We start from the raw sequence: 343,863 nt of genomic DNA on the forward strand, positions 1-343,863 counted from the left end.
TAAAGATTTAGTAAAAACATTTGACAGTTTTAAACTAGGACCGGTAAATCTTACTATTCCGAAAGGAACAATAGTTGGATATATCGGACAGAATGGAGCTGGTAAAAGTACAACTATAAAATTGTTACTTGGGCTTTTAAGAAAAGACTCTGGCGATATAAGACTTTTAGATGAGGAAAATCCTAATAGTGTTGAACTGAAAGATAAACTTGGAGTGGTATTTGATGATTTGTTAGTGCCGGAAGAAATGACATTAATCGATGTTGAAAAGTTTTGTCATAGAGTTTATTCAAAATGGGATAAAAAGCAGTTTTATGGATTCGTTGAAAAATTCAATTTACCACATAAAAAGATGATTAAAAACTATTCTCGTGGTATGAAAATGAAACTTTCAATGGCTGTTGCTTTATCTCACAATGCTGAACTTTTGATTTTAGATGAAGCAACAAGTGGGCTTGACCCAATTGTAAGAGAGGAAATCTTGGATTTGTTATTAGATTTTATGCAAGATGAAAATCATACAATTCTTATTTCTTCCCATATTTTATCTGACTTAGAAAAAGTGGCAGATTACATTGCTTTTATTCACAATGGAAAAATCTTATTTATGGAAACAAAAGATGAGTTAAAAGAAAACTACGGTATATGTACTTTATCCAATGAAGAAGTAAATAACATTGATGAAGAAGCCATTGTAGGAAGAAGAATACATTCTTTTGGGCAAGAGTTACTTGTTAAAAAGAGTCTTGTACCTGATGGTATCAAGTTACAAAAACCGTCAATTGAGGATATTATGATTTACTTTGTGAAAGGAGTGAGACAATAATGACATCATTAATTTTGAAAGATATAGCAACTTTAAAAAAGACATTATTATTAACGGTTACTATCAGTATTGCACTGGCTGTATATGGAATTTATGAAAATGAATTGTTTATGGTTCCGTTAATATGTGTAATGATTCCGCTCATACTTACTGCAATCGCCTTTGGCTATGATACAAAATCAAATTTCGAACAGTTTGCATTTTCGATGCCAATAAAAAAGAGCAGTTATGTGTTGAGCAAGTTTTTCTTTGCATTTGCCTTTGGTTTGGTTGGTTCAATCTGCATTTTTGTACTGTTGATGACAAAAAATCAAATGTCATTGGATAATATAGTGTTTATTGCTTTAATTACATTAGCTGCTAGTATACTTATGTCTGCCATTCAATTACCATTTATTCTTAAATATGGTGCTGAAAAGGGTAGACTCATTATGGTAATCACTTATTTCTTAATATTTGCTTTATCAACACTGTTAAAAGAAAAGTCAAATTTTCTTGCAGAACTAATGGAGATTTTTAGTAAGAATTCTATATCAATGATTTGCTTAGGAATTTTAGTTGTAAGCATATTAATCATAGGGCTTGCAGTAAAATTGTCCGTTATGATTATGGAGAAAAAAGAATACTAGTTATAAATTATTTAATTTGTAGTTAAGTGGCAGAGATGGAAAAACAATTTTTTCCTTAATTGTCAAGTCAAGTGCAACAAAGTTGTTCTTCTGATTAAGTGAGTATCTTTCAAGCTGTTTGAGTTAGCTCAAACAGCACAAAGAATCCAGAGTTCGCCTCTGGATTTTTGCTATGTTCAAAAGTTATAAATCTTGTAAATCAACGACTTCCAAACCTTCCTCTGTCAAACGATAGATACTCGTACAAATCTCTTTTAAGAAACGTCTGTCATGCGAAACAGTGACCAGACCACCTGGATAAGAGGCAAAGAGTTTTCTGATTTCGGGTTGGGAAGTGGGAGAGAAATTTCGTGTGGGTTCATCCAGAATGAGAAAGTTTGGTTTGCGCAGAACTAAATCCAATAGAAGTAGTTTGCCTTGTTGCCCACCAGATAAGGAACGGATTTGGTGTTGCATCTCTGGATAACTGAAATTGAGACTGGCTAAGTGGGATTGGATTTTCTGTAATTCCTCTTTTTGCCCTGTCTGGCTGAGAAAGGCTACTGGCGATAGATCCAATTCCAGTTTTTTGTGGTAATCTTGTGGCATATAACCAAGCGAAATTTCTCTTTTGTCGCTTAGGAGTTGTTGCAACTTGGCTAACAGAGTCGATTTTCCAACACCATTGGGCCCGATAATACCGATTTTATCTTGACCACGGATAGTTAGTTGTAACTCCTGAGCTAAAATGCGCTCGCCAATGGACAAATTTTCCTTTTCCAGTTGGACTAAAACTTTAGAAGCCGGTAATGGTTGGATATCTGAAAAGAAAAGTTGGATTTGCTCCTCTTCAAGTGGCTTTTGTGTCATGGACTGAGCTGCCTTTTCGTAGCGTTTTTCTTGAGAAAGAACAGTTTTCATCTTTTTAGCCAGTAGGCGCCCAGCAACATCATTTTTAGTATTTCGCAAAGCATTTTCTACATTCTGCTTAACGCGACGATGTTTTTCCATGGTTTTATCATGGGCTCGTTGGTCGTTAGCAGCTTGCTGGCTTTGTCTGGCAAAAATAGCCTTTCTCTGCTCACTATAGCGATCATAGTCTAAATGCTCGACTAGCGTTTCTGCTTCTTTCCGATGCTTGACCAGTCGCAAGTGGACAATAGTATCCGCAGTTTGAGAAAGAAAGTCTTCATCATGGGAAATGAAAATAACAGTTTGCCTAATCTTTCGAATTTGACCTTTTAGCCAATCAATCGTTTCAAGGTCTAAGTCATTTGAAGGTTCATCTAAAAATAGAATCTCAAAAGGCTTTGCCAACTCATGGATGAGTTGAACTTTCAAAGCTTCGCCCCCTGATAGACTGCCAATTTCTTGGTCGCTAGCAAAACGGTCGCTATCAAAGTGCAACTCCTCCGCCAAACGATAAAGAATACTGTAGTCTAAATCAGCAGAATCCAAAAAGAAGTAGTCATGTAGAGTTTTCTTTTTCAGGTCCTCAGCTAGTTTTTGAGGAATGTAGGCCAGTGATTGAAGGTCAGACTGAATGTCGCCCTTGATAGTAAAATCAGGTAATGCTTCCCCCATTAAAGCTCGTAGTAAAGTCGATTTACCATTTCCTTCTTCACCAATAATAGCAACCTTTTCTCCGTCTTGGATAGTCATGGTTAGGTCAGATACAAGATCTCGTAGATCTTTGTTTTGCGTGATGGTTAGATGATTGATTTTTATCATATTGTTGCCCTTTCTAGAATGTCCATAGTGCATAACAAAAAGCTCTACTTTATCTAGTAGAGCCCAAAGTCACTGTCAAAACTCTATTATCCTCGTTGAAAAGCTTGTCAAACTAGCTTGAAGCTGCCTAACCCAACCCAAGAGGAGCATAGCTTTCTAGTTTTTTGATTTTCAATGGGGACAAGATACTAGAAAATCTAGTATAAAAAGAGCACACAAAAAGAGACAAAAACAAGATCTACTAAATAAAGGTTCTTTATTTGATAGACTTAGTTGTTCATGTCTCCCTTACCTCCGAGTATTAGTACCTCTATCCTATACTTTTGAGGAAATTTTGTCAATAGAAAACAGGAAATTCTAGTTTTTATACTCAATGAAAATCTAAGGGCAAACTAGGAAGCGATCCGAAGACTGCTCAAAGCACAGCTTTGAGGTTGCAGATAGAGCTGACGAAGTCAGTAACCCATACCAACGGCAAGGCGAAGCTGACGTGGTTTGAAGAGATTTTCGAAAAGTATCAGAATCCAAAAACAGGTCCATAGAGAGTTAGTACGTGTTTGACGTGCTCGTAATGGAACTTGTCATAGTTGCGCCAAGCAGTTCGAGCTTGATCGTTCAGTTTTAGGCTACCAAGTCCAATCAATAGACTGGTACGTTGGTAAAATTTCTCAAGGTCGATTAAGAGACTGTTGTCAAGCTTTTCCGCTTTTTTAAGTTCCTTGAGAGTGCTGTTCAGCTGTTCTTGTAGACGGAAATCATCGGCTGTACCTTGTTTGCAACTTTGGTAGCTTTTATTTAACTCGGAAAGGAGTTGGTAAGCTTCGTTAATCAGTGCTTTGTCTTCTATATGAGCATCCTCCTTGCTCTGATGTATTCTTGCCTATAGTATAGCACTAATCAGAAAATATGCCATAGTAAATATGTTAAAAAATGAAATTTTAATATCAAAGTTTGGGAGGCTGACTTATAGCCTTTTCATGGTATAATCAAGTGAGTACATCTTTATGGAGGAAATATGAAGTTAAATATTCAAGAAATTCGTAAGCAGCCTGAAGGTCTACACTTTGAACAAGCTTTAGACCTGGCAGCAGACTTGCGTAAACGAAATCAAGAGATTTTAGATGTCAAAGATATCCTTGCTGTGGGGAAGGTGCAGTACGAAGACCGTCTGTATTTCTTAGACTATCAGTTGTCATATACCATTGTCCTTGCTTCCAGCCGCAGTATGGAGCCAGTTGAGTTGGCAGAATCTTATCCAGTGACAGAGGTTTTCATGGAAGGCGCAACCAACCAACTAGATCAGGAAGTTTTAGACGATGACTTGGTCCTACCTATCGAAAATGGGGAAATCGACCTTGCTGAGAGCGTAGCAGATAATATCTTGCTCAATATTCCAATCAAGGTCTTGACGGCAGAAGAAGAGGCGGGCCAAGGTTTTGTGTCAGGGAATGACTGGCAAATCATGACTGAGGAAGAATACCAGGCCCAACAAGCAGTCAAGAAAGAAGAAAATAGTCCTTTTGCAGGTTTACAAGGACTATTTAATGGAGACGAGTAGATGGTTTTATCCAAGAAACGTGCCCGTCATGTCATAGAGGAAATTATTGCCCTTTTTCCAGATGCTAAGCCTAGTCTTGATTTTACTAATCATTTTGAACTACTGGTTGCAGTGATGTTGTCAGCCCAGACCACAGATGCCGCAGTAAATAAGGCCACACCAGGCCTCTTTGCAGCCTTTCCAACGCCTCAAGCCATGTCTGTCGCGACTGAAAGTGAAATTGCCTCACATATTTCCCGTCTAGGACTGTATCGAAATAAGGCTAAATTTCTTAAAAAATGTGCCCAACAGTTACTAGACGATTTTGATGGTCAAGTGCCTCAGACTAGAGAGGAATTAGAAAGTCTAGCTGGTGTTGGTCGTAAAACAGCAAATGTAGTACTGAGTGTGGGGTTTGGAATTCCTGCTTTTGCAGTGGACACCCATGTGGAGCGTATCTGTAAGCATCACGATATCGTTAAAAAATCAGCTACGCCACTTGAAGTAGAAAAACGTGTCATGGACGTTCTACCACCAGAAGAGTGGTTAGCAGCCCACCAGGCCATGATTTACTTTGGACGAGCTATTTGCCATCCCAAAAATCCAGAATGTGACCACTATCCCCAATTATATGATTTTAGTAATGTTTGAGGGGGCTCTGAAAAAGTTTTTGCTTGATTTTAAGGGGGCTTTGTGCTATATTAAATGATAACTAAATATTCCTTTAAACCTGTCCCGTGAGGCAGGCAAGGAGCGCGATAAAGTAGAAGGGTGAAGTCTATACTGTTTCCAGTAAGGCTCGCTTAGCTATACATTTCAAGTCTCCTTGTTTAAGGAGACTTTTCTTTTTGGAGGTTTGTCATGAAGACAAAAGAAGTTGTAGACGAATTGACTGTCAAACGAGCGATTACGCGAATTACTTATGAGATTATTGAGCGCAATAAAGATTTGAATAAGATTATCCTAGCTGGGATAAAAACGCGTGGTGTTTTCATCGCTCATCGTATCAAAGAACGCTTGGAGCAGTTGGAAAATATCACTGTTCCTGTTGTGGAATTGGACACCAAACCTTTCCGTGATGATGTTAAAAGCGGAGAAGATACTTCTTTGATTTCTGTTGATGTGACAGACCGTGAAGTTATCTTGGTGGATGATGTGCTTTATACAGGTCGTACCATCCGTGCTGCTATCGATAACATTGTCGGACATGGTCGTCCTGCGCGCGTGAGTCTTGCGGTGCTAGTAGATCGTGGACATAGAGAATTGCCAATCCGTCCAGATTACGTTGGGAAAAATATCCCAACCAGCCGTTCTGAAGAGATCATCGTAGAGATGACAGAACTTGATGGCCAAGACAGAGTTCTGATTACTGAAGAAGCTTAGAAAGCTGAAGGAGTAGCCATGTCAGAAAATCAACAAGCATTGAACCATGTGGTTTCCATGGAAGACCTCACTGTTGATCAAGTGATGAAATTGATCAAACGAGGGATTGAGTTTAAAAATGGAGCCCAGCTTCCTTATGAAGACCATCCGATTGTTTCCAATCTTTTCTTTGAAGATTCTACACGGACGCATAAATCTTTTGAAGTGGCAGAGATTAAGCTAGGGCTGGAGCGACTGGACTTTGATGTGAAGACCAGCTCAGTAAACAAGGGTGAGACACTGTATGACACAATCCTAACCTTGTCTGCGCTTGGTGTAGATGTCTGCGTGATTCGCCACCCAGAGGTCGATTATTACAAAGAATTGATTACGAGTCCAACCATTACGACTTCCATTATCAATGGTGGAGATGGTTCAGGTCAACACCCTAGTCAGAGCCTGCTTGATTTGATGACCATTTATGAGGAATTTGGTCACTTTGAGGGTCTCAAGCTTGCTATTGCAGGTGACTTGGATCATTCACGTGTTGCCAAATCCAATATGCAAATTTTGAAACGCTTGGGAGCTGAACTTTTCTTTGCAGGACCTGAGGAATGGAGAAGTCAAGAGTTTGCGGACTATGGACAGTTTGTAACTATTGATGAGATTGTTGATCAGGTGGATGTTTTGATGTTGCTCCGCGTTCAACATGAACGCCATGATAGTGGTGCAGTCTTTTCAAAAGAAGACTACCATGCCCAACACGGCTTGAACCAAGAACGCTATAATCGCTTAAAAGAAGAAGCCATTATTATGCATCCGGCTCCAGTGAATCGCGATGTGGAAATTGCTGACCACTTGGTTGAAGCGCCAAAATCACGCATTGTCCAACAAATGACTAACGGTGTCTTTGTTCGAATGGCAATCTTAGAATCCGTATTGGCGAGTAGAAACGCCAACTAAAACACAGGACGTTAAAAGACGCCAGTGAGCGTCCACGAGAGGTGAAAATATGACAAAAAGACTTCTAGTATTAGAAGATGGCACAGTTTTTGAAGGCAAGGCCTTCGGAGCAGATATTGATGTAACAGGCGAAATCGTCTTTAACACAGGGATGACCGGCTACCAAGAGTCCATTACAGACCAGTCTTATAATGGACAAATCTTGACCTTTACTTATCCTTTGGTGGGAAATTATGGAATTAATCGTGATGATTACGAATCCATTATTCCGACTTGTAAGGGAGTTGTCGTTTTTGAAGAAGCACGTCGAGCTAGCAACTGGCGCAACCAAATGACCTTGGATGAATTTTTGAAAGCCAAGAAAATTCCAGGGATTTCAGGAATTGATACGCGTGCACTTACCAAGATTATTCGTAAGCACGGTACTATGCGTGCAACCTTGACTCATGTTGGAGACAGTATGGACCATGTGACGGACCAGCTTCAAGCAACAGTCCTGCCGACAGACAATATCAAGCAGGTTTCTACTAAAACATCCTATCCAGCTCCTGGAGTTGGTTTGAGCGTGGTGCTAGTGGATTTTGGTCTTAAGCACTCAATTTTACGTGAACTTTCCAAACGCAACTGTAACGTGACCGTCGTTCCATATTCAACAACAGCGGAAGAAATTCTCCACCTCAATCCTGACGGAGTTATGTTGTCAAATGGTCCAGGTAACCCAGAAGATGTTCCAGAAGCACTGGACATGATTCGTGGTGTGCAAGGGAAAATTCCAATTTTCGGAATTTGTATGGGACACCAACTCTTTGCCATGGCAAATGGGGCTAAGACCTACAAGATGAAATTTGGTCACCGCGGATTTAACCACGCGGTACGTGAGATTGCTACAGGCCGTATAGACTTCACTAGCCAGAACCACGGTTATGCAGTTAGCCGTGAGGACTTGCCAGATCATTTGATCATTACCCACGAAGAAATCAATGATAAATCAGTTGAAGGAGTTCGCCACAGATACCAACCAGGTTTTTCTGTACAATTCCACCCAGACGCAGCTCCTGGTCCACACGACGCAAGCTACCTATTTGATGAATTTATCGAGATGATGGAAGCCTTTAAACAATCAAACTAAGAACGAGTAAAATCTCGTCGGAGAATTTATGTAACTGAACACGGACGGAAAGCTCGGAATTTAGAGAAACCGACTTGGATTGTCAATCCTTCCTTGGTTTCCTAAAATTCAATCGCTTTCTATTCGTCCTTTATATCTTATTTAATGTCGCTCTGTGAGGCGACGAATAGAAAGGCAGGGTGTTTCTTTTAGTCGCTATCGGGCGAACTAAAAACTCCCTGCACTAGATTTTTTATCGAAAAATATCGTTTCTCTAAAAAATCGTCGGAGAATTTATTTAATGGCAACCCGAGAGTTGCCGAATAGAAAGGAGAAGGGTGGTCCGTATTTGCTGAACTGAATACGGGCTACGGACGGTGCTAAAAAGATAGTTATTCCTAGAACTGATAGTTCTTCGTCATAACTCCTATTTTAGCTTTGTCCGCTTGACGCCCTTAATATCTTATAAATGCCTAAACGTACTGATATTCAAAAAATTATGGTGATTGGTTCTGGTCCGATTATTATTGGTCAGGCTGCTGAGTTTGACTACGCGGGGACCCAGGCCTGCTTGTCTTTGAAAGAAGAAGGTTATGAAGTTGTCTTGGTAAACTCAAACCCTGCCACCATCATGACGGACAAGGAGATTGCGGACAAGGTCTACATCGAACCGATTACACTCGAGTTTGTGACACGTATTCTCCGTAAGGAACGTCCAGATGCTTTGCTTCCAACTCTTGGTGGTCAAACAGGGCTCAATATGGCCATGGAATTATCTAAAAACGGTATTCTAGATGAGCTTGGTGTCGAACTTCTGGGTACTAAATTATCGGCCATCGACCAAGCTGAGGACCGTGACCTCTTTAAACAATTGATGGAAGAGCTTGAGCAACCCATCCCTGAATCTGAAATTGTCAACACAGTAGAAGAAGCTGTTGCCTTTGCGGCATCAATCGGCTATCCTGTTATCGTTCGTCCAGCCTTTACCCTTGGTGGTACTGGTGGTGGTATGTGTGCCAACGAGGAAGAATTGCGTGAAATCGCTGAAAATGGGTTGAAACTGTCACCTGTTACCCAATGTTTGATTGAACGTTCAATCGCAGGTTTCAAAGAAATCGAATACGAGGTTATGCGAGACTCAGCTGACAATGCTTTGGTTGTTTGTAACATGGAAAACTTTGACCCAGTTGGGATTCATACAGGGGATTCTATCGTATTTGCTCCTGCGCAAACCATGTCAGACTATGAAAACCAAATGCTACGTGACGCGAGCTTGAGCATTATCCGCGCCCTCAAGATTGAAGGTGGGTGTAACGTTCAGCTGGCCCTTGATCCGCATAGCTTCAAGTACTATGTTATCGAAGTAAACCCTCGTGTATCGCGTTCGTCAGCTCTTGCTTCTAAGGCGACGGGTTATCCGATTGCCAAATTGGCTGCCAAGATTGCCGTTGGTTTGACTCTGGATGAGGTCATCAACCCAGTTACAGGTTCAACTTATGCTATGTTTGAACCAGCTCTTGACTACGTCGTTGCTAAGATTCCACGTTTCCCATTTGACAAGTTTGAAAAAGGTGAGCGCCGTCTTGGGACACAGATGAAGGCCACTGGAGAAGTCATGGCTATCGGTCGAAACATCGAAGAATCTCTCCTTAAGGCCTGTCGCTCCCTTGAAATTGGGGTGCACCACAATGAAATGCCTGAACTTGCAGCAGTTTCTGATGATGCCTTGATTGAAAAAGTTGTTAAAGCCCAAGATGACCGTCTCTTCTACGTATCAGAAGCCATTCGCCGTGGCTATACTCCAGAAGAAATTGCTGAATTGACTAAGATTGATATCTTCTATCTGGATAAACTCTTGCACATCTTTGAAATTGAGCAGGAATTGGGTGCCCATCCACAAGATTTAGAAGTTTTGAAAACAGCTAAACTCAATGGTTTCTCAGACCGTAAGATTGCGGAGCTTTGGGAAACGACTGCCGACCAAGTTCGCCAACTTCGCTTGGAAAACAAGATTGTCCCAGTTTACAAGATGGTCGATACTTGTGCGGCAGAATTTGACTCTGAAACACCATATTTCTATTCAACTTATGGATGGGAAAATGAGTCTATCAAGTCTGATAAGGAATCCGTCCTAGTCCTAGGTTCAGGTCCAATCCGTATCGGACAAGGGGTTGAGTTTGACTATGCAACAGTTCACTCGGTGAAGGCTATCCAGGCAGCTGGTTATGAGGCCATCATCATGAACTCAAACCCAGAGACTGTTTCAACCGACTTCTCGGTATCTGATAAGCTCTACTTTGAGCCATTAACTTTTGAAGATGTTATGAATGTTATTGACTTGGAGCAACCAAAAGGGGTTATCGTTCAGTTCGGTGGTCAAACAGCCATCAACCTTGCGGAGCCATTGGCAAAAGCAGGGGTGACTATCCTTGGTACGCAAGTCGCTGACTTAGACCGTGCCGAAGACCGCGACCTCTTCGAGCAAGCTCTTAAAGACTTGGATATTCCACAGCCACCAGGACAAACGGCTACCAATGAAGAAGAAGCAGTGCTTGCAGCTCGCAAGATTGGCTTCCCAGTCTTAGTTCGCCCATCTTATGTCTTGGGTGGACGTGCTATGGAAATCGTTGAAAATGAGGAAGACCTCCGTTCTTACATGCGTACCGCTGTTAAGGCTAGTCCAGATCACCCTGTTCTTGTTGACTCTTACATCGTTGGGCAAGAGTGTGAAGTTGATGCCATCTCAGACGGAGAAAATGTCCTTATCCCTGGTATCATGGAGCATATCGAACGTGCCGGTGTCCACTCAGGTGACTCAATGGCCGTTTACCCACCACAAACCTTGTCTCAAAAGGTGCAGGAAACCATCGCAGACTATACCAAACGCCTAGCAATCGGTCTTAATTGTCTTGGGATGATGAACATCCAGTTTGTCATCAAGGACGAAAAAGTCTATGTTATTGAGGTCAATCCACGTGCCAGCCGTACGGTGCCATTCCTTTCTAAGGTAACTAATATTCCTATGGCTCAGGTAGCGACTAAGCTCATTCTTGGTCAAAGTCTTGAAGAACTTGGCTACCAAGATGGCCTTTATCCAGAAAGCACTCGCGTTCATATCAAGGCGCCTGTCTTCTCCTTTACGAAACTAGCTAAGGTAGATAGCTTGCTCGGTCCTGAAATGAAGTCAACAGGTGAAGTCATGGGTTCTGATACTACTCTTGAAAAAGCTCTCTATAAGGCCTTTGAAGCTTCTTATCTTCACTTACCAACCTTCGGGAATGTTGTATTCACTATTGCAGATGATGCTAAAGATGAAGCCTTGGACTTGGCTCGCCGTTTCCAAAATATTGGCTATGGTATCCTCGCAACAGAAGGGACAGCAACCTTCTTTGCCAGTCATGGACTAGAAGCCCAACCTGTTGGTAAGATTGGTGACGATGAACAGGATATCCCAAGCTATGTCCGTAAAGGAAAAATCCAAGCGATCATCAATACTGTCGGAACCAAACGAACTGCTGACGAAGATGGTGAGCAAATCCGTCGTTCAGCCATTGAACACGGTGTGCCACTCTTTACAGCCCTAGATACAGCTAATGCCATGCTTAAGGTGCTTGAAAGCCGTAGTTTTGTCACAGAAGCGATCTAGTTGAGAAATATTTTTCACAGTTTTAAAGCCAGCGTCAAAAAACTCTGGCTTTTACAATACTGATATTGTTTATTTCAACTATCATTTCTTTTATTAGGAATCATTCTAAAATGTGATATAATAAGGGTGAATTGGAAATAGGTAAACTATTTTCATCATTCTTTCAAAAAAATATTCTATTAAGAAATATGTAAAGACAGATTAGAAAGTGGGAAATCCCTATGTCCTCTTATGAAAAAGTCTCTCTTTCTGAGATCAATCAATCTATTGAGACTCCAAATAACAATCATTTTTGGCAAAATCTAAAAGCATTCTTAGGACCTGGTGCACTTGTGGCAGTTGGCTACATGGATCCTGGAAATTGGATCACCAGTGTGGTTGGTGGCGCCTCCTACAAGTACAGCCTTTTATTTGTTATTTTAATTTCATCCATCATCGCCATGCAGCTACAACAGATGACTGGGAAGCTCGGTATCGTGACTAGGATGGACCTAGCACAGGCAACAGCTCATCATGCTCCCAAGTGGCTTCGCTATAGTTTGTGGGTGATTTTAGAATTAGCTTTAATGGCGACAGACTTGGCTGAGGTTCTAGGTTCAGCGATTGCCTTAAATCTTTTGTTTAAAATACCGATTATGGTCGCTATCCTCCTAACCGTTTTAGATGTATTTTTGTTACTTTTATTGATGAAATTTGGTTTCAAAAAAATTGAATCTATTGTTACGACCCTTATTTTAACCATATTAGCCATCTTTACCTATCTTGTGGCCTTATCCAATCCAAGTATCCAGGGGATCATTGGTGGTTATTTGCCAACTTCAACTTTATTTGAAACACCGTTACCGGGTCATGAAAGTCAATTGACCTTGGCTCTAGGGATTGTAGGAGCGACAGTCATGCCCCATAATCTCTATCTCCATTCCTCTCTATCCCAAACAAGGAAAATCAATCACAAAGATAAGAAGGATGTTCGAAAAGCAGTTCGCTTTATGACCTGGGATTCAAATCTTCAGTTGTCCCTAGCCTTTATTGTCAATTCCTTACTTCTCATTTTAGGTGCCTCCCTCTTTTTTGGTCATGCATCTGAAATTTCAGCTTTCTCCCAAATGTACAATGCTTTACAGGATTCGACAATAGCAGGAGCGATAGCCAGCTCAACCTTGTCAACTTTATTTGCTCTAGCCCTCTTAGCAAGTGGTCAAAATTCGACCATTACAGGCACTTTGACAGGACAGATTGTCATGGAAGGTTTCTTACATCTAAGATTGCCTCAGTGGCTTATCCGTATCGGTACCCGTATTTTTGCCTTGCTACCTGTGATTATAGTCGCCGTTTTATTTGGGTATCAAGAAAAAACCTTGGATCAGTTATTGGTCTATTCACAGGTCTTTCTTTCAATCGCTCTTCCGTTTTCAATTTTCCCCTTGATTTATCTAACCTCTAAAAAGTCACTGATGGGAGAATTCACCAATGCCAAGTGGAACACAATCTTAGGTTACGCAGTTTCCATTATCTTAACCATTCTTAATATCAAACTTCTTTTTGATATTTTTTAAACTTGTTCAAATTAGTTTTCGGTACTAGCTTGAAGCTTGATATTGAGATAATAGTAGTGGTTGGTTCATTAAAACATAAAAAGAAGTAAAAAAAAGAACAGTGGTAACTGTTCTTTTTATGATTATTTGAGACCGTATTTTTTGTTGAAACGATCCACGCGTCCATCTGCTTGAGTGAACTTTTGACGTCCAGTGTAGAATGGGTGTGAGTCTGATGAAATTTCCACACGGATCAATGGGTAAGTTTCGCCTTCGAACTCAACAGTTTCGTTAGAGCGTTTTGTTGAACCGCTAAGGAATTTGTAACCAGTAGTTGTGTCCATGAAGACAACTGGGCGATATTCTGGATGGATATCTTTTTTCATTTTGCAATATTTCCTTTCTGCCATGGTCTCTTTGCGAGCCATAGATTGTTACCTTACTAGTCTATCAGATTCTGAAAAGTTTGGCAAGTATTTTATCAGTTTTTAAGCAAGTTTTTTAATTTTTGGTAGATGATTTCGTTTTCTTCTAGACTATAGGAATTGGCGCCACTAGCTAATGGATGTCCGCCCCCATCGTGACGTTTGGCAATCTCATTGATGGGAGTGATTTTACTGCGCATACGCACACGGAAGTGACCATCAGCTTGTTCAACAAAGATAGCCCAAGCCTTAACAGTATCAATTCGACCAGGTGCTCCTACAATCGCAGCTGTTTCAGCATCCGTAACCTTATATTCTTTCAAGATTTCTTGAGTAAGCAGAACGCGTGCGGCTCCGTTCTCATCAACTTCTAAGTGATCATAGACATAGCCTTGAAGTTTTGCAATCTTGAAGCTCATGGTATCCATTTGACGAGACAATCCAGCAAAGTCAAAATCAACTTCTCGGAGCTGGGCAGCTATTCTAAAGGTACGAGCACTAGTTGACGGGTAAAGAAAACGCCCTGTGTCCCCGACAATTCCTGCATAGAGAAGTCGTGCCGCTTCACTAGACAAAGCCAGCTGATTTTCTTGAGCAAATAGAGTAATCATCTCACTGGCACTGCTTGAACTTGTATCCACCCAAGATAGGTCACCATAAACATCATCATTTGGATGGTGATCGATTTTGATGGTAAAATCAGCTTGTTCATAACGTTTATCATCGATACGAGGACGATTTGCTGTATCACAAATAATAGCAAGAGCTCCTTGGTAGTCACTATCTTCAACAAGATCCATTTCCGCCATCCAGGTTAGAGTTGGTTCGTTATAACCGACTGCTTTGATAGTCTTTTCTGGAAAATGGTGTGTGAGAAGAGCTTTCAAGCCCACTTGACTCCCTAAGGCATCAGGATCTGGTTTCATATGACGATGAATGATAATAGTATCGTATTCTTTGATTTTCTCTAATATTTGCTGGCAAATTTCCATAAATAACCTCAATTCTTTCTCATTTCATTGTAGCACAAGAATTTTTATTTTTAAAATGAAAAAGATATGATATAATGGAGAAAGATAAATTGAGGAGGACGATATGGCATTAGCAAAAATTGTATTTGCCAGTATGACCGGTAATACCGAAGAAATTGCAGATATTGTAGCAGACAAATTACGTGACTTGGGCTTGGATGTCGATGTGGATGAATGTACGACTGTTGACGCTTCAGACTTCTTGGAAGCGGATATCGCAATCGTTGCTACTTACACCTACGGAGATGGAGAATTGCCAGATGAGATGATGGACTTCTACGAAGACCTAGCAGACCTCAACTTGAATGGTAAAATCTATGGAGTGGTCGGTTCAGGTGATACCTTCTACGACGAATTCTGTAAGGCTGTCGATGACTTTGATCGCGTTTTCGTAGCGACAGGAGCAGAAAAAGGTTCAGAGTGTGTTAAAGTTGATCTTTCTGCCGAAGAAGAAGACATCGAACGTTTGGAACAATTCGCAGAAGAATTGGCTGCAAAAGTAGGATAAGAATCAAACTGCGCTGACTGGAAGGAGTCGGTGCAGTTTTTTTATTAGTTTTTTGGATTTTACTAGCCTATTTAGAGGCTTTTTGATACAATAATTCAAATAAAGGAGGAGACTGTATGAATTTAGATATTATTCGCCAAGAAATTGATCAAATCGACGACCAAATTGTCAAGCTCCTAGAAGAACGAATGCATTTGGTTGAGGGAGTAGTTGCCTATAAGAAAGCCTCAGGAAAACCTATTTTAGATAGTAAGCGAGAAGAAGTCATTTTTGAAAAGGTAAGGAGTCGTGTAACCAATAAGAGTTACCAAGAAACCATTGTTGCGACTTTTTCAGATATTCTCAAACGTTCGCGTGATTATCAGGATCAAAACATCAAATGAAAAAAGAACAATTCTATCCGCTAGGGATATTTTTAGCTGCTATGTTGGGAGGCCTTGGCCGCTATCTGGTTTCCACTTGGTTACCAGCCAGTCCAGACTTTCCTTGGGGCACCCTCCTTGTCAACTATCTGGGAATTTTCTGCTTGGTCTATCTGGTAAAAGGTTATCTGGTCTATAAGGGAAGCAGTAAGGGCTTGGTTTTGGCGCTGGGTACAGGCTTTTGTGGTGGTTTAACAACCTTCTCTAGCCTGCTCTTGGATGCTGTGAAACTACTGGATGCCGGGCGTTATCTTAGTTTGGTCCTGTATTTGCTTTTGAGCATTGGAGGAGGCCTGTTCTTGGCTTATTTTCTAGGGAGGAAGAAATGGTAATGATCTATCTTGCAATCGCCTGCGGGCTTGGGGCCCTAGTACGGTATATCTTTTCTCGCTATAATCAAGATTCTAAATTGCCTTTAGGGACTCTCATAGCCAATCTTCTAGGCTGTTTTTTGATTGGCCTACTCTACAATCATGTGGAGTCCAAGGAAATCTATGCTATCCTAGCGACAGGTTTTTGTGGAGGGTTAACGACCTTTTCAACCTTGAATGACGAACTGCAAAAACTATTAAGTGATAAAAAGGTATTTTATAGCTATTTTATCTTAACATACCTAGGTGGTTTTCTAGCGATTTTTTTAGGAATTCTGCTATAAATTTCTTTACTTTTAGGTGGAAATTTGGTAAACTGTATCTTGTGTGTAATGGACGCACAAAAATACAGTTTATCCGCTGAGGAAGGTTCCTCAAGATTGACAAAGATAGGAGAATAAAATGAATCCATTAATCCAAAGCTTAACTGAAGGTCAACTTCGTACAGATATCCCATCATTCCGTCCTGGTGACACTGTTCGTGTACACGCGAAAGTTGTCGAAGGTAACCGTGAACGTATCCAGATTTTTGAAGGTGTTGTTATCGCACGTAAAGGTGCTGGCATCTCAGAAAACTACACAGTTCGTAAAATCTCTAACGGTGTAGGTGTTGAGCGTATCTTCCCAATCCACACTCCACGTGTTGAAAAAATCGAAGTTGTTCGTTACGGTAAAGTACGTCGTGCGAAATTGTACTACTTGCGTGCTCTTCAAGGTAAAGCAGCTCGTATCAAAGAAATCCGTCGTTAATTCGACTAAAAACTCTGCTTACCCAGCAGGGTTTTTCTCTAGCTCCCTTAGTTCAATGGATATAACAACTCCCTCCTAAGGAGTAGTTGCAGGTTCGATTCCTGCAGGGGGCATATAAACTATTGATTTTTATGTAGAAATCACTCAAGTTAAAATAGAACTTAAAAAGCGTGAGATCACGCTTTTTTGTTTTTTATAAATGATGAAAACGTGAGAATTTGCATATAATTATAAAAAGACAGGATATTTTAGTTAATTGCATATAATGATTTGATTTTTTAGGAAGTAAGGAGTAAAATTTAATTAATATGATGATTAGTTAGGAGTATAATTATGAATGGTTTGGTTTTAGGATTGGATATTGGTATTGCATCCGTAGGAGTGGGAATTCTAGAAAAAAATTCTGGAAAAATTATTCATGCTAGTTCTCGTCTTTTTCCAGCTGCAACAGCTGATAATAATGTTGAAAGAAGAAAAAATAGACAGGCTCGACGATTACATCGTAGAAAAAAACACCGTGGTGTTCGGCTTAAGGATCTATTTGAATACTATGGTTTGTTAACTGATTTTTCTAAGGTATCCATTAATCTTAATCCATATCGACTTCGTGTAGATGGCTTGGATCAGCAACTAACGAATGAAGAGCTGTTCATAGCTTTAAAGAACATTGTTAAGAGACGTGGTATTAGCTATTTGGATGATGCTTCTGAGGATGGGGGTACAGTATCGTCTGATTATGGTAAGGCAGTTGAGGAAAATAGAAAATTACTTGCTGAACAAGCACCTGGTCAAATCCAACTAGAGCGTTTCGAAAAATATGGTCAGGTAAGGGGAGATTTCACTGTTGTGGAAAATGATGAAAAACTCCGATTGATCAATGTTTTTTCAACATCTGCGTATAAAAAGGAAGCTGAAAGAATTTTAAGAAAACAGCAAGAATTTAATAATCAGATTACGGATGAATTTATAGAGGATTATCTAAAAATTCTTACAGGAAAAAGAAAATATTATCATGGACCAGGAAATGAAAAATCTCGGACGGATTATGGACGGTTTACTACTCATAAAGACTCTAAAGGGGAGTACGTAACATTAGATAATATTTTTGGTGTTTTAATTGGTAAATGTACATTTTATCCTAATGAATACAGAGCCTCTAAAGCTTCCTATACTGCTCAAGAGTTTAACTTACTAAATGATTTAAATAATTTAACAGTTCCTACAGAAACGAAGAAACTTAGTGAGGAACAAAAGAAAGTTATTGTTGAATATGCTAAGGAAGCTAAAACCTTAGGAGCTTCAACCTTATTGAAGTACATTGCTAAAATGATTGATACTTCAGTAGATCAGATACGTGGTTATCGAGTTGATGTAAACAATAAACCTGAAATGCATACTTTTGAAGTCTATCGAAAAATGCAATCGCTAGAAACAATTTCAGTTGGGGAATTGTCTAGAAATGTTCTAGATGAGCTTGCCCATATTTTAACTTTAAATACTGAACGAGAAGGTATAGAAGAAGCGATTAACACAAAATTAAAGGATTCTTTTAGTCAAGACCAAGTACTTGAATTGGTTCAATTTAGAAAAAATAATAGCGGTCTATTTAGTAAGGGATGGCATAATTTTTCTCTTAAACTCATAATAGAATTGATACCAGAACTCTATGAAACTTCAGAAGAGCAGATGACAATTCTAACACGATTGGGGAAACAAAAATCTAAAGAAACATCAAAAAGAAGCAAGTATATTGATGAAAAAGAATTAACAGAAGAAATTTATAACCCTGTAGTAGCAAAATCTGTCAGACAGGCCATAAAGATAATCAACGAAGCAACTAAAAAATATGGTATCTTTGATAATATCGTTATCGAAATGGCGCGAGAAAATAACGAAGAAGATGCTAAGAAAGATTATATAAAACGTCAAAAAGCAAACCAAGATGAGAAAAATACTGCTATGGAAAAGGCTGCATTCCAATACAATGGGAAAAAAGAATTACCAGATAGTATCTTTCAAGGGCATAAGGAATTGGCTACTAAGATTCGTTTATGGCACCAGCAGGGAGAGAAGTGTCTCTATACTGGGAAGAATATTCCAATTTCAGATTTAATTCACAATCAGTACAAGTACGAAATTGACCATATTTTACCTCTTTCTTTATCGTTTGATGATAGTCTATCTAATAAAGTATTGGTTCTAGCTACAGCAAACCAGGAGAAGGGACAGCGAACACCGTTTCAGGCTTTAGATAGTATGGATGATGGTTGGTCCTACCGTGAGTTTAAATCTTATGTAAAAGAGTCTAAATTATTAGGTAATAAAAAGAAAGAGTACCTTTTAACGGAAGAAGATATTAGTAAAATTGAAGTGAAGCAGAAATTCATCGAACGGAATTTAGTTGACACTCGATATTCTTCTCGAGTTGTTTTAAATGCTCTACAAGATTTTTATAAAGCGCATAAATTCGATACAACTATTTCGGTGGTACGTGGACAATTTACCTCTCAGCTAAGAAGAAAGTGGGGACTTGAAAAATCTCGTGAAACCTATCACCACCATGCTGTGGATGCCTTAATTATTGCTGCTTCGAGTCAATTAAGATTATGGAAAAAACAGAATAATCCTTTGATTTCTTATAAAGAAGGACAATTCGTTGATTCAGAGACTGGGGAAATTATTTCATTAAGTGATGATGAATACAAAGAGTTAGTGTTTAAAGCTCCTTATGACCATTTTGTTGATACATTGCGTAGCAAGAAGTTTGAGGATAGTATTCTATTTTCTTATCAAGTAGATTCAAAATTTAATCGAAAAATTTCAGATGCTACGATTTATGCAACAAGAAAAGCAAAGTTGGATAAAGATAAATCCGAAGAAACTTATGTTTTAGGTAAGATTAAAGATATTTATAGTCAAGCGGGATATGATGCTTTCATTAAAATTTACAATAAAGACAAGAGCAAATTCTTAATGTATCATAAAGATCCACAAACATTTGAAAAAGTGATTGAAGAAATTTTAAGAACCTATCCTTCTAAAGAATTGAACGATAAAAACAAAGAGATTCCTTGCAATCCTTTTGAGAAATATCGACAAGAAAATGGGCCTATTCGCAAGTACAGTAAAAAAGGTAATGGACCAGAAATTAAAAGTTTGAAATATTATGATAAAAATATTCCTGAATCATTTATTAACATAACTCCTTCTAATAGTAAAAATAAAGTAATCCTACGTCAATTAAATCCTTGGAGAACAGATGTCTATTTTAATCATCAGACGGAGAAGTATGAGTTGCTTGGATTAAAATATGCAGATTTACAATTTGAAAAGAAGACTGGGACTTATTCTATAACTATTGATAAATATAATGAAATTAAAGAAAAAGAAGGAGTGGGCGAGCAGTCAGAATTCAAATTTACCTTATATAAAAATGACTTGCTTTTAATTAAGGATACGAAAAATGACGAGAAACAGATTTTTAGATTCTTATCTAGAACAATGCCAAATGTGAGACATTATGTAGAACTAAAACCTTATGATAAAGCCAAATTTGATGGTAACCAGTCATTGATAACAATCTTTGGAAATGTTGCAAAAGGAGGACAGTGTTTGAAAGGATTAAATAAATCAAATATTTCTATTTTTAAAGTTAAAACAGATGTTTTGGGTAAAAAACATATCATTAAAAAAGAGGGTGACGAACCAAAACTCAAATTTTAAAAAATATTAAAAAAAGAGTTGCAAACGCTTGTACAATGTATTATAATAGTAACTGTAAGGGACGCCTTACACAGTTACTTAAATCTTGCAGAAGCTACAAAGATAAGGCTTCATGCCGAATTCAACACCCTGTCATTTATGGCGGGGTGTTTTCGTTTTGTGAAAGAGGAAAATACGATGACTTGGAGAATTGTGCATATCTGTCAGAGTGAAAAAATGCAATTAAAGTTAGATAACCTTTTAATTAAGAAAATGGGTCAAGACTATATTATCCCACTGAGTGATATTTCGATAATTGTAGCAGAAGGAGGGGAGACTGTTGTAACTTTAAGGTTATTAAGTGCTTTAAGTAAGTATAATATTGCCTTGATTGTCTGTGATAATGAGCACTTGCCTACTGGAATTTATCATTCTCAAAATGGCCATTTTAGAGCCTATAAAAAATTACAGGAGCAATTATTGTGGACGCAGGAACAAAAAGACAAGTTATGGCAGATAGTAACCTATTTCAAAATAAACAATCAGCAAGATGTCCTTTCAATGTTTGAGAAGAACATTGATTGCATTCAATTATTAGCAAACTATAAAGATCATATTGAATATGGAGATAAAACCAATCGTGAAGGCCATGCTGCAAAAGTCTATTTTAACGAACTCTTTGGAAAAAAATTCGTACGTCTTACACAACAGGAAACGGATGTCATCAATGCTGGTCTAAATTATGGTTATGCGATTATGAGAGCTCAGATGGCACGTATTATTTCTGGGTATGGGTTAAATCCCTTAATAGGAATTTTTCATAAGAATGAATATAACCAATTTAACTTGGTTGATGACCTAATGGAACCTTTTCGGCAGATTATCGATGTCTGGGTCTATCAAAATTTACGAGATGAAGAGTATTTGAAATATGAATTTCGTCTAGCGTTGACAGATACACTGAACGCAAAGATACGTTATGGGAAAGAAACGTGTTCTGTAACGGTAGCAATGGATAAATATGTCAAAGGTTTTCTAAAATGTATCTCTGATAAGGATACTAGTAAATTTTACTGTCCAATGGTGTCGAGTGTAGAATGGAGCTAAAGAAATGAGGTATGAAGCATTGAGATTATTGTGTTTTTTTGATCTACCAATGGAAACAAATCAAGAAAAAAGAGTCTATCGTAATTTTCGGAAAGATTTAATTGCAAATGGTTTTGAAATGTTACAGTTTTCTGTTTATTATAGAACCTGTCCGAACCGAAGTTTTGCTAGTAAATTCTATAAAAAATTAAGTCAGAGTAATCTGCCAAGTGGGAATGTCCGTTTGCTAGCAGTGACTGAGAAACAATTTTCTGAAATGGTTTTAATCATTGGTGGAAAAACAAAGCAAGAAGAAGTAGTCAGTGATAATAAGTTGGTAGTTATATGAAAATGAATATTAGTCATCCATACAAGGATAATATTTCATTAAGTTTTGGTCAATTTACTCAAATTATAGGACAAGATCAGCAACTAAAGTACTATATTTGGCAGATACTATTATGGTATTTTGGAGGAAAAAAATATAGTGAGGAAGATTTAGTTCTATTTGAACAAAATGAACCTAAAATACTGATAGACGATACAATGGTTTCCCGGTCAGAATTCAGTATTATTCAAGTGTCCAGTATCAATGATTTAATTGAACAAATGGAATATAAAAAAGGAACAGTTGCCTATGATTATATAAAGAAAAAGATTAATTCTATAGAGATAATGGAGCAAATTGAAAATATCAATGACAATCTAGATAGGATTTCACTTTTATTGAATCAGAAGTTGAATCTTCAAATCGATGATATTATCTATCATACTGAAGCAAAATATTTTAATACGGATCAATTAATTCAAAAAAATTTTTTACCATACTTTGGAAAAAATGATAAAAATATATCCTTTGAATTTGTAGACAATAAGACAAAGTTTTTATTATTTCTTTCCATGTTAGAAGTTATTGCGACGAACAGTTCTGAAAAGTTCTTGCTTGTCTTACGAAATTTGGATGATTTTTTATCCTATAATGATTTTGTTGAATGTTGCGAAAAAATGGAGTTTCTTACCAATCATAGTAATTCATTATATATTGTGTTGTTTCCTTCAAATGAAGGTTACCTTCATGTAACTAAAGAAGTAATCGAGGAGATTAATATCGTTTCTGATTATGCCGATCATTTTTATTCTTTAGAATTTATGTATGAACGATTTAGTAATCAATATCCAATAAATCAAATACCTGATGAACAAGACTTTTTAACTTCTTTAAGAAAGGTTGGCCCCTATTTATTTAGTTCTGACATTCTCCACATGAGTTTATCTATAGAGGATCAAGTAGTCTTGAAAATTTTGAATAATTTGTATCAGTATGAAATGAAAACAAAATTTCGTATTGAATCAATCAATCCAATGTTATTGAAATATTTGAAAGAATAGTATTGACGAGTGGGATTTAAGAATTTATAATATTTTTGAGGGTACAAAAATCAAAATTGACGGATTTGAGGTTTTTGTACTCTCAAGATTTAAGTAACTGTACAACTGTATCCTACGGTATGTTCAGCGAGTGCCTGTTTTTGTACTCTCAAGATTTAAGTAACTGTACAACTGGGTGGCAATAAGTACAAGCCTAGCCAAGTTTTTGTACTCTCAAGATTTAAGTAACTGTACAACATAATAAAAAGGAGATAAACAATGAAACAGTTTTTGTACTCTCAAGATTTAAGTAACTGTACAACGTTGAGTGAGTGGATCGAGTTCTTCAATTTGTTTTTGTACTCTCAAGATTTAAGTAACTGTACAACTAAAACGATTAGTCAGCTAGGAGGATGAAAGTTTTTGTACTCTCAAGATTTAAGTAACTGTACAACTCTTTCATAAAATACCAACCATTTTCAGTCGTTTTTGTACTCTCAAGATTTAAGTAACTGTACAACCAAGCTGGGTCAAAAAGAAACCGACGGTGTGTTTTTGTACTCTCAAGATTTAAGTAACTGTACAACATGGTAAAGATGTATATGTAACGACACTTGGTTTTTGTACTCTCAAGATTTAAGTAACTGTACAACATGCTCGTGCAGCTCTAGTACTTACATCAAGTTTTTGTACTCTCAAGATTTAAGTAACTGTACAACATTATCGCTTGATTTTGAACGGTACACCCAGTTTTTGTACTCTCAAGATTTAAGTAACTGTACAACCTTTGGAATCTATTAGCTAACATTTCATCTGTTTTTGTACTCTCAAGATTTAAGTAACTGTACAACTGAAGCGCTTAGAATCCCTCACAGACGATTGTTTTTGTACTCTCAAGATTTAAGTAACTGTACAACCAGCAAGTTACAAGATGACGCTGGTTATCTGTTTTTGTACTCTCAAGATTTAAGTAACTGTACAACCTGGCAAGTCTGGTATTTCATTTACTCCTAGTTTTTGTACTCTCAAGATTTAAGTAACTGTACAACATTATTTGACTTTATTATAACACAAAAAGAGTTTTTGTACTCTCAAGATTTAAGTAACTGTACAACCTGTTGTAGCTTAAGGAGGTAGCGTATGAGGTTTTTGTACTCTCAAGATTTAAGTAACTGTACAACATCGCTTCTCTAAAATTGCTACAGAAGCTAGTTTTTGTACTCTCAAGATTTAAGTAACTGTACAACTCTGAGCCATTAGTTGCCCTCTCTTTCGTAGTTTTTGTACTCTCAAGATTTAAGTAACTGTACAACTTATGCTAGTGAAGTTCAGAAGAATTTGAAGTTTTTGTACTCTCAAGATTTAAGTAACTGTACAACTAAATATTTTAGAAGAAAAGTTAGGATATAGTTTTTGTACTCTCAAGATTTAAGTAACTGTACAACTAGATATCTTCAAAATCAAGTCAAAAAGGGGTTTTTGTACTCTCAAGATTTAAGTAACTGTACAACTCTTGAATTGATCAATGAGTTAGTAAATCCGTTTTTGTACTCTCAAGATTTAAGTAACTGTACAACAAAAATTGGAGAAAACAGCATGAATGAACAGTTTTTGTACTCTCAAGATTTAAGTAACTGTACAACTTTCACAACCTTTGCCAAAGCAGTTTCTCAGTTTTTGTACTCTCAAGATTTAAGTAACTGTACAACATGTTCTGCCATTCGTCTACTATCAGCACAGTTTTTGTACTCTCAAGATTTAAGTAACTGTACAACTACGAAGAAAAGAGAGGAAAAGTAAGATGAGTTTTTGTACTCTCAAGATTTAAGTAACTGTACAACTATGCCTTCTTTTCGAAATTATCACGATTTGTTTTTGTACTCTCAAGATTTAAGTAACTGTACAACTATACCAAATCATTGAGTTATCACCCTCGAGTTTTTGTACTCTCAAGATTTAAGTAACTGTACAACGAAAAAACGGATTTTACGGATCAGGAGAAAGTTTTTGTACTCTCAAGATTTAAGTAACTGTACAACTAATTGGTTGTATGTAATTATTCCAACCTTGTTTTTGTACTCTCAAGATTTAAGTAACTGTACAACAAGATAGATGAAGGAGAAATCAAAATGAAAGTTTTTGTACTCTCAAGATTTAAGTAACTGTACAACTTAATGGTCACCCACTGACCGACGTCCAGGTTTTTGTACTCTCAAGATTTAAGTAACTGTACAACGATATAGTTTTTTCGTTCCGTCCGATTGCTGTTTTTGTACTCTCAAGATTTAAGTAACTGTACAACAAAAATCCTTCAACGCCGTTATCATCGATTGTTTTTGTACTCTCAAGATTTAAGTAACTGTACAACTTACATATATTTACATCAAATTCCTATATAGTTTTTGTACTCTCAAGATTTAAGTAACTGTACAACAGTAGATACGAACATCGGAAAATCCGACTGGTTTTTGTACTCTCAAGATTTAAGTAACTGTACAACTCCTCTCAGTGGACAAAGTCAGTCAATTAGGTTTTTGTACTCTCAAGATTTAAGTAACTGTACAACCGACGGTAAACCATTATCAGACGACGATGTGTTTTTGTACTCTCAAGATTTAAGTAACTGTACAACATAGAGATTTTCAATTCGTTTGACCTCTATGTTTTTGTACTCTCAAGATTTAAGTAACTGTACAACTTATTTTCAAAGGGTTAGATAACCCTGAGAGTTTTTGTACTCTCAAGATTTAAGTAACTGTACAACTGCAATTCAATTTATTAATTTACTCTCATTGTGATATATTCATACAAAACCCGCTTAGCTGAGCGGGTTTTATCTATTCTTACTTTTTTACAATACCCACGTTCGGATAGCATGGGCAACGCCAGATTCATCATTTGTTTTGGTGATGTATTTGGCGATTTTTTTGAGTTCTGGATTTCCATTTTCCATGACAACAGGATTACCAACGACTTCCAGCATGGCACGATCATTTTCCTCGTCACCAATCGCCATGGTTTCATTTGTGGTCAATCCGAGTTTTTCAGCTAGGTGAGTGATTGCTGAACCCTTGTCTACATTCTTTTTAAGGAGTTCAAGGTAGAAAGGAGCAGATTTGTTGATGGAGTAGCGTTCGTAAAATTCTGCTGGTATCTTTTCAATCGCAGCATCGAGAATTTCTGGTTCATCGATAAACATACATTTGACAATTTCCTTGCCAGCCATTTCTTCAGGAGTACGGTAGAAGATGGGCATGCTGACGAGGGTTGATTCGTGCACCGTGTATTTTCCGATATTGCGATTGGCAGTGTAGATACCGTCCTTGGTAATGGCGTGCATGTGGACACCGAGTTTGCGACTGAGAAATTCGATATCTAGATAGTCTGCATAGTCCAAGGTTTCACGGATAATCTCATGACCTGTCGCTGTTTCTTGGACAAGACCTCCATTAAAGGTCACGACATAGTCTCCTTCGTCTCTAAGTTGTAAGTCATCAAGGAGTTTGGCAACGCCAGCGATGGGGCGACCGGTTGCAATAACGACTTTGACACCAGCTTTTTTGGCATCTTGGATAGCTGAAAATACTTCAGGTGTGATTTCTTTTTTACTATTGACAAGTGTGCCATCAATATCGACAGCGATTAATTTGATACTCATAAATTTCCTCTATTAGTTCTTATTTGGGGTAAAATGATCATTTTGAATTAAGCTTAGAAATTGCTGGGTGATGCTGGCAAAGATGCTATTTTCATCCAACATTTCTTTGGGAAAGTAGAAACGATTGTCTCCATGTCGACTGCCAGCTAAGGACTGAACGATAGGAGAAAGACTTGAGAGTTCTGCTAGCTCCCCATTTTTTTGCAAGATTTCGATTTGGGTTCGTGGTTTTTCAGACTCAGGTCGGTAAATATCATATGGCAGATCAAAGTTCTTATGGATTGCTGTATAATAATCAGGGTTAAATCCGACCTCCTCTACCAAGCTTCGTAAAGTAGCAAGCTGGTCTTGATCTTCCTTAGAAAAAGTTACGGATTTGAAGACCTTGCGGTTGACAAAACGTTGTGAAAGATCAGCTAAAATCTTGTCAGGGCTGGCCATCCAGAGCTGGAAGTAGGTATTCATCACGCCATCATCAAGAGATAAATAGTCAGCTAGAGTGACTTTCTTTTCAAAAAAAGGTAGCAAATGTGGGGATGTTCGCGCAAAGAAATCCTTGTCTTCAGGATAGAGTTCCTTGGCGCGTTTGAGGAGATTTTGTAGGAGAACTTCCATGGCGCGTGTTGCTGGATGGAAATAAACCTGCATATACATCTGATAGCGACTAAGAACGTAGTCTTCGATGGCGTGCATACCATTACGCTGAAAGGCAATGCCATTTGTGACTGGACGGATAACTCGGAGGACGCGCGTCAAATCAAATTGTCCGTATGAAGCTCCTGTAAAGTAGGAGTCACGCAAGAGATAGTCCATGCGGTCCGCATCGATTTGACTGGAAATGAGTTGCACCACCTGCTTGTTAGGGTAGCTATGGTTGATAACACTGGCTACTTTTTCCGGGAAATCTGGCGCTACTTGTAGCAGGACTTGGTGAATTTCCGTTTCTGGACTCTGGATAATTTCCTGAGTGATGGCTTCGTGGTCTGTATCAAAGAGATTTTCAAAGGTATGTGAATAGGCACCGTGCCCCAAATCATGTAGAAGAGCAGCGGTCATGGTTAAGAGGGATTCAGCAGGATCCCACTCGTCAGCATATTTTTCTTCAAAAATTTCTGTGATGCGACGGGCAATCTCATAGACACCCAGGCAGTGAGAAAAGCGACTGTGCTCTCCACCATGAAAGGTATAGCTGGATGTACCCAGTTGCTTGATGCGGCGCAGACGTTGAAATTCCTTTGTATTGATCAAGTCATAGATGACCTGGTTGTTTACATGGATGTAGTTGTGAACTGGGTCACGGAATACTTTTTCGTTCATATGACCATTATAGCAAAATTCCTATCTTTTTGGTAAAATAGAAAAAATAAGAGAGATGAAAGAGGATGAGACGTGAAGATTCGAATGCGAAATACAATTCAGTTTGATGAACAGTTGGAAGTCATTGACCAACTCTATGATGTGGAAGTGCGTGATAAAGGGGATTATAGCTATTTACTCTTTTATAATGAGGAAAAGGAAAAAGTGGTTCTCAAGTTTCATGAAGAAGAACTGGTGATGACACGTTTCTCCAATCCGAAGACCATCATGCGTTTTCTAAAGGAGAGTGATAGTTTAGCCTATATTCCGACTCCCATGGGCATACAGGAGTTTGTTATTCAAACCAGTCGCTATGAAGTTGAAAGACAGAAGATTGAGCTAGCCTATCAACTGCAAAACCAAGAGGGACAGCCCTTTGCCAGCTATCAATTAGAAATTACTTGGGGATAAGAAAAAGGTTGGCCAATGCCAACCTTATTTGATATAGAGTTCTTGATTTTTTAGAACAATTTCACGTACACTTGCGAATTTTTTGATTTTTTTAAGTTCTTCAGGATGGGTTACAAGAGTGATGACATAGCCCTCTTTACCCATGCGACCTGTACGTCCTGCCCGGTGAGTGTAGGTTTCAGTATCTCTTGGGACGTCAAAGTTTACGACACATTCTAGGCTATCGATATCAATTCCACGAGCCAGAAGGTCAGTTGCAAGGAGCAGGGTCAGTTGGTTATCTTTAAACTTTTCCAAGATAACTTTTCGAAATTTAATATTGACATCGCTAGCGAGGGAAACAGCCAAGATATCGCGATACTGTAATTTTTCTTCTGCACTTCCAAGATCTGATAGGCTATTAAAGAAAACTAGTCCGCGGAAATCCTCTACATGAGCTAGTTTTCGTAGCATATCTACTCGGTGACGTTGGTCTACCTGCATGTAGAAATGTTGGATGTTGTCCAGTTTTTGATCAGAGAGATCAATGTTGCGCGTGTTTGGTGCAATCTTTTCTTGGTCAAACTTGGTCGTCGCACTCATGTAGATGAGTTGGTGGTCACGAGGTGCGTAGTGAGTGATTTTCTCGACAAAGTGAATCTGAGAATCATCGAGCAATTGGTCAAATTCATCCAGGATGATGGTTCCCACATTCATCATCTTGATTTTTTTCAATTTAACCAGTTCAAAGATACGGCCAGGAGTTCCAATCAGAATTTCTGGTCCTTTTTTTAGGCGTTCAATCTGACGTTTCTGACTGGAACCTGATAGGAAGAGCTGAGCAGTCAAGCCGATAGCCTCTGCCCACGTTTTACATACATCAAAAATCTGTCCAGCAAGTTCCGTATTTGGTGCTAGAATCAAGAGTTGCTGGGCTTTTTTCTTTTGTAGTCTGAGAAGACTTGGCAGGAGGTAAGCTAAGGTCTTACCAGTTCCTGTTGGGCTCACTCCTAGGAGATTTTCTCCAGCAAGAATGGGCTCAAATAGTTGAGTTTGAATGGGGGTGAATTCTTGGAAACCGAGTTGGTCACTCAGTTCTTGCCATTCAGTAGGTAGTTTGGTTTTCATTTTTCTGCCTCAAATCTAATGCCAGCAGACTGGCGCATGGTATAGAGTAAATCATGAACAGAGCCTGCATCATCCAGCCAGTTCTGGTAGAGCGTCTGGTCTGGTTGCTGGATCATCTGTGCGAATGCAGCAACTTCCTCAGTCATCGTATGGGGAGCTTGTTGGATAGGGAGCTGGACTTGATTTCCTTGGTGGTCGCTAAAAATAGCTGAGCGGACATGTTCAATCGTGTTAAGGGTTAAGGTTCCATCTGCTGTGTAAATCTCACAAGGAAGATTGGAAGTGATGTTTTTCCCAGCCTTGATATGAACTTGAAAGTCAGGGTAGAAGAGGATACCATCACCATTTAGGTCAATGCTATTGTCAAGCTGTTGAGCCTGATAGGTCGGGTCCTGAGCTTTTCCAAAGAGGCGAACGGCAGCGTAGAGAGGATAAATCCCCAAGTCCATAAGAGCTCCGCCAGCAAAACGGTCTGAAAAGACATTTGGCGTCTGTCCAGCCAACAAATCAGGCATCTTGGAAGAATACTTGGCATAATTGAAATCTGCTCCCAAGATTTGCTTGTCTGCCAAAAAATTCTTAATAGTGGTAAAAGCTTCCTCGTGGTAATTACGAGCCGCCTCAAAGATAAAACAATTATTTTTCTCAGCTGTTTGAATTAGATTCAGCCATTCTTGTGGCTGAGTGACAGCTGGTTTTTCAAGAATGACGTGCTTACCAGCAGACAAGGCAGCCTTGGCTTGAACAAAATGCAAGGAGTTTGGACTGGCGATATAGACTACATCAAAGGAAGACTTAAAGAAGTCTTCTAATTGATCAAAGAGTTGGATATTCTGATAGCGAGAAGCAAAGGTTGCAGCAGTTTCTCGTTTTCTAGAATAGACTGCGACCAGCTGGTATTCTCCGCTAGCATGGGCTGCTTCTATAAAATGATGGCTGATAGCGCTAGTTCCGATGACACCTAATTTAAGCATAGATACTCCTTTTCCGACTTCAATTCCTTCCTTCATTATATCATAGAAAAGAAGGACTATCCAACAGATGGTAAAAATTTTCAAATGAACTACGCATTTCTTGGAGAAAGTGGTACAATGTTTAGATAAGTAGATGAAATGAAAAGGGGGAGAAAATGAGATTATTACCAATAAGAAAAATATCACGTCAGTCTAAGAGACTAGCGCTTTTTTTGACTTTTTGCGCAGGATATGTAGATGCCTATACCTTTATCGTGCGAGGAAATACCCTGGTGGCAGGACAGACTGGGAATGTGGTTTTTCTATCAGTAGGACTCATTCAACACAATGTGTCAGATGCCAGTGCTAAAGTAATGACCTTGCTAGCTTTTATGATGGGAGTCCTTTTATTAACTATTTATAAGGAAAAATTGAGAATTGTTAAAAAGCCAATTTTGTCCGTAATTCCACTTGCAGTCCTGTCCCTAATTATAGGGTTTGTGCCGCAAACTGTAGAGGATATCTATCTCGTACCGCCCTTGGCCTTCTGTATGGGGCTGGTGACAACTGCTTTTGGAGAAGTGTCAGGGATTGCCTATAATAATGCTTTTATGACAGGGAATATCAAACGTACTATGTTAGCTTTTGGAGATTATTTCCGGACTAAGCATACGCCTTTCCTACGAGAGGGCTTGATTTTTGTTAGCTTGCTTAGCAGTTTTGTCTTCGGAGTTGTTTTTTCAGCTTATCTGACGATTTATTATCAGGAAAAGACAATTCTAGGTGTTCCTCTTATGATGAGTATCTTTTACTTCAGCATGCTTTTTGCTTCTTGGAGAAAAAAAGGGAAAGAAAAAGCTTAATTTTAATTGATTTTACTTGTAAGAAAAAAGAAGATATGCTATAATCGAAGAGTTGACTATGCACAGTCCTGTGCAACCGCACGAACATCGTTGCTCATCGTATACAAAATTTAAACTTTGTTATACTTAGAGCTCTTCTTTTAAGTGGTTCGTCCCACGATGCTAGGCGAGTCTTCACAAAAATACGGGGAAACCCTAAAAATCATAGGAGGTGCATAATGAGCACATACGCAATTATCAAAACTGGCGGAAAACAAGTTAAAGTTGAAGTTGGTCAAGCAGTTTACGTTGAAAAATTGAACGTTGAAGCTGGTCAAGAAGTTACTTTTAACGAAGTTGTTCTTGTTGGTGGTGAAAACACTGTTGTCGGAACTCCACTTGTTGCTGGAGCTACTGTAGTTGGAACTGTTGAAAAACAAGGAAAACAAAAGAAAGTTGTTACTTACAAGTACAAACCTAAAAAAGGTAGCCACCGTAAACAAGGTCACCGTCAACCATATACAAAAGTTGTCATCAACGCGATCAACGCTTAATTTTAAGGAGAACACATGATACAAGCAGTCTTTGAGAGAGCCGAAGATGGCGAGCTGAGGAGTGCGGAAATTACTGGACACGCTGAAAGTGGCGAATACGGCTTAGATGTCGTGTGTGCATCGGTTTCTACGCTTGCCATTAACTTTATCAATTCCATTGAGAAATTTGCAGGCTATGAACCAATCTTAGAATTAAACGAAGATGAAGGTGGCTATCTAAAGGTTGAAATACCAGCGGATCTTCCTTCGCACCAGAGAGAAATGACCCAGTTATTCTTCGAATCATTTTTCTTAGGTATGGCAAACTTATCGGAGAACTCTTCTGAGTTCGTCCAAACCAGAGTTATCACAGAAAACTAACACGGAGGAAAACATTATGTTAAAAATGACTCTTAACAACTTGCAACTTTTCGCCCACAAAAAAGGTGGAGGTTCTACATCAAACGGACGTGATTCACAAGCGAAACGTCTTGGAGCTAAAGCAGCTGACGGACAAACTGTAACAGGTGGATCAATCCTTTACCGTCAACGTGGTACACACATCTACCCAGGTGTAAACGTTGGACGTGGTGGAGACGATACTTTGTTCGCTAAAGTTGAAGGCGTAGTACGCTTTGAACGTAAAGGTCGCGATAAAAAACAAGTTTCTGTTTACCCAATCGCAAAATAAAAAGGTTCAGTGAACCTTTTTATCCCGAGCCTTGAAATGAAAAGGCGAGTAAGCTAGAAGTAGCATAAAATAAGGCTTTCCGAGTTTTCGGAGAGCCTATTTTTTGGTTTGGTACTCATAATTTTTTGTTACTAGTATAGATGAATTTTATGAGTGACATTATTTTTCCTAAGTGGAAAATTTCTGAAATATGGTATAATGAACAGATAGAGAAGTTGGGGGTAAAAGATGAACATTCAACAATTACGCTATGTTGTGGCCATTGCTAATAGTGGTACTTTCCGTGAAGCCGCTGAAAAGATGTATGTTAGTCAGCCGAGTCTATCTATTTCTGTGCGCGATTTGGAAAAAGAGCTGGGTTTTAAAATTTTCCGTCGGACGAGTTCAGGAACATTTTTGACTCGTCGTGGAATGGAATTTTATGAGAAAGCGCAAGAATTGGTCAAAGGCTTTGATGTTTTTCAAAATCAGTATGCTAATCCTGAGGAAGAAAAGGATGAATTTTCTATTGCCAGCCAGCACTATGACTTCTTGCCACCAACCATTACGGCCTTTTCAGAACGTTATCCTGATTATAAGAACTTTCGTATTTTTGAGTCTACCACAGTTCAAATTTTAGACGAAGTGGCCCAAGGACATAGTGAGATTGGGATTATCTACCTCAACAACCAAAATAAAAAGGGCATCATGCAACGGGTTGAAAAGCTAGGCCTAGAGGTCATTGAATTGATTCCCTTCCATACCCACATTTATCTCCGAGAGGGTCATCCTTTAGCACAGAAAGAGGAATTGGTCATGGAGGATTTAGCGGATTTACCAACAGTTCGTTTCACTCAGGAAAAGGATGAGTACCTTTATTATTCAGAGAACTTTGTCGACACTAGCGCGAGCTCGCAGATGTTCAATGTGACGGACCGTGCTACTTTGAATGGTATTTTGGAGCGGACGGATGCTTATGCGACAGGTTCAGGATTTTTAGATAGTGACAGTGTCAATGGGATTACAGTCATTCGTCTCAAGGATAATCTAGATAACCGCATGGTCTATGTCAAACGGGAAGAAGTGGAGCTTAGCCAAGCTGGTACTCTTTTCGTTGAGGTTATGCAAGAATATTTTGATCAGAAGAGGAAATCATGAAAAAAAGAGGAATAGTGGCAGTCATTATACTGCTTTTGATTGGGTTGGATCAGTTGGTCAAAAATTATGTTGTCCAACAGATTCCACTGGGTGAAGTGCGTTCGTGGGTACCCAATCTCGTTAGCTTGACCTATCTGCAAAATAGAGGAGCAGCCTTCTCCATGCTGCAAGATCAGCAGTGGTTATTTGCTGTCATTACACTGGTCGTCATGGTAGGTGCCATTTGGTATTTACATAAACACATGGAGGATTCTCTCTGGTTGGTTTTTGGACTGACCCTGATAATAGCGGGAGGTCTGGGCAACTTTATCGACAGAATGAGTCAAGGTTTTGTGGTGGATATGTTTCACCTAGACTTTATCAACTTTGCGATTTTCAATGTTGCTGACAGCTATTTGACAGTTGGTGTCATTGTTTTATTGATTGCAATGCTTAAAGAGGAAGTAAATGGAAATAAAAATTGAAACTGGTGGGCAACGTCTAGACAAGGCTCTGTCGGATCTGACAGAATTGTCACGCAGTCTCGCGAATGAACAAATCAAGGCTGGACAAGTCTTGGTGAATGGGCAAGCCAAGAAAGCCAAATACACTGTCCAAGAGGGGGATATCGTCACCTACCATGTGCCAGAACCAGAGATTTTAGAGTATGTGGCTGAGAATCTGCCACTCGAGATTATCTACCAAGATGAGGATGTAGCCGTTGTTAACAAACCTCAAGGCATGGTGGTTCATCCCAGCGCCGGTCATACTAGCGGAACCTTGGTCAATGCCCTCATGTACCATATCAAGGACTTGTCAGGTATCAATGGTGTTCTCCGACCGGGTATCGTTCATCGCATTGACAAGGACACGTCAGGTCTCCTTATGATTGCTAAGAATGATGAGGCTCACTTAGCACTTGCCCAAGAACTCAAGGATAAAAAGTCTCTCCGCAAATATTGGGCGATTGTTCATGGCAATCTTCCCAATGATCGTGGTGTCATTGAAGCTCCGATTGGTCGTAGTGAAAAAGACCGTAAGAAACAGGCAGTGACTGCTAAAGGGAAGCCAGCAGTGACTCGTTTTCAAGTCTTGGAACGCTTTGGAGATTATAGTTTGCTAGAGTTGCAACTGGAAACAGGGCGTACCCACCAAATCCGTGTTCATATGGCTTATATTGGGCATCCAGTCGCTGGGGATGAGGTTTACGGTCCTCGCAAGACCTTGAAAGGATATGGACAATTTCTCCATGCTAAAACTCTAGGATTTACCCATCCGAGAACAGGTGAAACTATGGAGTTCACGGCAGATATTCCAGAGATTTTTAAAGAAACGCTGGAAAGATTACGTCAAACTGAGAATAGATAAAAGAGTTGAGATGCCTGTCTCAACCTTTTTTATTTCAAGTCTTTTCTATTTTAAAGCATTCATGTTATAATGGATAAATATGAAGAATCGGAGTGAGAATATGAAGTACAAACGAATCGTCTTTAAGGTGGGGACTTCGTCCTTGACAAATGAAGACGGAAGTTTATCAAGGAGTAAAGTAAAGGCAATTACCCAACAATTAGCTATGTTGCATGAAGCTGGGCATGAGTTGATTTTGGTTTCTTCTGGGGCAGTAGCAGCTGGCTTTGGAGCTTTGGGCTTTAAAAAACGTCCGACCAAGATTGCAGATAAGCAGGCTTCGGCTGCAGTAGGACAAGGTTTACTCCTAGAAGAATACACGACTAACCTCCTCATGCGCCAAATCGTCTCCGCGCAAATCTTGCTGACACAGGATGATTTTGTAGATAAACGTCGTTATAAGAACGCCCACCAGGCTTTGTCTGTATTGCTTCATCGTGGTGCCATTCCTATCATCAACGAGAATGACAGTGTCGTTATTGATGAGCTCAAGGTTGGGGACAATGATACTCTGAGTGCTCAGGTAGCGGCTATGGTGCAGGCAGACCTTTTGGTTCTCTTGACAGATGTAGATGGTCTCTATACTGGCAATCCCAACTCAGATCCAAGAGCCAAACGACTTGAGAAAATCGAGACCATCAATCGTGAGATTATTGATATGGCTGGTGGAGCAGGTTCATCTAATGGGACCGGTGGGATGTTGACTAAGATCAAGGCGGCTACGATCGCGACGGAGTCGGGTGTGCCAGTCTATATCTGCTCGTCCATGAAATCAGATGCCTTGATTGAGGCAGCGAACGAGACCAAGTACGGTTCCTTCTTTGTTGCGCAAGAGAAGGGTCTTCGTACCCAGAAACAATGGCTAGCCTTCTATGCTCAAAGTCAGGGAACGATTTGGGTAGATGGTGGAGCCGCAGAAGCACTTTCAAAAAACGGGAAAAGCCTCCTTTTATCAGGTGTGGTAGAAGTGGAAGGGAACTTCTCTTACCATGATATTGTCACAGTAGCAGATAAAGAAACGGGTCAATCTCTTGGAAAGGGACGTGTCCAATTTGGCGTTTCAGCCCTAGAAGATATGCTCCGTTCTCAAAAAGCTAAGGGAGTCTTGATTCACCGTGATGACTGGATTTCCATCACTCCTGAAATCCAGCTGCTCTTTACAGAATTTTAGAGGTGAACGATGGTAAGTACACAAGAACAATTTGAACAGGTACAGGCTGTTAAAAAATCAATTAACACTGCTAGTGAAACAGTGAAAAACCAAGCCTTGCTAGCCATGGCTGATCATTTATTGGCAGCTAGTGAGGAAATTTTAGCGGCCAATGCTCTTGATATGGCAGCAGCCAAGGGGAAGATCTCAGATGTCATGTTAGACCGTCTTTATTTGGATGCGGAACGTATAGAAGCGATGGCAAGAGGGATTCGTGAAGTGGTTGCTTTACCAGATCCCATTGGTGAAGTCCTAGAGACAAGTCATCTTGATAATGGCTTGCTTATTACCAAGAAACGTGTGGCAATGGGTGTTATCGGTATTATCTATGAAAGCCGTCCGAATGTAACTTCTGATGCGGCTACTTTGGCTCTCAAGAGTGGCAATGCGGTTGTTCTTCGTAGTGGTAAGGACGCCTACCAAACAGCTCATGCTATTGTCACAGCCTTGAAGAAAGGTTTGGAGACGACTACCATCCATCCAGAGGTGATTCAACTGGTGGAAGATACCAGTCGAGAAAGTAGCTATGCTATGATGAAGGCCAAGGGCTATCTAGACCTTCTCATTCCTCGTGGAGGAGCTGGCTTGATCAATGCGGTGGTTGAAAATGCTATCGTACCTGTTATTGAGACAGGAACTGGTATTGTCCATGTTTATGTGGACAAGGATGCCGATGAAAACAAGGCTTTATCTATCATAAACAATGCTAAAACCAGTCGTCCTTCTGTCTGCAATGCTATGGAGGTTTTATTGGTTCATGAAGACAAGGCAGCGGATTTCCTTCCTCGCTTGGAGCAAGTTCTGGTTACAAGTCGGAAAGAAGATGGGCTGGAACCGATTCAATTCCGCTTGGATGAAAAAGCAAGTCAGTTTCTTTCAGGTCAAGCAGCTGAGGCCCAAGACTTTGACACTGAGTTTTTAGACTATGTCCTCGCTGTTAAGGTTGTAAGCAGTTTAGAAGAAGCGGTTGAGCATATTGAAGCCCACAGTACCCATCATTCGGACGCCATTGTGACAGAAAATGCTGAAGCTGCGACTTACTTTACAGATCAAGTAGACTCTGCAGCGGTTTATGTCAATGCTTCAACGCGTTTCACTGATGGAGGTCAATTTGGTCTTGGATGTGAAATGGGGATTTCGACTCAGAAACTGCACGCGCGTGGTCCAATGGGCTTGAAGGAATTGACCAGCTACAAGTATGTGGTTACTGGTGACGGACAGATAAGGGAGTAAGAGATGAAGATTGGATTTATCGGTTTGGGGAATATGGGAGCTAGCTTGGCCAAGGCTGTCTTGCAGTCCAAGACGGGTGCTCAGATTTTCCTTGCCAATCGTAGTCAAGTAAAAGTAGATGCTTTCATTGCCAACTTCGGTGGTCAGGCTTCCAGCAATGAAGAAATTTTTGCAGAAGCAGATGTGATTTTTCTAGGAGTTAAGCCTGCTCAGTTTTCTGAAATCCTTACTCAATACCAGTCTATCCTTGAAAAGAGAGAGAGTCTTCTTTTGATTTCCATGGCGGCTGGATTGACCTTGGAAAAACTAGCGAGTCTTCTGCCAAGTCAACACCGGATTATTCGCATCATGCCCAATACTCCAGTAGCTATCGGCCAAGGAGTGATTAGTTATGCCATGTCAGCAAACTGTCGTGCCGAGGACAGTGAACTCTTTTGTCAATTATTGGCTAAGGTCGGTCTCTTGGTTGAGCTGGGAGATAGTTTAATCGATGCAGCGACAGGTCTCGCAGGTTGTGGACCAGCTTTTGTCTATCTCTTTATCGAGGCTTTGGCAGATGCGGGTGTACAGACAGGATTGCCAAGAGAAATTGCTTTGAAAATGGCAGCCCAAACAGTAGTCGGCGCTGGACAAATGGTCCTCGAAAGTCAGCAACATCCTGGAGTCTTGAAAGACCAAGTTTGTAGTCCAGGCGGTTCGACTATCGCGGGTGTAGCAAGTCTGGAAGAACATGCCTTTAGAGGTACAGTCATGGACGCAGTTCATCAAGCTTATAAACGAACACAAGAACTAGGTAAATAAGAGGTTGGATGACTCCCAGCCTCTTTTATGCTCTTTTGAAATCAGAAGACGCAAAAAGATTGTCACAAAAACCTATTTTTTTGATAGAATAGAAGGTAGAAAAAAAGAAATGAGTTAGACATGTCAAAAGGATTTTTAGTCTCTCTTGAGGGACCAGAGGGAGCAGGCAAGACTAGCGTTTTAGAGGCTCTACTCCCCATTTTAGAGGAAAAAGGAGTAGAGGTACTGACGACCCGTGAGCCAGGTGGAGTCTTGATTGGGGAGAAGATTCGTCAAGTGATTTTGGACCCAAGTCATACTCAGATGGATCCTAAAACAGAGCTCCTTCTCTATATCGCAAGTCGCAGACAGCACTTGGTGGAAAAAGTTCTGCCTGCTCTTGAAGCTGGTAAGTTGGTCATTATGGACCGCTTCATCGATAGTTCCGTTGCTTATCAGGGATTTGGCCGTGGCTTGGATATTGATGCCATTGATTGGCTCAACCAGTTTGCGACAGATGGCCTCAAACCCGATTTGACACTCTATTTTGATATCGAGGTGGAAGAAGGACTGGCTCGCATTGCTGCCAATAGTGATCGCGAGGTCAATCGTTTGGACTTGGAAGGTTTGGACTTGCATCAAAAAGTCCGCCAAGGCTACCTTTCTCTTCTGGACAAAGAAGGAAATCGTATTGCCAAGATTGATGCCAGTCTTCCTTTGGAGCAAGTTGTGGAAACTACCAAGGCTGTCTTGTTTGAGAGAATGGGATTGGCAAAATGAAACAAGATCAACTAAAGGCTTGGCAACCAGACCAGTTTGACCGTTTTATCCGTATCTTAGAACAAGATCAGCTCAATCATGCCTATCTCTTTTCGGGTTTCTTTGGAAGCTTGGAAATGGCGCAGTTTTTGGCTAAGAGCCTCTTTTGTAGTGATAAGGTAGGCGTTTTGCCGTGTGAGAAATGCCGAAACTGCAAGCTGATTGAGCAGGAAGAATTTCCCGATGTTACCTTGATTAAGCCAGTCAATCAGGTCATCAAGTCAGAACGCATTCGGGAATTGGTGGCTCAGTTTTCCCAAGCAGGGATTGAAAGCCAGCAACAGGTCTTTATCATCGAGCAGGCGGAGAAAATGCATCCTAACGCAGCTAACTCTCTGCTCAAGGTCATCGAAGAACCTCAGAGTGAAGTTTACATTTTCTTCTTGACCAGCGATGAGGAAAAAATCTTGCCAACTATCCGTAGTCGGACCCAGATTTTCAACTTTAAAAAGCAAGAAGAAAAGCTCATCCATCAATTAGAACAAGCAGGTCTGGTCAAGAAAAAAGCGACTCTCTTAGCCCAGTTCTGTCAATCACGAGCTGAAGCTGAAAAGTTGGTCAATCAAGCAAGTTTTTGGACCTTGGTGGATGAAAGTGAGCGTCTGCTGACTTGGTTAGTAGCCAAGAAAAAAGAAAGTTATCTCCAAGTTGCTAAATTAGCCAGCTTGGCTGATGACAAGGAAAAACAAGATCAGGTCTTGCGAATCCTCGAAGTGCTCTGTGGACAGGATCTCTTGCAAGCAAGGATTCGACAGATTCTACAAGATTTGCTAGAAGCTAGAAAAATGTGGCAGGCTAATGTCAGCTTTCAAAATGCTATGGAATATCTGGTCTTGAAAGAAATATAAACTCAATGAAGGATAAAGAAAGGAAAGGGCTGGTTTATGGACAAGAAAGAATTATTTGATGCGCTGGACGATTTTTCCCAACAGTTATTGGTGACCTTGGCTGATGTGGAAGCCATCAAGAAAAATCTCAAGAGCCTGGTAGAGGAAAATACAGCTCTTCGCTTGGAAAATAGTAAGTTGCGCGAACGCTTAGGCGAGGTAGAAGCAGATACACCTGTTAAGGCCAAGCATGTTCGTGAAAGCGTCCGTCGAATCTATAAAGACGGGTTTCACGTTTGTAATGATTTTTATGGACAACGCCGAGAACAGGACGAGGAATGTATGTTCTGTGACGAGTTGTTGTACAGGGAGTAGGCATGCAGATTCAAAAAAGTTTTAAGGGGCAGTCTCCCTATGGCAAGCTTTACCTAGTGGCAACGCCAATTGGCAATCTAGATGACATGACCTTTCGTGCCATCCAGACTCTAAAAGAAGTGGACTGGATTGCGGCTGAGGACACGCGCAATACGGGTCTTTTGCTCAAGCATTTTGACATTCCGACCAAACAGATCAGTTTTCATGAGCACAATGCCAAGGAAAAAATTCCTGATTTGATCGGTTTATTGAAGGCGGGGCAAAGTATTGCTCAGGTTTCTGATGCGGGTCTGCCTAGCATCTCGGACCCTGGTCACGATTTAGTCAAGGCAGCCATCGAAGAAGAGATTGCAGTTGTCACAGTTCCGGGTGCCTCTGCAGGGATTTCTGCCTTGATTGCTAGCGGATTGGCGCCACAGCCACATATCTTTTACGGTTTCTTACCGAGAAAATCAGGCCAGCAAAAGCAATTTTTTCAAGCCAAAAAAGACTATCCAGAAACTCAAATTTTCTACGAATCGCCCCATCGTGTGGCTGATACGCTGGAAAATATGCTAGCAGTTTATGGCGACCGCTCGGTGGTCTTGGTCAGAGAATTGACCAAAATCTATGAAGAATACCAACGAGGTACCATCTCTGAGTTATTAGAAAACATCGCTGAAACGCCACTTAAGGGCGAGTGCCTTCTCATCGTTGAAGGTGCCAGTCAGGATGAGGAGGAGAAGGATGAGGAGGATTTGTTTTTAGAAATCCAATCCCGTATCCAGCAAGGCATGAAGAAAAATCAAGCTATTAAGGAAGTTGCGAAACTCTACCAGTGGAATAAAAGCCAGCTCTACGCTGCCTACCACGACTGGGAAGAAAATCAAGAAAATGACTAAACAGGGAAGTTTGCCTTCTTCCCTTTTTTTGTTATACTAGTAAAAGAAAAATTAGAAAGATTTGTGGGAGTGAAAAAGTTCGGGGAACTTTTTCAGCCTGAGCCAAGAAATTCGAAATCTCGTAAGTTCAGTTGGCTTTTCAATGTGAATCTTGTCTTCACACTCCCAAAGAGGTATTAGTGTCGTGTCTCAATCTTATATCAATGTTATCGGAGCAGGTTTAGCGGGGTCTGAAGCTGCCTACCAAATCGCAGAACGTGGTATTCCAGTTAAACTTTATGAAATGCGTGGTGTCAAGTCAACACCTCAGCACAAAACAGACAATTTTGCAGAGTTAGTTTGTTCCAATTCTCTTCGTGGGGATGCCCTGACAAATGCTGTTGGGCTCCTCAAGGAAGAAATGCGTCGCTTGGGTTCTGTTATCTTGGAATCAGCAGAAGCTACACGTGTTCCTGCAGGCGGAGCCCTTGCTGTGGACCGTGATGGTTTCTCTCAAATGGTGACTGAAAAAGTGGCTAATCATCCCTTAATTGAGGTGGTTCGTGATGAAATTACAGAATTGCCAACTGACGTTATTACAGTTGTCGCTACTGGTCCTTTAACCAGCGATGCCCTAGCTGAAAAGATTCATGCCCTTAATGACGGTGATGGCTTCTATTTCTACGATGCGGCGGCGCCGATTATCGACGTTAACACCATCGATATGAGCAAAGTTTATCTCAAGTCTCGTTATGATAAGGGAGAAGCTGCCTACCTCAATGCCCCTATGACCAAGCAAGAATTTATGGATTTCCATGAAGCCTTGGTCAATGCGGAGGAAGCTCCGCTCAATTCTTTTGAAAAAGAAAAGTACTTTGAAGGTTGTATGCCTATCGAAGTCATGGCAAAACGTGGCATTAAAACCATGCTTTATGGTCCTATGAAACCAGTCGGTCTGGAGTATCCAGACGACTACACAGGACCTCGTGATGGGGAGTTCAAAACCCCCTATGCGGTTGTTCAACTTCGTCAGGACAATGCGGCTGGTAGCCTCTACAATATCGTCGGTTTCCAGACCCATCTCAAATGGGGAGAGCAAAAGCGTGTTTTCCAAATGATTCCTGGTCTTGAAAATGCGGAGTTTGTCCGTTATGGAGTCATGCACCGCAATTCTTACATGGATTCACCAAATCTTCTTGAACAGACTTACCGTTCTAAGAAACAGCAAAATCTCTTCTTTGCTGGTCAAATGACGGGTGTGGAAGGCTATGTTGAGTCAGCAGCGTCAGGCTTAGTTGCAGGTATTAACGCAGCTCGTCTCTTCAAAGGAGAAAGCGAGGCTATTTTCCCAGAGACGACAGCGATTGGAAGTCTGGCTCATTACATCACTCATGCGGACAGCAAACATTTCCAACCAATGAATGTCAACTTCGGGATTATCAAGGAGTTGGAAGGCGAGCGAATCCGTGATAAGAAGGCTCGTTATGAAAAAATTGCCGAGCGTGCTCTTGCTGACTTAGAGGAATTTTTAACTATCTAATTTTTTTGAAAGAATTGTTCATGATACTATAAAAATCTTAGAAATTGTGATAAAATAGGTAGGATAAAAAAAGGAGAGTAAAAATGGCGAACCCCAAGTATAAACGTATTTTAATCAAGTTATCAGGTGAAGCCCTTGCCGGTGAACGTGGCGTAGGGATTGATATCCAAACAGTTCAAACAATCGCAAAAGAGATTCAAGAAGTTCATAGCTTAGGTATCGAAATTGCCCTTGTTATTGGTGGAGGAAATCTCTGGCGTGGTGAACCTGCTGCTGAGGCAGGTATGGACCGCGTTCAGGCAGATTACACAGGAATGCTTGGGACTGTTATGAATGCTCTTGTGATGGCAGATTCGTTGCAACAAGTTGGAGTCGATACGCGTGTGCAAACTGCCATTGCTATGCAACAAGTTGCAGAACCTTATGTACGTGGACGTGCTCTTCGTCATCTTGAAAAAGGCCGTATCGTTATCTTTGGCGCTGGAATTGGTTCACCTTACTTCTCAACAGATACAACAGCGGCTCTTCGTGCAGCTGAAATCGAAGCAGATGCCATCCTTATGGCTAAAAATGGCGTAGATGGTGTTTACAATGCCGATCCTAAGAAAGACAAGACAGCCGTTAAGTTTGAAGAATTGACCCACCGTGACGTTATCAATAAAGGTCTTCGTATCATGGACTCAACAGCTTCAACCCTCTCTATGGACAACGACATTGACCTGGTCGTCTTCAATATGAACCAACCAGGAAACATCAAACGTGTCGTATTTGGTGAAAATATCGGAACAACAGTTTCAAACAATATCGAAGAAAAGGAATAGGAAAGATTATGGCTAACGCAATTGTAGAAAAAGCTAAAGAGAGAATGACCCAATCTCATCACTCACTTGCTCGTGAATTTGGAAGTATTCGTGCTGGTCGTGCTAACGCAAGCTTGCTGGATCGTATCCACGTAGAATACTATGGAGTTGAAACTCCTCTTAACCAAATCGCTTCTATCACCATTCCAGAAGCGCGTGTCTTGTTGGTAACGCCATTTGACAAGTCTTCATTGAAAGACATCGAACGTGCCTTGAACGCTTCTGATCTTGGTATTACACCAGCTAATGACGGTTCTGTGATCCGCTTGGTTATCCCTGCCCTTACAGAAGAAACTCGTCGTGACCTTGCTAAAGAAGTGAAGAAGGTCGGTGAAAATGCTAAAGTGGCTATTCGTAACATCCGTCGTGATGCTATGGACGAAGCCAAGAAACAAGAAAAAGCGAAAGAAATCACTGAAGACGAATTGAAGACTCTTGAAAAAGACATTCAAAAAGTAACAGACGATGCTGTCAAACACATCGACGACATGACTGCCAATAAAGAAAAAGAACTTTTGGAAGTCTAAAAATAAACAGAAAAACTCAGTTGGCATTGCTGGCTGAGTTTTATTCGAAAGAAGGAAATATGAATACAAATCTTGCAAGTTTTATCGTTGGATTCATCATCGATGAAAATGACCGTTTTTACTTTGTGCAAAAGGATGGTCAGACCTATGCTCTTGCCAAGGAAGAAGGTCAATATACAGTAGGGGATACGGTCAAAGGTTTTGCCTACACGGACATGAAGCAAAAACTCCGCCTGACAACCTTGGAAGTGACTGCCACTCAGGACCAATTTGGTTGGGGAACTGTAACAGAAGTTCGTAAGGACTTGGGTGTTTTTGTTGATACCGGTCTACCTGATAAGGAAATCGTTGTGTCACTCGATATCCTTCCTGAGCTCAAGGAACTCTGGCCTAAGAAAGGTGATAAACTTTACATCCGTCTTGAAGTGGATAAAAAAGACCGAATCTGGGGGCTCTTGGCTTATCAAGAAGACTTCCAACGTCTAGCTCGTCCTGCATATAACAACATGCAGAACCAAAACTGGCCAGCAATTGTTTATCGCCTCAAGCTGTCAGGAACTTTTGTTTACCTGCCAGAAAATAACATGCTTGGCTTTATCCATCCTAGCGAGCGCTATGCAGAGCCACGTTTGGGTCAAGTTTTAGATGCGCGTGTCATTGGTTTCCGCGAGGTTGACCGCACTCTGAACCTTTCTCTCAAACCACGTTCTTTTGAGATGTTGGAAAATGATGCACAGATGATTTTGACTTACTTGGAAAGCAATGGCGGTTTCATGACCTTGAATGATAAGTCTTCTCCAGAGGACATCAAGGCAACCTTTGGCATTTCTAAAGGTCAGTTCAAGAAAGCACTCGGTGGCTTGATGAAGGCTGGCAAAATCAAGCAAGACCAGTTTGGTACAGAGTTGATTTAGGCCTTATAGACATGATAAAGAAACTTGAAGAAATGAGTTTAGAGGAACTTTGGCAACTTTTTCCTATTTTTCTGGTAGAGCACAAGTCAGAGTGGAAAGATTGGTATGAATCGGAAAAAGCAAATCTGAAAAAAATATTGGGTGCAAATGTTATTAAAAGAATAGAACATATCGGTAGCACTGCTATTCCTAATATTTGGGCCAAAAATATCGTTGATATTCTGCTAGAAGTAGGTAGAATAGAGGATTTAGCAAGAGTTAGGGATTTATTGTTGAAGAATGGTTGGCTAGTGATGTCGGAGAGTCCTACCAGGATTTCGTTAAATAAAGGATATACAGAGCAGGGATTTGCTGAGAAAGTTTTTCATCTACATTTGCGACTGACGGGAGATCATGATGAGATTTATTTTAGAGATTACCTCTGCCAGCATCCAGATATCGCCCAAGCGTATCAGGAATTAAAACTAAGTTTGTGGAAAAAATTTGAACACAATCGAGACGCCTATACTGATGCTAAAACAGATTTTATAAACCACTACGTTTCAGAGGCTAAGTTCAGTAATTTTCAATAACCAGAAAAGTGTCATCAAAAAACTCTTGATAGGAGAAAGAATTGAGAAAATCATTTTACACTTGGCTCATGACCGAGCGCAATCCTAAAAGTAACAGTCCCAAAGCCATTCTGGCAGACCTCGCTTTTGAAGAGTCAGCCTTCCCAAAACACACGGATGATTTTGATGAGGTGAGTCGCTTCTTGGAGGAGCATGCCAGTTTCTCTTTTAACCTAGGAGATTTTGACGCCATCTGGCAAGAATACTTAGAACACTAGAGACAATGAGATGAGGCTAGTATTTTATTGTTCTCTTTGCTATAATATAAAGAAATAAACGGATTAGAGAGGTTCTTTATTTGAAGGAACATTCAATAGACATTCAACTAAGTCACCCAGATGACTTGTTCCATCTTTTTGGTTCCAATGAGCGCCATCTTCGTTTGATGGAAGAAGAGCTCGATGTGGTGATTCATGCCCGTACGGAGATTGTGCAGGTTTTGGGAGAAGAGACTGCCTGTGAGGAAACCCGTCAGGTTATCCAAGCCTTGATGGTTTTGGTGAATCGTGGGATGACAGTTGGTACGCCAGATGTGGTGACAGCTATTAGCATGGTCAAAAACGACGAAATCGATAAGTTTGTCGCCCTCTACGAAGAAGAAATTATCAAAGACAATACAGGGAAGCCTATTCGTGTCAAAACCTTGGGTCAAAAGCTTTATGTGGACAGTGTCAAACAGCATGATGTGACCTTTGGAATCGGACCAGCAGGGACAGGGAAGACCTTTCTTGCAGTGACTTTGGCAGTAACTGCCCTTAAACGTGGGCAGGTCAAGCGAATTATCCTAACTCGTCCAGCAGTGGAAGCTGGTGAGAGTCTTGGATTTCTTCCGGGTGATCTCAAGGAAAAGGTGGACCCTTACCTTCGACCTGTTTACGATGCCTTGTATCAGATTTTAGGAAAAGACCAGACGACTCGTCTTATGGAGCGTGAAATTATCGAGATTGCGCCCCTTGCCTACATGCGTGGACGGACCTTGGACGATGCTTTTGTTATTCTCGATGAGGCACAAAATACGACCATCATGCAGATGAAGATGTTCCTGACTCGTTTAGGATTTAATTCTAAGATGATTGTCAATGGAGATATCAGTCAGATTGACCTGCCGCGTAATGTCAAGTCCGGTTTGATTGATGCCCAAGAAAAGCTTAAGAATATTCACCAAATCGACTTTGTTCATTTTTCAGCTAAGGATGTGGTTCGTCATCCAGTTGTCTCTCAGATTATCCGAGCTTATGAACCAGCTCCACTTAAAAATGAAGAAAAGAAGGAAGAGACAGAATAACAAAAGAAGAGCAGTTCCATTTGAACTGCTCTTCTTCTTTTTAATGAGTGTCTAGATTTAAACAAGTTCGTCGATAGACGTATGATCTTTATCGAGGCCTTGAGCAACTGGGAGGCTGGTCAAGTAACCTTGATAAGTGGTCACACCTTGACGCAAGCCCTCATCTTCAGCAATTGCTTGTGCGAATCCTTTGCCAGCCAGAGCTTCGATATAAGGAAGAGTGACATTTGTTAGGGCGATAGTAGAAGTACGGGCAACCGCACCAGGGATATTGGCAACGGCATAGTGGAGAACACCGTGTTTCTCATAGACAGGTTCATCGTGCGTTGTCACACGGTCAGCTGTCTCGATAACGCCACCTTGGTCAACGGCAACGTCAACGATGACAGAGCCTGGACGCATTTGTTTGACCATCTCATCTGTCACTAATTTCGGAGCCTTGGCACCAGGGATGAGAACTGCACCAATCACCACATCAGCATCTCTCACACTTGCTTCGATGTTGAATGAATTGGACATAAGAGTTTGGATTTGGTTTCCAAAGACTTCTTCTAGAACTGAGAGTCGTTTGGCACTGATATCTAAAATAGTCACTTGAGCACCGAGTCCAAGGGCAATGCGGGCAGCATGTGTACCGACGACACCACCACCGATGATGGTTACTTTTCCTTTTGAAACACCTGGTACACCACCTAGTAGGACACCAGAGCCACCAGCTTGCTTAGTAAGGAAGTGAGCTCCGATTTGAACGGCCATACGACCTGCAACTTCACTCATAGGAACGAGGAGTGGTAGTTGTCCTTGATTGTCACGGACCGTTTCATAGGCAATTCCTGTTGTTTTGGCTGCTAACATAGCATCTGCTAATTCTGGAGCAGCGGCCATGTGCAAGTAAGTGAAGAGGAGAAGATCATCACGCAAGTAACCATATTCAGAAGCTAGTGGTTCTTTTACTTTCACGACTAACTCTGCTGCCCAAGCTTCACCAGCAGTAGCGACAATTTCTGCACCTTGCTTTTGGTAGTCAGCATCAGTAAAGCCTGAACCGAGTCCAGCGTTTGTTTCGATGAGGACACGATGACCACGACCAACTAAACTATGAACACCAGCGGGGGTCAAGGCAACACGATTTTCGTTATTTTTAATTTCTTTTGGAATTCCGATTAACATAGAGATAACCTACCTTTCAATTGACGGGATTATTATAGTTGTCATGTCACATTCCATTTCATAAATCAAAAATGTGATGGTTATATTTTATATGAAACCGCTTCAAAAATCAAGAAAAACTTGTTATCAAAATTTATTTATGCTAGACTAGTGGGAATCAAGCTTTAATGGAGGGAAAAGTATGGAATCAATATTTGTGAAATTTGCCCAGTATCCGTCTATAGAAACAGAGCGTTTGTTGCTCCGACCTGTAACCTTGGATGATGCAGAAGCTATGTTTGAGTATGCCTCGGACAGAGAAAATACGCGCTACACTTTTCCAACCAATCAAAGCTTAGAAGAAACTAAGAATAACATTGCTCAGTTTTACTTGGCCAATCCCTTGGGACGATGGGGGATCGAACTAAAAAGCAATGGTCAGTTTATCGGTACCATTGATTTGCACAAGATTGATACTGTTCTTAAGAAGGCAGCTATTGGCTACATTATCAATAAAAAGTATTGGAATCAAGGATTGACAACAGAAGTCAATCGAGCCGTGATTGAGCTAGCTTTTGAGAAGATTGGAATGAACAAGTTAGTTGCTTTACATGATAAGGATAATCCCGCGTCAGGAAAGGTCATGCAGAAATCAGGCATGCGTTTTTCCCATGCAGAACCATACGCTTGTATGGACCAGCACGAAACAGGACGAATTGTCACAAGAGTTCACTATGTCTTGACCAAGGAAGACTATTTTGCAAATAAATAAGCAGTTGAAAAGAAATTTTCGACTGTTTTTTCTTCCTCTTACGAATAACTTAAGAGAGGAGAAAATATGGAAGTCATTATCGAGAAAATCAAAGAGTATAAAATCATTGTCATCTGTGCAGGTTTGGGTCTTGCCTTAGGCGGATTTTTCCTGCTAAAACCAAGTTCACAAACATCTGTGAAAGAAACAAATTTGCAGGCTGAAGTTGTCGCTGTTTCAAAGGATTCATCGTCTGAAAAAGAAGTGAAAAAGGAAGAAAAGGAAGAGTCTCTTGAACAAGAGCTGATTACAGTGGATGTCAAAGGTGCTGTCAAATCACCGGGGATTTATGACTTACCAGTAGGGAGTCGAGTTCACGATGCTGTTCAGAGGGCAGGTGGCTTGACAGAGGAGGCAGATAGCAAATCGCTCAATCTCGCTCAGAAAGTCAGTGACGAGGCTCTGGTCTACGTTCCGAGTAAGGGGGAAGCAGCAGCTAGTCAGCAGACTGCCTCTGGTACGACTCCTTCGACAAGCAAGGATAAGAAGGTCAACCTCAATAAGGCCAGTCTGGAAGAACTTAAGCAGGTCAAAGGACTGGGTGGCAAACGAGCTCAGGATATTATTGACCATCGTGAGGCAAATGGCAAGTTCAAGTCGGTAGATGAACTCAAGAAAGTCTCTGGCATTGGCGCTAAGACTATAGAAAAGTTAAAAGACTATGTTACAGTGGATTAAGAGTTTCCCTATCCCCCTAATCTATCTGAGTTTTCTGTTACTTTGGCTTTACTACGCCATTTTCTCAGCATCTTATCTTGCTTTACTAGGCTTTGTTTTTCTACTCATCTGTCTCTTTCTTCAATTTCCTTGGAAATCTGCTATTAAAGCCTTAGTGATTTGTAGCGTATTTGGGACTTGGTTTCTGTTTCAAATTTGGCAACAGAGTCAAGCTAGTCAAAACTTGGTCGATTATGTAGAAAAAGTGAGAATTTTACCAGATACCATTAAGGTCAATGGAGATAGTCTGTCTTTTCGAGGCAAGACTGACGGTCGTACTTTCCAAGTTTACTATAAACTCCAGTCCGAGGAGGAGAAAGAGCAATTTCAAGCCTTGACAGACCTTCATGAGATTGAACTAGAAGGAAAACTTTCCGAGCCAGAAGGCCAGAGAAATTTTGGTGGCTTTGACTACCAAGCCTACCTGAAGACTCAAGGGATTTACCAGACATTGACTATCAAGAGCATCCAGTCAATAAAACAGGTTAACAGTTGGGATATAGGTGAAAATCTGTCCAGTTTACGTCGAAAGGCTGTAGTTTGGATCAAGATGCACTTTCCAGATCCTATGCGCAACTATATGACAGGTCTTCTTTTCGGACATCTGGATACCGACTTTGAAGAGATGAATGAGCTTTATTCTAGTCTTGGTATTATCCATCTCTTTGCCTTGTCGGGTATGCAGGTTGGCTTCTTTATGGATGGTTTTAAGAAACTCCTCTTACGATTGGGCTTGACCCAAGAAAAGTTGAAGTGGCTGACTTATCCCTTTTCTCTTATCTATGCTGGTCTGACAGGATTTTCAGCATCGGTCATTCGCAGTCTCTTGCAAAAGTTACTGGCCCAACATGGTGTTAAGAGCTTGGACAATTTTGCCTTGACTGTTCTTGTCCTCTTTATCATCATGCCCAACTTTTTCCTAACAGCAGGAGGTGTCTTGTCCTGTGCCTATGCTTTTATCTTGACCATGACAAGCAAAGAAGGGGAGGGGCTCAAGGCTGTTGCCAGAGAAAGTCTAGTCATTTCCTTGGGAATATTGCCCATTTTGTCCTTTTATTTTGCAGAATTTCAGCCTTGGTCTATCCTTTTGACCTTTGTCTTTTCCTTCTTGTTTGACTTGGTTTTCTTACCGCTTTTGTCTATCTTATTCATTCTGTCTTTTGTTTACCCAGTCACTCAGCTTAACCTTGTCTTTGAATGGCTGGAGAGCATCATTCGCTTGGTTTCGCAGATGGCAAGTAGGCCCTTGGTCTTTGGACAACCAAACGCATGGCTTTTGATTCTCCTCTTAGCTTCATTGGCCTTGGTCTATGATTTTAGGAAAAACATCAAAAGAGTAGCAGGGTTCAGCCTCTTTATCGTGGGACTCTTTTTCATAACCAAACACCCGCTGGAAAATGAAATCACCATGCTGGATGTTGGGCAGGGAGAAAGCATTTTTCTACGGGATATGACTGGTAAAACTATCTTGATAGATGTAGGAGGTAAGGCAGAATCCGACAAAAAAATCCAAGCTTGGCAGCAAAAGTCTACAACCAGCAATGCCCAGAGGACCTTGATTCCCTATCTTAAAAGTCGAGGAGTAGATAAGATTGATCAGCTGATTTTGACCAATACAGACAAGGAGCATGTTGGAGATTTGCTGGAGGTGACCAAGGCTTTCCATGTAGGGGAGATTTTAGTATCAAAAGGAAGTTTGACACAGAAAGAATTTGTGGCAGAATTAGAAGCGACTCAAACCAAGGTACGCAGTGTGACAGCAGGGGAGAATTTTCCGATTTTTGGCAGTTACTTAGAAGTCCTATCTCCAGGGAAGATTGGAGATGGGAATCGTGATGATTCTCTCCTTCTTTATGGAAAACTCATGGATAAGTACTTTCTCTTTACTGGAAACTTGAAGGAGAAGGGAGAAAAGGATCTTCTAAAGCAATACCCTACCTTAGAGGTGGATGTCTTAAAAGTCAGTCAACATGGTGCTAAAACCTCATCAAATCCAGCTTTTCTAGAAAAACTCAAACCAGAGATTACTCTCATTTCAGTGGGTAAGAACAATCGTGCAAAACTCCCCCATCAGGAAACCTTGACACGACTGGAAACTATCAAGAGTAAGGTTTACCGAACTGACCAGAACGGAGCTACTCGCTTTAAAGGTTGGAAAAGTTGGCGAATTGAAAGCGTTCGATAGGAAGAAAAATGTTATATATTAATGAAATGGACTAAAAATCTGTTGCATAATACAGGGAAAAACGATATAATGAAAGCGTCTTCAATACTAATGATACAAATTCAATGATAACCATGAAAAAATCAGCAAAAGTTGTTTTATTAGCTAGTTTGTTATCTATTGGTCTTTTTCAGTCTAGTGTATCTGCTAAGACCGTTCTTAAAAATTATCGCTATGACTGGAATGCCTTCTATGAGTCTAGAATGAATTACCATGCATATAGATATAAGGTCATTCCGGAATGGTCTCGTTATTACAGCTATTCTGAGTATAAAGTTGGCGGAGGCTGGAACTACGCTCGTTATGAGGTCATTAACTACTAGACAGGAAACTATCAATCGTTAAAGAGTGAAAAAAAGGAGGGCTGTATATGATAACTCTTACTCATGTTACCTTAAAAACACGACAAGTCATCTTACAAGATGTTGATTTCACATTTGAAAAGGGCAGGATTTATGGCCTTCTTGCTATCAATGGCTCGGGAAAGACGACCCTGTTCCGAGCCATGAGCAAGCTACTTCCCCTTAGTAGTGGAAATATCGCAGTCCCTCCTTCTTTATTTTATTATGAGAGTATTGAATGGCTGGATGGAAACTTAAGTGGGATGGACTACCTTCGTCTCATAAAAAATATCTGGAAGTCAGACCTAAACTTGGGGGACGAAATCGCCTATTGGGAAATGTCTGACTATATCAACCTTCCTATTCGTAAGTATTCCTTAGGGATGAAGCAACGCTTGGTGATTGCTATGTATTTCCTCAGTCAGGCGAAATGCTGGCTCATGGATGAGATAACAAATGGCTTAGATGAGTATTATCGACAGAAGTTTTTTGATAGGCTGGCACAAATCGATAGAAAAGAACAGCTGGTTCTTTTGAGTTCCCACTACAAAGAGGAGTTAATGGAGATTTGCGATAGCATCGTAACCATTCGTCAGGGGCAGATAGAAGAGGTTCCGTTATGAAAGATATTAGCCTATTTTTATTAAAGAAAGTTTTCAAAAGTCGCTTAAACTGGATTATCTTAGCTTTATTTGCATCTGTACTCGGTGTTACCTTTTATTTCAATAGTCGGACTGCAAACTCAGTCAGCTTTGAGAATCGGTTGGAAACTCGTATTGCAGCTAACGAGAGAGCTATCAATGAAAATGAAGAGAAACTCTCTCAAATGTCTGACACCAGCTCAGAGGAATACCAATTTGCTAAAGAAAATTTAGACATACAAAAAAATCTTTTGACGCAAAAGAAAGAAATTCTGACTTTATTAAAAGAAGGGCGCTGGAAAGAAGCCTACTATTTGCAGTGGCAAGCTGAAGAAAAGAGTTATGAAATTGTATCGAAGGAACCGACTTCTAGCTCTGACTTAAAAATGGCGGTTGACCGCGAACGAAAGATTTACCAAGCACTATATCCCTTGAACATAAAAGCCCACAATTTAGACTATCCGACCCACGGGATTGATCAGATTGTCTGGATTTTAGAGGTTATCATCCCAAGCTTGTTTGTGATTGGTATTATTTTTATGCTAACACAACTGTTCGCAGAAAGATATCAAAATAATCTCGATATAGCTCAGTTATATCCTTTTTCAAAAGTGGCATTTGCCATGTCCTCTCTTGGAGTTGGGGTGAGTTATGTAACCGTGCTGTTTATCGGAATCTGTGGATTTTCTTTTCTAGTGGGAAGTCTGATAAGTGGTTTTGGACAGTTAGATTATCCCTACCCGTTCTATAGCTTAACGAATCAAGAGGTAACTATTGGGAAGATACAAGATGTGTTATTTCCTAGCTTGCTCTTAACTTTCTTAGCCTTTATCGTCATTGTGGAAATCGTGTACTTGATTGCATACTTTTTCAAGCAAAAAATGCCTGTCCTCTTTCTTTCCCTCATTGGGATTGTTGGCTTATTGTTTGGTATCCAAACGATCCAGCCTCTCCAAAAGATTGCACATCTGATTCCCTTTACTTACTTGCGTTCAGTGGAGATTTTATCTGGAAGATTACCTAAGCAAATTGATAATGTCAATCTAAATTGGAGCATGGGGATGGTCTTACTTCCTTACCTGCTTATCCTTTTGTTAGTGGGGATTCTATTTATCGAAAGATGGGGAAGTTCACGTAAAAAGGAAGGTTTTAATAGGTCTTAGCATTCCTATACGGAAGGTGAGGAAAAAACTAACAGAGGGAGGGAACCAACTAGGTTCTCTCTTTTTGATGCGGACATCAAGAAGAAAACAGAAAGTTTTTTGAAAAAATGACTTTTTATCTTGACAAGGGATAGAAAACTTGGTATCATATAAAAGTTGAGAAAAGCAGAAGTGAGAGCTTCTCGCCTTGTGACATTAAGTTGCCTGGCCCTACGGATGAAAAGTTTCTAAGAAACGCTATCATAACGTGCGGGCTTGTATCATTACGAGTCCGCTCTTGTTTTTCTCTAATAATAAAAAAGAGGTGAAAACCATAGCAAAGCAAGACTTATTCATCAATGATGAAATTCGTGTACGTGAAGTTCGCTTGATCGGTCTTGAGGGAGAACAGCTAGGCATCAAGCCACTCAGCGAAGCGCAAGCATTGGCTGATAGTGCAAATGTTGACTTGGTATTGATTCAACCCCAAGCAAAACCACCTGTTGCTAAAATTATGGACTACGGTAAGTTCAAATTTGAGTACCAGAAGAAACAAAAAGAGCAACGCAAAAAACAAAGCGTTGTGACCGTGAAAGAAGTTCGTTTGAGTCCAGTTATCGATAAGGGTGATTTCGAAACGAAACTTCGCAATGCTCGCAAGTTCCTTGAAAAAGGGAACAAAGTTAAGGTATCCATTCGCTTTAAAGGGCGTATGATCACCCATAAAGAGATTGGTGCAAAAGTTTTAGCCGAGTTTGCTGAGGCAACACAAGATATTGCGATCATCGAACAACGAGCTAAGATGGATGGACGCCAAATGTTCATGCAGTTGGCGCCAGCAACTGACAAAAAATAAGTGTCAGAAAGTTAAATAAAGGAGAAAAAATCATGCCAAAACAAAAAACACACCGCGCATCAGCTAAACGTTTCAAACGTACAGGTTCTGGTGGACTTAAACGTTTCCGTGCTTACACTTCTCACCGTTTCCACGGAAAAACTAAGAAACAACGTCGTCATCTTCGTAAAGCATCTATGGTGCATTCAGGAGATTTCAAACGTATCAAAGCAATGCTTACTCGCTTGAAATAATAGCCTAACAGTAAGTAAACAATTCTAGGAAATATTTGGAGGAAATAAAACATGGCACGTGTTAAAGGTGGCGTTGTATCACGCAAACGTCGTAAACGTATTCTTAAATTAGCAAAAGGTTACTATGGAGCTAAACACATCTTGTTCCGTACTGCAAAAGAACAAGTAATGAACTCTTACTATTATGCATACCGTGACCGTCGTCAAAAGAAACGTGACTTCCGCAAATTGTGGATCACTCGTATCAACGCGGCAGCTCGTATGAACGGACTTTCATACTCACAATTGATGCATGGTTTGAAATTGGCTGAGATTGAAGTAAACCGTAAAATGCTTGCTGACTTGGCTGTTAACGATGCAGCAGCTTTCACAGCTCTTGCAGATGCAGCTAAAGCAAAACTTGGTAAATAATAATTGATAAGACTGGAACAGGATTGTCCCAGTCTTTTTAAAAATAAAGGAGAATATATGGCTTCAAAAATGCTACACACTTGCTTGCGAGTAGAAAACCTTGAAAAATCAATCGCATTTTATCAAGATGCTTTTGGTTTTAAAGAATTGCGTCGCAGGGATTTTCCAGACCATGCCTTCACGATTGTCTATCTAGGACTTGATGGTGATGATTACGAGTTGGAGTTGACCTATAACTATGACCACGGCCCTTATGTGGTAGGAGATGGTTTTGCCCATATCGCCCTCAGTACACCTGACCTTGAGGCCCTACATCAAGAACATAGCGCTAAAGGATATGAGGTGACAGCCCCTAATGGACTTCCAGGAACCCCACCAAACTATTATTTTGTCAAGGACCCTGATGGCTACAAGGTCGAAGTCATTCGTGAAAAATAATCCAGTACAGTCAAGTAGAATGTTCGTTTTCTACTTGACTTTTTTTCTTTGAAAGAGTATACTAATACAAATTTAACCTTTAAGGGGAGTCCAGAGAGACTCACAAGGTGTCAGATAAAAGGGATAGGGGACTCTCTGTGGAGACTTTTTAAGTGTGCGCATGAGTTCCGTCCTATCTCGACTGAGACCTTGCACTAGCAAGGTCTTTTCTTTATCTGGTCCCCTTAAAATTTAAGGAGGAAAAGTCATGAATCCCACATGTAAGAAGCGTTTGGGTACAATTCGTTTGGAAAGTATGAAGGTAGTTGCACAGGAGGAAATCGCGCCAGCAATCTTTGAATTAGTCCTAGAAGGAGAAATGGTTGAAGCTATGCGAGCAGGCCAATTTCTCCATCTACGTGTGCCTGATGATGCCCATCTCTTGCGCCGTCCTATTTCAATTTCGTCTATCAATAAGGATAAGAAGCAGTGTCATCTCATTTATCGGATTGAGGGTGCTGGTACAGCTATTTTTTCAACCTTACGTCAGGGAGATACTCTTGACGTGATGGGGCCTCAGGGAAATGGTTTTGACTTGTCTGATTTAGACAATCAGAGTCAAGTTCTCCTCGTTGGTGGTGGGATTGGTGTTCCGCCCTTGCTCGAAGTAGCCAAGGAATTACATGCGCGTGGGGTGAAAGTAGTGACAGTCCTCGGTTTTGCCAACAAGGATGCTGTTATTCTCGAAACCGAATTGGCCCAATATGGTCAGGTATTTGTAACGACAGATGATGGTTCTTATAGCATCAAGGGAAATGTTTCTGTTGTCATCAATGATTTAGACAGTCAATTTGATGCTGTTTACTCATGTGGGGCTCCGGGAATGATGAAGTACATCAATCAAACCTTTTATGATCATCCAAGAGCCTATCTATCTTTAGAATCTCGTATGGCTTGTGGTATGGGGGCTTGCTATGCCTGCGTTCTAAGAGTGCCAGATAGTGAGACGGTCAGCCAACGTGTCTGTGAAGATGGCCCTGTTTTCCGTACAGGAACGGTTGTATTGTAAGGAGAAAGTCATGACTACAAATCGTTTACAAGTTTCTCTACCAGGATTGGATTTGAAAAATCCCATCATTCCAGCATCAGGCTGTTTTGGTTTCGGCCAAGAGTATGCCAAGTACTATGATTTAGACCTTCTAGGCTCCATTATGATCAAGGCGACGACACTTGAACCGCGTTTTGGCAATCCAACTCCAAGGGTGGCAGAAACACCTGCTGGTATGCTCAATGCAATCGGTTTGCAAAATCCGGGTTTAGAAGCTGTTTTAGCTGAAAAGTTGCCTTGGTTGGAAAGAGAATATCCAAATCTTCCCATTATCGCAAATGTTGCAGGCTTTTCAAAAAAAGAGTACGCTGCTGTTTCTCGAGGAATTTCCAAGGCTACAAATGTAAAAGCTATCGAGCTCAATATCTCTTGTCCGAATGTGGATCACGGCAATCATGGACTTTTGATTGGGCAAGATCCTGCCTTGGCTTATGAAGTGGTAAAAGCAGCTGTGGAATCCTCTGATGTGCCAGTCTATGTCAAGCTTACTCCTAGTGTAACAGATATTGTCACCGTCGCCAAAGCCGCAGAAGATGCAGGGGCAAGTGGCTTAACCATGATCAATACTCTAGTCGGTATGCGCTTTAACCTCAAAACTAGAAAACCAATCCTAGCCAATGGAACGGGAGGGATGTCTGGACCAGCAGTTTTTCCAGTAGCCCTCAAACTCATCCGACAAGTGGCCCAAACAACTGACCTTCCTATCATTGGAATGGGGGGAGTGGATTCGGCTAAAGCTGCGCTAGAAATGTATCTGGCTGGTGCCTCTGCTATCGGAGTTGGAACAGCCAACTTTACCAATCCTTACGCTTGTCCTGATATCATCGAACATCTACCAAAAGTCATGGACAAATATGGCATTAGCAGCTTGGAAGAACTTCGTCGAGAAGTTAAAGCCAGTCTGAGATAAACTAGGTTTTCCTTATCGTCAACAAGAAATAGAATCTTCATCAATTTGTAATATTTCCGTCGGTTAACTATGTTACAATAGGGTTTAGAAAACGTTATTGGAGCATTTAAATGAAACGATGGAAAGTGGCCCTAGTAAGTGCTGGCTTATTGGGGTGTTTTTTTACTGTAGTGGAGACAGCAAGAGCTGAAGAAGGTACATGGCAAGGAAAGACCTACCTCAAAGCTGATGGAAAACCAGTAACCAACCAATGGCTTTTTGACCAAACGCATCAGAACTGGTTTTATCTTAAAGATGATGGTCAACGTGCGGAAAACGGTTGGTTGACTGTTGCTGGTAAGGACTACTATTTTGATGCTAATGGAATCTTGGCTACAAATACTTGGGTCAACCAATATTATGTCAATGCTAATGGTGCCAAGGCCAAGGACCAGTGGCTTTTTGACCAAGAAGGACAGAGTTGGCTTTACCTCAAGGCTGATGGTCAGAAAGCTCAAAATGAGTGGATTCAACAAGGTCAGGAAAAATATTACCTTAAAGAAGACGGGAAAATGGCCAAAGATGAGTGGATCACTCAAGGGGAGAACCAATACTACATCAATTCACAAGGTAAAATGCTGAAAAGTGCTTGGCTTGGCAAGAACTATTTGTCAGAAAATGGTAAAAAGGTCAAACAAGGTTGGATCTATGATGACAACTATAGCAGTTGGTTCTACATTCAACAAGATGGTACCTATGCTGAAAATGGCTGGCAAACCATAGATGGGAAGGACTACCATTTCAAATCAGGCGGTTATCTTTCTACTGAACGTTGGATTGACCGCTTCTATGTTGCTAAAAGTGGAGCTAAATTGAAATCGGAATGGCTCTTTGATAAGAATTATGATTCTTGGTTTTACTTGAAAGCTGATGGTAGCTATGCCGAAAAAGGCTGGGAAACGATTAAAGGTAAAGATTACCATTTCAAATTTGGAGGCTATCTTTCTACTGAACGTTGGATTGACCGCTTCTATGTTGCTAAGAGTGGAGCTAAACTGAAATCGGAATGGCTCTTTGACAAGAATTATAACTCATGGTTTTACTTGAAAGCTGACGGAACCTATGCTGAAAAAGGTTGGCAAATCATCAAAGGTAAGGATTACCATTTCAAATCCGGTGGCTACCTCTCCACAGAAACTTGGATTGACCGCAGTTATGTGACGAGTAGTGGAGCAAAAGCTGGTAAAGGTTGGCTCTTTGACAAGAATTATAACTCATGGTTCTATATCAACTCTGATGGAAATTATGCCAATAAAGAATGGATATGGGATAATGGTTACTACTATCTCAAATCAGGCGGTTATATGGCTGCAAGTGAGTGGGTGTGGTACAAGAACAATTGGTTCTACCTCAAGTCAAATGGGAAGATGGCTGAGAAAGAATTAATCTATGATTCATCCGATCAATCATGGCACTACCTTAAATCAGGCGGTTACATGGCAAAAAACGAGACTGTAGATGGTCATACCTTGGATGCCTCAGGTAAATGGCATGTTGCGGATAAAACCAAATATTACAAAGTTAAACCAATCACAGCCTATGTCTATAGTGCATCTGGAGATATCTTGAGTTACATTAACCAAGGAAGCATCGTTTCACTGGATAGCTCTACTCGAAAAGGTGGCCGACTTGCAGTTTCGATTTCTGGCTTGTCTGGCTATATGAATCAAAGTGATTTGACAGCAGTGGATGAAGGAAGCGAGTTTATCCCTCATTATACTAGTGATGGGAAATTCCTCTACCATGAACTCTCTCCATACACGAGTATCAAAGTAGCTCCACACACATCTGCTATGGTTATTGGTAAGAAGTACTACTCAACTGACGGGGAGCATTTTGATGGCTTTACCATTAAAAATCCTTTCCTCTATAAAAACTTGAGAGAACCAAGTAATTATAGTGCAGCTGAATTGGATAAACTGTATTCGATGATGAACTTGCAGGATAGTCCTCTAGCAGGTAAAGGAGCGACTTTCAAAGAGGCTGAGGAACGTTACGGTGTCAATGCCCTTTACTTGATGGCCCATAGTGCCCTTGAAAGTGCTTGGGGTCGCAGTCAAATTTCCAGAGATAAGAACAACTTCTTTGGTATTGCGGCTTATGATACTAGCCCATATCTCTCAGCCAAAAGCTTTGATAATGTGGACAAAGGAATTCTTGGAGCGGCCAAGTGGATTCGTGAGAATTACTTTGACTATGGCAGAGACCACCTTGGAAATAAAGCAACCGGGATGAATGTTCGCTATGCTTCTGATCCATACTGGGGTGAGAAGATAGCCAGCATCATGATGACCATCAATAGCAAACTTGGTGGGAAAGACTAATCAAAAGAAATCAACGGTAACTACTGAAAAGTGGTTATCGTTTTTGTTTTAAACATTGGAGGAGAAATAGTATAATAACAGTCTCTTTATTCTTGAATAATTAACAAAATGATAGTAGAATGAAAGAGGAGATATTAATCTAATCACTATATAAAAATAAAGGAGATTTTTATGAAAAAGCTACTATCTTTCTCAATTGCCTTGCTTTCGATCACAACACTAGTTGCTTGTTCTGGACATAAGGTAGAACAAACAGTTCCAGAAGAAAAAATTGAACAGAAGCAAATTAAGTTTGATGAGAAGTTGTTTAAAGAAGCTGGACTTTTGCCTTTTAAAAATGAAAAGCAGCTAGAACTTGGAGAATTGGATTCTAAATCACGCGCAACGGGTGCTCATATTCAACTTAAGGACAGAGATGAGCCAAATGAGAAGAGAGAGCCTAAGATAAGTTATAACCCGGTTGGTTGGCATAACTATAATTTTTACTATGGAGATGGTTCTAAAAAGGCATGGTTAATGAATCGAGGTCATTTGATTGGGTACCAGTTTAGTGGATTGAATGATGAAAAGAAAAACTTGGTTCCTATGACTAACTGGCTCAATGCTGGAACATATTATGGAACAGATAACACTAATCAAGAAAGCATGCTTTACTATGAAAATCGATTGGACTCCTGGTTGGCCAATCATCCGAACTACTATCTTGACTACAAGGTGACCCCAATCTATCAAAAAGATGAGTTGATTCCGAGACAAATTGAATTACAGTATGTGGGAATAGATGAAAATGGCAAACTCTTGGAAATCAAGTTAGGTGGTAGTAAGGAAAAGGTTGATCAGTATTCAGTGACGCATGTCGTTTTAGACAATGTTTCAGCTAATGCGGAAATCAATTATTTGGATGGTACTGCCAAAAATACAGTTGAAAACAAAGAAGAAAAAGCTAAGAAAGAAGCTGAGGAAAAAGCCAAGAAGGAAGCTGAGGAAAAAGCCAAGAAAGAGGCTGAGGAAAAAGAAGCAGCTGAAAAGAAAGCAAAAGAAGAAGAGCAAGAAAAAGCTCGCCAAGCCGCACAAGAAAAGGAAGAAAGCCAGGAATCAAACTCGCAATCAACAAATTCAGGTGGCTACTTCAGAGATAGAAAAGGGAGATGGCACAGACCAAATGGTAAATTTGCTTCTAAGAAAGAAATCAGAGAAGCTGGATTGCAGTGGTAGGAAGAATTTAGTAGATATACAGTCAAAAAGCCGTTGGAAAACGGTTTTTTTGTTGCTTGTTTTGATGTATTATAGTAAAATTGTGAAGATATTAAATACTTTTTGGAGATTGAAATGAAGAAAAAAATAATGATATTGTCAATGTGTCTCATCATAGGAATTTCTGGCATGGGCTACTATTTCTTGTCCTATGCGCCACATCAAGCTGCTGTAACTAAGTTTGAAGATGTAGTAAAGGATTTAAATGAAAAAAATAAAGAAGTTGAAGATCAAATAGCTGAGGCTGAAAAGGTTGTTGATAATGATGAAGAACCTCTTGATTCTAAGACATTGGAAGAATTGAAATCAACTATAAAGGATAGCAAAGATTCACTTCGTAAAGTACCAGAAATAGAGAAAGCGACTGCTAAGATTGAGAAGCAAATTGAAGAATTAAGTCAACCATTAGATTATAGTGAAACAAAAAAGAATTTATCTGAAAAATTGATTCACTATCAAAATAGCATTCTTCAATTAAAACAAATTACAAATCCTTCAAGTTCTTTTATCGAAGAAAGACTCAAAGAAATTGAATCAATTACTGGAGTACAATCTGTTACGGAGGATAATGACCCTAATAAAAAATTAAATAAACAAGGTGGGTATACAGCGTCTGTATATTTTGTTGACAAGCAAGTGAATGAATCTGTAGAGGGCTCAGATATTGTTCAAAAAGGTAATGATGCTGGTGGAAATATAGAGGTTTATAAGACAAAAGAAGATGCAGAAAAGCGCAATACTTATATTAGTGCTTTTGATGGAACTGCTTTAAATCCGGGATCCCACTATGTTTATGGAACTGTTTTAATTCGTACTTCACACTATTTAACAGGAACGCAACAGAAAGAACTGACTGAGAAAATCTACAATAAATTAATTGAACTGAAATAATAAAAAAATTGGATAGCTATTTGTTTTATTGCACTAAGATACAGTCAAAAAGCCGTTGGAAAACGGTTTTTTGTTATAATTAAATTAAGAATGTAGCATTAAAGGAGAACAACATGACTTTTGAAGAAATCTTGCCTGGATTAAAGGCTAAGAAAAAATATGTACGAACTGGCTGGGGAGGGGCTGAAAACTATGTCCAACTCTTTGACACTATCGAGCAAAATGGGATTGCACTTGAAGTGACGCCTTATTTCCTAATCAATGTGTCTGGAGAAGGGGAAGGTTTTTCCATGTGGAGCCCGACACCTTGTGATGTTTTGGCGACGGATTGGGTAGAAGTGCATGACTAGACGTGTATTGATTACGGGAGTAAGTTCAGGGATTGGTCTGGCTCAAGCTCGACTCTTTTTAGAGAAGGGTTATCAAGTTTATGGAGTTGACCAAGGTGAAAATCCACTCTTAGAGGGTGATTTCTACTTTTTACAGAGAGATTTAACCTTGGACTTGGAGCCAATTTTTGACTGGTGTCCTCAGGTGGATGTTTTGTGCAATACTGCAGGAGTTTTGGATGATTATAAACCGCTTTTGGAACAATCAGCTCAGGAAATTCAAGAGATTTTTGAAATCAACTACGTGACTCCTGTTGAGTTGACTCGTTATTATTTGACACAAATGCTGGAAAGTAAAAAGGGAATCATTATCAATATGTGTTCGATTGCTTCGAGCCTAGCTGGTGGAGGTGGTCACGCCTATACCTCGTCTAAGCATGCCTTAGCTGGCTTTACCAAGCAGTTGGCTCTAGACTATGCAGAAGCTGGGATTCAGGTCTTTGGTATCGCTCCGGGAGCGGTCAAGACAGCTATGACCGCTGCGGACTTTGAGCCAGGTGGGTTGGCTGACTGGGTAGCCAATGAAACGCCAATAAAGCGCTGGATTGAGCCAAGTGAAATTGCAAAAGTCAGTCTCTTTTTAGCTAGCGGTCACGCATCTGCCATGCAAGGACAAATTCTGACCATTGATGGTGGTTGGAGTTTGAAGTGATGCTTTGGTACAGTTTGCATTGTTCACTATTGGAGGTTAAAGATGGAACAAGATATATTTGGATTTGAGTTTCCAAGTTTCTACCATCAGTTTTTATTGGAATGGGACGAAGTAGATCCTTATGAGATTGGTGACTCAGGTATCTGTTTGTATGCCAAGGAGGATCTACAAGAGCGTAATGAGACCTATCAGATAGAAGTAGATGAACCAGACTTCTTTTTGATTGGTCAAGAGGGAGATTTGGCCTACTTTATCAAGAAAAATGCTGATGATTCCATTTATGAGAATGATTTGGGTGCTTTGGGCTCTTTAGAAATGCAAACAGTTGCTACAACTGTCTATGACTTTATTGACAAGGTCTTAGAAGAAAGATTGTAAAACCGGAGGGATAATTATGCTAAGAGCAACAGATGCGAATGAGCCAATTACAAGAGAAGATCTTTTACAATTTGAGGAGAACCTTGGAAAGAAATTGCCCGAATCCATGTTAAACTTTTATCTTCAGTACAATGGTGGTCACTCTTGTGTGTCTGGTGTTCATGATGACAAACATCTCTTTCCTTTTAATGCTTTTTATTCACTAGAGGAGATGGAGAAGGCCCTCAACTGGTTTGATGATGAGGTTGTTCCAGCAGGATTTAAGGCTAAAGACCTCCTTCATTTTGCCTATGATCCTGGGTCTGGCAACTATGCTCTGTCTCTAAGGGAAGAAGATTATGGTAAGGTTTACTACTATGTTTTAGAAGAAAGAGCCGAAATTTTCGGTCAATGGTTTTCATTTGAGGAATTTTTAAACTCTTTTGTGGAAGATGAGTAGAAATAAAAGGAGCAATCATGCCTAAACACCAATTCTTTTCACTAGCAGATATTTTAGAGCAAGTTCGCGTGGAACAGCTAGCTTCAGATGATTTTTGTCTTTACGGACGGGATGAGGGTGACTTAACACTTGATAGTCTTTATCTGATTTCTGATTATCCAGATGTAGTTGATGATAAAGATGTCTACCCTGTGGAAGTAGTAGAGAGAAATCTTAATCTGGTATATTATGGTGAACAGTTGATTGATGTTTTGATTGTAGCCTTGGATGAAAAGCCAGACGCAAGCCCCCATGACTTGGTCGATGCATTGAATTACTATAATCGGAATGATACGTTTATGCCCTTTTCCTAGTAACTAAGCTGGATTTACATAGTTCCATTTAAGTATAGGCGAATACAGTAAGGAGTTAAAATGAAGCTGACAGAAGTATTTGAGCTAGTGGAAAATCATCCAGATTTAAAACCCTATGTAGAAAAAATATTAAAAAAGTACAAGAAGACCAACTGTTCCTATCTTGAGTCTCTTAATCACCTTGCTTATTTACTCTATCTATATGGTCAAAAAGAACTAGCTAAAAAGTTGTTAGATATTGTGCTACAAATTCCCTTTGAAGGAGATTATAATAGTTGGACCTTTGTTGAGAGTTCGATAGTCTTGTTGGCCTATATGGAAAAGCAGACGGAAAATCAGGTATCCATCTATCAAAATCTCCTTTTAAGTCCACAAGATTCTGGGGAGGAATCAACTAGAAAAATAAGAAGGAGAGTACATCAGAGATTTTTGAATGGTGATACTTTGGAACAAAAGCTTGCAAAAATCGAGCAAGCTTCGACCTTTACATCTGAAATTGAATGGCGCTTACTTTACTTAGCAGACTTGTTAAAACTTCAGTTGTTTAGTGCGGAATCAACTCTGGACGAGGCGGATATCCAGTCTAAAATAGAAGAACAAATCGAAAGATTACAAAGCTTTATCAAGGAGCAAGGTATTGTTAGCCTTTTCCCTTTTAAGGGATGAGGAAGTGTGGCTAAATTTGAAGGATGGAAAGAGGTGAATGGCTATGAATAACCAACTAGCTCTTAGTGGCGAAAAAATTGTTGAAAAGGTTCATCCTAAAATATTCCACCATATTGGCATGATTCGTGGGGAATACTTACTGAGAGAGCTCAATCAAAACATCCTATTAGCAAGTTGTCAGCAATTTATAAAAGATTATCTAGACACCATTTGCTCCTTGTACTCAGATGAAGAGGTTTGGTATCGTTTTTCAGAATTAACGAATACAGAAGCTAATTGTCTAAAGGGGACTAAAGAGTATTTGGATGAAAATCATCCCTTGTTTGGATACAGAGGAACTAGGCGTTTACTGACGTGTCCGGATGAATTTCAGGCTGAGGCAATTGTCGTTACAGAAGTTTATCAAACAAATCCCAATCTATCTGTTATTTTTCCTTTTGTCAATGATGCCGACCAATTAAAACAAGCTATTACAGTATTGCGTCAGCATGGTTTTACTGGGAAAGTTGCCACGATGATTGAATTACCGTCAGCTTATTTTGACTTGGACAGGATACTGGAAGCTGGTGTTTCAAAGATTATAGTTGGAATGAATGATTTGACCTCTTTTGTTTTTGCGACAGTGAGAAATAGTCAATGGCATGATATGGAAAGTCCAATTATGTTAAATCTGCTGAGACAGATGCAGGACAAAGCAAGGATGAAAAAGATTGACTTTGCTGTAGCAGGCTATCTGAATGATTCTTTCATACAACAAATGAATCAGATGGGTATCAAATGCATTATCCACTACAGTTCTATTCCAGAGATTTTTAATTTAGAGATTGACCATCCAGAACACCTCAAACGTGTAAAAAAAGTAAGTAAAAAATTACAAAGGAGCAACCCATGACACCGCAAGAAATGTGGAAAGCATACAAGCAAATCAACTCCTCTATCGGCGATGAGATAGATGCCTGGGCTTTTGGAGTGCAAGCCGATCTCTTGGCAGACTTAGTTCTAAGAGGCGAAAAGACAGCAACCGCCTCAGCCTATGATCTTTATGCAGTTGATAACGAACCACTTCCACGAGAAGGAACATTTGACGTCATTTTAGATGGCCAAGATCGGGCTGTCTGCATTGTCGAAATTACAAAGGTTTCCGTTCAGCCTTTCAATCAAGTTTCTGCTGAACATGCTTTTAAGGAAGGGGAAGGTGATAAATCCCTAGCCTATTGGCGTCAGGTTCATGAAGACTGTTTCGCCGAGTGGCTGAGAGAGGTTGGGCTGGCTTTTACACCTGACAGCAAAGTTGTTTTGGAAGAATTTCGCAAGGTTTACCCTCTGTAGACAGATGGAAGGAAGAAAGTTTTGGAAATCACCGTCCAATCCTTTTTTCTCAAGCAAAACATGATATAATAAGTTTGTTTGAAGAAGAGTAGCAGCTCTTAAACTTAGAATAGGAGAAAACTATGCAAGCAGTTGAACATTTTATTACCCAATTTGTTCCTGAACATTATGATTTATTTTTAGACTTGAGTCGTGAGACCAAAACGTTTTCTGGTAAGGTGACCATTACTGGTCAAGCACAGAGTGACCGTATTTCCCTTCACCAAAAAGACTTGGAAATCGCTTCTGTAGATGTTGCGGGTCAAGCTCGTCCATTTACAGTGGATCATGAAAATGAAGCCCTTCATATCGAGTTGGCTGAGGCTGGTCAAGTTGAATTGGTTATTGCTTTTTCAGGAAAAATCACAGACAATATGACAGGGATTTACCCTTCATACTACACAGTTGATGGTGTCAAGAAGGAGGTCTTGTCTACCCAGTTCGAGAGCCATTTCGCACGCGAAGCCTTCCCATGTGTGGATGAGCCAGAAGCCAAAGCAACCTTTGATCTCGCTCTTCGTTTTGACCAAGCAGAAGGTGAACTGGCCTTGTCAAACATGCCAGAGACTGACGTTGAAAACCGTAAGGAAACAGGCATCTGGAAGTTTGAAACAACACCTCGCATGTCATCTTATTTGTTGGCTTTTGTCGCTGGTGATTTGCAAGGGGTAACCGCTAAAACCAAGAATGGTACCCTCGTAGGTGTCTACTCTACCAAAGCCCATCCACTTTCTAACCTTGAATTCTCACTAGACATCGCTGTTCGCTCAATCGAGTTTTACGAAGATTACTACGGAGTTAAATATCCAATCCCTCAATCTCTTCATATCGCCCTCCCTGACTTCTCAGCAGGTGCTATGGAAAACTGGGGTCTGGTAACCTACCGTGAAGTTTACTTGGTTGTGGATGAGAACTCAACCTTTGCTAGCCGCCAACAAGTTGCCCTTGTCATCGCCCACGAACTTGCCCATCAATGGTTTGGGAACCTCGTGACTATGAAATGGTGGGATGACCTTTGGCTCAATGAAAGCTTCGCAAACATGATGGAATACGTCTGTGTGGATGCCATCGAACCAAGTTGGAATATCTTTGAGGACTTCCAAACAGGTGGGGTGCCAGGAGCTCTTAAACGCGATGCGACGGATGGCGTTCAGTCTGTTCACGTTGAAGTCAAACACCCGGATGAAATCAATACCCTCTTTGACGGAGCTATCGTCTATGCCAAAGGAAGCCGTCTCATGCACATGCTTCGTCGTTGGCTAGGAGATGCTGATTTTGCTAAAGGGTTGCATGCCTACTTTGAAAAGCACCAGTACAGCAACACCATCGGTCGTGACCTTTGGAATGCTCTCGGACAAGCATCAGGACGTGATGTTGCAGCCTTCATGGATTCTTGGTTGGAACAACCTGGTTACCCAGTCCTTACTGTCAAAGTTGAAAATGATGTCTTGAAGATTTCACAAAAACAATTCTTTATCGGTGAGCACGAAGACAAGAACCGTCTCTGGGTTGTGCCACTCAACAGCAACTGGAAAGGTTTGCCAGATACACTCGAAACTGAAAGTATTGAAATCCCTGGCTACGCAGCTCTTCTTGCTGAAAATAAAGGAGCTCTTCGTCTCAACACTGAAAATACAGCCCACTACATTACCGACTATCAAGGAGACTTGTTAGATGCCGTTCTTGCTGATCTAGAGACACTTGATAACACAAGCAAACTGCAAATCGTTCAAGAACGTCGTTTGTTGGCTGAGGCAGGTCATATTTCTTATGCAGACTTGCTCCCAGTCCTTGATAAACTAGCTAAGGAAGAGTCTTACTTGGTAGTTTCAGCTGTATCTCAAGTGATTGCTGCCCTTGAGCGCTTTATCGATGAAGGAACAGAAACTGAGAAAGCCTTTAACACACTCGTTGCTAAACTGGCTCGTCACAACTATGACCGTCTTGGTTTTGAAGCCAAAGATGGTGAATCAGATGAAGACGAATTGGTTCGTCAGTTGACCATTTCCATGATGATTCGGTCAAATGATGCAGGAGCTAGTCAAGTTGCTAGCCAAATCTTTGCAGCTCACAAGGAAAATCTTGCAGGACTTCCAGCAGTCATCCGTGCACAAGTTCTCATCAATGAAATGAAACACCATGAGACCAAGGACTTGGTCGCAACTTATCTGGACCTCTACACTCATGCCACAGATGCTGTCTTCAAACGCCAGTTGGCAGCTGCTCTTGCCTACAGCACAGATGCTGATAATATCCAAACCTTGATTCGTTCATGGAAGGATAAGTTTGTTGTGAAACCACAAGACTTGTCTGCTTGGTATTACCAGTTCCTAGATCATCAAACAACTCAAGAAACTGTTTGGGTATGGGCGCGTGAAAACTGGGATTGGATCAAGGCAGCTCTTGGAGGAGATATGAGCTTTGATAGCTTTGTTATCCTACCTGCCCATGTATTTAAGACTGAGCAACGCTTGGCAGAGTACAAGGAATTCTTTGAGCCACAGCTCTCTGACCTTGCTCTTAGCCGTAACATTCGCATGGGGATCAAGGATATCACAGCACGTGTTGACTTGATTAAGCGTGAGAAAGCAGCAGTAGAAACTGTTGTAGTCCAATATGCCAAAGCTTAATTCGTTCGAAATGTAAACAAAAACTCAACTTTCTATCTGAAAAGAAGAGAGAGTTGAGTTTTTTTTAAGGCAATTTTGGTATAATAATCATAACAAGGAGGAGTTTCTGATGATAAAAATCTTATTAGTAGAAGATGACCTGGGCCTGTCAAATTCAGTATTTGACTTTTTAGATGATTTTGCAGATGTCATGCAGGTCTTTGATGGAGAAGAAGGTCTCTACGAAGCTGAAAGTGGCGTCTATGACTTGATTTTGCTTGACCTGATGTTGCCTGAAAAAAATGGATTCCAAGTCTTGAAAGAGTTGCGCGAAAAAGGAATTACAACCCCTGTCCTTATCATGACAGCCAAGGAAAGTTTAGATGACAAGGGACATGGTTTTGAGTTGGGAGCGGATGACTACCTCACCAAACCTTTCTACCTAGAAGAACTCAAAATGCGGATTCAAGCTCTTCTCAAACGTTCAGGTAAGTTTAACGAAAACACCTTGACCTATGGGGATATTGTCGTCAACCTTTCAACGAATGAAGTGAAGGTGGAAGATACTCCTGTGGAATTACTCGGAAAAGAGTTTGAGTTATTGGTTTACTTCCTTCAAAATCAAAATGTCATTCTTCCCAAGACACAAATTTTTGATCGTCTATGGGGATTTGATAGCGATACGACTATTTCCGTTGTAGAAGTTTATGTTTCAAAAGTTCGTAAGAAACTGAAGGGGACAGCCTTTGCTGAAAATCTTCAAACCTTGCGTAGTGTCGGGTATATTTTAAAAGATGTTCAATAAACTAAAAAAAACATGGTATGCGGATGATTTCAGCTATTTCATTCGAAACTTTGGAGTGTTCACCCTAATCTTCTCTGCTATGACCTTGATTATCCTCCAGGTCATGCACTCGAGTCTTTATACTTCTGTAGATGAAAAACTACAAGCCCTTAGCACTAGCCCTCAAGCTGTTATCCAATTAGCCCTTAATCGGGCAACTGAAGAAGTCAAAGATATTCAACCAGCAACAGCGGATGCCAGCAAGGCTGAAATCAAACCCAATGTCAGCTCCAATACGGAAGTCTTGCTCTTTGATAAGGATTTTAACCAACTCTTACTGGGCAATCGCTTTTTAGGTTTGGACAAGATCAAGCTGGACAAGAAAGAGTTGAATCACATTCGGCAAATTCAAGTTGTCAATAGCTACGGTCAGGAAGAAACCTACCGGATGATCTTGATGGAAACCAATTCATCCACTGTTTCAAGTAATGTCAAATATGCGGCGGTTTTAATCAATACTAGCCAGCTTGAGCAAATCAGCCAAAACCACGAGCATTTAATTGTTGTAGTGATGGCTAGTTTCTGGCTTCTGTCTTTAATTGCCAGTGTTTATCTGGCACGTGTCAGTGTCAAACCTTTACTGGAAAGTATGCAAAAGCAGAAGTCCTTTGTAGAAAATGCGAGTCACGAACTGAGAACGCCTTTGGCTGTTTTACAAAATCGTTTAGAGACTCTCTTTCGAAAACCAGAAGCGACGATTATGGAATCCAGCGAAAGCATTGCTTCTAGTCTTGAAGAAGTTCGCAACATGCGTTTCCTCACGACAAATCTTCTCAATCTTGCACGTCGAGATGATGGAATCAAACCAGAAATAGCAGAAGTTTCTCCACAATTCTTTAAAACAACCTTTGCTAACTATGAGTTGATTGCTTCTGAAAATGATCGTGTTTTTGAATATGAAAATCGGATTTATCGTCCCTTCATGACCGATCAGTTGCTCCTAAAACAGCTCATGACTATCTTGTTTGATAATGCTATCAAGTATACTGAAGAAGATGGAAAAATTGAGTTTGTGGTCCATGCTACGGATCGCCACCTCTATCTATCAGTAACAGATAACGGAATTGGGATCTCAGCTGCCGATAAGAAGAAAATCTTTGACCGCTTTTATCGTGTAGACAAGGCGAGAACCCGTCAGAAAGGTGGTTTTGGTCTAGGACTATCTTTGGCCAAGCAGATCGTAGATGCCTTACGAGGAACGATTACCGTTAAAGATAACAAACCTAGAGGAACGATTTTTGAAGTTAAAATTGCTATCCAATCTCCTCCCAAACGTAAGAATAAATAAAAAGACAGTTTTAAAACTGTCTTTTTTGTCAACTAGAAAAGAGGTTGGTAGTGGTACCAACCTTTATTTTGAAATTTTTCGTTTAATAATCTTTCGTTGGAGTTGGAGGAGTGTCAAGCTTGCCCCCATAGCAGCAACAAATGATAAAGCTGTGTTCAATTTTAAGGCTAAAAAGATAAAACTAAAAAACACCATAAAAATACAAAAACAAGCAATATTTACAAAAAATAAAATCTCTTTTAAATTGGAGCTAACAGGTGCTTCCAGTGTATAGTCTTGATAAAGCGGAGTTTGATTCGATTCGGGAGTTTGTTCAAACTCATAAGCTTCTAATTTTCTTGCGGGCATGATTCTCTCCTTAACAGTACCTAACTATTTTATCATTTTTTATGCAGAGAATTATTACAGAATTGTTACAAAACTACTAAAGTCTCTTATCATCTTCTAAGTCACTCTTCTTGACACCCACTGGGGAAAGTGATAGCATGGATGTTACACTTAAAACAGATGACCTGACCTTCTCTATTATAAATATACTGAGTAAGGAAGAGATAACTTATATAAATTGATAGCAAGCTGAGGCTTTTTCCTAAGATGATTTGTTAAGTTGCTACCTGGATACTTTTGAAGAGTATTGGTAGGAGTTGTTTTGAATGGATGATAAGACAGAAATTCTGTCTATTGGACTGGGTGGCCTTCTTGCTACCTCTGGGGAAAGTTAAAGGAGATAAGCATGTATCTTGCTATCAAAGAAATAGTACGAAACAAACTTCGATATAGTTTGATTCTAACTACCATTTTTCTTATCGCTTTTATGGTCTTTTTTATGACCAGTCTAGCTCTTGGTCTTGTGCGAAACAACCGGGCAGCTATTGATAATTGGCAAGCGACGGGTGTCGTTTTATCTGACTACGCAAATGATAATTTGACGGCATCTTTTATTCCCGAAAAGGACTACAAGGATAAAAATTCTGAAGAGGCTGCTCCATTGGGATATATGTTCGCTGTGACCAATCTAGTCGATGGTAGTGAAAAGGTCAACGTTTCCATCTTTGCTCAAAACTGGGACTCTTTTATCTCTCCTAGTTTAACGGAGGGAAGGTACCCTGAAGGGGATGATGAGGTTGTCGTGGATCAGTCTTTTGAGAACTATGGGATGAAGCTAGGCGATGCCATTCAGCTTAATGGAAGTGAGGCAAGTTACAAGATTGTAGGCCTGACTCAAGGAAATAAGTTTTTCACTGAGCCTGTTGTCTTTACGAGTTTGACAACTTATTGGACCTTACAAGGAACCTTGAAAGCCAATCGTTCTATCTCTGCCTTGGTATTGAAAAATGATATAGAAGTGGTTGGCGATGGTCTGAAACAGATTTCCATTCCAAAAATGATATCAAAAATTCCTGGTTACACACCTCAGGTTAATGTATTTTCAGGGATGATTCTTGCTATGATTGTTATCACAGGCTTGATTGTGGGGATTTTTGTTTATATCATTACCATCCAAAAACTAGGACTTTATGGAATAATGCGGGCTCAGGGAATACAGATCAAAACCATTGTATGGTCTCTATTCTGTCAAATCTTCCTCCTAGCTGGTATGGGAATTGCTTTAGCCTTGCTGGCTATTGGTGGAGTGATTTTAGTCTTACCAGCTACCTTCTTTTTCTACCCAAGCTGGATAGCTTACTCTGTCCTGAGCTTGGTAATTTCCTTGATGGCCCTTCTAGGTGGTGTCATTTCACTTCCACGCTTGCTAAAGGTGGACCCGATTACTGCGATTGCAGAGTGATAAGGAGAATAGTATGACAGCATTGATTGAAATGACTCAAGTTACAAAAACCTACGGGGAAGGAAAGATGAAAGTCGTTGCCCTGCATGAGACGAATTTTCAGCTAAATGCGGGAGAGTTCGTAGCTATTGTTGGACCTTCGGGATCTGGAAAGACGACCTTTCTAACAACTCTAGGACAACTACAGGAAGCTTCGAGTGGAAAGATTCTAGTCAAGGGGAAGGAAACAGGTAGTTTGACGGAGAAGGAGAAAACAGACCTCCGTTTTAGAGAGTTTGGTTTCATTCTCCAGGCTTCAAACCTAATTCCTTTTCTAACGGTCAAGGAACAGCTGGATTTGATTGACAGACTAGATAAGGGAAAAAATAGGAAGAGTGACCGAAAAGAGCTGTTTGACTTGTTGGATTTGGAAAAAGTACAAGATCATTATCCCAAGGCTCTATCGGGTGGCGAACGTCAACGTGCGGCGATTGCTAGAGCGCTTTATAATAATCCGAGCATCGTTCTTGCAGATGAGCCGACAGCCAGTCTAGATACCCAGCGTGCTTACCAAGTAACAGAAATGTTGGCTGCCATTGCCCATGAACAAGGTAGAGGAGTTGTCATGATTACACATGATACACGCCTTCTTGATAAGGTTGACCGTATTTATGTCATGAACGATGGCCACCTAGTTGAAGAAACACATGCATAAAATAGAGTGAATGGTACAAGTTACTGTTCACTTTTTTGATTGGGAAAGATAGAAATAAGTTTAACTTTTTGTGAAACTCTCAGTATTCATAGCTGATTTTTGAGAAATGTGGTATAATTTTTCTTATGGAAAAGATTATTATTACAGCAACTGCTGAAAGTATTGAACAAGTTGAACAACTACTCGAAGCTGGCGTAGATCGTATCTATGTTGGTGAGAAAGATTTTGGCCTTCGTCTGCCAACAACCTTTAGTTATGAAGAGTTGCGCACCATCGCTAAGCTCGTTCATGATGCGGGTAAGAAATTGATTGTTGCAGTCAACGCCCTCATGCACCAAGATATGATGGACCGTATCAAGCCCTTCCTAGACTTCTTGGAAGAAATCAAGATAGACTATATCACTGTTGGAGATGCAGGTGTCTTTTACGTGGTAAACCGTGATGGCTATTCCTTTAAGACTATCTACGATGCTTCAACCATGGTGACAAGTAGCCGTCAGATTAACTTCTGGGGTCAAAAGGCTGGCGCATCTGAGGCGGTTTTGGCGCGTGAAATTCCATCGGCTGAACTCTTCAAAATGCCAGAGATTTTGGAAATTCCTGCTGAAGTCTTGGTTTATGGAGCTAGTGTTATTCACCATTCTAAGCGTCCGCTTTTACAAAACTACTATAACTTCACGCATATCGATGACGAAAAGACGCGTAAACGTGACCTCTTCTTAGCAGAACCGAGTGACCCTGAGAGCCATTATTCCATCTTTGAAGATAATCATGGTACTCATATTTTTGCCAACAATGACCTTGATCTGATGACCAAATTGACAGAATTGGTGGAGCATGGTTTTACTCACTGGAAGCTAGAGGGGCTCTACACACCTGGTCAGAATTTTGTAGAAATTGCCAAACTCTTTGTCCAAGCACGCAGCTTGATTCAAGAGGGCAAATTCAGCCATGACCAAGCCTTCTTGTTAGATGAGGAAGTGCGCAAGTTACACCCTAAAAACCGTTTCCTCGATACGGGATTCTATGATTACGATCCTGACATGGTTAAATAGGACATAAAAACCCGAAATAAAAATGTTCGGGTTTTTCAAGTGTATTCATGAAATAAAAACGGATACATGTTATAATAAAAATAGCTCTTTAATGGAGGTGTTTAAGTGGAGAATCTGAAAAAGATGGCAGGTATCAAGGCTGCTGAGTTTGTCAAGGATGGCATGGTAGTCGGACTTGGAACGGGCTCTACTGCCTACTATTTCGTAGAAGAAATCGGTCGTCGCATTAAGGAAGAAGGTTTGCAGATTACTGCTGTAACGACTTCCAGTGTGACCAGTAAGCAGGCTGAAGGTCTTAACATCCCGCTCAAGTCGATTGATCAAGTAGACTTTGTCGATGTGACGGTTGACGGGGCGGATGAAGTAGATAGCCAGTTCAACGGGATCAAAGGTGGTGGTGGTGCCCTTCTGATGGAGAAGGTTGTCGCAACGCCCTCAAAAGAATACATTTGGGTGGTAGATGAAAGCAAACTGGTAGAGAAACTAGGTGCTTTTAAATTGCCAGTAGAAGTGGTTCAGTATGGGTCAGAACAGGTCTTTCGTCGTTTTGAGCGAGCTGGATACAAACCAAGTTTCCGTGAAAAAGACGGCCAACGTTTTGTGACCGATATGCAGAATTTTATTATTGACCTAGCCTTGGATGTCATTGAAAATCCAATTACCTTCGGGCAAGAATTGGATCATGTCGTTGGTGTCGTAGAGCATGGCTTGTTCAACCAAATGGTGGATAAGGTCATCGTTGCTGGACGAGATGGCGTTCAGATTTTAACTTCAACAAAAGCAAGATAACTAAAATAATAAGGAGACACACTATGTCAAAATTTAATCGGATTCACTTGGTGGTACTGGATTCTGTGGGAATCGGTGCTGCACCAGATGCCAATAACTTTGTCAATGCAGGGGTTCCAGACGGAGCTTCTGACACACTGGGACACATTTCAAAAACCGTTGGTTTGAATGTACCAAACATGGCTAAAATCGGTCTAGGAAATATTCCTCGCGAAACGCCGCTTAAGACTGTACCAGCTGAAAGCAATCCAACAGGTTATGCAACAAAATTGGAAGAAGTTTCCCTTGGTAAGGATACCATGACTGGTCACTGGGAAATCATGGGACTCAACATTACCGAGCCTTTCGATACTTTCTGGAACGGATTCCCAGAAGAAATTTTGACAAAAATCGAAGAATTTTCAGGACGTAAGGTCATTCGTGAAGCCAACAAACCTTACTCAGGTACGGCTGTTATCGATGATTTCGGACCACGTCAAATGGAAACTGGGGAGTTGATTATCTATACTTCAGCTGACCCTGTTTTGCAAATTGCTGCCCACGAAGACATCATTCCTTTGGATGAATTGTACCGTATCTGTGAATACGCTCGTTCAATTACCCTTGAGCGTCCTGCCCTTCTAGGTCGTATCATTGCTCGTCCGTATGTTGGTGAACCAGGTAACTTCACTCGTACAGCAAACCGTCGTGACTTGGCTGTATCTCCATTTGCACCAACCGTTTTGGATAAATTGAACGAAGCAGGTATCGATACTTACGCTGTTGGTAAAATCAACGATATCTTTAACGGAGCTGGTATCAATCATGACATGGGCCACAACAAGTCAAACAGCCACGGAATTGATACATTATTGAAGACCATGGGACTTGCTGAGTTTGAAAAAGGATTCTCATTCACAAACTTGGTGGACTTTGATGCCCTTTATGGACACCGCCGCAATGCTCATGGTTACCGTGATTGCTTGCATGAGTTCGATGAACGTTTGCCTGAAATTATCGCAGCCATGAGAGAGAACGACCTTCTCTTGATTACTGCGGACCATGGAAATGACCCAACCTATGCAGGAACAGACCACACTCGCGAATATATTCCACTTTTGGCTTATAGTCCTTCCTTTAAAGGAAATGGTGTCATTCCAGTTGGACATTTTGCAGATATCTCAGCGACTGTTGCCGATAACTTTGGTGTTGAAACTGCCATGATTGGGGAAAGTTTCTTAGATAAATTGGTATAAGATGACGCGATATGCTTTAATTGTTCGGGGCATTAATGTCGGAGGGAAAAATAAGGTTGTTATGGCGCAACTTCGTCAAGAACTGACAGAGTTGGGGCTAGAGAAGGTTGAAACCTACATCAACAGTGGCAATATTTTCTTTACTTCGACAGCTCCCAAAGCGCGATTGGTTGAAAAGTTAGAGGCTTTCTTTGAAGTCCATTATCCATTTATTCAGAGTTTTTCTTTACTGAGTCTAGAGGACTTTGAGGCGGAGCTTGAAAATCTACCAGATTGGTGGACCAAAGATTTGGCACGAAAGGATGTCCTCTTTTACACGGAGGGCTTGGATGTGGATCAAGTCATAGCGACAGTTGATAGTTTAGAACTGAAAGATGAAGTGGTTCATTTTGGAAGACTTGGGATTTTCTGGGGGAAATTCTCTGAGGAATCCTACTATGCAACTGCCTATCATAAGTACTTGCTCAAGATGCCTTTTTATAGCAATATCACCATTCGCAATGCCAAAACCTTTGACAAAATCGGTCAAATGCTAAAAAATAATAAAGGAGATACAGAATGACATTTTTAGATAAGATCAAGGAAACAGCTGCTTTCTTGAAAAGCAAGGGAATCCAAGCTCCCGAGTTTGGTCTAATCCTTGGATCAGGTCTTGGAGAATTGGCAGAAGAGATCGAAAATCCAGTTGTAGTAGACTATGCTGAGATTCCAAACTGGGGCCGCTCTACAGTAGTTGGTCACGCTGGTAAATTGGTATATGGTGAACTCGCAGGTCGAAAAGTCTTGGCTCTTCAAGGTCGTTTTCATTTCTATGAAGGAAATCCTCTTGAAGTCGTGACTTTCCCAGTTCGTGTGATGAAAGTCCTCGGATGTGAAGGTGTCATTGTAACCAATGCAGCTGGCGGTATTGGATTCGGTCCTGGTACTTTGATGGCTATCTCAGACCATATCAATATGACGGGGCAGAACCCATTGATGGGTGAAAACTTGGATGATTTTGGTCCACGTTTCCCAGATATGTCTAAAGCCTACACTCCAGAATATCGTGCTACTGCCCATGAAGTGGCCAAGAAACTTGGTATCAAGCTTGATGAAGGTGTCTATATTGGTGTAACAGGTCCGACTTATGAAACCCCAGCAGAAATTCGTGCCTATAAGACATTGGGGGCAGATGCAGTTGGTATGTCCACTGTTCCTGAAGTTATTGTGGCCGCTCACTCAGGCTTGAAAGTTCTAGGAATTTCATGTATCACTAACCATGCTGCTGGTTTCCAAGAAGAACTCAACCACGAAGAAGTTGTAGAAGTGACTGAACGTGTTAAAGGCGACTTCAAAGGTTTGGTTAAAGCTATTCTTGCTGAACTCTAATCCTATGAAAGCACGACTCCAAAGCCTGCCCTACGGACTGAGGCTACTTCTAGCCACTCTATCATTGGGAATAGGGACGGGTCTGGTCGGAATTGCTTGCCATTATTTACTAGAAAGTGTGCGATGGCTGGCCTTTGGCCAAACTAGTTCGGATTTGCTCCAGCAATTTCAAGAAGCTGGGGGTCTCCGTAGATTCCTCGTTCTGTGTGTGACAGGGGTCTTGGCAGCTGGCTTCTGGTATGTCCTACAAAGGCGCCATAAGATTTTGTCTATTCGTCAGCAAATTATATTAGCTGGAGACAGGGAGCCAGCGCTCTTAGCCCACCTCTTTCATGCAGGTATGCAGGTTGCGATTGTTGGAGCAGGCGCATCGGTCGGAAAAGAGGGAGCACCACGTGAGGTCGGGGCTCTTCTAGCTGGTTGCTTGTCGAAGGGATTCTCTCTAACTCTCAAAGAACGAAAGGTGTTGGTTGCCTGTGGAGCAGGAGCTGGTCTAGCTGCGGTCTATCAGGTTCCCTTTGCTAGTAGTTTGTTTGTCTTTGAGACCTTAGGACTTACCTATAGTTGGCAGAACTTTTTGCTGATTTTGGCTAGTACTTATCTGGCAACCTGGGTGGCTCAGCCCATTGTTGGTCAGGATGCTATTTATCACCTATCTGCGGTCTCTTGGTCGTCTAGCAGTTTCTTGCAGGCGATTCTGATTGCTTCATTGGTTACTCCTCTAGCACTGGTTTTTCGATCCTTAGCCAAGCAAGCTAATCGCAAACGGCGCAAGGATGAGACGATCCTTTGGGCTCTTCCTCTAGCCTTTCTCGTGCTGGGGAGCCTGGCAGTCTTTTTCCCTATCTTTATGGGAAATGGCCAGGTACTAGCCCAAGCCTTGTTGTCTAGCCAGCCAATTCCTTATCTTCCATTGACTCTTGCAGTGAAGGGGCTTCTAGTTTATCTCCTCTTGCGTAATGGTGCCTATGGGGGAACCTTGACGCCATCATTTGCCTTGGGGATTGGATCTGGCTATTTTGTGACTTTGCTTTTGACAGTAGTTGGCATTCATCTGGATCCAGCTCTAGGAATGCTACTAGGAGCAACAGTCTTTTTAGGAACGACCTTACAAGCTCCTCTGACGGCCATTGCACTGAGCCTTGGATTTACAGGCCAGGATTGGAGTTTGACAATACCGCTTGTACTAGCGGCAGGAATGTCTTACGTGATTCGAAAGAGATGGGAGAAGAAACAATGAAGGTACATTTTGTACTGCATGAAACATTTGAGGTTCCGGGAGCTTATCTAAAATGGGCTCTGGCACGAGGGCATCACATTACATCAACAAAGGTTTACGAAAAAGAACCTCTTCCTGAAACAATTGACGGAATTGATTTTCTGATTGTTATGGGTGGCCCTCAATCACCTGATGAGGATAGAGAAAACTTCCCATACTATGATCCTAAGGCCGAGATTGCTTTTATGAAAGAAGCGATTGCTGCAGATATTTATATTGTTGGTGTCTGTCTTGGTGCGCAGCTCCTGTCTGTTGCCTATGGTGCGAAGTATGAACATAGTCCAGAACGCGAGATCGGCGTTTATCCTGTGACATTGACGATGCAAGGCCTAACAGATCCTCATGTCAGCTTGTTCGGAGAAACCTTAGAAACCGGCCACTGGCACGGTGATATGCCAGGGCTGACAGAGGATGCTGTTGTTCTTGCGACGAGTCAAGGTTGTCCACGCCAAATTATTCGCTTTAGTCCGAAACATTATGCATTTCAGGCCCATTTGGAATTTGATCCCGAAGTAGTAGAACTCTTAATTACTGCGGATGGTGAGGAGCAATTAAGAGAGCAAAGTGAAAAGTTATCTTTTGTTCAAACACCAGAAGAATTACGTGGAAACGATTACTCTGAAATGAATGCAAAACTGTATGCATTTTTAGATTCGTTGGTAAACTAGGAACTACAGAAAGGCAGGATTCCAACTTTGGAAGAGAACTTGGAATCATCTTACTATGAAATCAAAAGGTGTAGTAAGTATTTAATACTACCCCTCTTTAAACTTTATATAATATATAAAAAGAAAGGTAGAGCGAGATGTTCAGATTTGAACACGAGCGGAAAACTTTTCTAAAAAAATTGAAAGGTAGGTAGTTTGGGTTTGAATTGAACCCGTGCTGTTCTCCTATTTGTCATCAAAATTAAGAAAGAAAGGAATTGAACCCACCCTAAGAGCAGTGGGAAAAAGATAGTTGGTCTAGCGAGCATCGCTCACTGCACCCAACTCCTATTTTCCCTTCGCTTTTTGGCAGGTTTGGTATCTTTCGTAGTATCACTTTTAGAATAAAGAAAGGTAGAGCAAGGTGTTCTAATTTGAACACGAGCGGAAAACTTGGAAAATAGATAATCTGACTGAGAAATCAGGATTTCTCGTCAGATTCCTAATTTTCAGTCGTTTTCTTCTCGCTCTTTGTATCATAAATTATGTCTATCCATATTGCTGCTAAGCAGGGTGAAATTGCTGATAAAATTCTTCTTCCGGGGGATCCTCTTCGTGCTAAGTTTATTGCGGAGAATTTCCTTGAAGATGCTGTTTGTTTTAACGAAGTGCGTAACATGTTTGGTTACACTGGTACTTATAAGGGTCACCGTGTATCTGTCATGGGAACTGGTATGGGGATGCCGTCTATTTCGATTTATGCGCGTGAGTTGATTGTGGACTACGGTGTGAAAAAATTGATCCGTGTGGGAACTGCGGGTTCGTTAAATGAGGATGTTCATGTCCGTGAATTGGTTTTGGCGCAAGCAGCTGCGACTAACTCAAACATCATCCGCAACGACTGGCCACAGTACGATTTCCCACAAATCGCTAGCTTTGATTTGCTAGACAAGGCCTACCATATTGCAAAAGAACACGGTATGACCACCCACGTTGGGAACGTCTTGTCATCAGATGTCTTTTACTCAAACTACTTTGAAAAGAACATCGAGCTTGGTAAATGGGGAGTTAAGGCTGTGGAAATGGAAGCAGCAGCCCTTTACTATCTTGCTGCTCAACATCACGTTGATGCGCTTGCTATCATGACCATTTCTGATAGCTTGGTCAACCCAGATGAAGACACTACTGCAGAAGAACGCCAAAATACCTTCACTGATATGATGAAGGTCGGCTTGGAAACCTTGATTGCAGAGTAATCAGAGAATAGCTTTTCAATTACATTAGTTACAAGAACTGTTGTAAGTGATCTATTTTCAATATCTAAGCAATGATAAAGAAAGAGTTGAAAATCCAACTATTGATTTTCAACTTTTTTAGAACACAGCTTAAGGAGAAATGTGATGGATAAAATTGAACAATTACAAGATTTGATAGATCAAAGCCAACGGATTGTTTTCTTTGGAGGGGCAGGAGTGTCAACCGAGTCTAATATCCCAGATTTTCGTAGTTCAGATGGTGTTTATAGTCATCAGTTAGGCCGTCATTTTACGGCAGAGCAACTCGTTTCTCGGACCATGTTTGAGCGCTATCCAGAAGATTTTTTTGACTTCTATAAAAAATACCTGATTTATCCAGAAGCCAAACCTAATGCTGCGCATACTTATCTAGCTGCTTTGGAAAAGACAGGTAAGCTCAAGGCTGTTGTGACACAAAATATCGATAGTCTTCATGAAATGGCTGGCTCCCAAAAGGTCTTTAAATTGCATGGGAGTGCGGACCGCAATTACTGCCTAGGTTGTCATCGTTTCTATGACTTAACTTCCTTTCTGGCCCTCGAGGGACCTGTTCCTCACTGCTTAGACTGTGGTAAGGTGGTCAAGCCTGACGTGACCTTATATGAAGAATCGCTTGACATGGATGTTTTTAGCCAGGCTGCACAAGCTATTCGGCAAGCTGACTTGCTAATAATCGGTGGGACTTCTTTGGTTGTTTATCCTGCAGCTAGCCTAGTAAACTATTTTTCTGGGACAAATCTGGTCGTTATCAATAAAACCAGTATTCCACAAGACAGCCAAGCTACATTGGTCATTGAAGGCAAGATTGGTGAAGTCTTTTCGAAATTGAGACAATAAAAGAATTTTAGAAGATAGTAACAAAATCGTGTTACTTGAAAGAAGAAGATATCTCAGTTTTTGATTACTATCTCACTCATTTAGACTTGTTAAAAACTGGCTGAGAAAATCAAAACACCTTCACCGATATGATGAAGGTTGGATTGGAAACCTTGATTGCAGACTAAAATGTAATAGAAAATCCTGATTTCAAGTAAAGTCAGGATTTTTTCATGGATGCGATTTTTTCTGGGTCTGGTGTAACGCGGAGGGTCTTTTGTCCTGTATAGGTCACAAAGCCGGGTTTGCCACCTGTTGGTTTGTTGAGTTTTTTAACTTCAATCATATCCACTTGAACCAGATTTGACAGACGTCCCTTAGAGAAGAAGGCAGCGAGCTCTGCAGCGTCCGTCTTAACTTCGTCAGAAGGGTTGAGGTTGCCTGAGATGACGACGTGGCTGCCAGGAATGTCCTTGGCGTGGAACCAAAGTTCTTCCTTGCGAGCCATTTTAAAGGTTAGTTCTTCATTTTGCAAGTTGTTTCGACCGACATAGATAATGGTTTTGCCATCGCTGGCCAGATACTGCTCTGGTTTTTTGCGCTTGTGAATTTTCTCCCGTTGTCTTCTACGGATAAAGCCTGTTTGGATCAATTCTTCACGGATTTCAGCGATTTCTTCCAGTCCAGCTTGGTTGAGGACGGTCTCCACGCTTTCTAGATAGAGAATGGTAGCCTTGGTTTCTTCGATCAGCTCAGTCAGGTATTTAACAGCTTCTTTGAGCTTCTGATAGCGTTTAAAGTAGCGTTGGGCATTCTGACTGGGAGTCAGGGCCTTATCAAGCGTGATGATAACAGGTTGATTCGTGTAGTAGTTATCCAAGACAACCTGATCTTGGTCATTGGGAACTTGGTGGAGAAAGGTTGTCAGTAATTCGCCCTTTTGGCGAAACTCCTCAGCGTTGTCTGTCGCCAGTAATTCTTTTTCTTGTTTTTTGAGTTTGTGGCGATTTTTCTGAAGCTCATTTTCAACGCGGCGAATGAGTTCGCTGGCCTGCTGTTTGACGCGATCGCGCTCTGCCTTGTCTTTGTAGTAGGTATCCAGAAGATCAGAAAGACTGGCAAAAGGCTCTCCTACACTATTTTCGAAGGGAATTGGACTGAAGGAGGTCTCCGTTAGGTAAGGCTTGGTTTCTTGTCCGAAAAAGTGACGGAAGGTAGAAAGTTTATCACGAACCAAGAGCCTTTCCAATTCGTTTGCCGTATCTCGTCCTAGACCTTGAAAGAGGCTTTGAAGATTTTTTGCTGTTAGCTCTTGAGTTTGAAGGATTTCAAAGAGCTTTTCATCCTTGACAGTAAAAGGATTGAGAGCATCCGTATTAGGTGGAGCGATATAGGTCGATCCAGGAAGCAAGGTGCGGTAGCTATTTTGTGAAAAGCCGACGTGTTTGATGACTTCGAGGATTTTATGGCTACTTTTATCCACGAGGAGAATATTGCTGTGTTTGCCCATAATCTCGATAATCAGGGTAGCCTGGATATGATCCCCAATTTCGTTTTTATTAGAAACCGTGATCTCCACAATGCGGTCATTTTCCACTTGCTCAATCGACTCAATCATAGCACCCTGCAAATACTTTCTCAAAACCATGATAAAAGTCGAAGGTTGGGCTGGATTTTCAAAGGTCGTTTGGGTCAGCTGAATGCGTCCAAAAACGGGATGAGCAGAGAGGAGCAGGCGATGGCTTTGGCGATTGCTACGGATTTGCAAGACCAACTCTTGTTCAAAAGGTTGATTGATCTTCTGAATGCGACCATTGACCAACTCGCTTTGCAATTCCTCAACCATGTGGTGTAAAAAAAATCCGTCAAATGACATCGTTCTCTCCTTGTGATTGTATTCCATAGTATTATATCAAAAAGGTAGAATAAAATCATGGAAATATGGTATAATAAAGCCAAGTAAAGAGAATCGAGAAGTACATGTATATTGAAATGGTAGATGAAACTGGTCAAGTTTCACAAGAAATCTTGCAACAAACCCAAGAAATTTTGGAATTTGCTGCCCAAAAAATAGGAAAAGAAGACAAGGAAATGGCAGTCACTTTTGTGACCAACGAGCGTAGTCACGAACTCAACCTCGAGTACCGTGACACCGATCGTCCGACGGATGTCATCAGCCTTGAGTATAAGCCAGAGTTGGATATTGCCTTTGACGAAGAGGATTTGCTTGAAAATCCTGAATTGGCAGAGATGATGTCTGAGTTTGATGCCTATATTGGGGAATTGTTCATCTCTATCGATAAAGCGCATGAGCAGGCTGAGGAATACGGTCACAGCTTTGAGCGTGAGATGGGCTTCTTGGCAGTACACGGCTTTTTACATATTAACGGCTATGATCACTACACTCCGGAAGAAGAAGCGGAGATGTTCGGTTTACAAGAAGAAATTTTAACAGCCTATGGACTCACAAGACAATAAACGAAAATGGAAAAATCGTGACCTGGTATCCAGTTTAGAATTTGCCCTTACAGGAATTCTGACTGCGATCAAGGAAGAACGCAATATGCGAAAACATGCAGTGACAGCCCTTGTGGTTATCCTTGCAGGTTTTGTTTTTCAGGTGTCACGAATCGAATGGCTCTTTCTCCTAATGAGCATTTTCTTGGTAGTAGCCTTTGAAATTATTAACTCTGCTATTGAAAATGTGGTGGATTTAGCCAGTCACTATCACTTTTCTATGTTGGCAAAGAAAGCCAAGGACATGGCGGCAGGAGCCGTGCTGGTGGTCTCTCTTTTTGCTGTAGTGACAGGTGCACTTATCTTTATCCCACGCATTTGGGATATACTATTTTAAACACTAAGAGGAAATTATGACATTTAAATCAGGCTTTGTGGCCATTTTAGGACGTCCCAATGTTGGGAAGTCAACCTTTTTGAATCACGTCATGGGGCAAAAGATTGCCATTATGAGTGACAAGGCGCAAACAACACGTAATAAAATCATGGGGATTTACACAACGGATAAGGAACAAATCGTCTTTATCGACACCCCGGGGATTCACAAGCCTAAAACAGCTCTTGGGGATTTCATGGTGGAATCTGCCTACAGCACCCTTCGTGAAGTAGACACTGTTCTCTTCATGGTGCCAGCTGATGAGCCACGTGGTAAGGGTGACGATATGATTATCGAGCGTCTGAAAGCTGCTAAGGTTCCTGTGATTCTGGTGGTGAATAAGATTGACAAGGTCCATCCAGACCAGCTTTTGGCTCAGATTGATGACTTCCGTAACCAGATGGACTTTAAGGAAATTGTTCCGATCTCAGCTCTTCAGGGAAATAACGTTTCTCGTCTAATTGACATCCTCAGTGAAAATCTTGAGGAAGGTTTCCAGTATTTCCCATCTGATCAAATCACAGATCATCCTGAGCGTTTCTTGGTTTCTGAGATGATTCGTGAGAAAGTCTTGCACCTAACTCGTGAAGAGATTCCTCACTCAGTTGCAGTGGTAGTTGACTCCATGAAGCGGGATGAAGAGACAGACAAGGTTCATATCCGTGCAACCATCATGGTCGAGCGTGATAGTCAAAAAGGTATTATCATCGGAAAAGGTGGCGCCATGCTCAAGAAAATTGGGACCATGGCCCGTCGTGATATCGAACTCATGCTAGGGGACAAGGTTTTCCTAGAAACTTGGGTCAAGGTCAAGAAAAACTGGCGTGATAAAAAGCTAGATTTGGCCGACTTTGGCTATAATAAAAAAGAATACTAAGTAGAGGTGGGCTCATGCCTGCTTCTTGTTTTTACAGAAGGAGGCCTTATGCCTGAATTACCTGAGGTTGAAACGGTTCGTCGTGGCTTAGAAAAATTGATTTTGGGAAAGAAGATTTCTAATATAGAGATTGCTTATCCTAAGATGATCAAGACAGATTTGGACGAGTTTCAAAAGGAAGTGCCTGGTCAGATTGTTGAGTCAATGGGACGTCGTGGAAAATATCTACTTTTTTACCTGACAGACAAGGTCTTGATTTCCCATCTGCGAATGGAAGGCAAGTATTTTTACTATCCAGACCAGGTTCCTGAACGTAAGCATGCCCATGTTTTCATTCGGTTTAAAGATGGAGGCACGCTTGTTTATGAGGATGTACGCAAGTTTGGCACGATGGAACTGCTGGCACCCGACCTATTGGAAGCCTACTTTGTTTCTAAAAAATTAGGCCCCGAACCAAGAGAGAAGGACTTTGATTTGCAGACCTTCCAAGCTGCCCTAGCCAAATCTAAAAAGCCTATCAAATCCCATCTCCTAGACCAGACCTTGGTGGCTGGACTTGGCAATATCTATGTGGATGAGGTCCTCTGGCGGGCTCAGGTTCATCCAGCTAGAGCTTCCCAAACTTTGACAGTAGCAGAAGCGACAGCCATTCATGACCAGACCATTGCTGTTTTGGGACAGGCTGTTGAAAAAGGCGGATCAACCATTCGAACCTATACAAATGCCTTTGGTGAAGACGGAACCATGCAGGATTTTCATCAGGTCTATGATAAGACTGGTCAAGCATGTTCCCGCTGTGGGACAGTGATTGAGAAATTCCAGCTCAGTGGACGAGGAACTCATTTTTGTCCTCAGTGTCAAAGGAGGGGCTGATGGGAAAAATCATTGGAATCACAGGAGGAATTGCCTCTGGTAAGTCAACTGTGACAAATTTTCTAAGACAAAAAGGCTTCCAAGTGGTCGATGCTGACGCAGTCGTCCACCAGCTACAAAAACCTGGTGGTCGTCTTTATCAGCTCTTAGTTCAGCACTTTGGGCAGGAAATCATCCTTGAAAATGGAGAACTCAATCGCCCTCTCCTGGCTAGTCTCATCTTTTCAAATCCTGAGGAACGGGAATGGTCTAAACAAACACAAGGAGAGATAATTTGTGAGGAATTGGCTACATTGCGAGACCAGTTGACTCAGACAGAAGCGATTTTTTTCATGGATATTCCCCTGCTTTTTGAACAGGACTACAGTGCCTGGTTTGATGAAACATGGCTGGTCTATGTGAACCGTGATGTTCAGGTGGAACGTTTCATGAAACGGGATCATCTTTCTAAGGAAGTAGCAGAGTCGCGTCTTTCCGCCCAGTGGTCTTTAGAAGAAAAGAAAAAACTAGCAAGTCATATATTAGATAACAATGGCAGTCGTGATCAGCTTGTGAGTCAAGTAATGAAGTTACTTGAAGGAGGCGATAGCTGTGCAAGAGATTAGTTGGAAAGAGAATCTTCGTGTCGCCTGGTTCGGTAGTTTTCTAACGGGTGCCAGTATTTCCTTGGTCGTTCCCTTCATGCCTATCTTTGTAGAGCAGTTGGGAATTGAAGGGGACCAAGTTGCTTTCTATGCTGGATTAGCCATCTCAGTTTCGGCTGTTTCAGCAGCTCTAGTTTCTCCCATCTGGGGTATTCTTGCTGACAAGTACGGTCGAAAACCCATGATGATTCGAGCTGGTCTTGCTATGACCATTACCATGGGAGGTTTGGCCTTCGTGCCAAATATCTATTGGCTACTCTTTTTGCGCTTGCTCAATGGCGTATTTACTGGTTTTGTCCCCAATGCAACGGCCTTGATTGCTAGTCAGGTACCTAAAGATAAGTCTGGAGCGGCTCTGGGGACTCTATCTACAGGTGTTGTTGCAGGAACATTGACGGGTCCCTTTGTTGGAGGCTTTATTGCTGAAATTTTTGGCATTCGTAATGTCTTTTTATTGGTAGGTGCTTTCTTATTTTTGGCTGCAATCCTAACCATTTTCTTTATCAAGGAAGATTTTCAGCCAGTTGCTAAGGAGAAGGCTATCCCAACGAAAGAAGTATTTTCTTCTTTTAAGTATCCTAGGCTTTTAATAAACCTATTTTTAACCAGCTTTGTCATTCAATTTTCAGCTCAATCAATTGGTCCCATTCTAGCTCTCTATGTTCGGGACTTAGGGCAGACTGCAAATCTCCTCCTTGTATCTGGATTGATCGTATCCAGCATGGGATTTTCTAGCATGATGAGTGCTGGAGTTCTAGGAAAACTTGGCGATAAGGTAGGGAATCATAGATTGTTAGTTGTAGCGCAGATTTATTCTGTCATCATTTACCTTCTTTGTGCCCATGCGACTAGCCCACTTCAACTTGGCTTGTATCGTTTTCTCTTTGGTTTGGGAACGGGGGCTCTCATACCGGGAGTCAATGCCCTTCTCAGCAAAATGACTCCAAAGTCTGGAATTTCAAGAATTTTTGCCTTCAACCAAGTCTTTTTTTACCTCGGTGGAGTGATTGGACCCATGGCGGGATCCGCAGTTGCAGGATATTTGGGCTACCATGCTGTCTTTTATGCGACAGCAGCCTGTGTAACTTTCAGTTGTTTATGTAACATAGTGCAATTTAGATCATTATTAAAAGTAAAGGAAATCTAGTGCGAGTAAAAATCAATCTCAAGTGCTCCTCTTGCGGTAGCATGAATTATCTAACCAGTAAGAACTCCAAAACTCATCCTGACAAGATTGAGGTTTTAAAGTATTGTCCCAAGGAAAGAAAAGTAACCCTACATCTTGAATCTAAGTAGATTTTATGGTAAAATAATAGGGATTTTAAGGAGTTTGATATGTATAACCTATTGTTAACCATTTTATTAGTATTATCTGTTGTGATTGTGATTGCGATTTTCATGCAACCAACTAAGAACCAATCCAGCAATGTATTTGATGCCAGCTCAGGTGATTTGTTTGAACGTAGTAAGGCGCGTGGTTTTGAAGCTGTGATGCAACGTTTGACAGGTATTTTAGTCTTTTTCTGGCTAGCCATTGCCTTAGCATTGACGGTATTATCAAGTAGATAAGAAATGGGCGAGACTAGGTCTTAGCCTATTTTTATTTTCAATGACACTTATAAAGTTATCAATCAAAAAGAAATTATAAAAATCTAGAAAGAAAACATGAAAGATAAAATAAAAGAATATTTGCAAGAGAAGGGGCGAGTGACGGTAAATGACCTAGCTCAGGCTCTCGGAAAGGATGGATCCAAGGATTTCCGTGAGTTGATTAAAACCCTGTCTCTGATGGAAAGAAAGCACCAGATTCGATTTGGAGAAGATGGAAGCCTCTCCTTGGACCAAAAGAAGAAACATGAAATTACCCTCAAAGGGATTTTTCATGCCCATAAAAACGGCTTTGGCTTTGTTAGTCTAGAAGGGGAAGAGGACGACCTTTTTGTAGGAAAAAACGATGTCAACTATGCCATTGATGGTGATACCGTAGAGGTAGTCATCAAGAAAGTTGCTGACCGCAACAAGGGAACGGCAGCAGAAGCCAAAATTATTGATATCCTAGAACACAGCCTGACAACCGTTGTCGGGCAAATCGTTCTGGATCAGGAAAAGCCCAAGTATGCCGGCTATATCCGTTCAAAAAATCAGAAAATCAGCCAACCAATCTATGTGAAGAAACCAGCTATCAAGCTGGAAGGTACTGAGGTTCTCAAGGTCTTTATCGATAAATACCCAAGTAAGAAACATGATTTCTTTGTCGCTAGTGTCCTCGATGTGGTGGGACACTCGACTGATGCTGGGATTGATGTCCTTGAAGTCTTGGAGTCCATGGATATTGTTTCAGAATTTCCAGAGGCTGTTCTCAAGGAGGCGGAAAGTGTTCCTGATGCTCCATCAAAAAAGGATATGGAAGGCCGTCTTGATTTAAGAGATGAGCTTACCTTCACCATTGACGGCGCGGATGCCAAGGACTTGGACGATGCAGTTCACATCAAGACTTTGAAAAATGGCAATATGGAACTCGGAGTTCACATCGCGGATGTTTCCTACTATGTGACTGAAGGCTCTGCCCTTGACAAGGAAGCCCTTAACCGCGCGACTTCTGTCTATGTGACAGACCGAGTGGTTCCAATGCTTCCAGAGCGTTTGTCAAATGGCATCTGCTCTCTCAATCCTCAAGTCGATCGCTTGACCCAGTCTGCCATTATGGAGATTGATAAACATGGTCGTGTAGTCAACTACACCATCACACAAACGGTTATCAAAACTAGTTTTCGTATGACCTATAGCGCTGTTAATGATATCCTAGCTGGCGATGATGAAAAGAGACAAGAGTTTAAGAAAATTGTTCCTAGTATCGAGCTCATGGCCAAGCTTCATGAAAGGCTAGAAAGCATGCGTGAGAAACGTGGAGCTCTCAATTTTGATACCAGTGAAGCTAAGATCTTAGTGGATAAAAAAGGCAAGCCTGTGGATATTGTCCTTCGTCAGCGTGGTGTTGCTGAGCGGATGATTGAGTCCTTCATGTTGATAGCCAACGAAACGGTTGCCGAGCACTATAGCAAACTGGACCTACCTTTTATCTATCGGATTCATGAGGATCCTAAGGCAGAAAAAGTTCAGAAGTTTATTGATTACGCTTCGAGCTTTGGATTGCGAATTTATGGGACTGCCAGTGAGATTAGCCAGGAGGCTCTTCAAGATATCATGCGTGCGGTTGAGGGAGAACCCTATGCGGATGTATTGTCCATGATGCTTCTCCGATCCATGCAACAGGCTCGCTATTCTGAGCACAATCACGGTCACTATGGCCTAGCTGCAGACTATTACACTCACTTTACCAGCCCCATTCGCCGTTATCCAGACCTCCTTGTTCACCGCATGATTCGGGACTATGGGCGTTCTAAGGAAATAGCCGAGCATTTTGAACAAGTGATTCCAGAGATTGCAACCCAGTCTTCCAACCGTGAACGTCGTGCAATCGAGGCGGAGCGTGAAGTCGAAGCCATGAAAAAGGCTGAGTACATGGAAGAATACGTGGGTGAAGAGTATGATGCGGTTGTATCCAGTATTGTCAAGTTCGGTCTCTTTGTAGAATTACCAAATACAGTTGAAGGCTTGATTCACGTCACCAATTTGCATGAATTTTATCATTTCAACGAGCGTGATTTGACTCTTCGTGGGGAAAAATCAGGCATAACTTTCCGTGTGGGACAGCAGATTCGCATTCGAGTTGAAAGAGCGGATAAGATGACAGGTGAGATTGACTTCTCTTATATCCCAAGTGAGTTTGATGTCATCGAAAAAGGCTTGAAACAAGCTGGTCGCAAAGACAGAGGTCGTGGTTTAAGTCGTCGTTCAGACAAGAAGGAAGATAAGAGAAAATTAGGGCGCTCAAATGATAAGCACAAGCATTCACAAAAAGATAAGAAGAAAAAGGGAAAGAAACCTTTTTATAAGGAAGTAGCTAAGAAAGGAGCCAAGCATGGCAAAGGGCGAGGGAAAGGTCGTCGCACAAAATAAAAAAGCACACCACGACTATACAATTGTAGATACGCTTGAAGCAGGAATGGTCCTGACAGGAACGGAAATCAAGAGCGTTCGAGCAGCTCGAATCAATCTCAAGGACGGCTTTGCCCAAGTAAAAAATGGGGAAGTCTGGCTGAGCAATGTTCATATCGCTCCTTACGAAGAAGGCAATATCTGGAATCAGGAACCAGAACGCCGTCGCAAACTCCTGCTCCATAAGAAGCAAATTCAAAAGTTGGAACAAGAAACCAAAGGGACAGGGATGACCCTGGTTCCACTTAAAGTCTATATCAAAGATGGCTACGCCAAGCTTCTTTTAGGACTTGCTAAAGGAAAACATGACTATGACAAACGGGAGTCGATCAAGCGACGTGAACAAAACCGCGACATCGCGCGTGTGATGAAAGCTGTCAACCAGCGTTAAGAAGAGGAAGTAAAATGGAAAAATTAATTGCCTATAAACGCATGCCCTTGTGGAATAAACAAACGATGCCCGAAGCTGTCCAGCAAAAGCACAATACTAAGGTCGGGACTTGGGGCAAGATTACAGTTGTAAAAGGAGCACTCAAGTTTATTGAGTTGACTGAAGATGGTGAGGTTCTAGCTGAGCACCTCTTTGAGGCAGGAGCTGACAACCCTATGGCACAACCGCAAGCCTGGCACCGAGTGGAGGCCGCAACAGACGATGTAGAATGGTACTTGGAATTTTATTGTAAACCTGAGGATTATTTCCCTAAGAAATACAATACAAATCCAGTCCATTCGGAAGTCTTAGAAGCTATGCAAACGGTAAAACCAGGAAAGGCCTTGGATTTAGGTTGTGGTCAAGGCCGTAACTCTCTCTTTCTCGCACAGAATGGTTTTGATGTGACAGCAGTGGATCAAAATGAATTGTCCCTTGAAATCTTGCAAAGCATTGTGGAACAAGAGGATCTAGACATGCCTGTTGGTCTTTACGATATCAATTCAGCCAGTGTTAGCCAAGACTATGATTTCATCGTTTCAACAGTTGTTCTGATGTTCCTACAAGCGGACCGCATTCCAGCTATTATCCAAAATATGCAGGAGCACACCACGGTTGGTGGCTATAACCTTATCGTCTGTGCCATGGATACAGAGGATTATCCTTGCTCAGTCAACTTCCCATTCACTTTTAAAGAAGGGGAGTTGGCGGACTACTACAAAGATTGGGAATTGGTTAAGTACAATGAAAATCCAGGACATCTGCACCGTCGTGATGAAAATGGCAATCGCATTCAACTACGCTTTGCGACCATGTTAGCCAAAAAAGTCAAGTAAATCAAACTTAACCCAGCGAATAGAAATCACTTTGCAAGGTTTCTATTCGTTTTTGTTTGCGTTGGTTGATTGGGACGAGCAGGATTTTATGCTATACTAGAAGTAGGAAATCTGAGCAGTAGAGGTCTATTACTGTCTCTCTGCTTAATCAGTTGTAGATGATGGAGGTGATCCAATGGCGAGTCTTTTGGTGGAGCTGTATGATCGGTATGTATTGGAAAAGAATGTCTACCAAGCCTTTGTCAGTGATTGTGACGAGATTCTTTTTCTATCTTTGACGAAAATAAGGAATGAAGAGAAGCTCTCTCTCCGTCAGTTTATCATGGAAGAGGTACCTCATATTCAACGAGTGACCTTTCGTCAGCTATCTTTAGAACAGCTGTCTGATCAGTTAGACTATTGTCTAGCAGGCTATGACCAGGTTCTTCTTGATGTTTTTGGTGGGGATTCGCTACTAGCCTTATCTCTCTATCAATACGGCTTGGATCGCTATCTTCCCATCGTTGCCATGGATGTCGAGCGAGGAAAACAATACAAGTGGGTAGCCGGTCAGTTAGAAAAAGAAGACTTGGACATTCCAACCCTAAGCATCCAACAGTTGATAGCCTTGCGTGGTGGAAAAATGCTCAAATCCAAACGCCCTATCCACTCAGCTCAGCAAATTGCAGCCATCAAAAAGATAGCCAGCTCAGCTATTGCCAATCCTGCCCACTGGTACCAAGTGACCCAATTTTTCTCTCTAGCTAAGACCAATGACCTTCATGCTGAGACCGAAAAAATACTGGATAACAACGGCAAGTATTATCACTATCCAGAATCCCTGATCCCCTTACTAGTAGAAGCGGGGATGCTTCGTATTGAAGGCGAGGACAAGGAGCGAGTAATCTACAGCTTTCCAAGTCAAGAAGCTCAAATCTTTTGCCGCAACAAGGGGCATATTTTAGAGGTATATCTCTATCTCTTGGCGCTTGAATCTCAGCTGTTTGATGAGTGCATGATAGGCGGTGAGATTGATTGGAATGGCATCTTTCCAGAGGCGGACAATGTTCAAAATGAGATTGATGTCATTCTGAGAAAGGGACGCTCGATTACCTTTATCTCCTGCAAGATGACAGATTTATCAGTTGAAGCCATCAATGAGCTAGAAGTCTACGCCAATCATTTTGCTGGGGAAAGTTGCCTCAAGTTAATTGTCTGTACGGGGAAAATCAATCCTGTTTATGCCAATCGCTGTCAAGAATACGGCGTGCTGGTCATTAGAAGTGAGCAGATTTCCAATCTCATTCCCATGCTAAAAAAATATTCTAAGAGACAAAAAAGATAAGAAATAATATTATGAAAGGCTGGAATTCCAGTCTTTTTTATTTCTTTTTCGAATAAATGAGAAAAGGAGGTAGACCATGTTTGTAGCCAGAGATGCACAGGGGAAATTGGTGAATGCCCTCGAAAAAGACGTGACCAAGCAAGAATATACTTGTCCAGCCTGTGGGGGCAGACTACGATTACGTCAGGGACAGAGTATTCGAACGCACTTTGCCCATGAAAGGTTAAGAGATTGTATTGCCATTTTTGAAAATGAAAGTCCAGAACACTTGGGCAACAAAGAGGCCTTCTATCACTGGGCCAAGAAGGACAATCAGGCCGCCTTAGAATATAGTCTGCCCGAGATTCAGCAGATTGCGGATGTTCTCGTCAATGAGAAATTAGCTCTGGAGGTTCAGTGCAGTCCCTTGTCTCAAAAGCTTTTAGGCTATAGAAGTCAAGGCTACCGTAGTCATGGTTATCAGGTTATCTGGCTACTGGGAGAAAAACTCTGGTTAAAAGAGCGATTAACACAACTGCAAAGGGGATTCCTCTATTTTAGTCAAAATATGGGATTCTATGTTTGGGAACTAGATCTCAAAAAGCAAGTTTTGAGACTCAAATATCTTCTGCATCAGGACCTACGTGGCAAGCTTCATTTTCAGGTCAAGGAATTTCCCTTTGGTCAAGGAAATCTCTTGGAAATTCTACGATTTCCTTATCAAAAACAAAAACTGCCTCGTTTTGCAGTTGTGCAAGATACCACTATCTGTCACTACATTCGCCAGCAGTTGTACTATCAAACGCCTTACTGGATGAAGAAGCAGGAGGAAGCTTATTATCAAGGAGACAATCTATTAAACCATCAACTGGACGACTGGTATCCTCAGGTCAGACCGATAGAGTCAGGTGATTTTTTGCAGATTGAAACGGATTTGACTAGCTATTATAGAAATTTTCAGGCTTACTATCAAAAAAATCCGAAAAATAATCGCCAAAAGCTCTATCCACCAGCCTTTTATCACTTATATTTCTCAAAAAATGTGGTAAAATAGAAAGGATGGAGGAATCTTATGGTATTACAACGACATGAAATAAATGAAAAAGATACATGGGATCTTTCAACAATCTACCCAACAGACCAGGCTTGGGAAGAAGCCTTGAAAGATTTAACTGAAAAAGTACAAACAGCATCTCAGTATGAGGGGCATCTCTTGGATAGTGCAGACAGTTTGCTTGAGATTACAGAATTCTCACTTGACTTGGAACGCCAAGTTGAAAAGCTTTATGTCTATGCGCATATGAAAAATGATCAGGACACGCGTGAAGCCAAGTATCAAGAGTACTATGCTAAGGCAATGACCCTATACAGTCAGTTAGAACAAGCCTTTTCATTCTATGAACCTGAGTTTATGGAGGTTAGCGAAAAGCAGTATGCTGCCTTCCTAGAAGCTCAACCAAAACTCCAAGTTTACAAACACTTTTTTGACAAGCTCTTGCAAAAGAAAGATCATGTTCTTTCACAACGTGAGGAAGAATTGCTTGCTGGAGCAGGAGAAATCTTTGGCGCTGCTAGTGAAACCTTTGCTATTTTGGATAATGCGGATATTAGCTTCCCATATGTGCTTGATGACGAAGGCAAGGAAGTGCAACTCTCACACGGTACTTACATCCGTTTGATGGAGTCTAAAAACCGTGAAGTGCGTCGTGGTGCCTATGAAGCCCTTTATGCGACTTACGAGCAATTCCAACATACTTATGCCAAGACCTTGCAGACAAATGTTAAGGTGCAAAACTACCGTGCCAAAGTTCGCAACTATAAGAGTGCTCGCCATGCAGCCCTCGCAGCAAACTTTGTTCCAGAAAGTGTCTATGACAATTTGGTAGCAGCAGTTCGCAAGCACTTGCCACTCTTGCATCGTTACCTTGAACTTCGTTCTAAAATCTTGGGAATTTCAGATCTCAAGATGTACGATGTCTACACACCGCTATCTTCAGTAGAATACAGCTTTACTTATGAGGAAGCCTTGAAAAAGGCAGAAGAGGCCTTGGCAGTCTTGGGTGACGACTACTTGAGCCGTGTCAAACGGGCTTTCAGTGAGCGTTGGATTGATGTCTATGAAAACCAAGGCAAGCGTTCTGGTGCCTATTCTGGTGGTTCTTATGATACCAATGCCTTCATGCTTCTCAACTGGCAGGACAATCTAGACAATCTCTTTACCCTTGTCCATGAAACAGGTCACAGTATGCACTCTAGCTATACTCGTGAAACTCAGCCTTATGTTTACGGAGATTACTCTATCTTCTTGGCTGAGATTGCCTCAACCACAAACGAAAATATCTTGACAGAGAAATTGTTGGAAGAAGTGGAAGACGATGCAACCCGTTTTGCTATTCTCAATAACTTCCTAGATGGTTTCCGTGGAACAGTCTTCCGTCAAACTCAATTCGCTGAGTTTGAACATGCTATCCATCAAGCAGATCAAAATGGAGAAGTCTTGACAAGTGATTTCCTTAATAAACTCTACGCTGACTTGAACCAAGATTACTATGGACTCAGCAAGGAAGACAATACTCAAATCCAATATGAGTGGGCGCGCATTCCACACTTCTACTATAACTACTATGTTTATCAGTATTCAACAGGTTTTGCAGCTGCTTCAGCCTTGGCTGAGAAGATTGTCCATGGTAGTCAAGAAGATCGTGACCGCTATATCGACTATCTCAAAGCAGGTAAATCTGACTATCCGCTCAATGTTATGAGAAAAGCGGGTGTTGATATGGAAAAAGAAGACTATCTTAACGATGCCTTTGCAGTCTTTGAACGTCGCTTGAACGAGTTTGAAGCTCTTGTTGAAAAATTGGGACTAGCTTAAGATGGTAGAGTCTTATAGTAAAAATGCCAATCACAATATGCGTCGTCCCGTCGTCAAGGAAGAAATCGTTGAACTCATGCGCCAACGTCAAAAGCAGGTGACAGGTTCCTTGAAAGAATTGGAAGTCTTCGCTCGCAAGGAAAATATTCCCATTATTCCCCATGAAACGGTCGCTTACTTTCGATTTCTCATGGAAAGTCTGCAGCCTAAGAATATTTTAGAAATTGGGACAGCTATCGGTTTTTCAGCTCTTTTGATGGCGGAGCATGCGCCAGATGCTAAGATTACAACCATTGACCGCAATCCTGAGATGATAGGCTTTGCCAAGGAAAACTTTGCCCAGTTTGACAGTCGTAAGCAAATCACCCTCTTAGAGGGAGATGCCGTAGATGTTTTGTCTAGCCTGACAGAAACTTATGACTTTGTCTTTATGGATTCGGCTAAGTCCAAGTACATCGTCTTTCTACCTGAAATCCTCAAACGACTTGAAGTTGGTGGAGTGGTTGTCTTGGATGATATTTTTCAAGGAGGAGATGTTGCCAAGGACATCATGGAAGTCCGCCGTGGTCAACGAACCATTTATCGTGGTTTGCAAAGACTTTTCGACGCAACTTTGGACAATCCAGGTCTAACAGCAACTCTAGTTCCTCTTGGTGATGGCATTCTCATGCTACGAAAAAATGTAGCAGATGTACAGCTACCTGATGAAAAATGATTTTCAGAAAAATTTAAGAAATTATAGTAAAATAGATAAAGTAACACTTACCGTAAAAGGAGTAAACATGAAGAAAAAACTTATGGCAGGAGCCATCACACTTTTATCAGTAGCAGCACTTGCAGCTTGTTCAAACAGTTCTGAAGGAAAAGATTTGATCAGCATGAAGGGTGATGTGATTACAGAACATCAATTCTTTGAAGAAGTAAAGAATAATCCAACTGCGCAACAAGTCTTGCTAAATATGACCATCCAAAAAGTATTTGAACAACAATATGGATCAGAGGTAACGGATAAAGATGTGGATGACGCCGTTGCTGAGGAACAAAAGAAATACGGCGATAGCTACAACAGCGTGCTTCAACGTGCAGGTATGACACCTGAGACTCGTAAAGCTCAAATCCGTACTAGCAAATTGGTTGAATTGGCGGTTAAGAAGGCCGCTGAGAGCGAATTGACAGACGAAGCCTACCAAAAGGCTTTCGAAGCGTACACACCAGATGTAACTGCTCAAATCATCCGTATGGACAATGAAGACAAGGCAAAAGAAGTGCTTGAAAAAGCGAAAGCAGAAGGTGCAGATTTTGCTCAGTTGGCGAAAGACAACTCTAACGACGACAAAACAAAAGAAAATGGTGGAGAAATCACTTTTGACTCTGCTTCAACAGAACTTCCAGAACAAGTCAAAAAAGCAGCCTTTGCCTTGGATGTGAACGGTGTTTCTGATGTGATTACGGCTACTGGAACACAAGCCTACAGCAATCAATTCTACATCGTTAAAGTAACGAAGAAGACAGAAAAATCTTCTAACTTAGAGGATTACAAAGAAAAATTGAAGACCATCATTTTGACTCAAAAACAAAATGATTCAGCCTTTGTTCAAGGAGTAATTGGTAAAGAATTACAAGCTGCTAATATCAAAGTCAAAGATCAAGCCTTCCAAAACATCTTCACCCAATACATCGGTGGTGGTGACTCAAGCTCAAGCAGTAGCTCTTCATCTAACTAAGCAATGAAAATACAAATCTCATTTGAGGTTTGTATTTTTTATGCTTGAAGACAAAATAAGTAAAATTCGAAGGATTAAAGGATAATAGTTTTTTTCTTTCTGAAAAAGTGGTATAATAACAATCAAAATTAGAAAATAAAACGGAATTAGGGACAACCACCTCTGTTCCTATTAGAGTGGTGAAATATGAAAATTAGTAAAAGGCACCTACTGAACTATTCCATTTTGATTCCTTATTTTCTTCTGTCGATTTTGGGATTGATTGTAGTTTACTCGACAACGAGTGCAACCCTAATTGAAGAAGGAAAAAGCGCTTTTCAATTGGTACGTAACCAGGGAATTTTCTGGGTAGCTAGTTTGGTTTTGATTGCCTTAATCTATAAATTAAAATTAGGTTTCCTGAGAAATGGACGTCTCATTTTTATCGTGATGATTGTGGAGATGGTTCTTTTAGCCCTAGCGCGTCTGGTCGGAACACCTGTCAATGGAGCATACGGATGGATTTCTGTAGGACCTGTAACGATTCAGCCGGCTGAATACCTTAAGATTATCATCATCTGGTACCTGGCACATCGTTTTTCAAAACAGCAAGATGAGATTGCGGTTTATGATTTCCAGGTGTTGACCCAAAATCAATGGCTACCTCGAGCTTTTAACGACTGGCGTTTTGTTCTGCTGGTTCTGATTGGTAGCTTGGGGATTTTCCCCGACTTGGGAAATGCGACCATCTTGGTCTTGGTGGCGCTTATTATGTACACCGTTAGTGGAATCGCCTATCGTTGGTTCTCGACTATTCTAGCTCTCTTGGCAGGGAGTTCAATTTTAGTATTGTCTGTCATTCGTCTCGTTGGGGTTGAAAAATTTTCTCAGATACCGGTATTTGGTTATGTTGCTAAACGTTTTAGTGCCTTCTTTAATCCCTTTAATGACTTGGCGGGTGCAGGACACCAGCTTGCAAATTCCTACTATGCCATGGTTAATGGAGGCTGGTTCGGACTGGGATTGGGAAATTCTATCGAGAAGCGTGGTTATCTGCCAGAAGCCCATACGGATTTCGTATTTTCGATTGTTATAGAGGAGTTTGGATTCGTGGGAGCGAGTATGATTTTGGCTTTACTCTTCTTCTTGATTTTGCGAATCATCTTGGTTGGTATTCGAGCTAAGGATCCCTTTAACTCCATGGTTGCTATCGGTGTCGGAGGGATGATTCTTGTCCAGATCTTTGTCAATATCGGTGGGATTTCTGGTTTGATTCCTTCTACAGGGGTAACCTTCCCCTTCCTTTCACAAGGTGGGAACAGTCTCCTAGTATTATCCGTAGCCATTGCCCTTGTATTAAATATCGATGCCAGCGAGAAACGTGCTAAACTCATTAGAGAATACGAATCTCAAACTGTTGAGGGTCTGTAAGGATTGTATGGAAAGGAAAAATATATGTCTCTTCAGAAATTAGAAAACTATAGTAATAAAGCCGTCATCCAAGAAGAAGTCTTGATTTTGACAGAGCTACTAGAAGATATTACAAAAAATATGCTAGCGCCAGAGACCTTTGAAAAAATCATGCAGTTGAAGGAATTATCAACAAATGAAAACTATCAAGGGCTCAATGAACTGGTGACTAGCCTTTCCAATGAAGAAATGATTTACATTTCTCGTTATTTCTCTATCCTTCCACTCTTGATTAATATATCTGAGGATGTGGACTTAGCCTATAAAATTAACCACCAGAACAATGTGGACCAAGACTATCTAGGGAAATTGTCTACAACCATAAAGATGGTAGCTGAAAAAGAAAATGCAGCTGAAATTTTAGAAAAGTTAAATGTCGTTCCTGTCTTGACCGCCCATCCAACGCAAGTACAACGCAAGAGTATGCTGGACTTGACCAACCATATCCATACGCTCTTGCGCAAGTACCGTGATGTCAAACTAGGCTTGATTAATAAAGAAAAATGGAACATGGATCTCCGTCGTTACATTGAAATTATCATGCAAACAGACATGATTCGTGAGAAGAAATTGAAGGTAACCAACGAAATCACCAACGTGATGGAGTACTATCAAAGTTCATTCCTGAATGCTGTGCCACGTTTGACGGCTGAATATAAGAAACTAGCTAAAGAACAAGGAATTGAGCTCCAACATCCAAAACCAATTACTATGGGGATGTGGATTGGAGGAGACCGCGATGGAAATCCTTTCGTAACAGCGGAAACCCTCAATAAATCAGCCTTGACTCAGTGCGAAGTCATCATGAACTACTACGATGAAAAGATTTATAATCTTTACCGTGAATTTTCACTGTCAACCAGTATCGTGAATGTCAGTGATAAAGTTCGTGAGATGGCGCTGAAGTCACAAGATAACTCCATTTATCGCGAAAAAGAACTCTATCGTCGTGCTCTTTTTGATATCCAAGCTAAGATGCAGGCAACTAAGGCTTATCTCATTGAAGATAAGGATCTTCAGCCTAGATATGCTACTGCAGATGAATTTTATCAAGACTTGTTGGCCATTCGAGATTCTCTCCTTGAGAACAAAGGAGAATACCTGATTTCAGGAGAATTTGTTGAACTGATGCAAGCCGTTGAAATCTTTGGCTTCTACCTTGCTTCTATCGATATGCGCCAAGACTCTAGTGTCCATGAAGCCTGTGTGGCTGAATTGTTAGCATCTGCTGGCATCAACGACCATTATAGCGATCTCTCTGAAGACGAAAAATGCGCCCTCCTCTTAAAAGAGTTGGAAGAAGATCCTCGTATCCTCTCTGCTACTCATGCTGAAAAGTCAGAACTGCTTGAGAAAGAATTGTCTATCTTCAAAACTGCTCGCAAGTTGAAGGATAAACTGGGGGAAAATGTCATTCGCCAAACCATCATCTCTCATGCGACAAGTGTATCTGATATGCTAGAATTAGCCATCATGCTCAAGGAAGTCGGCTTGGTTGATGCTCAAAAAGCGCGCGTTCAGATTGTTCCCCTCTTTGAAACGATTGAAGACTTGGATCACTCGGAAGAAACCATGAGAAGATATTTCTCTCTTCCATTGGCTAAAAAATGGATTGCTTCAAAAGACAACTACCAAGAAATCATGCTTGGTTACTCTGATAGTAACAAGGATGGTGGTTATCTATCATCATGTTGGACTCTCTATAAAGCACAACAACAACTGACTGCTATCGGGGATGAATTTGGCGTTAAGGTCACCTTCTTCCATGGACGTGGTGGTACTGTTGGTCGAGGTGGTGGTCCAACTTATGAAGCCATTACATCTCAACCGCTCAAGTCTATCAAGGACCGTATCCGTCTGACTGAGCAAGGAGAAGTCATTGGAAACAAATATGGTAACAAAGACGCTGCCTACTATAACCTTGAAATGTTGGTATCCGCGGCCATTAACCGTATGATTACCAAGAAAAAGAGCGATACCAATACCTCAAATCATTATGAGTCTATCATGGATCAAGTAGTGGACCGTAGCTACGATATCTACCGTGATTTGGTCTTTGGAAACGAACATTTCTATGATTATTTCTTCGAGTCAAGCCCAATCAAGGCTATATCAAGCTTCAACATTGGTTCACGTCCTGCAGCTCGTAAGACCATCACTGAAATCGGTGGTTTGCGTGCCATCCCTTGGGTCTTCTCATGGTCACAAAGTCGTGTCATGTTCCCTGGATGGTATGGTGTAGGATCAAGCTTTAAAGAGTTTATTGATCAAGATCCAAAGAATATCGAGTTCCTTCGTGATATGTACCAAAACTGGCCTTTCTTCCAATCTTTGCTTTCCAATGTAGACATGGTCTTATCTAAGTCTAACATGAACATTGCTTTTGAATATGCCAAGCTCTGTGAAGATGAAGAAGTGCAGGCTATCTACTACACTATTTTAGATGAATGGCAATTGACCAAGAACGTTATTCTAGCTATCGAAGGTTATGACGAACTCTTGGCAGAAAATTCCTACCTAAAAGACAGTCTAAACTATCGTATGCCTTACTTTAATATCCTTAACTATATCCAGTTGGAGTTGATTAAACGTCAACGTCGTGGTGAATTGTCGGTAGACGAAGAAAAACTAATCCATACAACTATCAACGGAATTGCAACCGGTTTGCGTAATTCAGGCTAATATTCTACAAACTTCCTCTTTTTTCAAGGGGAAGTTTTTGAATTGTTTGAAAAATTCTAAAAATAGCCTTGACAAGTAATTGAAAAATGATATAATTTAAACATTCAGAAAGTAATCATTGAAGTTTTTAAGAGAGTCTGTGGTTGGTGGAAACAGATAGATGAAAGTGATGAAAATTGGGCTGAATGTTATAAAGAATTTGAAATCATAAAAATTCGGTGAGCACACCTTACAGTGCAACTCGTGAATGCGAGAAAGAGCGATAGGGATAGTCCCTATAATTGAGGTGGCACCGCGCATCGACGTCCTCACACAAGTTTTTTGTGTGAGGACTTTTTCTATTAGGAGGATGATGATGGAATTTAAACGATGGCATCGCTTGATGATGTGATTTAAAAAGTTAAGATAAAAGAATTAAGGAGAAAGAAAAATGAAAAATAAACGTTTGATTGGAATTATCGCTGGATTAGCAGTATTGGTAGTGGCTAGCTTGATTTATTCATCAATGAACAAGCCAGCAGCTAAGGAAGAGCAAAAGGTTGCTAAGGTTGGTGTCCTTCAATTTGTTAGTCACCCATCCTTGGACTTGATTTACCAAGGGATTCAAGATGGACTAGCTGAAGAAGGCTATAAGGACGATCAGGTAAAAATCGACTTTATGAACTCTGAAGGTGATCAGAGCAAGGTTGCAACCATGAGTAAACAATTGGTGGCAAATGGAAATGACCTTGTTGTTGGGATTGCAACACCAGCTGCTCAAGGACTTGCTAGTGCTACAAAAGACCTACCTGTTATCATGGCAGCTATTACAGATCCAATCGGTGCTAACTTGGTCAAAGATTTGAAAAAACCAGGTGGCAACATCACAGGGGTGTCAGATCATAACCCAGCTGAACAGCAAGTGGAATTGATTAAAACTTTGACACCAAATGTCAAAACAATCGGAGCTCTTTACTCAAGCAGTGAAGATAACTCAAAAACACAGGTAGAAGAATTCAAGGCTTATGCTGAAAAAGCAGGTTTGACAGTCGAAACATTTGCCGTTCCATCGACTAACGAAATTGCTTCAACAGTTAATGTTATGACAAGCAAGGTCGATGCGATTTGGGTTCCAATTGACAACACCATCGCATCAGCATTCTCAACAGTTGTTTTAAGCAACCAAACAGCTAAAAAGCCAATCTACCCAAGTGCTACTGCCATGGTAGAAGCAGGTGGATTAGCATCTGTAGTAGTTGACCAACACGATCTTGGAGTGGCTACTGGTAAGATGATTGCCAAAGTTTTGAAAGGTGAAAAACCAGCTGATACGCCAGTTAATGTCTTTTCAACTGGTAAGTCAGTGATTAACAAAAAACTAGCGCAGGAACTTGGTATCACCATTCCTGAGTCCGTTCTAAAAGAAGCAGGACAAGTGATTGAATAAAGATAAAGGAGGAGCTGGACACATCTCCTCCCATTTTTACTAAAGAAAGAGATGAGTGAAAGATTATGATAGTATCCATTATTTCTCAGGGGATGGTCTGGGCGATTTTAGGTTTGGGAATTTTTATGACTTTTCGAATTTTGAATTTCCCTGATATGACTACTGAAGGTTCTTTTCCTCTTGGGGGAGCAGTAGCTGTAACCTTGATAACACAAGGGGTGAATCCATTTTTAGCGACCTTGGCTGCAGTAGGAGCAGGCTGCCTAGCTGGTATGGCAACAGGTCTCTTATACACCAAAGGTAAAATACCAACTCTCTTATCAGGGATTCTGGTCATGACTTCCTGCCATTCCATCATGCTGATGATTATGGGACGTGCCAATCTGGGTCTTCTTGGAACCAAGCAAATTCAGGATGTCTTGCCTTTCGATTCAGATCTCAATCAACTCCTGACTGGTTTTATCTTTGTTGCCCTTGTTATTGGTCTCATGCTCTTTTTCCTTGATACCAAACTAGGTCAGGCCTACATCGCTACTGGTGATAATCCTGATATGGCTCGTAGCTTTGGTATCAATACGGGTCGTATGGAACTCATGGGCTTGGTTCTCTCAAATGGAATCATCGCACTTGCAGGAGCCTTAATTGCTCAACAAGAAGGATACGCGGATGTTTCTCGAGGAATTGGCGTGATTGTCGTAGGGCTTGCTAGCTTGATTATTGGTGAGGTTTTGTTCAAGAGTTTGACCTTGGCAGAGCGACTTATGACTATCGTTGTAGGTTCTATCGCTTATCAGTTCCTCGTATGGGGAGTGATTGCTCTTGGATTTAATACAAGTTATCTGCGTTTGTACAGCGCCTTGATTTTGGCAGTTTGTCTTATGATTCCAACCTTCAAAAGCAAATACCTGAAAGGAGTCAAGTTTAGCAAATGACAGCAATTGTAGAATTAAAAAATGCTACCAAAGTTATTACGAATGGCTTTGACGAGGAAAAAATCATTCTGAATGATGTTTCTCTTGAAATTTTCGAACATGATTTCATTACCATCCTAGGTGGAAATGGAGCAGGGAAGTCAACGCTTTTTAACACTATTGCAGGTACCCTACCTTTAACAAGTGGAAGTATCCGTATCATGGGGGAGGATGTGACGCATTTTTCACCTGAGAAGCGGGCTAAGTACTTGTCTCGTGTCTTTCAGGATCCTAAAATGGGTACGGCTCCTCGTATGACGGTGGCGGAAAATCTCTTGATTGCCAAGTTTCGTGGTGAGAAGAGAGGACTCCTTCCCAGAAGGCTATCAAGTCATCGGGAAGAGTTTCAGACAACCATTGAAAAAGTGGGAAATGGCCTTGAAAAACATCTCGACACTCCGATTGAGTTTCTTTCAGGCGGTCAGCGTCAGGCACTGAGTCTCTTGATGGCAACCTTGAAACGACCAGAGTTACTCTTGTTGGATGAACACACAGCAGCCCTTGACCCAAAGACCAGTGTGGCCTTGATGGAGTTAACAGATGAATTTGTCAGCAAAGACCATCTGACAGCCTTGATGATTACTCACCATATGGAAGACGCCCTCAAGTATGGAAATCGTCTGATTGTCATGAAGGAAGGCCGTATCATCCAAGACCTCAATAAAGAAGAAAAAGCTAAGATGAAAATTTCAGACTACTATCAATTATTTGAATAGATGAGTTAAATTATCATCAAAAATAGTGAAGAAAAACTTAGAATCCTGAAAGTGTTTCTGAGTTTTTTATCTTCCTTTTCTATCCAGAAAAATATGGCAAAGAGAATTCCGGAAAGCGTATGAAATGGTTTACTTTTTTTCAGAAATAAGCTATACTAGTTTACGTGAAACTATGATAAGATGGAGGTATTGTTTATGGTTGACAAGCAAGTCATTGAAGAAATCAAAAACAATGCCAACATTGTGGAAGTCATAGGTGATGTGATTTCTTTACAAAAGGCTGGACGGAACTATTTAGGGCTCTGTCCTTTTCATGGTGAAAAGACCCCCTCTTTCAACGTCGTGGAAGACAAGCAGTTTTATCACTGTTTTGGATGTGGTCGTTCAGGAGATGTCTTTAAGTTCATCGAAGAATACCAAGGCGTGTCCTTCATGGAAGCCGTTCAGCTCTTAGGAGAGCGCGTCGGTATTCAACTGGCTATGCCGGTACAGTCTCGTCCTCAACAAGCTTCCCCTCAACAAGCTCTATATGATATGCATGAAGAAGCTGCCCGTTTTTACCATGCAATCCTCATGACGACCAAGATGGGAGAAGAAGCAAGGGCTTATCTCTACAAACGTGGATTGACGGATGATGTTCTGAAGCATTTCCAGATTGGACTAGCTCCAGCAGAGAGAACCTATCTCTATCAACGTTTGGCTGACAAGTTTGAGGAAAAGGATTTATTGGATTCTGGCCTGTTTTATCTGTCAGATGGCAATCAGTTTTATGATACTTTTTTCGGACGGATCATCTTTCCTTTGACCAATGACAAGGGGCAGGTTATTGCATTTTCAGGTCGCATTTGGCAAGAAACGGATAGTCAGACTGCTAAGTATAAAAATAGTCGTTCGACTGCAATTTTTAACAAGAGTTACGAATTGTATCATTTGGACAAGGCAAAAAAGGGAACAGGTAAGATTACAGAGCTCTATCTGATGGAAGGCTTCATGGATGTGATTGCAGCCTACCGTGCTGGTATAGAAAATGCTGTAGCTTCTATGGGGACAGCCTTAAGTAAGGAGCATGTTGAGCACCTCAAACGCTTCACCAAAAAGATTGTTCTCAGTTATGATGGTGACAAGGCAGGACAGGCAGCGACAGCCAAAGCTCTGGAAGAATTAAAAGATTTCTCAGTGGAGGTTGTCCGAGTACCTGATGCTATGGACCCAGATGAGTATTTGCAAAAGAATTCTCCTGAAGATTTGGCCTACCTCTTAACCAAGACTCGGATTAGTCCTATAGAGTTCTATATACACCAGCTCAAGCCAGAAAATAGTGATAACTTGCAGGCACAAATCGAGTTCATTGAAAAAATAGCTCCCTTGATCGCCAAGGAAAAGTCTATCACTGCCCAGAATTCTTATATTCACATTCTGGCGGATAATCTACCTTCCTTTGATTACCAGCAGGTGGAGCAGATTGTAAATGAAAGTCGGATTGTTCAGAGGCAGGAGAGAGTCAAAGAGGAGCAACCTCCAGCAGCGATTAGTTTACCTGTAACGCGACAATTGACAGCAGTCATGAGAGCAGAGGCTCATCTCCTTTATAGGATGGCTGAAAATCCAGTTGTGTTAAATGACTACAGATTAAGAGAAGATTTTTTCTTTGATACCCCAGAATTTCAGATTCTTTACGAATTATTAAGTGAGCAGGGAGAAATCGGCTCAGAGGAACTTTCTCATCAGACACCTGAAGTTGAAAATGCCTGGTACCACGTGCTTAGCCTGGATTTGCCAGCTGAGATGTCGCCTCAGGAGCTCGCGGAAGTCGAAGAAACTCGAAACCGTGCCCTCCTCAGCAAGGACAACTTACGAATTAAAAAGAAAGTGCAGGAAGCTAGTCATGTAGGAGATACAGACACAGCCTTGGAAGAATTGCAACGATTGATTTCCCAAAAGAGAAGAATGGAGTAATAATGGCAACAAAACAAAAAGAAGTAACCACATTTGATGTGCAAGTAGCAGATTTTATCCGTAACCACAAAAAAACAGGAACAGCAACAGATGATGAAATCAACTCAAGTCTGGTTATTCCTTTTACCCTTGATGCAGACGGTATTGAAGACCTTTTGCAACGGATTCAGGATGCTGGAATTTCTATCACTGATAACGAAGGAAATCCAAGTGCGCGTGTCCTTAGTACAGAAGAAGAGCCAGAGCTCAGTGATGAGGATTTGATTGGTTCTACCTCTGCTAAGGTTAATGACCCTGTCCGTATGTATTTGAAGGAAATTGGGGTTGTTCCTCTTTTGACCAACGAAGAAGAAAAAGAATTGGCTCTAGCAGTTGAAGCAGGTGATATCGAAGCTAAACAACGTCTTGCGGAAGCCAACCTTCGTTTGGTGGTATCCATCGCTAAACGCTATGTAGGACGTGGTATGCAGTTTCTTGACTTGATTCAAGAAGGAAACATGGGCTTGATGAAGGCAGTTGACAAGTTTGACTACTCAAAAGGATTTAAGTTTTCTACTTACGCAACTTGGTGGATTCGTCAGGCGATTACTCGTGCCATCGCTGATCAGGCGCGTACTATTCGTATCCCTGTCCACATGGTAGAAACGATAAATAAGCTTGTCCGTGAACAGCGTAATCTCCTTCAAGAATTGGGGCAAGATCCAACTCCTGAACAAATCGCTGAGCGTATGGATATGACACCTGACAAGGTGCGTGAAATCTTGAAAATCGCTCAAGAACCAGTATCGCTTGAAACACCGATCGGTGAAGAGGACGATAGCCATCTTGGGGACTTTATCGAAGACGAAGTGATTGAAAATCCAGTAGACTACACAACTCGAATCGTTTTGCGTGAGCAGTTGGATGAAGTCTTGGATACTCTCACAGACCGTGAAGAAAACGTCTTGCGCTTGCGCTTCGGGCTAGATGATGGGAAAATGCGTACTCTTGAAGATGTTGGTAAAGTCTTTAACGTAACTCGTGAGCGTATCCGTCAGATCGAGGCCAAGGCTCTGAGAAAATTGCGTCAACCAAGTCGCAGCAAACCGCTTCGTGATTTTATTGAAGATTAGAGTGAGGATGAACATGGCTTATACAGAAGAGCAAATTGAAACGATCAAAACACGTATTTTAAATGCCTTGGAAGAAGTAATTGACCCTGAGTTGGGGATTGATATTGTCAACCTAGGTTTGATTTATGAAATTCGTTTTGATGGTGAAACAGGTCACACTGAAATTGATATGACCTTGACAACTATGGGCTGCCCATTGGCTGACCTTTTGACAGACCAGATACACGATGTGATGACAGATGTGCCTGAGGTAACTAATACCGAGGTCAAATTGGTCTGGTATCCAGCTTGGACGGTTGAAAAAATGAGTCGCTATGCGCGTATCGCCCTAGGAATTAAGTAATCGATTGGAAAATTGCGAGAGACGATTGGAAAAGAGAGGGGCTCCTCCATTTTCCTCTGGTCTCTTCTTTCTTTTACTGATTTTCTTGAAATAAAATGGTATAATGAGTAGTATGGAAAACAAAAAATTGCGTATTAATATGCTAAGTTCAAGTGAAAAAGTGGCTGGTCAAGGAGTGTCAGGAGCCTACCGTGAATTGGTGAGTCTCCTTCATCGTGATGCCAAAGATCAGTTGATTGTTACGGAGAATCTTCCTGTAGAAGCGGATGTAACTCACTTTCATACCATTGATTTCCCCTATTATTTATCTACTTTCCAAAAGAAACGCTCTGGGAGAAAAATTGGCTATGTGCATTTTTTGCCTGATACGCTTGAGGGGAGTTTGAAGATTCCATTTTTCCTAAAAGGAATTGTCAAACGCTATGTTTTTTCCTTTTACAACCGAATGGAACACCTGGTGGTGGTTAATCCCATGTTTATAGAGGATCTAGTTGCTGCGGGTATTCCACGTGAAAAAGTAACCTATATTCCAAACTTTGTAAATAAAGAAAAATGGCATCCATTGCCAGCTGACCAAGTAGCAAAACTTCGTCAGGAAATGGATTTAGCTGAAGAACAGTTTGTTGTTATCGGTGCAGGTCAGGTCCAGAAACGTAAAGGAATTGATGACTTTATTCGTCTTGCGGAGGAATTGCCAGAAATTACCTTTATCTGGGCTGGTGGTTTTTCATTTGGTGGAATAACAGATGGTTATGAACGCTATAAGAAGATTATGGACAATCCACCTAAAAATCTAATTTTCCCAGGTATTGTGTCACCGGAGAGGATGCGGGAACTGTATGCTTTAGCTGATTTGTTCTTACTACCTAGCTATAATGAACTATTCCCTATGACCATCTTAGAGGCAGCTAGTTGCGAGGCTCCTATTATGTTAAGGGATTTGGACCTGTATAAGGTCATTCTTGAGGGAGATTATCGTGCTACAAGTGATGTCTCTGAGATGAGAGAAGCAATCCTAGAATATAAAGAAAATCCTGAAGCATTGAAAGAATTGAAAGAAAAAGCGAAAAGGATATCCAAGCAGTATTCGGAAGAGCGTTTACTGGGAATCTGGTTAAAATTTTATCGGGAACAGGCTGCTCTAGGTAAAAAGTGAGGTAATCTATGCGAATTGGTTTATTTACAGACACCTATTTTCCTCAGGTTTCCGGGGTTGCGACCAGTATTCGAACCTTGAAGACAGAGCTTGAGAAGCAAGGCCATGCGGTTTTTATCTTTACAACAACAGATAAAGATGTGAATCGCTACGAGGATTGGCAAATCATTCGAATTCCGAGTGTCCCTTTCTTTGCATTTAAAGATCGACGATTTGCCTATCGAGGTTTTACAAAGGCACTTGAAATCGCCAAGCAGTATCAGCTAGATATCATTCACACCCAGACAGAATTTTCACTTGGATTATTAGGGATTTGGATTGCACGAGAATTGAGAATTCCTGTTATCCATACTTACCATACCCAGTACGAAGACTATGTGCATTATATTGCTAAGGGGATGTTAATTCGTCCAAGTATGGTAAAATATCTGGTACGTGGTTTCCTTCGTGATGTAGATGGAGTAATCTGTCCTAGCGAGATTGTTCGGGACCTTTTATCTAAATACAAAGTGAAGGTTGAAAAACGTGTCATCCCAACCGGAATTGAGCTAGCTAAGTTTGAACGACCTGAGATCAAACAGGAAAACTTACAAGAACTTCGTTGGAAGTTAGGTATTCAGGAAGACGAGAAAATGCTACTGAGCCTTTCGCGTATTTCTTACGAGAAGAATATCCAAGCAGTTCTAGATGCTTTTGCTGAAGTATTGAAAGAAGAAGATAAAGTAAAGCTGGTCGTTGCTGGAGATGGTCCTTATCTGGACAGTCTGAAAGAGCAAGCAGTGAAATTAAACCTGCAAAAACATGTGATTTTTACAGGGATGATTGCTCCAAGTGAGACAGCTTTATACTATAAGGCTGCAGATTTCTTCATCTCTGCCTCTACTAGTGAAACCCAAGGATTAACTTATCTAGAGAGTTTAGCCAGTGGAACACCCGTCATTGCTCATGGCAATCCTTATCTTGATAACCTGATCAGTGACAAAATGTTTGGAACCCTCTACTATGGAGAACAGGAGTTAGCAGGGGCCATCCTTGAAGCCTTAATCGCTACTCCGGATATATCTGAACAAAAGTTGGCGGATAAGTTGTACGAAATTTCGGCTGAAAACTTTGGAAAACGAGTACATGAGTTTTATCTTGATGCCATTATCTCAAATAACTTTGAACATGAATTACATGATGGGAAACCTGTTAGTCAGCGCTTTTTGAAAACGATTTTATATCTACCCCAACAGGCTGTTACAAGCCCAGTAAAAGAGTCTAAGCGTATTTTGCGGGCTTCTCGGAAGCAATTATCCAGCATCAGAGATTATTGGAAAGATGAATTCAAATAATAGAATAAGAGGAAAATACTATGAAAAAATTAATGCGAAGTGGAAAAAATCAAATAATTGGTGGAGTCTGTGCAGGAGTTGCCCATTATTTTGATATTGACCCAACAATTGTTCGTGTTGTTTGGGGTGTTCTTGCATTTTGTTATGGAGCAGGAATCCTTGCTTACATCATTTTATGGGTGGTTGCACCGGTTTCGACAGACTATTAAACTAGAATTATAAAGTGAAAAGGAGAAGTTATGGCTTTTGGAGATAATGGAAAACGTAAAAAAACATTGTTTGAGAAAGTGACACTTGTTGTCGTACTCATCATGTTGTTTGTAACCCTTGCTGGTATCTTTGCGACAGCGCTTGGAGCGTTTAGCAGATTCTAAGCAAGCTGCGAGGATTGAAACAATAACTAATGACTGGGTTCTCCCCAGCCTTTTTAAAGTGAGAAGAAAATATGAGTATGTTTTTAGATACAGCCAAGATCAAGGTCAAGGCTGGTAATGGTGGCGATGGCATGGTTGCCTTTCGCCGTGAAAAATATGTCCCGAATGGTGGTCCTTGGGGCGGTGATGGTGGACGTGGTGGTAACGTTGTTTTCGTGGTAGACGAAGGCTTGCGTACCTTGATGGATTTCCGCTATAACCGTCATTTCAAGGCTGATTCTGGCGAAAAGGGGATGACCAAAGGAATGCACGGACGTGGTGCAGAAGATCTTCGTGTTCGCGTGCCACAGGGAACTACTGTACGTGACGCAGAAACAGGTAAAGTCATTACAGACTTGATTGCACATGGTCAAGAATTTATCGTGGCTCATGGCGGTCGAGGTGGTCGTGGGAATATCCGTTTTGCAACACCAAAAAATCCTGCGCCTGAAATCTCTGAGAATGGAGAGCCAGGTCAAGAACGTGAGTTGCAACTGGAATTGAAAATCTTAGCAGATGTTGGTCTAGTCGGTTTCCCATCTGTCGGCAAGTCAACTTTGCTCAGTGTCATTACTTCAGCTAAACCCAAAATCGGTGCTTACCACTTTACGACGATTGTCCCTAATTTGGGTATGGTTCGTACACAGTCAGGTGAATCTTTTGCAGTAGCTGACCTTCCAGGTTTGATTGAAGGGGCTAGTCAAGGTGTTGGTCTTGGAACCCAGTTTCTCCGTCATATCGAACGTACACGAGTTATCCTCCATGTCATCGATATGTCAGCTAGCGAAGGACGTGATCCTTACGAGGATTACCTTGCTATCAATAAAGAATTGGAATCCTACAACCTTCGTCTCATGGAACGTCCGCAGATCATCGTAGCCAATAAGATGGATATGCCTGAAAGTCAGGAAAATCTTAAAACTTTCAAGGAAAAGTTAGCAGCAAACTACGACGAGTTTGAGGAACTTCCAGCCATCTTCCCTATTTCTGGATTGACCAAGCAAGGTTTGTCAACTCTTTTGGATGCGACAGCTGAATTGTTAGACAAGACTCCAGAATTTCCAATCTATGATGAGTCTGATATGGAAGAAGAGGCGTACTACGGTTTTCACGAGGAAGAAAAAGCCTTTGAGATTAGTCGTGATGATGATGCGACATGGGTACTTTCTGGTGAAAAACTCATGAAACTCTTTAACATGACCAACTTTGACCGTGACGAATCAGTCATGAAGTTTGCCCGTCAGCTTCGTGGTATGGGGGTTGATGAAGCCCTTCGTGCGCGTGGAGCCAAAGATGGTGATTTGGTTCGCATCGGTAAATTTGAGTTTGAATTTGTAGACTAGGAGATTGATATGGGAGATAAACCGATATCATTCCGAGATGCAGATGGAAATTTTGTTTCTGCAGCAGATGTATGGAATGAAAAGAAACTAGAAGAATTGTTTAATCGTCTCAACCCTAAACGTGCCCTTCGATTAGCACGTACAAAGAAAGAAGAAACACAGTCCAAGAAATAAAAAATTCCCGTGATTTTTTGATCACGGGATTTGTGTTATTCACCAAAGAAAAATGGTGGTGCATATTTTTTAAGACTTTCAAAACAAGCTTGCGCTTTTGTAGCATCCTCACAGATAATCATGCAGACATCATCTCCACAAAGCGTTGCAATGACATCTGGAAAGTCCAAGGAATCAATTACAGATCCAAATGATTGAGCTAAACCGGGTAAGGTTTTCAAAATAACTTGGTGTTGGACAGGACGCAACATAACAAGAGCATCTTCCATATAATTTTCAAGACGTTTTTCCCACTTGGAGATAGAGCCTGTATTTAACACGTAGTAAGAATGATCTTCTTCTCGTACTTTTGAAAGGTTCATGGTTTTGATATCGCGTGATAAGGTAGCCTGTGTAACTTGGATATCGTTTTCGGCTAACAAGGCTTGCAATTCCGCTTGGGTATGGATTTTATTTTTTGAAACGAGGGCACGAATAAGTTGGTGTCTGTGTTCAGATTTGTTCATAAGTGTTAATAGCTCCTTTTATGAGGGAATAGTGATAGTAGATTGTGCTAAATCAACAGTCAAGTGATAGTCTGTATTATCTCGAATTGTAATCTCAAAGTCTGTTGTGTAGAGCACTAAGCGGAGAATGTCTCCTTCCTTAAGTTTGTAAATAGTTGGTTGAAGCTCTAGCTTGAAGTCCATCCATTCATTTGGTTGGATTTCTTCGATTGTCAAGAGATCATCTCGGTTTTGAAGATTGAGGTAGCCTTTAGTGATGACACGTTGAGCACTTGGATTGAATGGCAGTTCACAGAGATTTTCTAACATGTGGTAACGACCATTATCAATTGTTCGGACTGATTGAACCGCTGGATAGGGTTGAAGGTACTTCTGTTGTCCTAGTTGGAGGACTTGAGCAGACAATAAGCCCTTGTTTGTACTTGATTTGACACGAAGTTTCAGCTCCACTCGACCATTTAAGTGAATGTCTTGACTTACTGGGAGGTCAATGGTGATCTGATTAGCTTTTCCTTGGTAAAGTTCAGTGTTGAAGGTCTGGTAAGTCTTTCCATAACGTTCAAAATCTTTTTGATCATACTGGTTTTGAATTACTTTTTCTTCAGTTCCAAGTGGGAAAGTATGCAGTTTATTCTGTTTGCCAAAGTCGTCAAGGCTCTGCCATGTTTGCGGTTCAGTATTGTCCTGCCAGATGATAGTAGGGAGTTGATAGCTTGAGTCAAGTCCTAACAATTTCTTACTTAACAAGGCATTCATGGATTCGCGGAAGTCAATTGACTGCCAATTGTTCATATAGACATGGGCACCATGATGGAAAAAGAGGTGCTTATTGATATGAGTTGGAAGAGCATGAAACATCTGGTAAACATGAAGAGGTTTGACGTTCCAATCTTGAGAACCATGCGTAAAGACGACCTCAGCTTGAACCTTATGAGCATTGAGCAGATAGTTGCGGTTATGCCAAAACTGATTGTAGTCACCAGTCTTGCGATCGAGTTTCTCTTTTACCTTCTCTAAGTCTGCCTGATGAGCTCCATTACCACGAATATAATCACCTGCTAGGAGATTACGGGAGTAGGTCAATTCAGCAAGTGAGTCAAAATCCTCACCTGGATAACCACCTGGGCTAGTCACCAAACCATTTTCCCGATAGTAGTTGTACCATGAGGAAATACCTGCTTCTGCGATGATCACTTCTAAGCCATCAACACCAGTGGTCGCAAGTCCATTGGACATGGTCCCTAGATAGGAAATTCCTGTCGTTGCGACTTTACCGTTTGACCAGTCAGCCTTGACTTGACGTTTGCGTGTGTGATCCGTGAAAGCACGGCAACGACCATTAAGCCAGTCAATCACGTTTTTATATGCTTCAATTTGATGGTAGTCTCCATTAGTCATGAGACCTTGGGAATCCCTGGTACCAACACCCGATACATAGAGATTGGCAAATCCTCGTGGGAGGAAGTAGTCATTGAGGGTGTATGAGCTATTGATATGAGCTAACTTTTCTTCAGCTTCAGAGACGAGTTCAGCTTGGCCGAGAGGCTCGACTAAATTCAGCTTAGGCTCCTCAAGCTCAATGGTGTGGGCAGGTTTGACCTCAAGTTCTCCTTCCATTTTGTAGAGAGCTTTATCGCTAGCTTTGACATTGGTCCCTTGGTGATAAGGGCTGGCAGTCATAACTGAAGGAATCTGTCCATCATAACGCGGGCGAATAATGCTGACCTTGACTAAGTCAGAGAGACCGTCTTTATCAGTATCCACACGACTTTCGACATAGACGACTTCACGAATGACATCATGAGTAGAGAAGGTTGCCAAGCTCTTACCGTTAAAGTAGTGGTAGTGATTGTCTTCTAAAATGAGTCTGTCACTAACAAGTTGGTCGATGAGCGTATTTCCTTTTTTAGTTCGTGTATTGAGCAATTGATAAAGATTTTCGATGAGATCTCCATAAACAATAGGAAATCCAGTTTCTTTACGGAATTGTTCGGCATCCTCAAAGTCAACAAGATAGTTAAACCCTAAAAGTTGAAAAACTACCGTGTAGAAAACATCAGCAGTTAAATTACGCTCTGATTGGAAAAAAGTTAATAGATCTGTTTCGTTATCCGCGGCCAAAGTGGATAAGGCATAATCCGTGTTAGAATAAGTGAAAAAACTCCAACGGATGAAGTCTTCAAATTGCTTTTTTAAGGGCAGTTGAGGTGACAATTCCAGACCAAGACTTACTAGTTCATCTAATTGTTGAGAACTAGTGGTCGGAAGATAGCTAAATTGATTAAAACGCATGGTTCTCTCCTTTGAAAACAGACTGAATTTATTATATCAAAAAATAAGGAAAAATGGAATAAATAAACTTTAATGCAAGAAATTTCGTGAAGCGGAATACCTATTTAGTAAGTTATTATAAAATGATGAATAAATACTATAATAAAAAGCCCTTTCTTAGAATTTTTTATATGTGAAATTGCATATAGAGTCTGACTTTATTATACTTTACTTAGTATAAAAATGTCTAAAATGATATTCAAATCCATCTTATAATATTAAAAATTAAAGGGAAGAAAGACGGAGAGGTTGTAAATGCTGATGTTGAAAAGAAAGCATCCGAGTTGCTTCAATATCCAACTTAAAATGGTATAATAGTAGTAAAACGAAAGCAAGGAGGAGAAGAAATGATTGCACAGCTTGACACCAAGACTGTTTATAGTTTTATGGAAAGTGTGGTTTCGATTGAAAAATATGTACAAGCGGCTAAAGAGTATGGCTATTCTCACCTTGCTATCATGGATGTGGATAATCTCTATGGGGCTTATCATTTTTTAGAAGTGACTCGAAAATATGGAATCCAACCTTTAATTGGTCTTGAAATGACCTTGATCAAAGATGAGGAGAATATTTCTCTTCGTTTTCTAGCCCTATCCACTAAAGGTTACCAAGAGTTGATGAAGTTATCCACTTTAAAAATGACTGGACGGAAAAATTGGTCTGACTTCACCTCCCACCTCGAAGATGTGGCCATTATTGTTCCCTATTTTAATGGGGTCGAACAACTGGATTTGGGGCATGATTATTTTATCGGTGTAAGTCCAGATACTCCTCAAGAAGTCTTTAACAGACCGATTCTTCCACTCTATCAAGTCAACTCTTTTGAAAAAGAAGATATACAAGTTTTGCAAATCTTGTCGGCAGTCAAGGACAATGTCAGTCTTAGGGAAGTGGATCTGCATTCACAACAGGGAATCTTTCTACCTGCCTCAGATTTAGAAGCTCGGTTTAAAAATCGCTTCCCTCAGGCTCTTGTCAATCTTCAGGATTTGATAGAGAATGTAAGCTATCAAATCGACCCAAGTTTAAAACTTCCTCGCTTTAATCCTGAAAGACCAGCGGTGGAAGAGCTTCGAGCAAGAGCTGAGCATGGCTTGAGTGACAAGGGGCTAACCTCAATTATCTATCGTGAGCGACTGAATGAAGAATTAGCTGTGATTCATGATATGGGATTTGACGATTATTTCCTTGTAGTTTGGGATTTGCTCCGTTTTGGACGTTTACAAGGCTACTATATGGGTATGGGGCGTGGTTCTGCTGTTGGTAGTCTGGTGGCTTACTCACTTGATATCACAGGGATTGATCCGGTTGAAAAGAACTTGATTTTCGAGCGCTTTTTAAATCGTGAGCGCTATACCATGCCCGATATCGATATCGATATCCCTGACCTTTATAGACCAGAGTTCATTCGTTATGTTCGTGATCGCTATGGCAGTCAACACGTGGCACAGATTGTCACTTATTCGACCTTTGGAGCAAAACAGGCAATTCGTGATGTTTTCAAACGCTATGGCGTTCCAGAGTATGAATTAACCAATATTACGAAAAAAATCAGTTTCCGAGATACGCTAACGACTGCTTATGAAAAGAACTTGCAATTTAGACAGGTTATCAATAGTAAGATTGAATACCAAAAAGCTTTTGAGATTGCTCGAAAGATTGAAGGATATCCTCGTCAGACCTCTATCCATGCGGCAGGAGTCGTTATGAGTGACCAAGATTTGACGGACTATATTCCTCTAAAATACGGTGAGGACATGCTAATCACCCAATATGATGCACATGCAGTTGAAGCAAATGGCCTTCTAAAAATGGATTTCCTAGGTCTGCGTAACTTAACTTTTGTCCAAAAAATGCAGGAATTACTAGCTGAGTCAGAAGGTATTCATTTGAAAATCGAAGAGATTGATTTGGAAGACAAAGAAACTCTGGCCCTTTTTGCTTCTGGAAATACCAAGGGGATTTTCCAATTTGAACAACCTGGCGCCATTCGACTCTTGAAACGGGTCAAACCACAAGTCTTCGAAGAAGTGGTAGCAACGACATCCCTCAATAGACCAGGGGCTAGCGATTATATTGATAACTTTGTGGCTCGGAAGCATGGCAAAGAGAAGGTGACGGTACTAAATCCTGCCTTGGAGGACATTCTGTCATCAACCTATGGTATCATGCTCTATCAAGAACAGGTCATGCAGGTTGCTCAGCGATTTGGAGGCTTCAGTCTTGGTAAAGCTGACATTCTCAGACGAGCCATGGGTAAGAAAAATGCTAAAGAGATGCATTTAATGAAGGAAGATTTTATCACAGGAGCTATGAAACTTGGGCATACAGAAGAAAAGGCCAACCAAGTTTTTGCAGTGATGGAAAAGTTTGCGGGCTATGGATTTAACAGATCCCACGCTTATGCCTACTCAGCGCTGGCTTTCCAGTTAGCTTATTTCAAGACGCACTATCCTGCTATTTTCTTTCAAGTCATGTTGAATTATTCAAGCAGTGATTACATTGTGGATGCATTGCAGATGGGCTTTGAAGTAGCCCCGTTAGCAATCAATAGCATTCCCTATCACGATAAAATTGCTCAGAAGAAAATATATCTTGGTCTAAAAGCCATTAAGGGCATGCCAAGAGATTTTTCTTACTGGATCATCGAAAATCGTCCTTTTTCAAGTGTGGAAGATTTCGTCACGCGTCTCCCCAAGAATTACAAGAAACTTTCGCTTTTGACACCTTTGGTTGAACTAGGGCTTTTTGATGAATTTGACAAGAATCGCCAGAAAATCTTAGTAAACCTACCAAACTTATTTGTCTTTGTTGAGGAGTTGGGAGGTCTCTTTGCGGATACAACCTATAGTTGGACTGAGGCTGATGATTTTACAGAGGCGGAGAAATTTTATAAGGAGCAGGAATTGATTGGGGTAGGTATCAGTGCCCATCCTCTCCAAACTCTTGCCAAACAAGCCCTATATCCGACGACCCCGATCGCTAATCTAACCGAGGGGGCTCAAGCCACTCTTCTAGTTGAAGTGCAAAAACTAAAGGTGATTCGAACCAAGAAGGGCGAGAGCATGGCCTTTCTACAGGTTCATGATAGTAAGTCTCGGATGGATGTAACTGTATTTTCAGACCAATATAGAAAATTCGCTTCCATTTTATCCGAAGGAAAATTTTACTATATCAATGGAAGGGTTCAATCCCGAGATGGTCGTCTGCAAATGATTGCACAAGATTTGAAAGAAGCAGTGGCGGAACGATTCTGGATCCAAGTTAAAAATCATGAATACGATAAAGAGATTTCAAATATCCTAGAACAATACAAAGGCCCAATTCCTGTGATTATCAGGTATGAAGAGGAGCAAAAAACAGTTGTTTCTACACGGCATTTTGTAAAAAAAGAGCTTGCCTTACAGGAGAAATTAAAGGAAATCACCATGAAAACGATTTATCGCTAAAAATACAAAAAATAGAAGAATTTTCGATTTAAATGTGGTATAATCAGTAAGAATGTTAAAAGGAAAAGGAGCAAAAACCAAATGAAACGTATTGCTGTTTTGACCAGTGGTGGAGATGCCCCTGGTATGAATGCTGCCATCCGTGCAGTAGTTCGCCAAGCAATCTCAGAAGGAATGGAAGTTTTTGGTATCTATGATGGGTATGCAGGTATGGTTGCCGGCGAAATTTATCCACTTGATGCTGCTTCAGTAGGAGACATCATTTCCCGTGGTGGTACTTTCCTTCACTCTGCTCGTTACCCTGAGTTTGCACAACTTGAAGGCCAACTTAAAGGGATTGAGCAGTTGAAAAAACACGGTATCGAAGGTGTCGTTGTTATCGGTGGTGACGGTTCTTATCACGGAGCTATGCGCTTGACTGAGCATGGATTCCCTGCTATCGGACTTCCAGGTACAATTGATAACGATATCGTAGGTACTGACTTCACAATCGGATTTGATACTGCAGTTACTACTGCAATGGATGCAATCGATAAGATTCGTGATACATCATCAAGTCACCGTCGTACTTTCGTTGTTGAAGTAATGGGACGTAATGCTGGTGATATCGCACTTTGGGCAGGTATTGCAACTGGTGCTGACGAAATCATTATCCCTGAAGAAGGCTTCAAGATGGAAGATATCGTAGCTAGTATCAAAGCTGGTTATGAATGCGGTAAAAAACACAACATCATCGTTTTGGCTGAGGGGGTTATGTCTGCCGATGAATTCGGTAAGAAACTCAAGGAAGCAGGAGATACTAGTGACCTTCGTGTGACTGAGCTTGGACATATCCAACGTGGTGGTTCACCAACCGCTCGTGACCGTGTATTAGCGTCACGTATGGGAGCACACGCTGTTAAACTTCTCAAACAAGGAATCGGTGGTGTCGCTGTTGGTATCCGTAACGAAAAAATGGTTGAAAACCCAATTCTTGGAACAGCAGAAGAAGGAGCCTTGTTCAGCCTAACAGCTGATGGCAAAATCGTTGTTAACAACCCTCACAAAGCTGACCTTGAACTTGCTAGCTTGAACAAGAGCTTGTCATAATCAACTTTAACTAATCTGGTAAAATGACCATAAAAGGTCAAATTATATAAAGGAGTCACAAATCATGAATAAACGTGTAAAAATCGTTGCAACTTTGGGTCCTGCGGTTGAAATCCGTGGTGGAAAGAAATTCGGTGATGACGGATACTGGGGTGAAAAACTTGACGTTGAAGCTTCAGCAAAAAACATTGCTAAATTGATTGAAGCGGGAGCTAACACTTTCCGTTTCAACTTCTCACACGGTGACCACCAAGAACAAGGTGAACGTATGGCAACTGTTAAACTTGCAGAAAAACTTGCAGGTAAAAAAGTTGGTTTCCTTCTTGATACTAAAGGACCAGAAATCCGTACTGAATTGTTCGAAGGTGAAGCTAAAGAGTACTCATACAAAACTGGTGAAAAAATCCGTGTTGCAACTAAACAAGGAATCAAATCAACTCGCGATGTGATTGCTTTAAACGTTGCTGGTGCTCTTGACATCTATGATGATGTTGAGATTGGAAAACAAGTGCTTGTTGATGACGGAAAACTTGGACTTCGCGTAATTGGTAAGGATGACTCAACTCGTGAATTTGAAGTAGAAGTTGAAAATGACGGCATCATTGCTAAGCAAAAAGGTGTAAACATCCCGAATACTAAGATTCCTTTCCCAGCACTTGCTGAGCGTGACAACGCTGACATCCGCTTTGGTCTTGAACAAGGTATTAACTTCATCGCGATTTCATTCGTCCGTACTGCAAAAGACGTAAACGAAGTTCGTGCAATCTGTGAAGAAACTGGTAATGGTCACGTTCAATTGTTCGCTAAAATCGAAAACCAACAAGGTATCGACAACTTGGATGAAATCATTGAAGCTGCTGACGGTATCATGATTGCTCGTGGTGACATGGGTATCGAAGTACCATTCGAAATGGTTCCAGTTTACCAAAAAATGATCATCACAAAAGTAAATGCAGCTGGTAAAGTCTCTATCACAGCAACAAACATGCTTGAAACCATGACTGAAAAACCACGTGCAACGCGTTCAGAAGTATCAGACGTGTTTAACGCTGTTATCGATGGAACCGATGCTACAATGCTTTCAGGTGAGTCTGCAAATGGTAAATATCCACTTGAGTCAGTTACTACGATGGCAACTATTGACAAAAATGCTCAAACTCTTTTAAAAGAATACGGTCGCTTGTCATCTGTTAACTTGCCACGTAATTCTAAGACTGAGGTTATGGCTTCAGCTGTTAAGGATGCGACAAATTCTATGAATATCAAGTTGGTGGTTACTCTTACTAAGACAGGTCACACTGCTCGTTTGATTTCTAAATACCGTCCAGATGCTGATATCTTGGCAATCACTTTCGATGAATTGACTCAGCGTGGTTTGATGCTTAACTGGGGAGTTATTCCAGTAACAACTGATCGCCCATCAAACACTGATGATATGTTTGATCTCGCTGAAAGAATTGCAGTTGAGCAAGGTTTGGTAGAATCTGGTGATGATATTGTTATCGTTGCAGGTGTACCACTTGGCGAAGCTATCCGTACAAACACAATGCGTATCCGTACAGTACGTTAATCTAACATTACAAAGCCTGTCATATCAAGCTTTATCGCTTGTGTGATAGGCCTTTTTTTATCGAAATGGAATGTTTAATCAATAAGAATGGGAAAAAAATGAAAATTATGGTATAATAGAACGAAAAGACCTTTTTAGTAAATTTTGAAAGAGTAAAACATGAGAAAAATTGTCATCAATGGTGGACGTCCATTGCAAGGTGAGATCACCATTAGTGGTGCTAAAAATAGTGTTGTAGCACTTATTCCAGCTATTATCTTATCAGATGATATTGTCACTTTAGATTGTGTTCCAGACATTTCAGACGTTGCTAGTCTTGTCGAAATTATGGAGATTATGGGGGCAACTGTTAAGCGTTATGATGATGTCTTGGAAATCGATCCAAGAGGTGTTCAAAATATTCCTATGCCTTATGGTAAGATCAATAGCTTGCGTGCTTCTTATTATTTCTACGGAAGTCTCTTAGGTCGCTTTGGTGAAGCTACAGTTGGACTTCCTGGTGGATGTGATCTGGGGCCTCGTCCGATTGATCTTCACTTAAAAGCCTTTGAGGCCATGGGTGCTAAAGTTAGCTATGAGGGAGATAATATGAATTTATCTGCCCAAGGTAAGGGACTTCATGGCGCAAGTATTTACATGGATACCGTCAGCGTTGGTGCAACGATTAACACCATGATTGCTGCGGTCAAAGCTAAGGGGCGTACTGTCATTGAAAATGCGGCTCGAGAACCGGAAATTATCGATGTTGCTACCCTTTTGAACAATATGGGCGCTCACATTCGTGGTGCAGGGACTGATATTATCGTTATTGATGGTGTTGAGAAACTTCATGGAACGCGTCACCAAGTCATTCCAGACCGCATTGAAGCTGGAACCTATATTTCACTTGCTGCAGCGATTGGTAAAGGAATCCGTATTAACAATGTTCTTTACGAACACTTAGAAGGCTTTATCGCCAAACTTGAGGAGATGGGCGTTCGTATGACGGTCTCAGAAGACAGTATCTTCGTCGAAGAACAGTCTGATTTGAAGGCTATCAATATCAAAACAGCTCCCTATCCAGGATTTGCAACCGATTTGCAACAGCCAATAACTCCGCTATTGCTAACTGCTCAAGGTCGTGGAACCATTATTGATACGATTTATGAAAAACGTGTCAACCATGTCTTTGAGTTAGCAAAAATGGATGCGGATATTACGACTACAAATGACCATATTTTCTACACTGGTGGACGTATTCTACATGGTGCCAAGGTGAAAGCGACAGATCTTCGTGCAGGTGCCGCACTTGTGATTGCTGGATTGATGGCTCAAGGACAGACTGAAATTACAAATATTGAGTTTATCCTTCGTGGCTACTCAGATATTATTGAAAAATTACGTAGTCTCGGAGCGGATATTGCACTCATTGAAGACTAAACCGTTGAGGTGATTATGAATATTTGGACCAAATTAGCAATGTTTTCTTTCTTTGAAACGGAGCGCTTGTATTTGCGTCCTTTCTTTTTTAGTGACAGTCAAGCATTTTACGAGATTGCTTCCAATCCAGAAAATTTGCAGTTTATTTTTCCCAGTCAATCAAGTTTAGAAGAAAGTCAATACGCGCTTGCCAACTATTTTATGAAGGCTCCTCTAGGTGTTTGGGCAATTTGTCTCCAAGGAAATCAGGAAATGATTGGCTCTATTAAATTTGAAAAGATTGATGAAATCAAAAAAGAAGCAGAAATTGGTTATTTCTTAAAAAAAGATTCTTGGTCACAAGGTTATATGACAGAAGTAGTTACCAAACTTTGTCAGCTTTCCTTTGAAGAATTTGGTTTAAAACAATTATCCATCATCACTCATCTGGAGAATCAGGCTAGTCAAAAAGTAGCCTTAAAATCGGGATTTAGTCTCGTCCGACAGTTTAAGGGGAGCGACCGCTATACACGAAAAATGAGAGACTATCTTGAATTTCGATATATAAAAGGAGAATTCAATGAGTAAACACCAGGAAATCTTGTCCTATCTGGAAGAGCTGCCAATTGGGAAAAGAGTTAGTGTTCGCAGTATCTCTAATCATCTAGGTGTTAGTGATGGAACCGCCTACCGAGCTATCAAAGAAGCTGAAAATCGTGGCATCGTTGAAACTCGACCACGTAGTGGAACCATACGAGTTAAGCCAAAAAAAGTGGCTATTGAACGGCTAACCTATGCTGAAATTGCTGAAGTCACCTCCTCTGAAGTTTTAGCCGGCCAGGAAGGGCTAGAGAGAGAGTTTAGCAAATTTTCCATTGGGGCCATGACAGAGCAGAATATCCTGTCCTATCTCCATGATGGTGGTCTTGTGATCGTAGGTGACCGTACTCGTATTCAACTTCTAGCCTTGGAAAATGAAAATGCGGTCCTCGTTACAGGTGGTTTTCATGTTCAGGATGATGTTCTTGAGTTGGCCAATAAAAAAAATATTCCAGTCCTGAGAAGTAAACATGATACTTTTACAGTAGCAACCATGATTAACAAGGCCCTTTCAAATGTTCAAATCAAAACTGATATTCTGACAGTTGAAAAGCTCTATCGTCCCAGTCACGAGTATGGCTTTTTGAGAGAAACGGATACAGTCAAAGACTATCTAGACTTGGTTCGTAAGAACAGAAGTAGCCGTTTTCCAGTCATTAACCAATACCAAGTGGTTGTTGGGGTTGTTACTATGCGTGACGCAGGAGACAAATCCCCCAGCACGACGATTGACAAGGTGATGACGCGCAGTATCTTCGTAACAGGTTTAGCGACCAATATTGCCAATGTCAGTCAACGAATGATAGCTGAAGACTTTGAGATGGTTCCCGTTGTCAGAAGCAACCAAACCCTACTCGGTGTCGTAACACGACGAGATGTCATGGAAAAGATGAGTCGTTCACAAGTTTCAGCTTTGCCAACTTTTTCAGAGCAAATTGGGCAGAAGCTCTCTTATCATCATGACGAAGTTGTCATTACTGTTGAGCCCTTCATGTTGGAGAAAAATGGTGTCCTTGCTAATGGAGTCTTGGCTGAAATCCTCAACCATATGACACAAGACCTCGTTGTGAATAGCGGACGTAATCTCATCATTGAACAGATGTTGATTTATTTCTTGCAGGCTGTACAGATAGATGATACTTTGCGGATTCAGGCTCGCATTATTCACCACACGAGACGCTCAGCCATTATTGATTATGATATTTATCATGGTCATCAGATTGTTTCAAAAGCAAATGTTACGGTTAAAATTAATTAGAATCTAGGAGAAAAAATGATAACTTTAAAATCAGCACGTGAAATCGAAGCCATGGACAAGGCAGGTGATTTCCTCGCTAGTATCCATATCGGCTTACGTGATTTGATTAAGCCAGGCGTGGATATGTGGGAAGTAGAAGAGTATGTTCGTCGCCGATGCAAAGAGGAGAATTTCCTTCCTCTACAGATTGGGGTAGATGGTGCAGTCATGGATTACCCCTATGCCACTTGCTGCTCTCTCAACGACGAAGTAGCTCACGCTTTTCCACGTCATTACATTTTAAAAGATGGAGACTTGCTCAAGGTTGACATGGTACTGGGTGGTCCGATTGCCAAATCCGACCTCAATGTATCTAAACTTAACTTCAACAATGTTGAGCAAATGAAAAAATACACCCAAAGCTATACTGGTGGTTTAGCAGACTCATGTTGGGCTTATGCGGTTGGTACACCGTCTGAAGAAGTGAAAAACTTGATGGACGTGACCAAGGAAGCTATGTATATAGGGATTGAGAAAGCGGTTGTCGGCAATCGTATCGGTGATATCGGTGCGGCCATTCAAGAATACGCTGAAAGTCGCGGTTACGGTGTCGTTCGTGATTTGGTTGGTCATGGTGTTGGTCCAACTATGCACGAGGAGCCAATGGTTCCTAACTACGGTATTGCAGGTCGTGGACTCCGTCTCCGTGAAGGAATGGTACTAACCATTGAACCCATGATCAATACTGGTGACTGGGAAATTGATACAGATATGAAGACTGGCTGGGCTCATAAGACTATAGATGGTGGCCTATCTTGCCAATATGAACATCAATTCGTGATTACCAAAGACGGTCCTGTTATCTTGACTAGTCAAGGTGAAGAAGGAACTTATTAGAACGATAAAAGGGAGCTTAGCTCCTTTTTTTTGTTTCAAGTTTAGATAAAATAGACAAGCGTAGCAAAGTTGTCACAATTTTTATCTTTTGTAGTAAAATAAGATTAGAATTTTGTGAAAGTAGGTAATTTGTTGGAGTCGATTATATTTCTAGTATCCGTTTTTTTAGCTGGCATGCTGTCTTTCTTTTCACCTTGCATCTTCCCTTTGCTACCTGTCTATGCTGGTATTTTACTGGATGATCAGGGAAATTCAAAAAGTTTTCGCTTTTTTGGAAGAGACGTTGCATGGTCAGGCTTAATTCGGACCTTGTGCTTTATTGCTGGAATTTCCCTCATTTTCTTTATTTTAGGATTTGGAGCTGGATTCCTAGGGCACATGCTCTATGCAGACTGGTTTCGTTATGTTATGGGAGTAGTCATCATTCTTTTAGGCCTTCACCAGATGGAGATCTTGCATTTCAATAAACTGGAAGTTCAAAAGACAGTCTCCTTCAAACAATCAAAGTCAAATCACTATCTGTCAGCCTTTTTGCTTGGGATAACCTTTAGTTTTGGTTGGACCCCTTGTATCGGACCAGTCTTAAGTTCAGTCTTGGCCCTAGCAGCTTCCGGTGGCAATGGTGCTTGGCAAGGTGCCGTGTTAACATTAGTATACACATTGGGAATGGCCCTTCCTTTCATTGTTTTGGCCTTGGCTTCGGGCTGGATCATGCCCTACTTTAGTAAACTAAAACCCCATATGATCCTACTAAAGAAAATCGGGGGAGCTTTGATTGTTTTGATGGGATTATTATTAATGCTAGGGCAGTTAAATGCCTTGTCAGGAATTCTTGGATAAAAGGAGAAAAATATGAAAAAAGTTATTTTTGCTGGATTGAGCCTCATGTCTCTATTCTTGTTGATTGCCTGTGGTGAAAAAGAAACCAAACAGACAAGCAGTCCAAAACAACCCGCTGTACAACAAATCGCAGTCGGTAAGGATGCGCCAGACTTCACCTTGCAGTCTATGGATGGCAAAGAAGTGAAGTTATCAGACTATAAAGGGAAAAAGGTCTATTTGAAATTCTGGGCTTCTTGGTGTGGTCCTTGTCGAAAGAGTATGCCAGAGTTGATGGAATTAGCTGCAAAACAAGATCGAGACTTTGAAATTTTGAGTGTCATTGCACCTGGTCTACAAGGTGAAAAAACAGTTCAAGACTTTCCAAAATGGTACCAAGAACAAGGCTACAAGGATATTCCAGTTCTATATGATACGCAAGCAACTACCTTCCAAGCCTACCAAATTCGTAGTATTCCAACGGAATACTTGATTGATAGTCAAGGTAAAATTGGGAAAATTCAGTTCGGTGCTATTAGCAATGCAGATGCGGAAGCAGCATTTAAAGAAATGAAATAAAATAAAGAAAAAATCGCGATTGTTCGCGATTTTTTTATAGTTTTTCATTGATAAAGCGGATGAATTGATTCCACCAAACTTTTAAAAAGAAGGCTTTTTCTACTTTCTTTTCAGCGACCATTTCAAAAGAAGGTTTTTCAGAAGTGAGATAACCTTGACCGACCAAATCCTGATCGTCATAGGTTAGAGTACCGACAACCTTGCCTTCTTCCAGTGGAGCTATTTCTGATTTTGGTGTGAATTGAAGAGCTGATGTTGTTTCACTTCCAACTCGTTGGACGATTGCAATATCTGACTTAGCAATTGCGGCTACCTTATCTTCTTTCCCGTCAAGGACTGTCACTTTACTATCTTTGTAGGTTTCGCCTTTCTGAACGACAGTTTTTAAAGCAAAGTTCGCAGAAACATAATCTAAAAGTGAAGAAGTTGCAGTAAAACGTGCATAAGGGTTGCTATCTTGTTGGTCCGCATTTAAAACAACCGTAATGATACGCATTCCTTTTTCAACGGTTGTTCCAACGAAAGAGGCACCGGCTTTGTCGGTAGTACCTGTTTTCAAACCGTCGACACCACCACGATAGGCTGGCATTCCTTCCAACATATAGTTGGTTGAGTGGATTTCAAGTCCAGCAAAAGTAGAAGTTGGCTTTTTAGTGATTTCCAAAACTTGAGGATAATCTCGGATGAGATTACGAGCGACGATTGCAACGTCGTAGGCACTCAACTTGTTTTCATCGTCTTTTTTAGAACCAGGATAGATATTATCGCCAAGGGTCTCATTATTTAAACCAGTAGTGTTTACAATAGTAGCATCTTGGATTCCCCATTCAAGAAGTTTAGCCCTCATCTTGTCTACAAAGTCTTTCTCAGAACCAGCAATCTTTTCTGCTAGCGCAATCGCAGCGCTGTTTGCACTGGATACCATTGTAGCCTCTAATAGTTGTTCAACAGTATAATTTCGAGCTTCCATAGGGACGTTACTGGCCTCAGAATTAGTTGTAAGTTTGTAAGGATAGTCCGAAATATCAACAGGTGTTGACAGACTGATAGTCCCTTGTTCCAAGGCTTCATAGACCAAATAAACTGTAACTAGTTTCGTAATAGAAGCAATTTCTACAGGCTGATTTGCATCTTTTTCGTAGAGGATTTTTCCAGTTGTAGCCTCGACAGCAATGGCATGTTTAGCAGCAACGTCAAACTCCTGAGCAGAAACAGTAGAAGCTGTTCCAAAAACAAAAAGTGTTATAAAAGATAAAATTATTTTTTTCATATTAGCTTTATTTTATCATAAAGAAAAAAAATATTCTCGCTTTTTTACTAAAGCCATCTTATCTTTTTAAGAAATATGATAAAATAGAGACAAGGAGGATGCCTATGTTCCGTAGAAACAAATTATTTTTTTGGACAGCTGAAATTTTATTATTAACACTGATTTTCTATCTTTGGAGAGAAATGGGTGCCATCATTACTCCCTTTGTGACGGTTGTGAATACCATCATGATTCCATTTTTGCTTGGTGGATTTTTTTACTACATTACCAATCCAATCGTTACCTTTTTAGAAAAGAGATGTAAGATTAATCGTCTAATTGGTGTCTTGGTCACTCTCTGTGCTTTAATTGGTGCCATCGTTGTAGGTGTTGTTTATCTCTTACCGATTTTGATTAATCAGTTGACAAGCTTGATTATTTCTAGTCAAAACATCTATAGTAGACTACAAGATTTAATCATTGATTTGTCCATGAATCCAGTCTTCCAAAATATAGATATTCAACAAACAATTCAACAGTTAAACCTCTCCTATGTGGATATCCTCCAGAATATCCTTAATAGCGTTAGCAATAGTTTAGGAAGCGTTCTTTCAGCCTTGTTTAGTACAGTTTTGATTCTCATTATGACCCCTGTATTCTTGATTTATTTCTTGTTGGATGGTCATAAGTTGCTACCAATGTTGGAACGTACCGTCTTAAAACATGACAAATTGAATCTTTCTAGCCTTTTAACCAATCTCAATACAACCATAGCGCGCTATATCAGTGGAATTGCAATTGATGCCGTTATTATCGGATGTTTAGCCTATATCGGCTATAGCGTTATCGGATTAAAGTACGCCCTTGTTTTTGCTATTTTCTCTGGAATCGCAAATTTGATTCCTTATGTCGGTCCAAGTATCGGCTTGATTCCAATGGTGATTGCCAATGTGTTCACGGATCCTCATCGTATGTTGATTGCGGTTGCTTATATGCTTATTATTCAACAGATTGATGGAAATGTTCTCTATCCACGTATCGTTGGAGGGGTTATGAAAGTACACCCGATTACGATTTTGGTACTCCTCTTACTGTCAAGTAATATCTACGGCGTCATAGGGATGATTGTAGCAGTGCCAACCTATTCTATTCTCAAAGAAATCACTAAGTTCTTGGCGAAATTATATGAAAATCATAAGGAAGCTAAAGAACTGGAAAAATCAGAATCTATTTAGAATCAGGGGAACCTGATTTTTTTGTGAGCATAATACCGCTAGAATGAAATAAGCTTGAATTGTATAAAGAAGCAGAAGAACAGCACTTTGTAAGATTCAGATTAATTCATAAAATATGGGTAAAACACTTGCAATTTAGCAGAAATTTGATAAAATAGTAAGGAAAGTTAGACTGTATTGCCTACTGTCTATCTATAAAATATATTTTATTGGAGGCTTTTACTCAAATGGCAAAAGAAAAATACGATCGTAGTAAACCACACGTTAACATTGGTACTATCGGACACGTTGACCACGGTAAAACTACTTTGACTGCAGCTATCACAACTGTTTTGGCACGTCGCTTGCCTTCAGCAGTTAACCAACCTAAAGACTATGCGTCTATCGATGCTGCTCCAGAAGAACGCGAACGCGGTATCACTATCAACACTGCGCACGTTGAGTATGAAACTGCAAAACGTCACTATGCTCACATCGACGCTCCAGGACACGCGGACTACGTTAAAAACATGATCACTGGTGCCGCTCAAATGGACGGAGCTATCCTTGTAGTAGCTTCAACTGACGGACCAATGCCACAAACTCGTGAACACATCCTTCTTTCACGTCAAGTTGGTGTTAAACACCTTATCGTCTTCATGAACAAAATTGACTTGGTAGACGACGAAGAATTGCTTGAATTGGTTGAAATGGAAATCCGTGACCTCTTGTCAGAATACGACTTCCCAGGCGACGATCTTCCAGTTATCCAAGGTTCAGCTCTTAAAGCACTTGAAGGTGATACTAAATACGAAGACATCATCATGGAATTGATGGATACTGTTGATGAGTACATCCCAGAACCAGAACGTGATACAGATAAACCATTGCTTCTCCCAGTCGAAGACGTATTCTCAATCACTGGACGTGGTACTGTTGCTTCAGGACGTATCGACCGCGGTACTGTTCGTGTCAACGACGAAATCGAAATCGTTGGTATCAAAGACGAAACTAAAAAAGCAGTTGTTACTGGTGTTGAAATGTTCCGTAAACAACTTGATGAAGGTCTTGCCGGAGATAACGTAGGTGTACTTCTTCGTGGTATTCAACGTGACGAAATCGAACGTGGACAAGTTATCGCTAAACCAGGTTCAATCAACCCACACACTAAATTCAAAGGTGAAGTCTACATCCTTACTAAAGAAGAAGGTGGACGTCACACTCCATTCTTCAACAACTACCGCCCACAATTCTACTTCCGTACTACTGACGTTACAGGTTCAATCGAACTTCCAGCAGGTACTGAAATGGTAATGCCTGGTGATAACGTGACTATCGACGTTGAGTTGATCCACCCAATCGCCGTAGAACAAGGTACTACATTCTCTATCCGTGAGGGTGGACGTACTGTTGGTTCAGGTATGGTTACAGAAATCGAAGCTTAATTCGATTAAGTTCCCAGAAGAACAATTATTTAAGTCAGACATTAAAAGAATCTTGCTTTGCAAGGTTCTTTTTTTAGTTCTATTTTTGTAAGAAGGCCTTCTAGTATAGCGATATGATAGATTTTTTGGTATAATAAAGGTTATGGAAATCGAAAAAACCAATCGCATGAATGCACTTTTTGAATTTTATGCTGCGCTTTTGACAGATAAGCAGATGAATTATATTGAACTCTACTATGCTGATGACTACAGTCTTGCTGAGATTGCTGAAGAGTTCGGTGTCAGTCGTCAAGCTGTTTATGATAATATCAAGCGGACGGAAAAGATTCTAGAAGATTATGAGATGAAATTGCACATGTATTCGGACTACATTGTCCGCAGTCAGATTTTTGACCAGATCTTGGAGCGTTATCCTAAGGATGACTTTCTGCAGGAGCAGATAGAAGTTTTAACAAGCATTGATAATAGAGAATAAGTGTGGGAAGTGTAGTCATCTACAAAGGTATACCCTGTACACTATTAGCTGCTGAGGACCCTTTTCCCATAAGACTACAAATCCTCTCACCTGATTCTATCTCCCGAGCTCTTCAAGAGGGATTTAGCTGTTGGGGATATCCAAATGAGATAATGAAAGAAGTCACTCCAGAAGAACTTGTTTGTTTACAAGATTTTGGACGTTTTCCACCGAATTAATGAAACATAGGAGAAAAAAATGGCATTTGAAAGTTTAACAGAACGTTTACAGAACGTCTTTAAAAATCTACGTAAAATGGGAAAAATTTCTGAGGCTGATGTCCAAGAAGCAACCAAAGAGATTCGTTTGGCCTTGCTTGAAGCCGACGTTGCCTTGCCAGTTGTGAAGGACTTTATCAAGAAGGTTCGTGAACGTGCAGTCGGACACGAGGTTATTGATACGCTTAATCCAGCACAACAGATTATTAAAATCGTTGATGAGGAATTGACAGCTGTTTTAGGTTCCGATACGGCTGAGATTATCAAGTCTCCTAAGATTCCTACCATTATCATGATGGTCGGTTTGCAGGGGGCTGGTAAAACAACCTTTGCTGGTAAATTGGCCAACAAACTCAAGAAGGAAGAAAATGCCCGTCCTTTGATGATTGCGGCGGATATCTATCGTCCTGCTGCCATTGATCAGCTTAAAACCTTGGGGCAACAAATTGATGTGCCTGTCTTTGCACTTGGAACAGAAGTTCCAGCTGTTGAGATTGTCCGTCAAGGTTTGGAACAAGCCCAATCCAACCACAACGACTATGTTTTGATTGATACGGCGGGTCGTTTACAGATTGATGAGCTTTTGATGAATGAGCTTCGTGATGTTAAGGCCTTGGCTCAACCAAACGAAATTTTGCTCGTCGTTGATGCCATGATCGGTCAAGAAGCGGCCAATGTTGCGCGTGAGTTTAATGCTCAGTTGGAAGTGACTGGGGTTATCCTTACCAAGATTGATGGGGATACTCGTGGTGGTGCGGCTCTATCTGTTCGTCACATTACTGGAAAACCAATCAAGTTCACTGGTACAGGTGAAAAGATTACAGATATCGAAACCTTCCACCCAGACCGTATGTCTAGTCGTATCCTTGGCATGGGGGATATGCTTACGTTGATTGAGAGAGCTTCTCAAGAATACGATGAGCAAAAAGCCATTGAAATGGCTGAGAAGATGCGTGAAAACACCTTTGATTTCAATGATTTCATTGATCAATTAGATCAGGTGCAAAACATGGGGCCGATGGAAGACTTGCTCAAGATGATTCCAGGTATGGCTAACAATCCAGCCCTTCAAAACATGAAGGTGGATGAGCGCCAGATTGCTCGCAAACGTGCTATCGTATCTTCGATGACACCTGAGGAGCGTGAAAATCCGGATTTATTAAATCCAAGTCGTCGCCGTCGTATCGCTGCAGGTTCTGGAAATACTTTTGTCGAAGTCAATAAATTCATCAAGGATTTTAACCAGGCGAAACAGCTCATGCAGGGTGTCATGTCTGGTGATATGAACAAGATGATGAAGCAGATGGGCATCAATCCCAATAACCTTCCTAAAAACATGCCAAATATGGGAGGAATGGATATGTCTGCTCTTGAAGGAATGATGGGGCAAGGTGGAATGCCCGATATGTCAGCTCTTGGAGGAGCTGGAATGCCAGATATGAGTCAGATGTTTGGTGGTGGACTTAAAGGTAAAATTGGTGAGTTTGCCATGAAACAGTCTATGAAACGCATGGCTAACAAGATGAAAAAAGCGAAGAAGAAGCGTAAATAAAAAAAGGAAAGCAGAAGTGCTTTCCTTTTTGATATAAAATATGTGCTATCTATCATTAGGCAATTTTCTTAATCGAAAAATTACTAAATAGAAAGAGTAATCTCAAATCCTTGCATCCATTCGGATTTTACTGCGAAGTCGATTTTTAAAGCATCTGCTAATTGTTTGACAAGATAGAGACCCATGCCTGTTGATTTTTTTCTTGTCTCTCCCGAATCACCTGTAAATCCTTTTTCAAAGATATGAGGGAGGTCGCAAGCTTTAACTCCACACCCATTATCCCTAATAATCAGGGTTTTGCGCCCCTTGTCACTTGACATAGAAATCTTGAGTTCTGGCTTGTCAGAGCTATATTTAAGGGAGTTGGCTAGTATTTGAGACAGGATAAATTCAAAGCTGCGTTGATCGGTGTAGTAGTTTCCCTGTATATTTTCTAGCTGAATCGTAAAATTCTTTTCTTTAAGCAAGGGATCAAAGTTTTCCAAAAGATCCTGAATACACTCTTGGAGGTCGATATCTTCAAATAGAAAATCATTTTTTTCACTTTTAACTCTGTAATAGAATAGTATCTGTGATACATTTCCTTGAATTTGATTTTTCACATAGTCCAACTTAAAAGCTGTATCCTTTGGCAGCTGGTCACTTTGGTTGTCCAAAAGGAGGGAAAGAAGCGATAGAGGGAGTTTGATTTCATGAGCCCACTTTTCAACATAGTCCTCATAGTCGGTTAGTAATGAGTTGAGCTTTCCTATTTCCGCCTGTTTTTGGTAAAGCGTATTTGCGATTTCTTCGATGCTTTCTTTCTCTGAGGTAGTTGATAAACGCAATAATTCTAGCTCCGTATCCATCTTAGGATTGGCTATGAAAGCTTTATAAGCAGTTGATTTTTTTCTTTCTTTTCTTATAAGTAGAAATGATAGGATGAAAAAGAGCAGGACTGTAGCTAAAAGATAGAGCAGGATGAGAGCTTGAAACATTCTCACATCTGAGAGCCAAAGCAGAATCGCTGTGAATAGATCAAATGCTAAAAGAACAAGTAACCAGGGCAGGTAAGTAGCTAGATATTTAAGATTCTGTTTCATCTGGACTTACCTCTTCTAGCTTGTAACCAATACCTCTGACGGACTTGACTTGAAGTGCAATGCCAGCCTGTTTCATCACCTTTTTGAGCCTTGCAATATTTACTTGAAGAGCATTTTCATCGATGAACTCAGTTGTGTTCCATAGTTTCATACTTAGTTCTTCTTTTGTGACGACAGGAGCATTAGTAACCAATAAGGTTTCTAACAATTTCCCTTGATTTTGGGGGAGTAAAATCGAGTGTCCATTGATATAAAGGGTATAAGTCTGTCTATCCAGCAGAAAATTATCTTTTTCAAGTAGATTTTGTCTGCCTTCATAGCGTTTCAAGATATTTTCTATACGTGCCAAAAATCTTTCTTTCTTGAAAGGCTTTGTTATATATTCATCTGCCCCTAATTTCAGGGCGTAGATTTCATCTTTTAATTGTTCACGAGAGGTGAGAACTAATATGGGCACAGAGCGTTTTGATTTGAGATTTTTACAAATTTGAAAACCTGTTTCTCCCGGTAAATTCAAATCCAGTATGATTAGATCTGTATCGTATTGTAGCACTTGTTGGCTTGTATCTTTGAAGTCAGTCAACTTATCAACCTGAAAACCCGCTTTCTCTAACAAGATGACAATTTCATCTCGAATCAAGGCTTCATCTTCAATTACCAGAATATGCTTCATATCGGTTCCTCCTTTTCCTCGCTTTTTAAATTTTATTCTTCTCTTTTTGGTTCCATTAAGGATAACAAGTACTTGTTACTATTTTTCTTTACAATTCTGATATAGATGACTTCAAAACCAGCTAAGAGCAGTACGATCAGCATGGCTGTGATAAATTTCTGCCCCATGTCCATTCTTACACTAGCAGGTACTATTCCTGTGAGGAGGGAGCTCACACCGAAGCTACTACTGATAAGTGCAATGACTATTGGTAGACCGAAATACCAGTTGATTTGTTTTTCTGAAGATTTACAAAGAGTTTCGTAGTTGGCGCCAAGATGAATCAAGGTTTGGTATCGTCTGTAGGATTGTCTTTGTCCCATCAAAAATAGCACGCCAATGATTGTATTTGCCACGACAAGGAAGATGATTGCCAGATAAATAGTAATATAGCTGGCAGAGATAATGTAAAATAATTGGCGCCCCATATTTTGTATATAGCTTTCATAGCCAAGAGTGGTTTGATTTAGCTTTTCATTGGTATCTGTGATAGCTTTCATCAGGCCTTTTTCTTTGACCAGATCAGGAGTCAAGATGCCACTGACATAGTTTGAGTATTTACTGTCAGTATAGCTCATAAAGGTTTCATCTGGGACTATGAGAGCTACAGAGATGGTGATTTCACGGTCCGTTACAATTGGTAAAGACTGTACCTCTCCAATCAATTTTATATCATTTCCCATGACTTTGATTTGAGGGTTTTCTTTCAGAACAGAGTTAACCAAGTTCTCATCAGGGAGAAAATCTTTCCCCATATACAAGTAGGCTTCCTTACTAGTTAATTCTAGAGAAGGGAGGTTGGCAGCCTTTCTAAGCTCATTGTATTCAGAGAGTGGCAAAAGGTGACAACTTATATATTTTTGGAAATTATGGACTAGGATTTCCTTGTTTTTACTGTCTTTTTGCTCTTTCAATACCTTGACGAACTGTTCAAAGGTTACGGCCTCGTGTTCTTTAGGTTTACCGACTTTGATTTGCAGAATCTTTGAAAACTGTGAAGCTAGTCCTGCAGCTTCAAGCTCTTTTTTAACTGTGTCTATATCAAGATTTTCGTCTGCTTCAAACTTGTTCTCTCTAAAGGTATAATCTAAGACATGGGTCTGATTGCCTGAATTGCCACTTGCAATGGCGACACCTGCTCCAAACAGGCACAAGGCAGAGAAGATTAAGAGGGAGCAGATGGCCAGTATAGTTGAGCGCTGGATAACTAATTCCTGAATCTGTCTAAAATTATAGGTATGAAGTTTTCGATTGCTTCCACGATTGACCAAAATGTCTATAAATAAACGCATACCAAAGAAGAGCAGGATGGTTCCTAGAGTTCCCAAGAGAACAGTGATGCCCATGGTTATGACACTCTTCCAAGCTCGTCCACTCATACCCAAGTAATAGGCTGCCCCGAGAAGCAACATTCCAATGGAAGAAGCAAGCCAATAAATACCTCTAGGTAGAACTTTCTTCATACCGGAAGGAGAATAGGATAGTAGGTTTCCGATTTCTTTATTGGCCGTCTTTGCACTTAAAAGAACAAAGACTGCTAATTTGACGGCTAGGAAGCCGATGACTGTATAGAGTAGAGCTGTGGTAGATAGAGAAAATTGATGCTCAATAATCCCTAGTCCCACAATTTTAGCGGTTATTAGACTAATCAGTTCTGAAATCAAGATGGAAATAGGAAGGCCTATTCCAAGAGCAAGGACACTGTTTCTCAAATCCTCGAGTAGGAGCAGCAAGAACAGTTTGCTTCTTCGCATGCCTAGTGTGAGATAGACACCAAATTCATGTTTTCTCCTTTCCATATGCATACTGCTTGCGAAGTAAACTAGAAAAAAGAGGATAAAGAGGGTTGCTACATAAAGAATGGGAATCATGCTAAAGAGTTTATTTACAGCGCCACTCTCTATTTGTTTTAGAAAGATCATCACATCTTGATGGGACAAAGAAAGGATGATGTAAAAGGAGATAATAGAAAGAACCATAGAACTGAAATACAAACCATTATTCTTTCGATCTCTCTTGCTATTTCTTGAGACTAATTTAGAAAACATTGCCATCACCTCCAGCCAGGGCAGCCATGACCTTTAGTATTCTGTGATAGAAGTCTTCTTGACTTTCTCTTGGATAATCGCGTCGGATTTCATGGAATAGTTTTCCGTCTTGGATAAACAAGATGCGGTTGCAAAAGCTAGCAGCGACCGAGTCGTGGGTAACCATGAGAATGGTGGTCTTTTCTATTTGATTCATTTCAGATAGTTTCTGCATCAAAATGCTTGCATTTTTAGAGTCTAAAGCTCCTGTGGGTTCGTCTGCAAATACAATCTTAGGGTCTAAAATCAAGGCACGCGCAGCAGCTACCCTTTGTCTTTGCCCACCTGATAATTGAGATGGGAACTTATCCAGAAGTTCAGAAATATCCAGATACTGAGCAAGTAATTCTAATCGAAGCTTGCTTTCGTTAGCCTCAACATTGTGCAAAGATAAGGGAAGCAAAATATTCTCTTTAGCGGTCAGATTGTCCAAAAGCTCAAAATTCTGGAAGAGATAGCCAATTTCCTTGCCTCTATAGTCTGCTAATTGGCTCCCTTTTAATTGACCTAAATCTTTTTCTTGCATTTGAATAGAGCCGTCAGTCGGCTTGATGATTGTGGCGAGACAGTTAAGAAGGGTTGTTTTCCCAGAACCGCTACTCCCCATAATTCCTAAGAACTCGCCTTTTACAACTTGAAAAGATATGCCGTCCAAGGCTTTTGTGATATTGGGCTCTTTCCCATAATGCTTTTTTAATGATTCTACTCGTAAAATGGTTTCCATGTGAAACACCTCCATCTTTTGTTACTTTCATTATAGTATGAATCAGAGTAGAATAACACTTACGGATGATGTAAGAAATCTTTATCGCTGACTTTTATAGTCAGGTTATTGGACTTATGCTTACTATATTATAGCATGGTTTCAGGGATTTAAAAAGAGGAGTGGAAAGTTGAGAACGTTCTTTCTTTCAAAATTTACGATTTTAAAAATGTGAAAGAAAAAGTCCTAGAAACAAACATTTCTAGGGCTTTTTAACTTACTAACTCTACTCCCACTCAACGGTTGCAGGTGGTTTACTTGTAATATCGTAGACGATACGGTTAACGTGGTCGACTTCATTAACGATACGAACAGAGATTCTTTGAAGGACTTCCCAAGGAATTTTCGCGAAATCAGCTGTCATACCATCGATAGAAGTGATGGCGCGGATGGCAATGGTGTAGTCGTAAGTACGACCATCACCCATTACACCGACTGAACGAACGCCTGTGTTGACAGTGAAGTACTGCCAGATATCACGGTCAAGTCCTGCTTTAGCGATTTCTTCACGAAGGATTGCGTCTGATTCACGGACTGTTTCAAGTTTTTCCTCAGTGATCTCACCCATAACACGGATCGCAAGACCTGGTCCTGGGAATGGTTGGCGCCATACGATCTGGTCTGGCATACCAAGCTCTGTACCGAGGGCACGGACTTCGTCTTTATAAAGAGTGTTCAATGGTTCAATCAATTCAAATTGCATGTCTTCTGGAAGACCACCAACGTTGTGGTGCGATTTGATGGTTTGAGCAGTATCTGTACCAGACTCAATCACGTCAGTGTAAAGTGTTCCTTGGGCAAGGAATTTTACATCTTTGAGCTTGCTTGCTTCGTCATCAAATACATAAACAAACTCGTTACCGATGATTTTCCGTTTTTGCTCTGGATCAGATACGCCTGAAAGTTTATCAAGGAAACGTTTAGCAGCATCTGCTTTGACGATATTCAAACCAAACTTACCACCAAGCATCTCCATAACTTGGTCTGCTTCCCCTTTACGGAGAAGACCGTGGTCTACAAAGATACAGATCAATTGATCACCGATTGCTTTTTGAAGAAGAACACCGACGACAGAAGAGTCAACACCACCAGATAGACCGAGAAGGACACGTTTATCACCGACTGTCTCACGGATTTTTTTAATCTGCATCTCGATGAAGTTATCCATTGACCAGTCACCCTTGGCCTTACAGATGTTAAGGGCAAAGTTACGAAGGATATCATTTCCGTATACAGAATGGCGCACTTCCGGGTGGAATTGGATACCATAGATGTGCTTGTCAGGGTTTTCAATAGCTGCATAAGGACAGTCAGCAGAAGTACCAGTACGAACAAAGTCAGCAGGAATCTCAGTAACCGCATCACCATGGCTCATCAAAACAATCTGTTCTTCTGGTGTACCTTCAAAGAGGGCAGAAGGAGTGTGAGTAAGTGGAGATTGCCCATACTCGCGGTTTCCAGCATCACCTGCAGGAACAACCTTACCTCCAAGTTTATGCGTCAATAACTGCATACCATAACAGATTCCCAAAATTGGAATACCAAGTTCAAAAATTTCTGGATCAATATCAAATGAACCCTCTTCATAAACAGAATTTGGTCCACCTGAGAGAATGATCCCTACAGGGTTAATGGCACGAACCTCTGCAGCTGAGATTTTATGGCTTTTTAACTCTGAAAAAACACCAATTTCACGGATACGGCGTGAAATTAGCTGGTTGTATTGGCTACCATAGTCTAGTACGATGATTTTTTCGACATCTTGCAAATCAGTTGAAATGTTGCTCATCTTTTTCCTTTCTCAAAAGAAATATCTTTTTCAATATTTTATCATAAATGAGAGCGAATTACCAACTAAACAAGGCAAAGTTTGACTTTTCCTAATTAAATACGGTACAATAGAGAAAATAAAGAAAAGAAGTGAAAAGCATGTTACCAGCTTATATGAAAATCCACGATCAGATAAAAAAAGATATTGACGAGCATTGTTGGATGATAGGAGAAAGGCTTCCAAGTGAACGGGATCTTGCAGACCAGTTTCAAGTTAGCCGGATGACCTTGCGACAAGCCATCTCTCTCTTGGTTGAGGAGGGAGTTTTGGAGCGTCGTGTAGGAAGCGGAACCTTTGTTTCTAGCACTCGAGTTCAAGAAAAAATGCGTGGAACCACTAGTTTTACGGAGATTGTCAAAGCTCAAGGGAAAGTTCCTTCTAGTCAGTTGATTTCCTATAGGAGAACCATTCCCAACGAGCAGGAAGTGGCAAAGCTAGGTATTTCACCAACTGAAAATATCATCCGTATGGAACGAGTGCGTTACGCTGATCAAGTTCCGCTTGTTTATGAAGTGGCTTCGATTCCAGAAAAGTTTATTAAGAATTTTAAAAAAGAAGAAGTAACCAGTCATTTCTTTCAGACCTTGCAGCAGCATGGCTACCGGATTGGCAAATCCCAACAGACTATTTATGCGAGATTGGCTAAAGAAAAGATTGCTCATTACTTAGAAGTTGAAAAAGGGCATGCCATTTTAGCCTTGACTCAGGTTTCCTATCTCGATGATGGGACAGCTTTTGAATATGTCAAGAGTCAGTATGTGGGTGAACGTTTTGAATTTTATCTTGAAAACAACTAGTCTCAGAAGACTAGTTTTTCGTTTCTAAGAAGATTAGAATTGTCAAAACAATTTGCCTAGGCTTGATTTTATTCATTATTTACTATAAAATGAGAAGGAAAAACGTCAAACTTTTATATTGCAAATAGGAGAAAAAATGACAAAAACATTAAAACGTCCTGAGGTTTTATCACCTGCAGGAACTTTAGAAAAGCTGAAAGTAGCTGTTCAATATGGTGCAGATGCTGTCTTTATCGGTGGACAAGCCTATGGTCTTCGAAGCCGTGCGGGAAACTTCACCTTTGAACAGATGGAAGAAGGTGTGCAGTTCGCTGCCAAGTATGGTGCCAAGGTCTATGTAGCTGCCAACATGGTTATGCACGAAGGAAACGAAGCTGGGGCTGGCGAGTGGTTCCGTAAGTTGCGAGACATTGGGATTGCGGCAGTTATCGTGTCAGATCCGGCCTTGATCATGATTGCAGCAACTGAAGCGCCAGGTCTTGAAATTCACCTCTCTACTCAAGCCAGTGCGACGAACTATGAAACGCTTGAGTTCTGGAAAGAACTAGGATTGACACGTGTGGTTTTGGCCCGTGAGGTTTCAATGGAAGAATTGGCAGAAATTCGCAAACGTACAGATGTAGAAATTGAAGCCTTTGTCCATGGAGCCATGTGTATTTCCTACTCAGGACGCTGCACTCTCTCAAACCACATGAGTATGCGTGATGCCAACCGTGGGGGCTGTTCTCAGTCTTGCCGTTGGAAATACGACCTTTACGACATGCCTTTTGGTCAAGAACGTAAGAGTCTTAAAGGTGAAATTCCAGAAGAATTTTCAATGTCAGCCGTTGACATGTCCATGATTGACCATATTCCAGATATGATTGAAAATGGTGTAGATAGTCTAAAAATCGAAGGTCGTATGAAGTCTATTCACTATGTTTCAACAGTAACAAACTGCTACAAGGCAGCTGTGGATGCTTATCTCGAAAGCCCTGAAAAGTTTGAATCCATCAAACAGGACTTGGTGGACGAGATGTGGAAGGTTGCCCAGCGTGAATTAGCGACAGGATTCTACTATGGTACACCATCTGAGAATGAGCAGTTATTTGGTGCTCGCCGTAAGATTCCTGAGTATAAGTTTGTCGCTGAGGTGGTTTCTTATGATGATGCAACCCAGACAGCAACCATTCGTCAACGGAATGTTATCAATGAAGGAGATCAAGTTGAGTTTTATGGACCAGGTTTCCGTCATTTTGAAACCTATATCGAAAATCTTCACGATTCTAAAGGCAATAAAATCGACCGTGCTCCAAATCCAATGGAACTCTTGACCATTAAGGTTCCTCAACCTGTGCAAGCTGGGGATATGGTTCGAGCTCTCAAAGAAGGTCTTATCAATCTCTATAAGGAAGACGGGACAAGTGTCACAGTTCGTGCCTAGATAAGGAAAAGTGAATGATTCAAGTGCAAGGATTGTTGGTAGATAATGAAAGCAGATGTGTTCACTATCATGGTGAAAAGGATATTATTTCCCTCCAGTGCTATGAGTGTAAAAAATACTATGCTTGCTATCAGTGCCACAATGCTATAGAAACGCATTTGTTTTCACCTTACCCCTTGACGCTTGCGGAGGATCGACCGATTTTATGTGGGGCTTGTATGAGGACAATAACATTTCAAGAATATCAAAAACAAATAGCCTGCCCTTATTGCAAATCTCCATTTAATCCAGGGTGTAAACAACACTATTCCTACTATTTCAAATAAAATGAATCTATCCAAGTTCTAAACTTGGATTTTTCAATTTATTTCGGAAAATATAGAGAAAGTGGAAACACATTTCATCATAAAATGAGAAACTTATCTATACAGTGGTATAAAAATAGCAAAAATAAAAATAAATCATCTGAAACGCTTCCAACGTAAGTAAAAAGTTGACAAAAACAAATTTTAGGACTAAACTAAGTAAGTAAATTTTAAATAAAAGGAGAATTCATCATGAATTTAACATTTTTCGGTCTATGTCTTGCCTGTATGGGTGTATCTCTTGCAGAAGGATTTTTGATGAACGGTTTGTTCAAGTCTGCAGCACGCCAACCAGACATCATCCCACAATTGCGTAGTTTGATGATCATGGGGATTGCCTTTATCGAAGGAACATTCTTTGTAACTCTCGTATTTTCATTTATCATCAAATAAAGAGAAGTATAAAATGGAAAAGGGAGGATTCTAGATGGAAGAAAGTATCAATCCAACCATCAATATTGGTCCTGTTACCTTTGATTTAACCTTGACAGCATTGACTTTGTTGTCTGTGGCACTGATTTTTGGCTTTATCTATTGGGCAAGTCGTAATATGACTGTGAAACCCAAAGGAAAGCAAAATGTACTAGAGTATCTCTATGACTTTGTAGTCGGATTTACAGAACCCAACGTAGGTTCTCGGTACATGAAAGATTACTCACTCTTTTACTTGTGTTTATTTCTTTTTATGGTTATCGCAAACAATCTTGGTTTGATGGCGAAACTTCAAACTACAGATGGGACAAACCTTTGGACATCGCCAACTGCAAATCTCCAGTTTGACTTGGCTTTGTCATTTGGAATTATCCTGATGACCCATATAGAAGGAATTCGTCGCCGTGGTGTTAAAAAGTATCTGAAAGGCTTTGTAACCCCAGGTTTTATGACACCGATGAATCTCCTTGAAGAAGTCACGAATTTCCTATCACTTGCTTTGCGGGTGTTCGGGAATATCTTTGCCGGAGAAGTGATGGCAAGCTTGCTTATTACTCTTTCTCATCAGGCTCTTTATTGGTATCCAGTCGCATTTGTTACCAATCTTGTCTGGACGGCATTCTCTGTGTTTATTTCCTGTGTTCAGGCCTATGTATTCACAGTCTTGTCTTCAATGTATCTAGGAAATAAAATTAATGATGAAGAGTAGAAAGGAGTAAATGATGCACGTAACAGTAGGTGAATTGATTGGTAACTTTATTTTAATTGCTGGCTCTTTTATCCTTTTGATCGTCTTAGTCAAAAAATACGCATGGTCAAACTTGACAAGTGTCTTCGAAGAACGCGCCGAAAAGATTGCTGCTGATATTGATGGTGCTGAACAAGCTCGTCAAAAAGCAGAAACTCTTGCTCAAAAGCGTGAAGATGAATTAGCAGGAAGCCGTAGCGAAGCTAAAACTATCATCGAGAATGCTAAGGAGACAGCTGAAAAGAGCAAATCAGATATTCTGGCTGAAGCTAAGCTAGAAGCTGGTCGCTTGAAAGAAAAAGCTAACCAAGAAATTGCGCAAAACAAAGCTGAGGCTTTACAAAGCGTTAAAGGTGAGGTAGCAGATTTGACAGTTAGTTTAGCTGGAAAAATCATCTCACAAAACCTTGACAGTCATGCCCATAAGGAACTCATTGATCAGTATATCGATCAGCTAGGAGAAGCCTAATGGACAAGAAAACAGCAAAGGTAATTGAAAAATACAGCATGCCTTTTGTCCAATTAGTGATTGAAAAAGGAGAAGAGGACCGGATTTTTTCAGACTTGGATCAAATCAAGCAAGTCGCAGAAGAAGCGGGCTTACCCTCTTTTTTAGCTCAGGTGGCAGTTGATGAGTCAGATAAGGAAAAAACAGTTCGTTTCTTTCAAGACTCTGTGTCACCTTTAATGCAAAACTTTATTCAAGTTCTGGTTTACAATCACAGAGCAAATCTTTTTTATGAAGTAATTGCAGATTGTTTGAATCGCCTTGAAAAAGAGACCAATCGTTTTGTTGTCACGATTTCTTCAGCCCATCCTTTAACAGATGAACAGAAGGAACGTCTGCTCCCATTGATAGAGAAAAAAATGTCTCTGAAAGTGCGGAGCGTCAAAGAACAAATTGATGAAGGACTCATTGGTGGTTTTGTCATTTTTGCTAATCACAAGACAATTGACGTGAGTATTAAACAACAACTTCGAGTTGTTAAAGAAAATTTGAAATAGAAAGTGGTGTTCTTTTGGCAATTAACGCACAAGAAATCAGCGCTTTAATTAAGCAACAAATTGAAAATTTCAAACCCAATTTTGATGTATCTGAAACAGGTGTTGTAACCTATATCGGGGACGGAATTGCGCGTGCTCACGGCCTTGAAAATGCCATGAGTGGGGAGCTGTTGATTTTTGAAAACGGCTCTTATGGGATGGCGCAGAACTTGGAGTCAACAGACGTTGGGATTATCATCCTAGGTGACTTTACAGATATTCGTGAAGGCGATACCATTCGCCGTACAGGTAAAATCATGGAAGTTCCTGTTGGTGAGAGCCTTATTGGACGTGTTGTGGATCCACTTGGTCGTCCAGTTGACGGTCTTGGAGAAATCCATACTGATAAGTCTCGTCCAGTAGAAGCGCCGGCTCCTGGCGTTATGCAACGTAAGTCTGTATCAGAACCATTGCAAACAGGTTTGAAAGCTATTGATGCCCTTGTTCCGATTGGTCGTGGTCAACGTGAGTTGATTATCGGTGACCGTCAGACAGGGAAAACAACCATCGCTATTGATGCTATTTTGAACCAAAAAGGTCAAGATATGATCTGTATCTATGTAGCGATTGGGCAAAAAGAGTCAACTGTTCGTACGCAAGTTGAAACACTTCGTCAGTACGGTGCCTTGGACTACACAATCGTTGTGACAGCTTCTGCTTCACAACCTTCTCCATTGCTCTTCCTAGCTCCTTATGCTGGGGTTGCTATGGCAGAAGAGTTTATGTACCAAGGGAAGCATGTTTTGATCGTTTATGATGATCTTTCAAAACAAGCGGTCGCTTATCGTGAACTCTCTCTCTTGCTTCGTCGTCCACCAGGTCGTGAAGCCTTCCCTGGGGATGTTTTCTACCTTCATAGCCGTTTGCTTGAGCGTTCAGCTAAGGTTTCTGATGAACTTGGTGGTGGTTCAATCACAGCTCTACCATTTATCGAGACACAAGCAGGAGATATCTCTGCTTATATCGCAACCAACGTGATTTCAATCACAGATGGTCAAATCTTCCTTGGCGATGGTCTCTTCAATGCGGGTATTCGTCCAGCTATCGATGCGGGTTCATCTGTATCCCGTGTAGGTGGTTCTGCACAAATCAAAGCTATGAAGAAGGTTGCTGGTACACTTCGTATCGACCTTGCTTCATATCGTGAGTTGGAAGCCTTCACTAAGTTTGGTTCTGATTTGGATGCGGCTACTCAAGCTAAGTTAAATCGTGGACGTCGTACCGTTGAAGTTCTGAAACAACCAGTTCATAAACCATTACCTGTTGAGAAACAAGTAACCATTCTTTATGCTTTGACACATGGTTTCTTGGATACGATTCCTGTAGATGACATTGTTCGTTTTGAGGAAGAGTTTCATGATTTCTTTGATGCACAACATCCAGAGATTTTGGAAACTATTCGTGAAACAAAAGACTTGCCAGAAGAAGCAGTCTTGGATGCTGCGATTACAGAGTTTCTCAATCAATCCAGCTTCCAATAAGAATAGAGGTGTCAAATGGCAGTATCTCTAAATGATATTAAAACAAAAATCGCCTCAACAAAAAATACTAGTCAAATCACCAATGCCATGCAAATGGTATCGGCTGCCAAGTTAGGTCGCTCTGAAGAAGCAGCACGCAACTTTCAAGTTTATGCTCAGAAGGTTCGTAAGCTTTTGACGGATATTCTGCATGGTAACGGATCTGGTGGTTCTACCAATCCGATGCTCATTAGTCGCCCAGTTAAGAAAACAGGCTATATCGTTATTACTTCAGACCGTGGCTTGGTTGGAGGTTATAATGCTTCCATCCTTAAAGCTGTGATGGAGCTGAAAGAAGAATACCATCCAGATGGTACAGGTTTTGAGATAATCTGTATTGGTGGTATGGGAGCTGATTTCTTTAAGGCTCGTGGCATTCAACCAATCTATGAACTACGTGGCTTGGCTGACCAACCAAGTTTTGATGAAGTTCGTAAAATTATTTCAAAAACGATTGAAATGTATCAAAATGAACTTTTTGATGAATTATACGTCTGCTACAATCATCATGTCAATACTCTCACAAGTCAAATGCGTGTGGAACAAATGCTGCCGATTGTTGACTTAGATCCAAATGAAGCGGATGAAGAGTATAGCTTGACATTTGAGTTGGAAACGAGTCGTGATGAGATTCTAGAGCAGTTGTTACCTCAGTTTGCAGAAAGTATGATATACGGGGCTATCATCGATGCCAAGACAGCTGAGAATGCTGCAGGTATGACAGCCATGCAAACGGCGACTGATAATGCCAAGAAAGTCATCAATGATTTGACAATCCAGTATAACCGTGCCAGACAGGCGGCGATTACACAAGAAATTACAGAAATTGTAGCGGGGGCTAGTGCCTTAGAATAAGGCTTTGCCTCCCTCATATCAAAATGAACTTAGGCCCTAGGTGAACTAGGAACCGACAGTATCTTATATAGAATAGGAGAAGGAGATGAGTTCAGGTAAAATTGCTCAGGTTATTGGACCCGTTGTCGACGTCTTGTTCGCAGCAGGGGAAACACTTCCTGAGATTAATAATGCACTTGTCGTCTACAAAAATGACGAAAGAAAAACAAAAATCGTCCTTGAAGTAGCCTTGGAGTTGGGTGATGGTATGGTTCGTACGATCGCCATGGAATCAACAGATGGTTTGACTCGTGGAATGGAAGTTTTGGACACAGGCCGTCCAATCTCTGTGCCAGTAGGTAAAGAAACTTTGGGACGTGTCTTCAATGTTTTGGGAGATACCATTGACTTGGATGCTCCTTTCGCTGAAGACGCTGAGCGTCAGCCGATTCATAAGAAAGCTCCAACTTTTGATGAATTGTCTACTTCATCTGAAATCTTGGAAACAGGGATCAAGGTTATCGACCTTCTTGCCCCTTACCTAAAAGGTGGTAAAGTTGGACTTTTCGGTGGTGCCGGAGTTGGTAAAACCGTCTTGATTCAAGAATTGATTCACAATATTGCCCAAGAACACGGTGGTATTTCAGTATTTACCGGTGTTGGGGAACGTACTCGTGAAGGGAACGACCTTTACTGGGAAATGAAGGAATCAGGTGTTATCGAGAAAACAGCCATGGTATTTGGTCAGATGAATGAACCACCTGGAGCACGTATGCGTGTTGCCCTTACTGGCTTGACAATCGCTGAATACTTCCGTGATGTAGAAGGCCAAGATGTGCTTCTCTTTATCGATAATATCTTCCGTTTTACTCAAGCTGGTTCAGAAGTATCTGCCCTTTTGGGTCGGATGCCTTCAGCCGTTGGTTACCAACCAACCCTTGCTACGGAAATGGGTCAATTGCAAGAGCGTATCACTTCAACTAAGAAGGGTTCTGTAACTTCTATCCAGGCTATCTATGTGCCAGCGGATGACTATACTGACCCTGCGCCAGCAACGGCCTTCGCTCACTTGGATTCAACAACTAACTTGGAACGTAAGTTGGTACAGTTGGGGATTTACCCAGCCGTTGACCCACTTGCTTCAAGCTCTCGTGCCTTGGCACCTGAGATTGTTGGTGAGGAGCACTATGCAGTTGCTGCTGAAGTCAAGCGTGTCCTTCAACGTTACCATGAATTGCAAGATATCATTGCTATCCTTGGTATGGATGAACTCTCTGATGAAGAAAAGACTTTGGTTGCTCGTGCCCGTCGTATCCAGTTCTTCTTGTCTCAAAACTTCAACGTTGCCGAACAATTTACTGGTCAACCTGGTTCTTATGTACCAGTAGCGGAAACAGTTCGCGGCTTTAAGGAAATCCTTGAAGGAAAACATGATCATCTACCAGAAGATGCCTTCCGTGGTGTTGGTTCAATCGAAGATGTGATTGCAAAAGCTGAGAAAATGGGATTTTAAGAGGTGATCTATGGCTCATTTAACTGTCCAGATCGTGACACCAGATGGCCTCGTCTATGATCACCATGCCAGCTTTGTATCGGTACGAACTCTGGATGGTGAGATGGGGATCTTGCCACGACATGAAAATATGATTGCGGTTTTAGCGGTTGATGAAGTAAAGGTAAAACGAATTGATGACGATACTCATGTGAACTGGATTGCAGTGAACGGAGGAATTATCGAGATTGCCAATGACATCATTACTATTGTAGCAGACTCAGCAGAACGTGCTCGTGATATCGATATTAGCCGTGCCCAACGTGCTAAACTTCGTGCTGAACGTGAGATTGAAGAAGCACAAGATAAACACTTGATTGACCAAGAACGGCGAGCTAAGGTTGCTTTGCAACGTGCCATTAACCGTATCAATGTCGGAAATAAATTATAAAATAAAAATGAACTTGCTTAAGCAAGTTCATTTTTATTTTACATTAATGTTTAAATGTGATGCAAACGGCTTCGGGAACTCGGAAATCGTTAGAAAGCTCAGCTAATCGACCAGTTTTAGGATTACGTTTAAAGACGGTTGCATTATCTGAATCTTGGTGAACTGCAATTAGAAATTCTTGGTCAGGAGTTAGGTCGAAATCACGTGGTGTTTTACCATGACTTGGAACAATCTCTAATAATTCCAAACTACCATCAGCTAGGATGCTAAATACAGCAATGGAATCATGACCTCGGTTGGATGCATAGAGGTATTTGCCGTCTTTTGAAAGACGAATGGCAGCAGTAGCATTAAATTCCTCATATCCATCTGGCAAAGTCGAAATGACTTGCATGCGTTCAAATTCACCAACACCATCGTAAATCAATACTTCAATGGTACTGTTGAGTTCACAGATGAGGTAGGCAATCTTATAATGATGATGGAAAACGATGTGGCGAGCACCTGCTCCAGCTTGGCTGTTATAAGTGTAGAGTTTACTTAGTTTTCCCTCTGGGCTAACATCGTAAGTCGTTACTTCATCCGTTCCTAGATCACATGTGACGAGATACTGGTCAGGTGTTAGATCCGTAAAGTGTACATGTGGGGAAGATTGGTTTTCATGAGGACCTTGTCCGCTATGCTGATCTAGATCTGTTTGGATGAGGCTACCATCCGATTGACGTTTATAAACTAGAACTTGACCTTTATGATAGTTGGCCCCATAAACGAAACCACGTTTTTCATCTACTGCCACATAACAATGAGGAGCGCCTTCTTCCACCACATGATTTAACAAAGTGCCGTCGGTCTTGTAAGCAGCGATTCCACCCAAGCCATCCTGGCTCCCTACGGTGTATAAGTGTTGCTGTTGGTCAAAGGCAAGGTAGGTCGGACTTGGTTCAGCAGCAAAGAGTTCAAGATTTGCAAGCTGGCCTGTTTCTGTATTAAAATCAGCTTTGTAAATCCCTTTAGATAAGCGACGAGTGTAAGTTCCAAAATAAACAGTTTCTTTCATGTCCATACCTCTTAATAATGATAAGTTCATTATACCACAAAATGAAATTCTTAACTGACTTTCATCATTTTTTGAAAATTACAGAAAACATCTTAGGGAGATTTATTTAGTTTTTACCTTGCTTTCAAAAATCAAAGTGATATAATAATGATATATTTGATTTAAAGGAGTGTCTTATGAAAAAACGTATTTTTCTAACGGCTGCAGTAGCAGTGTTGTCATCAGCACTACTAGCAGCTTGTTCGTCTGGTGGTAAAAACGCCAACCAACCTGTGACTTATACTTATGTCTTCTCATCGGATCCTGCAACTTTGGACTATACAGTTTCTGGAAATTCCAGTACCAAACAGGTGACTGGGAATGTCATCGATGGTTTGCTTGAGAATGACCAATAGGGAAATCTTGTGCCGTCTGTAGCAGAGGACTGGAGTGTTTCTAAAGATGGTTTGACTTACACCTATAAAATCCGGAAAGGGATTAAGTGGTACACTAATGAAGGCGAGGAATATGGTGAAGTAAAGGCTCAGGATTTCGTGACAGGTTTGAAACATGCTGTCGCTAAGAAATCACAAGCCCTCTATCTCGTACAGGATTCAATCAAAGGGTTAGATGATTATATTAACGGGAAAACAAATGATTTTTCTACTGTTGGAATTAAGGCGACAGATGATTATACTCTTGTTTATACGCTTAATAATCCTGAATCTTTCTGGAATTCCAAGACAACGATGGGTGTTTTGGCACCAATCAATGAAGACTTTTTAGCCTCTAAGGGGGATAATTTTGGTAAACCTACTGATGTTACAAGTATTCTATACAATGGTCCTTACCTTCTGAAAGGTCTCACATCGAAATCTTCAATCGAGATGACAAAAAACCAAAACTATTGGGATAAAGGAAATGTCTTTATTGATGATATAAAATTGACCTTCTTTGATGGTCAAGATGCAGACTCTCTTGGTCGTGGTTTTGATGAAGGCCACTACCCAGCAGCTCCCCTCTTTAAGAATTCTGCAAACTATGAGCGATTCAAAGAAAAATATAAAGACAACATTGTGTATGGTCAACAAAGAGGAGGTAGCTACTACATTTCAACTAATATTGACCGTGTAGCCTATAACCATACTTCTAAAACAACGGACGAAGAAAAGACATCTACTAAGAAAGCTTTGTTGAACAAAGATTTCCGCCAAGCTTTGGCTTTTGGAGCAGATCGTAAGGCTGCTGTCTCTCAAGTATTTGGTGATGAAGTTGCCCCTCGTAAATTACGTACTAGCTTTACACCTCCAACGTTTGTTCAAATTGGAGATCAATCTTTTGGTCAAGTAACAAAAGCAGAACTTGACAAGTTGGATACTGCTTGGAGCGATGTTAGCCTAGATGATGCACAAGATTCACTTCATAATGTAGAGAAAGCTAAAACCAAACTTGAAGCGGCTAAGAAAACTCTTCAAGCCGACGGTGTTCAGTTCCCTATTCATTTGGACTTGCCAGTTTCCTCTACTCAAACAGATTTTGTACGTCAAGCTCAATCGTATAAACAATCAATAGAGGAAGCTCTTGGAGTTGAGAATGTGGTGGTTGATATCCAACAAGTTTCTGATGATGAATTGGGAAGTATGACCGTTCTTGCAACTTCAAAAGACAATATCGACTGGGATATCAATCCGAACAGTGGATGGAGCCCAGACTATGCAGATCCATCAACCTATCTTGATACATTTGATCCAACATCTGGACCAACACTTCTTGGAGCACTTGGTATTGCACCAGGATCAGATAGTTCAGCCATTAAGGCAGTAGGATTGGATAAATACAAAGAATTACTTGATGATGCTAACAGTGAGAAAACAGATCTCGAAAAACGCTATTCAAAATATGCTAAAGCTCAAGCATGGTTGACAGATAGTGCTCTAGTTATTCCTGTACACTCAGACGGTGCCCAAATGCTTGTTACAAAGAAAGTTCCAGGAACAGGAGCAGATGGTTGGGTCGGCGATAAAACAGGCGAAAACAGTTATAAATATCTGAAGATTCAAGATAAGATTGTGACAAGTAAAGAAATGGAAGAATTTCGCAAGAAATTTGCTGAAGAAAAAGCAAAATCAAACGAAGAATACCAAAAACAACTATCAAGTCATATTAAAGATTAAATAAATCTCCTCAATTGAGGAGATTTTTCTTTTTGTCTATCTATGTAAGCACTTTAAAAAAGAGTTATTTTAGTCTAAAAATGGTATAATGAGAGAATGACAGAAAGGATGTATTTATGGAACATAAAGAGAAACATTTTAGCCTATCTTGGTTTTTTAAGTGGTTTTTAGATAATAAAGCTATTACTGTATTCTTAGTGACCTTGTTACTGGGCTTGAATCTTTTCATTCTAAGTAAGATTAGTTTTATCTTTTTACCGGTTTTGGATTTTCTAGGAGTTGTCATGTTGCCAGTTATTTTATCTGGTTTACTTTATTACCTCCTCAATCCGATTGTTGACTGGATGGAGAAACACAAGATCAATCGTGTACTTGCCATCAGTATTGTATTTGTCATCATTGGACTTTTTATCATTTGGGGTCTGGCAGTCGCAATTCCAAATCTCCAACGCCAAGTCTTAACTTTTGCGAAAAATGTACCGACATACCTCGAAGATGCTGACCGTGTCATCAATGATCTTGTAACCAAACGTTTGCCAGATGATTTTAGACCACAGTTGGAGCAGGTTCTTTCCAATGTTTCTAGTGAAGCTACCCTGTGGGCCAGCAAAATCTCTTCTCAAGCCGTTAACTGGGTCAGCGCCTTTATCAGTAGTGTTTCCCAGGTCATTGTAGCGGTTATTATCGTACCCTTCATGCTCTTTTATCTTTTGAGAGATGGAAAAGGCTTGCGGGATTACCTAACTAAATTCATCCCAAACAAGTTAAAAGAACCTGTCGGACAAGTTTTGTCAGATGTTAATAAACAGTTATCAAACTATGTTAGAGGGCAGGTTACTGTTGCTATTATCGTGGCAATTATGTTTATTATCTTCTTTAAGATCATTGGTCTCAGATATGCTGTGACTCTTGGGATTACGGCTGGTATCCTCAATCTAGTACCTTATCTAGGTAGTTTTCTAGCGATGTTGCCTGCTTTGGTTTTGGGCTTGATTGCAGGACCTGTTATGCTTTTGAAAGTGATTATTGTCTTTATTGTTGAACAAACGATTGAAGGTCGCTTCGTTTCTCCGCTTATTTTAGGTAGTCAGCTAAACATCCATCCGATCAATGTCCTCTTTGTTCTCCTAACTTCAGGTTCTATGTTTGGTATTTGGGGAGTCTTGCTGGGAATTCCTGTCTATGCTTCTGCCAAGGTCGTTATCTCAGCTATCTTTAACTGGTATAAAAAAGTCAGCGGTCTGTATGAAGAAGAAGGGGAGGAAATCAAGAGTGAACAATAGTCAACGCATGATCCAGGCTCTGGATGAACAGGATTTAACCAAGGCGGATCAGTATTATCACAAAGCCCTCGAAACAGATTCAAGTGAAGTTCTTTACGAACTAGCAAGCTATCTAGAGGGAATTGGCTTTTATCCTCAAGCAAAAGAAATTTACCAACATATCGTTACAGAATTTCCAGAAGTGAATCTGAACTTAGCTAGCATTGCTAGCGAGGATGGCAATGTTGAGGAAGCCTTTGCTTACCTTGAGGAAATCACTTCCGAAAGTGACTGGTATGTATCGGCCTTGGCCTTGAAGGCAGACCTCTATCAGTTGGAAGGATTGACAGATGTAGCGCGTGAAAAGTTACTGGAAGCCCTAAACTACTCAGACGATTCCTTATTAGTTTTTGGTTTGGCTGAGTTGGATAGCGAGTTAGGGAATTATCAGGAAGCCATTCAGGGCTATGCTCAGTTAGACAATCGCTCTATCTATGAGCAAACGGGTGTCTCAACCTATCAACGAATTGGTTATGCTTATGCCCAGTTAGGTAAGTTTGAAGCTGCAACTGAATTCTTAGAAAAAGCTTTAGAATTAGAATACGATGACCAAACTGCCTTTGAACTGGCTAGTCTTTACTTTGATCAAGAAGAGTATCAAAAATCTGTTCTTTACTTTAAGCAGATTGATACCATTTCACCAGATTTTGAAGGATATGAGTATGGTTATAGTCAAGCCTTGCATAAGGAACATCAGGTGGAAGAGGCCCTTCGTATCGTTAAAAAAGGACTGCAGAAAAATCCATTTGAAACCCGTCTCTTGCTAGCTGCTTCTCAGTTTTCGTATGAATTGCATGATCCTAGTGCTGCAGAGCAGTTTCTCCTTACTGCTAAAGAAGATGCAGAGGATACAGAAGAAATTTTTCTTCGCCTCGCAACCATTTATATGGAACAAGAGCGGTATGAAGATATCATTGCTCTCCAAAGTCAAGAACCTGAAAACCTCTTGACCAAGTGGATGATTGCACGCTCTTACCAGGAAATCGAGGATTTAGATAAGGCCTATGAGCTCTATCAAGAACTGTCATCTGACCTCAAGGACAATCCCGAGTTTTTAGAGCAATATACTTATCTCCTGCGTGAATTAGGATATTTTGAAGAGGCCAAGATACAAGCTGAAGCCTATTTAAAACTCGTTCCAGATGATGTTCAGATGCAAGAACTCTTAGAAACACTTTAAAAGTTATCTCTCTAAAAACGTATCCGTCAATTTGGCAGATACGTTTTTTTGGAAGAAATAGAATTTTTTTACAATTACTCTTGCTAAATTGTTTATTTATGCTATAATAGGAACAATTATTTTTAGGAGGTGCAGTATGTCTTATATGTTTGAGATATTACCCAGTTTATTGAACGGTGCAAGTATGACTCTTCAAGTCTTTGCTCTGGTTTTAATTTTTTCAATTCCTTTAGGTATTGTCGTTGCCTTTGCTTTACAAGTCCGCTGGAAACCCCTCCATTATCTCATTGACCTTTATATTTGGGTAATGCGAGGGACTCCTTTGCTCTTGCAATTAATCTTTATTTACTATGTTCTTCCTAGCATTGGGATACGTTTAGATCGTTTGCCTGCTGCTGTGATTGCTTTTGTATTGAACTATGCAGCCTACTTTGCAGAAATCTTTCGTGGTGGGATTGAAACCATTCCCAAAGGGCAGTATGAAGCCGCAAAAGTGTTAAAATTTGGCTCCTTTGATACAGTTCGCTATATCATCCTTCCTCAGGTGACAAAGATTGTCTTACCGAGTGTTTTTAATGAAATTATGAGTTTGGTCAAGGATACTTCTTTGGTTTATGCCCTTGGGATCTCAGATTTGATCTTAGCTAGTCGGACAGCAGCTAATCGGGACGCCAGTCTTGTTCCTATGTTTTTAGCTGGAGCGATTTATTTGATTATGATTGGTCTTGTAACCATTGTAGCGAAAAAACTTGAGAAGAAGTACAGTTATTACAGATAGGAGGATTGCTATGTTAGAATTACGAAATATCAATAAAGCCTTTGGTGGCAAACAAATCTTAACCAACTTTAGCCTATCTATTCCCGAAAAGCAAATCCTTGCAATCGTAGGTCCATCAGGAGGCGGCAAGACCACCTTGTTACGTATGCTAGCTGGATTGGAAACCATCGATTCAGGGGAAATCTACTATAACGGAGAATCGCTAGCTATAGACGAACTAGAAAAGCGCAATCTTCTGGGATTTGTTTTCCAAGATTTTCAACTCTTTCCGCATTTGTCAGTTCTAGATAACTTAACCTTGTCGCCCATAAAAACCATGAGCATGGAGAAGGAAGTTGCTGAGAAGAAGGCGCGTGGTTTGTTAGAACAACTTGGGTTAGCTGGGCATGCAGATGCCTTTCCTTTCTCATTATCTGGTGGGCAAAAACAACGGGTGGCCTTAGCACGCGCTATGATGATAAACCCAGAAATTATTGGATATGATGAACCTACATCGGCCTTAGACCCAGAATTGCGATTAGAAGTAGAAAAACTTATCCTTCAAAATAAAGAGCGTGGGATGACCCAGATTGTTGTGACGCACGACCTTCAGTTTGCAGAAAATATTGCTGATCAGATCCTTAAGGTTGATCCAAAGTAGGAGGTGTCTATGAAGAGAAAGAAAATTGCCCTTGTACTTGCTCTGTTCTTTAGCTTCTTCCTGACGGCTTGTACTCAGAAGGTAAGTGATCCAAATCAGGATAACTGGGCCAAATATCAAAAGCAGGGTAGCATTACCATTGGCTTTGACAATACCTTTGTTCCCATGGGATTTGAGGAAAAGAATGGCAAGTACGCGGGCTTTGATATTGACCTAGCCCAATCTGTCTCTGAAAAGCTAGGAATTAAGATTAAATTTCAACCCATCGACTGGGATATGAAAGAAACCGAACTACAAAATGGTACCATTGATGCCATCTGGAATGGCTATACAGCTACAGATGAACGGAAAGAGAAGGTTGCCTTTACTATTCCTTACATGGAAAATCAACAAGTTTTGGTCTCTAAAAAGTCTCAAAATATCCACTCAATTCAGGATATGACAGACAAAATTTTAGGGGCCCAGGCTGGATCTTCTGGCTATTTGAATTTTGAAGGACAACCCGAACTACTCAAGAACCGAGTGAAAGACCAGAAGGCTAATCAATACCAAAGTTTCAATGAAGCCTTAATTGATTTGAAAAATGACCGGATTGATGCCTTGTTGATTGACCGGGTATATGCTAATTATTATCTCCAGTCTGAAGGGATATTAAATGACTACAATATCTTTTCAGCAGGGTTTGAAAGTGAAGCTTTTGCAGTTGGTGTAAGACCTGCTGATAAAACTTTGTTAGCCGCTTTGAACCAAGCCTTTGTTGCACTATACAAAGAAGGAAAGTTCCAGGAAATCAGCCAGAAATGGTTTGGAGAAGATGTAGCTACCAGTCAAGTTAAAAATCAAGAATAAGAAAAGAGATTGAGGAGAAACTCAATCTCTTTTTGCATCAAAAAATCCTCTGGCAAGTACCAGAGGATAAGAGTTTATACTCAATGAAAATCAAAGAGCAAACTAGGAAGCTAGCCGCAGGCTGCTCAAAACACTGTTTTGAGGTTGTAGATAAGACTGACAAAGTCAGGAACATATATCTACGGCAAGGTAACGCTGACGTGGTTTGAAGAGATCTTCGAAGAGTATTATTTCATTGTTGGGAAGAGCAATACATCACGGATAGTAGTTGTATCAGTAAGGAGCATGCAGAGACGGTCGATACCGATACCCAAACCACCTGTTGGTGGCATACCGTATTCAAGAGCCTCGATGTAGTCGTAATCGATACCTGTTGCTTCATCGTCCCCAAGTTCTTTAGCCTTGGCTTGAGCTTCGAAACGGCTAAGTTGATCGATTGGATCATTCAACTCAGAATAGGCATTTCCGTATTCTTTGGTCATAATGAAGAGCTCGAAACGGTCAGTAAAGCGTTCATCTTCAGGGTTTTTCTTAGCGAGTGGAGATACAGCTACTGGATGTCCATAAACGAAGGTTGGTTGGATCAATGTTTCTTCGACAAATTCTTCAAAGAAGGCATTGATGATGTGACCGACTTCAGTGTAATGCTTTTCAACAGGTACATGTTTTTCATTGGCAAGAGCTACGGCTTCTTCGAAAGTCAAATCTTGCCAGAAGTCAACACCAGTAATTTCCTTGATGGCATCCACCATGTGAACACGTTTAAATGGTTCATTAATCTTGATTTCAGTGCCTTGATAGTTTACTGGACCATCTCCTTTGACAGCCTTTGCAGCATGCTGGATAATACCTTCTGTCAAATCCATAATATCATGGAAATCGGCATAGGCTTGGTAAACCTCAATCATAGTAAATTCAGGATTATGAGTTGCATCCATTCCTTCGTTACGGAAGATACGGCCAATCTCATAGACGCGTTCCATACCACCGACAATTAGACGTTTGAGATGAAGTTCTAGAGCTATCCGAAGCACCATATCAATATTTTGAGCATTGTGGTGTGTAATAAATGGTTTGGCAGCAGCACCACCGGCCTCGTTGTGAAGTACAGGTGTTTCCACTTCAAGAAAATCATGTCCATCTAGATAACGACGAATTTCAGAGATGATTTTTGAACGAGTGACAAAGCGTTCAAAACTTTCGCGATTTGAAATTAAATCAAGGTAACGTTTACGGTAGATAGTTTCAACGTCAGTCAAACCATGGAATTTCTCTGGAAGAGGACGAAGGGCTTTAGATAAGTGGGTGATATGAGTGGCCTTTATAGAAAGTTCTCCCATATCCGTACGCATGATTTCACCTTCGACGCCGAGGAAGTCTCCAAGGTCAGCTTTTTTGAAAATATCGTAGTTCTCATCTCCAACTGTATCTTTACGAACATAGATTTGGATCTGGCCATCACGGTCTTGTAAATGAGCAAAGCCGACTTTCCCTTTTCCACGTTTTGTGACTAAACGACCTGCGATAGTAGCTGTTTCGTTCAATTCGTGTAGTTGTTCTTTATCAAGGTCAGCAAATTTATCTTTTAGTTCTTGAGAGTTAGCAGTACGTTCAAAACGTTTACCGAAAGGATCAATTCCTTGTTCACGGAGCGCAGCCATTTTTTCACGGCGAACGATCTGCTGGTCATTTAGTTCTTCCATATGTTCTGTAGACATGGGTTCCTCCTAATTTTTAATCAAATTTTGAAATAATAAATCAATTTTTCACGATACCCCCATTTTATCATAAATAGCAGAGAAATTCACGGATATTCTTTGAAAACTAAAAAGAACTTGACTATTAAGATCAAGTTCCATTATTTTCTTTGATAGGAAGTGTCATTCCATCTTTCCAGAGTGAAAGTTTCAAAATCCTCAGTGTCCAAAATTGTCAAACTAGCATTGGCCAAGCCCCCATCTTTGCGAAGGTGAGCCTCTTTATAACCTAGAAGTGTCCGTAGGCTAGCAGTCAGATTTGCACCATGACCCACAATCAGGATTCTTTCAGCCTTGCTTCCTTTTAGCGATTTGATAAATTGAATGGTTCGCTGAGTCGTAGAGTAGAGAGATTCGGCTTCAAACATCCTCGTATCAAACTGAGCCAGATTAGAGCGAAAGGCCTTTATTTGTTGAGGGTAGATGGCATTGAGAGTTGCGATTTTTAAACCTTCAAGTTTCCCAAGATGCCATTCACGTAGGTCAGGAATAGTCTCTAAAGGACATTGCGTTTGGAGTTGACTTTGGATAATTTCAGCAGATTTGACCGCTCTTGGTAAATCACTTGAATAAATCTCATCGAAAGGAATTTTGCTGAGATATTGACCGAGCGCCTTTAAGGTATCAATAGACTCAGGAAGAAGAGGTGAGTCCCCTCCGGCACCTTGGAAACGTCCTTCAAGATTCCAGATAGTTCGGCCATGACGCACAAAATAGAGTTTCATCAGTTGTTTTCCTCCAAGATATCTGCAAAATCTGCTTTCACAAAGCTAGCCAAATCTTGTGGAGCAATAATGATACTATGCCCGACTTCCCCAGCAGAGACGATCATTTTGTCTAAATCTAAAGCTGTTTTATCAATAAAAATAGGATAGTTGTGTTTTTGGCGAATGCCGACGGGGTTATTAGCTCCATGAATGTAGCCTGTCGTTTTTTCTAGGTCTTTTTGTGGAATCATACTCACTTTTTTATTACCAGAAACCTTTGCTAATTTTTTTTCAGCGAGGTGTTCTGTTATGGGGACGATTCCGATAATTGGGCCTGTCTTGTCCCCCAGCAGAGCCAAGGTTTTAAAGATATGTGTTCGATCATATTCCGAAGGAAGTTCACCCTCAAGCGCATTGATTTGAATCCCTGTATGCTCAATTCCTGCTTTGGTTAAGATTTGCTCGACAAGAGTTTTTTTAATTTTTACTTTTTTTGCCATTATTTATACTTATCCTCCAATTGACTCATCCAGATACCAAGCCAAATGCCAAGCGCAAAGAAGAAGGCGATGAGAACATAGCTCACGATAGAAAGTCCAGTGTATTGGATACTTTCAGCACTTCCAGCATTTGGAATCAAAATCAAGAGAGTGCTTGATAGCACAATCCCAATAATAAAGTGATAAACACGGGAGTGGTAATTGTTCAAGGCATGGTCCATTAATTTTGAAAAGATAATGAGAGTTGCTCCTGCACCAATCCCGATAGGAAGGAAGGTACCAAATAAATCAAAGGTCTTAAAGCCAGTTAGCATTGGAGCGTACAGTCCTAAAATCAAGAGTAGATTTGATGGACTTAAACCAGGCACCAAGACACCAAGAGCTAAAAGAACACCTGCCAAGATGAAACTAGCGAAACTGGCGCTGAGAGATCCAACAATAAAGTTTAGCGCGTAGAGCCCTAGACCTGAAAGGATAAAGGTAGTCCAGAACCAGACTAGGTCAATCTTGTCACGATCAGATTCTCGAGTAGATTCTCTAAGGAGGCTAGGAACTGTACCGATGATAGCTCCAGCAAAGCTCCATAAAACATAGACTTGGTAATTTTCTAGCAAATACTCAATCGGATAGGAAAACAAACCAATACCTAGCAACATCCCGATAGCTACTGGGATAAAGTATAGGACATTCTCTTTAAAATCCTTAAAGGGATGAGCCAGAAAACTAATCATTCGCTCGTAAATTCCCAAAATCGCTGCTAGAACACCACCAGAAATTCCGGGTAGGATAAATCCTAAGGCGATGACGATTCCTTTGATAACTCTTGCAATCCATGAAAACATATTAGACTCCTCAATTTCATAAATTTCTTTCTCTGTCTTATCAATTATAACACAGACAGCAAAAAAATGAAAAAGCAAGTGAAAAAGTTGCGATTTTCACTTGCTTTATGGTCTTAAAAATAGCTTTCGGAAGGTTTCTTCTTTTTCCTTATCAGTAGAAATGAGATTGATGTCTAGGTGATGTTCAAATCCTGCAATTTTTCCTTTGGAAGTATACTGATGGAGGTCATAGTCTAAATCAGTATTGGGTGTGGACTCAAAGTAGCCTGAGTCTGTCCCATAAGAAGGAATCCAAACAGCGGAGAAATTTTCCGTATTGATGCTATGTTCTTGCATGAAATAAACACCAATGTAAATCCCGATATTTTTAGCGCCCAGCGATTCAAGTTTAGCTCGAAAAGCTTCGACTCCGTCATTCATATCTGCCATTGTTTTTTTCTCAACGTCAAGCCAGTAATAACTAGGGTTGTATGGAGAAGCAGAATTGTAGAAAACTTCAGCCGCTTTTTCCATTTCTTCTTTGTTCGTACCAGCTAGATAAGCATAGACGGCTACGGGAACATTGCGCTTTTGAAATTCTGAAATGTGATTTTTATAGGATTTATCGACCCCGTTGATAAAGGCTGCATCATTTGCTTCCGTGTGTTGAGTACCACTGTGTACGCGAACAATAGCTCCAGAAATATTTTGAGATAAAATATCGTAGTTTATCTCCTCCGGTCTTTGCCAACCAGAAATGTCAATAATGGGTTTATCAAGATTATGCAAGGCCTGGTTTTCAACTTGGACAGTGTTACTTTTTGACTTGACCGAATGATCTTCATAAGCTGGTTTATTAAAGATTAAAATAGCTATAACAATGGTGAATAGACTAAAAATAATAGCTGGATGAATCTCTTTTCTCATATCTAATTAGTTTAACGTAAATAGATAAAAAAATCAAAGAAAACGTTGAAAAGATGAATGAACTAGCATGTTTTCCCCTATTTCTCTGTTTGTTTACTCCTAAGGAAGTAAATTATGGTATAATATAAGGGAATTTTTACAGAAAAGAGAATAGTATGTCAAATTATGCCATTATCTTAGCAGCGGGTAAAGGTACTCGCATGAAATCAGATCTTCCAAAGGTACTTCATAAGGTAGCAGGAATTTCGATGTTGGAACATGTTTTTCGTAGTGTTGGTGCTATTCAACCCGAAAAAACAGTTACGGTAGTGGGACACAAGGCGGAGCTAGTTGAGCAAGTATTGGCTGGTCAGACAGACTTTGTTACCCAATCAGAACAACTAGGAACTGGGCATGCCGTTATGATGGCAGAGCCTATTCTCCAAAATCGCTCTGGGCACACCTTGGTTATTGCTGGAGATACTCCTCTGATTACAGGTGAAAGCTTGAAAAATCTCTTGGATTTCCATATCAATCACAAAAATGTGGCGACTATTTTAACGGCTGAAGCAGCAGATCCTTTTGGGTATGGTCGTATCGTCCGTAACGATAATGCTGAAGTTCTTCGCATTGTGGAGCAGAAAGATGCCACAGATTTTGAAAAGCAAATTAAGGAAATCAATACAGGAACATATGTATTCGACAATGAACGTCTTTTTGAGGCCCTTAAAAACATCAACACCAACAATGCCCAAGGTGAATACTATATTACTGATGTGATTGGTATTTTCCGTAACGCAGGTGAGAAGGTTGGCGCCTATACTCTCAAGGATTTTGATGAAAGTCTTGGAGTAAACGACCGTGTGGCTCTTGCCACTGCGGAAGCAGTGATGCGCCGCCGTATCAATCAAAAGCACATGGTTAATGGTGTTAGCTTTGTCAATCCTGAAGCAACTTACATTGATATTGATGTCGAGATTGCACCTGAAGTTCAAATCGAAGCCAACGTTACCTTGAAAGGTCAAACGAAGATTGGGGCGGAAACTGTTTTAACAAATGGAACTTATATCGTGGATAGCGCTATCGGAGCTGGAGCTGTGATTACGAATTCCATGATTGAGGAAAGTACAGTTGCAGATGGTGTGACAGTCGGTCCGTATGCTCATATTCGTCCAGGCTCAAGTCTTGCTTCTCAAGTTCACATTGGAAACTTTGTTGAAGTAAAAGGATCTTCAATCGGTGAAAATACTAAGGCAGGTCATTTAACCTATATCGGAAACTGTGAAGTGGGTAGCCATGTTAACTTTGGTGCAGGTACGATTACAGTTAACTACGACGGGAAGAATAAGTACAAGACTGTCATTGGCAACAATGTCTTTGTTGGATCAAACTCAACCATCATTGCTCCAGTAGAACTTGGTGATAATTCACTAGTTGGAGCTGGTTCAACGATTACAAAAGATGTTCCAGCTGATGCCATTGCTATTGGACGTGGACGTCAAGTTAATAAAGATGAATATGCATTACGTTTGCCTCATCATCCTAAGAATCAGTAGGAGTCTATCATGGAATTTGAAGAAAAAACGATTAGCCGGAAGGAAATCTACCGAGGTCCTATTTTTAAGCTAGTGCAAGATCAGGTGGAACTACCAGAAGGGAAGGGAACTGCCCAACGTGATCTGATTTTTCACAATGGAGGCGTATGTGTTCTAGCTGTAACAGCTGAGGATAAAATCGTCCTTGTTAAGCAATACAGAAAAGCTATTGAAGCTATCTCTTATGAAATTCCTGCTGGTAAACTGGAAATTGGTGAAAATGCAGATCCCATGTCGGCAGCCCTTCGTGAATTGGAGGAGGAGGTTGCCTATACGGGTAAGTTAGAGCTTCTATATGATTTCTACTCTGCTATTGGTTTTTGTAACGAAAAATTAAAACTCTACCTCGCAAGAGATTTAACTAAGGTGGAAAATCCTCGTCCGCAAGATGATGATGAAACCTTGGAAGTTCTAGAGGTCAGCCTTGAGGAAGCAAAAAACTTAATTCAGTCTGGCCATATCTGTGATGCCAAGACGATTATGGCAATCCAGTACTGGGAATTGCAAAAGAAATAGAGGAGTAGCCCATGGGAAAACCTTTGTTAACAGATGAAATAATCGAACGTGCCAATCGTGGGGAGAAAATCTCTGGGCCACCTCTTCAGGATGACGAGGAAACTAAAATTTTATCAACTTCTTCACAAAACTTTGGTTATTCACGTTCTATAGACTATAATTCTATTCAAGATACTTTAACAATCGAAGTAGAGCCAACGATTCATAAGAGCCGTCGCATTGAGAATACCAAGAGAAATGTTTTTAACTCGAAATTAAACAGAATCTTATTTACAGTCATCCTACTCTTGATTTTACTTGTGTTGGCGATGAAACTTTTGTAATAGAAAAGGAAATAAAATGAAAATTGGAATCATTGCAGCAATGCCAGAAGAGCTCGTACACTTGACTCAGAATTTAGATCGAGCACAAGAAGTCCAAGTCCTCGGAAATACTTACTACACTGGCACTGTTGGCAAGACAGAAGTTGTTCTAGTTCAGAGTGGGATTGGAAAGGTCATGTCAGCTATGAGTGTAGCTGTTTTAGCTGACCATTTTCAAGTAGAAGCCATTATCAATACAGGATCAGCAGGTGCTCTTGCAAAAGGGATTGCTGTTGGAGATGTTGTGATTGCGGATAAATTGGCTTACCATGATGTGGATGTAACTGCTTTTGGCTATGCTTATGGCCAAATGGCTGGTCAACCTCTTTACTTTGAATCCGATAAGAAGTTCATCGCTAGGATTAAAGAAAACTTATCTCAATTAGAGCAGATATGGCACCTAGGCTTGATTGCTACAGGGGACAGTTTTATAGCTGGGGAGGATAAGATTGCTAGTATTAAGTCCCACTTCCCAGAAGTTTTAGCAGTTGAAATGGAAGGGGCAGCAATTGCACAGGCGGCTCAGGCTCTTGGCCTACCTTTCTTGGTCATTCGTGCCATGAGCGACAATGCTAATCACGAAGCTTCTATCTCTTTTGATGAGTTTATCATTGAAGCTGGACGTCGTTCTGCTCAAGTTTTACTGGCCTTTTTAAAGGCTATGGATTAAGCGAAAATTTGACAGTTTATCTAGCTTATGATAAGATTTAAGTAAAGAAAAGCTAGAAAACGTTTCAGAGGATATTATGAGTATTGAAATGACCGTCAGTGAGATTGCGGAGGTCCTAGGACTCTCTCGTCAAGCAATCAACAATCGTGTCAAAGAACTTCCAGAAGAGGACACGAAAAAAAATGACAAAGGTGTAACTGTAGTTACTCGAAGTGGCTTGATTAAGCTAGAAGAAATCTACAAAAAAACGATTTTTGAAGATGAACCAGTCAGTGATGATGTCAAACAACGCGAACTGATGGAAATCTTGGTCGATGAGAAAAACGCTGAAATTCTTCGCTTGTACGAGCAACTTAAGGCCAAAGACCAGCAGTTAGCAGAAAAGGATGAACAGATGCGCATCAAAGACCGTCAGATTGCAGAGAAGGACAAACAGTTGGATCAACAACAACAGTTAACTCTTCAAGCCATGAAGGATCAAGAAAGTTTGAAACTAGAGTTGGACCAAGCAAAAGAAGAAGTTCAAGCTACCAAAAAAGGCTTTTTTGCTCGCTTATTTGGAGGAAAATAAAGAAGCTGTTTGGGTTATTCACTAACCTGATAGCTTCTTTTATTATTTATAGTTAAAATGAGTCGAAATTGAGGTAAAAGATGGAAAAATTAAGAGATTATATTGCCTTTGATTTGGAGTTTAATCAACACGATGGGGTTACTCATTTAATTCAAGTATCAGCAGTCCGCTTTCAAGATGGACAAGAAAGTGCTGCTTTTGATTCTTATGTTCATACTACAGCACCTTTAAAGAGTTTTATCAATGGTTTGACTGGAATCACAGCTGAAACCTTGAAAGATGCGCCAATGGTGGAACAAGTTTTAAGAGATTTTCAGACCTTTGTTGGTAATTTACCTATGGTTGGTTACAATGCGGCCAAGAGTGATCTGCCTATTCTCTTGGAGCACGGTATCGATTATCGTGACCAGTATAAGGTTGATCTATATGATGAGGCTTTTGAACGGCGTGGTTCTGACCTACACGGGATAGCTAATCTTAAATTACAAACTGTTGCAAGTTTTTTAGGCTTTCACGGGAAGTCACATAACAGTTTAGAGGATGCCCGCATGACGGCGCGTGTTTACGAAGCCTTTTTAGAATCGGATGAAGGAAAGCTATTAATAGAAGACCAGAGTAGTTTTTCTCTGAATAATCCTTTCGGTGGCTTAGATTTATCTCAATTTTTAGACTAGGAGTGCCTATGAAACCTGAAAAACCTAAAAAGCTAGGTTTTAGGAAGATATACTATAACCTAGATAAAATACTATTTCTATTTTTCTTGATTTTCATGATGGTAGAGTTTGTTTGGTTGCCATTGAATTCATGGATAGCTGGCATACTTCTAAGACAAACAGGTTACTTGTTTATCTCCTACAATAACTTTTGGGCGATTATACAAGGCTCGCCTTTTGTCAGTTTAGCCTTTCTCATTTTAATAGCAATCAATCTTTTAGTGGCTTATTTTCAAATCTGTCTTTTGTTTATCGGGGCGCGTCACCTCCTCTACCATGAAAAGAGAACCCTGATTGAATATAGTCGAAAAGTCTTTCACCAGAGCTTTCTATTTGTCAAACGATTGAGCTTTTGTAAGATGGCCTTTGTCTTCTTTTATGTAGCTCTACTTTTTCCTTTTATTAGGAAAATTTTAAAAATCTACTATCTCAATAAGATTATTATCCCTGATTTTATCGTTACATACCTAGAAGATAAGAACTGGCTGGTAGGGCTGTTGATCATAGCATCCGCTTGGATCTTTCTCTACATTTCTGTTCGTTTCATGTTTGCCCTTCCTAAGATTCTCTTTGAAAGAAAGACAGTAAGAGAAAGTGTGAAATATAGTCTCCAAAAGACGAAGAAAAACGTTCTTTTCTTCTCTTGGCATCTCCTACTCATTATCATTAAAACCTATCTCTTCTTCTTTGTCTTGTTAATTCCCTTGCTCTTTGCTCAGGCGGTAATGGATAACTTTACTCAAAAAGAATCCTTGATTCTTGGTGTGATTAATTTTATCTTGATTAAAAACCTCCATTACATGACTCTGACTTATTTCCTAGTGAAGTTTGTTTCCTTCCTGACGGGAGAAGAGTTGGAGATCATGCCAAGGCGAAAAAAAGATCATCTGATGAGATGGGGTGTCATGGGGTGTGCAAGTATCTTCTTTGCTTTAGAAGGTTACATCTATTTGGAGTCTCCGGATACCAATACACCTTTAGTGATTTCGCACAGAGGAGTAAGTAATAAAAATGGTGTTCAAAATACTGTGCAGTCTTTGGAAAAAACAGCTCAACTAAAACCAGATCTCATTGAAATGGATGTTCAGGAAACGAAAGACGGTCAGTTCGTGATGATGCACGATGCTAACCTTAAATCGCTAGCAAGAATTAATGCTACACCGCAAGACTTAACTCTGGATGAATTAACAAATACAGATATTTACGAGAATGGTTATCAAACAAAGATTTCAAGTTTTGATGCCTATTTAGAGCGAGCAAATGCTTTAAACCAAAAATTGCTGATTGAGATTAAAACCAGTAAAAAAGATAGCCCACAAATGATGGACCATTTCCTTGAAAAGTATGGAACGACGATTAAGAAATATGGCCACCAGATGCAGTCACTAGACTATCATGTGATTGATAAGGTCTTGGCTTACGATCCTGAAATTCCAGTGTACTTCATTCTGCCATATAATAGTGTGTTTCCGAGAACCAAGGCGACTGGTTATACCATGGAATATTCAACTTTGGATGAATACTTTGTCAATAAACTTTGGACAACAGATCAGAAACTATATGTTTGGACTGTGAATAGTTCTGAGTCCTTTGATAAGGCAGTCAGACTTGGAGCAGATGGAATGATAACGGATGATCTTGAAATGGTCCAGTCACAAGTCACAATGGCTCAAGATGATCCGGAATACACGGAATTACTCTTAAAGAAAGCAATGGAATTCTTTGATTTCTAAGAAAAAAAGAGAAACAGATGTTTCTCTTTTTTTGTGGATTAGAAAGGCAATTTTCCAGCGAAAGCACCGAGTTTCTTCTTAGTCGTTTCATCAATTTGTTCAAGTGCAGCGTTAATCGCTTGAACAGTCATGTCAGAAAGGGTTTCAAGATCTTCTGGATCTACAACTGCTGGATTAAAGTCAATGCTGACCACTTTCTTATCACCAGTTAGAGTTGCTTGGACAAGGTCTTGAGCTGATTTTCCAACAAATTCCATGGCAGCGAGTTCTGCTTGACTTTGTTCCATTTGTTTTTGAAGTTTTTGTGCTTGGCGCATCATGTTCTGCATGTTCATCATAGCGGTTTATAGTTTCCTTTTTCTATTATTTTCTTTTTTATTTTACCAATTTTAGGAGCAAAAGTCTAACAATAGTTTAAAACATCGTAGAGATTGCTTTCTTAAATTTACAAAAATGGATGCCACAATTTTCCTAGCTTTTTCTTGTATTTCTAAAAATATGTTTAAGTTTTCTTTAAGGTTTCTATTATATTCTAAAGAACTATATATTAACCGAACGTTGAATGAGGGGTATAGAGAATAACCTAAATTTATTTCTTAATTTATTATAATTTTTCAGACTTTGTTGAATATTGTTCATTTTTCATCCTAATAATGAGCCGATTCACATGGTGGTTCTTTATCTTTTCTTCATGATAGGCATATATTGTGATATAATAGATAGTAATGAGTTTTTTAGAATAAACTAAAGGAGAATATAAATGATCTATGCAGGAATCCTAGCCGGAGGAACTGGCACACGCATGGGAATCAGTAATTTACCAAAACAATTCTTGGAGTTGGGTGATCGACCTATTTTGATCCACACAATCGAAAAATTTGTTTTGGAACCAAGTATTGAAAAAATTGTAGTTGGAGTTCATGGAGACTGGGTGTCACACGCTGAGGACCTAGTTGACAAGTATCTTTCTCTTCACAAGGATCGCATCATCATTACCAAGGGTGGTGCTGATCGCAATACCAGTATTGAGAAGATTATAGAAGCCATTAATGCCTACCGTCCAATCACTCCAGAAGATATCGTGATTACCCATGACTCTGTTCGTCCTTTTATTACACTTCGCATGATTCAGGACAATATCAAACTCGCCCAAAATCATGATGCGGTTGACACAGTAGTAGAAGCGGTTGATACCATTGTTGAAAGTACTAATGGTCAGTTTATCACGGATATTCCAAATCGTGCTCACCTCTATCAAGGTCAAACACCTCAGACTTTCCGTTGCAAGGATTTCATGGATTTGTATGGTTCCCTATCTGATCAAGAAAAGGAAATCCTAACGGATGCATGTAAGATTTTTGTTATCAAAGGAAAAGATGTTGCTCTAGCTAAAGGGGAATATTCAAACCTTAAAATCACAACTGTAACAGACTTGAAAATCGCAAAAAGCATGATTGAGAAAGACTAAGGCTATGATTAATCAAATTTATCAACTGACAAAACCAAAGTTTATCAATGTACAATACCAAGAAGAGGACATTGATCAGGAGAACCATATCCTGATTCGTCCAAATTATATGGCGGTTTGTCATGCGGATCAACGATACTATCAAGGGAAGCGTGATCCAAAGATATTGGCTAAAAAACTTCCTATGGCCATGATTCATGAGTCTTGTGGAACTGTTATTTCAGATCCGACTGGGACTTATGAAGTCGGTCAAAAGGTGGTCATGATTCCAAATCAACCGCCTATGCAGAGTGACAAGGAATTCTACGAGAACTACATGACAGGGACCTACTTCCTATCTAGTGGTCACGATGGTTTTATGCGAGAATTTGTCTCTCTTCCAAAAGACCGAGTCGTTTCTTATAATGATATCGAAGATACAGTTGCAGCAATTACTGAGTTTGTAAGTGTTGGTATGCATGCTGTGGATCGATTCCTGCATCTTGCTCATAGCAAGCGAGAGCGCATCGCTGTTATTGGAGATGGTAGTTTGGCCTTTGTGGTTGCCAATATTATCAATTACACACTACCGGAAGCAGAGATTATCGTTATTGGTCGCCATTGGGAAAAATTGGAGCTCTTCTCTTTTGCAAAAGAGTGCTATATCACGGATAATATCCCAGAGGATTTGACCTTTGATCATGGATTTGAGTGTTGCGGTGGTGATGGTACAGGACCAGCTATCAATGACCTGATTCGCTATATTCGTCCACAGGGAACGATTCTCATGATGGGAGTGAGCGAATACAAGGTTAATATCAATACACGAGATGCTTTGGAAAAAGGATTGTTATTAGTAGGCTCATCTCGTTCAGGACGCGTCGATTTTGAGAAGGCCATTCAAATGATGGAAGTTAAAAAGTTTGCGAATCGTCTGAAGAATATCCTTTATGTTGAAGAGCCTGTGAGAGAAATCAAGGACATTCACCGTGTCTTTGCTACAGACCTAAATACTGCTTTCAAAACAGTATTTAAGTGGGAAGTGTAGAAGATGGAGATTAATTGTGGAGAAACTCATCAAAGAAAAAATTTCTTCTTTACTATCTAATGAAGAGGAAGTACTCAGTGTTGAACAGCTGGGAGGCATGACCAATCAAAACTATTTGGTTAAAACAACCAACAAACAGTATATTGTGAAATTTTTTGGTAAAGGGACTGAAAAACTCATCAATCGTCAAAATGAAAAGTACAATCTTGAACTTTTAGAGGATTTAGATTTAGATGTCAAAAATTATCTTTTTGATATTGAGTCAGGGATTAAAGTAAATGAGTACATCGAATCAGCAGTAACTCTTGATTCAACATCAATCAAGTCCAAGTTTGAAAAGATTGCACCAATTTTACAAACCATCCATGCTTCAGGGAAAGAATTAAGAGGAGAGTTTGCTCCTTTTGAGGAAATCAGCAAATATGAATCCTTGATTGAGGGAGCTATCCCTTATGAAAACTATGAAGCTGTAAGAAAAGATGTATTTTCACTAGAAAAGAGATTGGCTGATTTGGGTGTTGATAGAAAATCCTGTCATATCGATTTGGTACCAGAAAACTTTATCGAGTCACCACAAGGTCGTTTGTATTTGATTGACTGGGAATACTCTTCTATGAATGACCCGATGTGGGATTTGGCAGCTCTTTTCTTAGAGTCTGAATTTACAAAGCAAGAGGAAGATGATTTCTTTTCCTACTATGAAAGTGACAAAACGCCTGTATCACGTGAGAAGATTCGTATCTATAAAATCTTGCAAGATACTATCTGGAGTTTGTGGACAGTGTACAAAGAAGCTCAAGGAGCTGATTTTGGAGATTATGGTATCAACCGTTACCAAAGAGCTGTCGAAGGTTTGACTTATTATGGAGGTTAGGATGAAGAATAAAAATGGTGTTTCCTTTGGTCTGCTCTCTGGTATCTTCTGGGGATTAGGTCTAACGATTAGTGCTTATATCTTTTCAATTTTTACAAATCTTTCGCCTTTTGTGGTGGCTGCTGCTCATGATTTCTTGAGTATCTTTATCTTGTTAGCTTTTCTTTTGGTAAAAGAAGGAAAAGTTCGCCTCTCGATTTTCTTAAATATTCGAAATGTAAGTGTTATAATCGGTGCTTTGCTAGCTGGACCAATTGGTATGCAAGCCAATCTTTATGCGGTTAAATATATTGGTAGTTCTCTAGCTTCATCTGTATCTGCTATTTACCCGGCAGTTTCAGTTTTACTCGCCTTCTTCATTTTGAAACACAAGGTTTCAAAGAACACAGTATTCGGTGTTTTCTTGATTATTGCAGCTATCATTGCTCAAACCTACAAGGTTGAACAAGTTAACTCGTTTTACATTGGAATTCTTTGCGCCCTTATCTGTGCCATTGCCTGGGGGAGTGAAAGTGTTCTCAGCTCCTATGCTATGGAAAGTGAATTAAGTGAAATTGAAGCCTTGTTAATCCGACAAGTAACTTCATTCTTGTCCTATCTTGTGATTGTACTCTTTTCTCACCATTCATTTGCAGAAGTGGCAAACGGACAATTACTAGGGCTCTTGATTGTCTTTGCGGCCTTTGATATGATTTCCTATTTAGCTTATTATATCGCTATTAATCGTTTGCAACCTGCGAAAGCAACAGGTTTGAATGTGAGCTATGTAGTTTGGACTGTCTTATTTGCAGCTGTTTTCTTAGGTGCACCGCTAGATATGCTGACAATTATCACTTCACTTATTGTTATGGCTGGTGTTTATATTATTATTAAAGAATAAAGGAGATTCATGTGAAAGCGATTATTTTAGCAGCGGGATTAGGAACTCGTCTGCGCCCTATGACTGAAAATACCCCAAAAGCTTTGGTTAAGGTTAATCAAAAACCTTTGGTAGAATACCAAATCGAGTTTTTGAAAGAGAGAGGAATTGATGAGATTATCATCGTTGTCGGTTACCTAAAAGAACAATTTGACTACCTAAAAGAGAAATATGGTGTCCGTTTAGTCTTTAACGACAAGTATGCTGATTACAATAACTTTTACTCACTTTATCTAGTAAAAGAAGATTTGGCTAACAGCTACGTCATCGATGCAGATAACTATCTTTTCAAAAATATGTTTAGAAACGATCTCAAACGTTCTACCTATTTCAGCGTTTATCGTGAAGACTGTACGAACGAGTGGTTCTTGGTTTATGGTGATGACTATAAGGTTCAAGACATCATTGTTGACAGCAAAGCTGGTCGAATTTTGAGTGGGGTTTCATTCTGGGATGCTCCAACTGCAGAGAAGATTGTTGGCTTTATTGACAAAGCATATGCAAGTGGTGAATTTGTAGATCTCTACTGGGACAACATGGTTAAGGATAATATCAAAGAATTAGATGTGTATGTTGAAGAATTAGAAGACAATAGCATTTATGAAATTGATAGTGTAAAAGATTACCATAAGTTAGAAGAGATTTTATCTACTATTGAGTAAGGAAAGAGAAGAAGGCTTGAGCCTTCTTTTTTTGTAGATTTTAAAATAGAAATGTTTGATATTGATTATATTCTTGAAACAAAACAAAAATTACAAAAAAATGAACAAAATGAAACAAAAAAATATTGACAACGATTTCATATAGTGTTATACTTATACCATAAAAGATAATTGAAAGAAGGGAAAAGGTTATGGGGTTAGATCATTTCTTTGACAAAAACCTAGTGTTTTGCTTAGAAGCGGATAATCAAGAACAACTTTTTAATCAGGTGGCAACCTTATTGGAAGAACGAGAAATCGTTACTCCAACTTATCGTGAAGCCTTGATCGCGCGTGAGAAGTCATTTCCAACTGGCTTAGATATGGAATTTCTAGGAAAGGATTTGCCAAATGTAGCGATTCCTCATACAGATATTGTTCATAATCTAGCTGAGAAAGTAGTGGTTGTTCGATTAGAAAAACCAGTAACTTTTCACAATATGATTGCTCCTTATAGAGAGGTTGAAGTTTCACTGCTCTTCTTTATCATTAACAATTCAAGTTCAAGTCAAACGAATATTTTGGCTCAGTTGATGGATTTCTTTACAGGGAAGGATCATCTAGAAGATCTATCAAAAATTTCTGAACCAGAAAAACTTTATGCTTATATTGCTGAAGCAACAGCTTAATCTTGTCTATTAAAATATAAAATCGGAGGAAATCCAAATGATTAAAATTCTTGCTGCCTGCGGTGCAGGTGTTAACTCAAGTCACCAAATTAAAAGTGCTCTAGAAGAAGAACTATCAAATCGTGGTTATGACGTTCACTGTGATGCAGTCATGGTGAAAGATGTAAACGAAGACCTTATCAAGGGATACGATATCTTCACGCCAATCGCTGCAACTGACCTTGGTTTTGAACCAGGAATTCCAGTAATTGAAGCTGGACCAATCTTGTTCCGTATTCCAGCGATGAGTGCTCCAGTATTTGACAATATTGAAGCAGCTATCAAAGAACATGGACTAAGCTAATTTATCCTTTATCTTGTTAACATTCATATAACTTAGAAAAACGGGAGGAACTATTATGGATGTCATTATCAATCTGGCCAACGATATCTTCAAACCTATCTTGGCTATGGGTGGCCCTATCATCATGCTGATCATTTTGACAGTATTGGCCCTACTTTTTGGAGTGAAATTCTCCAAAGCGCTTGAAGGTGGTATCAAACTTGCCATCGCTCTTACTGGTATCGGTGCTATTATCGGTATGCTCAACGGAGCTTTCTCAGCATCACTTGCGAAATTCGTTGAAAACACTGGTATTCAATTGAACATCACTGACGTTGGTTGGGCACCACTTGCTACTATCACTTGGGGTTCTGCCTGGACACTTTACTTCTTGCTTGTGATGTTGATTGTCAACGTTGTGATGCTTGCAATGAAGAAAACAGACACACTTGACGTTGATATCTTCGATATCTGGCACTTGTCAATCACTGGTCTTTTGATCAAATGGTACGCAGACAACAATGGAGTTAGCCAAGGGGTTTCCCTTTTCATCGCAACTGCAGCAGTTGTCCTTGTAGGTATTTTGAAAATCATCAACTCTGACTTGATGAAACCAACATTCGACGACCTTCTTAATGCACCAAGTTCATCACCAATGACTTCAACTCACATGAACTACATGATGAACCCAGTTATCATGGTCTTGGATAAGATTTTTGATAAAGTATTGCCTGGTCTTGATAAATACGACTTTGACGCTGCAAAATTGAATAAAAAAATCGGTTTCTGGGGATCTAAATTCTTCATCGGTTTCATCCTTGGTATTGTTATCGGTTTGATGGGAACTCCACATCCAGTTGCTGGAGTAGAAGAAGCGGCATCTTGGGAACTTGTTATTAAAGGTTGGTTGAGCCTTGGTTTGACTGCCGGTGTCTGCTTGGAGCTCTTCTCACTTATCGGATCTTGGTTCATTGCAGCCGTAGAACCACTTTCACAAGGTATTACAAACGTTGCTACTAAACGTCTTCAAGGACGTAAATTTAACATCGGTCTTGACTGGCCTTTCATCGCTGGTCGTGCTGAAATCTGGGCTTGTGCCAACGTACTTGCTCCTATCATGCTAGTAGAAGCTGTACTTCTTTCTAAAGTCGGAAATGGTATCTTGCCACTTGCAGGTATCATCGCAATGGGTGTAACTCCAGCTCTCTTGGTTGTTACTCGTGGTAAATTGCTCCGTATGATCATCTTCGGAACTCTCTTGTTGCCACTCTTCCTTCTTTCAGGTACACTTATTGCACCATTTGCAACTGAACTTGCTAAAGGTGTGGGTGCCTTCCCAGAAGGTGTGAGTCAAACTCAATTGATTACTCACTCAACTCTTGAAGGACCAATCGAAAAACTTCTTGGTTGGGCAATTGGTAATGCCACAACAGGTGATATTAAAGCAATCCTTGGCGCAGTAGTCTTCCTTGTATTCTATGTAGGTATCTTTGCTTGGTATAGAAAACAAATGATTAAACGTAATGAAGAATACGCAGCAAATGCTAAATAATTCGCTCCTATAAAATGTAAATTGTGAAAACTAGGTTGTCAGTTTCCTAATGGGGAGTGACAGCCTAGTTTTTTATAAACTATCAAGAAATCGGAGAAAATAATGGTAATTGAAATCAAATCAGACCAGTTAACGGTCCAGTTTAAAACCTTAGGTGGCGCCTTGTCGTCGATCAAGGATCGAGAAGGCATTGAGTATCTGTGGCAAGGAGATGCCACTTACTGGAGTGGACAAGCTCCAGTACTTTTTCCAATCTGTGGCTCTTTAAGAGAAGATACAGCCTTCTACAGTCACGCAGATGGAACAGAGACGAAAGGAAACATTCCTCGCCATGGTTTGGTCCGTAAAAAAGAATTTGACTTAGTTGTTCAGACAGAAAACAGTGTTACTTTTGCTATCGAAGACGATAAGAATACTTATCAAAACTATCCTTATCACTTCCGCCTTGAAATCACTTATCTAGTGACCGGCAAGACTGTTCGTACTCAATACAAAGTCTTCAATAAAGAAACCAATAAAGTAATGCCATTCTTTATAGGAGGACATCCAGGGTTTAATTGCCCTCTACTAGATGGCGAAACTTATGAAGATTACTATTTAGAGTTTGAGAAAGAAGAGACTTGCTCTGTTCCCCGTCCTTTCCCAGAAACAGGCATGTTAGACTTTCAAGATAGAAGTCCATGGTTGGATTCACAAAAGGAAGTGGACCTCAGTTATGATCTGTTTAGTCTTGATGCAGTGACTTTGGATGAGTTGCAATCCAGAACAATTGCCCTTCGTTCTCGTAAGCATGAGAAGGAATTAAAAGTACACTTCCAAGAGTTTTCAAATCTCATTATCTGGTCAACTTTGAATAAGGGACCTTTCATTGCGTTTGAACCATGGTCTGGCTTGTCAACATCTCTTGAAGAAGGAGATCATTTAGAAGATAAGAAAAACGTTCGTCTCCTAGAACCTGGTCAAGTAGATCAGATTGGCTTTGATATTGAAATATTTTAGATAAAAAACCACAAAAACAAACATTTACTGTTGACTTTTTCTATAAATAGGAGTATATTATGTTTGTAAACAACAAATGATGTTTGTAACAAACAAACAATCGCTTGTTATATTCTCTTTTGAGGAGAAAGTTTGTTTCCAGGAACTTGATTTCCTGGACTTGGATAAGATGATATTCATCTCATTCAATCAAATTTATCACTAAACTGCTAGAAAGTCTTTTGTAGGTAAACTGCTAACTATAAAAGTCTTTACTAGCCTAGAAAAATAAAAAGGAGTATACAATATGTCTATTGTTATCGGTGCAGATGCTGCAGGTTTGAGATTGAAAGAAGTTGTGAAAGACTTCTTGGAAAAAGAAAACTTCCACGTTGTGGATGTTACAGCTGAAGGTCAAGACTTTGTTGATGTAACTCTTGCTGTTGCCGCAGAAGTAAACAAAGAAGAACAAAATCTTGGTATCGTGATTGATGCTTATGGTGCTGGTCCATTCATGGTCGCAACAAAAATCAAAGGAATGGTTGCCGCAGAAGTATCAGATGAACGCTCAGCATATATGACTCGTGGCCACAACAACTCACGTATGATCACTATGGGTGCACAACTTGTTGGTGATGAATTGGCTAAAAATATTGCTAAAGGTTTTGTTAACGGTAAATACGACGGTGGTCGTCACCAAATTCGTGTTGATATGTTGAACAAAATGTGCTAATTAGATTACAGTAAGAAAGGTAAGTTAAAATGAGAATTGCAATTGGATGTGACCACATCGTAACAGATGAAAAAATGGCGGTTTCAGAATTTTTGAAATCAAAAGGATATGAAGTCATCGACTTTGGTACCTATGACCACACACGTACTCACTACCCAATCTTTGGTAAAAAAGTTGGTGAAGCCGTTACAAGCGGTCAAGCTGATCTTGGGGTATGTATCTGTGGTACAGGTGTTGGTATCAACAACGCTGTCAACAAGGTTCCAGGAGTTCGTTCTGCCTTGGTTCGTGATATGACAACAGCTCTTTATGCAAAAGAACAATTGAACGCCAACGTTATTGGTTTTGGTGGTAAAATCACTGGTGAATTGCTCATGTGCGATATCATTGAAGCTTTCATCAATGCTGAATACAAACCATCAGAAGAAAATAAAAAATTGATTGCGAAAATTGAGCACGTTGAAACTCACAATGCTCATCAAGCAGATGCAAACTTCTTTACAGAATTCCTTGAAAAATGGGATCGCGGTGAATACCACGACTAAGAGGTGACGCATGATTTTAACAGTCACAATGAATCCATCCATTGATATTTCTTATCCTCTGGATGAATTGAAAATTGACACTGTCAACCGTGTGGTGGACGTGACCAAGACAGCTGGTGGTAAAGGTCTTAATGTTACACGAGTTCTTTCAGAATTTGGCGATTCTGTTGTTGCTACTGGTTTGGTCGGTGGTAAACTTGGTGAGTTTTTAGTAGAGCATATCGATGATAAAGTAACGAAACGTTTCTTCTCGATTCAAGGAGAGACTCGTAACTGTATTGCTATTCTACACGGTGAAAACCAAACAGAAATCCTTGAAAAAGGTCCCGAAGTTCTTGAACAAGAAGGGCAAGATTTCTTGGCTCATTTCGAAAATCTCCTTGACACTGTGGAAGTAGTCGCTATCTCAGGTAGTCTGCCAGCTGGGCTTCCAGTTGACTATTATGCAAGCTTAGTAGAACTTGCTAATCAAGCAGGCAAACCAGTTGTTCTAGACTGCTCAGGTGCAGCTCTTCAGGCTGTCCTTGAATCACCACACAAACCAACAGTAATCAAACCAAATAACGAAGAATTGTCTCAGCTTCTAGGTAGAGAAGTTTCTGAGGATTTGGATGAATTAAAAGAAGTTCTTCAAGAGCCTCTATTTGCAGGGATTGAGTGGATTATCGTGTCACTTGGTGCAAATGGTGTTTTTGCAAAACATGGTGATACTTTCTACAAGGTAGATATTCCAAGAATTCAGGTGGTCAATCCTGTCGGATCTGGAGATTCTACTGTTGCAGGTATTTCATCAGGACTTCTTCATAAGGCAACTGATCAAGAACTCCTCATCAAGGCAAATGTCCTTGGTATGCTCAATGCTCAAGAAAAGATGACAGGTCATGTCAATATGGCCAACTATCAGGCTCTATATGATCAATTAATAGTAAAAGAGGTATAAAATGGCTTTAACAGAACAAAAACGTGCACGCTTAGAAAAACTCTCAGATGAAAATGGCATTATCTCAGCTCTTGCCTTTGACCAACGTGGTGCTTTGAAACGCCTCATGGCTCAATACCAAACAGAAGAGCCAACAGTCGCTCAAATGGAAGAACTCAAAGTTTTGGTTGCAGATGAATTGACTAAATACGCATCCTCTATGCTTCTCGACCCTGAGTATGGACTTCCAGCTACAAAAGCTCTCGATGCCAATGCTGGTCTTCTCCTTGCTTATGAGAAAACTGGTTACGATACAACAAGCACCAAACGCTTGCCTGACTGTTTGGATGTTTGGTCTGCAAAACGCATCAAGGAACAAGGCGCAGACGCTGTGAAGTTCTTGCTTTACTACGATGTAGATAGCTCTGACGAACTCAACCAACAAAAACAAGCCTACATCGAACGCATCGGTTCTGAGTGTGTGGCGGAAGACATTCCATTCTTCCTTGAAATCCTCGCTTACGATGAAAAAATTGCTGATGCAGGTTCTGCAGAATATGCCAAAGTGAAACCACACAAGGTTATCGGTGCCATGAAGGTCTTCTCAGACCCACGCTTTAACATTGATGTCTTGAAAGTTGAAGTTCCTGTTAACATTAAATATGTTGAAGGCTTCGCTGAAGGTGAAGTAGTATATACACGTGAAGAAGCAGCAGCCTTCTTCAAAGCGCAAGACGAAGCAACAAATCTTCCTTACATCTACTTAAGTGCAGGTGTATCAGCTAAACTCTTCCAAGAAACACTTGTCTTTGCCCACGAATCAGGCGCAAACTTCAACGGTGTTCTTTGTGGCCGTGCAACTTGGGCTGGATCAGTTGAAGCCTACATCAAAGACGGTGAAGCAGCAGCTCGTGAATGGCTACGCACAACTGGATTTGAGAACATTGATGAACTCAACAAAGTTCTCCAAACCACAGCGACTTCATGGACTGAACGTGTATAAGTTTTCCCCCTAATCTTAGGAACATTGATCTAAATAAAAATTTTAAAAAAAGTTGAATGTAAAGGTTTACAAAAAAACTTACTTGTGCTATACTTAAATCACAAGTTAATACAAGGTGAGTGTTACTAAGTAATATTAGGCATGATCACAGGTGAATTAGAAATCGGTAGATTTTCTAGTTCATTTGTGGTCATTTTTTATACTCATATACCATTAAGAGATAAAAGGAGGTTGCCATGTATCGAATTCTAAATCCAATGAATCACAACGTCTCGCTTGTCAGAAACGACAAAGGAGAAGAAGTGATTGTGATTGGTAAGGGGATTGCATTTGGGAAAAAGAAGGGGGATTTGATTGCTGAAGAACAAGTTGAGAAAATCTTTCGGATGAAGACAGAAGAGTCCAGAGAAAATTTTATGGCTCTGCTCAAAGATGTTCCGCTGGATTTTATCACAGTGACCTATGAGATTATTGATAAGCTTTCTAAGAAATATCATTATCCGATTCAAGAGTATCTCTATGTGACATTGACAGATCATATTTACTGTTCTTACCAAGCTCTAGTACAAGGAAGGTACAAGGATAGTAATCTGCCAGATATTTCCACTAAGTATCCTGTCGCTTTTCAAATCGCAAAGGAAGCCTTTGAAATCTATCGTCAGAAGTTGACAGATCATTTCCCTGAGGATGAAATTATTCGGATTGCTTATCATTTCATTAATGCTGAAGGTGAAAATGAAGTGGAACTTGTGGAGTCGATTGATAAGAGGAAAGAAATTCTCAGGAATGTCGAAGAAGTGCTAAAGTGTTATGCAATTCAACGAACCAAAGAGAATAATCATTTCTATGATCGTTTTATGATTCATTTGAATTATTTCTTGGATTATTTAGACAGATCTAGAGATGATAACCAATCACTTCTGGATATGGAAGATCATATTAAACAATCCTATCCAAAAGCGTTTGAGGTGGGTTCCAAGATCTATGATGTGATTACGCAACATACGGGTCTTGATTTGTATAAGAGTGAGCGAGTTTATCTAGTTCTACATATCCAACGTTTATTGTCATAAAAATTTAATTAAAAATACATAAGGAGAATTCTATCATGAATAGAGAAGAAGTAACATTGTTAGGTTTTGAAATCGTAGCCTATGCTGGCGATGCTCGTTCGAAACTATTGGAAGCCTTGAAGGCTGCTGAAGCTGGCGATTTTGCGAAAGCTGATACTCTCGTGGAGGAAGCTGGTGGCTGTATCGCCGAGGCTCATCACGCGCAAACAAGTCTATTGACCAAGGAAGCAGCTGGTGAAGATTTGGCCTATAGTGTGACCATGATGCATGGTCAGGATCACTTGATGACAACTATCTTGCTCAAAGACTTGATGCACCATTTAATCGAACTTTACAAGAGAGGAGTTAAGTAATGAACAAACTAATTGCTTTTATCGAGAAAGGAAAGCCTTTCTTTGAAAAACTGTCTCGTAATATCTACCTTCGCGCTATTCGTGATGGTTTCATTGCTGGGATGCCAGTCATTCTCTTCTCAAGTATCTTTATCTTGATTGCCTTTGTTCCTAACTCATGGGGCTTTAAATGGTCTGACGATGTTGTCAATCTCCTCATGAAACCTTATAGCTATTCAATGGGGATTCTAGCTCTCTTGGTAGCTGGTACAACAGCTAAGTCATTGACCGACTCAGTAAACCGTAGCATGGAGAAAACCAACCAAATCAACTATATGTCGACACTTTTGGCTGCGATTGTTGGTTTGTTAATGTTAGCAGCTGATCCTATCGAAAATGGACTAGCTACTGGATTCTTGGGGACAAAAGGTTTGCTTTCGGCCTTCCTTGCTGCCTTTGTTACTGTAGCCATCTATAAGGTTTGTGTTAAGAACAACGTCACTATTCGTATGCCTGACGAAGTTCCACCAAATATCTCACAAGTCTTTAAAGATGTGATTCCATTCACTCTATCAGTGGTTTCTCTTTATGCTCTTGATTTACTAGCTCGTCATTTTGTTGGTGCAAGCGTAGCTGAATCAATCGGTAAATTCTTTGCACCATTATTCTCAGCTGCTGATGGCTATCTAGGTATTACCATTATCTTTGGTGCCTTTGCCTTCTTCTGGTTTGTTGGTATCCATGGTCCATCTATCGTTGAACCTGCTATCGCAGCGATTACCTATGCAAATGCCGAAGTCAACTTGAACCTTCTCCAACAAGGTATGCACGCTGACAAGATTCTTACTTCTGGTACACAAATGTTTATCGTTACCATGGGTGGTACTGGTGCGACACTGGTTGTTCCATTCATGTTCATGTGGTTAACCAAATCGAAACGTAACCGTGCAATCGGACGTGCTTCAGTAGTTCCAACTTTCTTTGGTGTAAATGAACCAATCTTGTTTGGTGCACCGCTTGTCTTGAACCCAATCTTCTTTATTCCATTCATCTTTGCGCCAATTGCCAACGTATGGATTTTTAAATTCTTCATTGAGACGCTTGGCATGAACTCATTTACTGCCAACCTTCCTTGGACAACACCAGGTCCGCTCGGTATTGTTCTCGGTACAAACTTCCAATTCTTGTCATTTGTACTTGCTGCTTTGTTAATCCTTGTTGACGTAGCCATTTACTATCCATTCCTCAAGGTTTATGATGAACAAATTCTTGAAGAAGAGCGTTCAGGTAAAGCCAATGATGAATTGAAAGAAAAAGTAGCAGCAAACTTCAATACTGCCAAAGCAGATGCTATTCTTGAAAAAGCAGGTGTAGAAGAAGCGCAAAACACAATTACAGAAGAAACAAATGTTCTCGTTCTCTGTGCAGGAGGAGGTACAAGTGGTCTCCTTGCAAATGCTCTAAACAAGGCAGCTGCAGAGTACAAAGTTCCTGTTAAAGCAGCAGCTGGTGGCTATGGTGCTCACCGTGAAATGTTGCCTGAGTTTGATCTAGTTATCCTTGCTCCTCAAGTAGCTTCAAACTTTGAAGACATGAAGGCCGAAACCGACAAACTTGGTATCAAACTTGCCAAGACAGAAGGTGGCCAATACATTAAACTGACTCGTGATGGAAAAGGCGCTCTTGCCTTTGTTCAAGCGCAGTTCGAAGAATAAAATGTAAATAGCAAAGAAGTGAGATGGCGGAACTCCTCCCAACTCTATCTCCATCTCATTTCTATTTCTTGAAAGGTGAATCAAATGACAAAAACACTTCCAAAAGACTTTATTTTTGGCGGGGCAACAGCAGCCTATCAAGCAGAAGGTGCGACCAATACCGATGGTAAAGGACCAGTTGCCTGGGACAAATACCTCAAAGATAACTACTGGTACACTGCTGAACCAGCCAGTGATTTCTACCACAAATACCCAGTTGACCTCAAACTTGCAGAAGAGTATGGTGTCAATGGTATCCGTATTTCAATCGCTTGGTCACGTATCTTTCCAACTGGTTATGGGAAGGTTAATGACAAGGGGGTTGAGTTCTATCATAATCTATTTGCAGAATGTCACAAACGGCATGTTGAGCCCTTTGTAACTCTTCATCACTTTGACACGCCAGAAGCTCTACATTCAAATGGAGACTTCTTAAACCGTGAAAACATTGAACACTTTGTAGACTACGCGGCTTTCTGTTTTGAAGAATTTCCTGAAGTTAACTATTGGACAACCTTTAATGAAATTGGGCCAATTGGTGATGGTCAATACTTGGTTGGGAAATTCCCTCCAGGTATTCAGTACGACCTTGCCAAAGTCTTCCAATCTCATCACAATATGATGGTGTCGCATGCGCGTGCAGTCAAGCTATATAAAGGTAAAGGTTATAAAGGTGAAATTGGTGTGGTTCATGCCCTGCCTACTAAGTATCCTCTGGATCCAGATAATCCAGCAGATGTTCGCGCTGCTGAGCTGGAAGATATCATCCACAATAAATTTATTTTGGATGCGACTTATCTAGGACGCTATTCCGAAGAAACCATGGAAGGTGTCAACCATATCTTAGCAGTCAATGGTGGAAGCTTAGATTTGCGTGAAGAAGACTTCGATGCATTAGAAGCAGCAAAAGACTTGAATGACTTCCTCGGCATTAACTACTACATGAGTGATTGGATGCAAGCCTTTGATGGAGAGACGGAAATCATCCACAATGGAAAAGGTGAAAAAGGAAGCTCTAAGTATCAGATTAAGGGAGTTGGACGTCGAGTAGCTCCAGATTATGTGCCACGTACGGACTGGGATTGGATTATCTATCCTCAAGGTTTGTATGATCAAATCATGCGCGTGAAGAAAGATTACCCAAATTACAAGAAAATCTACATCACAGAGAATGGTCTCGGATACAAAGATGAGTTTGTGGATGGGACAGTCTACGATGATGGGCGGATTGATTATGTGAAGCAGCACTTGGAAGTTTTGTCTGATGCGATTGCAGATGGAGCTAATGTAAAAGGTTACTTCATTTGGTCATTGATGGACGTCTTCTCATGGTCAAACGGTTATGAAAAGCGTTACGGCCTCTTCTATGTTGATTTTGAAACCCAGGAGCGCTATCCAAAGAAATCGGCTCACTGGTATAAAAAACTAGCTGAGACACAACTTATTGAATAAAATTCAACAAAAATTCCCCGCCAAAAGGCAGGGGAATTTTTATGGTTTTGATAAAAGAATGGTTGTTTGTTTCGACAGATCTTCAAATGTCTCCTGACTCAGTTCGGAATCTGAAACGATGGTATCAATCTCTGAGATATTGTAGAAAGTGTAAAAATCAAACTTATTAAACTTGCTGTGGTCTGCCAGTAAGTATTTTTTATTGGCATTGTTCAAGGCGATTCGTTGTACCTCGCCCTCTTCTTCACTGAAAGTAGCAATTGCCTTATTCTTAATACCATTACAGCTAACAAATGCCTTAGAAAACTGAAGGTTTGTCAAATCCTGCAAGGTAAGTGTCCCTACAAAAGCACCAGTGATAGAGCGATAATTTCCGCCAATCAAGATCAAATCTGTTAATTTTCGTTCGTTTAGGATGAGAAAAACAGGAAGACTGTTTGTTACAACACGAATGTTATCGATAGGGAGCTCACGAGCAAAACATTCTAAGGTTGTTCCTGGCCCGATAAAAATGGTTTCACCTTCGTCAATCAAATGACCTGCAAAACGGCTAATTTCTTGTTTTTCAGCAATCTGCAAGCCTTGTTTTTCAACGTTTGAGCGTTCGTTGTTTAAGAGAGAACCTGTACGAAGTTTTTCAGCGCCACCGTGCACACGAACCAGCAAATCCTTATCTGCCAATTCTTGTAAGTAGCGGCGAGCTGTCATATCTGATACATCAAGACTCTCCATAATCTCTTTTACAGTAATAGTGCCTTTTGTGTTTACTGCTTCTAGAATACTATCTAGTTTTTCTTGCTTTAGCATCCTTATCACCTCGATTTCTACTATTATTATCTTACCATAAAACGCTCAATCAATCAAATAGAAAAAAACAAAATAAAACAAAAACAAAAATCTCACAGTCTGTTTAAACAAACTGTGAGAAGTATGGATTAAAGCTTATTTTTAATCTAAACCGTAGTTGTAGTCATCGTCTTGCATGGCCTCAACTTCACCAAGAAGGTAACCATTTCCGACTTGGGAGAAGAAGTCGTGGTTGGATGTTCCTGTTGAGATTCCGTTCATTACGATTGGGTTAACATCATCAGCCGAATCTGGGAAGAGTGGATCTTGTCCAAGATTCATAAGAGCCTTATTGGCATTGTAGCGAAGGAAGGTTTTAACTTCTTCGGTCCAACCAACACCGTCATAGAGACTTTCAGTATAACCTTCTTCGTTCTCGTAGAGAGTGTAGAGCAGGTCGTACATCCATTCTTTGAGTTTTTCTTGCTCTTCTTCAGGCAATTCATTGAAACCAAGTTGGAATTTGTAACCAATGTAAGTTCCATGAACAGACTCATCACGGATGATTAGTTTGATGATTTCCGCAACGTTGGCCAGTTTGTTGTTACCGAGATAGTAAAGTGGTGTAAAGAAACCAGAGTAGAAGAGGAAGGTTTCAAGGAAAACGCTGGCAACTTTCTTTTCTAGTGGGCTACCATTGAGATAGATTTCATTGATAATTTCCGCTTTTCTTTGTAGGTAGGGATTAGTGTTGGTCCATTCAAAGATTTCTTCAATTTCAGCCTTGGTATTCAAGGTTGAAAAGATAGAAGAGTAAGATTTTGCGTGGACAGATTCCATAAATTGGATGTTGTTGAAAACAGCTTCCTCATGCGGTGTACGGATGTCTGAACGAAGCGCCTGAACTCCTGTTTCAGATTGCATGGTATCCAAAAGGGTCAAACCACCAAATACTTTTCCTACTAGGTCTTTTTCCTTGTTTGATAGTTTTCTCCAGTCGTCTAGGTCATTTGACAAGGGGATGCGCGTATCAAGCCAGAATTGCTCTGTCAGCTTTTCCCAAGTTGATTTGTCGATGACATCTTCGATGGCATTCCAGTTAATGGCTTTGTAGTAAGTTTCCATTTGAAATCTCTTTCTGTATGTAATAATGCGATTGTCGAATCCTCTTTATTTTATCATAGTCTGAGAAGAGTATCGCACAAAAAGTCGGAAGCCCGACTTTTTAGTTTTTCATAGTATTTAAGATACTTATCAAGTTTTGTATGACGGGTAACTTAATCAGTAGTCTGAGAAAATGTGGTTGCCTTTGACTAAAATTAAATCACACAGCTTTCACATTGGTTAGCACCAACTTCCCCACCGTCGTCTGTAAAGGTACGGACGTAGTAGATAGACTTGATACCCTTGTTAAAGGCATAGTTACGAAGGATAGATAGGTCACGTGTCGTTTGTTTGTTTTCTTTCTTCCATTCGTAAAGACCTTTTGGAATGTCGCTACGCATGAAGAGGGTGAGTGAAAGTCCTTGATCCACGTGCTCTGTCGCAGCAGCGTAAACATCAATTACCTTACGCATATCCATGTCGTAAGCAGAAGTGTAGTAAGGGATAGTTTCTGTTGACAAGCCTGCAGCTGGATAGTAGATTTTACCGATTTTCTTCTCTTGGCGTTCTTCGATACGTTGCGTAATCGGGTGGATAGATGCAGAAACATCGTTGATGTAACTGATAGAACCATTTGGAGCTACAGCAAGGCGGTTTTGGTGATAAAGACCATCTGCTTGAACCTTTTCGCGAAGTTCAGTCCAATCAGCAGCACTTGGAATAAAGACATCTTTGAAGAGTTTTTTAACACGGTCTGATTTTGGAACAAACTCGCCTGTCACATACTTGTCAAAGTAGCTTCCGTTAGCATAGTCTGATTTTTCAAAGTTGTGGAAGGTGATGCCACGTTCGCGCGCGATATTGTTTGACTCAACCAAGGTCCAGTAGTTCATAAGCATAAAGTAGATGCTTGTAAATTCAATTGACTCAGGTGATCCGTACTCAATCAGTTGTTGGGCAAGGTAGCTATGAAGCCCCATGGCACCAAGACCAAAGGTGTGAGCTAAACTGTTTCCGTGGTCGATAGTAGGGACAGCTACGATGTGTGAACTATCTGTAACGAAAGTAAGGGCACGAACCATAGCGCGAATAGAACGACCAAAGTCAGGTGAGGTCATCATGTTGACCACGTTGGTTGAACCAAGGTTACATGAAACGTCCGTTCCCATTTGAAGGAATTCTTGAGCATCGTTGATTAAGCTTGGTTCTTGAACTTGAAGAATCTCAGAACACAAGTTACTCATGATAATCTTTCCATCAACAGGGTTTGCACGGTTAGCCGTATCAATGTTGACTACATAAGGGTAACCAGATTCTTGTTGCAATTTAGAGATTTCAGTTTCCAAATCACGCGCCTTGATTTTTGTCTTGCGGATATTTGGATTTGCGACTAATTCATCGTATTTTTCAGTGATGTCAATATAGTTGAATGGTACACCATACTCAAGCTCTACAGAGTATGGGCTGAAGAGGTACATTTCTTCATTTTTACGAGCTAATTCGTAGAATTTATCGGGTACTACAACACCAAGTGAAAGGGTCTTTACACGAACCTTTTCATCAGCATTTTCTTTCTTAGTGGAAAGGAAGGCGATGATATCTGGGTGAAAGACGTTGAGGTAGACAACACCAGCACCTTGACGTTGACCAAGTTGGTTTGAGTAGGAGAAACTGTCTTCGAAGAGTTTCATAACTGGAACGACACCAGAAGCTGCTCCTTCATAACCTTTGATAGGTGCGCCAGCTTCACGAAGGTTGCTTAGAGTAATACCTACACCACCACCGATACGTGAAAGTTGAAGAGCTGAGTTGATAGAACGTCCGATAGAGTTCATGTCATCAGTTACTTGAATCAAGAAACAAGATACCAACTCCCCACGACGAGCACGACCTGCGTTCAAAAAGGAAGGAGTAGCAGGTTGGTAGCGTTGGTGGATGATTTCATTGGCAATATCAGTCGCAATTGCTTCATCCCCGTCAGCAAAGTAAAGTGCATTAAAGAAGACACGGTCTTCCATGCTTTCAAGGTAGTATTCCCCATCGTTAGTCTTCAAGGCATATTGGTTGTAAAACTTATAGGCAGCCATGAATGATTTGAATTGGAAGTTTTGTTCTTTAATAAATTGAGATAATTCTTCCAAAAACTCTGGACGGTATTTTTTGATAAATGCTGTTTCAATGTAGTTGTGTTCAATGAGGTAGTTGATTTTATCAGTGATCGAATCAAAAACCATTGTATTTGGTACTACATTTTCTTTAAAGAAGGCATCCAAGGCTTCTTTATCTTTATGCAGCATGATTTGTCCATTAACAGGACGGTTGATTTCGTTATTGAGACGGAAGTAAGTCACGTCTTCAAGATGTTTTAATCCCATAAAATTTTCCTTATCTAACCTGATTACAAAAGAAAGGCCTCTAAGTTAGCCCTAGAAGCGAGTTTCTTCTGGATGATTTACTAAGATTATGCTAATTGTTTCAGTTTTCCTGGTTGGAAACCTGAAAAGACTTCAGTTGGTGTTTGGATAACAGGAGCAGCGCTGAAACCGAGCTCTTTAACTTGATCGACGTACTCAGGTTGCTCGTCAAGATTGATCTCACGATAAGCCACGTTGTTGCTATCCAAGAAACGTTTGGTCATTTTACATTGTACACAATTATTTTTAGAATAAACCGTTACCATTTTCGTAACTCCTCTTTCAAAATAGATTACTTTCTTAGTATATCAGAAAAAAAAACTTTGTCAAACTTTTTAAACTAAATCTTGTGCTAAAAAGTTACAGTTTTGAAATCAAAACACAAGATATAGTGTTTTTTTGAAACATAAATTTTGACTTCCGTTGAATTGTCAAACTTTCTCAAAATAAAAAAACTACATACTGTATATTGGCAACTTGAATAGAAGATTTTCAGCAAGTTATCAGAAAGGAAAACGAAGAAAATAGCAAAAATCGTAAGAACAGGAATAAGTCTAGCTGAGACAATGCTTTAACAAAACAGAAACTGTGATATTTACGAAAAAAGAAATTTTCTACACAAGATGTCCCAATATTTTGTATTAGAATATCTAAAATATAACAAAAGTGGAAATGACAGATTATGCTGTATTCATAAAAATGGATCATTGGTTAATTTTATATAGGATACTTATGAGTTTCGTATCCTTTTATAAGGAGTATATAAATACAATGTTTGAGAAAGTTCATTTTATGTGATATAGTATCTGTGATTATAAGATTAGAAAATGGATATCTGGATGCTTTTGCTTGATAGAGAATGTTATCAGATTATAATTAGATTAAATGAATGAAAGAACACAGAATTAGGAGGCGCGTGGTGAAAGAAAATGATGTTATTTTAAAACGGCAATCAACTCAAATATTTTTTAAGAATGGTGATACGGATTTTTTCTTTAATTGGTTGTTAGGAATCGGTGAAATTTTTGGTTTCACTCATGGAGAGCTTTATTATCTTGCTCAAAGATTGGGGAACTCACCAAAGCCTGATGACTGGAAAAATGTATTTTTATCGCATGTAAACTACCTTGAACAAGAAGCAAGTAATTCAGGATTGAGTGAACAAACAAAGGCGCAGTATTATCTTGCACAGACCTACTCACTTCGCTCGGCAATTCAGTTTACCGATCCATTTTCTGACGAGTATTTACCGACCGTTCGTCAAATGGAGAAGGTGTTTTCTAGTGCAATTCATTCACTAGGTGCACCGATTGAAAAACTAACTATTCCCTATCAGGGTTCTTACTTGCCTGGGTATTATCTTCATAGCGGTGATAATTGTCCAACGCTAATCATGATTGGTGGAGGTGATACTTATCGCGAAGATTTATTTTACTTTGCAGGATATCCTGGATGGATACGAAATTATAATGTTTTAATGGTTGATCTTCCTGGTCAAGGGAGCAATCCTAGTAGAGGGCTGGTCTTTGATGTGGATGCTTCTATTCCAATTTCATTATGCATAGACTGGTTGGAAAATAGAAATCCTAAACTAAATTATTTAGCTATTTATGGTGTCAGCGGAGGGGGATATTTTACCGCACAAGCTGTCGAAAAGGATCCAAGAATTCATGCTTGGATTGCTAGTACCCCTATTTACGATGTTGCAGAACTTTTCAGAAAAGAATTTGGATCAAGTTTGAAAGCACCTAGTTGGTTAATAAATGCCATTTTAAAATTAGCTGGAAATTTGAATGAATCAGCAAATTTAAATCTTAAAAAGTATGCATGGCAGTTTGGTACTTCTGATTTTAAGAGTGCTATTGATGATGTATTTAACCATGCAAAGATTGTGGATTATCAAAAAATTCAATGCCCATGCCTTTTTATCATGGGAAAGGGTGAGGGTGCTGAACTGCAGCATCAAACTAAGGTAATTTATGAAGCACTTAAATCTAAAAATCAACAAACTAAACTTCAAGTATTTGAGGCGGAAAGTGGTGCGGACGCTCATTGCCAAGTCAATAATCTAAGACTCGCCCATAATGTCGTTTTTGATTGGTTGGATACTTTATTTGAATGGAATCAATCAAAGTTTTAGCTCTACTTATACCACTTAGATATATCTACCTTTTTACTGTTAGGGGCTACAAACTTATTTTACTTTAAGTAGCAAATTGGATAAATTCTCTACTGTTGATGGTAAGAGTAGGTTTTAGAATTTCAGTATTTAGTATTTGATGAAGTCTTTTCAAATAATAGATTTACTGAGTTATATTAATTATAGTTAAATAGTATTATTTCATTATTTACTAGGATTGTCCTCTGATTGGTATTAAGGGAAAATAGCTTTGAAAATTGGAATTTTGAAGGTAATATTCTTTTAATAATTAGTGCCTAAATTTCCCATAGTACCTGTATGATAGAAAAAAGAAGCAATTTCATTTTCAGTAAAAGTCCATAAAATACTTGAAAAATTATCTAGAAGGTGATATAATACAGTCTTGTAAGGGTTATCACATATAATCCAAAAAAGAAATAACTAAAGGAGAGTCAAACTATGGCTTCTAAAGATTTCCACGTAGTGGCAGAAACAGGTATTCACGCACGTCCAGCAACATTGTTGGTTCAAACAGCTAGCAAATTTGCTTCAGATATCACTCTTGAATACAAAGGTAAATCAGTAAACCTTAAATCTATCATGGGTGTTATGAGTCTTGGTGTTGGCCAAGGTGCTGACGTCACAATTTTAGCTGAAGGTGCAGATGCTGACGACGCAATCGCTGCTATCACTGAAACTATGGAAAAAGAAGGATTGGCATAAGGAAAATGACAGAAATGCTTAAAGGAATCGCAGCATCAGACGGTGTTGCAGTTGCAAAAGCATATCTACTCGTTCAACCGGATTTGTCATTTGAGACTATTACAGTCGAAGATACAAACGCAGAAGAAGCTCGCCTTGATGCCGCTCTAAAAGCATCACAAGACGAGCTTTCTGTTATTCGTGAGAAAGCAGTAGGTACGCTCGGTGAAGAAGCAGCTCAAGTTTTTGACGCTCACTTAATGGTTCTTGCTGACCCAGAAATGATCAGCCAAATCAAGGAAACAATCCGTGCGAAGAAAGTGAATGCAGAAGCAGGTCTGAAAGAAGTGACAGACATGTTTATCACTATCTTTGAAGGTATGGAAGACAACCCATACATGCAAGAACGTGCAGCGGATATCCGCGACGTGACAAAACGTGTATTGGCAAATCTCCTTGGTAAGAAGTTGCCAAACCCAGCTTCTATCAATGAAGAAGTGATCGTGATTGCGCATGACTTGACTCCTTCCGATACAGCTCAATTGGACAAAAACTTTGTAAAAGCTTTTGTAACCAACATCGGTGGACGTACAAGCCACTCAGCTATCATGGCGCGTACACTTGAAATCGCGGCAGTATTGGGTACAAACAACATCACTGAAATTGTTAAAGATGGTGATATCCTGGCTGTTAACGGTATCACTGGTGAAGTGATTATCAACCCAACTGATGAGCAAGCGGCAGAATTCAAGGCTGCTGGTGAAGCTTATGCGAAGCAAAAAGCTGAATGGGCTCTCTTGAAAGATGCTAAAACAGTAACTGCTGATGGCAAACACTTTGAATTGGCTGCCAATATCGGTACTCCAAAAGACGTTGAAGGTGTCAATGCCAACGGTGCCGAAGCTGTCGGTCTTTACCGTACAGAGTTCTTGTACATGGATTCTCAAGACTTCCCAACAGAAGACGAGCAGTACGAAGCTTACAAGGCTGTACTTGAAGGAATGAACGGTAAACCTGTTGTCGTTCGTACAATGGATATCGGTGGAGATAAGGAACTTCCTTACTTCGATATGCCTCATGAAATGAACCCATTCCTTGGATTCCGTGCCCTTCGTATCTCTATTTCTGAAACTGGAGATGCTATGTTCCGCACACAAATCCGTGCCCTTCTTCGTGCGTCTGTACACGGTCAATTGCGTATCATGTTCCCAATGGTTGCGCTCTTGAAAGAATTCCGTGCAGCGAAAGCAGTCTTTGACGAAGAAAAAGCAAACCTTCTTGCTGAAGGTGTTGCAGTTGCGGATAATATCCAAGTTGGTATCATGATCGAAATCCCAGCAGCAGCAATGCTTGCAGACCAATTTGCAAAAGAAGTTGACTTCTTCTCAATTGGTACAAACGACTTGATCCAATACACAATGGCAGCAGACCGTATGAACGAGCAAGTTTCATACCTTTACCAACCATACAACCCATCAATCCTACGTTTGATTAACAACGTTATCAAAGCAGCTCACGCTGAAGGTAAATGGGCTGGTATGTGTGGTGAGATGGCCGGTGACCAAAAAGCAGTTCCACTTCTTGTAGGAATGGGCTTGGATGAGTTCTCTATGTCAGCAACATCTGTTCTTCGTACACGTAGCTTGATGAAGAAATTGGATACAGCTAAGATGGAAGAGTACGCAAACCGTGCCCTTACAGAATGCTCAACAATGGAAGAAGTTCTTGAACTTCAAAAAGAATACGTTGACTTTGATTAATTGAAAGGTCCTTGCAACTCGGTTGCAGGGATTTTTTTTAAAAAATTTGGTGATTGATTTTCAATATAGGATTCTCAAATCAGACTGTTCAGATAGAAGATAGTGTAGAAAACAAAAAAATCGTTAACTGGTTCATAAAATTCTTGACAAGTTCCAAATTTAGGAGTAAACTATTAACCAGTTAACTTTTAGAGAGGAGTTTCTGCAATTTAGAAATGAATTGCAACTAGAAATATCAAAAAGAAAGAGAGTTTCGATGAAAATTAATAAAAAATATCTAGCTGGTTCTGCGGCAGCTTTAATTTTAAGTGTTTGTTCTTATGAGTTGGGACTGTATCAAGCTAGAACGGTCAAAGAAAATAATCGTGTTTCCTATATAGATGGAAAACAGGCTGCGCAAAAAACAGAGAATCTGACTCCTGATGAAGTCAGCAAGAAAGAAGGCATCAATGCGGAGCAAATCGTCATCAAGATAACAGACCAGGGCTATGTCACTTCGCATGGCGACCACTATCATTACTATAATGGCAAAGTCCCTTATGACGCTATCATCAGTGAAGAGTTGCTGATGAAGGATCCAAACTACCAGCTCAAGGACGAGGATATTGTCAGTGAAATCAAGGGTGGTTATGTTATCAAGGTAGATGGAAAATACTATGTATACCTTAAGGATACGGCCCATGCAGATAATGTTCGTACGAAAGAAGAAATCAATCGACAAAAACAAGAGCATAGTCAGCATCGTGAAGGAGGAACTTCAGCAAATGATGGTGCGGTAGCTTTGGCACGTTCACAAGGACGCTACACCACAGATGATGGCTACATCTTTAATGCCTCTGATATCATTGAAGATACTGGTGATGCTTACATCGTTCCTCATGGCGACCATTACCACTACATTCCTAAGAGTGAGTTATCAGCCAGCGAATTGGCTGCCGCAGAAGCCTTCCTATCTGGTAGAAGTGGTCAATCGAATACGCCTACTTATCGCCGTACCAATAACAACAGTAGTAGTTACGATATAGATAGATGGACCCCATCCTATAATAACCAAGGCAACAGCTATAACAATCAAAGCAACAGCTATACGAACACGAACACAGCTAACAACAGTAGCGACGATAACCAAGCAAGTCAGAGTGATGAGGATATTGATAGCCTTCTGAAACAACTTTACGCCTTGCCACTCAGCCAACGACACGTAGAATCTGATGGCCTTGTCTTCGACCCAGCACAGATTACAAGTCGAACAGCTAGAGGAGTTGCTGTGCCTCATGGGAACCATTACCATTTCATCCCTTATTCACAGATGTCTGAATTGGAAGAACGAATCGCTCGTATTATTCCTCTACAGTACAGTTCGAACCATAGGGTGCCAGATTCAAGACCAGAACAACCAAGTCCACAACCGACTCCGGAACCTAGTCCAAGCCCGCAACCTGCACCAAATCCTCAACCATCTCCAAGCAATCCAATTGACGAAAAATTGGTCAAACAGGCAATTCGAAAAGTAGATGATGGTTATGTATTTGAGGAGAATGGAACATCTCGTTATATTCCTGCCAAGGAATTATCAGCTGAAACTACTGCAGCCATTGATAGTAAGCTAGCCAAGCAAGAAAGTTTAGCTCATAAGCTCGGAGCTAAGAAAACCAACCTCCCATCTGGTGATCAAGGATTTTATAATAAGGCTTATGACTTGCTAGCAAGAGTTCATCAAGACTTACTTGATAATAAAGGGCGCCAAGCTGATTTTGACACTTTGGATAAACTGTTGGAACGTCTCAATGATACCTCAAGTGATAAAGTCAAGTTGGTGGATGATATCTTGGCCTTTCTAGCACCGATTCGTCATCCAGAACGTTTAGGAAAACCAAATGCGCAAATTGCCTACACTGATGATGAGATTCAAGTAGCCAAATTGGCAGGCAAGTATACAACAGAAGATGGCTATATCTTTGATCCTCGTGATATCACCAGTGATGAGGGGGATGCCTATGTAACTCCGCATATGACCCACAGTCATTGGATTAAGAAAGATAGTTTGTCTGAAGCTGAAAGAGCGGCAGCCCAGGCTTATGCTAAAGAGAAAGGTTTGACACCTCCTTCGACAGACCATCAGAATTCAGGAAATACTGAGGCTAAGGGAGCAGAAGCTATCTACAACCGCGTGAAAGCAGCTAAGAAGGTGCCACTTGATCGTATACCTTACAATCTTCAACATACTGTGGAAGTCAAAAACGGAAGCTTGATTATTCCTCATTATGATCATTACCATAACATCAAATTCGAGTGGTTTGACGAAGGACTTTATGAGGCACCTAAGGGGTATAGTCTAGAAGATCTCTTTGCGACTGTCAAGTACTATGTCGAACATCCAAACGAACGTCCGCATTCAGATAGTGGTTGGGGCAATGCAAGTGACCATGTTCAAAGAAACCAAAATGGTCAAGCTGATAATAATCATACTGAAAAACCATCAGTGGAGAAACCTCGGACAGACAAACCTGAGGAAGAAAAACCTCGCGAAGAGAAGCCTCAAAGTGAGAAACCAGAATCTCCAAAACCAACTGAGAAGCCGGGGGAAGAATCACCAGAGGAACCAGAAGAACCTCAGGTCGAGACTGAAAAGGTTGAAGCGAAGTTGAGAGAGGCTGAAGAGCTACTTGCAAAGATCCAAGACCCCATTATCAAGTCCAATGCCAAAGAAACTCTCACTGGCTTAAAAAATAACCTGCTATTTGGTGCTCAGGATAACAATACCATTATGGCTGAAGCTGAAAAGTTGTTGGCTTTATTAAAGGAGAGCAAGTAAAGGTAGTAGCATTTTCTAGATCCTAAAAACAGGATAGGAGAACTAGAAAAGTTAAAATCGAAAATGAGAACAGAATGTAAGTTCTAGTTCTCATTTTTTTCATGAAAATATGTAAAATATCTTGACATATAGTGTAAATAAAGATAAACTATTTACTAGTTAATTGAATGGTTAAATACTAGTTAAGGAGTAATGATGAAAAAAAGAACAATACTATTATTGATGGCCAGTGTGTTGGCTCTTGTCTTAGGAGCATGTAGTCAAAAAGAAAAACAAGAAGCAAAAGGAATGAAGATTGTAACAAGTTTTTACCCAATCTATGCCATGGTCAAAGAGGTATCAGGTGACTTGAATGACGTACGGATGATTCAGTCAAGTAGTGGGATTCACTCCTTTGAACCGTCAGCAAATGACATTGCTGCTATCTATGACGCGGATGTCTTTGTCTACCATTCTCATACGCTCGAATCTTGGGCGGGAAGTCTAGATCCAAACTTGAAAAACTCAAAAGTTAAGGTTTTAGAAGCTTCTGAAGGAATGACGTTGGAGCGTGTACCAGGTTTGGAAGATGTTGAAGCTGGTGACGGCATCGATGAAAAAACACTCTACGACCCTCACACTTGGTTAGATCCAGAAAAAGCAGGTGAAGAGGCACAGATTATTGCAGACAAACTTTCGGAACTTGATAGTGCCAATAAGGAAACGTATCAAAAGAATGCTAAAAACTTTATCGCTAAAGCCCAAGAATTGACTAAAAAATACCAGCCTATTTTTGAAAAAGCGAGTCAAAAGACTTTTGTTACGCAACACACAGCCTTTTCTTACTTGGCTAAACGTTTTGGATTGAAACAACTTGGTATTGCAGGGATTTCCCCTGAACAAGAGCCAAGTCCGAGACAACTAACAGAAATTCAGGAATTTGTCAAAACTTATAATGTCAAAACCATCTTTACTGAGAGCAATGCTTCTTCTAAAGTCGCTGAGACCTTGGTCAAATCAACGGGAGTTAGCCTAAAGACACTCAATCCTTTAGAAGCAGATCCTGAAAATGATAAAACGTACTTAGAAAATCTAGAAGAAAATATGAATGTTCTTGCAGAAGAATTAAAATGAGGAGATTATGAAAATTAAGAAAAAATATCTTGCAGCAGGATCGGCTCTAGTCCTTTCCTTAAGTCTTTGTATCTATGCATTAAATCAACACCAGGTAGAAGGAAACAAAGATAAAAATCGTGTGTCTTATGTCGATGGAAAACAAGACTCTCAAAAAACAGAGAATCAGACACCAGACCAAGTTAGCAAAAAAGAAGACATTCAGGCAGAACAAATTGTCGTGAAAATTACCGATCAAGGTTATGTGACTTCACACGGTGATCATTTCCATTATTACAATGGTAAAGTTCCTTTTGACGCGATTTTCAGCGAAGAGCTTTTGATGAAAGATGCCAATTATCAACTGAAAGACGCTGATATTGTTAATGAAATCAAAGGTGGCTACATTATCAAGGTCGATGGTAAGTATTATGTTTACCTTAAGGATGCGGCACATGCTGATAACGTTCGTACGAAGGACGAAATTGAACGCCAAAAACAAGGTCATACTCACGATGCACCAACTTCTAACAGTGCAGTGACACTTGCGCAATCACAAGGCCGTTATACTACCGACGATGGCTACATCTTTAATCCGTCTGATATTATCGAGGATACTGGTGATGCCTATATTGTCCCTCATGGTGGACATTACCACTACATTCCTAAGAGTTCCTTGTCTGCTAGCGAATTGGCTGCTGCCCAAGCCTACCTTTCTGGAACTAGAAAACAAGCAGGTGTGACTGACTATCGTCCGACTCCAAACGCAACTAGTCAAACTAGCAATCCGAGTCAAGAAGCTGAAAGGCCAAGCAATCCAGAAGAGAGCTTACAAACTCTATTGCAGCAACTCTATGCTCTTCCAAGTAGTCAACGTTATGCTGAATCAGATGGCTTGATTTTTGACCCTGCTAAGATTTCAAGCAGAACACCAAGTGGCGTAGCGATTCCACACGGAAATCACTATCATTTTATCCCATATACAAAGCTTTCTGCTTTGGAAGAAAAGATTGCGCGAATGATTCCTTTATCTAGCGACAGTGGGAAACCAACACCTTTGGAAAATCCAAGCAAACCAGCAGAGCATCCAGCTCAATCGGATCATCATCATGACCAAGACGGTGACCATGGAAGTCAGGATACCAACCATGAAGATCATGACCATGATGGAGAGGAGCATGACCACCATCACGGTGAAGAACATGATCATGGTTTTGCAGCTGACCGTGTCATCAGTGAGGATGAGCAAGGGTTTGTAGTTTCTCATGGAGATCACGCTCATTATTTCTTTAAGAAAGACTTGACTGCAGCTCAAATCAAAGCTGCCCAAGATCACTTGAAAGAAAATCATCAGTCTGAGCCGGTTCAACCACTTGCAAAGACTGTGGAAAGTTTCTCAAGAGATGCTAGTGATGAAGAAAAAATCAAGTATATCTCACAGACTTATGGGGTTCCGCTCGAAGCGATTCGTATTTCAAATGGATTCTTTGTCTTTGGAAATCCGGATCAAGCCTATGATCCAACCCATATCCATCCCTATGCTGTTCGAAAAGAACATGTTCGTATTCCTCTCCAAACTGGGAATCCAGAACTGGATTTCCTAAATGAACTTTATACGACTGCCCTACGTGATGGGGTGTCTCCTTATAGTTTACAGGTAGAAAGTGGTAGTTTTGTGATTCCTCACGGAGACCACAATCACTACATCAAGGTTCAAACTAAGGGCTATGAAGTAGCTTTGAAAAACAAGATTCCAGCCCTACAATCGACCTATCAACCTGGAGCATTTGATGAACAAACTGTTCTATCTAAAGTGGATCAACTTTTAGCAGATAGCAGAAGTCTCTACAAAGACCAGCCAATCATGCAGAGACGTGTTGAACTTGCTTTGGGGCAGTTCACCGAAAATATGAAAAAACTGGCAACAAACTCAACTGCTGGATATCTAGCAGCCTTGGATCTCTTTGATAAGCAATATATCCATGTGGATCAAAGTGTGGCACCAGTTGAAACTTCACCTTTAGATAAGAAGTACCAAGCCCTTGTAGATAAGATCAATACACTGGATACGGACACTTATGGCTTGTCTAAGAAAGATCTTTTGGTACATTTGCAGGAAGCAAAACTAGCACAAGATGAGACAGAGTTGGCTGCCATTGAAGCGAAACTTCAGGCCTTGCAAGATTTCCGTGATCGGACAGGGGTTACAACAGTAGAGTACATCAAGTATTTCTATGAACATGTATCTGATGGTCGTTTGAGAGAAGAACTTCGGAACCGTGTTGCCAAGTTGACATGGGAACTTTACCAGTCACAGTCTTTCCTCAAAGCGACCGACTTGAATAAGTTATTCCCAACTATTTACCAAACTAAGCTAGAAGTAGAAGAAGCTCTCAAAGAAGAACCCGTTTCTACAAAAGCTGGTAAGACTATTCTAGATACGGAAAAAGTAGATAGTCAAACCGCTAAGACAGCCATCTATGAATTTCTAAAAGAACTCTACGGTGATTTTATGCCAGAAGAGCGGGTTAGCCATGTTAAGAAGGAAGAAGTGGATGCTCTCCTAACTAAAGTTGCCCAACTCCTAGCACGTGTTAAAGAGGATGGTGTCAAACAATCCCTAGCTGAAGAAGCAGCTAATATCAAAGCAGCTACTGAAAAGGAAAATGCAGACCTTGACGAAGCTAAAACACAACTTGAAGATCTTTTAAATCGTATTGCAGCGACTATCCAACGAGAGGAAAAAGAAGCAGAACAAGATCCACAAACGGTGATTATCTACCAAAAACTCTATAATGTCTTGCTCTCTCTTCACAAGTACTTAGAGGATAACAAAGGATCCGATGCTGACTTTGAACGTGTTGATGCCCTATTTGATCAACTTGCAGCCAAAAGCAGTGATAAAGAAGGTCTCCTCACTCTAGCTAAAGAGATCATTAGCTTGAACCAGGAACTCCGTTCAAAAGCAAGTGAAACTGATAGCCAATCTAAGTCTGAGAAAGACAGTGAAACAGCTGCTTCTCAACCAACAGAAAAGCAAGAGTAAACCGAGACAAGTACTCAACCAAAGGAATAAAAAGAAAGGCGAAGTAGCTGAGCTACCTCGTCTTTTTTAGTCTTTATAGGATACAATGCCAATGATGGTATCTACTGCACGCTCCATTGTCTGAAGGCTGACGTATTCAAAACGGCCGTGCATGTTTTCACCACCAGCAAAGATATTTGGAGTTGGAATTCCCATGAAGGAAATCTTAGAACCATCTGTTCCACCACGAATCGGTTCAATGATTGGCGTGATTCCCAGATCTTCCATTACGGCTTTGGCAATGGTAACAGGAGTCATATCTTTCTCGATGACTTCTTTCATATTGTAGTACTGGTCAGTGAGAGTGAGTGTAACGCGATCATTCCCAAGCTCTTGATTCATCTTATCAGCGATAGACTGCATAGCTGCTTTACGCGCTTCAAATGCATCTTTTTCAAAGTCACGGATGATGTAGCTTGCACGCGCCTCCTCGACACTACCTGTCACATCCATAAGATGATAGAAACCTTGGTAACCTTCTGTCAGTTCAGGACGATCATTCTCAGGAAGTTGATTATGAAAATCAATTGCTAACTGAAGGGCATTGACCATCTGTCCTTTAGCAGTACCGGGATGAACATTGCGCCCTTGGAAATGGAGTTCAGCAGCAGCTGCTGAGAAAGTCTCGTATTGAAGCTCCCCTAGTGGTCCACCATCAACAGTATAGGCAAAGTCAACGTCAAAATCTTCTGCATCAAACTTATTAGCTCCAACACCAATTTCTTCATCTGGTCCAAAACCAACACGAATCTCACAGTGTTTGATTTCGGGATGAGCAGTCAGATATTCAATAGCAGTCATAATCTCAGCAATCCCTGACTTGTCATCAGCACCCAACAAGGTTGTGCCATCAGTTGTGATAAGGGTTTGTCCTGGATATTTCTCAAGGCTCTTGAAATCAGTTGGATTGAGTTTAAATCCAGAATCACCCAAGTCGATAGCTCCTCCATCGTAGTTTTCGATGACTTGCGGATTAACGCCCTCAGCATTAAAGTCAGCAGTATCCATGTGGGAGATAAACCCAATCTTGCGTGTCAAGCTCGGATCATTAGCTGGTAAGGTACCAATAGCAAAACCATTTGGTAGGTAGTAAACATTTTGCAGGCCAACACGTTTCATCTCAGGAATAAGAACAGTGGTCGCAAAATCTACCTGGCTCTGCGTACTTGGAGTAGTAGTAGAGTGTTCATCAGAACGCGTGTTGACCTTAACGTAGGTCAGAAAACGTTCCAAAAAGTTCGGATAAGACATAAAAACTCCTTTTTTATCATTTTTTTTCATTGTATCATAGAATGTAGAGAAAGACAAAGAGAAGTAAACAAAAATAAAATGAATGGAAGCGTTTATTTATGATATATTTCATGGTAGAATGGTAATTGAAAAAAACATCACAAGGACATATCAATGAAAAAAGCAATTTTAATGATGACATTCGGTTCGCCAGAAGAGATTACCTTTGAGAGTGTGGCGGATTTTTTTACCAATATTCGTCGTGGAATCAGGCCCAAGGATCACGAGATTCAGACTCTTTATGACAATTATGTTCGTATAGGTGGTACGCCCTTGCAGAGGATTACACGTGAGGAGGTCAATTTAGTCAAGGAATGTTTAGGGGAAGAGTATGGCATCTACTTTGCTAACAAATTTTCTCACCCCTTTATCCCTGATGTGATCAAGCAGATGGAGGCTGATGGTGTTGAAGAATGTATCTGCTTGATTTTGGAACCTCATTATTCTTTTTACTCAGTCATGGGGTATGAAAAGTTTCTGGAAAGCCAGCAGATCCGATTTTTAGTTATTAAGAACTGGTATCAACAACAGCCTTTGCTGGACTTCTGGACAGATGAGATTAGAAAAATTTTACGAAATGAGGTGGGAGAAGAATCTTTCAAGGTAATCTTTTCAGCACACAGTGTTCCCATTTTTGCCTTAGACTATGGAGATCCATATATCGATCAGATTTTCGATAATAGCAGGCTTATTGCTGAACAACTCGGCCTAACAGCCGACCAGTATACCAATACTTGGCAGAGCGAAAGTGATATTGGAATCCCTTGGATCAAGCCAGATGTTTTAGAATATTTACGAGAACAAAAGCAACATCCAGAACATTATATTTTTATCCCGATAAGTTTTATCAGTGAGCACATCGAAGTCTTGTTCGATAATGATGTGGAATGTTATGATTTGTGTCAAGAATTAGGTGTCACTTACCATCGTCCACCGATGCCCAATACGGATAGCCGTTTAATTGACGCTTTAGTTGCTACTGTAAGAGCCAACGAACACAAAGAATTTAAAGCTTTTCTCCCAGAAGAAGAAACCTTTGATGAGTTAGCGCCTTCGGCAACTACCAAGGACATCATGAAAGAGACAGACGACCTTCAGATGCCAGAATTTGTCAAAAAACTCATTGAGAAAAAAGGTCGTGAAAATGTGAAGATGCCGTACTTAATTAAGAAAATGCTAGAAAAGGCTGGGAAGTTACCAAAAGAGTAAAGAAAAAAGGATTTAGCTTTAAGCTAGATCCTTTATCTGTTTTATTTTTTCTCAAGAAGAGCTTTGATTTCTTGAAGAACTTCAAGTTCAGTTGGAGCAGCAGGTGCTTCCTCAACCACTTCCTCTTTCTTACGAAGGTTTTGAGCTTTTTCAATACCTTTGATAACGAAGAAGAGAACTGTACCCACAACAAGGAAGTTGATAACAGCGCTCAAGAAGCTACCGTAACCAACACCATTCCATGAAAGTTCAGCAATACGTTCAACGTTCGCTGCTTTCAAAGCAGGATTCAATAGAAGTGGAGTGATGATATCATTAACAAATGAAGTAACGATAGCACCAAATGCAGAGGCAATGATCACACCGACAGCGAGGTCAACGACATTACCACGAAGCAAAAATGCTTTAAGATCCTTTAACATTTTCATAAATTCCTTTCCTAATTTTCTAACTTATTATATCCTAAATTGTGACAAGAGGCAACCTGGATGCTTAAGGAGATCAGTTGCTCCTTTTAAAAATATAGATTTTACTGAAAATATAATTAAGCACAATAATCAAAATTTGTGCTAGGATAGTTTCAACCGTATTAACCCTGTCTATATTATATTCGACAAACTGACCAATAAGATCAGGAAAGGTTGTAACGAAGATATAAGTTAAAAGAACGTCAAGTCCAAGTGTAGAGAGACGAGCTAAGAAAAACTTAGCCAGGCGAGTTGGCCAATTTCTTCTCTCTTGTTTAAAGACGATTGTATCATTTGTAAAAAAGGCAAAGAGAATCCCGATAAGATTTGCGAGTATGGTTGCCAGGATTTCCTGGTGGCTGATGTGGTAAATAACCAAACGCGATAAGATAGAAACCAGAGTAGTAGCAGCACCGAAAAATAGGTAGGAGAGGATTTCGTTATCGAAGAATGCCTTTATTATTCTTTTCATGTTTTTAGTATAGCATAATGTCATATATTGTGCTATACTAGTAAGGTTGATAATCTCAACCCTTGGTGCTTAACTTCTTTCACCAAGCATATTTTACGCGGGAAACTGCTAAAGGAGAAAACATGAAAAAATTAACTGTTCGCGATATGGCAGATATCGCTATTGTCGCTGCTATTTATGTGGTTTTGACCATCACCCCGCCGCTGAATGCCATTAGCTACGGCGCCTACCAGTTCCGTATTTCTGAGATGATGAATTTTCTGGCTTTTTACAACCCTAAATATATCATTGGTGTGACAATTGGATGTATGATTGCTAATTTCTTTAGTTTTGGCATAATTGATGTCTTTGTCGGCGGGGGATCTACTCTAGTTTTCCTTAGTCTGGGTGTTTGGCTCTTTAGCAAGTACAAGAAAGACTATTTGTTCAATGGTTTGATTCGAAAAGATCATTTCTTCTTTTCAATCCTCTTCTCTATTTCAATGATTACCATTGCAGCAGAACTTCATATCGTTGCTGAAGCTCCATTCTTCTTTACTTGGTTTTCTACAGGGATTGGAGAGTTTGCATCGCTTATCGTTGGTGCTATTTTAATCGGAAAATTAGGACGCCGAATCGATCTAACAAGATAAGAAGTTTATAAGCTAGATTCTTGCTCAATCTAGCTTTTTCCATTCCATAAAATTAAAAGAGAGCGCTTGACAAGAACATAGAACTATAGTATACTTTTTAGGTAAGCTGATTTAGCTCAGTTGGCAGAGCGCATCCATGGTAAGGATGAGGTCGCCGGTTCAATCCCGGCAATTAGCATGATAGAAACGAAATAACCTTGGGAAACCAAGGTTTTTCTTGTACACTTGTATAAATGAAGCGAAGAGTTTTGGCAGTTGACAAAAGTGACTTTATCTAGTAGAATAGTAGTTGCGATGAGTCGATAGGTAGTCTTCGAACTACTATTGAGCATAAGGAGGTCATAACGCAGGAGCGGACCTTGATGAGTTGTGTGAACCTGCTCATCACATGAAGATGCCTCTTAGTCCCTGGTCAAATGGCTAGGGATTTTTAGTTTTCAGAAAATATAGTCTAAAAGTGCTTTTCAATTTCTGGAAAAAGTAGTATAATACATCTATTATAGAAATTTTTAGAAAATTCCGAAAGAGGTTATTTATGGGATATACAGTTGCTGTAGTCGGCGCGACAGGTGCTGTCGGAGCTCAGATGATAAAAATGTTGGAAGAATCAACACTTCCAATCGATAAAATTCGTTACCTTGCTTCTGCACGTTCAGCAGGCAAAACTTTGAAATTTAAAGACCAAGATATTACGATTGAAGAAACAACTGAGACAGCTTTTGAGGGTGTTGATATTGCACTCTTTTCAGCAGGTGGTTCGACATCAGCTAAGTATGCACCATACGCAGTTCAAGCTGGTGCGGTAGTAGTGGATAATACATCTTATTTCCGTCAAAACCCAGATGTACCATTGGTTGTCCCAGAGGTCAATGCTCATGCACTTGATGCTCATAATGGGATTATTGCCTGCCCTAACTGTTCAACAATCCAAATGATGGTGGCTCTTGAGCCGGTCCGCCAAAAATGGGGCTTGGACCGCATCATCGTTTCAACTTACCAAGCAGTCTCTGGTGCTGGTATGGGTGCGATTCTTGAAACACAACGTGAACTTCGTGAAGTCTTGAATGATGGTGTGAATCCACGTGATTTGCATGCGGAAATCTTGCCTTCAGGTGGTGACAAGAAACACTACCCTATCGCCTTTAACGCTCTTCCACAAATCGATGTCTTTACTGACAATGATTACACTTACGAAGAGATGAAGATGACTAAGGAAACTAAGAAAATCATGGAAGATGATAGCATCTCAGTATCTGCAACCTGTGTACGTATTCCAGTCTTGTCAGCTCACTCTGAGTCAGTTTATATCGAAACAAAAGAAGTGGCACCAATCGAAGAAGTCAAAGCAGCCATCGCAGCCTTTCCAGGTGCTGTTCTTGAGGATGACGTAGCGCACCAAATCTATCCTCAAGCTGTCAATGCAGTGGGTTCGCGTGATACTTTTGTTGGTCGTATCCGTAAAGACCTAGATGCAGAAAAAGGAATCCACATGTGGGTTGTTTCAGACAACCTTCTCAAAGGTGCTGCTTGGAACTCAGTTCAGATTGCAGAAACGCTTCACGAACGTGGATTGGTTCGTCCAACAGCTGAATTGAAATTTGAATTAAAATAGTCATATCGTTTAGGAGTTCAGATGAACTCCTTCTTTGAAATAGAGAGGTATTCTCATGTCTTATCAAGATTTAAAAGAGTGTAAAATCATTACAGCCTTTATTACCCCTTTCCATGAGGATGGTTCCATCAACTTTGATGCCATTCCAGACCTTATAGAGCATTTGTTGGCCCACCATACAGATGGTATTTTGTTGGCTGGAACGACAGCTGAAAGTCCAACCTTGACCCACGATGAAGAGTTGGAACTCTTTGCAGCTGTACAAAAGATTGTCAATGGACGTGTTCCTTTGATTGCGGGTGTAGGTACCAATGATACACGTGACTCGATCGAATTTGTCAAAGAAGTCGCAGAATTTGGTGGCTTTGCAGCTGGGCTTGCGATTGTACCATACTACAATAAACCTTCTCAAGAAGGGATGTACCAGCACTTTAAAGCAATTGCAGATGCTTCTGACTTACCAATTATTATCTATAACATTCCAGGGCGTGTAGTTGTCGAATTGACTCCAGAAACCATGCTTCGTTTGGCTGACCATCCAAATATCATTGGGGTCAAAGAATGTACTAGTCTGGCTAATATGGCTTACTTGATTGAACACAAGCCAGAAGAGTTCTTGGTCTATACTGGTGAGGACGGAGATGCTTTCCATGCCATGAATCTTGGTGCGGACGGGGTTATTTCTGTTGCATCTCATACAAATGGGGATGAAATGCACGAGATGTTGACTGCTATTGCAGAAAGCGATATGAAAAAAGCGGCAGCTATTCAACGTAAATTCATTCCTAAGGTCAACGCCCTCTTCTCTTATCCAAGTCCTGCTCCAGTTAAGGCTGTTTTGAACTATATGGGATTTGAAGCTGGACCAACTCGTCTACCTCTAGTTCCAGCACCAGAAGAAGATGCCAAACGCATTATCAAGGTTGTCGTAGATGGCGACTATGAAGCGACTAAGGCAACCGTAACAGGAGTCTTAAGACCAGATTACTAATAAAGACAATAAAATCCATGACCGAACGATCATGGATTTTTCTTATTTTCCTAAACAGAATTGGCTAAAGAGTTGGGTAATGAGTTCATCTGGAGCAGCATCTCCAGTGATTTCTCCGAGAATTTCCCAAGTACGGGTCAAGTCAACTTGAAGCAAATCAACTGGCATCCCTAGTTCAAGACCTTCATTAACTGCTTGTAGGCTTTCAACTGCCTTCTCAATCAGAGAAATATGACGGGCGTTGGACAAGTAAGTAGCATCTTGCTCGACCAAACCAGCATTTTCAAAGAAGAGGTTGTTAATACGCTCTTCAATCTTATCGATATTTTGATTTTTAAGAACTGAAATACGGATAACATCTTCAGGCAGTTCCGAAGTTTCAATCGCTTCAGGAAGATCAGTTTTATTAAGTAGAATAATGCGTTTGGTATCCTGACTGATTTCTAAGAGTTGTCTGTCTTGTGCTGTTAGTGGCTCACTAGCGTTTAAGACAAAAAGTACCAAGTCAGCTTCCTTGAGGGCTTTCTTGGAGCGTTCAACCCCGATTTGTTCCACGACATCATCTGTTTCCCGAATTCCAGCTGTATCAATCAATTTTAGAGGAACCCCGTTAATGTTGACGTATTCTTCGATAACATCTCGTGTCGTACCAGCGATGTCTGTTACGATGGCCTTATCTTCACGCAGGAGATTGTTGAGAAGACTGGATTTCCCAACGTTGGGACGGCCAATGATAGCTGTTGAAATTCCTTCGCGAAGGATCTTACCGCGACGAGCTGTTCTAAGGAGATTGGTTAGCAATTGTTCAAACTCCATGGTTTTCTCACGGACGACTGCAGTAGTGGCTTCCTCAACATCGTCATACTCAGGATAGTCGATATTGACCTCAACTTGGGCAAGTGTATTGAGGATTTCTTGGCGAGTATTATTAATGAGGTCAGAAAGAGAACCGTCCAATTGTTTGACTGCAATATTCATGGCCTTGTCTGTCTTGGCACGGATGATGTCCATCACCGCCTCAGCCTGTGTTAAGTCCACACGACCGTTTAGAAAGGCACGCTTGGTAAATTCACCCGGTTCAGCCAATCGAGCTCCTTCACGGATAGCTAGTTGGAGAATCTCATTGGTCACCGCAATCCCACCGTGAGTGTTAATCTCGATAATATCCTCACGAGTGAAGGTCTTTGGAGACTTCATAGCTCCAACCATAACTTCGTCCATGACCTTCCCTGTCTGCGGGTCAATAATGTGACCGTAGTTGAGGGTATGGCTTGCAACCTTGCTCAAGTCTTTTCCTTTAAAAATCTTTTGCGCAATGGCAAAACTATCTGTTCCACTCAGGCGGACAATACCAATAGCTCCTTCACCTAGTGGAGTAGAGATAGCAGCGATGGTATCAAATTCACGTGTAATCATACTATTTCCTTTTGTATTTCTTTTCTTAGGATAGGTATCCAAGCATCTCTTCAAATTGTAACAAAATTAGACTATTTCTTCAATGGATGCTACTTGGAGATTGAAAAAGCTTAAGCAATTCTGCTTAAGCTGGATTATTTGGTGCGCATTTCCCCTTGTGGGAAGTAAGTTCCTTCTGGCATGTCGTTGATGATGACATGAACGGCTGATTGAGGGGCTCCAGTATTACGAACAACAGCTTCCGTTACTTCCTTAGCAAGAGCTTTCTTTTGCTCGAGCGTGCGTCCTTCAAATAAATCGATGCGTACAAATGGCATAATAGCTTCCTCCAGTAGTTTTTGATTTCTTCTATTTTACCACATTTTGCCGTTTAAAGCTTCAGAAAATTATGATATACTAGAATGTAGCAAAAATTTAGAATGGACGTGAATTAGAAGCATGGCACAGTTGTATTATCGTTATGGGACCATGAACTCTGGTAAGACGATTGAGATTCTCAAGGTGGCCTATAACTACGAGGAGCAAGGAAAGGGAGTTGTGATTATGACTTCGGCTCTGGATACGCGTGACGGTGTTGGCTATGTGTCGAGTCGAATCGGTATGAAACGCCCAGCCATTGCGATTGAGGAAACGACGGATATCTTTGGTTATATCCGAGACTTACCTGAAAAACCTTACTGTGTGTTGGTCGATGAGGCCCAGTTTCTCAAGCGTCACCATGTTTACGATCTAGCTCGTGTTGTTGATGAGCTAGACATACCTGTCATGGCTTTTGGTTTGAAAAATGACTTTCGAAATGAATTGTTCGAAGGTTCAAAATACCTCTTGCTCTTAGCAGACAAGATTGAAGAAATCAAGACCATCTGTCAGTACTGTAAGAAAAAGGCGACCATGGTGTTGCGAACTCAAGATGGTGTGCCAGTCTATGATGGCGAACAAATTCAGATCGGTGGCAATGAAACCTATATCTCAGTTTGCCGTAAACATTATTTTGCCCCTGAAATCAATAAGGAGAATAAAGAAAAATGAACATCTATGATCAACTACAAGCTGTAGAAGACCGTTATGAAGAATTAGGAGAATTGCTCAGTGACCCAGATGTCGTCTCAGACACCAAGCGTTTCATGGAGCTTTCGAAAGAAGAGGCTTCTACTCGTGATACGGTAACTGCCTACCGTGAGTACAAACAAGTCCTTCAAAATATCGTTGACGCCGAAGAGATGATTAAAGAATCAGGCGGAGATGCGGACTTGGAAGAAATGGCCAAGCAGGAACTCAAAGATGCTAAGGCAGAAAAAGAAGAATACGAAGAAAAACTAAAAATCTTGCTCCTTCCAAAGGATCCAAATGACGACAAGAATATTATCCTTGAAATTCGGGGAGCAGCGGGTGGTGACGAAGCGGCGCTTTTCGCTGGAGATTTGCTAACCATGTACCAAAAGTATGCTGAAGCCCAAGGCTGGCGCTTTGAAGTCATGGAAGCTTCTATGAACGGTGTCGGTGGTTTCAAAGAAGTGGTTGCCATGGTTTCAGGTCAATCTGTATATTCTAAACTTAAGTACGAATCAGGTGCCCACCGTGTGCAACGTGTCCCTGTGACAGAAAGCCAAGGCCGTGTCCATACATCAACTGCGACAGTCCTTGTCATGCCTGAAGTGGAAGAAGTAGAATACGATATTGATCCAAAAGACCTTCGTGTTGACATCTACCACGCATCAGGTGCTGGTGGACAGAACGTCAACAAGGTTGCGACTGCTGTTCGTATCGTTCACTTGCCAACCAATATCAAGGTTGAGATGCAGGAAGAACGTACCCAGCAGAAAAACCGTGAGAAGGCTATGAAGATTATCCGTGCGCGTGTTGCTGACCATTTTGCTCAGATTGCTCAAGATGAACAAGACGCTGAGCGTAAGTCTACTATCGGTACTGGTGACCGTTCAGAACGTATCCGTACTTACAATTTCCCACAAAACCGTGTCACAGACCACCGTATTGGCTTGACCCTCCAAAAACTAGATACCATCTTGTCAGGTAAATTGGATGAAGTGGTAGATGCCTTGGTTCTTTATGACCAAACACAAAAATTAGAAGAATTAAACAAATAATGAAATTAGCTCAATTATTTTCAGATTTTGAAGAAGAGTTGATAAGACAAGGAGAGGAAGCAGAAAGCCTCTCTTTTGTCTATCGTAGCCTGAAAAATCTCTCTTTTACAGATTTCGTTTTTGCTCTGCAACAGGAAGTAACGGAAGAGGAAGAAGTATTTGTAGAAGAAATTTTCCAGCAGTTAGCGGCCCACAAACCAGCTCAGTATATCATTGGTCACGTAGATTTCTTTGGAATGCAGTTAAAAGTGGATGAGCGGGTTTTGATTCCTCGTCCAGAAACAGAAGAGTTGGTGGAACTCATCCTCACAGAAAATTCTGAGGAAAATCTCAAGATCTTGGACATCGGTACGGGAAGTGGTGCCATAGCCCTTGCACTAGCAAAAAACAGACCAAATTGGTTAGTGACAGCAGTAGATATTTCTCAAGAGGCACTGGATCTTGCATCAGAGAATGCTAAAAATCAAAATCTTAATATATTTTTTAAAAAATCTGATTGTTTTGCAGAAATTTCTGAAAAATATGATATAATTGTATCCAATCCACCCTATATCTCTCGTGAAGATGAGTCAGAAGTCGGTTTGAATGTTTTGCATTCGGAGCCTCATCTAGCTCTCTTTGCAGATAAGGATGGCCTAGCTATTTACCGCAGAATTGCGGAAGATGCAAAAGACTATCTCACAGATGGTGGTAAGATTTACCTTGAAATTGGATACAAGCAAGGTCAAAGTGTTCCTGCGCTTTTTAGGAAGCATCTTCCCCAAAAACGGGTACGAACACTCAAAGACCAATTTGGTCAAGATAGGATGGTTGTAGTTGATGATGGACAGGATTAGACAAGAGTTGGAAAAAGGGGGGGCAGTTGTCTTACCTACTGAGACAGTTTATGGTCTCTTTGCCAAAGCTCTAGATGAAAAAGCAGTGGACCATGTTTACCAACTCAAACGTCGTCCCAGAGATAAGGCTCTTAACCTTAATGTTGCCTCTCTAGAGGATATCTTGCACTTTTCAAAGAATCAGCCAACTTATCTACAAAAACTTGTAGAGACCTTTTTACCGGGTCCCTTGACCATTATCCTCGAAGCCAATGACAGAGTTCCCTTTTGGGTCAATTCTGGTCTTTCAACGGTGGGATTTCGGATGCCGAGTCACCCCATTACACTGGATTTGATTCGAGAGACAGGTCCTTTGATTGGGCCGTCTGCCAATATTTCGGGTCAGGCGAGTGGAGTGACCTTTACTCAAATTCTAGAAGATTTTGACCAAGAGGTTTTGGGTCTGGAGGACGACGCTTTTCTAACCGGACAGGATTCGACGATTTTGGATTTGTCTGGAGACAAGGTGAAAATCTTACGCCAGGGGGCAATTAAACAAGAAGATATACTTGCTCAGTTGCCAGAGATTTCTTTTGAGGAGGAATGAGATGCTCAGAGATTTGCAAGAAACAGATGTGAATGCTATATGTGAGATTAACAAAGAGGCTTTGGGCTACTCTTTTAGTCCAGAGGACACAGCTAGTCAACTAGCTAGACTGTCTCAGGATTCCCATCATTTCCTACTTGGCTATGAGGATGAAGTCAGTCATATCTTGCTTGGATATGTCCATGCTGAGGTCTATGAATCCCTCTATTCTAAAGCAGGATTTAATATCTTAGGCTTAGCAGTTTCACCTCAAGCACAAGGGCAAGGTATCGGTAAAATCTTACTGCAAGGGTTGGAGAAAGAAGCAAAAAGACGTGGCTATGAGTTTATCCGCTTAAACTCTGCTGATCATCGTCTGGGAGCTCATGCATTTTATGAAAAAGTTGGTTATACTTGTGATAAAGTGCAGAAACGGTTTATTCGCATCTTTTAGTTTGGTTTTTGTAAAATAAACTAAAGGACCAGTCACACTATAAAGGAGAAGACCTATGATTTTTGACAAAGATGATTTTAAAGCATACGATGCTGATCTCTGGAATGCTATTGCCAAAGAAGAAGAACGCCAACAAAACAACATTGAGTTGATTGCTTCGGAAAACGTGGTTTCCAAGGCTGTTATGGCGGCTCAAGGGTCTATCTTGACGAATAAATACGCTGAAGGTTACCCAAGACGCCGTTATTATGGTGGAACAGATGTGGTGGACGTTGTAGAGACTCTGGCTATTGAACGCGCGAAAGAAATTTTCGGTGCAAAATTTGCCAATGTCCAACCTCACTCAGGAAGCCAAGCCAACTGTGCGGCTTACATGGCCTTGATTGAGCCAGGTGATACGGTTATGGGGATGGATTTGGCAGCAGGTGGACACTTGACCCACGGAGCTTCTGTCAGCTTCTCTGGTCAAACCTACAGCTTTGTTTCTTATAGTGTAGATCCTGAAACTGAGCTCTTGGACTTTGATGCCATCTTGAAACAAGCCCAAGAAGTAAAACCAAAACTAATCGTAGCAGGTGCTTCAGCCTATTCTCAAATTATCGACTTCTCAAAATTCCGTGAAATTGCTGATGCTGTTGGTGCCAAGCTCATGGTCGATATGGCTCATATCGCTGGTTTGGTTGCGGCTGGTCTACACCCAAGCCCAGTTCCATATGCTCATATCACAACAACAACGACCCACAAAACCCTTCGTGGACCTCGTGGTGGTTTGATTTTGACAAATGATGAGGACCTAGCTAAGAAAATCAACTCAGCTATTTTCCCTGGTATTCAAGGTGGTCCTTTAGAGCACGTTATCGCGGCCAAGGCAGTTTCCTTCAAAGAAGTCTTAGATCCTGCCTTCAAGGAATATGCTGCTAATGTTATCAAGAACAGCAAGGCTATGGTTGAAGTCTTTTTGCAAGATCCTGATTTCCGTATCATTTCTGGAGGGACTGAAAACCACCTCTTCCTAGTGGATGTAACTAAGGTTGTAGAAAACGGAAAAGTTGCTCAAAACTTGCTAGATGAAGTTAATATTACCCTAAATAAAAACTCAATTCCATACGAAACCTTGTCACCATTCAAGACAAGTGGGATTCGTATCGGTTCTGCAGCCATCACTGCACGTGGATTTGGTGAAGAAGAAAGCCGTAAAGTAGCTGAACTCATCATTAAAACCCTTAAGAATGCAGAAAATGAAGCTGTCTTAGAAGAAGTGAGAAGTGAAGTCAAAGCATTGACAGATGCTTTCCCACTATACGAGGACTAATACTTTTATGGACATTTATATTAAGAAAGCTATTATCCATCAGTTCAGCCCAGATGATACCGAGCTGTTCTTAGCGGATAAGTTTCTCAATATCACTCCAAAAATCGAAGAATACCTACGCAAAAAAATCGAACGTGTGTATTCAGATGAAGCCAAGACTGGGATTTTCGAAGAAGAAAATCCCTTCTTCAATCACATTACTGACGATTTGTTGGAGACATCAGTAACACTGGCTAATCTCTGGAAAGAGGAATTCAGCATTTCTGAAAACCTCAAGACCAATGACTTGATTTTTGTTCAATTTTCTAAAGAAAGCGTTGAACATTTTGCTTTCTTGCGAATTGCTCTACGTGAGACCTTGACCCACCTCGGTGGAGAAGTTGATAATCCAATCAAGCTGACTCAGAATAACCTGCCTGGATTTGGAACGGGGGCTGATGAGGCCTTGGTCGTCAATCTTCAAAGTCGCAAGTACCACCTGATCGAGAAACGCATCAAGTACAATGGAACTTTTTTGAACTACTTTTCAGAAAATCTCCTAACTGTCGCCCCTAAGATTTCACCAAAGAAATCTATCAAGGAACTGGAGAAAACAGCCCAGAGAATTGCTGAGTCCTTTAACACAGATGATTTTCAGTTTCAATCCAAGGTCAAATCAGCGATTTTCAATAATTTAGAAGAAAGCAATGAATTGTCTCCTGAAAAATTGGCGAACGACCTTTTTGACAACAATCTGACAGCTCGTTTGAGCTTTATCGACCAAGTCAAAGAAGCTGTACCAGAACCAGTCCAGTTCGATGAAATTGATGCCAGTCGCCAACTCAAGAAATTTGAAAACCAAAAACTTTCCTTGTCAAATGGAATTGAGCTCATCGTTCCCAATAATGTTTACCAAGATGCAGAATCGGTCGAGTTTATCCAAAATGACAATGGAACCTATTCTATCTTAATCAAAAATATTGAGGATATTCAAAGTAAATAATGTTTAAATTTATACGAAGAATGCTAGTGCTAGCAGTCCTCCTTTTTGCTGGTTATAAAGTTTACCGAGTTCACCAAGACGTCAAGCAAGTCATGACTTATCAACCTATGGTTCGAGAAATCTTGAGTGAAAAAGATACTCCAGCCAATGAAGAGCTTGTGCTCGCCATGATTTATACTGAAACGAAGGGAAAAGAAGGGGATGTTATGCAGTCTAGTGAGTCTGCAAGTGGCTCAACCAACACTATCAATGATAATGCCTCCAGTATTCGTCAAGGTATTCAAACTCTAACAGATAACCTCTATCTGGCTCAGAGCAAGGGAGTAGATGTCTGGACCGCTGTTCAAGCCTATAATTTTGGACCTGCCTATATAGACTTTATCGCTCAGAATGGCAAGAAAAATACACTAGCACTGGCCAAGCGTTATTCCCGTGAGACTGTTGCTCCAATCCTAGGTAATACTACTGGGAAGACTTACACCTACATCAACCCAATTTCTATCTTTCATGGTGCAGAACTCTATGAAAATGGAGGAAATTATTACTACTCGAGACAGGTACAATTTAATCTCTATATTATGAAATTCTTTAATTTCTTTTAAGCATCTGGTTTTACCAGGTGTTTTTCACTATAAGCTTTCTTTAAGATTGTTTTATTACCCTAGAAAGGTAAAGGAGGGAATATCCCATGAGAAAGAAATTCTTTCTAACAAGTGCTGCAGTTTTGTGGGCTGCAACAGCTATGACGAGTGTCCACGCAGCAACAGATGTTCAAAAAGTAATCGATGAAACCTATGTACAACCTGAATATGTTCTTGGCTCTTCGCTAACTGAAGACCAAAAAAATCAAACACTTAGCAAACTCGGCTATGACGCATCGAAAGATACTAAAGATATCAAAACCATGACACCTGATATCTATTCGAAAATTATGAATGTGGCTAACGATGCAAGTCTACAACTCTATTCGTCGGCCAAGATTCAAAAGCTGGGTGACAAATCACCTCTAGAGGTCAAGATTGAAACGCCTGAAAATATCACCAAGGTGACGCAGGATATGTACCGAAATGCAGCAGTGACCCTGGGTGTGGAGCATGCTAAAATCACTGTTGCAGCTCCTATTCCAGTTACAGGTGAGAGCGCTCTAGCAGGGATTTACTACTCGTTAGAGGCCAATGGTGCTAAAGTATCGCAAGCCAATAAAGACTTGGCTCAAGAAGAACTAAAAGCCTTGTCCGATATCAATGCTGAAAACAAGGACAAGTCAGGTTACGATGCCAATAAGCTCAATGCGGCTATGACAGATATCAAGGCAGGAATCGCAAAGGCAAAGGAAGCCAAAGGAAATCTGACAGAAGAAGATGTTCGCAAAATCGTTGAAGACACTCTAAAAAACTACAAACTCGATCAGGTTATAACAGGAAACCAGGTCAATATCATCATCAATTTTGCACTCAACCTCTCAAAGAGTGACATTTTGAACAATGCTGATTTCACTAAAACCCTCAATGACCTCAAGGAAAGCATTGTTTCCCAAGCTGGAGATAGTTTTAAAAGTATCAACCTCAACTTTGATGCCAATAAAGCGCTAGAAGAGGGGGGCAACTTCTTTAGCTCCCTTTGGCAAGCCATTGTCAACTTCTTCAAGAGTTTTGGTGCTTAGGTCATTTCATGATATAATAGATGGTAACAGAAATGTTGCCGTCTTTTTTTGTCGGCCGATAGAAAGTGAAGAATATGTTAAAGAAAAATGATATTGTAGAAGTTGAAATTGTTGATTTGACCCATGAAGGGGCAGGGGTCGCCAAGATAGAAGGTTTGGTTTTCTTTGTAGAAAATGCTCTACCAACTGAGAAAATCCTCATGCGTGTCCTTAAAGTCAATAAAAAGATTGGCTATGGGAAAGTTGAAGAATACCTTGTTCGGTCACCTCATCGTAACCAAGACCTTGACCTAGCTTATCTACGCTCAGGTATCGCTGATTTGGGGCATCTTGCATATCCAGAGCAGCTCAAGTTTAAAACCAAGCAAGTCAAAGACAGTCTCTACAAGATTGCTGGTATTATAGATGTAGAGGTTGCTGAAACGCTTGGTATGGAACATCCAGTCAAGTATCGCAATAAGGCGCAGGTGCCCGTTCGTCGAGTGAATGGTATCTTGGAAACGGGCTTTTTCCGTAAGAATTCGCATGATCTCATGCCACTCAAAGATTTCTTTATCCAAGATCCGGTAATTGATGAGGTAGTAGTAGCCCTACGTGACTTACTCCGTCGTTATGATTTGAAACCCTATGATGAGAAGGAACAGTCTGGCTTGATTCGTAACCTCGTTGTGCGTCGTGGGCACTATTCAGGACAAATCATGGTTATTTTGGTGACCACTCGTCCGAAAGTTTTTCGTGTTGACCAATTGATTGAACAACTAATCAAGCAGTTCCCAGAGATTGTCTCTGTCATGCAAAATATCAACGACCAGAATACCAATGCGATTTTTGGCAAGGAATGGCGTACACTTTATGGTCAAGACTATATTACGGACCAGATGTTGGAAAATGACTTCCAAATCGCTGGCCCAGCCTTTTACCAGGTCAATACTCAAATGGCGGAGAAACTCTATCAAACGGCTATTGACTTTGCGGAGTTAAGAGAAGATGATGTGGTTATCGATGCTTATTCGGGTATTGGAACCATTGGTTTATCAGTCGCCAAGCATGTCAAAGAAGTCTACGGTGTTGAAGTGATTGCAGAAGCAGTCGAGAATAGCCAGAAGAATGCTGCATTAAACAATATCACAAATGCCCACTATGTCTGTGACACAGCTGAAAATGCAATGAAGAATTGGCTCAAGGAAGGCATCCAACCAACCGTTATCTTGGTTGATCCTCCACGCAAGGGCTTGACCGAAAGCTTCATCAAAGCAAGTAGCCAAACTGGAGCTGACTGCATCGTCTATATTTCCTGCAATGTCGCAACCATGGCGCGTGATATCAAACTCTACCAAGAATTGGGATATGAGTTGAAGAAAGTCCAGCCGGTTGATTTATTTCCACAGACGCATCACGTCGAGTGTGTAAGCTTGTTAGTGAAACGCAGTTAATCCTCAAAAGATTCACCCAAACCTTTTGAGTCCCGCAGACACATCGCGTGGAGTGTGTAGTTTTGCTGGTAAAAGCCTATAAATATTTTATCGAAGGTCTATATGAGAGTCTGGGACAAAAAGATTTTAATTTTAGGAATTCTTTATTATAAATTTTTAAAATCGATAGATTAGACAAAAAAGCGAACAAAACAAAATTCTGAATGTCAGATAACTCGTTTTGTTCGCTTTTTATATTTAAGGTTAGACTTTTGTCCCAGACTCTTTTATCTTTAGTGTAGATGTATGAAAGTAACCAAGAATCAATCATTAATGTAGAAGACTGGAATTTGATGCATCTTGAGCTGAAGCATAGGAATCAGTTTCGATAGGACTATCACATCAAATTTTAATTTTTTTAGGAGGAATAAAAGTCAATTTATAAAGCAAAGGTTAAGAGAGCAAGTGCTCTATCTATGGCCTTTTTTTCATTTCTACAGTATAATAAAAGTAGTATTGTTAAGGTTATAGTCTGAATAGTAGCTATTGTTTATGCATAGAGGATGGAAAGGATAAAGTGATATGTCATGGTTTAAAATATTACTAGCTAATATAAACAAAATATTGAATAGGGAAGCTAAAAATGTAGAGTATTATTCTTTTAATGAAATAGATTTTGACCCAAAATTCAATAATTCTAATATTTTAGAAAACAAACTCAAATATAAAACATACTACGAGAATCAAGGAAACCAGACCTTTGAGTCACTTTTAGAAGATGGTGGTTGTTTAGAATTAGAATTGCTTTATGGTGATAGTATCTTATCAGATAGTTTTGGATTTCGTAATATTGGGAAAGGGGCAGGTGTTACTAAACTTGCAGATTTAAATTTCAGGTATAGAAGCATAGCTGTTCCATCTGAATATAGAAGAACAGGGGTATGTAATTGTTTAGTATTAAATTCAATTATAGTAGTTTTAGAAAATCTGAAGCATTATAATATTGAATTTTCGTTAGTAAATACAGTCTTAATTGATATTGATGACAAATTTTCGGTCTATAATTCTGTTCTCACAGAGACTGTACCAAAAGAAAATATGCAATATAAAGTGTTCTTGGTTAAAAATAGAGATTCTGATTTAGAATTCTTACAAGAACAATATAATAGAAAACTTAAAAAATTGCTCAATAATCTTGAAGGTTGTAATTAAAAGTTTATATTGGAAGGTTAATCTCTTTGAAAAGCAACAGAAAAATAGAATCTTTAGGAGTAGGGAAACTTAGTGATTTGATCAATGATAATGACCTGCTACAAGCATACATAGATAGTAATGACAAAACACCTATGTGGGATGGTGAAGTCCATGTACTTAAAGCCGCATCTGATAAAAAAGAGGATATAATAGGTAGAGTTCCCATTCAAGTAAAAACTACTCAAAGGAAGACAAGATTGAACTCATTTGATATCAGTGCCTCAGATTTAATATCTTATAAATCTGACGGAGGTATATTCTTTTTTGTAGTTTTTCTGGACAGCGAAGGCAAGCTACAAAAAATTTGCTACCGTTCTCTTTTACCGTTAACGATAAGAAACCTATTAAGAAAATCAAAGTTGGGAAAAAACTCTCAAAAAAAGAGTCTTTCAGTAACAATTTACGAACTAAATGAATCTGAGCTATATTCTGAGATGAGACATTTTTTAGATGAAAGAATGCGACAGATCAGTTTTTCTAATGATAAAAACCAATTGTCAGAAAGCATCCCTGAAGATAGAGAATTTCGTTTTTATTTTACAGGTTCGTCTCCAATCAGTGTTTTTGAGTATCAAAAAAAGCATGAAATATTTCCATACATAATTGATAAATCTACTGGTGCTGAAATTCCAGTAGGAAGTGATATAAAGATAGCTAGTATTTTTGAAGAAACTGATTTAATTATAAAGCTTGGTGATGAATATTTATTTAATGATGTAAAACGTATTTATAATTCAGATGGAAGTGTAGAGTTAAGATTTGCTACCGGTTTTACAATTAGTATCTTCTCAGAATCTGAAAGAGAGTTTTCTTTTTCCTTTGAAAGACCAAATAGTCTCTTAGAAGCAATTTATAATACTAGAGTTTTACTTGAATTTTCTTCAAAGGGTTACATATATATTAACGAGCATAGGTTGAATTTTCAGAGTGAGAATTTAAGAAAGTTAAATAATCTGAACCTTAATGAACAGTTAACAGAACTAGATAATTTAAAGAGTAGCTTGGAAAAATTAGGAATCGCTAAAGATTTGAATTTATCAGAGTTTGATGATAAATCTCGTAAAAATCTTTTGTTACTTGAAGATGGATTGTTAAAAAAAGAAAAGGTGACCCTCAATTTTGATGAGTCTAAGCTGATAAATGCGAAAATTGGAAATTTACATTACTTGTTAATGTATCACCAGGACAATGTAAAGTCTGGCTTTCTAGTAGATATATTCAAAGAAACGCCATGGTGTAGAGAAACAGATGAAGATGGTAATACCAGGGAAATCTCGATTTTTGATTTATTTTCTATAGAAGATTGGATGCAAATTGACAACTGTGACATTATGGCTGTTATCTCTTCCTATAATCGTTTATTAAAGAGTAGTGGTTCATTTATAAGTGCAAATAATGCTTTGATTAGGATTATAGCTGCTTATGATAGGATTGAAGAATCAAATAAAAAGATGGAGTTACTAAGTTGGGCAAAGCAGTTGTCGGAATGGAATATGATTCATTCAACTGATAAGCCAAGGTCCATAATTAATCATTTACAGTTAAAGCAAAGGTTGGAAGAACTTTCAGAAAATGATATAGAAGAATTAAGTTCCCTACTTATTGAATGTCGGACTGATCCAGAAATTTGTTTTGGAGTTGCAGTGTTATTAAAATCAAAGCTACAAGCTGATTTATACTGGAGAAAACTTAGCAGTGAGAAACAAGAAGCCTATAGTGATTATCCAATTTTCAACTTGTATTGTAAACTTACATAAGTTTGTCTTTTCAGATACTAAAAAATTCACATTAGAATGGCCGAATCGCCATAGTCTTTTATTTCTTGAAGGTGGTAGATTATTATGAGAAACGACGTTCATACTATAGATAACAACACTAAATACTTTAACGAAAAATTAAATTCTCACAGAGTTTTTTTCTTAACTGGTGCAGGTATTAGTATTGACTCAAATATGCCTTCAGTGCAAAAACTCTTGAGTAAGACTATAGAAATTTTTTTACCCTCGTACTCGTTAGAAACTACAAAATTCAGTGATAATGAAGTATTAAGTAAAAAACTAAAAGATCTTATTAATTCTAATGATACTCCATTACAGCCTGAAATGTTTTATGGAACGTTGCTTAGATTTTTCAATGACAGACGAAACAATCTGAAATTGTGGTCTTGTCTACTTGAGTCACACCAAGATTCATTAGGAATCAAGATTTATCCTAATGTTGCTCATTATTTTCTTGTATATTACTCTGTGATGGCTGGTGTACCATTGTTGACAATGAATTACGATACGTTATTTGAGAAAGCTTTTAAAGAGTTAAAAAATATGGGCCTAATTTGTGGACATATTCAAATATACACCCCTGATAATCAGCCCCCTTCATTGGATAATAAATTTTCAGGTCTAGTTTTATGTAAATTACATGGAACTATAGAAGATGAAGAAGGAAATTTTAATTATTTAAGCATAAAAACAACAATGTCTGAGATTACGAAAATTACTCCAGAATGGAGCGATTTTATCAGAAAACTGTGTATTTCATTGTTTCCTTGTTTTGCGGGATATAGTGGAAGAGATATTGATTATTTTCCTATATTTAAGAGTATCTACAACAAAGAATCAAACATAAACACAAATTTATTTTGGGTAGATAAATTTGATAGTTCTTGTAGCACATCTCTACAAAGGAAAGTAAAAGAAACGAAGGCTGTAAAAATTGACGGTTATTTTAATGAGGTTTTACAGAAAATCCGTAAATTGTTTGGTAATCAAGTTATTCCAATCTGTTTTTATCTTTCGAATTTAAAAAATAGAGATTCAAGTGTAGATAAATTATTGATTCCAATTATCTCAGATATGAAAAAAGACATCAAAGTGTCTAAAATAGTCGAAACTGTATTTTTGCTTACTCTTTTAGTTAATCATGGCGATAATTCAGATATTGTATTTAACAATATAAAAAAGGAATTAAGTTCACGGTCGATTAGAGGGCACAGTATTTATTCATCGTTATTAACTCTTTATATTCGTTTAAATAGGGAGAGGGGGGACTTTATCGAATACAGAAATTCTTCTATAAAATTACAACAAATCACTAACAAGAGATTAGATTTTCCAACTTATTTATATGCAGAAACCGAAATTGTTTCATCATACCAAATGGAAATTCCAAATTTTGAAGATTATCACCCAATTTTATCTGACTATTTATTGTTTATAGCAACGTTTATTAGGATGCTTAAATTAATTTTTAAGTATCAAAATATAGAGTATAATTCCACATTTGAGGAATTTAAAATAAGAACACTTGCTCTAATGCTGAAAATTCCTATATTAAAACACTCAGTTAAATATTTTATTTATAAAATCAGAAGTAAAGCTCAAACTCAAGGAAATTTTGCAACTTTGGTTAGTTGCGATAAGTACCTAAGTCGTATCTCTAAACATAGCGAAGAATTACGTCATGGAACAATTGATGCTGCTAAGACAATTGGTGATTTCAGCGCTGAACAGATTGTTTTAAGAGATGCGAATTTAACTGAGGAAGCTCTTCAGATAGCTAAATCTAGTGGTAACAATCTAAATACCTTAAAAACTATCATTAAAAAAGCTAGAAAAAATAGTAATTGTCTTTCAAGAGACGAAATGACTTTATTCGAGAATTGTGAAGGTAAAATAAACAGTATTTCTCTAAGAAGGGCGCTTGCTAGAATAAAATCTGAGTTAAAAGTTCAAGACGATAACAAAAGATTTGACATCGAAATGGATAAATAACGTTTAATAGTTTAACTCAAAAATGCAGACAGTCTTTATATTATATCGTTTCATAGTATCTGAAGCTAACGTCAGCCCACGTTGAGTGTATGAGCTTGTTAGAGAAATGAGTATAAACCTTAAAATAAAGAAACTAAAACTCCATTATTTTTAGATGAAAACCTAAACTGTTTTTAAGGAGGTGAAATATTGATAGAAAGCAGACCTGAGTTTGAAAAAATCTCATCCTTTGATGAGTTTAATAAATACTATTGGTATCGAGATGAACTTTCGCAGATATGCAAAACAATAGGACTTGAATATAGAGGCACCAAACAAGAACTCAATGATATTATTGAGCAGTACTTTAAGGGGAATTTGATTAAAAAATCATCAATAAAAAGCAAGAAGAAACAAGTAGAAGTCGTTACCTTAGACACGCCCTTACTTGAATGCGGATTCTCCTTTAATGCACACTTTAGAGAATATTTCTCAACTTTAACAGGTATTTCGCCCTTTAAATTTACTGCTGATATGGCCACTGCTTGGAGAAAAGTAAAAAGAGAACATGATTTAAGTTTTACCATTCAAGATATGCTGAAAGTTTATTATGGAAAATCGGATTATGCCAAGTATGATAATTCGGTTTGTCAATGGAATCAATTTTTAAAGGATTTCTGTGCAGATGAAAATAGTTGCAACTATTCAAATAAATTAAAAGTAGCTTCCATCCTTTGGAAAGAAGTTAGAAATTCAAGTAATGAAAAAATTTATTCAAAAAATCTTTTGACTGAATATGCTGATAGAATAAACGAGTATAGGAAGTAGAAAAATCAGTCTAAACCAATAGTTTACAAGGAGGAATCTTATGCTTGGAGCAATTATCGGAGACATTGTAGGATCTGTTTACGAATGGAACAATATCAAAACGAAGGATTTTCCCTTGTTTAGGGATGACTGCTTTTTCACAGATGATACGGTGATGACCTGTGCTGTGGCAGAAGCAATCATGAACGGTGGACAGAAGGATGACTTTATTGATTCCATGAAGAAATATGGTAGGATGTATCCTGATGCTGGTTATGGTGCTAGGTTTGATGCATGGATTCATAGTAATGACCGCTCCCCTTATAATAGCTTTGGAAATGGATCTGCTATGCGTGTTTCTCCATGTGCTTGGGCCATGGATTGTAGTTTCTGTGCACGAACGGGAGCCTGGCCGTCCAGAAGAGCTCTCGCGCGACTTTCTGCAGAGGTGACTCATAATCATACAGAAGGTATCAAGGGCGCTATGGCGACGTCTGATGCTATCTTTATGTGTCGGTATTACTTCGGAGGCTACTGTGGCGACTACGAGCAACCAATCAACGATAACCCTATAGAGTGTAAGAGACTCATAAAAGAGCATATAGAGCAGCAGTATGGGTATAACCTTTCTCACAATCACTAGATGAAATTCGACCTACGTACCGTTTCAATGAAACGTGTCAGGATACGGTTCCTCAGGCCATCGTTGCTTTTCTAGAAAGTACAGATTTTGAAGATGCGATTCGAAATGCGATTTCTCTTGGTGGGGACAGCGACACTCTTGCAGCAATCACAGGAAGTATCGCCGAGGCAGCTTATGGAATTCCTGAGTGGATTAAGGATAAGGCCTTAAACTATCTAGATGAGCCTTTGAAAGAGGTGCTTAGACGATGGGAAGAAACGGTTGTAATAAAATAATAGATAGGCGTTATGCGGACCGATACTGAATGACGGAGGGTTATCGATGGTTATATTGGAATTGTACCAAAACAATTATTCAAAGGATTTAGTCTTATTTGAGACTTTAGAAGAAGGACGGGAATTTGTAACTCAAATCCCTGGGTATACATTAGAAAACGAAGATGGTTTTGAAGTGGAATATTTTAATTCAAAAAATCTACCGGATTATATGGAGATTGTCTTTAACGGAAATATTGTCCCTTTATCTAGGTTTTCGTTTAATTCTGAGGAAAATGTGGACATTATTTGGAAAGAGGTTTCGAATCTATCCTTTAAAAACGATAAAGTGGTCGAAGGAGCTACAAAAATCGATGCTTATGTCGTGAATAACGATGAAGTGAAAGCATATGTCGAAGCACGAGAAGCAAACTTCCGCAAGGCAAAAGCTTTCTTAGAAAGCAAAGGGTACGAAGTCGACAGAAGCTTTTTCGGAAGTGAAGACGGTGAAGCGATTATCTACAGAAAACGCGACACCGAAGATTGGCACTTCTTATGCCACTTAGACCCGCTTTTTGTAGAGATTGAAGATGTCGAAGGATATGTGAAAGAAGCGATGGAAGATATTCAATAGTCAACCAAAGTTCTTTGTGAGTGTATGCCACTGCTTTAGTAGACGGATTGAGCAGTAAAGAGAAACATCTAGCACTATCTAGCTTCTTAAGGAGAAATATCTATCATGAAAATGGAAATCGGGAAAACCTATCTTGTAAAAAAAGATATTTTTGGTTTAACAAAAGATGAACTTTGGACCTTAGTTGACAAGGGTTATCAGGCTTATTTTGGTGAACATAATTTCGTATTTGTCAATGATGATAAAGTGAAGGTATTTGCAGTTTTGAAAGATGGTTCAGAAGAAGATATGCAAATCTACCATCATCTGGATGACTATTTTGAAGAAGTTAATCGTGAGAATTTCTAAAGAATGTGAGATGAAAGTTGTATCTGTGAGTTTTAAATTTTGCTTAGCCCCAATCTATCACTACCAAGTACAGGGAATTAATTTTAGGATAGACGTCCTTACAGTGGCTATTCCGATTATCAAAAAGATCTAGACTGAGATAAAGGTAAGGGCCCGCTGGTTAGGTCTTTTTTTCTGTTTATGTAGTATAATAAAAGGTGTAGGGATTCAATTTTTTAATAGGATTATTCTAAGAACGAAAACATCTAGAAAGAGAAAAAATATGAAGCAATCACTTGAATTTTTAAGAGAAAGAATCACCGATAAGATGCCCTTAGAGGAAATGGTAGCAATCTTTGAAGACTTGTGTCGTGAGCCTATTGAGGATGAGATGATTTTATTTGAAACAGGGACATTTACAGCTATATCTGATAAGCCAATGTTTCAACTATCTTTAGTAAGGCAAGCTCCAAATGAAGATGAAGAGTTTTATCAGGTTCACCTCGATATTTTCTATGAATCATGTCAAGAGAATGAAATATTTCATGAATCGATCTGGGATGAAGATCTAGAGGAAAATATCTTTGATTACATTAGAGCTTCAGAGGTGTTTGCCTATGCTAAAGAGCAGGAATACCAAGCGATCAAAATTTATATGGACCAAACTTGAGATGGTTAGTTAAAGTAAGAAAATCTAATGACAGGAGAACAATAAATGAAAAAAATTATGGTAATCATCAATCCAACATCTGGAGGTGCAAAAGCCTTGGATTATAAGGTGAAGCTGGAGAATAAAGCTAGAGACTACTTTGATGATGTAGAGATTAAAATTACGGAAAAAGCGCAAGACGCCACAAACTTTGCTGAAGAAGCTTCTCGAGAGCATTATGATGCTGTTCTTGTTTTTGGTGGAGATGGGACCGTCAATGAAGTAATTTCTGGTATCGCTGAAAAAGACTATATTCCTAAACTGGCGATTATCCCAGGGGGAACTGGAAATCTCATTACGAAACTATTAGAAATCTCTCAGGATATTGATAGTGCTATTGACGAGCTTGATTTCAGTTCTACAAACAAGATTGATATTGGAAAATCAAATGGAAATTATTTTGGTTATATCTTTAGTATTGGCTCTTTGCCAGAAGCTATCCACAACGTTGGGATAGAAGATAAAACAAAGTTTGGTATGCTCGCCTATGCGATTAATACCATGAAGTCTGTGGTTACAGATCAAGCATTTAACATTACAGTTGAGACAGATAATGGTAATTACATTGGCCCAGCCAGTCATGTTTTAGTTCTCCTCACAAATTATTTCGCTGACAAAAAAATCTTTGATGAAGACAAGGATGGCTATGCCAATATTTTGATACTAAAAGATGCCTCAATCCTTACAAAATTGTCAGTTATCCCTGATTTATTAAAAGGGGATGTTGTCGTAAATGACAATATCGAGTATCTGAAAGCTCGACATATTAAAATTTCTTCAGATGTTGAGTTGGAAACGGATGTTGATGGTGACAAATCTGATGACCTACCAGTAGAAATCAAGGTGCTAGGTCAGCATATCGAGGTCTATTCTCAACCGAAAGAATAAAACTTTTGAAAAGAATAGTAGATAACAAAGGAGGAGATGATGAGGAAGATTTTAGCAATTAATTCTATTTCGTTTAAAAAAAGAATGATTGAATTACTATTTGATTATCTTTTCATTCTAGCTTATTTAGCAATTCTGTTTTTGGGTTCTATGCTTTTTTACACTATTTTTTTTAATGGTATTCCAGAGTTTACAGAAATTCAGTCGCAGTGTCTTGTATTTTTTACCTCTGTTTTGCCAATCATTCTACTTTTTACATTCTTAGATTATACAAAAAATGGGAGTTTCGGGAAGGCGAAAGCAGGACTTCAATTGGTTTACAAGAAAAAAACAGTGCAAGCTAGCTTGCTTAGAAACACCATTAAATTTTTTCCTTGGCAAATAGGTCATATGGGCACGATACATGGTTTCTATAGTGAGTTTGATTCCTTATCTATTATTCTCTCGTTTTTAGCTACTCTCCTCGCAGTTGCCCTACTTGTAATGATGGTTTTCAGGAAGGATAAGCGACATTTAGGTGACCTTATAGCACATACACAGGTACAGCTAAAGGGTGGCTAAAATTAAAGATTTCATAGATATTTCACTTATTAGGGAGCGTGCTGTGTGCCAGCTTCCTTTTTAATGATTTAAAATCTACTTTATTCAGCAAAATGCTTGGACTTAAAATAAATTTGAACTATAATATAAGAGAAGCTAATCGACCTGAAAAATCTTAGTAAATAAGAAAATATTTTATGAAAGTATCTAAAAAAATCAGATTAATGAGCTGCTGTGGTTTAGCTTTCTTTACTTTAGCTGCCTGTGGTACAAACCAAAACCAATCTACGGAAAAACAGAATAGTTCAACTACTAAGGTGGTTAAGGAACCTATAGCAACCTCAATAGCAAGGAAAGTTCAGAAGAAGTTCGAAAAGCCTTGGCTGCACATTTGGATAAAGATAGTGTCGATGCATTTTTTAACCTTGTCAATGATTACAACGCGACTGTCGGTTCAGTAGGCTTAACTGGAGATTTTTCTACATTTACCAAAACAGACTATGATGTTGAAAAGATAAGCAATCTTTGGGCTCCTAAAAAGGGTGATTTTGTCGGTACCAACTGTCGTATTAACAGTTATTGTTTATTAAAAAATTCTATCGAAATTCCTAAATTAGAGAAAGATGATTCTCTCTTGTTTGTCGATAATGATGCCATTGACAAAGGTAAGGTCTTTGATGCAGAAGACAAGGATGCTTTTGATATTTTATTCTCAAGAGTCAAGACCGAAGCAACGACAGATGTTAAGGTGCATGCTGCTAAGATGGAACAGTTCCTTTCTCAATTCAAGTTTAATGAAAATGCTCGAATGCTGTCTGTTGTAGTTCATGATGACTTGGATGGTCAATCTCTCTTTATCGGTCATGTCGGCATACTTGTGCCAAGCGAGGACAGTTATCTCTTTGTCGAAAAGTTAACCTTTGAGGAGCCTTATCAAGCTATCAAATTTGCAACCAAGGAAGATTGCTACAAATATCTAGATACAAAATACGAAAACTATACAGGTGAAGGTCTAGCGAAGTCTTTTATTATGGATAATGATAAGTGGGTTCAACTCTAAAAATAGTATTTTGGGGATGTTTTGCCTAAAGAGTGGGATAAGAAGTTACCAACCGAATGATAGTTAAATTGATATGATTAGAGGACAGCAAGCATGGATGAATATACATTAAGAGTTGTAAAAATTGATAAGGAAGCTATTTTTGAGTTTATCTACGAAACTTTTATATCGCAAGAGCAAGAACTACTGGATCTGTCGCCGGTGGATGTTATCAATGATTGTGCTATGGATTGGGAAAAGGGAGAGTTTATCTTTGCAGCACATCTTCAGGAAAATAGTCTGGGAGAATTTAATCCTCTTCCCAATGATATTGATATCCAAGATTTGCTGGAAAAACTACCTGTTACAACAGATTCCGTTCTTGGGCAAGAGAGGATTTATAGAGATTTTTCATTCGACCAATTAAAAAAATAGTATAATAGTAGTAAATAATATAGTTATAAGGAGACACAATGGATATTAAAGATTTTACAGAAAAAGAACAAGAAATGATTAAAAAGGGACTCACTTTTTCTAAACTGAACGACAAGGAAACAGCCGATAAGATTATCGCCTTAATTCCTCAAGATATGATTAAACGGATTCCATTTTTTGTTAGAAAACATGCTATTACACGTACCGTTAAGAGAATCTCGCTCGAGTATCCAGAGTTGTACGCTGTAGCTGAACAAGAAGGCCAACTTCCTGAAAAGGAAGCTCAAGAATTGCGACAAATTCTTACAGATATTTTCCAAGAGAAAATGAACAAGCATAAGATTAAATAAGTTTTGAGATTTATCAATAAGATGTTGATTGAGCATTAGGAGTTGAGTATGGCTATTGATGGCGTTAAAATCATTGACAGTGATCAAGGTTATGACATTTACAATGAGGTAGTTGGTCGCTATAGAGATGGTGAACATGTAGCAAATATCATCAAGGATATTCTCGATGCGGAAAAAGATTACTGTCAAACAGACTTTTTTACAGAAATTTATTGGACTGCTCTTGCCTACTCGTTGTGGAAGATTGGTCACCTGACAGACGATATCAGAGATAAAACCTTAGAGCTTATCAAAAAAGGGACTGATCCATTTTGGTTGGAAATAGATCCAAAGGCTTTGAAGCAAAGGCAAAAGGTCTTGGAAAAACTTGCACTTCAGTTGCAAACTGAAAATCCTAGACCTCTAAAGGTTCCTAAAGCCAAAACTAAACGCAAACCTTATTTTGAAGAAGGGGATATCCTTGCTGTTAAGTTCCAAGATGAGTATGGTCTTGTCTTTGTATCTATGGTTGATCAGAGTCCTAGAAAGCTTGAGTACCATCTGGCTTGCACGCGCCTCTTACAAACAAAACGGCCCACCATCGATGATTTTTTGACCAGTCATATCTCCTGTAAGATGGACAATACAAAGTTTGCTCTCGTTACAGATTGCTGGTTCAATCACAAAGATTTAGGGCAATTATTAGATAATATTGAAAAAATTGGACAGGTGAAACTTAGACCTTTTAGTCTTTGGATGCTAGCACCAGCCCAAAATTTAGAAGATATTTATGAAGAAATCACTAGAGATATGGGCTCTTCTGGCCTTCGCATCGAAACCTATAAACTTGTCGATGATGTTTTTTCAGTTTAATGCTTATGTGATAAAGGGGAAAATGGTCAATCATTCCCACATACTGTGTTGAGCTCTAACACCATAACTATCTATGGAACCATCTGAATTGAACTTGGCTTCAATCCTGTATCTTTTCCAGAGGTCGTAATCTGCCGTTTGAATGGTTAGGATGTAGTTTGAGTCAGTCTCAGCGACATTGTAATCAGCAGGATTGACTTCAAAGATATCGATTAATTTTCTTGTTTGAAAATCTTGGAGCTTGAGATTTGCTAAACTGACATGATTGATAGAAATTCCCTGCAATTGATGGGCATCCTTAGGCGTTCTATAGTAGGTAATGACACAGTTTTTGAGTTGATCAGTATCTTTGCCAGTAGGAGTAAGGATCATAAAACCATAGGACTGATCTTCACGCTTGATTTCGAGAAGCTGGCCGTAGTAGAAATGGTCGTTTTTTGGATTGGTGATAGGACTATTTGCACCTTTATCTTCGAAGGTGAAACCTTGCTCTAAAAGCTCGGAAGCCTTGCTCTCCCCGATAATGACAGTGGTATCTTGAATGGTTACTGGAACAGGTTGAGCTGGAAGACCACTCATCATCATGCAAAACATAAAAACATAACTCGTTAAAAAGGCTGTCCCGACAAAAGCGTTGGTTGATGCATAAGCATGACTGTTATGAAAGTTTTTTCTTATAGCTAGTACAATAAATTTACCAATACTTTTTAAAACCATACTAACAAGTACGATAAAAAATTGTTTTTTCAAACATTCATAAATTGCTTGCGGAAAGCTATTGCCATGATAGTAGAAGCCAGCCAATACCAGTAGATTTACGATTAAATAGATCAGCAAGAACCAATGAATCTCTTTAAGGGCATTAGTATCTGTGATTTCTTCATAGTCAACGTGAATTCTACCTTGAATGGCATGGCCGAGTTTATAGATCCATTTTGGGACATCTTTCCCTTGTCTGACCGCAACTACAAGTCTGATATAGAGATAGATAGTAAAGGACAAGGATAGAAAGAAAAGAGCATAAAAACCCAAAACAATACTAGTGAACATTACTATTTCCCCCTATTTAACATTCAATAAAACAATTTCTTAGCTCCATTATAGCATTTTCTAGGGAAATAGAGATAGAAAGATCCGTATAATACTAACTGATTCAAAGGAGCAAAATCATGGGAATGATTGCCAATTATCAATATTTACCAGACGATGAATTAGATCAAATAAAAGGTCTTTCCAATCAAGAAGATGACTTGTTAGATTTTGCAGAGGATTCCGCTGATAGTCATGATATCTTACTAGATATTGACAAAATGTGGGATGCCTTGGTCTTTGTCTTGACAGGATTTAGTAGTTCAGAATTTTTGGATGACAATCCCTTGAGAGAAGCGGTTTTAGGAGTGACTCCTTTAGAAGAAGTGTCTGAGTACATAGCCTATACTGAAAAAAATAAGATAGCCGAAATCATAGAAGCTCTAGAAAGTTTTGACATGCACAGAGCCTTGGAAGACTTTAGTATGGAAGCCTGCAAGAAAGCCGACTTGTATCCTGATATTTGGGATTATCTTGAGGAAGAGGAAGAAATCAAGGATGAAATTCGAATCAGTTTTGTAAATATGAAAGAGTTTTACAAAAAGATTCTGGAGCTCAATGGAAATGTCCTGGTCACTATTTGTTAGAAAGTTTATTAAACATTCCTAAAAGAATAAAACTGCTTGAGGTAATAAATGAACAAAGAAGATTTATTGGCATTATGGAAGGGAATAAGCTGGGAAAAACATGATTCGGGGATCTATTTTCTAGGGCGATATCTAAATAAAGACATAAATATTTATTTTACAGGTTACTGTGAACAGGATTTGGTCTTATTATCAGATGATTTGATGACTAGTTTATATAGAAACTTGGAACACCTTGATAAAAAAGCTCAAAAGGTTATCCATGATAATTGGCCTGATAAAGCAGTTACAGAACTGGAATTAAGGGAGTTAATCTTGGATAAAAGTAGTTCTTATGGCGAATTTGCTCTAGGTTATGATGCCGGTGTCTCTCCAGCTGGATCCCTTTATCTTTTAGTGAAATTCGACAAATATTTTCAAGTTGATAGAGAGCTTGTGTATGAAATTTACTAACTGTCTGACAATAAGAGGTTAAAATCAGGTGATGAAATGAAAGATTTATATAAAGCAATGTTAGGCTTAAATGGTATTGTCCTCGTCACCATTTGTTAATCAGAATTTATCCATGTAAGAAAAGGTAGTCAGATGAATCCATATTTACAAGAATATATCACCCGGACAAGGGAATACCATGCTAAAGATGGAAAGCCTTCAAGTGTTGCGGCACTCTATGATTTGGCTGATGAATTAGCTAAGTCTGATGATTTAGAAGCTAAAAAAGTCTTAGTTGACCTCTATGAACAATTGGGTCTCTACACTAGTGCCTATAGCTTATTTACCGAAATCTTAGATAAACCAGATCGAAAACAGAAAAAGAAACTGAGCCGTTTACAAGAAATGAATCAGAGTCATGGTGATCGTTATGCCCTTCCTCGTCCCCTAAGAAAAGAAGATAAAAAGCAGAGTCAGGAGTTATTACAGTCTTTGCCACATTTTCTCTATCATCCAGATCCCTTAGCTACAGGTTCATTTGTTGAAGGAGAAGCCAAGCTTTGTCCATCTTGTGGGAAAGAAAGCAATATTTATTATGACTTGATCCCTTATTGTATTGACAACATAGAGAACCTTTGTCCATTTTGTATTGCAAATGGTCAAGCAGCTAAAAAATTCGATGCAGAATTTATCCAAGATGCCGAGTGGCAGGGTGAATTGGATCCAGAAAAGAATCAGCTGCTTTTTTGTCAGACCCCAGGCTACTCTAGTTGGCAGGGAGAATATTGGCTTTCTTGTTGCCAAGATTATTGTGCTTACTTGGGTACAGTTGGAACTCAAGAATTGAAGGATATGGGAATCGCTGAGCAAGTCTTGGAAGACTATGAAGCGCGTGAAGAATATCAAGAGGTAGAAGACTACTTGGTCAAAGACGGGCCTATCTGTGGTTATTTGTTTAGATGTCTACATTGTCAAAAATACCATATCTGGGTTGATGCAGATTAAATCGAAATGTGATTAGCTATGAAAATTAAAGAGAAGACTATGGAAGAACTAGAATTATTCGAAGCTGCCTCCAAAGATTTATTTGATACTATGCAGGGATTTAAAGACAATCTATCTGTTCAATTTCCCCTATTAGATAGTGATAACTGGCAGTATGATAAGGGATCCATAAAAGTTTGTAAGGCTGATGAGTCAGGATTCAAAAAAAGATGTAGAGTCGGAATCAGCTACAATTTGAAAGTCCCCCTATTAAACGAAGATGCCGAGCAAATCTGGCTACTGTTTAAAGACTGGTTCAATACTAGCAGATTGAGTCAAGTTGAAAGAAATCTTAATAATGAGGATTTGGAAAGATATGTCTTCTCAGCAAGTTCCCCTCTAGGTGATCAGGTAGATTGTTCAATTTATTTGCCTAATGAGTGGAATATCCCTCAGATTAGCTTTTCAGGCTATCTAACAGCTCGTTATAGGGCTTGTGATCTTGATAAATAGCAAAAATAAGATGGAGGTTTTTAGAGATGAAAAAGATTAATTGGGACAAGATAAAGACTCGCTTAGATGCCTTGCTTGTCATTGATGAGTTTCTAACAGATCCGAGTGAGGATTGGCTCAGACTTGTGATTAAGACTGAGGAAGACTATGGACTCCGCTACCTTATTGACAATGGCTCTGGTGATTCTTTAGATGTGATTTTGACTGATAAAATGATCCTTATAAAAGGCTTTGATCATGAAAGCAGTTTAAGCCAGTTTGCTGCTGACGAGTGGAATCAAGATATCATCGATGGTTTTTATAATGGACTGGATGAAAAGTATGTCTCACTTTATTCAGAAGAACAAAAAGATGAAACAACCTTCTTTATCTGGTATGACGGTCACGCGCATCAACACACTTACCAAGATCAGGATGGCGGAGAATGGTTGCTCTCTTACCTTTTTGATAGCTTTGAGAGATTTCATGAGTTTGTGACTGACTATTATGAAATTACCGTAGATAAAGATTTACTTAGGAAACTCTACATGGATGGACAACTTTCAGACATAGAAGTAAAGCAATTAATCCAGGAAAGTTAAGAGAGTAATCATGAGAGTGAACTATAAAAATACCCCTGAAAACTATCGAGCTATGGCGGAAATAATTATCACACCATTGCTTGATTTACTCAAAAGTTTAACCTTGTTAGAAGAGGAAATTTTTGAGCGTAACAGAACACTGGATAAGGAAAAAGAAGCCCTTGCCATCCCAGCAAATCAAGTTCATCCCAAGTGGAATGATCTTATGGATGACTATTTTCAGAGGCAAATACAACTTATGACTGGACAAGTGACTCAAAAATGCTTGGAAGGAGGAGTTCGAAATTCTTATGGCTCCCCAAGTGAGTATAACTATGTTCAAACGAATGATTTTTCTGTAGCTTTTATCATGACAAAAGCTGAAGAAGCAAGAGTCATCACCCATTATCAAGAAGCTTTAGAAATGAAGCATCAGTTTGTACTTAGATTGGTGGATGGAAATTGGCTACTTGATGAGAAATTCTACGGTTTTGAGGATGAGGAAACTTGGTATGACGACTCACTTTAAGCAAGATAGCTTTGCTTCCCAACTGATATGAGAAAAAGGAGAAGTCCTATGAATTTTTTAAAAAATCTATTTACTAGTAAGAAAGAAAAGTCAGAGAAGAAAAAACAACTGATCTTGTCCATGCCCCTCTTTAAAGGCAAGCAGGCCTATTCTTTAGACCAGGTCGTTCAGGAATTGAAATCTCACTGGGCGCTTGAAATTTCTGAAGTTTCTGGGGATGATTCTAGTGCAACCTTTGTGATTGATGGTGCTCTCGTTGCGCTGGCTTTAATGGATTTGCCTATCCCAAGTCAAGAATTTGAAGAATTGTATGCCTATTCTTACCTCTGGCAGGATGTTGAGAAGGAAACACAAGAGCACACACAACACGCCATTGTTTCTATCCTGTCTGACAATCTTTCGCCAGTAGAAACTTATTCCCTATTAACTAAAGTCAATGCCTCTATCTTAAAAACTAGTCAATCAGCTATTGGTATTTATCAGGGTTCTACCACCTTGCTCTTACCCAAAGATCTTTATCTAGACCTGACTGACCTTTTGAAAGAAGAAATGCTTCCACTTCAACTCTGGATTTATATAGGAATTATCAACCAGGGAGATAAAACTAGTATTTACACTTATGGTTTGAAAGAGTTTGGAAGAACTGAGATTGAAATTATCGAGTCTCCTATGAATAGCGATGACTTATATTATTTCCTCCTGTCTATTCTTCAGTATGTTTTAGGCAGTGATGTCACCTTAAAGGACGGTGAAACCATTGGCTTTTCAGAAGATCAAAAAATCAAAATCACTGAGTCAAAAGCCGTCTATTTGGAAGGAAATTCCTTGAAATTAGATGTTTAAACCATGATTTATAATTGAGTGTCTTTCCTAGATTGGGGGTTTTATGAAGCGTGATATAAAAAAATATTATCTCTACCGATTTCTGGACCATAGATTTGAAAAACTCTCTTGTAAGAATCCAAGTCTCAAGGAAATAAAACCAGAGAAGAGAGAAAAAATCGTTCTAGAGGCTACTCGAACTAGTCAAAAGATTATTCTAGTCCTTGGAATTCTTTATGTTTTGCTATATTCTGCTATGTTCATTTACCTAAGGCTCAATGATTTTCAAAATCCCTTATTGACTTGGTTTACTGATTACATCGACTATTTAGGGGCACTGATAAACGGAGAATGGGGCAGTAGTTGGCGTCAAAAGAAAGCTAGTTTTTTGATGATTGCTCTAGTGGCTTTACCCATTGTGCTGATAGAAGGCGGCCCCTTCTTCTTGCTGGTTTTATTGATTGGGAATTGGGTACTAAAGAGTAAGATAAGATTTGAGAGAGAACATAAAGGAGTAGAGAGCCATGGGTAGAACAGTGATTATAGGTACTTTAATTGCTTTTGCAATCTTTAATCTGCTGCTAGGTCTGGGTTTTTATCTCTTTCTAAAAAAGAGGAAAGAGAATGGACAGTCATTGTACGAAACTCCTGTAAATCAACAAACTCGAACAGAAAAACTGGGTCTAGGCGAGATTTTGGTCTACCTGACACTGATTGCCATCGCAGGGATCTTTGCCTTTCAGACCTTAAATAGAGGCGGTGTTGGGAATTCTATTTTAGCCAAAATGATCCTCCTACCTGCTCTAATGGCCCTTTTCAATGCAAGAAAACGAACTGGGAAGTCTATGCTTGCCCTCCTTATAACTTTGATGGTCTTTCTAGTAGGAGTCACGTTTAATCTCACGATTGGTTTGCCACCTCAAGCACCGATTTTACAAATTAATGAAAGTAAAATCATTTTAGCTGAAACTAAATCCAGTGAGCTGATGGACGCTGGATTTGACCTCTATGTAAGACAGGGCGATGGTGGTAGCGATTATGAAGACCTCCTGACAAGTAACAGTTTCCAAAAGTATCCTGGAGATAAAACAGTTACCATCGAAAAAGGCTTCAGGCTTGATAGCAATGCTGTTCCTTACGCTCCCTATCTCCTAGCAAAAGATGGCATAGTACTGGGCAGTATTTCCTTTTACGGTGCTGAGGACCATGATGTGGCTATAGAAGATTCTAAGGTTATTCAGGTTCGATTTAACAAGGACAGTATTGAGGCAGCGAAAAAACATTCTATTACTTTCAAATTAAATGAACTTGACTTGACTACACGACTGGATGTTTCGCTTGTTCAAGAAACTTTCAAGAAGCATCTATGGTCAATTCCACCATCAAATACAAGTGATGTCACTCAACTATGGTATGGATTAAAGTGGTCCAGCAACAGTGATTCGCTATTTTGGAATGAGTACTATGGTCTCATCCGCCTAGATGAAAATTATATGATGACTGATTTTGAACTAGCTGTTCAAGTAGCACGAGATAAGTAGATAAGATTTTGAATAACTGACTATACTTACAATTCAACAAAGGAACTAATCGATTTAGTTCCTGTTTTTGTTTTTTGATTTCAATTTAAAACGATTCCTTTTTATCGTTAAATACCATTTTGCGAACAAAAAAAGAAATTGTTTAAAAAAGTTTCTCAAAATCCTTTACAAGCTCTTATAAACATGATATAGTTATAAGGCTTAGAAAATGAGATGATGTTTTCTAGCAAATATAAACCCGAGTAAAAAATGCCTACGGACAGGTAGGGTTGAATGCCGAAGCGTGGTTGAAAAGCCACATTATTGATAGGGTTAAAAGCCTACTTTTATAAGTTGATGTTAGGACACTTGTCCTAATTCATAAATTTTAGTGTGGTGAAAGCACACGTCATCTTGTGAAACGATCAATAAAGTACGTAATATTTGCTACTAGAGAGTTAGGAAACATCAGGAACAGACATACTCAACAGAAACCAAAATACAAACGTCAGAAGATTGCAGAGCAGGTGAAAACCTGCTCTTTTTTCATAAGTCAACCTTTAGTCGCCTTTATCTTCTTGAGGTGCTAAAATACGGTAAAGGAGTATGTCTTGAAGAAGTTAGATCAAAACCAAGCCCCTATTTATGAAGGTCTGATTAAGTTACGAAAGAAAAGGATTGTTCCCTTTGATGTACCAGGTCATAAACGCGGACGGGGAAATCCAGAACTTGTTGAATTGTTGGGAGAAAAATGTGTTGGCATTGATGTCAATTCTATGAAACCCTTGGATAATCTAGGCCATCCCATTTCGATTATTCGAGATGCAGAGGAGCTGGCTGCGGATGCTTTTGGAGCAGCGCATGCCTTTCTCATGATTGGTGGAACAACATCATCTGTTCAAACTATGATTCTTTCCACCTGCAAGGCTGGAGATAAGATTATTCTGCCGCGAAATGTTCACAAATCTGCTATCAATGCGCTGGTTCTATGTGGTGCCATTCCCATCTATATCGAGATGAGTGTAGATCCTAAAATTGGCATCGCTTTAGGTCTTGAAAATGACCGTGTTGCACAGGCCATCAAGGAACATCCGGATGCTAAAGCTATCCTAATCAACAATCCTACCTACTATGGTATTTGTTCAGACCTCAAGGGTTTAACGGAAATGGCTCATAAAGCTGGCATGCTGGTTTTAGTAGATGAAGCTCATGGAGCGCATTTGCATTTTACAGACAAATTGCCACTATCTGCTATGGACGCTGGCGCTGATATGGCGGCGGTCTCTATGCATAAGTCTGGTGGGAGTTTGACTCAGAGCTCCATCCTGCTTGTCGGGGAGCATATGAATCCTGAATACGTTCGTCAGATTATCAACCTGACCCAGTCTACATCTGCCTCTTACTTGTTGATGGCAAGTCTTGATATTTCACGTCGTAATCTAGCTCTTCGTGGTAAAGAGTCTTTTGAGAAGGTTATTGAACTATCCGAGTATGCTCGTCGTGAAATCAATGCTATCGGTGGTTACTATGCCTACTCAAAAGAGTTAATAGACGGTGTGTCGGTCTGTGATTTTGACGTGACCAAGCTGTCAGTCTACACTCAGGGTATTGGCTTAACAGGTATCGAAGTTTATGACCTCCTGCGAGACGAATATGATATTCAGATTGAGTTTGGGGATATTGGCAATATCTTGGCTTATATTTCCATCGGCGACCGTATCCAAGACATAGAGCGTCTGGTCGGTGCTTTGGCTGATATTAAGAGACTCTATTCAAGAGATGGAAAGGACTTGATTGCTGGAGAATATATCCAACCAGAGTTAGTGCTGTCTCCTCAGGAAGCCTTCTATTCAGAGAGAAGAAGTTTAACCTTGGATGAGTCTGTTGGACAGGTCTGTGGGGAATTTGTCATGTGCTATCCTCCAGGGATTCCAATCCTAGCACCAGGTGAACGTATTACACGAGAAATTGTGGATTATATCCTATTTGCCAAAGAACGTGGTTGCTCCCTCCAAGGGACGGAAGATCCAGAAGTCAATCACATCAACGTTATTGATAGAAAGGAGAACTAGATGGATTTATGGTTTTCTGAAGTTCATACTCCAGATGTGAAACTGTCCCTGAGAACAGCCAAGCAACTCTACGCTGGTAAGAGTGAATGGCAGGATATAGAGGTATTAGATACACCAGCTTTTGGAAAGATATTGATCTTAAATGGGCATGTCTTGTTTTCAGATGCAGATGATTTTGTTTACAATGAAATGACCGTCCACGTACCCATGGCTGTCCATCCTAATCCTAAGAAAGTTTTGGTTATCGGGGGTGGTGATGGCGGTGTTGCCCAAGTTTTGACACTGTATCCAGAATTGGAACAAATCGATATTGTAGAACCGGATGAGATGCTGGTTGAAGTCTGTCGTGAGTATTTCCCAGATTTTGCTGCAGGGCTAGATGATCCTCGTGTTACCATTTACTACCAAAATGGACTACGCTTTTTGCGAAACTGTGAAGATGACTACGATATTATCATCAACGATGCGACAGATCCATTTGGACATACGGAAGGTCTCTTTACCAAGGAATTTTACGGAAATAGTTACAGAGCCTTGAAAGAGGACGGAATCATGATCTATCAGCATGGGAGCCCCTTCTTTGACGAGGATGAGTCAGCTTGCCGAAGCATGCACCGCAAGGTCAATCAAGCCTTTCCAATCAGTCGGGTTTATCAGGCCCATATCCCAACCAGTCCAGCGGGCTATTGGTTGTTTGGATTTGCATCGAAAAAATACCACCCTGTCAAAGATTTTGACAAGGAAGGCTGGAAAAAACGCCAGCTTTTCACAGAATACTACACTGCAAACTTACATGTGGGGGCCTTCATGTTGCCTAAGTATGTAGAAGACATTTTAGAAGAAGAGGAAGGAAAAAAATGAGTCGTTTATTAGTTATTGGATGTGGGGGCGTTGCCCAAGTTGCTATTTCAAAGATTTGCCAAGATAGCGAAACCTTTACAGAGATTATGATTGCTAGCCGTACCAAGTCAAAATGCGATGACTTGAAAGCGAAGCTAGAAGGCAAAACAAGTACAAAGATTGAAACAGCCGCACTTGATGCTGACAAGGTTGAAGAAGTGATTGCCCTGATTGAAAGCTACAAACCAGAAGCTGTTTTGAATGTAGCTTTACCATATCAAGATTTAACCATTATGGACGCTTGTTTGGCAACAGGTGTTCACTATATCGATACAGCCAACTACGAAGCAGAAGACACAGAAGACCCTGAATGGCGTGCCATCTATGAGAAACGTTGTAAGGAACTTGGTTTTACAGCCTACTTTGACTACTCATGGCAATGGGCTTATCAGGAGAAATTCAAAGAGGCAGGCTTGACTGCTCTGCTTGGATCTGGCTTTGACCCAGGTGTAACCAGCGTTTTTTCAGCTTACGCCCTTAAACATTATTTCGATGAAATCCACTATATCGACATTTTAGACTGTAATGGTGGTGACCACGGTTATCCATTTGCGACGAACTTCAACCCAGAAATTAATCTCCGTGAGGTTTCTGCGCCAGGTTCTTACTGGGAAGATGGAAAATGGGTTGAAGTCGAAGCTATGTCTATCAAACGTGAGTATGATTTCCCTCAAGTTGGGCAAAAAGATATGTATCTCCTTCACCATGAAGAAATTGAATCATTGGCCAAGAATATTCCTGGAGTCAAACGGATTCGTTTCTTTATGACTTTTGGTCAATCTTATCTAACGCACATGAAATGCTTAGAAAATGTCGGACTCCTTCGTACAGATGCTATTAACTTTAATGGACAAGACATCGTGCCGATTCAATTCTTAAAAGCCTTGCTTCCTGATCCTGCCAGCCTTGGCCCACGTACAGTTGGAAAAACCAATATCGGCTGTATCTTTACAGGTGTCAAAGACGGCGTTGAAAAGACTATCTATATCTACAATGTTTGCGACCATCAGGAATGTTACGCAGAAGTTGGTTCACAAGCTATTTCTTACACAACAGGAGTTCCAGCCATGATTGGGACAAAATTAGTTATGAACGGAACTTGGAAACAACCTGGAGTTTACAACCTTGAAGAATTGGATCCAGATCCATTCATGGAAGCTTTGAATGAGTATGGTTTGCCATGGGTTGTGGTTGAGAATCCGCAAATGGTGGACTAATGAAGCTAGAACAAGTACCAACACCAGCTTACGTCATTGACTTGGCAAAGTTAGAAGCCAACTGCCGCATTTTGCAATATGTACAAGAAGAGGCCAGTTGCAAGGTTTTGCTAGCCCAGAAGGCATATTCCCTCTACAAAACCTATCCCTTGATTAGCCAGTACCTATCTGGTACAACTGCAAGTGGTCTCTATGAGGCCAAGCTCGCTAGAGAAGAATTCCCGGGAGAAATCCATGTCTTTGCGCCAGCCTTCAAGGATGCGGACTTGGAGGAATTGCTTGAGATAACAGACCATATCGTTTTTAACTCTGAGAGACAATTGCGTAAACATGGGCCTCGTTGTCGAGCGGCTGGTATTAGTGTCGGTCTACGTCTCAACCCTCAATGTTCAACGCAGGGTGACCACGCGCTTTATGACCCTTGTGCTCCTGGCTCTCGTTTTGGTGTGACACTTGATAAAATCCCTAGTGATTTGTTGGATTTAGTGGATGGTCTTCATTTTCATACCCTTTGCGAGCAAGGTTCAGATGATTTAGAGACAACTTTGAAAGCAGTAGAAGCGCAGTTTGGTCCTTATTTACATGAGGTAAAATGGCTCAATATGGGTGGCGGACACCACATCACAAGAGACGACTACGATGTGGATTTGCTGATTTCTGAAATTAAACGTATCCGAGAAACTTACAATCTTGACGTCTATATCGAGCCAGGAGAAGCCATTGCGCTCAATGCGGGTTATCTAGCAACGGAGGTATTGGACATTGTAGAAAACGGTATGGAGATATTGGTTTTAGATGCCTCTGCGACCTGCCATATGCCCGATGTACTTGAAATGCCCTATCGTCCACCTTTGAGAAATGGCTTTGAGGCTCAGGAAAAAGCCCACACTTATAGACTTTCTTCCAATACCTGTCTGACGGGTGATGTGATAGGCGATTATAGCTTTGAAAATCCAATCCAAATCGGTGATAGACTTTATTTTGAAGACATGGCTATTTACTCATTTGTCAAAAATAATACCTTTAACGGTATTGGCTTGCCAAGTCTCTATCTCATGGACGAGCAGGGAGAGTGCAACTTAGTCAAAGACTTCGGCTACCAAGACTTTAAAGGGAGATTATCATGATGGACAGTCCAAAAAAATTAGGCTATCGTATGCCAGCAGAGTACGAACCTCATCACGGTACCCTCATGATCTGGCCGACTCGACCAGGATCATGGCCTTTTCAAGGAAAAGCTGCTAAAAGGGCATTTAGCCAGATTATCAATACTATAGCAAAAGGGGAAAGGGTTTATCTTTTGGTGGAACAGGACCATCTATCTGAAGCACAATCTTATCTTGGAGACAAGGTCATTTATTTAGACATTCCCACCAATGATGCTTGGGCGCGTGATACTGGTCCGACCATTCTTGTTAATGACAAAAGAGAAAAGTTGGCAGTTGATTGGTCTTTCAATGCTTGGGGTGGGGCTGTGGATGGTCTGTATCAAGGCTATGAAGAAGATGACCAAGTAGCTAGGCTTTTTGCTGAGGTCTTGGAAATGCCTGTTTATGATGCCAAACCTTTTGTACTGGAAGGTGGAGCCATACACAGCGATGGTCAAGGAACCATTCTTGTGACTGAAAGTTGCCTTCTAAGTCCTGGTCGCAATCCTCATCTCAGTAAAGAGGAAATCGAAAACACCTTATTAGAGAGCCTTGGCGCTGAAAAAGTTATCTGGCTTCCTTACGGTATTTATCAGGACGAAACCAATGAGCACGTTGATAATGTAGCAGCCTTCGTTGGTCCTGCGGAACTTGTCTTGGCTTGGACAGATGATCAAAACGATCCTCAGTATGGTATGTCTGTAGCTGATTTAGCTCTTTTAGAAAAGGAAACAGATGCAAAAGGTCGTCCCTTCACTATTCATAAATTGCCAATCCCAGCTCTTCATCAAGTTGTAACCGAAGAGGATTTACCAGGCTATACCTATGAAGAGGGGGAAGAGGAGCGTTATGAGGGCGAGCGCCTTGCAGCTTCCTATGTCAATTTCTATATTGCCAACAAGTCTGTCTTGGTACCACAGTTTGAGGATGTAAACGACCAAGTGGCATTAGATATTCTCAGCAAGTGTTTCCCAGACCGACAAGTTGTCGGAATACCAGCCAGAGATATTCTGTTAGGTGGTGGCAATATCCACTGTATCACCCAACAAATCCCAGAATAGGAGAAAAAGATGAGAAATGTAAGAGTTGCAGCGATCCAGATGCAATGTGCCAAGGAGGTGGCAACAAATATCCAAACAGCGGAACGTTTAGTTCGCCAAGCTGCAGACCAAGGCGCACAAATCATTCTCTTACCCGAGTTGTTTGAACGTCCCTATTTCTGTCAGGAACGCCAGTATGACTACTACCAGTATGCCCAGTCGGTGACAGAAAATACCGCCATTCAGCATTTTAAAGTGATTGCCAAGGAACTACAGGTTGTTCTACCGATTAGTTTCTATGAAAAAGATGGGAATGTCTTATATAATTCTATTGCTGTCATTGATGCAGATGGAGAGGTACTAGGCGTTTATCGGAAGACCCACATACCAGATGACCATTATTATCAAGAAAAGTTCTATTTCACGCCTGGTAACACTGGTTTCAAGGTCTGGGATACTCGCTACGCTAAGATTGGGATTGGCATCTGTTGGGATCAATGGTTCCCTGAAACAGCGCGCTGTCTTGCTCTGAATGGTGCTGAATTGCTCTTTTACCCAACCGCTATCGGTTCAGAGCCTATCTTAGATACAGACAGTTGTGATCACTGGCAACGTACTATGCAAGGGCACGCAGCAGCTAATATTGTCCCAGTCATTGCAGCCAATCGTTACGGTTTGGAAGAAGTCACTCCTAGTGAGGAAAATGGTGGACAGAGTTCCAGTCTTGACTTCTACGGTTCCTCCTTTATGACAGATGAAACAGGAGCTATTCTAGAGCGAGCTGAAAGGCAAGGTGAGGCTGTTCTGTTAGCAACTTATGACCTGGACAAGGGAGCAAGCGAACGCCTCAACTGGGGACTGTTTCGAGATAGAAGACCCGAAATGTACCAACGAATTACGGACTAGAAGGTAAATTTCATAATAAACTTTTGATATTCACGCCTGTCTTACAAAAATGTAAGATAGGCTTTTTAAATGTAAGATGGGTGTACGATTATACGTGGAAATGTATGCTATACTCTATGTAGATTAAAAAGAAAGAGGTTTATTATGAAAAAATGGAATGCGACGCAGTTGAAGTATCTGATGGTAGCAGTAATGATTCTAGACCATATTCCGCATATTACCGGAATCGTTTCTCCTCTGTGGGAAGGTATTTTCCACGCCTTGACCCGTTGTGTGGGAGTTTGGTTTGCGTATATGGCTATGGAGGGATTCATCCATACTCGAAATCTTAAAGACTATCTTATCCGTCTCTGGAGTGGGGCGCTTATCATGTTTGCTGGAAATAGCCTCCTCAATACCCTATTTGCATCTAAAGGGGTAATGGTCAATAATAACATTTTCTTGACTTTGGCCATCGGTGTCACCATGCTTTGGATTGGTTTTCCCAGAAAAGAATTGGATAAAAAAGAGAAGTTGTGGCGTCGGATTGGAGTTGCTGGGCTTTTGATTTTCGGTTGTCTTTTTACTGAGGGTGGTATCACTATGCTACCATTTCTCTTGATTAGTTACTCTTGTCGAAATCGTAAGGGATTGCGAAATCTCCTCTATACTCTCCTTTGGGCCTTTCTATTAGTGACTTCTATCCATACCTATGATACTTGGTACCAAACCTTGGAAATGATGCTTTACAATTCTGACTGGCTCTTTATCACCGTATTTCCTTTTATGGCCTTGTATAATGGACAGCGAGGACAAGAAACCAGTTGGAGTAAATATTTCTTTTATATTTTCTACCCGGCTCATCTATGGATCATAACTTTGATTGCTTATTTGGTTAAATAGTTTCAATATTCATTAGCTCCTTCTTGCTTAAAATGTGAGAGGAGCTTTTCTGTATCTGGAATTCCTAACAAAACATGTTATAATAGTTTTAGAAAGGACGAGGTTTATGGCGAACATACTTGTAATTGAAGATAATAATGAAATCCAGGAAATTTTAAGAACCCTTCTTACAGAGGAACACGAGGTGATTCAAGCCTTTTCTGGTACGGAAGGTATCATGCAATTTGACAAAGGTGGCATTGATCTTGTTCTGCTAGATATCATGCTCCCTGGGAAAAATGGCGACCAAGTCTTGCAAGCTATTCGACAAACTAGTCAGACTCCGGTCATCATGCTTACTGCTTTAGGTGATAAAAAACTCATCAGCCAATATCTCTTAGATGGTGCCAATGATTATGTGGTAAAACCTTTTGATTTGGACGAAGTCTTTGCCAGAGTCACCGTGCAATTACGCCAAAGTGGTGAACATCAGTCAGGAGATCGAAGAGAAATTGATAACCTTATACAAAACTTTAAAAATATCCAGTTTGATGCGGATAGTTTTGAAATAAGCAACTCTACTGAAACCATTCGCCTTGCAAAGAAAGAGTGTCAGATTCTCCAAATGTTGCTCCAGCATCCTAAAAAGATCTTCACCAAGGAAGAACTCTATGAATTGATTTGGGAAGAAAGTTATCTGCCTGGAGACAATACGCTCAACACCCATCTAAGCAATCTCCGTAAAAAACTGCATCAACTGGATCCAAATCACGAGTACATCGAAACCATTTGGGGAGTTGGTGTTCGATTAAAAGGAGACAAGTAATGATTTACATTTTGATATCAATATTGCTCCTCATTAACATCATTTTGGCGATTTCTTTGATTCGCTATCATATAGCAATTAGAGACTTAAGCAAACAAATTGAAGAAAAGATTCGCTCTGGTAGCATGAAGAGGATCGGTGTAAATTTCTTTTCAAAGACCATTTTGCGACTACATAACCAAATTGAGAATCTATTTCAGGAAGTGGAGCAAAACCAGCTAATCATGAAGCGTGAAAAATGCACCCTAGATATGGCAATCAGTAACATTGCTCATGATATTCGGACACCTTTGACAATCGCTTCAGGATATACCCAGCAACTAATAAAACACCCCGATAATAGTTCAGAAACCCTAAATAAAATAGCCCATCATCAGGATTTGGTTTCCAAACGGTTGGAGGCCCTCCTCGAATACCGTCATTTGATGGAAGGAGCAGTCAAACCGAAACTGGAAGAACTTGATTTATCAACTTTTATAACGAAAAAAACTTTATCCTATTACGATGTTTTTCAAACTTCACATATTGTTCTTGATTTTAATGTTGAACCAGGATTGAAAACGGCGACTGATGAGGACTTGCTTGATCGAATTATACAAAACCTTCTTGGAAATGTTCTCAAGCACGGAAAGGAGAAAGCTCGACTTTCTTTGAAAAAGGAAGAAAATAGGCTTGTTTTGGAAATTGATAATCTAGTCAAAAAATCTATCAAGAATATAGACAATCTCAGTAATCGTTTTTATTCTGAAAATATGTCGGATACTGAAGAATCCTCTGGTTTAGGTCTCTATATTACTGAGGAATTGGTTCATCTTCTTGGAGCAGATATGAAACTAGCCACTGATGGAGAATGGTTTTCGGTCTTTATTTATTTTTAACAAAAGAAACCTCCTCTATATCCTAGAGGAGGTCCTTTTTATAAGCTCTTCTTCTTGAAAACGGTAAGGCCGCTAAGAGAGAAGAAAAGTATGATAGCGATGCAAACCGTAATGGTATAGAGAACGGATTGACTATCAGCAGTCATGGCATAGGCAAAATTTAAGCTCAGATATCGTAAAATTGCGATATTTGGAAAGATAAGCATTGGCACAGAAAGGATGATAGAGCTGACCAGATAGCCGATAAATACGGCAAGATAGGAGTGAGTCAGGTAGAGAATGAAGGAAACAATCGAAAGCCAGGCGAGAAGGCAGAGAAATTGAAGGAAAATCGTTAAGAGGAGGTTTGTAATAAAACCATCAGGCATCGTACCAAGTCCGTTTAGTAGAGTTGAAGGAACAAAAGCAATCACAAGGCTGGCGATGAGCTGCAAGAGAGCGATACTTGCTAGTACAAAGGATTTAGCAAGGAAAAATTCTGTACGAGAAACGCCGACTGTCAAACTATTTTTATAAAGCTTACCGATTAGATCAACTCCGAGAACGAGACATGCTAGAACAATGCAGAGAAAAACGAGGTTTGAACCATTGCTAGACGTGTTGATAAGAGCTTGAACGCCGTCCCAACCATGGGTTGGAGTCTCTGGTGGTGTTGTATCTACTGCCATTAGATGTCCTGTAGCACCAATAGTAGCACCCATTAACATAAGTATAAAGAGAATGAATTCTGTAATCCAGAATCCTTTGGAGCGGAAAAGACGGTAAAAATCTGCTTGAATGGTATGTATCATGATTTTTCTCCTATTCTACCAATTGGGTGAAGTATTCTTCTAGGTTTTGACGGGCAAAGTATATCTCATCAATAGCAACATCGGCCAAAGTTAGTTGCTTAAGAATCTGTTTGACATCTTGTTCATTACCAAAGATATGGATTTCATTTTCAGGGTTTACAACCTTAAACTGGAGCTGGATTTGTTCTTTCAATACCTGACAAGCTCTTTCTTTGTCGCTTGTTTTAAGCACAATATAATCCTCACTTAGTGTTTCAAACTCAGCTTTACTGATTTCACGGATAATCTTACCTTGATCCAGAATACCAAAGCGACTAGCTAAGAGATAGAGTTCTGACAAGATATGGCTAGAGATGAGGATAGTTATGCCTTTGTCTTGATTGAGTCGCTGGATCATGAGGCGAAATTCTTTGATTCCAATTGGGTCAAGTCCGTTAATAGGCTCATCTAAGATAAGGAAGTCTGGTTTGGATAGAAGGGCAATGGCGATACCAAGTCTTTGTTTCATTCCTAGCGAGAAATCACGAAAGACTTTTTTACCTGTATCTGACAACCCAACATAGTCCAGTGTTTCTTGAATGACTTTATCAGCATTTGGAATATGACGTATCATACAATAATATTTCAGATTCTGGTATGCTGTTAAGTGATTATGGGCTACAGGCGATTCGATAACTGAACCTACTCGAGATAGAGCTTTGGTCCATTCATTTTGTTCTTGACTAGAAAAGAGGGAAATAGTTCCTTTATCCGCAAACAGTAGTTGTGTAATGATTTTGATAAGAGTGGTTTTCCCTGCTCCGTTTTTTCCAATTAAACCATAAATATCTCCCTCTTTTATCGTTAGACTAAGATCTTGAAGAATAGCTTGTTTACCAAATTCTTTGGTCAGTCCATGAATTTCGAGTACTGTTTTCATGATTTTCTCCTTTAGATTTATTTTTCTAACTTTAGTATAAGCTATAGAAATCAAAGAAAGCTCAAGTATTTCTAAAGAGTTTCTAAAGTTTTCTGATTTTTAAAATGTCAAAAACCCAGTTAAGGATTTAACTGGGAATTTTCTCTATAAAATATACTTCTCAATGGCACGCGCGACGCCGTCGTCTTCGTTGCTGGCTGTAACGTCATTGGCAAGGGACTTGACATGGTCACTAGCATTTCCCATAGCAATACCAAGGCCTGCAAACCGGAGCATTTCGATATCGTTATTAGCATCACCCATGGCCATAATTTCTGAGGAATCAATCTGCAAAATCTCGGCTAGTCGAGAAAGAGCAGTAGCCTTTGTGGTTCCAAGTGGCATCGCTTCATAAATGACAGGTTGCGAACGAACGCCGCTAAATCGTTGGCAGAGCTCCTCAGCAAACCGCTGCTCAAAATCGTCTGTTTGCTCTTCGTTGCCCAAAAACATACCTTGGAACATCCGATATTTGCCACTAGTGGCTTCCTCAAGGGAAATTTCAGTCAGGTCTGAAAAGACTAGCTTGGCATCATTTTGAACAATTTCATTTGGCTTACCACCGAGGACAAAATAATGTTCTTCATCAAAAAGAGTCAACTGGACGTCGCTTTTTTCAGCCAGGTCATAGAGGTATTCAATGTCAGCTGGACTGAGTTCTTGCCAGTCAACTAGACTCCAGTCACTAGTCTGGTGAGTTGAGCAACCGTTATTGACAATGACATACTCATTCTGGAGATCAAGACCCAGTTTTTTGTAATAAGGAAGAACACCGAAAAGCGGTCGACCCGTACAGAGAACCAATTTGACGCCTTTTTCAATAGCCTGGTGAATGGCAGTAATGTGGGCTTGTGGGATTTCCTTGGCTTCATTAAGGAGGGTTCCGTCCATATCCAAGGCTAGTAGTTTAATCATAAGACTTCCTTTTCTATGTGTTTTGCTTTTATTATAGCATATTTTGGTGATAAGGAGACAGAAACTTCTATTAAAACATGGTATAATATAGGGTAATGACAGAAAGTATAACGAGGCTGAGATGAAATTACTGTATACTGATATTCGGACTTCTTTGACAGAAATCTTGACCAGAGAGGCGGAAGAGTTGGTTGTTGCTGGTAAGCGGGTTTTCTACATTGCTCCCAACTCTCTTTCTTTTGAAAAGGAACGTGCCGTGCTGGAATGCTTGTCCCAGCAGGCTTCTTTTGCGATTACCGTCACGCGCTTTGCTCAGATGGCTCGTTACCTGGTTTTAAATGACTTGGCAGCTAAGACCAGTCTGGATGACATCGGACTTGGGATGGCCTTTTATAAATGCCTTGCTGAACTTAATCCCAAGGAGTTAAGAGTTTATGGTGCGATTAAACAGGACCCTCAATTTATCCAGCAGCTGATTGAACTTTATCACGAGATGACAACTGCTCAGATGAGCTTTTTGGACTTGGAAAGTTTGACCGATGAGGACAGGAGAGCAGATTTACTCTTGATTTTCGAGAAAGTAACAGCCTATCTCAATCAAAGCCAGTTGGCTCAGGGAAATCAGTTGTCCCATTTGATTGAGGCTATTGAGAATGATAAGGTAAGTAGTGATTTCAGTCAGATTGCCTTAGTCATCGACGGATTTACCCGTTTTTCTGCTGAAGAAGAGCGTGTAGTGGATCTGCTCCATCGCAAAGGAGTCGAGATTGTCATTGGCGCTTATGCAAGCAAGAAGGCCTATACCAGTCCGTTCACTGAAGGAAATCTCTACCAAGCCAGTGTGGAATTCCTCCATCATTTGGGGGCAAAATACCAAACACCTGCTCAGGATCGTTCTCAGACTCATGAGAAAATAGATAGTTTTGACAAGGCCTCTCGTTTGCTGGAGTCTTCTTATGACTTTTCAGAACTCGCTTTAGATGTCGATGAGAAGGACCGTGAAAATTTGCAAATCTGGTCTTGTTTGACACAAAAAGAGGAGTTGGAACTAGTAGCCCGTAGCATTCGTCAGAAATTACATGACCATCCAGACCTGAGTTACAAGAATTTTCGTATTCTCTTGGGTGATGTGGCTTCTTACCAGTTATCACTGAAAACCATTTTTGACCAGTATCAGATTCCATTCTATCTTGGTAGAAGCGAATCCATGGCTCATCATCCCTTGACCCAGTATGTGGAGTCAATTTTACGTTTAAAACGCTACCGTTTCCGTCAGGAGGATTTGATTAATCTTCTCAGAACAGGCTTGTATACTGACCTCAGTCAGGCAGAGATTGATGCTTTTGAGCAATACCTCCGCTATCTTGGCATCAATGGCTTGCCAGCTTTTCAGCAGACCTTTACCAAATCCCACCACGGAAAATTTGATTTGGAACGCTTGAATGCCATTCGTTTGCGAGTTTTGACTCCTCTTGAAACCTTATTTGCCAGTCGGAAACAGAAGGCTGAAAATCTTTTGCAAAAGTGGAGTGCTTTTCTAAAAAATGCTACTTTAAGCAAGCAGATGCAAGGTTTAACATCCACTATGGAAGTCCTAGAGCAGGAAAGACAAGCCGAAGTTTGGAAAGCTTTCTGTCATGTTTTAGAACAATTTGCAACAGTTTTTGATGGTTCACAAGTAAGTCTGGAGGACTTCTTAGCCTTGCTCCATTCAGGGATGAGTTTGTCCCAGTATCGCACCATTCCAGCAACAGTGGACACCGTTCTGGTGCAGAGTTACGATTTGATTGCACCTCTGACTGCTGACTTTGTCTATGCCATCGGTCTGACTCAGGATCATTTACCAAAAATCGCGCAAAACACCAGTCTATTGACAGATGAAGAAAGACAAAGCCTAAACCAAGCTACTGAAGAGGGAGCACAATTACTGATTGCAAGCAGTGAAAACCTCAAGAAAAATCGCTATACCATGCTTTCTTTAGTCAACTCTGCTCGTAAGCAGTTGATTTTGTCAGCACCAAGTCTTCTCAATGAAAACGAGAGCAAGGAATCTTCCTATCTTCATGAACTGGTGAGTTTTGGATTTAGCCGAATAGAAAAGAGAATGAACCATAAAAAACTTAGCAAAGAAGATATGGGTTCTTATCACAGTCTCTTGTCTAGCTTAGTTGCCTATCACCAGCAGGGCGAGACGAGTGATACTGAGCAAGATTTGACCTTTGTCAAGGTTTTGGCGCGTGTGATGGGGAAAAAACTTGATCAAAAAGGTCTTACAAATCCAGCTATCCCAACCAGTCCAAGCAGCAAGCCATTAGCAAAGGATACCTTGCAGGCTCTCTATCCAGCTGACAAGGAGTTTTACATTTCTACCTCTGGTTTGACGGAGTTTTACCGCAATGAATACAGTTATTTCCTCCGTTATGTACTTGGTTTGCAGGAAGAATTGCGCCTGCGTCCAGATGCTCGCAGTCACGGGAATTTCTTGCACCGTATTTTTGAACGTGCCTTGAAACTGCCTGCTGAAAATCCGTTTGACCAACGTCTGGAGCAAGCTATTCAAGAAACCAGTCAGGAACGGGAATTTGAAGCCATTTATCAAGAAAGTTTGGAAGCCCAGTTTACCAAGGAAGTTCTTCTTGATGTCGCTCGGACCACTGGCCACATCCTACGTCATAATCCAGCCATCGAAACCATCAAAGAGGAGGCAACATTTGGCGGCAAAGACCAGGCATTTATTCAATTGGATAATGGGCGAAGTGTTCATGTGCGAGGCAAGGTTGACCGTATTGATCGTCTGAAAGCAGATGGTGCGCTAGGAGTGGTGGACTATAAGTCAAGTTTGACCCAGTTCCAGTTTCCTCATTTCTTTAATGGGCTTAATTCCCAACTGCCAACCTATCTTGCTGCCCTAAAAAGAGGAGGGGAGCAGAACTTTTTCGGCGCTATGTACCTAGAAATGGCTGAACCTGTCCAATCTCTGCTGACCGTTAAAAGTTTGGCTGGAGCAGTAGCAGAAGCCAGCAAGTCAATGAAATACCAAGGGCTCTTTTTAGAAAAAGAAAGCAGTCACTTGGGCGAATTTTACAACAAAAACAAGGCTAATCAGCTGACAGACGAGGAATTCCAGCTCTTATTGGACTATAATGCCCATCTGTACAAGAAGGCAGCTGAGAAGATTTTAGAAGGCCAGTTTGCCATCAATCCCTATACCGAAAACGGCAGAAGTATTGCTCCATACGCCCAGCAACACCAAGCCATCACAGGTTTTGAAGCAAATTACCACTTGGGTCAAGCTCGTTTCCTAGAGAAGTTGGACTTAGCTGATGGCAAGCGTCTGGTAGGAGAAAAACTTAAGCAAGCTTGGTTTGAAAAAATGAGAGAGGAGTTGAATCGATGAAGCCCATTTCCTTTTTAACTGAGGAAGAGATTCAAAAATTGCAAGAAGCAGAAGCGAATTCGAGCAAGGAACAAAAGAAAACTGCCGAGCAAATCGAAGCCATTTATACTGCAGGGCAAAATATCCTTGTTTCAGCGTCTGCTGGTTCAGGGAAGACCTTTGTCATGGCAGAGCGCATTCTTGACCAGTTAGCCCGTGGTGTCGAAATTTCTCAACTCTTTATCTCGACCTTTACCGTCAAGGCTGCCACTGAACTCAAGGAACGTTTGGAGAAGAAAATCAGCCAACAAATCCAAGAAACAGATGATGTTGATCTCAAACAACACTTGGGACGTCAGTTGGCAGATCTGCCAAACGCGGCCATCGGAACTATGGACTCCTTCACACAAAAGTTCCTCGGCAAGCATGGCTATCTGATTGATATCGCACCGAACTTCCGTATTCTGCAAAATGAAAGTGAACAGTTACTCTTAAAGAACGAAGTTTTTCATCAGGTTTTTGAAGACCATTACCAAGGTGAAAATAAAGAGAGCTTTAGTCGATTGGTCAAGAACTTTGCTGGACGTGGCAAGGATGAACGAGGTCTGCGCCAGCAAGTCTACAAAATCTATGATTTCCTCCAATCCACCAGTAGCCCCAAAAAATGGTTGAGTAACTCTTTCCTCAAAGGGTTTGAAGAAGCTGACTTTGTAATTGAAAAAGACAAATTAACTGAGCAAATCAAACAGGCGCTATGGGATTTGGAAAGTTTCCTCCGTTATCATCTGGATAACGATGCCAAGGAGTTTCCAAAAGCTACCTATTTAGAAAATGTGCTGTTGGTTCTGGATGAAATTGGTTCCTTAAATCAAGAGTCCGATAGCCAGGCTTATCAAGCAGTGCTTACGCGTGTTGTCGCCATCTCGAAAGAAAAAAATGGTAGAGCTCTAGCTAATTCTAGTCGTAAAGCCGATTTGAAACCACTGGCTGATGCCTACAACGAAGAAAGAAAGGCTCAGTTTGCTAAACTTGGACAACTAGCAGACCAGATAACCATTCTCGACTATCAAGAACGTTATCATGGAGACACCTGGGAGTTATCTAAAACTTTCCAAACATTTATGAGTGATTTTGTGGAGGCTTATCGTGAACGTAAACGCCAGGAAAATGCCTTTGAGTTTGCTGATATCAGCCATTACACCATTGAAATTTTAGAGAATTTCCCACAAGTCCGCAAGGCTTATCAGGAACGATTCCACGAAGTCATGGTCGATGAGTATCAAGATACCAACCACATTCAAGAACGGATGCTGGAATTGCTGTCAAATGGTCATAATCGCTTTATGGTAGGAGATATCAAGCAGTCCATCTACCGTTTCCGTCAGGCAGACCCGCAGATTTTCAATGAAAAATTTCAACGCTATGCACAAAATCCTAAAGAAGGCAAGTTGATTCTCCTCAAGGAGAATTTCCGTAGCAGTTTAGAAGTGTTGTCAGCAACCAATGATGTTTTTGGACGCCTTATGGACCAAGAGGTCGGCGAAATCAACTATGATAGCATGCACCAGCTTGTTTTTGCCAATAGCAAACTAACTCCCAATCCAGACAACAAGGCAGAATTTCTCATCTACGACAAGAACGATAGTGGGCAAGAGGAAGAAGAAAGTGATGCAGACACGAAACTCACAGGAGAAATGCGCCTAGTTATCAAGGAAATCTTGAAGCTCCATCGAGAGAAAGGTGTAGTCTTTAAGGAAATTGCCCTTTTGACCTCTAGCCGCAGTCGAAATGACCAGATTCTCCTCGCCCTGTCTGAGTACGGAATTCCAGTTAAAACCGACGGTGAGCAAAACAATTATCTCCAATCCCTAGAAGTACAAGTCATGCTGGACACCATGCGCGTCATTCACAATCCCCTGCAAGACTATGCCTTGGTTGCCCTGATGAAGTCCCCTATATTTAGCTTCGATGAGGACGAGTTGGCACGCTTGTCCCTTCAGAAAGCAGAAGATAAGGTGCAAGAGAATCTTTTTGAGAAACTGGTCAATGCTCATAAACAAGCAGCTAGCCAGAAAGAGTTAATTCACACAGATCTAGCAGAAAAATTAAATCAATTCATGGATATCTTGGATTCTTGGCGCTTATATGCCAAAACCCACTCTCTCTATGACTTGATTTGGAAGATTTATAATGACCGTTTTTACTATGACTATGTTGGAGCTTTGCCAAACGGTCCTGCTAGACAGGCCAATCTCTATGCCCTAGCTCTGCGAGCTGACCAGTTTGAAAAGAGTAATTTCAAAGGCTTGTCGCGTTTTATACGTATGATTGACCAAGTCCTAGAAGCCCAGCATGATCTCGCAAGCGTAACCGTCGCACCACCCAAGGATGCTGTTGAACTCATGACCATTCACAAGAGCAAAGGGCTGGAGTTCCCTTATGTCTTTATCCTAAACATGGATCAGGACTTCAACAAGCAAGACTCGATGTCAGACGTTATTCTCAGCCGTCAAAATGGGCTTGGTGTCAAATACATTGCCAAGGTGGAAACAGGAACAGTAGAAGCCCACTATCCTAAAACCATCAAACTCTCTATTCCCAGCCTTACCTATACCCAGAATGAGAAAGAACTGCAATTGGCTAGCTATTCAGAGCAGATGCGTTTGCTATATGTTGCCATGACGCGGGCTGAGAGAAAGCTTTATCTTGTCGGTAAGGGTTCTCGTGAAAAGCTGGAAGCAAAGGAATATCCAATAGCTGAAAACGGAAAACTAGATAGCAATACCAGACTTCAAGCCAAGAATTTCCAAGATTGGATCTGGGCTATCAGCAAAGTATTTGCCAGAGACAATCTCAACTTTAGTTATCGTTTTGTTGGTGAAGACCAGTTGACTAGAGAAGCTATTGGTCAGTTGGAAAACAAGAGTTCTCTACAAGATAGATCTCAAACAGACAATCGTCAGTCTGAAACGATTAAAGAAGCCCTTGAAATGCTGAAGGAGGTGGAAGTTTATAATACTCTTCACCGCGAAGCCATTGAACTACCAAGTGTTCAAACCCCAAGCCAAATCAAGAAATTCTACGAACCAGTTATGGATATGGAAGGGGTACAAATTGCTAACCAAACTCAATCACCGGAAAAGAAAATCAGCTTTGATTTACCAGATTTTTCAACTAAAGAAAAGGTAACTGGAGCTGAGATTGGTAGTGCAACCCACGAACTGATGCAGAGAATTGACCTTAGTCAGCAACCAACACTTGCCACTCTGGAAGAAACTCTGCAACAAGTTCAAACGAGTCCAGCAGTCAGAGACAAAATCAATCTTTCTAAAATTCTCGCATTCTTTGATACAGCACTTGGTCAGGAAATTCTCGCTAATACCGACCATCTCTACCGCGAGCAACCTTTCTCCATGCTCAAACGCGACCAAAAGAGTCAGGAAGACTTTGTTGTTCGTGGGATTTTGGACGGCTATCTACTTTACGAGGACAGAATTATTCTTTTCGACTATAAGACAGACCGTTACGATGAACCAAGTCAACTCATAGACCGCTATCGTGGTCAGTTAGCCCTATATGGAGAAGCCTTATCAAGAGCCTATTCGATTGAAAATATTGAGAAATACCTGATTTTACTTGGTAAAGACGAGGTTCAAGTTGTAAAAGTATAACCTAGAAAGGAGACCTCATGCCACTTCCAGTTAGAAAATCCCTTCATGACGCAGTTTTACAAGCTTCGCAAGCAAATACTTGGGATCAAGCTACCAAGGAATGGAATGAAGTTTCCTTGATTTTTAATGGTATTGGGCGCAGTAATTGTATCTGCGGGAACGCCATAAAATACGCCTACGAACTCTTTAACGGAGTTACAGGCCAAAGTCTCTTTCCTATAGGAAGCGATTGTGTTCGTCATTTTCATCGACTGACTTTAGACCAGCAACTGGAAGAGGAAGAAAGACTACTCAGAAAAGTTGAAAATCTAACCAAAAAGGCTCAGAAAAAGGAAAAAATCAAGGTTAATAAAAGCGACTTTGACGAACGACTTCTAAAATGGTTTTGGGAAAAAGGTGTTTTCAAAGCCAATCGTGGCAATCAATTCGCACCTGAGAGAGACTACCAGCTTTTCCTAGAAGTTTTTCAAGGAGGAAGTTGGACCAAGGCAGACCCCAAAAAGAAGGCGCGTCTGGAAGAAGTCCTTGAAAAGTGTATCAAACCCTTTCTACTTGGGAAATCTGATGATCAACTCTACCTTATCAAGCTAGGTAAGGAGAAAATAGACTACGAGCAGCATTTACGGATTCAGGCAGAGAAAGAACGCAAGAAAAGAGATAAAATCGCTAAGCAATACGCTGACAATCTCATCCTAGCCATGGGGCCCGCTGAACGCGCCTATCAAGATTACTTTGGATTTACAGAAACTCTCACACCAGAAGAACGAAAATGGGAAAAAATTCTTTTTGGAAAGAATAGAGAAGAACGAGCTCTCAAGGCAAAGCAAAATCAAAAAGAGCTGGAAAAGGATCAGCGAATTGCAAATCAAGATCCTATTGAACGAAAGCAGAAGCAGACTTGGCTTCTTAATTCCTATTTTCGTGGTTTGCCTGATGAAAAAGCTAGATTTTCTCGACTCTTATTAGAATATCGAAAAAGTAGAGAAGTACCCTTTTCAGATGATTACTTATCTGAACATCTCATCGACTTTTTCTACAATATGAAAGCCTTTGAGTTTGAGATTGCACCAGAACAAGTCCGCGATTTTCTAAAAGAATGCCTTCAGGCAGAACATCTATCATCTGCACAAGAAAGCTGGATTAGAGGGATTTTGACAAATTGCCTTCACCCGTTTTTAGATAGATTGCTCATATAGAATAAATCCTACCTTGTCTATGCATGGTAGGATTTATGTATCTCCAAAGATGTACTGGTAAAGTTGGACGACTTTCTGAAAACATTGCGTGTCCATTCTTGTTATTTTTTGAGCATTACGCATTCGAAAATCAAAGGTATACAGTTGAAATGGATTGACAGCACCATCTACCTTGTCCGACGAGACAGGAACGAGCAAGCCTTTTTCTGCCAAACGATGTTGGCCGTGAGTGATAGGACAGACAGCAACAAAACCAGTTTGCAAGGCATATTCTTTCCTAGAAACGACCAAGGCAGGTCGCCGTTTCTGAATCCCCCGACCGACTGATGGATCAAAGTCCAGCCAAATGATATCCTGCTTTTCAGGAATATAGTCAGATTTCGCTATCAAGTGACCTTACCCCTTCAAAATCATTCGTCATTCTCAAATCAGTAATCCCATCAAAAGGATCTTTTAGTTTTGGAGCTAAGACAATGACTCCGTCAATCCCTTTGTAGACAACCATTTCTTGACCTTCTGACATACCCAAGTTTTTAGGAATGGTCACAGTGAGAGAATTCCCCACCTTCCGAGTCTTTACTGTATTCATTGCTCTACCTCCACGAATTGGTATACACTAAGTATATACCTAAAAACAAAAAAAGTCAAGTCAATCGTTTCTGGCATCAAGGATATTTCGCACGATTACTATTTATCATTTGTTGTGGTCAAAGCCTGTGCAAAAGTTCCTAATTTATGATAGAATAGATGGTAAGAGAGAAAACGTTTTTACTACGTTTTTTTAGTCGGAAAGGGAAATTTATGGCTACAATTCAATGGTTCCCGGGCCACATGTCTAAGGCTCGGCGACAAGTTCAGGAGAATCTAAAATTTGTTGATTTTGTGACGATTTTGGTGGATGCTCGGCTACCTTTATCTAGTCAAAATCCTATGTTAAACAAGATTGTGGGTGATAAACCAAAACTCTTGATTTTAAATAAAGCGGACTTAGCAGATCCAGCAATGACCAAAGAATGGCGTCAGTATTTTGAATCACAGGGAATTCAAACTCTGGCTATCAACTCCAAAGAGCAAGTTACTGTAAAAGTTGTGACTGATGCTGCTAAAAAGCTCATGGCTGATAAGATTGCACGCCAGAAAGAACGCGGTATCAAAATCGAAACCTTGCGTACCATGATTATCGGAATTCCAAATGCCGGTAAGTCAACTCTCATGAACCGTTTGGCTGGGAAAAAGATTGCGGTTGTCGGCAATAAACCAGGTGTCACCAAGGGGCAACAGTGGCTCAAAACCAACAAAGACCTTGAAATCCTAGACACACCAGGGATTCTCTGGCCTAAGTTCGAAGACGAAACCGTAGCTTTGAAACTAGCCCTAACAGGAGCAATTAAAGACCAGTTGCTTCCTATGGATGAAGTGACCATTTTTGGTCTCAATTATTTCAAAAAACATTATCCAGAAAAGCTAGCTGAACGCTTCAAACAAATGAAGATAGAAGAAGAAGCACCTGTTATCATCATGGATATGACACGTGCCCTCGGTTTCCGAGATGATTACGACCGTTTTTATAGTCTCTTCGTCAAGGAAGTCCGTGATGGAAAACTCGGTAACTATACCTTAGATACATTGGACGATATCGATGATGACGATTAAAGAAATCAAGGAACTTCTTGCTCGGGTTAATGACTTAGACAATCCTCTTTTTCTAGAATTCGAAAAAGATACTCGTTCTGGAGTTCAAAAGGAAATCAGCAAGCGTAAAAAAGCCATTCAGGCAGAACTGGATGAAAACTTTCGTTTGGAATCCATGCTTTCCTATGAAAAAGAGCTTTATAAACAAGGATTGACCCTAATAGCAGGTGTTGACGAGGTCGGCCGTGGTCCTCTGGCTGGTCCTGTGGTCGCTGCAGCCGTTATCTTGCCAAAAAAATGTAAGATTAGAGGCCTCAACGATAGCAAAAAGATCCCCAAAAAGAAACATCTGGAAATTTATCAAGCCGTTCAAGACCAAGCTTTGGCAATCGGTATTGGTATCAAGGATAATCACATCATTGACCAAGTCAATATCTACGAGGCGACCAAACTGGCCATGAAGGAAGCAATCTCCCAGCTCAGTCCACAACCTGAGCACCTCTTGATAGATGCCATGAAACTGGAGTTGCCGATTTCTCAAACAGCAATCATCAAAGGAGATGCAAACTCTCTCTCGATCGCAGCTGCATCTATAGTGGCCAAGGTGACACGGGATAATATTATGAAGGACTATGATAATCAATATCCTGGCTATGATTTCAGGGCTAATGCAGGCTATGGAACAGCTAAACACCTAGAAGGACTAGAAAAACTAGGTGTCACCCAAATTCACCGAACCAGCTTTGAACCAGTCAAAACACTGGTTTCAACTAAGAAAGATAAGTAAGAGGAAATGATTATGGAGGAACAGTCAGAAACACTCAGTTCCAAGAAAGAATTTGCCTTTGCATCAAGTACCATATTATCCCAAGTTGGGCGAGGAGTCATTGTCGGTCTCGTCGTCGGTCTCATCGTCGGATCCTTTCGTTTCTTAATCGAAAAGGGATTCCACCTGATACAAGGACTCTATCAAGATCAAGCGCACCTAGTCCGCAATCTTTTTATCATTGGTCTATTTTATCTAATCGTTAGCTGGCTCAGTGCGAAATTGACTCGATCGGAAAAAGATATCAAGGGTTCAGGAATTCCTCAAGTCGAAGCCGAATTAAAAGGACTCATGACTCTTAACTGGTGGAGTGTCCTCTGGAAAAAATATATTCTAGGGATTCTTGCTATTGCCAGTGGCCTTATGCTAGGTAGAGAAGGGCCAAGTATTCAACTTGGAGCAGTTGGTGGTAAAGGCATTGCCAAGTGGCTCAAATCTAGCCCAGTAGAGGAACGTTCCTTGATTGCCAGTGGTGCTGCAGCAGGATTAGCAGCTGCCTTTAATGCACCAATCGCAGGTCTTCTCTTTGTTATAGAAGAAGTTTACCACCATTTTTCACGCTTTTTTTGGGTCTCAACTTTAGCAGCTAGTCTCGTAGCAAACTTTGTTTCTCTGCTCATATTTGGCCTAACACCCGTACTGGATATGCCAGATAACATTCCTCTCATGACCCTAGACCAGTATTGGATATACCTCCTTATGGGAGTTTTTCTCGGGCTTTCTGGTTTTCTCTATGAGAAAGCTGTACTCAATGTTGGTCGAGTTTATGACTGGATTGGTCAAAAAATCCATTTGGATAGATCTTATTATCCAATATTGGCCTTTATCCTTATCATACCAGTCGGGATTTTCTTACCACAAATCCTTGGTGGTGGAAATCAGGTCGTTCTTTCTTTGACTGAGCAAGATTTTAGTTTCCAACTTTTATTAGCTTACTTTTTGATTCGCTTTGTTTGGAGCATGATTAGTTATGGAAGTGGTCTCCCAGGAGGAATTTTCCTTCCCATTCTGGCTCTCGGTTCCTTGCTTGGTGCCCTGGTTGGTGTTATTTGTGTCAATCTTGGACTTGTCAGTCAGGGGCAATTCCCTATATTTGTCATTTTAGGAATGAGTGGCTACTTTGGAGCAATATCTAAGGCTCCCTTAACAGCTATGATACTCGTAACTGAGATGGTAGGTGACATTCGCAACCTCATGCCACTTGGCTTAGTGACCTTAGTCGCATATATTGTCATGGATCTACTCAAGGGTGCTCCAGTCTATGAGGCCATGCTAGAAAAAATGCTACCAGAAGAAGCAACAGACGAAGGAGAAGTTACCCTAATTGAAATCCCTGTATCTGACAAGATAGCTGGAAAGCAGGTTCACGAGCTCAACTTGCCACATAACGTACTCATCACCACCCAAGTCCATAATGGCAAAAGCCAAACAGTTCACGGCTCAACTAGAATGTATCTGGGTGATATGATTCACCTAGTGATTCCAAAAAGTGAAATTGGAAAAGTCAAAGATTTGTTGTTGTAGTATTTTGCATAACATAAATTATGTAAAATACTTTCTTAATGTATTTAGAAAACCGATTCTCAGTAATGAGATCGGTTATTTCTTACTGATAAGGTATTTCACATACAAGTAATTGAATTTTCTTAAAAATAAGATAATAATTAAGTTAGAAATGATAAAGCATAAAAGCTAGAAAGGAGTTTACTGTATTTAATCTATACAGAATGTATTTTGTATCCCATAGCTCCCTATATAGCTCTTGAGATGTGTAGAATGAACAGAAGTTTCGTTACTGATAATTTCTTTTTTATTTTCCTTATTCTGCTGACTATTTCATTCTGGTTTAGTATTTGGAAGCTAGAAAAAGTACTAGATAATGATTCACAATAGAAACTCCAAAGATTTAGATCCGTATTACACAGGTCTAAGTCTTTTTTATTACTTCTAAAACTAAAAGTTTATGTACAATTGACTAAACTAGAGCTAAACCATTGATACAACTGAATTAGAAGCAGAAAGTACATTCTTTAAGGAGTGTACTTTATTTTTATTTTGTACATTATTTTGAAGTGTTATTTTGTATATTTTCTAGTTCATAACATCATCTGATTTAAGGAATTGATTTGTACATTTTTACTCTAATAGGTGCAGAAGAAGTAGTGGTTCAATTGTACATTTTTTGCTGCTCATTTAAGGTCTTATTGATAGTAAGATATAGATTTTTACTCGTGGTGCTAGTTAATCTCAAAGTATCTCAGATTATAAGCCAGTACAATTTGCTCCATTCTCAACTGCAATCCTGTTAAGCCTCTAGTTAGTGTCTGTTCGACATCAAAAAAAGCACAAAGTTCTGAAAATCGAGTTTCAATAGTCCGTCTCATAGCCATTAGTTTCCAATGATTATGTTGTTTAGCTCTTGCCATATTTTGACGTAAAGGCGTCCAAATATGGTAACCTTTCTGTTTCAACTGTTCTCTGAGTTCATAGCTAAGATAAGCTAAATCAGCTAAAACATAGGGTTGAGAACAATTTTCTAGTAAGTCATCAACTGCCCTAATATCATGTACTGAGGCAGGCGTTACAACATAATTCAGAATATAGCCTGATAGGGGTGACCAGCATATGTACTTTGAATCCATAGAACCAAAGGTGCTTAGAGGAATTGTAACCAATGTCGGCTAGTTCTTTAAAACATGTGCTCTATGGTTACGGACTGGTTGACAAAGTGATAAGGGGAAACTATCTATGATGACAATGTTATTGGGAGAAATTTGAGTATTTATGGCTTGCCGAATAATTTGGACTAACCAAATCAACTGCCTTGACCGTCGATTAAACCGACTTCTTTCAAGGAGACACCCACAAGGATTCTTGTTTAGAAGCACCGAATCAATCAAGAAGGATCACCCAGAGGTTCCAGCATTTGAAGAATATGACGAGCTACTTGAAGCAATCAAAAAATCCCTATAAAGGGATTTTTTTATACCTATAATACCTTGTGCAAAATAGTCGTATATATCAAAATCAGAGTCACGTTACCTACTATTAGACCAAAAGTCGCAAGCAAGGTCTTTGCTGTACCCGGCTTAAAATCTGCACTAATCAAATATGGCCAAAAGCATACCATTGGGAGAATGGCTATTAACACGCATACATAGGTAGGAAAGCTTGTCCAAAGAAAGCGTGTCGTCTCTAACCAGTGACCCCATGAAGGTATCACTATTTTGCTTATAGTGAAAAGTATGCATATAAGGTGGACCACTAGAAGATAAATAGCATACTTTGTCTTACTTAGCACTTTTTTCTTTTTCATTTTGCCTAATTATCCCTGCAAATTCTTCTATCGCTCTGCTGCAATATTAGAACTAAAATTAAAATTAACTATATCATTATTCGAATCAAGGTCTAAATTCATAAAATAATGATTCCAAAAGAATTCATTGTTACCTGCTCCCCACTGCACGCCATAATGACCCAAATATTCACCTCTCGGATTGCTTGGAGTCAGCCATATTTTTTTCCCAAATACTTTCGTGAACTCGTTTTTGTCAAGCTTCTTTAGCAAATCTATACCATCTATATTATATGAAATTCCATATTTTTTGGCAACAGCTGTGCACTCAGAATCGAAGCAAACCTGCGTAACTACACAGTCCTTCAGCTCCGTACTCTTCCTCTTATCTCCGTAAACACCTATACATCCGAGAACTACATTCTTCTTTACAAGAAGATAGGTAGATCGCGTAACTGCTGAGTCATATGACTTAAAGCCGTTTGGTACGCTAACCCCAGCTCCTTGGTATTTAGTATAGCTTCCCGTTGTCAAAAGCTCGTTATAATTAGGATAATCATGTCTACCATTTGACACATAAATTTCAAACCCCTTGTCTATCAAATCCGAAATCTTAGTCTCTGTAAGATGAATTTCAGTTCCGTCAATTTTAAGTGGAGGTGCGTTATCAGGTAGACCTATAATTATATATACAAACATCAAAAACACGAATATCATAAGCACTGCAACGATACCCATCCAAGATTTCCCGGTTCTCCTTCGTGCATTGAAAAGCGCCATTATAGAAGGCGTGATTATAGCAGCACCAATTGGCGCCGCCCCATGACGGAACATGCCCATGACCTTAAAGGCAATTACAGCGCTAATTAGTATTAAAACTATATGCACTGCATACTCTCCTACGCTTAGCTTACTCGTCCTAGTCTGATTATTTGCTGGGGCATCGTACACTGGAACACCGTTCTCAAAGGTGTTCTTCATTCTAAAACGCAGCCAAAACAATATTCCAATAAACACAACTGCCAAGAACACTAGCATTCCGATAAAAACTAATTTTTCCATCTGTAACCTTTTTTCTGACCTAATTATCGTCCATCAAAATTCATATCTAGTCTACCACATTTTGAAATTGTTTTACAATATTTACACACTTGTGCACGAATCAATAATGTATACAAGCTTTTCAGATTATTTTTTCTTTACACCTCTTTAAAATTGTATAGAGTTTAATACTTGTTTTATTCTAAACGTGCGCATCATTTTAGCGCAAAAAACAAATTTAATTCCGTTGTTTCTGTAGTTAACTTTTTTTGATATCATACCTACTAAGAAGAAGATAAATGCGAATATTGTTACTTTTAACGGTGAATTCTCATATGTTGCTAGAGGAGAAGGTGAAAATGGAATCAGAGGATATATTGATTTTGATGAAAAATTTTTAAATCCCTCCAATACTATTTCTTTCGGTCAAGATACTGTAACTATGTATTATCAACCAAATGCCTACTTTACAGGAGATAAGATTCAAATATTTAAGTTAAATAAAAAATATGGGAAATTAACAGAAAATATTGCTTTGTATTTAATTAGTTCGATGAAAAAAGCTTTTACAAATTTTTCTTGGGGTCAATCTTCTTTTGCTCTTGATGTTATTTCAAATATTGATATTGAACTTCCAGTGACAAAAAGTGGTACTATTGATTTTGAATACATGGAAAAATATATTCAAGTAATAAAGAAACAGCTTATTGAGGACGTTGTTGAATATAAAAATGAATACATCAGCAAGAGCAAATCAACTGTTTTTAAATAAGGTTATATGGTATCTTTTTGGTAGCTAAACAGACAAAAGGAACATTTTTTCTCAAAAAATACAAGAAGAGAATGTTGATTTATCAGCATTCTTTTTTATTTCAGATACTTTATCGGAATTACATACAGATAGAAATCTTTTTAAGCAATTTATTCCAACTCTTGTAAAAAGTAATATGATTGATAGCTTATCCGACATCTTAGTAAGATGGCAGTGTTTTAAGTGTCATGGTCAATATGACTGTTGTGTTGTTAAAAGGCATCTTGAAGGATGCCCTTATTGTGATGATAAGTTGATGTTAAAAGGGTATAATACTTTACAAGAAACTCATCCTTATTTAGAGAAATTTTGGGATAAAAGTAATGATAAATCTATTTCTGAATACTGGTATAAGTCTTCTGAATGTATAAATTGGAAATGCCCTTGTTGCCATGTCAGTTTTTATTGCAGTCCTATTGAAATGATTTCAAGAACCGACTTAGAGAATAGTAATTTTGAAACATGTCCCAACAACTGTGATTGGGATACACTTGTTTTTAACAATTATATACTCTACAATTTCCATAATTACAGGAAGAATGGAGCGATAAAAATGGATTGCCTGTTCATTTAGCATTGAGTCACATTGAAACAAAAAAATATTGGTGGAATTGCTCCGTTTGTAGAGGTGAATACTTGTGTTCAATTCCAATTAGAAGAGAAGTGCCTAATACTTGTCCATATTGCAATAACGAACAAGCATTAAAAGGCTATAATACAATTCCAGATATTTATCCTGAATTATGTGATTATTGGAGTAGCAAGAACTTAATAAAAACTGATGAGGTGACGAGATCGGTTGAAGCTGAGAATAAAATATTTACTTGGATTTGTGATTGTTGCAATTTAGAATTTCAGGAAAGATTAGGGATTGTTTTAGAGGCATTTACAAAAAATAATTCTAGTAAACTTAACTCTATATGCCCTTACTACAATAAAAAACTCCCTAAACCAAATGAAACAGTAAACTATGTTAAGCCGTACTTAATCAATGAATGGGTGAAAGAACTTAACGGAGATATTTACACTTTCTTTTATGATTCAAATACATTAGTTGATTGGAATTGCCGAAAATGTCACAGGAATTTTAAAGCGAAAATTTCTGAACGCCACGAAAACGACCAATGTTGTCCGTATTGTTCATTTAAGAAGACTGCAAAGGGTTATAACGATCTAGAAACAACACATCCTTGGTTAATTAAAGAATGGTCTACATTAAATAAACAAGAAATGTCTTCAGTAAGGGCTAATTCAACATATACCGCATGGTGGAAATGTCCTGTATGTACTGGAGAATATCAGCAAGTCATTAAAGAAAAATTTTACAGAGATAATTCTTGTCCATATTGTAGAATTCAAAAAGTTTTAAAAGGGTTTAACGACTTAGCAACAACACAACAAAGTCTAATGAATGAGTGGGATTATGTAAATAACCTCCTAATAGCAAATCCAACTGAAATCACAGAGTTGAGTAATATGTCTGTATGGTGGATATGTCAAGAAAATCCAGATCATCGTTATAAAATTCAAGTTAAAGAAAGAATGACGTACAGAAAGCGAAATAAAAAGGCATGTTCAATTTGCAAAGGATACAGAAGAAAGCAAGAACATTTTGTACAGTTTAAAAAAGATATAAAAAAATAAGAACACTTTATATTATTTAAAGTGTTCTTATTTTGTCAAAATGTACATTTGAAAAGTTTTTAGCTTTCACTTAAATAAAGTACGTTTCATAGTAGATGAAGAGCTTTTAAAAATTTCAGTATTCACTTAAATAAAGTACATAATTGAGGATAATTAGCTATAAAAAAATTTTTGGTTACTTATCTAAAACAAAACAGTCCTATATATCCCCTATGATATCTTTCCGAAAAACTATAATTTTCTTGAAAAATATATAAGTCTATGCTATACTACTAGTAGACTAATTTAGGGAGAAAATCATGAAACGTGAGATTTTACTAGAACGAATCGAGAAATTAAAACAAATCATGCCCTGGTATGTTCTGGAATACTACCAATCTAAGCTTGCTGTCCCATATAGTTTTACAACCTTGTACGAATACCTCAAGGAATACGATCGATTTTTCAGCTGGGTTCTAGAGTCTGGAATTTCAAACGCTGATAAAATTGCCGATATTCCTTTATCGGTCTTGGAAAACATGTCAAAGAAAGATATGGAATCCTTTATCCTCTATCTACGAGAACGTCCTTTGCTGAATGCTAATACAACCAAACAAGGCGTTTCTCAGACGACAATCAATCGCACTTTGTCGGCACTATCTAGTCTTTACAAGTATCTAACTGAGGAGGTTGAAAATGACCAAGGAGAACCCTATTTCTATCGCAATGTAATGAAGAAAGTTTCAACCAAGAAAAAGAAAGAAACCCTTGCTGCCAGAGCTGAAAACATCAAGCAAAAACTCTTTCTAGGTGATGAAACGGAAGGTTTTCTAACTTATATCGACCAAGAGTACCCTCAACAACTCTCAAATCGCGCTCTCTCATCATTCAATAAAAATAAAGAACGTGATTTAGCTATTATTGCCCTTCTCTTGGCCTCAGGTGTCCGCTTATCTGAAGCTGTTAATCTGGATCTAAGGGACCTCAATCTCAAAATGATGGTGATCGATGTCACTCGAAAAGGGGGTAAACGTGACTCAGTTAATGTCGCTGCCTTTGCAAAGCCTTATCTAGAAAATTATCTCGCTATTCGAAATCAACGCTATAAGACGGAAAAGACGGATACAGCACTCTTTTTGACCTTATATCGTGGCGTTCCCAATCGTATCGATGCTTCCAGCGTGGAAAAGATGGTTGCTAAGTACTCTGAGGACTTCAAAGTACGTGTAACTCCCCATAAACTACGCCATACCCTGGCTACTAGGCTCTATGATGCGACTAAATCGCAAGTTTTGGTCAGTCACCAGCTAGGACATGCCAGTACGCAAGTCACTGACCTCTATACCCATATCGTTAATGATGAACAAAAGAATGCTCTAGATAAGCTTTGATTTACATAATTAAAATTATGACACACATAGAAAATACTCTACGATTTTTAATCATAGAGTATTTTTACTTAGATAGTATTTAACCGAATCACTTCATCGGCCTTTTCCCAAATCACTGGATTATGCGTTGCAAGAATTATCAAGCGGTCTGGTTTTTTCAATGATAAAAGTAAGTTCATAATTTCTTTTGAAGTTTCTGGATCGAGCGCTGCAGTCAGTTCATCTGCTAAAATCAAAGGAGGATCCTTGAGGATGACTTTAGCCAAGGCGACACGTTGCGCTTCTCCGCCTGATAATTCATAGATTTTTTGATCGAGAGTGAGATAATCCAATCCCACCTTTTCTAAGACTTCTTCTTCTCGCTGCTTCTTCTCTTGTTTAGTCCATTTTTGACCAATCAATCCAAGTTCTAAATTGGCCGCTACGGTCTCGTTTTCAAGAAGACCAAAGTTTTGAAAGAGATAGCCTAATTCATTTTTAAAAAAGTGATGAGATTTTATTTGCTTAAGTTCTTGCCCTCGATAGCTGATGCTTCCCTTTTCATAAGGTTCCAGCTTAGCCAGAATATTGAGTAAGGTTGTTTTGCCACAACCACTATTTCCAATTAGGGCATAGACCTTTCCTGCTACAAATTGCAGATTGATATCCTGAAAGACAGTCCGTTCTCCAAATGATTTTGCCAGATGTTCTATTTTAATCATATTAGGCTCCTTTCAGAATAATGGGCAAGAAATGCTCCTCTTTATGCGAGCGATAAAGGAGAATCAGCCATGCATTAATCGTAAATAATAAAAGCGTGACGAGAGCGATCCACCATTCCTGTGTGAGAAAGAAAATCAGGACACTACCTAATAGCAGCATGGCAATCTCTGATACGAGCATACTTTTGTGAATTTTCAAAAAGTCCATACCCGCAATCTTCTTCAGGAATATCGGTCTTCTAAACTCTTCAAAATAGAGGAAATTCATGGTGTTAAAGAGTAGAATGGAGGTCGCCATTCCGAATACTCCTCCTGCAATCGTCATGAGATTTTCTATTTGGATGGATTGGGCTATTTGCTGGTAAACGGCCACTGCATAGTCATACTGACTAACACTTTTTTCAAGATTATACTCAGCTACTAGCTTCTTGCTTTTTTCAAGTCCATCAAAATACAGATAAGAATTGAGATGAGAGAAATAAGGATTGTCGTAGCCACCAAAACTTTTAGGTCGAACAACAACTAAAATCGGATCGGTCAAGAATTGCTGATAGCTCATCGGTGTATTATTATAGATAAATCGTTTTTGGTTGTTAGGAAGATAGGTCACCCGTGCTTTCATGGGCAACTGACTCTTTCCTTGTTCATCTCGAGGAGTCAGATAATCTTCATAGCGTTTTTTTAACTCCTCTTCTCGACCTTTTAATTTTTCTGGAAGTAATAGACCAAATTCTCCTGCTTGTAAGTGACTTAAGTGATCTTTTACTTCAGAAGAAACTTGAACACCTTGGATTTCGAGGTAATTTGGAGTGACATACAGGGTATTGGCAAGAGGATCGTAATCTGTGATTGAAAACTCTTTACCTGTACTAGGATCCGTCATAACTCCTTTTGAACTAAAAAATGTTAGGTGATGATAAGCTAAAAGACCACCATTTTCAATACCAGACTCGATGAGCTTGGACCATTTCTCTCTATTTTCCTTCAGACCTTCTTTACTGGTATTCTGATAGAAATATTCTCGATTTGTACCAATTTGGACCCAATTAGACTGTTTTGACCAAGCCAAACTTCCCTCTTGATAAGTCTGCCAGATAGAGCCATAGATGCTGACACGATGAATTGAGAGACCAATGACAGTGATTGCAAGAAATTGACATGTAAAGAGAAAAAACAAGACTCTTTTTAATGGAATCTTCCCCTTTAAAAGGCTGACCAAGTGTACTGTCTGAATACTGAATGCAAAGAAAAAGGATAGGAAAGCAGATAAAATAAATAAAAGTGTATTGTAAATAATACTACCTGAAATGATGAGGGAATAGGCAAAAGGGGTCAATTGTAAATAATAAATCAGAATAGCTCCTAGGACACTGCCGCCAATACATCCTAAAAACAATTCTTTAGCATCTTCCATGAGAGAATGTCCAAAGAGTTGGTATCGTCTTATTCCAGAAATGTAACGAATCCCTGCACTTCTCATTTCAAGTGTTTTTTGAATAATGGTCAATGCACCAAAACTGATGATAAAAATAACCAAGGCTAGAGATTGGGCACCAGAACCAAAAAATGCGATAAAATTTTGCAGGGGATTAGGGTTATTCATGAAACTTTTTGAAAAACCAAGATCGTGGAGTTTTTGATCCAATTTTTCAAGGGTTAAATTCCCAGATAGTATATAGTAATTGGTAAGCAAACTTTCCTTTGCAGCGAATTCTTTCTCTTCTTTTTTGATGCCATTAGGAAGTGCCCCTTCTCCGTAGATATCATACGAAAACTTAACTTGCCCTTTAGAATCCGTTTTTTCAATCTGGCGAGCGATTAGACTATTGCTTTCCCTTGCTAACTGATCTAAGTTGGACGAAAGCTCCTCATTGGTGACAGTTCTTTCTTGCTTAATAACTCCTACCACAGGGAGACTTCGGTAGATAACCGTATTTGGAGAAATAAAGGCAATCCAAAGAAGAAAGATTAGAATAAAAAGGTTCGAAAAAAGTATAAATAAACGTTTCATAACATCACACCTTCCTAGATGGACTTTGGAGATAAATACTCCAAGCTTTTCAAGTACTTTGTAAGACATTTATACAAATTCATTTCAAAAAACATAAACTACTTAGATTATGTTTTTTGCTGAACCCTTAGTTAGATCCTCAAGTCACACACTCATTTACTAACAATTCTTCACATCTGTATTATATCACTTTTTTAAAAAAATACAAATTATTATATATAAGATGACTCAAAAAGAAGCTGGTCATACAACCAGCTCCTTTTCCTTTTACCCCACTACCGCTTCAGCGATTTCTTCACGGCTAATACCAGCAAAGTAGCGTGTAATATCAATAGTTTCTAGAGCTTTAAGGACATCTTCGCGTTCATATTTCACGCCACGAAGGACATCTTCTACAGCTACAACGTCTTCGATACCAAAGAAGTCACCATAAATCTTGATGTCTTGAATTTTTGATTCAATGACGTTGGCAAAAATTTCAACCTTACCGCTAGTGAATTTTGTTCCACGACGAATGTTAAACTCAGGTGATTTACCATAGTTCCAGTCCCATGTACCAAACTTGGTATCCTTGATGCGATTGATTTCAGCCAATTCTTCCTCAGAAAAAACGTATTCGGTCATCTCTGGGTACTCTTTTTTCATGTATTCCAAAAGCAAATCACGGAATTCTTCAACTGTGATCTTTTCTGGTAATTCATTGACAATATTGGTTACACGGGCACGGACGGATTTCACACCTTTTGATTCAAATTTGTCCTTTGAAACCTTAAGTGCGTTAGCAAGGACTGACAAATCAACGTCAAAGAGCAAGCAACCGTGGTGCATGATACGACCGTTGATATAGGCTTGGGCATTGCCACAGAATTTCTTGCCATCAATCTCAAGGTCATTACGGCCTGTAAACTCAGCTTTAACCCCAAGTTGAGCCAAGGTATTAATAACTGGAGTTGAGAAGCTCTTGAAGTCAAAAGCCTTGTTTTCATCTTCTTTTGAAATGATTGTGTAGTTGAGATTGTTTAAATCGTGGTAAACAGCTCCACCGCCACTGATACGGCGGACCACCTCAATACCATTTTCTCGAACATAATCACGGTTGATTTCTTCGATAGTATTCTGGTGACGTCCAACAATGATAGATGGCTTGTTAATCCAAAGAAGGAAGATTTGATCCTCATCTAGTAAGTGTTTAAAGGCATATTCTTCCAAGGCGATATTAAATGCAGTGTCGTTTGAATGATTGATAATGTATTTCATAGTATTTCCAAAAATTTAGTTTTTAAATTCTGTTTATAGCAATCCAATTTTCTAAAGTGGTAAAAAGAAATGTAACGTGTTATCGTTACATTTCTCGGAAAAATTGAGACAAGAGGCTCAATTTTTAGGCATGGAACTCTAGTAGAGGTCGCTGCCGTCCGTACTACTTTAAGAAAATTTAGTTGAAAAACTTATTTATTTTTTCTTTGGTGAATGGATGGCCATTCCTAGAACATCTGCAAATGCTTCGTACATCACTTCAGAGTAGGTTGGGTGTCCGTGGATGGTCTTAAGCATTTCTTCAACAGTAATTTCCATTTCAATAATGCTTGACGCTTCGTTGATCAATTCTGCAGCTGCAGGACCGATGATATGAACACCAAGGATTTCTCCGTATTTCTTATCTGCAATGACTTTTACGAAACCTTGAGCAGCATCCGATGCAATAGCACGTCCATTCGCAGCAAAGTTGAATTTACCGATGGCTACATCGTATTTCTCACGAGCTTGTTCTTCAGTTAGACCTACTGCTGCTACTTCAGGAAGAGTGTAGATAGCTGCAGGAGTCAAGTTAAGTTTGGCAACAGCATGATTTCCTTTAAGGGCATTTTCAGCGGCAACTTCACCCATACGGAAGGCTGCGTGGGCTAACATCTTAGTACCATTAATATCACCTGGTGCGTAGATACCTGGAACAGAAGTTTCCATATATTCGTTGACCTTGAGACGTCCACGATCCAATTCAAACTCAACATCGCCAATACCTTCAAGATCCGGCACACGACCGATTGAAAGGAGCGCTTTGCTTGCGATGATATCATCTTTTCCTTCAACCTTGATACGAAGTTGACCATTTTCTTCGATGATTTCTTGCAATTTTGTACCTGTCAAGATGGTCATTCCTTTACGCTCAAGAATCAAGCGGAGATTCTTAGACACTTCCGCATCCATAGCTGGAACGATACGGTCCATCATTTCGATAACAGTTACTTTTGAACCAAACGTCATGAAGGCTTGACCGAGTTCGATACCGACAACGCCACCGCCGATGATAACAAGGCTTTCTGGAACTTCGTTCATTTCAAGAATGTCATCACTGGTCATTACAAGTGATGATTCCATACCAGGAACGTTGATCTTGCTGACTTTTGAACCACCAGCAAGGATGATTCTCTTGGTTTCAAGCAATTCCGAACCATTTACCAAGACATTCTTGTCTTTAGTGATGGTACCAATTCCTTTATGAACAGTAACTCCGTAGCTACGAAGAAGACCCGCAACACCACCTACCAAGGTATTGACAACTTTAGATTTAGTTTCTAAAAGTTTGTCCATATCAACAGTGAAGTTTGGATTTTCTATGACGATACCACGGCTTGCTGCATGACCGATATTTTCGATGATTTCAGCGTTGTGAAGGTAGGTCTTCGTTGGAATACAGCCACGGTTCAAGCAGGTTCCACCGAGTTCTGATTTTTCAACAAGGGCAATCTTACCACCAAGTTGAGCAGCTTTAATCGCTGCAACATAACCAGCAGGACCTCCACCAATTACAACGATATCAAATGCATCATCGCTCTTACCATCGTCGTTTGAGGAACTAGCTGCAGGTGCAGGTTTTGATTCTGGCGCAGCTGCTCCAGCTGTTGGGATGTTTTCCCCTTCTTCGCCAAGGTAACCGATAACTTCAGTTACTGGAACGGTTTCACCATCTCCTTTAAGGATGGCAATCAAGTATCCATCTTCTTCGGCTTCCAATTCCATGCTGACTTTGTCAGTCATGATTTCCAAAAGGATTTCTCCTTCTTTTACAAATTCTCCGACTTTCTTATTCCATTGGACAATTTGTCCTTCTGTCATATCCACGCCGGCTTTTGGCATAATTACTTCTAAGGCCATGTCTTACTTCCTTTATCTAAATCTCTAAAAAAACAATAGCTGACTTAAACCAACATTGAGATCGGATTCTCAATTAAGGCTTTCAAGTCTTTCATAAACTTAGCACCAGCCATACCATCTACGACACGGTGGTCAATGGTTAATCCAAGGCTCATGATTGGGCGAATGACAATCTCACCATTGACAACTACAGGTTTCTCAACTGTTGAGCTAACCCCGAGGATAGCTGAGTTTGGTTGGTTAATAATCGGACCGAAGGACTGAACACCAAACATTCCCAAGTTACTGATTGTGAAGGTTGAATTTTGCAGTTCGCTTGGAGCCAATTTACCATCCAGAGTACGACCAATCACATCCTTAAAGGCAACAACCAACTCTGACAAGCTCATTTTTTCAGCATTATAGACAACAGGTGTCATCAATCCGTTATCCATCCCAACTGCCATAGCAAGGTTGACATAGTTGTGAGTGACAATGGTCTTACTATCTTCAGTCAATGAAGCGTTGATGTATGGGTGTTTCATCAATGTCTTAACAACAGCCAGTGAAAGAAGGTCTGTAACCGTTACTTTCTTACCAGTTGCTTCCATGATTGGATCAAGAACCTTCTTACGAAGGGCCAACATTTCTGACATATCGACATCGTAGTTGAGTGTGAAGGTTGGCGCAGTTAGGTAGGATTCAACCATACGTTGGGCGATAACCTTACGCATTGGTGTCATTGGAATACGCTCAATCTCACCATAAGGAGTGATATTGTCTGGAACCTCTTCCACTTTTTCGATTTGAGCAGGAGACTTGATAGTGTCGTTTTCGATATTTTCAGGAAGCAAGGCCAAAACATCCTTCTTCATGATTTTACCACGATGACCCGTTCCTTGGATTTCCTGCCAAGCAATGTTATGTTCGAGGGCAATTCGTTTTGCAAGTGGCGAAATGCGAACCACGTTTGTGTCTTTATAAGTTTCCACGTCTTCTTTGTGGACACGACCGTTTGCACCTGAGCCAGAAACATCGTAGAGATTGATTCCTAAATCATCCGCTAACTTTCTAGCCGCAGGAGTCGCTCTTAGCTTGTCATCAGCCATGACCTCTCCAATTCTATTTATGATGCAAAGGGCGTTTAAAAGCGACCGAAAAATAGGAAATCTACGCAGACTTCGATGAAGTCAAGGAGATTTATCTTTTTTCCGAGCTTTTAGCCCGTGCTCTAATTTAAGATATTAAGGACGAAGAGGGCAATGAAAAAATAGGAGATTGACGATGTGTTCGATGAACACAAGGAAATCTATCTTTTTTTCGCAGACCTCCGTCCGAATTCAATTACAACTCTACAAGTAACTTGGACACGGAACGTGTCTCAAGTTACTACGGTTGTCGCTATTAGGCGACCAACCTAGTAGACTTACTAAGTTTTTTATCGAATATTATTGATTCGTCAAAAAACTGTCACAACTTTACAAATAAGTTAGATACAAAACATATCTTAAGTTACTAAAGTTAAAAATCTCTAAAATCTTACATAATTTAATTTATGCAAGATTATTCTTTGTTATAAGTCTTACGGATGGCATCTTTGATTCTTTCAACGGTTGGAATCATAGCATTTTCTAGGTTTTGTGCGTAAGGCATTGGCACATCTTCTCCTGCGCAACGGCGGATTGGTGCGTCTAGATAATCAAATGCTTCTGATTCTGAAATAATAGCTGAAATCTCTCCGATATAGCCACTTGTTTTGTGAGCATCGTTGACAAGCACCACCTTACCAGTCTTCTTAACTGAGTTAATGATGATATCCTTATCAAGCGGTACAAGGGTACGTGGGTCCACAATTTCAACTGAAATTCCTTCTTCTGCCAATTCTTCGGCAGCTTGAACCACACGGCGAAGCATTTTTCCATAAGTAACAACTGTTACATCTGTACCTTGACGTTTGATTTCCCCAACCCCAAGTGGGATTGTATAGTCTGGATCAACTGGTACTTCCCCTTTTTGGTTAAATTCTGACTTGTACTCAAGAATGATAACAGGATTGTTGTCTCGGATAGAAGACTTAAGAAGTCCTTTCATGTCCGCAGGTGTTCCAGGTGCCACAACCTTAAGTCCAGGAATGTGAGTAAACCAAGACTCTAGAGATTGCGAGTGCTGCGCTGCAGAACCAACTCCGTTACCAGCTGCACAGCGGACAGTCATTGGAACCTGACCTTTACCACCAAACATATAACGTGTTTTAGCTGCTTGGTTGACGATATTGTCCATAGCAATAACCGAGAAGTCCATGAAGGTCATATCGACGATTGGACGAAGTCCCGTCATGGCTGCTCCTGCTGCTGCTCCAGAGATGGCAGCTTCAGAAATCGGACAGTCACGGATACGTTCTGGACCAAATTCTTCAAGCATTCCAACAGAAGTTCCGAAGTCTCCTCCGAAGACTCCGACGTCTTCTCCCATCAAGAACACATTTTCATCGCGACGCATTTCCTCAGACATAGCAAGGATAATAGTGTCACGGAAGGACATTGTTTTTGTTTCCATTTTATCTCTTTCTCCTTAGTCTGCGTAAATATCTTCAAATGCTGATTCAAGCGGTGGGAATGGACTTTCTTCCGCAAATTTAACAGAAGCTTCTACTTCTTCCTTGACTTGCGCTTGGATTTCTTCCAATTCTTCTGCACTTGCAATGTTGTTCTCAACGAGATAGTTACGAAGGTTTTCGATTGGGTCTTTTTGTTTCCACAATTCCACTTCTTCGCGAGTACGATATTTACCAGGGTCTGATGATGAGTGACCAAGCCAGCGGTAAGTGACACTTTCAATCAATACAGGACCATTGCCACTACGAACATGGTCTACAGCTTTCTTAAATCCTTCATAAACGTCGATGACGTTGTTTCCATCTTCAATAAACATTCCAGGAATTCCATAAGCTGCGCTACGGTGATGGATATGTTCCACGTTAGTCATTTTCTTGATATCCGCAGAGATCCCATAACCGTTGTTAATGCAGTAGAAAATCACTGGAAGGTTCCAGATAGAAGCCATGTTCACTGCTTCGTGGAAGACACCTTCGTTAGTCGCGCCATCTCCAAAGAAGCAGACGACGATTTTTCCAGTTTTCTGCATTTGCTGACTGAGGGCTGCACCAACAGCGATTCCCATACCACCACCTACGATACCATTGGCACCAAGGTTACCAGCATCAAGGTCAGCAATGTGCATGGAACCACCTTTTCCTTTACAAGTTCCAGTGTATTTGCCAAGGATTTCAGCCATCATTCCGTTGAGGTCAATTCCTTTGGCAATAGCTTGTCCGTGACCACGGTGGTTTGAGGTAATTAGATCATCTGGATTGAGAGCCAACATAGCACCCACGTTAGCTGCCTCTTCTCCAACAGAAAAGTGCGTCATTCCTGGCACTTTCCCTTTCTTTACTAATTGCGCAATTTTTAAGTCCATACGACGGATTTCTTCCATCTTACGGAACATCTCTAGCAAAAGATTTTTATCTAAAGTTGACATCTTCTTGCCTTTCTAACTTTGTACTTACTCTACTATTTTACCGTTTTTAGAAAACACTGTCAAAGTATATGACCGATAAAATTTCACAAGGTAAAAAAACAAATCCCTGTTTTAACAGGGATTCTCTCCAGTTAGAGTATTTTTTCACAAAGTTATTTTTCGGGATATTTTCCAAAAATTAGCCCAATCTTTTCATTATGGATTTCAAACGCCATTGATACAAACAGCCAGAAACAATCAAACTGGCAATTAACCCAATCCAGTAGGCAAATGCCCCTAAGTCAGTTGCCTGATCTAGTAGGTATCCTAGAGGTATCGCTACTCCCCAATACCCGATTAAGCCAAGATAGAAAGGAACGATAGTGTCCTTATAGCCTCTTAGAATCCCCTGGAGCGGAGCTGCAAAGGTATCAGCTAGCTGGAAAAAAAGACTGTAAGTCAGAAATACAGCAGTTGTTTCAATGAACTGAGAGTCATTCCCATATAGACTTGCTACACGATCTCTAAAAATGTAGAGAAAGGACAGGGTAAGACCAGCAAAAATAAGGGCTGTTATTCTCCCCAGACGAGCATAGGTTTTTGCATCCTCAAAACGTTTAGCCCCCACCTCGTAAGACACAACAATTGCCATAGCAGAGGAAATACTCATGGGAAAAGCGTACATGAGACTCGAAAAATTCATAGCTGACTGGTGACTGGCGATGATGAGCGATGAAAACTTAGCCATGATTAGTCCCACCACGGAGAAAATAGCCACTTCAGCAAATACGGTTCCTCCGATTGGTAGACCTAATCGAACACCTTCCTTGATTTTATCTATATTAAGTGGAATAGGTTTTTCAAGATGTAACGCTTTTAATCTTTCCTGTTTGAACAAAACAAGCAGGGAAATACCCAATAAAACCCAGTAGGCTAGCGAAGTTCCTAGCCCTGCTCCTGCGCCACCAAGCTCTGGAAAACCAAGGGCTCCATATATCAAGAGATAGTTAAAACCACTATTGAGCGGAAGTAACAAAAGCATGAGGTACATAGATAGCTTAGTCAAGCCTAGAGAATCAAGTAGCAATCGGATAACACTGAAAAGCAACAAGGGAATAATGCCTATAGACAAATACCAAAGATAACGAACTGCAACTGCCGCTACTTGAGTTTCTAGTCCGATATGATTTAAGACAAGAGGTGCCAAGAAAAGTACCAGTCCCAGTAAGACCACAGATAGACCCAAGGCCAAATAGATGAACTGGTAAAAATCTGACGCAACTTCTTCCTTTTTACCTCGACCAAGATGGTGACCAATGATGGGCACCAGGGCTGATACAATCCCTGTTAGGAATGTAAAGAAGGGATTCCAGATACTAGTTGCCATAGACACACCAGCCAAGTCCATGGTATTGTACTGCCCAGTCATTGTTGTATCAACAAAAGAGGCAGAATAATTGGCAAATTGATAAATCAGGATAGGGAAAAATATCTTAAGAAATAAAATAAACTTGTCTTTAAATTGATGGGTTGGGTACATATACGCTCTCTATTCTTATAGTTTATAGAGCAGAGCCCCATCTAGTTTTGATAGACGATTTGTCCCTTACAGATAGTATATTTGACCTGCCCTTTTAAAGTTTCCCCGATAAATGGAGAATTGGCTGATTTTGAAACGAAGTTTGGACCAACAGTACGATCAGCCTTGTCATCAAAGATAGTGATGTCCGCTGGCCCATTTTCAGCCAAGTAGCCTGCTTCAAAGTTGTAAAGTTTGGCTGGATTGACAGTCATTTTTTCTAGTAATTCCATCAAGCTTAGTTCACCAGCTTCCACCAAATAAGTCAAACCAAGAGAAAGAGAGGTTTCCAAACCAGTCATACCAGATGGCGCTTTGGTGATATCTTCTACATTTTTCTCATCTGCATGGTGAGGCGCGTGGTCTGTTGCGATAACTGTGATAACACCTGACTTGAGACCTTTGATAACGGCACGACGGTCTGATTCCAAACGAAGCGGAGGGTTCATTTTGGCATTGCTACCTTGAGTTAAAAGAAGAGTTTCTGTCTTAGAAAAATGTTGTGGTGCCACTTCTGCTGTGACTTGGGCCCCCAAACCTTGAGCAAACTCTACTACTTTGACACTTTCTTCCTTAGATAAATGCTGGATGTGAACATGGGCCTTGGTTGCATAGGCAATCATGACATCACGCGCAATCATGGCGTATTCTGCTACACCTGTCGCACCACAGATCTTGAAGTGATCTTTAGCGATGTTTTCGTTGAAGCCAAGAATACCATTTAAGCCTGGATCTTCCTCGTGAAGACAGACAAAAGTACCTAGTTTCTTGGCAGTTTCCAAGGCTTCTTTGAGAACCTTGCTACTTTCAAGCGGGATACCGTCATCTGAGAAACCAACTGCTCCAGCTTCCAAAAGTGCCTTAAAGTCAGTTAAGTCTTGGCCATTAAAATTCTTAGTAATGGTCGCAACCGTCTTAACATTGATTTTCTCTTTAGCAGCTGACTGAAGAACTTCTTGCAAAGTCTCCACGTCTGAGATGGTTGGATTGGTATTAGCCATCATGACGACCGTTGTAAAACCACCTGCAGCGGCTGCTAGAGCACCAGTATGGATATCCTCCTTGTGGGTCTGACCAGGTTCACGAAAATGAACATGAATATCCACGAGTCCAGGCGCAACTACAAGCCCAGTAGCATCAATCAGTTCTGCTCCTTCTTCCTTAATTTCAGGCGCAATTTTGACAATTTTCCCATCTTGGACCAAAACATCACACACTTGATCCAAACCAGACTTGGGATCCATTACACGACCATTTTTGATTAGTAACATCTGCTTTCTCCTTTATTCATAGAAATCAACTTGAGTATCCAACAATTTATCCCCATCATAAACAAACTTAGCTGAAAAGAAGGGTTTGTCCTCTAAAAGCCACTCAACAAAGGTGTGATCACCCTCCCAAGTCGGCTTGCTCAAAACTTCATCATAGGGAACCCATTCCAGCGTCCCCTCATTGCAGTCAATCAAGTCCCCCTCAAACTCCGTTACCTTAAAAACATAGGTGTACCAGTCTAAATCAGGCGTGAACTCAGGAAAAGTGATAACGCCTTTTAGCACAGGCTTACCTTTCAAACCTGTTTCTTCGAAGATTTCACGCGCTGCGCATTCTTGAGGTGTCTCCCCTCGCTCTAACTTACCACCTACACCAATCCATTTGCCTTCATGGACATCATTCGGCTTCTTATTGCGATGCAGCATGAGCAGTTCTTTTCCGTTATCAATATAGCAAATCGTCGCTAACTGAGGCATATTCTCTCCTTATCTAAGCCAATCAATTGGCACTTGTCCTGTCTCTTTTAAAAATGCATTAGCCTTAGAAAAAGGCTTGGAACCCCAAAATCCTCTGAAAACAGATAAAGGACTGGGATGGGCTGATTCGATAATCAAGTGGTGAGGATTGGTAACCAAGGACTTCTTCTTGCGTGCATAAGCGCCCCAGAGTACAAAGACCACTGGCCTATCTAGATTATTGACAACCTGAATCACAGCATCTGTAAAAGGCTCCCATATCAGCCCAGAATGACCATTGGCCTGCCCAGCAGGAACGGTCAAGCAAGCATTGAGAAGTAAGACTCCTTGCTCAGCCCAAGCTGTCAAATCATGATATTTCTTAACCCCGATGTCATCTGACAATTCTTTCAAGATATTTTGCAAGGACGGTGGCGCTGGAATGGTATCCGGTACAGAAAAACTCAAGCCCTGAGCTTGACCTGGCCTGTGATAAGGGTCTTGCCCTAGAATCACCACCTTAACCTCTTCAAGCGGTGTTGTCAATAAAGCCTGAAAAACCTTTTCCTTGGGTGGATAAACAGTTCCCTGTGCATATGCCTGCTCTATAAATTGATTGATTTTCCCGAAATACCCCTCAGGTAATTGCTCCTTAATCAAAGCATGCCAAGATGAGTGTTGCATCGCCAACTCCTTCGTTTTTACTGCTTCTATTATAGCAAAAAGTGGCTATCTAAACCACTTTTTACAGTTTATCCAAACAATCCAGTAAGTCTTGGTAGGAATGGACTTCATAGGTCGGCTGGGCTTGTGTGTGATTTTCAAGGCGATGAGGGTTGTACCAGATAGTGTCAATTCCAGCATTATTACCACCTTGAATGTCAGCCGTTAAGGAATCTCCAATCATCAGCGTCTTTTCTTTGCTAAATCCTACAATCTGCTGACCGATTTTTTCATAGAATAGTGCATCAGGTTTTTGTGTTTGCAACTGCTCGGAGATAAAAACTTGGTTGAAATAAGGTGCCAGACCAGATTGAGCCAAACGTCCCGTTTGAATGGCAGTAATGCCATTTGTCGCAGCATACAAGTCATAATCACGCTCGATGAGGCTGTCCAAGAGTTCATGAGCGCCCGAAAGAGTTTGTCCTTGTTGGGCTAAGTAAAATTGATAACGCTGGGCGAGTAACGTACCGTCTTTCCCCTGTCCGAAATAGGCAAATAAACGAGAAAAGCGCGTGTTAACCAGCTCTTGTTTACTGATTTTCTTTTGCTCCAAGTCCTTCCAGAGAGCCTTGTTCATAGGAACGTAATAGTCTTTATAGGCTTGAATGTCCGCAACTCCTTCTTCCTTTAGAAGTTGCGTCAGAGCCACATCCTCAGCAGCATCAAAATCAAGCAAGGTGTGGTCGAGGTCGAAGAGTAGAAATTTGTAGGGCAATTTGATTTTTCCTTTCTATGTGAGAACAAGTTACTAGTATTTATTAGGGAAATATTCTTTTCCCAACTGCCATAAGTACTGATCAATTTCTTTAAGATTAAATTCTTCTAATCCATAGTATTCTCTAAAAGCAATAATTATATTTTTAAATTTTTGATAATCTTTTAGGTCTGCATTCTTAAAGTTAAAAAATTTATCTGTTTTTCTAAAATATTTTAATACCTTTTCTACATAGCTATCATAAATAGGGTATTCGTTAGGATTATGATGAGAACAGTATTTGGTAGAAAAAGAATAAAACTTTCTAGTGACTCCATTAATAGTAACATTTTGAATTTCCTTGACTAAAGTTACATCACCTTGTCTCAACCTCTCATCAATTTTAAGACTTAGAATATGCTCTGCAACTGGATAAACTGAAAAAATATTGGTAAAAGCTCAAAAAATAATTTATCTAAAGCATCTTCTTGCAACTGATAATTTTTAAGATTTTTCCACGTTTTCAAGTATTTTCCTACTTCAATGGCTGACGGTTTAGATATAACAATATCTGATTTCTGTCTTCTTATAGTTAATTTGCATACTTACCTCACTTAAAGTAGTTGTTAAAATAATTGATAGATTTATTATAGCATATTACAAAACGAATGGGTAAACTCTTTATTCGTCTCTATCCCAACTCCTTGGCTATTCTGCTTTTTTCAAGTTTTCCCTTGGTAATTCGTTTCCATAAAACAAGAGGATTCAGACTATAGGATAAGCGTACGAGGAAATAATTAACCCATTCGATAAGAGCAAAAAGTTGTATCAATGTAGCTAAGATAGCCACTTGGAAACTCTGTGTATTCCAGACTATAAAAGGAAAGCCTGAAATAAGTAAAATAAGATCTAGTATTCTGAAACCACTATATAGTTTGGGGACACTACCGCTTCCGAACTGGGGATTCGACAGTCTTGTAATCAAAATCGCCCAATAGATTGAACCTTGAAGCAGTATAAATGTCAGTAAAGATAAAGGATAGAGAATGGTGACTAGACTCCTCCAATCACCAAGCCGATTTTTCAAAAGGAAAAAACACAACCAAAAGGATAGGATGGCTGCAAGTTCTCCCAAACAGAGGGACCCCAACTCTTTTCTAACTTTCTCTTTTTGTATGTTCATCATCTCCCCCATCTATCTATCATCTATATCAGAAAAAAGCCATTCGATCCATTTTCTAGTCAACATTTTTCAGAGTCAAGGCATTCTAAACGTCGAACAGTCCAATTACTCTAATATAAATGCAATTCTAAGTTTAGAATTGCATTTATATATATGTTTTAGATCTGTTCTAAATCTATGACAGCCTTAAATTTTAATTTTTGAAGGATTCTAAAGCTAAAATTGTTCAAAAATCACGAGAATGAAGCGATTCGAAGCTTAGAATAACCTTTGGTGAATTTCAATAGCACTTCAACTAGCTACTCTTACAATTTCTCTGATGAGCTTTGAGCTTTTTCAGAGCCCAATCATAGTGACTGGAGGTGCTACTGACAAAGTAGGAACCTAGACTTGTCCCACCCGTCCATTTATAGATACCTTTGGTAAAGAGTTGGTCATTGCTGAAGCCTTCCATCAACTCTAAAACCTCTTTATGTGATTGCTCTAGTAGCCTAGTCGCTTCTTCTAGAGACGTTTTCTGGTGCTTCTTCCAAATAGCGACATTCATTTCCCCATAAGTTTTCCAATTATAAGGTTCAGGGAGAAAAGGTCTTTCATGTCCCTTTTGATTAGAATGTACCCAAGTCAAAAGTAACTGATGCCATTCATAGAGATGGATCAGAACATCTCTTAGATTTTTATCTCTTTTCCAGTGAGCTTCTTTTTTCTTTTGGTCTTTTGAAAAATCAAAAGGAGTCTGTAGTTCCTCTTCACTTAATTTAGAGATAAAGTGATTGAGCTTTTCATAGTTTTCCTTAGAGGCTAACACTAGCTCCTCTTTCGTTCTTGGTCTAGGCATAGGAGTTCTCCCTTCATTTTCAAGTAGAATAAGCTATTTTCTTACTTCATTATACCACAATCAAAAAGCAGTTCTTCATTTTACGAAAAACTGCTTTTACTGACTAGTTATTTTATGCTTATAGTCACTAGTTTACATATAAATCTCTAAAGCGACCATCCACTTCAGCTATCTGATAGAGCAAGTGGGCTAGTTCTTGATAATCTTCTTTTAAACATGAAAGATGGGCTTGGCCAAATAAAGTAGCCAATTCCTCTTTTAATCTTGCTCCTTCGGAATCATGGTCTTTTAAGAACTTACTGAGGTAGAGATTTCGAACAGCAGCAAGTTTAAAGCTGAAATACTGATGCAATAGTTTTTGCTCTGTATTTAAGCCATTTTCAGCAACTGCTTTTGCATAACATTCCAATACACCTCTTTGTCCATCCAGATATCGGGTCTTCATAATCCTTGCTGTTTCTTGGTAGATTTCAGTCTGACTAGGAGTCTTGACCTTCTTAAAATTTCCCCACATGGAGTAAGCTCCTCGCTTATAGTCAATAGCCTCCGCCTTCCAAGCTTCTATAATGTCATTAAAAGTAACCTTCATACAGGCAAAACCAGCTGGATCATGCAAATAAAGGTACTGATCATCAATGCCATACACGGTTACGAAGTGATCCACACCATAAAGGATTGTGTGATTGGGATTGTAGGTCAGATGCCCCATATCAAGAGGTCCCAGTACGACAGGTCCATTGGACAGAAAGGTTTCCAACTTTCCTTTAACCTCTTCCAAATCTACTTCCGATCCATCCTTTAGATAGAAGTCCTCATAGTCAAACCCAAGTATTTTTAAGGAATGAGAGATGGAAAGATCTGGCATTCCATTATCAAAGAATACTAGAGGGTGCTGCTCATCTTCCTTTACGATACTAGCGCCTTCCCCATCGCCATGATTGCCTCTAAAAAATCTGCTTTAAAGTCATAACCATAGGCGTCGAGTGCCATTGCCAATGAATAGCTATAGCAAAGTGACACATCTCCAAAATACATCTGCATATTCATGCCTCCTTATCTTCTATGGGACTATTATACCGAGAAAACTATTCGCATGCCCCATTAAATCCAAACAAAAAATATGGGTATTTGTGATTTACGGACATGAATGTCAACAATTAAAAACTCTGTAAAAGATACCTTCTACAGAGTCAGCTTTCCATCTTTATAAAAAATAGAAAATTATCTAGTCCTTGCTTACTGGTATCCAGAGTTGCATTTGATAGTCTGGTGACGACATGTCTCCCTCGGTATAGACTTCAAAGTCTGGCGCTCCTGAGTGGCGATAGCCAGTTTCTGGGAAAAAAATCTCTAGAACATATTTCCAAGCATTGTGAATGCTAGCTGGTATAGGAACTTTGACTGGGACGATAGCATATTCAGCTGCTGGGATATCTTTGATGGACAGACCTAGTTCTTCTGCTTTAGTTTTATCCGTCACATCATAAGCAGCCATATAGTTGATGATTTCGCCTTCTTTGACATCCGAGCAGACGCCAAAGGATTGGCCACTACCCAAACCTTCTAGCATTTCAAAACTGTGATGGGCATAGAGTTGATCCCAAGCAGACGGGCATTTGCTATTGTCAATAGCTTCCAATAGGACGCCTGCCACGATAAATGCAGGCTTCTTTTGAATCTTGATATCCATGTTCTTTCCTCCTGTGATTTTTAAGGATAATTGAAGCTTAGGAAAGACCCGATAAGGTTTTCCATTTCGAACTTCTGAGGGAGTTGCACCATGGAATTTCTTGAAAGCTGCGCTAAAGGCATCCGCAGACTCATAGCCGTATTTGAGTGCTATATCAATAACTTTCTCAGAGCTTTCCCGCAAGTCTGTCACAGCTTCTGACAGCCTGCGATTGCGCAAATATTCTGCTAAAGTCGTATCTGCTAGGATGGAAAAGAGCCTGCTAAAGAGAGCATAAGAATAGCCCGATAGCTGCTGGAATTTCTGCAAATCCACTTCTGCGTCCAACTTGCTTTCCAGATATTCCATGGTTCGATTGAATTGATGCATCATATTCTTTTTCACCTCCTGATTAAAGTCTAACAGATATCAGATACTTCCGCCCCAGAATCTTTGTACAAGATTTAAAGGTTCAATTTTTACAACTTCCCCTTTAATTTCTCAACAAAGAGATAGGCTGCTGGGCAGGTCAAAGTATTTTTGATTGTCAGATGATTAATTTGATAAATCTTCTTACGATCTGTATGAGGGAACTCGCGGCAAGCCTTTGGTCGAACGTCGTAGATGGAGCAGAGATTATCTCCTCCTAGAAAGGGGCAAGGCATGGATTTGAAAACCTTATCTCCATCTTCATCAACTTGTAAAAACTCTGCTTCAAAGGCTGGTAATTTCATCTTAAAGTACTTAGCAATACGGGTAATATCGGCTTCCTTAAAGTCAGGCCCCAATGTCTTGCAACAGTTCGCGCAGGCAGTACAATCAATCTCAGCAAAAACTTCTTGGTGAATCTGCTGGGCAATCTTATCTAAGTTTTTAGGAGGTTTTTTCTTTAGATTAGCTAACACTTTGCGGTGCTCCTTCTGCTTTTGCAGTGCTAGTTGGTGGTAGTACTCAATATCAATCTCTTTAGACATAATTTCTTCCTAATACAAATGTTTTTGTCTATTATACCATAAACTCTGCCCCCTTTTTTCCCTCTGAATAGAAAAAAGCCCTTCGGAATAAATCCGGAGGGCTTAAAACGTTGTTAAATCAACGACCGAACTTTTGAATTTCAAGGTTCGGGATAAAATAGTTCACTGAACTATTTTATTTTTTCAAGTTGTAGAATGATTTCAATCCACGGTATTCAGCTACTTCACCAAGTTGGTCTTCAATACGAAGCAATTGGTTGTATTTAGCAATACGGTCTGTACGTGAAAGTGAACCAGTCTTGATTTGTCCTGCGTTAGTTGCAACTGCGATGTCAGCGATTGTTGAATCTTCAGTTTCACCTGAACGGTGTGATACAACAGCAGTGTAACCAGCTTCTTTCGCCATTTCAATAGCGTCGAATGTTTCAGTAAGAGTACCGATTTGGTTAACTTTGATAAGGATTGAGTTAGCAGCACCTTCTGCAATACCTTTTTCAAGGTAAGAAGTGTTTGTTACGAAGAAGTCGTCACCAACCAATTGAACTTTACCACCAAGACGTTCAGTAAGAGCTTTCCAACCGTCCCAGTCGTTTTCATCCATACCATCTTCGATAGTGATGATTGGGTATTTGTTTACCAATTCTTCAAGGTAGTCGATTTGTTCTGCAGCAGTACGTACAGCAGCGCCTTCACCTTCAAATTTAGTGTAGTCGTAAACTTTACGTTCTTCATCATAGAATTCTGATGAAGCACAGTCAAATCCGATAAATACGTCTTTACCAGGAACATATCCAGCAGCTTCGATTGCAGCAAGGATAGTTTCGACACCGTCTTCAGTTCCTTCGAAACGAGGAGCGAATCCACCTTCGTCACCTACGGCTGTTTCCAAACCACGTGATTTAAGGATTTTCTTAAGAGCGTGGAAGATTTCAGCACCCCAACGAAGAGCTTCTTTGAATGTTGGTGCACCAGCAGGTACGATCATGAATTCTTGGAAAGCGATTGGAGCGTCAGAGTGAGAACCACCGTTGATGATGTTCATCATTGGAGTTGGAAGAACTTTAGTGTTGAATCCACCAAGGTAGCTGTAAAGTGGGATTTCAAGGTAGTCAGCAGCAGCACGAGCTACAGCGATAGACACACCAAGAATTGCGTTTGCACCCAATTTACCTTTGTTAGGAGTACCGTCAAGTGCGATCATAGCACGGTCGATAGCTTGTTGGTCACGTACATCGTAGCCGATGATAGCTTCAGCGATGATGTTGTTTACGTTGTCAACAGCTTTTTGTGTACCAAGACCACCGTAACGAGATTTGTCACCGTCGCGAAGTTCAACTGCTTCGTGTTCACCAGTAGAAGCTCCTGATGGAACCATACCACGTCCGAAAGCACCTGATTCAGTATAAACTTCTACCTCAAGTGTTGGGTTACCGCGTGAGTCTAGGACTTCGCGAGCGTAAACATCAGTAATAATTGACATTTTTTACTCTCCTTTGAGTTAAATTTTTTACACCTCTATGATACCTTAAAAATAAGCGTTTTTCAAGAAAAAACGTTATCTTTGTGCAAATTTTCCTTAACTTTATAAAGTAATCGCTTTCTTTTGTCTGTTTTCATGCGATTTTTGTGATATACTGTTTTTATGACAGATTTATCAAAACAACTACTAGAAAAAGCTCATGGCGGGCCGAAATTAAACCCTGACGAACAACGCCGCTACCTCGGTACTTTCGAGGAAAGAGTTCTTGGATACGCGGATGTTGAGACGGCCAATAGCCTTCAACTCCAAAAAGGATTTTTAACGATTTTGGAAAACTTTCAAGAAAAGACAGAGAGTCTTTTTGTGAAGATTTCGCCAAATATCGAGTTTGACAAACAAGTATTCTACTTAAAGGAAGCTAAGGAAACCAATAGTCAAGCAACGATTGTATCAGAGGAACACACTTCTTCACCTTTTGGCTTAGTTATCCATTCAAATGAACCCGTTCAAGTGGATGAAAAGGATCTTCGACTGGCTTTTCCAAGCCTCTGGGAGGTTAAACAGGATGAACCAGTTAAAAAATCCATCTGGAAAAAATGGTTAGGTTAATCCTTCCTCATATTTAATAAATGACCGATATTAGTAGCTGTGTGCTCCAAATAGAGACTTGCATTTTTCAAACTATTCTCTAAAGGTTCACATTTCTCTAAAATGGAAAAGGCAGCTTCTATATTTTCAAATGGTAGGGGAGGCAAATCGTCAGCAAGACTACCACAAATAGCAATAACTGGAACTCTGTTAGGGGTTCTTTTGGCTACGCCGATAGGAGCTTTTCCAGCAAAGCTTTGACTGTCCAGTCTGCCTTCTCCAACGATAACCAAGTCGGCACCTGCAACTTTCTTGTCAAAGTCTATCAAATCCAAGCAAGTATCAATCCCAGATACGATACAGGCCTTAGCAAAGGCACAGAGTCCAGCAGCAATACCGCCACCTGCCCCTGCTCCTTTAAGAAATAGGGTAGAAGGCGATAATTTTTCATAGAACCGCTGCATAGCCAGATCTACTGTCTCAAATAAAGCAGGATCCAAGCCCTTTTGTTTTCCAAATGTATAGGTCGCTCCTTGATGACCACATAAAGGGCTCACGACATCTGCTAAAATGCGAATTTTCACATCTTCAGGAATCCTATACAACTCACTGTCTGAAACTGACTCGAACTCAAGCAAAGTCTGACCGCAAGCTGGTAATTCCTTTCCATTCTTATCATAAAAACAATAACCCAGACCAGCAGCAATGCCTATCCCACCGTCATTACTAGCCGTACCGCCAACGCCGACATAGATATCTTTCATTCCTTGATCAATGAGATGGCGAATCAATTCTCCGATACCGCTAGTTTGGATGTGGAGAGGGTTTCGTTTCTCCTGCGGAATCTTTCCAAGACCAACCAAGTCAGCAACTTCGAAGAGCGCTATTTGATCTTTTTGAAAATAGCGCATTGATTCTTTTAGCCCAAAAGGCCCCGTCACCTCTTGCCATTTTTCTTCGAGATTAAGAGAATGGCGAATAGCATCTACAGTTCCTTCCCCACCATCACCAACAGGACAGAGCAGACATTCTACATCCGATATTGACTGTTCGAAGCCTTTTTTTATAGCTTGAGCGACATCTTCTGCTGTCAAACTTTCTTTAAAAGAATCAGGTGCGATTACAATTTTCATAGTTCCCTCTCATTCTAAGAAATCAATCAAAGGAAGAACTTCCAAAAAATCCCTCGTATCTACATGACAAGCTATCTCTGCTTTTACGACCTCTTTGGCACAAAAGGCTATACCGTGGCCTGCTGTCTTTAACATCAAGAGGTCATTGGCACCATCACCGATAGCAATCGTTCTTTCTTTGGGTAGTTCTAATTCCTTTCTCCATTTCTCAAGAGTAGCATTTTTTACTTGACCTGTCACAATTTCACCAACTAATTTTCCTGTTAAAAAACCGTCTTTGACTTCCAACTGGTTAGCAGAGAAATAGGAGATACCAAGGGATTTTGCTAATCTCTCAACGATTGGTGTAAAGCCACCAGACACTAAACCGACGAGGATGCCATTCTTTTGGAGAATGGAGATAAATTCTTGAGCATTCTTGGACAGGTGAATGGATTTGAAGACAGTATCAAAGACTGAAATTGGAAGACCTTTTAACAAAGCCACTCTTGCTCTTAAACTTGTTTTAAAATCCAGTTCACCTCGCATTGCCTGGCTTGTAATTTGCGAAATTTCGGCTTCGCAACCTGCTTCTCTTCCTAAAAGATCAATCACTTCCTCTGCTATCAGGGTGCCATCAACATCCATGACACAGAGCCCTTTTACTTGAGTCATCACTTCTCCTCTTTTCTAAACAGCCCAAAAATCGTATGAAAGAATCATACGATTTTATCTATTAGTTGACTAAACTATGGTACAAGTCCAGGTAAGATTTGCAGGCTGTATCCCATGAGAAATCACATTCCATAGCTTGTTTTTGTAGATTTTTCCAAACGTCCGGCTGGTACTTATAAACATCCAAGGCTGTTTGAAAACTCCAGTTAAGCCAGTATGGTGTTAAATTGTCGAAGCTAAATCCAGTACCAGTTCCTTCGATCGGATTGAAGGATTGAACTGTATCTCTTAGTCCACCCACTTCATGAACCAATGGTAGTGTTCCATAACGCATCGCCATCATTTGAGACAAGCCACATGGTTCAAAACGACTTGGCATGAGGAAGAGATCACAAGCTGCGTATATTTCTTGAGCGAGCTTGACGTCAAAAGTGATATTTGCTGATAGTTTGTCAGGATAGACTTGCGCAAACCAGGAGAAGGAATGTTCAAAAGCCGGGTCACCTGTTCCTAAAAGGACTATTTGAACGTCCTCTTGTAAGAAACGATGCAAGCTCTCTACAACAACATCAAAGCCTTTTTGACGGGTCAAACGAGAGACAATCCCAACTAGAGGAACATCTGCTCGGACAGGTAACCCAACTCTCTCTTGCAATTTTGCTTTATTTTGTGCTTTTCCAGACAAATCTTCCTTATCAAAATGATAATCTAAAAGTGGGTCTGTTTGAGGATTATAAAGATCTGCGTCAATACCATTGACAATACCTGAAACCTTACCTGACTCCATGCGAAGAATCTGGTCCAAACCGCAACCAAACTGACTGGTCATAATCTCATGTGCATAGCTAGGAGAAACGGTTGAGACACGATCCGCGTATAGGATACCAGCCTTCATCCAGTTAAGGCAATCATTCCAGCGAAGGGTTCCATCAGCATAGCGTTCAAATCCAACACCAAACAAATCCCACAACATTCCTTCAGAAAATTGACCTTGAAATTCCAAATTATGAATAGTCAAGACAGTACGAATTCCGTTGTAGGCTTGAATCCATCGGTATTTTTCCTTCAAAAGGAAAGGGATCATGGCAGTGTGGTAATCGTGCGCGTGTAAGATATCTGGAATGAAATCAACTCGTTCCATAGCTTCTATAGCAGCAAGTTGGAAGAAGGCAAAGCGTTCCCCATCATCGAAATCTCCGTATACATGACCACGGAAGAAATAATACTGATTGTCAATGAAGTAGAAGGTAACACCATTCAGGACTGTTTTCTTAATACCACAGTACTGTCTACGCCATCCCACACTCACTTCAAAGTGAAGAACATCCTCAATCTGATCACCAAACTTAGCCTCCACCATATCATAGTAGGGTAGGAAAACAGCAACTTCATGCCCTGCCTTTACCAGTGATTTAGGAAGAGCGCCAATAACGTCTCCCAAACCACCTGTTTTTGAAAAGGGTGCACCCTCTGCTGCTACAAATAAAATTTTCATGAATGAATATCCTCTGTTACTTTTTCGCCTTTTTTGACTACGACTGGATGTTCAGCAGTTCCTCGAATCACAACACCGTCAGCAACTTCAACTCCCTTATCCAAGATAGCATACTCTACCTGGGCGCCTTGGCCAATGATAACTCGAGGGAAGAGAATGCTGTCTTTCACCACACTATCTTTGTGAACATAAATGTTACGAGATAGGACTGACTGAACTACTTCACCCTCAATGATACTACCAGAGGCAAACTGAGAAGTACTTACTTTTGAAGTATTTGCATAGTAGGTTGGTTCTTCATTCTTAACCTTGGTATAAATCTTTTGGTTAGGTGAGAAGAGAGAGTAGAATTTTTGAGATTCCAACATATCAATATTGGCTTGATAATAGGATTGAACGGAGTGAATATTGGCTAGATAGCCCGTGTATTCGTAAGCAAAAGCACCTTCTTTTACAGCTAAATCGCGGAGTACATAGCGTAATTTTTCTGGATATTCTTTTTGAACTTCTTCTTCAAGTCGTTCAATCAACCACGGAGTATCAACGACGAATATATCTGTAGACATGTTGAAAAGTTCATCTGTTGATTTGGCATCAAAAAGTTTATGAGAAAGAACATGGTCTGTTTCATCCACTTCCAAGATGGCATTAACATCTGAAATATCCTTTTTAGGTAATTTCTTATAAACAACTGTAATCGGACGACCGGCAGTAGTATGTAAATGGAATACTTGATTGAGGTCAATATTCACCACGATATCACAGTTAAGTGCAACCGTCTGATTTGATCCTGAACGTTTCAAATAAGTGAGAAGCTGTTGGTAATATTCTTTCCCAACTGTGCTACTTTCAACACTCGTATTATAAATACCTAGATAGTAGTGGCTGAGAAGGGTAGATAAGCCCCACTCACGTCCTGAACGAATGTGGTCAAAGACTGAACTGATATTGTCTTGTTGGAAAATTCCAAAGACACTACGAACACCAGCATTTGCAAGGCTAGAAAGAGGGAAATCAATTAAACGATATTTTGCTCCAAATGGCAAGCTAGCCACCGGACGGTGTTCTGTTAACGTTGACATATCATGAAAACCAACTGTGTTTCCTAAAATGGCTGAATATTTATCAATCTTCATCTGATGCTACCCCCACTACTTCATTGTATCCTACTACTTGTACTTCGTCTGTTCCATCAATTTCGACACCTTCAGAAATAACAGCACCCTCACCAATAATGGCACGTTTAATTTTTGCACCTTTTCCGATAATGGCACCACTCATGATTACAGAGTCTACTACTTCAGCACCCTCACGTACTTGCGCTTCTGTTGAGAGAATAGAATGCTTAACAGTTCCATCCACGAGACAGCCATCCACAACTAAAGAATCTTCTACATGAGCGTGTTTTCCAATAAAGTTTGGTGGTGAAATCAAGTTCCGTGAGTAGATTTTCCACTGACGATCACGACTATCCAAAGCGTTGTTTGGATCAATGTATTCCATATTTGCTTCCCATAGAGACTCGATAGTACCAACGTCTTTCCAGTAGCCTTTGAATTCATAAGCATAGACGCTTTCTCCAGACTCAAGGTAATTTGGAATAACGTTTTTACCAAAGTCTGACATATCTACCTTGTTCTTTTCAGCGGCTACTAGCATGTTGCGGAGACGTTTCCAATCAAAAATATAAATCCCCATTGAAGCCTTTGTAGACTTAGGTTGAGCAGGTTTTTCTTCAAATTCAACGATACGGTTATTGGCATCTGTATTCATGATACCAAAACGGCTAGCTTCCTTTAGAGGTACGTCTAGAACAGCTACAGTCAGACTGGCATTGTTATCCTTATGTGATTGGAGCATATCATCGTAGTCCATCTTGTAGATATGGTCACCAGAAAGGATCAAAACATACTCAGGATTAATACTATCAATGTAGTCGATATTTTGGTAGATAGCGTGACTGGTTCCTTCAAACCAACGGTTTCCCTCACTCGCAGAGTAGGGTTGAAGGATAGAAACACCTGTGTTAATACCATCTAGTCCCCAGCTAGAACCATTCCCAATATGGTTGTTCAAAGCAAGAGGTTGGTACTGCGTAATCACACCAACATTATGGATTCCAGAGTTTGCACAGTTGGAAAGAGCAAAGTCAATGATACGGTAGCGCCCACCGAATTGCACTGCCGGTTTGGCAATGCTTTGAGTGAGTTTTCCGAGACGAGTTCCTTGCCCACCCGCAAGGATCAAAGCTAGCATTTCATTCTTCATTTTCTACTCCTTTATAAAGACATGTGAACGTTAAAATCGAAAGAAGGTCGGAAGTCAAACTTTTTTATAAAAATAATAGGAAATCCATTTCTCTTGTGTTTCAAGTCCAATACAAGTACATCCGTTTTTAAAATCTAAAAAATATAATCAACAGCCTGCTATTCTTTTTTCTTAGCTGGTTTCAAACGACGCTTGATCTTCCAAATGCTTGCTCCCATAGCAGGCAGGGTGAAGGTCAAAGTCTGCTCGTAATCTTTCCATAAGCCTTCTTGAGTCTGAACTGTTTGATTGTGTTCTTTCCACACACCTCCCCATTCTTCTAATTCTGTATTCCAAACTTCTTCGTAAATACCTGCAACAGGTAACCCAATCGTAAAGTCTTTACGTTCAACTGGTGCCATATTAAAGACACAGACTAACATTTCGTCCTTCTTTCCCTTACGAATAAAGGAGAGAACACTCTGGTCTCTATTATCCGCATCAATGATTTCAATGCCGTCATAACTAGTATCAATTTCCCAAAGACAGCGATGTTCTTTATAGAATTGATTTAGTTGAGAAGTGAAATGCTTCATCTTGGCATTCATTGGATCTTCTAGATTGGACCATTCCAACTGCTCCTCAGACTTCCATTCTAGGAATTGCCCGTACTCACTACCCATGAACAAGAGTTTCTTACCTGGATGACAAATTTGATAGGTGTAGAGATTACGCAGACCAGCGAACTGATTGTAGCGATCTCCCCACATCTTATGCATCATACTCTTCTTGCCATGAACCACTTCATCATGTGAGAAAGGTAGGAGATAGTTTTCATTGAAAACATACATGAAGCTGAAGGTCACAAGATTAAAATCATACTTGCGATAAATTGGATCTTCCTCGTAGAAACGGAGAATATCGTTCATCCAGCCCATATTCCATTTATAGTCAAAGCCAAGACCACCCATTTCTTTCATGCCAGTAATCTTTGTTGCTGATGAACTTTCTTCTGCAATCATCATGATATCTGGATGAGCTAACTTGATCACTGTGTTTAAACGTTGAAGGAAATAATAACCTTCATAGTTAAGGTTTCCACCGTCTTTGTTTGGAGTCCAAGGAGCATTATCATAATCTAGGTAAAGCATATTGCTCACTGCATCGACCCGAATACCATCTAAGTGGTAAAAATCAATCCAAAATTTAATACTTGAAATCAAGAAAGACTGGACCTCATTTTTCCCGAGGTCAAAATTCAACGCACCCCATCCATAGTTGTGAGCCTTGTTGTGATCTTGGTATTCAAAAGTTGGTGTGCCGTCATAATATGCTAATGCATCATCATTAATAGTGAAATGGCCTGGCACCCAGTCTACGATAACACCGATATTATTTATATGACACTCTTCAACGAAATCTTGGAATTCCTCAGGTCTGCCATAGGAATGTTCAAAAGCAAAGTAACCCATAAGCTGATAGCCCCAGCTCAAGCCAAGTGGGTGAGCCATTAAAGGCATGAACTCAATATGTGTATAGTTCATCTCAACTAAGTATGGAATCAACTCGTCTTTCAGCTGCGAAAAAGTATAGGGACTACCGTCTGGATTTCTCTTCCAAGATCCTGCATGGGCCTCGTATATATTAACTGGTCTCTCGAAAAATCCCAAACGTTTGCGACGTGCTAGCCAAAGACCATCTTTCCATTTCTTTTCACGGATATTGGTCAGAACTGCTCCTGTACCCGGTCTAGCTTCAAAATAAACTGCCAACGGATCAATCTTCATAATCTGGTGACCATTTGCACGCGTGATATGATATTTATAAATCTGACCTTCCTGAGCCTGACTAGTAAAGACTTCCCAAACACCTGCTTCATTACGAACCATAGGAATTTGATTCTCGACCCAATTAGTAAAATCCCCAACTAGATGAACTGCTTGTGCATTTGGTGCCCAAACCCTAAAGGTATAGCCTATTTCTCCGTTTTTCTCCTCTCTATGTGCTCCTAAATAATGCTGGAGGTGAAAGTTTTCACCTGTAGTAAAGGTTCTTAATGCTTCTTGATTATTCATTCGATCCCCTCTCTTTTGTAAGCGTTTTCTATGATTCTATTATACACTCTTTTAAGATAACTTTCAAGTAATTTACGAAGAAAATCATATTTTTTTATGAAACTCTTCAAAAAATTACCGAGCATTTTAAAAAAGATATCTCGAAAATAGAATACGAAACAATTTCCATATATTTTTTTATTATAATACCAGAATATTCGTTTTTTAACAATTTTAAACTGTATTTTTTTGAAAAAAATAAAATCAGGAAATCGATTTCCTGATTTTATATATTATTTTACATCAAATACAATGGATTTAACATTTGTCATCGCTTCGATACTATATTTAATTCCTTGCACTCCTGCTCCAGAACCTTTTACACCAAGGAATGGGAAATTATCTGGTCCGCGTTGTGTTTTATTATTAATATGAACGGTTCCCACTTCAAGTTTCTCAGCGATTTCAAATGCCTTCTTAAAGTCATTTGTAAAGACAGAGGATTGAAGACCAAACTCAGATTCATTGGCAATTGCTACTGCTTCATTCGCATCTGCGACACGAATAATTGGTAGAACAGGTCCAAACGGTTCCTCCCATGCCACTTTCATATCTTTTGTAACTTGGTCAAAAAGCACTGGCCATAGAAGATTGCCTTCACGCTTGATTGGTGTAAGAGCCCTAGCGCCTTTTTCTTGTGCATCTTCAATCAATCCCCAGATGAAATCAGCTGAAGCATTGTCAATAACAGGTGTGATATCAGCATTGTCAAATGGATCACCGACTGTTAGCTTAGCAACTTTAGCCTGGAGCAATTCGGCTAACTTGTCTGCTACGCTTTCTACAACTAAGACACGTTTGATAGCGGTACAGCGCTGACCAGAGTAGCTAAATGCACCACCTACGATTTGATTGGCTGCATTTTCCAAATCTGCATCTTCTATAACGATTGCTGCATCTTTCCCGCCAAGCTCCAGCATAACTGGGCGCATACCAGCTAAACGACCGATACGCTCACCAATCGGTGTTGAACCTGTAAAGTTAATGAAGTTCACTTCCTTGTGTTCGATGATGTAGTCTCCGATCTCAGAACCACGTCCAGTGATGGTGTTAAAGACACCTGCTGGAATTCCGGCTTCGTCAAATGCTTTAGCTAGCAAGAGACCAGAAATAGATCCTTGCGTTGGTGGTTTAAACATAACAACATTCCCTGCAATCAAAGCCGGAGCAATCTTGGATCCAGAAAGGTTGACTGGGTAGTTAAATGGCGCAATAGCTAAGACAACTCCAACTGGCTCACGACGGACAACGGCTAGTTTGTTTTTACTTGCAGCTTCAAAACCGCCACCTTCCATCGCTTGTCCAGTAATACGGATACCTTCCTCAGCAGCAAAACGGATCAAATCTGCTGTACGTACTACTTCTCCAATGGCTGCTTTAATCCCTTTTGCAACCTCTTTGGCAAGAATTGTACCAATTTTTTCTTTATCACGTTCTAAAATATCTGCTGTCTTATGTAAATAGGCTGCACGCTCAACGGGTGCTAAATCACGCCACGCAGGGAGAGCTGCACGCGCAGCTTTCATAGCCTCATCTACTTCAGCCTGACTCATAGCTGGTACCGTGCCTAGTTTTTCTTGATTGATAGGAGAATAGATCGTAATCTCGTTCTCTGATAATTTCCATTTTCCATTCACTAAATTCTGATAATTTGTCAAATTCTCTTCCTCCCGAAAATGATTAAAACTTATTTTATCAAATTTTCAGAAAATTACAACCCTTTTTGCGAAAATATTGATATTTTTTTCACAAACTTGATTCTTCAAATTATTTGAATTTTATTCCTATTAGATATTGGTTTTTCAATAAAAATCAAAAAAGGTCTAGTTAATCTAAACCTTTTTAGAACATTAATTTACGAGAGTACCTTTAAGACCACGACACTGGTATCATCAATCACATTTGATTCTTTAGAACGACTATTAGATACAAGCATTTCAAGATTTCCTGCATTCTCAAAGTAGAAGGAAGTTCCCTTCGCATTAAAGACTACCAATAAGTGCTCTGGTCCACCGTGAATTTCGTAAACAATCCACCCACTATTTTCAGCAGCTGTATGGACGAAGACATGGCGATAGACTTCTTCGTATGTAGGATAAGAGAAGGCGCTGGTCTGTGTTTTTAGGCGAATAATCTGACGGATAAAGTTAATGCTCTCTTGTCTCTCATTGATTAAATCCCAGTTGACCTGGTTGATACTATCTGGAGCATTGTAACTATTCATGGCACGTTCTCTATCTGCCGCAGTCAGCTCCCCGTTTTCACCAGTAGCAAGGAGTTTAGTGCGGCCAAATTCTTGCCCCAACTCTATAAAGGACATTCCTTGCATGAGAATGCTCATCGCTGTTGCCGTCTCAACCTGACGCATAATCTTATCTGAACTGTGATTTGGATGAAGGGTCACCAATAAATCATGCAAGTTGTAATTATCATGGGCCTCCACATAGTTAAGGACTTGGTTTGGGCTAAGATATGAGCCCAACTCTCGACTACCAAGAATAGCTTTGGCTACGATTGGTTCTGTAGCTGCACCACTAACAAACCCTGCCTTGATGGAGCCATAAACTTCTCCTCCTTTGATGGCATCACGCTGATCATCATTGAAGAATCCAATATTTGGCATCTGGTAGGCATTGTCCTTCTTGGCCTTGTCATAAGGCGCAAGACCGGTCCCCATATCCCAACCTTCTCCATAAGTGAGAATACGAGGATCAACTTCATCAAGTGCCCAACGAATCGCCTGCATGGTTTTAACATCGTGAATTCCCATCAAGTCAAAACGGAAACCGTCAATATTGTATTCTTTCACCCAATAAAGGAGTGAGTCAATCATATACTTGCGGTACATTTCGTGTTCACTCGCGGTTTCATTTCCTACTCCTGTGCCGTTTTGGAAGGTTCCATCTGGATTCATACGATAGTAATAATCAGGAACAGTTGTTTGGAAAGGTGCATCAACTGTTGAGAAGGTATGGTTGTAAACGACATCCATAATGACACCGATTCCTGCATCATGATAAGCCTGAATCATTGTCTTGAGGTCTCGAATAACTTGTCCAGGATCATCTGGATTGCTAGAGAAACTCGTTTCTGGAGCATTGTAGTTTTGAGGGTCATAACCCCAGTTATAGGTTACATTTCCGTCCTCTTCATATTCCTTATGGCGATCAAAGATAGGTTGAAGCTGAACATAATTACAACCAAGCGCTTTGATATAGTCAAAAGCGGTTGCTTGTCCATATTGGTTAACAGTTTCCGTTTGCGCAGCCCCAAGGAAGGTCCCTCGAAGGTTTTCTGGAACTCCCGATGTCGGCGATTTTGTAAAATCACGAATGTGCATTTCACAGATAACTGCTTTACATGGATTTTCCAAACGCCAAGGTGCGTCTGTCCCATGTTTGACTTCAAATCCTTCTACTTGTTTCTCTTTGTGAGTTAGAATAACAGAACGTTTTCCGTCAGGACTTGTTGCAGTTGTATAAGGGTCTCGTGTCAAAGTCTGGTGGTGCGGAAACTCAATCTGATACTGATAAGCCTTACCTGCAAGATTCTCATCTAGATCTACACTCCAAAGACCAATGGTATTGTACTTATGACTATATGAATAGCTATTCCCACGCTCTAGATTATAGGTTTTCCAAATCGGAGCATCGTTGCTGGTATTTTCATAGACAACCACCTGTACAGCTGTAGCTGTAGGAGCCCAGAGTTTAAAGCTTGTCTGGTAGTCAGAGATACTATAACCCAACTCTCCTTGGTATCCCCAATGGTGATCAAAACTTTCACTGTGAAAGGCTTTATCAAAAGCAAACGGGTTTTGATCTTTATAGTAGGGACTTGCAATGGCTGGATTTTCAGAATAATAAACCGTCTCATCACCATCCAAAATCCAAACCTCAGTCAACAGTGGATAATGGTTAAACCGTAGGAGATAGTCTTTTGCCTTTCCATCTATTTCGACAGAAAAGGTCAGAGTATCGAGACTTTCTGCACTTGTAACTGTAAAGGAGAATTTTGCTCCAAAATAGTCATTTTCATAATACAAATTTTCTTTAAAATCTGCCTGTTTTCTACTGAATGAACAAGCATCATAATCCCCATTTTTTCGGTGAAAATGGATGACTACTGGGTATCTATACATTTCTTTTCCTAATTCCTAATTTCAATTTTTTATGTGGTGCTGAAGAATTTAGCGGGAATTTCAGCACAATAGAGAATAGCCTTAATAGATATAAAAATACATCAGGAGAGATAGTTTCAGACTATCTAACATCTAGTTTTCAACTATTCTTTACAAACTTTCTAGCCAAGCTTCATCTCGAACTTCGATACCAAGTTCTTGTGCTTTTTGGAGCTTGCTTCCTGCATCTGCTCCTGCTACGACAAGATTCGTTTTCTTAGATACACTGCCTGTAACTTTGGCACCAAGACTTTCGAGTTTACTTTTGGCTTCAGAACGTGTGAGACGTTCCAATTTTCCAGTTAATACAACGGTCAAACCTGACAAGACCGCATCCGCTACTACTGTCTGTCCTTTGTAGTCCAGATTAACTCCAGCTTCTTTCAACTCGTCTAGGAGAATCTTCGATCCTTCTGTAGCAAAATAGGTCTGAAGACTTTGGGCAATTACACTACCCAAGCTTTCTATACTTGCCACTTCCTCTGGATCAGCTTGGGCTAAGTTTTCAATAGAGTGGAAATGTTGGAGCAAGAGCTGACTAGCCTTACTTCCGACATGGCGAATTCCCAGACCAAACAAGAGCTTTTCAGCAGAGTTTTCCTTGGATGCTTGAATGGCCTGATACAGTTTAGAAGCAGATTTTTCCTTGACGCCCTCTAAAAGGAGGAATTCGTCTTCTTTCAAACGGTAAATATCTGCCACATCCTTTACTAAATTAGCAGCAAAAAGCTTTTCAACGATAGATGGACCAAGTCCTGTAATATTCATGGCATCTCGGGAGGCAAAGTGAATCAAACCTTCCATGATTTGGGCAGGACAGCGAGGATTGATACAACGAAGAGCCACTTCATCTTCAAAGTGAAGCAACTGGCTATCACAACTTGGACAGTTAGTCGGAATATCTAGTTTTTCTTCAGAAACACGCTTGGACTCTACCACACGCAAAACAGCAGGGATGATGTCTCCAGCCTTATAAACGATAACCGTATCGTCCTTTCGGATATCTTTTTCAGCAATATAATCTACGTTGTGGAGAGTTGCACGGCTAACAGTTGTCCCAGCAAGCTGAACAGGTGTTAGATTGGCAGTCGGGGTCACAACACCAGTACGGCCTACTGTCCAGTCAACTGAAAGGAGCTGGGCTTCTTTTTCCTCAGCAGGAAATTTATAGGCGACTGCCCACTTGGGTGCTTTAACGGTAAAACCGAGCTCTTCTTGACCTGCTAAGTCATTTACCTTGATCACTACTCCATCAATGTCATAAGGTAAATTATCCCGTTCTTTTTCTACTTCTTGGATAAAATTCCATATCTCATCTATGCTTTCAGCCAATATTCGTTTAGGATTAACTACAAAGCCAAGCTTTTCAAGATGCTTCAAGACTTTTTCTTGGCTATCACGAGTAGAAGGACTTGCTTCTTGATAGAGAAACGTTGCAAGATTACGCTTGGCCACTACTGCCGTATCCAGCTGACGCAAAGTTCCAGCCGCTGCATTACGAGGATTGGCAAATTCAGGCTCCCCATTTTCTTGGCGGGCCTGGTTGACTTGATCAAACGAAGCGCGTGGCATGTAACACTCTCCACGAACAGTGATATCAAGTTCTTCTGGCAAGGTCAAAGGAATGTCCTTGACACGCTTGAGGTTCTCTGTGATATTTTCTCCAATAGAACCATCCCCACGTGTCGCACCGACTACCAAAATTCCCTTTTCATACGTAAGCGATATAGACAAACCATCGATTTTCAGCTCGCAAATATAGGTCGGTTGGGGCAATTCCTTTCGAACACGCGCATCAAAAGCTTCTAACTCTTCACGTGAAAAAGCATCCTGCAAACTATAAAGAGGATACTGATGACTGTATTTTTCAAAACCGTCTAAAACCTTACCACCAACACGATGGGTCGGACTGTCCGCTAAAACTTGATCTGGATAGGCAGCTTCCAATTCGACCAACTCTCGGTAGAGGCGATCATACTCGCTATCTGACACCGAGGGATTGTCACTCGTATAGTACTCGGTCGCATAGCGATTGAGCAAGGCAACTAACTCATTCATTCTTTCATTCATAAAACTATTCTACCATAAATCAAGCCCTCCTCACAATAGAGAAGGGCTGAAAAATGGTTCGTAGTGAAATATTTTCTAAAAAAATAGAAATTAGGACTCTTTTTCAAAATGACTTCGCACATAAAAGAGGGATAAACAAGACAGGGCAATAACCCCGCTTCCAATTATCAGAAAAGAAGAGAGATATACACTTGGCAGCACCGTCATAAAGCCTTTTGCAATCGGCATAAATAGAATGGCTAAAGTAAAAATTGTACTTAATACTCTACCCAAATATTCACTTTCAACCTTGGTTTGAACCTGAGTAAAAAAATGAATATTAAAAATTGTCATAAACAGTTCACAAACTAAATTTCCCGAAAAGGAAAGAAAAGTTGGCAGTGGTAACCCCATCATAAAAACTCCTACTCCAGTAAAAGCCAATAGAATCAAAAGATTATAAACATTTGCCTTTATTTTACTAGCTAGAAGAGCTCCGATAATCGAACCAATAGCGCCCATAGTTAAAATAGTTGCATAAGCTCCTTCTACCCCGTAAAGCCGTTCTGAAAAAGGAAGGAGAAATTCAAAAGCTGCAAAAAAGAAATTAACACTGGAAGCCACTAACAAAAGGAAAAAGATCTCTTGCTGGCGCCAGATATAGTCAAGTCCTTCTTTCATATCAGAAAAAATATTTTTCCAGCAGAAAGTCCTTTTCACTTGTTCCTGAGTCTCTTTTTTGGGAAGTAAAGCAACTAAGGTAAATGCAATGAAAAAACTAATGGCATCTAAAACGAGCGTCATATGGAGACTGGCGAATTGTAAAACGATGAAAGACAGTACAGGGGAGCTAACGCCTACAACCTGCAAAACGAGCTCTAAGCGAGCATTGTAGGTCACAATCTCGCCTTTCTCTACAACCTCAGTTATAATGGCTTTGTTAGCTGTACGAGAAAATGCAAAGGCAACCGCCTGAACAATATTTGCGAAGATCAGAGCAGCAATCATCAAGCTATCATTTCTGATGAAAGAAATAGCTAAACAGAGAATACCACAAACCAAGTCTGTCGTCATCAAAATTTTGCGACGCGAAAAGCGGTCTGAAATCACTCCGCCAAAGGGATTGACCAGAATCGATGTGACGAGTTCAGAAATCTGGTAAATCCCAAGAACAGTCTGTCCTATCGTTCCCATTGATGCCAACCAAACACTGTTTCCATAGTCATAGAGCATATTCCCTATTTTATTAATAGCTCCACGACCAATCAACTGGATTGCATGTCGATTCATATAAAAAGCTCCTCTCAAATTTTGAAACTATTGTATCAAAACTGAAAAGAGTCTCTTCGCTTTTCCCTTATTTGGGAAATTTAAGGATTTATAAATTTTTCATAATGTTCCTGATAATAGGCCACTTGCTCTGGAAGTCCAAGTACTTCAAAAATATGCATGGCTTCCTGCATCTGACAACAACCCTCTTCTTTCAAGTCTCTCTGGTAGAGGGCAAAACCCTTTAGATAATGAAAGATATTGCGCTCATAAAGCTTGATACCATTTCCAATCAACTTCTCCACATAGCCCTCAAAATAGTCCGCATCCGCAAAGGAACGGTTCTCCAAACAATGCTGGTAACAGTTAAGAGCTAAAATCAAAACGAGTTTTCGATGGCGACCAATTTCTTTATAGTACTCCTCTCGCTCCATGACTTCTCTGCCAATCCGAGCCACATAGTCCACATTGTAGAAAGTATAGAGATTGCCAAAAAGGATCAACTCATACATGGTCCATTCTTCTGTTTGGAAAAGATAATCCGCCACCTTATCCAAATCACTCTGTTCCATACTGTAACTAGTATCTCTTTGACAAATAAGGCCTTGTAGCAGAATCCAATTCAGCTCAAAATAGAGGGGATTGGTCGAACTCTTTGCTTTCTCAAGCTGTTCCTTTTGAAGCTTTTGAAAACCTGCAATATCATTTGAGTAGTAAAGCGGAATAATCTGTGCCATCAAGGCAACATGTTCATGATTTTGAAAATCCCTAGCCTTGTCCATGAAATTTTCAATGGTCACATGAATATTATCCAAAATCTCAAAGAAACGGGAAACTGCTAGATCAGACTCCCCAAGCTCGAAGCGAGATAACTGAGAGGTTGAACATGATTCACCTGCCGCCTCTTTCAAAGAGTATTTCCCACTTGTTCGAAATTCACGAAATACCTTTCCAAGATGTTCCATTTCTTACACCTGCTCCGATAATTCTTCCCACTCAAGCATAGCCTCTTCCTGACGCCGGCTAATCTTATCAAGTTTTGCTTGTAATTCCATGAGTTTTTCGGCATCGTTGATTTCCAGCATTTGTTCAGAAATGGCTTGACTTTGAGTTTCTAACTCTTCGATTTCAGCTTCTAGACTTTCGATTTGTCGCATGAGTTTGCGAACTTCTTTTTGACTTTCTTTCTGGGCCTGGTAGTCATTAACTGAACTTGCTTCTTTTACTTGATTACTTGTTGAAGTTTCTTCTGTCTGGCTGACTTCCATTTCAGCCTTTTTATCAACATAGTAGTCATAATCTCCAAGGTAGAGGGTTGAGCCATTCTCAGACAATTCCAAAACATGAGTGGCCACACGATTGATAAAGTAACGGTCATGACTGACAAACAGCAAGGTACCGTCAAAGTCAATCAGGGCATTTTCTAACACTTCCTTGCTATCAATATCCAAGTGGTTGGTCGGCTCGTCAAGAATCAAGAAGTTATTGTTTTCCATTGAAAGTTTGGCAAGCAATAAACGAGCGCGTTCACCACCAGACAGCATGCCAACTGACTTTTTAACATCATCTCCTGAGAAAAGGAAGGCACCAAGGCGGTTTCGGATTTCAACCTCCGGAGTTAATTTAAAGTCATTCCAGAGTTCATCCAGAACACTATTACTAGGTGTTAACTTGCTTTGAGTCTGATCATAGTAGCCAACCTCAACATTGGCCCCAAATCGCTTTTCTCCCTTGATAAAAGGAATCTGGTCCACTATCGACTTGATAAAGGTCGATTTGCCAATACCATTTGGTCCGACAATCGCAACAGCATTCATCTTACGAAGGTCAAGATTGATAGGTTCTGACAATATTTCCCCATCATAGCCAATAGCCGCATTTTCAACAGTCAGGACAACATTACCTGACGTTTTTTCAGACTGGAAGGTCATATTGGCTGCTTTCTTACCAGCTTCTGGCTTGTCCAAACGCTCCATTTTTTCCAGTTGCTTGCGGCGAGATTGAGCACGTTTGGTCGTTGAAGCTCGGACTAGATTGCGATTGACAAAGTCTTCTAGAGCAGCGATTTCCTTCTGTTGCTTTTCATAGTTTTTTGCCTCAGTAGCTAGCTTTTGCTCCTTTAACTCAACAAAACGAGAGTAATTACCTACATAGCGATCCAAAGAATGCTTGGTCAAATCGAGTGTAACCGTCGCAACCTTGTCCAAAAAGTAACGGTCGTGGCTGACAATAATGAGCGCACCGCTATAGTTCACCAAGTAATTCTCTAGCCAGGCAATGGTTTCGATATCCAAGTGGTTGGTTGGCTCGTCCAAGACCAAAAGATTTGGCTTTTCAAGGAGCATTTTAGCCAGTGCTAGACGAGTATTTTGACCACCAGAAAGCTCGGCAATTTTCATCTGCCACATAGACTCGTCAAACTTGAATCCATTCAAGATAGCGCGGGTATCAGCTTCGTAGGTAAAGCCACCTGCTTGACGAAAATTCTCAGACAAACGATCGTAATCTGACATCAGTTTATCCAGATCTTCACCAGACTTTTCACCCATCTCCAGTTCCATCTGACGAAGTTGCTTCTCAGTTCGACGTAAGTCATCAAAGACATGAAGCATTTCATCGTAAATGGTATTTTCAGACTCAAAACGGCTATCTTGGGCTAGGTAAGACAGAGAAACATCTTTTTTCTTATTGATTTCTCCACTGGTTGGCTCCTCTTCTCCAACCAAAATCTTCAAAAGAGTAGACTTACCTGCACCATTTTTTCCAACTAGGGCAATCCGATCTCGTTCATCTACTTGCAGGTTGATATGTTCAAAGAGAACCTCTCCAGCAAAAGATCGTTCAATTTTATTAGCTTGTAAAATAATCATACATCTATTTTACTATCTTTTTCTCTTTTGCACAATTACGATAGAAAAAGTTCGAGTTATAAACCCGAACTATTCATCTTCTTTTTCATTAGAAAGCGTATTGGGCTGTTCTTCTACAATGAAATAAAAGTAAATTTCCTACATTTTAAGTTATGCTAACGTTTTACTAAAATGTCAAATAGTGATATAATGAAAGCGATTAAAGTAAATAAACAAAGGAGACACTCTATGACTTACCAAGAAAATTATCAAAAATGGGTCGATTTTGCCGGCCTTCCCGACTATCTTCGTCAAGATTTAGAAAACATGGACGAAAAAACAAAAGAAGATGCTTTCTACACCAATCTTGAATTTGGTACTGCAGGTATGCGCGGCTTGATCGGTGCAGGTACAAACCGCATCAACATCTATGTTGTTCGTCAAGCAACTGAAGGATTGGCTCGTTTGATTGAGTCAAAAGGTGGAAATGAAAAAGAACGTGGTGTGGCAATTGCCTACGATAGTCGTCACTTCTCACCTGAGTTTGCCTTTGAATCTGCGGCAGTTCTTGCAAAACATGGTATCAAATCTTACGTATTTGAAAGCCTTCGTCCAACTCCAGAACTCTCATTTGCAGTTCGTCACCTCAACTGTTTTGCAGGTATCATGATTACTGCCAGCCATAACCCTGCTCCATTTAACGGTTACAAGGTTTACGGTGAAGACGGTGGACAAATGCCTCCACACGATGCGGACGCTTTGACTACTTACATCCGTGCTATCGAAAACCCATTCGCTGTGGAAGTTGCTGATGTGGAAGCTGAAAAAGCTTCTGGCTTGATTGAAGTTATAGGCGAAGCTGTCGATGTGGAATACCTAAAGGAAGTCAAGGACGTTAACATCAACCCTGCCTTGATTGAAGAGTTTGGTAAAGACATGAAGATTGTCTACACACCACTTCATGGTACTGGTGAAATGTTGGCTCGTCGTGCTCTTGCACAAGCAGGATTTGACTCAGTTCAAGTCGTTGAAGCTCAAGCAACTCCAGATCCAGATTTCTCAACTGTTAAATCTCCAAACCCAGAAAACCAAGCAGCCTTTGCACTTGCTGAAGAACTCGGCCGTCAAGTTGGTGCTGATGTTCTTGTGGCGACTGACCCAGACGCTGACCGTGTTGGTGTTGAAGTTCTTCAAAAAGATGGTAGCTACCTCAACCTTTCAGGTAACCAAATCGGTGCTATCATGGCTAAATACATCTTGGAAGCTCATAAGAGTGCTGGAACTCTTCCTGAAAATGCTGCTCTCTGCAAATCCATCGTATCAACTGACTTGGTAACGAAGATTGCTGAAAGCTACGGCGCAACCATGTTCAACGTTTTGACTGGTTTCAAATTCATCGCAGAGAAAATCCAAGAGTTTGAAGAAAAACACAATCACACTTACATGATGGGATTTGAAGAAAGCTTCGGTTACTTGATTAAACCATTCGTACGTGATAAAGACGCTATCCAAGCCGTTCTTGTCGTTGCTGAACTTGCTGCCTACTATCGTTCACGTGGTTTGACACTTGCTGATGGTATCGAAGAAATCTACAAAGAATACGGCTACTACGCTGAAAAGACCATCTCTGTTACCCTTTCTGGTGTCGATGGTGCAGAACAAATCAAAGCAATCATGGCTAAATTCCGTAACAATGCTCCGAAAGAATGGAACGCAACAGCTATCACTGTTGTAGAAGACTTCAAAGCTCAAACTGCTACTGCTGCTGATGGTACTGTGACAACTTTGACTACTCCTCCAAGTGATGTGTTGAAATATACACTTGCTGACGGTTCATGGATTGCAGTTCGCCCTTCAGGTACAGAACCAAAAATCAAGTTCTACATTGCCGTTGTTGGTGAAAGCAACGAAGATTCACAAGCTAAGATTGCTAACATCGAAACGGAAATCAATGCGTTTGTGAAATAAGAAACTATAAAAGATGAGACCAACCAATCTCATCTTTTTTTCGTATCAAATCTAAGCAATTTTAGGAACTTTGTGGCATACTAGACATATCAATGAAAGCGAGGTAAACTCATGGAACAATTTTTAGAAAATATTAAAGATCTTGAAGTCACAACTGTTGCCCGTGCTCAAGAAGCACTTGATAAGAAAGAAATTGCAACCTTCTTCATCGGTCGTAAAACTTGCCCTTACTGCCGTAAATTTGCTGGCACTTTGGCTGGTGTCATAGCTGAAACCAAAGCGCACATCTACTTTATCAACAGTGAAGAAGCAAGCCAACTCAATGAGTTGCAAGAATTCCGCTCACGCTATGGAATCCCAACCGTACCAGGCTTTGTCCACATCTCTGATGGACAAATCAATGTCCGTTGTGACTCTTCCATGTCCGCACAAGAAATCAAGGAATTTGCTGGATTGTAAAAAATATAAAAAAGAAGGCACTCGCCTTCTTTTTTATATATCTGTCAATGGTGTTGCAGTATCTGGGGAAGTGTCGTAAACTTTAAAGTCTACTCCTACTCCCAGATCAGCTTGTGCTAGCTGGTTAACCATGGTCATATGAGCCAGCTCCTTGATATTGTTCTCTTTGGACAAATGCCCGAGGTAGATTTTCTTGGTTCGATTTCCCATTGCACGAATCATGGCCTCAGCACCATCCTCGTTAGAGAGGTGACCGAGATCCGATAGAATTCTCTGTTTGAGACGCCAAGCGTAAGATCCTGCTCGCAAGATTTCTACGTCGTGGTTGGACTCGATGAGATAACCGTCTGCATTTTCGACAATTCCTGCCATACGGTCACTGACGTAACCTGTATCGGTCAGCATGACAAAGCTCTTGTCGTCTTTCATAAAGCGGTAAAACTGGGGTGCTACCGCATCATGGCTAACCCCAAAACTCTCAATATCAATATCGCCAAAGGTTTTGGTTTTACCCATTTCAAAAATATGCTTCTGCGATGAATCCACCTTACCGAGGTACTTGCTATTTTCCATAGCCTGCCAGGTTTTTTCATTGGCGTAAAGGTCCATACCATATTTGCGAGCCAATACACCAACTCCATGAATATGATCTGAATGTTCATGCGTAATCAAAATAGCATCCAAATCTTCTGGCTTACGATTGATTTCGCTCAAAAGACTGGTGATTTTCTTACCAGACAAGCCTGCATCCACTAAGATTTTCTTTTTTGGAGTTTCCAGATAAAAGGAATTTCCACTGGAACCTGATGCTAAAATACTGTATTTAAAGCCTTTTTCACTCATTCTAGTCTTCTATTTCGTCCTCCCATATTTCTTCTTTTACGGCATCCTTATCATAAGGGAGCACTATGGTAAATGTTGAGCCCTTACCGTATTCGCTTTTTGCCCAAATAAAACCATTGTGTTGTTTGATGATTTCTTTCGCGATAGCCAGACCTAGACCAGTCCCACCTTGAGCACGACTTCTTGCGCGATCCACACGGTAAAAGCGGTCAAAAATCCTAGGCAAATCTTGTTTTGGAATCCCAAGACCCTGGTCAGAAATTGATAAAATCATCTGGTCATCCGTGGTTTTCATGCTAACCGTAATCTCCCCACCATCTGGTGAATACTTGATGGCATTGTTAAGAATATTATCAATCACCTGGGTCATCTTATCCGTATCAATCTCAATCCAAACTGAAGTTATTGGATAATCTCTCACTAGCTCATATTTTTTCTCTTCATCCTGATTTCTCATCTTATCAAAACGGTTGAGGATGAAGGTGATAAAGGCTGTAAAGTTAATCAACTCTATATCCAGTTTAGTAGTCGCATTGTCAATACGAGATAGATGCAAGAGATCTGTCACCATACGCATCATACGGTTGGTTTCATCGAGTGAGACCTTAATAAAATCAGGGGCGACAGGATCATACAGAGCTCCCTCATCCAAGGCTTCGAGATAAGATTTAACACTGGTCAAAGGAGTACGCAACTCATGACTGACGTTTGAAACAAAGAGTCTTCGCTCACGCTCTTCCTTCTCTTGCTCGGTCGTATCATGTAAAACGGCAACCAAACCAGAGATGAAACCTGACTCACGGCGGACAAGGGCAAAACGTACACGAAGGCTCAGGTATTCCCCATTTACATCCTGGGAGTCAATCGTCAACTCTGGAATCTGTGTAATCAGGTCACGCAGCTCATACTCATCTTCTATCTTAAGCAATTCGAGGATGCTTTTATTAAGAACATCTTCTTTCTGCACACCGAGCTGTTTCTTTGCCATATCGTTGATCATGGTAATCTGGCCACGGCGATTAGTCGCAAGGACGCCATCAGTCATATAAGAAAGAATACTGTTCAATCGTTTACTCTCTTGTTCCAGATTTTCTTGGGTCAAACGAATAACTTCTGACAAATCGTTTAGATTATTGGTGATATTGGTGATTTCTGTACTTCCTTGCAAGTCCAAAACTTGAGAATAATCACCTGCAATCAAGTCCTTAACCTTTTGATTTATCTCCTTCAGACGGATATTATCCCGACGATTTTCCAGTAAGAGCAAGGTCACCACCAGGATAAAGCCAAGTAAAATCAGGATAAAGATAAAATCACTGGTCAGAATAGTTTGTCTAATATCTTCAATCATTATTTTTCATATAGTAGCCAACACCACGACGTGTGAGGATATATTCTGGACGGCTTGGTGTGTCTTCAATTTTTTCACGCAAACGTCGGATAGTCACGTCCACTGTACGAACATCACCAAAATAGTCATAACCCCATACAGTCTCAAGCAAGTGTTCACGCGTAATCACTTGACCAATATGAGATGCCAAGTGATATAAGAGTTCAAACTCACGGTGGGTCAAATCTAATTCCTCACCATATTTCTTAGCCACGTAAGCATCTGGAACGATTTCCAAATCACCAATTTGTAAAGGCTGCGTCTTCTTCTCATCAGACTCTTGGCTATCTACTGAAGCAAGATCTGTACGACGAAGTAAAGCTTTCACACGGGCTTGCAACTCACGGTTTGAGAAGGGCTTTGTGACATAATCATCTGCACCTAACTCCAAACCAATAACTTTGTCAAACTCACTATCCTTAGCTGAGAGCATAATGATAGGAACACTACTGGTCTTACGAATGGCTTTGGCTACTTCTAAACCATCAATTTCCGGAAGCATCAAGTCTAGAATAATAATATCTGGTTGCTCTGCTTCAAATAGCTCAATTGCTTCACGACCATTAAATGCGGTTACAACTTCGTAACCTTCCTTGGTCATATTAAACTTAATAATATCCGAGATTGGTTTCTCATCATCTACAATTAATATTTTTTTCATTTTATCACCTTTTCTCTATCTATTATAACAAAAAAATACAAAGAAGGCACAAATGGCTACTGTAAGCTTTCATCTTCGAGAGTTGTTTTCATAAGCCTGCCAAATTTTTTGTTGAGGTTTAGCAAGTGGATAATCAGAAAACTCCTGAGGAGAAACCCAACGAACTTCTCTGTCAGAAAACTGTTTCGAATCTGTCACTTGACCTGCTAGGATTTGAATATGCCATTTCCGATGACTAAATACATGCTTGACCTGGTCAAATACTTGCTGGGACCAATTCACTTCTAAATCATAATCCTGCTCAAAGTTTTCTTGAGGGCTTGGTCCAAAAGCTCTGCTTTCCTCTTTGACTTGTGAAAAGAGATCTAGTTGATTATCATCGCTGTAGAAATCCTCAACTTCAATCAGCGGGAAATGCCAAAAACCGGCTAGCAGTTTCTCACTTTCATTTTTCTCAAGAAGATATTGACCACGGTCATTGCGCACAACCAAAGCCTTGAGATAGATTGGGAGAGGCTTTTTCTTGGGTTCTTTAATCGGATATACATCCATGGTCCCATTTTGATACGCTGCGCTAAAATCCTTAACAGGGCTTTCTTCTGGTCTAGGATTAACTGGGGCCTCTATGTCGGACCCTAAATCCATCAGAGCTTGGTTAAAGTCACCTGGTCGTTTCGGGTCAATCAAGATTTCCATAATAGCTTGGAAAATCTTGCGATTGCTGGGAACTCCGATATCATAATTTACCTCAAACAAGCGCGCTAAAACTCGCATGACATTGCCATCAACTGCTGGCTCGGGTAAATTAAAAGCGATACTGGAAATTGCTCCCGCAGTATAGGGGCCAATCCCTTTCAGGCCAGAAATTCCTTCATGGGTGTTTGGAAATTGACCACCAAAGTCAGATATAATCTGCTGAGCTGCAGCCTGCATATTGCGTACTCGAGAATAATAGCCCAAACCCTCCCAAGCCTTCAGCAGACGCTCTTCAGGGGCATTTGCCAGACTTTCAACAGTTGGAAACCAGTCCAAGAATCGTTCATAATAGGGAATAACTGTATCCACCCTGGTCTGCTGGAGCATGATTTCAGATACCCAGATGTGATAAGGATTTTTACTTCTCCGCCAAGGTAAATCTCTTTTTTTTTCATCATACCAGTTGAGGAGTTTCTCACGAAAAGAAATGATCTTCTCCTCCGGCCACATGACGATACCGTATTTTTTCAAATCTAACATATATCTAGTATAACATAGAAGCTTCTAGCTGTCCTTTTCTCAGTACTAAAAAGCCTCTTTCCATGGGAAAGAGGACTAAATCTTATTGATGAACTGCTTGAGCTGCTGTGATAAGGGTCAACTTGTAAACATCATCTGCATTACATCCACGAGAAAGGTCGTTAACAGGTTTGTTCAAACCTTGCAGAACTGGACCTACAGCCGCAAAACCACCGAGACGTTCTGCAATCTTGTAGCCAATATTTCCTGCTTCGATACCAGGGAAGATAAAGACAGTTGCTTGCCCAGCAACGTTACTTCCTGGAGCTTTCAATGCTGCAGTTTCAGGGTGGAAGGCTGCATCAAATTGCAACTCACCATCAATCTCAAGGTCTGGACGCAAATCATGAGCGATTTTAGTCGCTTCAACAACCTTATCAACGCTTGCACCAAAGCCTGAACCTTTAGTAGAATAGCTTAGCATGGCAATTTTAGGCTCGATACCAAACATCTTAGCTGTGATTGCTGAATTGATCGCAATTTCAGCCAAGGCTTCTGCATCTGGATTGATATTAATGGCACAGTCTCCAAATAGATAACGTTCTGTACCACGTACCATAAGGAAGGCACCTGAAGTACGAGTAACATTTGGGCGTGTTTTGATAATTTGAAGGGCTGGGCGAACTGTTGAGGCAGTTGAGTGAATCGCACCAGATACCATACCGTCAACCAAGCCCAAGTAGACTAGCATCACACCAAAGTAGTTGACATCTTCAACCAAAACTTTGCGCGCTTCTTCTTCAGTCATTTTGCCTTTACGACGCTCTACTAAAGCAGCAACCATTTCTTCAAATTGAGGATAGTGTTGAGGATCGATCACTTCATAACCATCCACAATCCCTTCGATTTCAAGATAAATTTTGATTTTTTCTGGGTTTCCAAGCAAAACAGGAATTACTTCTGTTTCTTTTACCAAGCGTTTTGTTGCTTGAAGAATACGTGGCTCTTCCCCTTCAGGGAGAACGATACGAGCATTTTTGCCAACCAGGTTGGCTTTAAGATTTTCAAAAACTTCCATGAGTTTTCTCCTTTAATAAAATAAATTATACTCCAAATAGTTTTTAAAGAGTATTAGTTGATAACTGAGTAATAAGATTGCTGAAATCATCCGGTAAGGGGCTTTCTAGCTGCAAATCGTGTTCTAGAAAAGGATGATAAAAAGATAAATAATGACAATGCAGAGCCTGACGTTGAATACCGTCATCCAGACTACCACCATACAAATCGTCTCCCAACAAAGGAAAGCCGATATGAGAAAAATGCACTCGGATCTGATGAGTTCGTCCAGTATGCAGGCGAATATCAATCAGGTGAATATCTCCATAAGACGCTACAACTTTGTAAGAAGTATGGGCGTATTTTCCACCCTTGGCAACCCTTCTCGTGATAATTGAGTCCACATCACGCGCAATCGGGGCGATAATTTCCCCTTCAGACTCCAAGACACCAGCTCCTTTAACCAAAGCAAAGTAGCGTTTCTCGATAGACTTTCGTTGCAGTTGCTTGTCTAAACGTGCATGAGCGTAGCCGTGTTTGGCAAAAAGCATCAAACCAGAAGTATCTCTATCAAGCCTAGTCACGATGTGAACCTGCTGGTTTTCATAGTTTTGATTGAGATAGTAGCCCTTGATAAAATTAGCAATGGTATTGGAATGATTGACACTGGGGATGGAAGCTACTCCATTAGGCTTATTCAAAACCAGAAAATGGTCATCCTCATAGAGAATATCCAGTGGACGCTCAATTGCTTCAAGACTTTCAAACCCTTCCTCCGCTGGAATGTCAATAGTTACCCTGTCTCCAATATCTAAGAGATAAGTCGCATTTTGAGGTTGGTCATTGACCAGGATAGCCCCACCTCGAAACTTAATCTTAGCCAAAAGTCCCTTAGAAACCTCGTGTTTCTTGAGAAAAGTTTTGACTTTGACGTGCTCATCTGCGGTAAATTCGAACCTCATTCATCCACCTCGCCGATGAAGGCATCTTTGACACGATTCCAGAAACTAGTGTGGCTTGGTGTCGCTACGAAGTGAATCTTGTGATGGTCGATTTGATACTCAATCCGTTCGATATTACGGAATGAATAGACACTGTTATCGACTGATATCGTGTGGTAATCATTGCGTGTCGGCAAGAGCTCAATCTTATCTTTTTTGGGAATAATGATTGATGATCCCAGAGTGCGATAGACTCGGTTGTTAAGACTCGCTATCTCCGTCAACTGCAAGGCTTCAATGGTAGGATGCAAGACAGCTCCACCCAAAGACTTGTTGTAGGCAGTACTTCCCGTCGGCGTTGAAACAGTCACTCCATCTCCACGAAATCTCTCGAACGGAACATGGTTAATGATGATATCCGCAACCATGGTGCGATCTGATCGACGGATGCTCGCTTCATTTAAAGCGCGGAAGATTTTCACTTCTCCATTTTCAAGCGTTACCTTGACATTCAAAACTGGATAGGAAACTTTGGCACCAGTGTCTAGCAGAAGATTAGTCACCAACTGATCCAACTCAAAATCACGATAATCTGTGTAAAATCCCAAATGCCCTGTATGAACACCTACAAATCGAACCTTGTCTAACTGATTCTCATACTTGTGGAAAGCAGACAAAAGCATCCCATCTCCACCAATCGAAATGACGATGTCGGGATTGGTATCGTTCAGTATAAAATGTTGTTTCTTTAGTTTTTCCCTCAGTTCATGCAAAACCTTCTGACTCTGCGGCTTTCTATTTGCTATGAGGTCAACTCGTTTACCTGTATTCTTCATCTGTATCGTCACTATTTCCTACACCATCGTTTAGTTTTCTGCTCAATGGATCAAAGAGAGCCTGCGCTTCCTGTATATCGTCACGAATCTTACCCATTTCTTCATCCAGTTGATAGGCTATTTTGGCCGTGATTTCCAGTCTTTTCCTGATTTCTTCTGGGAAATCGCCCTGGTATTTATAATTGAGCGAGTGCTCAATCGTAGCCCAGAAATTCATGGCTAAAGTACGTATTTGAATTTCCGCCAAAATCGTCTTAGCTCCGTTGATCGTATCAACCGTGTACTCGACAACCACGTGATAAGAACGATAACCTGAAGCCTTACGATGAGTGATATAGTCTCGTTCCTGAACAATTCTCATATCTTGGCGTTTACGTAGAATCTCAACTACTTCTTTAACGTCATCAACAAACTGGACCATGACACGTAAACCAGCAATATCTTGCAAGTCATTTTCTAAAGTTGCATAAGTAATTCCTCGACGAGCCATCTTTTCTTTGATACTTTCAATCGGTTTTACCCGACCCGTTACGAACTCAATCGGAGAATGCTTGTTTTGCTTACGATACTGTTTGCGAATTCCTCGAAGTTTAATCTTCAATTCACCAACAGCTTGAATGTAAGGATCTAAAAATTCTTCCCATTCTATGGTCATACTTTCTCCCTTGTAATATTTGATTGCTCTGTCGAAAATCTTTGATTTTTTCAGTACATTCGTATACAATAAATACATTGTCCATTATACCATAAATCGCTTTCAAAGATATAGAAAAGGTTGAAAAAATGAAACATTTAGAAATAGAATTGAAAACACTTCTGAAAAAAGAGGAATATGATTATCTAAAAAAACAGTTTTCCCATATCCAACCCGTCCTTCAGAAAAACTACTACATTGACACACCTGATTTTCAATTGCGTGAAAAGAAGGTTGCCATGCGCATTCGCACTTTTTCAAATTGGGCGGAATTGACCTTGAAAGTGCCTCAAACTGTAGGAAATATGGAATACAACCAGAAACTAACTCTTCCAGAAGCTGAATCGTACCTAGAAAAACAAAAACTACCTCAAGGGCTCGTTCTAGAAAAGCTCGCTAAGATTGGTATTGAAAGTCATGACTGGCTTGTTTTAGGCTGCCTTTCGACTCTTCGTTATGAAACGAAAACAGAAATCGGCTTAATGGCGTTAGATGAAAGTCACTACTTTGACCAAACGGACTATGAACTCGAGCTTGAAGTCACAGACCATGAAAAAGGGAAAGCCGATTTTCGGAAATTTTTAGATGAAAATCACATAACTTATCAGAAAGCTCCTTCAAAATTAATTCGTTTTATTAAAAGCATGAAAAAAAGCTGAAATAATCTCCTTTTTTTGGTAGAATAGAAAAGATAAAAATAAAAGAATCTTGCTTTGAAAAACAGAACTTTCTCAAAGGAGATTCACAAAGTTTACAGAGGACGGTCTATAATGTCAGATAGAAACAACATGAAACTTTTCACCCTAAACTCTAACCCAGAAATCGCTCAAAAGATTGCGGATACAGTTGGTGTACCTCTCGGAAAATTATCCTCTCGTCAATTTTCTGATGGTGAAATCCAGGTCAACATCGAAGAAAGTGTCCGTGGTTACGATGTTTACATCATCCAGTCAACCAGCTACCCCGTTAGCAACCACTTGATGGAATTATTAATCATGGTTGATGCTTGTGTTCGTGCAAGTGCTCATAGTATCAACGTTGTCCTTCCTTACTTTGGTTATGCGCGTCAGGATCGAATCGCTTCTTCTCGCGAGCCCCTCACTGCAAAATTGGTTGCCAATATGCTTGTCAAGGCCGGTGTAAGCCGTGTTCTAACGCTTGACCTCCACGCTGTTCAGGTTCAAGGTTTCTTTGACATTCCTGTAGACAATCTTTATACTGTTCCTCTATTTGCTAAGCACTACTGTGATAAAGGACTTCTTGGATCCGATGTTGTTGTTGTTAGTCCAAAGAACTCTGGTGTTAAACGTGCTCGTAGTTTGGCTGAATACCTTGATGCCCCTATCGCTATCATTGACTACGCCCAAGACGATTCTGATCGTAACGAAGGCTATATCATTGGGGATGTCGAAGGCAAGAAGGCTATCTTGATTGACGATATTCTAAATACTGGTCGTACTTTCTCTGAAGCAGCCAAAATCGTTGAACGTGAAGGTGCAACTGAAATTTATGCAGTATCTAGTCACGGTTTATTTGTTGAAGGGGCAGCAGACCTTCTTGACGCTACAAACATCAAAGAAATCCTTGTGACAGACTCAGTAGCAACCAAAGAAAGAACTCCAGAAAATGTATGTTACATTACTGCTAGCGAGTTAATCGGAGATGCTATCGTCCGCATCCATGAAAGAAAACCAGTCAGCCCACTCTTTGCTTACAACAAAAAGAAATAAGGTGATTCTTTGATTTATTTGGACAATGCTGCAACGACTCCTATGTCAGCAGTAGCTATTGCAGAAATGACCAAGGTCATGCAAGAAACTCATGGTAATCCTTCTAGTATTCATAGTCATGGTCGGCAGGCTGGCAAACTCTTGCGAGAAGCTCGTCAGGACTTAGCCCACTTACTAGGAACCAAACCTCAACATATCTTTTTTACATCTGGCGGTACAGAAAGTAACAATACTGCCATCATTGGCTATTGTCTCCGTCATCAAGAACGTGGAAAACATATCATCACGACAGCTATTGAACACCATTCTGTGCTTGAGACTATCGATTATCTGGTTCAACATTTTGGTTTTGAAGCGACCATCATCCAACCAGTAAATCAAGAAATTACTGCCCAGCAAATTCAAGAAGCCTTACGTGACGATACCATTCTCGTTTCCACTATGTATGCTAATAATGAGACGGGTAGTCTCTTACCTATCGCTGAGATTGGACGTGTTTTAAAAGAACATCCTGCTGCTTATCATGTTGATGCTGTTCAAGCTATCGGAAAAATCCCTATCCATCCAGAAGAATTAGGAATTGATTTCCTCAGTGCTTCCGCCCACAAATTCCATGGACCAAAAGGAATCGGCTTTCTTTATGCATCTTCCGCGGACTTTGATTCCTACCTTCACGGTGGAGACCAAGAACAAAAGAAACGGGCTGGAACAGAAAATCTCGCTGCCATTGTAGGCATGGTCGCTGCTCTCAAAGAGGACTTAGAGCAGCAAGCTGAACATTACCAAAAACTAGAGGGATTAAAATCTGCTTTTCTAGATGAGATTGCAGATCTAGAATACTATCTCAACGAAAGCCAACACCAGCTTCCTTATGTTATCAACATTGGCTTTCCTGGTCAAAAAAATGATTTGCTCTTGCTACGGTTAGACCTTGAAGGAATTTCAATTTCTACCGGTTCGGCTTGTACTGCTGGTGTCGTGCAAACCAGTCATGTACTTGAAGCTCTTTATGGGCCTGATTCTCATCGTTTAACAGAATCTGTCCGTATCAGTCTGTCTCCTCTTAATACCGAGGAAGAACTGAAACAACTCGCACAAGCCTTAAAAAATATTATTGGAGATTAATCTAATGGCATTTGAAAAAACCATTAAACTACAAAACTGCCGCTACGACTACACACTTAGCCCATCTGTCAAAAAATTCACACTCAAAGACAATACTTTCTTTGAAACAAAAGTTGGAAACTTCGAACTGACTCGTTTGCTTGAGAAAGTGCCTAACAGCGGTGAAGGATTCAAGCTAAAAATCATCATCAACAAAGACCTTACAGGTGCTAAACTCAATATCACTGACAAGTCAGGCCTTCGTTTGGTTAATATCTTTAAATCAGAAGACCATCATATCCACCAAGAGAAATTCTACTTCCTCATGGACAGCCTTGTAGAGCGCGGTATCTTCACAAAAGAAGAAAGATAATTGACTATGTATCGTCTCACTTATCAAGATAGTTATCAAGTAGAGCGTACCTTTGAATTTGAGAGTTACGAAGAGCTTATGTTATCTCTATCAGGTTGTGTAACTCTTCCTGATACATTCCTAGTTACCTCATTAACCTTTGATGATAAAGTTATTTATCAAGGATTGGTCGGGGATCTCTACCGTTTTCTATCACAAGCTAATTTTTAAGACTAAAACTAAGATTTTCTTAGTTTTTTCTTGTTTTTGTTGATTTTTTCACAATGTTTCTATAAAATAGAAGAATAGAAAGGTTGTGGTTTTGTGAAAGATAAACAGTCTGCTATTCCAAAAGCAACAGCAAAAAGACTCTCTCTCTACTATCGAATTTTCAAGAGATTTCATGCCGAGAAAATCGAACGTGCCAACTCCAAGCAAATTGCAGAGGCTATCGGTATCGATTCTGCGACTGTTCGTCGTGATTTTTCCTATTTTGGTGAACTAGGTCGTCGTGGTTTTGGTTATGATGTTAAAAAACTGATGACTTTTTTTGCTGATCTCCTAAATGATAACTCCATTACAAATGTTATGCTGGTTGGGATTGGAAATATGGGCCATGCCCTTCTCCACTACCGCTTTCATGAGCGTAACAAGATGAAAATTATCATGGGCTTTGACCTAGATGACCATCCAGAAGTTGGAAGCCAGACACCTGATGGGATTCCAATCTATGGTATCTCACAGATTAAAGAAAAAATCAACGAAGCAGATGTCAAAACTGCTATCCTAACAGTTCCAAGTGTTCAATCACAAGAAGTTGCTAATCTTTTGGTTGATGCAGGTATAAAAGGTATTCTCAGCTTTTCCCCTGTTCACCTTCACCTCCCAAAAGATGTGGTCGTTCAGTATGTCGATTTGACAAGCGAACTCCAAACTCTCCTCTATTTTATGCGTAAAGAGGATTAGAAAGCGAAAGCATTTATGAAAAAACCAGTTATTGGGATTACAGGAAATGAAAAGGCTCATCCAGATGATGACATCATGATGAGCTATGCAGCAAAGGGCTTTGTTGAAGGAGTCAAAGACGCTGGCGGAATTCCAATCATCCTACCGATTGGTGATCAAGAAATGGCTACCCATTACATCAGTATCATTGATAAGCTCATCCTAACGGGTGGGCAAAATGTTGATCCAAAATACTATGGTGAACCAAAGGCTATTGATAGTGATGACTACCATCTTCAACGAGACCAATTTGAATTAGCTCTTATCAGGGAAGCCATTAAGCAGAAAAAACCGATTTTTTCTGTTTGTAGGGGTACTCAGCTTTTCAACGTCGCCATGGGCGGCACGCTTCACCAAGATATTGAGGATCATTGGCAGGACTGTTCAGCCGAATACACAACCCAACGCCTCGTAACGGAACCTGATACGATTCTCCGAGAGATCTATGGAGAAATCTCTCATATCAATTCCTTCCACCACCAGAGCATTAAAGATTTAGCTCCTAATCTTAAGGTTGTAGCACATGATCCTAAAGATGGAATAATTGAGGCTGTGACAACTACGGACGGTCTTCCTTATCTTGGTGTTCAATGGCATCCTGAATTTCTCTTTGAAAATCGCCCCAAAGATAAAACATTGTTTGACTATGTTGTTAATGAACTCTAGATTAGATCCGTATTTTCACGGTAACTAAAGTAATCAGAGTGCGAGACAATCAGATGGTCCAAGAAAACGATTCCCATCAGTTCGCAAGCTTCCTTGACTAGCTTAGTGACATGGTCGTCATTTCGACTAGGAGATACGGCACCGGATGGATGATTGTGAACGAGAATCACTGAGGTAGCCATATGCTTGAGGGCATAGTGAAGAATTTCCCGTGGTTCAGCAATGCTGCGTGTCGCAGATCCGATAAAAATGGTCTGCTGATGGATGATTTGATTTTGAGTATTGAGATAGAGCGCCACTAGGTGCTCTTGTTTTTTGTCGCCAAGTTCCTGTTGCATTTTCTTGGCTAGCTTTTGACTACTGAGAATACTTTCCATCTCAAGGGTTTCATGTTTGTGAATACGATGTCCCAGTTCAATCACCGCTTGTAGTTCAATAGCTTTAATACGTCCAATACCTGACAGACTCTGCAATTCCTGCAGGGTCATTTTTTTCAAATCAGTTAGGCTGGTCAAACTGTTCAAAACTTGCTGGGCAATTTCAAAAACATTTGCCTGACGCGTTCCCGTTCTGAGTAGTATAGCTAGCAACTCTTGATTGCTCAGTGCCTCAACTCCTTCTTTAACCAGTCTTTCTCTAGGCAAAAGTGAATCTTCTTGGAATGAAATACTGTACATAAAAATCCTCCTCACTTTATTATTCGTGAGAAGGATGAAAAATTAGATTTTTTTCTCAATTGGGGCAACACTAGCTAGGAGTTTTTTCAGACCCACTTCTGGGAAATTGATTTTCAATTCCTGAGTAGCGCCACTACCCGACACTTCAAGAACTGTTCCTTCACCCCACTTTTTGTGAAGTGCAATATCTCCAATAGACCAACTTGTATCAGTCGAATTTTTTTTATTTCCGGCTGCAAACTGTCCAAATGGGAGAGTGCTTGACTGGATAGAGCTTGGTGCAGCATTGCGTTTCCGTTCTTGAAGAGCCTGAGCCAAACTCATTCCTTGACCGAAAGTAATCCCACCACTGCTATAAGAAGCCTTGAAACTGGTATTAGCTGGACGAGCTAAGCCCTGATATTCAAGCAAGTCCGAACTGATTTCATTAATAAAACGAGTCGGACGATTGTAGTTGGTCTTCCCAAACAGTAATCGAGAGTTGGCATTGGTCAGATAGAGGATTTTTTCAGCGCGCGTGATACCGACATAGGCCAAACGGCGTTCCTCTTCTAGCTCATCTGGATCTTCAGCTGCGCGGCTAAGCGGAAAGACATTCTCTTCCATCCCAATGATAAAGACAACCGGAAACTCAAGCCCCTTAGCAGCATGGAGGGTCATCAAGGTCACTTCCGATGTTTCCTGACTACCAGAGTCCGTATCCGCAATCAAGGCTAGGTCATTCAAGAAACGACTGAGTTTATCTAAACCTGTTTCCTCTTCTTGACTATCAGGATTGTCGTCAAAGTTCTTGGTAACAGATAGGAACTCTTCGATATTTTCAACCCGAGACTTGCTCTCCAAGGTCGCTTGGGCATTGAGAATATCGATATAACCAGTTTTTTCTAGAACAGCCTCAACCAACTCTGTAATGGTTAATTGGTCCAGTTGCTCCCGCAAACCCAGAATCATATTGGCAAAGTCCCAGATAGACTGGGCTGCTTTTCCTTTGATGCCGGACAGCATGATATTGGCTGAAGCGTCTAGCATGGACATCTCTTGTAGGTTAGCAAAGTCGCGAATTTTCTCAACAGTACCTGGCCCAATTCCACGTTTAGGCTCGTTGATAATACGCTCAAAACTGATATTGTCACTCAAATTAGCAATAAGATTAAGGTAGGCAATAATATCGCGAATTTCCTTACGGCTGTAGAACTTAGTCCCACCAACCATAGTATAAGGAATATTGGACTTGAGCAAGGCTTCCTCAATAGTACGAGACTGCGCATTTGTACGATAGAGAACTGCAAAATCCTTGTGAAGGAAGTTTTGACTGCGACTAAGTTCATCGATGGTTCTGGCTACAAATACGGCCTCATCCTGCTCATCATTGGCACGATAGTAAACGATTTGCTCCCCATCAGCGTTTTGAGTCCAGAGATTCTTAGGACGGCGGTTTTTATTGTTTTTAATGACCTCGTTGGCGGCTTGCAGAATGGTTTTAGTTGAACGGTAATTCTCCTCCAACAAAACAACCTTGGCGTTAGGGTAATCTTTCTCGAAATCCAAGATATTCTGCATATCAGCCCCACGCCAACCGTAGATAGATTGGTCTGCATCACCGACCACGCAGATATTTTTAAAGCGTGAAGCCAAAAGTTTGACCAGTTGGTACTGTGCATGGTTGGTATCTTGGTACTCATCAACGTGAATGTACTGAAACTTCTGCTGATAGTAGGTCAGAACGTCAGGATTCTGATCAAAGAGACGCAGGGTCAGCATAATCAAATCATCAAAGTCAACAGACTCTGACTGACGAAGCTCTTTTTGATAGGCTGTATAACACTGAGCTACGATTTGCGTATACATATCACCAGCTTGAGCAGCATATGCGACATCATCAATCAGGTCATTCTTAGCATTGGAAATGGTTCCCAAAATAGTCCGTTCATTCCATTTTTTAGGATCCAAGTTTAATTGCTTGAGAATGCGTTTCATGAGAGTTCGTTGCTCTCCTGGATCTACAATGGTGAAGTTCCGATTGTAGCCAATATGATCCGCATCACGACGTAGAATACGAACACACATGGAGTGAAAGGTCGCAATCAGACAGTCCTGAGTAGCTGGATTAAGGTTATAGGCACGCTCCTTCATCTCACGCGCCGCCTTATTGGTAAAGGTAATGGCCAAGATATTCCAAGGATTGACCATCTTTTCATCAATCAGATAGGCAATGCGGTGGGTTAAAACACGAGTCTTTCCAGAACCAGCCCCCGCCATGATTAACAAGGGGCCTTCTGTCGTTTGTACCGCCTCTGCCTGACGGTCATTCATTCCATTCAGTAATGCGTTCATTTTCTCTTCCTTACTCTTGAAGTCAATGTTTCTATTATATCAGAATTCAGGGAAAATAGAAACTTTATAGAGACTAGACAAACAGCAAAATCCCATCCGAATATAGATGGGACTTCTTATAATACTTAACGTGATTATCTAGTTGAATTATTTAAATCATAAAGAACCTCTAGTAAAGGTGTAATATTCCAAGTATAAAAATAGTTATTTTTTTCTTCAATCCATCTACTAAAGTAATTTGGAAATTCACTTTGGAACTTACTTTCCAATTCATCAATCGTTTCAATACCTAATTGTTCACAATAATTGACAATTTTAGAAATTCTATCATCTTTAAATTTTCCACCAGGATACCTAATTTCTATATTATGTTGATCATAATTTTCTTCAATAAAATTGATATAAGACTCACTTTCTAATAAGGCTGAAATACTTATAGAATCAATTTTTATACTTTTAGAATTCTCTTTGAATCCTTCTTCAACTCTATTAGTATATTCCTTTTCATATCGTTTAATTTCCATGAATTCATCGTCAGCTAACTCAATTAAACCGGCTAATCTTGAAAATCTTCTTCTAATTTTTTCAGGAACATCCTGATCAGATTTATATCCAAAGTCATGTTCTATCTCCGCCCAAGCATGCTGCAAAATAGTCCTTATCTGAACTTCAAATTTTAATTCTTTATAATTAATATTTTCAGTTAATTCTGCTCTACTTCCTCCTAATTTTAAAATATAGTGTAAAGATACATAGCCAAATTTAGTAGGATCTTGAGTTTTTCGTTTATCAATAGAATTGTCCTGATCTAAATCAAATTCCTCTTCAAGTAAAGAAGCGATTTTATCTACATCGTCCGAAAAATATGTGATAATTCTAATTCCACAAATATCAGTTATTTCTGACAAACTGGAATATTTATAGTCTTTAGTTTCAATTTTTTTGCTTAAACTTTCTCTATCTTTAATTCTTCCTTTAATTTCATGGATTTGTATTTTTTCATTTTCCATAAGACTTTTAATTGTGGCTTCAATATATTCTAAAAGTCTCTCGTAATTATTTTTAGTTGAATCAAATTGTGACAATATTTCTTTCAAATTTTTTTCCATAATTCTATATCTCTCAATATATTAGAATAATCCTAGAACGGTTCCGTCACTTTCAACATCCATGTTGAGAGCTGCTGGTCGTTTTGGAAGTCCTGGCATGGTCATGACATCACCAGTTAAGGCAACGATGAAGCCTGCACCTAATTTTGGTACCAATTCACGAATGGTAATTTCAAAGTTTTCTGGAGCTCCAAGGGCATTTGGATTATCTGAGAAACTGTATTGAGTTTTAGCCATACAGATTGGCAATTTGTCCCAACCATTTTGAACGATTTGAGCGATTTGTGTTTGAGCTTTCTTTTCAAAGTTCACTTTGCTACCACGGTAGATTTCAGTAACAATCTTTTCAATCTTTTCTTGAACAGAAAGGTCGTTGTCATAAAGACGAGTGTAGTTGGCTGGATTTTCAGAGATAGTCTTAACAACCGTTTCAGCAAGCGCTACTCCTCCTTCTGCGCCATCAGCCCAGACACTTGCTAGTTCAACTGGCACATCAATAGAAGCACAGAGTTCTTTCAAAGCTGCGATTTCAGCTTCAGTATCAGAAACAAATTCGTTAATCGCAACAACTGCTGGTACTCCAAATTTACGTATATTTTCAACGTGGCGTTTCAAGTTAGCAAAACCTGCACGAACTGCCTCCACATTTTCCTCTGTGAGAGCGTCTTTAGCTACGCCACCATTCATCTTAAGGGCACGAAGGGTTGCAACGATGACAACTGCATCTGGAGATGTTGGCAAGTTTGGCGTCTTGATATCAAGGAATTTCTCAGCTCCAAGGTCCGCACCAAAACCAGCTTCAGTGACTGTATAATCAGCCAAGTGAAGGGCTGTTGTTGTTGCCAAGACAGAGTTACATCCATGAGCGATATTGGCAAATGGACCACCGTGTACAAAGGCAGGTGTACCGTAAATTGTCTGAACCAGGTTCGGTTTAATAGCATCTTTCAAAATCAATGCTAATGCTCCCTCAACCTGTAAATCACCTACAGAAACAGGTGTACGGTCATAACGATAGCCAATGACGATGTTAGCCAAACGACGTTTCAAATCTTCAATATCCGTCGCCAAGCAAAGAATGGCCATGATTTCTGAAGCTACGGTAATATCGAAACCATCCTCACGTGGAATACCATTTAGAGGACCACCAAGACCAACAGTCACATGGCGAAGAGCTCGGTCGTTCAAGTCAACAACACGTTTCCATAGGATTCGACGTTGGTCAATTCCCAACTCATTTCCTTGGTGCAAGTGATTGTCAATCAAGGCAGAAAGAGCATTGTTGGCAGTTGTAATGGCATGCATATCCCCGGTAAAGTGGAGGTTGATGTCTTCCATTGGCAACACTTGCGCATAACCACCACCAGCGGCACCACCCTTAATCCCCATTACTGGTCCAAGAGACGGTTCGCGGATAGCAATCATGGTTTTCTTGCCGATTTTGTTTAAGGCATCTGCAAGACCAATAGTAATGGTTGACTTCCCTTCACCTGCAGGTGTTGGATTAATCGCAGTAACCAAGATCAATTTTCCAACTGGATTGTTCTCAACTGCACGAATTTTATCAAAGCTGAGTTTAGCCTTGTACTTTCCGTACAATTCCAAATCGTCATAAGAAATACCAAGTTTCTCAACAACATCCACGATTGGCTTTAACTCAATGCTCTGTGCGATTTCAATATCTGTTTTCATAGCAAACTCCTCTAACCTCTAATATGATAACTCATTATAACACAAAAAAAGTTTTTTCACATACAAAAAGCTTAGTAAAGTTTATAAACATAAAGTTTTAAGGCCGATTTTAGTCGTCTTTTTTACTTTTTATAAGTTTTTATAGCCAAAAACTATAATCTTGCTGGAAAATTAGAAAAAAAACAAACGCTTTCTTTTGATTCTATTTTATTTTTTGGTACAATAGTCCTATGAAAATTTTAGTTACATCGGGTGGTACCAGTGAAGCTATCGATAGTGTCCGCTCTATTACTAACCATTCTACAGGTCGCTTGGGGAAAATCATCACCGAAACCCTACTTGCTGCTGGTCATGAGGTTTGTCTGATTACTACTCCTAGTGCTCTTAAGCCAGAACCTCATCCCCATCTAACCATTCTAGAAATCAAAAATACGAATGATCTTCTTTTAGAAATGAAAGAGTGTGTTCAAGATTATCAGGTCTTGATTCATTCGATGGCAGTTTCTGACTACACTCCTGTTTATATGACCGGACTAGATGAAGTTAAGACGAGTTCCAATCTAGAAGAATTTTTAAGTAAGCAGAATCATCAAGCTAAGATTTCTTCAACTGATGAGGTGCAGGTTTTATTTTTGAAAAAAACACCCAAGATTATCTCTCTAGTCAAAGACTGGAATCCTTCTATTCATCTGATTGGTTTCAAACTGTTGGTTGATGTTACTGAGAATCATCTTATTGAAGTCGCTAGACAGAGTCTTGTCAAGAACCAGGCTGACATAATCATAGCAAATGATCTTACTCAAATCTCAGCACATCAGCATAAGGCAATCTTTGTTGAGAAAGATCGTCTTCAAACCGTTCAAACTAAAGAGGAAATTGCGAACCTCCTCCTTGAGAAAATTCATATATACGATTCATAGAAAGGAAAGCCATGGCAAACATTCTAATCGCAGTGACAGGTTCCATTGCCTCCTATAAAGCAGCTGATTTAGTCAGTTCTTTGAAAAAACAAGGCCATGATGTCACTGTCTTAATGACTGAGGCGGCAAGAGAGTTTATCCAGCCTTTGACACTACAGGTACTCTCACAGAATCCAGTTCACCTTGATGTCATGCAGGAACCCTATCCTGATCAAATCAATCATATCGAAAGAGGAAAAGAAACAGACCTTTTTATCGTTGTCCCTGCTACTGCTAATACCATTGCCAAACTTGCGCACGGTTTTGCGGATAACATGGTGACTAGTACAGCATTAGCTTTACCCCAAAACATCCCTAAACTCTTGGCGCCAGCCATGAATACAAAGATGTATGATCATCCGGCAACTCAAACAAACCTTAAAACTTTAGAAACATATGGTTACAAGCTTATCTCTCCAAAAGAATCCTTACTTGCTTGTGGAGACTACGGAAGGGGAGCTTTAGCAGACCTGGATATTATTTTAGGAAGAATAAAGGAAACACTCAATGAAAAAACGCTCTAATATTGCTCCGATTGCTATCTTTTTTGCGACCATGTTGGTCATTCACTTTCTGAGCTCGCTCTTATTTAATCTATTCCCGTTCCCAATTAAACCAACTATCGTGCATATTCCTGTTATTATTGCAAGTATTATTTACGGCCCACGAGTTGGTGTTACACTCGGTTTCTTGATGGGACTACTTAGCTTGACGGTTAACACGATTACAATCCTTCCAACCAGCTACCTATTCTCACCTTTTGTACCAAACGGAAACATCTATTCAGCAATGATTGCCATCCTACCTCGTATTTTGATTGGTCTGACACCTTATCTAGTTTATAAATTATTGAAAAACAGAACGGGTCTCATCATTGCCGGAGCTCTCGGTTCACTTACAAATACAGTCTTTGTACTTGGGGGAATCTTCTTCCTTTTTGGAAGTGTCTTCGATGGAAATATCCAGAAACTCCTTGCAACTGTTATTTCAACCAACTCAATTGCTGAGCTTGTCATCTCTGCAGTTCTCACAGTAGCAATTGTCCCACGTTTACAAACCTTGAAGAAATAAAAAAACAACTCCACTTTCGTCCTGAAGGTGGAGTTTAGTAGTTAAAACATAAGAATTAAGTTCCCAGTATTCTTTCTTTACCACATTTAATCAAATATCCATTAAAAATCACTAATGCTTCTTGACTTGATTGGTGATTTATTGTACTATACTTGTGTATATACAGATAAATGGAGGTTCTTATGGATATACGGAAAAAAACGCGGTTTATGACTATGACTGCCCTACTCACTGCAATAGCGATTTTGATTCCAATCATTATGCCTTTTAAAATCGTTATCCCACCGGCTTCTTACACCTTGGGAAGTCATATCCCCATCTTTATCGCCATGTTTCTTTCACCTTTGATGGCTGCTTTTGTGATTATTGCTTCTAGTCTCGGTTTCCTGATGGCAGGCTACCCTATGGTTATTGTCCTACGCGCCTTTTCTCACATCGTTTTTGGTACTTTGGGGGCTTTGTACTTAAAGAAATTCCCTGAAACCTTGGATAAACCAAAGGCATCTTGGATTTTTAACTTTGTTTTGGGTGTTGTTCATGCTATCGCTGAAGTAATAGCTTGTATCATCTTTTATGCTACTTCAGGAACAAATGTTGAAAATATGTTTTATGTTCTCTTCGTCCTAGTTGGCTTTGGCACAATTGTCCATAGTATGGTAGACTATACATTAGCACTAGCTGTCTATAAAGTGCTTCGAAAACGTCGCTAAAAGGAAAAACTATGACAAAGGATCGCAAACAAGCTCTTCTCAAACTGTTAAAAGAGGCACCAAAAGCTCTCAATGGTCAAACCTTGGCTGAGCACTTTCATGTTACGCGCCAAGTCATTGTACAGGATATCGCTATTCTCCGAGCAGATGGGGCTCCTATCCTATCCACCAATCGTGGTTATATCTACAAAGAAAATGACGCCAGCCCCTACGTTCACAAACTCTTTAAAGTGAAACATGAACTGGAAGAAATCGGTCAGGAACTACTAGCTATTGTAGATAATGGCGGACGCGTTCAAAATATCTTAATCGATCATCCCGTTTATGGTGAAATTGAAACCCATCTCAAACTCACCTGTCGTCGAGATGTCCAGCACTTTCTGGAACAAGTCGAGAATTCAGACTTTAGACCCCTTTCTGAATTGACAGACGGCATCCATTACCACCTTGTTGAAGCCGAGACACAACAAGACCTCCACTATATTGAGGAGGCCTTGGATCAGTTAGGTTATTTAGTAAAAGACTAGAAAATTTCTTTCTCCCAGCCGTCCTCTGTACGGTGGCGATAGAAGAACTCAGACTTGTTAGGTGCTTCCATCATTTCCATCAAAGGCAACATATCATAGGCCAGATCCAAGTTTGGAATCTGGTCTTTTTGTACCCGAAAAACTTCTTCAAATCCAAAAAGTTGAGACTTTTATATAGAACCAGCTGTAGCATGCTCTAAAGACTATCTGCTTGATTTTATATTAAAAAGTTTCTCCTTAATTTTTCACAATTTCGTTCCCTTAATTTTACTTTCGAGCAATAAACATACCATATTCTTTAGGAATAATTAACTTGCCTTTATAAAAATGCACTTCCAATCTTTTACGAATGACTTTTTCTTCTAGCGAACCTATTTCTGAAATTCCTTTAAAGGATTGAATGTATTTAACTAGGTCATCTATACTAGTTACCTGTAACTCATCATCATAGAGTAATGTTTCGACAGAGTCAAAATACATACTCAGTTGGCTTTTGCCATTTTGTAAAGTAAATGTTTTATTTTCCAAATCTTGATTAACCTCATCTTTAAATAAGCTTGCCAAATAATCTACAACTCCATTTTCACCAAATGTAGCACAGTAAAAAATTCCGCCTGTTTTTAAGACTCTATTCACCTCAGAGAGCGCTTTATGAATATCATTTACATGATGTAGAAGCATATTAGCAATAACAATATCAAATGTTTCATTCTCAAAAGAAATCTTTTGAATATCCATTATTTCATAGTTGACATTGTCTCTATTTCCAATCACTGACTTCGTTGTTTTAACCATATCTTTAGAAAAATCTGTAATAATCAACTGCTTCATTTTATCTATAGAATCGCTATTACTTTTCCACAGTTCTCCTGTACCACATCCCAATTCTAGAACCTTTACTTCATTAGTGATTTGGTAGTTGGAAAATATCCAATTGTTAAATCCTAATTTATTTTTTGAATACTTCTTATGTAGCTTTACTCTAATGTCAAGATTATCTTGTTTTGCATATTGTTCAATTACCTTATCAGCCATTTTCTTTTACTTCCTTTCATATCTTAAGATTATACCATAAAATAAAACATCTCCGATTTCAAAATTGAAGGTGGAGATTGTTAAAGATAAAGATAGAAAAGAAGAATAGGAAATATTGAAGTATTCAGTTGACATACACCGACATACTTATCCTATATTTAAGTACCAATCATTAAAGGTTAACACCGTTCCAGTAATCATACAACTAAAAAATTTCTTTCTCCCAGCCGTCCTCTGTACGGTGGCGATAGAAGAACTCAGACTTGTCAGGTGCTTCCATCATTTCCATCAAAGGCAACATATCATAGGCCAGTTCCAAATTTAGAATCTGGTCTTTTTGCACCCAAGATACTTCTCCTTCATCTGAAGATTGGAGATTCCCAATAAACTCTGTCGCCTTATAACAAAAAACGATGTAGCGCCCACCTGTATCTAAGGGCCAATTTTTAATACCGACTAGTTGAGGATTCTGAATCGTCAAGCCAGTTTCTTCGTATATTTCACGAATGACAGACTCGGCAAAGGCCTCGCCGTTCTCAACATGACCTCCTGGAAAGGCATAGCCAGACCAGCGATTGTTTTCAGGAGAGCGATATTGCATGACTACTCGCTTATTTTCTAGATCTTCGATTAGACAGATGTTGGTTAAAATAGTTGCTTGGGCACGGGACATAGATTTGCTCGCTTTCTAAATTATTCAAATATATCTTTGTTGTATTCTATTTCAAATTTCACGATAAAAGCATTAACTAAGTCATGGTATTATGATAAGATACTCTGACAGTGATAATTATATATAATGGCCTATATTGGTAAGAATGGGTGAAAGAGACATTACAATCATTTCTTCAATTTCTTTTTTTCTAAATATTTAGCAAGAAGTAAAATGACCAATCCTAATAAAAAGAATAGCATGTACGTTGCGATAGGAAACCAGATGTAGCGATAATCTAGTGATAAGAGAGATGGTAAAATCCCTTTACTGTTTTTTCCACTAACTCCTAAAAATAGATGGACCACTAAACCGATACTATTAAGATAGATGAACAATCCAGCAAATCTGGTTAGAGTCATCCTTAACCTGGATAAATCTAAAAACCAATAGTCAAATATTCTGTAGACCAGACAAAAAAGATTTGCATATAATGGAAAACTATAGTTAATATCTCTGTATAGTGAAGGAAGTGGGAGGCTTTTAAAACTAAAATTAATACCTAGTTCTATTCCTAAGATTAGACCAAGGACTAGGAAGAAACCTATAATTTTATGAGAATCTAGCCAATGCTGAAAACTTTCTTTCCTTGATAGATTCTTTTTTGTATTTGAATTTCTTTTATTCATTTTCACCATTTTCTTCATATCTAGACTACTGAAACAAGGAAATAGCAATTTGGCTAATTAAATTTGACTTAAGGGCCTCTCTACCCCAACGCCTTCACTTCCAACATCATATCACGAATCTGGGCTGCCAGTTCAAAGTCAAGCACTTCGACGGCTTCTTGCATTTGTCTTTCTAGTTTCTTGACGAGTTCCTTGCGTTCTTGTTTGTTGAGGCTATTGATATCGACTTCCTTGTCCTCTTCCTTGGCAACTGCCTTGGTCACGGCAATAAGGTCACGGATTTCTTTCTTGATTGTCTGAGGTACGATACCATGCTCTTCATTATAAGCCATCTGGATTTTCCGACGGCGGGCCGTTTCATCGATAGCACGTTGCATAGACTGAGTTATCGTATCTGCATACATGATGACATGCCCTTCGCTATTACGGGCAGCACGGCCAATGGTCTGGATGAGGCCACGTTCGTTACGAAGGAAACCTTCCTTATCAGCATCGAGAATAGCAACCAAGCTTACCTCGGGAACGTCAATCCCTTCACGAAGGAGGTTAATTCCGACCAAGACATCAAAGACACCCAAGCGCAGGTCACGGATAATCTCTGTCCGTTCCAAAGTCTTGATATCCGAGTGCATATACTTGACCTTGATGCCCATTTCCTTAAAGTAGTCAGTCAGGTCTTCTGCCATTTTCTTGGTCAAGGTGGTAATAAAGGTTCGTTCATTCTTTTCAACACGGGCATTGATTTCACCTAGGAGGTCATCAATCTGCCCCATAGTTGGTCGGACCTCCACTTCAGGATCTAGAAGCCCTGTCGGACGAATGATTTGCTCAATCACTGTCTCGGTCTGTTCATTTTCATAGTCGCCTGGTGTCGCTGAAACGTAAACAATCTGATGCACATGACTTTCAAACTCTTCCCGACGGAGAGGACGATTGTCCAAGGCAGACGGCAAACGGAAACCATAATTGACTAGCATTTCCTTACGCGAACGGTCTCCATTATACATGCCCTTGATTTGCCCCATGGTCATGTGACTTTCATCAATCATGATCAAGAAATCATCTGGAAAAAAGTCGAGAAGCGTATAAGGAGGCTCGCCTTCACTACGACCATCCATGTGGCGTGAGTAGTTCTCAACCCCATTTGTATAACCCATCTCACGTAACATCTCAATATCATACTCTGTCCGCTGTTTCAAACGCTGGGCCTCTAGCAGTTTGCCTTCCTTCTCAAAGACAGCTAACTGCTCCTCCAACTCCGCCTGAATCTTGGCAATGGCAACTTCCATGTGGTCATCATTGGTCACAAAGTGAGTGGCTGGGAAAATCGCCAAATGATCCACTTCTCCCAATACCTGACCTGTCAAAGCCTCAACTTCACGGATACGGTCAATTTCATCTCCGAAGAACTCTACTCGAAAAGCATGTTCATCACGAGATGCTGGGAAAATCTCCACTACATCCCCACGAACTAGAAATCTTCCGCGTTGGAAATCAATATCATTTCGCTCAAACTGAATATCGACCAAGTCATTTAAGAGTTTATCACGAGAAATTTCAAGACCTGGACGGAGACTAACTACACTATCAGCGTATTCCTTGGGCGAACCCAAACCATAGATACAAGAGACTGAGGCCACGACAATAACATCATTACGCTCCAAAAGGGCTGAAGTAGCAGAGTGTCGGAGTTTGTCAATCTCGTCATTGACAGAGCTATCCTTTTCAATATAAGTATCGCTAGAAGGGACATAGGCCTCAGGTTGGTAATAATCATAGTAAGATACGAAGTACTCAACTGCATTTTCAGGGAAAAATTCCTTGAACTCCCCATAGAGCTGACCAGCTAGGGTTTTGTTATGGGCAATAACCAGAGTGGGTTTATTGACTTTGGAAATGACCTGACTCATGGTATAGGTCTTCCCTGTTCCGGTCGCCCCCATCAGAATCTGAGCTTTTTCTCCACCCTCGATATTATCAACCAACTGCTTGATAGCTTGTGGTTGATCTCCTGATGGTTGATATTTTGATACTAGTTTAAATTTATTATCTGTAATCCGATTGATCATAAGAATCCTCTCTCCATGTGCTATTCCTATTTTAGCATACTTATAGCATTTTCACGAAGAAAAGGACGGACCTAAGTCACATCCTTTCATTTTCTTTCTTTAATTGATTAGCGAGATAGACAATCAGAAGTAACAAGACTAAACTTGTCATGATAGAACCTTCAATCCCAAAAGAGCCTCCTGATAGCCAGCCTTGATCGCCTTGTGGTAAAAAGGTCATCAGAGACGTTCCTGACGGTTGACCGCTAACTAAAATGCCAAAAAGATTGCCCTGAGCAAAATTCCAAGCTCCATGAATACCTGCAACACCCCAAACTGAATCAGCTTTGAGAAGGTAAAGAGCCATGGCAACTCCGAATAAGAAGAGATTCACTAGAGATAGAGGTGTTAGACCAGAATTTCCCACATGAAGCAGGGTAAAGAATATGCTAGATATGACAACAGCAAGTTTTAGATTGGTTCTTGAGGCCAATTGTGGAAGAAGCCAAGCACGGGACACCACTTCTTCTGCTGTCCCCTGTAAAATCCAAAATGGGATAGTAAAGACGACAAAAGTAAGCGAATAAGGATTCAAGCGAATGGATTCCAAACGATATTGCCCCAAGACCACCAAACCTAACAAGGTCAGAAGAAAAAGTGCCAAACCTAGGCCAAATCCTTTCAGAAGACTGCTAAGGAAATTTTCTCTATAAAATCCCAAGGTTCTAATAGATCTTTTCTCAACTTTTTTAGTCCATCTGAACACAGTGTTGAGAATAAAACCAAAGGACAGCAATGCTAAAATTAAACGAAAGTCAGTTGTTTTATCCGTCAAGCTCTGCTGCAAGGTTTGCAAGTAAGTTGCAAGATTTTGACCAGCCTCTCCAAAATTTCTAGCAAGTACGATGAGAGCTAACAAGCTAATACCATACAAAGTATATGCAACAAACTCTCCTATAAAGACAAAAACAAAGGCTAACAAAGGACTTGTGTAAATATTTAAACTCATTTGGGAAGATTGGAAGTCTTTAAATATTCTTTTATTCTTCATGTTTCTGCCCTCATTTCTTCTATTACATACTATTATTATATCATTTTATAGTAGCAATTCAAGAAGGAAAAGAAAATATAGATGTTATATTTTCTGACACAAAAATATGAAAATTTGCCTTTTCACCTTTTTTCTGGTATAATGGGAAAATATTCGGAAAAGGAGACTAAAAATGAAGAAAAAAATACTAGCATGTTTGCTCATTTTATTTCCCATTTTCTCACTAGGTATTGCAAAAGCTGATACTGTTAAGATTGTGTCTGATACAGCTTACGCACCTTTTGAGTTTAAAGATTCAGATCAAACCTACAAAGGGATTGATGTTGATATTATCAATAAGGTCGCAGAAATAAAAGGATGGAACATCCAAATGTCTTATCCCGGCTTTGACGCTGCTGTAAATGCAGTGCAGTCAGGTCAAGCAGATGCTATTATGGCAGGTATGACAAAAACAAAAGAACGTGAAAATGTCTTTACCATGTCTGATACCTATTATGATACAAAAGTTGTCATTGCTACGACAAAGGCAAATAAAATCACCAAATATGAGGAACTTAGCGGAAAAACAGTTGGAGTTAAAAACGGAACTGCCGCTCAACGTTTCCTAGAAAGTATCAAAGATAAATACGGTTTCTCTATTAAAACCTTTGATACAGGTGATTTGATGAATAACAGTCTAAGTGCTGGTGCTGTAAATGCCATCATGGATGACAAACCTGTTATTGAGTATGCGATTAACCAAGGACAAGATCTCAGCATCAATATGGATGGCGAGGCTGTTGGAAGCTTTGCTTTTGGTGTCAAGAAAGGGAGCAAGTATGAACACTTGGTTACCGAGTTTAACGAAGCCCTAGCACAAATGAAGAAGGATGGTAGCTTGGAGCAAATCATCCAAAAATGGACAGCTTCTACAACTACGGCAAGCCCAACGACAACTACTGCTGCTGGACAAAAAGCTACTCCATTGAAAAGTAAGTACATTATTGCCAGTGACTCATCTTTTGCCCCATTCGTCTTTCAAAATTCAAGCAATCAATACACCGGTATTGATATGGACCTCATCAAGGCCATTGCCAAAGATCAAGGTTTTGAAGTTGAAATTACTAACCCAGGATTTGATGCAGCCATCAGTGCTGTTCAAGCAGGACAAGCAGATGGTATCATTGCTGGTATGTCTGTAACAGATGCCCGTAAGGAAACCTTTGACTTCTCAGATTCCTACTACACTGCTAATACCATTCTCGGTGTAAAAGAATCAAGTACTATCGCTTCTTATGAAGGCCTCAAGGATAAGACCGTTGGTGTGAAGAACGGAACTGCTTCTCAAACGTTCCTTACTGAGAACCAAAGCAAATACGGCTATAAGATTAAAACCTTCGCAGATGGCGCATCAATGTATGACAGTCTGAATACTGGCTCTATTGATGCTGTGATGGATGATGAGCCAGTTCTCAAATATTCTATCAGCCAAGGACAAAAATTGAAAACTCCAATCCCTGGAACTCCAATCGGTGAAACAGCCTTTGCCGTTAAAAAAGGTACAAATCCAGAATTGATCCAGATGTTTAATAATGGACTTGCGAACCTCAAAGCTAACGGAGAATTCCAAAAGATTCTTGACAAGTACCTAGCTAGCGAAACTTCAACTGACTCTACAAGTACGGTTGACGAAACAACTATTTGGGGCTTGCTTCAAAACAACTACAAACAACTTCTTAGTGGACTTGGAATCACTCTTGCCTTAGCACTTATTTCATTTGCAATCGCCATTGTCATTGGTATTATCTTTGGTATGTTTAGCGTTAGCCCATACAAATCTCTTCGTCTTATCTCTGAGATTTTCGTTGACGTTATCCGTGGTATTCCCTTGATGATTCTTGCAGCCTTCATTTTCTGGGGTATTCCAAACTTCATCGAGTCCATCACAGGCCACCAAAGTCCAATTAACGACTTTGTAGCTGGTACCATAGCCCTCTCACTCAATGCTGCTGCTTATATCGCTGAAATTGTTCGTGGTGGGATCCAAGCTGTTCCAGTTGGGCAAATGGAAGCCAGCCGCAGTCTTGGTATCTCTTATGGAAAGACCATGCGAAAGATTATCTTGCCACAAGCGACTAAATTAATGTTGCCAAACTTCGTCAACCAATTCGTTATCGCTCTTAAAGATACAACCATCGTATCTGCTATTGGTTTGGTGGAACTCTTCCAAACTGGTAAGATCATCATCGCCCGTAACTACCAAAGTTTCAAGATGTATGCAATCCTTGCTATCTTCTATCTTGTAATTATCACACTTTTGACTAGACTAGCGAAACGCTTAGAAAAGAGGATTCGTTAATGGCAAAATTAAAAATTGATGTAAATGATTTGCATAAGTATTATGGAAAAAATGAAGTTTTAAAAGGCATTACGACTAAGTTCTATGAAGGAGATGTTGTTTGTATTATCGGTCCTTCGGGTTCTGGTAAATCCACTTTCCTCCGTAGCCTTAACCTTCTTGAAGAGGTAACGAGTGGTCACATCACTGTGAATGGTTATGACTTGACTGACAAATCAACCAATGTCGACCATGTTCGCGAGAACGTCGGAATGGTCTTCCAACATTTCAACCTCTTTCCTCACATGTCCGTCCTAGAAAATATCACTTTTGCACCTATTGAACACAAACGGATGATCAAGGCTGAAGCTGAGAAATTAGGGATGGAATTGCTGGAAAAAGTCGGCCTTGCGGACAAAGCTAATGCCAATCCAGATAGCCTTTCAGGTGGTCAGAAACAGCGTGTAGCTATTGCTCGTGGACTTGCCATGAATCCTGATATCATGCTCTTTGATGAGCCAACTTCTGCTCTCGACCCTGAAATGGTTGGAGATGTACTAAACGTTATGAAGGAATTGGCAGAACAGGGTATGACCATGATCATCGTAACCCACGAGATGGGATTTGCTCGTCAGGTGGCCAACCGCGTTATCTTTACAGCTGATGGAGAATTCCTTGAAGATGGAACTCCAGATCAAATCTTTGATAACCCGCAACACCCTCGTCTAAAAGAATTTTTGGACAAGGTCTTAAACGTATAAAACGAAAGTGTGAGGTTCTCCTTACACTTTTTTAATTGCGTATTGGATTTTTGATTTTTTTGAAAATTATGATAAAATAAAAGCTATGACAATGAGAAAATCTCATCCCTAGTCCAACTAGGAAAAAATATAGAAATTAGGTAGCTAGATGTCATCAAAGGTTATTGTTACAATTTTCGGTGCGAGTGGAGATTTAGCTAAACGCAAACTCTACCCTTCCCTTTTCAGACTCTATAAATCAGGCAATCTCTCTGAGCATTTTGCTGTTATCGGAACAGCTCGTAGACCTTGGAGTAAGGAATATTTTGAATCTGTAGTTGTCGAGTCCATCCTTGATTTGGCAGATAGTACCGAGCAAGCCCAAGAATTTGCTAGCCACTTCTACTATCAAAGCCATGATGTGAATGATACGGAACATTACATTGCTTTGCGCCAATTACAAGCTGAGCTGAACGAAAAATACCAAGCTGAACACAATAAGCTCTTCTTCTTGTCTATGGCACCTCAGTTCTTTGGAACCATTGCCAAACACCTCAAATCTGAAAACATTGTCGATGGTAAAGGTTTTGAGCGCTTGATCGTTGAGAAACCATTTGGTACAGACTACGAGACAGCGAGCAAGCTCAATGAAGATCTCCTTGCGGCCTTTGATGAGGAGCAAATCTATCGTATTGACCATTACCTAGGTAAAGAGATGATTCAGAGTATCTTTGCTGTTCGTTTTGCCAACATGATCTTTGAGAATGTTTGGAACCGTGAGCACATTGATAATGTACAGATTACCTTTGCAGAGCGCTTGGGTGTAGAAGAACGTGGTGGCTACTATGATGAATCTGGTGCCCTTCGTGATATGGTGCAAAACCATACTCTACAACTCCTCTCTCTTCTAGCCATGGACAAACCAGCTAGCTTTACAAAAGATGAGATTCGTGCTGAAAAGATAAAGGTCTTTAAAAACCTCTATCATCCAACTGAGGAAGAATTGAAAGAACAGTTTATCCGTGGTCAGTATCGCTCTGGTAAAATAGATGGCATGAAATACATTTCCTATCGTAGCGAGCCAAATGTCGCCCCTGAATCTACAACAGAAACCTTTGCATCTGGTGCCTTCTTTGTAGACAGCGATCGCTTCCGTGGTGTTCCCTTCTTCTTCCGTACAGGGAAACGTCTGACTGAAAAAGGGACTCATGTCAATATCATCTTTAAGCAAATGGAGTCTATCTTTGGAGAACCATTGGCACCAAATATTTTGACCATCTATATCCAACCAACTGAAGGCTTCTCTCTTAGCCTAAATGGGAAACAAGTCGGTGAAGAATTTAACCTGGCGCCAAGCTCTTTAGATTATCGTACAGATGCTACCGCTACTGGGGCTTCACCAGATCCATACGAAAAGCTAATCTACGATGTCTTGAACAACAATTCTACCAACTTTAGCCACTGGGATGAGGTTAGTGCTTCTTGGAAATTGATTGATCGTATCGAAGAGCTCTGGACTCAAAATGAAGTTCCACTCCATGACTACAAGTCTGGAAGCATGGGACCACAAGCTAGCTTTGACTTACTAGAGAAGTTTGGAGCAAAATGGACTTGGCAACCAGATATCGCCTATCGTGAACAAGGGCGTTTAGAATAACAAAAATATCCTGCAAGTCAATCTTGCAGGATTATTTACTTTCTATTAAATCAAGCCCTCTAAGAGACCCTTCATAAAGTTTTCAGAGTTAAATTCTCCGATATCATCGATCTTTTCACCGAAACCAATCAATTTTACAGGGATATTGAGTTCTTCTCGAATTGCCAGTACGACACCACCTCGAGCAGTTCCATCAATCTTGGTCAGTACAATTCCTGTCACAGGGGTAATTTTAGAAAATTCCTTAGCTTGTACCAGGGCATTCTGTCCAGTTGAAGCATCGAGTGCCAGGAAGGTTTCATGGGGTGCTTCTGGAACGACACGCTTGATAATACGACCAATCTTTTCCAACTCGGCCATGAGGTTGTCCTTGTTTTGCAGACGACCTGCTGTATCAATCATGAGAATATCAATTCCTTCTGCTACAGCACGTTCCATCCCATCAAAGACCACACTTGCTGGATCAGCTTTTTCAGGCCCCGTCACAACAGGAACATCAACACGACGGCCCCACTCTGCTAGCTGGGCAACGGCTCCAGCACGGAAGGTATCCGCAGCAACCAGCATGACTTTCTTGCCAGCTTGCTTGTAACGATGAGCTAATTTCCCAATAGAAGTTGTCTTCCCAACACCGTTAACACCAACAAAGAGCATAACTGTCAAACCATCTTGGAAATGGATTTGTTCATCGAAATTGCCATCCTTTTCGTAGAGGTCAACCAATTTCTCGATAATGACACGGCGGAGTGCGTCAGGTTTCTTAGCATTTTCTAATTTGGCTTCATAGCGGAGCTCTTCTGTTAGATTCGAAGCGACCTGCACACCGACGTCACTCATGATGAGCAATTCTTCCAATTCTTCGAAAAAGTCTTCATCGACAGAGCGGAAGTTGGCAAAGAAGGCATTCAAGCGTGCACCGAATCCTGTCCGCGTTTTCTTAAGACTGCGGTCGTATTTTTCTTGAACCGTTTCTTCAACTCGAGGATATTCTTCTATTACTTCAAAAGCTTGCTCTTCTCCAGTTTCTAGAGATTCTTGGCTCTCTTCTTCGAAAAATTCTTCAGGCTCTTGGCTTTGCTCCATCTCATCAGATTCTAACTCAACCTCTTCTTGCACCGTTTCCTCAACTGCTTCTGGTTCAATCACTTCTTCTGTCATGGACTGTGGAAGTTCTTCTTGAGCAAGAGTTGCTTCCACTTTGTCCCTTCCTATCTCTTCCTGACCTGTTTCTTCGATAGCCGTTTGATTTTCTTCAACCTCTTCTGACAAATCAATATTTTCCAGAGCTTCTTTTACAATATCTTCGATTTTCGGCTCTTCTTTTTTCCCGAATAAACGATCAAATAATCCCATATTCTAATTCTCCTTTAGCACGTATTCTTCAATAGCCCAAG

Annotated in this window: 327 protein-coding genes, 2 tRNA genes, 9 pseudogenes, 1 CRISPR repeat array, 1 riboswitch and 3 other annotated features (1 of these 343 only partly in view); of the genes and pseudogenes, 244 read left to right on the top strand and 94 right to left on the bottom strand. The window is 40.1% G+C overall.

What is annotated here, in order from left to right:
- Together ATE34_RS02290 and ATE34_RS02295 are read left to right on the top strand one after the other, a co-directional pair.
- On the top strand, positions 1-826 hold the 3' portion of the coding sequence (locus tag ATE34_RS02290; RefSeq protein ID WP_000049613.1) for an ABC transporter ATP-binding protein. Its footprint begins 23 nt before the window's first position; the window shows 826 of its 849 coding nt (coding positions 24-849); its start codon lies off the left edge, out of view; it ends in the stop codon at positions 824-826.
- Positions 826-1,455 carry an ABC-2 transporter permease gene (locus tag ATE34_RS02295; protein WP_000202415.1) on the top strand — a complete coding sequence of 210 codons (630 nt, stop codon included), beginning with the start codon at positions 826-828 and terminating at the stop codon, positions 1,453-1,455. Before ATE34_RS02290 ends, ATE34_RS02295 begins: the two co-directional genes overlap by 1 nt.
- A gap of 183 nt (positions 1,456-1,638) precedes the next feature.
- Here the strand turns inward: ATE34_RS02295 and ATE34_RS02300 are convergent, their stop codons facing one another.
- Complete coding sequence (locus tag ATE34_RS02300; protein WP_084910929.1) at positions 1,639-3,198, bottom strand: ATP-binding cassette domain-containing protein; 1,560 nt, start codon at positions 3,196-3,198, stop codon at positions 1,639-1,641.
- Between the two features lie 484 nt (positions 3,199-3,682).
- On the bottom strand, positions 3,683-4,012 hold the full coding sequence (locus ATE34_RS02310) for a helicase BlpT (RefSeq protein WP_084910931.1): 330 nt from the start codon (positions 4,010-4,012) through the stop codon (positions 3,683-3,685).
- A gap of 168 nt (positions 4,013-4,180) precedes the next feature.
- Here ATE34_RS02310 and ATE34_RS02315 point away from each other — a divergent pair, with 168 nt between their 5' ends.
- The 7 genes from ATE34_RS02315 (at position 4,181) to ATE34_RS02345 (ending at position 13,337) form a co-directional block, all read left to right on the top strand.
- Entirely contained in the window at positions 4,181-4,723 is a 543-nt protein-coding gene (locus tag ATE34_RS02315) for a YceD family protein (protein WP_000773192.1), read from the top strand.
- On the top strand, positions 4,724-5,353 hold the full coding sequence (gene nth, locus ATE34_RS02320) for an endonuclease III (protein ID WP_000244435.1): 630 nt from the start codon (positions 4,724-4,726) through the stop codon (positions 5,351-5,353).
- Between the two features lie 210 nt (positions 5,354-5,563).
- A complete protein-coding gene (pyrR, locus tag ATE34_RS02325) occupies positions 5,564-6,085 on the top strand; it encodes a bifunctional pyr operon transcriptional regulator/uracil phosphoribosyltransferase PyrR (RefSeq protein ID WP_000850018.1) in 522 nt (173 codons plus the stop codon).
- A gap of 18 nt (positions 6,086-6,103) precedes the next feature.
- Positions 6,104-7,027 carry an aspartate carbamoyltransferase catalytic subunit gene (locus tag ATE34_RS02330; protein WP_084910932.1) on the top strand — a complete coding sequence of 308 codons (924 nt, stop codon included), beginning with the start codon at positions 6,104-6,106 and terminating at the stop codon, positions 7,025-7,027.
- A 49-nt stretch (positions 7,028-7,076) separates the two neighbouring features.
- Entirely contained in the window at positions 7,077-8,156 is a 1,080-nt protein-coding gene (locus ATE34_RS02335) for a carbamoyl phosphate synthase small subunit (protein ID WP_000166845.1), read from the top strand.
- 448 nt (positions 8,157-8,604) lie between these two features.
- Positions 8,605-11,781 carry a carbamoyl-phosphate synthase large subunit gene (gene carB, locus ATE34_RS02340; protein ID WP_084910935.1) on the top strand — a complete coding sequence of 1,059 codons (3,177 nt, stop codon included), beginning with the start codon at positions 8,605-8,607 and terminating at the stop codon, positions 11,779-11,781.
- Between the two features lie 221 nt (positions 11,782-12,002).
- Positions 12,003-13,337, top strand: a complete 1,335-nt coding sequence (locus tag ATE34_RS02345; RefSeq protein ID WP_084910937.1) for an Nramp family divalent metal transporter — start codon at positions 12,003-12,005, stop codon at positions 13,335-13,337.
- A 122-nt stretch (positions 13,338-13,459) separates the two neighbouring features.
- Here the strand turns inward: ATE34_RS02345 and ATE34_RS02350 are convergent, their stop codons facing one another.
- Together ATE34_RS02350 and ATE34_RS02355 are read right to left on the bottom strand one after the other, a co-directional pair.
- Positions 13,460-13,702 carry a type B 50S ribosomal protein L31 gene (locus tag ATE34_RS02350; RefSeq protein ID WP_000710762.1) on the bottom strand — a complete coding sequence of 81 codons (243 nt, stop codon included), beginning with the start codon at positions 13,700-13,702 and terminating at the stop codon, positions 13,460-13,462.
- Positions 13,703-13,797: 95 nt separating this feature from the next.
- Positions 13,798-14,733, bottom strand: a complete 936-nt coding sequence (locus ATE34_RS02355) for a DHH family phosphoesterase (protein WP_084875463.1) — start codon at positions 14,731-14,733, stop codon at positions 13,798-13,800.
- Between the two features lie 103 nt (positions 14,734-14,836).
- Between ATE34_RS02355 and ATE34_RS02360 the strand changes: the two genes are divergently transcribed.
- From ATE34_RS02360 to csn2-St, 10 genes are all read left to right on the top strand, one after another.
- Positions 14,837-15,280, top strand: coding sequence for a flavodoxin (locus ATE34_RS02360; RefSeq protein ID WP_001162125.1), 444 nt, complete (start codon positions 14,837-14,839; stop codon positions 15,278-15,280).
- A gap of 116 nt (positions 15,281-15,396) precedes the next feature.
- Positions 15,397-15,663, top strand: a complete 267-nt coding sequence (locus ATE34_RS02365; protein WP_001046956.1) for a chorismate mutase — start codon at positions 15,397-15,399, stop codon at positions 15,661-15,663.
- Complete coding sequence (crcB, locus tag ATE34_RS02370; RefSeq protein WP_084875461.1) at positions 15,660-16,034, top strand: fluoride efflux transporter CrcB; 375 nt, start codon at positions 15,660-15,662, stop codon at positions 16,032-16,034. Before ATE34_RS02365 ends, crcB (ATE34_RS02370) begins: the two co-directional genes overlap by 4 nt.
- Positions 16,028-16,357: a fluoride efflux transporter CrcB gene (gene crcB, locus ATE34_RS02375; protein ID WP_084910939.1), complete on the top strand. Its 330-nt coding sequence runs from the start codon at positions 16,028-16,030 to the stop codon at positions 16,355-16,357. Before crcB (ATE34_RS02370) ends, crcB (ATE34_RS02375) begins: the two co-directional genes overlap by 7 nt.
- 118 nt (positions 16,358-16,475) lie before the next feature.
- Positions 16,476-16,823 (top strand): 50S ribosomal protein L19, encoded by a 348-nt coding sequence (rplS, locus tag ATE34_RS02385; protein WP_001068669.1) that lies wholly within the window; start codon positions 16,476-16,478, stop codon positions 16,821-16,823.
- 41 nt (positions 16,824-16,864) lie between these two features.
- Positions 16,865-16,936 (top strand) — tRNA-Arg (locus tag ATE34_RS02390).
- A gap of 220 nt (positions 16,937-17,156) precedes the next feature.
- Positions 17,157-20,546, top strand: a complete 3,390-nt coding sequence (gene cas9 / locus ATE34_RS02395) for a type II CRISPR RNA-guided endonuclease Cas9 (RefSeq protein WP_084910940.1) — start codon at positions 17,157-17,159, stop codon at positions 20,544-20,546.
- Between the two features lie 177 nt (positions 20,547-20,723).
- Positions 20,724-21,632, top strand: a complete 909-nt coding sequence (gene cas1 / locus ATE34_RS02400) for a type II CRISPR-associated endonuclease Cas1 (protein ID WP_061597786.1) — start codon at positions 20,724-20,726, stop codon at positions 21,630-21,632.
- A gap of 4 nt (positions 21,633-21,636) precedes the next feature.
- Positions 21,637-21,960, top strand: a complete 324-nt coding sequence (gene cas2 / locus ATE34_RS02405; RefSeq protein WP_001268300.1) for a CRISPR-associated endonuclease Cas2 — start codon at positions 21,637-21,639, stop codon at positions 21,958-21,960.
- On the top strand, positions 21,957-23,000 hold the full coding sequence (csn2-St, locus tag ATE34_RS02410; RefSeq protein WP_061597785.1) for a CRISPR-associated protein Csn2-St: 1,044 nt from the start codon (positions 21,957-21,959) through the stop codon (positions 22,998-23,000). The genes cas2 and csn2-St overlap by 4 nt, the downstream gene beginning before the upstream one ends.
- 70 nt (positions 23,001-23,070) lie before the next feature.
- A CRISPR array of direct repeats spans positions 23,071-25,743; the repeat unit is 36 nt; unit sequence GTTTTTGTACTCTCAAGATTTAAGTAACTGTACAAC.
- Between the two features lie 87 nt (positions 25,744-25,830).
- On the opposite strand, the gene yidA is transcribed toward csn2-St, so the two are convergent.
- Both yidA and ATE34_RS02420 read right to left on the bottom strand, forming a co-directional pair.
- The gene (yidA, locus tag ATE34_RS02415; protein WP_061598621.1) at positions 25,831-26,637 is read right to left on the bottom strand and encodes a sugar-phosphatase; all 807 of its coding nucleotides are present in this window, start codon (positions 26,635-26,637) and stop codon (positions 25,831-25,833) included.
- 12 nt (positions 26,638-26,649) lie between these two features.
- Positions 26,650-27,954, bottom strand: coding sequence for an HD domain-containing protein (locus ATE34_RS02420; protein ID WP_061598619.1), 1,305 nt, complete (start codon positions 27,952-27,954; stop codon positions 26,650-26,652).
- 72 nt (positions 27,955-28,026) lie between these two features.
- On the opposite strand from ATE34_RS02420, the gene ATE34_RS02425 reads away from it, so the two are divergent.
- Positions 28,027-28,404 carry a YwiB family protein gene (locus tag ATE34_RS02425; RefSeq protein WP_081103127.1) on the top strand — a complete coding sequence of 126 codons (378 nt, stop codon included), beginning with the start codon at positions 28,027-28,029 and terminating at the stop codon, positions 28,402-28,404.
- A 24-nt stretch (positions 28,405-28,428) separates the two neighbouring features.
- On the opposite strand, the gene ATE34_RS02430 is transcribed toward ATE34_RS02425, so the two are convergent.
- Complete coding sequence (locus ATE34_RS02430) at positions 28,429-29,511, bottom strand: DEAD/DEAH box helicase (RefSeq protein WP_084910942.1); 1,083 nt, start codon at positions 29,509-29,511, stop codon at positions 28,429-28,431.
- Positions 29,508-30,485 (bottom strand): Gfo/Idh/MocA family protein, encoded by a 978-nt coding sequence (locus tag ATE34_RS02435; protein WP_084910944.1) that lies wholly within the window; start codon positions 30,483-30,485, stop codon positions 29,508-29,510. The genes ATE34_RS02430 and ATE34_RS02435 overlap by 4 nt, the downstream gene beginning before the upstream one ends.
- Positions 30,486-30,640: 155 nt before the next feature.
- Between ATE34_RS02435 and ATE34_RS02440 the strand changes: the two genes are divergently transcribed.
- From ATE34_RS02440 to rpmA, 4 genes are all read left to right on the top strand, one after another.
- Positions 30,641-31,327: a YoaK family protein gene (locus ATE34_RS02440; protein WP_084910946.1), complete on the top strand. Its 687-nt coding sequence runs from the start codon at positions 30,641-30,643 to the stop codon at positions 31,325-31,327.
- A 64-nt stretch (positions 31,328-31,391) separates the two neighbouring features.
- Positions 31,392-31,511 (top strand) — a sequence feature (ribosomal protein L21 leader region).
- Between the two features lie 34 nt (positions 31,512-31,545).
- Positions 31,546-31,860, top strand: coding sequence for a 50S ribosomal protein L21 (rplU, locus tag ATE34_RS02445; protein WP_000109141.1), 315 nt, complete (start codon positions 31,546-31,548; stop codon positions 31,858-31,860).
- Positions 31,861-31,875: 15 nt separating this feature from the next.
- The gene (locus tag ATE34_RS02450) at positions 31,876-32,220 is read left to right on the top strand and encodes a ribosomal-processing cysteine protease Prp (protein ID WP_000613697.1); all 345 of its coding nucleotides are present in this window, start codon (positions 31,876-31,878) and stop codon (positions 32,218-32,220) included.
- Between the two features lie 16 nt (positions 32,221-32,236).
- Positions 32,237-32,530 carry a 50S ribosomal protein L27 gene (gene rpmA, locus ATE34_RS02455; RefSeq protein WP_000916509.1) on the top strand — a complete coding sequence of 98 codons (294 nt, stop codon included), beginning with the start codon at positions 32,237-32,239 and terminating at the stop codon, positions 32,528-32,530.
- A 164-nt stretch (positions 32,531-32,694) separates the two neighbouring features.
- Here rpmA and ATE34_RS11205 read toward each other — a convergent pair.
- A pseudogene (locus ATE34_RS11205) lies at positions 32,695-32,766 on the bottom strand (AraC family transcriptional regulator); the annotation flags it as partial.
- On the opposite strand from ATE34_RS11205, the gene ATE34_RS02460 reads away from it, so the two are divergent.
- From ATE34_RS02460 to ATE34_RS02540, 17 genes are all read left to right on the top strand, one after another.
- Positions 32,759-33,667, top strand: a complete 909-nt coding sequence (locus ATE34_RS02460; protein ID WP_001025715.1) for a LysR family transcriptional regulator — start codon at positions 32,759-32,761, stop codon at positions 33,665-33,667. The pseudogene ATE34_RS11205 and the gene ATE34_RS02460 sit on opposite strands and share 8 nt — an antisense overlap.
- Complete coding sequence (lspA, locus tag ATE34_RS02465) at positions 33,664-34,131, top strand: signal peptidase II (protein ID WP_084910947.1); 468 nt, start codon at positions 33,664-33,666, stop codon at positions 34,129-34,131. The genes ATE34_RS02460 and lspA overlap by 4 nt, the downstream gene beginning before the upstream one ends.
- Positions 34,115-35,014, top strand: a complete 900-nt coding sequence (locus ATE34_RS02470) for an RluA family pseudouridine synthase (RefSeq protein WP_084910949.1) — start codon at positions 34,115-34,117, stop codon at positions 35,012-35,014. The genes lspA and ATE34_RS02470 overlap by 17 nt, the downstream gene beginning before the upstream one ends.
- Before the next feature lie 100 nt (positions 35,015-35,114).
- The gene (gene proB, locus ATE34_RS02475) at positions 35,115-36,224 is read left to right on the top strand and encodes a glutamate 5-kinase (RefSeq protein ID WP_061598606.1); all 1,110 of its coding nucleotides are present in this window, start codon (positions 35,115-35,117) and stop codon (positions 36,222-36,224) included.
- Between the two features lie 9 nt (positions 36,225-36,233).
- Complete coding sequence (locus ATE34_RS02480) at positions 36,234-37,496, top strand: glutamate-5-semialdehyde dehydrogenase (RefSeq protein ID WP_084910951.1); 1,263 nt, start codon at positions 36,234-36,236, stop codon at positions 37,494-37,496.
- Between the two features lie 3 nt (positions 37,497-37,499).
- Positions 37,500-38,297, top strand: coding sequence for a pyrroline-5-carboxylate reductase (proC, locus tag ATE34_RS02485; RefSeq protein WP_084910953.1), 798 nt, complete (start codon positions 37,500-37,502; stop codon positions 38,295-38,297).
- Positions 38,298-38,417: 120 nt separating this feature from the next.
- The gene (gene tmk, locus ATE34_RS02490; RefSeq protein ID WP_084910955.1) at positions 38,418-39,056 is read left to right on the top strand and encodes a dTMP kinase; all 639 of its coding nucleotides are present in this window, start codon (positions 38,418-38,420) and stop codon (positions 39,054-39,056) included.
- The gene (locus ATE34_RS02495) at positions 39,053-39,943 is read left to right on the top strand and encodes a DNA polymerase III subunit delta' (protein ID WP_084910957.1); all 891 of its coding nucleotides are present in this window, start codon (positions 39,053-39,055) and stop codon (positions 39,941-39,943) included. Before tmk ends, ATE34_RS02495 begins: the two co-directional genes overlap by 4 nt.
- A gap of 36 nt (positions 39,944-39,979) precedes the next feature.
- Positions 39,980-40,297 (top strand): DNA replication initiation control protein YabA, encoded by a 318-nt coding sequence (yabA, locus tag ATE34_RS02500; RefSeq protein WP_000358229.1) that lies wholly within the window; start codon positions 39,980-39,982, stop codon positions 40,295-40,297.
- Positions 40,298-40,299: 2 nt separating this feature from the next.
- Positions 40,300-41,178, top strand: coding sequence for a 16S rRNA (cytidine(1402)-2'-O)-methyltransferase (gene rsmI / locus ATE34_RS02505; protein WP_061598597.1), 879 nt, complete (start codon positions 40,300-40,302; stop codon positions 41,176-41,178).
- Positions 41,179-41,362: 184 nt separating this feature from the next.
- Positions 41,363-42,697, top strand: a complete 1,335-nt coding sequence (gene trmFO / locus ATE34_RS02510; protein ID WP_084910959.1) for a methylenetetrahydrofolate--tRNA-(uracil(54)-C(5))-methyltransferase (FADH(2)-oxidizing) TrmFO — start codon at positions 41,363-41,365, stop codon at positions 42,695-42,697.
- 83 nt (positions 42,698-42,780) lie between these two features.
- Positions 42,781-43,518, top strand: coding sequence for a UMP kinase (gene pyrH, locus ATE34_RS02515; RefSeq protein ID WP_000002996.1), 738 nt, complete (start codon positions 42,781-42,783; stop codon positions 43,516-43,518).
- Positions 43,519-43,526: 8 nt separating this feature from the next.
- A complete protein-coding gene (gene frr, locus ATE34_RS02520) occupies positions 43,527-44,084 on the top strand; it encodes a ribosome recycling factor (RefSeq protein ID WP_084910961.1) in 558 nt (185 codons plus the stop codon).
- Positions 44,085-44,143: 59 nt separating this feature from the next.
- Positions 44,144-44,998, top strand: coding sequence for an RNA-binding virulence regulatory protein CvfB (gene cvfB, locus ATE34_RS02525; RefSeq protein ID WP_084910963.1), 855 nt, complete (start codon positions 44,144-44,146; stop codon positions 44,996-44,998).
- Between the two features lie 11 nt (positions 44,999-45,009).
- Positions 45,010-45,570: a GrpB family protein gene (locus ATE34_RS02530; RefSeq protein WP_084910965.1), complete on the top strand. Its 561-nt coding sequence runs from the start codon at positions 45,010-45,012 to the stop codon at positions 45,568-45,570.
- 41 nt (positions 45,571-45,611) lie between these two features.
- Positions 45,612-45,827 (top strand): YozE family protein, encoded by a 216-nt coding sequence (locus ATE34_RS02535; RefSeq protein WP_001232084.1) that lies wholly within the window; start codon positions 45,612-45,614, stop codon positions 45,825-45,827.
- 80 nt (positions 45,828-45,907) lie between these two features.
- Positions 45,908-46,894 (top strand): PhoH family protein, encoded by a 987-nt coding sequence (locus ATE34_RS02540; protein ID WP_084910967.1) that lies wholly within the window; start codon positions 45,908-45,910, stop codon positions 46,892-46,894.
- A 57-nt stretch (positions 46,895-46,951) separates the two neighbouring features.
- Here ATE34_RS02540 and ald read toward each other — a convergent pair whose 3' ends face one another.
- On the bottom strand, positions 46,952-48,064 hold the full coding sequence (gene ald, locus ATE34_RS02545) for an alanine dehydrogenase (protein WP_061598587.1): 1,113 nt from the start codon (positions 48,062-48,064) through the stop codon (positions 46,952-46,954).
- Positions 48,065-48,245: 181 nt separating this feature from the next.
- On the opposite strand from ald, the gene ATE34_RS02550 reads away from it, so the two are divergent.
- The 26 genes from ATE34_RS02550 (at position 48,246) to ATE34_RS02675 (ending at position 71,348) form a co-directional block, all read left to right on the top strand.
- Complete coding sequence (locus tag ATE34_RS02550) at positions 48,246-48,815, top strand: GNAT family N-acetyltransferase (protein WP_084910969.1); 570 nt, start codon at positions 48,246-48,248, stop codon at positions 48,813-48,815.
- 66 nt (positions 48,816-48,881) lie between these two features.
- Positions 48,882-49,532, top strand: a complete 651-nt coding sequence (locus tag ATE34_RS02555) for a helix-hairpin-helix domain-containing protein (RefSeq protein WP_084910971.1) — start codon at positions 48,882-48,884, stop codon at positions 49,530-49,532.
- A complete protein-coding gene (locus tag ATE34_RS02560; RefSeq protein ID WP_084910973.1) occupies positions 49,516-51,756 on the top strand; it encodes a DNA internalization-related competence protein ComEC/Rec2 in 2,241 nt (746 codons plus the stop codon). Before ATE34_RS02555 ends, ATE34_RS02560 begins: the two co-directional genes overlap by 17 nt.
- Positions 51,757-51,869: 113 nt before the next feature.
- A complete protein-coding gene (locus tag ATE34_RS02565; RefSeq protein WP_049536309.1) occupies positions 51,870-52,118 on the top strand; it encodes a hypothetical protein in 249 nt (82 codons plus the stop codon).
- Positions 52,119-52,165: 47 nt separating this feature from the next.
- Positions 52,166-52,759, top strand: coding sequence for an ATP-binding cassette domain-containing protein (locus tag ATE34_RS02570; protein WP_049536308.1), 594 nt, complete (start codon positions 52,166-52,168; stop codon positions 52,757-52,759).
- The gene (locus ATE34_RS02575; protein ID WP_084910975.1) at positions 52,756-53,940 is read left to right on the top strand and encodes an ABC transporter permease; all 1,185 of its coding nucleotides are present in this window, start codon (positions 52,756-52,758) and stop codon (positions 53,938-53,940) included. The genes ATE34_RS02570 and ATE34_RS02575 overlap by 4 nt, the downstream gene beginning before the upstream one ends.
- Before the next feature lie 157 nt (positions 53,941-54,097).
- Positions 54,098-54,229, top strand: a sequence feature (ribosomal protein L20 leader region).
- Between the two features lie 15 nt (positions 54,230-54,244).
- Positions 54,245-54,775: a translation initiation factor IF-3 gene (gene infC, locus ATE34_RS02580; RefSeq protein ID WP_007521573.1), complete on the top strand. Its 531-nt coding sequence runs from the start codon at positions 54,245-54,247 to the stop codon at positions 54,773-54,775.
- 32 nt (positions 54,776-54,807) lie between these two features.
- Entirely contained in the window at positions 54,808-55,008 is a 201-nt protein-coding gene (gene rpmI, locus ATE34_RS02585; protein ID WP_001125942.1) for a 50S ribosomal protein L35, read from the top strand.
- Between the two features lie 51 nt (positions 55,009-55,059).
- Positions 55,060-55,419, top strand: coding sequence for a 50S ribosomal protein L20 (rplT, locus tag ATE34_RS02590; protein ID WP_000124834.1), 360 nt, complete (start codon positions 55,060-55,062; stop codon positions 55,417-55,419).
- A gap of 57 nt (positions 55,420-55,476) precedes the next feature.
- Positions 55,477-55,857, top strand: a complete 381-nt coding sequence (gene gloA, locus ATE34_RS02595; RefSeq protein ID WP_000157146.1) for a lactoylglutathione lyase — start codon at positions 55,477-55,479, stop codon at positions 55,855-55,857.
- A gap of 247 nt (positions 55,858-56,104) precedes the next feature.
- Positions 56,105-56,905 carry a dihydroorotate dehydrogenase electron transfer subunit gene (locus ATE34_RS02600; protein WP_084910977.1) on the top strand — a complete coding sequence of 267 codons (801 nt, stop codon included), beginning with the start codon at positions 56,105-56,107 and terminating at the stop codon, positions 56,903-56,905.
- On the top strand, positions 56,868-57,854 hold the full coding sequence (locus ATE34_RS02605) for a dihydroorotate dehydrogenase (protein WP_180382658.1): 987 nt from the start codon (positions 56,868-56,870) through the stop codon (positions 57,852-57,854). Before ATE34_RS02600 ends, ATE34_RS02605 begins: the two co-directional genes overlap by 38 nt.
- A gap of 110 nt (positions 57,855-57,964) precedes the next feature.
- On the top strand, positions 57,965-60,217 hold the full coding sequence (locus ATE34_RS02610) for a glucosaminidase domain-containing protein (protein ID WP_084910981.1): 2,253 nt from the start codon (positions 57,965-57,967) through the stop codon (positions 60,215-60,217).
- Positions 60,218-60,388: 171 nt separating this feature from the next.
- Entirely contained in the window at positions 60,389-61,432 is a 1,044-nt protein-coding gene (locus ATE34_RS02615) for a DNA/RNA non-specific endonuclease (protein ID WP_084910983.1), read from the top strand.
- Positions 61,433-61,546: 114 nt separating this feature from the next.
- Positions 61,547-62,362, top strand: a complete 816-nt coding sequence (locus ATE34_RS02620) for an EbhA (protein WP_084910985.1) — start codon at positions 61,547-61,549, stop codon at positions 62,360-62,362.
- A gap of 113 nt (positions 62,363-62,475) precedes the next feature.
- Positions 62,476-62,712 (top strand): DUF2829 domain-containing protein, encoded by a 237-nt coding sequence (locus ATE34_RS02625; RefSeq protein WP_049479736.1) that lies wholly within the window; start codon positions 62,476-62,478, stop codon positions 62,710-62,712.
- Positions 62,705-63,403, top strand: a complete 699-nt coding sequence (locus ATE34_RS02630; RefSeq protein ID WP_084910987.1) for a 3-oxoacyl-ACP reductase — start codon at positions 62,705-62,707, stop codon at positions 63,401-63,403. Before ATE34_RS02625 ends, ATE34_RS02630 begins: the two co-directional genes overlap by 8 nt.
- 42 nt (positions 63,404-63,445) lie before the next feature.
- Entirely contained in the window at positions 63,446-63,781 is a 336-nt protein-coding gene (locus ATE34_RS02635) for a hypothetical protein (protein ID WP_084910989.1), read from the top strand.
- A 16-nt stretch (positions 63,782-63,797) separates the two neighbouring features.
- Positions 63,798-64,220: an SMI1/KNR4 family protein gene (locus tag ATE34_RS02640; protein WP_084910991.1), complete on the top strand. Its 423-nt coding sequence runs from the start codon at positions 63,798-63,800 to the stop codon at positions 64,218-64,220.
- Between the two features lie 17 nt (positions 64,221-64,237).
- Positions 64,238-64,573: a DUF7716 domain-containing protein gene (locus tag ATE34_RS02645; RefSeq protein WP_084910993.1), complete on the top strand. Its 336-nt coding sequence runs from the start codon at positions 64,238-64,240 to the stop codon at positions 64,571-64,573.
- A gap of 60 nt (positions 64,574-64,633) precedes the next feature.
- Entirely contained in the window at positions 64,634-65,239 is a 606-nt protein-coding gene (locus ATE34_RS02650; protein ID WP_084910995.1) for a DUF6707 family protein, read from the top strand.
- Positions 65,240-65,282: 43 nt separating this feature from the next.
- A complete protein-coding gene (locus ATE34_RS02655; protein ID WP_142357478.1) occupies positions 65,283-66,131 on the top strand; it encodes a putative PEP-binding protein in 849 nt (282 codons plus the stop codon).
- On the top strand, positions 66,128-66,568 hold the full coding sequence (locus tag ATE34_RS02660) for an ASCH domain-containing protein (RefSeq protein WP_000188804.1): 441 nt from the start codon (positions 66,128-66,130) through the stop codon (positions 66,566-66,568). Before ATE34_RS02655 ends, ATE34_RS02660 begins: the two co-directional genes overlap by 4 nt.
- Positions 66,569-66,690: 122 nt before the next feature.
- A complete protein-coding gene (locus ATE34_RS02665; protein WP_084910999.1) occupies positions 66,691-69,237 on the top strand; it encodes a M1 family metallopeptidase in 2,547 nt (848 codons plus the stop codon).
- Between the two features lie 109 nt (positions 69,238-69,346).
- The gene (gene ciaR / locus ATE34_RS02670; RefSeq protein WP_000590630.1) at positions 69,347-70,021 is read left to right on the top strand and encodes a two-component system response regulator CiaR; all 675 of its coding nucleotides are present in this window, start codon (positions 69,347-69,349) and stop codon (positions 70,019-70,021) included.
- Positions 70,011-71,348 (top strand): sensor histidine kinase, encoded by a 1,338-nt coding sequence (locus ATE34_RS02675; protein ID WP_061598557.1) that lies wholly within the window; start codon positions 70,011-70,013, stop codon positions 71,346-71,348. The genes ciaR and ATE34_RS02675 overlap by 11 nt, the downstream gene beginning before the upstream one ends.
- Positions 71,349-71,411: 63 nt before the next feature.
- Here the strand turns inward: ATE34_RS02675 and ATE34_RS02680 are convergent, their stop codons facing one another.
- The gene (locus ATE34_RS02680) at positions 71,412-71,696 is read right to left on the bottom strand and encodes a DUF3270 domain-containing protein (RefSeq protein WP_009730037.1); all 285 of its coding nucleotides are present in this window, start codon (positions 71,694-71,696) and stop codon (positions 71,412-71,414) included.
- A gap of 385 nt (positions 71,697-72,081) precedes the next feature.
- Between ATE34_RS02680 and ATE34_RS02685 the strand changes: the two genes are divergently transcribed.
- The 11 genes from ATE34_RS02685 (at position 72,082) to ATE34_RS02740 (ending at position 82,336) form a co-directional block, all read left to right on the top strand.
- Positions 72,082-73,137, top strand: coding sequence for an ABC transporter permease (locus tag ATE34_RS02685; RefSeq protein ID WP_084911001.1), 1,056 nt, complete (start codon positions 72,082-72,084; stop codon positions 73,135-73,137).
- Positions 73,138-73,150: 13 nt separating this feature from the next.
- Positions 73,151-73,831, top strand: a complete 681-nt coding sequence (locus ATE34_RS02690) for an ABC transporter ATP-binding protein (protein WP_061598553.1) — start codon at positions 73,151-73,153, stop codon at positions 73,829-73,831.
- A 125-nt stretch (positions 73,832-73,956) separates the two neighbouring features.
- The gene (locus ATE34_RS02695; RefSeq protein WP_061598551.1) at positions 73,957-74,886 is read left to right on the top strand and encodes a peptidase U32 family protein; all 930 of its coding nucleotides are present in this window, start codon (positions 73,957-73,959) and stop codon (positions 74,884-74,886) included.
- Positions 74,887-74,991: 105 nt separating this feature from the next.
- Complete coding sequence (rpiA, locus tag ATE34_RS02700; RefSeq protein WP_061598549.1) at positions 74,992-75,675, top strand: ribose-5-phosphate isomerase RpiA; 684 nt, start codon at positions 74,992-74,994, stop codon at positions 75,673-75,675.
- Between the two features lie 23 nt (positions 75,676-75,698).
- Positions 75,699-76,910, top strand: a complete 1,212-nt coding sequence (locus ATE34_RS02705; RefSeq protein WP_000033119.1) for a phosphopentomutase — start codon at positions 75,699-75,701, stop codon at positions 76,908-76,910.
- 1 nt (position 76,911) lies between these two features.
- Entirely contained in the window at positions 76,912-77,472 is a 561-nt protein-coding gene (locus ATE34_RS02710) for a DUF1697 domain-containing protein (RefSeq protein WP_002876183.1), read from the top strand.
- The gene (locus tag ATE34_RS02715) at positions 77,469-78,278 is read left to right on the top strand and encodes a purine-nucleoside phosphorylase (protein WP_084911003.1); all 810 of its coding nucleotides are present in this window, start codon (positions 77,469-77,471) and stop codon (positions 78,276-78,278) included. Before ATE34_RS02710 ends, ATE34_RS02715 begins: the two co-directional genes overlap by 4 nt.
- Before the next feature lie 4 nt (positions 78,279-78,282).
- Entirely contained in the window at positions 78,283-79,518 is a 1,236-nt protein-coding gene (locus tag ATE34_RS02720) for a chloride channel protein (RefSeq protein WP_180382659.1), read from the top strand.
- The gene (locus ATE34_RS02725; protein WP_084911005.1) at positions 79,515-80,225 is read left to right on the top strand and encodes a type 1 glutamine amidotransferase; all 711 of its coding nucleotides are present in this window, start codon (positions 79,515-79,517) and stop codon (positions 80,223-80,225) included. The genes ATE34_RS02720 and ATE34_RS02725 overlap by 4 nt, the downstream gene beginning before the upstream one ends.
- 524 nt (positions 80,226-80,749) lie before the next feature.
- Positions 80,750-81,460, top strand: a complete 711-nt coding sequence (deoD, locus tag ATE34_RS02735; protein ID WP_000022077.1) for a purine-nucleoside phosphorylase — start codon at positions 80,750-80,752, stop codon at positions 81,458-81,460.
- A gap of 144 nt (positions 81,461-81,604) precedes the next feature.
- Positions 81,605-82,336 (top strand): NAD-dependent protein deacylase, encoded by a 732-nt coding sequence (locus ATE34_RS02740; RefSeq protein ID WP_084911007.1) that lies wholly within the window; start codon positions 81,605-81,607, stop codon positions 82,334-82,336.
- 199 nt (positions 82,337-82,535) lie between these two features.
- Here ATE34_RS02740 and ATE34_RS02745 read toward each other — a convergent pair whose 3' ends face one another.
- On the bottom strand, positions 82,536-84,191 hold the full coding sequence (locus tag ATE34_RS02745; protein ID WP_084911009.1) for an Rqc2 family fibronectin-binding protein: 1,656 nt from the start codon (positions 84,189-84,191) through the stop codon (positions 82,536-82,538).
- A 104-nt stretch (positions 84,192-84,295) separates the two neighbouring features.
- On the opposite strand from ATE34_RS02745, the gene ybeY reads away from it, so the two are divergent.
- The 30 genes from ybeY to ATE34_RS02895 all read left to right on the top strand — a co-directional run bounded on the left by ybeY (position 84,296) and on the right by ATE34_RS02895 (position 113,904).
- Entirely contained in the window at positions 84,296-84,793 is a 498-nt protein-coding gene (gene ybeY, locus ATE34_RS02750) for an rRNA maturation RNase YbeY (RefSeq protein WP_000275169.1), read from the top strand.
- Positions 84,774-85,169 carry a diacylglycerol kinase family protein gene (locus ATE34_RS02755; protein ID WP_084911011.1) on the top strand — a complete coding sequence of 132 codons (396 nt, stop codon included), beginning with the start codon at positions 84,774-84,776 and terminating at the stop codon, positions 85,167-85,169. Before ybeY ends, ATE34_RS02755 begins: the two co-directional genes overlap by 20 nt.
- 16 nt (positions 85,170-85,185) lie before the next feature.
- Positions 85,186-86,085: a GTPase Era gene (era, locus tag ATE34_RS02760; protein WP_084911013.1), complete on the top strand. Its 900-nt coding sequence runs from the start codon at positions 85,186-85,188 to the stop codon at positions 86,083-86,085.
- Between the two features lie 48 nt (positions 86,086-86,133).
- A complete protein-coding gene (gene mutM / locus ATE34_RS02765) occupies positions 86,134-86,958 on the top strand; it encodes a DNA-formamidopyrimidine glycosylase (RefSeq protein WP_084911015.1) in 825 nt (274 codons plus the stop codon).
- On the top strand, positions 86,958-87,563 hold the full coding sequence (coaE, locus tag ATE34_RS02770; RefSeq protein WP_084911017.1) for a dephospho-CoA kinase: 606 nt from the start codon (positions 86,958-86,960) through the stop codon (positions 87,561-87,563). The genes mutM and coaE overlap by 1 nt, the downstream gene beginning before the upstream one ends.
- Positions 87,550-88,749: a multidrug efflux MFS transporter gene (locus tag ATE34_RS02775; RefSeq protein WP_084911018.1), complete on the top strand. Its 1,200-nt coding sequence runs from the start codon at positions 87,550-87,552 to the stop codon at positions 88,747-88,749. The genes coaE and ATE34_RS02775 overlap by 14 nt, the downstream gene beginning before the upstream one ends.
- The gene (rpmG, locus tag ATE34_RS02780) at positions 88,749-88,898 is read left to right on the top strand and encodes a 50S ribosomal protein L33 (protein ID WP_007519517.1); all 150 of its coding nucleotides are present in this window, start codon (positions 88,749-88,751) and stop codon (positions 88,896-88,898) included. Before ATE34_RS02775 ends, rpmG begins: the two co-directional genes overlap by 1 nt.
- Before the next feature lie 39 nt (positions 88,899-88,937).
- Positions 88,938-89,171 (top strand): preprotein translocase subunit SecG, encoded by a 234-nt coding sequence (gene secG / locus ATE34_RS02785; RefSeq protein WP_000282517.1) that lies wholly within the window; start codon positions 88,938-88,940, stop codon positions 89,169-89,171.
- A gap of 96 nt (positions 89,172-89,267) precedes the next feature.
- Positions 89,268-91,622: a ribonuclease R gene (gene rnr, locus ATE34_RS02790; protein WP_084911020.1), complete on the top strand. Its 2,355-nt coding sequence runs from the start codon at positions 89,268-89,270 to the stop codon at positions 91,620-91,622.
- Positions 91,585-92,052: an SsrA-binding protein SmpB gene (gene smpB / locus ATE34_RS02795; protein WP_001051742.1), complete on the top strand. Its 468-nt coding sequence runs from the start codon at positions 91,585-91,587 to the stop codon at positions 92,050-92,052. The genes rnr and smpB overlap by 38 nt, the downstream gene beginning before the upstream one ends.
- A gap of 14 nt (positions 92,053-92,066) precedes the next feature.
- Positions 92,067-92,927 (top strand): SAM-dependent methyltransferase TehB, encoded by an 861-nt coding sequence (gene tehB, locus ATE34_RS02800; RefSeq protein ID WP_061598525.1) that lies wholly within the window; start codon positions 92,067-92,069, stop codon positions 92,925-92,927.
- Positions 92,928-93,102: 175 nt separating this feature from the next.
- A complete protein-coding gene (locus ATE34_RS02805; RefSeq protein ID WP_061598523.1) occupies positions 93,103-94,251 on the top strand; it encodes a PDDEXK family nuclease in 1,149 nt (382 codons plus the stop codon).
- Between the two features lie 76 nt (positions 94,252-94,327).
- Positions 94,328-95,284: a competence protein CoiA gene (locus ATE34_RS02810; protein ID WP_084911022.1), complete on the top strand. Its 957-nt coding sequence runs from the start codon at positions 94,328-94,330 to the stop codon at positions 95,282-95,284.
- A gap of 18 nt (positions 95,285-95,302) precedes the next feature.
- A complete protein-coding gene (pepF, locus tag ATE34_RS02815) occupies positions 95,303-97,105 on the top strand; it encodes an oligoendopeptidase F (protein ID WP_084911024.1) in 1,803 nt (600 codons plus the stop codon).
- Position 97,106: 1 nt separating this feature from the next.
- The gene (locus tag ATE34_RS02820; RefSeq protein ID WP_084911026.1) at positions 97,107-97,820 is read left to right on the top strand and encodes an O-methyltransferase; all 714 of its coding nucleotides are present in this window, start codon (positions 97,107-97,109) and stop codon (positions 97,818-97,820) included.
- A gap of 67 nt (positions 97,821-97,887) precedes the next feature.
- Positions 97,888-98,829 (top strand): peptidylprolyl isomerase PrsA, encoded by a 942-nt coding sequence (gene prsA, locus ATE34_RS02825; RefSeq protein ID WP_009730060.1) that lies wholly within the window; start codon positions 97,888-97,890, stop codon positions 98,827-98,829.
- A gap of 186 nt (positions 98,830-99,015) precedes the next feature.
- Entirely contained in the window at positions 99,016-100,239 is a 1,224-nt protein-coding gene (ftsW, locus tag ATE34_RS02830; RefSeq protein WP_000703349.1) for a cell division peptidoglycan polymerase FtsW, read from the top strand.
- A gap of 24 nt (positions 100,240-100,263) precedes the next feature.
- On the top strand, positions 100,264-102,960 hold the full coding sequence (gene ppc / locus ATE34_RS02835; RefSeq protein WP_084911028.1) for a phosphoenolpyruvate carboxylase: 2,697 nt from the start codon (positions 100,264-100,266) through the stop codon (positions 102,958-102,960).
- A 96-nt stretch (positions 102,961-103,056) separates the two neighbouring features.
- Positions 103,057-103,273 (top strand) — a binding site (T-box leader).
- 117 nt (positions 103,274-103,390) lie between these two features.
- Positions 103,391-104,386, top strand: coding sequence for a tryptophan ABC transporter substrate-binding protein (gene trpX / locus ATE34_RS02840; protein WP_061598511.1), 996 nt, complete (start codon positions 103,391-103,393; stop codon positions 104,384-104,386).
- Between the two features lie 65 nt (positions 104,387-104,451).
- Positions 104,452-105,318 carry an ABC transporter permease gene (locus ATE34_RS02845; protein ID WP_000637252.1) on the top strand — a complete coding sequence of 289 codons (867 nt, stop codon included), beginning with the start codon at positions 104,452-104,454 and terminating at the stop codon, positions 105,316-105,318.
- Complete coding sequence (locus ATE34_RS02850) at positions 105,315-106,073, top strand: ABC transporter ATP-binding protein (RefSeq protein ID WP_000125426.1); 759 nt, start codon at positions 105,315-105,317, stop codon at positions 106,071-106,073. The genes ATE34_RS02845 and ATE34_RS02850 overlap by 4 nt, the downstream gene beginning before the upstream one ends.
- 195 nt (positions 106,074-106,268) lie before the next feature.
- The gene (gene dnaG / locus ATE34_RS02855; protein WP_084911029.1) at positions 106,269-108,029 is read left to right on the top strand and encodes a DNA primase; all 1,761 of its coding nucleotides are present in this window, start codon (positions 106,269-106,271) and stop codon (positions 108,027-108,029) included.
- Between the two features lie 2 nt (positions 108,030-108,031).
- A complete protein-coding gene (rpoD, locus tag ATE34_RS02860; RefSeq protein WP_000201893.1) occupies positions 108,032-109,141 on the top strand; it encodes an RNA polymerase sigma factor RpoD in 1,110 nt (369 codons plus the stop codon).
- 13 nt (positions 109,142-109,154) lie between these two features.
- Complete coding sequence (locus tag ATE34_RS02865; RefSeq protein WP_061598633.1) at positions 109,155-109,484, top strand: metal-sulfur cluster assembly factor; 330 nt, start codon at positions 109,155-109,157, stop codon at positions 109,482-109,484.
- A gap of 112 nt (positions 109,485-109,596) precedes the next feature.
- Positions 109,597-110,640: a glycosyltransferase family 4 protein gene (locus ATE34_RS02870; protein WP_180382661.1), complete on the top strand. Its 1,044-nt coding sequence runs from the start codon at positions 109,597-109,599 to the stop codon at positions 110,638-110,640.
- A gap of 8 nt (positions 110,641-110,648) precedes the next feature.
- Positions 110,649-111,974: a glycosyltransferase family 4 protein gene (locus ATE34_RS02875; protein WP_084911030.1), complete on the top strand. Its 1,326-nt coding sequence runs from the start codon at positions 110,649-110,651 to the stop codon at positions 111,972-111,974.
- 20 nt (positions 111,975-111,994) lie between these two features.
- Entirely contained in the window at positions 111,995-112,183 is a 189-nt protein-coding gene (locus ATE34_RS02880; protein WP_000735791.1) for a PspC domain-containing protein, read from the top strand.
- 30 nt (positions 112,184-112,213) lie between these two features.
- Positions 112,214-112,348 carry a DUF4044 domain-containing protein gene (locus ATE34_RS02885; RefSeq protein WP_000863851.1) on the top strand — a complete coding sequence of 45 codons (135 nt, stop codon included), beginning with the start codon at positions 112,214-112,216 and terminating at the stop codon, positions 112,346-112,348.
- Between the two features lie 71 nt (positions 112,349-112,419).
- Positions 112,420-113,730 carry a GTPase ObgE gene (obgE, locus tag ATE34_RS02890; protein ID WP_009730069.1) on the top strand — a complete coding sequence of 437 codons (1,311 nt, stop codon included), beginning with the start codon at positions 112,420-112,422 and terminating at the stop codon, positions 113,728-113,730.
- Between the two features lie 9 nt (positions 113,731-113,739).
- Positions 113,740-113,904, top strand: coding sequence for a hypothetical protein (locus ATE34_RS02895; protein WP_000502578.1), 165 nt, complete (start codon positions 113,740-113,742; stop codon positions 113,902-113,904).
- Between the two features lie 35 nt (positions 113,905-113,939).
- Here ATE34_RS02895 and ATE34_RS02900 read toward each other — a convergent pair whose 3' ends face one another.
- Both ATE34_RS02900 and ATE34_RS02905 read right to left on the bottom strand, forming a co-directional pair.
- Positions 113,940-114,410: an arginine repressor gene (locus ATE34_RS02900; RefSeq protein ID WP_001043015.1), complete on the bottom strand. Its 471-nt coding sequence runs from the start codon at positions 114,408-114,410 to the stop codon at positions 113,940-113,942.
- A gap of 18 nt (positions 114,411-114,428) precedes the next feature.
- Positions 114,429-116,702 (bottom strand): Xaa-Pro dipeptidyl-peptidase, encoded by a 2,274-nt coding sequence (locus ATE34_RS02905; RefSeq protein ID WP_061598504.1) that lies wholly within the window; start codon positions 116,700-116,702, stop codon positions 114,429-114,431.
- Positions 116,703-117,088: 386 nt separating this feature from the next.
- On the opposite strand from ATE34_RS02905, the gene ATE34_RS02910 reads away from it, so the two are divergent.
- From ATE34_RS02910 to sdbB, 9 genes are all read left to right on the top strand, one after another.
- The gene (locus tag ATE34_RS02910; protein WP_084911031.1) at positions 117,089-120,190 is read left to right on the top strand and encodes a DNA polymerase III subunit alpha; all 3,102 of its coding nucleotides are present in this window, start codon (positions 117,089-117,091) and stop codon (positions 120,188-120,190) included.
- An 81-nt stretch (positions 120,191-120,271) separates the two neighbouring features.
- Positions 120,272-121,279 carry a 6-phosphofructokinase gene (gene pfkA / locus ATE34_RS02915; protein WP_000820879.1) on the top strand — a complete coding sequence of 336 codons (1,008 nt, stop codon included), beginning with the start codon at positions 120,272-120,274 and terminating at the stop codon, positions 121,277-121,279.
- Between the two features lie 64 nt (positions 121,280-121,343).
- Positions 121,344-122,849 carry a pyruvate kinase gene (pyk, locus tag ATE34_RS02920; RefSeq protein WP_061598500.1) on the top strand — a complete coding sequence of 502 codons (1,506 nt, stop codon included), beginning with the start codon at positions 121,344-121,346 and terminating at the stop codon, positions 122,847-122,849.
- A gap of 159 nt (positions 122,850-123,008) precedes the next feature.
- A complete protein-coding gene (locus ATE34_RS02925) occupies positions 123,009-124,268 on the top strand; it encodes a UDP-N-acetylglucosamine 1-carboxyvinyltransferase (protein WP_061598498.1) in 1,260 nt (419 codons plus the stop codon).
- Positions 124,269-124,283: 15 nt separating this feature from the next.
- Positions 124,284-124,835 (top strand): GNAT family N-acetyltransferase, encoded by a 552-nt coding sequence (locus tag ATE34_RS02930; RefSeq protein ID WP_007519468.1) that lies wholly within the window; start codon positions 124,284-124,286, stop codon positions 124,833-124,835.
- The gene (gene spxR, locus ATE34_RS02935; protein WP_061598496.1) at positions 124,828-126,105 is read left to right on the top strand and encodes a CBS-HotDog domain-containing transcription factor SpxR; all 1,278 of its coding nucleotides are present in this window, start codon (positions 124,828-124,830) and stop codon (positions 126,103-126,105) included. Before ATE34_RS02930 ends, spxR begins: the two co-directional genes overlap by 8 nt.
- A gap of 15 nt (positions 126,106-126,120) precedes the next feature.
- Positions 126,121-126,981: a methionyl aminopeptidase gene (locus ATE34_RS02940; RefSeq protein WP_000631555.1), complete on the top strand. Its 861-nt coding sequence runs from the start codon at positions 126,121-126,123 to the stop codon at positions 126,979-126,981.
- A 132-nt stretch (positions 126,982-127,113) separates the two neighbouring features.
- On the top strand, positions 127,114-127,821 hold the full coding sequence (gene ccdA2 / locus ATE34_RS02945) for a thiol-disulfide oxidoreductase-associated membrane protein CcdA2 (protein WP_084911141.1): 708 nt from the start codon (positions 127,114-127,116) through the stop codon (positions 127,819-127,821).
- 12 nt (positions 127,822-127,833) lie between these two features.
- Complete coding sequence (gene sdbB, locus ATE34_RS02950) at positions 127,834-128,379, top strand: thiol-disulfide oxidoreductase-associated lipoprotein SdbB (RefSeq protein WP_084911032.1); 546 nt, start codon at positions 127,834-127,836, stop codon at positions 128,377-128,379.
- 34 nt (positions 128,380-128,413) lie between these two features.
- Here sdbB and pbp3 read toward each other — a convergent pair whose 3' ends face one another.
- A complete protein-coding gene (pbp3, locus tag ATE34_RS02955; RefSeq protein WP_009730077.1) occupies positions 128,414-129,649 on the bottom strand; it encodes a D-alanyl-D-alanine carboxypeptidase PBP3 in 1,236 nt (411 codons plus the stop codon).
- Between the two features lie 104 nt (positions 129,650-129,753).
- On the opposite strand from pbp3, the gene ATE34_RS02960 reads away from it, so the two are divergent.
- From ATE34_RS02960 to ffh, 5 genes are all read left to right on the top strand, one after another.
- Positions 129,754-130,863, top strand: a complete 1,110-nt coding sequence (locus ATE34_RS02960; RefSeq protein ID WP_000489822.1) for an AI-2E family transporter — start codon at positions 129,754-129,756, stop codon at positions 130,861-130,863.
- 227 nt (positions 130,864-131,090) lie between these two features.
- Positions 131,091-132,287 carry an elongation factor Tu gene (tuf, locus tag ATE34_RS02965; RefSeq protein WP_001040715.1) on the top strand — a complete coding sequence of 399 codons (1,197 nt, stop codon included), beginning with the start codon at positions 131,091-131,093 and terminating at the stop codon, positions 132,285-132,287.
- Positions 132,288-132,429: 142 nt separating this feature from the next.
- Complete coding sequence (locus ATE34_RS02970) at positions 132,430-132,762, top strand: putative DNA-binding protein (RefSeq protein ID WP_000402068.1); 333 nt, start codon at positions 132,430-132,432, stop codon at positions 132,760-132,762.
- A 2-nt stretch (positions 132,763-132,764) separates the two neighbouring features.
- Complete coding sequence (locus ATE34_RS11320) at positions 132,765-132,980, top strand: 2-oxoglutarate:acceptor oxidoreductase (RefSeq protein WP_084911033.1); 216 nt, start codon at positions 132,765-132,767, stop codon at positions 132,978-132,980.
- 19 nt (positions 132,981-132,999) lie between these two features.
- Entirely contained in the window at positions 133,000-134,571 is a 1,572-nt protein-coding gene (gene ffh, locus ATE34_RS02980) for a signal recognition particle protein (RefSeq protein WP_084911034.1), read from the top strand.
- Positions 134,572-134,654: 83 nt separating this feature from the next.
- On the opposite strand, the gene ATE34_RS02985 is transcribed toward ffh, so the two are convergent.
- From ATE34_RS02985 to guaA, 5 genes are all read right to left on the bottom strand, one after another.
- A complete protein-coding gene (locus tag ATE34_RS02985) occupies positions 134,655-135,653 on the bottom strand; it encodes a sensor histidine kinase (protein WP_084911035.1) in 999 nt (332 codons plus the stop codon).
- Complete coding sequence (locus ATE34_RS02990) at positions 135,637-136,326, bottom strand: response regulator transcription factor (protein ID WP_084911036.1); 690 nt, start codon at positions 136,324-136,326, stop codon at positions 135,637-135,639. The genes ATE34_RS02985 and ATE34_RS02990 overlap by 17 nt, the downstream gene beginning before the upstream one ends.
- 32 nt (positions 136,327-136,358) lie before the next feature.
- Positions 136,359-138,413: an FtsX-like permease family protein gene (locus ATE34_RS02995; protein WP_084911037.1), complete on the bottom strand. Its 2,055-nt coding sequence runs from the start codon at positions 138,411-138,413 to the stop codon at positions 136,359-136,361.
- Positions 138,403-139,176 carry an ABC transporter ATP-binding protein gene (locus tag ATE34_RS03000; RefSeq protein WP_084911038.1) on the bottom strand — a complete coding sequence of 258 codons (774 nt, stop codon included), beginning with the start codon at positions 139,174-139,176 and terminating at the stop codon, positions 138,403-138,405. The genes ATE34_RS02995 and ATE34_RS03000 overlap by 11 nt, the downstream gene beginning before the upstream one ends.
- A gap of 265 nt (positions 139,177-139,441) precedes the next feature.
- Positions 139,442-141,004, bottom strand: coding sequence for a glutamine-hydrolyzing GMP synthase (gene guaA / locus ATE34_RS03005; RefSeq protein ID WP_084911039.1), 1,563 nt, complete (start codon positions 141,002-141,004; stop codon positions 139,442-139,444).
- Positions 141,005-141,144: 140 nt separating this feature from the next.
- Here guaA and ATE34_RS03010 point away from each other — a divergent pair, with 140 nt between their 5' ends.
- The 11 genes from ATE34_RS03010 to ATE34_RS03060 all read left to right on the top strand — a co-directional run bounded on the left by ATE34_RS03010 (position 141,145) and on the right by ATE34_RS03060 (position 150,152).
- Positions 141,145-141,843: a GntR family transcriptional regulator gene (locus ATE34_RS03010; RefSeq protein WP_084911040.1), complete on the top strand. Its 699-nt coding sequence runs from the start codon at positions 141,145-141,147 to the stop codon at positions 141,841-141,843.
- A 136-nt stretch (positions 141,844-141,979) separates the two neighbouring features.
- The gene (locus ATE34_RS03015) at positions 141,980-143,266 is read left to right on the top strand and encodes a peptidase U32 family protein (RefSeq protein ID WP_084911041.1); all 1,287 of its coding nucleotides are present in this window, start codon (positions 141,980-141,982) and stop codon (positions 143,264-143,266) included.
- Positions 143,267-143,280: 14 nt separating this feature from the next.
- Positions 143,281-143,592 carry a CHY zinc finger protein gene (locus ATE34_RS03020; protein ID WP_080566831.1) on the top strand — a complete coding sequence of 104 codons (312 nt, stop codon included), beginning with the start codon at positions 143,281-143,283 and terminating at the stop codon, positions 143,590-143,592.
- 231 nt (positions 143,593-143,823) lie between these two features.
- Positions 143,824-144,024, top strand: a complete 201-nt coding sequence (locus ATE34_RS03025) for a F0F1 ATP synthase subunit C (RefSeq protein ID WP_001054552.1) — start codon at positions 143,824-143,826, stop codon at positions 144,022-144,024.
- Positions 144,025-144,058: 34 nt separating this feature from the next.
- Positions 144,059-144,772: a F0F1 ATP synthase subunit A gene (gene atpB, locus ATE34_RS03030; protein WP_000392856.1), complete on the top strand. Its 714-nt coding sequence runs from the start codon at positions 144,059-144,061 to the stop codon at positions 144,770-144,772.
- Positions 144,773-144,785: 13 nt separating this feature from the next.
- Positions 144,786-145,280, top strand: coding sequence for a F0F1 ATP synthase subunit B (gene atpF, locus ATE34_RS03035; RefSeq protein WP_000558540.1), 495 nt, complete (start codon positions 144,786-144,788; stop codon positions 145,278-145,280).
- Positions 145,280-145,816 (top strand): F0F1 ATP synthase subunit delta, encoded by a 537-nt coding sequence (locus ATE34_RS03040; protein ID WP_000358981.1) that lies wholly within the window; start codon positions 145,280-145,282, stop codon positions 145,814-145,816. The genes atpF and ATE34_RS03040 overlap by 1 nt, the downstream gene beginning before the upstream one ends.
- A gap of 14 nt (positions 145,817-145,830) precedes the next feature.
- Positions 145,831-147,336, top strand: coding sequence for a F0F1 ATP synthase subunit alpha (gene atpA, locus ATE34_RS03045; protein WP_000996624.1), 1,506 nt, complete (start codon positions 145,831-145,833; stop codon positions 147,334-147,336).
- Positions 147,337-147,351: 15 nt separating this feature from the next.
- A complete protein-coding gene (locus tag ATE34_RS03050) occupies positions 147,352-148,230 on the top strand; it encodes a F0F1 ATP synthase subunit gamma (protein WP_000301231.1) in 879 nt (292 codons plus the stop codon).
- A gap of 85 nt (positions 148,231-148,315) precedes the next feature.
- Complete coding sequence (gene atpD, locus ATE34_RS03055; RefSeq protein WP_000094371.1) at positions 148,316-149,722, top strand: F0F1 ATP synthase subunit beta; 1,407 nt, start codon at positions 148,316-148,318, stop codon at positions 149,720-149,722.
- A 10-nt stretch (positions 149,723-149,732) separates the two neighbouring features.
- Positions 149,733-150,152 carry a F0F1 ATP synthase subunit epsilon gene (locus ATE34_RS03060; protein WP_000940837.1) on the top strand — a complete coding sequence of 140 codons (420 nt, stop codon included), beginning with the start codon at positions 149,733-149,735 and terminating at the stop codon, positions 150,150-150,152.
- Between the two features lie 43 nt (positions 150,153-150,195).
- Here ATE34_RS03060 and ATE34_RS03065 read toward each other — a convergent pair whose 3' ends face one another.
- Complete coding sequence (locus ATE34_RS03065; RefSeq protein ID WP_084911042.1) at positions 150,196-151,209, bottom strand: lactonase family protein; 1,014 nt, start codon at positions 151,207-151,209, stop codon at positions 150,196-150,198.
- Positions 151,210-151,385: 176 nt separating this feature from the next.
- Between ATE34_RS03065 and ATE34_RS03070 the strand changes: the two are divergent.
- The 6 genes and pseudogenes from ATE34_RS03070 to ATE34_RS03095 all read left to right on the top strand — a co-directional run bounded on the left by ATE34_RS03070 (position 151,386) and on the right by ATE34_RS03095 (position 158,131).
- Positions 151,386-153,362: pseudogene (locus tag ATE34_RS03070) on the top strand (peptide ABC transporter substrate-binding protein).
- Positions 153,363-153,478: 116 nt separating this feature from the next.
- On the top strand, positions 153,479-154,645 hold the full coding sequence (locus ATE34_RS03075; protein WP_000400301.1) for an AI-2E family transporter: 1,167 nt from the start codon (positions 153,479-153,481) through the stop codon (positions 154,643-154,645).
- Entirely contained in the window at positions 154,635-155,864 is a 1,230-nt protein-coding gene (locus ATE34_RS03080) for a tetratricopeptide repeat protein (protein WP_061598466.1), read from the top strand. The genes ATE34_RS03075 and ATE34_RS03080 overlap by 11 nt, the downstream gene beginning before the upstream one ends.
- Before the next feature lie 136 nt (positions 155,865-156,000).
- Positions 156,001-156,642 (top strand): amino acid ABC transporter permease, encoded by a 642-nt coding sequence (locus ATE34_RS03085; protein ID WP_061598464.1) that lies wholly within the window; start codon positions 156,001-156,003, stop codon positions 156,640-156,642.
- A gap of 10 nt (positions 156,643-156,652) precedes the next feature.
- Positions 156,653-157,282 carry an amino acid ABC transporter ATP-binding protein gene (locus ATE34_RS03090; RefSeq protein WP_000891744.1) on the top strand — a complete coding sequence of 210 codons (630 nt, stop codon included), beginning with the start codon at positions 156,653-156,655 and terminating at the stop codon, positions 157,280-157,282.
- Positions 157,283-157,291: 9 nt separating this feature from the next.
- The gene (locus ATE34_RS03095; RefSeq protein WP_084911043.1) at positions 157,292-158,131 is read left to right on the top strand and encodes an amino acid ABC transporter substrate-binding protein; all 840 of its coding nucleotides are present in this window, start codon (positions 157,292-157,294) and stop codon (positions 158,129-158,131) included.
- Positions 158,132-158,358: 227 nt separating this feature from the next.
- On the opposite strand, the gene lysS is transcribed toward ATE34_RS03095, so the two are convergent.
- From lysS to ATE34_RS03125, 5 genes are all read right to left on the bottom strand, one after another.
- Positions 158,359-159,849, bottom strand: coding sequence for a lysine--tRNA ligase (gene lysS, locus ATE34_RS03105; protein WP_061588136.1), 1,491 nt, complete (start codon positions 159,847-159,849; stop codon positions 158,359-158,361).
- A 140-nt stretch (positions 159,850-159,989) separates the two neighbouring features.
- On the bottom strand, positions 159,990-160,613 hold the full coding sequence (locus tag ATE34_RS03110) for a histidine phosphatase family protein (RefSeq protein ID WP_084911044.1): 624 nt from the start codon (positions 160,611-160,613) through the stop codon (positions 159,990-159,992).
- Positions 160,613-161,095 carry an aminoacyl-tRNA deacylase gene (locus ATE34_RS03115; protein WP_001085914.1) on the bottom strand — a complete coding sequence of 161 codons (483 nt, stop codon included), beginning with the start codon at positions 161,093-161,095 and terminating at the stop codon, positions 160,613-160,615. Before ATE34_RS03115 ends, ATE34_RS03110 begins: the two co-directional genes overlap by 1 nt.
- Positions 161,095-161,937, bottom strand: a complete 843-nt coding sequence (locus ATE34_RS03120; RefSeq protein ID WP_084911045.1) for a DUF368 domain-containing protein — start codon at positions 161,935-161,937, stop codon at positions 161,095-161,097. Before ATE34_RS03120 ends, ATE34_RS03115 begins: the two co-directional genes overlap by 1 nt.
- Before the next feature lie 105 nt (positions 161,938-162,042).
- Positions 162,043-162,843, bottom strand: a complete 801-nt coding sequence (locus ATE34_RS03125) for a glycoside hydrolase family 25 protein (protein ID WP_084911046.1) — start codon at positions 162,841-162,843, stop codon at positions 162,043-162,045.
- Positions 162,844-162,998: 155 nt separating this feature from the next.
- Between ATE34_RS03125 and glmU the strand changes: the two genes are divergently transcribed.
- The 7 genes from glmU to ATE34_RS03160 all read left to right on the top strand — a co-directional run bounded on the left by glmU (position 162,999) and on the right by ATE34_RS03160 (position 168,982).
- Positions 162,999-164,378 (top strand): bifunctional UDP-N-acetylglucosamine diphosphorylase/glucosamine-1-phosphate N-acetyltransferase GlmU, encoded by a 1,380-nt coding sequence (glmU, locus tag ATE34_RS03130; protein ID WP_061598458.1) that lies wholly within the window; start codon positions 162,999-163,001, stop codon positions 164,376-164,378.
- A gap of 9 nt (positions 164,379-164,387) precedes the next feature.
- A complete protein-coding gene (locus ATE34_RS03135; RefSeq protein WP_000393802.1) occupies positions 164,388-164,933 on the top strand; it encodes an NUDIX hydrolase in 546 nt (181 codons plus the stop codon).
- Positions 164,934-164,944: 11 nt separating this feature from the next.
- The gene (macP, locus tag ATE34_RS03140; RefSeq protein WP_084911047.1) at positions 164,945-165,256 is read left to right on the top strand and encodes a cell wall synthase accessory phosphoprotein MacP; all 312 of its coding nucleotides are present in this window, start codon (positions 164,945-164,947) and stop codon (positions 165,254-165,256) included.
- Positions 165,257-165,272: 16 nt separating this feature from the next.
- A complete protein-coding gene (locus ATE34_RS03145; protein ID WP_061598457.1) occupies positions 165,273-165,965 on the top strand; it encodes a 5'-methylthioadenosine/adenosylhomocysteine nucleosidase in 693 nt (230 codons plus the stop codon).
- A gap of 76 nt (positions 165,966-166,041) precedes the next feature.
- A complete protein-coding gene (gene rocS / locus ATE34_RS03150; protein WP_000021247.1) occupies positions 166,042-166,536 on the top strand; it encodes a chromosome segregation protein RocS in 495 nt (164 codons plus the stop codon).
- An 80-nt stretch (positions 166,537-166,616) separates the two neighbouring features.
- Positions 166,617-167,210, top strand: coding sequence for a 3'-5' exonuclease (locus ATE34_RS03155; protein WP_084911048.1), 594 nt, complete (start codon positions 166,617-166,619; stop codon positions 167,208-167,210).
- Between the two features lie 8 nt (positions 167,211-167,218).
- Positions 167,219-168,982, top strand: coding sequence for a glycerophosphoryl diester phosphodiesterase membrane domain-containing protein (locus tag ATE34_RS03160; RefSeq protein ID WP_084911049.1), 1,764 nt, complete (start codon positions 167,219-167,221; stop codon positions 168,980-168,982).
- A gap of 38 nt (positions 168,983-169,020) precedes the next feature.
- Here the strand turns inward: ATE34_RS03160 and ATE34_RS03165 are convergent, their stop codons facing one another.
- The gene (locus tag ATE34_RS03165; protein WP_000981516.1) at positions 169,021-169,320 is read right to left on the bottom strand and encodes a YbaB/EbfC family nucleoid-associated protein; all 300 of its coding nucleotides are present in this window, start codon (positions 169,318-169,320) and stop codon (positions 169,021-169,023) included.
- 422 nt (positions 169,321-169,742) lie between these two features.
- Between ATE34_RS03165 and ATE34_RS03170 the strand changes: the two genes are divergently transcribed.
- The 17 genes from ATE34_RS03170 (at position 169,743) to lacG (ending at position 185,263) form a co-directional block, all read left to right on the top strand.
- On the top strand, positions 169,743-170,450 hold the full coding sequence (locus ATE34_RS03170) for an IspD/TarI family cytidylyltransferase (RefSeq protein WP_000638516.1): 708 nt from the start codon (positions 169,743-169,745) through the stop codon (positions 170,448-170,450).
- Between the two features lie 4 nt (positions 170,451-170,454).
- On the top strand, positions 170,455-171,477 hold the full coding sequence (locus ATE34_RS03175) for a ribitol-5-phosphate dehydrogenase (RefSeq protein WP_084911050.1): 1,023 nt from the start codon (positions 170,455-170,457) through the stop codon (positions 171,475-171,477).
- 16 nt (positions 171,478-171,493) lie between these two features.
- Positions 171,494-172,351, top strand: a complete 858-nt coding sequence (locus ATE34_RS03180) for a phosphotransferase family protein (protein ID WP_084911051.1) — start codon at positions 171,494-171,496, stop codon at positions 172,349-172,351.
- Between the two features lies 1 nt (position 172,352).
- Positions 172,353-173,231, top strand: coding sequence for a DMT family transporter (locus tag ATE34_RS03185; RefSeq protein ID WP_000791838.1), 879 nt, complete (start codon positions 172,353-172,355; stop codon positions 173,229-173,231).
- Between the two features lie 11 nt (positions 173,232-173,242).
- On the top strand, positions 173,243-173,932 hold the full coding sequence (locus ATE34_RS03190) for a sugar phosphate nucleotidyltransferase (protein WP_000643949.1): 690 nt from the start codon (positions 173,243-173,245) through the stop codon (positions 173,930-173,932).
- Positions 173,933-174,123: 191 nt separating this feature from the next.
- Positions 174,124-174,600 (top strand): PTS sugar transporter subunit IIA, encoded by a 477-nt coding sequence (locus ATE34_RS03195; protein ID WP_180382662.1) that lies wholly within the window; start codon positions 174,124-174,126, stop codon positions 174,598-174,600.
- 37 nt (positions 174,601-174,637) lie between these two features.
- Positions 174,638-174,943, top strand: coding sequence for a PTS sugar transporter subunit IIB (locus ATE34_RS03200; RefSeq protein WP_000590551.1), 306 nt, complete (start codon positions 174,638-174,640; stop codon positions 174,941-174,943).
- A gap of 55 nt (positions 174,944-174,998) precedes the next feature.
- Positions 174,999-176,474, top strand: a complete 1,476-nt coding sequence (locus ATE34_RS03205; RefSeq protein WP_000382524.1) for a PTS galactitol transporter subunit IIC — start codon at positions 174,999-175,001, stop codon at positions 176,472-176,474.
- Between the two features lie 102 nt (positions 176,475-176,576).
- A complete protein-coding gene (locus tag ATE34_RS03210; protein ID WP_084911053.1) occupies positions 176,577-177,473 on the top strand; it encodes an aldose 1-epimerase family protein in 897 nt (298 codons plus the stop codon).
- Positions 177,474-177,759: 286 nt separating this feature from the next.
- Positions 177,760-178,185, top strand: a complete 426-nt coding sequence (lacA, locus tag ATE34_RS03215) for a galactose-6-phosphate isomerase subunit LacA (protein WP_000029277.1) — start codon at positions 177,760-177,762, stop codon at positions 178,183-178,185.
- Positions 178,186-178,214: 29 nt separating this feature from the next.
- Positions 178,215-178,730 (top strand): galactose-6-phosphate isomerase subunit LacB, encoded by a 516-nt coding sequence (gene lacB, locus ATE34_RS03220; protein WP_001216921.1) that lies wholly within the window; start codon positions 178,215-178,217, stop codon positions 178,728-178,730.
- Between the two features lie 10 nt (positions 178,731-178,740).
- Positions 178,741-179,670, top strand: coding sequence for a tagatose-6-phosphate kinase (locus tag ATE34_RS03225; RefSeq protein WP_084911054.1), 930 nt, complete (start codon positions 178,741-178,743; stop codon positions 179,668-179,670).
- A 1-nt stretch (position 179,671) separates the two neighbouring features.
- A complete protein-coding gene (gene lacD, locus ATE34_RS03230; RefSeq protein WP_084911055.1) occupies positions 179,672-180,652 on the top strand; it encodes a tagatose-bisphosphate aldolase in 981 nt (326 codons plus the stop codon).
- A gap of 236 nt (positions 180,653-180,888) precedes the next feature.
- Positions 180,889-181,725 (top strand): PRD domain-containing protein, encoded by an 837-nt coding sequence (locus ATE34_RS03235; protein WP_084911056.1) that lies wholly within the window; start codon positions 180,889-180,891, stop codon positions 181,723-181,725.
- Positions 181,726-181,760: 35 nt separating this feature from the next.
- A complete protein-coding gene (locus tag ATE34_RS03240) occupies positions 181,761-182,078 on the top strand; it encodes a PTS lactose/cellobiose transporter subunit IIA (RefSeq protein ID WP_001078327.1) in 318 nt (105 codons plus the stop codon).
- On the top strand, positions 182,078-183,772 hold the full coding sequence (locus ATE34_RS03245; RefSeq protein ID WP_084911057.1) for a lactose-specific PTS transporter subunit EIIC: 1,695 nt from the start codon (positions 182,078-182,080) through the stop codon (positions 183,770-183,772). The genes ATE34_RS03240 and ATE34_RS03245 overlap by 1 nt, the downstream gene beginning before the upstream one ends.
- Positions 183,773-183,856: 84 nt before the next feature.
- Positions 183,857-185,263, top strand: coding sequence for a 6-phospho-beta-galactosidase (lacG, locus tag ATE34_RS03250; protein WP_084911058.1), 1,407 nt, complete (start codon positions 183,857-183,859; stop codon positions 185,261-185,263).
- A 39-nt stretch (positions 185,264-185,302) separates the two neighbouring features.
- Here lacG and ATE34_RS03255 read toward each other — a convergent pair whose 3' ends face one another.
- From ATE34_RS03255 to nrdH, 4 genes are all read right to left on the bottom strand, one after another.
- Positions 185,303-186,070, bottom strand: a complete 768-nt coding sequence (locus ATE34_RS03255) for a DeoR/GlpR family DNA-binding transcription regulator (protein ID WP_084911059.1) — start codon at positions 186,068-186,070, stop codon at positions 185,303-185,305.
- 141 nt (positions 186,071-186,211) lie between these two features.
- On the bottom strand, positions 186,212-187,174 hold the full coding sequence (gene nrdF, locus ATE34_RS03260; RefSeq protein ID WP_033605642.1) for a class 1b ribonucleoside-diphosphate reductase subunit beta: 963 nt from the start codon (positions 187,172-187,174) through the stop codon (positions 186,212-186,214).
- 194 nt (positions 187,175-187,368) lie between these two features.
- Complete coding sequence (gene nrdE / locus ATE34_RS03265) at positions 187,369-189,528, bottom strand: class 1b ribonucleoside-diphosphate reductase subunit alpha (protein ID WP_084911060.1); 2,160 nt, start codon at positions 189,526-189,528, stop codon at positions 187,369-187,371.
- Positions 189,529-189,614: 86 nt separating this feature from the next.
- Complete coding sequence (gene nrdH / locus ATE34_RS03270) at positions 189,615-189,833, bottom strand: glutaredoxin-like protein NrdH (protein ID WP_000259241.1); 219 nt, start codon at positions 189,831-189,833, stop codon at positions 189,615-189,617.
- Between the two features lie 653 nt (positions 189,834-190,486).
- On the opposite strand from nrdH, the gene ATE34_RS03275 reads away from it, so the two are divergent.
- From ATE34_RS03275 to ATE34_RS03300, 6 genes are all read left to right on the top strand, one after another.
- A complete protein-coding gene (locus tag ATE34_RS03275; RefSeq protein ID WP_084911061.1) occupies positions 190,487-191,707 on the top strand; it encodes an alpha/beta hydrolase family protein in 1,221 nt (406 codons plus the stop codon).
- A gap of 459 nt (positions 191,708-192,166) precedes the next feature.
- A complete protein-coding gene (locus ATE34_RS03280; RefSeq protein ID WP_084911062.1) occupies positions 192,167-192,430 on the top strand; it encodes a phosphocarrier protein HPr in 264 nt (87 codons plus the stop codon).
- 5 nt (positions 192,431-192,435) lie between these two features.
- Complete coding sequence (ptsP, locus tag ATE34_RS03285) at positions 192,436-194,169, top strand: phosphoenolpyruvate--protein phosphotransferase (RefSeq protein WP_084854184.1); 1,734 nt, start codon at positions 192,436-192,438, stop codon at positions 194,167-194,169.
- Between the two features lie 256 nt (positions 194,170-194,425).
- Positions 194,426-196,984: a pneumococcal-type histidine triad protein gene (locus ATE34_RS03290; protein ID WP_084911063.1), complete on the top strand. Its 2,559-nt coding sequence runs from the start codon at positions 194,426-194,428 to the stop codon at positions 196,982-196,984.
- A 195-nt stretch (positions 196,985-197,179) separates the two neighbouring features.
- Positions 197,180-198,097, top strand: coding sequence for a metal ABC transporter substrate-binding protein (locus ATE34_RS03295; RefSeq protein ID WP_084911064.1), 918 nt, complete (start codon positions 197,180-197,182; stop codon positions 198,095-198,097).
- A 7-nt stretch (positions 198,098-198,104) separates the two neighbouring features.
- Positions 198,105-201,122 (top strand): pneumococcal-type histidine triad protein, encoded by a 3,018-nt coding sequence (locus ATE34_RS03300; RefSeq protein WP_084911065.1) that lies wholly within the window; start codon positions 198,105-198,107, stop codon positions 201,120-201,122.
- Between the two features lie 66 nt (positions 201,123-201,188).
- Here ATE34_RS03300 and pepT read toward each other — a convergent pair whose 3' ends face one another.
- Positions 201,189-202,412 (bottom strand): peptidase T, encoded by a 1,224-nt coding sequence (gene pepT, locus ATE34_RS03305; protein WP_084911066.1) that lies wholly within the window; start codon positions 202,410-202,412, stop codon positions 201,189-201,191.
- 153 nt (positions 202,413-202,565) lie between these two features.
- On the opposite strand from pepT, the gene hemH reads away from it, so the two are divergent.
- Positions 202,566-203,660 (top strand): ferrochelatase, encoded by a 1,095-nt coding sequence (hemH, locus tag ATE34_RS03310; RefSeq protein ID WP_084911067.1) that lies wholly within the window; start codon positions 202,566-202,568, stop codon positions 203,658-203,660.
- A 41-nt stretch (positions 203,661-203,701) separates the two neighbouring features.
- Here the strand turns inward: hemH and mscL are convergent, their stop codons facing one another.
- On the bottom strand, positions 203,702-204,082 hold the full coding sequence (mscL, locus tag ATE34_RS03315; RefSeq protein ID WP_084911142.1) for a large conductance mechanosensitive channel protein MscL: 381 nt from the start codon (positions 204,080-204,082) through the stop codon (positions 203,702-203,704).
- Between the two features lie 79 nt (positions 204,083-204,161).
- Positions 204,162-204,599 carry a GtrA family protein gene (locus ATE34_RS03320; RefSeq protein ID WP_084911143.1) on the bottom strand — a complete coding sequence of 146 codons (438 nt, stop codon included), beginning with the start codon at positions 204,597-204,599 and terminating at the stop codon, positions 204,162-204,164.
- 28 nt (positions 204,600-204,627) lie between these two features.
- A riboswitch (PreQ1 riboswitch) is annotated at positions 204,628-204,724 on the top strand.
- On the opposite strand from ATE34_RS03320, the gene ATE34_RS03325 reads away from it, so the two are divergent.
- The 4 genes from ATE34_RS03325 (at position 204,722) to dapA (ending at position 207,834) form a co-directional block, all read left to right on the top strand.
- Positions 204,722-205,231: a QueT transporter family protein gene (locus ATE34_RS03325; RefSeq protein WP_084911068.1), complete on the top strand. Its 510-nt coding sequence runs from the start codon at positions 204,722-204,724 to the stop codon at positions 205,229-205,231. Its footprint overlaps the riboswitch before it by 3 nt.
- Before the next feature lie 105 nt (positions 205,232-205,336).
- Positions 205,337-205,409, top strand: a tRNA-Thr gene (locus tag ATE34_RS03330).
- 357 nt (positions 205,410-205,766) lie between these two features.
- A complete protein-coding gene (locus ATE34_RS03335; protein WP_084875251.1) occupies positions 205,767-206,843 on the top strand; it encodes an aspartate-semialdehyde dehydrogenase in 1,077 nt (358 codons plus the stop codon).
- A gap of 55 nt (positions 206,844-206,898) precedes the next feature.
- A complete protein-coding gene (dapA, locus tag ATE34_RS03340) occupies positions 206,899-207,834 on the top strand; it encodes a 4-hydroxy-tetrahydrodipicolinate synthase (RefSeq protein ID WP_084911069.1) in 936 nt (311 codons plus the stop codon).
- Between the two features lie 42 nt (positions 207,835-207,876).
- Here the strand turns inward: dapA and mnmE are convergent, their stop codons facing one another.
- Both mnmE and ATE34_RS03350 read right to left on the bottom strand, forming a co-directional pair.
- A complete protein-coding gene (gene mnmE / locus ATE34_RS03345) occupies positions 207,877-209,250 on the bottom strand; it encodes a tRNA uridine-5-carboxymethylaminomethyl(34) synthesis GTPase MnmE (protein WP_084911070.1) in 1,374 nt (457 codons plus the stop codon).
- 134 nt (positions 209,251-209,384) lie between these two features.
- Entirely contained in the window at positions 209,385-209,567 is a 183-nt protein-coding gene (locus ATE34_RS03350) for a 4-oxalocrotonate tautomerase (protein ID WP_001117401.1), read from the bottom strand.
- A 121-nt stretch (positions 209,568-209,688) separates the two neighbouring features.
- On the opposite strand from ATE34_RS03350, the gene ATE34_RS03355 reads away from it, so the two are divergent.
- The 24 genes and pseudogenes from ATE34_RS03355 (at position 209,689) to ATE34_RS03470 (ending at position 231,060) form a co-directional block, all read left to right on the top strand.
- Positions 209,689-210,279, top strand: a complete 591-nt coding sequence (locus tag ATE34_RS03355; RefSeq protein ID WP_000068130.1) for a thymidine kinase — start codon at positions 209,689-209,691, stop codon at positions 210,277-210,279.
- Complete coding sequence (gene prfA, locus ATE34_RS03360) at positions 210,276-211,355, top strand: peptide chain release factor 1 (protein WP_001028815.1); 1,080 nt, start codon at positions 210,276-210,278, stop codon at positions 211,353-211,355. The genes ATE34_RS03355 and prfA overlap by 4 nt, the downstream gene beginning before the upstream one ends.
- Positions 211,355-212,191 carry a peptide chain release factor N(5)-glutamine methyltransferase gene (gene prmC, locus ATE34_RS03365; protein WP_061598417.1) on the top strand — a complete coding sequence of 279 codons (837 nt, stop codon included), beginning with the start codon at positions 211,355-211,357 and terminating at the stop codon, positions 212,189-212,191. The genes prfA and prmC overlap by 1 nt, the downstream gene beginning before the upstream one ends.
- Positions 212,175-212,777, top strand: coding sequence for an L-threonylcarbamoyladenylate synthase (locus ATE34_RS03370; protein ID WP_061598416.1), 603 nt, complete (start codon positions 212,175-212,177; stop codon positions 212,775-212,777). The genes prmC and ATE34_RS03370 overlap by 17 nt, the downstream gene beginning before the upstream one ends.
- Before the next feature lies 1 nt (position 212,778).
- Complete coding sequence (locus ATE34_RS03375) at positions 212,779-213,210, top strand: GNAT family N-acetyltransferase (RefSeq protein ID WP_084911071.1); 432 nt, start codon at positions 212,779-212,781, stop codon at positions 213,208-213,210.
- 55 nt (positions 213,211-213,265) lie between these two features.
- Positions 213,266-214,522 carry a serine hydroxymethyltransferase gene (gene glyA / locus ATE34_RS03380; RefSeq protein ID WP_061598414.1) on the top strand — a complete coding sequence of 419 codons (1,257 nt, stop codon included), beginning with the start codon at positions 213,266-213,268 and terminating at the stop codon, positions 214,520-214,522.
- 7 nt (positions 214,523-214,529) lie between these two features.
- A complete protein-coding gene (locus tag ATE34_RS03385; RefSeq protein ID WP_180382663.1) occupies positions 214,530-215,504 on the top strand; it encodes a nucleoid-associated protein in 975 nt (324 codons plus the stop codon).
- Positions 215,504-216,106 (top strand): lysozyme family protein, encoded by a 603-nt coding sequence (locus ATE34_RS03390; RefSeq protein ID WP_084911073.1) that lies wholly within the window; start codon positions 215,504-215,506, stop codon positions 216,104-216,106. The genes ATE34_RS03385 and ATE34_RS03390 overlap by 1 nt, the downstream gene beginning before the upstream one ends.
- Positions 216,107-216,192: 86 nt before the next feature.
- On the top strand, positions 216,193-217,167 hold the full coding sequence (locus ATE34_RS03395; protein ID WP_084911074.1) for a DUF1002 domain-containing protein: 975 nt from the start codon (positions 216,193-216,195) through the stop codon (positions 217,165-217,167).
- 74 nt (positions 217,168-217,241) lie between these two features.
- Positions 217,242-218,600: a 23S rRNA (uracil(1939)-C(5))-methyltransferase RlmD gene (gene rlmD, locus ATE34_RS03400; protein WP_084911075.1), complete on the top strand. Its 1,359-nt coding sequence runs from the start codon at positions 217,242-217,244 to the stop codon at positions 218,598-218,600.
- 561 nt (positions 218,601-219,161) lie between these two features.
- Positions 219,162-219,791 carry a hypothetical protein gene (locus ATE34_RS03405; RefSeq protein ID WP_061598409.1) on the top strand — a complete coding sequence of 210 codons (630 nt, stop codon included), beginning with the start codon at positions 219,162-219,164 and terminating at the stop codon, positions 219,789-219,791.
- Positions 219,792-219,817: 26 nt separating this feature from the next.
- On the top strand, positions 219,818-221,590 hold the full coding sequence (locus ATE34_RS03410; protein ID WP_061598408.1) for a hypothetical protein: 1,773 nt from the start codon (positions 219,818-219,820) through the stop codon (positions 221,588-221,590).
- Between the two features lie 84 nt (positions 221,591-221,674).
- A complete protein-coding gene (locus tag ATE34_RS03415) occupies positions 221,675-223,603 on the top strand; it encodes an SIR2 family protein (RefSeq protein ID WP_061598407.1) in 1,929 nt (642 codons plus the stop codon).
- 189 nt (positions 223,604-223,792) lie between these two features.
- A complete protein-coding gene (locus ATE34_RS03420) occupies positions 223,793-224,410 on the top strand; it encodes an SAP domain-containing protein (protein ID WP_180382664.1) in 618 nt (205 codons plus the stop codon).
- 40 nt (positions 224,411-224,450) lie between these two features.
- Positions 224,451-225,307: pseudogene (locus tag ATE34_RS03425) on the top strand (ADP-ribosylglycohydrolase family protein).
- A gap of 46 nt (positions 225,308-225,353) precedes the next feature.
- Positions 225,354-225,920 (top strand): hypothetical protein, encoded by a 567-nt coding sequence (locus ATE34_RS03430; protein ID WP_084911076.1) that lies wholly within the window; start codon positions 225,354-225,356, stop codon positions 225,918-225,920.
- 105 nt (positions 225,921-226,025) lie between these two features.
- Positions 226,026-226,268 carry a hypothetical protein gene (locus ATE34_RS03435; protein WP_000781504.1) on the top strand — a complete coding sequence of 81 codons (243 nt, stop codon included), beginning with the start codon at positions 226,026-226,028 and terminating at the stop codon, positions 226,266-226,268.
- 262 nt (positions 226,269-226,530) lie between these two features.
- Positions 226,531-226,917, top strand: coding sequence for a hypothetical protein (locus ATE34_RS03440; protein ID WP_000814116.1), 387 nt, complete (start codon positions 226,531-226,533; stop codon positions 226,915-226,917).
- Positions 226,918-226,962: 45 nt separating this feature from the next.
- Positions 226,963-227,844 (top strand): diacylglycerol/lipid kinase family protein, encoded by an 882-nt coding sequence (locus ATE34_RS03445; protein WP_084911077.1) that lies wholly within the window; start codon positions 226,963-226,965, stop codon positions 227,842-227,844.
- Between the two features lie 39 nt (positions 227,845-227,883).
- Complete coding sequence (locus ATE34_RS03450) at positions 227,884-228,405, top strand: RDD family protein (RefSeq protein ID WP_180382665.1); 522 nt, start codon at positions 227,884-227,886, stop codon at positions 228,403-228,405.
- A gap of 176 nt (positions 228,406-228,581) precedes the next feature.
- Positions 228,582-229,444: pseudogene (locus tag ATE34_RS03455) on the top strand (DUF4300 family protein).
- Positions 229,445-229,537: 93 nt separating this feature from the next.
- Complete coding sequence (locus tag ATE34_RS03460; RefSeq protein ID WP_084911079.1) at positions 229,538-229,858, top strand: hypothetical protein; 321 nt, start codon at positions 229,538-229,540, stop codon at positions 229,856-229,858.
- Positions 229,859-229,896: 38 nt separating this feature from the next.
- A complete protein-coding gene (locus ATE34_RS03465; RefSeq protein WP_000351658.1) occupies positions 229,897-230,208 on the top strand; it encodes a hypothetical protein in 312 nt (103 codons plus the stop codon).
- Between the two features lie 48 nt (positions 230,209-230,256).
- The gene (locus ATE34_RS03470) at positions 230,257-231,060 is read left to right on the top strand and encodes a hypothetical protein (RefSeq protein ID WP_084911080.1); all 804 of its coding nucleotides are present in this window, start codon (positions 230,257-230,259) and stop codon (positions 231,058-231,060) included.
- Between the two features lie 30 nt (positions 231,061-231,090).
- Here the strand turns inward: ATE34_RS03470 and ATE34_RS03475 are convergent, their stop codons facing one another.
- Positions 231,091-232,110: a hypothetical protein gene (locus ATE34_RS03475; RefSeq protein WP_084911081.1), complete on the bottom strand. Its 1,020-nt coding sequence runs from the start codon at positions 232,108-232,110 to the stop codon at positions 231,091-231,093.
- 119 nt (positions 232,111-232,229) lie between these two features.
- Here ATE34_RS03475 and ATE34_RS03480 point away from each other — a divergent pair, with 119 nt between their 5' ends.
- The 18 genes from ATE34_RS03480 to ATE34_RS03565 all read left to right on the top strand — a co-directional run bounded on the left by ATE34_RS03480 (position 232,230) and on the right by ATE34_RS03565 (position 247,944).
- Entirely contained in the window at positions 232,230-232,736 is a 507-nt protein-coding gene (locus ATE34_RS03480; protein ID WP_000525326.1) for a YfbM family protein, read from the top strand.
- Positions 232,737-232,784: 48 nt separating this feature from the next.
- Positions 232,785-233,189: a hypothetical protein gene (locus ATE34_RS03485; RefSeq protein WP_001030857.1), complete on the top strand. Its 405-nt coding sequence runs from the start codon at positions 232,785-232,787 to the stop codon at positions 233,187-233,189.
- A gap of 132 nt (positions 233,190-233,321) precedes the next feature.
- Positions 233,322-234,173, top strand: coding sequence for a CbrC family protein (locus ATE34_RS03490; protein WP_084911082.1), 852 nt, complete (start codon positions 233,322-233,324; stop codon positions 234,171-234,173).
- An 18-nt stretch (positions 234,174-234,191) separates the two neighbouring features.
- The gene (locus ATE34_RS03495) at positions 234,192-234,665 is read left to right on the top strand and encodes a hypothetical protein (RefSeq protein ID WP_180382666.1); all 474 of its coding nucleotides are present in this window, start codon (positions 234,192-234,194) and stop codon (positions 234,663-234,665) included.
- Between the two features lie 26 nt (positions 234,666-234,691).
- On the top strand, positions 234,692-235,246 hold the full coding sequence (locus ATE34_RS03500; RefSeq protein ID WP_084851186.1) for a hypothetical protein: 555 nt from the start codon (positions 234,692-234,694) through the stop codon (positions 235,244-235,246).
- Between the two features lie 10 nt (positions 235,247-235,256).
- The gene (locus tag ATE34_RS03505) at positions 235,257-235,754 is read left to right on the top strand and encodes a hypothetical protein (RefSeq protein WP_084911084.1); all 498 of its coding nucleotides are present in this window, start codon (positions 235,257-235,259) and stop codon (positions 235,752-235,754) included.
- 48 nt (positions 235,755-235,802) lie between these two features.
- Positions 235,803-236,597, top strand: coding sequence for a DUF4261 domain-containing protein (locus ATE34_RS03510; RefSeq protein WP_084911085.1), 795 nt, complete (start codon positions 235,803-235,805; stop codon positions 236,595-236,597).
- Positions 236,598-236,640: 43 nt separating this feature from the next.
- A complete protein-coding gene (locus tag ATE34_RS03515; protein WP_000817463.1) occupies positions 236,641-237,108 on the top strand; it encodes a hypothetical protein in 468 nt (155 codons plus the stop codon).
- Entirely contained in the window at positions 237,101-238,117 is a 1,017-nt protein-coding gene (locus tag ATE34_RS03520; RefSeq protein WP_000533840.1) for a hypothetical protein, read from the top strand. The genes ATE34_RS03515 and ATE34_RS03520 overlap by 8 nt, the downstream gene beginning before the upstream one ends.
- 590 nt (positions 238,118-238,707) lie before the next feature.
- On the top strand, positions 238,708-240,168 hold the full coding sequence (locus tag ATE34_RS03525; RefSeq protein WP_084911086.1) for an aminotransferase class I/II-fold pyridoxal phosphate-dependent enzyme: 1,461 nt from the start codon (positions 238,708-238,710) through the stop codon (positions 240,166-240,168).
- Positions 240,169-241,029 (top strand): polyamine aminopropyltransferase, encoded by an 861-nt coding sequence (gene speE, locus ATE34_RS03530; RefSeq protein WP_000366713.1) that lies wholly within the window; start codon positions 240,169-240,171, stop codon positions 241,027-241,029.
- Positions 241,026-242,285: a saccharopine dehydrogenase family protein gene (locus ATE34_RS03535; RefSeq protein ID WP_000088767.1), complete on the top strand. Its 1,260-nt coding sequence runs from the start codon at positions 241,026-241,028 to the stop codon at positions 242,283-242,285. The genes speE and ATE34_RS03535 overlap by 4 nt, the downstream gene beginning before the upstream one ends.
- Complete coding sequence (nspC, locus tag ATE34_RS03540; RefSeq protein WP_084911087.1) at positions 242,285-243,412, top strand: carboxynorspermidine decarboxylase; 1,128 nt, start codon at positions 242,285-242,287, stop codon at positions 243,410-243,412. The genes ATE34_RS03535 and nspC overlap by 1 nt, the downstream gene beginning before the upstream one ends.
- Positions 243,409-244,494, top strand: a complete 1,086-nt coding sequence (aguA, locus tag ATE34_RS03545; protein ID WP_084911088.1) for an agmatine deiminase — start codon at positions 243,409-243,411, stop codon at positions 244,492-244,494. The genes nspC and aguA overlap by 4 nt, the downstream gene beginning before the upstream one ends.
- A 9-nt stretch (positions 244,495-244,503) precedes the next feature.
- The gene (gene aguB / locus ATE34_RS03550; RefSeq protein WP_009730148.1) at positions 244,504-245,379 is read left to right on the top strand and encodes an N-carbamoylputrescine amidase; all 876 of its coding nucleotides are present in this window, start codon (positions 244,504-244,506) and stop codon (positions 245,377-245,379) included.
- A gap of 144 nt (positions 245,380-245,523) precedes the next feature.
- Positions 245,524-246,261, top strand: a complete 738-nt coding sequence (locus ATE34_RS03555) for a TraX family protein (RefSeq protein WP_084911089.1) — start codon at positions 245,524-245,526, stop codon at positions 246,259-246,261.
- Positions 246,262-246,367: 106 nt separating this feature from the next.
- Positions 246,368-247,066: a response regulator transcription factor gene (locus tag ATE34_RS03560; RefSeq protein ID WP_084911090.1), complete on the top strand. Its 699-nt coding sequence runs from the start codon at positions 246,368-246,370 to the stop codon at positions 247,064-247,066.
- Complete coding sequence (locus tag ATE34_RS03565; RefSeq protein WP_084911091.1) at positions 247,066-247,944, top strand: sensor histidine kinase; 879 nt, start codon at positions 247,066-247,068, stop codon at positions 247,942-247,944. Before ATE34_RS03560 ends, ATE34_RS03565 begins: the two co-directional genes overlap by 1 nt.
- A gap of 38 nt (positions 247,945-247,982) precedes the next feature.
- Here the strand turns inward: ATE34_RS03565 and ATE34_RS03570 are convergent, their stop codons facing one another.
- The 3 genes from ATE34_RS03570 to ATE34_RS03580 form a co-directional block, all read right to left on the bottom strand.
- The gene (locus tag ATE34_RS03570; RefSeq protein WP_000581959.1) at positions 247,983-248,735 is read right to left on the bottom strand and encodes an ABC transporter permease; all 753 of its coding nucleotides are present in this window, start codon (positions 248,733-248,735) and stop codon (positions 247,983-247,985) included.
- A gap of 10 nt (positions 248,736-248,745) precedes the next feature.
- A complete protein-coding gene (locus ATE34_RS03575) occupies positions 248,746-249,654 on the bottom strand; it encodes an ATP-binding cassette domain-containing protein (RefSeq protein ID WP_084911092.1) in 909 nt (302 codons plus the stop codon).
- 144 nt (positions 249,655-249,798) lie between these two features.
- Complete coding sequence (locus tag ATE34_RS03580) at positions 249,799-250,608, bottom strand: Cof-type HAD-IIB family hydrolase (RefSeq protein ID WP_084911093.1); 810 nt, start codon at positions 250,606-250,608, stop codon at positions 249,799-249,801.
- Positions 250,609-250,729: 121 nt separating this feature from the next.
- On the opposite strand from ATE34_RS03580, the gene rexB reads away from it, so the two are divergent.
- From rexB to ATE34_RS03595, 3 genes are read left to right on the top strand one after another with little or no spacing between them, the layout of a single operon-like run.
- A complete protein-coding gene (gene rexB, locus ATE34_RS03585) occupies positions 250,730-254,005 on the top strand; it encodes an ATP-dependent nuclease subunit B (RefSeq protein WP_084911094.1) in 3,276 nt (1,091 codons plus the stop codon).
- On the top strand, positions 254,002-257,655 hold the full coding sequence (addA, locus tag ATE34_RS03590; RefSeq protein ID WP_084911095.1) for a helicase-exonuclease AddAB subunit AddA: 3,654 nt from the start codon (positions 254,002-254,004) through the stop codon (positions 257,653-257,655). The genes rexB and addA overlap by 4 nt, the downstream gene beginning before the upstream one ends.
- 17 nt (positions 257,656-257,672) lie before the next feature.
- A complete protein-coding gene (locus ATE34_RS03595) occupies positions 257,673-258,851 on the top strand; it encodes a hypothetical protein (protein ID WP_001130900.1) in 1,179 nt (392 codons plus the stop codon).
- Between the two features lie 33 nt (positions 258,852-258,884).
- Here ATE34_RS03595 and ATE34_RS03600 read toward each other — a convergent pair whose 3' ends face one another.
- Both ATE34_RS03600 and mazE read right to left on the bottom strand, forming a co-directional pair.
- Positions 258,885-259,241, bottom strand: coding sequence for a type II toxin-antitoxin system PemK/MazF family toxin (locus ATE34_RS03600; RefSeq protein ID WP_084911096.1), 357 nt, complete (start codon positions 259,239-259,241; stop codon positions 258,885-258,887).
- Positions 259,225-259,440, bottom strand: a complete 216-nt coding sequence (gene mazE, locus ATE34_RS03605) for a type II toxin-antitoxin system PemI/MazE family antitoxin (protein WP_001098934.1) — start codon at positions 259,438-259,440, stop codon at positions 259,225-259,227. The genes ATE34_RS03600 and mazE overlap by 17 nt, the downstream gene beginning before the upstream one ends.
- A 212-nt stretch (positions 259,441-259,652) precedes the next feature.
- Here mazE and ylqF point away from each other — a divergent pair, with 212 nt between their 5' ends.
- Genes ylqF through ATE34_RS03620 form a run of 3 tightly spaced genes read left to right on the top strand, consistent with a single transcriptional unit; the run spans position 259,653 to position 262,833 of the window.
- Entirely contained in the window at positions 259,653-260,504 is an 852-nt protein-coding gene (gene ylqF, locus ATE34_RS03610) for a ribosome biogenesis GTPase YlqF (protein ID WP_000201289.1), read from the top strand.
- Positions 260,491-261,270, top strand: a complete 780-nt coding sequence (locus ATE34_RS03615) for a ribonuclease HII (protein WP_000988279.1) — start codon at positions 260,491-260,493, stop codon at positions 261,268-261,270. Before ylqF ends, ATE34_RS03615 begins: the two co-directional genes overlap by 14 nt.
- Positions 261,271-261,282: 12 nt before the next feature.
- On the top strand, positions 261,283-262,833 hold the full coding sequence (locus ATE34_RS03620; RefSeq protein ID WP_084911097.1) for a ClC family H(+)/Cl(-) exchange transporter: 1,551 nt from the start codon (positions 261,283-261,285) through the stop codon (positions 262,831-262,833).
- Between the two features lie 713 nt (positions 262,834-263,546).
- Here the strand turns inward: ATE34_RS03620 and ATE34_RS03625 are convergent.
- Positions 263,547-264,179: pseudogene (locus tag ATE34_RS03625) on the bottom strand (IS982 family transposase); the annotation flags it as partial.
- Positions 264,180-264,652: 473 nt separating this feature from the next.
- The gene (locus ATE34_RS03640) at positions 264,653-265,666 is read right to left on the bottom strand and encodes a hypothetical protein (RefSeq protein WP_084911098.1); all 1,014 of its coding nucleotides are present in this window, start codon (positions 265,664-265,666) and stop codon (positions 264,653-264,655) included.
- A gap of 256 nt (positions 265,667-265,922) precedes the next feature.
- Between ATE34_RS03640 and ATE34_RS03645 the strand changes: the two genes are divergently transcribed.
- The 4 genes and pseudogenes from ATE34_RS03645 (at position 265,923) to xerS (ending at position 269,470) form a co-directional block, all read left to right on the top strand.
- Positions 265,923-266,417 (top strand): restriction endonuclease subunit S, encoded by a 495-nt coding sequence (locus tag ATE34_RS03645; protein WP_275080600.1) that lies wholly within the window; start codon positions 265,923-265,925, stop codon positions 266,415-266,417.
- A 615-nt stretch (positions 266,418-267,032) separates the two neighbouring features.
- Positions 267,033-267,089: pseudogene (locus ATE34_RS11325) on the top strand (hypothetical protein); the annotation flags it as partial.
- Between the two features lie 3 nt (positions 267,090-267,092).
- Positions 267,093-268,100: a zinc-ribbon domain-containing protein gene (locus tag ATE34_RS11210; RefSeq protein WP_241500523.1), complete on the top strand. Its 1,008-nt coding sequence runs from the start codon at positions 267,093-267,095 to the stop codon at positions 268,098-268,100.
- A 299-nt stretch (positions 268,101-268,399) separates the two neighbouring features.
- Positions 268,400-269,470, top strand: coding sequence for a tyrosine recombinase XerS (gene xerS / locus ATE34_RS03660; protein WP_084911100.1), 1,071 nt, complete (start codon positions 268,400-268,402; stop codon positions 269,468-269,470).
- Positions 269,471-269,538: 68 nt separating this feature from the next.
- Here the strand turns inward: xerS and ATE34_RS03665 are convergent, their stop codons facing one another.
- The 19 genes and pseudogenes from ATE34_RS03665 to eno all read right to left on the bottom strand — a co-directional run bounded on the left by ATE34_RS03665 (position 269,539) and on the right by eno (position 289,703).
- Entirely contained in the window at positions 269,539-270,171 is a 633-nt protein-coding gene (locus ATE34_RS03665; protein WP_084911101.1) for an ABC transporter ATP-binding protein, read from the bottom strand.
- Position 270,172: 1 nt separating this feature from the next.
- Positions 270,173-272,182: a DUF1430 domain-containing protein gene (locus ATE34_RS03670; RefSeq protein ID WP_084911102.1), complete on the bottom strand. Its 2,010-nt coding sequence runs from the start codon at positions 272,180-272,182 to the stop codon at positions 270,173-270,175.
- A 267-nt stretch (positions 272,183-272,449) separates the two neighbouring features.
- A complete protein-coding gene (locus ATE34_RS03675) occupies positions 272,450-273,439 on the bottom strand; it encodes a lipoate--protein ligase (protein WP_009730167.1) in 990 nt (329 codons plus the stop codon).
- Positions 273,440-273,634: 195 nt separating this feature from the next.
- Positions 273,635-275,338 carry a dihydrolipoyl dehydrogenase gene (lpdA, locus tag ATE34_RS03680; protein WP_084911103.1) on the bottom strand — a complete coding sequence of 568 codons (1,704 nt, stop codon included), beginning with the start codon at positions 275,336-275,338 and terminating at the stop codon, positions 273,635-273,637.
- A 44-nt stretch (positions 275,339-275,382) separates the two neighbouring features.
- Complete coding sequence (locus ATE34_RS03685; protein ID WP_084911104.1) at positions 275,383-276,426, bottom strand: dihydrolipoamide acetyltransferase; 1,044 nt, start codon at positions 276,424-276,426, stop codon at positions 275,383-275,385.
- A 454-nt stretch (positions 276,427-276,880) separates the two neighbouring features.
- Positions 276,881-277,873 carry an alpha-ketoacid dehydrogenase subunit beta gene (locus ATE34_RS03690; protein ID WP_084911105.1) on the bottom strand — a complete coding sequence of 331 codons (993 nt, stop codon included), beginning with the start codon at positions 277,871-277,873 and terminating at the stop codon, positions 276,881-276,883.
- Between the two features lie 15 nt (positions 277,874-277,888).
- The gene (locus ATE34_RS03695; protein WP_084911106.1) at positions 277,889-278,857 is read right to left on the bottom strand and encodes a thiamine pyrophosphate-dependent dehydrogenase E1 component subunit alpha; all 969 of its coding nucleotides are present in this window, start codon (positions 278,855-278,857) and stop codon (positions 277,889-277,891) included.
- 178 nt (positions 278,858-279,035) lie between these two features.
- The gene (locus tag ATE34_RS03700) at positions 279,036-280,376 is read right to left on the bottom strand and encodes an MATE family efflux transporter (protein ID WP_084911107.1); all 1,341 of its coding nucleotides are present in this window, start codon (positions 280,374-280,376) and stop codon (positions 279,036-279,038) included.
- 41 nt (positions 280,377-280,417) lie between these two features.
- Positions 280,418-281,686, bottom strand: a complete 1,269-nt coding sequence (locus ATE34_RS03705; RefSeq protein ID WP_084911108.1) for a dihydroorotase — start codon at positions 281,684-281,686, stop codon at positions 280,418-280,420.
- Positions 281,687-281,698: 12 nt separating this feature from the next.
- Positions 281,699-282,163, bottom strand: a complete 465-nt coding sequence (locus ATE34_RS03710) for an NUDIX hydrolase (protein WP_001135762.1) — start codon at positions 282,161-282,163, stop codon at positions 281,699-281,701.
- 9 nt (positions 282,164-282,172) lie between these two features.
- Positions 282,173-282,826 carry a uracil-DNA glycosylase gene (locus tag ATE34_RS03715; RefSeq protein ID WP_084911109.1) on the bottom strand — a complete coding sequence of 218 codons (654 nt, stop codon included), beginning with the start codon at positions 282,824-282,826 and terminating at the stop codon, positions 282,173-282,175.
- A 61-nt stretch (positions 282,827-282,887) separates the two neighbouring features.
- Complete coding sequence (gene pynA, locus ATE34_RS03720; protein WP_084911110.1) at positions 282,888-283,580, bottom strand: pyrimidine 5'-nucleotidase PynA; 693 nt, start codon at positions 283,578-283,580, stop codon at positions 282,888-282,890.
- Positions 283,581-283,613: 33 nt separating this feature from the next.
- Positions 283,614-284,162, bottom strand: a pseudogene (locus tag ATE34_RS11330) (hypothetical protein).
- An 88-nt stretch (positions 284,163-284,250) separates the two neighbouring features.
- Positions 284,251-284,754 carry a hypothetical protein gene (locus ATE34_RS03730; RefSeq protein WP_002883158.1) on the bottom strand — a complete coding sequence of 168 codons (504 nt, stop codon included), beginning with the start codon at positions 284,752-284,754 and terminating at the stop codon, positions 284,251-284,253.
- 283 nt (positions 284,755-285,037) lie between these two features.
- Positions 285,038-285,580 (bottom strand): ClbS/DfsB family four-helix bundle protein, encoded by a 543-nt coding sequence (locus ATE34_RS03735; protein WP_084911111.1) that lies wholly within the window; start codon positions 285,578-285,580, stop codon positions 285,038-285,040.
- Positions 285,581-285,707: 127 nt separating this feature from the next.
- Positions 285,708-286,621: pseudogene (locus ATE34_RS03740) on the bottom strand (peptidase).
- A 184-nt stretch (positions 286,622-286,805) separates the two neighbouring features.
- Positions 286,806-287,642, bottom strand: a complete 837-nt coding sequence (locus tag ATE34_RS03745; protein WP_084911112.1) for an AraC family transcriptional regulator — start codon at positions 287,640-287,642, stop codon at positions 286,806-286,808.
- An 86-nt stretch (positions 287,643-287,728) separates the two neighbouring features.
- The gene (locus ATE34_RS03750; protein WP_000031477.1) at positions 287,729-288,223 is read right to left on the bottom strand and encodes a YkgJ family cysteine cluster protein; all 495 of its coding nucleotides are present in this window, start codon (positions 288,221-288,223) and stop codon (positions 287,729-287,731) included.
- A 175-nt stretch (positions 288,224-288,398) separates the two neighbouring features.
- A complete protein-coding gene (gene eno, locus ATE34_RS03755; protein ID WP_000022823.1) occupies positions 288,399-289,703 on the bottom strand; it encodes a surface-displayed alpha-enolase in 1,305 nt (434 codons plus the stop codon).
- A gap of 162 nt (positions 289,704-289,865) precedes the next feature.
- Between eno and ATE34_RS03760 the strand changes: the two genes are divergently transcribed.
- A complete protein-coding gene (locus tag ATE34_RS03760) occupies positions 289,866-290,312 on the top strand; it encodes a DUF1694 domain-containing protein (RefSeq protein WP_000131103.1) in 447 nt (148 codons plus the stop codon).
- Here the strand turns inward: ATE34_RS03760 and ATE34_RS03765 are convergent.
- From ATE34_RS03765 to ATE34_RS03820, 12 genes are all read right to left on the bottom strand, one after another.
- Positions 290,309-291,424, bottom strand: coding sequence for a glycerate kinase (locus tag ATE34_RS03765; protein ID WP_084911113.1), 1,116 nt, complete (start codon positions 291,422-291,424; stop codon positions 290,309-290,311). The genes ATE34_RS03760 and ATE34_RS03765 overlap by 4 nt on opposite strands.
- 9 nt (positions 291,425-291,433) lie before the next feature.
- The gene (serB, locus tag ATE34_RS03770; RefSeq protein ID WP_084911114.1) at positions 291,434-292,078 is read right to left on the bottom strand and encodes a phosphoserine phosphatase SerB; all 645 of its coding nucleotides are present in this window, start codon (positions 292,076-292,078) and stop codon (positions 291,434-291,436) included.
- Positions 292,079-292,139: 61 nt separating this feature from the next.
- The gene (gene glgA / locus ATE34_RS03775; RefSeq protein WP_061598358.1) at positions 292,140-293,573 is read right to left on the bottom strand and encodes a glycogen synthase GlgA; all 1,434 of its coding nucleotides are present in this window, start codon (positions 293,571-293,573) and stop codon (positions 292,140-292,142) included.
- Entirely contained in the window at positions 293,570-294,709 is a 1,140-nt protein-coding gene (glgD, locus tag ATE34_RS03780) for a glucose-1-phosphate adenylyltransferase subunit GlgD (RefSeq protein WP_061598357.1), read from the bottom strand. Before glgD ends, glgA begins: the two co-directional genes overlap by 4 nt.
- Positions 294,699-295,841, bottom strand: coding sequence for a glucose-1-phosphate adenylyltransferase (locus tag ATE34_RS03785; RefSeq protein WP_000787257.1), 1,143 nt, complete (start codon positions 295,839-295,841; stop codon positions 294,699-294,701). The genes glgD and ATE34_RS03785 overlap by 11 nt, the downstream gene beginning before the upstream one ends.
- 158 nt (positions 295,842-295,999) lie before the next feature.
- The gene (gene glgB / locus ATE34_RS03790) at positions 296,000-297,895 is read right to left on the bottom strand and encodes a 1,4-alpha-glucan branching protein GlgB (protein ID WP_061598356.1); all 1,896 of its coding nucleotides are present in this window, start codon (positions 297,893-297,895) and stop codon (positions 296,000-296,002) included.
- Positions 297,896-298,167: 272 nt separating this feature from the next.
- Entirely contained in the window at positions 298,168-299,592 is a 1,425-nt protein-coding gene (locus ATE34_RS03795; protein WP_061598355.1) for an NADP-dependent glyceraldehyde-3-phosphate dehydrogenase, read from the bottom strand.
- A gap of 197 nt (positions 299,593-299,789) precedes the next feature.
- Positions 299,790-302,075, bottom strand: a complete 2,286-nt coding sequence (gene pulA / locus ATE34_RS03800) for a type I pullulanase (protein ID WP_084911115.1) — start codon at positions 302,073-302,075, stop codon at positions 299,790-299,792.
- A 150-nt stretch (positions 302,076-302,225) separates the two neighbouring features.
- Positions 302,226-304,184 carry an NAD-dependent DNA ligase LigA gene (gene ligA, locus ATE34_RS03805; RefSeq protein WP_084911116.1) on the bottom strand — a complete coding sequence of 653 codons (1,959 nt, stop codon included), beginning with the start codon at positions 304,182-304,184 and terminating at the stop codon, positions 302,226-302,228.
- Between the two features lie 90 nt (positions 304,185-304,274).
- Positions 304,275-305,453, bottom strand: a complete 1,179-nt coding sequence (locus tag ATE34_RS03810) for an MFS transporter (RefSeq protein WP_061598352.1) — start codon at positions 305,451-305,453, stop codon at positions 304,275-304,277.
- Positions 305,454-305,533: 80 nt separating this feature from the next.
- On the bottom strand, positions 305,534-306,397 hold the full coding sequence (locus tag ATE34_RS03815; protein WP_084911117.1) for an Rgg family transcriptional regulator: 864 nt from the start codon (positions 306,395-306,397) through the stop codon (positions 305,534-305,536).
- A gap of 3 nt (positions 306,398-306,400) precedes the next feature.
- Complete coding sequence (locus ATE34_RS03820; RefSeq protein WP_084911118.1) at positions 306,401-308,302, bottom strand: ABC-F family ATP-binding cassette domain-containing protein; 1,902 nt, start codon at positions 308,300-308,302, stop codon at positions 306,401-306,403.
- A gap of 228 nt (positions 308,303-308,530) precedes the next feature.
- On the opposite strand from ATE34_RS03820, the gene ATE34_RS03825 reads away from it, so the two are divergent.
- Together ATE34_RS03825 and ATE34_RS03830 are read left to right on the top strand one after the other, a co-directional pair.
- A complete protein-coding gene (locus ATE34_RS03825) occupies positions 308,531-310,249 on the top strand; it encodes a phospho-sugar mutase (protein WP_084911119.1) in 1,719 nt (572 codons plus the stop codon).
- Positions 310,250-310,360: 111 nt separating this feature from the next.
- Complete coding sequence (locus ATE34_RS03830) at positions 310,361-310,708, top strand: thioredoxin domain-containing protein (RefSeq protein WP_084911120.1); 348 nt, start codon at positions 310,361-310,363, stop codon at positions 310,706-310,708.
- Between the two features lie 33 nt (positions 310,709-310,741).
- On the opposite strand, the gene ATE34_RS03835 is transcribed toward ATE34_RS03830, so the two are convergent.
- The 8 genes from ATE34_RS03835 to yjbM form a co-directional block, all read right to left on the bottom strand.
- Entirely contained in the window at positions 310,742-311,551 is an 810-nt protein-coding gene (locus ATE34_RS03835; protein WP_001290612.1) for an MBL fold metallo-hydrolase, read from the bottom strand.
- A 1-nt stretch (position 311,552) separates the two neighbouring features.
- Positions 311,553-312,902: a cell wall metabolism sensor histidine kinase VicK gene (gene vicK / locus ATE34_RS03840; RefSeq protein WP_084911121.1), complete on the bottom strand. Its 1,350-nt coding sequence runs from the start codon at positions 312,900-312,902 to the stop codon at positions 311,553-311,555.
- The gene (gene yycF, locus ATE34_RS03845; protein ID WP_000722062.1) at positions 312,895-313,602 is read right to left on the bottom strand and encodes a response regulator YycF; all 708 of its coding nucleotides are present in this window, start codon (positions 313,600-313,602) and stop codon (positions 312,895-312,897) included. The genes vicK and yycF overlap by 8 nt, the downstream gene beginning before the upstream one ends.
- Before the next feature lie 69 nt (positions 313,603-313,671).
- Positions 313,672-314,838 carry an A/G-specific adenine glycosylase gene (gene mutY, locus ATE34_RS03850; protein WP_061598347.1) on the bottom strand — a complete coding sequence of 389 codons (1,167 nt, stop codon included), beginning with the start codon at positions 314,836-314,838 and terminating at the stop codon, positions 313,672-313,674.
- Positions 314,839-314,920: 82 nt separating this feature from the next.
- A complete protein-coding gene (pta, locus tag ATE34_RS03855; protein WP_009730194.1) occupies positions 314,921-315,895 on the bottom strand; it encodes a phosphate acetyltransferase in 975 nt (324 codons plus the stop codon).
- A 43-nt stretch (positions 315,896-315,938) separates the two neighbouring features.
- Entirely contained in the window at positions 315,939-316,835 is an 897-nt protein-coding gene (locus ATE34_RS03860) for an RluA family pseudouridine synthase (RefSeq protein ID WP_084911122.1), read from the bottom strand.
- The gene (locus ATE34_RS03865) at positions 316,832-317,650 is read right to left on the bottom strand and encodes an NAD kinase (protein WP_000799063.1); all 819 of its coding nucleotides are present in this window, start codon (positions 317,648-317,650) and stop codon (positions 316,832-316,834) included. Before ATE34_RS03865 ends, ATE34_RS03860 begins: the two co-directional genes overlap by 4 nt.
- Entirely contained in the window at positions 317,634-318,305 is a 672-nt protein-coding gene (gene yjbM, locus ATE34_RS03870; RefSeq protein ID WP_007516769.1) for a GTP diphosphokinase, read from the bottom strand. The genes ATE34_RS03865 and yjbM overlap by 17 nt, the downstream gene beginning before the upstream one ends.
- A gap of 128 nt (positions 318,306-318,433) precedes the next feature.
- Here yjbM and ATE34_RS03875 point away from each other — a divergent pair, with 128 nt between their 5' ends.
- From ATE34_RS03875 to ATE34_RS03905, 7 genes are all read left to right on the top strand, one after another.
- Positions 318,434-319,003 (top strand): CYTH domain-containing protein, encoded by a 570-nt coding sequence (locus tag ATE34_RS03875; protein WP_061598345.1) that lies wholly within the window; start codon positions 318,434-318,436, stop codon positions 319,001-319,003.
- 111 nt (positions 319,004-319,114) lie between these two features.
- Positions 319,115-320,074: a ribose-phosphate diphosphokinase gene (locus ATE34_RS03880; protein WP_001283846.1), complete on the top strand. Its 960-nt coding sequence runs from the start codon at positions 319,115-319,117 to the stop codon at positions 320,072-320,074.
- Positions 320,075-320,083: 9 nt separating this feature from the next.
- Positions 320,084-321,199 (top strand): cysteine desulfurase family protein, encoded by a 1,116-nt coding sequence (locus tag ATE34_RS03885; RefSeq protein ID WP_061598344.1) that lies wholly within the window; start codon positions 320,084-320,086, stop codon positions 321,197-321,199.
- Between the two features lie 4 nt (positions 321,200-321,203).
- On the top strand, positions 321,204-321,551 hold the full coding sequence (locus ATE34_RS03890; protein ID WP_000863517.1) for a DUF1831 domain-containing protein: 348 nt from the start codon (positions 321,204-321,206) through the stop codon (positions 321,549-321,551).
- Between the two features lie 6 nt (positions 321,552-321,557).
- Complete coding sequence (locus tag ATE34_RS03895; protein ID WP_061598343.1) at positions 321,558-321,761, top strand: DUF4649 family protein; 204 nt, start codon at positions 321,558-321,560, stop codon at positions 321,759-321,761.
- 93 nt (positions 321,762-321,854) lie between these two features.
- A complete protein-coding gene (locus ATE34_RS03900; protein WP_061598342.1) occupies positions 321,855-322,496 on the top strand; it encodes a redox-sensing transcriptional repressor Rex in 642 nt (213 codons plus the stop codon).
- 15 nt (positions 322,497-322,511) lie between these two features.
- Positions 322,512-323,201 carry a gamma-glutamyl-gamma-aminobutyrate hydrolase family protein gene (locus ATE34_RS03905; RefSeq protein WP_061598341.1) on the top strand — a complete coding sequence of 230 codons (690 nt, stop codon included), beginning with the start codon at positions 322,512-322,514 and terminating at the stop codon, positions 323,199-323,201.
- Here the strand turns inward: ATE34_RS03905 and radC are convergent.
- From radC to ATE34_RS03925, 4 genes are all read right to left on the bottom strand, one after another.
- Positions 323,198-323,878, bottom strand: a complete 681-nt coding sequence (radC, locus tag ATE34_RS03910) for a RadC family protein (RefSeq protein ID WP_061598340.1) — start codon at positions 323,876-323,878, stop codon at positions 323,198-323,200. The genes ATE34_RS03905 and radC overlap by 4 nt on opposite strands.
- A gap of 42 nt (positions 323,879-323,920) precedes the next feature.
- The gene (gene pcrA / locus ATE34_RS03915) at positions 323,921-326,212 is read right to left on the bottom strand and encodes a DNA helicase PcrA (RefSeq protein WP_084911123.1); all 2,292 of its coding nucleotides are present in this window, start codon (positions 326,210-326,212) and stop codon (positions 323,921-323,923) included.
- Positions 326,213-326,346: 134 nt separating this feature from the next.
- Positions 326,347-327,321, bottom strand: coding sequence for a GTP pyrophosphokinase (locus ATE34_RS03920; RefSeq protein ID WP_061598338.1), 975 nt, complete (start codon positions 327,319-327,321; stop codon positions 326,347-326,349).
- Between the two features lie 21 nt (positions 327,322-327,342).
- Positions 327,343-329,013 (bottom strand): formate--tetrahydrofolate ligase, encoded by a 1,671-nt coding sequence (locus tag ATE34_RS03925; protein WP_061598337.1) that lies wholly within the window; start codon positions 329,011-329,013, stop codon positions 327,343-327,345.
- A gap of 230 nt (positions 329,014-329,243) precedes the next feature.
- Here ATE34_RS03925 and coaB point away from each other — a divergent pair, with 230 nt between their 5' ends.
- The 5 genes from coaB (at position 329,244) to ATE34_RS03950 (ending at position 332,280) form a co-directional block, all read left to right on the top strand.
- On the top strand, positions 329,244-329,933 hold the full coding sequence (gene coaB / locus ATE34_RS03930) for a phosphopantothenate--cysteine ligase (RefSeq protein WP_084911124.1): 690 nt from the start codon (positions 329,244-329,246) through the stop codon (positions 329,931-329,933).
- Positions 329,934-329,944: 11 nt separating this feature from the next.
- Positions 329,945-330,496 carry a phosphopantothenoylcysteine decarboxylase gene (gene coaC, locus ATE34_RS03935; RefSeq protein ID WP_084911125.1) on the top strand — a complete coding sequence of 184 codons (552 nt, stop codon included), beginning with the start codon at positions 329,945-329,947 and terminating at the stop codon, positions 330,494-330,496.
- Positions 330,480-331,043, top strand: a complete 564-nt coding sequence (locus tag ATE34_RS03940) for an ECF transporter S component (RefSeq protein ID WP_000747416.1) — start codon at positions 330,480-330,482, stop codon at positions 331,041-331,043. The genes coaC and ATE34_RS03940 overlap by 17 nt, the downstream gene beginning before the upstream one ends.
- A 182-nt stretch (positions 331,044-331,225) precedes the next feature.
- Complete coding sequence (locus ATE34_RS03945) at positions 331,226-331,753, top strand: ECF transporter S component (RefSeq protein ID WP_084911126.1); 528 nt, start codon at positions 331,226-331,228, stop codon at positions 331,751-331,753.
- A gap of 11 nt (positions 331,754-331,764) precedes the next feature.
- Positions 331,765-332,280, top strand: a complete 516-nt coding sequence (locus tag ATE34_RS03950) for a transcription repressor NadR (RefSeq protein WP_033629698.1) — start codon at positions 331,765-331,767, stop codon at positions 332,278-332,280.
- On the opposite strand, the pseudogene ATE34_RS03955 reads toward ATE34_RS03950, so the two are convergent.
- The 6 genes and pseudogenes from ATE34_RS03955 to ATE34_RS03980 all read right to left on the bottom strand — a co-directional run.
- Positions 332,277-332,426: pseudogene (locus tag ATE34_RS03955) on the bottom strand (8-oxo-dGTP diphosphatase); the annotation flags it as partial. The gene ATE34_RS03950 and the pseudogene ATE34_RS03955 sit on opposite strands and share 4 nt — an antisense overlap.
- A gap of 121 nt (positions 332,427-332,547) precedes the next feature.
- The gene (locus ATE34_RS03960) at positions 332,548-333,315 is read right to left on the bottom strand and encodes a class I SAM-dependent methyltransferase (RefSeq protein ID WP_084911128.1); all 768 of its coding nucleotides are present in this window, start codon (positions 333,313-333,315) and stop codon (positions 332,548-332,550) included.
- Positions 333,316-333,520: 205 nt separating this feature from the next.
- Entirely contained in the window at positions 333,521-333,988 is a 468-nt protein-coding gene (locus ATE34_RS03965) for an 8-oxo-dGTP diphosphatase (protein WP_084911129.1), read from the bottom strand.
- 167 nt (positions 333,989-334,155) lie between these two features.
- Positions 334,156-334,674, bottom strand: a complete 519-nt coding sequence (locus ATE34_RS11220; protein ID WP_241500524.1) for a hypothetical protein — start codon at positions 334,672-334,674, stop codon at positions 334,156-334,158.
- Between the two features lie 62 nt (positions 334,675-334,736).
- Positions 334,737-336,725, bottom strand: coding sequence for an excinuclease ABC subunit UvrB (gene uvrB / locus ATE34_RS03975; RefSeq protein ID WP_084911130.1), 1,989 nt, complete (start codon positions 336,723-336,725; stop codon positions 334,737-334,739).
- 76 nt (positions 336,726-336,801) lie between these two features.
- Complete coding sequence (locus ATE34_RS03980; protein ID WP_084911131.1) at positions 336,802-337,755, bottom strand: CPBP family intramembrane glutamic endopeptidase; 954 nt, start codon at positions 337,753-337,755, stop codon at positions 336,802-336,804.
- Between the two features lie 172 nt (positions 337,756-337,927).
- Here ATE34_RS03980 and ATE34_RS03985 point away from each other — a divergent pair, with 172 nt between their 5' ends.
- The 3 genes from ATE34_RS03985 to zwf all read left to right on the top strand — a co-directional run bounded on the left by ATE34_RS03985 (position 337,928) and on the right by zwf (position 342,469).
- Positions 337,928-340,093: an ABC transporter substrate-binding protein/permease gene (locus tag ATE34_RS03985; protein WP_084911132.1), complete on the top strand. Its 2,166-nt coding sequence runs from the start codon at positions 337,928-337,930 to the stop codon at positions 340,091-340,093.
- A complete protein-coding gene (locus tag ATE34_RS03990; RefSeq protein ID WP_084911133.1) occupies positions 340,093-340,833 on the top strand; it encodes an amino acid ABC transporter ATP-binding protein in 741 nt (246 codons plus the stop codon). Before ATE34_RS03985 ends, ATE34_RS03990 begins: the two co-directional genes overlap by 1 nt.
- Positions 340,834-340,981: 148 nt before the next feature.
- Positions 340,982-342,469: a glucose-6-phosphate dehydrogenase gene (gene zwf, locus ATE34_RS03995; protein WP_084911134.1), complete on the top strand. Its 1,488-nt coding sequence runs from the start codon at positions 340,982-340,984 to the stop codon at positions 342,467-342,469.
- A 45-nt stretch (positions 342,470-342,514) separates the two neighbouring features.
- On the opposite strand, the gene ftsY is transcribed toward zwf, so the two are convergent.
- On the bottom strand, positions 342,515-343,822 hold the full coding sequence (gene ftsY, locus ATE34_RS04000) for a signal recognition particle-docking protein FtsY (RefSeq protein WP_084911135.1): 1,308 nt from the start codon (positions 343,820-343,822) through the stop codon (positions 342,515-342,517).
- Between the last annotated feature and the right edge of the window lie 41 nt (positions 343,823-343,863).

It is taken from the genome of Streptococcus oralis subsp. tigurinus, assembly GCF_002093545.1.
Taxonomy (GTDB): domain Bacteria; phylum Bacillota; class Bacilli; order Lactobacillales; family Streptococcaceae; genus Streptococcus; species Streptococcus oralis_C.

Bases quoted from the DNA above. Each gene is read 5' to 3' on its own strand.
- ATE34_RS02295 (WP_000202415.1), top strand. From the start codon at position 826: ATGACATCATTAATTTTGAAAGATATAGCAACTTTAAAAAAGACATTA.
- ATE34_RS02300 (WP_084910929.1), bottom strand. From the start codon at position 3,198: ATGCACTATGGACATTCTAGAAAGGGCAACAATATGATAAAAATCAAT.
- ATE34_RS02315 (WP_000773192.1), top strand. From the start codon at position 4,181: ATGAAGTTAAATATTCAAGAAATTCGTAAGCAGCCTGAAGGTCTACAC.
- nth (WP_000244435.1), top strand. From the start codon at position 4,724: ATGGTTTTATCCAAGAAACGTGCCCGTCATGTCATAGAGGAAATTATT.
- pyrR (WP_000850018.1), top strand. From the start codon at position 5,564: ATGAAGACAAAAGAAGTTGTAGACGAATTGACTGTCAAACGAGCGATT.
- ATE34_RS02330 (WP_084910932.1), top strand. From the start codon at position 6,104: ATGTCAGAAAATCAACAAGCATTGAACCATGTGGTTTCCATGGAAGAC.
- ATE34_RS02335 (WP_000166845.1), top strand. From the start codon at position 7,077: ATGACAAAAAGACTTCTAGTATTAGAAGATGGCACAGTTTTTGAAGGC.
- carB (WP_084910935.1), top strand. From the start codon at position 8,605: ATGCCTAAACGTACTGATATTCAAAAAATTATGGTGATTGGTTCTGGT.
- ATE34_RS02345 (WP_084910937.1), top strand. From the start codon at position 12,003: ATGTCCTCTTATGAAAAAGTCTCTCTTTCTGAGATCAATCAATCTATT.
- ATE34_RS02350 (WP_000710762.1), bottom strand. From the start codon at position 13,702: ATGAAAAAAGATATCCATCCAGAATATCGCCCAGTTGTCTTCATGGAC.
- ATE34_RS02355 (WP_084875463.1), bottom strand. From the start codon at position 14,733: ATGGAAATTTGCCAGCAAATATTAGAGAAAATCAAAGAATACGATACT.
- ATE34_RS02360 (WP_001162125.1), top strand. From the start codon at position 14,837: ATGGCATTAGCAAAAATTGTATTTGCCAGTATGACCGGTAATACCGAA.
- ATE34_RS02365 (WP_001046956.1), top strand. From the start codon at position 15,397: ATGAATTTAGATATTATTCGCCAAGAAATTGATCAAATCGACGACCAA.
- crcB (WP_084875461.1), top strand. From the start codon at position 15,660: ATGAAAAAAGAACAATTCTATCCGCTAGGGATATTTTTAGCTGCTATG.
- crcB (WP_084910939.1), top strand. From the start codon at position 16,028: ATGGTAATGATCTATCTTGCAATCGCCTGCGGGCTTGGGGCCCTAGTA.
- rplS (WP_001068669.1), top strand. From the start codon at position 16,476: ATGAATCCATTAATCCAAAGCTTAACTGAAGGTCAACTTCGTACAGAT.
- cas9 (WP_084910940.1), top strand. From the start codon at position 17,157: ATGAATGGTTTGGTTTTAGGATTGGATATTGGTATTGCATCCGTAGGA.
- cas1 (WP_061597786.1), top strand. From the start codon at position 20,724: ATGACTTGGAGAATTGTGCATATCTGTCAGAGTGAAAAAATGCAATTA.
- cas2 (WP_001268300.1), top strand. From the start codon at position 21,637: ATGAGGTATGAAGCATTGAGATTATTGTGTTTTTTTGATCTACCAATG.
- csn2-St (WP_061597785.1), top strand. From the start codon at position 21,957: ATGAAAATGAATATTAGTCATCCATACAAGGATAATATTTCATTAAGT.
- yidA (WP_061598621.1), bottom strand. From the start codon at position 26,637: ATGAGTATCAAATTAATCGCTGTCGATATTGATGGCACACTTGTCAAT.
- ATE34_RS02420 (WP_061598619.1), bottom strand. From the start codon at position 27,954: ATGAACGAAAAAGTATTCCGTGACCCAGTTCACAACTACATCCATGTA.
- ATE34_RS02430 (WP_084910942.1), bottom strand. From the start codon at position 29,511: ATGAAAACCAAACTACCTACTGAATGGCAAGAACTGAGTGACCAACTC.
- ATE34_RS02435 (WP_084910944.1), bottom strand. From the start codon at position 30,485: ATGCTTAAATTAGGTGTCATCGGAACTAGCGCTATCAGCCATCATTTT.
- ATE34_RS02440 (WP_084910946.1), top strand. From the start codon at position 30,641: ATGAGATTATTACCAATAAGAAAAATATCACGTCAGTCTAAGAGACTA.
- rplU (WP_000109141.1), top strand. From the start codon at position 31,546: ATGAGCACATACGCAATTATCAAAACTGGCGGAAAACAAGTTAAAGTT.
- ATE34_RS02450 (WP_000613697.1), top strand. From the start codon at position 31,876: ATGATACAAGCAGTCTTTGAGAGAGCCGAAGATGGCGAGCTGAGGAGT.
- rpmA (WP_000916509.1), top strand. From the start codon at position 32,237: ATGTTAAAAATGACTCTTAACAACTTGCAACTTTTCGCCCACAAAAAA.
- ATE34_RS02460 (WP_001025715.1), top strand. From the start codon at position 32,759: ATGAACATTCAACAATTACGCTATGTTGTGGCCATTGCTAATAGTGGT.
- lspA (WP_084910947.1), top strand. From the start codon at position 33,664: ATGAAAAAAAGAGGAATAGTGGCAGTCATTATACTGCTTTTGATTGGG.
- ATE34_RS02470 (WP_084910949.1), top strand. From the start codon at position 34,115: ATGGAAATAAAAATTGAAACTGGTGGGCAACGTCTAGACAAGGCTCTG.
- proB (WP_061598606.1), top strand. From the start codon at position 35,115: ATGAAGTACAAACGAATCGTCTTTAAGGTGGGGACTTCGTCCTTGACA.
- ATE34_RS02480 (WP_084910951.1), top strand. From the start codon at position 36,234: ATGGTAAGTACACAAGAACAATTTGAACAGGTACAGGCTGTTAAAAAA.
- proC (WP_084910953.1), top strand. From the start codon at position 37,500: ATGAAGATTGGATTTATCGGTTTGGGGAATATGGGAGCTAGCTTGGCC.
- tmk (WP_084910955.1), top strand. From the start codon at position 38,418: ATGTCAAAAGGATTTTTAGTCTCTCTTGAGGGACCAGAGGGAGCAGGC.
- ATE34_RS02495 (WP_084910957.1), top strand. From the start codon at position 39,053: ATGAAACAAGATCAACTAAAGGCTTGGCAACCAGACCAGTTTGACCGT.
- yabA (WP_000358229.1), top strand. From the start codon at position 39,980: ATGGACAAGAAAGAATTATTTGATGCGCTGGACGATTTTTCCCAACAG.
- rsmI (WP_061598597.1), top strand. From the start codon at position 40,300: ATGCAGATTCAAAAAAGTTTTAAGGGGCAGTCTCCCTATGGCAAGCTT.
- pyrH (WP_000002996.1), top strand. From the start codon at position 42,781: ATGGCGAACCCCAAGTATAAACGTATTTTAATCAAGTTATCAGGTGAA.
- frr (WP_084910961.1), top strand. From the start codon at position 43,527: ATGGCTAACGCAATTGTAGAAAAAGCTAAAGAGAGAATGACCCAATCT.
- cvfB (WP_084910963.1), top strand. From the start codon at position 44,144: ATGAATACAAATCTTGCAAGTTTTATCGTTGGATTCATCATCGATGAA.
- ATE34_RS02530 (WP_084910965.1), top strand. From the start codon at position 45,010: ATGATAAAGAAACTTGAAGAAATGAGTTTAGAGGAACTTTGGCAACTT.
- ald (WP_061598587.1), bottom strand. From the start codon at position 48,064: ATGTTAATCGGAATTCCAAAAGAAATTAAAAATAACGAAAATCGTGTT.
- ATE34_RS02550 (WP_084910969.1), top strand. From the start codon at position 48,246: ATGGAATCAATATTTGTGAAATTTGCCCAGTATCCGTCTATAGAAACA.
- ATE34_RS02555 (WP_084910971.1), top strand. From the start codon at position 48,882: ATGGAAGTCATTATCGAGAAAATCAAAGAGTATAAAATCATTGTCATC.
- ATE34_RS02560 (WP_084910973.1), top strand. From the start codon at position 49,516: ATGTTACAGTGGATTAAGAGTTTCCCTATCCCCCTAATCTATCTGAGT.
- ATE34_RS02565 (WP_049536309.1), top strand. From the start codon at position 51,870: ATGAAAAAATCAGCAAAAGTTGTTTTATTAGCTAGTTTGTTATCTATT.
- ATE34_RS02570 (WP_049536308.1), top strand. From the start codon at position 52,166: ATGATAACTCTTACTCATGTTACCTTAAAAACACGACAAGTCATCTTA.
- ATE34_RS02575 (WP_084910975.1), top strand. From the start codon at position 52,756: ATGAAAGATATTAGCCTATTTTTATTAAAGAAAGTTTTCAAAAGTCGC.
- rpmI (WP_001125942.1), top strand. From the start codon at position 54,808: ATGCCAAAACAAAAAACACACCGCGCATCAGCTAAACGTTTCAAACGT.
- rplT (WP_000124834.1), top strand. From the start codon at position 55,060: ATGGCACGTGTTAAAGGTGGCGTTGTATCACGCAAACGTCGTAAACGT.
- gloA (WP_000157146.1), top strand. From the start codon at position 55,477: ATGGCTTCAAAAATGCTACACACTTGCTTGCGAGTAGAAAACCTTGAA.
- ATE34_RS02600 (WP_084910977.1), top strand. From the start codon at position 56,105: ATGAATCCCACATGTAAGAAGCGTTTGGGTACAATTCGTTTGGAAAGT.
- ATE34_RS02605 (WP_180382658.1), top strand. From the start codon at position 56,868: ATGGCCCTGTTTTCCGTACAGGAACGGTTGTATTGTAAGGAGAAAGTC.
- ATE34_RS02610 (WP_084910981.1), top strand. From the start codon at position 57,965: ATGAAACGATGGAAAGTGGCCCTAGTAAGTGCTGGCTTATTGGGGTGT.
- ATE34_RS02615 (WP_084910983.1), top strand. From the start codon at position 60,389: ATGAAAAAGCTACTATCTTTCTCAATTGCCTTGCTTTCGATCACAACA.
- ATE34_RS02620 (WP_084910985.1), top strand. From the start codon at position 61,547: ATGAAGAAAAAAATAATGATATTGTCAATGTGTCTCATCATAGGAATT.
- ATE34_RS02625 (WP_049479736.1), top strand. From the start codon at position 62,476: ATGACTTTTGAAGAAATCTTGCCTGGATTAAAGGCTAAGAAAAAATAT.
- ATE34_RS02630 (WP_084910987.1), top strand. From the start codon at position 62,705: ATGACTAGACGTGTATTGATTACGGGAGTAAGTTCAGGGATTGGTCTG.
- ATE34_RS02635 (WP_084910989.1), top strand. From the start codon at position 63,446: ATGGAACAAGATATATTTGGATTTGAGTTTCCAAGTTTCTACCATCAG.
- ATE34_RS02640 (WP_084910991.1), top strand. From the start codon at position 63,798: ATGCTAAGAGCAACAGATGCGAATGAGCCAATTACAAGAGAAGATCTT.
- ATE34_RS02645 (WP_084910993.1), top strand. From the start codon at position 64,238: ATGCCTAAACACCAATTCTTTTCACTAGCAGATATTTTAGAGCAAGTT.
- ATE34_RS02650 (WP_084910995.1), top strand. From the start codon at position 64,634: ATGAAGCTGACAGAAGTATTTGAGCTAGTGGAAAATCATCCAGATTTA.
- ATE34_RS02655 (WP_142357478.1), top strand. From the start codon at position 65,283: ATGAATAACCAACTAGCTCTTAGTGGCGAAAAAATTGTTGAAAAGGTT.
- ATE34_RS02660 (WP_000188804.1), top strand. From the start codon at position 66,128: ATGACACCGCAAGAAATGTGGAAAGCATACAAGCAAATCAACTCCTCT.
- ATE34_RS02665 (WP_084910999.1), top strand. From the start codon at position 66,691: ATGCAAGCAGTTGAACATTTTATTACCCAATTTGTTCCTGAACATTAT.
- ciaR (WP_000590630.1), top strand. From the start codon at position 69,347: ATGATAAAAATCTTATTAGTAGAAGATGACCTGGGCCTGTCAAATTCA.
- ATE34_RS02675 (WP_061598557.1), top strand. From the start codon at position 70,011: ATGTTCAATAAACTAAAAAAAACATGGTATGCGGATGATTTCAGCTAT.
- ATE34_RS02680 (WP_009730037.1), bottom strand. From the start codon at position 71,696: ATGCCCGCAAGAAAATTAGAAGCTTATGAGTTTGAACAAACTCCCGAA.
- ATE34_RS02685 (WP_084911001.1), top strand. From the start codon at position 72,082: ATGTATCTTGCTATCAAAGAAATAGTACGAAACAAACTTCGATATAGT.
- ATE34_RS02690 (WP_061598553.1), top strand. From the start codon at position 73,151: ATGACAGCATTGATTGAAATGACTCAAGTTACAAAAACCTACGGGGAA.
- ATE34_RS02695 (WP_061598551.1), top strand. From the start codon at position 73,957: ATGGAAAAGATTATTATTACAGCAACTGCTGAAAGTATTGAACAAGTT.
- ATE34_RS02705 (WP_000033119.1), top strand. From the start codon at position 75,699: ATGTCAAAATTTAATCGGATTCACTTGGTGGTACTGGATTCTGTGGGA.
- ATE34_RS02710 (WP_002876183.1), top strand. From the start codon at position 76,912: ATGACGCGATATGCTTTAATTGTTCGGGGCATTAATGTCGGAGGGAAA.
- ATE34_RS02715 (WP_084911003.1), top strand. From the start codon at position 77,469: ATGACATTTTTAGATAAGATCAAGGAAACAGCTGCTTTCTTGAAAAGC.
- ATE34_RS02720 (WP_180382659.1), top strand. From the start codon at position 78,283: ATGAAAGCACGACTCCAAAGCCTGCCCTACGGACTGAGGCTACTTCTA.
- ATE34_RS02725 (WP_084911005.1), top strand. From the start codon at position 79,515: ATGAAGGTACATTTTGTACTGCATGAAACATTTGAGGTTCCGGGAGCT.
- deoD (WP_000022077.1), top strand. From the start codon at position 80,750: ATGTCTATCCATATTGCTGCTAAGCAGGGTGAAATTGCTGATAAAATT.
- ATE34_RS02740 (WP_084911007.1), top strand. From the start codon at position 81,605: ATGGATAAAATTGAACAATTACAAGATTTGATAGATCAAAGCCAACGG.
- ATE34_RS02745 (WP_084911009.1), bottom strand. From the start codon at position 84,191: ATGTCATTTGACGGATTTTTTTTACACCACATGGTTGAGGAATTGCAA.
- ybeY (WP_000275169.1), top strand. From the start codon at position 84,296: ATGTATATTGAAATGGTAGATGAAACTGGTCAAGTTTCACAAGAAATC.
- ATE34_RS02755 (WP_084911011.1), top strand. From the start codon at position 84,774: ATGGACTCACAAGACAATAAACGAAAATGGAAAAATCGTGACCTGGTA.
- era (WP_084911013.1), top strand. From the start codon at position 85,186: ATGACATTTAAATCAGGCTTTGTGGCCATTTTAGGACGTCCCAATGTT.
- mutM (WP_084911015.1), top strand. From the start codon at position 86,134: ATGCCTGAATTACCTGAGGTTGAAACGGTTCGTCGTGGCTTAGAAAAA.
- coaE (WP_084911017.1), top strand. From the start codon at position 86,958: ATGGGAAAAATCATTGGAATCACAGGAGGAATTGCCTCTGGTAAGTCA.
- secG (WP_000282517.1), top strand. From the start codon at position 88,938: ATGTATAACCTATTGTTAACCATTTTATTAGTATTATCTGTTGTGATT.
- rnr (WP_084911020.1), top strand. From the start codon at position 89,268: ATGAAAGATAAAATAAAAGAATATTTGCAAGAGAAGGGGCGAGTGACG.
- smpB (WP_001051742.1), top strand. From the start codon at position 91,585: ATGGCAAAGGGCGAGGGAAAGGTCGTCGCACAAAATAAAAAAGCACAC.
- tehB (WP_061598525.1), top strand. From the start codon at position 92,067: ATGGAAAAATTAATTGCCTATAAACGCATGCCCTTGTGGAATAAACAA.
- ATE34_RS02805 (WP_061598523.1), top strand. From the start codon at position 93,103: ATGGCGAGTCTTTTGGTGGAGCTGTATGATCGGTATGTATTGGAAAAG.
- ATE34_RS02810 (WP_084911022.1), top strand. From the start codon at position 94,328: ATGTTTGTAGCCAGAGATGCACAGGGGAAATTGGTGAATGCCCTCGAA.
- pepF (WP_084911024.1), top strand. From the start codon at position 95,303: ATGGTATTACAACGACATGAAATAAATGAAAAAGATACATGGGATCTT.
- ATE34_RS02820 (WP_084911026.1), top strand. From the start codon at position 97,107: ATGGTAGAGTCTTATAGTAAAAATGCCAATCACAATATGCGTCGTCCC.
- prsA (WP_009730060.1), top strand. From the start codon at position 97,888: ATGAAGAAAAAACTTATGGCAGGAGCCATCACACTTTTATCAGTAGCA.
- ftsW (WP_000703349.1), top strand. From the start codon at position 99,016: ATGAAAATTAGTAAAAGGCACCTACTGAACTATTCCATTTTGATTCCT.
- ppc (WP_084911028.1), top strand. From the start codon at position 100,264: ATGTCTCTTCAGAAATTAGAAAACTATAGTAATAAAGCCGTCATCCAA.
- trpX (WP_061598511.1), top strand. From the start codon at position 103,391: ATGAAAAATAAACGTTTGATTGGAATTATCGCTGGATTAGCAGTATTG.
- ATE34_RS02845 (WP_000637252.1), top strand. From the start codon at position 104,452: ATGATAGTATCCATTATTTCTCAGGGGATGGTCTGGGCGATTTTAGGT.
- ATE34_RS02850 (WP_000125426.1), top strand. From the start codon at position 105,315: ATGACAGCAATTGTAGAATTAAAAAATGCTACCAAAGTTATTACGAAT.
- dnaG (WP_084911029.1), top strand. From the start codon at position 106,269: ATGGTTGACAAGCAAGTCATTGAAGAAATCAAAAACAATGCCAACATT.
- rpoD (WP_000201893.1), top strand. From the start codon at position 108,032: ATGGCAACAAAACAAAAAGAAGTAACCACATTTGATGTGCAAGTAGCA.
- ATE34_RS02865 (WP_061598633.1), top strand. From the start codon at position 109,155: ATGGCTTATACAGAAGAGCAAATTGAAACGATCAAAACACGTATTTTA.
- ATE34_RS02870 (WP_180382661.1), top strand. From the start codon at position 109,597: ATGGAAAACAAAAAATTGCGTATTAATATGCTAAGTTCAAGTGAAAAA.
- ATE34_RS02875 (WP_084911030.1), top strand. From the start codon at position 110,649: ATGCGAATTGGTTTATTTACAGACACCTATTTTCCTCAGGTTTCCGGG.
- ATE34_RS02880 (WP_000735791.1), top strand. From the start codon at position 111,995: ATGAAAAAATTAATGCGAAGTGGAAAAAATCAAATAATTGGTGGAGTC.
- ATE34_RS02885 (WP_000863851.1), top strand. From the start codon at position 112,214: ATGGCTTTTGGAGATAATGGAAAACGTAAAAAAACATTGTTTGAGAAA.
- obgE (WP_009730069.1), top strand. From the start codon at position 112,420: ATGAGTATGTTTTTAGATACAGCCAAGATCAAGGTCAAGGCTGGTAAT.
- ATE34_RS02895 (WP_000502578.1), top strand. From the start codon at position 113,740: ATGGGAGATAAACCGATATCATTCCGAGATGCAGATGGAAATTTTGTT.
- ATE34_RS02900 (WP_001043015.1), bottom strand. From the start codon at position 114,410: ATGAACAAATCTGAACACAGACACCAACTTATTCGTGCCCTCGTTTCA.
- ATE34_RS02905 (WP_061598504.1), bottom strand. From the start codon at position 116,702: ATGCGTTTTAATCAATTTAGCTATCTTCCGACCACTAGTTCTCAACAA.
- ATE34_RS02910 (WP_084911031.1), top strand. From the start codon at position 117,089: ATGATTGCACAGCTTGACACCAAGACTGTTTATAGTTTTATGGAAAGT.
- pfkA (WP_000820879.1), top strand. From the start codon at position 120,272: ATGAAACGTATTGCTGTTTTGACCAGTGGTGGAGATGCCCCTGGTATG.
- pyk (WP_061598500.1), top strand. From the start codon at position 121,344: ATGAATAAACGTGTAAAAATCGTTGCAACTTTGGGTCCTGCGGTTGAA.
- ATE34_RS02925 (WP_061598498.1), top strand. From the start codon at position 123,009: ATGAGAAAAATTGTCATCAATGGTGGACGTCCATTGCAAGGTGAGATC.
- ATE34_RS02930 (WP_007519468.1), top strand. From the start codon at position 124,284: ATGAATATTTGGACCAAATTAGCAATGTTTTCTTTCTTTGAAACGGAG.
- spxR (WP_061598496.1), top strand. From the start codon at position 124,828: ATGAGTAAACACCAGGAAATCTTGTCCTATCTGGAAGAGCTGCCAATT.
- ATE34_RS02940 (WP_000631555.1), top strand. From the start codon at position 126,121: ATGATAACTTTAAAATCAGCACGTGAAATCGAAGCCATGGACAAGGCA.
- sdbB (WP_084911032.1), top strand. From the start codon at position 127,834: ATGAAAAAAGTTATTTTTGCTGGATTGAGCCTCATGTCTCTATTCTTG.
- pbp3 (WP_009730077.1), bottom strand. From the start codon at position 129,649: ATGAAAAAAATAATTTTATCTTTTATAACACTTTTTGTTTTTGGAACA.
- ATE34_RS02960 (WP_000489822.1), top strand. From the start codon at position 129,754: ATGTTCCGTAGAAACAAATTATTTTTTTGGACAGCTGAAATTTTATTA.
- tuf (WP_001040715.1), top strand. From the start codon at position 131,091: ATGGCAAAAGAAAAATACGATCGTAGTAAACCACACGTTAACATTGGT.
- ATE34_RS02970 (WP_000402068.1), top strand. From the start codon at position 132,430: ATGGAAATCGAAAAAACCAATCGCATGAATGCACTTTTTGAATTTTAT.
- ffh (WP_084911034.1), top strand. From the start codon at position 133,000: ATGGCATTTGAAAGTTTAACAGAACGTTTACAGAACGTCTTTAAAAAT.
- ATE34_RS02985 (WP_084911035.1), bottom strand. From the start codon at position 135,653: ATGAAACAGAATCTTAAATATCTAGCTACTTACCTGCCCTGGTTACTT.
- ATE34_RS02990 (WP_084911036.1), bottom strand. From the start codon at position 136,326: ATGAAGCATATTCTGGTAATTGAAGATGAAGCCTTGATTCGAGATGAA.
- ATE34_RS02995 (WP_084911037.1), bottom strand. From the start codon at position 138,413: ATGTTTTCTAAATTAGTCTCAAGAAATAGCAAGAGAGATCGAAAGAAT.
- ATE34_RS03000 (WP_084911038.1), bottom strand. From the start codon at position 139,176: ATGGAAACCATTTTACGAGTAGAATCATTAAAAAAGCATTATGGGAAA.
- guaA (WP_084911039.1), bottom strand. From the start codon at position 141,004: ATGAGCAACATTTCAACTGATTTGCAAGATGTCGAAAAAATCATCGTA.
- ATE34_RS03010 (WP_084911040.1), top strand. From the start codon at position 141,145: ATGTTACCAGCTTATATGAAAATCCACGATCAGATAAAAAAAGATATT.
- ATE34_RS03015 (WP_084911041.1), top strand. From the start codon at position 141,980: ATGACAAAAACATTAAAACGTCCTGAGGTTTTATCACCTGCAGGAACT.
- ATE34_RS03020 (WP_080566831.1), top strand. From the start codon at position 143,281: ATGATTCAAGTGCAAGGATTGTTGGTAGATAATGAAAGCAGATGTGTT.
- ATE34_RS03025 (WP_001054552.1), top strand. From the start codon at position 143,824: ATGAATTTAACATTTTTCGGTCTATGTCTTGCCTGTATGGGTGTATCT.
- atpB (WP_000392856.1), top strand. From the start codon at position 144,059: ATGGAAGAAAGTATCAATCCAACCATCAATATTGGTCCTGTTACCTTT.
- atpF (WP_000558540.1), top strand. From the start codon at position 144,786: ATGCACGTAACAGTAGGTGAATTGATTGGTAACTTTATTTTAATTGCT.
- ATE34_RS03040 (WP_000358981.1), top strand. From the start codon at position 145,280: ATGGACAAGAAAACAGCAAAGGTAATTGAAAAATACAGCATGCCTTTT.
- ATE34_RS03050 (WP_000301231.1), top strand. From the start codon at position 147,352: ATGGCAGTATCTCTAAATGATATTAAAACAAAAATCGCCTCAACAAAA.
- atpD (WP_000094371.1), top strand. From the start codon at position 148,316: ATGAGTTCAGGTAAAATTGCTCAGGTTATTGGACCCGTTGTCGACGTC.
- ATE34_RS03060 (WP_000940837.1), top strand. From the start codon at position 149,733: ATGGCTCATTTAACTGTCCAGATCGTGACACCAGATGGCCTCGTCTAT.
- ATE34_RS03065 (WP_084911042.1), bottom strand. From the start codon at position 151,209: ATGAAAGAAACTGTTTATTTTGGAACTTACACTCGTCGCTTATCTAAA.
- ATE34_RS03075 (WP_000400301.1), top strand. From the start codon at position 153,479: ATGGAACATAAAGAGAAACATTTTAGCCTATCTTGGTTTTTTAAGTGG.
- ATE34_RS03085 (WP_061598464.1), top strand. From the start codon at position 156,001: ATGTCTTATATGTTTGAGATATTACCCAGTTTATTGAACGGTGCAAGT.
- ATE34_RS03090 (WP_000891744.1), top strand. From the start codon at position 156,653: ATGTTAGAATTACGAAATATCAATAAAGCCTTTGGTGGCAAACAAATC.
- ATE34_RS03095 (WP_084911043.1), top strand. From the start codon at position 157,292: ATGAAGAGAAAGAAAATTGCCCTTGTACTTGCTCTGTTCTTTAGCTTC.
- lysS (WP_061588136.1), bottom strand. From the start codon at position 159,849: ATGTCTACAGAACATATGGAAGAACTAAATGACCAGCAGATCGTTCGC.
- ATE34_RS03110 (WP_084911044.1), bottom strand. From the start codon at position 160,613: ATGAAACTCTATTTTGTGCGTCATGGCCGAACTATCTGGAATCTTGAA.
- ATE34_RS03115 (WP_001085914.1), bottom strand. From the start codon at position 161,095: ATGGCAAAAAAAGTAAAAATTAAAAAAACTCTTGTCGAGCAAATCTTA.
- ATE34_RS03120 (WP_084911045.1), bottom strand. From the start codon at position 161,937: ATGTTTTCATGGATTGCAAGAGTTATCAAAGGAATCGTCATCGCCTTA.
- ATE34_RS03125 (WP_084911046.1), bottom strand. From the start codon at position 162,843: ATGAGAAAAGAGATTCATCCAGCTATTATTTTTAGTCTATTCACCATT.
- glmU (WP_061598458.1), top strand. From the start codon at position 162,999: ATGTCAAATTATGCCATTATCTTAGCAGCGGGTAAAGGTACTCGCATG.
- ATE34_RS03135 (WP_000393802.1), top strand. From the start codon at position 164,388: ATGGAATTTGAAGAAAAAACGATTAGCCGGAAGGAAATCTACCGAGGT.
- macP (WP_084911047.1), top strand. From the start codon at position 164,945: ATGGGAAAACCTTTGTTAACAGATGAAATAATCGAACGTGCCAATCGT.
- ATE34_RS03145 (WP_061598457.1), top strand. From the start codon at position 165,273: ATGAAAATTGGAATCATTGCAGCAATGCCAGAAGAGCTCGTACACTTG.
- rocS (WP_000021247.1), top strand. From the start codon at position 166,042: ATGAGTATTGAAATGACCGTCAGTGAGATTGCGGAGGTCCTAGGACTC.
- ATE34_RS03155 (WP_084911048.1), top strand. From the start codon at position 166,617: ATGGAAAAATTAAGAGATTATATTGCCTTTGATTTGGAGTTTAATCAA.
- ATE34_RS03160 (WP_084911049.1), top strand. From the start codon at position 167,219: ATGAAACCTGAAAAACCTAAAAAGCTAGGTTTTAGGAAGATATACTAT.
- ATE34_RS03165 (WP_000981516.1), bottom strand. From the start codon at position 169,320: ATGATGAACATGCAGAACATGATGCGCCAAGCACAAAAACTTCAAAAA.
- ATE34_RS03170 (WP_000638516.1), top strand. From the start codon at position 169,743: ATGATCTATGCAGGAATCCTAGCCGGAGGAACTGGCACACGCATGGGA.
- ATE34_RS03175 (WP_084911050.1), top strand. From the start codon at position 170,455: ATGATTAATCAAATTTATCAACTGACAAAACCAAAGTTTATCAATGTA.
- ATE34_RS03185 (WP_000791838.1), top strand. From the start codon at position 172,353: ATGAAGAATAAAAATGGTGTTTCCTTTGGTCTGCTCTCTGGTATCTTC.
- ATE34_RS03195 (WP_180382662.1), top strand. From the start codon at position 174,124: ATGGGGTTAGATCATTTCTTTGACAAAAACCTAGTGTTTTGCTTAGAA.
- ATE34_RS03200 (WP_000590551.1), top strand. From the start codon at position 174,638: ATGATTAAAATTCTTGCTGCCTGCGGTGCAGGTGTTAACTCAAGTCAC.
- ATE34_RS03205 (WP_000382524.1), top strand. From the start codon at position 174,999: ATGGATGTCATTATCAATCTGGCCAACGATATCTTCAAACCTATCTTG.
- ATE34_RS03210 (WP_084911053.1), top strand. From the start codon at position 176,577: ATGGTAATTGAAATCAAATCAGACCAGTTAACGGTCCAGTTTAAAACC.
- lacA (WP_000029277.1), top strand. From the start codon at position 177,760: ATGTCTATTGTTATCGGTGCAGATGCTGCAGGTTTGAGATTGAAAGAA.
- lacB (WP_001216921.1), top strand. From the start codon at position 178,215: ATGAGAATTGCAATTGGATGTGACCACATCGTAACAGATGAAAAAATG.
- ATE34_RS03225 (WP_084911054.1), top strand. From the start codon at position 178,741: ATGATTTTAACAGTCACAATGAATCCATCCATTGATATTTCTTATCCT.
- lacD (WP_084911055.1), top strand. From the start codon at position 179,672: ATGGCTTTAACAGAACAAAAACGTGCACGCTTAGAAAAACTCTCAGAT.
- ATE34_RS03235 (WP_084911056.1), top strand. From the start codon at position 180,889: ATGTATCGAATTCTAAATCCAATGAATCACAACGTCTCGCTTGTCAGA.
- ATE34_RS03240 (WP_001078327.1), top strand. From the start codon at position 181,761: ATGAATAGAGAAGAAGTAACATTGTTAGGTTTTGAAATCGTAGCCTAT.
- ATE34_RS03245 (WP_084911057.1), top strand. From the start codon at position 182,078: ATGAACAAACTAATTGCTTTTATCGAGAAAGGAAAGCCTTTCTTTGAA.
- lacG (WP_084911058.1), top strand. From the start codon at position 183,857: ATGACAAAAACACTTCCAAAAGACTTTATTTTTGGCGGGGCAACAGCA.
- ATE34_RS03255 (WP_084911059.1), bottom strand. From the start codon at position 186,070: ATGCTAAAGCAAGAAAAACTAGATAGTATTCTAGAAGCAGTAAACACA.
- nrdF (WP_033605642.1), bottom strand. From the start codon at position 187,174: ATGGAAACTTACTACAAAGCCATTAACTGGAATGCCATCGAAGATGTC.
- nrdE (WP_084911060.1), bottom strand. From the start codon at position 189,528: ATGGGATTAAAACATCTTGAAGACGTGACTTACTTCCGTCTCAATAAC.
- nrdH (WP_000259241.1), bottom strand. From the start codon at position 189,833: ATGGTAACGGTTTATTCTAAAAATAATTGTGTACAATGTAAAATGACC.
- ATE34_RS03280 (WP_084911062.1), top strand. From the start codon at position 192,167: ATGGCTTCTAAAGATTTCCACGTAGTGGCAGAAACAGGTATTCACGCA.
- ptsP (WP_084854184.1), top strand. From the start codon at position 192,436: ATGACAGAAATGCTTAAAGGAATCGCAGCATCAGACGGTGTTGCAGTT.
- ATE34_RS03290 (WP_084911063.1), top strand. From the start codon at position 194,426: ATGAAAATTAATAAAAAATATCTAGCTGGTTCTGCGGCAGCTTTAATT.
- ATE34_RS03295 (WP_084911064.1), top strand. From the start codon at position 197,180: ATGAAAAAAAGAACAATACTATTATTGATGGCCAGTGTGTTGGCTCTT.
- ATE34_RS03300 (WP_084911065.1), top strand. From the start codon at position 198,105: ATGAAAATTAAGAAAAAATATCTTGCAGCAGGATCGGCTCTAGTCCTT.
- pepT (WP_084911066.1), bottom strand. From the start codon at position 202,412: ATGTCTTATCCGAACTTTTTGGAACGTTTTCTGACCTACGTTAAGGTC.
- hemH (WP_084911067.1), top strand. From the start codon at position 202,566: ATGAAAAAAGCAATTTTAATGATGACATTCGGTTCGCCAGAAGAGATT.
- mscL (WP_084911142.1), bottom strand. From the start codon at position 204,082: ATGTTAAAGGATCTTAAAGCATTTTTGCTTCGTGGTAATGTCGTTGAC.
- ATE34_RS03320 (WP_084911143.1), bottom strand. From the start codon at position 204,599: ATGAAAAGAATAATAAAGGCATTCTTCGATAACGAAATCCTCTCCTAC.
- ATE34_RS03325 (WP_084911068.1), top strand. From the start codon at position 204,722: ATGAAAAAATTAACTGTTCGCGATATGGCAGATATCGCTATTGTCGCT.
- ATE34_RS03335 (WP_084875251.1), top strand. From the start codon at position 205,767: ATGGGATATACAGTTGCTGTAGTCGGCGCGACAGGTGCTGTCGGAGCT.
- dapA (WP_084911069.1), top strand. From the start codon at position 206,899: ATGTCTTATCAAGATTTAAAAGAGTGTAAAATCATTACAGCCTTTATT.
- mnmE (WP_084911070.1), bottom strand. From the start codon at position 209,250: ATGATTACACGTGAATTTGATACCATCGCTGCTATCTCTACTCCACTA.
- ATE34_RS03350 (WP_001117401.1), bottom strand. From the start codon at position 209,567: ATGCCATTTGTACGCATCGATTTATTTGAAGGACGCACGCTCGAGCAA.
- ATE34_RS03355 (WP_000068130.1), top strand. From the start codon at position 209,689: ATGGCACAGTTGTATTATCGTTATGGGACCATGAACTCTGGTAAGACG.
- prfA (WP_001028815.1), top strand. From the start codon at position 210,276: ATGAACATCTATGATCAACTACAAGCTGTAGAAGACCGTTATGAAGAA.
- prmC (WP_061598417.1), top strand. From the start codon at position 211,355: ATGAAATTAGCTCAATTATTTTCAGATTTTGAAGAAGAGTTGATAAGA.
- ATE34_RS03370 (WP_061598416.1), top strand. From the start codon at position 212,175: ATGATGGACAGGATTAGACAAGAGTTGGAAAAAGGGGGGGCAGTTGTC.
- ATE34_RS03375 (WP_084911071.1), top strand. From the start codon at position 212,779: ATGCTCAGAGATTTGCAAGAAACAGATGTGAATGCTATATGTGAGATT.
- glyA (WP_061598414.1), top strand. From the start codon at position 213,266: ATGATTTTTGACAAAGATGATTTTAAAGCATACGATGCTGATCTCTGG.
- ATE34_RS03385 (WP_180382663.1), top strand. From the start codon at position 214,530: ATGGACATTTATATTAAGAAAGCTATTATCCATCAGTTCAGCCCAGAT.
- ATE34_RS03390 (WP_084911073.1), top strand. From the start codon at position 215,504: ATGTTTAAATTTATACGAAGAATGCTAGTGCTAGCAGTCCTCCTTTTT.
- ATE34_RS03395 (WP_084911074.1), top strand. From the start codon at position 216,193: ATGAGAAAGAAATTCTTTCTAACAAGTGCTGCAGTTTTGTGGGCTGCA.
- rlmD (WP_084911075.1), top strand. From the start codon at position 217,242: ATGTTAAAGAAAAATGATATTGTAGAAGTTGAAATTGTTGATTTGACC.
- ATE34_RS03405 (WP_061598409.1), top strand. From the start codon at position 219,162: ATGTCATGGTTTAAAATATTACTAGCTAATATAAACAAAATATTGAAT.
- ATE34_RS03415 (WP_061598407.1), top strand. From the start codon at position 221,675: ATGAGAAACGACGTTCATACTATAGATAACAACACTAAATACTTTAAC.
- ATE34_RS03430 (WP_084911076.1), top strand. From the start codon at position 225,354: ATGGTTATATTGGAATTGTACCAAAACAATTATTCAAAGGATTTAGTC.
- ATE34_RS03435 (WP_000781504.1), top strand. From the start codon at position 226,026: ATGAAAATGGAAATCGGGAAAACCTATCTTGTAAAAAAAGATATTTTT.
- ATE34_RS03440 (WP_000814116.1), top strand. From the start codon at position 226,531: ATGAAGCAATCACTTGAATTTTTAAGAGAAAGAATCACCGATAAGATG.
- ATE34_RS03445 (WP_084911077.1), top strand. From the start codon at position 226,963: ATGAAAAAAATTATGGTAATCATCAATCCAACATCTGGAGGTGCAAAA.
- ATE34_RS03450 (WP_180382665.1), top strand. From the start codon at position 227,884: ATGAGGAAGATTTTAGCAATTAATTCTATTTCGTTTAAAAAAAGAATG.
- ATE34_RS03460 (WP_084911079.1), top strand. From the start codon at position 229,538: ATGGATGAATATACATTAAGAGTTGTAAAAATTGATAAGGAAGCTATT.
- ATE34_RS03465 (WP_000351658.1), top strand. From the start codon at position 229,897: ATGGATATTAAAGATTTTACAGAAAAAGAACAAGAAATGATTAAAAAG.
- ATE34_RS03470 (WP_084911080.1), top strand. From the start codon at position 230,257: ATGGCTATTGATGGCGTTAAAATCATTGACAGTGATCAAGGTTATGAC.
- ATE34_RS03475 (WP_084911081.1), bottom strand. From the start codon at position 232,110: ATGTTCACTAGTATTGTTTTGGGTTTTTATGCTCTTTTCTTTCTATCC.
- ATE34_RS03480 (WP_000525326.1), top strand. From the start codon at position 232,230: ATGGGAATGATTGCCAATTATCAATATTTACCAGACGATGAATTAGAT.
- ATE34_RS03485 (WP_001030857.1), top strand. From the start codon at position 232,785: ATGAACAAAGAAGATTTATTGGCATTATGGAAGGGAATAAGCTGGGAA.
- ATE34_RS03490 (WP_084911082.1), top strand. From the start codon at position 233,322: ATGAATCCATATTTACAAGAATATATCACCCGGACAAGGGAATACCAT.
- ATE34_RS03495 (WP_180382666.1), top strand. From the start codon at position 234,192: ATGAAAATTAAAGAGAAGACTATGGAAGAACTAGAATTATTCGAAGCT.
- ATE34_RS03500 (WP_084851186.1), top strand. From the start codon at position 234,692: ATGAAAAAGATTAATTGGGACAAGATAAAGACTCGCTTAGATGCCTTG.
- ATE34_RS03505 (WP_084911084.1), top strand. From the start codon at position 235,257: ATGAGAGTGAACTATAAAAATACCCCTGAAAACTATCGAGCTATGGCG.
- ATE34_RS03510 (WP_084911085.1), top strand. From the start codon at position 235,803: ATGAATTTTTTAAAAAATCTATTTACTAGTAAGAAAGAAAAGTCAGAG.
- ATE34_RS03515 (WP_000817463.1), top strand. From the start codon at position 236,641: ATGAAGCGTGATATAAAAAAATATTATCTCTACCGATTTCTGGACCAT.
- ATE34_RS03520 (WP_000533840.1), top strand. From the start codon at position 237,101: ATGGGTAGAACAGTGATTATAGGTACTTTAATTGCTTTTGCAATCTTT.
- speE (WP_000366713.1), top strand. From the start codon at position 240,169: ATGGATTTATGGTTTTCTGAAGTTCATACTCCAGATGTGAAACTGTCC.
- ATE34_RS03535 (WP_000088767.1), top strand. From the start codon at position 241,026: ATGAGTCGTTTATTAGTTATTGGATGTGGGGGCGTTGCCCAAGTTGCT.
- nspC (WP_084911087.1), top strand. From the start codon at position 242,285: ATGAAGCTAGAACAAGTACCAACACCAGCTTACGTCATTGACTTGGCA.
- aguA (WP_084911088.1), top strand. From the start codon at position 243,409: ATGATGGACAGTCCAAAAAAATTAGGCTATCGTATGCCAGCAGAGTAC.
- aguB (WP_009730148.1), top strand. From the start codon at position 244,504: ATGAGAAATGTAAGAGTTGCAGCGATCCAGATGCAATGTGCCAAGGAG.
- ATE34_RS03555 (WP_084911089.1), top strand. From the start codon at position 245,524: ATGAAAAAATGGAATGCGACGCAGTTGAAGTATCTGATGGTAGCAGTA.
- ATE34_RS03560 (WP_084911090.1), top strand. From the start codon at position 246,368: ATGGCGAACATACTTGTAATTGAAGATAATAATGAAATCCAGGAAATT.
- ATE34_RS03565 (WP_084911091.1), top strand. From the start codon at position 247,066: ATGATTTACATTTTGATATCAATATTGCTCCTCATTAACATCATTTTG.
- ATE34_RS03570 (WP_000581959.1), bottom strand. From the start codon at position 248,735: ATGATACATACCATTCAAGCAGATTTTTACCGTCTTTTCCGCTCCAAA.
- ATE34_RS03575 (WP_084911092.1), bottom strand. From the start codon at position 249,654: ATGAAAACAGTACTCGAAATTCATGGACTGACCAAAGAATTTGGTAAA.
- ATE34_RS03580 (WP_084911093.1), bottom strand. From the start codon at position 250,608: ATGATTAAACTACTAGCCTTGGATATGGACGGAACCCTCCTTAATGAA.
- rexB (WP_084911094.1), top strand. From the start codon at position 250,730: ATGAAATTACTGTATACTGATATTCGGACTTCTTTGACAGAAATCTTG.
- addA (WP_084911095.1), top strand. From the start codon at position 254,002: ATGAAGCCCATTTCCTTTTTAACTGAGGAAGAGATTCAAAAATTGCAA.
- ATE34_RS03595 (WP_001130900.1), top strand. From the start codon at position 257,673: ATGCCACTTCCAGTTAGAAAATCCCTTCATGACGCAGTTTTACAAGCT.
- mazE (WP_001098934.1), bottom strand. From the start codon at position 259,440: ATGAATACAGTAAAGACTCGGAAGGTGGGGAATTCTCTCACTGTGACC.
- ylqF (WP_000201289.1), top strand. From the start codon at position 259,653: ATGGCTACAATTCAATGGTTCCCGGGCCACATGTCTAAGGCTCGGCGA.
- ATE34_RS03615 (WP_000988279.1), top strand. From the start codon at position 260,491: ATGATGACGATTAAAGAAATCAAGGAACTTCTTGCTCGGGTTAATGAC.
- ATE34_RS03620 (WP_084911097.1), top strand. From the start codon at position 261,283: ATGGAGGAACAGTCAGAAACACTCAGTTCCAAGAAAGAATTTGCCTTT.
- ATE34_RS03640 (WP_084911098.1), bottom strand. From the start codon at position 265,666: ATGGAAAAATTAGTTTTTATCGGAATGCTAGTGTTCTTGGCAGTTGTG.
- xerS (WP_084911100.1), top strand. From the start codon at position 268,400: ATGAAACGTGAGATTTTACTAGAACGAATCGAGAAATTAAAACAAATC.
- ATE34_RS03665 (WP_084911101.1), bottom strand. From the start codon at position 270,171: ATGATTAAAATAGAACATCTGGCAAAATCATTTGGAGAACGGACTGTC.
- ATE34_RS03670 (WP_084911102.1), bottom strand. From the start codon at position 272,182: ATGAAACGTTTATTTATACTTTTTTCGAACCTTTTTATTCTAATCTTT.
- ATE34_RS03675 (WP_009730167.1), bottom strand. From the start codon at position 273,439: ATGAAATACATTATCAATCATTCAAACGACACTGCATTTAATATCGCC.
- lpdA (WP_084911103.1), bottom strand. From the start codon at position 275,338: ATGGCCTTAGAAGTAATTATGCCAAAAGCCGGCGTGGATATGACAGAA.
- ATE34_RS03685 (WP_084911104.1), bottom strand. From the start codon at position 276,426: ATGGCTGATGACAAGCTAAGAGCGACTCCTGCGGCTAGAAAGTTAGCG.
- ATE34_RS03690 (WP_084911105.1), bottom strand. From the start codon at position 277,873: ATGGAAACAAAAACAATGTCCTTCCGTGACACTATTATCCTTGCTATG.
- ATE34_RS03695 (WP_084911106.1), bottom strand. From the start codon at position 278,857: ATGTCAACTTTAGATAAAAATCTTTTGCTAGAGATGTTCCGTAAGATG.
- ATE34_RS03700 (WP_084911107.1), bottom strand. From the start codon at position 280,376: ATGTACCCAACCCATCAATTTAAAGACAAGTTTATTTTATTTCTTAAG.
- ATE34_RS03705 (WP_084911108.1), bottom strand. From the start codon at position 281,686: ATGTTACTAATCAAAAATGGTCGTGTAATGGATCCCAAGTCTGGTTTG.
- ATE34_RS03710 (WP_001135762.1), bottom strand. From the start codon at position 282,163: ATGCCTCAGTTAGCGACGATTTGCTATATTGATAACGGAAAAGAACTG.
- ATE34_RS03715 (WP_084911109.1), bottom strand. From the start codon at position 282,826: ATGCAACACTCATCTTGGCATGCTTTGATTAAGGAGCAATTACCTGAG.
- ATE34_RS03730 (WP_002883158.1), bottom strand. From the start codon at position 284,754: ATGGGGGAGATGATGAACATACAAAAAGAGAAAGTTAGAAAAGAGTTG.
- ATE34_RS03735 (WP_084911111.1), bottom strand. From the start codon at position 285,580: ATGCCTAGACCAAGAACGAAAGAGGAGCTAGTGTTAGCCTCTAAGGAA.
- ATE34_RS03745 (WP_084911112.1), bottom strand. From the start codon at position 287,642: ATGATGCATCAATTCAATCGAACCATGGAATATCTGGAAAGCAAGTTG.
- ATE34_RS03750 (WP_000031477.1), bottom strand. From the start codon at position 288,223: ATGTCTAAAGAGATTGATATTGAGTACTACCACCAACTAGCACTGCAA.
- eno (WP_000022823.1), bottom strand. From the start codon at position 289,703: ATGTCAATTATTACTGATGTTTACGCTCGCGAAGTCCTAGACTCACGC.
- ATE34_RS03760 (WP_000131103.1), top strand. From the start codon at position 289,866: ATGACAGATTTATCAAAACAACTACTAGAAAAAGCTCATGGCGGGCCG.
- ATE34_RS03765 (WP_084911113.1), bottom strand. From the start codon at position 291,424: ATGAAAATTGTAATCGCACCTGATTCTTTTAAAGAAAGTTTGACAGCA.
- serB (WP_084911114.1), bottom strand. From the start codon at position 292,078: ATGACTCAAGTAAAAGGGCTCTGTGTCATGGATGTTGATGGCACCCTG.
- glgA (WP_061598358.1), bottom strand. From the start codon at position 293,573: ATGAAAATTTTATTTGTAGCAGCAGAGGGTGCACCCTTTTCAAAAACA.
- glgD (WP_061598357.1), bottom strand. From the start codon at position 294,709: ATGAAGATTGATAAATATTCAGCCATTTTAGGAAACACAGTTGGTTTT.
- ATE34_RS03785 (WP_000787257.1), bottom strand. From the start codon at position 295,841: ATGAAGAATGAAATGCTAGCTTTGATCCTTGCGGGTGGGCAAGGAACT.
- glgB (WP_061598356.1), bottom strand. From the start codon at position 297,895: ATGAATAATCAAGAAGCATTAAGAACCTTTACTACAGGTGAAAACTTT.
- pulA (WP_084911115.1), bottom strand. From the start codon at position 302,075: ATGTATAGATACCCAGTAGTCATCCATTTTCACCGAAAAAATGGGGAT.
- ligA (WP_084911116.1), bottom strand. From the start codon at position 304,184: ATGAATGAAAGAATGAATGAGTTAGTTGCCTTGCTCAATCGCTATGCG.
- ATE34_RS03810 (WP_061598352.1), bottom strand. From the start codon at position 305,453: ATGAATCGACATGCAATCCAGTTGATTGGTCGTGGAGCTATTAATAAA.
- ATE34_RS03815 (WP_084911117.1), bottom strand. From the start codon at position 306,397: ATGGAACATCTTGGAAAGGTATTTCGTGAATTTCGAACAAGTGGGAAA.
- ATE34_RS03820 (WP_084911118.1), bottom strand. From the start codon at position 308,302: ATGATTATTTTACAAGCTAATAAAATTGAACGATCTTTTGCTGGAGAG.
- ATE34_RS03825 (WP_084911119.1), top strand. From the start codon at position 308,531: ATGACTTACCAAGAAAATTATCAAAAATGGGTCGATTTTGCCGGCCTT.
- ATE34_RS03830 (WP_084911120.1), top strand. From the start codon at position 310,361: ATGGAACAATTTTTAGAAAATATTAAAGATCTTGAAGTCACAACTGTT.
- ATE34_RS03835 (WP_001290612.1), bottom strand. From the start codon at position 311,551: ATGAGTGAAAAAGGCTTTAAATACAGTATTTTAGCATCAGGTTCCAGT.
- vicK (WP_084911121.1), bottom strand. From the start codon at position 312,902: ATGATTGAAGATATTAGACAAACTATTCTGACCAGTGATTTTATCTTT.
- yycF (WP_000722062.1), bottom strand. From the start codon at position 313,602: ATGAAAAAAATATTAATTGTAGATGATGAGAAACCAATCTCGGATATT.
- mutY (WP_061598347.1), bottom strand. From the start codon at position 314,838: ATGTTAGATTTGAAAAAATACGGTATCGTCATGTGGCCGGAGGAGAAG.
- pta (WP_009730194.1), bottom strand. From the start codon at position 315,895: ATGGAAGTTTTTGAAAATCTTAAAGCCAACCTGGTTGGCAAAAATGCT.
- ATE34_RS03860 (WP_084911122.1), bottom strand. From the start codon at position 316,835: ATGAGGTTCGAATTTACCGCAGATGAGCACGTCAAAGTCAAAACTTTT.
- ATE34_RS03865 (WP_000799063.1), bottom strand. From the start codon at position 317,650: ATGAAGAATACAGGTAAACGAGTTGACCTCATAGCAAATAGAAAGCCG.
- yjbM (WP_007516769.1), bottom strand. From the start codon at position 318,305: ATGACCATAGAATGGGAAGAATTTTTAGATCCTTACATTCAAGCTGTT.
- ATE34_RS03875 (WP_061598345.1), top strand. From the start codon at position 318,434: ATGAAACATTTAGAAATAGAATTGAAAACACTTCTGAAAAAAGAGGAA.
- ATE34_RS03880 (WP_001283846.1), top strand. From the start codon at position 319,115: ATGTCAGATAGAAACAACATGAAACTTTTCACCCTAAACTCTAACCCA.
- ATE34_RS03890 (WP_000863517.1), top strand. From the start codon at position 321,204: ATGGCATTTGAAAAAACCATTAAACTACAAAACTGCCGCTACGACTAC.
- ATE34_RS03895 (WP_061598343.1), top strand. From the start codon at position 321,558: ATGTATCGTCTCACTTATCAAGATAGTTATCAAGTAGAGCGTACCTTT.
- ATE34_RS03905 (WP_061598341.1), top strand. From the start codon at position 322,512: ATGAAAAAACCAGTTATTGGGATTACAGGAAATGAAAAGGCTCATCCA.
- radC (WP_061598340.1), bottom strand. From the start codon at position 323,878: ATGTACAGTATTTCATTCCAAGAAGATTCACTTTTGCCTAGAGAAAGA.
- pcrA (WP_084911123.1), bottom strand. From the start codon at position 326,212: ATGAACGCATTACTGAATGGAATGAATGACCGTCAGGCAGAGGCGGTA.
- ATE34_RS03920 (WP_061598338.1), bottom strand. From the start codon at position 327,321: ATGGAAAAAAATTTGAAAGAAATATTGTCACAATTTGATTCAACTAAA.
- ATE34_RS03925 (WP_061598337.1), bottom strand. From the start codon at position 329,013: ATGAAAACAGATATTGAAATCGCACAGAGCATTGAGTTAAAGCCAATC.
- coaB (WP_084911124.1), top strand. From the start codon at position 329,244: ATGAAAATTTTAGTTACATCGGGTGGTACCAGTGAAGCTATCGATAGT.
- coaC (WP_084911125.1), top strand. From the start codon at position 329,945: ATGGCAAACATTCTAATCGCAGTGACAGGTTCCATTGCCTCCTATAAA.
- ATE34_RS03940 (WP_000747416.1), top strand. From the start codon at position 330,480: ATGAAAAAACGCTCTAATATTGCTCCGATTGCTATCTTTTTTGCGACC.
- ATE34_RS03945 (WP_084911126.1), top strand. From the start codon at position 331,226: ATGGATATACGGAAAAAAACGCGGTTTATGACTATGACTGCCCTACTC.
- ATE34_RS03950 (WP_033629698.1), top strand. From the start codon at position 331,765: ATGACAAAGGATCGCAAACAAGCTCTTCTCAAACTGTTAAAAGAGGCA.
- ATE34_RS03960 (WP_084911128.1), bottom strand. From the start codon at position 333,315: ATGGCTGATAAGGTAATTGAACAATATGCAAAACAAGATAATCTTGAC.
- ATE34_RS03965 (WP_084911129.1), bottom strand. From the start codon at position 333,988: ATGTCCCGTGCCCAAGCAACTATTTTAACCAACATCTGTCTAATCGAA.
- ATE34_RS11220 (WP_241500524.1), bottom strand. From the start codon at position 334,674: ATGAAGAAAATGGTGAAAATGAATAAAAGAAATTCAAATACAAAAAAG.
- uvrB (WP_084911130.1), bottom strand. From the start codon at position 336,725: ATGATCAATCGGATTACAGATAATAAATTTAAACTAGTATCAAAATAT.
- ATE34_RS03980 (WP_084911131.1), bottom strand. From the start codon at position 337,755: ATGAAGAATAAAAGAATATTTAAAGACTTCCAATCTTCCCAAATGAGT.
- ATE34_RS03985 (WP_084911132.1), top strand. From the start codon at position 337,928: ATGAAGAAAAAAATACTAGCATGTTTGCTCATTTTATTTCCCATTTTC.
- ATE34_RS03990 (WP_084911133.1), top strand. From the start codon at position 340,093: ATGGCAAAATTAAAAATTGATGTAAATGATTTGCATAAGTATTATGGA.
- zwf (WP_084911134.1), top strand. From the start codon at position 340,982: ATGTCATCAAAGGTTATTGTTACAATTTTCGGTGCGAGTGGAGATTTA.
- ftsY (WP_084911135.1), bottom strand. From the start codon at position 343,822: ATGGGATTATTTGATCGTTTATTCGGGAAAAAAGAAGAGCCGAAAATC.